General features: G+C 59.7%; 410 protein-coding genes, 2 tRNA genes, 14 pseudogenes, 1 riboswitch and 1 other annotated feature (1 of these 428 only partly in view). Of the genes and pseudogenes, 213 read left to right on the forward strand and 213 right to left on the reverse strand.

The annotated features are described in order from the left end of the window. The 6 genes from ACORQT_RS11620 to ACORQT_RS11645 form a co-directional block, all read left to right on the forward strand. On the forward strand, positions 1-1570 hold the 3' portion of the coding sequence (locus tag ACORQT_RS11620) for a peptidase domain-containing ABC transporter (RefSeq protein ID WP_164058257.1). It extends 530 nt beyond the left edge of the window; the window shows 1570 of its 2100 coding nt (coding positions 531-2100); its start codon lies off the left edge, out of view; its stop codon occupies positions 1568-1570. Positions 1571-1742: 172 nt separating this feature from the next. Further along, positions 1743-2798 carry a P1 family peptidase gene (locus tag ACORQT_RS11625; protein WP_033650461.1) on the forward strand — a complete coding sequence of 352 codons (1056 nt, stop codon included), beginning with the start codon at positions 1743-1745 and terminating at the stop codon, positions 2796-2798. 16 nt (positions 2799-2814) lie between these two features. After that, positions 2815-3639 (forward strand): M55 family metallopeptidase, encoded by an 825-nt coding sequence (locus tag ACORQT_RS11630; RefSeq protein ID WP_047575890.1) that lies wholly within the window; start codon positions 2815-2817, stop codon positions 3637-3639. Between the two features lie 201 nt (positions 3640-3840). After that, positions 3841-6063 (forward strand): xanthine dehydrogenase family protein molybdopterin-binding subunit, encoded by a 2223-nt coding sequence (locus tag ACORQT_RS11635; RefSeq protein ID WP_164058047.1) that lies wholly within the window; start codon positions 3841-3843, stop codon positions 6061-6063. Next, positions 6063-6521: a (2Fe-2S)-binding protein gene (locus ACORQT_RS11640; protein ID WP_101453049.1), complete on the forward strand. Its 459-nt coding sequence runs from the start codon at positions 6063-6065 to the stop codon at positions 6519-6521. The genes ACORQT_RS11635 and ACORQT_RS11640 overlap by 1 nt, the downstream gene beginning before the upstream one ends. An 11-nt stretch (positions 6522-6532) precedes the next feature. After that, a complete protein-coding gene (locus tag ACORQT_RS11645; RefSeq protein ID WP_164058046.1) occupies positions 6533-7837 on the forward strand; it encodes a c-type cytochrome in 1305 nt (434 codons plus the stop codon). 36 nt (positions 7838-7873) lie between these two features. On the opposite strand, the gene ACORQT_RS11650 is transcribed toward ACORQT_RS11645, so the two are convergent. Beyond that, positions 7874-9043: a cupin domain-containing protein gene (locus tag ACORQT_RS11650; RefSeq protein ID WP_164058045.1), complete on the reverse strand. Its 1170-nt coding sequence runs from the start codon at positions 9041-9043 to the stop codon at positions 7874-7876. Between the two features lie 442 nt (positions 9044-9485). Here ACORQT_RS11650 and hsdR point away from each other — a divergent pair, with 442 nt between their 5' ends. The 4 genes from hsdR to ACORQT_RS11670 all read left to right on the forward strand — a co-directional run bounded on the left by hsdR (position 9486) and on the right by ACORQT_RS11670 (position 16341). Beyond that, positions 9486-11918, forward strand: a complete 2433-nt coding sequence (gene hsdR / locus ACORQT_RS11655; RefSeq protein WP_164058044.1) for an EcoAI/FtnUII family type I restriction enzme subunit R — start codon at positions 9486-9488, stop codon at positions 11916-11918. 72 nt (positions 11919-11990) lie between these two features. After that, on the forward strand, positions 11991-13463 hold the full coding sequence (locus ACORQT_RS11660; RefSeq protein ID WP_164058043.1) for an N-6 DNA methylase: 1473 nt from the start codon (positions 11991-11993) through the stop codon (positions 13461-13463). Next, positions 13463-15226 carry a restriction endonuclease subunit S gene (locus ACORQT_RS11665; RefSeq protein ID WP_164058042.1) on the forward strand — a complete coding sequence of 588 codons (1764 nt, stop codon included), beginning with the start codon at positions 13463-13465 and terminating at the stop codon, positions 15224-15226. Before ACORQT_RS11660 ends, ACORQT_RS11665 begins: the two co-directional genes overlap by 1 nt. Positions 15227-15237: 11 nt before the next feature. Further along, a complete protein-coding gene (locus tag ACORQT_RS11670; RefSeq protein ID WP_164058041.1) occupies positions 15238-16341 on the forward strand; it encodes a nuclease in 1104 nt (367 codons plus the stop codon). Positions 16342-16368: 27 nt separating this feature from the next. Here ACORQT_RS11670 and ACORQT_RS11675 read toward each other — a convergent pair whose 3' ends face one another. Beyond that, the gene (locus ACORQT_RS11675) at positions 16369-17280 is read right to left on the reverse strand and encodes a LysR family transcriptional regulator (RefSeq protein WP_164058040.1); all 912 of its coding nucleotides are present in this window, start codon (positions 17278-17280) and stop codon (positions 16369-16371) included. Between the two features lie 103 nt (positions 17281-17383). On the opposite strand from ACORQT_RS11675, the gene ACORQT_RS11680 reads away from it, so the two are divergent. Both ACORQT_RS11680 and ACORQT_RS11685 read left to right on the forward strand, forming a co-directional pair. Further along, positions 17384-17950: a chromate transporter gene (locus ACORQT_RS11680; RefSeq protein WP_042785697.1), complete on the forward strand. Its 567-nt coding sequence runs from the start codon at positions 17384-17386 to the stop codon at positions 17948-17950. Beyond that, the gene (locus ACORQT_RS11685; RefSeq protein ID WP_033644268.1) at positions 17947-18468 is read left to right on the forward strand and encodes a chromate transporter; all 522 of its coding nucleotides are present in this window, start codon (positions 17947-17949) and stop codon (positions 18466-18468) included. The genes ACORQT_RS11680 and ACORQT_RS11685 overlap by 4 nt, the downstream gene beginning before the upstream one ends. Before the next feature lie 4 nt (positions 18469-18472). Here ACORQT_RS11685 and ACORQT_RS11690 read toward each other — a convergent pair whose 3' ends face one another. Continuing rightward, positions 18473-18826 carry a protease inhibitor Inh/omp19 family protein gene (locus ACORQT_RS11690; RefSeq protein WP_047575881.1) on the reverse strand — a complete coding sequence of 118 codons (354 nt, stop codon included), beginning with the start codon at positions 18824-18826 and terminating at the stop codon, positions 18473-18475. A 411-nt stretch (positions 18827-19237) separates the two neighbouring features. On the opposite strand from ACORQT_RS11690, the gene ACORQT_RS11695 reads away from it, so the two are divergent. Further along, positions 19238-20854, forward strand: coding sequence for a serralysin family metalloprotease (locus ACORQT_RS11695; RefSeq protein ID WP_164058039.1), 1617 nt, complete (start codon positions 19238-19240; stop codon positions 20852-20854). Between the two features lie 41 nt (positions 20855-20895). Here ACORQT_RS11695 and ACORQT_RS11700 read toward each other — a convergent pair whose 3' ends face one another. Both ACORQT_RS11700 and ACORQT_RS11705 read right to left on the reverse strand, forming a co-directional pair. Further along, positions 20896-21546, reverse strand: a complete 651-nt coding sequence (locus tag ACORQT_RS11700; protein ID WP_164058038.1) for a dihydrofolate reductase family protein — start codon at positions 21544-21546, stop codon at positions 20896-20898. Between the two features lie 69 nt (positions 21547-21615). Next, positions 21616-22620 (reverse strand): alpha/beta fold hydrolase, encoded by a 1005-nt coding sequence (locus ACORQT_RS11705; protein WP_444859410.1) that lies wholly within the window; start codon positions 22618-22620, stop codon positions 21616-21618. A 232-nt stretch (positions 22621-22852) separates the two neighbouring features. Here ACORQT_RS11705 and ACORQT_RS11710 point away from each other — a divergent pair, with 232 nt between their 5' ends. The 7 genes and pseudogenes from ACORQT_RS11710 to ACORQT_RS11740 all read left to right on the forward strand — a co-directional run bounded on the left by ACORQT_RS11710 (position 22853) and on the right by ACORQT_RS11740 (position 29956). Then, positions 22853-23284: a DcrB-related protein gene (locus ACORQT_RS11710; RefSeq protein ID WP_033643010.1), complete on the forward strand. Its 432-nt coding sequence runs from the start codon at positions 22853-22855 to the stop codon at positions 23282-23284. A gap of 31 nt (positions 23285-23315) precedes the next feature. Next, positions 23316-27533 (forward strand): TreTu family toxin, encoded by a 4218-nt coding sequence (locus ACORQT_RS11715; RefSeq protein WP_239507504.1) that lies wholly within the window; start codon positions 23316-23318, stop codon positions 27531-27533. Continuing rightward, on the forward strand, positions 27518-27784 hold the full coding sequence (locus tag ACORQT_RS11720) for an immunity protein TriTu family protein (protein ID WP_041035036.1): 267 nt from the start codon (positions 27518-27520) through the stop codon (positions 27782-27784). The genes ACORQT_RS11715 and ACORQT_RS11720 overlap by 16 nt, the downstream gene beginning before the upstream one ends. Before the next feature lie 81 nt (positions 27785-27865). After that, positions 27866-28537 (forward strand): annotated as a pseudogene (locus ACORQT_RS11725) (RHS repeat-associated core domain-containing protein); the annotation flags it as partial. Beyond that, entirely contained in the window at positions 28534-28920 is a 387-nt protein-coding gene (locus tag ACORQT_RS11730) for a hypothetical protein (protein ID WP_232091357.1), read from the forward strand. The pseudogene ACORQT_RS11725 and the gene ACORQT_RS11730, both read left to right, overlap by 4 nt. 163 nt (positions 28921-29083) lie before the next feature. Next, positions 29084-29542 carry a hypothetical protein gene (locus ACORQT_RS11735; protein ID WP_147880542.1) on the forward strand — a complete coding sequence of 153 codons (459 nt, stop codon included), beginning with the start codon at positions 29084-29086 and terminating at the stop codon, positions 29540-29542. Positions 29543-29545: 3 nt separating this feature from the next. Then, positions 29546-29956: a hypothetical protein gene (locus ACORQT_RS11740; protein ID WP_147880541.1), complete on the forward strand. Its 411-nt coding sequence runs from the start codon at positions 29546-29548 to the stop codon at positions 29954-29956. A gap of 552 nt (positions 29957-30508) precedes the next feature. Here the strand turns inward: ACORQT_RS11740 and ACORQT_RS11745 are convergent. Together ACORQT_RS11745 and ACORQT_RS11750 are read right to left on the reverse strand one after the other, a co-directional pair. Beyond that, positions 30509-31405, reverse strand: coding sequence for a PhzF family phenazine biosynthesis protein (locus ACORQT_RS11745; RefSeq protein ID WP_033643014.1), 897 nt, complete (start codon positions 31403-31405; stop codon positions 30509-30511). 54 nt (positions 31406-31459) lie between these two features. Next, positions 31460-32377 carry a DMT family transporter gene (locus tag ACORQT_RS11750; protein WP_164057759.1) on the reverse strand — a complete coding sequence of 306 codons (918 nt, stop codon included), beginning with the start codon at positions 32375-32377 and terminating at the stop codon, positions 31460-31462. A gap of 178 nt (positions 32378-32555) precedes the next feature. On the opposite strand from ACORQT_RS11750, the gene ACORQT_RS11755 reads away from it, so the two are divergent. The 4 genes from ACORQT_RS11755 to ACORQT_RS11770 all read left to right on the forward strand — a co-directional run bounded on the left by ACORQT_RS11755 (position 32556) and on the right by ACORQT_RS11770 (position 35142). Then, on the forward strand, positions 32556-33425 hold the full coding sequence (locus tag ACORQT_RS11755) for a helix-turn-helix domain-containing protein (protein ID WP_164057758.1): 870 nt from the start codon (positions 32556-32558) through the stop codon (positions 33423-33425). 18 nt (positions 33426-33443) lie between these two features. Continuing rightward, complete coding sequence (locus ACORQT_RS11760; RefSeq protein WP_033650445.1) at positions 33444-33878, forward strand: glyoxalase/bleomycin resistance/dioxygenase family protein; 435 nt, start codon at positions 33444-33446, stop codon at positions 33876-33878. Between the two features lie 310 nt (positions 33879-34188). Continuing rightward, positions 34189-34641: a MoaF-related domain-containing protein gene (locus tag ACORQT_RS11765; RefSeq protein ID WP_099783007.1), complete on the forward strand. Its 453-nt coding sequence runs from the start codon at positions 34189-34191 to the stop codon at positions 34639-34641. A gap of 9 nt (positions 34642-34650) precedes the next feature. Then, positions 34651-35142, forward strand: a complete 492-nt coding sequence (locus ACORQT_RS11770) for a nuclear transport factor 2 family protein (RefSeq protein WP_033643018.1) — start codon at positions 34651-34653, stop codon at positions 35140-35142. Positions 35143-35314: 172 nt separating this feature from the next. Here the strand turns inward: ACORQT_RS11770 and ACORQT_RS11775 are convergent, their stop codons facing one another. Beyond that, entirely contained in the window at positions 35315-36514 is a 1200-nt protein-coding gene (locus ACORQT_RS11775) for a multidrug efflux MFS transporter (protein WP_444859411.1), read from the reverse strand. A gap of 255 nt (positions 36515-36769) precedes the next feature. On the opposite strand from ACORQT_RS11775, the gene ACORQT_RS11780 reads away from it, so the two are divergent. Beyond that, positions 36770-37225, forward strand: coding sequence for a MarR family winged helix-turn-helix transcriptional regulator (locus tag ACORQT_RS11780; protein ID WP_223524949.1), 456 nt, complete (start codon positions 36770-36772; stop codon positions 37223-37225). 37 nt (positions 37226-37262) lie between these two features. Here the strand turns inward: ACORQT_RS11780 and ACORQT_RS11785 are convergent, their stop codons facing one another. After that, positions 37263-37544, reverse strand: a complete 282-nt coding sequence (locus ACORQT_RS11785) for a YjcB family protein (protein WP_046898399.1) — start codon at positions 37542-37544, stop codon at positions 37263-37265. 296 nt (positions 37545-37840) lie between these two features. Between ACORQT_RS11785 and mrdA the strand changes: the two genes are divergently transcribed. From mrdA to ACORQT_RS11800, 3 genes are all read left to right on the forward strand, one after another. Next, positions 37841-39766 carry a penicillin-binding protein 2 gene (gene mrdA, locus ACORQT_RS11790; RefSeq protein WP_069100642.1) on the forward strand — a complete coding sequence of 642 codons (1926 nt, stop codon included), beginning with the start codon at positions 37841-37843 and terminating at the stop codon, positions 39764-39766. 107 nt (positions 39767-39873) lie between these two features. After that, entirely contained in the window at positions 39874-41592 is a 1719-nt protein-coding gene (locus tag ACORQT_RS11795; RefSeq protein ID WP_033643023.1) for a penicillin-binding transpeptidase domain-containing protein, read from the forward strand. 332 nt (positions 41593-41924) lie between these two features. Continuing rightward, positions 41925-43550: a methyl-accepting chemotaxis protein gene (locus tag ACORQT_RS11800; RefSeq protein WP_444859412.1), complete on the forward strand. Its 1626-nt coding sequence runs from the start codon at positions 41925-41927 to the stop codon at positions 43548-43550. Between the two features lie 154 nt (positions 43551-43704). Here ACORQT_RS11800 and osmB (ACORQT_RS11805) read toward each other — a convergent pair whose 3' ends face one another. Continuing rightward, the gene (gene osmB, locus ACORQT_RS11805) at positions 43705-43917 is read right to left on the reverse strand and encodes an osmotically-inducible lipoprotein OsmB (RefSeq protein ID WP_004940700.1); all 213 of its coding nucleotides are present in this window, start codon (positions 43915-43917) and stop codon (positions 43705-43707) included. Between the two features lie 231 nt (positions 43918-44148). Between osmB (ACORQT_RS11805) and ACORQT_RS11810 the strand changes: the two genes are divergently transcribed. The 3 genes from ACORQT_RS11810 (at position 44149) to ACORQT_RS11820 (ending at position 45477) form a co-directional block, all read left to right on the forward strand. Further along, positions 44149-44544, forward strand: a complete 396-nt coding sequence (locus ACORQT_RS11810) for a DUF427 domain-containing protein (RefSeq protein WP_164057757.1) — start codon at positions 44149-44151, stop codon at positions 44542-44544. Positions 44545-44675: 131 nt separating this feature from the next. After that, positions 44676-45146, forward strand: coding sequence for an Rrf2 family transcriptional regulator (locus ACORQT_RS11815; RefSeq protein ID WP_033650438.1), 471 nt, complete (start codon positions 44676-44678; stop codon positions 45144-45146). Between the two features lie 193 nt (positions 45147-45339). Further along, positions 45340-45477 (forward strand): AcrZ family multidrug efflux pump-associated protein, encoded by a 138-nt coding sequence (locus tag ACORQT_RS11820; RefSeq protein WP_016927779.1) that lies wholly within the window; start codon positions 45340-45342, stop codon positions 45475-45477. A gap of 39 nt (positions 45478-45516) precedes the next feature. Here ACORQT_RS11820 and ACORQT_RS11825 read toward each other — a convergent pair. The 6 genes and pseudogenes from ACORQT_RS11825 to ACORQT_RS11850 form a co-directional block, all read right to left on the reverse strand. Beyond that, positions 45517-46277, reverse strand: a pseudogene (locus ACORQT_RS11825) (amino acid ABC transporter ATP-binding protein). Then, positions 46274-47179: an amino acid ABC transporter permease gene (locus tag ACORQT_RS11830; RefSeq protein ID WP_182074180.1), complete on the reverse strand. Its 906-nt coding sequence runs from the start codon at positions 47177-47179 to the stop codon at positions 46274-46276. The pseudogene ACORQT_RS11825 and the gene ACORQT_RS11830 overlap by 4 nt, the downstream one beginning before the upstream one ends. Continuing rightward, positions 47176-48090 (reverse strand): ABC transporter substrate-binding protein, encoded by a 915-nt coding sequence (locus ACORQT_RS11835; protein WP_142590816.1) that lies wholly within the window; start codon positions 48088-48090, stop codon positions 47176-47178. The genes ACORQT_RS11830 and ACORQT_RS11835 overlap by 4 nt, the downstream gene beginning before the upstream one ends. 17 nt (positions 48091-48107) lie before the next feature. Beyond that, positions 48108-49445, reverse strand: a complete 1338-nt coding sequence (locus ACORQT_RS11840) for an LLM class flavin-dependent oxidoreductase (protein WP_197801306.1) — start codon at positions 49443-49445, stop codon at positions 48108-48110. Between the two features lie 19 nt (positions 49446-49464). Then, positions 49465-50769: an MmgE/PrpD family protein gene (locus ACORQT_RS11845; RefSeq protein WP_197801307.1), complete on the reverse strand. Its 1305-nt coding sequence runs from the start codon at positions 50767-50769 to the stop codon at positions 49465-49467. Positions 50770-50994: 225 nt separating this feature from the next. Further along, positions 50995-51882 (reverse strand): LysR family transcriptional regulator, encoded by an 888-nt coding sequence (locus tag ACORQT_RS11850; RefSeq protein WP_197801308.1) that lies wholly within the window; start codon positions 51880-51882, stop codon positions 50995-50997. 230 nt (positions 51883-52112) lie between these two features. On the opposite strand from ACORQT_RS11850, the gene ACORQT_RS11855 reads away from it, so the two are divergent. Further along, complete coding sequence (locus tag ACORQT_RS11855) at positions 52113-53171, forward strand: serine hydrolase domain-containing protein (RefSeq protein ID WP_444859413.1); 1059 nt, start codon at positions 52113-52115, stop codon at positions 53169-53171. Further along, on the forward strand, positions 53162-54379 hold the full coding sequence (locus ACORQT_RS11860) for an MFS transporter (RefSeq protein ID WP_197801310.1): 1218 nt from the start codon (positions 53162-53164) through the stop codon (positions 54377-54379). Before ACORQT_RS11855 ends, ACORQT_RS11860 begins: the two co-directional genes overlap by 10 nt. Here the strand turns inward: ACORQT_RS11860 and ACORQT_RS11865 are convergent. Continuing rightward, complete coding sequence (locus ACORQT_RS11865; RefSeq protein WP_197801311.1) at positions 54306-55181, reverse strand: alpha/beta hydrolase; 876 nt, start codon at positions 55179-55181, stop codon at positions 54306-54308. The genes ACORQT_RS11860 and ACORQT_RS11865 overlap by 74 nt on opposite strands. A 150-nt stretch (positions 55182-55331) precedes the next feature. On the opposite strand from ACORQT_RS11865, the gene ACORQT_RS11870 reads away from it, so the two are divergent. The 3 genes from ACORQT_RS11870 to ACORQT_RS11880 all read left to right on the forward strand — a co-directional run bounded on the left by ACORQT_RS11870 (position 55332) and on the right by ACORQT_RS11880 (position 58669). Beyond that, complete coding sequence (locus ACORQT_RS11870; protein ID WP_033650433.1) at positions 55332-56081, forward strand: DeoR/GlpR family DNA-binding transcription regulator; 750 nt, start codon at positions 55332-55334, stop codon at positions 56079-56081. Between the two features lie 12 nt (positions 56082-56093). Continuing rightward, complete coding sequence (locus tag ACORQT_RS11875) at positions 56094-57161, forward strand: oxidoreductase (RefSeq protein ID WP_164057755.1); 1068 nt, start codon at positions 56094-56096, stop codon at positions 57159-57161. A gap of 113 nt (positions 57162-57274) precedes the next feature. Further along, the gene (locus ACORQT_RS11880) at positions 57275-58669 is read left to right on the forward strand and encodes an MFS transporter (protein WP_069100341.1); all 1395 of its coding nucleotides are present in this window, start codon (positions 57275-57277) and stop codon (positions 58667-58669) included. Here ACORQT_RS11880 and ACORQT_RS11885 read toward each other — a convergent pair. The 7 genes and pseudogenes from ACORQT_RS11885 to ACORQT_RS11915 all read right to left on the reverse strand — a co-directional run bounded on the left by ACORQT_RS11885 (position 58654) and on the right by ACORQT_RS11915 (position 63262). Next, a pseudogene (locus tag ACORQT_RS11885) lies at positions 58654-59183 on the reverse strand (dihydrofolate reductase family protein). The gene ACORQT_RS11880 and the pseudogene ACORQT_RS11885 sit on opposite strands and share 16 nt — an antisense overlap. Beyond that, on the reverse strand, positions 59183-59584 hold the full coding sequence (locus ACORQT_RS11890; protein ID WP_015377846.1) for a VOC family protein: 402 nt from the start codon (positions 59582-59584) through the stop codon (positions 59183-59185). The pseudogene ACORQT_RS11885 and the gene ACORQT_RS11890 overlap by 1 nt, the downstream one beginning before the upstream one ends. 147 nt (positions 59585-59731) lie before the next feature. After that, a complete protein-coding gene (locus ACORQT_RS11895; protein ID WP_004928567.1) occupies positions 59732-59926 on the reverse strand; it encodes a ribbon-helix-helix protein, CopG family in 195 nt (64 codons plus the stop codon). 80 nt (positions 59927-60006) lie between these two features. Then, complete coding sequence (locus ACORQT_RS11900; RefSeq protein WP_033643034.1) at positions 60007-60795, reverse strand: spermidine synthase; 789 nt, start codon at positions 60793-60795, stop codon at positions 60007-60009. A 34-nt stretch (positions 60796-60829) separates the two neighbouring features. Beyond that, positions 60830-61285: a 3-hydroxyacyl-ACP dehydratase FabZ gene (gene fabZ / locus ACORQT_RS11905; protein WP_033643035.1), complete on the reverse strand. Its 456-nt coding sequence runs from the start codon at positions 61283-61285 to the stop codon at positions 60830-60832. Between the two features lie 188 nt (positions 61286-61473). Beyond that, a complete protein-coding gene (locus ACORQT_RS11910; RefSeq protein ID WP_025302805.1) occupies positions 61474-61968 on the reverse strand; it encodes a TIGR00645 family protein in 495 nt (164 codons plus the stop codon). 94 nt (positions 61969-62062) lie between these two features. Beyond that, positions 62063-63262: an MFS transporter gene (locus ACORQT_RS11915; protein ID WP_164057754.1), complete on the reverse strand. Its 1200-nt coding sequence runs from the start codon at positions 63260-63262 to the stop codon at positions 62063-62065. Between the two features lie 97 nt (positions 63263-63359). Here ACORQT_RS11915 and ACORQT_RS11920 point away from each other — a divergent pair, with 97 nt between their 5' ends. Continuing rightward, on the forward strand, positions 63360-64301 hold the full coding sequence (locus ACORQT_RS11920) for a LysR family transcriptional regulator (RefSeq protein ID WP_108680709.1): 942 nt from the start codon (positions 63360-63362) through the stop codon (positions 64299-64301). Between the two features lie 6 nt (positions 64302-64307). On the opposite strand, the gene ACORQT_RS11925 is transcribed toward ACORQT_RS11920, so the two are convergent. Together ACORQT_RS11925 and ACORQT_RS11930 are read right to left on the reverse strand one after the other, a co-directional pair. Beyond that, entirely contained in the window at positions 64308-64601 is a 294-nt protein-coding gene (locus ACORQT_RS11925; RefSeq protein ID WP_025159743.1) for a SelT/SelW/SelH family protein, read from the reverse strand. 127 nt (positions 64602-64728) lie between these two features. Next, entirely contained in the window at positions 64729-65964 is a 1236-nt protein-coding gene (locus ACORQT_RS11930) for an NAD(P)/FAD-dependent oxidoreductase (protein ID WP_342192600.1), read from the reverse strand. A gap of 191 nt (positions 65965-66155) precedes the next feature. On the opposite strand from ACORQT_RS11930, the gene ACORQT_RS11935 reads away from it, so the two are divergent. From ACORQT_RS11935 to adhP, 3 genes are all read left to right on the forward strand, one after another. Then, entirely contained in the window at positions 66156-66941 is a 786-nt protein-coding gene (locus ACORQT_RS11935; protein WP_042784477.1) for a sulfite exporter TauE/SafE family protein, read from the forward strand. Between the two features lie 110 nt (positions 66942-67051). Then, a complete protein-coding gene (gene blh / locus ACORQT_RS11940; protein ID WP_444859429.1) occupies positions 67052-68248 on the forward strand; it encodes a bifunctional sulfur transferase/dioxygenase Blh in 1197 nt (398 codons plus the stop codon). A gap of 197 nt (positions 68249-68445) precedes the next feature. Continuing rightward, the gene (adhP, locus tag ACORQT_RS11945) at positions 68446-69462 is read left to right on the forward strand and encodes an alcohol dehydrogenase AdhP (RefSeq protein ID WP_033643042.1); all 1017 of its coding nucleotides are present in this window, start codon (positions 68446-68448) and stop codon (positions 69460-69462) included. A 60-nt stretch (positions 69463-69522) separates the two neighbouring features. Here adhP and exaC read toward each other — a convergent pair whose 3' ends face one another. Further along, positions 69523-71043 carry an acetaldehyde dehydrogenase ExaC gene (gene exaC / locus ACORQT_RS11950; RefSeq protein ID WP_444859414.1) on the reverse strand — a complete coding sequence of 507 codons (1521 nt, stop codon included), beginning with the start codon at positions 71041-71043 and terminating at the stop codon, positions 69523-69525. A gap of 275 nt (positions 71044-71318) precedes the next feature. Between exaC and ACORQT_RS11955 the strand changes: the two are divergent. Continuing rightward, positions 71319-73095, forward strand: a pseudogene (locus ACORQT_RS11955) (sigma-54-dependent Fis family transcriptional regulator). 56 nt (positions 73096-73151) lie between these two features. Here ACORQT_RS11955 and ACORQT_RS11960 read toward each other — a convergent pair. After that, positions 73152-74069: an ABC transporter substrate-binding protein gene (locus ACORQT_RS11960; RefSeq protein ID WP_089191740.1), complete on the reverse strand. Its 918-nt coding sequence runs from the start codon at positions 74067-74069 to the stop codon at positions 73152-73154. Positions 74070-74218: 149 nt separating this feature from the next. Between ACORQT_RS11960 and ACORQT_RS11965 the strand changes: the two genes are divergently transcribed. After that, the gene (locus ACORQT_RS11965) at positions 74219-75412 is read left to right on the forward strand and encodes an MFS transporter (protein WP_089191741.1); all 1194 of its coding nucleotides are present in this window, start codon (positions 74219-74221) and stop codon (positions 75410-75412) included. A gap of 30 nt (positions 75413-75442) precedes the next feature. On the opposite strand, the gene ACORQT_RS11970 is transcribed toward ACORQT_RS11965, so the two are convergent. From ACORQT_RS11970 to ACORQT_RS12000, 7 genes are all read right to left on the reverse strand, one after another. Further along, on the reverse strand, positions 75443-76255 hold the full coding sequence (locus tag ACORQT_RS11970) for a hypothetical protein (RefSeq protein ID WP_085336909.1): 813 nt from the start codon (positions 76253-76255) through the stop codon (positions 75443-75445). A gap of 22 nt (positions 76256-76277) precedes the next feature. Next, a complete protein-coding gene (locus tag ACORQT_RS11975; protein WP_164057751.1) occupies positions 76278-77450 on the reverse strand; it encodes an MFS transporter in 1173 nt (390 codons plus the stop codon). Next, entirely contained in the window at positions 77447-78256 is an 810-nt protein-coding gene (locus ACORQT_RS11980; RefSeq protein ID WP_164057750.1) for a hypothetical protein, read from the reverse strand. Before ACORQT_RS11980 ends, ACORQT_RS11975 begins: the two co-directional genes overlap by 4 nt. A gap of 3 nt (positions 78257-78259) precedes the next feature. Next, a complete protein-coding gene (locus ACORQT_RS11985; RefSeq protein WP_164057749.1) occupies positions 78260-79708 on the reverse strand; it encodes a radical SAM protein in 1449 nt (482 codons plus the stop codon). After that, complete coding sequence (locus ACORQT_RS11990) at positions 79708-80985, reverse strand: glycosyltransferase family 2 protein (protein ID WP_033650419.1); 1278 nt, start codon at positions 80983-80985, stop codon at positions 79708-79710. Before ACORQT_RS11990 ends, ACORQT_RS11985 begins: the two co-directional genes overlap by 1 nt. 76 nt (positions 80986-81061) lie before the next feature. Beyond that, positions 81062-82438 carry a glycosyl transferase family 2 gene (locus ACORQT_RS11995; protein WP_444859415.1) on the reverse strand — a complete coding sequence of 459 codons (1377 nt, stop codon included), beginning with the start codon at positions 82436-82438 and terminating at the stop codon, positions 81062-81064. A 278-nt stretch (positions 82439-82716) separates the two neighbouring features. Then, on the reverse strand, positions 82717-84822 hold the full coding sequence (locus ACORQT_RS12000; RefSeq protein WP_033650416.1) for a putative bifunctional diguanylate cyclase/phosphodiesterase: 2106 nt from the start codon (positions 84820-84822) through the stop codon (positions 82717-82719). A 1024-nt stretch (positions 84823-85846) separates the two neighbouring features. Between ACORQT_RS12000 and ACORQT_RS12005 the strand changes: the two genes are divergently transcribed. Continuing rightward, positions 85847-88777: an autotransporter domain-containing protein gene (locus tag ACORQT_RS12005; protein ID WP_239507484.1), complete on the forward strand. Its 2931-nt coding sequence runs from the start codon at positions 85847-85849 to the stop codon at positions 88775-88777. 283 nt (positions 88778-89060) lie between these two features. Here ACORQT_RS12005 and ACORQT_RS12010 read toward each other — a convergent pair whose 3' ends face one another. From ACORQT_RS12010 to ACORQT_RS12050, 9 genes are all read right to left on the reverse strand, one after another. Then, positions 89061-91496, reverse strand: a complete 2436-nt coding sequence (locus tag ACORQT_RS12010; RefSeq protein ID WP_042784488.1) for a glucose/quinate/shikimate family membrane-bound PQQ-dependent dehydrogenase — start codon at positions 91494-91496, stop codon at positions 89061-89063. A 149-nt stretch (positions 91497-91645) separates the two neighbouring features. Beyond that, on the reverse strand, positions 91646-93955 hold the full coding sequence (gene pqqF, locus ACORQT_RS12015) for a pyrroloquinoline quinone biosynthesis protein PqqF (protein WP_444859416.1): 2310 nt from the start codon (positions 93953-93955) through the stop codon (positions 91646-91648). 2 nt (positions 93956-93957) lie between these two features. Next, positions 93958-95094, reverse strand: a complete 1137-nt coding sequence (gene pqqE, locus ACORQT_RS12020; protein ID WP_033643058.1) for a pyrroloquinoline quinone biosynthesis protein PqqE — start codon at positions 95092-95094, stop codon at positions 93958-93960. Continuing rightward, positions 95087-95365, reverse strand: a complete 279-nt coding sequence (gene pqqD / locus ACORQT_RS12025; RefSeq protein WP_033643059.1) for a pyrroloquinoline quinone biosynthesis peptide chaperone PqqD — start codon at positions 95363-95365, stop codon at positions 95087-95089. Before pqqD ends, pqqE begins: the two co-directional genes overlap by 8 nt. Then, the gene (gene pqqC / locus ACORQT_RS12030; protein WP_164057744.1) at positions 95365-96120 is read right to left on the reverse strand and encodes a pyrroloquinoline-quinone synthase PqqC; all 756 of its coding nucleotides are present in this window, start codon (positions 96118-96120) and stop codon (positions 95365-95367) included. The genes pqqD and pqqC overlap by 1 nt, the downstream gene beginning before the upstream one ends. Positions 96121-96129: 9 nt before the next feature. Next, positions 96130-97041, reverse strand: coding sequence for a pyrroloquinoline quinone biosynthesis protein PqqB (gene pqqB, locus ACORQT_RS12035; RefSeq protein WP_033643061.1), 912 nt, complete (start codon positions 97039-97041; stop codon positions 96130-96132). Between the two features lie 58 nt (positions 97042-97099). After that, positions 97100-97177 (reverse strand): pyrroloquinoline quinone precursor peptide PqqA, encoded by a 78-nt coding sequence (gene pqqA / locus ACORQT_RS12040; protein ID WP_004937827.1) that lies wholly within the window; start codon positions 97175-97177, stop codon positions 97100-97102. A 117-nt stretch (positions 97178-97294) separates the two neighbouring features. Continuing rightward, positions 97295-98320, reverse strand: coding sequence for a dipeptidase (locus ACORQT_RS12045; RefSeq protein WP_444859417.1), 1026 nt, complete (start codon positions 98318-98320; stop codon positions 97295-97297). Between the two features lie 104 nt (positions 98321-98424). Beyond that, positions 98425-99087, reverse strand: coding sequence for an O-methyltransferase (locus ACORQT_RS12050; protein WP_033650409.1), 663 nt, complete (start codon positions 99085-99087; stop codon positions 98425-98427). A 94-nt stretch (positions 99088-99181) separates the two neighbouring features. Between ACORQT_RS12050 and ACORQT_RS12055 the strand changes: the two genes are divergently transcribed. Beyond that, positions 99182-99823: a TetR family transcriptional regulator gene (locus ACORQT_RS12055; protein ID WP_089191752.1), complete on the forward strand. Its 642-nt coding sequence runs from the start codon at positions 99182-99184 to the stop codon at positions 99821-99823. Between the two features lie 40 nt (positions 99824-99863). Here ACORQT_RS12055 and ACORQT_RS12060 read toward each other — a convergent pair whose 3' ends face one another. The 5 genes and pseudogenes from ACORQT_RS12060 to ACORQT_RS12080 all read right to left on the reverse strand — a co-directional run. Next, a complete protein-coding gene (locus tag ACORQT_RS12060; protein ID WP_042784494.1) occupies positions 99864-100769 on the reverse strand; it encodes a LysR family transcriptional regulator in 906 nt (301 codons plus the stop codon). A 143-nt stretch (positions 100770-100912) separates the two neighbouring features. Beyond that, positions 100913-102382, reverse strand: coding sequence for a pyridoxal phosphate-dependent decarboxylase family protein (locus tag ACORQT_RS12065; RefSeq protein ID WP_042785705.1), 1470 nt, complete (start codon positions 102380-102382; stop codon positions 100913-100915). An 18-nt stretch (positions 102383-102400) separates the two neighbouring features. Further along, positions 102401-103783 (reverse strand): diaminobutyrate--2-oxoglutarate transaminase, encoded by a 1383-nt coding sequence (locus tag ACORQT_RS12070; RefSeq protein WP_071845182.1) that lies wholly within the window; start codon positions 103781-103783, stop codon positions 102401-102403. 505 nt (positions 103784-104288) lie between these two features. Further along, positions 104289-104903: a hypothetical protein gene (locus tag ACORQT_RS12075; RefSeq protein ID WP_444859418.1), complete on the reverse strand. Its 615-nt coding sequence runs from the start codon at positions 104901-104903 to the stop codon at positions 104289-104291. Positions 104904-104994: 91 nt separating this feature from the next. Further along, a pseudogene (locus ACORQT_RS12080) lies at positions 104995-105510 on the reverse strand (oxidoreductase); the annotation flags it as partial. Positions 105511-105580: 70 nt separating this feature from the next. Here ACORQT_RS12080 and ACORQT_RS12085 point away from each other — a divergent pair. Genes ACORQT_RS12085 through ACORQT_RS12095 form a run of 3 tightly spaced genes read left to right on the forward strand, consistent with a single transcriptional unit; the run spans position 105581 to position 108549 of the window. Then, positions 105581-105979: a MerR family transcriptional regulator gene (locus ACORQT_RS12085; protein ID WP_444859419.1), complete on the forward strand. Its 399-nt coding sequence runs from the start codon at positions 105581-105583 to the stop codon at positions 105977-105979. Next, a complete protein-coding gene (locus ACORQT_RS12090) occupies positions 105948-106766 on the forward strand; it encodes a sensor domain-containing diguanylate cyclase (RefSeq protein ID WP_239507483.1) in 819 nt (272 codons plus the stop codon). Before ACORQT_RS12085 ends, ACORQT_RS12090 begins: the two co-directional genes overlap by 32 nt. Positions 106767-106770: 4 nt before the next feature. Next, positions 106771-108549 carry a bifunctional diguanylate cyclase/phosphodiesterase gene (locus tag ACORQT_RS12095; RefSeq protein ID WP_047026111.1) on the forward strand — a complete coding sequence of 593 codons (1779 nt, stop codon included), beginning with the start codon at positions 106771-106773 and terminating at the stop codon, positions 108547-108549. Positions 108550-108639: 90 nt separating this feature from the next. Here ACORQT_RS12095 and ACORQT_RS12100 read toward each other — a convergent pair whose 3' ends face one another. Continuing rightward, entirely contained in the window at positions 108640-109509 is an 870-nt protein-coding gene (locus ACORQT_RS12100) for a LysR substrate-binding domain-containing protein (protein WP_164057741.1), read from the reverse strand. A 181-nt stretch (positions 109510-109690) separates the two neighbouring features. On the opposite strand from ACORQT_RS12100, the gene ACORQT_RS12105 reads away from it, so the two are divergent. From ACORQT_RS12105 to ACORQT_RS12135, 7 genes are all read left to right on the forward strand, one after another. Continuing rightward, the gene (locus tag ACORQT_RS12105) at positions 109691-110863 is read left to right on the forward strand and encodes an MFS transporter (RefSeq protein WP_232230781.1); all 1173 of its coding nucleotides are present in this window, start codon (positions 109691-109693) and stop codon (positions 110861-110863) included. A 17-nt stretch (positions 110864-110880) separates the two neighbouring features. Then, positions 110881-112023 carry an NAD(P)/FAD-dependent oxidoreductase gene (locus ACORQT_RS12110; protein ID WP_232230782.1) on the forward strand — a complete coding sequence of 381 codons (1143 nt, stop codon included), beginning with the start codon at positions 110881-110883 and terminating at the stop codon, positions 112021-112023. 50 nt (positions 112024-112073) lie between these two features. Further along, entirely contained in the window at positions 112074-112490 is a 417-nt protein-coding gene (locus ACORQT_RS12115) for a phosphotransferase (RefSeq protein WP_156965098.1), read from the forward strand. Between the two features lie 23 nt (positions 112491-112513). Then, on the forward strand, positions 112514-112849 hold the full coding sequence (locus ACORQT_RS12120) for a hypothetical protein (RefSeq protein ID WP_049866679.1): 336 nt from the start codon (positions 112514-112516) through the stop codon (positions 112847-112849). 233 nt (positions 112850-113082) lie between these two features. Next, complete coding sequence (locus tag ACORQT_RS12125; RefSeq protein WP_042784500.1) at positions 113083-113400, forward strand: cupin domain-containing protein; 318 nt, start codon at positions 113083-113085, stop codon at positions 113398-113400. 357 nt (positions 113401-113757) lie between these two features. Further along, entirely contained in the window at positions 113758-114549 is a 792-nt protein-coding gene (locus ACORQT_RS12130) for an AraC family transcriptional regulator (RefSeq protein WP_033643079.1), read from the forward strand. Between the two features lie 86 nt (positions 114550-114635). After that, a complete protein-coding gene (locus ACORQT_RS12135) occupies positions 114636-116171 on the forward strand; it encodes a phospholipase D family protein (protein WP_164057740.1) in 1536 nt (511 codons plus the stop codon). On the opposite strand, the gene ACORQT_RS12140 is transcribed toward ACORQT_RS12135, so the two are convergent. Then, entirely contained in the window at positions 116152-116508 is a 357-nt protein-coding gene (locus ACORQT_RS12140) for a thioredoxin family protein (RefSeq protein WP_049866680.1), read from the reverse strand. The genes ACORQT_RS12135 and ACORQT_RS12140 overlap by 20 nt on opposite strands. Continuing rightward, on the reverse strand, positions 116505-116927 hold the full coding sequence (locus ACORQT_RS12145; RefSeq protein WP_042784503.1) for an MAPEG family protein: 423 nt from the start codon (positions 116925-116927) through the stop codon (positions 116505-116507). Before ACORQT_RS12145 ends, ACORQT_RS12140 begins: the two co-directional genes overlap by 4 nt. A 186-nt stretch (positions 116928-117113) precedes the next feature. Here ACORQT_RS12145 and ACORQT_RS12150 point away from each other — a divergent pair, with 186 nt between their 5' ends. Continuing rightward, on the forward strand, positions 117114-117428 hold the full coding sequence (locus ACORQT_RS12150) for an ArsR/SmtB family transcription factor (RefSeq protein ID WP_042784504.1): 315 nt from the start codon (positions 117114-117116) through the stop codon (positions 117426-117428). A gap of 30 nt (positions 117429-117458) precedes the next feature. On the opposite strand, the gene ACORQT_RS12155 is transcribed toward ACORQT_RS12150, so the two are convergent. Then, positions 117459-117872, reverse strand: coding sequence for an energy transducer TonB (locus ACORQT_RS12155; RefSeq protein WP_071883550.1), 414 nt, complete (start codon positions 117870-117872; stop codon positions 117459-117461). A gap of 293 nt (positions 117873-118165) precedes the next feature. Between ACORQT_RS12155 and ACORQT_RS12160 the strand changes: the two genes are divergently transcribed. Beyond that, positions 118166-119251, forward strand: a complete 1086-nt coding sequence (locus ACORQT_RS12160) for an NAD(P)-dependent alcohol dehydrogenase (RefSeq protein ID WP_042784506.1) — start codon at positions 118166-118168, stop codon at positions 119249-119251. A 43-nt stretch (positions 119252-119294) separates the two neighbouring features. Here ACORQT_RS12160 and ACORQT_RS12165 read toward each other — a convergent pair whose 3' ends face one another. The 3 genes from ACORQT_RS12165 to ACORQT_RS12175 form a co-directional block, all read right to left on the reverse strand. Beyond that, positions 119295-120236 carry a sugar phosphate isomerase/epimerase family protein gene (locus ACORQT_RS12165; RefSeq protein WP_042784507.1) on the reverse strand — a complete coding sequence of 314 codons (942 nt, stop codon included), beginning with the start codon at positions 120234-120236 and terminating at the stop codon, positions 119295-119297. A gap of 10 nt (positions 120237-120246) precedes the next feature. Next, entirely contained in the window at positions 120247-121422 is a 1176-nt protein-coding gene (locus ACORQT_RS12170; RefSeq protein WP_042784508.1) for a Gfo/Idh/MocA family protein, read from the reverse strand. A 67-nt stretch (positions 121423-121489) separates the two neighbouring features. Next, complete coding sequence (locus tag ACORQT_RS12175) at positions 121490-122413, reverse strand: substrate-binding domain-containing protein (RefSeq protein ID WP_164058024.1); 924 nt, start codon at positions 122411-122413, stop codon at positions 121490-121492. A 318-nt stretch (positions 122414-122731) separates the two neighbouring features. Here ACORQT_RS12175 and ACORQT_RS12180 point away from each other — a divergent pair, with 318 nt between their 5' ends. From ACORQT_RS12180 to ACORQT_RS12195, 4 genes are all read left to right on the forward strand, one after another. After that, complete coding sequence (locus tag ACORQT_RS12180) at positions 122732-123742, forward strand: LacI family DNA-binding transcriptional regulator (protein ID WP_042784511.1); 1011 nt, start codon at positions 122732-122734, stop codon at positions 123740-123742. 39 nt (positions 123743-123781) lie between these two features. Next, complete coding sequence (locus tag ACORQT_RS12185; RefSeq protein ID WP_198036338.1) at positions 123782-124057, forward strand: hypothetical protein; 276 nt, start codon at positions 123782-123784, stop codon at positions 124055-124057. A 104-nt stretch (positions 124058-124161) separates the two neighbouring features. Continuing rightward, positions 124162-124542, forward strand: coding sequence for a nuclear transport factor 2 family protein (locus tag ACORQT_RS12190; RefSeq protein WP_197752097.1), 381 nt, complete (start codon positions 124162-124164; stop codon positions 124540-124542). A 6-nt stretch (positions 124543-124548) separates the two neighbouring features. Beyond that, positions 124549-124671, forward strand: a complete 123-nt coding sequence (locus ACORQT_RS12195) for a hypothetical protein (RefSeq protein WP_269475222.1) — start codon at positions 124549-124551, stop codon at positions 124669-124671. Positions 124672-125179: 508 nt separating this feature from the next. Here the strand turns inward: ACORQT_RS12195 and ACORQT_RS12200 are convergent. After that, positions 125180-125395 carry a hypothetical protein gene (locus ACORQT_RS12200; RefSeq protein WP_089191760.1) on the reverse strand — a complete coding sequence of 72 codons (216 nt, stop codon included), beginning with the start codon at positions 125393-125395 and terminating at the stop codon, positions 125180-125182. 24 nt (positions 125396-125419) lie between these two features. Between ACORQT_RS12200 and ACORQT_RS12205 the strand changes: the two genes are divergently transcribed. Next, positions 125420-125797 (forward strand): VOC family protein, encoded by a 378-nt coding sequence (locus ACORQT_RS12205; protein ID WP_164058023.1) that lies wholly within the window; start codon positions 125420-125422, stop codon positions 125795-125797. A gap of 80 nt (positions 125798-125877) precedes the next feature. Here the strand turns inward: ACORQT_RS12205 and ACORQT_RS12210 are convergent, their stop codons facing one another. Next, positions 125878-126336: a YbaK/EbsC family protein gene (locus ACORQT_RS12210; protein ID WP_047026100.1), complete on the reverse strand. Its 459-nt coding sequence runs from the start codon at positions 126334-126336 to the stop codon at positions 125878-125880. A 168-nt stretch (positions 126337-126504) separates the two neighbouring features. On the opposite strand from ACORQT_RS12210, the gene ACORQT_RS12215 reads away from it, so the two are divergent. Together ACORQT_RS12215 and ACORQT_RS12220 are read left to right on the forward strand one after the other, a co-directional pair. After that, complete coding sequence (locus ACORQT_RS12215) at positions 126505-126930, forward strand: DUF2231 domain-containing protein (protein ID WP_164058022.1); 426 nt, start codon at positions 126505-126507, stop codon at positions 126928-126930. Between the two features lie 10 nt (positions 126931-126940). Continuing rightward, positions 126941-128242, forward strand: a complete 1302-nt coding sequence (locus tag ACORQT_RS12220) for a PQQ-dependent sugar dehydrogenase (RefSeq protein WP_164058021.1) — start codon at positions 126941-126943, stop codon at positions 128240-128242. A 39-nt stretch (positions 128243-128281) separates the two neighbouring features. On the opposite strand, the gene ACORQT_RS12225 is transcribed toward ACORQT_RS12220, so the two are convergent. Then, positions 128282-128890 (reverse strand): class I SAM-dependent DNA methyltransferase, encoded by a 609-nt coding sequence (locus ACORQT_RS12225; protein WP_149542438.1) that lies wholly within the window; start codon positions 128888-128890, stop codon positions 128282-128284. A 174-nt stretch (positions 128891-129064) separates the two neighbouring features. Between ACORQT_RS12225 and ACORQT_RS12230 the strand changes: the two genes are divergently transcribed. The 4 genes from ACORQT_RS12230 to ACORQT_RS12245 all read left to right on the forward strand — a co-directional run bounded on the left by ACORQT_RS12230 (position 129065) and on the right by ACORQT_RS12245 (position 132717). Further along, on the forward strand, positions 129065-129520 hold the full coding sequence (locus tag ACORQT_RS12230) for a DUF2946 domain-containing protein (protein ID WP_239507501.1): 456 nt from the start codon (positions 129065-129067) through the stop codon (positions 129518-129520). A gap of 222 nt (positions 129521-129742) precedes the next feature. Beyond that, entirely contained in the window at positions 129743-131809 is a 2067-nt protein-coding gene (locus ACORQT_RS12235) for a TonB-dependent copper receptor (protein WP_164058026.1), read from the forward strand. Between the two features lie 141 nt (positions 131810-131950). Then, complete coding sequence (locus ACORQT_RS12240) at positions 131951-132112, forward strand: hypothetical protein (RefSeq protein WP_193160129.1); 162 nt, start codon at positions 131951-131953, stop codon at positions 132110-132112. Between the two features lie 125 nt (positions 132113-132237). Next, positions 132238-132717 carry a GNAT family N-acetyltransferase gene (locus ACORQT_RS12245; protein ID WP_072627640.1) on the forward strand — a complete coding sequence of 160 codons (480 nt, stop codon included), beginning with the start codon at positions 132238-132240 and terminating at the stop codon, positions 132715-132717. A gap of 101 nt (positions 132718-132818) precedes the next feature. Here ACORQT_RS12245 and ACORQT_RS12250 read toward each other — a convergent pair whose 3' ends face one another. Further along, positions 132819-133373: an NAD(P)H-dependent oxidoreductase gene (locus ACORQT_RS12250; RefSeq protein ID WP_033650374.1), complete on the reverse strand. Its 555-nt coding sequence runs from the start codon at positions 133371-133373 to the stop codon at positions 132819-132821. Positions 133374-133474: 101 nt separating this feature from the next. Here ACORQT_RS12250 and ACORQT_RS12255 point away from each other — a divergent pair, with 101 nt between their 5' ends. Next, positions 133475-133834, forward strand: a complete 360-nt coding sequence (locus ACORQT_RS12255; protein WP_033643111.1) for a winged helix-turn-helix transcriptional regulator — start codon at positions 133475-133477, stop codon at positions 133832-133834. Between the two features lie 4 nt (positions 133835-133838). On the opposite strand, the pseudogene entS reads toward ACORQT_RS12255, so the two are convergent. The 4 genes and pseudogenes from entS to fes all read right to left on the reverse strand — a co-directional run bounded on the left by entS (position 133839) and on the right by fes (position 145302). Then, a pseudogene (gene entS / locus ACORQT_RS12260) lies at positions 133839-135120 on the reverse strand (enterobactin transporter EntS). A gap of 58 nt (positions 135121-135178) precedes the next feature. After that, positions 135179-143689, reverse strand: a complete 8511-nt coding sequence (locus tag ACORQT_RS12265) for an amino acid adenylation domain-containing protein (protein ID WP_444859420.1) — start codon at positions 143687-143689, stop codon at positions 135179-135181. A 51-nt stretch (positions 143690-143740) separates the two neighbouring features. Beyond that, positions 143741-143965 carry an MbtH family protein gene (locus ACORQT_RS12270; protein WP_033643114.1) on the reverse strand — a complete coding sequence of 75 codons (225 nt, stop codon included), beginning with the start codon at positions 143963-143965 and terminating at the stop codon, positions 143741-143743. A 29-nt stretch (positions 143966-143994) separates the two neighbouring features. Next, entirely contained in the window at positions 143995-145302 is a 1308-nt protein-coding gene (gene fes, locus ACORQT_RS12275) for an enterochelin esterase (protein WP_232091361.1), read from the reverse strand. Positions 145303-145504: 202 nt separating this feature from the next. Here fes and ACORQT_RS12280 point away from each other — a divergent pair, with 202 nt between their 5' ends. Beyond that, entirely contained in the window at positions 145505-147694 is a 2190-nt protein-coding gene (locus tag ACORQT_RS12280; RefSeq protein WP_164058019.1) for a TonB-dependent siderophore receptor, read from the forward strand. A 740-nt stretch (positions 147695-148434) separates the two neighbouring features. Here the strand turns inward: ACORQT_RS12280 and ACORQT_RS12285 are convergent. Next, positions 148435-149055: a helix-turn-helix transcriptional regulator gene (locus tag ACORQT_RS12285; protein WP_042784528.1), complete on the reverse strand. Its 621-nt coding sequence runs from the start codon at positions 149053-149055 to the stop codon at positions 148435-148437. 513 nt (positions 149056-149568) lie between these two features. Here ACORQT_RS12285 and ACORQT_RS12290 point away from each other — a divergent pair. Together ACORQT_RS12290 and ACORQT_RS12295 are read left to right on the forward strand one after the other, a co-directional pair. Then, entirely contained in the window at positions 149569-149916 is a 348-nt protein-coding gene (locus ACORQT_RS12290; protein WP_089191770.1) for an antibiotic biosynthesis monooxygenase family protein, read from the forward strand. A 542-nt stretch (positions 149917-150458) separates the two neighbouring features. Further along, entirely contained in the window at positions 150459-151733 is a 1275-nt protein-coding gene (locus tag ACORQT_RS12295; protein WP_033643119.1) for a Glu/Leu/Phe/Val family dehydrogenase, read from the forward strand. Positions 151734-151772: 39 nt separating this feature from the next. Here the strand turns inward: ACORQT_RS12295 and ACORQT_RS12300 are convergent, their stop codons facing one another. Next, on the reverse strand, positions 151773-153311 hold the full coding sequence (locus tag ACORQT_RS12300; protein WP_164057825.1) for a long-chain-fatty-acid--CoA ligase: 1539 nt from the start codon (positions 153309-153311) through the stop codon (positions 151773-151775). 133 nt (positions 153312-153444) lie between these two features. Here ACORQT_RS12300 and ACORQT_RS12305 point away from each other — a divergent pair, with 133 nt between their 5' ends. Further along, the gene (locus ACORQT_RS12305; RefSeq protein ID WP_164057826.1) at positions 153445-154014 is read left to right on the forward strand and encodes a DJ-1/PfpI family protein; all 570 of its coding nucleotides are present in this window, start codon (positions 153445-153447) and stop codon (positions 154012-154014) included. A 7-nt stretch (positions 154015-154021) separates the two neighbouring features. Here ACORQT_RS12305 and ACORQT_RS12310 read toward each other — a convergent pair whose 3' ends face one another. The 5 genes from ACORQT_RS12310 to ACORQT_RS12330 form a co-directional block, all read right to left on the reverse strand. Beyond that, complete coding sequence (locus ACORQT_RS12310) at positions 154022-154375, reverse strand: DUF1493 family protein (protein WP_033643122.1); 354 nt, start codon at positions 154373-154375, stop codon at positions 154022-154024. 157 nt (positions 154376-154532) lie between these two features. Then, positions 154533-155975: an efflux transporter outer membrane subunit gene (locus tag ACORQT_RS12315; RefSeq protein WP_164057827.1), complete on the reverse strand. Its 1443-nt coding sequence runs from the start codon at positions 155973-155975 to the stop codon at positions 154533-154535. A 1-nt stretch (position 155976) separates the two neighbouring features. Continuing rightward, positions 155977-159114 (reverse strand): efflux RND transporter permease subunit, encoded by a 3138-nt coding sequence (locus tag ACORQT_RS12320; RefSeq protein ID WP_164057828.1) that lies wholly within the window; start codon positions 159112-159114, stop codon positions 155977-155979. Between the two features lies 1 nt (position 159115). Continuing rightward, positions 159116-160258 (reverse strand): efflux RND transporter periplasmic adaptor subunit, encoded by a 1143-nt coding sequence (locus ACORQT_RS12325; protein ID WP_164057829.1) that lies wholly within the window; start codon positions 160256-160258, stop codon positions 159116-159118. 214 nt (positions 160259-160472) lie between these two features. Further along, a complete protein-coding gene (locus ACORQT_RS12330) occupies positions 160473-161153 on the reverse strand; it encodes a class I SAM-dependent methyltransferase (RefSeq protein ID WP_164057830.1) in 681 nt (226 codons plus the stop codon). Here ACORQT_RS12330 and ACORQT_RS12335 point away from each other — a divergent pair. The 3 genes from ACORQT_RS12335 (at position 161131) to ACORQT_RS12345 (ending at position 165689) form a co-directional block, all read left to right on the forward strand. After that, positions 161131-161352 carry a hypothetical protein gene (locus tag ACORQT_RS12335; protein WP_444859421.1) on the forward strand — a complete coding sequence of 74 codons (222 nt, stop codon included), beginning with the start codon at positions 161131-161133 and terminating at the stop codon, positions 161350-161352. The two genes, ACORQT_RS12330 and ACORQT_RS12335, sit on opposite strands and share 23 nt — an antisense overlap. 162 nt (positions 161353-161514) lie before the next feature. Continuing rightward, positions 161515-163188 (forward strand): gamma-glutamyltransferase, encoded by a 1674-nt coding sequence (gene ggt, locus ACORQT_RS12340; RefSeq protein WP_164057831.1) that lies wholly within the window; start codon positions 161515-161517, stop codon positions 163186-163188. Positions 163189-163391: 203 nt separating this feature from the next. Beyond that, on the forward strand, positions 163392-165689 hold the full coding sequence (locus tag ACORQT_RS12345; RefSeq protein ID WP_164057836.1) for an FdhF/YdeP family oxidoreductase: 2298 nt from the start codon (positions 163392-163394) through the stop codon (positions 165687-165689). A gap of 48 nt (positions 165690-165737) precedes the next feature. Here the strand turns inward: ACORQT_RS12345 and ACORQT_RS12350 are convergent, their stop codons facing one another. From ACORQT_RS12350 to ACORQT_RS12360, 3 genes are all read right to left on the reverse strand, one after another. Next, positions 165738-166508, reverse strand: coding sequence for a DeoR/GlpR family DNA-binding transcription regulator (locus ACORQT_RS12350; RefSeq protein ID WP_033643131.1), 771 nt, complete (start codon positions 166506-166508; stop codon positions 165738-165740). Positions 166509-166621: 113 nt separating this feature from the next. After that, positions 166622-167845, reverse strand: coding sequence for an FAD-dependent oxidoreductase (locus ACORQT_RS12355; RefSeq protein ID WP_033650360.1), 1224 nt, complete (start codon positions 167843-167845; stop codon positions 166622-166624). Beyond that, positions 167835-169238 carry an NAD(P)/FAD-dependent oxidoreductase gene (locus ACORQT_RS12360; protein ID WP_089191777.1) on the reverse strand — a complete coding sequence of 468 codons (1404 nt, stop codon included), beginning with the start codon at positions 169236-169238 and terminating at the stop codon, positions 167835-167837. Before ACORQT_RS12360 ends, ACORQT_RS12355 begins: the two co-directional genes overlap by 11 nt. A 264-nt stretch (positions 169239-169502) precedes the next feature. Here ACORQT_RS12360 and ACORQT_RS12365 point away from each other — a divergent pair, with 264 nt between their 5' ends. The 3 genes from ACORQT_RS12365 to ACORQT_RS12375 all read left to right on the forward strand — a co-directional run bounded on the left by ACORQT_RS12365 (position 169503) and on the right by ACORQT_RS12375 (position 172644). After that, the gene (locus ACORQT_RS12365; protein ID WP_089191778.1) at positions 169503-170963 is read left to right on the forward strand and encodes an FGGY-family carbohydrate kinase; all 1461 of its coding nucleotides are present in this window, start codon (positions 169503-169505) and stop codon (positions 170961-170963) included. Beyond that, complete coding sequence (gene eutH, locus ACORQT_RS12370; RefSeq protein ID WP_033643135.1) at positions 170956-172188, forward strand: ethanolamine utilization protein EutH; 1233 nt, start codon at positions 170956-170958, stop codon at positions 172186-172188. Before ACORQT_RS12365 ends, eutH begins: the two co-directional genes overlap by 8 nt. 99 nt (positions 172189-172287) lie before the next feature. Then, positions 172288-172644, forward strand: a complete 357-nt coding sequence (locus tag ACORQT_RS12375; RefSeq protein WP_342207597.1) for a DUF1937 family protein — start codon at positions 172288-172290, stop codon at positions 172642-172644. 38 nt (positions 172645-172682) lie between these two features. On the opposite strand, the gene ACORQT_RS12380 is transcribed toward ACORQT_RS12375, so the two are convergent. Next, entirely contained in the window at positions 172683-174608 is a 1926-nt protein-coding gene (locus ACORQT_RS12380; RefSeq protein ID WP_033650356.1) for a DUF3857 domain-containing protein, read from the reverse strand. A 122-nt stretch (positions 174609-174730) separates the two neighbouring features. Further along, positions 174731-175300 carry a helix-turn-helix domain-containing protein gene (locus tag ACORQT_RS12385; protein ID WP_072627621.1) on the reverse strand — a complete coding sequence of 190 codons (570 nt, stop codon included), beginning with the start codon at positions 175298-175300 and terminating at the stop codon, positions 174731-174733. Between the two features lie 129 nt (positions 175301-175429). Here ACORQT_RS12385 and ACORQT_RS12390 point away from each other — a divergent pair, with 129 nt between their 5' ends. Beyond that, positions 175430-176326, forward strand: coding sequence for a DMT family transporter (locus ACORQT_RS12390; RefSeq protein WP_089191783.1), 897 nt, complete (start codon positions 175430-175432; stop codon positions 176324-176326). A 209-nt stretch (positions 176327-176535) separates the two neighbouring features. Here ACORQT_RS12390 and ACORQT_RS12395 read toward each other — a convergent pair whose 3' ends face one another. The 5 genes from ACORQT_RS12395 to tetR all read right to left on the reverse strand — a co-directional run bounded on the left by ACORQT_RS12395 (position 176536) and on the right by tetR (position 182083). Beyond that, positions 176536-177141 carry a nitroreductase family protein gene (locus tag ACORQT_RS12395; RefSeq protein ID WP_033643140.1) on the reverse strand — a complete coding sequence of 202 codons (606 nt, stop codon included), beginning with the start codon at positions 177139-177141 and terminating at the stop codon, positions 176536-176538. Between the two features lie 69 nt (positions 177142-177210). After that, positions 177211-178509: a c-type cytochrome gene (locus tag ACORQT_RS12400; RefSeq protein WP_444859165.1), complete on the reverse strand. Its 1299-nt coding sequence runs from the start codon at positions 178507-178509 to the stop codon at positions 177211-177213. 28 nt (positions 178510-178537) lie between these two features. Then, positions 178538-180796 (reverse strand): molybdopterin cofactor-binding domain-containing protein, encoded by a 2259-nt coding sequence (locus tag ACORQT_RS12405; RefSeq protein WP_444859166.1) that lies wholly within the window; start codon positions 180794-180796, stop codon positions 178538-178540. Next, on the reverse strand, positions 180793-181266 hold the full coding sequence (locus tag ACORQT_RS12410; protein ID WP_444859167.1) for a (2Fe-2S)-binding protein: 474 nt from the start codon (positions 181264-181266) through the stop codon (positions 180793-180795). Before ACORQT_RS12410 ends, ACORQT_RS12405 begins: the two co-directional genes overlap by 4 nt. A 175-nt stretch (positions 181267-181441) precedes the next feature. Then, on the reverse strand, positions 181442-182083 hold the full coding sequence (tetR, locus tag ACORQT_RS12415) for a tetracycline resistance transcriptional repressor TetR (protein WP_444859168.1): 642 nt from the start codon (positions 182081-182083) through the stop codon (positions 181442-181444). 64 nt (positions 182084-182147) lie between these two features. Between tetR and tet(41) the strand changes: the two genes are divergently transcribed. The 4 genes from tet(41) (at position 182148) to ACORQT_RS12435 (ending at position 187038) form a co-directional block, all read left to right on the forward strand. Continuing rightward, the gene (gene tet(41), locus ACORQT_RS12420; protein ID WP_071883552.1) at positions 182148-183326 is read left to right on the forward strand and encodes a tetracycline efflux MFS transporter Tet(41); all 1179 of its coding nucleotides are present in this window, start codon (positions 182148-182150) and stop codon (positions 183324-183326) included. Positions 183327-183524: 198 nt separating this feature from the next. Continuing rightward, positions 183525-184481, forward strand: a complete 957-nt coding sequence (locus ACORQT_RS12425; protein ID WP_033643146.1) for a sulfonate ABC transporter substrate-binding protein — start codon at positions 183525-183527, stop codon at positions 184479-184481. 257 nt (positions 184482-184738) lie between these two features. Continuing rightward, positions 184739-185473, forward strand: coding sequence for a MurR/RpiR family transcriptional regulator (locus ACORQT_RS12430; protein WP_033643147.1), 735 nt, complete (start codon positions 184739-184741; stop codon positions 185471-185473). Positions 185474-185601: 128 nt separating this feature from the next. After that, positions 185602-187038, forward strand: coding sequence for a 6-phospho-beta-glucosidase (locus ACORQT_RS12435; RefSeq protein WP_122003845.1), 1437 nt, complete (start codon positions 185602-185604; stop codon positions 187036-187038). A 64-nt stretch (positions 187039-187102) separates the two neighbouring features. On the opposite strand, the gene ACORQT_RS12440 is transcribed toward ACORQT_RS12435, so the two are convergent. From ACORQT_RS12440 to ACORQT_RS12470, 7 genes are all read right to left on the reverse strand, one after another. Next, complete coding sequence (locus ACORQT_RS12440; protein ID WP_016927657.1) at positions 187103-188281, reverse strand: 4-hydroxybenzoate 3-monooxygenase; 1179 nt, start codon at positions 188279-188281, stop codon at positions 187103-187105. Positions 188282-188293: 12 nt separating this feature from the next. Then, positions 188294-189649, reverse strand: coding sequence for an MFS transporter (locus ACORQT_RS12445; RefSeq protein ID WP_108680780.1), 1356 nt, complete (start codon positions 189647-189649; stop codon positions 188294-188296). Positions 189650-190044: 395 nt separating this feature from the next. Further along, on the reverse strand, positions 190045-191382 hold the full coding sequence (locus tag ACORQT_RS12450; RefSeq protein WP_117188248.1) for a D-serine ammonia-lyase: 1338 nt from the start codon (positions 191380-191382) through the stop codon (positions 190045-190047). 109 nt (positions 191383-191491) lie between these two features. Continuing rightward, positions 191492-192181, reverse strand: coding sequence for a VIT1/CCC1 transporter family protein (locus ACORQT_RS12455; protein ID WP_042784570.1), 690 nt, complete (start codon positions 192179-192181; stop codon positions 191492-191494). Between the two features lie 27 nt (positions 192182-192208). After that, complete coding sequence (locus ACORQT_RS12460; protein WP_033650344.1) at positions 192209-192682, reverse strand: VOC family protein; 474 nt, start codon at positions 192680-192682, stop codon at positions 192209-192211. An 11-nt stretch (positions 192683-192693) separates the two neighbouring features. Then, positions 192694-193044: a DUF1428 domain-containing protein gene (locus ACORQT_RS12465; RefSeq protein WP_108680784.1), complete on the reverse strand. Its 351-nt coding sequence runs from the start codon at positions 193042-193044 to the stop codon at positions 192694-192696. 104 nt (positions 193045-193148) lie between these two features. Next, positions 193149-194591: a sensor domain-containing diguanylate cyclase gene (locus ACORQT_RS12470; RefSeq protein WP_444859169.1), complete on the reverse strand. Its 1443-nt coding sequence runs from the start codon at positions 194589-194591 to the stop codon at positions 193149-193151. A gap of 388 nt (positions 194592-194979) precedes the next feature. On the opposite strand from ACORQT_RS12470, the gene ACORQT_RS12475 reads away from it, so the two are divergent. Next, positions 194980-197118, forward strand: coding sequence for a TonB-dependent siderophore receptor (locus tag ACORQT_RS12475; RefSeq protein WP_415640869.1), 2139 nt, complete (start codon positions 194980-194982; stop codon positions 197116-197118). Between the two features lie 4 nt (positions 197119-197122). Here the strand turns inward: ACORQT_RS12475 and ACORQT_RS12480 are convergent, their stop codons facing one another. Then, positions 197123-197971, reverse strand: coding sequence for an alpha/beta fold hydrolase (locus ACORQT_RS12480; RefSeq protein WP_164057833.1), 849 nt, complete (start codon positions 197969-197971; stop codon positions 197123-197125). 128 nt (positions 197972-198099) lie between these two features. Here ACORQT_RS12480 and ACORQT_RS12485 point away from each other — a divergent pair, with 128 nt between their 5' ends. Continuing rightward, positions 198100-198267 (forward strand): hypothetical protein, encoded by a 168-nt coding sequence (locus ACORQT_RS12485; RefSeq protein ID WP_226886075.1) that lies wholly within the window; start codon positions 198100-198102, stop codon positions 198265-198267. A gap of 48 nt (positions 198268-198315) precedes the next feature. Here ACORQT_RS12485 and ACORQT_RS12490 read toward each other — a convergent pair whose 3' ends face one another. Next, the gene (locus ACORQT_RS12490) at positions 198316-200745 is read right to left on the reverse strand and encodes a DUF3772 domain-containing protein (RefSeq protein ID WP_169539598.1); all 2430 of its coding nucleotides are present in this window, start codon (positions 200743-200745) and stop codon (positions 198316-198318) included. Between the two features lie 450 nt (positions 200746-201195). Here ACORQT_RS12490 and ACORQT_RS12495 point away from each other — a divergent pair, with 450 nt between their 5' ends. Both ACORQT_RS12495 and ACORQT_RS12500 read left to right on the forward strand, forming a co-directional pair. After that, a complete protein-coding gene (locus tag ACORQT_RS12495) occupies positions 201196-202926 on the forward strand; it encodes an ABC-F family ATP-binding cassette domain-containing protein (protein WP_444859170.1) in 1731 nt (576 codons plus the stop codon). A 339-nt stretch (positions 202927-203265) separates the two neighbouring features. Next, complete coding sequence (locus tag ACORQT_RS12500; protein WP_033650338.1) at positions 203266-204111, forward strand: inositol monophosphatase family protein; 846 nt, start codon at positions 203266-203268, stop codon at positions 204109-204111. Here ACORQT_RS12500 and ACORQT_RS12505 read toward each other — a convergent pair. From ACORQT_RS12505 to ACORQT_RS12530, 6 genes are all read right to left on the reverse strand, one after another. Further along, positions 204054-205430: a cation diffusion facilitator family transporter gene (locus ACORQT_RS12505; protein WP_072627608.1), complete on the reverse strand. Its 1377-nt coding sequence runs from the start codon at positions 205428-205430 to the stop codon at positions 204054-204056. The two genes, ACORQT_RS12500 and ACORQT_RS12505, sit on opposite strands and share 58 nt — an antisense overlap. Before the next feature lie 26 nt (positions 205431-205456). Then, complete coding sequence (locus ACORQT_RS12510) at positions 205457-205636, reverse strand: hypothetical protein (protein ID WP_004938106.1); 180 nt, start codon at positions 205634-205636, stop codon at positions 205457-205459. A 107-nt stretch (positions 205637-205743) separates the two neighbouring features. After that, positions 205744-205836: a protein MgtS gene (mgtS, locus tag ACORQT_RS12515; RefSeq protein ID WP_004938109.1), complete on the reverse strand. Its 93-nt coding sequence runs from the start codon at positions 205834-205836 to the stop codon at positions 205744-205746. A 131-nt stretch (positions 205837-205967) separates the two neighbouring features. Continuing rightward, positions 205968-206990, reverse strand: a complete 1023-nt coding sequence (locus tag ACORQT_RS12520; protein ID WP_033643160.1) for a magnesium transporter — start codon at positions 206988-206990, stop codon at positions 205968-205970. 75 nt (positions 206991-207065) lie between these two features. After that, a riboswitch (M-box (ykoK) riboswitch) is annotated at positions 207066-207239 on the reverse strand. 143 nt (positions 207240-207382) lie between these two features. Next, the gene (locus ACORQT_RS12525; RefSeq protein ID WP_164057835.1) at positions 207383-209002 is read right to left on the reverse strand and encodes an ABC transporter substrate-binding protein; all 1620 of its coding nucleotides are present in this window, start codon (positions 209000-209002) and stop codon (positions 207383-207385) included. A gap of 174 nt (positions 209003-209176) precedes the next feature. Further along, positions 209177-209446, reverse strand: coding sequence for a hypothetical protein (locus ACORQT_RS12530; protein WP_042784585.1), 270 nt, complete (start codon positions 209444-209446; stop codon positions 209177-209179). 707 nt (positions 209447-210153) lie between these two features. Between ACORQT_RS12530 and ACORQT_RS12535 the strand changes: the two genes are divergently transcribed. From ACORQT_RS12535 to ACORQT_RS12555, 5 genes are all read left to right on the forward strand, one after another. Beyond that, positions 210154-210729, forward strand: a complete 576-nt coding sequence (locus ACORQT_RS12535) for a hypothetical protein (protein ID WP_072627606.1) — start codon at positions 210154-210156, stop codon at positions 210727-210729. A gap of 274 nt (positions 210730-211003) precedes the next feature. Continuing rightward, positions 211004-212020 carry an iron ABC transporter substrate-binding protein gene (locus tag ACORQT_RS12540; protein WP_042784586.1) on the forward strand — a complete coding sequence of 339 codons (1017 nt, stop codon included), beginning with the start codon at positions 211004-211006 and terminating at the stop codon, positions 212018-212020. 33 nt (positions 212021-212053) lie between these two features. After that, entirely contained in the window at positions 212054-213637 is a 1584-nt protein-coding gene (locus ACORQT_RS12545; RefSeq protein WP_033643166.1) for an ABC transporter permease, read from the forward strand. Further along, the gene (locus ACORQT_RS12550; RefSeq protein WP_047575113.1) at positions 213634-214671 is read left to right on the forward strand and encodes an ABC transporter ATP-binding protein; all 1038 of its coding nucleotides are present in this window, start codon (positions 213634-213636) and stop codon (positions 214669-214671) included. The genes ACORQT_RS12545 and ACORQT_RS12550 overlap by 4 nt, the downstream gene beginning before the upstream one ends. Positions 214672-214890: 219 nt before the next feature. Next, positions 214891-215436 carry a cysteine hydrolase family protein gene (locus ACORQT_RS12555; protein WP_033650334.1) on the forward strand — a complete coding sequence of 182 codons (546 nt, stop codon included), beginning with the start codon at positions 214891-214893 and terminating at the stop codon, positions 215434-215436. 45 nt (positions 215437-215481) lie between these two features. On the opposite strand, the gene ACORQT_RS12560 is transcribed toward ACORQT_RS12555, so the two are convergent. Next, complete coding sequence (locus ACORQT_RS12560; RefSeq protein WP_444859171.1) at positions 215482-216105, reverse strand: alpha/beta hydrolase; 624 nt, start codon at positions 216103-216105, stop codon at positions 215482-215484. Then, positions 216086-216979: an alpha/beta fold hydrolase gene (locus ACORQT_RS12565; protein WP_444859172.1), complete on the reverse strand. Its 894-nt coding sequence runs from the start codon at positions 216977-216979 to the stop codon at positions 216086-216088. Before ACORQT_RS12565 ends, ACORQT_RS12560 begins: the two co-directional genes overlap by 20 nt. A 221-nt stretch (positions 216980-217200) precedes the next feature. Between ACORQT_RS12565 and ACORQT_RS12570 the strand changes: the two genes are divergently transcribed. Together ACORQT_RS12570 and fusA are read left to right on the forward strand one after the other, a co-directional pair. Continuing rightward, the gene (locus ACORQT_RS12570) at positions 217201-217449 is read left to right on the forward strand and encodes a glycine zipper domain-containing protein (RefSeq protein WP_004938127.1); all 249 of its coding nucleotides are present in this window, start codon (positions 217201-217203) and stop codon (positions 217447-217449) included. A gap of 248 nt (positions 217450-217697) precedes the next feature. Beyond that, positions 217698-219803 carry an elongation factor G gene (gene fusA, locus ACORQT_RS12575; RefSeq protein WP_042784593.1) on the forward strand — a complete coding sequence of 702 codons (2106 nt, stop codon included), beginning with the start codon at positions 217698-217700 and terminating at the stop codon, positions 219801-219803. 27 nt (positions 219804-219830) lie between these two features. Here the strand turns inward: fusA and ACORQT_RS12580 are convergent, their stop codons facing one another. Both ACORQT_RS12580 and ACORQT_RS12585 read right to left on the reverse strand, forming a co-directional pair. Next, positions 219831-220799, reverse strand: a complete 969-nt coding sequence (locus tag ACORQT_RS12580; protein ID WP_164057189.1) for a DMT family transporter — start codon at positions 220797-220799, stop codon at positions 219831-219833. Between the two features lie 98 nt (positions 220800-220897). After that, a complete protein-coding gene (locus tag ACORQT_RS12585; RefSeq protein WP_163965373.1) occupies positions 220898-221725 on the reverse strand; it encodes an AraC family transcriptional regulator in 828 nt (275 codons plus the stop codon). A 196-nt stretch (positions 221726-221921) separates the two neighbouring features. Here ACORQT_RS12585 and ACORQT_RS12590 point away from each other — a divergent pair, with 196 nt between their 5' ends. Then, positions 221922-223355: an NAD-dependent succinate-semialdehyde dehydrogenase gene (locus ACORQT_RS12590; RefSeq protein WP_042784596.1), complete on the forward strand. Its 1434-nt coding sequence runs from the start codon at positions 221922-221924 to the stop codon at positions 223353-223355. A 428-nt stretch (positions 223356-223783) separates the two neighbouring features. Here ACORQT_RS12590 and ACORQT_RS12595 read toward each other — a convergent pair whose 3' ends face one another. From ACORQT_RS12595 to ACORQT_RS12605, 3 genes are read right to left on the reverse strand one after another with little or no spacing between them, the layout of a single operon-like run. Next, on the reverse strand, positions 223784-224686 hold the full coding sequence (locus ACORQT_RS12595) for an alpha/beta hydrolase (protein WP_164057190.1): 903 nt from the start codon (positions 224684-224686) through the stop codon (positions 223784-223786). After that, positions 224676-225569, reverse strand: a complete 894-nt coding sequence (locus tag ACORQT_RS12600; RefSeq protein WP_164057191.1) for an alpha/beta fold hydrolase — start codon at positions 225567-225569, stop codon at positions 224676-224678. The genes ACORQT_RS12595 and ACORQT_RS12600 overlap by 11 nt, the downstream gene beginning before the upstream one ends. A gap of 26 nt (positions 225570-225595) precedes the next feature. Beyond that, complete coding sequence (locus ACORQT_RS12605) at positions 225596-226651, reverse strand: sugar phosphate isomerase/epimerase family protein (protein ID WP_033643176.1); 1056 nt, start codon at positions 226649-226651, stop codon at positions 225596-225598. Positions 226652-226791: 140 nt separating this feature from the next. On the opposite strand from ACORQT_RS12605, the gene ACORQT_RS12610 reads away from it, so the two are divergent. After that, positions 226792-227382, forward strand: coding sequence for a TetR/AcrR family transcriptional regulator (locus tag ACORQT_RS12610; protein WP_033650324.1), 591 nt, complete (start codon positions 226792-226794; stop codon positions 227380-227382). Here ACORQT_RS12610 and ACORQT_RS12615 read toward each other — a convergent pair. The 4 genes from ACORQT_RS12615 to ACORQT_RS12630 all read right to left on the reverse strand — a co-directional run bounded on the left by ACORQT_RS12615 (position 227379) and on the right by ACORQT_RS12630 (position 231776). After that, positions 227379-227681 carry a cupin domain-containing protein gene (locus ACORQT_RS12615; RefSeq protein ID WP_164057192.1) on the reverse strand — a complete coding sequence of 101 codons (303 nt, stop codon included), beginning with the start codon at positions 227679-227681 and terminating at the stop codon, positions 227379-227381. The genes ACORQT_RS12610 and ACORQT_RS12615 overlap by 4 nt on opposite strands. Positions 227682-227799: 118 nt before the next feature. Then, a complete protein-coding gene (locus ACORQT_RS12620; protein ID WP_164057193.1) occupies positions 227800-228519 on the reverse strand; it encodes a glucosamine-6-phosphate deaminase in 720 nt (239 codons plus the stop codon). Between the two features lie 190 nt (positions 228520-228709). Beyond that, positions 228710-230590, reverse strand: a complete 1881-nt coding sequence (locus ACORQT_RS12625) for a potassium transporter Kup (protein ID WP_164057194.1) — start codon at positions 230588-230590, stop codon at positions 228710-228712. 256 nt (positions 230591-230846) lie between these two features. Beyond that, positions 230847-231776, reverse strand: a complete 930-nt coding sequence (locus ACORQT_RS12630; RefSeq protein ID WP_047575096.1) for a LysR substrate-binding domain-containing protein — start codon at positions 231774-231776, stop codon at positions 230847-230849. A gap of 170 nt (positions 231777-231946) precedes the next feature. On the opposite strand from ACORQT_RS12630, the gene ACORQT_RS12635 reads away from it, so the two are divergent. The 9 genes from ACORQT_RS12635 to ACORQT_RS12675 all read left to right on the forward strand — a co-directional run bounded on the left by ACORQT_RS12635 (position 231947) and on the right by ACORQT_RS12675 (position 239379). Beyond that, complete coding sequence (locus ACORQT_RS12635) at positions 231947-232897, forward strand: branched-chain amino acid ABC transporter permease (RefSeq protein WP_164057195.1); 951 nt, start codon at positions 231947-231949, stop codon at positions 232895-232897. A 10-nt stretch (positions 232898-232907) separates the two neighbouring features. Continuing rightward, positions 232908-234020 (forward strand): ABC transporter permease subunit, encoded by a 1113-nt coding sequence (locus ACORQT_RS12640; RefSeq protein WP_033643184.1) that lies wholly within the window; start codon positions 232908-232910, stop codon positions 234018-234020. After that, entirely contained in the window at positions 234017-234787 is a 771-nt protein-coding gene (locus ACORQT_RS12645) for an ABC transporter ATP-binding protein (RefSeq protein ID WP_033643185.1), read from the forward strand. The genes ACORQT_RS12640 and ACORQT_RS12645 overlap by 4 nt, the downstream gene beginning before the upstream one ends. Then, positions 234780-235493 carry an ABC transporter ATP-binding protein gene (locus ACORQT_RS12650; protein WP_042784608.1) on the forward strand — a complete coding sequence of 238 codons (714 nt, stop codon included), beginning with the start codon at positions 234780-234782 and terminating at the stop codon, positions 235491-235493. Before ACORQT_RS12645 ends, ACORQT_RS12650 begins: the two co-directional genes overlap by 8 nt. Before the next feature lie 76 nt (positions 235494-235569). Beyond that, positions 235570-236679 carry a branched-chain amino acid ABC transporter substrate-binding protein gene (locus tag ACORQT_RS12655; protein ID WP_373275640.1) on the forward strand — a complete coding sequence of 370 codons (1110 nt, stop codon included), beginning with the start codon at positions 235570-235572 and terminating at the stop codon, positions 236677-236679. Positions 236680-236697: 18 nt separating this feature from the next. Then, entirely contained in the window at positions 236698-237189 is a 492-nt protein-coding gene (locus ACORQT_RS12660; protein ID WP_033643188.1) for an L-2-amino-thiazoline-4-carboxylic acid hydrolase, read from the forward strand. Continuing rightward, positions 237186-238412: a Zn-dependent hydrolase gene (locus ACORQT_RS12665; RefSeq protein ID WP_164057197.1), complete on the forward strand. Its 1227-nt coding sequence runs from the start codon at positions 237186-237188 to the stop codon at positions 238410-238412. Before ACORQT_RS12660 ends, ACORQT_RS12665 begins: the two co-directional genes overlap by 4 nt. An 82-nt stretch (positions 238413-238494) precedes the next feature. Beyond that, a complete protein-coding gene (locus ACORQT_RS12670) occupies positions 238495-238842 on the forward strand; it encodes an ArsR/SmtB family transcription factor (protein ID WP_004938187.1) in 348 nt (115 codons plus the stop codon). 3 nt (positions 238843-238845) lie between these two features. Further along, positions 238846-239379: an SRPBCC family protein gene (locus ACORQT_RS12675; RefSeq protein ID WP_016927616.1), complete on the forward strand. Its 534-nt coding sequence runs from the start codon at positions 238846-238848 to the stop codon at positions 239377-239379. Here ACORQT_RS12675 and ACORQT_RS12680 read toward each other — a convergent pair whose 3' ends face one another. Further along, positions 239380-240408: a transporter gene (locus tag ACORQT_RS12680; RefSeq protein WP_033643191.1), complete on the reverse strand. Its 1029-nt coding sequence runs from the start codon at positions 240406-240408 to the stop codon at positions 239380-239382. Positions 240409-240664: 256 nt separating this feature from the next. Between ACORQT_RS12680 and ACORQT_RS12685 the strand changes: the two genes are divergently transcribed. Next, complete coding sequence (locus tag ACORQT_RS12685; protein WP_033643192.1) at positions 240665-241417, forward strand: hypothetical protein; 753 nt, start codon at positions 240665-240667, stop codon at positions 241415-241417. 68 nt (positions 241418-241485) lie between these two features. On the opposite strand, the gene ACORQT_RS12690 is transcribed toward ACORQT_RS12685, so the two are convergent. Further along, positions 241486-242886, reverse strand: coding sequence for an SH3 domain-containing C40 family peptidase (locus tag ACORQT_RS12690; RefSeq protein WP_411911941.1), 1401 nt, complete (start codon positions 242884-242886; stop codon positions 241486-241488). A 268-nt stretch (positions 242887-243154) separates the two neighbouring features. On the opposite strand from ACORQT_RS12690, the gene nudI reads away from it, so the two are divergent. The 3 genes from nudI to ACORQT_RS12705 all read left to right on the forward strand — a co-directional run bounded on the left by nudI (position 243155) and on the right by ACORQT_RS12705 (position 245636). Next, positions 243155-243580, forward strand: a complete 426-nt coding sequence (gene nudI, locus ACORQT_RS12695) for a nucleoside triphosphatase NudI (protein WP_033650314.1) — start codon at positions 243155-243157, stop codon at positions 243578-243580. A gap of 93 nt (positions 243581-243673) precedes the next feature. Further along, entirely contained in the window at positions 243674-244510 is an 837-nt protein-coding gene (gene pbpG / locus ACORQT_RS12700; RefSeq protein ID WP_164057199.1) for a D-alanyl-D-alanine endopeptidase, read from the forward strand. Between the two features lie 139 nt (positions 244511-244649). Continuing rightward, a complete protein-coding gene (locus tag ACORQT_RS12705; protein WP_164057200.1) occupies positions 244650-245636 on the forward strand; it encodes an MsnO8 family LLM class oxidoreductase in 987 nt (328 codons plus the stop codon). On the opposite strand, the gene ACORQT_RS12710 is transcribed toward ACORQT_RS12705, so the two are convergent. After that, positions 245633-246937 (reverse strand): aminotransferase class I/II-fold pyridoxal phosphate-dependent enzyme, encoded by a 1305-nt coding sequence (locus ACORQT_RS12710; protein WP_164057201.1) that lies wholly within the window; start codon positions 246935-246937, stop codon positions 245633-245635. The genes ACORQT_RS12705 and ACORQT_RS12710 overlap by 4 nt on opposite strands. A 66-nt stretch (positions 246938-247003) precedes the next feature. Here ACORQT_RS12710 and ACORQT_RS12715 point away from each other — a divergent pair, with 66 nt between their 5' ends. The 3 genes from ACORQT_RS12715 to pdxY are packed head-to-tail and all read left to right on the forward strand — an operon-like array spanning position 247004 to position 248817. After that, positions 247004-247258: a hypothetical protein gene (locus tag ACORQT_RS12715; RefSeq protein WP_164057202.1), complete on the forward strand. Its 255-nt coding sequence runs from the start codon at positions 247004-247006 to the stop codon at positions 247256-247258. Further along, complete coding sequence (locus ACORQT_RS12720; RefSeq protein ID WP_164057203.1) at positions 247255-247971, forward strand: glutamine amidotransferase; 717 nt, start codon at positions 247255-247257, stop codon at positions 247969-247971. Before ACORQT_RS12715 ends, ACORQT_RS12720 begins: the two co-directional genes overlap by 4 nt. A gap of 3 nt (positions 247972-247974) precedes the next feature. Further along, on the forward strand, positions 247975-248817 hold the full coding sequence (gene pdxY / locus ACORQT_RS12725; RefSeq protein WP_089191814.1) for a pyridoxal kinase: 843 nt from the start codon (positions 247975-247977) through the stop codon (positions 248815-248817). A gap of 45 nt (positions 248818-248862) precedes the next feature. Here the strand turns inward: pdxY and ACORQT_RS12730 are convergent, their stop codons facing one another. From ACORQT_RS12730 to ACORQT_RS12740, 3 genes are all read right to left on the reverse strand, one after another. Continuing rightward, positions 248863-249576, reverse strand: coding sequence for a flagellar brake protein (locus ACORQT_RS12730; RefSeq protein ID WP_033643201.1), 714 nt, complete (start codon positions 249574-249576; stop codon positions 248863-248865). Between the two features lie 75 nt (positions 249577-249651). After that, positions 249652-250434: an N-formylglutamate amidohydrolase gene (locus tag ACORQT_RS12735; protein ID WP_042784616.1), complete on the reverse strand. Its 783-nt coding sequence runs from the start codon at positions 250432-250434 to the stop codon at positions 249652-249654. Between the two features lie 101 nt (positions 250435-250535). Continuing rightward, positions 250536-252257: a lysophospholipid acyltransferase family protein gene (locus tag ACORQT_RS12740; RefSeq protein ID WP_033643203.1), complete on the reverse strand. Its 1722-nt coding sequence runs from the start codon at positions 252255-252257 to the stop codon at positions 250536-250538. A gap of 774 nt (positions 252258-253031) precedes the next feature. On the opposite strand from ACORQT_RS12740, the pseudogene ACORQT_RS12745 reads away from it, so the two are divergent. The 7 genes and pseudogenes from ACORQT_RS12745 to uspE form a co-directional block, all read left to right on the forward strand. After that, positions 253032-253183, forward strand: a pseudogene (locus ACORQT_RS12745) (transcriptional repressor AgaR); the annotation flags it as partial. 25 nt (positions 253184-253208) lie between these two features. Further along, positions 253209-254375 (forward strand): SIS domain-containing protein, encoded by a 1167-nt coding sequence (locus ACORQT_RS12750; RefSeq protein ID WP_444859173.1) that lies wholly within the window; start codon positions 253209-253211, stop codon positions 254373-254375. Between the two features lie 9 nt (positions 254376-254384). After that, on the forward strand, positions 254385-255239 hold the full coding sequence (locus tag ACORQT_RS12755; protein ID WP_033650298.1) for a tagatose bisphosphate family class II aldolase: 855 nt from the start codon (positions 254385-254387) through the stop codon (positions 255237-255239). A gap of 306 nt (positions 255240-255545) precedes the next feature. Next, positions 255546-255857: a hypothetical protein gene (locus tag ACORQT_RS12760; protein ID WP_033643206.1), complete on the forward strand. Its 312-nt coding sequence runs from the start codon at positions 255546-255548 to the stop codon at positions 255855-255857. 219 nt (positions 255858-256076) lie between these two features. Beyond that, the gene (gene ogt, locus ACORQT_RS12765; protein WP_004938274.1) at positions 256077-256601 is read left to right on the forward strand and encodes a methylated-DNA--[protein]-cysteine S-methyltransferase; all 525 of its coding nucleotides are present in this window, start codon (positions 256077-256079) and stop codon (positions 256599-256601) included. A gap of 280 nt (positions 256602-256881) precedes the next feature. Continuing rightward, complete coding sequence (locus ACORQT_RS12770; protein ID WP_004938278.1) at positions 256882-257646, forward strand: FNR family transcription factor; 765 nt, start codon at positions 256882-256884, stop codon at positions 257644-257646. A gap of 126 nt (positions 257647-257772) precedes the next feature. Then, complete coding sequence (uspE, locus tag ACORQT_RS12775; protein WP_004938281.1) at positions 257773-258735, forward strand: universal stress protein UspE; 963 nt, start codon at positions 257773-257775, stop codon at positions 258733-258735. A 61-nt stretch (positions 258736-258796) separates the two neighbouring features. Here the strand turns inward: uspE and pntB are convergent, their stop codons facing one another. Together pntB and pntA are read right to left on the reverse strand one after the other, a co-directional pair. Then, on the reverse strand, positions 258797-260191 hold the full coding sequence (gene pntB / locus ACORQT_RS12780; protein WP_042784619.1) for a Re/Si-specific NAD(P)(+) transhydrogenase subunit beta: 1395 nt from the start codon (positions 260189-260191) through the stop codon (positions 258797-258799). A 10-nt stretch (positions 260192-260201) separates the two neighbouring features. Continuing rightward, entirely contained in the window at positions 260202-261731 is a 1530-nt protein-coding gene (pntA, locus tag ACORQT_RS12785; protein WP_042784620.1) for a Re/Si-specific NAD(P)(+) transhydrogenase subunit alpha, read from the reverse strand. A 537-nt stretch (positions 261732-262268) separates the two neighbouring features. Here pntA and ydgH point away from each other — a divergent pair. Next, a complete protein-coding gene (gene ydgH, locus ACORQT_RS12790) occupies positions 262269-263219 on the forward strand; it encodes a DUF1471 family protein YdgH (RefSeq protein WP_025302966.1) in 951 nt (316 codons plus the stop codon). Here the strand turns inward: ydgH and ACORQT_RS12795 are convergent. Next, entirely contained in the window at positions 263212-263406 is a 195-nt protein-coding gene (locus ACORQT_RS12795) for a hypothetical protein (RefSeq protein ID WP_127897184.1), read from the reverse strand. The two genes, ydgH and ACORQT_RS12795, sit on opposite strands and share 8 nt — an antisense overlap. A gap of 57 nt (positions 263407-263463) precedes the next feature. Here ACORQT_RS12795 and ACORQT_RS12800 point away from each other — a divergent pair, with 57 nt between their 5' ends. The 3 genes from ACORQT_RS12800 (at position 263464) to ACORQT_RS12810 (ending at position 265987) form a co-directional block, all read left to right on the forward strand. Further along, a complete protein-coding gene (locus tag ACORQT_RS12800; protein WP_033643208.1) occupies positions 263464-264855 on the forward strand; it encodes an amino acid permease in 1392 nt (463 codons plus the stop codon). A gap of 219 nt (positions 264856-265074) precedes the next feature. Continuing rightward, positions 265075-265560, forward strand: coding sequence for a hypothetical protein (locus tag ACORQT_RS12805; protein WP_042784623.1), 486 nt, complete (start codon positions 265075-265077; stop codon positions 265558-265560). A 52-nt stretch (positions 265561-265612) separates the two neighbouring features. After that, positions 265613-265987: a pyridoxamine 5'-phosphate oxidase family protein gene (locus tag ACORQT_RS12810; protein ID WP_226886078.1), complete on the forward strand. Its 375-nt coding sequence runs from the start codon at positions 265613-265615 to the stop codon at positions 265985-265987. A gap of 98 nt (positions 265988-266085) precedes the next feature. Here ACORQT_RS12810 and ACORQT_RS12815 read toward each other — a convergent pair whose 3' ends face one another. Then, entirely contained in the window at positions 266086-266496 is a 411-nt protein-coding gene (locus tag ACORQT_RS12815) for a hypothetical protein (protein ID WP_033643211.1), read from the reverse strand. A 183-nt stretch (positions 266497-266679) separates the two neighbouring features. Here ACORQT_RS12815 and folM point away from each other — a divergent pair, with 183 nt between their 5' ends. From folM to ACORQT_RS12835, 4 genes are all read left to right on the forward strand, one after another. Then, the gene (gene folM, locus ACORQT_RS12820; protein ID WP_033643212.1) at positions 266680-267402 is read left to right on the forward strand and encodes a dihydromonapterin reductase; all 723 of its coding nucleotides are present in this window, start codon (positions 266680-266682) and stop codon (positions 267400-267402) included. Between the two features lie 75 nt (positions 267403-267477). Next, positions 267478-268203 carry a two-component system response regulator RstA gene (gene rstA / locus ACORQT_RS12825; protein ID WP_164057204.1) on the forward strand — a complete coding sequence of 242 codons (726 nt, stop codon included), beginning with the start codon at positions 267478-267480 and terminating at the stop codon, positions 268201-268203. Beyond that, a complete protein-coding gene (rstB, locus tag ACORQT_RS12830; protein ID WP_033643213.1) occupies positions 268200-269504 on the forward strand; it encodes a two-component system sensor histidine kinase RstB in 1305 nt (434 codons plus the stop codon). The genes rstA and rstB overlap by 4 nt, the downstream gene beginning before the upstream one ends. Before the next feature lie 35 nt (positions 269505-269539). Beyond that, positions 269540-271039, forward strand: a complete 1500-nt coding sequence (locus ACORQT_RS12835; protein WP_033650292.1) for a carboxypeptidase M32 — start codon at positions 269540-269542, stop codon at positions 271037-271039. A gap of 169 nt (positions 271040-271208) precedes the next feature. On the opposite strand, the gene ACORQT_RS12840 is transcribed toward ACORQT_RS12835, so the two are convergent. Beyond that, positions 271209-272114, reverse strand: a complete 906-nt coding sequence (locus ACORQT_RS12840; protein ID WP_089194808.1) for an alpha/beta fold hydrolase — start codon at positions 272112-272114, stop codon at positions 271209-271211. A 185-nt stretch (positions 272115-272299) separates the two neighbouring features. Here ACORQT_RS12840 and asr point away from each other — a divergent pair, with 185 nt between their 5' ends. Both asr and ACORQT_RS12850 read left to right on the forward strand, forming a co-directional pair. Continuing rightward, positions 272300-272578 carry an acid resistance repetitive basic protein Asr gene (asr, locus tag ACORQT_RS12845; protein ID WP_164057205.1) on the forward strand — a complete coding sequence of 93 codons (279 nt, stop codon included), beginning with the start codon at positions 272300-272302 and terminating at the stop codon, positions 272576-272578. 295 nt (positions 272579-272873) lie between these two features. Beyond that, positions 272874-273686, forward strand: coding sequence for a trypsin-like serine peptidase (locus ACORQT_RS12850; protein ID WP_072627592.1), 813 nt, complete (start codon positions 272874-272876; stop codon positions 273684-273686). 96 nt (positions 273687-273782) lie between these two features. On the opposite strand, the gene hrpA is transcribed toward ACORQT_RS12850, so the two are convergent. Further along, complete coding sequence (gene hrpA, locus ACORQT_RS12855; RefSeq protein ID WP_444859174.1) at positions 273783-277670, reverse strand: ATP-dependent RNA helicase HrpA; 3888 nt, start codon at positions 277668-277670, stop codon at positions 273783-273785. Positions 277671-277938: 268 nt separating this feature from the next. On the opposite strand from hrpA, the gene azoR reads away from it, so the two are divergent. After that, positions 277939-278544, forward strand: a complete 606-nt coding sequence (gene azoR, locus ACORQT_RS12860) for an FMN-dependent NADH-azoreductase (RefSeq protein ID WP_015377994.1) — start codon at positions 277939-277941, stop codon at positions 278542-278544. A gap of 119 nt (positions 278545-278663) precedes the next feature. Here the strand turns inward: azoR and ACORQT_RS12865 are convergent, their stop codons facing one another. Genes ACORQT_RS12865 through ACORQT_RS12875 form a run of 3 tightly spaced genes read right to left on the reverse strand, consistent with a single transcriptional unit; the run spans position 278664 to position 281802 of the window. Then, entirely contained in the window at positions 278664-278987 is a 324-nt protein-coding gene (locus ACORQT_RS12865) for a YdbL family protein (protein ID WP_108680833.1), read from the reverse strand. 8 nt (positions 278988-278995) lie between these two features. Continuing rightward, on the reverse strand, positions 278996-279193 hold the full coding sequence (locus ACORQT_RS12870; protein ID WP_025302979.1) for a YnbE family lipoprotein: 198 nt from the start codon (positions 279191-279193) through the stop codon (positions 278996-278998). Further along, the gene (locus ACORQT_RS12875) at positions 279190-281802 is read right to left on the reverse strand and encodes a YdbH family protein (protein ID WP_444859175.1); all 2613 of its coding nucleotides are present in this window, start codon (positions 281800-281802) and stop codon (positions 279190-279192) included. Before ACORQT_RS12875 ends, ACORQT_RS12870 begins: the two co-directional genes overlap by 4 nt. A 443-nt stretch (positions 281803-282245) precedes the next feature. Here ACORQT_RS12875 and ACORQT_RS12880 point away from each other — a divergent pair, with 443 nt between their 5' ends. After that, positions 282246-283238, forward strand: a complete 993-nt coding sequence (locus ACORQT_RS12880) for a 2-hydroxyacid dehydrogenase (protein ID WP_033643220.1) — start codon at positions 282246-282248, stop codon at positions 283236-283238. Between the two features lie 52 nt (positions 283239-283290). Then, positions 283291-283716: a heat shock protein HslJ gene (hslJ, locus tag ACORQT_RS12885; protein WP_033650286.1), complete on the forward strand. Its 426-nt coding sequence runs from the start codon at positions 283291-283293 to the stop codon at positions 283714-283716. 29 nt (positions 283717-283745) lie between these two features. On the opposite strand, the gene ACORQT_RS12890 is transcribed toward hslJ, so the two are convergent. After that, on the reverse strand, positions 283746-284000 hold the full coding sequence (locus tag ACORQT_RS12890; protein ID WP_015377999.1) for a DUF333 domain-containing protein: 255 nt from the start codon (positions 283998-284000) through the stop codon (positions 283746-283748). A 500-nt stretch (positions 284001-284500) separates the two neighbouring features. Next, positions 284501-284833 (reverse strand): multidrug efflux SMR transporter SsmE, encoded by a 333-nt coding sequence (gene ssmE, locus ACORQT_RS12895; RefSeq protein ID WP_033632935.1) that lies wholly within the window; start codon positions 284831-284833, stop codon positions 284501-284503. Between the two features lie 247 nt (positions 284834-285080). Between ssmE and nifJ the strand changes: the two genes are divergently transcribed. The 3 genes from nifJ (at position 285081) to ACORQT_RS12910 (ending at position 290328) form a co-directional block, all read left to right on the forward strand. Then, on the forward strand, positions 285081-288614 hold the full coding sequence (nifJ, locus tag ACORQT_RS12900; RefSeq protein ID WP_164057208.1) for a pyruvate:ferredoxin (flavodoxin) oxidoreductase: 3534 nt from the start codon (positions 285081-285083) through the stop codon (positions 288612-288614). Positions 288615-288843: 229 nt separating this feature from the next. Next, positions 288844-289782, forward strand: coding sequence for a tRNA 2-thiocytidine(32) synthetase TtcA (gene ttcA, locus ACORQT_RS12905; RefSeq protein WP_444859176.1), 939 nt, complete (start codon positions 288844-288846; stop codon positions 289780-289782). A 147-nt stretch (positions 289783-289929) separates the two neighbouring features. Next, positions 289930-290328, forward strand: coding sequence for a VOC family protein (locus ACORQT_RS12910; RefSeq protein ID WP_033643223.1), 399 nt, complete (start codon positions 289930-289932; stop codon positions 290326-290328). Between the two features lie 217 nt (positions 290329-290545). Here ACORQT_RS12910 and zntB read toward each other — a convergent pair whose 3' ends face one another. Continuing rightward, positions 290546-291529: a zinc transporter ZntB gene (gene zntB, locus ACORQT_RS12915; protein WP_033643224.1), complete on the reverse strand. Its 984-nt coding sequence runs from the start codon at positions 291527-291529 to the stop codon at positions 290546-290548. 50 nt (positions 291530-291579) lie between these two features. Between zntB and ACORQT_RS12920 the strand changes: the two genes are divergently transcribed. The 3 genes and pseudogenes from ACORQT_RS12920 to ACORQT_RS12930 all read left to right on the forward strand — a co-directional run bounded on the left by ACORQT_RS12920 (position 291580) and on the right by ACORQT_RS12930 (position 293874). After that, the gene (locus ACORQT_RS12920) at positions 291580-292389 is read left to right on the forward strand and encodes a hypothetical protein (protein ID WP_239507469.1); all 810 of its coding nucleotides are present in this window, start codon (positions 291580-291582) and stop codon (positions 292387-292389) included. Between the two features lie 5 nt (positions 292390-292394). After that, a pseudogene (locus ACORQT_RS12925) lies at positions 292395-293431 on the forward strand (hypothetical protein). A gap of 194 nt (positions 293432-293625) precedes the next feature. Continuing rightward, entirely contained in the window at positions 293626-293874 is a 249-nt protein-coding gene (locus ACORQT_RS12930) for a hypothetical protein (RefSeq protein ID WP_004930507.1), read from the forward strand. Between the two features lie 158 nt (positions 293875-294032). Here ACORQT_RS12930 and ACORQT_RS12935 read toward each other — a convergent pair whose 3' ends face one another. Together ACORQT_RS12935 and ACORQT_RS12940 are read right to left on the reverse strand one after the other, a co-directional pair. Then, complete coding sequence (locus ACORQT_RS12935; protein ID WP_033650282.1) at positions 294033-295667, reverse strand: peptide ABC transporter substrate-binding protein; 1635 nt, start codon at positions 295665-295667, stop codon at positions 294033-294035. A 158-nt stretch (positions 295668-295825) separates the two neighbouring features. After that, on the reverse strand, positions 295826-296176 hold the full coding sequence (locus ACORQT_RS12940) for a hypothetical protein (protein ID WP_147880439.1): 351 nt from the start codon (positions 296174-296176) through the stop codon (positions 295826-295828). A 206-nt stretch (positions 296177-296382) separates the two neighbouring features. Here ACORQT_RS12940 and mpaA point away from each other — a divergent pair, with 206 nt between their 5' ends. Then, a complete protein-coding gene (gene mpaA / locus ACORQT_RS12945) occupies positions 296383-297090 on the forward strand; it encodes a murein tripeptide amidase MpaA (RefSeq protein ID WP_033643228.1) in 708 nt (235 codons plus the stop codon). Between the two features lie 3 nt (positions 297091-297093). Here the strand turns inward: mpaA and ycjG are convergent, their stop codons facing one another. Further along, on the reverse strand, positions 297094-298068 hold the full coding sequence (gene ycjG / locus ACORQT_RS12950; protein ID WP_147880438.1) for an L-Ala-D/L-Glu epimerase: 975 nt from the start codon (positions 298066-298068) through the stop codon (positions 297094-297096). A gap of 225 nt (positions 298069-298293) precedes the next feature. Between ycjG and tpx the strand changes: the two genes are divergently transcribed. Then, positions 298294-298797, forward strand: a complete 504-nt coding sequence (gene tpx / locus ACORQT_RS12955) for a thiol peroxidase (RefSeq protein WP_004930536.1) — start codon at positions 298294-298296, stop codon at positions 298795-298797. 56 nt (positions 298798-298853) lie between these two features. Here the strand turns inward: tpx and tyrR are convergent, their stop codons facing one another. From tyrR to pspA, 7 genes are all read right to left on the reverse strand, one after another. Next, positions 298854-300425, reverse strand: a complete 1572-nt coding sequence (tyrR, locus tag ACORQT_RS12960; RefSeq protein ID WP_033643230.1) for a transcriptional regulator TyrR — start codon at positions 300423-300425, stop codon at positions 298854-298856. A 313-nt stretch (positions 300426-300738) separates the two neighbouring features. Further along, entirely contained in the window at positions 300739-301800 is a 1062-nt protein-coding gene (locus ACORQT_RS12965) for a YcjF family protein (RefSeq protein ID WP_004930545.1), read from the reverse strand. Further along, positions 301797-303194, reverse strand: a complete 1398-nt coding sequence (locus ACORQT_RS12970; RefSeq protein WP_072627584.1) for a YcjX family protein — start codon at positions 303192-303194, stop codon at positions 301797-301799. Before ACORQT_RS12970 ends, ACORQT_RS12965 begins: the two co-directional genes overlap by 4 nt. After that, on the reverse strand, positions 303175-303441 hold the full coding sequence (gene pspD / locus ACORQT_RS12975) for a phage shock protein PspD (RefSeq protein WP_071991647.1): 267 nt from the start codon (positions 303439-303441) through the stop codon (positions 303175-303177). Before pspD ends, ACORQT_RS12970 begins: the two co-directional genes overlap by 20 nt. A gap of 96 nt (positions 303442-303537) precedes the next feature. Then, a complete protein-coding gene (pspC, locus tag ACORQT_RS12980; RefSeq protein WP_033643233.1) occupies positions 303538-303897 on the reverse strand; it encodes an envelope stress response membrane protein PspC in 360 nt (119 codons plus the stop codon). Next, a complete protein-coding gene (pspB, locus tag ACORQT_RS12985; protein WP_004930553.1) occupies positions 303897-304124 on the reverse strand; it encodes an envelope stress response membrane protein PspB in 228 nt (75 codons plus the stop codon). The genes pspC and pspB overlap by 1 nt, the downstream gene beginning before the upstream one ends. 63 nt (positions 304125-304187) lie before the next feature. Further along, complete coding sequence (gene pspA / locus ACORQT_RS12990; protein ID WP_004930555.1) at positions 304188-304853, reverse strand: phage shock protein PspA; 666 nt, start codon at positions 304851-304853, stop codon at positions 304188-304190. Between the two features lie 184 nt (positions 304854-305037). Between pspA and pspF the strand changes: the two genes are divergently transcribed. Further along, the gene (gene pspF / locus ACORQT_RS12995) at positions 305038-306045 is read left to right on the forward strand and encodes a phage shock protein operon transcriptional activator (protein WP_033650277.1); all 1008 of its coding nucleotides are present in this window, start codon (positions 305038-305040) and stop codon (positions 306043-306045) included. A gap of 155 nt (positions 306046-306200) precedes the next feature. Here pspF and ACORQT_RS13000 read toward each other — a convergent pair whose 3' ends face one another. The 5 genes and pseudogenes from ACORQT_RS13000 to folE2 form a co-directional block, all read right to left on the reverse strand. Beyond that, positions 306201-307331 carry an MFS transporter gene (locus ACORQT_RS13000; protein WP_164057210.1) on the reverse strand — a complete coding sequence of 377 codons (1131 nt, stop codon included), beginning with the start codon at positions 307329-307331 and terminating at the stop codon, positions 306201-306203. Positions 307332-307361: 30 nt separating this feature from the next. Continuing rightward, positions 307362-308321 carry an SDR family NAD(P)-dependent oxidoreductase gene (locus ACORQT_RS13005; protein WP_084587962.1) on the reverse strand — a complete coding sequence of 320 codons (960 nt, stop codon included), beginning with the start codon at positions 308319-308321 and terminating at the stop codon, positions 307362-307364. A gap of 383 nt (positions 308322-308704) precedes the next feature. Then, the gene (gene zigA / locus ACORQT_RS13010) at positions 308705-309892 is read right to left on the reverse strand and encodes a zinc metallochaperone GTPase ZigA (RefSeq protein ID WP_033650275.1); all 1188 of its coding nucleotides are present in this window, start codon (positions 309890-309892) and stop codon (positions 308705-308707) included. A 10-nt stretch (positions 309893-309902) separates the two neighbouring features. After that, positions 309903-310463, reverse strand: coding sequence for a carbonate dehydratase (locus ACORQT_RS13015; RefSeq protein WP_089191865.1), 561 nt, complete (start codon positions 310461-310463; stop codon positions 309903-309905). Beyond that, positions 310453-311378, reverse strand: a pseudogene (folE2, locus tag ACORQT_RS13020) (GTP cyclohydrolase FolE2). The gene ACORQT_RS13015 and the pseudogene folE2 overlap by 11 nt, the downstream one beginning before the upstream one ends. Positions 311379-311582: 204 nt before the next feature. On the opposite strand from folE2, the gene sapA reads away from it, so the two are divergent. The 5 genes from sapA to sapF are packed head-to-tail and all read left to right on the forward strand — an operon-like array spanning position 311583 to position 316877. After that, positions 311583-313232 carry an ABC transporter substrate-binding protein SapA gene (gene sapA, locus ACORQT_RS13025; protein ID WP_033643238.1) on the forward strand — a complete coding sequence of 550 codons (1650 nt, stop codon included), beginning with the start codon at positions 311583-311585 and terminating at the stop codon, positions 313230-313232. Continuing rightward, positions 313229-314194, forward strand: coding sequence for a putrescine export ABC transporter permease SapB (gene sapB, locus ACORQT_RS13030; protein WP_004930575.1), 966 nt, complete (start codon positions 313229-313231; stop codon positions 314192-314194). The genes sapA and sapB overlap by 4 nt, the downstream gene beginning before the upstream one ends. Continuing rightward, the gene (sapC, locus tag ACORQT_RS13035) at positions 314181-315071 is read left to right on the forward strand and encodes a putrescine export ABC transporter permease SapC (RefSeq protein WP_004930580.1); all 891 of its coding nucleotides are present in this window, start codon (positions 314181-314183) and stop codon (positions 315069-315071) included. The genes sapB and sapC overlap by 14 nt, the downstream gene beginning before the upstream one ends. Continuing rightward, positions 315071-316063, forward strand: a complete 993-nt coding sequence (sapD, locus tag ACORQT_RS13040) for a putrescine export ABC transporter ATP-binding protein SapD (RefSeq protein ID WP_016927551.1) — start codon at positions 315071-315073, stop codon at positions 316061-316063. Before sapC ends, sapD begins: the two co-directional genes overlap by 1 nt. Before the next feature lies 1 nt (position 316064). After that, the gene (gene sapF, locus ACORQT_RS13045) at positions 316065-316877 is read left to right on the forward strand and encodes a putrescine export ABC transporter ATP-binding protein SapF (protein WP_016927550.1); all 813 of its coding nucleotides are present in this window, start codon (positions 316065-316067) and stop codon (positions 316875-316877) included. Positions 316878-317023: 146 nt separating this feature from the next. On the opposite strand, the gene ACORQT_RS13050 is transcribed toward sapF, so the two are convergent. Next, positions 317024-317281, reverse strand: coding sequence for a hypothetical protein (locus tag ACORQT_RS13050; protein ID WP_004930590.1), 258 nt, complete (start codon positions 317279-317281; stop codon positions 317024-317026). Between the two features lie 17 nt (positions 317282-317298). On the opposite strand from ACORQT_RS13050, the gene ACORQT_RS13055 reads away from it, so the two are divergent. Continuing rightward, positions 317299-318483, forward strand: a complete 1185-nt coding sequence (locus ACORQT_RS13055) for a CMD domain-containing protein (RefSeq protein WP_164057212.1) — start codon at positions 317299-317301, stop codon at positions 318481-318483. A 42-nt stretch (positions 318484-318525) separates the two neighbouring features. Here ACORQT_RS13055 and ACORQT_RS13060 read toward each other — a convergent pair whose 3' ends face one another. Further along, a complete protein-coding gene (locus ACORQT_RS13060) occupies positions 318526-319431 on the reverse strand; it encodes a LysR family transcriptional regulator (RefSeq protein WP_033650272.1) in 906 nt (301 codons plus the stop codon). Between the two features lie 64 nt (positions 319432-319495). After that, positions 319496-320665 carry a serine-type D-Ala-D-Ala carboxypeptidase DacD gene (gene dacD / locus ACORQT_RS13065; protein ID WP_164057213.1) on the reverse strand — a complete coding sequence of 390 codons (1170 nt, stop codon included), beginning with the start codon at positions 320663-320665 and terminating at the stop codon, positions 319496-319498. A gap of 282 nt (positions 320666-320947) precedes the next feature. On the opposite strand from dacD, the pseudogene ACORQT_RS13070 reads away from it, so the two are divergent. Then, a pseudogene (locus ACORQT_RS13070) lies at positions 320948-323253 on the forward strand (FdhF/YdeP family oxidoreductase). A gap of 15 nt (positions 323254-323268) precedes the next feature. On the opposite strand, the gene ACORQT_RS13075 reads toward ACORQT_RS13070, so the two are convergent. Further along, entirely contained in the window at positions 323269-324123 is an 855-nt protein-coding gene (locus ACORQT_RS13075) for a LysR family transcriptional regulator (RefSeq protein WP_164057215.1), read from the reverse strand. A gap of 99 nt (positions 324124-324222) precedes the next feature. Here ACORQT_RS13075 and gloA point away from each other — a divergent pair, with 99 nt between their 5' ends. Together gloA and ACORQT_RS13085 are read left to right on the forward strand one after the other, a co-directional pair. Then, on the forward strand, positions 324223-324750 hold the full coding sequence (gene gloA, locus ACORQT_RS13080) for a lactoylglutathione lyase (protein ID WP_019452681.1): 528 nt from the start codon (positions 324223-324225) through the stop codon (positions 324748-324750). A gap of 185 nt (positions 324751-324935) precedes the next feature. After that, positions 324936-326870: an exoribonuclease II gene (locus ACORQT_RS13085; protein WP_033650269.1), complete on the forward strand. Its 1935-nt coding sequence runs from the start codon at positions 324936-324938 to the stop codon at positions 326868-326870. Positions 326871-326944: 74 nt separating this feature from the next. On the opposite strand, the gene ACORQT_RS13090 is transcribed toward ACORQT_RS13085, so the two are convergent. Both ACORQT_RS13090 and ACORQT_RS13095 read right to left on the reverse strand, forming a co-directional pair. Then, positions 326945-328255, reverse strand: coding sequence for an MFS transporter (locus tag ACORQT_RS13090; protein ID WP_164057244.1), 1311 nt, complete (start codon positions 328253-328255; stop codon positions 326945-326947). Between the two features lie 30 nt (positions 328256-328285). After that, on the reverse strand, positions 328286-329449 hold the full coding sequence (locus ACORQT_RS13095) for a M20 aminoacylase family protein (protein WP_042784658.1): 1164 nt from the start codon (positions 329447-329449) through the stop codon (positions 328286-328288). Between the two features lie 384 nt (positions 329450-329833). Here ACORQT_RS13095 and ACORQT_RS13100 point away from each other — a divergent pair, with 384 nt between their 5' ends. Then, positions 329834-331900 carry a carbon starvation CstA family protein gene (locus ACORQT_RS13100; RefSeq protein ID WP_164057216.1) on the forward strand — a complete coding sequence of 689 codons (2067 nt, stop codon included), beginning with the start codon at positions 329834-329836 and terminating at the stop codon, positions 331898-331900. A 48-nt stretch (positions 331901-331948) separates the two neighbouring features. On the opposite strand, the gene fsa is transcribed toward ACORQT_RS13100, so the two are convergent. After that, positions 331949-332614, reverse strand: coding sequence for a fructose-6-phosphate aldolase (gene fsa, locus ACORQT_RS13105; RefSeq protein ID WP_004930615.1), 666 nt, complete (start codon positions 332612-332614; stop codon positions 331949-331951). Positions 332615-332763: 149 nt separating this feature from the next. Here fsa and ACORQT_RS13110 point away from each other — a divergent pair, with 149 nt between their 5' ends. The 4 genes from ACORQT_RS13110 to osmB (ACORQT_RS13125) all read left to right on the forward strand — a co-directional run bounded on the left by ACORQT_RS13110 (position 332764) and on the right by osmB (ACORQT_RS13125) (position 337373). Then, a complete protein-coding gene (locus ACORQT_RS13110) occupies positions 332764-333663 on the forward strand; it encodes a glycyl-radical enzyme activating protein (RefSeq protein ID WP_444859177.1) in 900 nt (299 codons plus the stop codon). A 4-nt stretch (positions 333664-333667) separates the two neighbouring features. Then, positions 333668-336100, forward strand: a complete 2433-nt coding sequence (locus ACORQT_RS13115) for a formate C-acetyltransferase/glycerol dehydratase family glycyl radical enzyme (protein WP_164057218.1) — start codon at positions 333668-333670, stop codon at positions 336098-336100. Between the two features lie 50 nt (positions 336101-336150). After that, positions 336151-336897: a DeoR/GlpR family DNA-binding transcription regulator gene (locus tag ACORQT_RS13120; protein WP_004930631.1), complete on the forward strand. Its 747-nt coding sequence runs from the start codon at positions 336151-336153 to the stop codon at positions 336895-336897. A 257-nt stretch (positions 336898-337154) separates the two neighbouring features. Continuing rightward, the gene (osmB, locus tag ACORQT_RS13125) at positions 337155-337373 is read left to right on the forward strand and encodes an osmotically-inducible lipoprotein OsmB (RefSeq protein WP_004930634.1); all 219 of its coding nucleotides are present in this window, start codon (positions 337155-337157) and stop codon (positions 337371-337373) included. A gap of 188 nt (positions 337374-337561) precedes the next feature. On the opposite strand, the gene yciH is transcribed toward osmB (ACORQT_RS13125), so the two are convergent. Together yciH and pyrF are read right to left on the reverse strand one after the other, a co-directional pair. Then, positions 337562-337888, reverse strand: a complete 327-nt coding sequence (yciH, locus tag ACORQT_RS13130; RefSeq protein ID WP_004930637.1) for a stress response translation initiation inhibitor YciH — start codon at positions 337886-337888, stop codon at positions 337562-337564. Between the two features lie 10 nt (positions 337889-337898). Then, positions 337899-338627, reverse strand: a complete 729-nt coding sequence (gene pyrF, locus ACORQT_RS13135; protein ID WP_108680862.1) for an orotidine-5'-phosphate decarboxylase — start codon at positions 338625-338627, stop codon at positions 337899-337901. Positions 338628-338956: 329 nt separating this feature from the next. On the opposite strand from pyrF, the gene bhsA reads away from it, so the two are divergent. Then, on the forward strand, positions 338957-339217 hold the full coding sequence (bhsA, locus tag ACORQT_RS13140) for a multiple stress resistance protein BhsA (RefSeq protein WP_033643254.1): 261 nt from the start codon (positions 338957-338959) through the stop codon (positions 339215-339217). A gap of 171 nt (positions 339218-339388) precedes the next feature. Beyond that, positions 339389-339688, forward strand: a complete 300-nt coding sequence (locus ACORQT_RS13145) for a hypothetical protein (protein WP_108680864.1) — start codon at positions 339389-339391, stop codon at positions 339686-339688. A gap of 61 nt (positions 339689-339749) precedes the next feature. On the opposite strand, the gene lapB is transcribed toward ACORQT_RS13145, so the two are convergent. The 3 genes from lapB to pgpB all read right to left on the reverse strand — a co-directional run bounded on the left by lapB (position 339750) and on the right by pgpB (position 342294). Continuing rightward, on the reverse strand, positions 339750-340922 hold the full coding sequence (gene lapB, locus ACORQT_RS13150; RefSeq protein ID WP_015378034.1) for a lipopolysaccharide assembly protein LapB: 1173 nt from the start codon (positions 340920-340922) through the stop codon (positions 339750-339752). Positions 340923-340928: 6 nt separating this feature from the next. Continuing rightward, positions 340929-341231, reverse strand: a complete 303-nt coding sequence (locus tag ACORQT_RS13155) for a LapA family protein (protein ID WP_033643257.1) — start codon at positions 341229-341231, stop codon at positions 340929-340931. Positions 341232-341529: 298 nt separating this feature from the next. Then, positions 341530-342294, reverse strand: coding sequence for a phosphatidylglycerophosphatase B (pgpB, locus tag ACORQT_RS13160; protein WP_042784666.1), 765 nt, complete (start codon positions 342292-342294; stop codon positions 341530-341532). Positions 342295-342572: 278 nt separating this feature from the next. Between pgpB and ribA the strand changes: the two genes are divergently transcribed. Next, positions 342573-343166, forward strand: a complete 594-nt coding sequence (gene ribA, locus ACORQT_RS13165; RefSeq protein WP_019452695.1) for a GTP cyclohydrolase II — start codon at positions 342573-342575, stop codon at positions 343164-343166. A gap of 57 nt (positions 343167-343223) precedes the next feature. Here the strand turns inward: ribA and acnA are convergent. The 4 genes and pseudogenes from acnA to topA form a co-directional block, all read right to left on the reverse strand. Then, a pseudogene (gene acnA, locus ACORQT_RS13170) lies at positions 343224-345897 on the reverse strand (aconitate hydratase AcnA). Positions 345898-346120: 223 nt separating this feature from the next. Then, on the reverse strand, positions 346121-346357 hold the full coding sequence (locus tag ACORQT_RS13175; RefSeq protein WP_049866682.1) for a hypothetical protein: 237 nt from the start codon (positions 346355-346357) through the stop codon (positions 346121-346123). Positions 346358-346709: 352 nt separating this feature from the next. After that, positions 346710-347684 (reverse strand): HTH-type transcriptional regulator CysB, encoded by a 975-nt coding sequence (gene cysB / locus ACORQT_RS13180; protein WP_004930690.1) that lies wholly within the window; start codon positions 347682-347684, stop codon positions 346710-346712. A 361-nt stretch (positions 347685-348045) separates the two neighbouring features. After that, a complete protein-coding gene (gene topA, locus ACORQT_RS13185) occupies positions 348046-350643 on the reverse strand; it encodes a type I DNA topoisomerase (protein ID WP_164057220.1) in 2598 nt (865 codons plus the stop codon). A 427-nt stretch (positions 350644-351070) separates the two neighbouring features. Here topA and ACORQT_RS13190 point away from each other — a divergent pair, with 427 nt between their 5' ends. Then, complete coding sequence (locus ACORQT_RS13190) at positions 351071-351322, forward strand: YciN family protein (RefSeq protein ID WP_033643262.1); 252 nt, start codon at positions 351071-351073, stop codon at positions 351320-351322. Positions 351323-351372: 50 nt separating this feature from the next. Here the strand turns inward: ACORQT_RS13190 and sohB are convergent, their stop codons facing one another. Continuing rightward, positions 351373-352419 carry a protease SohB gene (sohB, locus tag ACORQT_RS13195; RefSeq protein WP_072627554.1) on the reverse strand — a complete coding sequence of 349 codons (1047 nt, stop codon included), beginning with the start codon at positions 352417-352419 and terminating at the stop codon, positions 351373-351375. Positions 352420-352778: 359 nt separating this feature from the next. On the opposite strand from sohB, the gene ACORQT_RS13200 reads away from it, so the two are divergent. Together ACORQT_RS13200 and cobO are read left to right on the forward strand one after the other, a co-directional pair. Continuing rightward, a complete protein-coding gene (locus tag ACORQT_RS13200; RefSeq protein WP_033643264.1) occupies positions 352779-353540 on the forward strand; it encodes a YciK family oxidoreductase in 762 nt (253 codons plus the stop codon). Between the two features lie 13 nt (positions 353541-353553). After that, positions 353554-354144 (forward strand): cob(I)yrinic acid a,c-diamide adenosyltransferase, encoded by a 591-nt coding sequence (cobO, locus tag ACORQT_RS13205; RefSeq protein ID WP_033643265.1) that lies wholly within the window; start codon positions 353554-353556, stop codon positions 354142-354144. A 38-nt stretch (positions 354145-354182) separates the two neighbouring features. Here the strand turns inward: cobO and rluB are convergent, their stop codons facing one another. The 5 genes and pseudogenes from rluB to rnm all read right to left on the reverse strand — a co-directional run bounded on the left by rluB (position 354183) and on the right by rnm (position 358217). After that, positions 354183-355088 (reverse strand): 23S rRNA pseudouridine(2605) synthase RluB, encoded by a 906-nt coding sequence (gene rluB / locus ACORQT_RS13210; protein ID WP_033643266.1) that lies wholly within the window; start codon positions 355086-355088, stop codon positions 354183-354185. Positions 355089-355247: 159 nt separating this feature from the next. Next, positions 355248-356045, reverse strand: coding sequence for an alpha/beta fold hydrolase (locus ACORQT_RS13215; protein WP_147838011.1), 798 nt, complete (start codon positions 356043-356045; stop codon positions 355248-355250). A 148-nt stretch (positions 356046-356193) separates the two neighbouring features. After that, positions 356194-356553, reverse strand: a complete 360-nt coding sequence (locus ACORQT_RS13220; RefSeq protein ID WP_016927523.1) for a Rap1a/Tai family immunity protein — start codon at positions 356551-356553, stop codon at positions 356194-356196. 115 nt (positions 356554-356668) lie between these two features. Continuing rightward, positions 356669-357288, reverse strand: a pseudogene (locus tag ACORQT_RS13225) (L-threonylcarbamoyladenylate synthase). 47 nt (positions 357289-357335) lie between these two features. Continuing rightward, positions 357336-358217: an RNase RNM gene (rnm, locus tag ACORQT_RS13230; protein WP_042784676.1), complete on the reverse strand. Its 882-nt coding sequence runs from the start codon at positions 358215-358217 to the stop codon at positions 357336-357338. Between the two features lie 252 nt (positions 358218-358469). Further along, positions 358470-358573, forward strand: a sequence feature (Trp leader region). A 24-nt stretch (positions 358574-358597) separates the two neighbouring features. Between rnm and ACORQT_RS13235 the strand changes: the two genes are divergently transcribed. The 6 genes and pseudogenes from ACORQT_RS13235 to ACORQT_RS13260 all read left to right on the forward strand — a co-directional run bounded on the left by ACORQT_RS13235 (position 358598) and on the right by ACORQT_RS13260 (position 365692). After that, complete coding sequence (locus ACORQT_RS13235) at positions 358598-360160, forward strand: anthranilate synthase component 1 (protein ID WP_164057223.1); 1563 nt, start codon at positions 358598-358600, stop codon at positions 360158-360160. After that, positions 360160-361756 (forward strand): annotated as a pseudogene (gene trpD, locus ACORQT_RS13240) (bifunctional anthranilate synthase glutamate amidotransferase component TrpG/anthranilate phosphoribosyltransferase TrpD). The gene ACORQT_RS13235 and the pseudogene trpD overlap by 1 nt, the downstream one beginning before the upstream one ends. A gap of 3 nt (positions 361757-361759) precedes the next feature. After that, positions 361760-363121, forward strand: a complete 1362-nt coding sequence (gene trpCF / locus ACORQT_RS13245) for a bifunctional indole-3-glycerol-phosphate synthase TrpC/phosphoribosylanthranilate isomerase TrpF (protein ID WP_089191876.1) — start codon at positions 361760-361762, stop codon at positions 363119-363121. Between the two features lie 26 nt (positions 363122-363147). Beyond that, positions 363148-364353 (forward strand): tryptophan synthase subunit beta, encoded by a 1206-nt coding sequence (trpB, locus tag ACORQT_RS13250; RefSeq protein WP_187181470.1) that lies wholly within the window; start codon positions 363148-363150, stop codon positions 364351-364353. Beyond that, positions 364353-365159, forward strand: coding sequence for a tryptophan synthase subunit alpha (trpA, locus tag ACORQT_RS13255; RefSeq protein ID WP_033650237.1), 807 nt, complete (start codon positions 364353-364355; stop codon positions 365157-365159). The genes trpB and trpA overlap by 1 nt, the downstream gene beginning before the upstream one ends. Positions 365160-365377: 218 nt before the next feature. Further along, positions 365378-365692, forward strand: coding sequence for a BON domain-containing protein (locus ACORQT_RS13260; RefSeq protein ID WP_016927515.1), 315 nt, complete (start codon positions 365378-365380; stop codon positions 365690-365692). Positions 365693-365736: 44 nt separating this feature from the next. On the opposite strand, the gene ompW is transcribed toward ACORQT_RS13260, so the two are convergent. After that, entirely contained in the window at positions 365737-366369 is a 633-nt protein-coding gene (gene ompW, locus ACORQT_RS13265; protein ID WP_019452715.1) for an outer membrane protein OmpW, read from the reverse strand. 286 nt (positions 366370-366655) lie between these two features. Here ompW and ACORQT_RS13270 point away from each other — a divergent pair, with 286 nt between their 5' ends. Next, complete coding sequence (locus ACORQT_RS13270) at positions 366656-367096, forward strand: YkgJ family cysteine cluster protein (RefSeq protein WP_033643277.1); 441 nt, start codon at positions 366656-366658, stop codon at positions 367094-367096. A gap of 34 nt (positions 367097-367130) precedes the next feature. Further along, positions 367131-367883: a YciC family protein gene (locus tag ACORQT_RS13275; RefSeq protein WP_033643278.1), complete on the forward strand. Its 753-nt coding sequence runs from the start codon at positions 367131-367133 to the stop codon at positions 367881-367883. Between the two features lie 50 nt (positions 367884-367933). Here the strand turns inward: ACORQT_RS13275 and ACORQT_RS13280 are convergent, their stop codons facing one another. After that, entirely contained in the window at positions 367934-369637 is a 1704-nt protein-coding gene (locus ACORQT_RS13280) for a SulP family inorganic anion transporter (protein ID WP_033643279.1), read from the reverse strand. Positions 369638-369858: 221 nt separating this feature from the next. On the opposite strand from ACORQT_RS13280, the gene ACORQT_RS13285 reads away from it, so the two are divergent. Both ACORQT_RS13285 and yciA read left to right on the forward strand, forming a co-directional pair. Next, the gene (locus tag ACORQT_RS13285) at positions 369859-370398 is read left to right on the forward strand and encodes a septation protein A (RefSeq protein WP_033643280.1); all 540 of its coding nucleotides are present in this window, start codon (positions 369859-369861) and stop codon (positions 370396-370398) included. A gap of 76 nt (positions 370399-370474) precedes the next feature. Next, positions 370475-370903: an acyl-CoA thioester hydrolase YciA gene (gene yciA, locus ACORQT_RS13290; protein WP_004932085.1), complete on the forward strand. Its 429-nt coding sequence runs from the start codon at positions 370475-370477 to the stop codon at positions 370901-370903. Between the two features lie 70 nt (positions 370904-370973). Here yciA and tonB read toward each other — a convergent pair whose 3' ends face one another. Continuing rightward, positions 370974-371717 (reverse strand): TonB system transport protein TonB, encoded by a 744-nt coding sequence (gene tonB, locus ACORQT_RS13295; protein ID WP_033643281.1) that lies wholly within the window; start codon positions 371715-371717, stop codon positions 370974-370976. Between the two features lie 235 nt (positions 371718-371952). Beyond that, positions 371953-372606, reverse strand: a complete 654-nt coding sequence (locus ACORQT_RS13300) for an epoxyqueuosine reductase QueH (protein ID WP_444859178.1) — start codon at positions 372604-372606, stop codon at positions 371953-371955. A 176-nt stretch (positions 372607-372782) separates the two neighbouring features. Between ACORQT_RS13300 and ACORQT_RS13305 the strand changes: the two genes are divergently transcribed. Then, on the forward strand, positions 372783-373079 hold the full coding sequence (locus ACORQT_RS13305; RefSeq protein WP_033643283.1) for a YciI family protein: 297 nt from the start codon (positions 372783-372785) through the stop codon (positions 373077-373079). 109 nt (positions 373080-373188) lie between these two features. On the opposite strand, the gene ACORQT_RS13310 is transcribed toward ACORQT_RS13305, so the two are convergent. Then, entirely contained in the window at positions 373189-374043 is an 855-nt protein-coding gene (locus ACORQT_RS13310; protein ID WP_033650235.1) for a LysR family transcriptional regulator, read from the reverse strand. A gap of 91 nt (positions 374044-374134) precedes the next feature. Here ACORQT_RS13310 and ACORQT_RS13315 point away from each other — a divergent pair, with 91 nt between their 5' ends. Beyond that, a complete protein-coding gene (locus ACORQT_RS13315) occupies positions 374135-375094 on the forward strand; it encodes a DMT family transporter (protein WP_164057226.1) in 960 nt (319 codons plus the stop codon). A gap of 37 nt (positions 375095-375131) precedes the next feature. On the opposite strand, the gene ACORQT_RS13320 is transcribed toward ACORQT_RS13315, so the two are convergent. Beyond that, positions 375132-376133 carry a LacI family DNA-binding transcriptional regulator gene (locus ACORQT_RS13320; protein WP_033643286.1) on the reverse strand — a complete coding sequence of 334 codons (1002 nt, stop codon included), beginning with the start codon at positions 376131-376133 and terminating at the stop codon, positions 375132-375134. Between the two features lie 71 nt (positions 376134-376204). Then, positions 376205-376759, reverse strand: a complete 555-nt coding sequence (locus ACORQT_RS13325) for a D-lyxose/D-mannose family sugar isomerase (protein WP_164057227.1) — start codon at positions 376757-376759, stop codon at positions 376205-376207. Positions 376760-376987: 228 nt separating this feature from the next. Here ACORQT_RS13325 and ACORQT_RS13330 point away from each other — a divergent pair, with 228 nt between their 5' ends. From ACORQT_RS13330 to ACORQT_RS13350, 5 genes are read left to right on the forward strand one after another with little or no spacing between them, the layout of a single operon-like run. Further along, on the forward strand, positions 376988-378022 hold the full coding sequence (locus ACORQT_RS13330) for an NAD(P)-dependent alcohol dehydrogenase (protein ID WP_046687216.1): 1035 nt from the start codon (positions 376988-376990) through the stop codon (positions 378020-378022). A 4-nt stretch (positions 378023-378026) separates the two neighbouring features. Beyond that, positions 378027-379544, forward strand: coding sequence for a xylulokinase (gene xylB / locus ACORQT_RS13335; protein ID WP_164106198.1), 1518 nt, complete (start codon positions 378027-378029; stop codon positions 379542-379544). Continuing rightward, positions 379538-381046 (forward strand): sugar ABC transporter ATP-binding protein, encoded by a 1509-nt coding sequence (locus ACORQT_RS13340; RefSeq protein WP_415640874.1) that lies wholly within the window; start codon positions 379538-379540, stop codon positions 381044-381046. Before xylB ends, ACORQT_RS13340 begins: the two co-directional genes overlap by 7 nt. Before the next feature lie 18 nt (positions 381047-381064). Continuing rightward, positions 381065-382102 carry an ABC transporter permease gene (locus tag ACORQT_RS13345; RefSeq protein ID WP_033643291.1) on the forward strand — a complete coding sequence of 346 codons (1038 nt, stop codon included), beginning with the start codon at positions 381065-381067 and terminating at the stop codon, positions 382100-382102. A 33-nt stretch (positions 382103-382135) separates the two neighbouring features. Next, a complete protein-coding gene (locus tag ACORQT_RS13350) occupies positions 382136-383143 on the forward strand; it encodes a substrate-binding domain-containing protein (RefSeq protein ID WP_122016330.1) in 1008 nt (335 codons plus the stop codon). A 142-nt stretch (positions 383144-383285) separates the two neighbouring features. On the opposite strand, the gene ACORQT_RS13355 is transcribed toward ACORQT_RS13350, so the two are convergent. Continuing rightward, positions 383286-383849: a TetR/AcrR family transcriptional regulator gene (locus ACORQT_RS13355; RefSeq protein WP_164057230.1), complete on the reverse strand. Its 564-nt coding sequence runs from the start codon at positions 383847-383849 to the stop codon at positions 383286-383288. 127 nt (positions 383850-383976) lie between these two features. Here ACORQT_RS13355 and smfY point away from each other — a divergent pair, with 127 nt between their 5' ends. Together smfY and ACORQT_RS13365 are read left to right on the forward strand one after the other, a co-directional pair. Beyond that, positions 383977-385449, forward strand: a complete 1473-nt coding sequence (smfY, locus tag ACORQT_RS13360) for a multidrug efflux MFS transporter SmfY (protein ID WP_072627535.1) — start codon at positions 383977-383979, stop codon at positions 385447-385449. 200 nt (positions 385450-385649) lie between these two features. Next, entirely contained in the window at positions 385650-386141 is a 492-nt protein-coding gene (locus ACORQT_RS13365) for a Dps family protein (RefSeq protein ID WP_019452735.1), read from the forward strand. Positions 386142-386187: 46 nt separating this feature from the next. Here the strand turns inward: ACORQT_RS13365 and ACORQT_RS13370 are convergent, their stop codons facing one another. After that, positions 386188-386364 (reverse strand): YciY family protein, encoded by a 177-nt coding sequence (locus ACORQT_RS13370; RefSeq protein WP_025159792.1) that lies wholly within the window; start codon positions 386362-386364, stop codon positions 386188-386190. 242 nt (positions 386365-386606) lie between these two features. On the opposite strand from ACORQT_RS13370, the gene cls reads away from it, so the two are divergent. Together cls and ACORQT_RS13380 are read left to right on the forward strand one after the other, a co-directional pair. Next, on the forward strand, positions 386607-388067 hold the full coding sequence (gene cls, locus ACORQT_RS13375; RefSeq protein ID WP_033643295.1) for a cardiolipin synthase: 1461 nt from the start codon (positions 386607-386609) through the stop codon (positions 388065-388067). 56 nt (positions 388068-388123) lie between these two features. Further along, the gene (locus ACORQT_RS13380; RefSeq protein WP_004932139.1) at positions 388124-388447 is read left to right on the forward strand and encodes an HI1450 family dsDNA-mimic protein; all 324 of its coding nucleotides are present in this window, start codon (positions 388124-388126) and stop codon (positions 388445-388447) included. 73 nt (positions 388448-388520) lie between these two features. Here ACORQT_RS13380 and oppF read toward each other — a convergent pair whose 3' ends face one another. The 7 genes from oppF to ACORQT_RS13415 form a co-directional block, all read right to left on the reverse strand. Continuing rightward, entirely contained in the window at positions 388521-389522 is a 1002-nt protein-coding gene (gene oppF, locus ACORQT_RS13385; protein ID WP_019452737.1) for a murein tripeptide/oligopeptide ABC transporter ATP binding protein OppF, read from the reverse strand. Beyond that, positions 389519-390535, reverse strand: coding sequence for an ABC transporter ATP-binding protein (locus ACORQT_RS13390; protein ID WP_089191882.1), 1017 nt, complete (start codon positions 390533-390535; stop codon positions 389519-389521). The genes oppF and ACORQT_RS13390 overlap by 4 nt, the downstream gene beginning before the upstream one ends. 11 nt (positions 390536-390546) lie before the next feature. Then, the gene (oppC, locus tag ACORQT_RS13395) at positions 390547-391455 is read right to left on the reverse strand and encodes an oligopeptide ABC transporter permease OppC (RefSeq protein WP_033643297.1); all 909 of its coding nucleotides are present in this window, start codon (positions 391453-391455) and stop codon (positions 390547-390549) included. A 14-nt stretch (positions 391456-391469) separates the two neighbouring features. Beyond that, positions 391470-392390: an oligopeptide ABC transporter permease OppB gene (oppB, locus tag ACORQT_RS13400; protein WP_004932150.1), complete on the reverse strand. Its 921-nt coding sequence runs from the start codon at positions 392388-392390 to the stop codon at positions 391470-391472. A gap of 83 nt (positions 392391-392473) precedes the next feature. Continuing rightward, a complete protein-coding gene (gene oppA / locus ACORQT_RS13405; RefSeq protein ID WP_089191883.1) occupies positions 392474-394111 on the reverse strand; it encodes an oligopeptide ABC transporter substrate-binding protein OppA in 1638 nt (545 codons plus the stop codon). 149 nt (positions 394112-394260) lie between these two features. Next, positions 394261-395898 (reverse strand): ABC transporter substrate-binding protein, encoded by a 1638-nt coding sequence (locus tag ACORQT_RS13410; protein WP_033650226.1) that lies wholly within the window; start codon positions 395896-395898, stop codon positions 394261-394263. A gap of 695 nt (positions 395899-396593) precedes the next feature. Next, positions 396594-397238: a YchE family NAAT transporter gene (locus ACORQT_RS13415; RefSeq protein WP_015378089.1), complete on the reverse strand. Its 645-nt coding sequence runs from the start codon at positions 397236-397238 to the stop codon at positions 396594-396596. A gap of 529 nt (positions 397239-397767) precedes the next feature. Here ACORQT_RS13415 and adhE point away from each other — a divergent pair. After that, a complete protein-coding gene (adhE, locus tag ACORQT_RS13420) occupies positions 397768-400440 on the forward strand; it encodes a bifunctional acetaldehyde-CoA/alcohol dehydrogenase (RefSeq protein ID WP_046898916.1) in 2673 nt (890 codons plus the stop codon). A gap of 119 nt (positions 400441-400559) precedes the next feature. Here adhE and ACORQT_RS13425 read toward each other — a convergent pair whose 3' ends face one another. Beyond that, the gene (locus ACORQT_RS13425) at positions 400560-401144 is read right to left on the reverse strand and encodes a thymidine kinase (RefSeq protein ID WP_033650224.1); all 585 of its coding nucleotides are present in this window, start codon (positions 401142-401144) and stop codon (positions 400560-400562) included. A 703-nt stretch (positions 401145-401847) separates the two neighbouring features. On the opposite strand from ACORQT_RS13425, the gene hns reads away from it, so the two are divergent. Next, on the forward strand, positions 401848-402255 hold the full coding sequence (hns, locus tag ACORQT_RS13430) for a histone-like nucleoid-structuring protein H-NS (RefSeq protein WP_004932170.1): 408 nt from the start codon (positions 401848-401850) through the stop codon (positions 402253-402255). Between the two features lie 188 nt (positions 402256-402443). Here hns and ACORQT_RS13435 read toward each other — a convergent pair whose 3' ends face one another. The 5 genes from ACORQT_RS13435 to rssA all read right to left on the reverse strand — a co-directional run bounded on the left by ACORQT_RS13435 (position 402444) and on the right by rssA (position 408001). Next, positions 402444-403454, reverse strand: coding sequence for an NAD-dependent epimerase (locus ACORQT_RS13435; protein WP_033650223.1), 1011 nt, complete (start codon positions 403452-403454; stop codon positions 402444-402446). Between the two features lie 9 nt (positions 403455-403463). After that, positions 403464-404807, reverse strand: a complete 1344-nt coding sequence (locus tag ACORQT_RS13440; protein WP_033650222.1) for a UDP-glucose dehydrogenase family protein — start codon at positions 404805-404807, stop codon at positions 403464-403466. A gap of 43 nt (positions 404808-404850) precedes the next feature. After that, entirely contained in the window at positions 404851-405768 is a 918-nt protein-coding gene (galU, locus tag ACORQT_RS13445) for a UTP--glucose-1-phosphate uridylyltransferase GalU (RefSeq protein WP_033650221.1), read from the reverse strand. Between the two features lie 213 nt (positions 405769-405981). Further along, positions 405982-406995: a two-component system response regulator RssB gene (gene rssB / locus ACORQT_RS13450; protein WP_004932178.1), complete on the reverse strand. Its 1014-nt coding sequence runs from the start codon at positions 406993-406995 to the stop codon at positions 405982-405984. Positions 406996-407098: 103 nt separating this feature from the next. Further along, complete coding sequence (gene rssA / locus ACORQT_RS13455; RefSeq protein WP_042784708.1) at positions 407099-408001, reverse strand: patatin-like phospholipase RssA; 903 nt, start codon at positions 407999-408001, stop codon at positions 407099-407101. A gap of 118 nt (positions 408002-408119) precedes the next feature. Here rssA and ACORQT_RS13460 point away from each other — a divergent pair, with 118 nt between their 5' ends. From ACORQT_RS13460 to ACORQT_RS13490, 7 genes are all read left to right on the forward strand, one after another. Further along, positions 408120-408584: a YchJ family protein gene (locus tag ACORQT_RS13460; RefSeq protein WP_033643306.1), complete on the forward strand. Its 465-nt coding sequence runs from the start codon at positions 408120-408122 to the stop codon at positions 408582-408584. Positions 408585-408652: 68 nt separating this feature from the next. Beyond that, positions 408653-409501 (forward strand): formyltetrahydrofolate deformylase, encoded by an 849-nt coding sequence (gene purU, locus ACORQT_RS13465; protein WP_004932187.1) that lies wholly within the window; start codon positions 408653-408655, stop codon positions 409499-409501. A gap of 175 nt (positions 409502-409676) precedes the next feature. Beyond that, a tRNA-Tyr gene (locus ACORQT_RS13470) sits at positions 409677-409761 on the forward strand. Positions 409762-409857: 96 nt separating this feature from the next. Beyond that, positions 409858-409942 (forward strand) — tRNA-Tyr (locus tag ACORQT_RS13475). Between the two features lie 206 nt (positions 409943-410148). Continuing rightward, positions 410149-410721 (forward strand): LOG family protein, encoded by a 573-nt coding sequence (locus ACORQT_RS13480; protein WP_004932190.1) that lies wholly within the window; start codon positions 410149-410151, stop codon positions 410719-410721. A gap of 102 nt (positions 410722-410823) precedes the next feature. Then, a complete protein-coding gene (gene xthA, locus ACORQT_RS13485; protein ID WP_004932192.1) occupies positions 410824-411630 on the forward strand; it encodes an exodeoxyribonuclease III in 807 nt (268 codons plus the stop codon). A gap of 44 nt (positions 411631-411674) precedes the next feature. Then, positions 411675-412076, forward strand: coding sequence for a pyrimidine (deoxy)nucleoside triphosphate diphosphatase (locus tag ACORQT_RS13490; RefSeq protein WP_033650971.1), 402 nt, complete (start codon positions 411675-411677; stop codon positions 412074-412076). Positions 412077-412097: 21 nt separating this feature from the next. On the opposite strand, the gene ACORQT_RS13495 is transcribed toward ACORQT_RS13490, so the two are convergent. From ACORQT_RS13495 to ACORQT_RS13515, 5 genes are all read right to left on the reverse strand, one after another. Next, positions 412098-412394, reverse strand: a complete 297-nt coding sequence (locus tag ACORQT_RS13495; protein ID WP_033643308.1) for a YnjH family protein — start codon at positions 412392-412394, stop codon at positions 412098-412100. Next, positions 412391-414316 carry a DNA topoisomerase III gene (locus ACORQT_RS13500; RefSeq protein ID WP_164057231.1) on the reverse strand — a complete coding sequence of 642 codons (1926 nt, stop codon included), beginning with the start codon at positions 414314-414316 and terminating at the stop codon, positions 412391-412393. Before ACORQT_RS13500 ends, ACORQT_RS13495 begins: the two co-directional genes overlap by 4 nt. Then, entirely contained in the window at positions 414316-415425 is a 1110-nt protein-coding gene (gene mnmH / locus ACORQT_RS13505; protein ID WP_164057232.1) for a tRNA 2-selenouridine(34) synthase MnmH, read from the reverse strand. The genes ACORQT_RS13500 and mnmH overlap by 1 nt, the downstream gene beginning before the upstream one ends. Positions 415426-415433: 8 nt before the next feature. Continuing rightward, positions 415434-416477 (reverse strand): selenide, water dikinase SelD, encoded by a 1044-nt coding sequence (gene selD / locus ACORQT_RS13510; RefSeq protein ID WP_072627528.1) that lies wholly within the window; start codon positions 416475-416477, stop codon positions 415434-415436. A 157-nt stretch (positions 416478-416634) separates the two neighbouring features. Next, positions 416635-417186, reverse strand: a complete 552-nt coding sequence (locus ACORQT_RS13515) for an NAD(P)H nitroreductase (protein WP_099785853.1) — start codon at positions 417184-417186, stop codon at positions 416635-416637. A gap of 160 nt (positions 417187-417346) precedes the next feature. On the opposite strand from ACORQT_RS13515, the gene sppA reads away from it, so the two are divergent. The 4 genes from sppA to ACORQT_RS13535 all read left to right on the forward strand — a co-directional run bounded on the left by sppA (position 417347) and on the right by ACORQT_RS13535 (position 422479). Then, entirely contained in the window at positions 417347-419203 is a 1857-nt protein-coding gene (gene sppA / locus ACORQT_RS13520) for a signal peptide peptidase SppA (RefSeq protein WP_033643311.1), read from the forward strand. Between the two features lie 93 nt (positions 419204-419296). After that, positions 419297-420313, forward strand: coding sequence for an asparaginase (gene ansA / locus ACORQT_RS13525; protein ID WP_033643312.1), 1017 nt, complete (start codon positions 419297-419299; stop codon positions 420311-420313). Between the two features lie 22 nt (positions 420314-420335). Then, positions 420336-420968: a bifunctional nicotinamidase/pyrazinamidase gene (gene pncA, locus ACORQT_RS13530; RefSeq protein WP_147838022.1), complete on the forward strand. Its 633-nt coding sequence runs from the start codon at positions 420336-420338 to the stop codon at positions 420966-420968. Between the two features lie 233 nt (positions 420969-421201). After that, on the forward strand, positions 421202-422479 hold the full coding sequence (locus tag ACORQT_RS13535; RefSeq protein ID WP_164057233.1) for a glycoside hydrolase family 18 protein: 1278 nt from the start codon (positions 421202-421204) through the stop codon (positions 422477-422479). A 45-nt stretch (positions 422480-422524) separates the two neighbouring features. Here the strand turns inward: ACORQT_RS13535 and ACORQT_RS13540 are convergent, their stop codons facing one another. After that, positions 422525-422797 (reverse strand): YeaC family protein, encoded by a 273-nt coding sequence (locus ACORQT_RS13540; RefSeq protein ID WP_004932218.1) that lies wholly within the window; start codon positions 422795-422797, stop codon positions 422525-422527. A 63-nt stretch (positions 422798-422860) separates the two neighbouring features. Continuing rightward, a complete protein-coding gene (msrB, locus tag ACORQT_RS13545) occupies positions 422861-423274 on the reverse strand; it encodes a peptide-methionine (R)-S-oxide reductase MsrB (protein ID WP_033643315.1) in 414 nt (137 codons plus the stop codon). Between the two features lie 348 nt (positions 423275-423622). Here msrB and gapA point away from each other — a divergent pair, with 348 nt between their 5' ends. Beyond that, the gene (gene gapA, locus ACORQT_RS13550; RefSeq protein WP_004932222.1) at positions 423623-424618 is read left to right on the forward strand and encodes a glyceraldehyde-3-phosphate dehydrogenase; all 996 of its coding nucleotides are present in this window, start codon (positions 423623-423625) and stop codon (positions 424616-424618) included. A gap of 198 nt (positions 424619-424816) precedes the next feature. Continuing rightward, a complete protein-coding gene (locus ACORQT_RS13555; protein WP_444859179.1) occupies positions 424817-425692 on the forward strand; it encodes a D-hexose-6-phosphate mutarotase in 876 nt (291 codons plus the stop codon). 94 nt (positions 425693-425786) lie between these two features. Here the strand turns inward: ACORQT_RS13555 and ACORQT_RS13560 are convergent, their stop codons facing one another. Then, positions 425787-426551, reverse strand: a complete 765-nt coding sequence (locus ACORQT_RS13560; protein WP_033643317.1) for a MipA/OmpV family protein — start codon at positions 426549-426551, stop codon at positions 425787-425789. Positions 426552-426977: 426 nt separating this feature from the next. Here ACORQT_RS13560 and yeaG point away from each other — a divergent pair, with 426 nt between their 5' ends. Both yeaG and ACORQT_RS13570 read left to right on the forward strand, forming a co-directional pair. Then, positions 426978-428912 (forward strand): protein kinase YeaG, encoded by a 1935-nt coding sequence (gene yeaG / locus ACORQT_RS13565; RefSeq protein WP_016927472.1) that lies wholly within the window; start codon positions 426978-426980, stop codon positions 428910-428912. Between the two features lie 132 nt (positions 428913-429044). Next, on the forward strand, positions 429045-430313 hold the full coding sequence (locus ACORQT_RS13570; RefSeq protein WP_033643318.1) for a YeaH/YhbH family protein: 1269 nt from the start codon (positions 429045-429047) through the stop codon (positions 430311-430313). Between the two features lie 94 nt (positions 430314-430407). Here ACORQT_RS13570 and ACORQT_RS13575 read toward each other — a convergent pair whose 3' ends face one another. The 3 genes from ACORQT_RS13575 to ACORQT_RS13585 form a co-directional block, all read right to left on the reverse strand. After that, complete coding sequence (locus tag ACORQT_RS13575) at positions 430408-430929, reverse strand: anti-sigma factor (protein WP_444859180.1); 522 nt, start codon at positions 430927-430929, stop codon at positions 430408-430410. A gap of 124 nt (positions 430930-431053) precedes the next feature. Further along, positions 431054-431602 (reverse strand): RNA polymerase sigma factor, encoded by a 549-nt coding sequence (locus ACORQT_RS13580; protein ID WP_033650962.1) that lies wholly within the window; start codon positions 431600-431602, stop codon positions 431054-431056. A 45-nt stretch (positions 431603-431647) separates the two neighbouring features. Continuing rightward, entirely contained in the window at positions 431648-432211 is a 564-nt protein-coding gene (locus ACORQT_RS13585; RefSeq protein ID WP_033650960.1) for a fasciclin domain-containing protein, read from the reverse strand. A gap of 342 nt (positions 432212-432553) precedes the next feature. Between ACORQT_RS13585 and ACORQT_RS13590 the strand changes: the two genes are divergently transcribed. After that, positions 432554-432784 carry a hypothetical protein gene (locus tag ACORQT_RS13590; RefSeq protein ID WP_033643319.1) on the forward strand — a complete coding sequence of 77 codons (231 nt, stop codon included), beginning with the start codon at positions 432554-432556 and terminating at the stop codon, positions 432782-432784. Positions 432785-432958: 174 nt separating this feature from the next. On the opposite strand, the gene ACORQT_RS13595 is transcribed toward ACORQT_RS13590, so the two are convergent. Both ACORQT_RS13595 and ACORQT_RS13600 read right to left on the reverse strand, forming a co-directional pair. Further along, complete coding sequence (locus ACORQT_RS13595; RefSeq protein ID WP_042784718.1) at positions 432959-433648, reverse strand: alpha/beta hydrolase; 690 nt, start codon at positions 433646-433648, stop codon at positions 432959-432961. A gap of 140 nt (positions 433649-433788) precedes the next feature. Further along, a complete protein-coding gene (locus tag ACORQT_RS13600; protein ID WP_159085280.1) occupies positions 433789-434127 on the reverse strand; it encodes a hypothetical protein in 339 nt (112 codons plus the stop codon). 392 nt (positions 434128-434519) lie between these two features. On the opposite strand from ACORQT_RS13600, the gene ACORQT_RS13605 reads away from it, so the two are divergent. Further along, complete coding sequence (locus tag ACORQT_RS13605; protein WP_033634815.1) at positions 434520-434696, forward strand: GhoT/OrtT family toxin; 177 nt, start codon at positions 434520-434522, stop codon at positions 434694-434696. Between the two features lie 160 nt (positions 434697-434856). Here ACORQT_RS13605 and ACORQT_RS13610 read toward each other — a convergent pair whose 3' ends face one another. After that, on the reverse strand, positions 434857-435153 hold the full coding sequence (locus tag ACORQT_RS13610; RefSeq protein ID WP_033643321.1) for a hypothetical protein: 297 nt from the start codon (positions 435151-435153) through the stop codon (positions 434857-434859). A 225-nt stretch (positions 435154-435378) separates the two neighbouring features. Here ACORQT_RS13610 and ACORQT_RS13615 point away from each other — a divergent pair, with 225 nt between their 5' ends. The 3 genes from ACORQT_RS13615 (at position 435379) to ACORQT_RS13625 (ending at position 437999) form a co-directional block, all read left to right on the forward strand. After that, positions 435379-435861 (forward strand): hypothetical protein, encoded by a 483-nt coding sequence (locus ACORQT_RS13615; protein ID WP_089194855.1) that lies wholly within the window; start codon positions 435379-435381, stop codon positions 435859-435861. 306 nt (positions 435862-436167) lie between these two features. After that, entirely contained in the window at positions 436168-436728 is a 561-nt protein-coding gene (locus ACORQT_RS13620) for a 3'-5' exonuclease (RefSeq protein WP_033643325.1), read from the forward strand. A 77-nt stretch (positions 436729-436805) separates the two neighbouring features. Further along, the gene (locus ACORQT_RS13625) at positions 436806-437999 is read left to right on the forward strand and encodes a Bcr/CflA family efflux MFS transporter (RefSeq protein WP_033650957.1); all 1194 of its coding nucleotides are present in this window, start codon (positions 436806-436808) and stop codon (positions 437997-437999) included. Positions 438000-438007: 8 nt separating this feature from the next. Here ACORQT_RS13625 and dadX read toward each other — a convergent pair whose 3' ends face one another. Beyond that, positions 438008-439081: a catabolic alanine racemase DadX gene (gene dadX, locus ACORQT_RS13630; RefSeq protein WP_033643327.1), complete on the reverse strand. Its 1074-nt coding sequence runs from the start codon at positions 439079-439081 to the stop codon at positions 438008-438010. A 76-nt stretch (positions 439082-439157) separates the two neighbouring features. Beyond that, positions 439158-440462 carry a D-amino acid dehydrogenase gene (locus ACORQT_RS13635; RefSeq protein WP_164057235.1) on the reverse strand — a complete coding sequence of 435 codons (1305 nt, stop codon included), beginning with the start codon at positions 440460-440462 and terminating at the stop codon, positions 439158-439160. Between the two features lie 534 nt (positions 440463-440996). On the opposite strand from ACORQT_RS13635, the gene ACORQT_RS13640 reads away from it, so the two are divergent. Continuing rightward, a complete protein-coding gene (locus ACORQT_RS13640; RefSeq protein ID WP_164057236.1) occupies positions 440997-441314 on the forward strand; it encodes an antibiotic biosynthesis monooxygenase family protein in 318 nt (105 codons plus the stop codon). Positions 441315-441360: 46 nt separating this feature from the next. Here ACORQT_RS13640 and zinT read toward each other — a convergent pair whose 3' ends face one another. Further along, a complete protein-coding gene (gene zinT, locus ACORQT_RS13645) occupies positions 441361-442011 on the reverse strand; it encodes a metal-binding protein ZinT (protein WP_033643330.1) in 651 nt (216 codons plus the stop codon). Positions 442012-442309: 298 nt separating this feature from the next. Here zinT and ACORQT_RS13650 point away from each other — a divergent pair, with 298 nt between their 5' ends. Continuing rightward, entirely contained in the window at positions 442310-443845 is a 1536-nt protein-coding gene (locus ACORQT_RS13650; RefSeq protein ID WP_033643331.1) for a SpoVR family protein, read from the forward strand. A gap of 57 nt (positions 443846-443902) precedes the next feature. Here ACORQT_RS13650 and fadR read toward each other — a convergent pair whose 3' ends face one another. Beyond that, the gene (gene fadR / locus ACORQT_RS13655) at positions 443903-444622 is read right to left on the reverse strand and encodes a fatty acid metabolism transcriptional regulator FadR (protein ID WP_033643333.1); all 720 of its coding nucleotides are present in this window, start codon (positions 444620-444622) and stop codon (positions 443903-443905) included. Positions 444623-444865: 243 nt separating this feature from the next. On the opposite strand from fadR, the gene nhaB reads away from it, so the two are divergent. The 3 genes from nhaB to ACORQT_RS13670 all read left to right on the forward strand — a co-directional run bounded on the left by nhaB (position 444866) and on the right by ACORQT_RS13670 (position 448493). After that, a complete protein-coding gene (nhaB, locus tag ACORQT_RS13660; RefSeq protein WP_042784729.1) occupies positions 444866-446431 on the forward strand; it encodes a sodium/proton antiporter NhaB in 1566 nt (521 codons plus the stop codon). 120 nt (positions 446432-446551) lie between these two features. Continuing rightward, positions 446552-447082 carry a disulfide bond formation protein DsbB gene (dsbB, locus tag ACORQT_RS13665; protein WP_164057237.1) on the forward strand — a complete coding sequence of 177 codons (531 nt, stop codon included), beginning with the start codon at positions 446552-446554 and terminating at the stop codon, positions 447080-447082. 649 nt (positions 447083-447731) lie between these two features. Then, positions 447732-448493, forward strand: coding sequence for an aspartyl/asparaginyl beta-hydroxylase domain-containing protein (locus tag ACORQT_RS13670; RefSeq protein WP_164057238.1), 762 nt, complete (start codon positions 447732-447734; stop codon positions 448491-448493). A gap of 118 nt (positions 448494-448611) precedes the next feature. On the opposite strand, the gene ACORQT_RS13675 is transcribed toward ACORQT_RS13670, so the two are convergent. The 4 genes from ACORQT_RS13675 to ACORQT_RS13690 all read right to left on the reverse strand — a co-directional run bounded on the left by ACORQT_RS13675 (position 448612) and on the right by ACORQT_RS13690 (position 451219). Beyond that, complete coding sequence (locus tag ACORQT_RS13675) at positions 448612-449058, reverse strand: YcgN family cysteine cluster protein (protein WP_025159803.1); 447 nt, start codon at positions 449056-449058, stop codon at positions 448612-448614. 122 nt (positions 449059-449180) lie between these two features. After that, a complete protein-coding gene (locus tag ACORQT_RS13680; RefSeq protein ID WP_033643338.1) occupies positions 449181-449837 on the reverse strand; it encodes a fumarylacetoacetate hydrolase family protein in 657 nt (218 codons plus the stop codon). Between the two features lie 58 nt (positions 449838-449895). Further along, a complete protein-coding gene (locus ACORQT_RS13685; RefSeq protein ID WP_370878268.1) occupies positions 449896-450861 on the reverse strand; it encodes a lytic murein transglycosylase in 966 nt (321 codons plus the stop codon). Between the two features lie 85 nt (positions 450862-450946). Beyond that, positions 450947-451219: a YcgL domain-containing protein gene (locus ACORQT_RS13690; protein WP_033643340.1), complete on the reverse strand. Its 273-nt coding sequence runs from the start codon at positions 451217-451219 to the stop codon at positions 450947-450949. A 136-nt stretch (positions 451220-451355) separates the two neighbouring features. Here ACORQT_RS13690 and minC point away from each other — a divergent pair, with 136 nt between their 5' ends. From minC to minE, 3 genes are read left to right on the forward strand one after another with little or no spacing between them, the layout of a single operon-like run. Beyond that, on the forward strand, positions 451356-452051 hold the full coding sequence (gene minC, locus ACORQT_RS13695; protein ID WP_103101067.1) for a septum site-determining protein MinC: 696 nt from the start codon (positions 451356-451358) through the stop codon (positions 452049-452051). Between the two features lie 25 nt (positions 452052-452076). Next, entirely contained in the window at positions 452077-452889 is an 813-nt protein-coding gene (minD, locus tag ACORQT_RS13700; RefSeq protein WP_004932300.1) for a septum site-determining protein MinD, read from the forward strand. 3 nt (positions 452890-452892) lie between these two features. Beyond that, positions 452893-453162 carry a cell division topological specificity factor MinE gene (gene minE / locus ACORQT_RS13705; protein ID WP_004932303.1) on the forward strand — a complete coding sequence of 90 codons (270 nt, stop codon included), beginning with the start codon at positions 452893-452895 and terminating at the stop codon, positions 453160-453162. 237 nt (positions 453163-453399) lie between these two features. Here minE and rnd read toward each other — a convergent pair whose 3' ends face one another. The 5 genes and pseudogenes from rnd to ACORQT_RS13730 form a co-directional block, all read right to left on the reverse strand. After that, a complete protein-coding gene (gene rnd / locus ACORQT_RS13710; RefSeq protein ID WP_046687239.1) occupies positions 453400-454521 on the reverse strand; it encodes a ribonuclease D in 1122 nt (373 codons plus the stop codon). Positions 454522-454602: 81 nt separating this feature from the next. Continuing rightward, positions 454603-456291: a long-chain-fatty-acid--CoA ligase FadD gene (gene fadD / locus ACORQT_RS13715; RefSeq protein WP_033643344.1), complete on the reverse strand. Its 1689-nt coding sequence runs from the start codon at positions 456289-456291 to the stop codon at positions 454603-454605. Positions 456292-456500: 209 nt separating this feature from the next. Continuing rightward, positions 456501-457091 (reverse strand): Slp family lipoprotein, encoded by a 591-nt coding sequence (locus tag ACORQT_RS13720; RefSeq protein ID WP_021503867.1) that lies wholly within the window; start codon positions 457089-457091, stop codon positions 456501-456503. 101 nt (positions 457092-457192) lie between these two features. Continuing rightward, a complete protein-coding gene (gene tsaB / locus ACORQT_RS13725) occupies positions 457193-457894 on the reverse strand; it encodes a tRNA (adenosine(37)-N6)-threonylcarbamoyltransferase complex dimerization subunit type 1 TsaB (protein ID WP_033643345.1) in 702 nt (233 codons plus the stop codon). A gap of 79 nt (positions 457895-457973) precedes the next feature. Beyond that, a pseudogene (locus tag ACORQT_RS13730) lies at positions 457974-459891 on the reverse strand (ATP-dependent DNA helicase). Between the two features lie 133 nt (positions 459892-460024). On the opposite strand from ACORQT_RS13730, the gene ACORQT_RS13735 reads away from it, so the two are divergent. Beyond that, positions 460025-460369 carry a RidA family protein gene (locus ACORQT_RS13735; protein ID WP_004932322.1) on the forward strand — a complete coding sequence of 115 codons (345 nt, stop codon included), beginning with the start codon at positions 460025-460027 and terminating at the stop codon, positions 460367-460369. A 61-nt stretch (positions 460370-460430) separates the two neighbouring features. Here ACORQT_RS13735 and mdtI read toward each other — a convergent pair whose 3' ends face one another. Next, positions 460431-460760 (reverse strand): multidrug/spermidine efflux SMR transporter subunit MdtI, encoded by a 330-nt coding sequence (mdtI, locus tag ACORQT_RS13740; protein ID WP_016927446.1) that lies wholly within the window; start codon positions 460758-460760, stop codon positions 460431-460433. Then, entirely contained in the window at positions 460747-461115 is a 369-nt protein-coding gene (gene mdtJ, locus ACORQT_RS13745; protein ID WP_004932327.1) for a multidrug/spermidine efflux SMR transporter subunit MdtJ, read from the reverse strand. The genes mdtI and mdtJ overlap by 14 nt, the downstream gene beginning before the upstream one ends. Between the last annotated feature and the right edge of the window lie 258 nt (positions 461116-461373).

The following is a 461373-nucleotide window of genomic DNA, read 5'->3' on the forward strand; positions in this document are numbered from 1 at the left end:
CAAAATCTTTTGCCTGTCTCTGGTATTCGAAACCATCAACCTGGTGATGCCCATCGGCACGCAGCTGGTGATGGATCACGCTATTCCTGCCGGAGATCGTGGGTTACTGTCGCTCATCTGCGCCGGATTGATGCTGTTTATCTTGTTGCGGGCTGCCATCGGCATGGTGCGGGCATGGTCAGGATTGGTCATGGCGACGCTTATCAACGTTCAGTGGCAGTCCGGGTTGTTCACCCATCTGCTGCGCCTGCCGCTCGGTTACTTTGAACGTCGTAAGCTGGGGGACATTCAGTCACGCTTCGGTTCACTGGATACGCTGCGCAGCACTTTCACCACCAGCATCGTCGGCGCCATCATGGACGGCATCATGGTGATCGGTGTGCTGGTGATGATGGCGCTGTATGGCGGCTGGCTGACCTGGGTAGTGCTCACTTTCACTGCGCTTTATGTGTTGATGCGACTGCTGACCTACGGCTATTACCGTCAGCTGTCCGAGGAGGCGCTGGTGAGAGAGGCTCGGGCCGGCTCGTATTTTATGGAAACGCTGTACGGTATCGCTACCGTCAAGATGCAGGGCATGGCAGAACGCCGCATCGCTCACTGGCTAAACCTTGAAATCGACACCATCAACACGGGGATCCGCGTCACCCGAATGGACATGCTGTTTGGCGGGATCAACACCTTTATAGCGGCGTGTGACCAGATCGTCATTCTGTGGTTGGGAACTAGCCTGGTGATCGATAACCAGATGACCCTCGGTATGTTCGTGGCGTTCGGCGCCTTTCGGGGGCAGTTCTCCGACCGCATCGGGTCGCTGACGGAATTTTTGCTGCAGCTGCGCATGATGAGCCTGCATAACGAGCGCATTGCCGATATCGCCCTGCATCCGCGGGAGGAGCGTAAACCCGATCACCCTTACACGGCGGGCCTGCAACCTTTGGGATTGACGACCCATGCCCTGAGCTATCGTTACGACAGCCAGTCACCGGCTATCTTTGATGGCCTGGACATCAGCGTTGCGCCGGGCGAAAGCGTGGCCATCGTGGGCCCGTCCGGCGCCGGAAAAACCACGCTGATGAAGGTGTTGTGCGGGCTGTTTACCCCGGCTGCAGGGCGGGTTGAGGTGAACGGCGTCGATATCCGGCAGCTCGGCATCAACAACTACCACAAAATGATTGCCTGCGTGATGCAGGACGACAAACTGTTCTCCGGCTCAATCCGCGAAAATATTTGCGGGTTCGCGGACAAGATGGATGATGCCTGGATGGAAGCCTGTGCCCGTGCCAGCTATCTGCATGAGGTGATCATGCGCATGCCGATGGGGTATGAAACCCCGATCGGCGAGTTGGGGGAAGGATTGTCCGGCGGGCAAAAACAACGGCTATTCATAGCTCGGGCAATCTACAAGAAACCGGCTATTTTGTTCCTGGATGAGGCCACCAGTGCACTGGATAAGGAGAGCGAAGCTGCCGTGAATCAGGCAATTAAGAGACTCAATATCACTAAGCTGATCATTGCCCACCGTGAAACGACCATTGCGTCGGCAGATCGGGTTATCCATCTTGGATAAGGGGGGATATCACCCGCGCCACAAGCCATTTACATTGCTTTTCTCCCTAAAAACCCAATAAGTGGCGATGGGGCAAGGCTATTTTTGCTGCTCGCTTCCGCTTTCAATTTACGGCGCGGCGCATTGCGCGATATTCTGGTTTTCTGATGGGCTAACGGCGGATGAGGGAACCATGACAGACAGCCAGGCATTTGAACAACAAAGCCTCGATAATCTGCTGAGCTATTGGCGGCGCCACCGCCGCCTGCCGGGCGCGCGTTATCCGGCCGGCCCGACTGACACCCTGTGCGATGTGCCGGGCGTCAGCGTCGGGCATCACACGCTGGCCGACGGCGAATGCCAGACCGGCGTCACCGCCATCGTGCCGCCGGGTGACCTATTCAACCAGCCGCTGCCGTGCGGCAGCGCGGTGCTCAACGGCTTCGCCAAGCCGCTGGGGCTGGTGCAGCTGAACGAACTGGGGGTGCTGCAAACGCCGATCCTGCTGAGCAATACCTTCGCGGTCGGCACGCTGTTCAACGCCATGGTGCGGCGCAGCTGCCGGCGCTACCCGCAGATCGGCCGCGGCAGCGCCACCATCAACCCGCTGGTGCTGGAGTGCAACGACGGCTACCTCAACGATATTCAGGCGATGGCGGTGCGTGAGGAGCACGTCTTCAGCGCGCTGGATAACCATTCCACCCGCTTTGCGCGCGGCAGCGTCGGCGCCGGGCGCGGCATGAGCAGTTTCGGCTTGAAAGGGGGCATCGGCACCGCTTCGCGCTATTGCCCGGGGCTCGGCACCACGCTCGGCGTGCTGGTGCTGGCCAATTTCGGCACCCTCGACTCGCTGACGCTGAGCGGCGTGCGCGTTGGCCAGGCGCTGGGCAAGCTGTTGGCGGATCCGCCGCCGCAGGTGGATGCCGGTTCGGTCATCATCATCATCGCCTGCGATCGGGCGCTGGACAGCCGCCAGCTGAACCGCATCGCCCGCCGCGCGGGCGCGGGCCTGGGGCGGGTGGGCAGCCATTGGGGGCACGGCTCCGGCGACATCGCGCTGGCGTTCTCCACTCGGTTGCTGGGGGCGACGCTGCCGGACGAACGGCTGGAGCCGCTGTTCGCGGCGGCGGCGGACGCCACCGAATACGCGGTGCTGGATGCGTTGCTCAGCGCCGAAGGCGTCAGCGGCTTCGAGCAGCATGCGCGCGTGGCGCTGGGCCCGCTGCTCGATCGGCTGGCGGCAAATTAAATAACGGGAGCTTGATGTGAAAGTCTTTATCTCTGCGGATATCGAGGGGATCGCCGGCGTGATGCGGCCGGAGCAGTGCAACCCGGCCCACGCCGACTATGCGGCGGCGCGCGAGCTGATGGAGCAGGAGGTCAACGCCGCCATCGACGGCGCTTTTGCCGGCGGCGCCACCGAGGTGACGGTGGCCGACAGCCACGCGATGATGCAGAACCTGCGCGCCGAACGCATCGATGCGCGGGCGCGCCTGGTGCAGGGCAAACCGCGCGGGCTGTCGATGGTGGAAGGGCTGCAGCATCAACGTTACGACGGCCTGATGTTTATTGGTTATCACAGCGCCGCCGGCGAGCGTGGTGTGCTGGCGCATACCATTAACGGCCGGGCCTTTTATCGCGTCAGCCTGAACGGCGAGGCGGTAGGCGAAAGCGATCTGTATGCGGCGGCGGCGGCCGAGTTGAACGTGCCGCTGTGGCTGGTGAGCGGTGACGACGAGCTGCAACGCTGGATCGCTGAACGTTATCCGCAATCCGGCTATGTTTGCGTGAAACGCGCCCTCTCGCAAACCGCCGCAGAATCGCTCAGCCCACAGCGGGCACGCGCCGAGATCCGCGAGCGCGCGATGCAGCAGGTGCGCCAGGGCGCCAGACTGCCGGTGGAGCGCCGTTTTATGCCGCCTTACCGGCTGACGCTGATGGCGGCCAAACCGGTGCTGGCGGATCTGTTCAGCCTGGTGCCCGGCGTGGAGCGCCAGGATGCGCTCACCGTGGCCTTCGACAGCGACAACATGGCGGCGCAAATCCGCCTGCTCAGCGTCTTCTCCTATCTGGCGACGACGCAGAGCTGACCCCCGGTGCGGGTTTCCGCCCGCACCGCACGATTCTCCAATAGAAAATCCCTCTTCAACATTAAGCCTACTGGATAATAGGCTACGCTAATTATTGCTCTGTTGTGCTATGTCACCTGACCGGCGCGGCAAGCCATTCCCATAATTAGCGCTGTTTCGCCGAAGGCAGTGACGCCTTCGGTTTTTTTGGAGTCATGAGCAATGAGCATATCCCAAGTTCCGCTTTCGCGGCGGCGGTTTATCGTCGGCGCCGGGGCGTTGGTGATCGGCGCCTATCTGCCGTCCACCGGCGCGCTGGCGCGCTCGAACGCCCCGGCCGCCGCCGGCGCGACGGCGTTTGACGCCAACGCCTTCGTCCAGATCGGCGCCGACGGCATCGTCACCGTCATCAGTAAACACACCGAAGTAGGCCAGGGGGTCTATACCGGCATGGCGACGCTGGTCGCCGAAGAGCTCGACGCCGACTGGGCGCAGGTGCGGGTAGTGGCCGCGCCGGTGGATACCGCCGTCTACAAGAACCTGGCGTTCGGATTCCAGGGCACCGGCGGTTCCAGCTCGGTCGCCAACGCCTATGAACAGATGCGGCGCATGGGCGCCATGGCGCGCGCGCTGCTGGTGCAGGCTGCGGCACAGAGTTGGAAAACCTCCGCGCAGGAAATCACCGTGCAGGCGGGCAAGATCCGCCATGCCGCCAGCGGGCGCGAAGCGGGTTTCGGCGAGTTCGCCGAGTTGGCCGCCACGCTGCCGCCGCCCGATCCCGCCAGCCTGGCGCTGAAGGATCCGGCCAATTTCACCCTGATCGGCAAAACGCGCGGTCTGCACCGCGTCGATTCACTGGCGAAAACCAACGGCAGCGCGCAGTTCTCGCAGGATATCCACGAGCCGGACATGCTGACCGTCACCATCAAGAAACCGCCGCGCTTCGGCGGCAAGGTGGCGACGTTTGACGCCGACCGTGCGTTGGCGGTGCCGGGCGTGGTGGCGGTGAAACAGGTTGCCACCGGCGTGGCGGTTTACGCCAAAAACACCTGGGCGGCGATCCAGGGGCGGGATCGGCTTAGGGTCACCTGGGACGATGCGCAGGCGGAGCGACGCAACACCGAGGAGATTTACGCCGAATTCCGCCAGGTGGCGCAGAAAACCGGCGTAGTGGCGAAGAGTCTCGGTAAGCCGGACGAGGTGTTCGACAAGGCCGACAAGGTGATTGAGGCCGAATACACCTTCCCCTACGTCGCTCACGCGCCGATGGAGCCGCTGGACGGCTATCTGTTCTGGGACGGCGAAAGCGTCAAGGCGCGCTACGGCTGCCAAATCCAGACGCTCGACCACAAGCAGCTGTGCGATCTGTTCGAGCTGCCGCCGGAGAAGGTGCAGATTGAAACCATTCTGGCAGGCGGCAGCTTCGGCCGGCGTATCGATCTGGGCAACCCGACGCTGGGGCCGGATCTGGCGGCCGACATGGCGGCGGCGGCCAAGGGCATTGGCCCCGGCCACGGCGTGAAGGTGGTATGGACGCGCGAGGACGACATCCGCAACGGCTGGTATCGCCCGATGATCCTGCATCGCCTGCGCGGCGCCATTCGCGGCGGCAAGGTGGTGGGCTGGACCGATACCGTAGTCGGCCACTCCTGGACGCGCCACAGCGCGATGGATGCGCTGGTGGTCAACGGCCTCGATCAGATGATGGTCGAGGGCGCCAGCGAGGTGCCTTATACCTTTGAGGCCTTCCGCTGCGATGCGCATATCGTGCCCGGCAAGGTGCCGACCACCTCGCTGCGGTCGGTCGCCAGCACCCACACCGGCCACGCGGTGGAGAGCTTTATCGATCAACTGCTGCAGGAAACCGGGCAGGATCCGGTGGAAGGGCGGCTGGCGCTGATGGGCGACGCGCCGCGCGCGGCGGGCGTGCTGCGGGCGGTGGCCAAAGCCGCTGATTGGCAGGGCGCCAAGGTGGTGGACGGACGCGCGCGCGGCGTGGGCGTTGCCAAGGCGTTCGATACCTATGTGGCGCAGGTGGCCGAGGTATCGATCGGCGAAGGGGGCATCCCGAAAGTGCACAAGGTGTGGTGCGCGGTGGACTGCGGCGTGGCGGTGAACCCCGACGTGATCCGCGCGCAGATCGAAGGCGGCATCGGCTACGGCCTGAACCTGGCGCTGTACGGCAATATCACGCTGAAAGACGGCGTGGTCGAACAGTCCAACTTCAATAATTTCCGCCCGCTGCGCATCAATGAGATGCCGGAGGTTGAGGTGATCATCATGCCCTCGACCGAGAAACCGACCGGCGTGGGCGAACTGGGGGTGCCGACCATCGCTCCGGCGGTCGGCAACGCGCTGGCGCTGCTCGGGCGGCCTCGCGCCTCGCTGAGCCTGCCGCTGCATAATCCCACTACGAATCCGGCGTCTGACAAGGAGAGAACCTGATGATTCATTTAACCGTAAACGAGCAGCCGCTGACCTTTGAGGGCGATCCGCACATGCCGCTGCTGTGGTTTTTGCGTGACGAAGCCGGCCTGACCGGCACCAAGTTCGGCTGCGGCATCGCCATGTGCGGCGCTTGCACCGTGCATCTGGACGGCGTGCCGGTGCGTTCGTGCATGACGCCGGTCTCCGCCGCCGCCGGCAAGAAAATCACCACCATCGAAGCCGTCGGCGCCACGCCGGAAGGCAAGGCGGTGCAGGAAGCCTGGCTCCACCTGGACGTGGTGCAGTGCGGTTACTGCCAGTCCGGCCAGATCATGAGCGCCAGCGCGCTGCTGGCCCAGAGTAAAAACCCGAGCGATGCGGACATTGACGCGGCGATGGGCGGCAACGTCTGCCGCTGCGCCACCTATGTGCGCATTCGCGCCGCCATCCACCAGGCCGCCAAGGCGTTGGGTTAGGGAGAGATGCGATGAGCAACGCCTTGAAAGGGCTGTTATGGCTGATTATCGCCGTGGTGGTGTTGGCGGGAGGATACGCGCTGTATACCCTGCTGCGGCCTGCCGGCGCGGAGCCTGCGGCGCCGATCGCCGGGGCGCCGGCCGGCATGACCGATAAACTGGCGCGCGGCGAGTACCTGGCGCGCGCCGCCGACTGTGTGGCGTGCCATACCGCGCCGGGCGGCGCGCCTTATGCGGGTGGCTTCGCCTTTAAACTGCCGTTCGGCACCATTTACGGCACCAACATCACCGCCGACAAGGAGACCGGCATCGGCAACTGGAGCGACGATCAGTTCGTGCGCGCGGTGCGTGAGGGCATCGGCCCGCAGGGCAACCTGTACCCGGCGATGCCGTACACCTCGTACACCGGGCTGAGCCGCGACGACGTGCTGGCGATTAAGGATTATCTGTTCAGCCTGCCGCCGGTGAAACAGGTCAACCCGCAAAACGATCTGTCGTTCCCGTTCAATCAGCGTTGGGGCATGAAATTCTGGAACCTGGCGTTCTTCCAGGAGCAGCGCTTCGCGCCGGATCTCAACAAGGATGAACAGTGGAATCGCGGCGCCTATCTGGCGACGGCGCTCGGCCACTGCGGTGAGTGCCATACGCCGCGCAATCTGGGGTTCGGCCTTAACCAGAGCAAGCACCTGAGCGGTGAAGTGGTGCAGGGCTGGTTCGCCGCCAACATCACGCCGGACAAACAGACCGGCATCGGCGGCTGGAGCGACCAGCAGCTGTCGCAATATCTGGCCACCGGTCATGCGCCGGGGCGCAGCAGCGCCGCCGGCCCGATGGCGGAAGCGGTGGAGAACAGCCTGCAGTTCCTGACGCGGGAAGATAATCTGGCGCTGGTGAAATACCTGCGCGATATCGAGCCGATCGCCGGGGACGACGCCGCGGCGGTGAACCTGCAGCCGAAGGGCGCGGGGGCTTCCACGCCGATCCTGCCGGGCGGGCAAGACAGCTCGCTCGGGCGCCGGGTGTTCGCCAACGACTGCAGCGGCTGCCACCAGTGGAACGGGCCGGGCCGCCAGAGCGAGTACGCGTCGCTGGTCGGCAGCACGGCGGTGAACGATCCGCAGGGGCGCAGCGTGGTGCAGGCCATCCTGAAGGGGACAAGCATCAGCGTCGGCGAGCGGCATGAGATGATGCCGGCGTTCGGCAGCGCGTATTCCGACGAGGAAGTGGCGGCGGTCGCCAACTTTGTGGTTGGCCATTTCGGCGACAAGCAGGGCAAGGTCACCGCCAAACAGGTGGCGGAGCAGCGCAAGCAGTAAAGAAAGCGGCGAGGGAGATTCTCCCTCGCCGCGGCGTCAGCGGCTGCGGCGCGACATCACCCGTTTGTCTTTCGGTCTATCCTGCCAGTCCTCAACCTGATTATTGAAGTTGTCCGCCAGCAGGTAAGCCGGGGTTTTCGCCAGCCAGTCGGACAACGAAATATCCTGATAAATGCCGTTGTCCATCACGATCAGTACCTTCAAATCCTCATCGCCGATGTTCTCGATGTAATGGCCGAAGCCCTGCGGCACGTAACCGACGTCCGAAGGGGCGTACTCTTCCGTCTGCGCATGGCCGTGCGAGCTGAACACCGTCATGCGGCCTTTGCCGGCAATATAGTATTGCCATTCGTTGGCATTGGGGTGCCAGTGCAATTCCCGGATTGCGCCGGGTTTCACGATCTCGATGATGCCGGTCATGGTGGTGGAAATGGGAAATTCTTTCGACGACACCAAATGGACGCTGCCGGCGTCATTTTCAAAGAACGGCTTTTGCTTCATTAATTCATAGCGGTGGGTCAGCGGGGCGTTATTTAATCCGCCGTCGTTTTTCGGCAATGGCAATGCGGGCGGAACGGCGCCGCCGACAATATAAGCTTCGCCCTGTTTGGCCTTGGAAAATACCGCCGCCGGCATGTCGACGCTTTTTTCCAATACCTCTTTCGGCATATGCGCCACCCAATCGGTAATACTGAAAGTGCCGAATTCAGAGAAGTGGCCGTTATCAAACGCCAGAATAAAATGCGCGCCGTCCGCCAGCGCCTGAATGGAATGGCCATAGCCTTTCGGGAAATACCAGACGTCGCCGGGGCCGAAATCCGCCACCTCACATTTTCCCTCGGGATCGAGGATGGTGATGCGCGCATGGCCTTCGAGCATAAACGCCCATTCGGCGGCGATGGCGTGCCAGTGCAGCTCACGCACGCCGCCCGGCTCCAGCGTCATGTCGACGCCCGCCACGCCTTCGGAGATCGGGAATTGCTCGACGGTGGCTTCGCGCGCCCAGCCGTTGGGCAGGCTGCGCTTTTTGCTGTCGGTGAATTTGTATTTATAGAGATGCTGCGCATCGGCAGGCGGCTGATAGCTGCTGGGAGGCACGATATTGCGATGGTCGTCGGCAGCGGCATTTTTGGCGATGCCGCCGATCATGCCGGCGGCGGCCGCGCTGACGGCGGAGACTTTCAATATATCACGACGCGATAGCATAGCGTTTTCTCCAATATAAAACCGTGCGCCTGCAGCGGCAGGCGACAGGGAAGGCGCGATCGCCATTGAAATGATTTTTTGTCATCGGCGGGAATAGGCTGTGACCCTTAAATCCTAGCGGCTGGAATGTATTGCGTAGGCGCTTATTTGTTTGCGTTTGTTACTAAGTGAGAGCGGGTTTAATTAATTAACCGGAAGTTGAATAGTCATGGATTGGAATTAATTTTCACCGCTCACAGGCTTAAATAAATAATAAACGAACGTCATTTTTTATTGGCCGTTCGGGCTTTTTATGACTGCCCCACGGTCTCCAGCACCAGCTGACGAAAGCGCTCGACGCGGTTAAAGGGTGACAACAGCCTGAAAACCCGTTTCAAGTCATTACGTAATGCATTAATTTGTGTAAAATCAGAGTTAACCCAATACCGTTGAGAACTTTGCTATGGCTGGCGTAAACAAAACACATCTGACCGAAACGGACATCATCACCAAATTTATTCTGTCGGCGGTCAAGGAAGCCGGTTGGGATGTGATGTCACAGATTCGGCAGGAAGTGAAACTCCGGGATGGTAAGATCGTGGTGCGCGGAAAACTGGCTTCCCGTATCAAAGTCAAATCCGCCGATATCGTTCTCTACCACAAGCCAAACTTGCCATTAGCGGTGATCGAGGCAAAAGCCAATCAGCACGCCATCGGCAAAGGGATGCAACAGGGGCTGGATTACGCCGGGCTGCTTGACGTTCCCTTTGTGTTTGCTTCCAACGGCGACGGTTTTATCTTCCATGACAAAACCAATCCCCAGCAGTTGGAGTCCGAAATTGCACTTAGCGACTTTCCAACGCCTGAACAGCTATGGCAGAAGTACTGTGTCTGGAAAGGGTTCACGCAGGAGCAATTGCCGGTCATCAGCCAAGATTATTACGATGACGGCAGTGGCAAGTCCCCCCGTTACTATCAGATGCAGGCGGTCAACCGAACGGTCGATGCCGTATCGGCAGGGAAAAACCGCGTTTTGTTGGTGATGGCGACCGGTACGGGCAAAACCTATACCGCGTTTCAGATCATCTGGCGGTTGTGGAAAGCGAAAAACAAAAAACGCATTCTGTTCCTGGCGGATCGCAACATTCTGGTCGATCAGACCAAAAATAACGATTTCCAGCCGTTTGGCAACGCCATGACCAAAATCGCCGGGCGCACCATCGATCCGGCCTATGAGGTCCATCTGGCATTGTACCAGGCGATAACCGGCCCCGAAGAGTATCAAAAAGCCTACAAACAGGTGGCGCCAGACTTCTTCGACCTGATCGTGATCGACGAATGCCACCGTGGCAGCGCCTCCGAGGATTCTGCATGGCGCGAAATTCTGGAGTATTTCGGCAGCGCCACCCAGATTGGCCTGACGGCGACGCCGAAAGAAACCGAAGACGTCTCCAACATCGACTACTTCGGTGATCCGGTGTACACCTACTCGCTGAAAGAGGGTATTGAAGACGGCTTCCTCGCGCCATACAAAGTGGTGCGTGTGGATATCGACGTTGACGTACAGGGCTGGCGGCCGCTTAAAGGACAGTTGGATAAATACGGCGCAGAAATTGAAGATCGCATTTATAACCTGAAAGATTTTGACCGCACGCTGGTAATTGATGAGCGTACCATGCTGGTGGCACAGACCATCACCGATTACCTCAAGCGCACCAACCCGATGGATAAAACCATCATCTTCTGCAACGACATCGATCATGCCGATCGCATGCGCCACGCGTTGGTGGTACTGAATGCGGAACAGGTCCTGAAGAACGAAAAGTATGTGATGAAAATCACCGGCGATGATGACGCCGGCAAGGCGCAGCTGGATAACTTTATCAATCCTAAAAAAGCCTACCCGGTTATCGCGACGACCTCCGAGTTGATGACTACCGGCGTGGATGCCCAAACCTGTAAATTGGTCGTGTTGGATCAGAACATCCAGTCGATGACCAAGTTCAAACAGATTATCGGGCGCGGCACGCGTATCAACGAAAAGTACGGCAAACTGTGGTTCACCATTCTCGATTTCAAAAAAGCGACCGAGCTGTTTGCGGATGAGCGCTTTGACGGCGTGCCGGAGAAAGTGCTGGTCGTGAAGCCTGACGATATTTCAGACGCGGAGTCTGATTTTAATGAACGGTTGGATGCCGAAGAGAACGCAGAAGAGACCTACGGCGCTGCGCATGAGGAACCGGCGGAATACCAGGCCAACCCGGATAAACCGGCGGGGAACGGTGAATTCCATCAGGATGACGACGGCCAAACCCGTAAATTTTATGTCAATGGTGTGACCGTCAGCGTGCTGGCCAAACGCGTTCAGTATTACGATGCCGATGGCAAGTTGGTCACTGAGTCCTTCCAGGATTACACCCGTAAAACCTTGCTCAAAGACGGTGAGTTCGCCTCGCTTGATGGCTTTGTGCGTAAATGGCAGGCGGCGCCGCGTAAACAGGCCATTATCGAAGAGCTGGAACAATTGGGTATCCTGTGGGATGTGTTGGCCGAAGAGGTGGGGAAAGATCTCGACCCGTTTGATTTGCTTTGCCATGTGGTGTACGGTCAGCCGCCGTTGACGCGCCAGGAGCGCGCCGCCAACGTGCGTAAGCGTGACTATTTCACCAAATACGCCGAACCGGCGCAGCAGGTGCTCAGCACGTTGCTGGATAAATATGCCGATGAAGGGGTACGGGAAATCGAGGACGTTCAGGTCTTGAAACTGAAGCCATTCGATACGCTGGGGCGTCCGCTGGAAATCATCAAAACCCGCTTCGGTGACAAGCAGGCTTACGAACAGGCGGTTAACGAACTGGAAAACGAAATCTATCGGTTACCGCCGCGTTTCGCCTGATAGCGCATAAACATTTTGCCACGGGTTGCTCCCGCAGCCGGTGGCATCCTTTTTTTAGTATGGAAAGAAAACATGTCGATTAGCTCAGTGATTAAATCCCTTCAGGACATTATGCGCAAAGACGCCGGCGTAGACGGCGACGCGCAGCGCCTTGGCCAGCTTTCGTGGCTGCTGTTTCTGAAAATTTTCGATACCCAGGAAGAAGAGCTGGAACTGGAGCAGGATGATTACCAGTTCCCGATCCCGCAACGCTATTTATGGCGCAGCTGGGCGGCGAACAGCGAAGGGATCACCGGGGATGCGTTGCTGGAGTTCGTCAACGACGACCTGTTCCCGACGCTGAAGAACCTCACCGCGCCTATCGACAAAAATCCACGCGGCTTTGTGGTCAAACAGGCGTTCAGTGATGCCTATAACTACATGAAAAACGGCACGTTGCTGCGCCAGGTGATCAACAAGCTCAACGAAATCGATTTCAGCAGCAGCCAGGAACGGCATTTGTTCGGCGATATCTACGAGCAGATCCTGCGTGACTTGCAAAGTGCCGGTAATGCGGGCGAGTTCTACACCCCGCGCGCCGTGACGCGTTTTATGGTCAACCGAATTGACCCGAAACTGGGCGAGTCGATCATGGATCCGGCCTGCGGCACCGGCGGTTTTCTCGCCTGCGCGTTTGACCATGTGAAAGAGCATTACGTCAAAACGACCGAAGACCACAAAACGCTGCAAACGCAGATTCACGGCGTAGAGAAGAAACAGCTGCCGCACCTGCTGTGCACCACCAATATGTTGTTGCACGGCATTGAGGTGCCGGTGCAAATTCGCCACGACAACACGCTCAACAAGCCGCTGTCTTCCTGGGATGAGCAGATTGACGTGATCGTCACCAACCCGCCGTTTGGCGGCACCGAAGAAGACGGCATCGAGAAGAACTTCCCGGCAGAGATGCAAACCCGTGAAACCGCCGATCTGTTCCTGCAGCTGATTATCGAAGTGCTGGCCGATAAAGGCCGTGCGGCGGTGGTGTTGCCGGACGGCACGCTGTTTGGCGAAGGCGTGAAAACTAAAATCAAAAAACTGCTCACCGAAGAGTGCAACCTGCACACCATCGTGCGTTTGCCGAACGGCGTGTTTAACCCGTACACCGGTATTAAAACCAATATTCTGTTCTTCACCAAAGGTCAACCGACTAAACAGGTGTGGTTCTACGAGCATCCGTACCCGGACGGCGTGAAGAACTACAGCAAAACCAAACCGATGAAGTTTGAAGAGTTCCAGGCCGAAATCGACTGGTGGGGCAACGAAGCGGACGGTTTTGCCGGCCGCGAAGAAAACAACCAGGCGTGGCAAGTCAGCATCGACGACATTATCGCCCGCAACTTCAACCTCGATATCAAAAACCCGTACCAGGGTGAAACCGTCAGCCACGATCCGGATGAACTGCTGGCGCAGTACCAGGCACAGCAGGCGGAAATCAGCGATCTGCGTAATCAGCTTCGCGACATCCTCGGCGCTGCGCTGGCCAGCAACAAGGGGGCGAACTGATGAGCGTTGAGAAACTGATTACCGACCATATTGATATCTGGTCTTCTGCGCTGCAAACCCGCTCCACCGCTGGGCGCGGCAGTAACGGCAAAATCGATCTCTATGGCATAAAGAAACTGCGCGAGCTGATTCTGGAACTGGCTGTGCGCGGCAAACTGGTGCCGCAGGATCAGAATGATGAACCGGCGTCTGAACTGTTAAAACGTATCGCTGCCGAGAAAGCAGAGCTGGTAAAGCAGGGGAAGATTAAAAAGCAGAAGCCGCTGCCGGAAATTAGTGAGGATGAGAAGCCGTTTGAATTGCCGGAGGGGTGGGAGTGGGTGACTTTGGCAACCATAGGTGAAATTGTTGGCGGAGGAACTCCAACATCTGAGAATCCACTCTATTGGAGTACTCAGGGGATTAAATGGTTAACTCCCGCTGACCTCAACGGACTCAAAGGTAAGTATATATCTTCCGGTGCCAGAGATATTACAATTGATGGTCTTTCTAATTCATCAGCCAAGTTAATGCCGAAAGGCTCTGTGCTTTTTTCCAGCCGAGCACCGATTGGTTATGTGGCGATTTCAAATAATGAGCTATCAACTAACCAAGGCTTCAAGTCTTGTGTGCCGTACATCAAAGAAAGTGCAGAGTATATATATTATTTTCTATTGAGTGCTGCTAAAAAAATAGATGAAATGGCAAGCGGGACGACATTTAAAGAAGTGTCAGGTGCGGTAGTCTCTAAGGTTTTGTTGCCTTTTCCCCCTATGAATGAGCAACTAAGAATTGTTGAAGTAGCCGATGATTTAATGTCCCTCTGCGACCAACTGGAACAACAATCTCTGACCAGTCTGGATGCGCATCAGCAACTGGTGGGAACCTTGCTGGCAACGCTGACCGACAGCCAAAATGCCGAACAACTCGCCGAAAACTGGGCGCGAATCAGCCAACATTTCGACACGCTGTTTACCACCGAAGCGAGTATCGACGCGCTTAAGCAAACCATTCTGCAACTGGCGGTGATGGGTAAACTGGTGCCGCAAGATCCTAACGACGAACCCGCTTCTGAACTGCTTAAACGTATTGAGCAGGAAAAAGCGCAGCTGGTGAAAGAAGGCAAAATTAAAAAGCAAAAACCGTTGCCGCCAGTGAGTGATGAGGAAAAACCGTTTGAGTTGCCGAATGGGTGGGAGTGGTGCCGTTTGGCCGAACTTGTTGCTATAAAAGGCGGTAAAAGAGTTTCAAATGGTTATAAATTACTTTCAGAACCAACCCCTTATGTCTATATTCGTGTGGCGGATATGAAAGATGGTACTATTGATTTATCTGACTTGAAATATATTGATGAAGACATGCACCAAAAAATCAAGAACTATATAATAACTAAAGATGACATTTACATGACAATTGTTGGTGCGACAATTGGCAAGTGCGGGATTGTTCCTGCGTTGCTGGATGGTATGAATCTTACAGAGAACGCAGCTAGATTAATACCATCAAAGCTAATTTCAAAAGGCTATCTATATCTATGTCTAAGAAGTGCTCTTTGCCAAGGGCAGTTCATAGATAAAACAATGCAGGTAGGTGTGCAAAAAATGGCTTTAAATAGATTGGCTAATACATTTATTGCTCTTCCTCCAACTAACGAGAGTTTGAGAATAAAGGACGTAGTTGAAGAGATGAATAATCTATGTTCAAAATTAGTATCTGGAATAATTGAATCCCAACAAACCCAGCTCCATCTGGCGGATGCGCTTACCGATGCCGCGTTAAACTAAGGAACATAACGATGCCGCTCCATCATGCAATCTGGCGGGTGGGGGATGCCCCCCAGCCACTGGCCATCAGCAAGCTCCCCAGTGAACAACTGCTGGAGAAGATGATCTTAAGCGATCCGACCATTATCTCTGATCAGTGGATGCTGATCGGCCATCAGGAAAATACGCTTGATAAGGGGCGTATCGATCTGCTGGCCATCGCGCCGGATGCCTCGTTGATTCTGATTGAGCTGAAGCGCGATCGCACGCCACGTGAGGTAGTGGCGCAGGCACTGGACTACGCCTCCTGGGTGGATGATCTCACTGCCGAGCGCCTGTCGCAGATTTACGAGAAATTCTCCGGCGGCGGCAATCTGGGGGAGGCGTTTAAGCAACGCTTTAACACCGAGCTGGAAGAGGACTCCCTGAATCAGTCACACCAAATTATCATCGTGGCGGCAGAACTGGATCCCTCAACCGAGCGCATCGTGGACTATCTCAGTAAGAATGGCATCTCGATTAACGTGCTGTTCTTCACCGTGTTCCAGCACGGTGATGAGCAATTCTTAAGCCGCGCCTGGCTTATCGATCCGAGCGAGACGCAAACCAATGCTGCGCAGGCCACTGCAGGAACCAGCGCCAAAACCAAAGAACCCTGGAACGGTGAGTTTTACGCTTCATTTGGCGATCCGTTAAGCCGGAGCTGGGAAGAGGCGCGTCGCTATGGATTTATCAGCGCTGGTGGCGGTAGCTGGTACAGCCAGACTTTAAAGCAGCTTCAACCGGGTAATCGGGTTTGGGTGAACATCCCGAAAACGGGTTATGTTGGCGTCGGCATTGTTCAGAGCGCGGTAGAACCCGCCAGAAGCTTTACTATTGATACGGAAGACGGTGAAAAGCTGGCGATGGATGTGCTTAAGTATCGCGATCTGTATCGCCGCAATGCCGATGATCCGGATAAGTCAGAGTATTTTGTCCCGGTAAAATGGCTGGAAACCCGCGGCGAAAATGACGCGATTAGTGAGGTTGGCTTTTTCGGTAACCAAAACACCGTGTGTAAGCCAACTACACCGAAGTGGCGCCATACCATTGAGAAGCTGAAACGCTATTTCCGCCATTGGGATGCGGACGCGTAATTGGGCTGTGCGACGGGATCACCATCATCAGCTACCCCCCACGGTCTCCAGCACCAACTGACGAAAGCGCTCGACGATCGGCGAAGCCGGGCTGCGGCGCAGCGCCAGGTAAAGCGGGGCGCTGAGCTGCGCTTCTGCGGCGAGAGTGCGGTAGACGATGCCGTCGCCGCCCAGCCGCCGCATGGAACCGGGCACGATTGACACCCCTAATCCGGCGCCCACCAGGCTGAGGGTGGCCGGCAGGCGCGGCGCTTCCTGCACGATGCGCGGGCTGAAGCCGGCGCGGTGGCAGGCGGCCAGGATGGCGTCGTACAGCCCCTGGCCGGCCGGGCGGCGATAGAGAATAAACGCCTCGTGGGCCAGTTCGGCCAACGGCAGCGGTTGCTGCGTTTCTTGCGCCAGCCGGTGGCCCAGCGGCAGGGCGACGATCATCGGCTCGCTGAGCACTGGCTCGACGCTCAGGCCGGGAATGCCGTTGGCCGGCGAGCGCACGAAGGCGGCGTCGAGGCGCTGTTCCAGCAACGCCTCCATCAGTTCGCCGCTGCCGGCTTCTTCCAGTTGAGTGGTGATGCCCGGCAGGATGTCGCGGTAGCGGCGCAGCAGGTTGGGCACGAACGGGTGCAGCGCGGCGGAACTGGTGAAACCGATGGCGATGTGGCCCTGCTCGCCGCGGGCGGCGCGCTGCACCGCTTCGCGCAGGCGTTCGGCGCGCGCCAGCAGGGCGCGAGCTTCTTCGAACAGCACGTCGCCCGCTTCGGTGACGCGCACGCCGCGCGGTAATCGCTGTAACAACTTCACGCCCAATTCGTCTTCCAACCCCTGCAACAGGCGGGTCAGCGGCGGCTGCTGGATAAACAGCCGCTCGGCGGCGCGGGTGATGTTGCCTTCTTCCACCACGGTGACGAACGCCCGCAGGCGACGCAGTTCAATCATAACCATACCTCAAAGGTATCTTTCGTTGTTCCGGAATGCATTAGACATCATGGCACGGCGGCGCGCATGATACCAGACATCAAAACAAGCGATGTGGAACGGCAATGTCATGTCAGATATCAATACGTTAAAACCGCACCCGGCGGCAGCGCCGGGCAACGCGGCGCTGTTTTTGGGCTTTCTGTGGCTGGGGTTGATCGGCTTCGGCGGCGTACTGCCGATGGCGCGCAGCATGTTGGTGGAACGCCGGCGCTGGCTGAACGCGGAACAGTTCACCGAGCTGCTCGGCCTGTGCCAGTTTTTGCCCGGCGGCAATGTGATCAACCTGTCGGTGGCGGTGGGGATGGAATTTCGCGGGCTGCGCGGCGCGCTGTGCGCCTTGCTGGGCCTCATCAGCGCGCCGACGGCGATCGTGGTGGGGCTGGGCGTGGTGTACGCCCGCTTCCAAAACGATCCCCATGTGCAGCATGTGTTCGCCGGGCTGGCCGCCGCGGCCGCCGGGCTGCTGCTCTCGACCGGGATCAAGATGCTGCTGCCGCTGCGCGGCAAATGGCCGGCGCTGGCGATCGTCGCGCTGGCGTTGATCGCCATTGCCTGGCTGCGCCTGCCGCTGTTGCCGACCATGCTGGTGCTGGCGCCGCTGAGCATTCTGCTGATGTGGCGGTGGCCGTCATGAGCGGGGTGTTGATGGCGTTGGCGCTGATCTTCACCGAGCTCTCTTTATTGGCGTTCGGCGGCGGCATGACCATTCTGCCGGAGATGCAGCGGCAGGTGGTGGAGGTGCATCAGTGGATGAGCGCCCAGGAGTTCAGCGCGCTGTTCGCCATGGCGCAGGCCGCGCCGGGGCCGAACATGATGATCGTGCCGCTGGTCGGTTGGCACGTGGCCGGCTGGGCGGGGCTGCTGGTTTCTTCGATCGCCAAGTTCGGGCCGTCTTCCATCGTTACGCTATTGGTGATGGGCGCCTGGCGGCGCTTTAAGGATCGCCCGTGGCGCCGCATCGTGCAGGCCGGGTTGGTGCCGCTGACCGTGGGGCTGGTGGTGGCCAGCGGCCTTTTGATCGCCGAGGCTTCAGCGCCCCATTGGCGGCTGGCGGCGATCGTGGCGCTGGCGACGGGATTGAGCATGAGCAAGCGCCTCCATCCGCTGTGGGTGCTGGCGGGCGGCGCGCTGCTCGGCCTGCTGTTTGCCTGAAGGATTAGCGCGGGATCAGCACAAAGCGTGAAGGGCCGTTGCGGTCGATCAGCTCATAGCGCTTCGGCGCGGTCAGGGCCAGAAACGCCACCATGCTCCCTTCGGCGTCGGTCAGCGTCATGCCGTCCGGCGTCGGCCGCCAGGCGACCGGCAGCGCGTGCAGCGCCAGCGGCTGCAGGCACTCGGCGGAGGCGCTGAAGCGGAAGGCGTTGGTGTTGGCTACCGCTTCGTCGCTCAGCTGCACCTCGCAGACGGCTTTACCGTCGCCGATGGCGGCGAGCTGCCAGTCGCCCTTCAGCGCGGCGGGCTCCAGCAACGGCAGGGAACTGCCCAGGGCACTGCTGCACAATACGCTCATAACGACTCCTGTCAGGCTGGCGCGGCGCAAGGCGCGCATAAGGAAATGGGTTGGCATCGGGTCACTCCTTTCGGCTGTCCGTTCACACCTTAGCACGTTCCCGGCGAGATGATGAGGCAAGGATTAGGTTTTTTAATCCTCGATTATTCTGATCTAACCGTCGCTAAAAGGCGCGAAAAGACGAGTGATTAACCTGTTATTGCGCTTATTTTTCTCATTAATATAGTGAGAATACAAATTGTTATGGTTATCTCCTTCTTAACGCCCGGCGCGGTGAAGCCAGGCTGGGCGGGCTCGCGCCGCCGGAGTGAGTCACTATACTGGTCAATCCTAAGCCTCGGCTTAGATAAGAACAACTGATGAATAATATTACAAATCGAGTGGATTCCTAGTGTGTAAAAGGAGAATGCAATGAGCAGTCGCCACAACGACATTTTGCAAGATGACGATGAGTTCACCAGCCTGGCCGCCACATCCCCCAACGATCATAACTATCAGTTTTACTATCACCAGCCCGGCAGCCCCTATGACGGATTGGGCTACGGCGCACTGTTCACGCTGGACAACGCTAACCTGTACAGTAACCAGCGCGGCGGGGCGGCGATTAATAATTTGGGTAAAATCCGCGATAACTTCAGCTTCGATCGCGCCGCCGATCAGTTGACGCGGCCGGGCCTGACGCACAACGGCGACCAGGTGTATCACCAGCCGGTCGCGCTGACCTATTCCTTCCTGACGCAAAGCGCGCTGAACCGCATCGGCCAGACCGGTGACGGCGACAAGGGGCTGCAGCCGTTGACCCAGGCGGCGCAGGCTCAGGCGCTGAAATCGATGCAGGCGTGGGCCGACGTGGCGAACGTAACCTTCACCGAGGCGGCGTCCACCGATATCAACCACCGCGCGGATATCACCTTCGCCTACTTCACGCAGCGCGCCGACGGCAGCACCGCAGCCGGCAGCGGCCCGAATGCCATCAACGCTTACGCCTATTACCCGCCGAGTTCCAAATCGGGCAGCGATAACGCCTTTGCGGGCACGGTGTGGTTCAACAAAAATTTCGCCACCCATAAGGCGCCGGTTAGCGGCGACTTCAGCAGCCAGACCTTCACCCACGAACTGGGACACGCCCTGGGGCTGGCACATCCGGGATCTTATGACGCATCGTTAGGCAGCCCGAGTTATCAGAATGACGCGGCTTATTATCAGGATTCGCTGCAATACTCGATCATGAGCTATTTCAACGCCGGTTACACCGGCGCCGACACCAAAGGGGTGTATGGCTATGGGCCGATGGTGGATGACATCGCCGCGATCCAGAAGCTGTACGGCGCCAACATGAACACCCGCACCGGCGACACGGTGTACGGCTTCAACTCCAACACCGGCCGTGATTTCCTGACCGCCACGGCGGACAACGGCAAACCGGTCAACTTCGCGGTGTGGGACGCCGGCGGCAACGACACGCTGGACTTCTCCGGCTACAGCCAGCAGCAGATGATCAACCTGAACGACGGCGCGTTCTCCAGCGTCGGCGGCGGCACGCAGAACGTCGCCATCGCGCGCGGGGCGATCATCGAGAACGCCATCGGCGGCAGCGGGCGCGATCTGCTCATCGGCAACGATCAGGACAACCTGCTGGCGGGCAACGCCGGTTCCGACATCCTGTACGGCGGGCGGGGGGCGGACCATCTGTGGGGCGGCAAAGACGCCAACAACTTCACCGACTATTTCGTCTATCTCAACGCCAAAGAGTCGACGGTGGCGGCGTTCGACGTGATTGAAGACTTCGAGCACGGCATCGACAAGATCGATCTCTCCGGCCTGCGCTTCAACAACAGCCTGAGCGAGCTGCGCTTTATCGACAGCGGCAGCGCCTTCAGCGGCCAGAAAGGCGAGATCCAGCTCAACTTCGACGCCTTCAACGGCACCACCGATCTGTTGATGAACACCCAGAGCAACAGCTATGCCGCCGACTTCAAGATCCACGTGGTCGGGCAAGTGGAGCAGAGCGATATTTTGTTTGCCTGAGGTGAGGAAGGGGAAGAGAAAAGGGCCGACCGGCCCTTTTTTTACGACTGGGCCGCCGCGGCGCTTTCCGCCACGAAAGAGCCGGTTTTCACCGCGCCGGCGCGGCGGTAGTGAGCCACAATGACGCCGCCGGGCGAGACCACCGAGTGGGTCAGCGTGAAGGCCGCCGGCGCCGCGTTGTCATCGAACAGCCGCTTGCCGCCGCCGAGCAGCACCGGGTAGGTGAGCAAGCGCAGTTCATCCACCAGATCGTTGGCCAGCAGCTGTTGCATCAGCGTGCTGCTGCCCTGCACCAGCAGCACCGGCCCCTGGGTGCGCTTCAGCTCGCGCAGCCGGGCGAGGATGTCTTGCCCCAGCCACTGGCTGTTCTCCCACGTCAGCGTCTCGCCGTGGTGGGTGGCGACGTACTTGGCCGCCTGATTGAACGTGCGGGCGATATCGGCGGAAAACGGGTCGGCCTCGTCGGTGATATGCGGCCAGTAGCCGGTGAAGATATCGTAGGTGCGCCGCCCGAGCAGCAGATCGAAAGGCGCAGAGAAAAGTTCGCCCATCGTTTCCGCGACGGCGTCATCCCAGTAGGGGGCGGTCCAACCGCCGAAGCGAAAGCCGCCGCTGCGGTCTTCGTCCTGCCCGCCGGGCGCCTGCATCACGCCGTCGAGGCTGACGAACGCGCTGGCAATAATCTGTCGCATGGCTGTCTCCTGCAATTGAGAGCCAGCTGAAAGTTTAGCCGCCGCGCGCCGGCTGCGCCAACCGGCCGCTCAGGGTTGCAGCGCCTTGAGCAACGCCTGATGGAAGCGCGCCGGCTCCTCCATTTGCGGCGCATGGCCCAGCCCGGCGAATTCGATCAGCGTGGCGTGCGGGATCAGTTTCGCCGCCTGCTTGCCCAGCACCGCGTAGTGCCCGATCTTGGCCTTGACCGCCGGCGGGGCGATATCGCTGCCGATGGCGGTGGTGTCGGCGGTGCCGATCATCAGCGTGGTGGGCGTTTGCAGATCCTTGAACTCGTAATACACCGGCTGGGTGAAGATCATGTCGTAGATCAGCGCCGAGTTCCACGCCACCAGGCGGTGGCCCGGCCCGTTGTTCAGCCCGGCCAGCATATCCACCCAGCGATCGTACTCCGGCTTCCAGCGGTCGCCGTAGTAGGTGCGCTGCTCATAGTTGCGGATGCCCTCGGCGGTGGTGTTCAGCTCGCGCTCGAACCACCGATCGACGCTGCGCCACGGCACGCCTTTCGCCTTCCAGTCCTCAAGGCCGATCGGGTTGACCATCACCAGCCGTTCCACCGCCTGCGGATACATCAGGCTATAGCGCGTGGCCAGCATGCCGCCGGTGGAGTGGCCGATGACGATGGCCTTGCTGATGTTCAGATTCTGCAGCAGGCCGTGGGTATTTTGCGCCAGCTGTTGGAAGCTGTACTGGTAATGCGCCGGCTTGGTGGAGGAGCAAAAGCCGATTTGATCGGGCGCGATGACGCGGTAACCGGCCTTGCTCAGCGCCTTGATGGTGTCCTGCCAGGTGGCGGCGCAGAAGTTTTTACCGTGTAGCAGCAGCGCGGTGCGGCCGTTGGCGGCGCCTTCCGGCGGCACGTCCATATAGCCCATTTTTAACGGCTGCCCCTGCGAGGTGAAGCTGAATTGTTGCAACGGGTAGGGGTAGTGAAAGCCCTGCAGCTCCGGGCCGAATTTCGGCGTTTCGGCAGCGCCGGCGGTGAACGCGGCCAACGTGGCGCACAACAGCGCGCGGCGGGTTAATCTCAGCATCCTGATCTCCTGAAAAGGGCGATAGCCGAGTATAGCCACAATCGGCGCGCTGGCGCGCCAGTGGTTTCAGATAATTCTGTAATATTAAGGTTTGATTCCCGGCAAGATTCCGACAACGGTCTTTTTCACAGTGAACGGGGTCACGCCGTGCAACATTCGCAGTATCTGATGGTTTTATTTCAAGGCTAAGTTATGCGATGCTTAAGCATTATTTATGCAAAAGGATCCTCGCATGTCCGCTTTATCCCGCTGCGCTTTCAGCGAAGGCAGCGTCGCTTTGCCGGAAGGCTATGCCGATCGCACCGTCAACGTGCTGTTGGCCGGCGATGATGTTTCCCCCTCAGTCAATATTTCCCGCGATGCGCTGCAGCCGGCGGAGAATCTGGAAAGCTACGTCACTCGCCAGCTTGATGCGCTGGCGCAGGGGCTGAAAGGCTGGGCGTTCAAAAGCCGCGAGCCGGCGTCGCTGGGCGATGGGCTGGCCGCCGGTGAGTGGGTACGCGCCAGCTACCTGCGCGACGGCAAACGCATCTGGCAGAACCAGGCGGTGTTCGCGCTGGCGGAAGGCCGGGTGCTGGTGTTCACCCTGGCGATGGCGCGCAAGCTGACGCCGCAAGATGACGCGCTGCTGCAGCAGGTGCTGAACAGCTACCGGGCGGCCTAACGATGAACTCTTTGCGTAAAAGGAACTTACGATGACCGAAGCGGCCCGCGTCGGCGATACCATCGGGCACTCCCATGCCCTGGCCGGCATGATTGCCGGCACCCTTGTCGGCGGCCTGATCGCCGCCGCAGGCGCATTGGCGGCGGGTGCGCTCTTCGTCGCCGGCCTGGCGGCTTCCTGTATCGGCGTCGGCGTGCTGCTTATCGGCGCCAGCCTGGCGGTGGGGTATCTCACCGGGGAGGCGGCCACCGCGGCGCGCGACGGCATTGCCGACGCCGGTGCCGGTAGCCTGACCCCCAAAGGCAATATCGTCACCGGCTCCCCCAACGTCTTCATCAACGGCAAACCCGCCGCGCTCGCCACCAACAGCCAGGTGGCCTGCAGCGACGACGGCCCGAGCATGCAGATGGCGCAGGGCTCCGACAAGGTCAGTATCAACGGCCAGCCCGCCTCGCGCGTGGGGGACAAAACCAACTGCGACGCGCAGGTGATGGAAGGTTCGCCCAACGTGTTTATCGGCGGCGGCACCGTCACCACCTTGCCGATCAAGCCCGAAGTGCCGGATTGGCTGTATAAGGTCTCCGATCTGACGCTGCTGTTCGCCGGCCTGGTGGGCGGCGTGGGCGGCGCCGCTGGCAAGCTGGGGGCGCTCGGCAAACTGCTGGGCAAACTGCCCGGCATCAACAAACTGGCGCGCATCGCCTGCCGAGCCGGCACCCTGATGACCGCGACCGCCGCCGTCGGCATTATCGCCCGGCCGGTGGATATCGTCAGCGGCCAGAAATTCCTCGACGGCGAAGACGATCTCGATTTCGTGCTGCCATCGCGCCTGCCGGTCGCCTGGCAGCGCTATTGGCGCAGCGGCAACCCCGGCGACGGCGTGCTGGGCCGCGGCTGGAACCTGTTCTGGGAGAGCAGCCTGCAGCCGTATCAGGACGGCCTGGTGTGGCGCGCGCCTTCCGGCGACTTCGTCGCTTTCCCCAGGGTGCCGCGCGGCCACAAAACCTATTGCGAAGCCGAAAAATGCTGGCTGATGCACAACGACGACGGCAGCTGGCAGCTGTTTGACGTCGGCGAACAGATTTTCCACTATCCGCCGCTGGCGGGCGATCGGCCGAGCCGGCTCAGCATGATCACCGACGCCATCGGCAACGCCACCTCGCTGTTCTACGACGACGAGGGGCTGCTGAATGAACTGGTGGACAGCGCCGGGCAGCGCCTGATGTGCCGCTATGCACAGGGCCGCCTGTGCGAAGTGGCGCTGCAAACCGCCGAAGGCGAACGGACGCTGGCGCGCTACGGTTACGATGAGCAGGGCCAACTGACGACGGTGAGCAACCGCGCCGGTGAGGTGACGCGCCGCTTTGGCTGGCGCGACGGCCTGATGATCAGCCACCAGGACGCCGCCGGACTGCTGAACGAATACCAATGGCAAGAGATCGACGGCGTGCCGCGCGTGACGGCCTATCGCAACAGCGCCGGAGAATCCCTTGAGTTCGGCTATGACTTCGCCGGCGGGCGCCGCAGCGCGGTGCGCGGAGACGGCAAACGGGCGGAGTGGCGGCTGGATGACGACGACAACGTGGCGCAGTACACCGATTTCGACCAGCGCCGCTACGGCTTTATCTACCAACGCGGCGAACTGTGCAGCGTGCTGCTGCCCGGCGGCGCGCAGCGCCGGAGCGAATGGGATCCTTACGGCCGCCTGCTGTCGGAGACCGATCCGCTCGGCCGCGTGACGCGCTATCAATATTCGCGCAACAGCGGCCGGCTGTTCGCCGTCGCCTACCCGGACGGCAGCAGCGAAGCGCAGCACTGGGACACGCTGGGGCGCCCGACGCGCTATGTCGATGCGCTGGGCAATGCCACGCTGTACCGCTATCCGGATGACGAAGAGAGCCTGCCGGCCAGCGTGATCGACGCGCTGGGCGGGGAAGTGAAGCTGGAGTGGGACGCCCGCGGCCAGCTGACGCGCTACACCGACTGTTCCGGCAGCGTCACGGCTTATACCTACGATGCGCTGGGGCAACTGACGACGCAGACCGATGCCGAAGGCCACCAGACGCGCTACCTGTGGGATAACGGCGGCCGCCTGCATACCCTGATCCACCCGGACGGCGGCGAAGAGCGCTTTAACTGGAACGCGCACGGCCAGCTGGCCGAACATCAGGACGCGCTGGGCAGCCTGACCCGCTGGCAGTACAACGCCCTGGGGCTGCCGGTCAGCATCACCGATCGCATCAACCGCACCCGGCGCTATCACTACAGCCCGCAGGGCTGGCTGACGCGGCTGGAGAACGGCAACGGCGGCGACTACCGCTTCAGCTACGATGCGGTGGGCCGCGTGCTGACCGAAGAGCGCCCGGACGGCACCCGCCATTATTATCGCTACGGCGCGGCCGGGCTGCTGGAAGAGCACCGTGAGGTCGGCCTGCCGGGCAGCGCGGGCGAGCTGACGCAGCGCGAACAGCGCTTCCGCTTCGACGAGGCCGGGCAACTGGTCTGGCGCGGCAACGCCAGCGCGGAATGGCATTACCGTTTCGACGCCATGGGGCGGCTGCGCGAGCTGAACCGCCTGCCGACGGCGAGCGGCGCGGCGCTGGGCATCGAGCCGGACAGCGTGCAGATGCGCTATGACGCTGCCGGGCGGCTGCTCGGCGAGCAAGGCGTCAACGGCGAGCTGCAATACCAATGGGATGCGCTGGCCAACCTGCAGGCGCTGACGCTGCCGCAGGGCGATCGCCTGCAGTGGCTGTATTACGGCTCCGGCCACGCCAGCGCCATCAAATTCAACCAGCAGGTGGTGAGCGAATTCACCCGCGATCGCCTGCACCGGGAAACCGGCCGCAGCCAGGGCGCGCTGCAGCAGCAGCGGCGTTACGATGCCCTGGGCCGCCGCAGCTGGCAGAGCAGCGCCTTCGGCCACGACAAACTGACCCGGCCGGAAGACGGCGTGCTGTGGCGCGCTTATCGCTACACCGGCCGCGGCGAGCTGGCCGGGGTGAGCGACGCGCTGCGCGGCGAAGTGCACTACGGTTACGACGCCGAGGGCCGCCTGCTGCAACACCGCGAACCCAATCAGGGCAAACCGGGCGCGCGGCTGGTGTACGATCTGGCGGATAACCTACTGGGTGAGCGCAGCCCGCAGAACGACATCGACGCGCACCTGCCGCTGGCGCCGATCGCCGACAACCGCCTTACGCACTGGCAAAAACTGTTTTACCGGTATGACGGCTGGGGCAACCTGATCAGCCGGCGCAACGGCCTGTACGAACAGCACTACCGCTACGACGCCGACAACCGGCTGGTGCAGGCGCACGGCCGCGGCCCGCAGGGCGAGTTCGAGGCGCAGTATCATTACGACGCGCTGGGCCGCCGCAGCCGCAAGGCGGTGCGCTACAAGGGCAAAACCGAACAGACGACCCGTTTCCTGTGGCAGGGCTACCGGTTGCTGCAGGAGCAGCGCGACGACGGCAGCCGCCGCAGCTGGAGCTACGATCCGGCCAGCCCGTGGAGCCCGCTGGCGGCGCTGGAGCAGGCGGGCGACAGCCGCTCGGCGGATATTTACTGGTATCACACCGATCTGAACAGCGCGCCGCTGGAAGTGACCGACGCGGCGGGCAACCTGTGCTGGTCCGGGCAATACGACACCTTCGGCAAGCTGCAGGGCCAGACGGTGGCCGGCGCGGCGAAGCGGCAGGGCGCGCAATATCAGCAGCCGCTGCGCTACGCCGGGCAATACCAGGATGACGAAAGCGGCCTGCACTACAACCTGTTCCGCTACTACGAACCCGAGGTGGGGCGTTTCACCACGCAGGATCCGATAGGGTTGCGCGGCGGGCTGAACCTTTATCAGTATGCGCCGAACCCGCTGATGTGGGTGGATCCGTTGGGGTTGACTGAGGTTACTGTTGGTCGCTGGATGGGACCGGCAGAATATGAAAAAATGGTTTCCACAGGTAAGGTTGTGCAAAGCACAACGGGAACAACCCATGTAGCATCACCTGCAAATATTGATGCGTTTGGAAAACAAGCTAAACCGGGTACTATGTACGTTGAATTCGAAGTGCCTGAACGATCATTAATCAAGACAAATGAAGGTTGGGCAAAAATAGTTGGTCCTGACTCGTTGGAGGGGCGATTAGCCAAACGTAAGGGGCTACCAGTACCAGAAATGCCGACTGTGAAAAACATTGAGGTTAAGGCTCATAAAACAGAATCAGGAATTTCAACATGCTCAAAAAAATAAGTGATTGGATCTTATCCAATAGCCATTATGAAGTTAAGTACAATGCTAATGATTTTACAGATAGTCTGGTTGTTGATATAGATGACGATACGAAGATTGCACGTTTTACGGTGTGGGATGATGCATCTTGTATGTTGGAGATCATTGATGTTGAAACCGGGAACTATATAATTAATGAACGAAGAGAATTATCAGACGAGGAAACTGTAATAGAAGCATTTAAAGAGTTTGTATCGTTGCTTAGAACTTAGTTATAAAGATTATTGATCTGATTTTGATTTGCTAATTTTAAATGCTCGGCTTTATGCACTGATGGACTTTTAAATAACGATCCGGCGAGCCCGCTGGCGGCGCTGGATCAGGCGGGCGACAGCCGCTCGGCGGATATTTACTGGTATCACACCGATCTGAACAGCGCGCCGCTGGAGGTGACCGACGCGGCGGGCAACCTGTGCTACCTGTTCCGCTACTACGAACCCGAGGTGGGGCGTTTCACCACGCAGGATCCGATAGGGCTGCGCGGCGGGTTGAATTTATATGCTTATAGGCCAAATCCTTTGGGATGGATAGATCCTCTAGGACTTAGTGGCTTAAATAATCTTCAGCAACAAATTGATGAGATTCTATTGGAACATCTTCCTGCTATACAGAAGATAGATTCAAACGCAACCGTTGGATATAGAGGTAGTGCTGCAAGTGGAATAAGTAAGTCCCATGATCCTGCGATTGCTAGACCTATTAACATGAATGATTTCGATGTTGATGGATTTATTAAGTCGGATTACTTAGCGAGTTCACCTGAGTTTAGGAATAGACACCGGGACGCATCTAAGCTTGGGGGGATGAAATCAATAGAGGAGTCTATCGATTCGAAGTTAAGGCAGAAATTCCCAGGATTAAGAAATGAACCATTTGGGTTTAAGGTGTTCTACACCCATGAGTTAGATTATCTGGCTAGAAAAGGCGACGTCCAAAGAAGGTTAGGGCGTTCCGGATGTTCATGAAATGGAGAGTGGCTGTGAACGAGAATAGGCAATTAGGTATTTTATTATTGGAAGACATTCCATTTGATAAGCTGCTTATTAAACTGGAAAGGGCGTTTGGTGTTTCACTTCCTTGTGAAGATGATAAGGGGCGCTATGTGGCAAAAGCAGAACTAGAGGATTATAATATAGAGGTTATAGATAGAGTTGATAGATTGGGGGATGTTCTTTGTGATGATAATCATGTGATCGATGTGAAAATAAAATCTAATGATTTTTTTAATCTAGACTTTGAGAGAAAAATAAAAAAAATACTAAGAGATGGAGATGTGAAGTGGAAGGATGGAATTTGGACTAAGCTTCATAGGGATGAGGATTATAGAGTCGTCTATCCTGACTCTTAGTATTCACGTTAACAATGTAACCATTTCTAAATCTGCGTTAGAGCCGACAATTCTCAGTCGGTTCTAAATATCTAGAGTAAAAAAGTATCTAAAAGCAGGTTTGATAATTTTGAAATATCCATCCATAAACATTGATAAATAATTTAATATTACGGTATCTAACATGATTGATTTTAACGCTAGAATTGTTTCGGGTGCTTCTATAGGGAATGTCGTTCTAAATGAAAATATTTCATTATATATTAATGAGATGCACTCCAGATTTAGCGTTAAGATTAAAACCCACTTCCTACCTGACGGGAGTGAGCGAAAGTCATATATAGTCGACAATATCTTGACCGTCGTAACTGATAAAGACGGTATTATTTTATCACTTGGATGTAATTCTTATTATAATGGGAGTTACAACGAAATCATATCCCCCGGAATGGAAGTAACAGATGTAATCAAGCTGACGGTTTCACAGAAAATATACAATGGTTCAATCATTATTAATGATGACTTTGGCGTTTCGTTTATACTCCCACCTCCATATGATGAGATCGCCGATGCGATAAGCCATATTCCTAGTGGATTGACAATAAACGAAATTTTCGTATCTGATTTTTCATTCTGGCGATAGCTTATGGAGTATGTGAGTAAGTTTAGTGAGCATGTGATTAAATTTGGGGTCAGTGATATAGTTGTCACTGGCTACATAGATTCGGATATGCCGCCGGTTTTTCACCCGATGTATGACAGGGTTTACTTTATATCTGGTGAGGCTATTTTTGAGGTTTACATCGGTAATGATGGGATTGTTAATTCACATTTAGTTGAAAGCATCGCTCCGTGGTTTGAGGTAGATGTGGATGATCAATTTTCTATGATGTCAATCTATTCACAAGCTTTTAAAACTGAACGGGAAGTTAAAATAGTTGCGGTGGATTATAGTGAAAAGCCGTTCTCAGTATTCATTGTAAGATATAAAGATGGTGGCCATGAAAGTTCACTGCATTTAGAGCCAAAGAATTTCTTTGGTTTTTTGATTTCATAGAAAAACCTGGGATCATCAGGAGTTAAATGAGTAGTGTTTATCTAATTGACATTGATAGCTTTAAACCTAATAGTAAACGGTTTTTTAATTTGATGGAGGTTACCAATGATTAACAAATCTAGTCTGGTTGATGGTATCCTTTTTCGAGATGAGAATGACTCGAATGAAACTGTAGTTTTCAATTTTTATACTTGGGTGGAAATGCTTAAAGCGATCATTGTTAAATATGCGCAAAAGTCTGAAAGTGACGCGGAGTTATTGGTTTTATCATAGAGCTTAGTGTGAAAGCCTATCAACAGTTATACGGCTGTCTGTCTCAGGAGCCATGAAATTGAATATCATTGGGCAATGCTGATAGCTTATGGTGAACAGTATTGGCTGAAAGGCGTAGAATCCAAACAGCCTGATGGCTACTTTGACTGGGATGTGCAACATAGGAAAGAACATAACTTAGCAGAGGAAAGCTTTGTTTTTAGCAATTCATGAATCGCGATCCGATAGGGTAAACACCCCTCCAAATGTCCAACGCCTTCCTTATACTACATCTCCAAACTAAATACCCAATGTGCCGTTAATCAGGGTGCAGCACTGCCCGCCGATCCAGGGCTCGCCGTCAATAAAGCGCACGCTCACGCGGCCATCTCGCTTCAGTTGAGTGCCCTGGCGCACCAGGTAGCCCTGCGCGGTTCGGTCGCCGTCGGGGAAGCGGTTGGCCTTCAGTAAGCGCGCCAGGCAGGCGTTGGCGCTGCCCGTTACCGGATCTTCGATCAAGGCGCCGCATTCCACCATAAATGCGCGCATTTCGTAATCTGCCGGTTCGGCCGCAGAACAGGCGCCATAAATCACTACGCCATCCACATCACAGGCGGTTTGCAACTGTTCGATCATAGCCTGATCCGGCATCACCGCCAGGCAAGATTGTGCATCCGGCAGGCGCATCATCAGCCAGCGGATGCCCATGTCGACAATAACCGGCAGGGTATCGGCTTCAATCACCGCCGGCTGTAAAGCGGCCATCAGCCGTTCTGTTTCCTCAACCGCCATCGCGCGAAAACTGACTTCGGGCGCGGCGAACGCCAATGCGCCTTCCGGCAGGATATTGATCGCCACCAGGCCGACGCCGCATTCCTGCATCACCGTTCCGGGGCGTTTAGGCGCCAATCCGGCTTCCAGCAGGGCGTGTGCGGTGCCCAGCGTCGGGTGGCCGGCGAAGGGCAGCTCCTTTTCGGTAGTGAAGATGCGCACCTTATAATCCGCCGCCGGGTGCGTCGGTTTAAGCACAAAGGTGGTTTCCGAAAGGTTGGTCCAACGGGCCAATGCCAGCATCTGCGCGTCGTTCAGCCCTTCGGCTTCCAGCACCACCGCCACAGGATTGCCGAGCAGCGGCGTGGCGGTGAAAACGTCCACCTGTTTGTAGGCGCGGGGTGTCACATCATCGCTTCTGAGCATTGGCCATCATCCGTTATCAACAAAACCTGATGATAACGATATTCGCCAATGGCTTCAAAGGGTTGAATTTTGTTTTGGCATACCTGCCCGTCGCCACCTCAGCCCCGGCTTGGCGAACATCACCAGGTTACCCAGCAGAATCAGGCACAGCCCCAGCACGGCGTTGAAGTGCCACTGGTAGCCTTCGTAGATCGTCGAGATGGTCAGCGCCACCAGCGGGAACAGCAGGGTGCTGTAAGCCGCCGCGCCGGCGCCGATGCGGCCGAGCAGGCTGAAGTAGGCGGCGAAGGCGATCACCGATCCGAAGACAGCCAGGTACAGCAGGGAGCCGATATAGCGGCTGCTGAATTCGATCTGGAACGATGTGCCCTGCGCCAAGGCGATCAGCGCCATCAGCATCGCGCCGTAGGTCATGGCGTAGGTGTTGGTGGAAAAGATATCCAGCCCGCGGCGCTGATGACGCGCGCTGATCATATTGCCCAGCGAGAAGCCGTAGGTGCCGAGCGCGCTCAGACCGATGCCTTTGAGCAGCTCCGGCGCCATGCGGGTGGCGGCCAGATCTTGCCAGAACAGCGCCACGATGCCGGTCAACCCCAGCAGCGCCGCCGGCAGCAGGTTGGGGCTGGGGCGCTGGCGGAAAAACAGCAGGCTGTTGAGGGCATTGAACAGCACCGCCATCGAGAAGATCACCGATTCCAGCCCGCTGCTGATATAAGCCGCCGCGTGGTAAAAGCAGAAGAAGTTGAAACCGAACACGCAGCAGCCCTGCAACACGCAGAACAAATGATCGCGCGGGGCGATGCGGCGCAGGCGGCGCGTTAGCAACAGCACGGCGAACATCACCGCGGCGGAAATGGCGAAGCGGTAAGCGATCGAGACAGGAATGGCCACCGGGCCTTCTTGTTGCAGGGTGATCGCAATCCAGGTGGTGCCCCAAATCAGCACCACGGCGAGGTACAACAGCGCATTCATTCTATTCACTCCGAAAAAGCCGATGGCGCAGTATCCGCTTTGGCGTGCGGCCGCGCTTGCAGCGCCTTGCGCCCAGTTGCATATTCTTGCGCTTTTTTTGCCAAAAGCGCGGGGCGGCCGCTGGCATGCCGAGGCGCCACTCTTTACACTGTCGGCATGTCGAACAACGGGGCCGGCGATGTCCAACTATCAGGCGTTTGAAACACTGCGTGAGCATAAAGCGCGGTTGCACGGCAGCGTGCTGCTGGGCACCGGCGTGGAGCTGGCCGCCTGGTCCAACTGCAACGATCGCGTCACGCAGGAGAGCGCCGACCACCATACCCTGAGCCTGTACGTCGCCGACGGCTATGAGTGTTACCAGCAGGTGCCGGGCGGCTGGCGCAACGGCGGCGGGCCGGATCGGTTCTGCATCATGCCGCGCCAGTATGCATCTACCTGGGATGTACGCAGCGATCTGTCGTTCGTGCATCTGTATTGCACCGACGGGCATTTGCGCCGGCTGGCGGAGCAAACCTGGGATCGCAGCCCGGCGGCGATCAACGTAGAGCCGCACAGCTTCGGCGAAGATCCGCAAATTACGCTGCTATATCGCCAGTTTTTGCTTAACTGCGACTGGCGTGACAGCGCCAATCTGCTGGCGCTCAGCAGCGCGTCGAACCTGCTGATGTCGCACCTGATCCAACGCTACAGCCAGCTGCAGTGGACGCTGCCGCAGGCGCGCGGCGGCCTGGCCCCCGCGGTAGCCAGGCGGGTGCGGGAATATATCGCAAGCCATCTCGATCGGCCGCTGCTGCTGGCCGATCTGGCGGCGCAGGCCGGATTGAGCGAGTACCACTTCGCCCGCATGTTCAAGCATGCCACCGGCCTGGCGCCGCACCAGTTCGTGATGCGCGCGCGGCTGCAACGGGCGGAACAGCTGTTGCGGCATAGCCAGCAGCCGATCACCGAGATCGCGCTGGCGTGCGGCTTCAGCTCCGCCAGCCATTTCAGCAACCGCTTCAAGGCGGCCTATGGATTTGCTCCGCTGCAGGTGCGGCAGGGGCGCTAACCGGAAGGGAGTGCAAGTATGGATCAACAATTTGCGGGCCTGGGCGTGTTGTTCGTCGCCGGATTCGGGCCGATCACGCGTGAGAGCGACGCGAGCAAGGCGTTTTATGTCGAGGCGCTGGGGCTGCCGCTCAAGCCGATGCCGGGCAACGAGAGCTATCTGCTGGCCGAGCAGGGCGCGCTGGACGGGGTGAAACACTTCGCCCTGTGGCCGCTGGCGCAGGCGGCGCAGTCCTGTTTTGGCGACGATCGCTGGCCGGCGGATCTCGCGGCGCCGCAGGCGTGGATCGAGTTTGACGTGGCCGACATGGCGGTAGCCACCCAGGGGCTGGTCGAGCGCGGTTATCGGCTGTTGGTCGCCAACCGTGAAGAGCCGTGGGGGCAAAGCGTTACCCGGTTGCTCAGCCCGGAAGGATTGCTGGTTGGCGTCACCTATACGCCCTGGCTGCGTTAAACGCCGCGCCGTTCGCCGCCGTTTCCCTGCGGCGGGCGGCTTAAGAACAAATTCGCATTAGCTTAAAGCTATCTGCGCTATAGACCTACCGAATCCCCGAGCTATCCCTCATCCTGAAAACAGTAATCCCGTTCATTGCGTAAAAACCAAGGGTCAGAACGCGCTATTGCCACGCCATTTCACGGCGATTTTTCACCCTCTTTTGGCGTCGTCAGGTGCCTGATGGGAATAGAGATTATTCTTATATTTCCGCTAACCGTTAAGAAATAATAATGATTCTCGTTTTCAACCACGGAAAGGAGAAGGAACGATGAAAACAGTGAAGCGAACGGGTATCGCGCTGGCGATAGCCCTGACTTTCCCCCTGGCATTGCCTGCCGCTACGGCGGCGCAAACCTCCCTGACAAACAGTAAGGCGGCGACGATGACGGAAAAACACGGGCAGTTTATTGCGGTTGGTAAAGTGGTGCAGGTGACCTTTGGCGATTTCGCCTTCAAGCTGGATTTTACCGATGACAAGACCATGACCTTCACCGGCATCGGCGAGGCGTCGCAGGGCATCACCGATACCGTGCAGTACACCGCGGTGGAAATTCGGCCGAAGGTCTACATGGTCTACTGGCATGAGCCGCAGTCCGGCGACAACGTGACGCATATCGAGGACTTCGAGCGCGGCGAGGTGTACACCAACATCGCCGCCAAGGACGGCAGCTTCACCCATCTGAAAGGGCAGCTGAAAATTGTAGGTCACTCAGGAAACTAAGGAGCAGTTATGAAAAAGGCATTGATCACCTGTGCGATCGTCGGCGGCCTGCTGGCGAGTTACCCGGCGCTGTCAACGGATCAGGCGGCGTCTTACAAATCGGCCGGCAAGGGCGGTTATCATCATGCTCAGCAAAAGCTGAAGGTGGTGGAAGATCTGTACGCGGGCTTCTTCAACCGCCATGACATCGGCGTGGCGCGGAAGCTGATTGTGGAAAACTACAAGCAGCATAACCCGTTCGTCGGCGACGGCATCAAGCCGTTCCTCGATTTCTTCAGCCAGACCTTCAAAGACAACCCGCAGTACAGCGCTAAAATATACCGCAGCGCGGTCAACGGCGATCTGGTCTACGTTCACGTCAAATATCAAAATAACCCGCAGGATCGCGGCACCGCCAGCGTGGATATTTATCGGGTTAACGATCAGGGGAAAATCACCGAGCATTGGGACGTCAATCAGGATGTGCCGGAAAAATCGGCCAACGACAACACCATGTTCTGATGCAAAAGGGCCGCTGCGGCGGCCCTCTACGCGCCTGCAACACTTTATTTACTTACATAAATACCAAACGTTCATCGCGTCGAGTAGGCTACGGCCGCCTTTGGCAGTGGCGGCACGGTTGATGGGCGTCATTGTCCCGCCACTGCTTGAGGCGCTTCCCTCGCATTCCCCGCTATCCCGCGCGTTTAGGCTGCACTTTTTTGAACTGATGGCGCAGCTGCAGCGCATTGAACAGCACCAATACCGCCGTCACGGCGAACACCCAACGGAACCCCATCATCGCCGAAATGCCCGAACCCAGCAGCGGGCCGACCACGTTGCCCAGATACATAAATGACTGGTTATAGCCGAAGATGCGCCCGGTCACCTGATCGGAGGAATACTTCAGCAGCAGCGCCTGCACCGCCGGCATCAGCGCGCCATCGGCGAAGCCCAGCAGAAAACGCAGAATGCCCAGCTGCAGCGGCGTATTCACCCAGGCCATCACGGCGAACAGGCCGGTGGTGAACAGCAGCGCGGCGATCAGAATGCGCGCGGTACCGATGCGATCGCCGAGCCGCCCGAGGCGCGGCGCGGAGATCAGCGCCGCGATGCCGGGCACGGCGGCGATCATGCCGCTGACGAAGGCGATATTGCTGACGTTGCCCGACAGTTCGCGAATGAACAGCGTCAGGATCGGGCTGATGGAGGAGTTGGCCAGCTGGATCATCAGGGTGCAAACGAACAGGGTGACGATCAGCGCCGGATAGGGCAGCGACCGGAATACCGCCTTGCCGCTCAGCTGATCCGCTTTTTTCACCGTGATGCGTCGCTCTTTAATCAGGAACAGCGTCACCAGGAAGCTGACGAACATCAGCCCGGAAGTGACGAAAAACACCACCCGCAGCCCCAGATGGTCGGCCATCAGCCCGCCCAGCAGCGGCCCGGCGATCACGCCGGAGATCTGTCCGGTCGAGAGCGTGCCCAGCGCCCAGCCGCTTTTATCGCGCGGCGCCTGCGAGGCGACCAGCGCCATGGCGTTGGGAATATAGCCGGACGTCAGCCCCATCAGGGCGCGCAGCGCGAACAGCTGCCATACGTTGGTGGCCAGCCCCTGCAGCGCGATGACGATCGCCATGCCCAGCGAAGCGCGCAGCAGCATCAGCTTACGGCCCTTATGGTCGGCCAGGCTGCCCCACAGCGGCGACACCACCGCCGAGACCAAAAAGGTGCCGCTGAATACCAGCCCGGACCACAGGCTGAGGGATTGATGATCGCTGACGCCGAGTTGTTCGACGTACAGCGGCAGAAAAGGGAGGATTTGGCTCATCGCCAGCCCGGTGAAGAAACACCCGAGCCAGACCGAGATCAGATTGACTTTCCACGCTTCCATCGGCTTATCGTACCACGTTGAATGAGGAGGGATTTGTTAAGCAAAACAATAATAACACTGCAAATTAGTCGGCGAGGGGGCAAATGCGTGAGCAAACGTAACCCTGCCGGCTGCAGTGTCTTTTTGCTATATATTAATAGCTATATTATCATAGATAAATGGGTTAAGCCAGAAGCGCGCGGTGGCCGAATGGGGCGCCATTGACTGCGCGATCCGGCGATGTGAAAGTAGGGACAAACTGGACGTTATCGACTGATGCCAATGAAAAAAGATCATCCTGAAGACGTGACGCTGCTGCGCACGCAGTTAATGTCGCTGGTGCGCCGCATGCGGCGCGAGTCGCGCAGCGACGAAAAATCCTGGGCCCAGCTGATGCTGTTGGGGGCTATCGATCGCCATGGCGGCGAGGCGACGCCGTCGTTGCTGGCGGAGTCGGAGCGTATGCGCTCCTCAAACCTGGCGGCCGCGTTGCGCGAGCTGGAAGCCGATGGGCTGCTGGTGCGCACACCGGATGCCGAAGACAAACGCCGGGTGCGGGTGCGGCTGACGTCCGCCGGGCTGGGTTTGCTACAGCAAAGCCGCGCCCGACGCGAGGCGTGGTTGCTGGCGGCGATGGAAAGCTGTCTGTCCGAGCGGGAGCAGGCGCTGTTGCTCGAAGCGGGGGCGCTGATGGCGCGGCTGGCGGCGGCGCCGTCTGCGGAAGCGGACTGATTGCAGGGGCGGCCTGAGTTGCCCCCCAGCGGCGAGATTACGGCATCGGCCAATCGACCGGCATGGTGCTGACCACGTCCACGTAGCGATCCCAGGCCGATGACCAGAATTGGGCGAAGGCTTCGAGGGTGAAGTGAATGCCCATCAGGCCCATCACGAACCAGCAGGCGGTAAACAGGCCCAGGCTGCTGAACATGAACGCCATGCCATTGCGGCTGGTTTTACGGCAAACGACGTTTAACTGGCTGGCGAAGAACATCATCACGGCGCTCAGCAACTCCCAGCGCATCATGATTAAACCGGTGGCAATGGTACTCATCGAACTCGATCCTATGTAACAAAAAGCCGCATCCGGCAGGGCGCCGACAGGAAAATGCGGAGGAGAATAACGGTAATAGTGTGATATAGATCACATTGTAGCATTGAGAGGAACGGCGGCTCAATGGGGCGCGCGGTGAAAAAATCGCCGCCGGTAACATTCCAATATGCTGAAACAGTTATGCCATTTCATTAGCAACCTTTTCATGGGGCATCGCGCCCGATAACGCTATGCTTGCCGGCTTTTCAGTTCCCTGATTTTGCGGGGAAATGTGACGCAAAAGGTACCGGCTCCGCATGGCCCTGTTAAAAGAAAAAATTCGCGACCACTCCGCGGAAGAGATGCTGTTTATCCGCCGGGCGGCCGTGGCGCTGGCGCTGGTGGTGGTCTGTTTCGGCGCGCTGGTCGTCAACCTCTACCGGCTGCAAATTCGCCAGCACGGCTTTTACCAGACGCGCTCCAACCAGAATGACATCAAGATGTTGCCGATCGCCCCAAGCCGCGGGCTGATCTTCGATCGCAACGGCATTCCGCTGGTACGAAACGTGACACTGTATCGCATCGAGATCACGCCCAGCAAAATCACCGATATATCGGCGCTGCTGCAGGCGTTGACGCCGATCGTCGATCTGACGCCGGAAGATATCAGCGCGTTTCGCGACGACATGCACCACAACAGCCGCTACAAGCCGATAACGCTAAAAGCGGGGCTGAACGACACCGAGGTGGCGCGTTTCGCCGTCAATCAATACCGTTTCGACGGGGTGACTATCGATACCTATCAGCAGCGCGAATATCCTTACGGCGCGCAGCTGGCGCACGTGCTGGGCTACGTGTCGAAGATCAACGACAGCGATCTCAAGCGCCTGGACAAGGCCGGGTTGAGCGAGAACTATGCCGCCGATCGCAACATCGGCAAACAGGGCATCGAGGCCTATTACGAGTCCGAGCTGCACGGCACCACCGGCTATCAGGAGGTGGAGGTGGATAACCACGGGCGGGTGATCCGCTTGCTGAAGGAGCAGCCGCCGCAGGCCGGCAAAAACATCTACCTGACGCTGGATCTGCCGCTGCAGCAGTACATCGAATCGGTGCTGAAGGGGCAACGCGCCGCGGTGGTGGTGGAAGATCCGCGCGACGGCGGCATTCTGGCGATGGTCTCCAGCCCCAGTTACGATCCCAATCCCTTCGTCAAAGGCATCGGCTATCAGGCCTATAAGGCGCTGCTCCGCAACCCGGATTTGCCGCTCATCAACCGCGTCACCCAGGGGCTGTACCCGCCGGCGTCGACGGTGAAGCCCTACATGGCGGTTTCGGCGCTGTTTGCCGGGGTGATCACGCCCACCACCACCTTTTTCGGCGCGCCGACCTGGACGCTGCCCGGCACCGAGCGGCGCTATCGCGACTGGCTGAAGACCGGTCACGGCATGCTCAACGTCACCAAAGCGATAGAAGAGTCCGCCGATACCTTCTTTTATCAGGTGGCGTATGAGATGGGCATCGATCGCATTCACCATTGGCTGAGCCAGTTTGGTTACGGCCAGTCGACCGGCATCGATCTGAACGAAGAGTACCGCGGCGTGCTGCCAAGCCGCGACTGGAAGCTGAGGGTGCACAAAAAAGTCTGGTATCAGGGGGATACGGTATCGGTCGGCATCGGTCAGGGATATTGGGTGGCGACGCCTATTCAGATGGTGAAAGCGCTGACTACGCTGATCAACAACGGTAAGGTGAAAACGCCGCACCTGCTGTATTCGCTGCAGCAGGGCAACCGGGTCACGCGTTATCAGCCGCCGACGCAAGCGCTGCAGATTGGCGATCCCCGTTCGCCTTACTGGGGCATTGTGCGCAACGGCATGTATGGCATGGCCAACCTGCCGAACGGCACCGGATACAAGCTGTTCCATACCGCGCCGTACCAGATTGCCGCTAAATCCGGCACCTCGCAGGTGTTCAGCCTGAAGCAAAACCAGACTTACAACGCCAAAATGATTCCGGTGCGGCTGCGCGATCACATCTTTTATACGCTGTTCGCCCCCTACAAAAACCCCCGGGTGGCGATGGCGTTGATCCTGGAAAACGGCGGCGGCGACGGCGTGGTGGCGGGGCCGACCGCGCGCGCGATCCTCGACCACATTTTCGATCCGGCCAACGCGCCGCAGCCCGGCGACGCGGCGCAAACTAAACCGCAGTTAAACGACAGTGCGGATGTGCAACGGTGATGCGGTTTGTTTTTACTTTCTTACAAACTGCAATCTCCTGACCATTTCCGGCAAGGTAGACTGAAATAACACGATAAACCGAATAAAAACGCAGGGTTAACACAACAGTGGCGCCATCGACCAAAAAGAGCGGTAAAACCTATTCCACAGTTCGCTTCGGCTGGATTTGCGCCGGCATGCTGGTCTGTTTTTTTCTGTTGGCGTTCAGGGTCGGTTACCTGCAACTGCTGGAACACCAGCAGTTGGCGAACCAGGCAGATCAGCGCTCGATTCGCACCCAGGTAGTGCCGACCAACCGCGCCATGATCACCGATCGCAACAATGAGGCGCTGGCGGTCAGCGTGTCGTCGAAAGACATCGTACTGGATCCGAAGCATATTCTCGATACCCAGACCGATACCGGCAACGAACGCTGGCAGAGCATGGCCAACGTGCTGAAGATCCCGCTGGCGGACGTGCAGCATCTGATCCAGAGCAACGCGCACAAACGCTTTGTCTACCTGGCGCGCAAGGTGGAGGACGACAACGCCGCTTATATCAGCAAACTGCACCTGACCGGCGTCAGCACCGAGCAGGATTTCAGCCGCTTCTATCCGATGGGCCAGGACGCGGCCGGACTGATCGGCATCGTCGGCCAGGACAATCAGGGGCTGGAGGGCATCGAGCTGGGCTTCAACCCGTTGCTGCAGGGTAAAAACGGCCTGCGGGTCTACCAGAAGGACGGCAGCGGCGCGGTGATCGGCGTGATTAAAAGCGTGGATCCGGTTCCACCGCCGAATGTGACGCTCAGCATCGACAAATTTATCCAGTACGTGCTCTATGCGCAGATCCGCGACGGCGTGGTGGCTAACCAGGCCGACTCCGGCTGCGCGGTGCTGGTGAAAATCGACACCGGCGAAATCCTCGGCATGGCCAGCTACCCGTCGTTCAACCCGAACAACTATGGCAGCACGCCGGCGAAAGATATCCGCAACGTGTGCAGCAGCGACAGCTTCGAACCGGGTTCGACGGTGAAGCCGGTCGTGGTGATGGTGGGGCTGGAACATAAGCTGATTCGGCCGGATACCGTGTTGGACACCACGCCGTATCGGGTGAACGGTCACCTGATTAAGGACGTCGGCCACTGGTCGAAGCTGACCATCACCGGCGTGCTGCAAAAATCGAGCGACATCGCGGTATCGCACATTGCGCTGGCGCTGCCGGCCACGGTGCTGCCGGCGGTCTACCGCAGCTTTGGCCTGGGGCGGCCGACCGAGCTTGGCATCGGCAACGAGAGCAGCGGCTACCTGCCGCAGCATCGCGAGCGCTGGGCCGATATCGAACGCGCCACGTTCTCCTTCGGCTATGGGCTGCGCGTGACGCCGCTGCAAATGGCGCGCGAGTATGCCGCGATCGGTTCCTTCGGCATTTATCGGCCGCTGTCGATCACTAAGGTGACGCCGCCGGTGATGGGGCAACGCATTTTGCCGGCCGATACGGTCAGGTCCGTGGTGCATATGATGGAAAGCGACGCCTTGCCGGGCGGCAGTGGGGTGAGCGCTGCGGTGCCCGGCTACCGTTTGGCGATCAAAACCGGTACCGCCGAGAAAATGGGCCCCAGCGGCAAATACGACGGCGGCTATATCAACTATACCGCCGGCGTGGCGCCGGCCAGCGATCCGCAGGTAGCGCTGGTGGTGATGGTCAACAACCCGAAAGCCGGCAAGCACTTCGGCGGCTCGGTAGCCGGGCCGGTGTTCGGCAAGATCATGGCCCAGGTGCTGGAGCACATGAATATCCTGCCGGATGCCCAGCCGCTCAATGTGGTGTCGTCGGTTAAAGGGTGAGGATTTAAGCGGGAAGTGAGTGGGTCAGAAAATGTCTGACCCACGCTTCAATACAACGAGTTTAACCTACGGCAGTATTTATTATGGATATGCCTTGAAATATTGATTGATATTCGACTTGAATGAATTTCTCTGTTTCTAAAATAATATTTCTTATTTGGCGATTCGCAGAGAAGCTTATTTTCTCACCAAGACAATTCCCTCTTTCGTTCACGCCTTAACATGATTTCAACGCATTCCGAACCCGGCAACACCCGTCTATGGGGGCTGTAATCGTCGTGTCATCAATGCTCGTTAGACTCGCGGCATCCTGGTATTACCGACTAAAAATCATGAACATAAAACTGACACTTGGCCGCGGGGCAAAACCTGCGCCCGCGCTGCCGCGCGCGTTTGGCTTCGGCAAAAGCATGGGGTTATTAAGCGGCGTAATTTGCGTTATCGCGCTATTTTCTCTGCTGCAATTGTTTTCCACCGTATTTATTTCCAATATTCTGCGCGACGCCAAGATTAACCTGGTGACGGGCGACGCCTTGCATCGCCAGCAGGCGGCGATGGATCGCGCCAGGCTGTCGCTGCTGACGGCCAGCGATACCCTGAACCGTGCGGGCATTTACTATCTGCAGGATAAAGCCACCGGCTCCGACGGCAGCTGGCATAGCCTGCTGGATGTATCGCTGGCGGCGTTGCAGGCTTCAGAGCAGGCCTTCGCCCGGTTTGAGCGCCTGAGCGCGACGGCGCCCGAGGCCGCTGACGCCCTGAAAGGCAGTTATCGCCTGTTCTATGACGGTCTGAAGGAGCAGGCGCAAGGGCTGCAACGCAGCGACAGCATCGATGCGTTTTTCGCCGTGCCGATCCAGGCTTTTCAGGCAGATTTCAACGAGAAGTATCTCGCTTATCAGGCGCTGAACGAACGACGCGGCGATGACGTCAACGTGCGGCAATTGGCGGCGCTGGAGCAGGCCAAAACCTATGCGCTTGGCGCGCTCGCGGCGTTGGCGCTGATCGCCTTGGGCGTGTGGTTCGGCGTTGCTCGTTGGGTGATTGCACCGTTGCAAAGGGCGATCGCCCATCTCAACGTGCTGGCCGCCGGCGATCTTTCGCGGCCGTTGCCGCCTGAACGGGCGGTTAACCGCGAAATGCGTCAGTTGCAAACCAGCATTGGCCACATGCAAAACGGCCTGCAGCGGCTGGTGAGTGAGGTGCGCGATGCTGCGAGCGGGATCCTGAACGGCGTCGGGCGGCTGGCGGACGGCAATCGACAGTTGACGGCGCAGTCGGCGAAGCAGGACGGCGAATTGCAGTTGGCGACCGAGCACGTGCAGCAGTTGGCGGCGCGGGTGGAAGAAAACGGCCAATACGCGCAGCTGGCCAATCAACGCACCGAACAGGCCAGGCAGTGCGCCGGCGCCGGTGAAAAGATGATGCAAACCGTCAACGTCTCGATGCAAGGGATCGTCAACCAATCGGCCGAGATGCGCGGCATTGTGGCGCTGATCGACAGCGTGGCGTTTCAGACCAATATTCTGGCGCTGAATGCGGCGATCGAGGCCGCGCACGCCGGCGTTCACGGCCGCGGTTTCGCCATTGTCGCTAAAGAAGTGGGCCTGCTGGCGCAGAAGAGCAGCCATTCTACGCGCGATATTCAGCAGCTGATCAACCGTTCGTTGCAGCAAATCGATCAGGGGTCGCAAGCGGTAGAGCTGCTGGCGGGCAATTTGCGTCAAATTATCGATCTGGTGAACACGTTTAGCGCACTGATGGGGGAGATCTCGCTGGCGTCGCTCAATCAGGGGGAGAGCATTCAGGACGTGACGGCACGCATCGCCGGGCTGAATCAGGTGGCGCAGCAAACCGGCGCCGTGGTGAACGCGGTGACCGAGGCTTCGCAGTTGCTGCAGGGCGAATCGGAACGATTGGAAAAAGCGATGGCGCGTTTCAGGCTGCCGGCGCAATAAATAACCCTGGCGCAGGTTAATGAATAATAAAGCCGCGCTTAACGTTATTTATTTAGGTTCGCTCCCTGAGGAATTTCAGCGGAGTAAATAAAGCAGGCCGGCGCGTGTGGATTAAAAAAGCGTCGGCCTGCGGAGGTTATTTTTGGCGGGAGAATTAACGGCTGGTCTGGTGGCCGATGATGCCGCCCAGCGCTGCGCCGCCGAGGGTGCCCAGCGTGCTGCCGTCGGTCAATACCGCGCCGCCCACGGCGCCGACGCCCGCACCGATCGCCGTGTTGCGATCGCGATTGGACATATGCCCACATGCGGTAACGGAAAGCGTCGCCATTACCACCACCAACACACCCGCGGCACGTTTAATATTCATAATGAGTTCCTGGTAAATTGGCTAATTAATGGATTAAAAATAATCCGATTAACTCGCCGGTAGAAGTTGGGATGAATGTATTCCTCCGAAAGAAAATCGAACAGGTAAAAATTCTTAATTTTGGCGCGGTGAAAAGCGATCGCTCGCCGAATGTGCGGCCGTCGGCAAAACCGTTCGGCTATACTGGGAAGACGCCTCACGAGGGGCGGGGCGCACACGCTGGAGGCCGCCATGTCCGAGCTCGTTTCCGCATCCGGCAAACCGGTGAAAATTCCCGGCCCGGACCATCCGATTACGCTGACCCGCCATCCGACGCGGGTCGTGGTGCGCGGCGCCGGCCAAATCCTGGCCGACAGCCGTCATGTACTCATCTTGCAGGAAGCCAACTATCCGCCGGTGTTTTACTTTCCGCGTGAGGATGTGAATATGGCGCTGCTGCATAAAAGCACGCACGTGAGCTACTGCCCTTATAAGGGCGACTGCAGTTATTTCTCCCTCACGCTGAACGGCCCGCAGGGGGACAATGCGGCCTGGAGCTATGAAATGCCTTACAACGCCGTGGTGACGATCAAGGATCATCTGGCATTTTATCCCGACAAAGTCACGGCGATCCGTACCGAAGCCTGAGCCGCCGCCGCCTTCGGGCGGGGGCAGGTTGACATTCCACTTATCCCTACTCATTATGTGTATTACCGGAAATTGATACGCTTTCCTTATGTTTTAATCCGACATAAGCGAAACTCTGAGCAGGTGCCAAGGTGTCTACCTCTACGCGATTTGCCGTTGCCATCCATATTCTGACCAACATCACGCTGTGTCGCGGCCAGACGGTGCGTTCCGAAGATATCGCCCGCAGCGTCAACACCAATCCGACGGTGGTGCGGCGCATTCTCGGGGCGTTGGCGGAGGCGGGGCTGACCTATTCGCAGATGGGGCAAGGCGGCGGGGCGCTGTTGGCGCGGCCGGCGGAAGCGATTTCTCTGCTGGACGTGTATCGCGCGGTGGAGGATCAACCTTATTTCACGCTGCATCGCACCCGGCCTAACGAGGCGTGCTATATCGGCCACGCCATTACCCCGGTGCTGGAGCAAGAGTTTGCGCGCGTCGGCCACGCGCTGGAAGCCAGCCTGGCGCAGACCAGCATCGCCGAAATGGCCGGGCAGGTTGAGCTGCGCGCCGGCTATCCCTTCGTCCCTTGTTCACCGCAATATCAAGCAGATACGCAGTAAAAAATCACGCCAAACCCCGTTCCGCGCAGAGCATTTTTTGCATTGCGTTAATGTAATTGTGTAAGTTACATTAGCTCGCATCAAGTGTGATGTAGCTCACGTTTTAGACTGCCTCCCCACGATAATCGACCGTTTGGCCGGAAACCTTTTCTTCCGGCGCAGATTCGCTGTGCTTATAAACCAGGAGAGAACGATGTTAGAAATGATTGAAAGCTTGGCCACCGTGGTGGTCCTGGTGCCGGTAATGGTGGCCGTCTTGCTCGGCGCGATTTACGGCCTGGGTGAAGTGTTCAACGTCTTTTCCGCTATCGGCAGAAAAAATAACGGCTGAATTTGAACGTCAGGGGACGCAACGCCCCCTGACGGAGGGTTACAATACCGTCGCCAGGAAGTTGCGCGTCCTCTCATGTCCCGGCGCATCCAGAACCTGCTGCACGCTGCCCGTTTCAACCACCTTTCCCTGATCCATAAAGACAATCTGGTCGGCCACTTCGCGGGCGAAGCCGATTTCGTGCGTGACCACCACCATGGTCATGCCCGAATGCGCCAAGTCTTTCATCACCTGCAGCACTTCGCCAACCAATTCAGGATCGAGCGCGGAGGTCGGTTCATCAAACAGTAACACCTGCGGGTTCATCGCCAGCGCGCGGGCGATGGCGACGCGTTGCTGCTGGCCGCCGGACAGTTCACGCGGCCAGGCGTTGATGCGATGTTCCAGCCCGACGCGGGCCAGCAGCTGCTTCGCCCGTTCCTGCACCTCGGTTTTTTTTCCTTTTTCACCCGCAGCGGCGCGTCGCTGACGTTTTGCAACACGGTGCGGTGCGCAAACAAGTTGAACTGCTGAAATACCATGCCGATGCTTTTACGCTGTTCGGCCACCTCGGCTTCTTTCAGCTCGTACAGATGCCGGCCTTTTTGACGATAGCCGATCAGCTGTTCGCCAACGCGAATGGTGCCGCCGTCCAGTTTTTCCAGGTGGTTGATGCAGCGCAACAGGGTGGACTTGCCTGAGCCGGAAGGGCCGAGGATCACCGTTACCGAACCTGCCGGAATGGTCAGGCTGATGTTTTTCAACACTTCGGTGCCGGAAAAGGATTTCCGCACCCGGTTGATGTGGATGGATGCGCTCATTGTTCACCTCCCTGAGGGGCTTTGCGGTTGAGGAAGAACCGGCCGCTGCGCGTTGCCTGCGTGCCGCGGCCAAAATAGCGCTCCACGTAGTATTGACCAATTGACAGAATCGAAGTCATGGCCAGATACCACAGGGTGGCGACCAGCAGCAGCGGGATGACCTCGTAGGTGCGTTGGTAAATGATCTGCGCCGAATACAGCACGTCCTGCAGGGCAATCACCGACACCACCGCGGTGGTTTTCAACTGCCCGATCACTTCATTGCCCGCCGGCGGCAGGATGGTGCGCATCGCCTGCGGTAATACCACGTGCCACAGGATTTGCCCACGACGGTAGCCCAGCGCTTTGGCGGCTTCCAACTGGCCGCTGCTGACGCTTTGGATGCCTGCGCGCACAATTTCCGCCGCATAGGCCGACTGATGCATCACCAGCGCAATCACCGCGGCGCTGAAGGTGCTGATAAGGGTATTGGTCGGCGCGCTGGCGACTTCGCCCAGAAACGGGATCCACAAGCTGATGCGGGGATAAAGCGCGGCGATGTTGTACCACAGGAACAGCTGCACCAGCATCGGCACTGCACGGAAGAACCAGGTGTAGAACCAGCTTACCGCCACCAATACCGGATTGGCCGACAGGCGCATCAGCGCCAGCAGCACGCCGCCGGCGAAGCCGAACACTACCGAAATCACCGTCAGCTTCAGCGTCATGAGCACGCCGTTGAGGATGGACGCCTCGGTGAGGTTTTCCGCCACCACCGACCATTCAAAGCGCGGGTTGTGCAGCATGGAATTGACGATAACGGCGACGATCAGCAGCACAACCAGGGCGCTGAGCCAGCGTCCGTAATGCCGGTGGCCGACGATGCTCAGTTCCGCGTCGTCGACAGGGTATTGCCCACTCATTTTGCGATCTCTTCATTGATGCCGGCGGTTTTCACTGCACCAAAACCGATATCCCAGCCGTCGAGGATTTTCTGGTAGCTGCCGTCGGCGATCAGTGAATTTAGCGCTGCCTGCACCGGTTTCACCAGTTCGGAGCCTTTCGGCAGGGCGATGGCCACCGTGGTGCCGTCGATGTTGATATCACCGGCCAGCGTCAGCGGTTTGACGTGGGTGGCCTGGTAGCGCAGCCCTTCATACGGGCCGAAAAACATCGGCACGCGGCCGCTGATCACCGCTTGCACCCCGGCCGGGCGGTCCGGGAAGATCGGCATGGTGATGGCCGGTTTGCCGGCGGCGACGCATTGATCGCTGGCCTGCTGCAGGCGAGTTATTTGCGAGGTACCTGCGCCGGCGCCGACGGTCTGGCCGCACAACTGGGCCAGCTCGGTGTAAGGGCCAAGCGCAGCGTCTTTGCGGGCGATCAAGGCCAGCTTGGAAGCGTTGTAATAGCCGACGAAGTCCACCTGCTGGAAGCGCTTTTTGTTGGCGTCAATGTTGGCCAGCGCGACGTCATAACGGCCGGACTTCAGGCCGGGGATGATGTTGTCGAAACCGCCGGTGTCCTTCCAGTGGATCGCCACGCCCAGGCGATCGGCAATCGCGCTCATCACGTCGATTTCACGCCCGGCCAGCGTTTTGTTGTCCGCCTGGTAAAAAGTGGTCGGCGGGGTGTTCGGGTTGGTGCCGGCAACGATATAGCCGGCCTTTTTGATTGATTCAGGCAGGCTGTCGTGCAGCGCCGGATCGGCGGCAGCTTTCACCGCCGCCTTGAAGGGAACATCGCCTTCAGCGGCATGACCGGCGGCCAACGGCGCCAGCGTGGAGGAAGCCAACAGCAGGGACAGTACGGTGCGTTTGAATGTGGTTTTCATCATGATTTCCCTGCGGATTAAGCCGATTTTACGTTAGCGAAGTTGATTGCCGGTTCAGGCAGGCCCAGGTTTTCACGCAGGGTTGCATACTGATACTCCTCACGGAACAGGCCACGGCGGCGCAGCTCCGGGATCACCAGCTCGACGAACAGTTCCAGTTGGTTGGGCAACACCGCCGGCATGATGTTGAAGCCGTCTGCGCCTTGCTGTTCCAGCCATAGCTGGAAGTCGTCGGCGATCTCTTCGGCGGTGCCTACCACCACGCGGTGGCCGCGCGAACCGGCCGCGACGGCCGCCAGCTCGCGCAGCGTCAGGTTTTCCCGCGCGGCCAGATCGGTCAGCAGTTTCACGCGGCTTTGGCCGCCTTCGGTGGCGCCCACGTTCGGCACCGGGCCGTCCAGCGGGTAATCGCTCAAATCGAAACCAAAGCGCGCCGACAGCTGCTCAATGCCGTTATCGATATCCACCAGTTGATTCAGCTGATACCAGGTTTCCCGCGCTTCTTCTTTGGTACGGCCGACAATCGGCATCACACCTGGCAGGATCAGCAGGTGGTCCGGGTTGCGGCCGGCGTCGGCCACGTATTTTTTCTGACTGCGGTAGAAAGCCTGTCCTTCTTCCAGGCTGGCGGCGGCGGTGAACACCACTTCGGCGGTTTCCGCCGCCAGCTGTTGGCCGGCCGGGGAAGAGCCGGCCTCAATGATCACTGGCCGCCCCTGCGGCGAGCGGGAAATGTTCAGCGGGCCCTGCACCGAGAAATGCTTGCCCTTATGGTTGGCGGCGTGGATTTTCTCGTCGATGGCGTACACGCCATTTTGCTTGTCGCGCACGATGGCGTCTTTTTCCCAGCCGTCCCACAGTTTGTAGCTGGCCTCGAGGAATTCCCGCGCCACTTCATAGCGTTCCGCGTGCGACGGCAGATCTTCACGGCTGAAGTTGCGCGCCGCATCGCTGGAGAATGAGGTCACCACGTTCCATGCGGCGCGGCCGTGGCTGATATGGTCGATGGAGGCCATGGCGCGCGCCAGGTGGAAAGGTTGATCGAACGTGGTGGAGGCGGTCGCCGCCAGCCCGATATGGCGGGTATTGACCGCCAGCGCCGCGAGCAGCGTCAGCGGCTCCAGGCGTGACATCGTCGAGGGCAGGCGGTGCACGCTGGTCGCCAGCGCGTCGCCGACGAAGAACATATCGAAGGTGCCTTCTTCGGCTTTTTTTGCGATCCAGGTGAACCAGTCGATATCGGTCGGTGAACCGCTGGCGCCTTCTGCGCGCCATCCCCCGATGTGGTGCCCCAGCGCCTGAACGAACAGGCCGAGACGGAGTTGGCGCGATGGTGTTGAAGGTGAAGTACTCATAGTTATTCCTGTTTTATTATTAATTTAACAATGCAATCAGTCGCGGCAGCGCGCCAGGGGACATAAGCGCACAGTCGCGGATAACGCTCTCGCCTTCGAGGCCCGGAAGCAGCTGCAAAATGGCGCGCAGCTTGGCGTCGAGGTCTGTTGGCCGGGCGGCGGTTTGCTTTCTTGTGACTATGTCACTTATTTGCCTTCCGTCCTGCAGCGTCAGGGTCAGGCGATGGAAGCGCATCTCCGGATCGAGCGTGTCCGGCGGGGCCGCGGGATCGGCATGGCGCTCAACTTTTGCCGCCAGGGCGGCGATAGCCGCATCGACCGGCTGTTCGCCGTAATGCGTCAGCGCGACCTCGCCGTGGTATAGCGCATCGGCGATGACGTATTCGAGGCTAAAGCGCGCTTCCACACCGGTGGCCGGTTGGCGAATATAGGGCGCGGTATCTGCGCCGGGCGGAAAACTGACCTCAACCAGGGCGATCTCTGCAAGGGCGTCGCCTTGTTCCAGCAGCCGCTCGCGCAGGGCGAGCGCCGCCTCGGCCGCGCTGTGAGTGCCACCGCAGGTCGGGTAGCGCTTGAACTCCAGCCCCGGCTGCAGGATGCGCCAGGGCGCGCCCCAGCCGGCTGTCAGGCATTCCGGTTTTTGCCGGCCGCCGCCATGGGAAGCCAGCAGGCTGTCCAGCACGCCCTCCGGTTGGCCGATGAAACCGGCCTGAGCCAGCAGGGCGGCGTTGACCGCGTTGCGTGCCGCCAGGCCGGCGTGCAGCGGTTTGGCCGCCGAACCGAACTGGCTGCGCAGGCCCGCCGCCTGCGTGGCCGCCAGGCCGAGAGCAATCTGCGTTTGCCGCTGGTCAAGCTGCAGATAACGCGCCACGGCGGCGCAGGCGGCGACCGCGCCCAGGGTGGCGGTGCTGTGAAAACCCAGCACGTAATGTTGCGTGCCAGCGGCCAATCCCAGCCGGCCAGCGGCCTCTACGCCGATGACATAGGCGGTTAACACTTCAGTGACATTGTCACTCTCACCGTTCAGCGCCAGCAGGGCGGAGAGCACTACGGTGCTCGGATGTCCACGCAGCGCAGGATGGTAATCATCGAAGTCCAACGAGTGGCTGACATAGCCATAGCGCAGTGCGCGGTTCTCACTGCCGTTCGGCGGAAACGTCGCGCCGATCGCTGCCAGACCGGCATCGCTCAACGCCCCGCGGGCAATCGGCAATGCGCAGGCGAAGTAATCTTTCACGCCGCGGCGAGCGGCTGACAGGGCGGTTTGATCCGGCTGGCTGTTCAATATCAGATGAGCGAATTGGACGGTTATCGGTAATGACAAGGCGTTAACACCTGAATTTATAGATGGTTATGCACGAGTGCGGGGTGAAAGGTATTGTGTGGCGGTTTTCTTTGTCCCGAAAGAACGAACGGCGCTTCCATATCACTGAATGGAATATCACGACGGCGCTGCGCCGCCGTCAGGGCTGCTGGCAGGCGCGCCAGACTGCGCTTTAGCTATTTTTGTGCAAAGCAAAGCTGAATTTGTTCTGACGCGGTAGAGGACTTAGGCCGAGAAAAGGCGAACGCTCATGATGTCGATAAATGCCCTGAGACGCGGGGTAAGATGTTTGCTTGAAGGCCAGAGAATTTTGAGACTGCCACTGTGTCGGCAGTGGTCGCCAAGCACCGGTTGGAGCCGCTGCTGCTCCAGCGCCTCCCGTACCGCGAAATCGGGCAGGCAGGCGATGCCCAGGCCCTGTTCCGCCAGGTAAATCAGCGTATCGACGGTGTTGCATACCGTGCGCTTGCCCAGGCCTTCGTCGAGCAGTTTATCTCCGCCCGCCACCGGCCAGGTCTCGACTTTGCCGGTGGTGGGGAATCTGTATAACAGGCGGGCGTGATCGCGCAGTTCTGCCGGCTGGCGGGGTATTCCCGCCCGGCGCAGATAGTCCGGCGCCGCCACCAACTGTAGGTGAAACGTGCCCAGTTGGCGGCTCATTAAGCGAGAATCCTCGGTATCGCCCACGCGGATCACCGCATCGAACCCTTCTTCGATCACCGCGACCCGACGGTCGGAAAAATCGGCTTCCAGCTCAATATCGGGATAATTCCGGACAAATTCCGCCAATACCGGATTTAACAGGCCTCCCACCAGCGGCAGACTGACGCGCAGTTTGCCGCGCGGCGCGCTATGCGTATCACTGATATCCCGTTCCGCCGCCGCCATCTCCTCCAGAATACGCTGACACCGCAGCAGAAACCGCCGCCCCTCGGCGGTTAGCGTCATGCTGCGCGTGCTGCGGTGAAACAGACGCACGCCCAATCGGTTCTCCAGGCGGGCGATGCTTTTCCCCACCGCCGAGGCCGAGATGCCGAGCACGCGGCCGGCGTCAACGAAGCTGAGAGTTTCAGCGGCCTGCACGAAGGCGCTCACGCCGGCTAAGTTATCCATCGTTTGTCCTATTGCGGACGTTAATGTCCGTTATGAAGGGAAATCTAGCCTGTTTTTCCGCTAATCGCCAGGCCCTATGCTCGGTGACTACAGCATGGGCTGATTATCTGGAGCAATGACGATGAGTGCATATGGGCATACCGCGGGCGTGATAGACCGGGCGATCGATAACGCGCTGGCGGAAAAACGGCTGGTTGGCGCAGTGGTTTTGGTGGCGCAGGGGGGGCGATATGTTTTATCGCCGCGCGGCGGGGCTGGCGGATCGCGAAGCCGGCCGGCCGATGGCGTTCAATACGCTGTTCCGTCTGGCTTCGGTATCCAAACCGATCGTGTCCACGGCGGCGCTGGCATTGATGGCGCAAGGCCGTATGCAGCTGGAGGATCCCATCACCCGTTGGCTGCCGCATTTTCGTCCGCGGCTGGCGGATGGCACCACGCCGTTGATGACGCTACGGCATCTCATGACCCACACCGCCGGATTAAGCTACCGTTTTTTCCAGCCGGAAGGGGGATTCTATGCCCGGCTCGGCGTCTCCGACGGCATGGATGACGCGTCTGTCAGCCTGCAGGAAAACGTACGGCGCATTGCCTGCGCCCCTTTGCTGGCTCCGCCCGGCGCGGCGTGGCGCTATTCCATCGCGACCGATGTCCTGGGCGCAGCGATCGAACAGGCGAGCGGCCTGCCGCTGGCGCAGGCAGTAAAAAAATGGGTGACCGGGCCGCTGGCGATGACGGATACCGATTTCCTGGCGGTGGACGCCGCGCGCCTGGCGGCCGCTTACGCCGATCATCCCGGCGAGCCGCGCCGCCTGCGCCAACCGGATCATTTACCGTTTATCGATGGCAGCGCCGGTTTTCATCTGTCGCCGGCGCGAGCGTTGGATCCGTTGGCTTACGCCTCAGGTGGCGCCGGCATGGTCGGCTCGGCCGAGGATTTCCTGCGCCTTCTGGAAGCGTTGCGCCAGGGAGGAACGCCGGTGCTGCCAACCGATTGGGTGACGGCGTTCACCGGCAACCAGATCGGCGATTTGCCGATGCCGTTTTGGCCGGGGCGCGGTTTCGGCCTCGGCATTACCGTACTGAAAGACCCCATCGCCGCGCAAACGCCGGAGTCCGTGGGGACCTGGCGAATGGGCGGCACCTATGGCCATTCCTGGTTCGTCGATCCTGTCCGGCAGCTCAGCGTGGTGGCGTTTACCAACACGGCGCTGGAGGGCATGTCCGGCACCTTTGTCGGCGAGATTTGTCAGGCGGTCTATGCCGCGACGGGAGCGATGCAATGCGCCTGATGCCGCCGATTTTCTTTATCGCGCTGGGGTTGTTCGGCGTCTACTGCATCGAGTTCGGCGTGGTGGGCATTTTGCCGCAGATCATCGCACGGTATGGCATCTCTACGGCGCAGGCCGGCTGGCTGGTCGGGATCTTCGCCCTGACCATCGCGCTGCTCGGGCCGCTGTTGGTGCTGCTGGCGTCGCGATTCAATCGCAAACGCATGTTGTTGATCGCGTTGACCGTGTTCGCGGTGGCCAGCGCGCTGTCCGCTCAGACGGACAGTTTCGCCATGCTCATGCTGCTGCGCATTGTGCCGGCGTTGTTTCATCCGATCTATTTTTCGCTGGCCATGGTGGCGGCTGCGGCGCTTTATCCCCCGCATCAGGCCACCAAAGCAACCGCCTATGCGTTCATCGGCACCAGCATGGGCATGGTGTTGGGGATACCGCTGACGCAATGGATCGCCGGGCAGTTCAGCTATGAAGCCTCGTTCCGGTTCTGTGCCTGGGTCAATCTCCTGGCAGCGGCGGGATTGCTGATGCGGTTGCCCGACGTCGCCGTTCAGCGCCTCAGTTATGGCAAACAGTTGGCAATCCTGCGCAGCGGGACGCTGTGGCTGAATATCATCACCTGCGTGCTGATCTTTGCCGCCATGTTCGCCGTCTATGCTTACGCGGCTGAGTATCTCAGCCGTGAAATCGGCCTCAGCGGCGGCGCCATCGGCTTTCTTCTGGTGGCGTTCGGCGTGGGCGGTGTCGCGGGCAACCTGTTGGCCGGCAAGGGGGTGAGCCGCCATCGAGCGCTGACGGTGCTGCTGCACCCGCTAGCCTTGATTGCGGCTTATGCGCTGCTTTATCACTACGGCAGCGCGAATATCGGTTCGATGACGGCGCTTTGTCTGTATTGGGGAGCGGCGCACACCAGCGGTTTGATCGTGACACAGATCTGGCTGACATCCGAAGCCCCCGAGGCACCGGCGTTCGCCACCGGGCTGTATATCGCCTTTATCAATCTGGGCGTGGCGCTGGGCTCGCTGGCGGGCGGCTGGTTCATCACCGCGTGGGGGCTACAGGGCAGCCTGCTGTGCGGAGCCTTGTTCGCCGCGCTGGCGGTGATTACGATCGCCGCCAGGTTGCGGTTGCAGCTGCAGGCTACCGTTGCGTTGCGTCGATCATCGCCATCACCTGCCGAAACATCGCGCTTTCCGCATCCGCCAGCTCGTTGACCAGCGTAAAGTGATTGCAGTGGCGGTCGGCCAGCCGGTGGACGTCGAGACCGCGCGCCAGACAGGCGTCATAATAGGCCTGCGTCTGGTTTTTGAACCCCTGGGTTTCCCGCTGGCCGACGTCGAGCAGGATCTGCGGCGCATGCGCTTTCGCCGGCAGCAAAAACAGCGGGCTGAGAGTTTGCGCCTGTTCGGGCGTCAGGTGCAGCCAGTCGTTGATGTAGATATCGCACAGCGGGCGCAGATCGTAGAGGCCGCTCAGCGCCAGCGCGCCTTTGATCGCATCGGGCGGCAGGCGATAGCGTTGCTGCCAGCCGTCGGCGATCAGCATGCCGCACAGGTGGCCGCCGGCCGAACTGCCGCTGACGAAAATGCGCGCCGGATCGATGCCGAACGGCGCCCCGTGATGATAAAGCCAGGCGACGGCGCTGCGCACCTCATGCACGATCTCCGCCAGCGTCGCTTCCGGCGCCAGCGTATATTCCAGCGTGGCGACCGCCACACCGCGGCGGGCGAACGCGGCGGCCATCGAGCAGGCTTCCTCTTTGCGCTGTGAATGCCAGTAGCCGCCATGTATAAAGATCAGCAACGGGGCGGGCTGTGCGCTGGCCGGGAACAGATCGAGACGCTCGGCGGCGCTCATGCCGTAGCGCAGATCGTAAATGCCCGGCGTCTGCGCTTTGGCGCGCTGCGCCAGCGCGGCATAGTCCGCCATGCAGGCGTCAAAATCCTCCACCGAAGCGCGGGCGTTGTATTGCGTGGCGCGGGCGCTCAGGTCTTCAAACGTCAGATCGATGTTCATGCGTTTCTCCGGATTGTTATGCGTTATGTCTTCATCATCGTCCCGCAGGGGAAAAGATGTTTGATCTCCGGTGCGCACAATTGCGGCTTCTCCAATGCTGTTATCTGCTGTATATTGCCGTTTTATGCTTTTTTAATGCGGAATAATCCCATGCACAAAGCGGCACGACAGCGCCATTTACTGGATTTGCTCAGCGAACGCGGTCAGGCGGCGGTGGCGGAATTGGCCAGCGCCATCGGTGTTTCGGTCGATACCGTGCGCCGCGACTTGGCCGATCTCGAGCGGCAGGGGTTGGCGCAGAAACATCACGGCGGCGCGATAGCGCTCGAACCGTCCGGCATGCCGCGCCAGGCGCGTGCGGCGCTGTTGCCGCAGGTCAAGCAGCGGCTCGGCCGCGCGGTGGCCGCACAGATCCCCCCCGGTAGCACCCTGATGCTGGATGCGGGCAGTACGCTGTTGGCGGTGGCGCAAGCGTTGCGCGGCCCGGCGACGGTGATCACCGCTTCGCTGGATATCGCGCAGTGCCTGAGCGATAAGCCGGAGATCCAACTGATCCTGCTCGGCGGCCAGTGGGACGCGCGCCAACGGCTGTTCGCCGGCAGCGCGACGCTGGCGTTGCTGGAACGCTACCGCGCGGACATCGCTTTGCTGGGCGCCTGTGCGGTGCATTCTCAGCTGGGGCTGAGCGCCGGCGAAGAGGCCGATGCAGAGGTCAAACGCGCCATGCTGGCCAACAGCGGCGAGCGCTGGCTGGTGGCCGACCATATGAAGCTGGATCGCTGCGAGCCGCATCACGTGGCGGATCTGGCGCAGATCCAACGCCTGTTTACCGATCGCCCGTGGGATAACCTGGACGAGCAATCAATGATTGAACTTTGTGTCGTCGCCGACGACCGCTAGAGGAGAACCCTGATGAACGATAACGCTCAACCGTTGCAGGTGGCGCTGATTGGTTACGGCTTTGTCGGCAAGGCGTTTCATGCGCCGCTGATTAACGCGGTGCCGGGGCTGGCGCTGAGCGTGGTGGCTTCGCGCGATGCCGCCAAAGTCCATGCCGATCTGGCGCACGTGCGCGTGATCGCCGATCCGCTGGAGGCGATCCGCTTGCCGGAAGTGGACCTGGTGGTGATTGCTTCGCCGAACGCCACCCATGCGCCGCTGGCGCTGGCTGCGCTGGAAGCGGGCAAGCACGTGGTGGTGGATAAGCCGTTTACGCTGGATTTGGCGCAGGCGCGCACGCTGATTGCGGCGGCGGAGAAGCACGGCCGTCTGCTGTCGGTATTCCAGAATCGCCGCTGGGACAGCGATTTCCTGGGCGTGAAGCAGGTGATCGAGCAGGGACTGATCGGCAAGGTGACGCACTTTGAGTCGCACATCGATCGTTACCGCCCAGAAGTGCGGGTGCGCTGGCGCGAGCAGAATCTGCCGGGCAGCGGGCTGTGGTTCGATCTGGGGCCGCACATGGTCGATCAGGCGCTGCAGCTGTTCGGTTTGCCGCACAGCGTGCAGGCCAACATCGCCACGCTGCGCGCCAATGCGCAGATCAATGACTGGGCGCATGTGGTGCTGAACTACCCGACGCACCGCGTGATTTTGCATGGCAGCATGCTGGTGGCGGGCGGCGTGTCGCGCTTTACCGTACACGGCGATAAAGGCAGCGTGGTCAAAGCGCGCGCCGACGGGCAGGAGAGCCAACTGCTGGCTGGCGTAACGCCGGGTTCGGCTGAGTGGGGTAAAGACGACGACGCGATGAGCCTGTTTATCGGCACGGAGCCGGTGCGTACGTTGCCGACGCCGGATGGCGATCAGCGCCAATATTACGTCCAGGTGCGTGACGCGCTGCGCGGCGCCGGCGCCAACCCGGTCACCGCATCGCAGGCGTTGGCGGTGATGGCGGTGCTGGAAGCGGCCACCCTGGCGGCGGAAACCGGCGTAACCCAAACGCTGCCGCTCACCGAGGCGGAGATCGCCGCCTGGTAACGCATCGCGCCAGATAAGGCGTCAGATGCATTGATACAGTGCATCGCATGCGTCTTCCGCCATCCCAGCCCCTGACATAGGCTAAGCCTCAGTCTATGTCAGGAGTGCTTATCATGTTATCCCATCCTTCGCCGCAGGGCGTCCGCGGCATACTGGCCGCACTTTCTCTGTGTATGCTGCTGTCATCGCTCGGCATCAGCATCGCCAACGTCGGGCTGCCGGCGCTCGCCACCGCATTCCATGCGTCGTTCCAGGCAGTGCAGTGGGTGCTGCTCTGCTATTTGCTGGCCGTCACCACCTGCATCATCGGCATCGGCCGCTTGGGCGACAGCCTCAATCGTCGCCGCCTGCTGCTGGCGGGCATCGCGCTGTTTACCGCCGCTTCGCTGGCTTGTGCGTTGGCTCCGCAGCTGTGGCTGCTGCTGGCGGCGCGCCTGGCGCAGGGGCTGGGGGGCGCAGTCATGATGTCAATCACCATGGCGCTGGCGGGCGAGGCTCTGGGCACGGAAAAGATCGGCCGCGCGATGGGGCTGCTCGGCACTATGTCGGCCGTGGGCACCGCGCTGGGGCCGTCGTTGGGCGGCGCGCTGATCGCCGGCTTCGGCTGGCGAACGATATTCCTGATCAACCTGCCGCTGGGGCTGCTGGCGCTGTGGCTCGCCTGGCGATACTTGCCGAATGGGGCGCGGGCGGCGACGCGCCCTGAACCGTTCGACCGCGCCGGCACGCTGCTGCTGGGCGGCGCATTGCTTTGCTACTCGCTGGCGATGACTCTGGGACGCGGTGATTTCGGCGCGCTTAACCTGGCGTTGATGTTGGGCGCTCTGTTGGCGGCAGGGGTGTTTATCCGCGTGGAGCGCCGCGCCGTGTCGCCGCTGTTGGCGCCGACGATGTTCCGCCATCCGGCCCTGACGGCGGGGCTGGCGGCCAGCGCGTTGGTCATGACGGTGATGACCGCCACGCTGGTGGTCGGGCCGTTTTATCTGGCGCGCGCGCTGGGGTTAAGCGCCGCGCAGGTGGGGCTGGTGATGTCGGCGGGGCCGGCGGTGGCGATCCTGACCGGTATTCCGGCGGGTTATCTGGTGGATCGCTTTGGATCGCAGCGCATCGCCCAGCTTGGGCTGGCGGCAGTGGCCGCCGGGGCGGGATTGCTGTCGCTGCTGGGCCGCTGGGGCGTACTCGGCTATGTCGCGCCGATCGCGCTGTTGACCGCCGGTTATGCGCTGTTTCAGGTGGCCAACAACACGGTGCTGATGAAGGACCTGTTTCCCGAACGACGCGGGTTGATCGCCGGCATGGTCAATCTGGCGCGCAATCTGGGGGCGATCACCGGTGCGTCGGCGATGGGGGCGCTGTTTTATCTGGCCTCGCAGCGGGTGGCGGGCGCCGCGGCGGCCGCGGCTTACGGCATGCGCGTCACCTACGGCGCGGCGGCGTTGCTGGCGTTGGCGGCATTGCTTATCGCCTTCGGCGGCCGCCGACTGGCGCTGCGTTATGACGCGCGCTGAACGGCGTAGCGTTCTTGCACGAAACCGTTGTCCGACTGGGTGACGGCGAGCAGACGCAGGCGCTGCTCAGGGGCATCGACGCCGAACAAGGGAATGCCGCCGCCCAGCAGCAGCGGCATGCGCGTAATCGTCAATTCGTCGATCAATCCGGCCTGCAGGAAACGCTGCACGGTCTGGCCGCCGTCGATATACAGGTGACGGCAGCCGGCCTCGGCCAACCGCGCCACGACGCTGGCCGGTTCGCCGCTCATCCAGCGGACAGGCTCTGCGGTGCGGATTGCGTCGACAGTACCACCACCGGCAGTTCTCCATAGGGCCATTCGGGAAAGGCGCGGACTTTTTCATAGGTATGGCGGCCCATCACCAGCGCGTCGATGTCGGCGATAAACGCTTCAAAACTCAGACCATTGAGCAACGACACCGCGTACTCGGGCCGCAGCAGCCAATCGATGTCGCCGTCCGTGCCGGCAATGAATCCGTCTACGCTGGTGGCGATGTAAACCGAACATTTCATCAGGCGAGATCTCCGCGGTAAACCACATGGACCTTGTTGCCGTCAGGATCGCGCAGGTAAGCGCCGAAATAGCCTTTGCCGTAGTGCGCGCGCTCGCCGGGTTCGCCTTCACTGCTGCCACCCGCCAGCAGGCCGGCGGCGTAGGCGCGTTTAACCGCCAGCTCGTCGGCGGCGAGAAAGGCCAGCATGCTGCCGTTGCCGGCGCTGGCGGGCTGTCTGTCGAAGGGTTGGTAGGCATAAAACCGCGGCAGCGTTTGGCCCGGCATCACCCAGCAGCGGGCGGCGGGGCCGCCGTCCGGCGTCACTTCCCGCCGTTGTAAACCCAATGGCAACAAAATGGCGTCGTAGAACGCGGCGGCGGCGTCCAGATCGCTGACGCCGACGGTAATATGGCTGAACATGGCGCGTTTCCTTTCCCAAGAGAGAATAATGAACGGATAAAACAGTAGCAGCGATAGCGCAGGATGGACAGACCGCCGTGGAGGATTCGGATTAGGGACGCGCGCAGGGGGGCAAAGCGCGCTTCACGGTTTGTGGGGCGGGCCGCCTCAATTGCTCTCGACGCGAGGATTGGCGTGGGTCGGCTGGCTGGGATAATCCACCTGATGCTTGTGCAGATAATCGCGAATCAGCTGGCGCACCACCTGGGAAGGGGTGACGTCCTGCTGCAGGCACAGCTCTTCCAGGGCTTTCTTCTTGTCCGGGTCAATCAGCACCGTTAGCCGCGCCGTTTTCTTTTCCATCAGGATCCTCCAGAGAATGATGACTGAATGATAATACCATGTGAGCGAAGCGGCCAGCCAGACAGCGCCGCCGCTCGTCTTTAGCGGAAATGCAGCCGCTCTATCTTGCGTGACAGGTAGCCGAGTTCGCAGTTGAACAGCTCGCCGCTGCCGGCGGCCAGCGTGCGCAGCGTGCTGAGCGGCAGCGACACCTGGGCCGGCGTAGCATAAATGATCACGTTGCCGCTGGGGGCGATGCAAAACAGCACGGTGGCGAATATCCGGTGCAGGCTGTGGTACAGCAGGCTGTTTTCGTCGGGCAGATCGTGGTAATTCAGCACCAGCCAGCCCCCGTCATTCAGCCGCGCGGCGCAGTTCTCCAGGAATGTCTGGGTGCCTTGCTGCGGATCCATGGCGAACGCCGAATAGAGATCGGAGAAAATCAGATCGTAACGCGTCTCGGCGGGCGGGCGCACGAAGTCCATGGCGTCGGCGGTGCGCAGGCTGATGGTGTCGGTGGCCGGCAGCGTAAAATAGCGGCGTGCGACGGCGATTACCGCGGCGCGCAGCTCGACGACCTCCAGGCGCATAGCCGGATCGAGCGCGTGCAGCGCACGCAGCAGGCTGCCGCCGCCTAACCCCAGGATCAACGCCGACGTCGGCGGCTGCCAGGCCACCGCCATCAGCATCGCTTTGATGTAGTTGTGGATCGGCTGTGCGGGGTTGCTGAGGCTCATCTTGCTTTGCTCGCAGATGCCGTCAAACCGCAGCGTGCGGTAGTCCTTGTGATCGGAAACGATGATTTCGCCCCAGGCGTCGGCTTCGCGAGCGATCACCTGGCCACGCGGGGAGAAATCGAGGGTTCTGAGTAAGCTGTCAACCAGAGACATGGTATTCGCAGGGCTCCTTTGGCAAGCGGCCTGTTTACTTACGGGCGCACATGAAATCGGCGGTGCAAATGCGCCGGCCATCGATGCTGGCACGACCGGTGAAGCGGGCGATCGCGCCGCGCCGGCGTACAAAGGCGACCTCCATCAACACCTGGTCGCCGGGACGGGCGGCGCGATAAAACCGCGCCCGCTGAATGGAAGCGAAGTAGTAATGTTCCCCTTCGTTAAGCGCCCCGAGATAGTAATGCGCCAGCAGACCGGTGCTTTGCGCCAGCGCTTCCACCAACAACACGCCAGGAAAACCGGCGAAGCGCGCATGGCCGCTCCAGAACGTCGGCTCATTGGCGGTGATGTTCTTGATGGCGCTCAGCCGCCCTTCGGCGATGCAGGTGCCGGCGGGCAGCACGCGATCGACCAACAGACAGGGATAGCGATGAGGCAGAATCGCCTGAATATCGTGGAATTGCAGGGGGTGACCATGTAATGGCATGGGGGAGCGTGATCCTGTCTGCGGCGAATCCGGCGCGATGGCCGGCGTTCGGTCCATAATGAGTGTAATGACATTATAATAAAATTATCATCAGATGTGCCAGATGAAAGACATGACGGCGACGACGGTTGGGAAACAGCGAAGGAGGGGAAGACACCCGATCCTGACGATCGGGCGTGGCGGCGCGTTTAGTGCTTGGAGCGGGTCACCTTGTCCAAATAACCCATCACGAAGGCGGAGAGCACGAAGGTGAGGTGGATGATCACATACCACATCAGCTTGTTGTCTGGCACGTTCTTGGCGTCCATAAACACCCGCAGCAGATGGATGGACGAGATGGCGACGATAGACGCGGCGACTTTGTTTTTCAGCGAGGTGGCGTCCATTTTGCCCAGCCAGCTCAGCTTTTCTTTTCCTTCGGTGATATCCAACTGCGAGACGAAATTTTCGTACCCGGAGAACATCACCATCACCAGCAGCCCGCCGACCAGCGCCATGTCGACCAACGACAGCAGGGTCAGGATCAGATCGGCTTCAGCGACGGAGAAAATGTTGGGCAGGACGTGCAGGATCTCCTGAAAAAATTTGATAGACAGGGCGACCAGGGCCAGTGAAAGGCCGAAATAAACCGGCGCGAGCAGCCAGCGGGAGGCGTACATCGCGTTTTCTAGCAAGCGTTCCATCATAAAATTGTTTTGAATGCGTAGCAAAAAGGGCGCTCAGTATAGCGCAAGAGGCCTGGGTGAAATCAACCGCTTGCGCCAGTAGAGGGCGATATCAGGCCGCTACGCGTGCCGTTTTGCGCCCGCAGCGGATCCACAGCGCCACGGCCCCCGCCGCCGTCGCCAGCGCCACGACGCCCGGCCAGCCCGCGCTTGCCAGAATGCGGCTGCCGAGGGCGGCGCCGGTCGCCATGCCGATGAATACGCCGGTGAACAAGAGGGCGTTCAAGCGGCTGCGGGCCGCCGGATCAAGACCGTAGACGATGGTCTGGTGTGCGATCAGCGTCGCCTGGATGCCTAGATCGAATCCGACGGCGCTCAGCGCAATGAGCGCCAGCTGCGCCGGGAGCGGCAACAGCGGAAGCAGAAACATCAGGGCGAAGGCGGCCAGGACCAGTGCCGCGCCGATGCGGGTCACGGCGTCAGGGCCGTGCCGATCGGCCAGGCTTCCCGCCAACGGCGCCGCCAGCGCACCCGCCGCCCCCGCCAGACCAAACGCGCCGGCCGCCGCGCTGCCGATCTGGTAGCGCTCCGCCAGCATCAACGCCAGCGTTGACCAGAAAGCGCTGAAGCCCAATGACAGAAAGCCTTGCGCCAGCGTTGCACGCCGCAGCTCGGGATACGCGGCCCACAGATGCCCCAGCGAGCGCAGCAGCGCGGGGTAACTCAGCGCGTTATGGGGGCGAAGACGCGGCAACATGCGCCAGATAGCCAGCGTGATCGGCAAAACGCCCAGCGCCGCCAGCGCGTAAACGCTGCGCCAGCCGGCGAACTCGGCGAGCGCGCCGCTGAACACGCGCGACAGCAGAATACCGGCCAATAGCCCGGTCATCACCGCGCCGACGGTTTTGCCGCGGCTGGCCTCCGGCGCCAGCGTGGCGGCGGCGGGGATAATGTCCTGGGCGACGGTGGCGGTCAGGCCTATCGCCAGGCTGCTGAGCAATAACAGCGGGAATGAGGCGGCAAACGCGCAAAGCAGCAGCGTCAGCGTCAGCAGCGCGCCTTTGATCAGAATGATCCGCCGGCGATCGTACCGGTCGCCCAGCGGCGCCAACAGTAAAATGCCCAGCGCATAACCCAACTGGGTCAGCGTCGGCACCATGCCGGCATCGGCGACGCCGGCGTGGAAATCGGCGCCCATCATGCCGAGCATGGGCTGGCTGTAATAGATTGAAGCGACGCTGAGGCCGGCGCCGGCGGCCAGCAGAAACACGACGTTGTCGGACGGGGCGCCGTTGGTGGCGGTGGTGCTCATGGCAAAGATCCCTGCAAAGTGAATGTGCGGCCATTTTTACCGCTTGCTTCATTCCGCTGTAGCCCCCTCGCAGGTAAAACTGTTATACACTTAACGTATGAATAAAATTAATTTACCCAACGGCGACCGCATAACTTTGCTGCATACGCTGGTGCGCATCGTCGAAAGCGGCAGCCTGTCGGCGGCGGCGCAGCAGCTGGGCACCTCACAACCGACGATCAGTCGGCGTCTGCAGGCGTTGGAGCAGCTGCTGGGCGCCAAACTGATCCAGCGGACGACTCACGCCCTCAAACTGACCGACGACGGCGAGCGCTGTTACCGCCAGGCGCGGGGGCTGATCGAGCAATGGCAAAGCCTGGAAGAAGGGCTGGGCGGCGCGCGCGACGAACCGGTCGGGGTGTTGCGCGTGCGGGCGCCGCACGCTTTCGGCCAGGATCAACTGATCGGTCCGTTGGGCGAGTACTTGCGGCGCTACCCGCAAACTTACGTTGAGTGGACGCTGAACGATCATTCTCCGGACTTTATTCCCGAAGGCGTGGATTGCGCCATTCACGTCGGTGCTGTGACCGATCCGTCGGTCGTGGCGGTGTTGCTGGCGGAGGTGCCGCGCAGCACGGTAGCGTCGCCGGCGCTGCTGACGAGCCGAGAACCGGTTCGCTGTCTTGACGATTTGGCGCGGTTGCCGTGGCTGGCGTTGAACAGTTTTTATCGCAATGAAGTGGTGCTGACCCATGTTGAGCGCGGCGAGCAGGGACGGTTCGATATCGCGCCGAGGTTGAGCACCGACAGCCTGTACGCGGTGCGCAAGGCGGCGCTGGAGGGGCTGGGCGTCGCGATTGTCTCCTCCTGGCTGGTGCGGGACGATGTGGCCGACGGGGCGCTGCAAACCGTGTTGCCGGCCTGGCGCGCCGCGCCGCTGCCTATCTACCTGCTGTATCCCTACGCCAGCTATTACCCGGCTCGCCTGCGCAAGTTCATGGAAATGATGAAAGAAGTGATGCCGCGCATTCTCGGCGCGCGGCCGCCGGCGGCGGGCTGATGCCGTTCAGTGTCGGGCTTTTTTGCCGTCGCTGTGGCCGAGGGAACGCTCGGGAAAGCTGTGATCGCGCAGCCGCTGCTTTAACTGCGCCGCATCGGGGAAGCCGCCGTCAATTTTGCGATCCCAAATCATCACGCCATCGACGCTGATTTGATACACCCCGCCGGTGCCCGGCATCAGGGTGACGGAGGCGAGATCGTCGCCGAAGGTATTGAGCAGCTCTTGCGCCATCCAGCCGGCGCGCAGCAACCAATTGCATTGTGAACAGTAGTGAATCGTAACGGCGGGGGCATTTTTCATCGTTGATTGACCGGTTAGTGGTGACGGCTTGCAATCAGCCTGATGGCTCGCAAGCGATGGTGGCTGTGTATCGCCAAATAGTCAAGCGCCTGCGGAAGCCGCGAGGCGCGGATAACGATGACGGTCGCTATGGTTTGCTTTTGGCAAACCATTCGACCCCGCGCAACATGCCCGCCCAGTAAAATTTGGGTAAAAACCAGGCCTTCAGCCACCATGCCATACGGCTGGGATGCGTGTTGTCCAACAGAGGAAAGGTGGGGAGCAATTTACTGTCGTAACCAAACTCCGCCAGAACAACCTTGCCTTTCTCTACCGTCAATGGGCAGGAGCCATAACCATCATACCGTGCCGCATCAGGGGCGCCGTTAAGCTGCGCCGCGATGTTCTCTGCCACCACCACCACCTGTTTGCGAGCCGCAGCCAGGGTTTTGGCATTTGGCGTGGCGCAACAGTCGCCAACCGCAAAAATCGTCTGCCACTGCTTATGCCGTAGGGTGAATTTATCCACGTCGCACCAACCTGACTCGTCAGACAACCCACTTTGTGAAATGAACGCCGGCGCAGATTGCGGCGGCACTACGTGCAGCATATCGAAGGGCAGTGTCACTTCGCGTTTGCCTTCTTCATCACCGTCCAGAGAAAAGGTCGCTTGCCGACGCTGCCCATCAACGCGAACTAAATTATGCCGGAAGTTGACCTGTGCGCGGTATTTTTTCAAGTAATCGGTCAGCGGAGGAACAAATTGCGGCACGCCGAATACCGCCGCGCCCGCCAGGCAAAAATTGACGTTAATATTATTAAGGACACCTTGTCGCCGCCAGTGATCGCATGAAAGGTATAAGGCTTTTTGCGGCGCGCCGGCGCATTTTATCGGAATTGGTGGTTGAGAAAATATCGCCTCGCCGCCTTGCATTTCACGAACCAGTTTCCAGGTGTATTCCGCAAGATCAAAACGATAATTAGAGGTGACGCCATTCATTCCCAACGTTTCTTCAAGACCCTCTATTTTATCCCAACGTAAAACGAGGCCGCAGGCAACAATAAGGAAGTCGTAGTTTATTTTCTGCCCTTGGCGGGTCTCGACATATTTTTGGCCGGGCTCCACTCTGACCACGCTATCCTGAATCCATGCGGTTCCTGGGGGGATGACGGCGCGCATGGAACGCCGCGTTTTATTGATATCAAAAAGCCCGCCGCCCACCAAGGTCCATGCCGGTTGATAATAATGACAGTCGCCAGGTTCAATTACCGTTATATCAATGCCTTTAACTCGCTTCGTTATGCTTGCCACGACGCTTATTCCAGATGAACCACCGCCAATAACAACAACTTTTTTCTGGGTGTTTATTTTTTCCGGTTTCATGCAGGCCTCCTTTCATAAGAAAGTAGGGGGTTAATGCCCAGATTAAAAGGGAATTCATAGAACTTATGGTTATATTGAAAATCACATATTCGATTTAGCTATATGTAATAGCTAAATGTAATAAGTTATTTGACAATCAATGCGAACTGATCGTTAATAAATGCCACAAACACCGTTCAGGAATTAACGCATTGGATTTTTTCCATTTTACTTTTTATACCCTGATGTTATTGGTGATAACCGGAGGAATAGTCGGATTTCTCTTGGCCCTGACAGGCGGAGGCGGCTCCATCGTTTGTGTGCCGCTGCTGCTGTATATGGTGCAAATCCCGGATACGCATTTGGTGATAGGCACCAGCGCCATGGCCGTCGCCGTCAGTGCGCTGCTCAACCTTTTTGCGCACGCCGCCAAAGGAAACGTCCGGTGGCGAACCGGCATTGTCGTGTCGCTGGTCGCGGTGGCCGGGACGCTGGCAGGTTCACAGATGGGAAAAATCACGGACGGGCGCTATCTAACCCTGCCTTTCGCTTTGCTGATGCTGATTGTCGCCGGATTAACGCTGAAAAAAAATCACCGGGCCGGCAACGGGTTGGCTTCCCCGGATGCAACCTTTCATCCCGCCATCGTGTGGCCCAGCGTGTTGGCGCTCGGCGCGGTGGCCGGCTTTCTGGGTATCGGCGGCGGATTTTTAGTGGTGCCGGCGCTGCTCTGGTTTTTCCGCTTTTCGCTGCTTGAAGCGGTGGCCACCTCGCTGGTGGTGGTTTCTGCCATGGGGTTATCGACGAGCGCAAGCTATGCCTTGTCCGGCAAGGTGTCGCTCGTCATCACGTGCTGGCTGATCGTCGGCGGTGTTCTGGGGGGCGTCGTGGGGGTTGCGCTCACCGAACGCCTGAAGAAACGCGAGGACATTATCCGTGTGCTCTACGCCGCCATGCTCTTGGTGCTGGCCCTTTATATGCTTTTTAAAAGCTTATAAGACAGAAGGAAAAAATATGCGCATCCGTACATACCATCATCAGCTCTCCTTTTCGGGGGGCGCCCGCAGCGAGTGATTTCGCTACCCTGCATCAACAAGGCTACCGGCTTATCGTCAACAACCGGCCAGATGAAGAACCGGGGGAGCATCTATCCCATCAGCAAGAGAAAACGCTGGCTGAAGGCATGGGCATAGACTACGTCTATCTTCCTTACACGTTCGACACGCTGACCTGGGAGACCGTTTATACCTTCCATTACCTGTTGCGGCGGGGCAAGAAGACCCTGGCGCACTGCCGGAGCGGGGCGCGCTCAGCCTGCCTTGCTCTGCTGCATGCGCTGCGCGAAGGGCGGATCGATGAAGCGCGATTCCGCAGCCAATGCGAAGAATATGGCGCGGATGCCGATAAGGCGCTCAGCTGGTATCGCCGGCATCAGTCCGTTCAGTCTCATGCGCAAGTGCACGCATTTTATGAGCCGGAAAGCGGCAGCCTGCAGTATGTCGTCGCCGATCCCGAGGCGCGTCGCTGCGCCATCATCGACCCGGTACTGGATTTTGACCGCCGATCGGGCACGGTATCGCATCAGCAGGCGCACACCATTTTGAGCTTTATCCGGCAGCAAGGGTGGGGCGTGGCCTGGGTGCTGGATACGCACCCGCATGCCGACCATTTTTCTGCCGCAACTTGGCTGGCGCAGAAAACCGGCGCCCTCAGCGGCATAGGCGAAAAAATCACCGCCGTGCAGGGGCTGTGGCAAGACATCTATAATTTGAAGGAACTGCCTCCCGCCGAGACCGTGTGGGATGCGCTGTTTGCGGATGGGGACGTCTTTTTTATCGGCAACCTGCGCGCTGAAGTCTTGCTGTCTCCTGGCCACACCCTGGCTTCCGTCACGTATCACATTGCCGATGCGGCGTTTATTCACGATACGTTTTTCATGCCTGACAGCGGCACCGCAAGGGCCGATTTCCCCGGCGGAAATGCGGAAGCCCTGTGGGATTCGTTGCAGCGGATCTTGAGCCTGCCAGCGGATACCCGCCTGTTTACCGGCCACGATTATCGCCCGGCGGGGCGTGAGGCCCGCTGGGAAAGCACCGTGCGAGAGCAGCGCGAGAACAACCCCTGGGTGGTCAACATGGATAAAGCCCAATTTATCGCGCAAAGAAAGCAGCGAGACGCCACATTGCCGCATCCGGAATTGATGCTGATGGCGCTGCAGGTCAACATTCGCGGCGGCGTTCTGCCTGATTGCGAAGATGATGGGCGGCACTACCTCAAAATCCCTGTTAATCGCTTCAAGGGGTAAATCAAGCCAGAGAGGCGCGATCGTTCACGGCTGCCAATCTCAAGGCGATCGCGCCGTCTGTTAATGGTTTTTTATGAAATAATCAGACTGATTCATATTTAATTATTTGTTTTTACACAAAACACGCGGCGCTTGCCCTCGCCGAATACAGTCACTACATTAACAACTGTACTTCCCACACTGCTAAGGAAAACACCATGAAAGCTGCCGTAGTGACGAAAAACCATACCGTAGACATTCAGGATAAAGTACTGCGCCCGCTGAAGCACGGCGAAGCGGCGTTGAAAATGGAGTGTTGCGGGGTGTGCCACACCGATTTGCACGTGAAAAACGGCGATTTCGGCGAGGTGCCGGGCATTACGTTGGGGCATGAGGGCATCGGCGTGGTCTCCGCAGTCGGTGAGGGCGTCACCTCGTTAAAAGTGGGTGACCGCGCCAGCGTCGCCTGGTTTTACCAGGGTTGCGGCCACTGCGAATACTGCGTCAGCGGCAACGAGACCCTGTGCCGCTCGGTGAAAAACGCCGGCTACAGCGTTGACGGCGGCATGGCGGAAGAGTGCATCGTGGTGGCGGACTACGCGGTGAAAGTGCCGGACGGGCTCGATTCTTTCGCCGCCAGCAGCATCACCTGCGCCGGCGTCACCACCTACAAGGCGGTGAAGATTTCCGATATCAAGCCGGGGCAGTGGATCGCCATCTATGGCCTGGGCGGGCTGGGCAACCTGGCGTTGCAGTACGCCAAGAACGTGTTTAACGCCAAAGTGATCGCCATCGACGTCAATGATGGCCAGCTGGAGTTCGCCAAACAGATCGGCGCCGATCTGACTATCAACTCCAAAACGCAAAACGCGGAGGAGATCATTCAGCAGCAAACCGGCGGCGCTCACGCGGCGGTGGTGACGGCGGTGGCGAAAGCCGCCTTCAACTCTGCGGTCAATGCGGTGCGCGCCGGCGGTAAAGTGGTGGCCGTGGGGCTGCCGCCGGAGAGTATGGATCTGAGCATTCCGCGCCTGGTGCTGGACGGCATTCAGGTGGTGGGTTCGCTGGTGGGCACGCGCGAAGATCTGAAAGAGGCGTTCCAGTTCGCCGCCGAAGGCAAAGTGACGCCGAAAGTGACCAAACGGCCATTGGGTGATATCAACGCCATCTTCGAGGAGATGAAGGCGGGCACCATTCGCGGTCGCATGGTGATCGATCTCGGCATGGCGAAGTAGGCCACGCGAAAAAAGAAGGCCACCTGCGGGTGGCCTTCTTGTTATCTCATTACGCCGGCTTCAGAACAGGCCCAGCGGTTTGGCGTCGTAGCTGACCAGCAGGTTTTTCACCTGCTGATAGTGCGACAGCGCCGCCTTGTGGGTCTCGCGCCCGATGCCGGAGTTTTTGTAGCCGCCGAACGCGGCGTGCGCCGGGTACAGGTGGTAGCAGTTGGTCCATACGCGGCCGGCCTTGATCGCGCGTCCCATGCGGTAGGCGCGGTTGATGTCGCGGGTCCACAGCCCGGCGCCCAGCCCGAACTCGGTGTCGTTGGCCAGCGCCAGGGCTTCGGCCTCATCCTTGAAGGTGGTGACGCCAATCACCGGCCCGAAGATCTCCTCGCGGAAGAAACGCATGCTGTTGTCGCCGGTGATCAGCGTCGGCTGCAGGTAGAAACCGTTTTGCACTTCGTCGCCGCGCTGAGCGGGCTCGCCGCCCGCAACGATTTTGCCGCCCTCGTTTTTAGCGATGTCGATGTAGGACAGGATCTTGTCGTACTGCTGTTTTGACGCCTGGGCGCCGATCATGGTCTCGGTGTCGAAGGGATCGCCCTGGCGGATGGTGGCGATACGCGCCAGCACTTTCTCCATAAACTGCGGGTAGATGGACTCCTGGATCAGCGCGCGTGAAGGGCAGGTGCAAACCTCTCCCTGGTTGAAAAAGCCCAGCACCAACCCCTCAACCGCCTTGTCGATAAACGCCGGCTCCGCCTGCATGATGTCTTCAAAATAAATGTTCGGCGATTTGCCGCCCAGCTCGACGGTGCTGGGGATGATGTTCTCCGCCGCACAGGCGAGAATGTGGCGGCCGACCGGCGTGGAGCCGGTGAAGGCGATTTTTTCGATGCGTTTGCTGCGCGCCAGCGCTTCGCCGGCCTCGGCGCCGAAACCTTGCACCACGTTGAGCACCCCCGGCGGCAGCAGATCGCCGATCTCTTCCATCAGCACCCTGATGCCGAGCGGCGTCTGTTCCGCCGGTTTCAGCACCACGCAGTTACCGCCCGCCAGCGCCGGCGCCAGTTTCCAGGCGGCCATCAGCAGCGGGAAGTTCCACGGGATAATCTGGCCGACCACGCCCAGCGGTTCATAGATATGGTAGGCCACGGTATTTTGGTCGATCTCCGCCGCGGTGCCTTCCTGCGCGCGCAGGCAGCCGGCGAAGTAGCGGAAATGGTCGACCGCCAGCGGCAGATCGGCATTCAGGGTTTCGCGGATCGGTTTGCCGTTGTCCCAGGTTTCGGTCAGCGCCAGCATCTCCAGCCGCGACTCGATGCGATCGGCGATCGCCAACAGCACATTGGCGCGTTCCTGCACGCTGGTTTTACCCCAGGCGTCCGCCGCCGCATGCGCCGCGTCAAGCGCCAGCTCGATGTCTTTGGCGTCGGAACGCGGGAATTCGGCGATCGGCTGGCCGGTCACCGGCGAGGTGTTGGTGAAGTAGTTGCCGGATACCGGTTCGACAAATTTGCCGCCAATGTAGTTGCCATAGCGTTGACGGAACGAAACCAGTGAGCCAGGCAAACCGGGGTGAACATATTTCATGTGAAGCACCTCTCTGCAGATGATAACCGGCGCTATTGGGCTGCGCCTGTGAGTGCGGCCTGTCGCCGCAGCACAGAGAAGCACGCCCCGTGCCAGACTAGCGACGAACGTAGCGTTCGTAAAAAAATGGCTATTTATTAAAACGTTAAGCACTGATGTGGGTAAGCCAATCGAGCGGTGCCGCTGCCGCCGATGATTTTTTGTGTTCCGTGTCGCAACGTCTGATACACATCCATGATACATATTTGCAACACTTGCAGCCGGGGGAGAAACGCATGTTGCCTGACGATCGCTTGCTCACTGAGAGCGCCAGTTTGCTGACCCACCCGCTGGCGGAATCCTGGCAGCGCAGCCGCAGTTACGGCCTGACGCGCGCCGATCAACATATCCCGTTTATCAAAGCCGGTCTGCTCGAAGAACTGCGCAGCCGCAACGACTGGGTGCCGCAACGGGTACAGCCGCTGATCGAACAGTTGGGCGCGCAAATTACGCGTCAACCGGCCATCGTGGTGATCGCCGACGCCGACGGGCTGGTGTTGGAAACCCGTGGCAATCACGATTTTCTGCACAAGGCGTCGCGCTTTGCGCTGGCGCCGGGCAACCAGTGGGGAGAAGCGGAGCGGGGCACCAACGCCATCGGCACTGCGCTGGCGCTGGGCGCTTTCTGCGAAGTGCGCGGCGATCAGCATTTTCTCAACCAAAACGCCGGATTGAACTGCACCGCCGCGCCGATCTACCGGCCGGATGGCCATATTGCTGGCATACTGGATCTCTCTGCCCCGGCCCAGTGCCCGTATCCTGATGCGCAGCGTCTGATCATGCAGGCGGTGCGCCATATCGAACACCGCTGGGTCAGAAGCGCGATCGCCGATCGTCACTGGACGCTGCGCCTGCACGCCGACGCTGGGCGCCTGGGCAGCGCGCAGGAACTGCTGCTGGTGTTTCACGACGAAGTGCTGATCGCCGCCAATCGGCTGGCGATGGTCGAGTTCCAACTCTCGCCGGCCGCATTCGGCTCGCTTGAATTCGCTCAGCTGTTCCCCGATCTGTTGCGGCAACCCTCCGGCGCGCCGCGCCAGACGCTGGCCGGCAATCAACGGCACTATTATTCGCTGCTCGAGGCGCCCCAACGCCGCGTTAGCGCCCTGCGTTCGACGCCGCCGGCGGAACAGCACGACGAGCAGCATCAGAAAGCGTTGCGCATTCTCAACGCCGGCCTTTCTCTGTGCGTGACCGGCGAAACCGGCTGCGGCAAGGAGCACTTCAGCCGCCGCCTGTTTCAGGAAAGTCGCTGGCGCAACGGCAACTTCGTGGCGATCAACTGCGCGGCGCTGCCGGAACCGCTGATCGAGTCCGAACTGTTCGGCTATGCGCCGGGGGCGTTTACCGGCGCCAACCCCAAAGGTTATATCGGCAAGATCCGCGAGGCGGATGGCGGCGTGCTGTTCCTCGATGAAATCGGCGACATGCCGGCGGGCCTGCAAACGCGCCTGCTGCGGGTGTTGCAGGAGAAAACGGTCACGCCGCTCGGCAGCCGCAGCGCCTATGCGGTCGATTTCGCGCTGGTTTGCGCGACGCACCACGATCTGCATTGGCAGGTGCAAACGGGGGGCGTTTCGCGAAGATTTATTGTATCGCATACAGGAATACAGCCTGCGCATCCCGCCGCTCAGAGAGCGGGCGCAATTGGAGACCTTCATTCTACAGCTGTGGCGGGAGCTGGGCGGCGAGCGGCGCGACATTCGCCTGTTGCCGGAGGCGCTGGCGATGCTGGCGCGCTATCCGTGGCCCGGCAACGTGCGGCAATTGTTAAGTACGCTCAAGGTGCTGCTGGCGCTGGCGGACGATCGCGCGGTGATCACCCTGGACGATCTGCCGCAGTCGATCGCGGTACTGTCGCCGCGCCAGGCATGCGCCGACGCCGGCGGCGAGGATCTGCAGGCGGCGATCGACAGGGCGGGCGGCAATCTCAGCCGGGCGGCGAAGGCGCTCGGCGTTTCGCGCAGCACGCTGTACCGCAAGCTGGGGAGGCGAAAAGCGGCAGAGGAATGACGCTTCTCGATTGACCGGCGATAAGGCCCGCTGCGCGGGGCCTGTTTGTTGCTCTCTCAATCCCCCAGTCCCGGCGGGTTAATCTCGGAATGGGCAATCTTCTCGTCGCTCTCCGCCCAGCGGTCCAACACCTGCAGATAACTGCCGTTGGCGATGGCGCTGTTGAGCGAAGCCTGCACCGCGTCCACCAGGCCGTTGCCTTTCTTCAGCGTGACGGCGATGTTGGCGGTCTTCGGCCAGCCGCCGGGCACGATGCCCACCAGCCGGGTTTTACCGGTCAGCCGCGCCTGATAAGCGCCGGAGACGTTGGGCCCGAAGGTGGCGTCGGCGCGGCCCGACTGAATGGCCAGCGTGGAGGCGGCCTTATCGGTGACGTACACCGGCTGCAGCGGCGCTAATCCCTTGGCGCGGTTCTCCTTGTCCCAGGCCAGCAGTACCGCTTCCTGATTGGTGCCGGAATCGACGATGATCTTTTTACCGGCGATATCCGGCGCCGTTTTGATCTGGGTGATTTTACTGTCGGACTTGACGTAGAAGCCCAGCGTATCCTGCCGATAGGTGGCGAAATCGAATTTGGTTTTGCGTTCGTTGGTCACGGTGATGTTGTAAACCGCGGCGTCATATTTGCCGGAGGCCACCCCCAGCGGCCAGTCTTCCCACGACGTGGGCACCAGCCTGAGTTTCAACCCCAAACCGTCGGCCACCAGGCGCGCGATGTCCGCCTCGCTGCCGATCACCGTTTTATTGTCGCGGGCGTACAGGCCGAACGGCGGGCCGCTGCCCAGCAGGGAAATGGCGACCGTCAGCGTGCCGGGTTCCACGAACCGGAAGCCGGCGGGGATTTTGGCCACGGCTTCGGCGCTCTTCACCGTGTGGATCGGCGTTTCGTTGGCGACGAGATCCACGCCCGGTGCGGCGGCGGCGGAAAAACTCAGCAGCGCCGCAATCACTATCATCTTTTTGCTATATATCATTATGTTAATTACCTTCATTATTATGGGTGTCACACGGTCGTTGCACTATCTCTAAAGGCTGCAGATCTGTGAACGAACAAAATCAACTAACCAATCTTGGAAAAATCATGAGGCGCCTCTGGCGGCGCTGAATCGATCGAGGATGAACCATGTCGTCGCGTTTCGCTACGTTGGGCCGCATACCGCGCGGCGTGTGGGTATTGGGTGGCGTGAGCCTGCTGATGGACGTTTCCTCGGAAATGATCCATAGCCTGTTGCCGCTGTTTATGGCGACGACGCTCGGCGCCAGCGTGATTGTCATCGGTCTGATCGAAGGGCTGGCGGAGGCGACGGCGTTGATCGTCAAGGTGTTCTCCGGCATGCTCAGCGATTACCTCGGCAAACGCAAAGGGCTGGCGCTGCTGGGCTACGGGTTGGGCGCCATCAGCAAACCGTTTTTCGCCATCGCGTCGTCGTCCGGCATGGTGATGAGCGCGCGCCTGCTGGATCGCGTGGGCAAAGGCATTCGCGGGGCGCCGCGTGATGCCCTGGTGGCCGACGTGACGCCGCCGGAAATTCGCGGCGCGGCTTTCGGGCTGCGCCAGTCGCTGGATACCGTCGGCGCCTTTTTAGGGCCGCTGCTGGCCGTCGGTCTGATGCTGCTGTGGCACAACGATTTTCGCGCCATCTTCTGGGTGGCGGCGATCCCGGCGGCGCTGGCGATTGCGCTGCTGTTTTTCGGCCTGAAAGAGCCGGCCGCCACGATAACCCACAAGCGCACCAACCCGATCACTCGCGCCAACCTGCGGCTGCTGGGGCGCAGCTATTGGTGGGTGGTGAGCATCGGCGCGATCTTCACGCTGGCGCGCTTCAGTGAAGCGTTCCTGGTGTTGAAGGCGCAGCAGGGCGGCACGCCGCTGGCGCTGATCCCGCTGGTGATGGTCGCCATGAATCTGGTCTACGCCTGCTCGGCCTATCCGTTCGGAAAACTGTCCGACCGCATGAGCCATGAAGGATTGCTGAAAGCCGGGTTGCTGGTGCTGATCGCCGCTGACCTGGTATTGGCGCTGAGCGATCATTGGGGCGGGGTGCTTTTTGGCGTCGCGCTGTGGGGCGTGCACATGGGCATGACCCAGGGGCTATTGGCGGCGATGGTGGCACATACCGCGCCGGCGCACCTGCGCGGCACCGCGTTCGGCATGTTCAATCTGATCAGCGGCGTGGCGCTGCTGCTGGCGAGTCTCGGGGCCGGAACCCTGTGGGAGCTGTTCGGTTCCGCCTCCACCTTCTACGCCGGGGCGCTCATCTGCGTGGTGACGCTTATCGGCATGAAGCTGGCGCCGTTCGGCGAACGGCGGCCGTGAAAGCGGCGGCGCTCAACGCCGCCGCGCGGTTTACGCCGGATGGGCGTCATTCTCGTTGCCGCCAATCGCCAGGTAATCCGTGTAGATTTGCGGCGCGCCGGAGAAAGACGCCAGTGTTTTCCACTCGTCGTACATGCGTTCGGTGTCCTGATGCTCGGCCACGAACCTGAGCGCTTGCTCGGTTGAGACATCGAGCTCCGGATGGAACGCGTTGAGCGACGCCAGACTTTCAATGATCAGCATCACCGCGTATTGGTCCAGCCGGTTGCCGCTCTGGCCCTTCAGCAGGTGAAACTTCCAGCCCGGGTAGTCTTCCACGCGGTGGATGTTGTCGGTAATGAACCGTTCAAACCGCTGGGGCGAGACGCCCGCTTTAAGCGCCAGGTTATGAATGCCGATGACACGCTGAATGCTTTCCTTCCCCGGTTCGCTGCGGTAATTGGGGCCGGGCGGCAATGAACTGCGGCTATTCTCGGCCACCAGACGGTAACAGGTGTAAAGGGTCGGCAGTTCGGCGAAGGTCGCGAAGGTTTTCCACTCCTCAATCAGCGCGGCGGCCTCCGGACGCTGCCGCCAAAAGGCGTGCGCCTCGTCGGTCAGCTCGCCGTTGCCGTCGATATAGCGCGCGTAGGTGGCGGCGTCTTTAGCCTGATAAACCATCAGGTACTGATTTTCACGCTCGCCGCGCAGGCCGCGCAGCAGCGTCCATCGCCAGCCGGGATAGGCCGGGATGGCGACGCCTTTACGGCGAACGAACGCTTCGAAACGATCCGAGGCGACGCCCCGTTTCAGGTTGATTCCCACGTAGTGCAGGGAGAAAACCGGCGTGGTTGATGCATGCATTAAACGATCCTCGCAAGTTAAGTTAGTGAGATGTGTTCGTCACGGCTTTGGCGCTGATGCTGACCAGCAACAGGCACAGCAGCGTGCAGCCGAAAGCCAGGGCCAGGCTGGTGTAATTGGCGATAAAACCGATCAGCGCCGGGCCGGTTAATAAGCCGAGATAGCCGACCAGCGTCACGGCCGGAAACGCCTGGCCAGGCGGCACCTGTTTTTGATTGCCGACGGCGTTGAACAGAATGGGAACGATGTTGGCGATGCCCAGGCCGGCGAGCATCAACCCGCCAAAGGCGGCCGATGCCAGAGGGACGGTGACGGTCAACAGCACGCCCGCCGCGGCGCACAGGCTGCCGAGCAGCAGAGTGCGAAAGCGCCCGATTGCGCCGATCAGCCTGTCGCCATACAGCCGCCCGCAGGCCACGGCGACGGCGTACAGCGTGAACCCGATCCCCGCCTGCGATTTGGCCACGCCGCGCTCGGCATGCAGGAATAATGCCGACCAGTCGAGCATCGCCCCCTCGGTCAGGAACACGAAGAAACAGAGCAGGGCGATAAACAGGATCTTGCCGTGGGCCAGCGCCCACCGCGCGCCGCCCCGTCCCCGCTCGCCGATGCCGCCGTGCGCCAGTAAATCGCCGGCGACGATCAGCAGCAGGATCGCGATGAGGAGGGCGATCAGGCCGATGGCCTGGGCCGGGGCGAGGCCCGCCAGCAGCAACAGACTGACGCCGCCGGCGCCGGCAATGCCGCCAAGGCTGTAGAAGCCATGAAAGCCGGACATTTTCGCCTGGCCGCTCTCCCGCTCGACGATTATCGCCTGTGAGTTCATCGCCACATCCATGATGCCGTTGACGGCGCCAAATACCCCCAATGCCGCCCCCATCAACAGCGACTCATCGAGTAACGCCAACAGCGGCAAGTCGACGCACAGCAAGGCGCCAGCGCCCAGCAACACGGCGCGGCACCCCAGTTTGGCGATCAGATACCCGGCGAAGGGCATGATCGCCATGGAGCCGGCGGCGAGGCAAAACAGCAGCAAACCGAGCGCGCCGTCATCGATGCCCAATCGCGCTTTCACGAAAGGGATCAACGGCGCCCAGGCGGCCATGCCCAACCCGGCGAGGAAGAAGATCGCTCGGGTGGCGATTTGCCGGCGATGATTCTCTGCGGCCTCCCCGGTTAGCCAAGGCAGCATCATGACGATCGGCTCTGTGCGACGGACAGATAATCGGTATAAATCTGCGGTGAACCGGAAAATGACGCCAGTTGCTTCCACTCTTCATACATTTGCTTGGTGTCGCGATGCGCTTTGGCGAAGGTTGCCGCTTCGGCGGTGGCGATATCGGGCTCCGGATAGAACACGTCCAGCGCCGCCAGGCTGACGATTTCCATCATCACCGCGTACTGGTCGAGCCGATTGCCGCGTTCTCCCTTCAGCAAGTGAAACTTCCAGCCCGGATAATCCTCAATGCGATGGTGATTTTCGGCGATAAAGCGTTCGAATTGCGCCGGGGTCACGCCTTCGCGCAGCGCCAGATTGTGGATGCCGATAATGCGCGCCTCGGGCGGTTCGCCCGGCCGTTCCCGGTAGCGCGGGCCGGGCGGCACGTCGCTTTTTCTGTTCTCAGCCAGCAGGCGATAATCGCTGAACAGCGTCGGCAGCAGGCTGTAGGTGCCCAGTTTTCGCCACTCGGCGAGGATTTCCTGCGCGGCGGCATGCCGCCGCCAGAATTCGTGCGCGTGCGCCGTTCGCTGCCCGGTGGCGGTGACGTAACGATCGCGCTGCTCGGCGCTGTCAATCTCGTACAGCATCAGGTATTGCCCGACGCGTTCGCCGCGCAGGCCGCGCAGCAACGTCCAGCGCCAGCCGGGATAACAGGGGATATGCACGCCTTGTTCGCGCACGAAGGCTTCAAACTGTTGTGGCGTGACGCCGGCTTCGGTATCGATGCCGATGTAATAGAAGCTGAATACCGGTTTGGGATCGGAGACTGTCGTCGTCATCTTTCACTCCTGATTGGCGAATGCGGCGGAAAATTGGGTATTGATAATGGCTTCGACCAGCGTGACGCCGATGGGCGTGAGCGTCACGCACGGGCCATCGACAGTGACCAGCGCTTTATCCACCAGGGTTTTCAACGTGCGGCGGATGACCGGGTTAGCAAACAGGCTGTTGCCGTCAAAGCGCCGTTTAAACACCCGATCGTCCACCGGCAGCAAGGTGGAGAGCGCCATTTTGAAGGCGTTCACTTCACGCTGGATCGGGGAGAAACCGCGGCTTTCCTCGATGGGCAGGCGGTCTTGGTTGAGCGCCTCCTTGTACTTCTTGTAACCGGTGATGTTGATGGCTTCGGATCGCGTCGATTTGGAGCTGCCGCCCAAACCGATCGCCACTTCCGGATACTGCTTGTCGAGATCGGTGATGAGCGATTTCCACTTTTCCGGCTGTTGATCATTGCGGTGAAAGTACATGGTGGGGTGTTCGGTATAGCCGCCATTCAGGTAGTTCTCGACCAGCTCGCGCATTTGGTACTGTTTGCCCAGGCCAGGGAAGCGCAGGTTGTTGATGCTGATCAGCCCCTTTTTCTGCCACAGGCTTTCGCGCTCGCCCGAGACGCCGGTGCGATTTTTAATAAACTCATCCATGTGCAGTTTGGTGCAGACGACGTGCGACAGATTCAGCTCGAGGGTTTTTTCCATGTCGTATTTCACGTCGTCCACGCTTTGGCCCAGCATGCCGTAAATGAGATCCACGCTGACCCAATCAATGCCGAGCGCGCGCGCATGATGAATGGTCTCCACGCACTCTTCGGCCGAGTGCATGCGCCCGCAGGCGGTGATGATGTCGTCATTGAAGGATTGGGTGCCGAAACTGATTTTGCTGAAGCCGAGCTCTTTCAGCAGCGCCAGATAGGCTTTGTTCAGGGTGCCGGGCTCCCCTTCGAAGCGCAGGGTGGCGTTGGTGAAGTTAAAGTGGCTGAAGTAGAAGGCCATCATGCGGCGCAGTTCCGGCTCCGGCAGCAAGGACGGCGTGCCGCCAAAGACGTTGAATTCACCGATTTCCACTTCGGCCAGGCTGGGCACGCGCGCCAGCCACATTTGCGCCTCCTTGATGTTGAAATCGACCAAATCGCGGAATACCGCCTGAGAGGCGGGCGCCTTGGGATTGAGGATCACCGTGGGGTACTGACAAAAATGGCAGCGATAGCGGCAGGTCGGGATATAGGCCCAGAGGTGGATTTTGCCCGCCTGGCGAATGTCGGCCTCCATATCGGCAAAAAACGCGGCCAGCGGGTAGTCGACGAGATCGCCGGGGAACACGTGACAGCCGAACGGATCCTTATGGACGTACTCCAGAAAGGCCCGGTTTTCCGGTTGCGCCAGGAACGCGTTCACCCGCGGCGTGGGATAGTTTTCATCGATATCCAGCAATGAGTGCAAGGCTTCGTCGTTCATCAGAATACCCCTCCGTTGCCGAAATAGTTGTGGGCTTCGCCGGACTCGCGGTCTTCACAGAAGTAATAAACAAAGCGGGTGAAATCCTCGTCTTTGACCGTATCGAAGCAGGCCGGCAATGCGGGCGGGAAGCCGATATCGTCACCGACGGCGCGCCGCATGGCGGCAAACAGCGCATCGCGAAATTCGAGGTAGAGCCGATAGGCGGGGGTTTTATAGGCATGGATCGGTTTGAAATCGATGAGGCGCATCTCGTGTTTCAGCTCGTGAATGCGGCGGTAGAGGCTGTCGGCCAGCGGGCCGGAGAAGAAATCGCGCACTTCGCTGTTTTCCAACAGCAGATACGGATTGAGCAGCACCGGCAGTAAGATATTCTTTGGCGTGTAGTCCTTGACCGAGTAGTCCCAGGCCAGTTTCGCCTCCGCCGGCGTGGCGTCCGCCAGCGCGGTTTTCTGTCGCTCAACGTCCGGCCGGACGTCTTTCATGATAATGATGCCGTCCTTGCCGTAGGCGATGCCGTTGATCACCTCATCGAGAATGGTGTCCACCCGGCGGCTGTTGATCTCAACGTAAGCATGGCGAGCGTAAACCGGCTTGCCGCCGTAGGCGATGACCTTAATGCCGAAGTCCCAGTCGTCGGACAGGTGTTCGACAAAGCGGCCATGGTTGAGCTGGTAGAAGATTTCGATGCCGCCTACCGCGTCATACAGGCTGCGCTCCACCCCGAACCCTTTGCCGTCGGGGAAGCCGCCGAACAGGGAGAACGAAAATTCGCGCAGACGCAGCGTTTTTTGGATCTCGCGGAACAGGTTGGGGCGGTGCTCAAACTCTGCGGGAGGGTAGTAATAGTTGCAGGTGCCCAGGTCGCCTTGTTGCTCGATCATGGTATTCACCAGCTCGTAAAGCCAAAATGCATCCACGGTGCAATCGGCATCGGCGGAAACGATATAGTGCTTGCGTTTATTTCCCAGCCGGCTGTCGCGGGCTTTAGAACGCAGCGACGCATAGTCCATGCCGCGTTTTCTGGCCGAGGAGACACCCTGCACCGTTTCGGCGATAACATGAATGGCCATAGCCGGATGCCTTTCACTAAACGCGTTTATTTTAGCGACGGAATCATCGGTGGAGTTGTTATCAACGACAATCAGTTCGTAAGTGTCGTGGGTGATTAATTCATTCTTGGTGTGCTGATTGAACAGCGAAAGTAAAACCGCCTCAATACGGTCGCTTTCATTATAAACGGGCAGTACGACAGACACAAAAACAGTATCACGCATAGATCCTCCAAGGGCTAATGAAAGTCCACAGTTAGAAATGGCTTGTCTGAAAATGAAATGTCACGTCATTCGATGATTAGCTGATATTTAAGAACTCCATGACGTTGTTGGATAAAATCCGCTTGCCCAGCGCGTAATTCTTTTCCGCCACGCGCTTCATCTTCTCCTTGTTATTAATGAACCGGTAGACGTCCTGGATGAATTCGTCGTTCGGCGGCCCATCCTGTAACTCAGAGATCGGCATGACGGGCGCTTCAAACCCATGCCGGCCGTAGACTTCGTGATAATATTCGTAGCGAGTGGTGATATAGCAACGGCGGCAACTGATCGCTTCGCCGATAGGATTGCCATAGCTATCATAATCATACGAGGTGAGAAAAGAGACCAGGTCGCAAGAGTGATAGAGGTCCTCTATGCAAAACGCGTCGTTTTCCGAGCGCATATCGACATGAGGAAGCATGCCGACGAATTTGACATAGGGGAGAACATTCAGTTCCTGCGCCAATTTGGCGAGTTGCACATAACATGACGGATTTTCATATTCATTGCCGGCGATCGCCAAATAGGCGCGTCGCGTGTTGTGGTCGCGGATAAATAAATCGTTAAGCCGGCTGATAAGCACAATATCGCGATCCAATCTTTTCTGAGGGATGATGCGGGTGGTTCTGGCAATGAGAAGATCATTGTCGCGAATATTCATCTGCTTTCTGACATTCGTTCTTTCATGACTGTCTGAGAAGTCATAGGTATTTTTCTTTACCTCGACATGGACATCATGATTGCACCAGGCCTCCAGCTTTTGCTTAAGATCGTGATTGAGCGTGACATAGGTAATGTATTTTGAAGGGATAGGTTTGATGGCGTGAGAATAAGGCGGCGGGCCGTATTTGAGCACCTTTTTTTCGCTGTTCCACATCAGGTCATGATCGCGCCAGATGACGAAACGCGTCAGTCGATAACGTCGGCCATAATCTTCGATCGCCAGATACAGCGCTTTGGTATAGATGATGTTTTCCGGCAGCGTGCCGTTTTCTACTACCACATGGCTGATTGCGAGCGCTTCCCATTGGGCGACGAGGCGATCCGCCAGCTGCCGCGCCGTCAACGCGATGGTATGCAACAAAGCGGCTTTTTCTTGCTCGTCAATGGGCGTTTTCTGGCCGATCAACGCCGCGTGCGCGTAGTCGAGAAAGGCGGGGTGGTAATCTGGAATCGACGTGATGTCGTCCAGGCGGACCAGCGTAAAGACATCGCGGTAGATGTCATGCTCATGCTGATAGGGTTTATTAAAGTTTCCCTTATCAATCTTGATATCGTATCCCAGATCAAGATAAGAGCGAAATCCACAGGCTTGCAGTCGTTTGGCAATCTTCATTGCTTCCACCGTGATCCCCGAGACCGAGACGGCATCGAACGAAATGAACATTGCATTCTTCTCTTGCCTTTCGTGCATCGCAGTACCTCCTGCTATTATTTGTAGTGCATTGATTTAAATTAACTATTTCTTAACAAGTCTCCGGTAACGTTCCCAATTGAGTGGAAAAAGAATCGTTTTGACGCTCTGGAATACACTCAAATCTGACAGAACGGAAGCTTAACCGTTCAAAAATGTAAAGATACGTTTATGCTTTGTGAGGGCTCTCACAAATATTCCGGTGCGGGAGGCGTGAAACAAGCAGAGGAAAAGAGGGGGGGATCAAGCCCCCCGAATGTGGGGCATGCGATGCCGATTTAACGATTCGCCGTGCCGCCTTCGGCAGGCTGAAGTATCGCCTGCAGCAGCGTCGGCACCTGCTGGGATCCCACCGCCGGGCTGAACAAAAACCCCTGGCCGATATGGAAACCGGCTTCGCACAGCGTTTGGCGCTGCTGCTCGGTTTCCACGCCTTCGGCGATGATATCGATCGACAGCTTTTGACCGAGAATGCCGATGCTTTCCACGATCGCCAGGATCGCCGGTTCGGTGTTCATGCGTTGAATGAAGTCGCAGTCCAGCTTAATGCAGTCCAGCGGGTAGTCCATGATATGGCTGAACGAGGAGTGGCCAGTGCCGAAGTCGTCCAGTGCGATACGGATACCCATCTCTTTGAGCATGTGCAGCGCGCGCAGTACGTATTTCGAACCGTGCTTGTTGAACGCGTGTTCGGTCACTTCCAGTTCGATCAGGTGGTGGGGAATGTGGAACTTCAGCAGGCGTTGCAGGAAGGTTTCGGCGTAGTTGTCGCGTAAAAACTCGATCGGCGACACGTTCAGCGAAACGGGCCGCACTGCCACGCCGGCCGCACGCCAGCGGGCGATATCGGCGAAGACTTTCAGCTGCATGGCTTCGCTGATTTTGGTCGCCAGTTCGTAGTCGTTGAAGGCCTCGCTGACCGTCGCCGGCAGCTGTATGCCGTTTTGCGGGCAATGCCAGCGCAGCAGCGCTTCGAAGCCGACGATGCTGCCGTCGGCGAGGCTGACCTTCGGCTGGTAGTTGGGGCGAATGCAATTATCGCGCACGATCTGGCGCGCGTAGTTGAGCTGACTGGCGCGGGCGCGGGCTTTGTCCATCATCTTGCTGTCGAACATGTAGACGCCGCCGCGGCCGCCTTCTTTCAGTTCATACAGCGCGGTATCGGCGCACTTCATCAGCTCTGACGCATCGCGGGCATCTTTGGGATAGATGGCGCCACCGATGCTCATGCCGCAATGCAACGTCTTGCCGCCGTGGGTGATCGGTGTCTCCAGCTGCAGCAGAAACTTGTTGGCGATGCGGAAAATATCCTGCTCGTTTTCGACGTCGCTGATCACGACGGCGAACTCGTCGCCGCCGAGGCGAGAGACGAACGAATGGGTATTCATGCAGGCGCTGAGCCTTTTGCCCAGCACCCGCAGCAGATGATCGCCCGCCGCGTGGCCCAGCGTATCGTTCACCAGTTTGAAATGGTCAAGATCCAGCAGCATCAGCCCGAGCGACTTGTTGCCGTGCAGGGCGCGCTTCATCTCTTGCTTCAGCTTTTTCTTGAAGAGGCGTCGGTTGGGCAGGCCGGTCAGTTCGTCATACTCGCTGGCAAGCAGCAGGCGTTGCTCCATCACGCGCTGCGACGTCACATCCCGTGAGACGCACAAGATCTCGGCCACGGCCCCGTGCTCATCGCTGACGGGAGAGAGGATGTTGTCCCAATGCTGTTTTTTGCCCTGCGGCGTCACGCTCAATCCCGCGAAGCGCGCATTCTTACCGGCTTTGACGCTGCGCAACGCTTTGCTGCCGCGGCGGCGAACTTCGGGCGACAACAGCCCCAGCCAGGGCATGCCAAATTCTTTTTGCGCCGGATCGAGGCCGAGCGCCAGGCTGCCGGAGCGGTTCATGTGGCGCAGCGTGCCGTCGCGATTGATCACTTTGATGCAGTCAACGCTGGCGTCCAGCATGTCTTGCTGGATAGAGAGCGCCTGAACGTTTTGCTGGCGTTGCAGCATTTGCGGATGGATGTCGGTGGCGGTGAGGTACCAGCTGGGCTCCAGCGCCTTGCCGTCCTGGCGGGCGTTAAACGCCAGCATAAACCACCGGTAGGCGCCGCTGCGTTCGCGCAGACGGGCTTCGCCGGCGAACGAGGAGAGGGCAACGATGGCCTGGCGCCATTGCGCGGCCAGGCGTTCGCGATCGTCAGGGTGCAGGGCCTCGAGCCAGTCTGCGGCGCCGTGCTCACCGGCGATTGCGCCGGTATAGTCGCGCCACTGCTTGTTGAAGTAACCGCCAAGGCGGTTGCCGAAGCAGATCAGACCCGGCAAGTCGTCTACGATTTCGCTGTAGAGGTCGATCGGATTTTTGTTATTGGTCTGCTCGGGCAACAGGCTCATGCGGTATTTCCTCGGAAAATTACCCATATTCTTGCTCTATAGCAGAGCCTCTTTCAATATAGTCTTGCCAATGAAAATGGGAATAGCCAGCGGGCGCGGCTAAAAATCGGCCTGGTAGCATGAAATAGATTACGCAAGAACGCATTAGGAATACTCCTGTTATTTATAAGCCCCTCTTATATTGCATCGAAAAATAAGTGCTCCGACCAGGCGGTTTAATAACCGTAAAAAAGTAATCAAACCTGATGTTTCTTTTTGAGGAAATGTTCAGTCTTTCTGCTGCTCTTTCACTCGTCATACCGCCTCTCTTATGCATCATGACTGACAAAATCCGCATGCCGGGCGGTAAAAAGCGCCATGTTATGCCCGGCTCAGCGGTGGCCGACGCACTTGTCGCCGACGTATGCGGTGAAAGTTATGATGCAAATCAAGAAATGTTTTGTTTCATCTGTTGACACTTTGCTTACGTATAAGATAGCCTCGCGAATGAAAATCATTAACAAAACTGGATAATTGAGCGGGATGCACTCACAGCCTGATTCTCGCGCTTCGGCCGGATGGCCGAGCCGTGCCGGTATAACGGCGCCGGGTTTATCGCCGGCAAACGTACATTCGCCACCTGTCTGCACTTCTGCGCCCTAAGCGTATGGCGTGGTGACATCTTCATGTCCGCACGCCCGAATTTTTATCACTCAGCCGGTTTTATGCGGCCCGCGTCGGGCAGGCATGCGTTATCTGTCGTTTCACGATCATAGGAGGTTTCAGCGCAGTTAAAACGTCAGTTTTCTTCTGGGTATAAATAAACATGGAGCGTAAAATGATACTTAATAAAAAATTGAAGTTAGCGTATTGCGTGTTTCTGGGGTGTTATGGCTTATCTCTTCATTCATCTCTTGCCGCTTATCGGGAACCAGGACAATTAGGTTCACCCGACAGTTGGAAAAACGCAGAGTTTAATCGCCAATGGGGGCTTGAGGCTATTTCCGCCGAGTTCGCCTATGCCAGAGGCTATACCGGAAAAGGCGTGACGATTGGTGTTATTGATGATGCCATTCTCTCTCATCCGGAATTCGCCGGTAAACTGACGCGGCTGGATAACGGCAGCTATAATTTCTCGTATGATAAACAAGATAATATGTCATTCGGCACGCATGGCACGCATGTCGCCGGTATTGCAGCCGCCAAAAGAGACGGCTCCGGTATGCATGGCGTCGCCTACGACGCGGACATTATCGGCGCCAAGTTGAACGACTTCGGCAATCGCAACGGCCGCGAAGAACTGATCCAGAGCCCAGCCCGGGTTATCAATAACAGCTGGGGGATCCCACCGGCGGTCAGAAAGGATGCCAATGGCAACACCATTTGGCTGCCGAACGGGCGGCCTGACTATGTGGCGTGGGTGAAAACCGACGTCATCAATGAAGTGATGCGCAATAAGTCCAACCTGGAATGGGGCAGCGAGCAACCCGTGCCCACCGGCGGGCACAGCGCCATGGCGACGCTGCTGCGCGCCGCCAAGCATGGCAAGCTGATCGTTTTCTCGGCAGGCAATTACAATAACTACAATATTCCTGAGGCGCAAAAGTCACTTCCCTATGCTTTCCCTGAGGTATTAAACAATTATCTGATCGTGACCAATCTGAGTAATAACGATAAGTTAAGCGTTTCCTCAACCAGTTGCGGACATACGGCCAGTTTTTGCGTATCAGCGCCGGGCAGCAGTATTTACAGCAGCGTAGGGGAGCTGGTTTCCAATACCGGCGGGGCGGTGAACCGCGAAGCCTATAATAAGGGCGAGCTGACGGTTAAACCCGATTACGGAAATATGTCTGGCACCTCAATGGCGGCGCCGCACGTCACCGGATTTGCCGCCGTATTGATGCAGCGCTTCCCTTATATGAGCGCCGCTCAAATATCCGCGGTCATCAAAACCACCGCCACCGATTTAGGCGAGGCCGGCATTGATCATTTATTCGGCTGGGGCCGCGTCAATTTACGCGATGCGATCAACGGGCCGAAGATGTTTATCACCCGAGAGGATATTCCGCAGGAATTCTATGTGCCGGGTTCCTACAGTGAAAAACAGTTTGTGGTGAATATCCCCGGTCTTGGGAATATCGTCGAAGCCGGAACCCCGATTGAGCGGCGTTGCACGTCGAGCGAATGTGACTTCGATTCGTGGAGCAATGACATCCGCGGCCACGGCGGGTTGACCAAAACGGGCGCCGGTACGCTGGCGCTGTTGGGCAATAATACTTACAGCGGTGACACCTGGGTGAAACAGGGTGTGCTGGCGATCAACGGTTCGGTGGCGTCCAATGTCTATATCGAAAATAGCGGCACGCTGGCCGGCGACGGCACTGTGGGGGCGTTCAGAGCGGTTCGGGGCGGCAGCGTGACGCCGGGAAATGGCATCGGTACGCTGCACGTGTTGCATGACGCCGTGTTTGATCGCGGCTCGCAGTATAACGTCGAGGTCGCAGACAATGGCCGCAGCGATAAAATCGAAGCGCGGCGCGCTTTCCTCTACGGCGGCAGTGTGAACGTCAGCCTGGAGCACAGCAAAAACCTGCTGTCGCAAAATGAGGCGCAAAGCCTGCTGGGCAACAAATACACCATCCTGACGACGACGGATGGCGTGACTGGCCGCTTCGAAAATGCCAATCCTTCGTATCCGTTTGTCAACGTGACGCTGGACTATCAGGGCAATGACGTCGGCCTTGGGATCACGCGCACCGCCGCCCGTTTTGACAGCCTGGCCAGCACCGAGAACGAGAAAGCGGTCGCCCGCGCGGTGGAAACGCTCAACGCCACGGAACCGGTCACGGAAACGGCCAAACGCAGCGTCGCGGCGCCTACCGCTGAAGCGCTAACCGCACTGCAGGGCGTTGAAGGCGAGGCGACAGCCGTTACCGAAGCGACGAGCCCCGTGACCGGCCACCCGGTTTATGAAAGCTTCCTTGGCTTCACTTCGGCCAGAGAATTGCAACAGGCGACCCGTCAACTGTCCGGCCAGATCCACGCGGATATGGCTTCCGCCCAGATCAACGAAAGCCGTAATCTGCGCGATACCGCCACCGAGCGCTTGCGCCAGGCTGAAGGACGCCGTACCGCTTCCGATATCAAAGCGGATGATAATGGCGCCTGGGCGAAACTGCTGGGCAATTGGGGGCATGCTTCCGGCAACGACAACGCCACCGGTTACCAGACATCCACCTATGGCGTGCTGTTGGGTCTGGACAGCGAACTGTTTGACGACGGCCGGCTGGGCGTGATGACCGGATATACCCGCACGTCGCTGGATGGCGGCTATCAGTCAGATGCTCACAGCGACAACTACCATCTGGGGCTGTACGGCGACAAACGTTTCGGCGCGTTGGCGCTGCGAGCGGGCGGCACCTATACCTGGCATCGCATCGACACGTCGCGCTCGGTAAACTACGGTGCGCAGGCGGATCGCGAAAAGGCCCGCTATAACGCGCGCACCGGTCAGCTGTTTATCGAAAGCGGTTACGATTGGAGCAACGACGTGGTCAATCTTGAGCCGTTCGCCAACCTGGCGTACACCCACTATCGCAACGAGGGGATCAACGAGCAAGGCGGGGCGGCGGCGCTGCGCGGCGATAAGCAAAGTCAGTCCGCCACCGCTTCGACGCTGGGCCTGCGCGCCGATACGCAATGGCAGACCGACAGCGTGGCGATCGCGCTGCGCGGCGAGCTGGGTTGGCAGCATCAGTACGGCAAGCTGGAACGTAAAACACAGCTGATGTTCAAACGCAGCGATGCGGCGTTCGACGTGAACAGCGTCCCCGTTTCCCGTGACGGGGCGATTCTGAAGGCGGGCGTCGATGTTTGGGTTAACAAAAACGCCGTGTTGTCCCTCGGTTACGGCGGGCAATTGTCGTCCAACCATCAGGACAACAGCGTCAATGCCGGTCTGACCTGGCGCTTCTGATAGCCGTTGATCCGTTTCACGCTACTCAGCCCCCATCGCAACGATGGGGGTTTTTTATGGGGCGCGCGGAAGCGACAGGCCGGGGGGCGGTGTCTTCACAGAATAAAGGCGCGTTAGAACAGGATGTTTCTAATGAAAAGAAGAAAAGGCATGAAAATGAAACGGATGGTTAATATTCTGCTGTTCAGGCAATAAACCCAAAAAAAAGAGACGTCATGCAACGTCTCCCTCTAAATGCCCATTGAGCGCGGTGCGCCGCTTTATTTAACCGGCGTTCCGGCGATTATTTATCCAGTGCGTAGGCGATGACGTAATCACCGCGATCCGGCGACTGACGTGCGCCGCCGGCGGAAATGACGACATACTGCTTACCGGTGGTCGGCGAGACGTAACTCATCGGCGTGCCGCCGCTGCCGACCGGCAAGCGCGCTTTCCACAGCTCTTGCCCGGTGGATGAATCAAAGGCGCGCAGATAATAATCCTGCGTACCGGCGATAAACACCAGGCCGCCTTGAGTCGCCAGCGTGCCGCCCAGCGTCGGCATGCCGACCGGCATCTGCGCGCGCATTTTGATGCCGAACGGCCCGGTATCCTGCACCGTTCCTACCGGAACCTGCCACACCACTTTGCGCGTCTGCAAATCGATGGCGGAGAGGGTGCCGAACGGCGGTTTTTGGCAAGGAATGCCCAGCGGCGACATGAAGCGATTCTTATTGACGGCATACGGCGTGCCTTTGAGCGGGACCGCGCCCATGCCGGTATTCACGGCTTCACCGCCGTTGCCGGCCGGCGCGCCTGCGTCGGCTTTCTGCGGGATCATCTGCACCCACAGGCCCAGACGCATATCGTTGGCGAAAATATAACGGTTGTTCGGATCGGTAGAGAGACCGCCCCAGTTCATGCCGCCCAGCGAGCCGGGGAAGCTGAGGGAAACGTCGGTGTCCGGCGCGGTGAACAGGCCGTCATAACGCATCGATTTAAAGCTGATGCGGCACATCAATTGATCGAATGGCGTAGCGCCCCACATGTCGGACTCGCTGAGCTTCTGCGCGCCAATCTGCGGCATGCCGACGGAGAACGGCTGCGTGGCGGAATATTGCTCGCCCGGAATGGTGCGGGTCTTCACCGGCAGTTCCTTCACTTCGGTCAGCGGTTTGCCGGTATGGCGATCCAGCACGAAGATCTGCCCGCTTTTGGTGCCGATAACCAGCGCAGGGCGGGTGGTGCCGTCCTGCATCGGGAAGTCGAGCAGGCTGGGCTGCATCGGCAGATCGAAGTCCCACAGATCGTTATGCACGGTCTGATAGACCCATTTCTCTTTGCCGGTGGTCGCGTCGAGCGCCAGCACCGAGGCGCCGTATCGGTGATCCAGCGCGTTGCGGTTGGCGCCCCACAGATCGACGGAGGAGCTGCCCATCGGCAGGAAGACCGTGTTCATCGCCGGATCGTACGACATCGGCGCCCAGGAGTTCGGGGTGCTGCGCACGAAGTGTTGATCCGGTTTCAGGGCAGCGTTCGGCTGCGGATTGCCCGGGTCAAACGCCCAGCGCATTTCGCCGGTGATCACGTTGAAGCCGCGCAGCACGCCGCCGGGCATATCGGTTTGCACGTTATCGGCAACGCGCCCGCCGACCACCACGGTGGTGCCGGCCAGCGTCGGCGCCGACGTCAGTTGATATTTCGGATCGGCGGCGTCGCCGAGACCGGCCTTCAGGTCTACCACGCCCTGGTTGCCGAAGTGTTGGCAGAATTCGCCGTTGTCGGCGTTAATCGCCATCAGGCGCGCGTCGATGGTGTTCATCAATATGCGCCGTTGGCAGCTGTCGCCGGCCGCCAGCGCGACGGGCGCGGCGGGGGTTGAACCCGGCACGCTCGGCGCGGGCAACGGCTTGTTGATATCGAAGTAGGCCAGGCCGCGACAGCGGTTCCATACCTGCGACTTGGCGTTGACTTCTCGCCGCCAAATTTCTTTGCCGCTGTCGGCGTCGACGGCGATCACATTGTTATGCGGCGTGCACAGGAAAATGCGGTTGCCGATCTGCAGCGGCGTTTGCTGATCTTCCGCGCCGTTGCCATCGGGGCTGATAGGGATGTCACCCGTATGGAACGTCCAGGCGACTTTCAGCTCCCGCACGTTATCGCGGGTGATCTGATCCAGCGCGACGAAACGGCTGCCGCCCGGCGTATTGCCGTAGTTATCCCAATCTTTCTGCTGTTGCGCTTTATCAACCGGGATCAGCGGCAGCGGCTGGCCGCTGAAGGCAACGGTGGGATGCGGCTGGAACATTTGGACAAAGGCGCCGACCATGCCGACCGCCAGCAAGGCGGAGAGCAGGTAAGCCGGCTTGGCCAACGGCGCTTTGCCTTCGCGCTTGCGCAGCGCCGGCCAGGTGAGGAAGGCCAGCAGCATCAGGCCGGTCGGCACCATCAGACGGGAAATCAACGGCCAAAAATCAAAACCGGCGTCCAACGGCGCCCAAATGACGGTGCCGATGAACACCGCCAGGAACAGCCAAACCGCTGAGGACTTGCGGCGGAAAAACTGAATGGCCGACAGCAGGATGACGAGGCCGGCAATCAGGAAGTAGGCGCTGCCGCCCAGCGAGAGCAGTTTGCCGCCGGCGACGGTGAAGAACAGGCCGGTGGCGGCCAGGATGATGCCCAACAGGCAACACCACAGCGTAAGTTTTATGCCCGAACGTGCATTGGCATCTGACATTGAATAATCTCCAATAACATACTGATTCTTAAAGGTGAAAAGGTCGTTATTGGCGACTATTGTAACATTGATGGAGGTGCGCTTGTTAAGGATATGTAACTGTTTTTATGAGGGAAAAGCCGACGTTATCGGCACAACCTCGGTTTGGCTTAGAGGAATATCCGTTTCTGCCAGTGTACGAGCTGCGCGGCAGGCAGAGAGGCAACCTGCGCCACCCGGTGGCGATTTTCCAGGGCGATTTCCCGGGCGCGTTGCAACGGCTCGGCGCTGAGGCGCTGCACGCTTTGCCGCAGCGCCTGTTGCGCCAGCTCCAGTTCGCCGGCGCCGAGGTGCGCCAGTTCATGGCGCATCTGCAGCAAGAATTCGTCGGTTAACTGCCGCAGCTGCTCAACGGCGAACGTCGGGGATTGCAGCGCAAACAGCAGGCCTTCGGCATCGGCGCTGCGATGAAAGGCGCATTGCACCACGTAACCCACGTTGCGCTCGACGCGCAACTGCTGGAAGTAACGCGGCGCGTAAAGCCGGGCTAGCACGCGCAGCGCCCAACGCCCTTCGGCTTCGTCGTTCGGCAGCGGGTAAAATTGCAGCAAGGCGTGTTCTGCGCCGCTTTCCGTCAGGGTGACGGGGTGGCGATGCAGAGGCGCCGGCCGCTGAGCCTCGTCGGTTATGGGAAAAGGAAAGTCATACAGCAAATGCGACAGCCGCCGTTTTAACTCGCCGTCGCCGCCGACCAAGGTGGCATGCCAGAGTGGGGCCGTTGCCGTTGATACGCTCAACGCCGCCGGCAATTGGGCTAACAGGCGGCGAATGGCGATATCGTTTTGCGCTTTGAGCTGCGCGTGGCGCAGGTTTCTCGCCGCCTCGTTGATGACGGCCGGCGGCAGCGCCGCCAGGGCTCGATTCACGACGTTCAGACCGTGGCAGATCAGCGCTGCGCTGCCCGCCAGCTGTAATAACCACACGCCCTGGTGGCGCTCGACGCTTAAATGTCCCTCCCGATGTGCTAACTCGGCCGCTCCAGGGCGCAATGCCGCCTGCAAACCACAGGCCTGTTCTTCGCTGAGAGCGCCATGCGACGCTGGGCGCAGCAGCAGCACCGGCTGCGCTTCGTCGGGGTGCAGATGCCGCAGCGGCGCCTGGCCGGCCGGCAGGGGCGGGCTCGGCAACGCCGCCGAGGTGGAGAACAAGCGGAAAGGATCTATCGTGGGCGTCGGCACGGTGCGGACGAAGGGCGCGAGCGCCAACGGCAGCCCTTGAATTTCACGCGTTTCACCGCCTCCCTCAGGCAGCACGGCCAGACGGCGATGCGGCGCGCTAATCAGCGCCGAAATATGCCGTGGCCAATCGTCGTTCGGCTCCACCGGCGGCAGCCCAAATGCTCTGGCGCGCAACTGATCGAGCGGCGCCAAACGGTGGAAATCGCGGTTTGCCAGTTGCCCGAAATGCGCAAGCTGAGCCGGTGTCAGCGCGATCAGCGCCTGCAACCAGGCCAGCAAGGCGCTTTCGATGTGGGCGGCTTCAGACGCCGAGCCGTGATTGACGGTAAAAATAAAACTCAGCAGGGCGCTGTTTTCAGCGCAGCGGGCGTAATTCAGCCTAACGGCGTCGGCCCACGCGTGAGCGCGCAGCCGTGCCAGCAGCCCGCCAGGGGCTTCGTCCAGCAATAAACGCTCCAGCCGCCGCAGCCAGCCGCGTGAACGGGAGTGCGGCAGGGCAAACACCAACCGCAGCTGCGGCGCGCCGGGGAGAGTCAGCGTGTAGTCTTGCCCGGCGGCCAGCGGCGGCAATGCCTCGGGCGGCGCGATGCTGCCCGGCGGCAAGGCGCCGCCGTAGCGCTGCGCCAGCGCATGCAACTGCTCGAGCGATTGCGGGCCTTGCAGCCACAGCGTGATGTTCGGCGCGCGGTAATAGTGGTGGTGAAACTGCCGCAGCGCCCGTTGCAACGCGGGAATATCGCTGCCGAAAGCGGTGCGGCTGCCGATATGAAAGCGGTGCAACGCGTCAATGCCGCTGAACATCTGCCGCTGCGCCGCTTCGCAGCGGGTTTCACCGTCGGCGCGCAGCAGGCGATATTCGGCGTCGATGACCTCGATCTCCTGGGCGATTGACTCAGCCGTCAGCTGTGGGACGGCGAGCATATCGATCAGCCTGGCCAACCCCTCCGCCAGCTGTTCGGCGCCCACCTCAAAGAAAAACGCGGTTTGCGTGGCCTGGGTCGTGGCGTTTAACCGGCCGCCGACCGCCGGCGTCCAGCCCATCAGCCCATCCTGCGCGCTAAAGTTCACGCTGCCGCGAAACAGCATATGCTCCAGCAGATGCGCCAGACCCGGCCAGGCGGCAGGCGCCTGAAAGCTGCCCGCCTCGATGCGCACCAGCGCGGCGGCGGCCTCGGCGTCAGGGGTGCTAATCGCCCTGACGGCCAAACCGTTATCGAGCTGCCACGAGGCGGCGAGTGTCATCGTCAGCCCTTGAAGATCAATCGGGAGTTGGTCTGATTGCGAAAACGCAGCTGATCGATGCCGATCTGCGAGCGATTCGCCGCTTCACGCGCCGCCAGAATGGTGCCATGGTGCGGCGACTTGCCGCACACCGGATCGGCGTTGTCGGCGTCGCCGGTCAGCATGAACGCCTGGCAGCGGCAGCCGCCGTAGTCTTTCTCTTTCTCCGAACAGGAACGGCAGGGCTCAGGCATCCAGTCATAGCCGCGATAGCGGTTAAAGCCGAAGGAGTGATACCAGATATGCTGCAGATCGTGCTCCAGCACCGACGGAAAGGCGATCGGTAACTGACGGGCGCTGTGACAGGGTAACGCCATGCCTTCCGGCGTCACGCTCATGAAAATAGCCCCCCAACCGCCCATGCAGCCTTTGGGGCGTTCCTCATAGTAATCCGGCGTGACGAACAGCAGGTTGGCCAGCTTGCCGTCGGCAGCCATGCGCTCGCGATAGCGTTTCACCACGGCTTCCGCATCGGCGATCTGTTCGCGGGTCGGCAGCAGGCCTTCACGGTTCAGGTGCGCCCAGCCGTAGAACTGGCAGGTCGCCAGCTCGACGTCGTCGGCATCCAGCTGGATCGCCAGTTCGATGATGCGGTCGATCTGGCCGATATTATGGCGATGCAAGACGAAGTTGAGCACCATCGGATAGCCGAGCGCCTTGACCGCCTTGGCCATCGCCAGCTTCTGCTGAAACGCCTTGGCGGAGCCCGCCAGTGCGGCGTTCAGCGTTTCATCGCTGGCCTGAAAACTGATCTGAATATGATCCAGCCCGGCATCGGCGAAGGTCTGCAGCTTTTTCTCGGTCAGGCCGATGCCGGAGGTGATCAGGTTGGTGTAAAACCCGAGATCGCGCGCGGCGGCGATCAGCTCGGGCAGGTCTTTACGCACCAACGGCTCGCCGCCGGAGAAACCGAGCTGTACGCTGCCCATCGCCCGCGCCTGGCGAAACACCGCGATCCATTGCTCGGTCGTCAGCTCTTTTTCCTGCGCGGCAAAGTCGAGCGGGTTGGAGCAATAGGGGCACTGCAGCGGGCAGCGATAGGTCAGCTCCGCCAGCAGCCAGAGCGGCGGATTTACCGCCGGCGCGCGTGGCTCAGTCACGGAAGGTCACCCATTTTTGTTCGTAGGCGCGCTGGAAAAACGCCAGCACGTCGTCCGCCAGCCCCTCGGCGCCGGGGAAGCGGGCGTTCAGCTGCGCGATGATGCCGTTCAGCGTGGTGTTGCCGTCAACCAGCTGCAGGATGGCGGCGGCGCTGTCGTTCAGTTTGGCCATGCCTTCCGGGTAGAGGATCACGTGGCTGTTTTGCACCTGCTCCCATTGCAGGCGGTAGCCGCGGCGGAAGACGGGGGTGTGTTCAGGATTCAGTGTCATTACACCAGCCTCTGATTGTGCCAGACCCGCGCGGCGGTCACGCTGTGGTAAGGCGGGCGGTTCAGGGTATAGGCCATGCTCATGGCGTCCAGCATGCTCCACAAAATATCCAGCTTGAACTGCAGGATTTCCAGCATGCGCTGCTGTTTTTCAACGGTATCGCAATAGTTCAGCGCCAGCGCCAGTCCGTGCTCCACGTCGCGGTTGGCCTGGCCGAGGCGACTGCGGAAATAGTCGTAGCCGGCGGCGTCGATCCACGGGTAGTGCTGCGGCCAGCTGTCGAGGCGCGACTGGTGGATCTGCGGCGCGAACAATTCGGTCAGCGAGCTGCAGGCCGCTTCCTGCCAACAGGCGCGGCGCGCGAAGTTGACGTAGGCATCCACCGCGAAACGCACGCCGGGCAGCACCAGCTGCTCGGATAGCAGGGCGTCGCGCTGCAGCCCAACCGCCTCGCCGAGGCGCAGCCAGGCCTCGATGCCGCCTTCGCTGCCGCCGTAACCGTCGTGATCCAGAATGCGCTGCACCCATTTGCGACGGGTTTCCGGCTGCGGGCAGTTGGCCATGATCGCCGCATCCTTGATCGGAATGCTGGTCTGATAGTAGAAACGGTTGGCCACCCAGCCCTGGATCTGCTCACGGGTCGCTTCGCCGTTGTGCATCGCGATGTGATACGGGTGGTGGATATGATAATAAGCGCCTTTGGCGCGCAGCGCCGCTTCAAATGCCTGCGGAGTCAGGGGGAGTGGTTGCGTCATGGCGATTCCCTACAGTTCGATATTCATGCCGTCCCAGCTCACTTCGATGCCGGCGGCGCTCAGGCTCTGCCGTTCCGCGGAGTCTTCATTGAGGATCGGGTTGGTATTGTTAATGTGGATCAAGATCTTGCGTTTGGCGGGCAAGGTGCTGAGCAGGGCTGCCAGCCCGTGCTCTTCCGCCAGCGCCAGGTGCCCCATGTCTTTGCCGGTATTGCGCCCCACGCCGGCGTTGGCCAGCTCGTTGTCGCGCCAGAGCGTGCCGTCGATCAGCAGACAATCCGCCCGGCGCAGCCAGGGCATCAAAGCCTCGTCCGGCTCACCCAGGCCCGGCGCGTACAGCAGACCGACCCCGCGCGCGGTATCTTCGATAAACAGCGCCACGTTGTGGCCCGGCAGCGGGCGATCGCGGTACGGCGAATAGGGCGGCGCGTTGCTGAGCAGCGGAATGGCGGTGAAGCGCACGTTTGGGCAGACCGCCGTGTGGAACGGTTCGCCGGGCGTCACCGGGTGATGGATTAACCCGCCGTTCCAGTGAGAGAGCATGGGAAACACCGGGAAACCGGTGCTGAGATCGTCGTGCACTTCGGGGGTGCACCAGACCTGATGCGGGCAGCCCTCACGCAAATTGAGCAAGCCCGCGCTGTGATCGATCTGGCTGTCGGTCAGCACGATCGCGCCGATGCCGGTGCCGCGCAGCACGTCGGGATTGTTCAATTCGGGCGAGGCCAGCAGCTGATGGCAAATGTCCGGGGAAACGTTGCACAGCACCCAGTTTTTACCGTCGTCGCTGACGGCGATGGAAGACTGCGTGCGGCGCGTGGCATTGATGCTGTGGCTGCGAACGCCCCGGCAGTTGTCGCAGTTGCAATTCCACTGGGGAAAGCCGCCGCCCGCTGCCGAGCCGAGAACTTTTATCTGCATGTCTGAACCAGAAAAAGAAGGAAAGAAATGCCCGCGCGAAAGGCGGGCAGACAGGCGATTAACGGTTGGAAATGTACAGCGTCACTTCCAGCCCCAGACGCAGGTCAACAAACTCAGGTTTGGTCCAGGTAGTCATAGCGGTGCTCCTTTGCATGCATCGTGATAGTTCGAAGCCAATGAGAAAAATTCGCATTCGGCTGGCTCAATGTTGACGAAATGTGACGGAGATCGCAACCGTTAAAGCGTAACCGGGTTATTCACCCCAGGTGGCGGAGAGCACGTTCAGCCAGTTGCGCCAGGTCAGCTTCTCCAGCAGCCGGTCGTCAAACCCCGCCTGCTTGAGTGCTTGCGTCAGGCGCGGCAGGCCTGCGGCGTCCTCCAACGGTTGCGGTACGTTAACCCCGTCAAAATCAGAGCCAAATCCCACGCGATCTTCACCAAGTTTAGCGATCAAATACTCAACGTGTTTAACAATTTCTGTTAAGCCTGTCGTTGCACTGTCACGTTTTCCGTCAGCCCGCAGGAAGGCGGTGCCGAAATTGACGCCGACCATACCGTCGCTCTGGGCGATAGCGTCCAGCTGCGCGTCGGTCAAGTTGCGCGGTTGCGGGCAGAGGGCGTGGGCATTGGAATGGGTGGCGACCAGCGGTGCGGTGCTCAACGCGGCGGTTTGCCAGAAGGTTTTCTCGTTCATGTGCGAGACGTCAATCATGATGCGGCGCTGGTTGCAGGCGCGGATCAGCGCTTCACCGGCCGGCGTCAGGCCGGGGCCGGTATCGGGTGAGCCGGGGAACGGCCCGCTGACGCCGGTGCCGAAGGCGTTCGGCAGATTCCAGAACGGCCCGATGCTGCGCACGCCCAGCCGATAGAAGGCCGCCAGCTGCGTCAGCGCCGCGTCGATCATGCCGGCGCCTTCGATATGCAGCACCGCGGCGATTTGCCCGTCGAGGCGGCACTGTTCTATCTCGGTAGCCGTGCGGCAGAGGCGCAACTGCCCCTGAGAGGCGCGTTCCAACTGGTGCAGGATGGCTATCTGCCGTTCGGCTATCGCCAGCGGATCGAACGCGGCCTGCGCTTCCTCCTGCGTTTGATTACGCATTTGGGCGATATAGCTGACCGGAGGAATAAACACCGCGAACAGCCCGCCGCAGAATCCGCCGCGCCGCATGCGTGGAAAGTCGAGGTGGCCCGGCGTGACGTGCGAATAAAAGGCGGTGACCGGATCGTCATCGTGCTGCAGCCACAGGTTGAGCAGCAGGTCGTTATGGCCGTCGAACACCGGCCAAAGGGGGGAAGCGTCATGGGCGTTTCACTGTGTCAGGCATCATGCACGCTATGTTGTACGATCGCGCGAGGGGGAACAACCCCCGCGCGATGAGGGATTTAAAGGCGTATCGACAGCTCGACGTCATCCGCGAACGGCGTGGAGAGATAACCCGACGCCGGAGAACGCACGCGCGCCAGATAATCCGGGCTGTAATCGGCGTTGTCGGCGACGATCAGCGCGCCGGGGCGCAGACGATTTTCCAGCAGCGCGAGGATATCGGGGTAAAGCCCCTTGGCACCATCCAGCAACAGCAGGTCGACAGTGGCCGGCAGATCGTCGCGCAGCGTTTCCAGGGCATCGCCCACGCGGATCTCCACCAGATCGACGACGCCGCCTTCGGTCAGGTTGTGGCGCGCCTGCGCCGCTTTGCTCGGTTCAAATTCGCAGGTGATCAACCGGCCGCCGCCGTTGTCGCGCAGCGCGGCGGCCAGGTGCAGCGTTGAAATACCGAACGACGTGCCGAATTCGACGATGTTTTGCGCCCGACAACCGCGCGCCAGCATGTACAGCAATGCGCCGGTTTCCGGCGACACCGCCAGGGGGAAATCCTTCAGGCGATGGTAGAGTTCACGATAGTCGGTTTTACTCTGCATCAGTCGATTTTGCTCTTCGTCAGGCACGTCGCGGAACAGGGCGGCGAGCGCCGGTGAACGGCCGGCGGCCTGCTGGAACAGGGTGCTTAGCAGCGGCGCCAACGGCGCGGTGGTCAGGGTACTCATGGCAAAACTCCCGTAGAAAAAGTGAGCGCGAAAGCGCGTGCCGCTATAATATGACGAACTATTCGCATTTCACTATTCGCATTGGCCGCCCGCTATGACTGAACGCCGCAGTAAGCAAATTTCCTCGAGAAAACAACCGCAACAGGCGCGATCCGCCGAATTGGTCTCCGCCATTTTGACCGCCGCTATTCAGGTTTTGGCGCAGGAGGGCGCCGCGCGTTTCACTACCGCCAGAGTGGCTGAACGCGCCGGCGTCAGTATCGGTTCGCTTTATCAGTATTTTCCCAACAAAGCGGCGATCCTGTTTCGTTTGCAAAGCGACGAATGGCGGCAGACCACCGCCATGCTGAGCGGCATTCTGGCCGATCGAGAGACTGCGCCATTCGAGCGTTTACGGTTGCTGGTGCAGACATTTATCCGTTCGGAATGTGAAGAGGCGCAGATGCGCGTGGCGCTGAACGATGCGGCGCCGTTGTACCGCGATGCGCCGGAGGCGCAGGCGGCGAAGGCCACCGGCAAAGACATCGTGCAGGTGTTTATGGGCGAAGCGTTGCCCGATGCGGCGGAAGGCGTCCGTACGTTGGCAGGCGAGTTGATCGTCGGCACGCTGGGGGCGGCGGGCAAGCAATTCTCCGAAACGCCGCGCAGCGATGCGGAAATTGTGGCTTATGCCGATGCGATGGCGGACATGTTTTGCGCCTATCTGGCCGATTTAAACGGGCGAGAGGCGCCGTAAGGGAATGCTTGGTGACATTGTCACTTGAGGTGCGCGGTGCCTACGCCCGTTGGCGGCAGACGGCCAACACCAACTGCCGCAGCCAGCGGTGCTCCGCTTCAGCGTCCAGGCGCGGGTGCCACATTTGCGAGACGGTAATGGGCGGCGTTTTCACCGGCAGCTCGAACATGCGCAGCGGGCCTTCGTCCGGATGAGCATGCAGAAAGGAGGCGGGCAACAGCGCCAGCAGGTCTGAGGCTTGCGCCACCGCCAGCGCGGCCGGAAAGCTCGGCACCACGGCGGCAATCTGGCGCGTCAGCCCCAGCTCCGCCAACGCGGCGTCTACCGGCCCGAGAATGCGCCCGCTGCGTGAGGCCACCACGTGGCCGCAGGCGGCGTACTCGGCGGCGCCTATCTTGGGCTGCTGCGCCAGCGGGTGCGCGCTTCTCATCACGCCGACGAAGCGGTCGCGAAACAGCGCCTGCAGGCGGATTTCCGGCCCCATTTCGCCCAGCACGCCAATCTCCAGATCGACCAGGCCTTCACGCAGGGGGCGGTCGCTTTTCTCCGGCTTGGGCGCAAAGCGCAGCCGCGCCCGTGGCGCCTGTTGCGCAGCGGCGGCGATCAGCGCCGGGCCGAAGGCCTCGACGAAGCCGTCGTTGGCGCGCAGCGTAAAGGTCCGGTCGAGCGTGGCGGGATCCAGCGCGTTCGGCGTCGGACGCAGCAGCGCCCGAGCTTCGAATGCCGCGTTTCGCGCCCGTTCGCGCAGCGTTTCGGCATAAGGCGTCAGCACCATATGACGCCCGGCGCGCACCAACAGCGGATCGCCGGTGGCCGTGCGCAGTCGGCTGAGGGTGCGGCTCATCGCCGAGGCGCTTAAACCGAGACGTCGCGCCGCGCCGGCAACGCTGCCCGTCGACAGCAGCGCGTCGAGCGCGGTCAGCAGGTTGAAATCAGGGTCGGTCATGCGTTTATCCTGTGGCGCCGGAAATAAGAGAAGGCGTTTACTGCAGTATATCAGCGTAAGCGCTGTGTCACTTGCTCTCTGATGGGCAATAAAAAAGCCGATAACCAGGGGGTTATCGGCTTTTAATGCGCAGTGGCGGAGGGTTACGCCGGCAGCTGCTGCGCGGTTTTCTCGACCAGCGCCAGCAGCAGCTTGATGTCTTCCAGCGTCACGATCGGGTTCAGCAGCGTCATCTTCAGGCAGGTCACGCCATCGAACTCGGTCACGCCGACGTTGGCGCGGCCCGACTCCAGCAAGGCGTCACCGATGCGCTGGTTGAACAGCGCGACGGCCGCGTCGCCTTTCGCCGCCAGCTGCGCCGGACGGTAGCGGAACAGCACGCTGGCCAGCTGCGGCTGCATCACCAGTTCCAGCGATTCCTGATCGGCGATGTAACGCGCCACCTGTTGCGCCAGCGAGACGCCATGATCGATGATCTCGGCATACTGCTTCTGCCCCAGCGCTTCCAGCCCCATCCACAGCTTCAACGCATCGAAGCGGCGGGTGGTCTGCAGCGATTTGGAGACCAGGTTCGGCACGCCTTGCGCTTCGTCGAATTCGGAGTTCAGGTAGGCAGCCTGATAGCGCATCAGCTCGTAGTGGCGCTCGTCTTTCAGCAGGAAGGCGCCGCAGCTGATGGTCTGGAAGAACTGCTTATGGAAGTCCAGGGTGATGGAGTCCACCAGCTCCAGGCCGTCCAGGTAGTCGCGGTACTGCTCGGAGAGCAGCAGCGCGCCGCCCCAGGCCGCATCCACGTGCACCCAAATTTTCTGCTCCGCCGCCAGCCGCGCGATATCGCGCAGCGGGTCAATGGCACCGGCATCGGTGGTGCCGGCGGTGGCGACGATCGCCATCACCTGCTCGCCGTTAGCCTTGGCCTGCGCCAGTTTTTCCGCCAGATCATTCACGTCCATGCGGGCGAAGCGATCGGTTTTCACCAGCGTGACGGACTGGTAGCCGAGGCCCATCAGCGCCATGTTCTTCTGCACCGAGAAGTGGGCGTTTTCAGAACAGAACACTTTCAGCTTGCGCAGATCGCCCACCAGACCGTCCTGCTGCACGGAGTGGCCCTGACGCGCGAAGAATGCATCGCGCGCCAGCATCAGCCCCATCAGGTTGCTCTGGGTGCCGCCGCTGGTGAACACCCCGGCGTCGCCGGGCTGGTAACCGACCTGGGCGCGCAGCCACTCGATCAGCTTCATTTCGATCAGCGTGGCCGACGGGCTCTGATCCCAGGAGTCCATGCTCTGGTTGGTGGCGTTGATCAGCACTTCAGCGGCCTGGCTAATCACCAGGCTCGGGCAGTGCAGGTGCGCCACGCACTGCGGGTGGTGCACCGACAGGCTGTCTTTCAAAAAGTACTCGATGGCGCGCTCGATCGCCGCCTGGTTGCCCAGGCCTTGCGGGGTAAAGTCGAGCTGGATGCGTTCGCGCAGTTCGGCAACGCTTTTGCCCTGATACATCTCGGGCTGTTGCAGCCACTGCACGACGGCTTCACTGCTCTGTGCGATCGCCTGGCGGTAAGCCTCGGCGCTGTGCGCCGAGGAAGCCAGAATCGGGTTTAACTTGGACATCGCGGTCATTCGCTCCAATCAGACTGGCTTGACGCCGGCGGCCAACAGCGCCTGCTCAAATTTATCCAGGAAAATACCCAGCTCATCATTGGTGATCAGCAGGGAAGGCAACAGACGCAGCACACAGCCATTGCGCCCGCCGCGCTCCAGGATCAAGCCGGATTCGAAGCATTTTTTCTGCAGCAGCGCGGACAGCTCGCCATCGGCCGGGTAGCAGCCCATGTGATCCTGCGCTTCGTTCGGCTTGACGATCTCGATGCCGATCATCAGGCCCAGACCGCGGACGTGGCCGATCACCGGATAACGTTTCTGCAGCTCGGCCAGCTTGCCTTTGAGCCATTCGCCCTGAGCGGCCACTTTGTCGGCGACCTTATGCTCCTTCAGGTACTGCAGGGTGGTCAGGCCGGTGGCCATCGCCAGCTGGTTGCCGCGGAAGGTGCCGGTGTGGTGGCCCGGTTCCCAGGCATCGAACTCTTTTTTGATGCCCAGCACCGCGAGCGGCAAGCCGCCGCCGACCGCTTTCGACATCACGATGATGTCCGGCTCGATGCCGGCGTGTTCGAAGGCGAACAGCTTGCCCGTACGGGCGAAACCGGCCTGAACTTCGTCGATGATCAGCAGAATGCCGTGTTCCTGCGTCACTTTGCGAATGCGCTGCAGCCACTCGGCCGGGGCCGGGTTAACCCCGCCTTCGCCCTGAACGGCTTCCAGGATCACCGCCGCCGGTTTACGCACGCCGCTTTCCACGTCGTTAATCAGATTATCGAAGTAGTAGGTCAGCGCCTTGACGCCGGCTTCGCCGCCGATGCCCAGCGGGCAGCGGTATTCATGCGGATAAGGCATGAATTGCACTTCCGGCATCATGCCGTTGATGGCCGCTTTCGGCGACAGGTTGCCGGTGACCGACAGCGCGCCGTGGGTCATGCCGTGGTAGCCGCCGGAGAAGCTGATCACGCCGGAACGGCCAGTGTGTTTTTTCGCCAGCTTCAGCGCGGCTTCCACCGCATCGGCGCCGGACGGACCGCAGAACTGCAGGCAGTACCCTTTGCCTTCGCCCGGCAACAGAGAGAGCAGGTAGTCGGAGAAACGATCTTTCAACGGGGTCGTGAGATCGAGAGTATGTAACGGCAAGCCGCTGGTAATGACATTTTGGATGCTTTGCAGGACGTCGGGGTGATTATGTCCAAGAGCCAACGTTCCCGCCCCGGCCAGGCAATCAAGATATTGATTATTCTCAACATCAGTGATCCAAACGCCCTGGGCTTTCGCAATTGCCAACGGCAATTTGCGCGGATAACTCCTAACATTCGACTCAAATTCGGCTTGACGCGCCAAATAGGTTTCATTGTTTCCGTTTAATGAGTTTGCAACTAAAGTATCAATACGGACTTTATCCGTCATCATATCTCTCCTACAACCGAAGGTCTCAAGACGCAACGATTGAATTAATGAATTAGAAAAGTAACTGCCTTGTGAAAAGCGCGACCAATATATGGCTTTTTCGCCTGGGACTCAATAGCCGATTTTGTTTTGAATTGTTTAGTTTTTTCTTAGGCTCATCAATATGTTGTTGATTTGTTGACCGTTGGTTTTGTCGGCAAAAAACAACATTTCTTTAACATTGCGTAAAAATCCTTTTCTGCTTTCCTTTGGCTGCTTCTTTAATGCATTTATTATTAAGGTGAATTTCCGATTAATAACATAAATAGAAAATAGCGGCTTATTTTCATCTATTCACCACCTTAAGTCCTATAGCGGTTATATACACAAAATTTGTGATGAATATAAGCAGTCGAGCGTTAAAAGCGCAGTATCCAGGGTGGTGATTTCTTGCAGATTTTACGTAGCGCGATCAAAACAGCGGGATTTTTGTGCGGCGCCGGCGTGTCTGCCGGCGCCGCGGTCATTAACGTTGCCGTAACCAGGCATGATAGCGCTGCAGAGTGCGGCGGGTGCGCCACCGATCGATGAGCAGCGACCACAGCGGTGAGTAACGCACGTTGCGCGTCCGATCGCGGCTCAGGGCGTGCATGCGGCGCTTGATCAGCGACATGCGGGCGAGCAGCGTCAGCGTTTTGTCGCGCCATTTTACCGGTGCAGGCAGCGCATGAGGGGCTTCACCGGTTTGCCAGCGGCGCGGCAGATCGGGAATTTCCGCCATGGCAGTGGCGATGCCGACCACCGCGACGCCGCTGTTCAGCACCCGTTGCGCCACCGACGGGCGGGCGATGCCGCCGGTGGTCATCACCGGCATGCGCGCTACTGCGGCGAGATCGCGGGCGAAGGTCAGAAAATAGGCTTCACGCGCCAGGGTGCTGTCGTCTGCGGCTTCCCCCTGCATCGCCGGGCTTTCATAACTCCCGCCCGACAACTCCACCAGATCGACCGGCAGTTCGTTGAGCATCAACAATACCTGTCGGGCCTCGTCCGGCGAAAAGCCGCCGCGCTGAAAATCGGCTGAATTGAGCTTCACCGCCACGCAAAAGTCTGGCGAGACACGCTGGCGCACCGCGCGCACCACCTCCAGCAGCAGACGGGCGCGATTCGCCAGTTCGCCCCCCCCAACGATCGCTGCGCTGGTTGGCCAACGGCGACAAAAACTGGGAGATCAGGTAGCCGTGCGCCGCATGGATCTGCACGCCGGTAAACCCGGCCTTTTCGGCGGCGTGCGCGCTGGCGGCGAAGCGGGCGATCACCTCGGCAATCTGCGTTTCACTCATGGCCTCCGGCTGTGCGAACGCCTTGCTGTACTTGCCCATCGCCATCGGGATGGCGGAGGGCGCCCAGGCGTTGCCGCCCATGTTGGTCATCACCTGACGGCCCGGGTGGCTGAGCTGCATCCATACCTGCGCGCCTTCCTGGCGCGAGGCCGCCGCCCAGGTTTTGAACGCCTCGAGCGGCGTATCCTGTTCCAGCACCACGCCGCCGGGGCCGGTCATGGCGCGTCCGTCGATCATCACGTTGCCGGTGATGATGAGGCCGGCGCCGCCGATACCCCAGTGGCGATACAGACGCCATAGCGCGGGGCCGGGCAGTTGGCCTTCATCGGCCAGATTTTCTTCCAACGCGGCTTTGGCCAAACGGTTGGGTAAGCGGCTGCCGTTGGGCAGAATAAGCGGGGTAAACATCGGGTACGTTCCTGTCGCAGGGGGAATGGCGCTATACTAGGTTTAAAGTTAACTTTAAGGTCAATAGGGCATGAAAATCGGAGAGTTGGCGGAGCGCGCCGGCATGGCCGCCTCGGCGATACGTTACTACGAACAGCAGGGTCTGCTGCCCAAAGCGATGCGCGGCGTTAACGGATATCGGGTGTATAGCGAAAGCGCGCTGGAGCGGCTGCATCTGATCCAAATCGGCCAGAATCTGGGGTTCTCGCTGCAGGCGATCCGCGGGGTATTGGCGCTGCAGGGCAGCGCCTATCAGGATGGTTTGATACAAGGCGTCGACAGCCGGCTGGCGGAAATCGAGCGGATGATGGCGACGCTGAACGAGCAGCGTGAGACGTTGATGGCGACGCGGCGCATTCTGTTGGAATCCGACGTGGCGGGGTTGTGCCAGGTCAAAAATGAAAAGCTGGCCGGCGGGCTGCCGCCCTGAACGCTACCTGTTCGCCAATAGCGCCTATAAGACCTGGTTTGGTCTGGAAGAGGCCAGCCTGCAGGGCATGACGGTGCGCGAGTTCATGGGGGAAAGCGTGTATCAGATGGCCCGGCCGATGATCGCGCGGGCTTTGGCGGGCGAAATGGTCAGCTTCGAAAACGAATTGCAGACCCAGCAGGGGCTGCTGATGATCCATACCACGCTGGTGCCGTGCGAGGCTCAGGGCTTTTACATTCTCTCCATGGATATCACCGAGTTGAAGCGACTGCAGCAACGATTGGAATATGACGCCACGCACGACATGCTGACCGGGTTGACCAACCGACGCGCATTTCTGCGCCGGTTGTCGGGCACGTTGCAAGCCTGCTGTCATCAGCGGCAGATGGCCCTGTTGTTCATCGATCTCGATGGTTTTAAGGGCATGAACGACAGTTACGGCCATGACTTCGGCGATCTGATCCTGAAGACGTTCGCCAAATTGCTCAGCGCTTGCGCCGACGAACGGCACAGCGTCTCGCGCCTGGCCGGCGACGAGTTCACGGTGATCCTGTGGCCGCTGACAGCGCCGCGGCCTGAGGTCAGCGCGTTTTGCGAAAAGGTGTTGGCGGAGCTGGCCGGTATTTCGCAGATCGGTCAGCAGAAGGTCTGCCTGTCCGCCAGCATTGGCGCCGCTATCTCTGCGAGTGGGGACGTGACGCCGGAAATGCTGCTGGCCAGCGCCGACGGCGCGATGTATCAGGCGAAATCCGCCGGCAAAGGCACTTACGCCATCTGTGAGCTATGAGCCAATGTTACGACATCTCAGTAAGAACGAAGACGAGCGCCTGGCGGCCATCGATGCGCTGGCGGGGTTGGGCGCCGGCCATGACGACGCGATCCATCAGGTGCTGACGATCACCCGCAAGCTGTTACAGGCCGAGGGTTGCCTCATTTACCTGCACGGAACGCGCAAGATTTGGATCCGCGAGCACATTGACGTCGGGTTCGAGGAGATCGATTTCGTCAGCCCCTTGTTCAATTTCGTTCGTCTGAGCGGCGAGGCGTTGATTTGTCCGGACACCCATGCGGATGAACGCTTTGCCTCGGATCCCATGGTCAACGGCGCCGCGGCGATCCGCCACTGCGCCGCCATCCCGCTGTGCACCCGCGAAGGCTATACGATCGGCGCGTTCTGCCTCGTGGGTTCGCAGCCAAAGCATCTGACTCGCCGTCAGGTCGAACTGCTGCGCAGCATGGCCACCATCGTCGGCGAGTTGATTGAAGCGCAGAGTGAGGTCGGCCTGGTCGATGCCATCACTCGCTTGCCCAATCGACAGCGGCTGATGGGTGAACTCGGCAATTTACCGGACACGGGCAAATACGCGTTATTGCTGTTCGATACGATAGATATCCAATACGCCTACGAGATGGCGCGTTCCTTCGGCCTGTCTACGGTAGAGTTACTGCTGGGGGATATCAGCCATTTCCTGAAAGAGACGTTTCTCAGTGAGCGCATGCTGTACAGCATCGCGCCCGGACGTTTCGCCGTCATTATCGAGGCGCAGCACATGCTGCAGGCGAAGCGCGATCTGTTGCGTTGCGCCGACCGTTTGCATCACGAAGTGAGAGGCGCCGTGCCGCTGCGCCTGGAGCTTAATGCCGGTTATGCGTTGTTTTCCGCGCCGCATGCCGATCCTCCCGAGATTTTGCGCCAGGCGACCAGCGCGCTGCATGATTCGATTGACGAGGGGCGAGCCGTCTCCCTCTATAGCGAGCCGAAGGATGCGGCGCGCAAGCATAATTTCAATATTTTTAATGAGTTGGCGCAGAGTCTGAAGGAAGATAATCGCGGGCTATTTTTGGAATACCAACCGCAGATTGATTTGGCGAGCGGCAGGATCGTCGGCGCGGAAGCATTGCTGCGTTGGCGGCATGAACGTTGGGGGGCGATCCCGACGGGGGAGTTCATTCCGCTGGTGGAAAATACCTCGCTGATCAAACCGTTGACCGAGTTTGTCATCGCGCAGTCGATTGAACAGTTGTTGTTGATGCGTGAAGCGGGGATCGCGTTTCCCATCTCGATCAACGTGACGGCCGGCAATCTGGCCGAGCGGCACTTTGCGGCGCGGTTGAATGAAGCCATCACCCGGCGCGGGCTGCAGGCGGGGGACATTGAGATAGAGTGCCTGGAGTCGCAACGCATTCAGGAAAGCAGCGCGGCGTTGGCCTGTCTGCATGCGCTCAAGGCCAACGGGCATCGCATCGCGCTGGATGATTTCGGCGCCGGCTACAGCAATTTAAACTATCTGCGCCATATCCCCGCCGACGTCGTCAAACTGGACGCCTCCCTGATAAGACTGCTGAAGAGCGATGCGGACAGCCGCATCATCGTGCAAAGCATCATCGATATGCTGCATAAACTCAACTATGAAGTCTTGGCGGAAGGGGTGGAAGACCTGGAGTCGCTCCACTACCTGACCGAGTATCGGTGCGATGTCGTACAGGGCTTCTATTTTTCACCGGCGGTGACGTTGGAAAAGCTGTGCGCGCTCGTCGACATTCACGGGCAGCAGCGGCGAAATGCCTGAGGCAGCGCCGCTCATGGCGCGCCAACCGGAAATCGCCGGCGATTCTCACCCAGGCGCAGGCCATGACTGTCCGTCAATGTCGTCACCCGGTCAGGCCTGGTAAGTGCGCAGCCAGGCGGCGAATGTTCTCACGACGTCATCGTCCCGGTCGCGCAGCAGCAGAGAATAGACGCCGGTTCGGATGGTCAGCGTCGGGAAAGGCGACACCAGTCGGCCGGACGACAGGTGTTTGGCGCAGAACAAATAAGGCACAACGGCCAGCCCCAGGCCGTCTTCGGCCGCCTGAATGGCGGCGAAGGTATGATCGAGCGTGAGCGGCGGCGGCGAAGCGTCCAGCGCCGTCGGATAAGCATTCAGCCAGCTGCGCCACAAATCTTCCCGGGCACGGATGCGGATGGCGGTATGCTCGCCAAGCGTGTCCGGCTCAATGACCGGTCTGGCGTGCAGATAGCTCTGGCTGCAGACCAGCAGGCTGTCTTCCTGCAGGAAAGGGATCGCTTTCAGCCCGGAGAAGTGCGCGGGATCGCGCCGGATCGCCACGTCAAACGGCGTATTGCGATCGACGGCGCCGATGCCGGTGGTGATATCAATCGCGACCCCCGGATGACGCTCATTGAATGCCGCCAGCTTCGGCATCAGCCAGTGCATGGTGAACGTCGGCAGGCTGTGCACCACCAGCCGCTGCTGGCCGGCGCTCGCTTTCAGCGCGCTCTCCGCAGCAAACAGTTCGCCGATGACCCGGGACGCGGTGCGGGAAAAGTTCTCACCGGCCTGCGTCAGCCGCACGGATTTGTGTCCGCGATAAAACAGCGTGATCCCCAGCTGTGCTTCGAGACTGCGAATATGGCGGCTGACCGCGCCGGTGGTGAGAAACAGCTCATCCGCAGCGGCGCTGAAGCTGCCGAGACGGGCGGCGGCTTCGAAAGCGGACAGGTGCGGCAGGGAGTGGATTTTTTTCATAGGTTGAGTCTAGCTCAACCAAATGGGGGAAGAAAGATCGTTTGTCAGCCTTTGATTTTGCTCACTATGATGAGGCATCTCCTTCTGATTGCTGAGTTTATGATGCGGATCTTTTGGCTATCGGTCATGCGTGTTAATGGCGTTATTCTCCCCCTGCGGTTGGCAGGGAGGCGGCGCTGAAATGCGGGCTTTTTATCTGCTTTGCGTGAGCCGGGCGGGTCTGTGTCTGGGCACCATGATGTTCGCCGGCGCGCTGCCGACCATCAGGAGCGAGTGGCAGCTCGACGCCGCTTCCGCCGGCACGGTGCAGACGGTGTTCAGCCTGACCAACGCCCTGGCGTTGCTGGTGGCTTCCTGGTGGTGTGATTCGTTGGGCGCCCGCCGGGTTTATCTGCTGTTCTCCTGGCTGGGTGCCGGTGCGCTGATGCTGTTCGCCGTATTTGCCCATTCTTATCTCAGCGCGTTGGTGTTGATGGCCTTCGTCGGTTTGACGCAGGGCGGGGCTTATACGCCGGCGCTGCTGTTGGCGATGGGGATGAACGGTCCGGCGCGGCGCGGTTATGCCATCGGCATGGTGCTGGCGGCCAGTTCGTTGGGGTATTTTCTGTCGGTTTTCATCGCCGGTTGGAGCGCCATGCGCTGGGGCGCCGGCGTGGCGTTTTCTCTGTGCGCCGCCGGTGCGTTACTGGGAGTGCTGGCGGGATCGTTGGCCCTGGTCGGTTATCGGGAACCGCAACCGCGCACGCTGGGGAGGAAGACGAAACGTGAAAGCTATGCTATCACCTACGCGACCCTGCTGTTGCTGATCGGGTATATCGCCCACAGCTGGGAACTGCTCGGCAACTGGGCCTGGGCGCCCAGCCTGGTCAGCGAGGCGTTGAGCGGTTTCTCTCTGGATCCGCTCAGCGCCGGATTGATCGTCGCGGCGGTGATCCACCTGGCCGGCATGATCGCCACGCTGATTGTCGGCACCGTTTCCGACTATTTCAATCGCGCGTCGGTGCTGATGTTTATGGGTGCCGCCGGCGCGTTGGGTTCGCTGCTGATGGGAGGGTCGGCGAACTGGGGGCCGTGCTGGACGCTGCTGCTCGTCAGCATCGGCAGTTTCTTTATTCTCGGCGACTCCGGCGTGCTGTCGGCCGCGATGGCGGACAACGTGCCGCCGCAACAGCTCGGCAGCGTGATGGGCTGGCGATCGTTGCTGGGGTTCGGCATCGGTTCGTTCGCCCCTTTCTCCTTTGGCGTGGTGATGGATACCACCCACAGTTGGGGCGCGTCTTATGCCGTATTGGCCTGCGGTGGCGGGGTAGCCTGTCTGGCGGCCTGCTTGCTTTGGCGACAACATTTGAAATGAGGTACGGACATCATTAAATGAATGGAACATCATCACGCATTGTTATCGTGGGCGCCGGGATTGTCGGGGCATCGATCGCCTATCATCTCGCGCGTCAGGGGCAGCGCGTTATCGTCGTTGAGCAGGCGTATCCCGCGGCGGGGGCCACAGGCAGCTCGTTCGGCTGGATCAGCGAAGGCGTGCCAGAGGGCGCTCCAGACGCGTTTCTGCGGCGCGAGATCGTGGCTGACTGGGTGCGGCTGACGCAGGAGATCCCGGCATTGTGGGTGAATTGGTCCGGCGCGCTCAGCTATGGTCAGGCGCCGGCGACGCAAAACCCCGGCAATCGGCGTCTGTCCTCCGCCGAGGTGATGGCGCTGGAGCCGGCGCTCGGGCGGCCCGATAGCCAGGCCTATTTTGCGGCGCGCGATGGCGCGGTCGATCCGCAAGAAGTGACACAGCGGCTGCTCGAACGGGTAGGCGCGTTGGGCGGCGAGTTGCTTCTGGGACGTGCGGTCAGCGGATTTCTGCGCGAGGCCGGTGGTCAGATAACCGGCATCGTTACCGAGGAGGGCGCGATCGCCGCCGAACGGGTAGTGCTCGCCTGCGGTACGGGGATCTCGGCGCTGCTGGACGGCAGCGAATTCTCGTTGCCGATCGAGGCGTCGCCGGCAATTTTGTTGCGCTATCACGCGGCGGCGCAGGCGGTGAACACGCTGATTGCGGGCGACGACATCGAAGTGCGTCATGCGCAAAATGGCGATCTGCTCGCGGCGGAGGATTATCCTGCGGGCGGCGATGTCAAACGCGTGGAAGAGGACGCGCGATCGGCGATTCAAAACCGCCTGCACGGCTCGGCGCCATTGCAACTGCAGGCGTGTTCGGTGGGGCTGCGCCCCAGGCCGCGCGACGGTTATCCTATCCTCGGGCCGCTGGGCGCCACCTGTCTCTATGTGGCGGTGATGCATCCGGCCGTGATGTGCGCTCCGACGTTGGGTCGGCTGGTCAGCGACGAGCTGTTGCACGGCGTTAATCCCGCCATTCCTCACGGTTACCGCCCGGCGCGATTTATTGATGATGGGGGTGAAGGGGGGATATCATCGCGATTGCCGGTCGGTTCGCGCTGGATACCGCGCAGCCGCCGCTCAGTCTTTATCCCTATGCGCCGGTTTATAAGATAGGGGAGCACGTCCTGAAGCGCACCCGTCCGACGTCGGGCGAAGCCCGGGCGCTGGCGGCGTATCTCACCGCGTTGCATCGTCAGGGCGTTGACGTCGTGGCGCCGACGGCCTGTCCGCAAGAGATAGCGGGCAGTATGTGGGTGGTTTATCCCTTTGTGGCGGGAGAAAAATATGCGGGCCGCGATGAGCAGATTATCGCGGCGGGCAGGCTGTTGGGAAGGATCCACGCGTTATCTTCGGCAGACAATAACGCCGGGCTGGCGGTTTATGACGAGTATGCACTGACTGAATACGATATCTCAGCGGATCTGGACGAGATCGCCAGTCATGCGGCAAGCCAGGGGCTGACGCTCGACATCGAGGCGCTAAAAACGCGTATGCTGCAGATTGCCGGGCGGCAGACGGCGCTTAGCGCACGGGATCTCCCTTGCGTGGAACGCCCTATGACTTTAAAGCCGATAATCTGATTTATGTCGCGCAGGATAGGCCAGTGCTGATCGACCCCGATAACGCGCTGTTTTTGCCGCGCGTGTTCGATCTGGCGCTGGTCCTGCTGCTGTTCCACAACGCACTGGACTCGGCGCCCGACCGCGTGTTCACCGTACGGGAATGGCGGCTGTTTTTGACGGGGTACGGTGAGTCTGTCGCGTTGACGGCCGGCGAAGTGCAAAGCTGGCATCAGGCGGTAGAGCATCTGTTTCTCGACGAAGTCCTGTGGCTGATGGCGGACTTTGCCGATGGCTGGCGCGATCCTCGGCAAACGGCGCTGTTCTTCTCTCTGATCGGGCTGCTGGATAATCTTTCCGACTACGGATTAACACCGTAATGCGCTCAACGTTGCAGTGGTTTTTTGCGCCGTTGGCGAGGCTCTTATATATTTATTAGCATGCCTGAGGCAGGTTAGGCATGAAGCGGTGGCCGTACAGGCCGCTGCAAGCACGACAGTTAATCCGTTCGCCAAGAGGCTGCGAGACGGTGCTTTCGGTAGGGACAGCCGCCAAACGTTTTTACGGCGACCGAAGGCGGAGCAGCTACTCACAGGTCACGAGGACACTTACCATGCATAAGAGAACACTGGCGTCACTGCATTACGAAAACATGCCTTACGATGGGGTGCGCTTTCATATTTTGAAACGGGAGACGCCGGGCCATACGGCGTTGCTGAAGCTGGATGCGGGCAGCCGACAACCGGCGCGTTTTCATCCGGGATGGGTGAAACTGATGGTGCTGAGCGGTGAACTGAAGGTTGACGAGCAGACGCTGCAACCTCATGAGATGTTAATCATTCCTGCCAATACCGCCTATACGGTAGAGGCCATAACGGAAGTGATTTGTCTGGCAATTTCCGAGCTGGACGGCGCCGAACTGGCCCGTTGACGTATTGACAAGAAGGGATAGCGGAGAGCCTAGGCGCTCTCCCTATCCATTCAGCATTGAGCCGCCCCCCAGGCTAAGCTACCTGCTGACTAGGCATAAACCTCCTGATTCAATCCACCGCGCTTTCCCTTTCCATCACTTTCGGCCTCCGTCGCCCCCGCAACGTTGCCGCCATTGTGCAGCGCATGCACAATGTCATCGCCCCGTTACCACGCAGAACGATGAAATGTGGGTGTCATAGTGAGTTTATTCGCATAAGGCCCCTGGTGTGGCTTGCGAGAACGTCACTATATGGAGGATCATGCGGCCTCTCTATCAAATAAAAGACATTCGCGTTATCAAAAGGGACAAACGACCATGGGATTCGAAGTCGACAACGCCGAAACGAAACGCATCAACCTGAGCAGCCACGAGAATTCCTCGTTCGAGGTGACAGGGCTGGTGAAACACTATCCGGCAGGCTTTGTCGTTCCTTTCCACTCGCATAAACGTTGCCATTTGCTCTATTCGCAACAGGGAGTGATGGCGGTCGAGGCGGGCAGCGGGCGTTGGATCGTGCCGCCAACCACCGCGGTCTGGCTGCGGCCGGGGGTGGAGCATCAGTTGGTCATGCAGAGCAATATCTGCGTTTACGGGATTTTTGTCGATGAATTCACCGCCGCGCGGTTGCCGTTGCGCGACGGCGTTTTGCAGGTGTCACCGCTGCTGCGGGAGCTGATTGCCCAACTGGCGACGCTGGCACCCGAGGGCGAGGAAACCAAACGCCACGCGCTGCTCAGAGCGCTGTTCCTCGAGGAACTGAGCCTGCAGCCGCAGCTGGCGCTGCATCTCCCCTGGCCGATGGAAGCGAGAATGGCCGCCATTTGCCGGCAGTTGGTCATCACGCCGGCCGACGATCGCGGCATTGAGATCTGGGCAGATTCACTGTCGATCAGCGCGAAAACCTTCCAGCGTCACTTTACTCAACAAACCGGCATCACCTTTGGCCAGTGGAAACAGCGTCTGCGGCTGCTGTCGTCCATTCCGCTGCTGTTGGCCGGCCACTCCATCATACACGCCGCTTTCGAAAGCGGTTATGAGAGCCACAGCGCCTATTCGGTGGCGTTTAAAAAACTGTTTGGCGTTTCGCCTTCGCGCTTTACGCTATAGCCGTATTGCAGAGCGCGCTTCTCCTATAGATTGAAGCAACCTAATGACGTATAAAGCAAAGCAGTCAACCTCCGAGGCCGCTTCCCGTGATAAAAATTGTCGTGTACCTGATTATCGCCGTGACGATCGCCATTATTGCGGCAAGAGTCATCTTTCGTTTGCCGGATATTTCGCAGCGTCTGCCGCAGGCGGCATTGCCGGCGGATCCTGCCGCGCTATTGCCGGCGCGGGCCGCCGAACAGATGGCGGCGCATCCCGGCCTGAGCGGCGTGGTGCCGCTGGTCAGCGGCCACGATGCGTTCGCCAGCCGCCTGGCGTTGGCGCGGATGGCGGAAAGGTCGATCGATGCCCAGTACTATATCTGGCATAACGACACCTCCGGGCAGATCTTGCTGAAAACCCTGTATGACGCGGCTCAACGCGGCGTGCGTGTGCGGCTGCTGCTGGACGATAACGGCGTTGCCATGGATGAGACGCTGGCGGCGCTGAACGCGCAGAAAAACGTTGAGATCCGTCTGTTCAACCCGTCTACCGTGCGTACGCCGAAGCTGGCCGGTTACGCCTTCGACTTTATGCGCATGAACCGGCGCATGCATAACAAGTCCTACATCGTCGACGGCGCCGTGGCGATCATCGGCGGCCGCAACATTGGCGATGAGTATTTCCAGATCGGCGACGAGAACTATTTCCTCGATCTCGACGTGTTGAGCGTCGGCAGCGTGGTGGCGGAGACCGCCGATGTCTTCGATCGCTACTGGAACAGCGCCTCGGTATTCGGCGTTGAGCAAATTATCCGGGGCCAGGGCAACCTCTCGGCATTCCTGTCGCAGGCCGCCGCAACCGAAACCAGCGAGCGCGCCCGTAAATTGGCGGTGCAGCTGGAAACCAGTGCGGTGCGCTTTCGCGATGGCGCCGTGCAGCCGGAATTCACCCAGGTAGAGCTGGTGGCCGACGATCCGGCGAAGGGATTGGGCAAAGCGTCGCGCGATCGCTTGATGGTGACGCAGCTGGGCAAGATCATCGGCGGCGTCAGCCGGCAATTGGATCTGGTCTCCGCCTATTTCGTGCCGGGGCGGGAAGGGGCAACCTTCTTTGAATCGCTCGCCAAGCAGGGAAAATCCATCCGCGTGCTGACCAACGCGATGAACACCACCGACGTGCTGGTGGTCCACGCCGGCTACGCCAAATACCGGCGTGAGCTGCTGCAGGCGGGCGTCGAGCTGTTCGAGCTGAAGCTGCGCGCCGGGCAACCGACGGGGCGCAAGGAACTCAAGCCGCTGGGGCTGTCCGGTGCGGCGCTGCATGCTAAAACCTTCGCCATCGATGACAAACGGGTGTTTATCGGCTCGTTCAATTTCGATCCGCGCTCGGCGCACCTGAACTGCGAAATGGGATTCTTGATCGATAGCCCGTCGCTGGCGGCCGACACCCGCCAACTGTTTGATGGCCCGCTCGAATACGCCGCCTATCGGCCGGTATTGACGCCCGAAGGCAAAATGGTGTGGAAAGAAGCCTTCGAAGACGGCCACACCGAGGTGCACCAGCAAGAACCCGGCGCCGGCTGGGTAAAACGCATCGTTCTTACCGTGGCCGGCTGGCTGCCTATCGAGTGGATGCTGTAACGCCGGCGAAGGCCGTCGCCACCCGGTGTAACAGCCGTTGCAAGGGAATCTCGCCCGCGATGATTGCGATGAGGCGCGCATCCTCAAACAGGGCGAGGGAGGGCGCGGATTTGATGCCGAACGCAGGGGCGACCGTCGGCGCCTGCGCGACGTCAATGCGGCCGAAGGCGATCTCGTTGGCGTGACGGTGCAGCTGTTCAACGATCCCCTGCATATTCTGACAAGGGCGGCACCAGGAGGCGGAAAAGTAGAGGATGGCCCGCTGCCCCTCGGGTTTGTCTGCGTCATAGAGGAAACGGGTCACCTCATGGGGCTCTGCCAGGTTCGTGATCGTCATGGCAGGCTCCTGACGATCTCTATCCCCATCCAAATCATCGTGACGATTTGCGTGAAAAAGAAAGCGAAGCGCCAGGTGGCGACTTTCTCCGTCTGCTCGAAACCGATGTGAACCAGACTCTGCGCCATGCGCGCGCCGAGCAGGGCCAGAGACAAGACATTCAGCGTCGTGCTTTCCACCTGAAATACGGCTATCGCTACAACGAGGGCGGTATAAACCGGCAAATTTTCAATGCAGTTGCGATGCGCCGCAATGGCGCGCTGGTAGCCATCGCTGCCCTGCGGTTTGTTCGCTTGCCATTCGCTGACCGTGGCGCGGCCGGTTAAAATTCGGGACCAGCGATAAACGCCGACGGTGCCTAATAGAATCAATAATGTCCAGCCGGCAAACGCCAGCAACACCAGGGTTGGCATATTCATAACGCATTCTCACTTGTGTTGGGAAAGAGCCTGCGGCCTCAGGGAGAGCCGCTCGGCTTGAATACAAGGCTATATTAGAATTGTATAAATTAGCAATAACTAATTTAACAGGTACTAATGTAATGCTGTGCCGGCGCCTGAAAGCCGCTATAATGCGGCTGAATGATGACGGGGCCGTGATTGACCATGAATGCAAAAGCTAAGCAGGATCCCTTTTTGAATGAAGGGGCGATTGAGGCCGCCAGGCTGTTGAAAGCGATAGGCAACGAACACCGTTTGCTGGTGCTTTGCCTGCTATTGAAACACGATGAGATTGCCGTGGGGGAGCTTCAACAGTTGGTGCCGCTCAGCCAATCGGCGCTGTCGCAGCACCTGGCGAAAATGCGCAATGAAGGTCTGGTAACGTACCGACGCGAAGCGCAAACCCTGTTTTACCGTATCGATAACCCAAACGTGGCGAAAGTGATCGCCACGCTCAGAGAGATTTACGCGCCGAAGTGAACAGGGTGTTGATCGCCGGCCGAGATTCGCTTATCGGTTGGTTTCTGCATCACCAGAGAGTTTAAAAGTAAACAATGCCGTTTCATGAATGCGGCCCGGTATCCAGCAGCTGCGTGCAATGGCGCTTTTGGTGTCGCGATAGAACTCTGGAGTGCCCGTCAGCACGATATTTCTGGCTTTACCCTTATCATCAACATCAAACGTTGCGCTCACTTCGCCTTCGCGTTTTTCTGCCTTCGCAGAGGCGGAATAGTGCGGCCGCTCATAAAAAACTTGTCCGTCGCATCCCAGGTTAGGCGGTTGCTTTGCCGTTGGAACATCGCTGCCTGCACGCCAGGCATAAACGCAATCATTCACCGCACTGGCTTTTTCACAGCCATCGGGTTGCATTGGCGCGCAGCCGGCGAGTGCCAGACCAAGCGCGAGAAGGGTGAATCGTGGCATTGCGTTCCCTGCATGATTTATCACTCAGATAACGCATATTTTCCCTCAGCCTGGGGTATTTAGAAAGAGAAATTATGCAACGTCTGTCAATGTAAAGCGGCCGTGTTTTTCATCAGGGTGATAAAGCGGATTTCACTGGACGTCATATTATTTAATTATATTTTTAATATTATTCACTGGCAGCTATTACTGGTGATTTTAATTATATCGGAAGGTATTAAAATCGGAAAAAACGGTCTATTGGATTATTCTTTTCTGTAACCACTTCGACAGAAACCAAAGGATCTTCCGCTATGCGCATGATGAAAGCCGCTGCCTTTATCGAAAAGGGCCGGATAGAACTTGTTGAAAAACCTATTCCTTCTCCTGGCCCCAATGATGCTTTGCTCAAAATAACCACGACGACGATCTGCGGCACGGATATTCATATCCTCAAAGGGGAATATGCGGTACCTCGTCTGCTGACCATTGGCCATGAGCCGGTCGGCATTATAGAAAAATTAGGAAGTAATGTTAAAGGCTTTCAAGAGGGACAGCGGGCATTGGCTGGGGCTATTTGTCCCTCATTCACCTCCTATTCTTGTCAGGGCGGTTTTCCCGCGCAGGACGGTTCTTATTTGCCCGAATGTCGTTGCCATGGATATAAAGCCACGGCGGGATGGCGCTTCGGCAACGTTATCGACGGCACCCAGGCTGAATATGTATTGGTGCCTGATGCTGAAGCCAATCTGGCGCCCATACCTGATAATCTGACGGATGAACAGGTGCTGATGTGTCCGGATGTGATGTCTACCGGATTCAAAGGGGCGGAAAACGCCAACATTAAAATTGGCGATACGGTGGCCATTTTCGCTCAAGGCCCGATCGGTTTATGCGCCACAGCGGGCGCTCGCCTGCAGGGCGCGAGCCTGATTATTGCCATCAGCAGCTCTCCTGAGAAGCTGATGATGGCGGGAAAGATGGGGGCAAACGTGTTGCTGAATTACAAGGAAACCGATGTGATTGATGAAATATTCAAGATTACGGCAGGGCGCGGTGTTGACGCCAGCATCGAGTGTTTGGGGACGCAAACCACCTTTAATCAGGCGCTGCGTGTCTTAAAACCCGGTGGGACCCTGTCGAGCCTTGGCGTCTATAGTGACGATATTCAATTGCCCGTAGAGGCGTTTGCCTATGGGTTGGGCGATCATACGATTCGGTCGGCTCTGTGCCCCGGCGGCAAGGAGCGAATGCGCAGAATGATGAACGTGATTCAGCATGGCAGTTTGGATCTCACGCCGTTCGTGACGCATCGTTTTCGGCTGGAGAATATTGTCGAGGCTTACCGCCTGTTCTCTGAAAAGCGCGATGGCGTGATTAAGTTGGCGATAACCCCGTAACGTGATGAACTCTGCGCAGCGGCCGTGGCCGCCGCGCAGGGGGTTATTGACTGATCGTCTGCTGCAGCGCCTGAACGGAAGAGGCGATGCCGGCATCGACCGACATGGTCAGGTCTTCCATTTCCAGCGACACCCAGTCGTTGTAGCCCATCATGCGTACCACCGAGAAGAATTCCTTCCACCACTGCAGATCCCTGCCGCAGCCGACGGCGACATAGTTCCAGGCCCGGCCGGCTACGTCGTCGATCGGTTTGGTCTCCAGCAGCCCGTTAACCTCGACGACGCCGCGCTCAAGGCGTACGTCTTTGCCGTGCACATGGTGAATGGCGGGCCCAAGGGCGCGGGCCACCGCGATGGGATCTGCGCCCATCCAGATCAAGTGGCTGGGATCGAGGTTCAGACCCACCATAGGGCCAACGGCCGCGCGCAGCCGGAACAACGTTTCCGGATTCCACACCAGCATGGCGCTGAAGTTTTCCAGCGCAAAGCGCTCGACGCCGCACGCTTTGGCCTGGGTGACCAGCGCCTGCCAATAGGGGATCGCCACTTCGTTCCATTGATAGTCCAAACAGTTTTTCACCGTCGGCGGCCAGCTGACGGTATAAGTGATCCAGTTGGGGATGGTGTCATGCGAGCTGGCCGGGGGCAGGCCGCTCATCATGACGATCTTTTTCACCCCCAACAGGCCGGCCAGCTCCAGCGTATTGTCGGTTTGCCGCAGATGACGCTGCCCCAGCTCGCCCGGATCGAGCGGATTGCCGGAGACATTGAGCGCGGCGATCTCCATGCCGCGGCTGGCCAGGGCCTGCTGCAGCTGCCGGCGTTTGGCCGGGTTGGCCAGCAGATCGTCGGTATCCAGATGGGGCGCCGGAGACCAGCCGCCGGTGGTCATTTCCACGCCGCGCACCCCCAGCTCCAGCAACCGATCCAGCATCGGCTCGAAGGGTAAATGGCCCAGGCTGTCGGTACAGAATGAAAGTTTCATGATGCTTTCCTTATCGGTAATTGACCCAGGTGGCGCCGTTGTCGGCGGAACGAACGCAGTTTTCAATCCAGCGCACGCCTTCTAACCCGGCATCGATATCCGGATAGATCAGCGTGGCCAGCGTTTGCCGATCGCCGCGCTGGCTGGCGCTGATGGCGATGGCGAACTTGAGGTAAATATTGGCCCAGGATTCGGCCAGGCCTTCGGTATGCAGCGCGCCGAGCCGCTCTTCGGCCAGCGCGCTGTCGTCCAGATAGGGCATGCCATGGTGCAGCGTTTGGTTGGGCCGCCCCTGGATCTCATAGCGCAATTCGCCGGGCGTGGAATCGCTCCATTGCAGGCTGGCGCGTGCGCCCACCACGCGAATGCTTTGGCTGTCCATCGCGCCCGCGTTGATGGCGGAGGCCCACATGCGGCCGACGGCGCCGTTTTCGTAGTGCATCAGCACCATGGCATTGTCTTCCAGCGGGGCGCGGGAAGGGATAAAGCTCTGGCGATCGCACAGCAGGGAGGCAATCTTCATGTCGGGCATGACCAGCTGTGAGATGTAGAAGGTGTGGGTAGAAATGTCGCCCAGCACAAAGGAGGGGCCGGCGATTTTCGGATCGACGCGCCACTTTTGCGCCTCGAACGTGTCCGCGCTTTCGTTGGCGTTGAAGCCATGGGTGTACTGCAATTCGACCATGCGTATTTCGCCGATGTCGCCGTTCGCGATCATGGCGCGCATCTGCATCAGCAGCGGATGCCCGGAGAAGCCGTAGGTTACGCCGACGATCAGGCCTTTCTCCGCTGCCAGCGCCTTGATTTCTCTCGCCTCCGCCGTAGTGAAGAACAGCGGTTTTTCGCAGATGACATGCAGGCCGGCATTCAGCGCGGCGCGCGTGATTTCATAGTGGGTGCCGTTAGGGGTGGCGATGGTCACCACCTCAACGCCATCTTCGCGGTTGGCCTCTTGTTTCAGCAACTGCTGATAGTCGTCATAGCAGCGTTCAGCGGGCACGCCGAGATTGACGCCAAACTCACGCCCGCGCGCCGCGTCGATATCAAAAGCGCCGGCAACCAGCCGATAGGCGGTATTGTCGCGCAGTGCGCCGGAACGGTGCTTGTAGCCCACCTGACTGAGGCGGCCGCCGCCGATCATCGCCCAACGCAGCGGGCGAGGGATGCTTCTTTCACCATTTAACATGCTGACTCCTGATACTGTGGCTTTGCACTCGGGTGCAAAGTGGGTTGAAAAAGAGAGTGGCAACGGTTTATTTCTGGTTCATTTGCGCAAATTGCGGGTAGTTTTCTCGCGTCACGGTGGCATAAGGCACCCAGTTGTAAGACTCGGTTTTGGCGTGATCCAACATCGCTCGGGTCACTTGCACCGCGCCGATCGCCTGGGCTTTGGCATCCTGGAAAATGGTCACCGCCAGGTCGCCGTTTTTGATAAATTGCAGGCCGTCGGGCGTGCCATCGATACCGGCAACCAGTACGCCGTTCTTTTTGGCCTGCTTCAGCGCCATGATCGCGCCGATGGCCATCTCATCGTTGTTGGCGGCGATCGCATCGATCGGTACGCCGTTCAGCAACCAGCCGGAGACCACGTCGACCGCTTCATTGCGTTGCCATTTCGCAGTCTGTTTCTCTACCACTTTCAGCTCTTTGTGTTTGGCGATCACCGCTTCCACCGCGCGGGTGCGCTCGCGGGTTTCTTCGTTGGAGAGGGCGCCCATCAGGATCGCCACGTTGCCGCGGTAATTCATTTTTTTCGCCAGGGCCTCCATCTGCAGGTGGCCGCTGAGCGCCGAATCGGAGCCGACGTAGGCCGTCGCGCCGCTCAGCGGCACTTCGGGTTTGCGGTTGACGAAGATAAGGGGGATAGCGGCGCGTTGGGCGGCCGCTATCATCGGCTGAACGCCTTGCGTATCGACCGGGTTAAGGATAATGGCGCCCACGCCCTGATTAATCAGATCGTCAACCTGCTGCACCTGCAGGGCGACATCGCCTTTGGCATCAACGAACTGGCCTTGCAGCTGCTGCGCAACCAGTTCCCGCGCCATTTGGATGCGCAGGATGGAGACGAAGTTGAGATCGAAGTTGGCCAACGCCACGCCGACCTGGTAGCTCTTGGCCTGGGCGGTCACGACAAACAGCGAGCAGGCTAACATCAACAACAGTCTGGTTTTTTTCATTACGGTATCCTGTTGAGAAGAGAGGTGTTATGTAAAATCAGTTCTTTTGCAACCGGGTGCAAAGCAAGAGACAAAACGGCGATGAGTCTCTGAATGCCACCGTGAATGTCGGCCATGGATAAAATTTGGTCAACAGGGGAAAGGTGAAAACAGCGCGGACGATCACAAACTCTTTATGTTTTGCACCCGGTTGCATAACAAATTGCAATCGGGTGCAAAAACGGGACATAATCGCAGCAGGTATGCCGGCAGGCGCTTAGGGGATCTGAGCGAGCAGGGTTATAGTGTGACTTCACCGAAGCAGGGATCGACGCAACCATGACGAAACACCACAAAGCCACCGCCAGCGACGTCGCCGAAAAGGCCGGCGTCTCTAAATGGACGGTATCGCGCGCCTTTACGCCCGGTGCGTCGATCTCAGACAACGCGCGTGAAAGCGTGTTGGCGGCGGCGGCCGAGCTGGGCTATCGACCCAATCTGCTGGCGCGCAGCCTGTCGCAAAAACGCACGCACATCATCGGCGTGGCCATCGACGAGATGAAGAACCCGCATTCGATGATGATGCTCGATATGGTCACCAAACAGCTGCAAGCCCGCGGCTATATGGCGCTGCTGCTGAACATCACCGCCGGGGAAAACTACCGGGCGGTGATGGCGATGGCCGATCAGCTGCAGGTCGATGGCATTCTGTTCCTGGCGACGGTGTTAACCCAAGAGTGGGCGGCGATCGCGCAAGATCTGCATCAGATCCCGCTGGTGCAGGTATGCCGCAATACGGAAAGTGAACATATCGATGTGGTCAATATCGACGGCTATCGTGCCGGCGAAGAGATCGCCGCGCTGCTGATAGAACAAGGTCATCGCCGCTTTGGCTATATGAAGGGGCCGGATACGCAAAGCAGCCATTTGCTGCGCATGGAAGGCTACCGCGATAGGCTGATAACCTCTGGCTTTCAGCTGGATCGGGTGCTCACGGCTGGCCACTACGATCGCCAACGCGGTTTCCAGCTGATGAGCGAATACCTTCAGGCAACGCCGGAAAGCGAGCGGGTTGAGGCGCTGTTCTGCGAGAACGACGTGTTGGCGCTGGGGGCGCTCGAAGCGCTCAGGCAAGTGGCACCGTCGTCTTCGATGGCCGTGGTAGGTTTCGACGATATCGACGAGGCCGGATCAGCCAACTGGGCGCTGACCAGCTACAGCCAACGCATCGATCGGCTGGTCGAGGAGGCCTTGAATCGCCTGATCGACAATCGCGCCACGGCAGACGACGCCTGGCGGCATGGGGAATTGCGGGTTCGGCGGTCGCATTTGGCTGGGAAACCGGCGTAAGGATTTCTTTTTGTGTGACACTGTCACTATTGAGGCTTGATGAGAGCACATCGAGATGGAAAGAAGAAACTCTATAGAAGAGAAAGCGTTGCATCCAGAGGCCCCATCGCCAGCGGTGGCGAGTACCGCTGGGGGCGCCATGGCAAACAGGCGGACGATGAGCCGTTGCCGCTGCGTGAAAGTATGCATGGGCGGATACAACATGGCATGGATTACACGCCGCTATTTCAATTTTTGCTCAGTAAAGTGGGCCAACCCTGGAATGAAGTACACAGTGAAGCGATTAGTCGGTTGGATAAAGAAGCGCCTATTTGAGAAGGAATCCTGGGAATAGTCAGGTTTCACGAGAGTCATTCTGGTGTAGATTGACTGCCGAAGTTTGCCAGATTTCACGTAGCGCGATCAAAAAGGAGGGCATTTTGACGCATTCTGCAAAGTTGTTTAGCCAAATCCAGACGCTTGAGGTTGAACTGCATCAGCCATCGGTGCGCCGCGATCCGCAGCGCGTCGCGGCATTGCTGCATGAAGACTTTGAAGAGATTGCTCGCTCAGGTCTGCGTTATGACAAACGCCAGACCGTTGCGGCGCTGGAAATGGAAACTGAGCATCCGCAGATTGTTGCCGAAGGTTTTACGCTGGCGAAAATCAGTGAAAGCGCCGTGTTGCTGACGTATAAGAGTTTTCAACGCAACGCGCAGGGCAACGCCATTCGTTGCACAGAACGGTCGTCGATTTGGATGCTGACGGAAAAGGCCGGTTGGCAAATGCGGTTTCATCAGGGCACACCGACCGAGGATTAAACTGAGGTGCTGAAACTGAACGGGCTGATGATGGGCTTAAACATAAAAAAGGTTAGCAGCCTGATAAGGCTTGAAGGTGAGGTGAGAAAGGACGGCCAGGCTAACGGCGGTGCGTACCCAATGATGTAATTTAACATAATATACATTATGCGCACTCATGTGGTTATACGTGGATTCTGGCGTCCTGGCTTGATCATGGGTTTTCTCCTGTGGCCAACCATTTCAACGCCCGTTGCTCATGCCGTTGAACGAATTCGTTTTTCAGCTGGTCTTAAGCCGTCGAGTTTTCGCTGCAGGCTTCATTGCCATTGCCGCTTATTGCTGAGCGACACCATGATGCTTGCGCAAAAAATCTCTGAACACCCAATGCCTGTCGCCTGTTCACTTCCTGCAGTAAATGCATGCACGTGAGGCGTGCGCTTGCCGCTTCCCAGGATTTCGTCACTTGGCGTTCCAACGCCGCTTAACCTCCCAGCAAAATTATCAATCGTTGGTTTGGCCGCCAGCCAACTCTGCCGATGTGATGGACTGCCGTTAACACGCCAGCCAGTATCTCGCGAAGTTTCAGCTTTATCACGTTCCACCCACTGAGGATCATAGATAAATGCGTTCTGCCATTAATGATGACCGGACATGCTTATAGCGACACATCTCTGCGGATATTGAGGCGAAATCCCCCCGCTTTTTTGATCGCGCTACGTAAAATCTGATAAAACATGGCTACTGCGACACTGCAGATTTCACCAAAACGCGCCATAAAAATGAACAACTTCTGCCTGCCAAATGCGTACTGGCGTTCGTCTTCACCGTTTCCGGTGGCCTTCATGGCGTTGGCTATACTGAATGGGAACATTCTTCCACACTCCAGGACATCCCCATGTTTGACCATGTGAAATTTGGCGTCAGCGACTTTGCTCTGAGCAAAGCGTTTTTCCTTAATGCGCTGGCGCCGCTGGGCGTAAAGATCGTTGCCGAAGGTAAACCCGATTATGGCGTTGAGCTGTGTCCCGATCGGGGTAACGTGTCATTATGCCTGTTTCAGACCGATGAAAAACCGGCGCATCTGCACCTGGCATTTACCGCAAGCAGCCGTGAACAGGTCGATGCGTTCTATCACGCCGCGTTAAGCGCCGGCGGCAAAGACAATGGCGCGCCCGGTTTACGCCCCAATTATCATGCCCACTACTATGCGGCGTTTGTCATTGGTCCGGATGGGCATAATATCGAGGCGGTTTGCCACAATGCGATAGCCTAGTTTTCCATTTAAAAACAAATAATTATACAGAGAAAAGACTCTGTATTTAACATAACGCATTGTGACGATGTCACTATTAGTTACCCCGTCACGTCAATCCACTCCGCTCCCGTGACGCCGGCCAGCCGCTGTGGCGCAATTCTCACGCCAGAGTTATCGCTGCCGCCTGCCGGAAGCACTTCATCGAAAGCGCGCAGGCTATGATCGCAGTAGATCCTCACCGCCTCCGGTGCGGCAAAGGGACAAACGCCGCCGGGCGGATAGCCGGTTAATGCTTCAACCTCTTCCGCCGGCAGCATACGCGCCTTCACGCCGAAGAATTGCTTGTACTTCTTGTTGTCGATTCTGGCAGTTCCCGCCATCACCAGCAGCACCACATCGCCGTTAACGCGAAACGAAAGCGTCTTGGCGATCTGCCCGCTCTCCACGCCAAAGGCTTCTGCCGCCAGCGCCACCGTTGCGGTGTTCTTTGCCAGCACCGTCACCGTCGTCTCCGGTGCGTGCTCGGCCAGAAAACGCTGAACGCGTTCTATGCTCATGCCCTGCCTCCTGATATTGCTAAACCATTGATAATGCCGAAGTGATGGTTTCGGTTTTAACATCGCATGCTAAAAATGAGAATCAAAATTGTTCAAATCGCTGGATCTGAACAAAGCTTTAAGGGGCCAATGGCCTTTTTACCCATCATTTTTCATGGAGATGCCTGCATGACCACGCAAACGACAGCAAGGCCCTCAGCGGCCGCAGTGGCCGTCTATGAATGGCTCAACCCGATACCTTACGGATTTTTCACCGCGGCGCTGATTTTCGACATCATTTATGTCTGTACCGCTAATATTCAGTGGGTCAATGGCGCAAGTTGGCTAATTGCCATCGGCCTGATTTTTGCCATCATTCCCCGCCTGATTAACCTGGTACAGGTATGGTTCGGCAGCGCTCGGCTGCGGGGATCGTCGGTCAAACTCCATTTCTGGCTGAATTTGCTGGCCATCGTTCTCGCCATTATCAACGCTTTCGTGCATAGCCGGGATGCGTATGCCGTGGTGCCCCAAGGCCTGGTGCTGTCTGCGATCGTGGTCGCGCTGCTCAGCCTGGCGAATATTCTGCTGGCCCTTGGGGCCCGCGCAAAATAAGGAGGTTTTCATGAAGCTCTCATCTCTGGCGCTCACCCTTTCCGCCGTTTTGGCCTTGGCCGGCTGCGATAACAGCGCCGTCATTTCGCCAGAGCAACAAATGGGCCCGGACCCGACGTTGCCGGCGGCGCAAGACTTTCTGATGCCGCCGATGCAGGTGCCTAAGGGCGTTGGCTGGCAACAAGATCAGACGCCGAAAGTGGCGGAAGGCTTGAAAATCGATAAGGTGGCAGACGATTTGCTTCATCCGCGTCAGTTGCTCACGCTGCCCAATGGCGATGTGTTGGTCGTGGAGGCCAACGGGCCGGGCACGGAAGCGGTGAGCACGCCCAAGCAGCTGATCGCCGGCCTGGTGAAAGGCCAATCCGGTAAAGGCGGCAAAGGGGGCAATCGCATCACCCTGCTGCGCCCGACCGCCGGCGGCAACTGGGAAAAGCACGTCTTCCTCGAGGGGCTCGATTCCCCGTTCGGCGTCCAGTTGATTGGCAATACGCTGTACGTGGCCAATACCGGCAATATCATGCAGTACGCCTATCAGCCAGGCGAAACGCGCATCAGCGATCCGGGCAAAGAACTGGCCGACCTGCCGGACACCATCAACCATCACTGGACCAAGGCCCTGCTGGCCAGCCCGGACGGGAAAAAGCTGTATGTCGGCGTCGGTTCCAACAGCAACATCACCGAAAACGGCCTGGCCGTAGAGTACCGGCGCGCCGCCGTGCTGGAAGTGGACACCGCCTCCGGCGCCAGCCGCATCTTCGCCAGCGGCCTGCGCAACCCGACCGGGCTGCAGTGGGAGCCGCAAAGCGGCAAGCTGTGGGCGATTGTCAACGAGCGTGACGAAATCGGCGCCGATCTGGTGCCGGATTACCTGACCTCGGTGCAAGACGGCGGTTTCTACGGCTGGCCTTACAGCTATTTCGGCCAGCACGTCGATCGGCGGGTACAGCCGCCGCGGCCGGATCGGGTGGCGAAAGCCATCAAGCCGGATTACGCGCTCAGCTCGCACGTCGCGCCGCTGGGGCTGCTGTTCTACACCGCGAGCGCTCTGCCGGCCGACTATCGCGGCGGCGCTTTTATCAGCGAGCACGGCAGTTGGGATCGCTCGCCGCTGAACGGCTATCGGGTCAGCTATGTAGCGTTTGAGCAAGGCAAACCGGTCGGCAAGCTCAAAGCGGTGGTCACCGGCTTTGTCTCCGATGATGAGAAGGAACTCTATGGCGCCCCTGTGGGGCTGGCTGTCGATAAGACCGGCGCTTTGCTGGTTGCGGATGACGTCGGCAATACTGTCTGGCGCGTCAGCGCGAAGTAAGGTTACGGGCGGGTTTCGGTGAACTCGCCCGTGACATTGTCACTCACTCCTCTGCGCCAGCCAGATCGTTCTTCCCCCGCAGGCGGGATCTTCCACGATATGGTCGACCACGCGGAAGCCGTTCTCCTGCAATAAACGCCTATACTCTTCCGGCGCCAGGCTGGCGTGAAACAACGGCTGGCCTTCGAAGCTGCCGATCGCCACGCCGTCTGCAGGGCCGCTGGTGAACATCAGTGCGGCATGCGGATTGGCATGCCGTCTGAACAGCGGAAACATGCGGCGCTGATCGTCGCGCGCCAGATGAAAGAAACTGTCCCAGGCCAGCAGGCCGTCGAACCGGGTCGCCAAATCCAGCTGGCGCATATCCATTTGCCGCCACTCCTGCTGTGGAAAACGCTGCCGGCAGCGCGCGATCATCGCCTGCGCACCGTCGATGCCGGTCACCCGATGCCCCTGTTCGATAAAATAGGCGGCGATCGGCGCGCCATTGCCGCAGCCGAGATCCAGCAGCTGCGCGTTGGCCGGGGTAAGCTGCAAAAAGCGGTCGAGCCACGGCCGTTCAAACAGCGTGGTAGGTCTGAGGCGTTCCCAGGCGGCGGCATGTTCGTCATAAAGCGGAATAATCGTGCTCGCCAGTTTTTCCGTCATTAATATTGTCCCCGTCACGTTATTGGCGTAAGAAAATAGCCTTTGGTCAGAATTAAAGCGCTTATCCGATAATATATTCATCAACAGAGCGTTGACCAGAAATAAAAGGTTTTAACATTTCGACATAAACCAGTACAATTCCCTCCCCTGTGTTAACCCTTTTTTAGGTTGATTGTGTCGTTAATTCAGCCCCCTGCATCACGTAACCGGGCCGCCGCCTGGTTAGGGATGTTCGCCATTCTGATGTTGTTCATTGCGCCGGTGGTCTCGCGATCCCTGGAGCATGCGCGCGCCGGAAGTGCTGAAACGACCGTCATGGCGGACTGCGGCATGGCGATGCCGATGCATCATGAGATGCATTCGCCGCCGGCCGCGCCGGAAAAGGCCGCATCGCCGATGATGCAGCACGGCGGCGGCCACCACAACATGGCGATGATGATGGACGACAGCGCCTGCGGCTACTGCGTGCTGTTGCTGCACGCGCCGCTGCTGGACGTGAGCCACGCCCCGCTGTTCTGGTCTCAATCTCTGGCCTCGCGCCCGCCGCCGACTCATTATCTCGTTCCCCTGTTTGCCCACGTCGTTCATACCGAATTACAGCCGCGCGCGCCGCCCGTCTCTTTCCTCTGATTTAATAATACCCCATTGCCGTTTCTGTATTGCCGTTGATCGTTTCAACATGGCGGAATTAATACGCCCAATGGTTATGCATTGAGACGACATTATTAGCCCGGTTATTTCCACGTTGAGGGAATTAACCCCCGTATTTTCCGATGGTGATTTTCGCCAGGCATCCCCACGCCTGAATAAATCGCCGGAGAATAATGGAAAAAGTTAGCTTAAGGAAAGATGATGTTTAAACCCGCTTATAAAAAGAACGCCGTCACCCGCGCAATCACCACCGCCATGCCGCTGTTCCTGCTGGCCGGCCACGCGGCGCAGGCGCATCAGCACCCTACCGACGCACAGGTTAATGATGGCGACGTGATCACCGTCACCGCACCGCTCTACTCTCCGCTGACCATCGTGACGTCACCGAAAACCCCGCGTCAGCCGGTGCCCGCCAGCGACGGTTCGGACTATCTGAAAACCATCCCCGGTTTTTCGCAGATCCGCAACGGCGGCACCAACGGCGATCCGGTATTTCGCGGCATGTTCGGTTCGCGGCTGAAAATTCTCACTGACGGTTCGGAGATGCTCGGCGCCTGCCCATCGAGAATGGATGCGCCCACCTCTTACATCTCGCCGGAAAGCTTCGATCTGCTGACCATCACCAAAGGGCCGCAGACGGTGCTGTGGGGGCCGGGTTCGTCGGCGGGCACGGTGCGTTTCGAACGTGAACGTCCGCGCTTCGACAAACCGGGCATCAAGGGCAACGCCAGCGTGCTGACCGGCTCCAATGGCCGCTGGGACGAGAATATCGACGCCAGCCTCGGTGCCGAACAAGGTTACCTGCGGGTGATGGCCAACAAGTCGCGCGCCAACGATTACCAGAACGGAACGAATACGCGCGTGCCATCGCGCTGGGACAAATGGAACGGCGATCTGGCGCTCGGCTGGACGCCGGATGCCGACACGCTGCTGGAAGTGACGATGGGGCGCGGCAACGGCGAAGCGCGCTATGCCGGCCGCAGCATGGACGGTTCGCAGTTCAAACGCGAAAGCCTGGGCATGCGGGTGGAGAAATCCAACATCGGCGAGGTGCTGGATAAGTTGGAAGCGCAGGTCTACTACAACTACGCCAACCACGTGATGGACAACGTGACCCTGCGTTCGCCGGGCAGCGGCGGCATGGGCGGCCACGGTGGGCATGGCGGCATGAGCATGGGGGGCCACGGCGGGCACATGATGTCTTCCAGCATGACGATGCAGCTCGATCGCCGCACCGTCGGCGGCCGCGTGATGGGCACCTGGCAGTGGCAGGACGTGAAGCTTGAAAGCGGCCTGGACACGCAGACCAATACCCACCGCAGCATGAGCCGCGGCAGCTGGGAAAAAGACGCCCAGTTCAACAGCTACGGCGCCTTCGGCGAGCTGACGTGGTCCACCAGCGAGCAGGATAAGCTGATCGGCGGCGCGCGTCTCGATCGCACCCTGGTGGAGAACTTCCGCAGCGGCAGCGATGTGGAACGTTCAGACACCCTGCCGAGCGGCTTTATGCGCCTGGAGCATACGCTGGCCGAGCTGCCGCTGATGCTGTATGCCGGCGTCGGCTATACCGAGCGCTTCCCGGATTACTGGGAGCTGTTCTCGCCGAAGCTGGGTCCGAACGGCAGCAAGGATCCGTTCTCCAGCGTCAAGAGCGAGAAAACCACGCAGCTCGACATCGGCGCGCAGTACAACGGCAAGCGCTTCAACGGCTGGGTCTCCGCGTATGTGGGCCGCGTCGATGATTTCATCCTGTTCAAATACGATCCGCACAATGCGCGTCTCAGCCAGGCCGATAACGTCAACGCCAACATTATGGGCGGCGAAATGGGCATGGGTTATCAACTGAGCGAGCACTGGAAAACCGACGCCAGCCTGGCCTACTCCTGGGGTAAAAACGCCAGCGACGGCCGCCCGCTGCCGCAGATCCCGCCGCTGGAGGCACGCTTGGGGCTGACCTATGAGTACGGCGACTGGAGCGGCACCGGCCTGTGGCGACTGGTCAGCAGCCAGCACCGCGTGGCGATCAACGAAGGCAACGTGGTAGGTAAAGACTTTGCCGATAGCGCCGGCTTCGGCGTGCTCTCCGCCAACGCCGCCTACAAGGTGAATAAGAACGTCAAGCTGAGCGCCGGTCTGGATAATATCCTGAACAAGACCTACAGCGAGCACCTCAACCTGGCGGGCAACAGCGCCTTCGGCTATTCGGCCAACAGCGCGGTGAATGAACCGGGCCGCACCCTGTGGGCCAAGGTTAACGTCACCTTCTAAGCCGTTCACCGGGCGATGGGCAACCGTCGCCCGGTCAAGCGATATGCGATCCGGTTCTTAGGATATGAGTTTTAAGTTTTTCCCATCCGGTTTAGCGGCGATTACTATCACCCTCAACGTAATCAACGATCCGGAGGGAATATGCAAAAGCTCACTCGTTTTCTGGCCCTGCTCGGCGAGCTGATGATTGAAAAAGCCGACGATGTCGCGCCGCAGGCTGCTCAGCCTGACGATCGCGACGACGCGTTGCCACCGCGCCTCGAGCGCGGTGTTGCGCTGGCCGACCGCTTCCTGTTCATGTAATTCCCGCGCTGTTTTTTGTCCCGCACGTTCCGGTATTTCATTACCGGACGCCTGCGTCTATCTTCTTTCGATGGTTCCAGCAGATTCCTTACGCCTGAAACCCCTGTGGAGGAGATAGCAACGCAATGAAGATCAGAACGATAACCCCGCAAGACGCTGAAGCGCTGACGCAGTTATTGAATGAGGTGATCAGAGCCGGCGGCACGACCGCGATAGAAACGCCCCTCACCCCAGCCGAGTTCAGCGAATGGTTCATCAGCGGCGACAATGCGCTGAGTTGCCAGGTCGCGGAGGTGGATGGCGTGTTGGTGGGCTTTCAGTCGCTGAGCGTTGACGATGCACTGCCGCCCGATACCGCAGATATTGCCACCTTTTCCCGCCTGTCGCCGAAGGTACGTGGCGTTGGCAGCGCGCTGTTTCCCGTCACGTTAGCGGCAGCGAAGTCGCACGGTTTCAAGCACATCAACGCCACCATCCGGGCGGATAACGTGGGCGGTCTCGCCTATTATCAAAAAATGGGCTTTCGCGATTACGATCGTCTGCTGCAGGTGCCGCTCAGCGATGGCACGCCGGTCGACAGAATCAAAAAGCGCTTTTCCGTTTAATCAGCAGCCCCTGAAAGCGCATCTCGCGCCGGGGCAAGACGGTTTCGGCGTTCACATCAAGTAACCGGATGCGCACTCCCTGGCGCATCCGGGGAGTCTCGTTAATTCAGAGCGGCGAGAAATGCCCGATAGCCCTGCGCGCTGCTGTCCAACTCGTGCTGCTGAACCTGCTCTGCCGTCCCGTCCGAAGCGGCTTCCTTGCCGTAAAAGGCAAAGAACGAAGCATAGTCGGCCCGCACATAATCGGCGGTCACTTCAAACGGCCGGAAGATCTCCTCCAGCGAGTAGCGATAACGCCCTTCACGCGCGTAATCTTCTGCGCGCACGCCCGCCGTGACCGCCAGCGCCAGTTTCTTGTTCTGCATCTTATAGCCACTGCGAGAACCGTAGGCCCAGCCGTAGGTGAGCACGTCGTCCAGCCATTTTTTCAGCAGCGGCGGGCTGCTGAACCAGTAAATCGGGAATTGCAGCACGATGTTGTCATGCGCTTCAATCAACTGCTGTTCCCTGGCGACGTCGATCTGCCAGTCCGGATAGGCCTGATGCAGTTCGTGCACGGTATACAGCGCCGGATAGCGCCGCAGTTCCTCCAGCCAACGTTTGTTGACCACCGAATTCGCCATATCGGGATGTGTCACTACCACCAACGTTTTCATACTGATCTCTCCAGTCAGGTGTTTCGACGCATCTTAGGGTATGCTGACAGAATGTAAAATACGCACACTCACGACACATACTTACCCTGGAGAAAGTGTAAATGACCGCCGAATCCCACTGCAGCCCTACGGGCATCAGCCTTGAAGACACCGGTTATGGCTACACCCTGTCGGTGATCAACGGTAAATACAAAATGATTATTCTCTACTGGCTGGCGTTGTATAAGCCGGTATTGCGGTTCAACGAACTGCAGCGCTGCATTGGCACCATTTCGTACAAGACGCTCAGTTCGACGTTGAAAGAGCTGGAAAAAGACCGTCTGGTGGTGAGAAAGGAGTATCCGCAGATCCCGCCCAAGGTGGAGTACAGCCTGTCCGAGCGCGGGCGTTCGCTGATCCCGGTGATCGACATGATGTGCGACTGGGGGGAGCGGCACCGGCCGGAACAGCCGGCGCCGTGAGGGGTTAGTTGTCCGCCGCCGCTGAGGTTGCCGGAGCCGGCTCATCGTGCTCGACCAACGCGTCCGCCGGCCGGCACTGGCGCAGCGTGCGCACGCTGAAGGCCACCAGCACGCCGAGCACTGCGGCGAATGCGCCAAACGACAGCACGCTCATCAATGGGGTGAACACCCTGCCCAGTACGCCGAGCCCCAGCGCGCCGATCGAATCGCCGGTCACGTCCTGCGCGGTGCCGAGGCTATTCACCCGCCCCAGCAGATGATCCGGCGTATTGCTCTGGATCAGCATGAACTGCAAGAGCGAGGCGATGGCATTGGCGTAGCCGTAACACACCAGCGCCAGCAGCGCCGGCGCCAGATGGCTGAACAGCCCCAGTGACGCGATGGCGGTGAACGCGACGATAGCGGCGATCAGGATCAGCACCCCAGGGCGAGGGAAACGCCCCACCCAGCCGCTGGTCAGCGCGCCCAGCATCGCACCGAGCGGCACTGCGGAGTACATCAGGCCAATAGAGGACGCGCCGACGTGGTAAGCGTCCTGCGCCAGCGCCGGAAACAGTACCCTCACGGCGCCGACGATGCTCATCAACATCCCCAGCAACACCACCGAGCCGACCACCTTATTGCGCCAGACAAACTGGAAGCCGCTGGCGAGCGCGCGCAGTGGGTGTTCCGGCTCCTGCTGCTGCGGCAGCAGCGTCGGCAAGCGTACCAGCGGCACAAGGGTGCCCAGCGTCCCTGCCGCCGCGACGGCGAAAGCGAGACCGACGCCGCCGAACACGATGATGATCCCCCCAGCGCTGGCGCCAGGATCGCGCCGATGCGCACCGTCACCATGCTCAAGGCCCCCGCCGCCGCCAGGTTTTCGCGCCCGACCAGCAGCGGGATCACCGCCATCAGCGCCGTCATGCCGAGCGCGCCGAAGAACCCGTCCCACGCCGCCAGCAGATAGAGCGCCCACAGCGACGGGGCCGGCGCGAAGGCATTCAGACTCAGGGCGACAAAGCCCAGCCCGCAGGTGCCGCGCGCGAACAGGATCAGCTTGCGGCGATCGTAGCGATCGGCGAGCACCCCGCCCAACATCAGGCCGATAAACATGCCTACGCCGTCCAGCGCCACCGCCACGCCCACCTGCAACGTGGAGCCGGTCATCGCCTGGATCTGAATCGGCACCCCCACCGCCAGCATGCCGAGGGAAAACACCGACAGCATGCGGGCGCAGAAAATCGCACGAAAATGCGCATTGCTTCTCAGCAAACTGAAATCAAGAAAAAAGAAGGTCTGGCCATAGTGTCCTGCATATCATGTTTTAGTACGGGCCGTGGCGCACGCCCCGGCCCGGTTGCGTTATACCAACCCGTATTGCCGCGTCAGCAGCGAATGCAATAGCGGCCCTAGCGTCTCCAGCGAGGCCGGCGACAGAATGTCCGCGTGCTCGCAACCTTGGTGATGACAGATCAGCCGATCCAGATACGGCGCCCACACGGCGTTGATGTCCATCAATGGCGGCAGCGTCCGATCGGCGACAAACAGCGTCGCCGTGCCGTGGAAACGCTGACTGCGCGCCTGAGAAAGAAGGCGCACCGCGTCACGATAGTTGGCGACGATGCTGTCGAACATCGCCGCCTTCTCCGCCATCAGCGTCGGATCGCCATGATCTTCCGCCATAAACTCGGCCTGTTCCTGCGCCACCTCCTTCTGCGCCTCTTCCTCGGTGGGGCCGGTCCAGTCCTGGCCTTCCGGCGGATAGGTATCCAGCATGCCGAGGAACGCCACCTCTTCACCCTGCTGCTGCAGACGCGCGGCCATCGAATGCGCCAGCGTGCCGCCGAGCGAATAGCCCAGCAGGTAGTAAGGCCCCTGCGGCTGCAGGCGGCGCAGAGTGGCGAGATGACGATCGACCATCTGCTCAATGTCCTCACAGGTGGCGATGACGCCGTCCGGTCTTGGCGACTGCAGACCGATGATCGGGTAACTCCCCGGCAGATACCGGCTCAGCCCCGAGTACTGCCAGGCGAAACCGGAAGCCGGATGCAGGCAGAACAGCGCCGGGCCTTGGCCCGCCCGCAGCTGCAGGCACTCGCCGACGCCGCGGCTCTCGGCCGAGCCGGCGGCCTGCGCATCATCGAGCAGGTGCGCCATTTTCTCCAGACTGCGGGCGAACATGATCTGCCCGACGCTCAACGGCCGGGTGACGCGCCGACGCAGCTCCGCCGCCAGGCGCATCGCCAGCAGCGAGTGGCCGCCCAACGCGAAGAAGTCGTCGTCGGCATACACCGTCTCGCGCCCCAGCAGTTCGCTGAACAGCGCCGCCAGCAGGCGCTCGCTGTCGCTGTGCGGCACGCGGCCGCTCTGCGGGCTCAGCTGCGGCCGAGGCAACGCTTTGCGATCCAGCTTGCCGCTAGCGCTGAGCGGGAAGCTGTCGGTCATGACATAGCTGACCGGCATCATGTGCGCCGGCAAACGCGCCTCCAGCGCCTGATGCAGGACGGCGGTATCCAGCGTCACGCCCGGCTGGGCGATCAGCCAGGCGACCAACTGCCGCATATCGGCGCCGCCCAGCCCCGTCGCGCCCTCACCCAGTTCGATGGCGTGCACCGCCGCCTGCGCTACTCCCGGCTGCGCCAGCAGCGCCTGTTCGATTTCGCCCAGTTCGATGCGCTGGCCGCGGATCTTCAGCTGATCGTCGCTGCGCCCCAAATACTCGACGCTGCCGTCTTCCAGCCAGCGGGCGATATCGCCGGTGCGATACATGCGCGCCCCGTTGCCGGCGGGATCGGCGACAAACCGCTGCGCCGTCAATCCCGGCCGATGCAGATAGCCGTCGGCCAGCTGAATGCCGCGCAGGTAGAGATCGCCGGCGCAGCCGACGGGCACCGGCCGCAGCATGGCGTCGAGAATGCTCAGTTGGGTGTTCCAGACCGGTTTGCCGATCGGCACGCCGGCGCCGCTCACCGCCGCCAATGCCTCGCCGGACGCCGGTTGATAGGTGACATCAACCGCCGCCTCCGTCGGGCCATACAGGTTATGCAGCGGCGCGGCGACCAACGCCTGGTAGCGGGATGCCAGTTCACACGACAACGCCTCACCGCTGCAGAACACGCGTTTCAGGCTGGCGGCGGCGCGCTGCGGCGCACGTTCGTTCAGCGCCTCAACCCAGATAGCCAACATGGACGGAACGAAATGCAGCGTGGTTACGCCATAGTCGTCGATCAACGTCGTCAGCGCCTGCGGATCGCGGTGCGCCTCCGGCGGCGCCATCACCAGGCGCGCGCCGACCATCAGCGGCCAGAAGAACTCCCAGACGGAAACGTCGAAGCTGCACGGCGTTTTCTGCAATACCACGTCCTGCGCATCGAGCGAATACTCATGCTGCATCCAGAACAGACGGTTGACGATCGCCCGGTGGTTCACCACCACCCCTTTCGGCCGCCCGGTAGAGCCCGAGGTATACAGGACGTAGGCGGGATAATCGCCGTTCCCCGCCGGTGCGCGCTGCATCGGGGCGCGCCCGCTGTCGTCCAGCGCATCGAACCGCAACGTCGGCGCCAGCGCGGCAAAACGGGCATCCAAGGCGCTCTCGGTGATAATCAGCCGTGGCTTGGCGTCTGCCACCATGTAGGCCAGACGCTCATCCGGGTAACCGGTATCCAGCGGCAGCCAGGCGGCGCCGGTTTGCACAATCGCCGTCAGCGCCAGGCTGAGGCGCACGGAACGCGGCAACGCCACCGCGACGATATCGCCCGGCTGAATGCCCGCCGCCGTCAGCTGTTCGGCCAACAGCGCGGCCTGGCGCTGCATGTCACGGTAGCTGAGGGTGTGCCCGGCATCCTGCAACGCGATGCGTTCCGGCGTGCGCCGAGCTTGATCGGCGATCGCCTGATGCAAGGTGGTGTCCGCTACCGCCTGTGCGGTGCGGTTGACCGCCGCGATCAACGCCTGTTCCTGCGGGGTTTGCAATTGCCAGCGCGGCAACGGCAGATCCGGTTGCGCAATCCATTGTTGCAGCAGCGCCATCAGCCGCGCGGCGAAGCGTTCAGGCTGCGGCACCGAGTCACGGTACTCCATCAGCAGACGCAGACGCTCGCCGGGCAGCACCAGCAACGTCAGCGGATAGTGGGTATAGCCTTTGTTGCGGATGGCGTCGCAGCGCAGGGAACCTGTGCCGCCGAGCAAGGCATCGTTGTCCGGGTAGTTCTCCACCACCAACAGCGTATCGAACAGCGTGCCCGCGCCGGCCAGGTGCTGGATCTCACCCAATCCCAAATCGTCGTGCTCCAGCAGTTCAATCTGCCGGTGTTGCAGAGCGGTCAGCTGTTCCGTCAACGGCCGGCCGTTTTCCAGCCGTACGCGTACCGGCAGCGTGTTGCTGAACAGGCCAACGTGCTCTTCCACGCCGTCGATCTGGCCAAACCGCCCGGAAACCGGCGAGCCGAACACCACGTCCTGATGGCCGCAACAGCCGGCCAGCTGCAGCGCCCAGATGCCCTGCATCACGGTATTGAGCGTCAGCCCGCGTTCGCGGCACAGGGTCAGCAAACGCTGTTCCTCCGCCGGCGGCAGCGTCATTTCCAGCTCAAACACGCGGTCGTCCTGAGCCTCGCCAAACAGCAGCGTTGGCCGCACGTCCTGCAGCGTCTCGCGCCAGATGCGGCGCGAGGCGTCGGCATCCCGCGCGGCCAGGCGGCGCACGATATCGGCATAGTTCGAACGCAGCGGCGGCAACGCCGTTATCCCTTCACGCAATGCGAGCATCAGATCGTTGAGCACCACCGGCGTCGACCAGCCATCGACGATCAGGTGGTGGGCATTGAGGAACAGCGTGCAGCGTTCGCTCTCGCCGTGTTTGACCCACAGCGCATGCAGCATCGCGCCCGGCTGGTTAAACAGATCGCGCTGCAGCTCTTTCTGCTCCAGCTCATTCAGCGCCTGCATTTCTTGTTCGGCGGACAGCGGCGGCAGCCTGAGGCTGTCCAGCGGCCAATGGCTTTCCTGCGGTATCAGCTGCAGCGGTTCGCCCTCGCGGTTGAACCGGGCGGCCAGCTGCGGATGGCGGCGGATCACCGCATCCAGCGCCTGCTGGAGCCGTGGCGCGTCCAGTTCGCCGCAGAGGCTCAGGCGCGTCAGCGAGTTATAACTGCCGCCCTGCTGCGCCGTCTGGGCATGGAACAGCAAGCCGTGCTGCAAGGGCAACAGCGGTAGCGCATCGGCCAACGGCCCATACTCCCGCTCCCAGGCGCGCAGCGTTTCATCGTCGACGTTCGGTTGGGCGATCTCGGCCGCCGTCAACGTTGCCGCTGCGCGTTCGGGATGCCGTTCAGCAAACTCGCACAGCGCACGCACGGCCTGCTCGATGCCCCTATGCAGCGCCTCGATGTCGCTCGCGCTGAAGATGGCCTCCAGCCAGCTCCAGTTGATCGCCAGACACGCGCCGTCGCGCCGCTCTTCGACAAAGATGTTCACTTCCAGCCCGTAACACAGCGCCTGCTGCGTATCCTGCGCCACTGCGAAGGCGTCGCGGAAACGGGTCCGGCTGCGCTGCGGCGTCCAGTGTCCCTCATCCTGGCCGAAGCGCCCGAGGTAGTTGAACAAAATCTCCGGCGCATTGCGCTGCGCCAGCGCGGACAGTTCGTCACGCTGCGGATGTAAATAGCGCAGTTGACCATAGCCGATGCCGCGATCGGCCACCGCGCGCGTCACCCGTTTCACCGCGCGCACGGCCTCGTGGTGTTCGGCGTCATGCAGTTCGATGCACAGCGGGTACTCCGCCGTCAGCCACCCGACGGTGCGCGCCAGATCGAGGCTATCGTCCAGTTCGGCGCGGCCGTGCGACTCCAGCGAAAAACGCAGCGAAGCGGCCTGGAAATGACGCCGGCAGGCCAGCGCCAGCGCGCACAGCATGATCTCTTCGACCTGAGCGCGGTATCCCTGCGGCAAGGCGCCCAGCAGCGCGGCGGTCAGCCGGCTGTCGAGCAGCGTGCGCCGTTCGCTCACCGAAGCGAGACGATCGGTCTGCGGATCCAGCGCGCGTCGCCCCAAGCGCGGCACACCGTCCGCCAGCATCTGCCGCCAGAACGGCAGCTCGGTTTCCCGGCGTTCGGCGTCGGCCCGTAAACGCGCGGACCACTCATAGAGCGAGGTTTCCTCCGGCGGCAGCGCGATCGGCTGCCCCTGCATGGCGCTGTCGGCCGCTTGCCGCAGTTCGTCGAGCAGGATGCGCCAGGAAACGCCGTCAACCACCAGGTGGTGGATCGCCAGCACCAGCCCGAGGCTCTGCCCGTCACGCTGCAACAAGATGGCCTGCATCATGCTGCCCTCGGCCGGATTGAGGCGCGCCAGCGCGGCATCAAACGCCTGTTCCGCCGCGGTTTCCAGAGCGCCGGATACGGGATGATACTGCATCAATTCACCGGCGGCGGCGGTTTCAACCACCAACTGGCCGTCGCGGATCCGCGCGCCCAGCGCCGGGTGTGCCGTACGCAGCTGTTCCAACGCATAACGCAGCTGTGCCGGTTGCAATTCGGCAGGCACGCGCAGGAAAACGCCGTGCGCGAAGAGACGATGCATGTCGCCCGTCTCGGCAAACCAGTGCAGGATCGGCAGCCCGTCGATCGGCCCTTGCTGCACGCTGCGCGCGGCCTGAGATCCAACGGCCAGCGGCTGCATCGCCTGCGCCATGCGCGCGGGGGTGTGCAGCGCGAAGATCTCACGCGGCCGCAGCAGATACCCGTTGCGCCGCAGGGCGGTGCCCAGCCCCATCGCCGAGATGCTGTCGCCGCCGAGCGCGAAGAAATCGTCGTCGGCGCCGACGCGTTCCATCCCCAACAGCTGCGCCATGGCGCGGCAAATCAGCCTTTCCTGCTCGGTGGCCGGCTCGCGCAGGCTTTGCGCCAGCGTCTCCTGCGGATTGGGCAGCGCCTGACGGTCAATCTTGCCGTTAACGTTAAGCGGCAGCTCCGGCATCACCACCAGGATCGCCGGCACCATGTAATCCGGCAGACGCTGCGCCAACTGCGCCAGCAGCTCGCTCTGCAGCGCGGGTGAGGCGCGCCGCGCGTCATCCTGCACCGAGCAGTAACCGATCAGGCGATAGGTGGCGCCGATCGGCTCGGCGATCACCACCGCCCGCCCCACGTCCGGCAAGGCAGCCAGTGCGCTCTCCACTTCACCCAGTTCGACGCGGAAGCCGCGCACCTTGATTTGGTGATCGGTACGGCCAATGAACACCAGCTGGCCGTCCGCGCTCCAACGCATCAGATCGCCGCTGCGGTACATCACCTCGCCGTCGGCGAACGGATTGGCGACAAAGCGCGCCGCCGTCAGATCCGGGCGACGCAGGTAACCGCGCGCGATGCCCTTGCCTGAAATGTACAGTTCCCCCGCCGCGCCGATCGGCACCGGCTGCAGGCGACTGTCGAGCAGCCAGACTTCGGTATTGGCCAGGGGGCGCCCGATCACCGGCTGGTCTGCGGCCGTGACCGGCGCGCCGAGGGTATCGACGGTGTATTCGGACGGGCCGTAATAGTTATGGATCTCGACTTCCGGATGCTGCCGCATCAGGTTCCACAGCGTCGGCGTCGCCGCCTCGCCGCCGATCATCACAAACGCCGGCAGCGGGAACTGTCCCTTAAGCAGGCCGCAATCCACCAACTGCGAGAGGAACGACGGCGTGATGTCCAGCAGATCGATCGGGGTCTGTTGGGTCTGTTCGAGCAGCGCCCAGGGGTCGCGGCGCAGCTCTTCATCGAAGATAACCAGTTCGCTGCCCATCATCATGCAGAACAGCGGCTCCCAGGAGGAGTCGAAAGAGAACGAAGCGGTATGCCCGGCGCGCAGACGCCGCCCGCGGCGAGCCTGGAATTTTTCAATCGCCGGGCCGAACAGCGAGGCCTGATGCGACAAGAACAGGTTCAGCAGCCCGCGGTGCGTGGACATCACGCCTTTGGGTTTGCCGGTCGAACCGGAGGTGTAAATCATGTAGGCCAGATGCGCCTCGTTCAGCGGCACGCGCCGCTCTTCGTCCGATATCGGCGCGGCCTCGGCGGCCGCGCAGCGCGCCCGGCATTGCGCCTCATCGAGGCACATGATCTGCGGCAGATCCGGCATGTTGGCCCGCGTGTCGCTGTGGGTCAGCAGCATCACCGGCCGCGCGTCGTCGCACATCAGCGCCAGACGTTCACGCGGATAATCCAGATCGAGCGGCATATAGGCCGCGCCGCTGGCCAACACGCCAAACAGCGCGACCAGCGTGTCCACCGAGCGCGGAATGCCGATGGCGACCACGTCTTCGGCGCCGATGCCGCTTTCGATCAGCACGCGCCCCAGTTGCATCACCCGTTCACTGAGTTGACGGTAGCTGAGGCGCACATCGCCGCAGGTCACCGCCAACGCCTCGGGCTGTCGCTCAACCTGACGCTGGAAAGCGTCCATGATCGACACCATGCCCGCCGGCGGCGTCAGCTCAGCGCCGCGCCCCCAGGCCGCGAGTTGGCGCAGCTCCCCTTCGCTGACCAGCGCCAGTTGACCGTTCGGCTGATGCGGCCGCCGCGCCAGTTGCTGCAGCCAATGGCCAATGCGCTCCGCATGGCCTTGCAAGGTGCGCGGCGCGTATTTGGCCGGGTTGGCCACCAACGACAGCGTCAGCACGCCGCTTCGAAAACCGATCTCAAACTCGAGGTCGTCGACCGGCCCCATCGCCAGCGTATGGGTAACGGCCGCTTGACCGTCGAAGGACAAGGCGCTGTGGTAAACCTTGACGTTGACCACCGGGCCGTACAGCTCCTGATGGCCGCCGACCAGGCCGAGATCGCGTTTGATCTGCTCCGCCTCATAGCGTTGATGGCGCCGCACCTGTTTGATTTCCGCCGCGGTGGCCTGGCAGACATCCGCCAGCGACATCTCAGGCGTCACGTTCAGCAGCAGCGGCAGCACGTTAACCACCGGGCCGATCGCCGCCAGCGCCTGCGAGCCCATGCGGCGCATGAAAGGAAAACCGATGGAGAGCCGGGTTTCGCCGCTCATGCGCGCCAGATACATCGCCAGCGCCGCCGTGACGATATCGGCCGGTTGCAACGACTGCAGCGCCGCATCGCGCAGCGCTTCGTCAAACAGCGACTCCGGCAGCACCAGCGCCTGTTTGAGCGGCCGAGCGCCCGGTTCGACCTCGCGGTTTTCCGTCGCCAATGACAGCGGCGACGGCAGATCGCGCAGATGCTGCCGCCAGAATTCGGCCGCCCGCTGGCGTGCGGGCGACGTTTGCCATTGCTGAAACTCTTCCACCACCTTGCCGAACGGGGTAAACGGCGAGGCCGCCGGCGACAGCCCGTGGCGCAGCGCGCGGTAGATATCGGCGATCCGGCGGGTGATGGCCTCGAAGCTGAAGCCGTCCAGGGTCAGATGATGAAAGCGCTGGTACCAGAACCAGCGATCGGCGCTGATGCGGATCACCGCATGGCGATAGAGCGGGCGCTCGCCGTCCGCGGGCAGATCCTGCGCCAGATCGTCGTGCATCAGCGCCAGCGCCGCCTGCTCGGCGTCTGGCCGCGCGCTGAAGTCAAACCACTCCGGCGCCAGCACCCGCGCGGGATCCGCGTTTAGCGGTAAACGTTGCACCGGCTGGCCGTCCTGCGCCTCAAAGAAGCGCGCCTGAACCGTATCCGCCTCCGCCAGCCCCTGGCGAATCGCGCGCTCCAGCGCCGAACGATCGATATCGCCGTGCAGTTCGGTGTAGTGCGCCACGGCGAAGCTGTTGCGCCGCAGCGCGATTTGGTCGGCAATCCAGATCCCCGGTTGCGCCGCAACCAGCGGATAATCCCGATACTCGACCTGAGTATCCGGCAAAGAAAGCGTTTCTGACATGGTGTCTGTCCTTTTCCTCAAACGGAATGTAGCGATGTGGCTGTGCGGCGATTAACGCGGCGCATCCGCCGCTTTCAACGACGCCGGCCGCATGTCCTGCCAGTGCGCTTCGATATAGTCGATACATTCACCGCGCGACGCCGGCCCCATCAACACGCGCCATCCCGGCGGCGTATCGGCAAACTGCGGCCACAGCGAGTACTGCTGTTGCGCGTTGACCAACACGGAGAAACGGAGACTTTCGTCATCGAACGGGTTTTGTTGTTCCTGAGTCATTTGCCTTACCTGTCTGTCAAAATGTGGGATTACTTCATTGCGGAAAGCAGCCGGCGCACGCCGTCCACCAGACCGCCGCGCCAGCAGAGCGCGTCATGTCCGCCGGAATACACGCGGTAGTCGGCACGGTGTCCGGCCGCCGTCAGCGCCTGGTGCATCTGGCGATTGACGAATTCGATGTCCGCCTCCCGATCGCCGGCTTGCTGAATCACGGTGAGCGTCGGCGCGGTCGCGCCGCGCTGCCGAACCTGGCGTATCAACCAGCCTTCCTCCAACTCGTGGCGTTTTTCGAACTGGGTAACGAATTGCACCGTAGGCCACCAGAAGGAGCCGGACTGGCTCAGCACATGGCCGAAGCGCTCGGGCCAGTGCAGGCCGGCGTATAACGCCGCCAGCCCGCCGTAGCTCTGGCCGGCGACCACGGTGCGCGCCCCCTCTTCGCTGAACGGTTCGCGCCGCTGCGCCTGCGGCAGCAGTTCGTCGATCACCGCCTGCCAAAAGGCGGCGTTGCAAGGCAGCTCGTTTTCCCGGTGTTCGCCATCGATCGCATCGATCAGCAGCCAGCACGCGGGCGGCAGATGCCCTTTTGCGGTCTCGTTCTCAATCACCGGCAGCAATGCGTGCCTTTCGATCCAGTTCTGGCCGTCGAGCAGCAGCACCAGCGGGCGGTTCGCGTTGTCCGCCGCCTCGCCGGCGGCATACAGCCACACGCGCCGCCGGGTGCCCAGCCGTTCGCTGTGCCAGTGAAAAAGCTGTAGCCGCGCTTCATCCAATGGCCGATCGGCGGCCTGCCAGGCGCTTTGGTCGTCCGCGTCGGGCCCCTGAGCCAGGGAAACGGCGCGCGGGCGATAAGCCGGCCCCAGCGAGGTGCGATTCAGCGGATCGGCGATCGCCAACGGGAACAGCGATACCCACCAGGCGCGCTGCTGGCGATCGCGCAACGTTTCGTCGTCGCTGAAGACGGGAGGAAGATCCCGCGCTGTAATCGGGATCAGGCTGTAGCTGCCGCGCCAACGGCGATCGACAACGGCCGCGCCGTACCAAACGTCGGTGCCGGGGAGCCTTTTCAGGCTGCTGGGGGTCGTGCTGTGATGGTCGGTAATGCCGTTGATATCGGCATAGACCTGGCATATCGGCGAGAGCCGCTCGTCGCCGGCAGGATCGCGCCATAACCAGGTCATTCTGACGTGCTGTTCATCGTGCGCGTCGACGACAGGCGTGCCATGAGCGGCAACCTTCTGCCACCATGCGGGTTGCCCCGCCGCCGCCTCACGCAGCCAGTGCGCCGCCAATCCCTCATGGCCGTGTTCTGGCCTCTTTTCCGGCAAAAACTCCATAGCGCCCCTTACATAACGTGCGTGACTTTTACAAAACCTGACAATCGTATTGATACTCATTATCATTTTCAATACTATTTGTCGGATTTTTGCCGTCGTGCAAACGCGACGTCTCCGCGTCGACGAGGGAAAGCGTATTCATCGGCATTGCGGGGTTTATCAGGGTGGCATTACACACAAAAGTAGGCATGCAGGAGAGATAATGAATATTAGAAACAAAGGGATAGAAAACGATAGCGCAGAGGCGATGTCCGCCAACCGGCTGTTGCTGGGGGCGACGCTGGCGCTACTGCCCTTCGCGCAAAACGCTTTTGCCGCGGCGGACGAGACGATGGTGGTGACTGCCGACGCGCAGAGCAGCGTGACCGCGCCCGTCAAAGGGATCGTCGCCAAAGAGAGCGCCGCCGGCACCAAAACCGCCGCCCCGCTGAGCAAAACCCCGCAGTCCATCTCGGTGGTGACGCGCGAGCAAATGAACGACCAGGAACCGGCGTCGGTCGCCGACGCCTTGAACTACACCAGCGGGGTGATCACCACCTATCGCGGCAATTCCAACCGCAATGACGAAGTGATCAGCCGCGGCTTCCGCTACGCGCCCAAGCTGCTCGACGGCCTGCACTTTGGCCTCTCGAGCCAAAACGGCGGCGCCGGGCAGATCGATCCCTGGTTGCTGGAGCGCGTGGAAATGGTGCACGGCCCGGCCGGCGTGCTTTACGGCCAGGTCAGCCCCGGCGGCGTGGTGGTGATGACCAGCAAACGCCCTACCGCCCAGAGCATTCACGAAGTTAAATTCAGCACCGGCAACCGTCATCTGGCGGAAACGGCGTTCGACTTCGGCGGCAAACTCAACGACGACAACACCCTGTTCTATCGCCTGAACGGTATCGCCAGAACCGAACATGAGTTTGTCAAAGACAGCAAGCAGCAACGGGTGGCCATCGCCCCGGCCTTCACCTGGCTGCCGAACGAAGACACCAGTTTTACGCTGCTGACCAGCTACCAGAACGATCCGAAAGTCGGATCGCGCAACTTCCTGCCGCGCGCCGGCACGCTGTTCCCGACCAGCGCGGGCTATGTGCCCTATGACTTCAACATCAGCGAACCCAGCTTCAACAAGTCGCGGCGCGAGCAGGCGTCGATCGGCTACAGCCTCGAGCACAACTTCAGCGATGCGCTGTCGTTTACCCAGAACCTGCGTTTCACCCACCGTGATGAGGACTATAAATATCTGGTTTATAACGTAAACTCGAAGGTCAACGACCACACCGTCACCCGCATGGCGCAGCATGAAACGCAGATGACCAACGAGTTTGGCGTGGATAACCAGCTGAAGGGCCTGTTCGACACCGGCGAGGTGAAGCACACGGTGCTGGGCGGATTGGATTACCGCTACAGCCATATCGATTCGAAGATGTATCGCGATCGCGGCAACGATTACCCGATCGACTGGGCCAACCCGGTTCGCCCCAGCATCGATGGCAGCACGCTGGCGCTGGCTTCCAGCGATTTGAAGACGCTGAATCAGATCGGGGTGTATCTGCAGGACCAGCTGGCGTGGAATAACTGGAACCTGCTGCTGTCCGGCCGTCAGGACTGGTCGCAGGTCAACACCCGCGATCGCACCAGCGGCGGCAAAGAGCAGACCTACAACGATGCCCAGTTCACCGGCCGTGCGGGCCTGCTCTACGCCTTCGACAACGGCATTTCGCCGTACGTCAGCTACAGCACCTCGTTCGATCCTAACCTGTACCCGAGCGCGCCGGGCGCCGACCCGCTCAAGCCGACCACCGGCAAACAAACCGAGGTGGGCGTGAAGTACCAGATCCCGGGCGGCAACACCCTGCTGACCCTCTCCTGGTTCGACATCACCCAGCGCAATGTGGCGTCTTACAACCGTCTCACCTCCGCCTACGAGCAGATCGGTGAGGTGAAATCCAAAGGGATTGAGGCGGAAGTGCACGCTCAGCCGACGCCGGAGATCAAGCTGATCGCCGCCTACACCTACACCGACGTGGTGACCAAAGACTCCAACTCGGCGGACGAAATCGGCCACAGCCCGGCGGGCATTCCGCGCCACGCGGCGTCCGCCTGGGGCAGCTACAGCTTCCTGAGCGGTGCGCTCAACGGCCTGACCGTCGGCAGCGGCGTGCGTTACATCGGCGATGCGCCGGCCGACGCCACCGGCCAGTACGACGTGCCGCACTACACGCTGTACGACGCCATGGTGAAATATGATCTCGGCCAGGCCTCGCCGGCGCTGCGCGGTGCGGCGCTGCAGCTCAACGTGCAGAACCTGACGGACAAGAAATACGTTTCATCCTGCAGCGGCGAGTACGCCTGCTTCTACGGCAGCGGCCGCAGCGTCATCGCTTCGGTGAACTACCGCTGGTAACGAAAAGGGACGGCCAGCGCCGTAATGCTTGTCAGTTAGCGTTTTTCTGAAGGTATTGGTGACGTATTTCGGTCGATAAATGTGAGATGCACCATGAAACTCATGCGCCTCGACCGAGCAAGGGACCGTAGGCGCGGTTCCTTGCAACCCGCGCCTTTGCCCTGTCAGACGGTTGGCTTTGCCAACTGCCCTCTCTCCGCCATACCGCATTGAGGCCGGCTGCGACAGGCGTCCCTGCCTGTCTCACCTGAAACCGCCGTCCATGGCGGTTTCGCCTAATGCGCTATGCCTACGTTCGGCGTCTTCAAGGGCGCCCAACACCGCGCTCATCTCCAACTTCTCTACCACAACCTCATAAGCGACAGATTTCCCGGTAGCTGCCAGCTCAGGTGTTGACCTTGGGCGCGCATCACCGGCTGCCGAGCAAGACGGCGTTGTCAGGGGCAACCGGCCAGGGAAGGCCGGTTGAGGCGAGACTAACAGGGACGTTTGTCGCAGCCGACCCGCCCGACAATGCAGACGCGGCGAGGGTATCCGCATAGCGGACAGACGGTGTTAAGCGAAGGCGCGGGTGGAGGGGCCGCGCCTTCGGCCCCTCCAATTGCCGTTCATTGTGGTAACAGAGAAATTCGGGGTATTTACGGCAATTTTTCCTGCACGGCGCTGACAGAGACCGGATAAAAAATGCCAGTCAGGTTTACGGCCATCGCCGCCCCTTTCTTCCACCTTTCCCGCCGCGTTTACTCTTGCTTCAATTCCCGCAGATGCTTGTACACCGTAGCGCGCCCCATCGACAGCACGTTGGCGATATAGTCCGCCGCGCTTTTGGCCTTGAACGCCCCCTGATGATAGAGATCGCTGACCAGCCGCCGTTTCTGTTCGCGGCTCAGCGCGCCGAGCGCAGCGTTCTCGCGCCGCAGCCAGTCATGCAGGAAGGTATTGATCTTCTCTTGCCAGTCGTCTTTGAACAACTGTTGCGGCTGCGGCTGCAATCGCGTGACCGACAGGAACATATCCAGCGCGTTGCGGGCGTCCTCGAACATCGCGGTGCTCAGGTTGATGCACAGCAGATAGCTGGGGTTACCCTGCTCGTCGCGCGCGGCGATGCTCACCGAGCGCATCTTTTTGCCGTCCCAGTTCAGCTTCTCGTAGGGGCCGGTCACGTTGGCGCCGCCATCAAACGTGAAATCTTCCAGCCCCGCGTCGTCGCCCGGTTTGCGCTTCGACAGGTTGTTCGCCAGGTAAGCTATCTTGTTGGCGGCCAAATCGTGGATCACCACTTCCGCATTCGGGAAAAACAGGGCCGCGATGCCGTCGGCGACCGACCGCAACAGTTCAAGTTGAGAAGAAGAATTCGCCACGCTGGGGGGTCTCCGTATAGCCCGGTTTGGTTTGTTGTTCAGCCGCTTAGCATACCGCAGTTGCCGCCGCTTGCCGAGCGGATGGCGTTGTTTTCCCCCTCACCTCCGGCTGCGCCGCAAGTGACCTTTTATCCCGACGGGGGGGCATGATTGGCCATTGCCGGTCGCCGGCGAAATAACGCACGCCCCTTCAAAGTGGAAAAGGAAATAGGTTAACCACGCCGTTCATCTACCGTTTTTTTATTTAAAAACCGCCCCTTTGCCAATGACATTAATAACCGCACCACCGTTATTGAATTATTGCTTAAGGCCGTTGGCAAGTTGATTAGCAAACTCCCTTATGCAAGAAAAATCTCATACAAATCATCATGTTTTGCATAAAGCAAAGCGCCGATTCAGATTATTCCTAATTATTTATTTCAGACATCAGGAATAAATTTAACCTGCAGTACTGCAATAAGGATGCAGCTTAATTTGAGTTGTATAAGCAATTTAATTTAAAGGACTTTTATTATGAATTATGAATCCAAGGCGGTCTGTTCCGCCAACAGCTACATTATTGAAATTTCAAGTTTTAAACTGCCGGCCACACTCAGCCCTGAAGCGTTTGCCGTATTGGACAAACGCGTTGAAGAGGAATTTATCTCGAACCAAAACGGGTTTATTTCGCGTGACTCGGGCATCAGCGTAGACAATGAGCCTCGCTGGGTGAACATTGTAAAATGGGAGACGCTGTTGGATGCGGATGAAAACATCTACCAATTTACGCAAGCTTCCGCGCCGGCGTCCGTCAAAGAATATCTGGCGAGTATCGGCGCTGAACCGGTGGAATTACAACGCTATCAGCATACCGGCGCCTAATGCGTATCGGATGACCACGCCCCCGCGGCGCGGTCTTCTTTAAACGCTGATTCGCCAAACCAGAACGGGTGGCCGGCCGCTCGCGGTCACCCGTCCGTTTCAGGTGAACACGCTTTTCAGCCCACTCTTCTGCCGCAATACGGTAAAACAACCCCGAATCATGCTTCTCGCTGCCCAGGCAAAACGCGGCGGCAGACGGCATTTTAACAGGATTTTAACGCTGCCGAGGGGAAACGCCATTGTCAACATAGCAGTTAAATAAAATGAAACTTTTTGATCACATTCAAGCTTCTGAAAAATAGATATAAAGGGTTTTTATGCGTTTTATATGCATAAAGTATGCATGCGCCCGCTAACGGCCGGCGAAAAGTAATTAACTATTCATTTACCGCCCTGCAGGCGGCGAAAAACCGTCCGCTGGCCCGATGAGCGGGGGGCTAACAACCGGCATAATTAGTGGTAAATTTAGCGGCGCAAAGTGTTATGCGCTTGCTAATCCACGGTTAAACGAAATAAATACCTCTAAAATATAAAGGTTGGTTATGGAAAAGCTATCCTACGCTTCAGACAGCAGCACCACCGCTTGGGCTACATATCTGCAACAAATCGATCGCGTCGCCCCTTACCTCGGCGACCTCTCACGCTGGGTTGATACGCTGCGTCACCCTAAACGCGCTTTGATTGTCGATATCCCGCTGCAGATGGACGATGGCACCATCCGTCACTTCGAAGGCTTCCGCGTACAGCACAACCTGTCGCGCGGGCCGGGTAAAGGCGGTATCCGCTTCCACCCTGACGTCGATCTGAACGAAGTGATGGCCCTGTCCGCCTGGATGACCATCAAGTGCGCCGCGGTCAACCTGCCGTACGGCGGCGCCAAGGGCGGCATCCGCGTCGATCCGTTCAAACTGTCTGAAGGTGAACTGGAGCGACTGACCCGCCGCTACACCAGCGAAATCGGCTTCATCATCGGGCCACAGAAAGACATTCCTGCGCCGGACGTCGGCACCAACGCCAAAGTGATGGCCTGGATGATGGATACCTACTCCATGAACCACGGCACCACCATCACCGGCGTGGTAACCGGTAAGCCAATCCACCTCGGCGGCTCCCTGGGCCGTGAGAAAGCGACTGGCCGCGGCGTGTTCGTCACCGGCAGCGAAGTGGCCAAGCGTCTGGGCGTGCAGATCGAAGGCGCCAAAGTGGCGGTGCAAGGCTTCGGTAACGTGGGCAGCGAAGCGGCTCGCCTGTTCGTCGGCGTCGGCGCTCGCGTCGTCACCATCCAGGACCACTCCGCAACCCTGTTCAACGCCAACGGCATCGATCTGGCCGCGCTGACCGAATACCAGGCCAAGCACAAGCAGATCGCCGGTTTCCCAGGCGCCAGCGAGATCGAAAGCGAAGCGTTCTGGTCGGTTGACATGGACATCCTGATCCCTGCGGCGCTGGAAGGCCAGATCACCCGTCAGCGCGCCGAAATCCTCAGCGCCAAGCTGGTGCTGGAAGGGGCTAACGGCCCAACCTTCCCAGAAGCGGACGACATTCTGCGTTCCCGTAACATCACCGTGGTTCCGGACGTTATCTGTAACGCCGGCGGCGTAACGGTCAGTTACTTCGAGTGGGTGCAGGACATGGCGAGTTACTTCTGGAGCGAGTCCGAGATCAACGAGCGTATGGACAAGATCATGACCGACGCGATGGTCCACGTCTGGAACAAGGCCGCAGAGAAAGAGTGCAGCCTGCGCACCGCCGCTTATATCGTGGCTTGTGAGCGCATCCTGACCGCACGTAAAGAGCGTGGCATCTACCCAGGTTGATGCCCGTTTCCCGGCCTGCCCCGGCAGGCCGGATTTTCCTCAGCGCAAACAGCGTTTCAACACCTTACCGGTACTGGTCATCGGCAAGCGTTCGACAAACTCGATGATACGCGGATACTTGAACGCCGCCAGCCTCTCCCGGCTCCAGGCGATCAGCGCCTCTTCCTCGATCGGCTCCTCCGTCTCTTTCAACACCACCACCGCTTTGATCTCTTCACCCAGCGAAGGATGCTCGACACCGATCACCGCCACCAACGACACCGCCGGATGGCGAATCAGCGCCTCTTCAATCTCGCGCGGATAGACGTTGAACCCGCCGCGAATGATCATGTCCTTGGCCCGATCGACGATGAAATAGAAGCCGTCGGCATCGCGGCGCGCCAGATCGCCGGTGCGGAACCAGCCGTTTTCCAGCACTTCCGCCGTCGCCTCGGGACGGTTCAGATAGCCTTTCATGATGTTGTAGCCGCGCACCGCGATCTCTCCCACCTGATCGACACCGTCGATCGGTTGCCCGGTGACGTCGAGCAAGCGAACCTCCACGCCCCAGATCGGTTGGCCGATAGAGCCGGGTTTGGTTACGCGGTGCGGATGGTTAAAGGTGGCGACCGGGCTGGTTTCCGACAGACCATACCCTTCGAGAATGTTGACGCCGAAGCGGCGCGAGAAATCCTCCAGGATCTGCACCGGCAGGCTGGCCCCGCCGGACACCGCCATACGCAGCGTGCTGCGCAGGCGCTCGATATCCGTATGCTCATCCAGCGCATTCAACAACGCCCAATACATGGTCGGCACGCCGGCAAAAAAGGTAATGCCGTGCCGCTGCATCAGCGCGATGGCCTGCGCGGCGTCGAAGCGTTCGACCAGCACCAGGGTGGCGGCGGCGGAAAATCCGGCATTCATCTGCACCGTCGAACCAAACGTGTGGAACAGCGGCAACGTCACCAGATGGCGATCGGGATCCGTTTCCGAGCCGTCGAACAGCCGCACCGATCCCAGCGCGTTAAGCACCAGGTTGGCGTGGGTCAACTCCGCCCCTTTGGCCCGGCCGGTGGTGCCGCTGGTATACAGCACCACCGCCGTGTCGCTTTCGAGCGTCGCGGCCGAAGCGAACTCGGTGGCCTGTTCGGCTATCGCCGTGCTGAAACGTTCGCCTTCGAGCGGCAGCCGATCGCCGATGATAAACACCTCACGGCATTGCTCCGCCTTCGCCGCCGCCCGCAGCGCCTCTTCCCCCAACGGCAGGCCGCTGCTGCCTTCGAAGCAAAACAACGCCACCGCCGCCGAGTCCGCCAGGTAATAGTCGAACTCTGCGCTCTTAAGCAGAATATTGAGCGGCACCACCACCGCGCCGCTTTTGAGAATGCCGTAATAGATAGCCGGAAACTCCGGCCGATTGGGGCAGGCCAGCGCCACCCGTTCACCGGGCTGCACGCCGCGCGCGACCAGTAAACTCGCCACCCGGTTGGCCATTTCATTCAGCGCCCGATAGCTGAGCGGTATATCGTCCTGTATCACCGCCGGCCGTTCCGGCCAGGTGCGCGCACTTTCTTCAAGCAAGGTAGCCAGATTCAGCATCGGGGATCCTCCCTGGGTTGAGCGGCGAGAAAGCGCCGCAGTATCACGAGTATAGATAGGCGCTTTGCGGTTCGCATTCCCAGGGGCGCTGGGCTATACCTTAGGCATTCCCCCTCCTGCAGGAGTTGTGATCATGAGCAAGAAAAAAATCCTGATGCTGGTCGGCGACTACGCCGAAGATTACGAAACCATGGTGCCGTTTCAGGCATTGCAAATGCTTGGCCATTGGGTGGATGCCGTGTGCCCCGACAAAGCCGTCGGCGACTACATCCAGACCGCGATCCACGACTTTGACGGCGCGCAGACCTACAGCGAGAAACCCGGTCATCGTTTCACCCTGAACGCCGACTTTGGCGCCGCCAAAGAAGAACACTATGACGCGCTGTTGATCCCCGGCGGTCGGGCGCCCGAATACCTGCGCCTGAATCCCGACGTGATCGCGCTGGTGCAGGCGTTCGACGCCGCCAAAAAACCGATCGCTGCCGTTTGCCACGGCCCGCAGCTGCTGGCGGCGGCCGGGGTGTTGAAGGGCCGCACCTGCAGCGCCTACCCGGCTTGCGCCCCGGAGGTGCGGCTCGGCGGCGGCCATTATGCGGAGATCGGCATCGATCAGGCGCATGTCGACGGCAATCTGGTCACCGCCCCGGCCTGGCCGGCGCATCCGCAGTGGCTGGCGAAATTCGCCGAGCTGCTGGAGCAGTAACCTGGCGCTAGCGCAATTGCTCGATAAGAAAATGGATGTCGTACAGCCAGCGTTTGGCGCGCGCCGAGCGCACCAGCATCGATACGCACAGCGGCCGGGTGTGTTCTTTACAGGCGGAGGGGGAAAACCAGCGCCCGGTATTGCTCGGCGGCTGGAAATACAGCTCGTGGTTGTAATTGCTGCTGTCGACGCCGAAGGTATCGAAGTAGCGGCGCATCAGCGTGTTGGAGTCGCTGAACGACAGGTTGAGCGCGGTGTTAATCTCGGTTTCCGGGGTGATGACCGCCCCCTTCTTCTGCCGCCCTGGTGCGTTGAATGCGGCGATAAGCGCGATGACCTGTTGCTGAATGTCTTCTGCCATGACGACCTCGAGCCGATATGAAGAAAAGGTGAATGCAATTATCTGTCTGACTCTGCCCGCCGCAGCGAGTTCGGGCCGCCGCGCGGGTTTTCCGTTTCTTTACACTTTCCATAAGTAAACCGCGCGCCGCCCAACTCGCGGCGCGCGCGGTCGACGGTTAGCGGCTGAGCGCCGCCTTATCGGCGATGACGCCGTCCCCCTGCCGCTCGGCGGCAACCCCGCCGCCCAACACTTTATACAGGGTCGCCTGATTATCGTACGCGGTCTGCTGTGCGGCGATCAGCGACTGCTGCGCCGTATACAGCGTGCGCTGCGCGTCCAGCAGCGTCAGGTAGCTGTCCACGCCCTGGCGGTAACGCAGTTCGGCCAGGCGATAATATTGCTGCGCCGCCGCCACATAGCCGGTTTGCGCCGCCAGCTGTTCCTGCAGCGTGGCTTTGCGCGCCAGCGCGTCGGCGGTTTCCTGAAATGCCGTCTGCACCGCTTTCTCATAGGTGGCGACATACAGGTCTTTCTGCGCCTGGGTGTAGTTGAGCTGAGCCGTGTTATAGCCGCCGCTGAAGATCGGCAGGCTGATGCTCGGGGCGAACGACCAGACGCCGGCGCCGTGGCTGAACAGCGCCGAGAGTTCACCGCTGCCCACGCCGCCGCTGGCGGTCAGGCTGATCGACGGGAAGAATGCCGCCCGCGCCGAGCCGATGTTGGCGTTGGCGGATTTCAGATTATGCTCGGCCTGCAGCACATCCGGCCGCGTCAGCAGCACCTGCGAAGACACCCCGGCCGGCAGATTGCGCATGATTTCGCCGAGCGCATCGATACCGTCGGGCAGCAGGTTTTCCGGCACGCTTTGCCCCACCGCCAAATCCAGCGCGTTTTTCGCCTGCGCGGCGAGGGTGGCGTAGCTGGCGGCGTCCGATCGCGCCTGTTGATAAACGGTTTCCGCCGACGCCACGTCGACCAGCGACGAAATGCCGTGCTGTTGATTGTTGCGCGTCACGTCCAGCGAACGTTTGGCGCTTTCCATCGTCTGCTGCGCCACCGCCAGATTGCTGCGCTCGGCCGCCACCGCCACCCAGTCGGTGACGATATCGGCGATCAGCGTCAGACGGGTGCTTTTCGCCGCTTCCGAGTTGGCCAGATAGGTTTCGAACGCCGCCCGCGACAGGCTGGCGTTCTTGCCGAACAGATCCAGCTCGAACGCGCTGACGCCGCCCTGCGCTTCGTAGCTCTGGCTGATGGCGGTGGCATTGCCGTTGCCGGTCAGCGAACGCCCGCGGCTGCCGTCGGCGGTGGCGGTAATCGTCGGGAACAGCGCCGAGCGCTGCTCACCGTACAGGGCGCGCGCCGAGGCGATATTGGCGATCGCCTCACGCAGATCGCGGCTGCTGTTCAACCCTATCGCCACCACCTGCCGCAGCCTGGCGTCCTGCACATAGTCGCGCCAGGCGACGTCCGGGTAGCTCAACGCCTGCTTGCCGGCGGCCTCGCCCTGCGGCAGGTTGGCGGGCACCGGCGCCGCCGGGCGCTGGTAGTGCGGATCCAGCGACAGACACCCGCTCAGCAGCAGCGGTAAAGTTAACATCATGACTCGTTGCAACACGTTATTCTCCTGCCTGCGACGGTGAGTTGGTGGGCCGACGGGTAAACATGCGGCGCACCAACACATAAAACAGCGGTACGAAAAAGATCGCCAAGGCGGTGGCGGTGATCGTGCCGCCGATAATGCCGGTGCCGATGGCGATTCGGCTGTTGGCGCCGGCGCCGCTGGATACCGCCAGCGGCAGCACCCCGGCGGTGAACGCCAGCGAGGTCATCAGGATCGGCCGCAGGCGCATGCGCGCCGCGTGGACCGCCGCGCCAATCAGCGTTTCCCCCCGCTGGTGCATCTCCTCGGCGAACTCGACGATCAAAATGGCGTTCTTCGCCGACAGCCCGATGATGGTGAGCAGCGCCACCTGGAAGTAGATGTCGTTTTCCAGCCCGCGCAGCGTGATCGCCAGCAGTGAGCCCACCACGCCCATCGGCACCACCAACATGACCGCGAATGGAATCGACCAGCTCTCATACAGCGCCGCCAGGCACAGGAACACCACGATGAGCGAAATGGCGTACAGCGACGACGCCTGGCCGCTGGTCAGCCGTTCCTGATAGGACAGCCCGCTCCAGGAATAGCTGCTGCCGGCGGAGTATTTCGCCGCCAGTTTCTCCATCTCGCTCATTGCCGTACCGGAACTGACACCGGCGGCGCCCTGCCCGGTGATCTCGAACGACGACAGCCCGTTATAACGCGACAGGTTCTCCGGGCCGTAGATCCAGTGCGAAGACGCAAAGGCGGAGAACGGCGTCATGCTGCTGTCGCCCGATGCATTGGTGCCGCGCACAAACCAGCGGTCGAGGTCTTCCGGCTTGGCGCGGTACTGCACGTCGCCCTGCATATAGACTTTTTTCACCCGGTTGCGGTCGATAAAGTCGTTGATGTAGGTGCTGCCGAACGCGCTGCTGAGGGTGCTGTTGACGTCCGCGGCGCTCAGGCCGAGTGCCTGCAGTTTGCCGTTGTCGATCGCCACCTGCAGCTGCGGGGTGTCCGGCAAGGTGTTGGCGCGCACCGCCAGCAGCGCCGGGTTGTTGCCGGCGGCGGCGACGATCTGATCGCGCATCGCCTGCAGCTCGGCGCGGGTGGTCGCCCCCTTGGCCTGCAGCTCGAAGGTGAAGCCGTCGGACTGGCCAAAGCCGTCGATCGCCGGTGGGCTCATGGAGAACACCTGGGCGTCGCGCAGCGAGGCAAAGTGCGCCATGGCGCGTTTGGCGATGGCGTCGGCGGTATTTTCGCTGCCGCGGCGTTGGCTCCAGTCTTTGAGGCTGACGAACGCCATGCCGGCGTTTTGACCGCTGCCGCTGAAGCCGAAACCGTTGATGGTGAAAATGGTGCTGACGTTGGCCTTTTCCTGGTCGAGAAAATAGGCGGTCACCGCCTCGCTCACCGCCGAGGTGCGCGCGTTGGTGGCGCCGGCCGGCAAGGTGTACTGCACCATCACCGAGCCCTGATCCTCGTTGGGCAGGAAGCCGGTCGGCAAACGCAGATACATTACGGCGGCGGCGATCAACAGCAGGCCGTACAGCAGCAGATAGCGCGTTGGCCGGTGGATCACTGCGCCGACCTTGTCGGCGTACTTCGCCTGCAACCGGTCATAACCGCGGTTGAATTTGCCCAGCAAGCCTTTGTCGGTCTGCGCGTCGTGCGCGGGTTTCAGCAACGTGGCGCACAAGGCCGGCGCCAGCGTCAACGCCAGCACCACCGACAACACCATCGAGGAGACGACGGTGATCGAAAACTGGCGGTAGATCACCCCGGTGGAGCCGCCGAAGAACGCCATCGGCAGAAACACCGCCGACAGCACCAGCGCGATGCCGACCAGCGCGCCGGTGATTTCGCGCATCGATTTCTCCGTCGCCTCGCGCGGCGGCAGTTTATCCTCGCGCATCACCCGTTCGACGTTTTCCACCACCACGATGGCGTCATCCACCAATAGCCCGATCGCCAACACCATGCCGAACAGCGTCAGGGTATTGATCGAATAGCCGAACGCCGCCAGCACGCCGAAGGTGCCCAGCAACACCACCGGCACGGTAATGGTCGGGATCAGCGTGGTGCGCAGGTTTTGCAGAAACACGAACATCACTACCACCACTAACGCCACCGCTTCAAACAGCGTTTTCACCACCTCTTCGATCGAGATGTTGATGAAGTCGGTGCTGTCTTTCGGGTAGGCCACCTTGTAGCCCTGCGGCATGGCGCTTTGGTATTCCGCCACCTTGGCCTTCACCAGCTTGGCGGTGCTCAGGGCGTTGGCGCCCGCCGCCAGCTTGACCGCGATCCCCGCCGCCGGGTGGCCGTTGAGGTGCGCGCTGGCGGAGTAGTCTTCGTTGCCCAGCTCAACCCGCGCCACGTCGCCCAGCCGCACCAGCGCCCCGCTGCTGTCGCTTTTCAGGATGATATTGCGGAACTGTTCCGGCGTTTGCAGCCGCGACTGCGCCTTCACCGTGGCGGTCAGCTGCTGGTCGGCGGCGGCCGGCAGATCGCCTATCTTGCCGGCGGACACCTGGGTGTTTTGCGCCTCGATCGCCGTCTGCACGTCGGAAGGCATCAGCGAAAAGCTCGCCAGTTTGGTCGGATCCAGCCAGATGCGCATCGCGTATTCCGAGCCGAACACCTGTACGTCCCCGACGCCCTCGATGCGCGACAACGGATCCTGCAGGTTGCTGACCAGATAGTCGGAGATATCGGCCATCGTCGCCTTGTTGCTTTCGTCATACAGCCCGACGATCAGCAGAAAGCTGCTCTGGGATTTTTTGACCGTCACGCCCTGCGCGGTAACGGCGCTCGGCAGACGACTTTCCGCCTGCTGCACCTTGTTTTGCACCTGCACCTGAGCGATATCCGGATCGGTGCCCTGCTCAAAGGTGACGTTGATGCTGACCGAGCCGCTGGCGCTGCTGGTCGATGAGAAATACAGCAGGCCGTCCAGGCCGGTGAGCTGCTGCTCAATCACCTGGGTGACGCTGTTTTCCAGCGTTTCCGCGTCCGCGCCCGGGTAGGTGGCGGAGATGGCGATCTGCGGCGGTGAGACGTCCGGGTACTGCGAGACGGGCAATGAATTGATCGACATCAGACCGCACAGCATGATGATGATGGCGATCACCCAGGCGAATACCGGACGCCGGATAAAGAACTGCGCCATATCACTGCTCCCCGCGTTGGGTTTTGTCGACCGAGACGTCTACCGGCTTCACCGCAGCGCCGATCGTCACCTTGCTGGTGCCTTCGACGATAAGGCGATCGCCGTCGTTCAGCCCGCTGTCGATCAGCCAGTTGCTGCCCACCACCCGTTCGGCGCTGACGGTGCGTTGCGCCACTTTGTTTTGCGTGTTTACCACCAACGCGGTGGCTTCCCCTTTGGCGTTGCGGGTGATGCCCTGCTGCGGCGCCAGGATGGCTTTGGGATCGACGCCGTTATCCACCGTGGCGTGGACGTACATGCCGGGCAACAGCTCATGTTCGGGGTTGGGGAATACCGCGCGCAGCGTGACCGAACCGGTGGCCTCATCCACCGCCACCTCGGTCAACTCCAGCTTGCCGGCGTGGGCATAAGGCGTGCCGTCCTCCAGCTTGATGGCGACCGGCGTGACCGCACCACGCTGCAAAGCGGCCTGCTGACGGCGCAGTTTAAGCAACTGGGCGCTGGACTGGGTCAGATCGACATAGATCGGATCCAACGCGCGGATGGTGGCCAACGCATCGGTCTGGCTGGCGGTGACCAGCGCGCCCGGCGTCACCGACGAAATGCCGATGCGGCCGGCGATCGGCGCCCGCACCTGGGTATAGGCGAGATTGATGCGCGCCGTTTCCAGCGCCGCCTGATACTGCGCCACCGACGCCACGGCCTGCAGATACGCGGCTTTGGCGTCGTCTGCGTCCTGTTTGGAAACGCCGTTCTCTTTCACCAGCGCCGCATAGCGCTGCGATTTGAGCCGGGTGGATTGCACCGTGGCCTGAGCGTTTTTCAGCTGGGCGGCGGCCTGATCGTAGCTGGCCTGATAGCTGGCGGGGTCAATTTGATACAAGACCTGCCCGGCTTTCACCTCGGCCCCTTCGGTAAACAGCCGCTGCTTGATGATGCCGTCGACCTGCGGCCGCACGTCGGAGGTCATGGTGGCGTTAACCCGACCGGTCAACTCGCTGCTCAGGGTTACAGACTGGCCGCGCAACGTGACGACGCCGACCTCCCGTTCACCGCCTGCGCCCGTCGGCGCGCCGGCGTTTTGCCCATCGCAGGCGGCCAGCGACAGCGAAAGCCCCAGCGCCAAAAGCGTTTTCCTCTGCATTGCAATACGATCCTATTGAGAATGACTATTCTCAATATATCGAATGCCGGAATGCGCTTCTGAAAGGGTTGCGTAAGGATTGCGTAAAATCTTTTCGAAGCGGAAAACGGTGGCGCAATCTCGTTCAGCGTGGTTTCAGCACATTGGCGCAGCGGTTTTTAGCCAATGCAATAAAGCGTTCCACTTCAGCCGGGGGCGGCGCCGCGTGGGATTTTTAGGGTTTAACCAGCCTAAACACCGTTTTGGTGTGCCAATAGTAGTCGATCGCTGCCGAAATAGTCGGCATCCAGCCGTCCGGCTCATAGGGCACGAAGCCGGAAAAACCCAGCCTGCGGGCAGAGACCTGGAACCCCGCGGCGGAGAAAATACGCGCATAATCGTCCAGAGAACGATCCTGCACCACGGTATGCGTCTGTTCAGCCACCCTTTCGCGCCATTGCGGCCACTGCGGGTTATCGGTGTGGCAACCGGTCACCGCATAATAAACGCCGCCCGGCTTCAGCACCCGCAGCATATCGGCGGCATGCTGCGCGATATCTTCAATCAGGTAGATGACTTCATGACTGAAGGCGATATCGAAGTGATTCTCATAGCCCGTCAACCGCGTGTCGGTCTGATAAACGATCGGCAGGTTTCCTTTCAGGCGGTTGGCTTGTACGACGGATTGGCGGGCGATATCAACGCCGATCCCCTCACTAAATGGCCGAATTTGATGCAACAGGCGCAGAAAACCGCCCTGATTGCAGCCGAAGTCCAGCACCCTGACGCCGGACAGTTCGCGTTCCGGCACCAGGCTCAGCAGATGCCGCCAGATGGGCGCATGGCCTTCGGCCATGGCCTGTTCTGCGTGCGGATCGCGATACCAGGTGGGAATGCTCAAGGGTGAGTCGTTCATTATGGCCTCCTTAGGTGACTCTGATCAGCCAACCACACCCGATGATGACAAACAACCGCGTGCGCATTTTTTGAACATTCACTGGTCTGGTTTGCCAGGCGCCAACTGGGCGTGGCTGCTGCATCGCGACAGCGAACACAATCCGCTCGCCCGGCACTTCTGCCAATGGCTGCAATCGACGCTGCCGGCCGACGCATAACGCGCCACATCACGATTTGCTACTCTGGTCAGGCGGCCCCGCCTGACCGCTGCTACTTTCAATAAAGCGCTGCAACAGCCCGAATAAAACGCGCTAACCTGCTGTTTCAAAAATAATTAGTTGAATTCACCTGATAACTGAACATCGCTAAAAGGATCTTCTATGTCTGCCGGTTTATTGAAAACGATAGCTCTGAGCGTGGCCCTGGCCTGCACCGTTCCCGCCGCCTTTGCTGCCGATCTGACCGCCGGCGCGGTCGCCGCCCCGGATCAGTATGGCGCAAAAGTCGCCGCGCACATTCTGCAGGCCGGCGGCAACGCGGTTGATGCGGCGGTCGCTACCGCCTTTACCCTGGCGGTCACCTACCCTGAAGCCGGCAATATCGGCGGCGGCGGCTTTATGACGCTGTACGTCGACGGCAAACCCTATTTCCTCGACTACCGCGAAGTGGCACCCAAGGCCGCCGGCAAAACTATGTATCTGAACGAGAAAGGCGAAGTGATCGAGAATCTCAGCCTGGTGGGCAGTCGCGCCGCCGGCGTGCCGGGCACCGTGCTGGGGCTGTGGGAAGCCCACAAGCGTTTCGGCAAGCTGCCGTGGGCCGAACTGCTGACGCCGGCGATCGGCTACGCCCGGCAAGGTTTCACCGTGGCGGATCAGCAGTATCAGTACCGCGAAGACGCCAACAAGCTGTTTGCCGGTAAAACCAACTTCGGCGACTATTTCGGCGCCATGAAGCCCGGCACGGTGTTCAAACAGCCGGAGCTGGCCGCCACCCTTGAGCGCATCGCCAAATCGGGCGCCGACGATTTTTATCACGGCGAAACCGCCCGCCTGCTGGTGGCGCAAATGCAGCGCGACAACGGGCTGCTCGGCGCGGCGGATCTGGCCGACTACCGGGTGAAATGGCGTGAACCGATGCGCATCAGCTGGCGCGGCAACACCGTGTATACCGCCCCGCTGCCCAGCTCCGGCGGCATCGCGCTGGCGCAGCTGCTGGGGATAAAAGAAGATCGCGCCGCCGACTTCAAGGGCGTGCCGCTGAACTCGGCGCGCTATATCCACCTGCTGGCGGAAATCGAAAAACGCGTGTTCGCCGATCGCGCCGACTACCTCGGCGACCCGGATTTCACTAACGTGCCGGAAGCGCAGCTGATCGCCCCCGACTACCTGCAAAAACGCGCCGCCGAGATCAACCCGACGGCGATCTCGCCGACCGAGCAGGTGCGGCCGGGGCTGGAAAGCCACCAAACCACCCACTTCTCGATCGTCGATGCGGCCGGCAACGCGGTCAGCAACACCTATACGCTTAACTGGGACTTCGGCAGCGGCGTGGTGGTCAAAGGCGCCGGTTTCCTGCTCAACGACGAGATGGACGACTTCAGCGCCAAACCCGGCGTCGCCAACGCCTTCGGCGTGGTGGGCAGCGACGCCAACGCCATCGAGCCGGGCAAACGCATGCTCTCCTCGATGAGCCCGACCATCATCACCCGCGACGGCGACGTCACCCTGGTGATCGGCACGCCGGGCGGATCGCGCATCTTCACCTCGATCTTTCAGGTGATCAACAATCTCTACGATTACCATCTGCCGCTGGCGCAGGCGGTGGCCGCCCAGCGCGTGCATCACCAACTGTTGCCGAAGGACACCGTTTATTACGACAGCTTCGCGCCGCTGACCGGCAAACCGGCGGACGAGCTGAAAGCCATGGGCTACACCCTGGAAGATCAGGGCTGGAACATGGGGGATATTCAGGCTATCCGCATCGATGGCCGCACGCCGGAAACCGCGTCCGATCCGCGCGGCCGCGGCGTGGGGCTGGTGGTGAAAAAGTAACCCTCCGGCGGCCCGCCTCCGATTAGACGGGCCGCCGCTCTCCCCGCACAGATGGCCGCTGTCTCCTTTTTCACTCATCTATACTGAATCGACAGGCCTGCGTTCAACGACGGCGGCGCCTGCGGTCCGCCTTGGACGATAAGGATAATATTCATAGTAAATCAATCACCTGCATTTATCGTAAGCGGTGTCGGAGGCAATCAATAATGGCGAAAAGACGAGCAGTGCCCGGTGTTCATCCCTACGATGGGCCCGCCGGCGGTTGGGGCGCGCTGAAAGCGACGGCCATCGCCGTGCGCACTCAGATGGATACCCTGGAGGCGCCGGTAACGCTGATGCGCACCAATCAGCCCGACGGGTTTGATTGCCCGGGATGCGCATGGCCGGATAAAGAACATCGATCCACCTTCCAGTTTTGCGAAAACGGCGCCAAAGCCGTGACCTGGGAAGCGACCAGCAAACGCGTGACGGCCGAATTCCTGGCGCAAAATACCGTGACCTCACTGCTGCGGAAAACCGATTATGAACTGGAGGATTATGGTCGCCTGACCACGCCCCTGTTCTATGACGCCGGGACCGACACGCTGCGACCGCTGGCCTGGGATGAGGCGTTTCAACGCATCGCCGCCATTTTGCAGACGCTGCCGCCGGAGCAGGTGGAGTTTTATACTTCCGGCCGGGCGTCCAATGAGGCGGCCTATCTGTTCCAGCTGTTTGCGCGGGAATTTGGCAGCAATAACTTCCCCGACTGTTCCAATATGTGCCATGAGCCGACCAGCGTTGGCCTGCCCCAGTCGATCGGCATCGGCAAAGGCACCGTGTCGCTGGACGACTTTGACAGCGCGGAGCTGATTATCTCCATCGGGCACAATCCGGGCACCAATCACCCGCGCATGATGGGCACGCTGCATGAATTGGCGCGCAAAAAAGTGCCGATTATCGTGTTCAATCCGCTGCGCGAGCGGGCGCTCGAGCGTTTCACCGATCCGCAAAACGTCATCGAAATGGCGACCTACAATTCGACCCCTATCGCCTCCACCTACTATCAGGTCAAGGCCGGCGGCGACGCCGCAGCGCTCAAAGGCATTGCCAAAGCGCTGCTGCAGTTGGATGACGAACATGGCAATGCGCTGGACCACGCCTTTATTGCCGAGCACACGGAAGGTTTTGCGGATTTCGCCGCCGATCTGAAGGCCACCGATTGGGATGCGATTGAGGCGGAGAGCGGCCTGGCGCGCCGGGATCTGGAACAGGTCGCCGCCGCTTACGCGAAATCCAACGCCACCATCGTGACCTACGGCATGGGCATTACGCAGCACAATAAAGGCACCGCCAACGTACGCCTGATTGCCGATCTGCTGTTGCTGCGCGGCAACATCGGCAAACCGGGCGCCGGCATCTGCCCGCTACGCGGCCACTCCAACGTGCAGGGCAACCGCACTGTCGGCATCACCGAAAAACCCTCGGCCGATTTTTTGGCGAAGCTGGAAACGGTGTTTGGCTTCACGCCGCCCAAAGCCCACGGTCACGATGCAGTGAAATGCATGCAGGCGATGATCGACGGCGCCTCGAAGGCGTTGATCTGCCTGGGCGGCAACTTCGCCGTGGCGCTGCCGGACCCCGAGCAGAGTTTCCCGGCGATGAAAGCGCTGGAATTAAGCGTGCATATCGGCACCAAACTCAACCGCAGCCATTTGTTGGTGGCGAAAGAAACCCTCATTCTGCCCTGCCTGGGCCGTACCGAACTGGACATGCAGGCCGGCGGGCGACAATCGGTGACGGTGGAAGATTCGATGTCGATGGTTCACGCCTCGTCCGGCAAATTAAAACCGGCGTCGGAGCTGTTGCGTTCGGAACCCGCCATTGTGGCCGGCATGGCCAAAGCGGTGATGCCTGCCAGCAAGGTGCCCTGGGATGAACTGATCGAAGATTACGACGTGATCCGCGATTTGATCGAAAAAACCATCCCCGGCTTCGACGATTACAACGCGCGCATTCGTCAACCCGGCGGTTTCCGCATGCCGCTGCCGCCGACCGAGCGCCAGTGGCCGACGGCGACGGGCAAGGCGATGTTTTCCGTATTCAGCGGGCTGCATGAGGACGAGACAACGGCTGACAAAGACACGCTGCGGCTGATCACGCTGCGCAGCCACGATCAGTACAACACCACCATCTATGCTCTGGACGATCGCTACCGCGGGGTCTTCGGCCGGCGCGACGTGCTGTTCATGAATGACAGCGATCTGCAACGTTTGGGGCTGGAACATGGCGACGTGGTCGATCTGGAAACGGCGCTGCCCGGCAGCACCCAGCGCCTGGAAGGCATCACGGTGATCGCCTACAACATCTCAGCCGGTTCGGTCGGCGCCTACTACCCGGAGGCCAACGTGCTGGTGCCGCTGCATTACATCGATGAGGAGAGCGGCACGCCTTCGTATAAATCGGTGCCGATCCGCGTGAAGTTGAGATCCAAAGAGGTGCGCGCGGTCGATATCGCCTGACGGAAGCGGTTTGAGCCTTTCTCCGCATGGAGAAAGGCTTCTCCCCCTTTAGACCTGCGCCACCAACACATTGACGTTGGCGGGGAAAACCAAGCCCTCTAATGCGTTACCGCTGTCGGAGGTCACCAGATAATCGACCTCGGGCCATTTGGCCACCAGCGTCATCGCATGTCCGCGCAGCTTATTTTCGTCGGCCAGCACGATGCACTTGCGGCTCTGGGCAATCATTTTGCGCGCGATGGCCGCTTCATTGACGTTCTGATCCATCACGCCGGTCTGCAGATTGACCGCGCCGGCGCCGATGATGGCGTAGTCGGCGAAAAACGCCTCGATATTATTCAATGCGATCGCGCCCAGGCACGCCATTTTGGAGTCGATGAACTGCCCGCCGATCAGCACCACGTCAATGGAGTCATTTTCCAGACAGACGTTGGCGATAAGCGGCGAGTTGGTGATGACCGTCAGTTGATCGATCGTCGCCAACTGCCGGGCAAACTCCAGCGTGGTGGAGCCGAAATCCACGAACACCGTATCGCCCGGTTGGAGCAGCGTCGCCGCTTTCTCCGCGATGGCGCGCTTCTCGGCCTCGGCGATTTTGGCCCGCTCGTTGAATTCATGCTCGAATTTAAACTGGCTGCTCACTGCGCCGCCGTGGATCTTCTTGATCAGCCGATAGTCTTCCAGCTTGTTCAGGTCGCGCCGAATGGTTTCCTGCGAAACCTGGAATTTATCCGCCAGCTCATTCACGTAAACCCGGCCGTTGGCCTGGATCAGCGCCAGTATTTCATTGCGCCTTTCCACGGAATTAGAGATATCCATTCACATTACACTCGCTGCCTTTAGTAAGAGTGACTGCCTCCGCCGAGACTTGCGGCGTTAACTGACGGAATACTACGGGTTTCAGGGCGTTAGACGCAAGCCGTTGCCGTCGTTCATCCTGCGGATTCGATGCTGATGTGCAGCGCATCACGCTCAGCCTCGGCCGGCAAGACGATATTGCGCAGCAGGATCCGCCGTTCAGGCAGGCAACGATGCGTTTTGCGGTACAGCACTTTCTCTCCCAGCCGTACCACCACCGAACCGGACACCGCCTGTTCCACGCGCATATTGATCGTGACCGTGGCGGGATTGCCGATCAGCGCCACACGGGCGGGCGCAGTCAGGCGTATCCGTTCGTCGTGCCGCACCGGCAGGATTTGCCGCGCCGGCGGCAGCGTGCGCTGCAGCGAATGGGCAACGGCCTCGCCGACGCGCAGCCCTTCCTGATAACACTGGTCGCCCATGTCCGCCGGGTGCAACATGTTGCCGACGGCGAAATAGGCGGCATCGGAACAGCGGCCGAACTGATCGGTCAACGGACAGCCGCTGTCCGGCCGCTGCGCCAGGTGGCTCTGGCGGATCAGCGTATACTCCCCGGTGAAGCGGCCGGTGAAGATCAGGCTGTCGCAGGCGATGCGCCGTTTCTCCCCCTGGCGATTTTCCACTTCTATGGATTCAACCCGATCGCGGCCGGCAATATCGGTTACGCGCGAATAGTAGTGGATCGGCACTCCCATCAGACGCGCATAGAGCGCGCTCAGACGCCAGGCGACGGGTCTGCCGCCGCTTTCAATCATGGCGACGGCGCGCACGCCGGCGTTACGCAGCGTCCACAGCGCGGAGAAACTGACCAGCTCGGTGCCGATCACCACCGGCGCCTTACCCGGCTGCAGCCCGCGCAGATAGACGAACTGCTGCAGCGCACCGGCGGTGAGTACGCCCTGCGGCCGCAGCCCGCTCACCAGACGCGGATGGCGCGGCGTCTCGCGCACGCCGGTCGCCAGGATCACCCGCTGCGCTTTCAACGTGCTGACGCCGCGGCAGTCCGTGATGGTCAGCTCGCCGTCCGGCTTGATGGCGAGCACCGTCACGCCGGTACGGATCTCCACCTGCCCGGCGCGCGCCAGTATTTTATCGACATAGGTGGATCCCAGCATAGGCCTATAAAACGTTTGCAGCCCAAAGGTGGGGTGCCGACAGTGTCTCGGCACGCCGCCCGCCTGCCGTTCCCGTTCCAGGATCACCACATCCTCGATCCCCGCTTGCCGCAGCGCGGTCGCCGCCGCGATCCCCGCCGGCCCGGCGCCGACAATCGCCACCTGATACTCAGTTTTCATCAATGCTCCCTACGGCCAGCGTTTGGCCAAAACGATCGCCTACCATTTCCGCCACCCGGCTGCTGCAATAAAAGCCGTTGCAGCGCCCCATCATCACGCGCGTGCGGCGCCGCAGCCCGCCGATGCACTCCGGCGGCACGGCGGAATCGAACGCCGCCTCGATCTCCCGCTGGGTCACCAGCTCGCAGTGGCAAACGATGCCGCCGTTGTCCGGGCGCGCGTAATCGCGCAGCGCGTAGTCGGCAAGCATCGGCATTTGCGGCCAATACACGGTCTCCGGCGTTTTTGGCGTGAAGCACGGCGTAAAGTGGTCGCGATAGAGCTGTTCCACATATTGCGCGATGCCCAGCGCCGCCGTCAGGCCGGTGGAGCGAATGCCCGCCACGCAGATCCACTGCCGATCGGGATAGTGCTGAATGCGGTAGTGTTTCTGCTCGGTGGCCGGACGCAAGCCGGCATAGCTGGCGGTCACGCTGTAATTCGCCAGCGAGGGCAGCAGCCGGGTGCCCTGTTCGATCAGCTCGCGCATTTTGGTTTCGTCCACCGTCGCCGTCTCGCGATCCTGCTGTTCTTCGGCGGTCGGCCCGAGCAGCAAATTGCCGAAGATGGTTTTCGACAGCAGCACCCCTTTGGTGATCGTCGTCGGCACCGGCAAGATAATGGCGTTGACCTGCCCGGCGGCGGCCTTGTCGAACACCAGGAACTGCCCTTTGCGCGGGCGAATTTCAAACTCGGGCTGATGGCAGAAACTTTCTACCCGGTCGCCCTGATTGCCGGCGCAGTTGATGACGATTTTGCCGTGAAACTCGCCCCGGTTGCTGGTTAGCCGCCAGCCGGTCGGCAAGCGTTCGGCGCCGGTCACCTCGGTATTGAAGCGATAGTCGCCGCCGTGTTTAACGCCCTGCGTCAGGTAAGCCAGCGGCGTGCTCCAGGGATCGATCACGCTCTCGCCCGGCACCTCTACCGCCGCCAACGCGCCGGGCGCCAGCTGCGGCTCACGGCGATACAGCTCGGCGGCGTCGATCTGCGCCACGTCCAGCACGCCGTTGTCGTGCGCCTGTTGCACAATCGCGGGCAGCGCCGCCAACTGCTGCTCGTCCCAGGCCACGACCAGCGCGCCGGTGGGCAACAGCGGCAGATTCATTCGTTCACGGATGGCGATAAATTCCCGGTAGCCGGCCTGCATGCAATGCAGTTCCAGGCTATCGCTCGGCGCATCGAAGCCGGTATGCAACAACGCGCTGTTGGCTTTGCTGGCGCCGGACAGGATATCGCCCCCTTTTTCCAACAGCAGCGTACGGGCGCCCATCAGGCAGAATTTGCGGAATACCGCACACCCGACCACACCGCCGCCAATCACGACAATGTCCCAACCCGTTTGTTCTTCCATCATGCTGATGTCCCGTTTTGATGTGATAACCACAATAAAACCACACAATAACCGCATTTGAAATGGTAAAAACAACATAACTCCCAAAAAAAAGCCGCAAAAGGCGGTGATAAGCAAAAAGTATGAGGTCGATCACGCGGGGTTATTTTATCTTGTGATTTATGTTGCTTTTATGTGTTTAATTGAAGATAGATTATTAAAACAGTCACACAACCAACACCAGGCACAATAAAAAAACAAAACCTATACCTATAAGAGAGCGAAGCAATGATGAATCAACGTTATGCCGCGATTGATCAGGGGACCACCGGCACCCGGGTCGTGGTGTTCGGCGAAGACGGCAGGCACCATTCACCGGCCAGCATGTCGCACAAGCAGATCACCCCCAATCCGGGTTGGGTAGAACACGACGCCCTGGAGATTCTGGCGAATATCCGTCGCTGTCTCAGCCAGTGCGACATGGTGGACGCCATCGGTTTAGGGCATCAGGGCGAAAGCCTGCTGGCCTGGGACGCCGACAGCGGCCTGCCGCTGTACAACGCTATCGTTTGGCAAGATCAGCGCACCGAGCCGGAGATCCAGCGGCTGAAACGCGAAGGCGTTGAACCGCTGGTGACGGCGAAAACCGGTCTGCCGCTCGATACCTACTTCTCAGCCAGCAAAATGGGCTGGCTGATGAACAACGCCCCGGGCGCCAGGCAATTGGCGCAACGCGGCCGCCTGCGGCTCGGCACCATGGACGCCTTTTTCCTGTTCCACCTGTGCGGCCGGCATCTCACCGACTATAACTCGGCCTCGCGCACCTCGTTGTTCAACATTCATACCCTGCAGTGGGATGAGGAGCTGTGCCGTTTGTTCGGCGTGCCGATCGACAGCCTGCCCGAGGTCAGAGACAACATCGGCCACTTCGGCGACGTCGCGCTCAACGGCAAACCGGTGCCGCTGTCGGCCTGCATCGTCGACCAGTTTGCCGGCACATACGGCCACGGCTGTCATCAACCGGGGCAGATGAAGATCACCTTCGGTACCGGCGCCTTTTTACAGGCGATCACCGGGCCGCGCCCGATCGATGCCGGCGAGTCCGGCCTGTTGCCCACGCTGTGCTGGAAGCTGCCCGACAGCGAGCCGGTGTATGGCCTGGACGGCGGCGTTTATAACGCCGCCTCCGCCATTAACTGGGCGAGAAAGATCGGCCTGTTCAACGATTTCGATGAATTCGGCGACTTCCCCTCTCAGCCGGCCATCGCGCGCGGCCTGGCCTTTGTGCCCGCGCTCTCCGGACTGGCTTGCCCGTACTGGGACCGCTCCGCCGCCGGGATGTGGGCCGGGCTGTCGCTGGAGACCGAGCGCAAGGATCTGCTGCAGTCGATCCTCGAAGGCATCGCCATGCGTTCCGCCGAGGTGATCAACGCCATGGATAAACTGAAACCGATCGGCGACAGCATTTCGGTGGACGGCGGCCTGTCCGCCAACCGCTATTTCACGCAGTTTCTCGCCAACCTGATCCAAAAGCGCATCGTCTCTCCCGCCAATAAGGAGATCACCGCCCAAGGCGTTGCGCTGTTGGCGCGTAAAGGACTGGGGGTGGAACATCCGCTCAAGGTGCTCAACCGCTATGAAGTGACGGAACCCGCCGTGGTCGATATGGCTGGCTGGTTTGCCCGCTATCAGGAAATCATCGCGCGCTCGCGCGGCTTACGTTCATCGCAGGAGGAACACCATGGCTGAGTTCGGTAATTTCATCATCTATATCATCATGGCCGGCACTCTGATCGGTGCGCTGGCGTCGATCGTCAAACCGGAAGGCGAGCTGGGACGCGAATTCGTCAACGGCATTCACGCCATCGGCCCGGTGTTTCTCGCCCAGGCTGGCATCATGGCCGCAATCCCGATCATCTCTTACCTGATCATGTATAGCATCGGCCCCTTCTTCTCGGCGCTCGGCTCCGACGCCTCGATCGCGGCGCTGGCGGTGATCGCTGTTGACATGGGCGGCTATCAGCTGGCCGACGCCATTGCCGCCAACCGCGACATGTGGATCGTCGCCATGTTGGTGGGTTACACCTCGGGTGCCAGCATCGTGTACCTGATCCCGGTCGGGCTTATCATGCTGAACCGCGACGACCATAAATATCTGGCGCTGGGTGCCATGGCAGGCCTGATCAGCATTCCGTTCGCGGTGCTGATCGCCCTGGTGACCATCACCTTCAATAACCTGCCGGTCAGGGAGATTATCTCCACCACGTCACCTGCCGCGCACTATCTGCAGCTGGACTTGCTGCAGGCGCTGCGGCTGCTGTCCCCGCTGTTCGCCCTGTGCTTCCTGTTGGCACTGGGGCTGAAGCTGAGGCCGGCGGCGATGGTGAAAGGATTCCTGATCTTCGGCAAGGCGGCGGATGCCTTTATCAAGCTGGTGTTGGCGCTGTGCATCATCGAGCATTTTACCGGCGTATTTAAAAAGGTGTTCGGCGGCTGGGTATTCGATCCGTTATTTGCCGACAAAGACGAATTATTCCGCGCTATCGAGATCGCCGGTTATATCGGCATTATGTTGGCGGGCACATTCCCCATTTGTTATTTATTCCAGCGCTATTGCCGCAAGCCGATGCATTTCATCGGTAAAAAGCTCGGTTTATCGGATACCGGCGCGCTGGGCTTTATTATGGTATTGGCCAATATCATCGCCGTTTATCACCTGTTCAAAGGCATGCGCGCCCGCGATAAGGTGCTGTGCGTGGCCTTCGGCATCTGCGCACAGGCCACGTTGGGCGATCACCTGGCGTTTACCGCCAACTTCCAACCTTCGCTGGTGTTGCCGATCATGATGGGCAAATTCCTCGGTGGCATGATCGCCGTGCTGATCGCCATAAAAATTTCGGTGCCGGAGGCTGAATTGCTGGAAAAAGAACAGACGCAAAGGCAATCGACGGCCATCGCCGCCGCCGCTCGTTAAATTTATCCCTAAGCCATAAAAATAAACGGGGCGCCGCCTCACGGGGAAGCTGCGCCCTTTTTTCGTCCCTGACAACAATTATTGAGAGAACAAACGCTAATGAGAAAAATATTTTTAGCCTGCCCTTACAGCCACGCCGACGCCAACGTCGTGCAGCAACGCTTTATGGCGTGCAACGACGTCGCCGCCGCTATCGTGCGCGCCGGCAGCGCCGTTTTTAGCCAGGTCAGCATGTCGCATCCGATCAACCAGTGTTTGCAAGAGCTAGACAAAACCGCCATCGGCAAGCTGTGGGCGCCGATCGACGCGCTGTTCATGGCGGCGATGGATGAATTGATCGTGCTCGACTTGCCGGGTTGGCAAGAGAGCGGCGGCATCAAGCGCGAGATGGACGCTTTCGCGGCGCGCGGTTGCCGCGTCAGCCTGTGGTCCGAGGTCGCAGGCGAGTTCAACTGAGGCGTGCGCCCCGCCGCTTGGCGCGACGGGGCATCGGCTTATTTGCCGTTGGCCAATTCACCGTACACCACCTGGCCGCGGAAACCGCGCCGCACCTGCTGGAACAGCTCGCGGAACGCCGGGTAATCCTGCGCCTGGCACAGCGCTTCCTTGCCGCGAATGGCGTTCACCTGCAGGCGGTGATTGACGGTCACCTGCTGCCCGTCGCGCCGCCACTCGACGCGATAGTCGCCCGCCGCATTGCGGAATTGCCGATCTTTCGGAATGGCGATGATCGGCACGTTGGCCGGCAGCTGCAGACGGTAGGTTTCGTCGTAGCGCTGCGCGGTGCAGTAGAACGGCGTTTCGTTGCCCGGCGCCGCCGTGGTGGTATACAGCGTGCGGAACGATTTGCCGCCGGGCGGGTTGGGCAACGTCATGCCGCCCACCACGCCGAAATCGACGTAGTCGTCCGCCTTGAAGCGGAAGCGATAGCCGAACTGCTTTTTGAGATCCAGCGGATCGCTGTTCATCGCCACTTCGCCGTTGCCGTCGATGCCGGAAGCGGACATGATTGTCGCTTCGGCCTGCGCCCGATTCTGACGGTTGATCTGCGAGAAGTAGCCCCGCAGGTCAATTTCTTCCACTTCGCTCAGCCGGCGCTCGGTCTGTCCGCGCAGATTGCCCGCCTTGTCGAACACGAAATCGACGTTCAGCGCGCTCTTGACCGGCTGCTCATCGCTGCCCGGCGTGCGCGCCAGCCTGGCGTCACGCGTCAGCAGCACCGGCGCGCCCAAATCGCCCTCCGGCAGTTGCCCGAAACGCGCCCAGGGATTGGTGGAATCGAGGTACAGTTTGAATTCCGGCACGTAGGTGATGGCGTGATTGAAGCGGCCAAGCAGCGGCACTTTAGGCAGTATCGGGCCTTCATCCATGCCGATCAGCACCGGCGAGCTTTCAATGCCTTTGGCGGCGAGCAGCGCCTCCAGGATCACCACGTGATCCTTACAGTCGCCGTAATGGTTATCGAGAATGCTCTGCGCCGAATTCGGCTCCAGCCCGCCGTTGCCCAGGTACACCGCCACGTAGCGAATGTTTTGCGCCACCCAGCGATAGAGGGCCTCCGCCTGCTCGCGCCGATCGCTGATACCGGCGGTGATATTGTCCGCCAGCGCCTGAATGCCCGGCGTCACCTTCGCCGCCGCGCCGGCCTTCAGCTGGTAGGCCTTGGCCAACTGCGGCCACTCGCGGTAGGTACTGGCCATGATGGTCGGGCTGAAGGTCCAGCTGTCCGCCGCCCAGTTTTGCGCCTTCATCGGCGCGCTGCGCGAATAATGCCAGCGCCAGTGCGCCTGGCCGTTGCGGATTTGCGGTTGGTCCCCGCCCTCGACGCCGCGCGTGAAGATATGCATCGGCAGCTTGGCCGGCGCCTGCAGGGTCACTTCGGCGTCGTCGAACTGATCGAAAACGCTGAACGTCTCCCACAGGCCGAAATAGTCAGGGAAATACGGGGTGTTCTGCGTGCGGCGCAGTTCGTACACCACGCGCGAGCCCGGCGCCAGGTTGGAGAACACGATGACGCGCACCTTGCGATCGGCATACAGCGGCGCCGTGGCGCTGGAATAGCTTTCCTGGGTATAGATGCGATCGGGCGCCACATCGTGGCGCTGGCCGTCGGCGGTCAGCGTATAGGCGGCGACCACCTCCAGCGTTTCCATTTTCTCGCTGTAGCTCAGGCGGATCTGGCTGAATTTTTCGACCGCCGCCTTGGTTTTCAGCAGCACTTCGTAGCTTTCCGTCTTCACGTTGGTGGCGTTGGCGTTAACGCGGTAATCCGCGCGATAGCGCACGAAGCTGAAATCGTTGTTGGCCGTGTCGTTCTGGCCCTGATCCGCCGCGGCGGGCGGTGCAGCGGCCAACACGGTGGCCGGGTGCGTCGCCGTCAAACCGGCGAGTAACAGTATGGAAGGAATAGCGATTTTCATCTTCGGTCCTTGAAGGGCAACAAACGGCGACGCCGGGCTACGCGCCTGCCCCGGCGTCAAAACAGGCGGGCACACTAATATAATTGAGAATCATTTTCAATAAACGAACCGTCAACGCCGTGCTAGCCCTGCTCGATCAGCATCACAGCGGTGGTCTCCGGCTCCAGGGCCTCGAAAACGTGCTCGCGATCGGCGGAGTAACTGATGTAATCGCCGGCGCTCAGCTCCAGCGGCTGATCCGCCGGCCCGAGGCGCGCCCGTCCACTGCTGATGATCACATGCTCGACGGTGCCCGGCGGATGTGGCCGGGAAAGTTTGACTTCGCCGGGCTGCACCCGCAGCCGGTAAATGTCGCGCTGCGCGCCCGGTGGACAAGTGGCCAGCAACGTGGCGGCGTAGTTGCCCTGCTCTGACACCGCCGCGGTCCCCTCATGAGCGCGGATCACTTGCACCTGCCTGCTGGGTTGCGAAATCAGTCGACTGACCGGCACATCCAGCGCCATCGCCAACGCCCACAGCGTTTCCAGACTGGGATTACCGCTGCCGGCTTCGAGCTGCGACAACGTGGACTTGGCGATACCCGCGCGCTTCGCCAGTTCGGTGACGGACAGGTTCAATCGCTCCCGCTCACGGCGGATTGCCGCCGACAAGAGGCCGATCGGCGTGATGTTCTGCATTAGGCTCTCGCTCATCGTTCGTTATACCATTCATTTGTTCGACTTGACGAACATTGTCAACCGTGTTCATCATAATGTTCGATTGTTCATTTTAATGATTAAGCGACTTCACCACAAGTACGGTCAGGCCGCGAGGGAAACGACATGAAAACGAAAACGCGCGGCGCAGTGCAAATGATCCTCGCCATGACGATCTCCGGCACCGTCGGTTGGCCGGTGATCGTGTTAGGGCAGCCGCCCGCCACGGTGGTGTTTTGGCGCTGCGCGTTCGGCGCGCTGGCGATGCTGGCCACCTGCGCCGCGCTTGGGCAACTGAAATCAGGCGCCATCAACCGGCGGCAGCTGGCTTTCGCCGTCCTGGGGGGCCTCGCGCTGGTGCTCAACTGGACGCTATTGTTTGCCGCCTATGCGCATGCCTCGATCGCTGTCGCCACCGTGACCTACCATGTTCAACCGTTTATGTTGGTGGCGCTGGGAGCGCTGCTGTTCGGCGAAAAACTGACGGCTAATCGGCTGGGCTGGCTTCTGCTGGCGTTCGCCGGGATGGTGTTGATCGTCACCGGCCGGCAGAGCGGTGGCGGCGATGGCGACTATCTGCTGGGCGTGGCGCTGGCGCTCGGTGCGGCCCTGATGTACGCCCTGGCGGCAGCGATTGTCAAACAGCTGGCCGCGTTGCCGCCGCAGCTCATCGTGTTGATTCAACTGACCGTCGGCGCGCTGGCGATGGCGCCGTTCGCCGGTCTGGCCCGCCTTCCCGCAGAACCGTTCGACTGGCTGCTGCTGGCGACCCTCGGCTTGGTGCATACCGGGGTGATGTCCACGTTGCTCTATGGCGCTATCCAGAAAATCCCCACCGCTCTGGTTGGCGCGCTGTCGTTTATCTACCCGGCAGTGGCGATCGTGGTGGACTGGGCGGCGTTCGGGCACCGTCTCAGCCTGTTGCAGCTGCTGGGCACGCTGGCCATTCTCGGCGCGGCCGCGGGCATGAACTTCGGCTGGCGATGGGCGCCCGCCGCGCACCGGGCCGGTAAAATCGGTTAATCCCGTCCGACGGGCAAGCTATGCACAATAAGGCATTCGCCTTGTGTCCGGCGCGGTGCTATTTATTTAAACCGTGTAGGGTAGAAGGAGTGTTCTATGTGGCATCACCGCCTGCAACGGCGCATCCGTTTCAGTTACTGGAACGAACTGTGCGTCATAAAAAAATAAGGGAAGGCGCAAGCCTTCCCTTTTGTCATTCACCGTTCAGCTCAGAAGCGATCGGTTTTCACCACCTCGTCGAACGGCAGCTTGCCGATGCGCGGGTAAGGTTGCCCCGCCGCCTTGCCGATAGCGACCATCAGCGCGATCTGATAATGCGCCGGCTTATTGATAATCTCGCCCACCGCGTCGAAATCAAAACCGTCCATCGGGCAAGAGTCGTAGCCCTGCGCCTTGGCCGCCAGCATCAGCGTCTGGGCGAAGATGCCGCTGCTGCGCATCACTTCGTCGCGCTGCACCTGCGGTTTACCGCGATAATACTGATCGACGGCCGGGATCATGAACTGCTGCACCGGCTCCGCCGCGTCGGCCCAAACGGTTTTTACCTTCGATTCCCAACTCGACAGATCGCCGCACAGCACGACCAGCATCGACGCGTCGGTCACCTGCGCCTGCCCCCACGCCGCCTCGCGAATTTTCTCGCGCTGCGCGCGATCTTCGATCAGCAGCGGGCGCCAGTGCTGCAGGTTAAACGCGCTGGGAGCGCCCTGCAGCGCAATGTTCAACAGCGCTTTTTTCTCTTCGAGCGTCATCACGTGCTGCGTATCGAACTGCTTGGTGGCGCGGCGTTGGCGGATCGCGTCTAACGTATTCATTTTACTGCCTCTGTCCATGTGAAAAGGTCTATTGTCGTCAACGCGGCGCGGCTGTCCAGCCCCAGGCGGCTATTTCTGCGCGGTTTCGGCGCGCAAACGGCTGACCTGCGCCGCCAAGTCCGGCCACGGCGCCTGACCGGCGTAATGCTGCCGCAGGTAGTTGAGCAGAATGGCGATCTGCGCGTCATTCAGGTTATGGCGAAAGCCCGGCATATAGCCCAGCTCGGCGTTCGCCGGCCGCTGTATGCCGTCCAGCACCACGCGAATGGCGTTGTCCGGCGCGTCGGCGAACAGGTTGGTGTTCAGCGCCAGAGACGGCCGCACCCCCGCCATCTGCGCGCCTTTTTCCTGCGCATGGCAAGCCATGCAGGCGCCGGAAAACAGCCGCGCCCCTTCCGAACTCAGAGGCTCCACCTGGCGCTCCGCCTGAGCGTTTAACGTTGTCGCCGTAGCGCCCGCCGCCGTTTCAGGATGATAGCTGCGCAGATAGACGGCGATCGCCTGCAGATCGGCCTGCGGCAAGCGCGACAGCCCTTCTTCGATCACCGGCGCCATCGGGCCGGCGGCGACGCCGTGGTTGGCCGAGTAGCCGGTGCGCATGAAATCGACCAGATCCTGCTGCGTCCACGCGAGCGGCGCGGGCGAGCGGCCGGTCAACGCCGGCGCCGTCCATCCCTCCGCCACGCCGCCGGCCAGGTGCTCGCCGCCGGTTTTCTCGCCGAACAGCACGTTGCGCGGCGAATGGCAGGCGCTGCAGTGCCCCAGCCCTTCGACCAGGTACGCGCCGCGGTTCCAGTCGGCGCTTTGGGCCGCCTGTTCCGGCATCGCGCCCGGCGTCAGGAACAGCAGGTTCCAGGCAAAGATGCCCTGGCGAATGTTGAACGGAAAGTGCAGATCGGTGGCCGGCGGCCGGTACTTGACCGGCGGCTGCGACATCAGATAGGCATACAGCGCCTGCAGATCGTCGTCGCGAGTGCGGGTAAAGGCGGTATAGGGAAACGCCGGATAGAGATAGCGGCCCTGGCGATCGACGCCGTGGCGCATGGCGCGTTCGAACGCCGCGTAGCTCCAGCTGCCGATGCCGGTTTCCACGTCCGGCGTGATGTTGGTGGTGTAAATGGTGCCGAAGGGGATCTCCATCGCCAACCCGCCGGTGTTGCGCTCGCCGCCCGCACGGGTGTGGCACACAGCGCAGTCGCCGAGATCGGCCAACGTTTTGCCACGCGCGATCTGCGCCTCACTGAAACTGTGGGTCGCATCGGCGGCGAGCGGCGCAATCTCCGGCTGCCAACTGGCGACCACGCCGGCGACCACAACGGCGATCACCGTGACGCCGCCCCACCCGACGATTTTTTTCATCTTACTCATCTTTGCTGTCCTTGTTCGTAACGGGGGGTTAATGGCCGGCCTGAGCGCGCAGCGCGGCGAGCACCCGCGCCGGTGTGAACGGCACCTCGCGCAGGCGCACGCCGAGGGCGTCAAACAGCGCGTTGCCGATCGCCGCCGCACTCGGCACCGAGGCGGACTCTCCTGCGCCCATCGGCGCTTCGTCCGGGCGGTCGATCAGTTGGATATCGATCTGCGGCAATTCGTCAAAGCGCAGGATCGGATAGCCGCCCCAGTCTAATGACGTCACGCCCGACGCGTTGAAGGTCACAAACTCTTTCAGCACCCGGCTGGCGGATTGGATAATGTTGCCGTGCACCTGATGGCGCACCCCGGCCGGATTGATCATCCGGCCGCAATCATGCGCCACGAAGATTTTATTGAGCGTGATCTGCCCGGAAAGGCGATTGACGCTGAGATCGCACACCCAGGCCGCCCAGGCGGCGCCGAAGCCGGGGAATTTGCTGTGGAAATAGCGCGCATAGGCGAAGCCGCGGCCGCTCACCACTTCGGCCCCGGCGGCGCGCGAGCGGTGCGCCGGGCCGTCTTGCCAGTTAGCCTGGCGCTTCAGGGCCTCAATCAAGGCCACCGCGCGCGGATCGTTCAGGTAACGCAGGCGAAACGCGATCGGGTCCTCGCCGGCGCGCCAGGCCAGCTCGTCGATCCAGGATTCATGGGCGAACACGTTGGGCAGCGCCGAAACGCCGCGCATCCACGACGCCCGCACGATCGGCGCGGCGTCCTGACAGATCACCCGCATGTGCGGATACGCGTATTGCGGAATGGCGGTGCGATCGCCCATTTGTTGCACGTCGGCCCGGTTGGCCACCTTGCCGGTCAACACCAGCGGCAAGGTCACCGCATTGTTGGAGGGATAGCTGGTTTTCAACTCGTAAGCCGCCACCCGATTTTGCGCGTCGAGGCCGCCGCGCACCCGGATCAGTTGGCCGGTGCCCTTAGGCTCCCAGCCGGATTCCTGTTCACGCATCAGCTGCACCCGCACCGGGCGGCCGGTGGCCCGCGCCAACAGCGCCGCGTCCGCCGAGACGTCGTCGGCGCAGTTGCGGCCATAGCAGCCGGAGGCTTCCATGCGGGTGATGTGCACCTGCTCAGACGGCAACTCGAGCAGCCTGGCGATATCTTTGCGCAGATCGTGCGGGTTTTGCGTGCCGGACCACACCTGCGCCCGCCCGTCTTTGACCTCCGCTACCGCGCAGGAGGGGCCGATTGAGGCGTGCTGATGGTAAGGCCAGACATAGTCCGCCCGCACTTCGGTATGCAGCAATGCCAACGCCTCGTCCGTGCCCGCATCATCGCGCAGCACGCGGTCGGTTTTCGGGTTGGCTGCCAGCGCGGCGGGCAGCGCCTCCGGCGACAGGTCCGGCAGGCCGGCCCAGGGTTTCCATTCGGTTTTCAGCCGGCGCATGGCGGCGATCGCCTGCTCTTCGCGCTCGGCCACAATGCCGATGAAATCGTTGATCACCACCAGTTTCACGATGCCCGGCAGGTGCGCGATCGAACTTTCATCCACCGACAACAGGCCGCCGCCCAGCGGCGCGCTGCTGTCGGCGCCTGCGTAAGGCGGGCGCACCACCCGGCCATGCAGCATGCCGGGCAAGCGCAGGTCGTGCACGTAGGTTAGCCCCCCGCTGACCTTGGCCGGAATATCGACTCGGGCGACGGCGCGGCCGACATAGCGGCCCTGCTGCTCACCGTTCAGCGGCACGTTTTTATCCAGCGTCACATGCAGATTTTGCCCGCTCGCCAGCTGCGCATAGCTCAAGGAACGCCCCGGGTGCTTGGTCACAAACACCTGTCCCGCCGCCGCCGTCAGCTGGTCGGCCGGCAGTTCGAAGGCTTTGGCCGCCAGCGCCGTCAGCATATGTCGCACCTGCGCCGCCGCCTGCCGCAGCGGCACCGACGTGACCTGGATGGTGGCGCTGGCGATGGTCGGCCCCTGATCCGGCGTGCGTTGCGTATCGCCAAGGATCATCGTGACATGCTCAAACGGCACGCAAATTTCGTCGGCGACGATCTGCGCCAGCGCGGTGCGAATGCCGGTGCCGAGATCGACGTGGCCATTGAAGGCCGTCACCCGGCCGTCGGCGGTGAGGCTGATAAAGCTGTCTACCCTGTCCAGCGGCAGATCGGCAGGCGCTACAACCGCCTCGGCGGCGAAGGCGTTAAACGGCGCGGGCAGCAGACTGCTGACCATCACCACACCGCCGGCCTGCAACAACTGTCGGCGGGTCAGTTCGAGGCGGCTCATGCTTGCCTCCGCGCAGCCAGCAGATCGCGGGCGCGCTCGGCGGCGCGCAAGATCTCAAGGTGGGTGCCGCAGCGGCACAGGTTGTAGGCCAGCTCTTTCTTGATTGTCTGTTCATCTGCATCCGGCTCGCGTTCGAACAACGCGACCAGCGTCATGATCATGCCGTTGGCGCAGTAACCGCACTGCGCCGACTGCTCATCGATAAACCCCTGTTGAACCGGATGCAGCGCCTCCGGCGTGCCCAGGCCTTCCAGCGTGGTGACGGACTTGCTTCCTACGGCGGCCAGCGGCATTGAGCAAGAACGCGCGGCGACGCCGTCGATCAGCACCGTGCAGGCGCCGCACTCCCCCAGGCCGCAGCCATATTTGGGGCCATTCAAGTGCAGATCGTTGCGTAAAACGTACAGCAGCGGCGTGTCGGGCGCGAGATTGCCGAGTGGAACCACCCGGCCATTAACGTTGATTTCCATGGTGAAACTATCCCTTAAATAAACGGATTTAATCCGTAACATCACTGCGGTGAATAATTGTGCAGCGTGCTAATAATTATCATCAAAAGACTTGACGATGTTAAGGGAATGTAGCCGCCATGGCTTTAACGAAAAGTGGGTATTTTCTATAAATTTCCGATAGATAAGCGCGCTTTTATGATTGCCGCCCGTGATTATTGTCGATCGCCAGTCCGGCCACAGCGCCGTCGATCAACAGCCGCACCCCGGCTTCGAACAGCGCATCCGCGTCCTTCTCCTGCAATGTTTCCCAGCCCTGGCACAGCAGCGGATAACGGCGGCGGTCGGCGTCATTGAGCGGATCGTCAGGCTGCATTTGCTGTTCCTCCAGCACCCAGCCCACCACGAAACGCCCGACGGCGAACAGCAGGTTTACCGCGCGCTCCGGCGTCAACCCCGCCCGGCACAGCAGCGCCACCTTGGCCTCAATGACGGCGAATTGCGGCTCCTGCGGCCGGGTGCCGGCATGCAGACGCGCGCCGTCGCGGTAAGCCAGCAGCGCCCGACGGAAGTTGCCGGCATTGGTGACAACCCAATCCTGCCAGGGCATGTCGGCGGGCACCTCTTCACTGTGATCCAGCATGATGGTTTCCGCCATCGCCTTCAGCAGCTCGGCCTTGTTCTTGAAATGCCAATAGAGCGTGGGAGATTGCACGCCCAAATGTTGCGCCAGGCGGCGAGTGCTCAGGGCATCGATGCCGATGTCGTTCAGCAACGCCAGCGCCCCGCGCAGGACGGTTTCTCGCGTTAAACGTGTCGCAGTATTTTTTTCGCTCATCTCTCTATCACTGATAGGGTAACTGTGGAATACTCAATACTCTATCACTGTTAGAGTCACAATTTTGAAAAAACCCATGCTGGTTATTTTGTTGACGGTGTTGCTGGATGCGGTGGGCATCGGTCTGATCATGCCGATTCTGCCGGCGTTGTTACGTTCGCTGGGCGGTCTTGACGCCGGCAGCCTGCACTACGGCGCCCTGCTGGCGGCCTATGCGTTAATGCAATTTCTGTTCTCGCCGATCCTCGGCGCGCTGAGCGATCGTTTCGGCCGGCGGCCGGTGCTGCTCATCTCGCTCGCCGGCGCGGCGGCCGACTATCTGCTGATGGCGTTCGCGCCGACGCTGGCCTGGCTCTATCTGGGCCGGTTGCTGGCGGGCATCACCGGCGCCAACATGGCGGTCGCCACCGCTTACGTCACCGACATTACGCCGGCCGGTCAACGCGCGCGGCGTTTCGGCCTGGTGGGCGCGGTATTCGGCGTCGGTTTTATCGTCGGCCCGCTGCTCGGCGGTTCGCTGGGCGAGTGGCATCTGCATGCGCCCTTCCTGGCGGCGGCGGCGATGAACGCCGTCAACCTGGCGATGGCGTTTTTCCTGCTGCCGGAATCGCGTAAACCCCGCGCCCGCGCCGCCGAGAAAATCCGCCTCAATCCCTTTTCGTCATTGCGACGGCTGCACGGCAAGCCTGGCCTGCTGCCGCTGGCCGGCATTTACCTGATCATGGCGCTGGTTTCGCAGGCGCCAGCCACATTGTGGATTTTATACGGTCAGGATCGTTTCGGCTGGAGCATGATGGTGGCGGGCCTGTCGCTGGCCGGTTACGGCGCCTGCCACGCGCTGTCGCAGGCCTTCGCCATCGGCCCGCTGGTCGCGCGGCTCGGCGAACGCAAGGCGCTGCTGATCGGCCTGGCCGCCGACGCAATGGGCCTGGCGCTGCTGTCGATCGCCACGCGCGGCTGGGCACCTTTCGCCTTGCTGCCGTTCTTCGCGGCGGGCGGTATGGCGCTGCCCGCGCTGCAGGCGTTAATGGCGCAAAAGGTGGACGACGATCATCAGGGCGAGCTGCAAGGGACGCTGGCCAGCATGGGCAGCCTGATCGGCGTAGCGGGGCCGCTGGTGGCGACGGCGCTGTACGCCGCCACGCGCGATGTCTGGCCGGGCCTGGTCTGGGCTTTGGCCGCCGCCCTCTATCTGTTGGTTCCGCTGTTGCTGGCGCGTTCGCGCGAGCGTGACGCGGCATAACGTCGAGCTCACCCTCTCCCGCTTAAGCTGATTTATGGCTAAGCAAGGCATTATTCAGCATAAGCGGGCGCTTTACACGCCACTGCGCCGCTCATTATCATCGCCCTTATCCCGCCGCAGGAAAATTTAAATGCCGTTTCATGGCGTTACGCCCAGCGCGTCATCGCTACCGTTCACTTCGCCTATCGGAAAATCAGGATGAGAAAACTCACAACGCCGCTGATCGCCGCCCTGCTGCTCGGCCTGTTTAGCCTGCCGGCCGGCGCGCAGGAGAAACCGCAACAAATCACCATCGGTTACCAGAAAGCCAACATTTTTGCGCTGCTGAAATACCGCGGCACGCTGGAGAAAACCCTGGAGCCGCAGGGCGTCAAGGTTCGCTGGATAGAATTCCCCGCCGGCCCGCAGATGTTGGAAGGGTTGAACGTCGGCAGCATCGATCTGGCGGCGACCGGCGACGCCCCGCCGGCCTTCGCGCAAGCCGCCAAGGCCGATCTGGTTTATTTGGCGCATTCGCCGCCCAGCCCGAAAACCGAAGCCATCGTGGTGCCGCAGGATTCGGCGATCCGCTCCGTGGCCGATCTGAAAGGCAAACGCGTGGCGTTGAACAAAGGGTCGGACGTCAATTACCTGCTGGTGAGCGCGCTGGAACAGGCCGGCTTGAGCTACAAGGACATCACGCCGGTCTATCTGCCGCCGAGCGATGCCCGCGCCGCCTTCCAGCGCGGCAGCGTCGACGCCTGGGTGATTTGGGATCCCTACTACGCCGAGGTGGAAACCCATGCCAACGCCCGCCGGCTGAAAGACGCGGAAGGCCTGGTGCCGCACTACACCTTCTATCTCGCCAGCCGCCGCTTTGCCGAAACCTACCCGGACAGCGCCAAGCAGGTGATTCAACAGCTCGGCGCGCTGAGCGACTGGGCCAACGGCCATCCGCAGGAAGCGGCGGCGATCCTCGCTCAGAGCACCGGCCTGGATCAGGCCATTTGGGCCAGAGCCATCGCCCGCATGCCGTTCGGCAGCCAGCGCATGTCGCCGGAGGTGTTCAGACAGCAGCAGCAGTTGGCGGATAAATTCACCGCCATCGGACTGCTGCCGGGTAAGGTGGACGTCAACGCCGCCCGCTGGTCCGAAGATAAGCCCGAGGCGCCGTAGCCTTTGCCGCGCTTTGGCTTTAGAAAGCAGAAACCGGCATTTTGCCGCCGGAGTAAGCTGACCTATGCTAACCCTGTGTGATGAAACGCGTTTTCATGGCATGTCTTCCGGAACGTTTTGCTTTATTTGTTCGTCGTGAACCCTGGGCCGCCCCTGACTGGTGCGGCTTTTCTTTTTGTTCGGCAGTGCCAGCGGCGGGGAATTTTGCTATGTTAACCCGCAGATACGCTTCCCGTTTTCAGCCGCCGGATCGACTCATGTTTACCCACAAAGCAATCGCCGCGCTCAACGCCCTGGAGCTGATGGTTTATAACTACGTCAGCAAACACAAGAATCAAGTGATGTACATGACCATCCGCGAACTGGCCGAGGCCGCCGGCGTGTCCACCACCACCGTGCTGCGATTTTGCAAAAAAATGGGGTGTGACGGCTATTCGGAATTTCGCATCCGTTTCAAACTGTACCTGGAGCAAACCGATGCGCCGCCGGTCGATTCCGGCATCGGCGAAATTCTCAGTTTTTTTAAAAGCGTCAGCAACGATGAATTTAATCAGCTGCTCGATGAAGCGGTGCGGCATATCGCCGCCGCCGAGCGAATTATTTTCGTCGGCATCAGCACCTCCGGCGCCCTGGGGAAATATGGCGCGCGTTTCTTTTCCAACGTCGGAAAATTCAGCACTCATATCGACGATCCTTATTATCCCGTCAACAGCGATATGTATAAAAGCGCGGTGGCGATCATGTTGTCGGTTTCCGGCGAAACCGAAGAAATCCTGCGGCTGGCCAGCCAGTTCAGCCTGCACCACTGTAAAATCATCAGCATCACCAACAACGAAACCTCTTCGCTGGCGCGGCTGGCTGACTTCAATCTGTCTTATCACGTCCCGCAACACTTGATCGGCGATCATCATAATATTACTACGCAAATCCCCGTGCTTTATATTATTGAAACCATCGGCAAGCGCCTGGGAAGAATGAACGCGATAAAATAAAACAGGCTGTTTTTTTATTGTGACAAATCACGTTTTACGGCGATTTGTTATATCGTGACATTTCTTTCGGTCTTGTTACTCTATTGGCAACGCGAACGTTATTACCCTTCATTAAATAAGATGAGACATTGACGATGAAACAGTTGCCGAAAGATTTTCTGTGGGGAGGCGCGGTCGCCGCGCACCAGGTTGAAGGCGGTTGGGATCAAGGCGGCAAAGGGCCAAGCATCGCCGACGTGCTGTCCGGCGGTTCGCACGGCGTGGATCGCGTGATGACCGACGGCGTGCTCGACGGCTATCGCTATCCCAACCACGAAGCGGTGGACTTCTACGGCCGCTACAAGCAGGACGTGGCGCTGTTCGCCGAGATGGGCTTCAAGTGTTTTCGTACCTCGATCGCCTGGACGCGCATTTTCCCGAACGGCGACGAAGCAACGCCGAACGAAGCCGGCCTGCAGTTTTACGACGACCTGTTCGACGAATTGCTGAAATACGGCATCCAGCCGGTGATCACCCTGTCCCACTTCGAAATGCCTTACCATTTGGTAAAAGCCTACGGCGGCTGGAAAAATCGCCGGGTGGTGGAGTTCTTCGTGCGCTTTAGCGAAGTGGTGATGCACCGCTACCGCGAAAAAGTGAAGTACTGGATGACCTTCAACGAAATCAACAACCAGAGCAACTACCGCTACCCGCTGTTCGGCTACTGCTGTTCCGGCGTGGACTACACCCAGGAAGACAACCCCGAGCAGACGCTGTACCAGGTGTTGCACCACCAGTTCGTCGCCAGCGCGCAGGTGGTCAAACTCGGCCATCAGATCAACCCGGAATTCAAGATCGGCTGCATGCTGGCCTGCGTGCCGTTCTATCCTTATTCCTGCAAGCCGGACGACGTGATGTACGCCGTGGAAGCGATGCACCAGCGCTATCTGTATACCGACGTGCAGATGCGCGGCTACTACCCCAGCTACCTGCTGCGTGACTGGGAACGCAAAGGGCTGAAGATCGAGATGCAGCCGCAGGACGCGCAGATCCTGCGCGAGGGCTGCACCGATTACATCGGCTTCAGCTATTACATGAGCAATGCGCTGCAGGCCAACGCGGTGGACGGCAGCGACGGCATGTTCGGCTTCCCGGGCAACGTGCCGAACCCGCACGTCAAAGCCTCCGACTGGGGCTGGCAGATCGATCCGGTCGGGCTGCGCTATTCGCTGAACGTGCTGTATGAACGTTACCAGAAGCCGCTGTTTATCGTGGAAAACGGCTTCGGCGCCTTCGACAAGGTGGAAGCGAATGGCCAGATCAACGATGACTATCGCATCGACTATCTGCGCGCCCATATCGAAGAGATGAAAAAAGCGGTGATTGAAGACGGCGTAGACCTGATCGGCTATACGCCGTGGGGCTGCATCGACTGCGTGTCGTTCACTACCGGCGAGTACAGCAAGCGTTACGGCTTCATCTACGTCGATAAACACGACGACGGCACCGGCACGCTGGAACGGTCGCGCAAGAAAAGCTTCGACTGGTATCGTCGGGTGATCGCCAGCAACGGCGAACAGCTGTAACCGCCGCAGCTCAGGAGCGGTGACGCCCCTTCTCGCCCATGCCGAACGGCATGGGCGTTTTCGCTTATATCGCCGGGAATGGCGCCCCGACATAATTTTCCGCCAGCATCGTCATGGCGCTGCGCGATTTCACCGTGTACTGCAACTCTGAGAGTTGCAGCCGGTGTTCGAAAGGCGTGTCTTCCCGCCGGGTGTGCAGCATGTGGGTCATCCACCAGGAAAAATGCTCGGCGCGCCAGACCCGCTGCAAGGCGGTGTCGCTGTAATCGTCCAGCCGTTGCCAGTCGCCTCGCCGGTAAAACGTCTCCAGCGCCTGGGACAACAGGCAAACATCGGCCATGGCCAGATTCAACCCTTTGGCGCCGGTCGGCGGCACGATATGCGCCGCGTCGCCCGCCAACAACAGGCGCCGGTAGCGCATCGGTTCGGTAACGAAGCTGCGCATGCCCACCACGTTTTTCTGAAATATGCGGCCCTTTTTCAGCGTCCAGCCTTCATGGTTTTCCAGCCGCTGCTCCAACTCGCGCCAGATACGATCGTCCGACCATTGATCGACCTGTTCCGCAGGATCGCACTGAAAATACATGCGTTGCACACCGGGCGAACGGGTGCTGATCAACGCAAAACCGCGCGGATGGCAGGCGTAGATCAGCTCTTCGCTGGACGGCGGCGCTTCGACCAGAATGCCGAACCAGCCGAACGGATAGGTGCGGGTGTAATCCTGCCGCAGCCCGCCGGGCATCGCCGCGCGGCTGATGCCGTGGAATCCGTCGCATCCGATGACAAAGTCGCAGCGCAGCCGGCGCGGCTGGTCGCCATGACGGTAGTGAACCTCGGGCTGCGCGCTGTCCAGCGCCTTCAATTCAACCTGCTCCACCTCGAAAAACAGATGGCCCTGCGCCGCCAGACGCGCGGCGATCAGGTCTTTCAAGACTTCATGCTGGGCATAAACGGTGACGGCGCGCTCGGTCAATCCGGCCAGATCGATGCGGTGCTGCCGGCCGCCGAACGCCAAGCGGATCCCCTGATGCCGCGCCCCTTCCCGCCGCATCCGCTCCCCCAATCCGGTCTGCTCGAGCAGATCGACGGTCCCCTGTTCGAGCACCCCGGCGCGAATGGTCGATTCCACCGCCTCCCGGCTGCGCGTTTCCAACACCACCGATTCCACACCTTGCAGGTGCAGCAGATGGGACAACATCAAACCGGCCGGACCGGCGCCGATGATCACAACCTGTGTGCGCATAGCATGACTCCCTCATAGCATTTTGTTGAGCGGCGCCGGCAGCGCCGGGTAGCCGCCGGAAAGGTGTTTGGCGATCAGCGCCAGCGCCGCGATCAGCGCCGGGATGGCCAACAGCGTGAAAATGGTGCTGAACGACAGCTGCATCTGCATCAGCACGCCACCGCTCATCGCCCCCAGAATGCCGCCAAAACGCCCGAGACCGAGCATCCAGGCCACGCCGGTCGCCCGGCTCTGGGTGGGATAGAACCCGGCCGCCAGGGCCGGCATGGATGACTGGGCGCCGTTCATGCAGGTGCCGGCGATGAACACCGTGAGCGCCATCAGCAGCGGAGAGGTATAGACATAGCCGATGATGCCGACGAACAAACCGGTCAGCAAATAGCCGACGGCCACCACCTTGTGCGGGTTCATGCGATCCATCAACCAACCGATAATCAATACGCCGAGTCCCCCGCCGAGCGGAAACAGCGCGGTGATCAGCGACGCCTGCGTAACGGAGGCGCCGGTTTCACGGATCAGCAGCGGCAGCCAACTGGTCAGCAGATAGAAGATCATCAATCCCATGAAGTAAGTCAGACACAACATCAACGTGCCCAGCAGATAGCGACGCGAAAAGATCATGCCCAGCGGCGACGCTGCCTTTACCAGCCCCTCTTCCTGCAACATGAAGTGCGGCGGCGGCGTCATTCGGATCGGCGCAATGCGTTTCAGCACCTTGGCGATGCGCTCTGCGGCATAGCCACGCGCGACCATGAAGCGCACGGATTCAGGCAAGGCGGCGATCAGGACCAGCGCCAGCAGCAACGGCATGACGCCGCCCAGCACCATCACGCTCTGCCAGCCGAAATGCGGGATCAGCCAGGCGGAAGAAAAACCGCCCAGCGACGAACCGAGAGGGAAACCGCAAAACATCAGATTCACCATCAGGGCTCGGCAGCGCTGAGGGGCATATTCCGACATCAGCGTGGCGGCGTTCGGCATGGCCGCCCCCAGTCCCAGCCCGGTCAAAAAACGCAGCAGCGTCAGCGTCGAAAGCGAGCCGGCGAAGGCGGTCAGCAGGCTGAAGCCGCCGAACAGCAGCAGCGAAATCACCAGCACTTTCTTGCGGCCGATGCGATCCGCCAACGGGCCGGCGGCCAACGCGCCTACCGCCAGACCGACCAGCGCGGCGCTCATTACCGGCCCCAGCGCGGTTTTGTCTATTCCCCACTCCTGCACCAGCGACGTGGCGATGAAGCCGATAATGGCGGTATCGAAACCGTCCAGCGCGACCGCCAAAAAACACAAAGCCAGTATCAACCACTGGTAGCGAGAAAATGGCTGGTTATCGATAAACCCTCGAATTTCTACGTTGTTATCATGCGGCATGGCTTGCTCCTCAGAGAGTGCGGCAAACCTCGCCGCACGGAACAGCCGGCTGCGAGCCGGCGAGAGGGTTAATTTGTGCGATTATCGGAATATAGTTCGTTAATCGACAATCAAATCAAACCACCCCACGGCGAATGCTTCAATATTGTTAAAAAAATAAGCGTGCGATAAACGAACATCAGAAAGCGGTAAATAAAATAATTTTATTTACTATTAATTGGATATGGAGATTTAAGCCGTGACTGCGGCGTGGGGAGTTGTGATTTTGTTAACATTTTAAAAACATCATGAGCGCCCGGTCTGACGTTGCCCCTGGGCCGGAGGGAACCGGCGCTTGTCAAACCGCGCTCGCCGCCTAAAAACAGGAAGCGAGCGCAAGCCTCGGCGCTATTGGCTCACGGCGCCGTTTGCGCGGCCGCGAGGTATTTCGCCATTTCCGCCGTCGGCACCATGCCGCCGCCGGTCGCCCATACCAGATGCGTCGCCTGGGCCAGGTGCTCGGCGCTCACGCCCTGCTCGCTGAGCTCCCCCGCATGGGCCGCAACGCGCCACGGCCCGGCCATGCCGGCCAGGGCGGAGGGTTCCAGCTGGATATGCTCGTGCCTGTCCAACAATCCGAGCAACGCGAACATCTCTTCGTCGCTCAGGGTGTAAAACGCGCTCAGCAGGCGCTCCATCGCCCGGCCGACAAAGCCGGAGGCGCGCCCCACCGCCAGTCCGTCCGCCGCCGTGCGGTTGTCGATGCCGAGATCTTGCACCGCAATGCCGTCATGCAACCCGCTGTAGACGCCGAGCAGCATGCAAGGGGAATGGGTCGGTTCGGCGAAAATGCAGTGAACATGATCGCCGAACGCCAGCTTGAGGCCAAAGGCGACTCCGCCCGGCCCGCCGCCGACGCCGCACGGCAGATAAACGAACAGCGGATGCTGCGCGTCCACCACGATGCCCTGTTCGGCAAACTGCCGCTTCAGGCGGCCGCCGGCCACCGCGTAGCCGAGGAACAGGGTTTGCGAGTTTTCATCATCGATAAAGAAGCAACTCGGATCGTCCGCCGCCTGTTTGCGCCCTTGTTCGACCGCCACGCCGTAATCGTCGGCGTACTCCACCACCGTCACGCCATTGTCGCGCAGCTTCTGTTTTTTCCACGCCCGCGCGTCCGCCGACATGTGCACGCTGACGTCAAACCCCAACCGGGCGCTGATGATGCCGATGGATAATCCCAGATTGCCGGTCGATCCGACGGCGATGCGGTACTGGCTGAAGAATTGACGGAACTCGTCGGAAAACAGCCGGGCGTAGTCGTCGCCGGTGTGCAGCAGCCCCGCCTCCAGCGCCAGTTTCTCCGCGTGCGTCAGCACCTCATAGATGCCGCCGCGCGCCTTGATTGAGCCGGAAATCGGCAGATGGCTGTCCTTTTTCAACAGCAGGCGCCCGCCCAACGTCTGCCCATAGCGCCGATCCAACGCGAGCTGCATGGCCGGGATCGCCACCAGCTCGGATTCGATGATCCCCTTTGTCGGTTGGGTTTCCGGGAAGGCCGCGGCAAGATAAGGCGCGAAACGCGCCAGGCGCTGCTCCGCGTCGGCGACGTCGGCGGCGGTCAACCCGACGTGGGGCAACCCTGCGGCCAGCGTTGTCGCGCGCGGATTGAACCAGGTGATCGGCTCTAGCGCGACCATGCGTTGCAACAGCGGATGCTGGGCGACCCACGATAGGATCTGTGATTTCTGCATAAGTGTCCCTGACTGATGTTGGCGTTGCCGTCACCTTGCCGCGAACGCCGGCGGCTGACAAATGATAAATTCTGAGCTTGAGGTGCACTAGATTGATGCAAGCGCGACGTTAGCCGGCCGTCACGCCAAACAGCAGGCCGACGCCGGAAGAAACCGCCATCGCCAGTGCGCTCCAGATGAGGATGCGCGCCACGCCCGGCAAGATCGGCGCCCCGCCGGTTTTCGCGGCGATGCCGCCGAGAACGCCGAGGGAAATCAGCGCCGACGCCACCAGCGCCGGCCGCGTCCAGGCGACCGGTACCCACATCGCCACCAGCAGCGGCAACAGCGCGCCGAGGGAGAAACTCAGGGCCGACGCCAACGCAGCCTGCAGCGGCCGGGCGCGGGTGGCGGAGGAAATACCCAGTTCGTCGCGCGCGTGCGCCTCCAGCGCATCATGCGCCATCAGCTTTTCCGCCACCTGCCGGGCCAGCGCCGGATCCAGACCGCGATGCACGTAGATTGACGTCAGTTCGCGGAACTCCCCCGGGTAGTCTTCAAGCAGCTCCGCCTGCTCTTCCGCCAGCGCGGCCTTTTCGGTATCCGCCTGCGACGAGACCGACACATACTCGCCGGTGGCCATCGACATCGCGCCGGCCACCCACCCGGCGACGCCGGCGATCATCAGCGCGGAATGCGAGGCGTTGGCCGCCGCGACGCCCAGCAGCAGGCTGGCCGTTGAAACGATGCCGTCGTTGGCGCCGAGCACCGCCGCCCGCAGCCAGCCGATACGTTCAATACTGTGCCGTTCTCGGTGCATCCGTTCTCTCCCTCTGTGACTGTTGCGCTACTCGCGCGCCGCCGCTTCCAGCCCGGCGATGTCGATTTTGCCCATCAGCAGCATCGCTTCCGTTACCCGCCGCACGCGGGCGGCGTCGGGATCGTTCATCAACTCCGTCAGGCGCCGCGGCACAATTTGCCAGCACAGCCCCCAGCGATCGCGCAGCCAGCCGCACTGCTCCGCCTCGCCGCCCTCGCTCAACGCATCCCACAGCCTGTCGACTTCCGCCTGATCGTCACATTCCACCATCACGGAGAAACTGTGATTGAACGGATCCAGCGGCCCGGCTTCGATCGCCGCGTAGCGCTGGTCCCCCAGCGTGAAGGCGGCCAGCTTCACGCTGCCGGCCGGGCCGCTCGGCGTCTCCGCCGGCAGGTCGGAAAACCAGTTCACGGATGATCCGGGGATCAGCGCGACATAGCAATTCAGCGCCGCTTCCATGTCTTTTTCAAACCACAGATGTTGCGTAATTCTGGCCATCTGCGCCTCCTTTACGCATCGAGGATCGGCGCGAAACCGCCGAAGATCATGCGTTTGCCGTCGAACGGCATCTCGCCCAGCGCTTTCATGCGCGGATCGTTCATCATTTTCTCATTGGCGGCGTCGCGCACCGCTTTGGAGGAGTACTCTATCCAGCTGAACACCACCACTTCGTCTTCCTGGGCTTTCACCGCGCCGCGAAAGTCGGTGAGCTTGCCATCGGGCACGTCATCGCCCCAGCACTCCACGATGCGCGTGGCGCCAAACTCTTTGAACAGCGGCGCTGCCGCCGCCGCCAACCGGTGATAAGCCTCCTTATTGGCGGCGGGCACCGCCACCACAAACCCGTCTACGTATTTCATTCTGGCATCCTCTTGTCTGATTAAGGACAGTCGGTTTGGCGCAGGCGGAAATGCCCGCGTCCCTTACCAGTTTAGACCGCAGGCACGCAGCGCGGATCGGAAGTTCAGCGGCCGTGACAGGCCGGCGGAGACGATTCCGGTGTGGCGACCCGGTTGCGGCCGGCGTTTTTCGCTTTGTACACCGCCAGATCCGCCAGCTTCAGCAGATCCGCCAGGCTTTGGCCGGAACCGCCCGGGCAGGTCACCATGCCGATGCTGACGGTGATCTGCAGCGGATGCCCGGCCGGCATGAGGATAGACTCCGTTTCGATGCGTTGCCGCAGGCGTTCGGCCAATTGCCATCCCTGCTGCGGCTGGCCGAGCGTCGAAACGATGGCGAACTCTTCGCCCCCCATGCGGCCGAACAGATCACCGACGCTCAGATCGGCGGCGATCGCGCGGGTAAAGGCCATCAGCGCCTGATCGCCGCCGGCATGGCCGAAACGGTCATTAATCGATTTGAAATAGTCGATATGGAGCATCATCACGCACACCAGCTCGCCCTTTTGGTCTATCAACCGTTCGCCGCGCTGCATAAACGCATTGCGCGTCAGCACGTGCGTCAACGCATCGTGATTCGCCACGTGCTCCAGCGTGCGTAGCAACGCATTACGCGCATAGTTCATGCTGGCCACGGCGATGGGCCCCAGCGCCAGCAGCGCGATGCCCAAACGCATCGATACCGCGTTTTGCAACACCTTCATGTCGAGCGTCGAGCTCAACAGCCCGAAATCGATAGCCAGATGGCACCACAGCACATAGATCAGCACCGCAATCATGGTGCAGAACAGTGAGAAGGACATCGCCAGCCACAACAGCACCGGCATGGGAAAGATCACCGCCCCGGGGCCGCCGATCAGCACGCTGCACACCGCCGCCAGCAACAGCAGCGCCAACACCGTGAGTTTTCGCCCCGCCCGTGGCCATTGGCTGCGCTGGGTGAACATGGCGCCGGCCGCCGCAAGGCGACGTCGCCAATCGCCGGGAAACGCCAGAATAAACGGCATCAGCGTGACGTAATTGGTGAATTCGGACGAGAACCACAGCGCCAGCGAGGTCAGATAGGGTCTGCCGAACAGCCACTGCGAAGTTACGGCGCCCACCGCGCCGGTCGCGGCGGCGGCGGCCAGGCAGATGCCGAACAGGTACATGCTGGACGTGCCGCGTTGCAACATGCGCGCCGGCGGCGACAGCCGCATGAACAACAGATACCCCACCACGACGCCGGTCAGATTGGCGACGTTCAGCAGCAGCGTCTTTTGCAGCGAACTACCGGTCAACAGATCCGCCGCCAGATAGCCCAGCACCGCCATACCCCAGCCGGCTCGCGTAGCCCACTGTGGCCGACGCACCAAAACGGCCAGCAGTACGGCGTTCACCGGCCAGAATATCGCCAGAAAGCTGCCGGGGCGACTCACGATGCCCAGCAGACACAGGGTGAACACCAACAAAAAAATGATGAGCGCGGGCCAGATTTTCCGGGTATCGGACAACGAGGTGGTTTGCATCTTGGATCCAGAGACTTCCGCTAGCGTAAAGTGACAGTATTTTCGCGTCACAACCGTCGGCGATGAGGCGAAGATGAACGGCCGACCCGCCTATTATTGCCAGTTTTCCCTGCCCGGACACCTGTTTATTCATCAAGGGAAAATATATTTGTGTATCAATATATTGACAGAGATCCCCCACCTAGCGAACAAACTGCCGCGACTCTCGCTCCATCTCGATCGTTATTGCCACCCTGCCGACTTTTTACCGGCAAAATCGCCGTATTTTTCCCTAATGACAAAATTAAATCGTGCAATGAAGGGATAGCTGCATTCCCCTCTATTCAAAACCTATAAATGATAATTATAATGATAATCGTTACTATTTATTATTTTTTCATGGAATTATATGCACCAGTCAGTTCTTCGCCACCCCACTAAAAGAAATAAAAATCACGTTCTTCGCACGCTGCCCCTGATTGCCGGTTTGTTCCCCGCGCTGGCGATCGCCGCCGCGCCCGGCGCAAAAACGGAGGAATCCATTACGGTGACCGCCGCGGCCCAACCTTCCGGCAGCTATAGCGCTGACACTGCCTCGACCGCCGGCAAGACCGCCGCGCCGATCGCCGAGGTGTCGCAATCGGTCAGCGTCGTCACCTCTCAGGTCATTGACGACTTCCAGGTCAAAAGCGTCAATGATGCGATGAAGTTCGTCAGCGGCGTCACCCAGGGCAACACGCTCGGCGGCACGGAGGATGGCTTCGTCAAACGCGGGTTCGGGGTTAACTCCGACGGCTCGGTCTTCATCGACGGCGTGCGCAGCAACCAAGGGCTGAGCATGGACGCCACCACCGATCGCGTCGAGGTCCTGAAAGGTTCCGCTTCGCTGCTGTATGGCATCCTCAGCCCCGGCGGCGTCATCAATCTGATCAGCAAAAAACCGCAGTATGACTGGAACACCCGCATCAGCGGCGCCACCAACAGTTTTGGCGGCGGCAGCGGCAGCGTCGATGTGACCGGCCCGCTGGGCGGCGGCTTCGCCTTTCGCCTGATCGCCGAACGCCAGCACGCAGATTACTGGCGCAATTTCGGCAGCGACGAACACACGCTGATTGCCCCCTCGCTCAGTTGGTTCGGCGACCAGGCTTCCTTTAACATCGCCTACAGCGAATACAAGTACGACATTCCTTACGATCGCGGCACCGCATTTATCGACGGCAAACCGGTCGATGTGCCCTATGACCGCCGCTTGGATGACTACGCGAACCATGCCTGGGGCAAGAACAAACGTCTGAACGCCCATTATGAGTACGCGCTCGATCCGATCTGGACGACCCGCTTCAACTACGCCTGGCTGCAACGCCGTTACGACAGCAACGAAGTGCGCGCTACCGCGGTCGACACCACGACCGGCATCGTCTCGCGCCGCGCCGACGCCAACCGCGGTTTCAATCATCAAACCCACTATTACTCCTGGGATCTGACCGGTTCGCCGCAGCTGTTCGGCATGCAGCACGATCTGCTGCTGGGCGTGGACTACGAGAAGAATCAGACCTACAAGGCCTATTCCTACCGCGGCAAGGTCTCGAAGACCTTCAACATGTACGATCCGGTGTATGGCGAAACGCCGATCACCGACAGCACCACCTACAGCGACGCCTCAAGCAACCTGCGCGCCACGCTGTTCAGCCGTTCGCTGTACGCCAAGGACAGCATTCATCTCACCGATCAATGGATCGCGGTGCTGGGCGCGCGCTATCAGTCGTATTACCAGAACAACAGCAACGGTTTCCAGAAACCGAAAAATACGCTCAATGACAAAGACGACCAGTTTTTGCCGCAGGCGGGGTTGGTGTATAAACTGACGCCGAGCCTGTCGCTGTACGGCAATTACAGCCGTTCGTTCACGCCGTCCACCGCCATCGACGACAATGGCAACGTCGCCACGCCGGAAACCGGCACCACCTATGAGGTGGGCGGAAAATGGCAGATCACCCCGGCGTTTGACGCCACGCTGGCGCTCTATCGCATTGATGAAAGCAACATGTCGATCTTTATCAACGGCGTGACCCGCAGCATCCCCAAAGCGCGCTCCACCGGCGTCGAACTGGAGTTGAACGGGGAAGTGGCGCGCAACTGGGATCTCACCGCCAACTACAGCTACGACAAGACCGAAATTGTCGAAGACAACCTCAACCCGGACAACGTCGGCAATCGGCTGGTCAACGCCCCAACCAACATGGGCGGCCTGTACCTCAGCCGCCGCATGACATTGCCGGTGGTGCCCGGCGAGGTGCGCATTGGCGGCGGCGCGCGCTACGTCGGTCGCCGCGCCGGCGATCCGGAGAACAGTTTCACCATGCCGGCCTATACCGTGGCGGATGCCTTTGTCGCCTGGGACAGCAAGCTGCTTGGGAAACATACCCAGCTGAAACTGAATGTGAAAAACCTGTTCAACCGCGAGTACTATGCCTCCAGCGCCGGTAATTTACGCGTGATTGAGGGTGAACCGCGCAGCCTGAGCCTGCAAGCGACGGTCGATTTCTAACCTGTCATGCCTTGGGCGCCGTTTGGCGCCCGTTTTCTTTGCGCCGGCCGCGGCACATCACATCGGCGAGAAAATCCAGCAACGCGCGGTTGAACAGCGCGGGCCGCTGCAGCGGCGCGAAATGGCTGACGCCCGGCAGCATCGTCAAACGGGCGCCGGGAATGCTGCGGCTAAGATAGGCGGCATGTTCGGCGCGGATAAATTCATCGTGTTCGCTGTGAACGATCGTCACCGGCACGCGAATGGCCGCCAATTCCTGTGCGCGGTAGTCCGGCTGGCTGCTCATCATCAGGCTCACGGCGGCGACGAACGCCTCGAAATCGTCCGGCGTTGGCGACAAGGCGGCATAGTCCTGCGCATGGCGCGCAAAACAGCGCTCGACGATCGGGCTGGGCACCAACGGTTTAACGCCGCTGGCGTCCATATTGCAGCCGAAGAAAAAAACGCCGTCCACCTGCCCGGGCGCCTGATGGGCGGCGATGAGCGCGACGCAAGCGCCGTCGCTCCAGCCCGCCAGCGCGGCGTGGGGTATTTGCAGCGCCGCCATCACCGCCAACAGATCATCGGCCATCCGATCGTAACGATACGGCCGGGCGTCGCGCGTGCTGCGCCCGTGCCCGCGACTATCGATGAGCAACACCCCGTACCCGGCGGCCCGCAATGCCGGCAGCTGATACCCCCAGTTGCCGCTGTGGCCCAGGCCGCCGTGCAACAGGATCACCGCCGGTCCGTCGCCATAGGCGGCATACCAAATACGCGCGCCGTCGTGGTCAATATAACCCTGCCGGGCTCCCGGCGGTAAGGGCGGCGCCCCTAACGCGGCAAAGCGCGTCAAATCGTCGTCGATGTGCATCTTTCCCCCTCGTTCGCCGGCGCGGTGCGGCGAAACGGCATCCAAGGAGTATAGATCGCACTGGCGGGCGGTAGCGTTCGCTTTCCCGACATATACTTAAAGGAGGAATCGCAATGGAGGACGGAGAGATGAAAAAGATAACGCTGGTGCTTTTGACGTTGTTGCTGAGCGGCTGTATCGGCGGCGGCGGCGGCCCGTCGAATGCGCCGCCGGCGTCGCCGAATGAGCCCTACACCTGCAGCAACTCCGGCGCCAACAGCGACTGTTCGCAGTCAGTGGAGCCGTCGATGTACTAGCCGCGTTCGGCGGGCCGTTGATAAACGACCCGCCGCCTCATGGCAGAACTAGGAAGAGTGTTCCTCTTCGTTAGCCTGATATCGCGTCGCCTGCTGCTTCATGAACACCACCTCCTGCGGGCTGGACAGGCTCACTTCCTGAGCGCGCAACAGCTTGAGGATGTTAAACAGCAGTTCACTCTTGGTGGCGCCGACCATGCGCGGGCTCGGCACATAGCCGGTCACGCTCAGGATAATGCCGTCCGGCCCCAACTGGCTGAAGCGCACGTAAGGCGCCGGCGTCTCCAGAATGGTTTCGTACTCGTTGTAAGCGCTCAGCAGGATATTGCGCACCTGCTCCGGATCGATCGAGGTCGGGAACGTCAGCGCAATGGTCACCACGCCTTGCGCGTTGCCCATGGTGGCGTTACGTACATTCTGTGAGATCAGCTGCGAGTTCGGTACGATCATGGTGGAGCGGTCGCTGAGCTGAATTTCGGTGGCGCGTACGTTGATGCGCCGCACGTCGCCTTCCACGCCGCCGATGCCGATCATATCCCCGACCTTCACCGGGCGTTCGGTCAGCAGGATCAGGCCGGAAATAAAGTTCTTCACAATCTCCTGCAAACCGAAACCGATACCGACCGACAGGGCGCTGACGATCCACGCCAGGTTGCTCCACTGGATGCCCAGCGCCGCCAGGGTGATCAGAATCACCAGCACATAGCCGATATTGCTGAACAGCGTCACCAGCGAGGCGCGAATGCCGACGTCCGAAATGGTCTTCGGCAGCAGCTCAGAGCCCAGCCAGCGCCGCACCGCGCGCAGGATGTAGATGCCGATCGCCAGGCAGATCACGGCGTTGAGCAGGTTGCCGGGCACGATGTTGAAACGCTGCAACCCTTCGCCGGTCAGGATGGAGACGATTTTCTCCATCAGCGAGCCCGGCGTGGTGCTGCCAAACGAACCGTTGAACAACGCGACGATCATCAACAGCAACAGTGAACATTTGGCCAGCGCGGTGGTGATGATCGCCACCTGCTCCAGATGGCGATCCTTGAAGCTGAGCGTTTTCTTCAGCATCTTGCCGCTGACGGTCTGCGGCGAAAACAGCGCGGCGCACAGGTCAGTGGCGAACAGCACCATGAAGTAGAACGCCATCAGCACCAGCACCACCCAGATGAGCTGGTAGGTCAGGAAGCGGGCGAAAGCGATATAGCCCACGAGCAGTGAAAGCAGGATCACCACCGAACACACCAGGGTGACGATATGCACCAGCCCGCCGACCAGCGTGCGTTTTTCCAGGTGCGCGCCCTGCTGCTCCAGACGGCGACGAATGCGCTGGCCGCGCAGCGGCGCCGCCAGCAGCACCATACCGATCAGCCCCGCCACCAGGCCGTTACCGAAGATGGTGGTGGCCAATGAGGCGCTGACGACGTTGTTGATCAGCTCCACGGTGCCGAACGCCAGCGCCAGGCCGGCCAGCAGCGGCGAGAAGTAACGCAGCCCGGCGGCCACTTCATTGTCCAGCGAAGCCAAACGCCAGGACGGGCGATTCAGCGACAGCGCCGCACGCCCCAGCCCGGCGATCAGCGCGCAGAAAATCCCCAGACGGTTAAAGCCTTCGGCGAAGTCTTCCAGCATGACCGGCAGCGGCTGCACGCGGATAAAGACGTAATACAGCAGGTTCAGCGCAATCGAGGTGGTGATCACCGTCACCGCCACGGTGATGATGGCCATAAAGCTGCGGCGCAGGCGCCCGTCCGGCAGGAAGCGAATGCTGACCCAGGCGAGGAAACGCTCGGACAAATAACGCCCCCAGGACCAGACGATCACCGCCAGCGCCAGCAACGCCAGCGTGCCGTACCGCCATTCGTCCTGCCAACTGGCGTCCCAGGCCGCTTTCATCTCGGCGTTGAACTGGTCCAGCCGCTGCACGTCATCCGCTGACGGCTGCACGACCGGCGTCCAGAATTTGACGCCCAAAATGCTGCCGGTGTTCAGCGCCAGCTGGGTTTTGAACGCCACCCGACGCAGATCGCTGATCTGCTGGCCCAGGTCGAAGGCGCTGGTCTTGATGGCCTGCGCGCGTTTTACCGCATCGTCCAACTGCTTCTTGCTGCTGTTCAGCGCATTGCGCTGCTGGGCGACGGCGGGAGTTTCCGGCAGCGCGCCGGCCGCCGGGGCCGGCCCCAGCACGTCCAACTGCGCCTGCAGTTTTTCCTGCACCGGCTGCAGATCGGCGGACAATTTATCCATGCTGGCGACCAGATCGTCCGTCGCCAACCGCAGCTTGCTGAGCTGGGTGTCGGTCGTCGCTTTGGAAACCAGCTGCTTCATGCTGTCCAACTGCTTTTGCGCGGCTTTCAACTGCGTAGCGGGATCGGGCGCGCTTTCGGCGGCGGGATCATCCTGGGTGGCGGCGACGGCGGCGAACGGCGTCAGTTGCATACCCAACAGCAATAATAACAACAGCAGGAACGGGCGAGGCTTTAACATAAATTCAGTGCTCAGCATCATTATCTGATAGACAGACGAACAGGCGGCGGATGAACCGTCGCTTAACCATAAACGCTAATTATAATAGCTGCTTAATGTCGGCCGAAATACAGTAATTATTCCCATTGTGTGCCACGCGCCCGCGCTCGCCTTAGCTTGCTGATTATTCGGGCGCTTTTACACTGGCGATACGGCATGAAGCGCTCTATAATCCAGCCACCGATTAACCTGCAACCAATAAAAGGAGACTTACTATGCTGACGTGTGAATTGGTTTTTCACTCACACTTCTTTGGTAATCGTCGCCGCTCAAGCATTACCGGTATCGCGCTGCGATAACCCAGCTTGAGCGAAGCTTACTAAAATCCAGGATCTTCCCTCCGGCTTACCGGGTTATCGTCAGCAATGTTTGACGATAGGCATTGTCATGCCTGTAACTCTTGAGTAAGCAATGAGCACATTACTGTCTGCACAATCTGTCGGTTACGACAACGCGTTCGGCGTCCTGCTGAGCGAGATTTCCTTCAGCCTGAAAAAAGGCGACCGCATCGGTTTGATCGGCGATAACGGCTGCGGCAAAAGCACCCTGCTGCAAATTCTCAGCGGCGACCTGCCTGCGCACACCGGAACGGTGACATTGTCACATCAATGTCTGATGGCGCGCATCGAGCAGCACCTGCCGCCGGAACTGCACGCCAGCACCCTGCTGGATGCGGTTCTGGCGCGGCTGCCTGCGGGCCAATACCTCAGCGAACGCTGGCGCTGCGAAGCGCTACTGGCCGAGCTGGGGTTTGAACCGGCGAGCTGGATGCTGACCGCCGGCACCCTCAGCGGCGGCCAGCATACGCGGCTGCTGTTGGCGCGCGCGCTGATCCGCCAGCCCGATCTGCTGCTGCTCGACGAACCCAGCAACCACCTGGACCTGCCCACGCTGCTGTGGCTGGAACAGTTCTTGCGTAACTGGACCGGCAGCTTCGTGCTGGTGTCGCACGATCGCTACCTGCTCGACCAGGTAACCAACTGCACCTGGATCCTGCGCGACAAAACGCTGCAGTTCTTCCGTTTGCCCTGCTCTGCGGCGCGCACCGCGCTGGCGGAACAGGACGCCGCGGACGAACAGCGGCGCCACGCCGAGCAAAAGGAAATCGACCGGGTGGAAAAAAGCGCCAAGCGCCTGGCGACCTGGGGCAAGGTCTACGACAACGAAGATCTGGCGCGCAAGGCCAAGCAAATGGAGAAGCGCGTCGATCGGTTGAAGGAAGAACAGACCACCCTGACCGCCGGCAGTCCATGGCGGTTGCGGCTGCAGGGAGAAGCGCTGGACGCCGATCGCCTGCTGGCGCTGCCGCACTGGGCGGTGCGCCCGGCGCCGGATGCGCCGGTGCTGTTCAGCCTGGAACATCTGCGCGTGAAAAGCGGCGATCGCATCGCCATCGTCGGGCGCAACGGCTGCGGAAAATCGTCGCTGTTGCGCCTGCTGTGGCGCGAGTATCAGCAACAAACGCAGCGCCCGGCGCTGTTCCATCCGCGTGTGCGCATCGGCTATTACGATCAGAGCCTGCAACAGCTGCGCGATGAGGACACGTTGAGCGAAGCGCTGGCGCAGTTTGCGCCGCTGACCGAGGAACAGCGGAAAATGGCGCTGATCGGCGCCGGGTTCCCTTACCTGCGCCACCATCAGCAGATCCGTTCGTTGAGCGGCGGCGAGCGTTCACGGTTGCTGTTTGTCGGCCTGACGCTGGCCAACCATTCGTTGCTGCTGCTGGACGAACCCACCAACCACCTGGATATGGCGGGCAAAGAGGAGCTGGCGGAAACGCTGCGTCAGTTCCCCGGCGCCGTCATGCTGGTCACCCACGATCGGATGCTGATCGAACAGAGCTGCAACCGCTTTTGGCTGATAGACCAACAAAAACTGGAGGAGTGGCACGATCTGGCGCCGGTGTACCAGCGTCTGGCGGGTGAAACGCCGGCGCTGCCGACGGCGCGCGAGGCCAACGTAGACGCCCCGACGCCAAACCCGCAGTTGGAAGGCGAAGAGGCGTTGCTGACCGCCCTGTTTGCCCTCGAAAGCAAACTGGAGGCCGACCTGGCGCGTAAACTGAAGCATCAAAAACCGGAGCTTCAGGCGCGTTGGCGCCGCGAGATTGCCGACATCACCGCCCGGTTGCATCTGGGCTAATCCCACAGGCCGCCGCCCGGCGGCCTGTCAGGCTATTGACAAAGAGGGGAAAAAGCGTGGTTTTTCCCCTCTTTGTGGTGATCAGCCGAAAATCAATAAATTGATTTTCCTTGTTTTTTATTCGGTGCTCTCTGCCAACCCGGCAAGGGTATAAGGTTTGTCATCAATCTCACAGGCCGCCCGGCGGCCTGTTTTTTCCTCTTGGCAAAAACCGCGTGCCGCCGCCGGCTTGAGGCGCGACACGCAGCGCTTGTTTTATCCGCAGCGCTGAGCGACACATTACTTTCATCATTCTCTGGCAGGCTACTGCCATTCCTTTTTTTCGTTATCAGGCACTCCATGACGTCACTCTCTCCACGGGACATCGAGGCGCGCTACCGCTTCGCGCGAGAGATCGCCCGCGCCGCCGCCGATCTCGCCTTCAGCTTTTACCAACGCCGGCAAAGTCTGGCCGTCGAGTTTAAACAGGGCCTGCAGGACGTGGTCAGCGAGGCCGACCGCCGCGTCGAGGCGCTGATCCGCCGCATGATTAACCGGCGCTTTCCCCTGGATGGGTTTCTCGGCGAAGAGAGCGGCGGCACCAACGATAGCGCGGCCTGCCTTTGGGTCGTCGATCCGATCGACGGCACCGCCTGCTTCCTGAACGGGCTGCATACCTGGTGTATCGCGATAAGCGTGGTGATCGACGGTGAGCCGACGATCGGCGTGGTTTACGATCCCAATCACCGCGAGATGTTCCGCGCCTGCCGCGGCCAAGGCGCTTTCCTCAACGGGGAACCGATCGGCGTGCATGCCGGGCGCAGCGTTGCGGATGGCGTGATGGGCGTCGGGATATCACCGCGCGCCTCGGCGGCGGAATTCAGCGGTTTTCTCTGTCGCCTGTTGCAGGCGGGCGGCATGTTCGTGCGCAGCGGCTCCGGCGCGTTGATGACCGCCCAGGTGGCCGCCGGGCGTCTGCTGGGCTATTACGAACCGCATATGAACGCCTGGGACAGCCTGCCTGGGCTGGTGCTGACGCGCGAAGCCGGCGGCGTGGCGAATGACTTTATGCACCACAACGGGCTGCGACGCGGCAACCCGCTGCTGCTGGCCAACGCGGCGCTCTATCCACAATTGGCCGAGCTGATTCAAACGCCGGGCTTGATCGGCTCGACGTGCCCTATCGCGCGTGAGATGGCCGGATAAAGCGCGCGCAGCCGCCGCTCGACCCGATCGACCGCATCGTGCGCGGCGGCGATGGTTACCGCCGGCGACACCCGACAGTGGAAGTTGACGATGATGCCGCCGTCGGTTCTGCGCGCCCGGATGTTGTGCACGTCTTGCACCTTATCCCCCTGCTCCAGCGCCGACTGCAAAATCAGCCGGATATCGGCCAGCTCGGCGGCGGAAACATCCTCGCTGGCCAGCCAGTGCGGCGTCTGCGGCTCCAGATGTGTCTCTATCTCGGTGTCCTCGCCGATCGCCTGACGCAGGATCCCTTCTATCTCCGTGGCGATATCATGCGCCTGCGCCACGCTGGCGTTGGCCGGCACCGCCAGATCCATGCCGATCGCCATGTGCGTCGGCAACTGCTGCAAGGTGACGTTCTGCACCTGCGCGCCGTGATTGGCGGCGATCGCCCGAATGCGCGTCGCCATGTCTTCGTCGCTGCGGGTTTGTGGCACCGCGATGACGGTAAACTCCGCCTTGGCATACTGCTCCCGCAGTCGTTCGACGATTTCTCGCTTCAACGCATCGATGCGCTCCAGCGGCAAGGTGCGGCACACCGCCACCGTGATCTCGACAAACAGTACGGCGCCGGCGTTGCGAATACGCACGCTGTCGCAGGCCAGCACCGCCGGGAAGCTGTCCAGCGTGGCGCGAATCGCCTCGGTGGCCCCGGCGGGCGCGGCATCCATCAGCGAGTCGAAGGAGCGTTTACCCAGTTTGATTGCCGCGACAAAGATAAAACCGGCGACGATCAGCGCGGCGATGGCGTCCGCACGGCCAAAGCCCAGCAGCACAAACACCATGCCCAGCAGCACCACGCCGGACGAAAGCATGTCGGAGAAGAAATGCAACGCATCCGCCTCCAGCGCCGCGCTGTCGGTCGCCTTGGCGACGCGGTTGAGCGCCCGCACGCGGAAAAAATCGACGCAGATGGAAATCAGCAGCACCGCGATCACCACCGGCGCCGCGACTATCTCATGCGGTTGTCCGAGCAGGCTGCCGCCCGCCTCGTAGACGATCCAACCGGCGGCGCCGAGCAACAGCAACACCTCGAACAGCGCCGCCAGGTTTTCCACCTTGCCGTGGCCGAAGTGGTGATCGTCATCGGCGGGTTTATCGCTGATGCGCACCGCCAGCCAGGTGATGCTGGTGGCGATAAAATCGGTGAAAGAGTGGATCCCTTCGGATATCAGGCCAATACTGCCGGTAAAAATGCCGGCGACGAATTTGCCCGTGGCCAGTAACCCGCTGGCGATCATCGAGTTTCTGGCCACGGCCTGTTTTTCATTTTGCATTATGCTGCTCACATTCGGACGGTGATTTATTTTTTTACTTTAGAGGATAATTGCCAGACAAAGGCGATCAGCAGCATACTGCCAGAGAAAGTCAGCATGAGGCTAGTAAGAAAATTGGATTTTCCGGTGGAATAAAAATAAATCTCATTCACCCCCACCGAAATCATTAAAATGGCGTAGAGCAATCCCAGAATAAGAATCGTCATTATTATCAACTCCCGTATCAGGCCGCGCGTTCAGCGCGCCGCTAAATCCTCCCCATAATAAATAGCGGTTACGGGGAGGATGCATCTAGGCGGATCTTTAGCGTTCATCAATCATCCCATTTGGTGCTCATATAGGCCGCCAACAGGCCCAGTGAGCTGATCATTGCCAGGAATCCCATAAAAATAGTCATGTTTCCCATTGTTTTGTCCTCAGGTTAAATGTTATCGATAAAATCCCCTTGCGTTAAATATCGGGGTTGGTCGGTGTCCATGGTTTTTTAACGTCCTCCTCTTTTTTCAACATTCCCGCGCTTTCAAGCGCGGGCCCCGTTTAAATTCCCAGGACGTGCTGGGCAATTTTGAAATAGATAATCAGGCCGGTGCCGTCGATAAAGGTGGCGATAAACGGCGCCGACACCACCGCCGGATCGATACCGAGCCGTTTCAGCAGCATCGGGATGATCGACGAAACAATGGCGCTCCATACGGTGATCGCCACCAGCGACAGGCTGACCACCAGCGTCACCTCCATGCCGACGCCCATGATCCAGGCGCGCACCCAGGCCGCCAGACCAATGGTGACGGCGATCAGCAGCGAGGTCGTGACCTCTTTGCGGATCACCGCGCCCAGATTGCGCAGGCTGACCTCGCCCAGCGCCATGGCGCGCACCAGCGTCGAGGTGATCTGGGTGCCGCTGTTGCCGCCGGTGCCGATCAGCAGCGGGATGAAGAACGCCAGCGCAATCGCCGCTTCGAGCTGATCTTCAAACGCTTTCAGCACGTTGCCGGTGTAAGCTTCGGCCACGAACAGCATCAGCAGCCACACCGAGCGTTTGCGCCACAGCGCCCACGGGCTGGTCTCCAGATAAGGCTTGTCCAGCGGCAGGCTCGCGCCCTGACGCTGCGCGTCTTCGGTGTTTTCATCTTCGACCAGCCGAGCGATCTCGCGCTCGCCCAGCACGCCGACCAGCGTGTTGTTCGCCACGACCGGCACCACGTCCAAACCGCCTTTGCCCAGCAAATGCGCCACGTCGTTGCGATCGTCATCGGGTGAAACCTGGAAATAGCTGTAATCCATCATTACGCCGACCGCTTTATCCTGTTCTTCGCACTGCAGCAGTTTTTTCACCGACAGCGTGCCGCGCAAATGATAATCGTCTGCGGTAATAAAGACCCGGGTAGGAATTTCGTCCGTTTTTAGCTGTGAAAGTAAATATTCCCGGGCATGCGTGACCGTCATCGTCGCGGGAACGGTAATAAAATCGGCGTTCATATAACCGGCGACCGAAGTTTCATCGAGAGTTTCAGTCGCGCGCAGCGCCGGAGAAGAAGAGTATTGATGTGACTTGATCATTTTGTCAGTCCCTATTTCTGTTGTGAACTTCAACAGCGAATCGCATAGGGGCGTAACCACAGAGGGAGTGCAGACTGCCTATCTCCGCGTCCAGGTTTTAGCACTATACAACGTATCCGAATTGTTGCTCGGAAGTTACTTTGGGCTGAACCTTAATCCGATAAAGCCTGTCTTAACCTTGGGCATCTCTCGATGTCGTCAGATCAGTAACCTGTGTTTGTATAGGAGCCTCGCCAAACGAGATACTGCATATAAACTACCGGCGCAGTATAGGCGTTGTTTTATCCGGCGGGAAGAAAAGATTGCCCGTCGTTTATGGAGTATTTAGGATATTTTTATTAAACGCGAATCTATAAAAACGGCTGATATAAATCAGCCGTTTTTTTTATTTATCAGTGCGCGAGAATGTAGACGTTTTTATCGTATAGGGCGCCCTGTCGGGTGAAGTCGATCCCCTTGACGTAGGGTTTGATGAGCGTGGCGTTGGCTTCGTAGTACACCGGCGCGACCGGCGTATCGACGGCCAGCACCGCCTCGGCCTGCTGGAAATACTGCTGCACCTGCTGCGGTGTCGGCGCCGCCGTCGCCTGATGCAGAATGCGATCGTATTCCGGGTTGCGGTATTTGGGGCTGTTCTCGCTGCTGTCGGCGCGGAACACATTCAGGAAGGTAGAAGGATCGTCGTAATCCGCCAGCCAGCGGGTAAAGGCTACGCTGTACTGGCCGCGGTTGATATTATCCAGCGTCACTTTACGCTCCTGGCTTTGCATGCCGGCCTCCACTCCGAGGTTCTTTTTCCACATGGCGGCGGCGGCGATGACGATCTTCTTGATAGTGGCGTCATTGCTGTACAACACGGTAAAGCGCAGCGGATGCTCGGCGTTGAAACCGGCCTCCGCCAACAACTTTTTCGCCTGGGCGTGACGTTGTTCCGGCGTCAAACCGGCCGCTGCGCCGGCCTGCAGGCGATAGCCGCCCGCCCCCGTTGGGGTAAAGGTCCAGGCCGGCTGCTGGCCGTATCCCAGCACCTTGCCGGCGATGATCTCTTTGTCCAGCGCCAGGTTCAGCGCCTGGCGCACCCGCACGTCGTTAAACGGCGTCTGGCGGTTGTTGAAGGCGAAATAGCTGGTGGAGAGCAGCGGATAGGTCACCAGCTGTTGATCCCCGAGCGTTTTTTTCAGCTGCTGATACAGTTCCGGCGGCGTGGTATAGCCCAACTCCACCTCGCCGGCGCGGAAACGCGCCACCTCCGGGAACCCCTGAATCGGCAGGAAGGTCACCTTGTTGAGCACGGTGTTGGCGTTATCCCAATACTGCGGATTGCGTTCCACCACCACTTTTTCGTTCACCACCCACTCGCTGAGACGAAACGCGCCGTTGCCGACAAAATGCGCCGGTTGAGTCCAGTTTTTGCCGTATTGCTCAACCACCTTGCGGTTGACCGGCAGAACCGGAAAATGCACCAGTTGTTTGAGCAGGTAGGCGTTGGGCTCAGACAGCGTCACCTGCAAGGTGTGCGCGTCCAGCGCTTTAACGCCCAGCTCGCTCGGCGGTTTGCTGCCGGCGTTGATCGCCGCCGCATTCAGCACATAGGCCGAGGCCAGATAGCTGCCGTAAGGCGACGCGGTTTTCGGATCGGTGAGGCGCCTCCAGCTGTAAACGAAATCGTCGGCGGTCACCGGATCGCCGTTCGACCATTTGGCCTGCGGCCGCAGATGGAAAGTCCAGACGTTGCCCTGGTGCTCCCATTTCTGCGCCAGCGCCGGGATCACTTCGCCCTCTTTTCCGACTCGCAGCAGACCTTCGAACAGATCGTTGAAGATGTAGAACTCCACATTGCTCTCGGCCAGGTTCGGATCCAGCGTCGCCGGTTCATACCCGTTGGCGCGCACCAATTCCTGTACCGGCGCCAGTTTAGCGCCCGCCGGCACCTCCGCCGCCTGAGCGATCGTTGAGTTTAAAGCCAGGAGGATTAAACCAGCAAGTTTCTTGCCATTGAATGAATATTTCACGTCGATATACCTGATTAGTGTTTTATCGCGTTCAATATGCAATGTGGTAGTGGAATAAATTAAATCATTAATCGCTATGAGTCATAACCAAAAGCGGTGTTGAATTTCTTTCATTATCAAAGGAATATCCCTCACCGCGCTTCCCGCTTTCAACACAATGCGCGTTGCCGTCCCCTACTTGATGTTCACGGTCGTGATACCAAACAGCGGCAGGCCTTTAACCGGTTCCGGGCCGGGCTCTCCCCATACCATTAATGATTTACCGCTCGCCTGCGCCTGGATCGCCAGATTCACCAGCAATTTCGGATAGGGTTCATTAGCCGCTACCGATAACGGAAATACGTTTTCGTATAGTCCTCCAGCGATCGCCATCTCCACATGCACGCAATCATTAGCTACATCGATAACCACGATCGGATTGGTATAAAACGGTCCATTAGACATAGATACCTCTCTCACTATTTTTTGGTGAATATAACTCTTAATTCGCGTTGGCACTCCGTGTTATTAATGACTGTGCGAAACGCTGAAGAACGACATGAAAAGACTGAAGAAAAAACTCGCCAGTCGATAACAAGCCGTCAATATTGCAACAGGTTAATAACCATTACAGATTCGACAAAGAACTGATATAAGTCAAATGCAAACCCGCGCTTACACGTTACCTCAATGAATATATTGAGAATATTCACAAAAAAGACAATATTAAATAAACTCTTTATAAATCAATGAATTAAAGTTGACGCCCGATTAATTTATATTAATTAATCGGTTGCAAAAAAGGTTAAAATGAAAATAATAGACATAAGAAACAAGTAGCGCCTTAATGTAAAAATAACAGTAAAAATCTCACTTGATATCTCCAAGCCCCCTAACTACCTTTAAATGGCTTCGCGACACACGCGGAGATGCCGTCGGTTATAAAACCAATAACAGGCGAATGATTGAATAAAAAATAATTATCGAAAGAGCAAGCAGGATATATAAACACGTGCCGTGAGGATAGGATGTAACGGTCTGGTTGCCATACCGTTTTCCTGCCGAAGGCAATAACTATTTCCATTCAGATGCAATTACCTGTCTGCTGGCTAACCGGATTCAGCGTGATATGTATTTCAGACTGACTCAGCAAAAATCATAGGAGTTTACATATGCCTTCACTGCAAGATATTACGCCTGAACAGGCTAACGCATTGAATAAACAATCACGTGACGCTTATAACGCGGAAGTGCAGAGCCGTCAGGCGCTGCTCAACCAACATCCGCAACTGAAACCAGCGTTCAACCAGCAAGTGCATCCGCAATCCTTGTGCGGATGCGGGTGCCAACAAAATATCTGCGGCTACTTCAGCTTCCAGGGCTGTGGCTGCGGATGTGGCTGCGCGCCACATGCGGAGACCGTGCAAATTTCCGCGCAGCTTGCCAATATTGGTCCCAATGCCCCATCAAGCGGTACATCGGTGCGTTTTGTCGGCCAGGCCACCGGCACTGGCTCAGACGGTAACATCAACATCCCGACGATCTATTTGCAAGGCACCGTGCCCGATGCCGAAAATCTGATCGGCGTTCCGTTAACCCTGCAATTGGCCATCAACCCCGGTTCGATCGTCCTGACGCTGCTGGAGAATGGCCGGGTGCTGGCCTCTTTGGTTCATCCGCCGCAGTGGGCGGGCAGCATCAACGGGCAGTTCTTTGGCGTTGGCAACGGTGAGTTTGTGCTGGCGTGACAAGAAGCAAGCCTGACGGGCGGCTGCCTGCGATGGCAGGTGGCCGCTCACTGTGAGGTAACGCGCCCCAATTCTATTCAGACAATCAGTACAGATTATTCCAGCCGAAACTTAACGTATCCTTAGGGCAATTCATTTTGTGAGCGATCGTCAAAAATAATTTAATACGAATCGTTTTCACTATCATTATGGATGTTCTTGGCTAAAATCGGGCTGCTTGCGCTTGCCAGGCGATATTCGTTTTCCTCATTCGAACGCTAAAAAGGATAACTGCATGAAGCTGCGTATTTCATCCCTCGGCCCCGTGGCCCTGCTCGCCTCCTCGATGATGCTGGCCTTCGGCGCTCAGGCGGCCCCCGCCGACCAGGGCATCGTTATTTACAACGCCCAGCACGAAAATCTGGTGAAATCCTGGGTCGACGGTTTTACCAAAGACACCGGCATCAAAGTCACGCTGCGCAACGGCGGCGACAGCGAGCTGGGCAATCAGCTGGTGCAGGAAGGCAGCGCCTCGCCTGCCGACGTGTTCCTGACGGAAAACTCCCCGGCGATGGTGTTGGTGGATAACGCCAAGCTGTTCGCCCCGCTCGACGCCGCCACGCTGGCCCAGGTAGAACCGCAATATCGCCCAAGCCACGGCCGCTGGATCGGCATCGCCGCCCGCTCTACCGTATTCGTCTATAACCCGGCCAAGCTGACCGACGCGCAGTTGCCGAAGTCGCTGCTGGATTTGGCCAAGCCGGAATGGAAAGGCCGCTGGGCCGCTTCGCCATCGGGCGCCGATTTCCAGGCGATCGTCAGCGCGCTGCTGGCGCTGAAAGGCGAGCAAGCAACGCTGGACTGGCTGAAAGCGATGAAAGCCAACTTTACCGCCTATAAAGGCAACAGCACGGTGATGAAAGCGGTCAATGCCGGCCAGATCGACAGCGGCGTGATCTATCATTACTACCCGTTCGTCGACGGCGCTAAAACCGGCGAGAACAGCAAAAACATCAAGCTGTACTACTTCAAACATCAGGATCCGGGCGCATTCGTCAGCATCTCCGGCGGCGGCGTGCTGGCTTCCAGCAAGCATCAGCAGCAGGCGCAGGCGTTCATCAAGTGGATCACCGGCAAACAGGGCCAGGAGATCCTGCGCACCAACAATGCCTTCGAATACGCCGTCGGCGTCGGTGCGGCCTCCAACCCGAAACTGGTGCCACTGAAAGATCTGGACGCGCCGAAGGTAGACGCCGCGCAGTTGAACAATAAGAAAGTTGTCGAACTGATGACCGAGGCCGGCCTGCTGTAAGGCCCGCCGGCAAACCGAGAGTTTTTGATCGTTATGTCAAACCTGAGTACCCACGCCGCGCAGACCGCGCGGCGTTATTCCACTATCCCTCGTCACCCGCGGCCGGGGCCGATCGTGGTGGCCTGCGCCGTGTTGCTGTCGTTGCTGGCGCTGCTGCCGCTGGGATTCGTTATCGGCGTGGCGTTTGAAACCGGTTGGCAAACGGTCAAAGCTCTGGTTTTCCGCCCGCGCGTAGCGGAACTGCTGTTGAATACCCTGCTGTTGGTGGTGCTGACGCTGCCGATCTGCGCCGTGCTGGGGGTGGCCCTGGCCTGGTTGACCGAACGCACCACGCTGCCGGGCCGCCGTCTCTGGGCGGTATTGGCGACCGCGCCGCTGGCGGTGCCGGCCTTTGTGCAAAGCTATGCCTGGATCAGTCTGGTGCCGTCGATGCACGGCCTGGGCGCCGGCGTTTTCATCTCGGTGCTCGCCTATTTTCCGTTTATCTACCTGCCGGCCGCCGCGGTCTTGCGCCGTCTGGATCCCGGTATCGAAGACGTCGCCACCTCGCTCGGCTCCCGGCCGCCGGCGGTGTTTTTCCGCGTGGTGTTGCCGCAGTTGAAGCTGGCGGTCTGGGGCGGTTCGCTGCTGATCGCGCTGCACCTGCTGGCGGAGTACGGCCTGTACGCCATGATCCGTTTCGATACCTTCACCACCGCCATCTTCGATCAGTTCCAGTCGACCTTCAACGGCCCGGCGGCCAACATGCTGGCCGGCGTATTGGTGCTGTGCTGCCTGGGGCTGCTGTTGCTTGAGGCGATAAGCCGCGGCCGCGCGCGCTATGCCCGCGTCGGTTCCGGCAGCGCCCGCAGCCAAACGCCGCGTCGCCTGTCAGCGCCGCTCGCCGCGCTGGCGCTGCTGCTGCCGATCGCGCTGACCGCGCTGGCGCTGGGCGTGCCTTTCATCACCCTGGTCCGCTGGCTGTGGCTGGGCGGCCTCGACGTATGGCGCAACGCCGATCTGTGGCCCGCGCTGTGGCAAACGCTGTCGCTGTCCGCCTCTGGCGCGCTGCTGATTACGCTGTGCGCCATTCCGATGGCCTGGCTGTCGGTGCGCTATCCGGCCCGCCTGTACCGGGTGCTGGAAGGCTGCAACTACGTGACCAGTTCGCTGCCCGGCATCGTGGTGGCGCTGGCGCTGGTGACCATCACCATTCACAGCTTCCGGCCGATTTACCAAACCGAGATCACCCTGCTGCTGGCGTATCTGCTGATGTTTATGCCGCGAGCGTTGATCAACCTGCGCGCCGGCATCGCGCAGGCGCCGGTGGAATTGGAAAACGTGGCGCGCAGCCTGGGCAAGTCGCCGGCGCAGGCGCTGTGGAGCACCACGTTGCGGCTGGCGGCACCGGGTGCCGCCGCAGGCGCCGCGCTGGTGTTCCTGGCGATCGCCAATGAATTGACCGCCACGCTGCTGCTGGCGCCGAACGGCACCCGCACGCTGGCCACCGGTTTCTGGGCGCTGACCAGCGAGATAGACTATGTCGCCGCCGCGCCTTATGCGCTGATTATGGTGGCGCTGTCGCTGCCGCTCACCTGGCTTCTTTACTCTCAATCTAAACGTACGGCGGGACTATGAGCACGCTCGAACTGCACGGTATCGGAAAATCTTACAATGCCATCAGGGTGCTGGAACACATCGACCTGCAGGTTGCCGCCGGCAGCCGCACGGCGATCGTCGGCCCTTCCGGCTCCGGCAAAACCACCCTGCTGCGCATCATCGCCGGTTTTGAAATCCCCGATGGCGGACAAATTCTGCTGCAGGGGCAAGCGATGGGCAACGGCGGCGGCTGGGTGCCGGCGCACCTGCGCGGCATCGGCTTCGTCCCGCAGGATGGCGCGCTGTTCCCGCACTTTACCGTCGCCGGCAACATCGGTTTTGGCCTCAAAGGCAGCAAGCGCGAGAAACAGCGTCGCATCGAGGCGCTGATGGAGATGGTGGCGCTGGATCGTCGCCTGGCCGCCCTGTGGCCGCACGAGCTGTCCGGCGGACAGCAACAGCGGGTCGCATTGGCGCGCGCCTTGTCGCAGCAACCGCGGCTGATGTTGCTGGATGAGCCGTTCTCGGCGCTGGATACCGGCCTGCGCGCCGCCACCCGCAAAGCGGTGGCCGAACTGCTGACGGAGGCCAAAGTCGCGTCGATCCTGGTCACCCACGATCAGAGCGAGGCGCTGTCGTTCGCCGATCAGGTGGCGGTCATGCGCAACGGGCGGCTGGCACAGGTGGGCGCGCCGCAGGATCTTTATCTGCGCCCGGTCGATGAACCGACCGCCAGTTTCCTTGGCGAAACGCTGGTGCTGACCGCCGAGCTGGCGCACGGCTGGGCCGACTGCGCATTGGGGCGCATCGCCGTCGACGATCGCCAACGCAGCGGCTCGGCGCGCATCATGCTGCGTCCGGAGCAGATTCAAATCGGTTTGTCCGATCCGGCGCAGCGCGGCCAGGCGGTGATCACCGGCATCGATTTCGCCGGCTTCGTCTCCACCCTCAATCTGCAAATGGCCGCCGACGGTGCGCAGCTCGAGATCAAAACCGTCAGCCGCGAAGGCCTGCGGCCCGGAGCGCAGGTCAGTCTCAACGTGATGGGGCAAGCGCATATTTTCACCGGCTGAGAGTGTGGGGAGCGACCCTTGACGTTCCCCTCGCCACCGCGCATTATCAATGGCATGAATCGCATCGCGCACGCCCTCACCACCACCACCGCAACCGCCACGCAATGGCGGGCTGCACGGGTGCGCAACAGCTAACGACGTATCCCCAAGCCCCGCCAGCCATGGCCGGGGTTTTTTATTTCTCCGTGCCCGCCGGCAATTTCATTACGGAGAAGACCTATGCCAACTATCCCCGCACCGCGCAGCGCCCTGCTGGTTATCGACATGCAAGTCGGCCTGTTCGCCTCGCCGGACGATCCCCCGTTCGCCGCCGAAACCCTTCTGGCGAAGACCCATGCGTTGATACGCGCCGCACGCGTGGCGAATGCGCTCGTGGTGTTTATTCGCCACACCGGCCCTGCAGGTTCACCTATCGCCGTAAACAGTCCGCTGTGGCAAGTTCACCCCGATCTCGACACCGATGCGCAAGCCGACTGGTTCATCGATAAAACCCATCCCAGCTGTTTTTACCGGACTGGCCTGGCGGAGCGGCTTAAGCAAGCCGGCATCGGTCGGTTGGTGATTTCGGGAATGAAAACGCAATACTGCGTAGACACCGCGTGTCGGCGCGGCGCGGAGTTAGGATTTGACCTGGTGTTGGCCGCCGATGCCCATAGCTGTTCGGACACGGCGGCGCTCGGCGCCGACGCCATTATTCGTCACCATAACCAGACCCTGTCGGGGCCGTTCGTGACGCTGGCGCTGGCGGAAGAGGTGAAATTCTAAAACACGCGCGACTAGCCTGTCAGGCCGGGCCAACGCCCGGCCTCCTCAGCGGCAAACCTTGTCGCGGCGCGGCTTTTTCGGCGCCAGCAGATACTCCACCACGCTTTCGTCGACGCAGCTGTCGATGCCGTTCAGCGCCAACGTATGTCCGTCGCGTTCGCGGGTGATCAGCGGGCTTTTAAAGGCCGAGGCCATTACCTGGGCATTGCGGTACGGCGTGGTCGGATCGTAGCGCTGGGCGACGAACAGCAGCGGCGGCAGCGCGGCGGACGCCACCGGCATGTGCGGCCGATCTTTGCCGCGGTACGGCCACAGGTCGCACATTTCCAGCGGATACTCGTGCAGCGGCAGATAGTGGGCATATAAAGCGGCGGTATTGATCTCCTGCCGCTGTCTGCGCAACAGCTGCGGATCGGCCGTTGGGTTGGCGACGTCGGCGCAGGTGATGACATTCAGAGCATCATCGGCATCCGGAGAATAGCTTTCGTCGATCAGATCGGAAACCTGTTGCCCGGCGATGCCGGCATCGAGCTGGCGCAGTACGGTGGCCAGTTCATGCCAGCGCTCCGGCCACAACAGCAGCGAACGCGTGACCGTCAGCACGTCGTCGGCGGAGATTTCATAGCCCGCCGCAGTGACGAACGGCTGCTCATGCAGCTTGCGCAGCAAAGCGTGATAACGCTGAAGCGCCTGATTGGCGCCGCCGCCAAGCTGGCAGCTGTCGGTTTTTCCGCAATAGGCGGCGAAACGCAGGAAGCTTTGCTGGGAAGCCTCGCTCCTGATTCAGGCGCTGGGTGAAATCGTCCTCCGCCAGATCCACCACCCCGTCCAGCACCAGCGCGCGCGTTTTCTTCGGAAAACGTTCGGCATACAGCGCCGCCACCTTGGTGCCGTAAGAGTACGCCACCGCCGTCAGCCCCGGTTCGCCCAGCGCGTGGCGGATCGCGTTCAGATCGTTGACCGCCTCGTCGGTGCCGATGTGTTGCAGCACGTCCGCGCCGGTCTGTTTGATGCAGGCGGCGATCAGGATGCGCGTCTGGTTCTCCGCGCCGGCCACGTCGTTGTCGTCCGGTTCAGGGAGTTCGTCACCTTCGGCCACCTGGCAGGAAATTTTTAGCGTCGATTGACCGACGCCGCGCGGATCGTAACCGATGATGTCGTAAGATTTACGCAGTTTGGCGACGTGGGCGTCGTTGCCGAGATAAGGATTGATCCCCGGCAGGCCCGGGCCGCCGCTGATCATCACGACGCTGCCCTTTTTCGGCCCGGTGGCGGGCAGCAGGGTCAGCGCCAGACGCACGGTCGGTTCCCCCGCCTGTGCGGAATGGGCGGGAGGCGTGGCGTAAGCCAACGGCACGTCGAGGTAGCCGCAGCGCAGCCCCGTCGGCGGCGCTTCATCGAACCAGCGCTGAAAGCCGCTGTTGAGACAAGATTGCCAACGAATGCCGTTCTCGGGCGCCGCGCCGTGCGCCGCAGGTTTGGCCTGGGCGGGCAAAGCGGCGGCGGCCGCGGCGAACAGCGCCAGAATACGCAGTACTGACATGGGGAGTCCTTTCAACTCAACGAATCGGTCAAAGGGTAACGATACTCGGTTAAACCGCTAGCCAATAGAACATAAAAAAACGCGCGGGTGAAGCCGAGGCTGTGCGTATGGAAAGACTTTTCTTTGCTCGGATTGATCTTATAACGCACAGAATGCTGCAAAAAACGCCGTTCACCTGCTAGGCTTAGAGTTCGTTAACCCACAAGGAACAGGAGAGCAGCATGTTTGGTAAAGCGGAAGACAAAGCTAATGAAGCCGCAGGCGCGGTAGAAGAAGCGTTCGGTAAAGCCGTCGATTCGCCGGAGCATCAGGTGCGCGGCGCGGCGCGCAAGTATGCCTCCCAGGCCAGCTATGCCGCCCGTGACGCAGCGGACAGCGTAAGAACGCAGGTGGAAGCCAACCCGCTGGCCGGCGTAGCCGTAGCGGCGGCGGTCGGCATCGTTTTCGGCTTCCTGCTGGGACGCAAATAAGCGGCGAATGCGCCCTACGACAACAGGCCCGTTATGGGCCTTTTTTTCGCCCTTTCCTCCACCAGCGCCGTTGTGCGTGCAAACTTTCATCTATCACAACCATCGCTTAAAAAAACCAACGCCTTCAACTACGATTAGTTTGTGACCAGAGCAAGGCTCTGCGATCCGGCGGATAACCCTATGAGGATTATCATCATTATCCATGCTGTTTAAGCCGCTCTCCTTCACGCGGCTAAGAAAGGTTGATTATGGCTCGCACCACCCCTATCGAACGTTACCGCAATATCGGCATCTCCGCGCATATCGATGCCGGCAAGACCACCACCACCGAGCGGATTCTGTTTTACACCGGGGTCAGCCACAAGCTGGGCGAAGTGCATGACGGCGCGGCGACCATGGACTGGATGGCGCAGGAACAAGAGCGCGGCATCACCATCACCTCGGCGGCCACTACCTGCTTCTGGAACGGCATGCAGCATAATTATCCGCAGCACCGCATCAATATCATCGACACCCCCGGGCACGTCGATTTCACCATTGAAGTGGAGCGCTCGATGCGCGTGCTGGACGGCGCCGTCATGGTCTATGACTCGGTGGGCGGCGTCCAGCCGCAGTCGGAAACCGTCTGGCGCCAGGCCAACAAATACAAAGTGCCGCGGCTGGCGTTCGTCAACAAGATGGACCGCATCGGCGCGGACTTTTTCCGCGTGCGCAAAATGATGATCGAGCGTCTGAAAGCCAACCCGGTGCCGATCGTTATTCCTATCGGCGCCGAAGACCGCTTCAGCGGCGTGGTGGACCTGGTGCGGATGAAAGCCATTCTGTGGGACGAAGCCTCGCAGGGCATGAACTTCAGCTTCGAAGAGATCCCGGCCGAGCTGCGCGCATCGGCGCAGGAGTGGCGTGAAAACATGATTGAAGCGGCCGCCGAAGCGTCGGAAGAACTGATGGAGAAATACCTCAATCAGGTGCCGCTGAGCGAAGAGGAGATCGTTCACGGGCTGCGGGTGCGCACCGTCGCCGGCGAAATCCAGCCGATGCTGTGCGGATCGGCGTTCCGCAACAAAGGCGTGCAGCGCATGCTGGACGCGGTGATCGAGCTGATGCCCTCGCCGCTCGACGTGCCGCCGATGGAGGGCCACGGCGAACACGATGAAATCATCACTCGCAAAGCCGACGACAATGAAAAATTCTCGGCGCTGGCGTTTAAGCTGATGACCGACCCGTTCGTCGGCCAGCTGACCTTCGTGCGCGTCTACTCCGGGGTGCTGGCCAAAGGCAGCAGTGTTTACAACCCAATCAAGGCCAAAAAGGAGCGTATCGGCCGCATCGTGCAGATGCACGCCAACGATCGTAAGGACATCGACGAACTGCACGCCGGCGACATTGCCGCCTGCGTCGGCCTGAAGGACGTCACCACCGGCGATACGCTGTGCGATCCCGGCGCCATCATTACGCTGGAGCGCATGACCTTCCCCGAGCCGGTGATCGCCCAAGCGATCGAGCCGAAGACCAAGGGCGATCAGGAGAAAATGGGCATCGCGTTGCAGCGGCTCTCTTCAGAAGATCCGTCGTTCCGCGTGCGCACCGATGAAGAATCCGGCCAAACCATTATCTACGGCATGGGCGAGCTGCACCTGGAGATTATCGTCGATCGCATGCGCCGCGAGTTCGGGGTGGAGACCACCACCGGCAAACCGCAGGTGTCTTACCGCGAAACCATCCGCAAACGGGTGGCCGACGTGGAAGGCAAGTTCGTGCGCCAATCCGGTGGTAAAGGGCAATACGGCCACGTGGTGCTGACCGTCGAGCCGAACGAACCCGGCAAAGGCTTCGAGTTCTTCGATGAGATCAAGGGCGGTGTCATTCCCGGTGAGTTTATCCCGGCGGTGAAAAAAGGCGTGCTCGAGGCGCTGAATAACGGCGTGCTGGCCGGTTATCAGGTGGTGGACGTCAAGGTGCACCTGACCTTCGGTTCTTACCATGACGTCGACTCGTCGGAACAGGCGTTCCGCATGGCGGCGATCTTCGGCTTCAAGGACGCCTGCCGCCTGGCGGATCCGGTGATCCTCGAGCCGATCATGTCGGTGGAAGTGGAAACGCCGGAGGATTACGCCGGCAACGTGATGGGCGATCTTTCCTCACGCCGCGGTCTGGTGCAGGGCATGGAAGAGATCCCGGGCGGCGGCGGCAAGGAAATTCGCGCCAAGGTGCCGCTGTCCGAGATGTTCGGCTACTCGACCACCCTGCGTTCGATGTCGCAGGGCCGCGCCACCTACACCATGGAATTCAGCCACTACGCCGAAGCGCCGCGCAACGTGGCCGAAGAGATCATTCACCACAGCAAGCGTTAACCCTCACGCCCGCCGCCACGGCGGGCGTCACCTCGGCTTGTCCTCCAGCGCCACCACCACTGGCTGCGGTTTGATGCGCATGGCGTACACCACGCCGGCCATCAGACAGACGATGCCCGCCAGCGTCAGCAGCGGCGGCCAGGCCTGGCGCAACAGAAAGGTATACGCCAACCCCGCCAGAATTTCGAACACGATGAGCGGCCCCACCAACACCGTCGGCAGCCGCTGGCTGGCTTCGTTCCAGCACAGCGCCCCCAGCCAGGAGCAGAACACGCCGATGATCAGCATCAGAGGGATAAACACCTCAGGGCGCGGGCCGAACGGCAAGGCGAACGCCGGCTCGCTCAGCGCCAACTGACCGCAGACCGCCAGATAGCCCAGCAGCGCCAGCGGCAGCGTCACCAGCCCTTGGGCCGTGGCCCAGGTGGCCGGACGCTGCGTCGGATTCTCCCGCAGCCAGCGTGAATTGCGCAGCGGGAACCAGGTCCAGCACGCCACCGCCAACACGGCCAGCCCAAGACCGCTGAGATAGCGCCAGCCGTCGATCGGCACCGCATTGCCGCGCAGCTCGGCGACGTTCACACACGCCAATCCACAGACGATCAACAGCAGTGCCGGCGCCAGTTCGCCCCAGGCCAGGCGCCCGTCGTGCCGGCCGTAAAACAGATTGGCGCAAATGGCGATCACCACCGGCAAGGTGCCGATGATCATGGTCGACACCGGCGCACCGGTGCGCTGAATGGCGCTGGCCAGGCACAGGTAGTACAGCAGATTGCCGATAGCCGTCAGCTTGAGCGCTTCCCACCAATCCTGGCGCCGCAGCTTACGCAGGCGGCGGCGATCGAACCACGCCAGCGGCAAGGCGATCAGCCCAAAGGCCAGATAGCGCCCGGTGGACTGCAGCGCGGCGGGATAGTCCGGCACCAGCAACGGACCGACGAAAATCAATCCCCACATCAGCCCGGCGGCCAGGGCAAACACAACGCCAATGAACATAACGACTCCGACAAACGGCCGGTGCGGCCAACCCGCCCGACAAGACAGCGGCAGAGTAACGAAAACGCGGGGAGGAATTATTGTAGCAGGTTGCTGTTTTAGCCCAATTTCACCTGTTTCTGGAAACGCACTGGCGTGACGCCGTAACGATTGGCGAAGGCGCGCGTCAGGTGCGCCTGATCGGTCAGCCCCGCCGCCGCCGCCACCTGTGCGGCGGGCATGCCGCGCTCCAGCATGCGTTTGGCCTGCGACAGCCGGATCGCCATCAGCATCTGCTGCGGCGAGACGTGATATTCGGCCTTGAACTTGCGCAGGAAATGGTACGGGCTGAGCGACACCAGCTCGGCCAGTTGGTTGAGCGTTATAGCCTCGGCGAAGTTATCGTGCAGGTAGCTTTTCACCACCTCGAAACGGTGCGCCGCCTCGGCTTTCTCCCGCCGTCCTGTGCGGATGTGCGGTTGCAGCAACGCCACCGCTTCCAACAGCAGGCCGTCGAGCGTGAGCGGATCGTCGGTTTGCCACAGCGCGGCGAGAATGGCGGACAGGCGCTGCGCCGCCCGCGGATCGTGGCGCACCGCATCGGTGAACCACTGGCTCCGATCGCCGGACAGCTGCTCCAGCGCCTCGGGCGCCAGATAGAGCATGCGATAACACCAGCCGCCCGGCGTTTCAGCTTCGCCGGTATGCAGCTCGTCAGGATTCATCAGCACCAGCGCGCCCGGCGCCGCCAGGTGCTGCGCCCCGCGATAGCGGAAGCGCTCCGCCCCGGTGTCCACGGTGCCGATGGCGAAGGCGTCGTGGGTATGCGGCTCGAAGGCATAGCGTTCGATATGCGCCTGATAGAGTTCGACGCCGGGCAGATGCGACAAATGCCGGAACTGCGCGCTGTCCTTCTCGAACGGAAACTGTTGTGGAACCCCTTGCACCCGACCTCCTCATCCGTGCTGACAATCTGCTCAGCATAGCCAAAACATCGCCGGTTGAGTAGCCGCCCTGGTCCTTTCGTGCCCCTCGCCTGGACGATCGGCGCCATTCGGCGTAGGGTTAAGGTCCCAGTCCCTTTCAGACGGGCCGCATCGCGAAGCTCATCGGCCCCTGACACTCCGTAAACAAGAGGCAACAATGTATCCGGATACTCAACTGTATATCGATGGACAATGGCGCAGCGCGCTGGCCGGAAAAACCCTGCCGGTCTCCAACCCCGCTACCGACGAGATCATCGGTCAAGTGGCGCACGCCGCCGCAGAGGATCTCGATCTGGCGCTGGCCGCCACCGAACGCGGGTTTAACGTTTGGCGAAACACCGCCGCACACCAACGCGCCAACCTGATGCGCAAAGCCGCTGCGCTGCTGCGCGAACGCGCCGACGCCATCGCCGCCATCATGACGCAGGAACAGGGTAAGCCGGTGGCACAGGCCAAAATCGAAATTCTCAACGCCGCCGACGTGATCGACTGGTTCGCCGGCGAAGCCACCCGCACCTACGGGCAGATTATTCCGTCCCGCGCTCGCGACGTGCAGCAGCAAACCCTGAAACTGCCGGTCGGCCCGGTGGCCGCCTTCACGCCGTGGAACTTCCCGATCAACCAGATCGTGCGCAAGCTGTCCGCCGCGCTGGCGGCGGGTTGTTCAATCATCGTCAAAGGCCCGGAAGAAACGCCGGCCTCACCGGCTGAGCTGATCAAAGCCTTCGCCGACGCCGGCATTCCGGCCGGGGTGATCGCGCTGGTGTACGGCACCCCGGCGGAAATCTCGGAATACCTGATCCCGCATCCGACCATTCGCAAGATCTCCTTCACCGGCTCCACCCGCGTGGGCAAGCATCTGGCTGCGCTGGCCGGCCAGCATATGAAAAAGGCCACCATGGAGCTGGGCGGCCACGCGCCGGTGCTGATCTTCGACGACGCCGATCTCGACGCGGCGGCCAAAGAGCTGGCGCAATCCAAGTTCCGCAACGCCGGCCAGGTCTGTATCGCCCCGACCCGCTTCCTGATCCAGCAAGGCGTTTATGAAGCCTTCGTGGAGAAATTCACCGCCGCAGTGCGTGAACTCAAGCTCGGCAACGGGCTGGAAGACGGCGTGACGATGGGGCCGATGGTGCTGGGCCGCAGCGTCGACAATATCGAGGCGCTGGTGCAAGACGCTATCGCTCACGGGGCGAAGGCCAGCACCGGCGGCAAACGCGTGGCGGGCAAAGGCAACTTCTTCGAGCCGACGGTGCTGCGTGACGTGCCGCTGAGCGCGCGCGCCATGTCGGAAGAGCCGTTTGGCCCGGTCGCCCTGCTGCGCCCGTTCGCCACCTACGACGAGGCGATCGCCGAAGCCAATCGCCTGCCGTACGGGCTGGCCGCCTACGCTTACAGCCGCAACATCGCCACCGTCAATGCGCTGGGGCGCGACGTGGAGAGCGGCATGCTGAGCATCAACCACATCGGTTTCGGCCTGCCGGAAACGCCGTTTGGCGGCGTGAAGGACTCCGGCCACGGCACCGAAGGCGGCAGCGAAGCGATCGAATCCTACCTGGAAACGCGCTTTGTCACCGTCGCCGGTCGTTAATCGCACGTCGGATGAATAGCCAGAAGCCCCGCAATGCGGGTAATCCTGGTTAGTTAGCGTTTTTCTGAACGTATTTGTGCAGTTTTCGGTCGATAAAGGTGAGATGCGCCATGAAGCTCATACGCTTCGACCGAGCCAGGGGCCGAAGGCGCGGCCCCTGGCAACCCGCGCCTTTGCCCTATCAGACGGTTGGCTTTGCCAACTTCCCTCTCTCCGCCATACCGCATTGAGGCCGGTTGCGACAGGCGTCCCTGCCTGTCTCACCTGAAACCGCCGTCCATGGCGGTTTCTCCTAATGCGCTATGCCTGCGTTCGGCGTCTTCAAGGGCGCCCAACACCCTGCTTATCTCACTATTTTCATTGCCTTTCATAACGCAACATCAAACGAATGGGATAAGAATGGTTCATCGCGTCTTAGCGTGAACTTTTTACTCGCGAGCCAGCTCGAACAGGCGCCGCGCCGCCGGGGTCAGCCCCAACATGTGAATGCAGGCATGCACCATGCCCGGCAACCGTTCACAGCGTACCGCCACACCCGCTTCACGCAGCCGCTGCGCATACAGTTCGGCCTCATCGCGCAGCGGATCATATTCGCAGCTCAGGATAGTGGCCGGCGGCAATCCGCGCAGCGTGGCGGCGTGCAGCGGCTCGGCGCTCGGATCGCGTCGCTGGGCCAGGTACTGCTGCCAACAAAACACCATCGTGTCGCGCGTCAAAAAATGCCCCTCGGCGAATTCGCGATGGCTCTTCGTCGCCATTTCGCGGCTGAGCGCCGGGTACAGCAGCAGTTGACGTTCAATGTGCGGGCCGCCGCGATCCCGCGCCAACAGCGCGACCGCCGCCGCCAGATTGCCCCCGGCGCTGTCGCCGCCCACCGCCAGACGGTCAGCGTCAATCCCTAACTGCGGCGCCTGTCGCGCCGCCCAACAGAGCGCCTGATAGACATCTTCCAGCGGCTGTGGAAAAGGAAACTCCGGCGCCAGTCGATAATCGACCGACAGGATCACCCGATCGGTGGCGTTAGCCAGCGCCTGACAGGGCTGGTCATACAGCGACAGCGAACCGAGGCACCAGCCGCCGCCGTGGGCGAACAGCATCGCCGGTTGTGCGGCAGCGCGCCTTTCCCCCGCTGGTAGATAGGCGCGCAGCGCAATCCGGTGCCCATCGGTGGCGACCAGCGTAAAATCCCTGACGCCGCCGCTCGGTTGCGGTGCGCCCTGCAGCAGACGCAAACCGCTTTCCGTGGCCGCCCGCATGTCCGCCAACGAAGCGGGTAGCGGCGCGTCGGCCGAGGCCGCCAAAAAGGCGGCGATGTGTTCATCAAGCGGCATGTTGCTCTCCCGTCAGGAACGGCGTAATCAGGGCAATAAATTCCTCATGACACTCCTCGGTGATGAAATGGCCGCAGCCGGCGACCGTTTCGCCCCGCAGATCGCGCGCATTGCCCCGTAGCGTCGTCAGCGGCGCGTCGCCGGTGGCGTGCTCCGCTCCCACCGTCAACACCGGCATCGTCAACGGCGTGGCGGCGCGCAGCCGGTTCTGGCGAACGGTCTCCGGGATCGCCCGGTAATAGTCGAATCCGGCGCGCAGGCCGCCCGGCGCCGAATAGGCGGCGATATAGACCTCAGCCGCCACCCGATCGCGCCGATAAGACCAGCGGTTGAAGATATAGCCAAGATACTCCCGCTCGCGCCCCTGGGTCAGGGTCTCCGGCAAATCCGCCAGCTGGTTGAACATGAAATGCCACAGGAAGATATTCTCCTCCGGCGCGACGAAAATCGGCGGCGGCGGCGCCAGACCGGGGATCACCGCCTCCGTCAGCACCAGACGCTCCACCGCCTGCGGGAAATCGCTCGCCATGGCGTAACCGATCCACATGCCGATGTCGTGGCCGACCAGTTGGTAACGTTGATGGCCCAGCTGCGCCATCATCGCGTGCAACGCCGCACCGATGCTGCCGGTGTCGTAGCCGCCAGCGGGCTTGTCAGAGTCGCCGATGCCCGGCGGATCGACGGCGATCGCCTGAAAACCGGCCGCCGCCAAGGCGCGCATCACATAACGCCAGGTGTACCAGGTTTGCGGCCAACCGGGGATCAGCAGCACCGGCCGCCCTTCGCCGGCCACCACGCAGTGAAGGCGCCGGCCGTTGACCTGGATATAGACGTGTTCCGCCGCGAGATCCTGCAACAGGATCTCGTTTTGACTGTGTTTCATGGGGTTAACTCCCTGTGGGGTCAGGCTCAGCGAATGCCGAGCAGCGCATTGATCTGCTGAGGATTGACCGGCGCACCGGCGAAGTCATCAAACACTTTGTCGGTGACACGGATAATGCGATCGCGAATGAAGGCCGCGCCTTCGCGAGCGCCGTCCTGCGGATTTTTCAGGCAGCACTCCCACTCCAGCGTCGCCCAGCCCGGATAGCCATACTGCGTCAAACGGGAGAAAATGCCGTTGAAATCGACCTGGCCGTCGCCCAGCGAGCGGAAACGGCCGGCGCGATCGATCCAGGACTGATAACCGCCGTATATGCCCTGACGGCCGGTCGGATTGAACTCGGCGTCCTTAACGTGGAACATGCCGATAACGTCCTTATAGATATCGATAAACTCCAGATAGTTAAGCTGCTGCAGCACCATGTGGCTCGGATCGAACAACACCCGGCAACGCGGATGGTTGCCGACGCGCTGCAGAAACATCTCAAACGTCACGCCGTCGTGCAGATCCTCACTCGGGTGAATTTCATAACACAGATTGATGCCCTGCTCCTCGCAGGCGTCGAGCACCGGCAGCCAGCGTTTGGCGAGCTCGTTGAACGCGGTGTCAATCAATCCTTCAGGGCGCTGCGGGAACGGGAACAGATAGGGCCAGGCCAGCGAACCGGAAAAGGTGCCCAGTTCGCTGAGCCCCAGCCGCGCCGACGCCTTCACCGCCAAAAGCATTTGCTGCAGCGCCCACTCGCCGCGGGCCTTGGGATCGCCCTGCAACGCCGGCGGCGCAAAGCTGTCGCACAGCGCATCGTAAGCCGGGTGCACCGCCATCAGCTGGCCGAAGATATGGCTGGTCAGTTCGCTGACCACCAACCCCTGCTCCGCCAACATGCCGGTCAAATCGTCGCAGTAGGTTTGGCTTTCCGCAGCGGTGGCCACGTCGAATAAGCGCCGATCCCAGGCCGGGATCTGCAAGGCGGTAAAACCGGTCCGCGCCGCCCACTCGGCAATGGCGGGCAAGCTGTTGAACGGCGCCGCATCATCGCTGAATTGCGCGAGATGCAGGCTTGGACCTTTGAGGGTTTTCATCGTAAACTCCTATTGGTTGTCGATTGACAAACAATAGGAGCAAAGCGCGGCGACCGCAAGCGAAATTTATAAAGGCATTGGTATTCCCGTCGATTTAAGCGATCCTATGTCGCTGAATGGCAGGTAAATTGGAGCAGCGAATGGCAGGCAGACCGCGCGAGTTCGATCGCGAACAGGCGCTATTGAAGGCGCGAAACTTATTCTGGCGGCAAGGTTACGAAGGCACCTCGATGTCGGATCTGGTGGCGGAGTTGGGCATCGCTTCCGCACGCATCTACAAAGCGTTCGGCTCCAAAGAGCAGCTGTTTCGCGAGGCGATTGCCTGTTATGAAACCGCCGAAGGGGGCTTCGCCGATCGCGCCTTCGCGACGGAAAGCGGCATTCGCCCGGCGCTCAAACGCCTGCTGGAAGACGCCGTGCGGCTCTATAGTCGGCCCGATCTGCCGCAAGGCTGCATGGTGGTCTCCGCCGCCGCCAGCGTCAGCGCGGAAAACGACGGGCTCAAAGCCTGGCTGGCAGAGCATCGGCTGCAGCGCACGCAGCAGATCGTCGAACGGCTGCGGCAGGCGGTGCAAACCGGCGAATTGCCGGCCGACACCGACGCCGACAGCCTGGGTGACTATTTCGCCGTCTTCCTGCACGGCCTGTCGATTCAGGCGCGTGACGGCGTCACCGAGGCGCGGTTATTGGCGGCGGTAAACGTGGCGCTGACGGCGTTGGGCGACGCTTAATCCTCCGGCAAATCGACAATCACCAGCGTGCCTTCGCTGCCCGGCAACACGCGGTGCGGCACGCCGGCCGCGGCCTGATACAGCTGACCGGCCCGCACCACCACTTCTTCCCCCGCCACCTGCAGCCGCAGGTGGCCGCTGATCACCAGCAACCCTTCGCTGTAATCATGCACTTCATCCGCAATGCTGCGCGCATCCATGCGCAGCACTTTGATATTGGCCGCACCGACGCGGCCCAGCACGGCAGAGCGCCAGACCTCAGGCAGTTCGGCCGCCTGCTGGTTTAAATCGAACAGCATCGGAATCCCCCAGGTGCATGAAAAAACGCACTCTAGCCTGATTCTGCGCCGCAGGGAAAGACGCTTTGGTTGCAGGTTATGACCGTTGGTTCTGAGGCGAGACGCGCCGGATGAACGCTTAAGGCAGCAGCGCCGCGGCCTCCCGATCGGCGATAATCAACAGGTCCGGATGCAGCATCAAAATGCTGGCGGGCACCCCGCACTCCACCGGCCCGCTGACAATGCGCCGCAAAATGTCCGCTTTGTGCGAACCGTTGACGAGCAGCACCAGCTTTTTGGCGGCCATCACGCTTGCAGGCCCCAGGGTGATGTAATGATCGGGCAACCATTCAGTGCGGCCGCCCACCTCTTTGAGCAAAATGTCCGCCATATCCGGCCTGGCGGAAACCGGCACCCGACAGGTGTGGTCTTCGAAGGCGGTGGTGCCCGGCAGATTGCCGCAGAAATGCCCGTCCGCTCCGACGCCCATCACGATCGCATCCAGCCCGCCATCTTCGGCGATACGCCGATCGTGCTGGAGGTAGTTGTCCGAATTCAAGACGTGCAGTTGCCGCTCGGGGATCGCCGCCGGGCCAAAGAACATACGGTGCAGATTCTCCATGGTGACGCCATAGCCCGATCGGCCAGCGTAAGGAATTTCATCGAAATTATAGTAATGCGCGTTGGCGAATTCCGCGTGGCCCTTGACGCGCGGAGCCAACAACTCATACATCCGTTTAGGCGTCGAGCCGGCGGTGATAGCCAGATTGACGCGCTGCGGGCGCAGCATGTAACTCAACAACAGGCTGGCGGCCAGCTCACTCATTTCCTGGTAGTCATTAGCGACGACAAGTTTCATTCCCTTCTCCTTTTTGCAAAAAAAAAACCTAACCGCCCATCCGGCCATGTTCGATGCCGGGAGAGAAGTTAGGTTTTGCCTGATCGCGTCAGTAACAATCCGTTTCTTGTCAGGTTATGGCGGCCAGGAATGAAATGCAAACCGCGTTGTGTGATGCAAGCCGCAATTGCGGCGATGCCTTTTTCGCACCCTATACCGGCACGCGGCGGCTAATCTCCACCACCTGATCGCTGGGCAGGTAGTAATAATCCGTGACGTGCATGCCGTTGCGCACCATCAGCGCGAACAAGTTGCGCTGCCAGGATGGCAACCGGTCGTTCGCTTCGCGGCGCACCACGGTCTCGTGCCCGAGATAGTAGGTCGCCTCGTCGAAGTTCAGACCGGATTTTTGCGCCTCGACGTGCTGCAACAGCTGCGGGATGTTAGGCCGCTCCATAAAGCCATAGCTGGCCACGCCGCACCAAAAACCCGGCGACAGCTCGCGCATCACCAACCGTTCAGCATTCGAGACCCGCGGCTCATTGACGATGGCAATGGTGAGCGCCAGCACGTTGGCGTGCAGCGAACCGTTACGCTTGACCTGCCATTTCATCACCGGCGGCGTCCCCTGCAGGCTGCGAGTCAGGAATACCGCGGTGCCCGGCACACGCGGCACGGATTCACGGCGGATTTTCTCCAGGAAATCCTCTACCGGCACTGTCGTTTCACCGAGGGTGCGCGCGGCCGCCAGCACCCCGCGATGCCAGACCAGCATCACGGTATAGACCGCGGCGGCCAACAGCAGCGGGATATAACCGCCCTGCAGCACTTTAGTCATGTTGGCCGTCAGGAAGCTCAAATCGACCACGAAGAAACCGCCCGCCACCAACAGGCTGGCGATCGGCCCCCAGCGCCACACCTCGCGCATGGCGACGAACAGCAGGCCGGTGGTCATGATCATGGTCAACGAGACGGCGATGCCGTAGGCGGCGGCCAGATTGTCCGACGATTTAAAGAACACGGTCAGGAACAGCGTCACCACCATCAGCAGCCAGTTGATGGCGCCAATGTAGATCTGCCCGTAACTTTCCTCGGTGGTTTGCCTGACCCGCAGCCGCGGCAGCCACCCCAGTTGGATCGCCTGCCGGGTCATGGAAAACGCACCGCTGATGATCGCCTGGCTGGCGATGATCGTCGCCAGCGTGGCCAGAATCACCAGCGGGATCAGCATCGCCGGCGGGCATAAACGGAAGAAGATGTTCTGCGTGACATCGGCGCCGCTCAGGATCAGCGCGGCCTGACCGGCGTAGTTAAGCAACAGGCTGGGAAAAACGATGCCGAACCAGGCCAGCCAAATCGGCCGTTTGCCGAAATGCCCCATGTCGGCATACAGCGCTTCGGCGCCGGTGACGCACAAAAACACGCCGCCCAGCACCAGGAAGCTGGTCAGTCCGTTGGAGAACAGGAAGTGAATGCCGTAGAGCGGGTTCAGCGCCAGCAATACCGCCGGATGCTGGATGATGCCCCACACGCCCAACGCAGCGATCGACAGGAACCACAGCGCCATGATCGGCCCGAACACGCGGCCGATGCGCGCGGTACCCAGCGGCTGAATGGCGAACAGACTGAGCAAAATCACCACCGCCGCCGGTAGAATAAAGGGCTGCGACGCCGGCAGCACGATGTTCAGCCCTTCGAGGGCCGAGAGCACCGAGATGGCCGGCGTGATGGCGCCGTCGCCGTAAATGAGCGCGGCGCCGAACAGGCCGGCGAACAGCACCAGCGGCCGGGATTTTCGCTTGCTGACCAGCAGCGACATCAGCGCCATGATGCCGCCCTCGCCGCGGTTGCCGATGCGCATGGCGAACATGGCGTATTTGAGAGAAGTGACGATCACCAGCGTCCAGAATATCAGCGACAGCAGGCCAAGGATCACCGGCGCCGAAGGCGCGTCGCCGGAGAGAAACAGCACGGTTTTCAGGGTGTACAGCGGGCTGGTGCCGATATCGCCGAACACCACGCCCAATGCGCCCAACGCCAGCGGCGCCAGCCCCGTCTTATTCACGGTTTCCGTATCATTGCCGACAGACATCTGCTCGCTCCTTGACGTTGCGCTTAGAGTGGGAATTATTGTCACTTTGTGGCCGTCGCGCCACGTGATCGGCAAGTTAAGCATAGCCGTCATCTTCGCCAGTGACAGTATCGCGCGTTGAAGCTTCAGCAATCATCACCGGTGAGCAACGGTTTAAAAACGCCCACCCCAGAGGGCCTAGCACTTTCCTGTTGGCGTGGCGCGCGTCGTGGGAAGGTGAAATGAACGTCCGGCTCTCCCCTGTTTCCGCCCGGCGTTACGCGAGCCGGCTGTCATCGGCTTCGCGGCGCAGCCACTGCCGCAGATTTTCGCCTTCCTGCGACAGCTCGCTATCCAGTCGAGCGCACAGGTAATAATCGCGGCCGTCGTCGATCGGCAGATCGAACATTTTGATCAACTCACCGCTTTCAAGGTACTGGGCGATTAACGGTTCACGCATCAACGCGCACCCTAGCCCCGCCTGCACCGCCGCTAACGTCAACAATCCGTCCTCAAACATCGGGCCGATACTGCGCAGCGGGCGCTTGACGCCGGCCTGCTGAAACCATTGCATCCAGGTATTGCGCTCCTCGTCGTGCAGCAGCGGCAGCGTCGCCAGCTGCTCCGGCGTATCGAGCAAACCATGCAGTTTACTGAATGCCCGGCTGCACACCGGCACCATTTTGCCGGACATCAGCTTCTCGCTGCGATAGCCGGTCCACTGCCCGACCCCGAAGCGGATCGACAGGTCGGCGGCGTCGCTCAGGTAATTGCGGTGGTTGGCGTAGACCACATTGATGTCGATATCCGGATTTTCGCGCAGGAAACCACGCAGCCGCGGAATGAACCAACCCATGCCGAACAGCGGGATCAGGCTGATGGTCACCTGCCGCGACGCGGATTGCTCGCGCACGTGTTCGGTCGCCTGGCGCAGCACGTTGAACGCCGAGCGAATCGAACGGTAATACTCCCGCCCCTCGCTGCGCAGCACCAGGTTACGCCCCTGCCGTTCGGTCAACGGCATCTGCAAAAATGCCTCCAGCGTTTTGAGTTGATGACTGACCGCCGAAGGCGAAATCATCAGCTCATTAGCCGCCGCGCTGATGCCCCCCAGGCGCGCGATGGCTTCGAACGCCCGCACGGCGCGCAGCGGCGGATCGTTCGGCAGCATCGGCAATGGCTCATCGTACTGTTCTGTTTTTTTCATATATTGACTGTTTTTGGGAAATCGACACTGAAGGAATGGATTCAATATACATAAAAATCAACGCATTAAAATCACTCGTTTTTTGTATAAGAAAGTATTTTTCCGTATTTTACAATTTTTTTAAATTCTCTACTGTGACCCTCCTGACTCATTATCTCCGGACTCTCTCTATGGATACGCTGGTACAGCAAACCGTCAACGGTTTGATGCTCGGCAGCATCTATGCGCTGATCGCGCTCGGTTACACCATGGTGTACGGCATCCTGCGCATCATCAATTTCGCGCACGGCGACGTGCTGATGGTCGGTGCGCTGAGCGCGTTGTCGGCGATAAGCGTGTTGCAACACCACTTTCCCGCGTTACCACCGTACGCCACGCTGCTGCTGGCGGCCCTGTTCGCCATGGCGGTCTGTGCGATCACCTCGATGGCGATCGAGCGTCTCGCCTACCGCCGGTTGCGCAATGCACCGCGCCTGGCCCCGCTGATCAGCGGTATCGGCGTCTCGCTGCTGCTGCAAACCCTGGCGATGCTGATCTGGTCACGCAATCCCCTGATGTTTCCTCAGCTGCTGCCAATGACCCCCATCGCCCTGACCGTAGGCAGCGGCGGGCATGCGCCGGCGGTGATCACCGGCACGGCGATCGTCACGCTGGCGGTGGCCGTCGCGGTCATGGCCGGCTTATGGCTGCTGGTCGAACACAGCCGTTTCGGCCGCGCCATGCGCGCCACGGCGGAAAACCCGCAGGTCGCCGGCCTGATGGGCATCAGTCCTGACCGCATCATCGTTCTGACCTTCGCGCTCGGCGGCGCGCTGGCGGCGGTGGCCGGCATCATGATGGCCAGCAACTACGGCAACGCCGGTTTCTCGATGGGCTTTCTGCCGGGCATCAAGGCGTTTACCGCCGCCGTGCTTGGCGGCATCGGCAACCTGCGCGGCGCGATGCTCGGCGGATTGCTGCTGGGCCTGTTCGAATCGCTGGGCACCGGCTATCTCGGCGAGCTGACCGGCGGCGTGTTCGGCAGCAACTACCAGGACGTGTTCGCGTTTCTGGTGCTGATCGCCGTGCTGGTCTTCCGCCCCTCCGGGCTCTTGGGCGAACGCATCGCCACGCGCGCATAAGGACATCACCATGACCGTTTTGACTCCTCCCGTTCCTCTGGCCACGCCGCGCCGCGCCAGGCTGGGGCTGACGCTGTTCATTCTCGCGCTGCTGCTGGCGCCCTGGGTGGCGGGCGCCGCCGGGGGCAACTACTGGGTGCGGGTCGTCGATTTCGCCCTGCTGTACCTGATGCTGGCGCTCGGGCTGAACATCGTGGTGGGCATGACCGGGTTGCTGGACATGGGCTTTATCGCCTTTTACGCCGTCGGCGCCTATTTGGCCGCGCTGCTGTCGTCACCGCATCTGACACAGCAATTCCCGCTGCTGCTGCAGTGGTTCCCCGACGGGCTGCACCTGTCGATGCTGGGTCTGATCCCGCTGGCGGCGCTGCTGGCGGCGGCGTGCGGCATCCTGCTCGGCGCGCCGACGCTGCGGCTGCGCGGCGATTATCTGGCGATCGTCACGCTCGGTTTCGGCGAAATCGTGCGCATTCTGATGCGCAATCTCGACCGCCCGGTCAACCTCACCAACGGCCCCAAAGGCATTTCCGGCATCGATCCGGTCAGCCTGTTCGGCCTGAAGTTTTCCGGCATGCATGAGTGGTTCGGCGTACGTTTTTCCGGCCTGTACCTGTATTACTACCTGTTCGCCGCCCTGCTGCTGGCGATCCTCTTCATCAGCCTGCGGCTGCAGAACTCGCGCATCGGCCGCGCGTGGACGGCGATCCGCGAAGACGAGGACGCCGCGCGGGCGATGGGCATCAACACCCGCAACTTCAAGCTGCTGGCCTTCGCCATCGGCGCCACCTTCGGCGGCGTGGCCGGCGCGCTGTTCGCCGCGTTTCAGGGCTTCGTGTCGCCGGAATCGTTCACCCTGCAGGAATCGATCGCCGTACTGGCGATGGTGGTGCTCGGCGGCATGGGGCACATCCCCGGCGTGATCCTGGGCGCGCTGCTGCTGGCTGCCCTGCCGGAGCTGCTGCGCAGCAGCATGGGGCCGCTGCAGCAGGCGCTATTCGGCCAGGTGCTGATCGACCCGGAAATCATCCGCCAACTGTTTTACGGCCTGGCGCTGATCCTGGTGATGCTGTATCGCCCGGCGGGCCTGTGGCCGGCCCGCCACGCACGGGGGAACGCCGCATGACGCCGCTGCTCGCTTTACACCATATCAGCAAACGCTTCGGCGGCCTGACGGCGGTGGATGACGTCAGCATGAGCATCCGCCAGGGGGAAATCTACGGCCTGATTGGGCCGAACGGCGCCGGTAAGACCACCTGCTTCAACCTGATCACCGGCCTGTATCGCGCCGACGCGGGCGAGTTCCGCCTGGCGGGCCAGCGCTATAAGCCCCAGGCGATCGACAAAGTGGCGCAGGCCGGCATTGCCCGCACCTTCCAAAACCTGCGGTTGTTCAATGAAATGAGCGTGCTGGAAAACGTGATGGTCGGCTGCCACGTGCGCACCCGCAACGGCCTGTGGGCGGCGATCGCCCGGCACCGTCGCGCCAGGGAGGAGGAACAGGCGGTGCGCGATAAATCTCATGCGCTGCTGGAGTACGTCGGCATCAGCCAATTCGCCCATTACCGCGCCGGCGATCTCGCCTACGGCCATCAGCGGCGGCTGGAGATCGCCCGCGCGCTGGCGACCGAGCCCCGGTTGCTGGCGCTGGACGAACCGGCAGCCGGCATGAACGCCGGAGAAAAAGTGGCGCTGCGCGAACTGCTGCTGCGCATCCGCGACAGCGGCAAAACGCTGCTGCTGATCGAACATGACGTCAAGCTGGTGATGGGCCTGTGCGATCGGCTGACGGTGCTGGATTACGGCAAAGCGATCGCCGAAGGCGAACCGGCGCAGGTGCGGCGCGAACCGGCGGTCATTCAAGCCTATCTGGGAGGCGGCGCGCATGTCTGAAGCCCTGCTGAGCGTTAAACGACTCAAAGTGTCTTATGGCGGCATTCATGCGGTCAAAGGCATCGATTTCATGGTGAACGCCGGCGAACAGGTGACGCTGATCGGCGCCAATGGCGCGGGCAAAACCTCGAGCCTGCGGGCGCTGACCGGCCTGCAGCCGTTTGAGGGCGACATCCTGTTCGACGGCCGTTCGATTCGCGGCATGCCGCCGCACCGCTTGCTGCAGCAAGGGCTGGTGATGGTGCCGGAGGGACGCGGCATTTTCACCCGCCTGACGGTGCGAGAAAACCTGCAGCTGGGTGCCTATGCGCGGCGTGACGCATCGGCGGTGCGGCAAGATTTTGAACGCGTGTGCGCCACCTTCCCACGGCTGAGCGAGCGCCTGCATCAACCGGCCGGGCTGCTTTCCGGCGGTGAACAACAGATGGTGGCGATGGGCCGCGCGCTGCTCAGCCGCCCGCGGCTGCTGATATTGGACGAACCGTCGATGGGGCTGGCGCCGATTGTGGTGGAGGCCATTTTCTCGGTCATCAAGCAGTTAGCCCGTGACGGCGTCACGCTGCTGTTGGTCGAGCAGAACGCCCGCCTGGCGCTGGCGTCCACCGATCGCGCCTACGTATTGGACAGCGGCAGCCTGAGCCACAGCGGCCGCTCCGCCGACATGCTGGACGATGAAAAAATCAAACGGATCTATTTGGGTGAATAACCGTTGTTACTTTTAACCGCACCAGGAGTATGACATGCAGCAGAACATTCGCATCAAGCCGTTGGCGCTGGCCGCCATGACAATGATCCTGAGCCTCCCGGCGCTGGCGGACGACACCGTATTGATCGGTCTTGCCGGGCCGCTGACCGGCCCTTCCGCGCGCATCGGCAAAGATCTCGAAAACGGCGCACGGCTGGCGATCGCCGACGCTAACGCACAGAAACCGACGCTGAACGGCAAACCGGTCACCTTCAAGCTGGTGTCCGAGGACGATCAGTCCGACCCGCGCACCGCCGTGGCCGTGGCGCAGCGTTTGGTCGACGAAGGCGTCGCCGGCGTGGTCGGCCACTGGAACACCGGCACCAGCATCCCGGCGGCGCGCATCTATCACGACGCCGGCATCGCTCAGGTGGCGCCGGTGGCGACCGGTCACGGCTACACGCAGCAAGGTTTTGACACCAGCTTTCGCGTGATGGGCCACGACGACGACGGCGGCAACTACGCCGGGCAATATGCGGTGAAGACGCTGAAAGCCAAGCGCATCGCAGTGATAGACGATCGCACCGCTTTCGGCCAGGGACTGGCGGACGAGTTTATCAAATCGCTGCAGGCCGAGGGCGTGCAGCCGGTCACCCGTGAGTATGTGGATGACAAGACCGTTGATTTCAGCGCCGTACTGACCACCGTCCGCAGTAAAAACGCCGATCTGATCTTCTTCGGCGGCGTGGATTCGCAGGCGGCGCCGCTGGCGCGCAAACTGAAACAGCTGGGCATGAACGCGCAGCTGATGGGCGCCGGCGGCTTCGTCAGCCAAACCTTCCTGACGCTGGCGCAGCGGGAAGGCGAAGGCGTCGTCGCGCTGGAGCCGGGGCTACCGCTGGAACAGATGCCGGGCGGCAAGGCGTTTGAACAAGCCTACCGCGATCGTTATCACACCCACATCGAACTGCATGCGCCCTTCGCCTACGACGCCACCCGGATGCTGATCGCCGCCATTGAGCAAGCCGATTCGGCCAATCCGGCCGATTATCTGCCGAAACTGCGCGCCATACATTACCAGGGCGTCACCGGCGACATCGCCTTCGATGCGCAAGGCAACCTGCAACAGCCGAGCTTCACCCTGTACCGGGTGGTTGACGGCAAATGGCAGCCGCAAACCGTGTTGGGCGGCGCCAAGTCACAATAAATCAAGAGGAGCAAGGCGATGAGCTGTGCAAAAAACGAATTGGGCATTTTGGCCCGCAGAAAGATCGAGGCGGAGATCATCAAGCCGATCTACCAGATTCTGGTGCGTGAAATCGGCAAGGCGCGCGCTCAGGCGGTGATCGGCGAAGCCATCGAGAATGCCGCCATCGAGGCGGGCAAACAGTTCGCCGCCCAGGAACCGAACGGTGCGGATCTGCGCAGCTTCGCCGCCTTGCAGTACCTGTGGGAAAAAGACGATGCGCTGCGCGTCGAGGTGATCAATCAGGACGCGCAGCACTTCGACTATAACGTCACCCGCTGCCGCTACGCCGAGATGTATCACGAGATGGGGCTGGGGGAGATCGGCCACCTGCTCTCCTGCGCTCGCGACAGTCAGTTTATCGTTGGCTATGCCCCTGACGTCGACCTGCAGCGCAGCCAGACCATCATGTCCGGCGCCCCCTGCTGCGATTTCCGCTACACCGCTAAAACGCCGGGAGAAGATCAATGACGTATCGAGTCAACGGCGAGCGCCTGTGGCAAAGCCTGCAGACGATGGCGCAGTTCGGCGCCATCGCCGATAACGGCGTCACCCGGCTGGCGCTGAGTGAAGAAGATCGGCAAGCGCGCGAGCAACTGCGCGCCTGGGCGCAGGAGGCGGGTTGCAGCGTACGCGTCGACAAAATGGGCAACATGTTCCTGCGGCGTGAAGGCGCTCGCCCCGAGCTGGCGCCGGTCGTCACCGGCTCGCACGGTGATTCGCAGCCCCGCGGCGGCCGTTTCGACGGCATCTACGGCGTGCTGGCCGGATTAGAGGTTATTCGTACCCTTAACGATCGGCAGATCGTCACCGAACGCGCGATCGAAGTGATCAACTGGACCAACGAAGAAGGCGCGCGCTTCGCGCCGGCGATGATCGCCTCGGGCGTGTTCGCCGGGGTATTCGACCTGGAATACGGCCTGACGCGCCGCGACGAGCACGGCGTCAGCCTCGGCGACGCGCTGGAGCGCATCGGCTACGCCGGCGAGTACCCGGTGGGCGACACGCCGATCCATGCCGCCTTCGAGTTGCACATCGAACAGGGGCCGATTTTGGAAGCGGAGCATCTCGACATCGGCGTAGTCACCGCCGCACAAGGGCAGCGCTGGTATGAACTGGAGGTCGTCGGCTTCAGCGCCCATGCCGGCACCACGCCGATGGATCGGCGCCGCGACGCCCTGCTCGGCTTAGCGGCGCTGGTCACGGCGGTCAACCGCATCGGTTGGGATTTCGCGCCCGACGCGCGCGCCACGGTGGGCATGGCGCAAATCACCCCCAATTCGCGCAACGTGGTGCCGGGGCGCGTCTTTTTCAGCGTCGAATTCCGCCATCCGCAGGAGGCTATTCTGGTGCAGATGGAGCAGCGCCTACTGGCGGCGGTAAACGAGGTCAACGGCGGCGGCCTGGCCGCCCGGGCCGAGCGCATCTTCCAGTATCCCCCGATCGCCTTCGATCCGGGGTGTATTGGCAGCGTGCGTCACGCCGCGCAGGCATTGGGCTATCGCCATCGCGACATGATTTCCGGCGCCGGCCACGACGCCTGTTACCTTAACCGCGTCGCCCCGACCGCCATGATTTTCATTCCCTGCGTGGACGGCATCAGCCACAACGAGCGGGAAGATATCACTCCCGCCTGGGCCGCCGCCGGCGCCGACGTGTTGCTCAACGCCCTGCTGGCGCACGCCGACGCCTGATCCTCGCCCCGGTTTGGCGCCGGGGCAAAAAATATTCAACAAAACGGTTGAATATTAGCCCGCCTGATCTATATTCAACCATATGGTTGAATTATCTTCCTCACAGCTGGACGCCATTTTTCATGCGCTGGCCGACCCGACCCGCCGCTCGATGTTACGCGCGCTGGCCGGCGGTGAACGCAGTATCGGCGAACTGGCCGCGCCGTTGCAGATGTCGTTCGCCGGCGCCTCCAAGCACGTGAAAGCACTGGAACATGCGGGCCTGGTGCAACGCACCGTGCAAGGAAGAAACCATATCTGCCGGCTCGAACCCGAGCCTATGGCGCAGGCCATGCACTGGCTGCAAACCTATGAACATTTCTGGACTGAACGGCTGGATGCGCTCGAACAGGCGCTGCTGCAGCCCGAACAGCTTCCTCCCAAGGAGTGAACCATGAATGATTACGGCATGATTATCGAACCCGGCACGCTGCGCATCCAGCGGCTGCTGCCCGGCCCCATCGAGCGGGTGTGGGCTTACCTGACCGAATCCGACAAGCGCGCCACCTGGCTGGCGGCAGGCGCCATGAAGTTGGAAAACGGCGCGCCGCTGGAGCTGGAGTTTCGCAACTCCGATCTGGCGGGCGAGCACGAGCAACCGCCGGCCAAGTACAAACAGCACGGCGGCTGCGTCAGCAACCGCGGCCACATCACCTGCCTGTTCCCGCCGCGCCTATTGAGCTTTACCTGGGCCGAACAGGATCAGGGGCGCCCTTCCGAAGTGACCTTCGAGTTGACGGAACAGGGAAACGCGGTGCTGCTGACGGTCACCCACCGGCGCCTGGCTAACCGCGACGAGATGCTCAGCGTCGCCGGCGGCTGGCATACCCATCTGGATATTCTGCTGGATCGCCTGCACGATCGGGCGCCGCAGCCGTTCTGGAGCACCCATGCCCGGCTGGAAGAAGAGTACCGCGCCCGCCTGTAATTACGACTCGTCCCTGCGCCTGAACGCCAGATAACCGGCGATCAGCGTGAAACTGCCGACCAGCAACACCAGCAGGATAAAACCATGGTGATTGCTGGCCAGCGGTATGCCTCCGACGTTCATGCCGAAAAAACCGGCGACGATGTTGATCGGCAACGCCAGCACGGTGATCACCGTCAGGGTGTAAAGCGTGCGGTTATTCTGCTCCATCAGTTTGGCGCCCAGCTCTTCCTGCAGCAGCCGAATGCGTTCGGTCAGGCTGGCGAGATCGTTCAACACTACGGTGAACTCTTCGGTAAACTGCCGCAGATCCTGTACCACCTCACGGCTCAGCCAGCTCGGCGGCCGGTTCAACAGGCGAAACAGCGCGGCCGGCTCCGGCGCCAACAGGCGCTGAAAGCGCAATAGCATGCGGCGCATGCGCCCCAGCTCGGCGCGGTTGCGTTTAACGCGGCTCGTCAGCAGACGATCCTCGATGGTATCGACATACTGATTGGCCTGCCGCACCACCTGCTCCAGCACATCCTCCTGCTCTTCCAGCAGGTGCGCCAGTAGCTCGGTGGACGACGCCAGCTGCAGCGCCGTCAGGCGGCCCAGCAACCGCTCGATCAATCGCACCGGTTTATGACGCACGGTCACCACCAGCCCACGGCGGCAATACAGCCACAGCGTCGCCGTTTCCGGGTTGTTGTCTTCAGGGTGAAAGATCACATCGTTGAGCACGGCGAACAGATCGTCGCCCTGCCGCTCGATGCGCGTAGTGTGGGAACCGTGACGAATTTCGTGAAAGAAAAAATCGGAAATGGCGAAATGGTTTTTCAGCCACTTCTCCGCCGCCGCGTGGTTGAGATTGAGGTGCAGCCAGATAAAACCGTCGCCGGGCGACAACGTTTGGTAAGCCAGGCAAACCTGCTGCGAGTTCAGGCGCGCCGGCGGCTCGCCGGAGCGAAACGCATGGCCGTAGATCAGCCCGGTCACTTCATCATCAAAATCCAGCTTGTGCATCTTTTCCGCTGCCCTTTGCACCATAAAGCCTTATCCTGCCTATTGCCGTTAGCCCAGATCGTCCACGCTGTTATAACAATCTTTATCGCTCGGCGTTAATGATTTTCAACGCTCTTGCTCATTAATATTTCCGTCATAAAAACGTCATTTCATTTTAAAAAGTTTTCATCCCTTGCCCGTTCAGCAACCGCACAATGGCTAAATGAATATAGCGGCTGATACCCTCCATCATGCAAGACACATTCATTTAAGGAACACGCTCAATAAGGAGATAACGACAATGAACAAGTTTATTACGGGCGGATGGAGCCAGTCTCTGGCTGGCCAACCGCATAAAGCGTTCGATGTCATGATGTACGGCATGGTAACCAACCTTGATGGCTTAACCACAGGCACCTCAGCCCAGCCAGGATGGAGCCCGGAAAAACAAAACAAACCCGATACGCTTCCCGGCTTTAACGGAAAGACGCTATGGGTTTACGGCGGCGGCGGATGCTCCCCGCAGCAAAAGCCGGCCAATGAGGATGAAGTGTTGAGGATCGTCGCGGCCACGGTCGATCGGGGCTGGGATGGCGTCGATTTTGATGACGAATGCAATATGAACACCGAACGGGTCATCGAAGCCATGAAACGGCTAAAGGAGGCCGGGAAAGAGACCAGCTTTGGTTTTATTGCCGGTTATTCTTACAACCACCCCAATACGGAAAATGGCAACAAGCTCAACGAGAAAGTCAGAAAAATCATTCAATCAGACCAATGCGACCGCTTTATCCATTACTGTTATGCGGCAGCGATGTGGAGCAATGACGATATTCTCGCTAATGTGATCCCGGCATTAAAACAATCGTTGGCGAACGGGGCCGAAAATAAAAAATGCATTCTGGCCCTGACGACCAAAGGATTGACCGACTGGAATTTAAATTACTTTATCGATCAGGTTTTGGACTTTAACCTTGGCGGATTATTTATTTGGAATTACGCTAACCTGACGGATGAGCACGATAAAATTATCCAGCGCCGGCTAGGCAATTAGCGCAGTTCGATTTGTCGCCGCACAACAAGCGGCCGCATTCGCGGTCGCTTTATCAGCTAAAGAAAGGGCTATTCAATAAATCCCAGTTTAAACTGCGCCTTGCCCGCCAGCGACATCAGGCTCGCATCTTCAGGATAGGTCGCCAGCAGCGGGAAAAATACTGCGCCGCCGATAATGCTGCGGCGCTTTGAATCTGCCGGGCGCAGCCCCCAGATATTCTGGTACGTCATCGGCACAACCTGGCCGTCAATGAGCGCATTACCGATATACAGCATGATATGGCCCGGAATGTAAACCAGCGTGGTGAAGGGTTTGCCGTGATCTTTGAGATAGCGCAGCCGTTCACTGGTGTTCGCTTGAGCAAGATCAACCACGCGGGTGGCCGCCTGTATCTGCGCGGCGGAATTTCTGGGAAGAAAGAGGCCAAAAGGCATCAACAGACTGCGCAGTTCGGCGGAGCAGTCATTATTGAAGTTATAGTTCCCCCAGCCATAAGGCCTGCCGCTCATTGACCGCATCAGTACGGCAAGATGTTCGGGCGTCATTTTCCACGGCATGGCGGCAAATTCCCCCTTCTTGACAACGACCCGGCGCATCTGTGCGCGGCCATCCTCTCGGCGTACCGGCACGGCGACCACAAAAAGGCCCTGTCGGTGACGGTAAAATGGCAGAATCGTGCCGTGGCGCGCCGTAAAATAAAACTGGCCGCCCGTTTGCACCGAAACCGGCTGTTTAATGAATGCCCCCAGATTTTTCCCCGCCAGCGCCAGCCATTCGGAGACAAACCGCTGATCCGCCGCCGCGATGTCTTCGCTATGCACCCAACCGATCACCGTAGGCGACATGACGTATTTCCAGCGTTTATCGCGGCTTTGCGTAATAACGTATACCGGAGTGCCGGGGCGGATAGACGAATCCTGCAAATTATCAAAGGGATAACCTTGTCCAGCCAGGCGAGGGTCGTCATAAGCCGGATCGTCCGTCGGCAGGATCCTGACCAGCGTCTCCCTGACCGCAATGCCTCGGGCCGAAGAATGATAAACCTGGCTAATGTCCGTAGAAGCGTTATCTCTGACTTGCTGTTTCCAGCGGTCGGTGTGAGTCCTGAAGTTTTCCCCCCAGGAGACACTTCCACGGCCAAGGTGTTTATCCATTGCGGCATCACGGTGGCTTTCCGCTTCGCGGTTCAGGACGGCAGCGATGTAATGCGGATTCCAGGGGGATTCATCGTTCGGCTCCATGCCAAAATAGTGAGATTTAAGAGCGGAAAAATGACGTTGCTGCGTGGCGGCATCCATCACGGGCACCCGCCGCTGCGGACCGGGCGGCAACCATTTATCGACAGACTGCGAATAGTTCCCCAGCGGGAACAGCGATTTGGTGGCATCGATAGGGGCTGTCGCCGTGGCGTCTTGAGGGGGCTGGCTGACCGGCGCGCTGTGGCAGGCCGACAGCAGCAGAAGAGTCATCAGGCACAGCGGTTTTATTCCATTAGTAGGCATACGTTATCAACTCCATGATAGGTTAAAATCCCTGCTTTATCCTGACGCGAAATTATTCGAATTGATACTTAATAACATCTGCGATTGATTTCCCGTTGAAGAAAACAAAGCCGGAGGCAACCCCATGACAGACGCCGACCGGATTTCCCGCCGCCGCACAGAATGCGATCGACCTTCCCGCCCTGCGCCGCCAAATCTGCTATCCTGCGGCTTTGCTTTCTGACAGGAGTCCTCCATGCGCCAACGCATCATTGTCTGCCCGCTGATTGAAAACGATAACGCCTTCCTGCTGTGCAAAATGGCCGCGCACAAGGGCGTATTTCCCGGCCAGTGGGCGCTGTCCGGCGGCGGCGTCGAGCCGGGTGAGCAGATAGAGCAAGCGCTGCGGCGCGAAGTGCGCGAAGAGCTGGGCCCCGCGCTGATCCTCGACAGCATCACGCCCTGGACCTTCCGCGACGATGTGCGCATCAAAACCTACGCCGACGGCAGCCGGGAACAAATCTACATGATTTACCTGATTTTCGACTGCCACGCCGCCAACCGCGACGTGACGATCAACGATGAATTCGACGACTACGCCTGGGTGCCGCGCGAACGCCTGGCGGACTACGATCTGAACGAAGCCACCCGCTTCACGCTGCGGCAAAAGGGATTGCTGTAACAGTTTGAGCGATTATCACCCTATTTCCTTCACATTTGCCGGGCAGACTCTTTTGATATTTTTTAATCACTTAGGGTCACTATTGCCGTCGCTATGCTTTTATTTCTCCCTGTTCTCCGTCTGTCCGTCCGGCGCTTCGGCGCCGCCGCCCTGTTCAGCCTGCTGTTCGTTTTGGCACCCGCCCATGCCGCCGCGCCGCCATTGGTGTTGAATGCCAAATCGGTGCTGGTCGTCAATCAGCGTACCGGAAAAACGCTCTATCAGAAGCAACCGAACCGCGTGCTGCCGATCGCGTCTCTGTCCAAGCTGATGACCGCCATGGTCGCCCTGGACAGCAAACGCCCCATGAGCAGTCAACTCAAAGTCACCGCCGCCGATCGCGATCTGCTGAAAAAAACCCATTCGCGGCTGACCATCGGCTCGGTGCTCAGCCGCCGCGACATGCTGCACATCGCCCTGATGTCTTCGGAAAACCGCGCCGCCGCGGCGCTGAGCCGCAGTTATCCCGGCGGGCGCAAGGCCTTCGTGGCGAAAATGAATCAGAAAGCGCGCGCCATCGGCATGAAACGCGCCCGTTTCTACGATCCGACCGGGCTAACGCCGCGCAACGTAGCCACCGCCAACGATCTGCTGAAAATGGTCAATCACGCCTATCGCTATCCATTGATTCGCCGCTTCAGCACCGACAAGCAGCAGATCGTGCGTCCTGGCCGCGGCCAGCTGGTCTATCGCAGTTCCAACGGTCTGATCAACAACCCGGCCTGGAAGATCCAGCTGCAGAAAACCGGCTTTACCGACGAGGCCGGTCACTGCCTGGTGATGCGCACCACCATCAAAGGGCAGCCTGTGGTGATGATCTTGCTTGGCGCGCAGCCGCGCTACGGCCACTACCGTGACGCCATTCGTCTGAAGGCCTGGCTGGAGCGGTAAAATCGCGGCGCTTTACCGTTCTGCGCATATCCAAATCCGTTTTGGATCAATGGAATATCCTATCGCCAATCAGTATTAAGCCGCGCGCCGCCCGCATGGTATTTGTCAGGCATATCTGATGATGAAAGGAGCGGGAAAAATGGCTTATGCCTTGAGCATATTGGAAAAAAGTCCGATCGCCGACGGAGAAAGCGCCGCGCAGGCGCTGGCGCGCACGCTGCAGCTGGCGCAACGGGCGGAACGCTGGGGGTATCGGCGTTTCTGGCTGGCCGAGCACCACAACACGCCGCAGCTCGCCTGCCCGTCGCCGGAAGTGCTGATCGGCTACCTGCTCGGCCAGACGACGCGCATTCGCATCGGCTCCGGCGGCGTGATGCTGCAGCACTACAGCGCCTACAAGGTGGCCGAAAACTTCAACCTGCTGGCGGCGCTGGCGCCGGGACGCGTCGATCTCGGGGTGGGCAAAGCGCCCGGCGGGCTGCCGCTCGCAACCCAGGCGCTGCAGGCCGCCCACGATCGGCAACGCAAGCCGGACTTTCCTCAGCAGCTGTCGCAGTTGACCGCCTATCTGAACGACGACGCCGAGCCCGGCCTGAGCGCCACACCGCTGCCGCCGCAGGGCGCACAGCGTTTTCTGCTCGGTGCCAGTAAAGAAAGCGCAACGCTGGCGGCCGAGTCCGGCTGGGCCTTCGTGTTCGCCGCCCATTTGAACGGTAATCCGCAGGATATCCGCGACGCGCTGGAGCACTACGCCGCACACAGCAGCGGCCGCAAGGCGCTGCTGGCGGTGGCGGCGATCGTGGCCCCCAGCGAGGAACAGGCCGCGGCATTGGCGGCCGACATTCGGCAATACCGCGTGCACGTTGCCGGTGAGCAGAGTGTGACCGTCGGCAGCCTGGCGCAGGCGGAGAGTTTCGTGCAGCAGGCCGGCGCCACCGACTACCGCATCGAGCCGCGGGAAAGCCATATTCTGCTCGGCACCGCGCAGCAGGTGCATCAGCAACTGGCGCAGCTGCAGCAACAGTACGGCGTGGAAGAGTTCATCATCGACACGCCGATCGCCGAACCGGCCGCCCGGTTAGCCTCGCTGCAGTTACTGGCGGAGGAGAGTTTGACGCCGGCTTAGTTGATCGCCGCCGCCGTCCGCATGGCTTCGGACAGATCCTGCGCCAGCGGCGCCAACTGCGACGGCGTGACGTTCGCCAGGCTGACGCGGAGCGCCGGACCGCACTTCAGGCGAAAAGGTTCACCGCCCTGCACCAGCCATCCCCGCTGCGCCATCAGTTGCGCGGCGGCGGTTTCCGAGCGCACCGGCACCCACAGATGCAGCCCTTCACCTACCGCCAGCGCCGTGTGATTCAACGCATTGAGCCGCTGGACCAGCTCATCCCGTCTGGCCTGATACGCCTGTTGCGCCCGCTGCAATTGCCCTTCCTGCAAGGCTTGTTCCCACAGTCTGGCGGCGATCTGCTGCAAGATATGGCTGACCCAGCGTTCGCTGATGTACTGATCGGCGCGCATCGCCTGCAGCAAGGTCGGGCTGCCGCAGGCCAACGCGATGCGCAGATCCGGGCTGAGAAACTTGCTGAGCGACAGCACGTACAGGCCGCGATCGCCGTCGAACGGCAGATGCAGCGGCTGTTGCGACAACGGCCCCCAGAAATCGTCGACGATCGCCAGACACTGCGGATGGCCGCGCAGAAAACCTCGCCACTGCTGCGCACGTTGCGCTGAAAGCGAAGCGCCGGTCGGATTATGGGCGCGCGGCGTCAGGATCACCGCGTCAGCCGCGCCACTCTCCGGCAGCCGACAGCCCTGTTCATCCACCGCCAGCGGCAGCGGGCGCAGGCGCAGGTGACGCAGCAGCGTCAATAGCGGCGGCCAGCAGGGATCTTCCACCCACACCGCCGCCCCAGGCTGCGCATGGCAGCGCAGCGCCTTTTCCATCGCGTCCAACGCGCCGGAAAACACCGCCGGTTCCCCCAGGGCCACGCCCTGGCGCCCGAGCCACTCACACCCGAGACCGGTCAATACCGGCAGGTCGCCGCTGATGTCATAGCCGTTTTGCTGCGGGAACACCTCCGCCGCGCCAAGCCTCAGCACCGGCAGCAAAGCGGCATCCAGGTTGCCGCTGGCCAGATCGCACATCCCCGCCGGCACCTGGCGCGGCGCATAGGCCGCACTCACCGCCGCCAGCGGCCGCTCCAGCACCACCGTGCCTGCCCGCCCGCGCGTCGCCACCAGGCCGGCATCGCGCAATCTGGCGTATGCGCTGGCCACGGTATTCGGATTGACCTCCAGCTCCGCCGCCAGCTGGCGTACCGGCGGCAACAGTTCGCCCGGCCGCAGCGCGCCGTTTTTGATGCGTGCGGCGATCTGCTCGGCAATCTGGACAGCGCCGCCGCCTTTTGCATACAATGAATTCATACATAAATCCTTTTGTACTAGTTCAAATAAGATTAGCAGCTTCTGCGGCCAAAAGTAAGGGGTTCCATGGATAAACATTACGTGCTCGACATTCAGTATGCAGGAAAAGCCTTTGCCCGCCTGCAGCTGTTCACCCCGTGGGCAGCCGATCAGCTGGAGCAGGCCTGCGCGCTGTTCCCGGCCGCACAGGGTTATCAGGTGCAGCTCAGCCAGGTCAGCGAACGCCGCATCGTCTACCAGAGCGACGCGCAGGGCATCACGGTGCTGGGCGAGTCGCTGGCGCTGATCCCCTTCACTCACGCTAGCGAGGTTAAACAATGAAAAAAGCCGTCGCCATTCGGCACGTCAACTTTGAAAACCTGGGCATCCTCGGTTCCCTGCTGTCACTGCGCGGCTATCAGATCGATTATTACGATGCCGGCCGCGATGATATTCGTGCTATCAATAATGAAGAGACCGATCTGTTGGTGGTGCTCGGCGGGCCGATCAGCGCCGCTCAGCACTTTTCCGGCGAGCAGCGGTATGATTTTCTCGACCATGAATTCGCGCTGGTCAAACAGCGCCTGGCGCAGCGGCGGCCGACCCTCGGGGTTTGCCTCGGCGCGCAAGTGATCGCCCAGGCGCTGGGCGCTGAGGTTATTTCGCTCGGCGTGAAAGAGATAGGCTTCGCCCCGCTGACCACGCCGCCGGCGGAAGAGGAGTCGGTGCTGGCGCCGCTGGCCGACACGCCGGTGCTGCACTGGCACGGGGATATGTTCATGATCCCGGACGGCGCCCGCTGCCTGGCCGGCACGGCGGTATGCCCGCATCAGGCTTTCGACTATCAGGGGTTCGCGCTCGGCCTGCAGTTCCATTTGGAGGCGGATTATCGCGATATCGAACGCTGGCTGATTGGCCATGCCTGCGAGCTGGAACTGGCCGGCATCGCGCCCCAGCCCCTGCGCGACCAGGCCGCGCGCCACGGCGCGCAGCTGGAACAGCGCGCGCGGCAGGTGTTCGCGCGCTGGCTGGATAACAACGAACCAAGGAAGTAACTCATGCAACAGGCTTCACCTTTGCGGTCACCGTCTATCGACGTGATCAGCATTCAATCTCAGGTGGTCTACGGCAGCGTCGGCAACGGCATCGCCTACCGCGCTCTGCTGAAAAAGGGACTGGAGGCGCTGCAGGTGCCCAGCGTGCTGTTCGGCTGCCCGCCCTATTACGGCAAACCGCACGGCGGCGTCATCTCCGGCGATTGGTTCGGCGGTTTTCTCGACGACCTGATCGCCCGCGGCGTCATGAAGCGCGCACGGGCGGTGATCGTTGGCTACCTGGGCGACGTGATGCAGTGCCATATTCTGGCCAACTGGCTGCAGCGGGTGCGCTCGCTCAATCCGCAGATAAAAATCTATATCGATCCGGTGATGGGCGATTACGGTGAAGGGATCTACGTGGATGAACGCATCGTCAACTGCTATCGCTCGCCGTTCCTGCGGCTGGCCAACGGCCTGACGCCGAACGGTTTCGAACTGGAGCAGCTGTGCGGCCGGCAACTGAGCAGCCGCGAGCAGACGCAACACGCCGCGCAGGCGCTGTTGAACGACACCACCGAATGGGTGTTGGTCACCAGCGCACCGGGCGTAGCGCAACACGAAGACGAAGTGGGATTGATGCTGGTCACCCGGCAGGAAACGCAGTGCTTTACTCATCCGAAGGTCAAATCGGCGGTCAAAGGCACCGGCGATCTGTTCACCGCGTTGCTGGTCAGCCATCTGCTGCAGGGCGCTGCGCTCGACGCGGCAGTGGTTGCCGCCGGCGATGAAGTGTGCGGCGTACTGGCCGAAGCGGCGCATTTCGGTTGGGAAGAGATCGGCAGCCTGCGGGCGCTTAAACCCTAAGGCCGCAGGCGAGTCAGAGGGGCAGCGCACTGCCCCTGATACCTATCAGCGTTTTTTCTTTTTGTTGAAATCCAGCTCGAAGGCGAACACCGCGCTCTGAATTTTGCGCTCCATCGCCAATCCGAGCTTAAGAAAGCGGCATGACAGGCGCGAGAAGTGCACCACCTGGTCGTTATCGTCGGTTTCCTGATCGTCGTTGACCACCACCAGCTCCATGTTGACCTTGAAGCTGCCGTAGCTGCCCAGATCCAGCTCCGCTTTCTTAAACTGCAAGCCTGGCTGGAAGAAATCCGGCAGCGGGCCGTCGAAGCGTAAACCGACGCCGCCGGCGGAGAGATCGTGGATCCGCAGCTCGTACGGCGTGCCGTCCGGGTATTCGCCGGTACAAAAGAATTGGCGCCAGTGCGGCGTAGTGATGCGGAATTGACGGCGACGCTGGATATAGACCAGCTCCTGCGGCAGCCGGGTCGAACAGGCCTGTACGCCCTGATGTTCGGTCAGCTCCGCCTGGGGGACGGAAAACTCGATTTTGGCATCGTTGCTTTCAATCACGATGGTGCAAGCGCCGTCGATGGCGCTCGAGGCTTCCTCACCGCTGAACACGATATTGTCCGGCCCGACGCTCAATAACAGACTTTGAAACCGGTGCTGCTGATTTTCTACGCGCAGCGGCGTGCGTTGTTTGCAAATTTCTCGCAGAATCGCCAGAACTTCAAAACGCTCCCGTTTGATAAACAGTCCGTTATCGCTGTGCTCCACACGTGTCTCCTGACTTTTTTCTAATGACGTCTTACGTATTCCTTACGGTTATCATCTCTGGGAATATTCCTAAAGTCAAATTTGCCAGCGTTGCCAGGCCTGCGGCAGCAGGCGCGCGAAACGTTTCGCCCATGCCTGTTGCCCGCGTTCGTCAGCGACCAAATCCTGGCGAATTTCGATGCCGACGTAAGGCAAACCGCGGCGCTCCGCGTGCACCGGCAACGTGTAATCGGTGGCGTCCGTCATCGCATAAGGTTCGTTAATACCCACCTGCAGATCCCCCTCTTCACGCAGCAGTTCAGCTAACAGCAGCGCAAATTCCGGGTAGCGGTTAAACAGCAGCCCCACCTGCCAGGGGCGCGATTGGCCCTTGAACACCGGCGTGAAGCTGTGCATGGCGATCACCGCCGTCGGCAGTTCGCGCAGTTGGCGTTGCCCCAGATGCTCGTCGATGGCGTGGTGATACGGCAAAAATACCTCGCGCTCACGCGCCAGCGCGTGTTCGGCGTCGATGCCGATATTGCCGGGGATGGGCGTCAGTTCAGACAAATGCGGGATCGAGCTGGCGATGCCGGGCGCCCGGTTGCAGTCGATCACCAACCGTGAGTAACGCTGATGAATCAGCGTGGCGTCCAGTTGGCGGCTCAGATGGCGCGATACGCCCAGCGCGCCGATATCCCAGCCGATGTGGCGCTCGATCTCCCCCGGCGGTAAGCCGAGATCCCCGAGGGATTGCGGTATCGCCTTGCCGGCGTGATCGCACAGCAGCAAAAATGGCGCTTTGCCGCGCGGGGTTTCAACGGCGGCGGCGGGCGGTTCATCGGCGGACAATAACGGCGGGATAAACGAATGAGGCATGAAAGGCTCCGGCGGTGGAAAGCAAAACGTTTATCGTAGCGCTATCCCGTCGCCGGCCCCAAGGTCGTGCTTAGATCAAAAAGGCATGAGTCAGACGCCGATCATGCCGTCTCGGCTTCCTGCGGCTGATGCACCGCAATATAACGTTGATAACGCGACGGCTTGAGCCGCGAGGTATCCACCAGCACCAGGCCGTCGATGCAGTTGTTGAAGGCCGGATCGGTGCCAAAGTCGATAAACTGCACCCCGCCCGGTTCGCACAGCTCGGTGTACTGTTTGTACAGCGTCGGGATCGAGCAGCCGATGTTGCTGAGCAGGCTCTTCAGCCGCACCAGATCTTCCTGGTAGTTATCCCCGGCAAACTGCGCCAGCACCTGCGGCAACGACGCCGGATAAGGACGACGCGACTGCGCGAAGGCGTGGTCCGGCGAGAAATAGAGTCGATAGAAGGCGATCAACAGATCCCGCGCCGCCAGCGGCATGCCGCCGGAAATGGATACCGGGCCGAACAGATAGCGGTACTGCGGGTATTTCGACAGATAGGCGCCGATGCCCAGCCACAAATAGTCCAGCCCGCGCTTGCCCCAATAGGCCGGCTGAATGAAGCTGCGCCCCAGTTCGATGCCCTGCGCCAGGATCGGTTCCATATCGCGGTCATAGTGGAACAGGCTGTTGCTGTAGATGCTCTCCAGGCCCTTACGCGCGATTTGTTCGGCGGTGGGGATAAAACGATAGGCGCCGACGATCTCCAGCTCCTCTTCATCCCACAGCACCAGGTGATAATAATCGTCGTCGTAGCTGTCCAGATCGCGGCGGCGGCCGGATCCTTCCCCCACCGCGCGGAAAGCGATCTCGCGCAGGCGCCCCAGCTCGCGCAGGATCGGCGTGCGCGCTTCATCGTGACGGCGATAGAGATAGATGGTTTTGCCGTCCGGCGTAACCCCCAGTCTTTCGCAGTTCGCCAGCGCCTTTTTCAGCTCCAGACGCTCTTCCGGCAACGCGATCGGCGATTCGCTGGCGAACAGCCCCGGTTTGCCCTGGCCCAGGCGATACACGTGGCGGCGAAAGCGCTCCGCCAGATCCTTGGCGCTGGTGTGGCCATCGTGCCAGTTGGCGAACGGCACGCGGCCGCCGATGCGGATCCTGATGCGCCCGCCCCGCTGCTGGAACATTTCACGCACCAGCAGCAGCGTCGACAGCGGACGGTAGACCAGCGACGTAAAGTAGAACAGGTTGCTGTTGCGCGCGCTGATATGAATCGGCACGATCGGCGCGCGCGCCTTGGCGGCCAGACGCAGAAAACCGGTATGCCAGTGGCCGTCGCGGATGCCTTTCGGGCTCATGCGCGACACTTCGCCGGCCGGGAACAGGATCAGCGCGCCCTGATTGTCCAGCTGCTGCTGCATGCCTTCTATCTGTTTGCGGCTGGTTTTATAAGCGACGTTATCCACCGGCACGAACAGGTTGCGCAGCGGTTCGATGTAGGTCAGCAGTTGGCTGGCCACCACTTTCACATCCGGACGCACCGCCGCGACGGCGCGCAACAGCACCAGTCCGTCGAGCGAGCCGATCGGGTGATTGGCCACGAGCACCACCGGCCCCTGGCTGGGGATGTTTTCCAGATCGCCGTCCACCAACTCGCAGCTGAGGTTAAAGTAGTCCACCACCTGCTCGATCAGATCGAGCCCTTTCAGGTGGGGATAGTCGGCGGCGAACTGTTTGAATTCTTTTTCGAAGAGAAGGGTTCTTAGCAGGCTGCGCTGCCAGGCAGGGGTATTGCGGTGTGGAAATGCATCTTGCAACAGAGAATCCAGGCTGAACATCGCGTTATCTCCTGACGTAGTCGCTGCAAACTTAAGCCAGAGCCATGACTCTGACATGTCAGTCACATGACAATAAAATGAATCCATCGACTATCAGGTATAGCAAAGTAATGGCGATTTGGGAGCGAAAGACGCATTTTCGCCCCCACTTCCCCTCACATCGGCGCCAGCAACGCTTCAATGCGGCGGTTCACCGCCTCACGCAAGCGCTATCGGCTGCAGATCCTCGCCGGAGGGAAACGCATGGCCGCTGTCGTTCACCCTCACCCGCTGCAATGCGGCGCTATTACACGCGCCGGCATAAAAAAACAGTGAAAGCCCGGCGGCTGCCGAATTATCGCTGCGGCTTTCGGCCTCGACGGACTGAATAATTAAATGCCGGGAATTGTCGACTGAAAAATAACGAATTTGCCGTTTTCAGTTTGCGTTGACGCTGCTTTCGGTTGGCGCTCAAACGAAAGCAAAAACAAATATAAGCAACTGATAGATATAGATATTTTAAAATTAATCGATTGCATTTCAGTGTTTCGTTTGCTGTAATTCGCCACGAACAACTGAAAGCGCTCCGGTCGGTATTGCTGCGGCTTATTAAGCCGCGGTCGGGCACGGCTACAGGTAAATCAGGAGTCTGCGTTAATGATCACTACCGCAAAACGCCGGGAATTAATTATCGACCCGCTGTGCCGCGAAGGCGCGTCGCGCGTGGAACCGCTCAGCCAGCTGCTTTCGGTCTCCAGCGTCACCATCCGCATCAATCGCGACGTCAAACACATCCTCGCCGACGCCAGCAAATTTGGCCGCACAAGTTTTTGCACGATCGCGACATCGGCCAGATCCACCGCCTGGTCACCGACAGCCGTATTCCGGCGCACTACCTGCAGGCGCTGCACCATTTAGGGATCGACGTGATTATCGCCGACCGTTAACCGAGGCTTTTAAGGAGTTGTCATCATGAACGCGTATTTCTCTTACGAGGCGAATTGGCTGAAGCAGCGCAACGCCTGGCACACCGCCGCAGAAATTTGGCATCAGCCGGATCTGTGGGCGGCGCTGCATCGGCAGCTGCAGGATCAACAGGCGCAATGGCAGCCGTTTCTGGCGCCGCTGCTGGCCAATCCGCGCCAGCAGATCGTGCTGTGCGGCGCCGGCAGCTCGGCGTTCGCCGGCCGCGCCCTGGCCCCCTGGCTGCGCGAACGCACCGGCCGCAACGTGGTGGCCTACGGCACTACCGATATCGTCGCCAACCCGCTGCAGTATCTCGACCCTGAGCGGCCGACGCTGCTGGTCTCCTTCGCCCGCTCAGGCAACAGCCCGGAGAGCGTGGCGACGGTGGAGCTGGCCGATCAACTGCTGCCGGAAAGCTACCACCTGATGCTGGTGTGCAACCCGGACAGCAAGCTGGCGCAGTATGCGCATCGGCGCGACAACGTCTGTTCGCTGGTGATGCCGCAAGGCGCCAACGATCAGAGCTTCGCCATGACCTCCAGCTTCAGCTGCATGATGCTGAGCGCCGCGCTGCTGCTCGGCCCCCTGTCGCTCGAGGCCGCCCAGGCGCCGCTGCATGCCATGGTGCAGCGCTGCCGCGCTCTGCGAGAAACGCTGCCGCCGCAGGTGAAGGCGCTGGCCGCCGGCGGTTTCCGCCGCTACATCACCCTCGGCGGCAGCTGCTTTACCGGCCTCGCCGAAGAGGCCTCGCTCAAGATGCTGGAGCTGACCGCCGGGCACATCGTGACGCGCTACGACTCGCCGCTCGGCCTGCGTCATGGTCCGAAATTTATGGTCGACGGCCAGACGCTGGTGGTGTTGATGTTCTCGCGCGACGACTACGCCCGCCAGTATGACCGCGATCTGTGGAACGAACTGCAGCGCGATGGGCAGGCGATGCAGCTGGTCGGATTGACCGGCGAGCGCCAACCCCTCGCTGATGCCCTGCTGCATATGCACGATGCGGCAGACGATATCTGGCTGCTGTTCCCGTATCTGCTGTTCACCCAAATGCTGGCCTTCGAGAGTTCGCTGGCGCTGGGGCTGACACCAGACAACCCTTGCCCGACCGGCGAGGTTAACCGGGTGGTGAAAGGCGTGACGATTTACCGTTTTCCTTCCCCCGAGCTGTAAGGAGATCCCATGTATCTGATAGCCAACCGAGACATGCTGCTCAAGGCGCAGCGCCAGGGTTACGCCGTTCCGGCGTTTAACGTTCACAATCTGGAAACCGTGCAGGTGGTGGCGGAGACCGCCGCCGAGCTGCGCTCGCCGGTGATCATGGCCGGCACGCCCGGCACCTTCAGCTATGCCGGCACCGACTACCTGATCGGTATCTGTCAGGCGGCCGCGCACCGCTACGATCTGCCGCTGGCGCTGCATCTGGATCATCACGAAGAGCTCGATGACATCGAGCACAAGGTGAAAAGCGGCATCCGCTCGGTAATGATCGACGGCTCCCATTTGCCGTTCGAGCAGAATATCGCCAAGGTGGCCGCCGCAGTGGCCCTGTGCCATCGCTACGGCGCCAGCGTGGAGGCGGAGCTGGGCCGCCTGGGCGGGCAAGAGGACGATCTGATCGTCGATACGGCGGACAGCTTCTATACCGACCCGGTGGCGGCACGCGAGTTTGTCGCCGCCACCGGCATCGATTCGCTGGCTGTGGCGATCGGTTCCGCCCACGGCCTGTATCACGGCGAACCGAAGCTGGACTTCGAACGCCTGGCGCTGATCCGCGAACAGGTAGACGTGCCGTTGGTGCTGCATGGCGCCTCCGGCATTCCGGAAGCGATGGTCAAGCGCGCGATTTCGCTCGGCGTTTGCAAGGTCAACGTCGCCACCGAATTGAAAATCGCCTTCGCCGATGCGGTGAAAAGCTATTTTTCACAGCATCCGGATGCCAACGATCCGCGCAAATACATCGTCCCCGGCAAGCTGGCGATGAAAGAAGTGGTGGCGGAAAAGATCCGCATCTGCGGCAGCAGCGGCATGCTGTAACCCCACGCCCGCCCCCGGTTTCAGTGGCTGCACCACGGGGGCGAAAACATCCCGCCATTTTCCGCTTTCCTGAGAGAACGATCACAGCCTGTTATCCCGCCCGCGCCTGAAACCATTAACCGGTCTTCACTATGATCCAAATCATGGTTTTACTCATCCTACCTCTCTATTATCAAATTCATTGAATGCAGGCAGTAGGATTTTTGCCCATTCGTTTTTATTTCGCCAAGCGAAATAGCTTATTTTATGAAAACAAGCGCGCTTGTTTTTTAATTGGCAGTGTTTTTACTCTGAAAGGAACAGCGTATGAACCATTACTTAGCCGTATTAAGCGCATTGGTCATTCTGCCCTTCGCTCTGCAAGCAAAACCGCTTTCCGGCAGCCAGGTCGCCTCTGGCGTCGTCCGCTTCACCGGCGCCATTACCACGCCTGCATGCACCGTCAAACATCAGGATGAAAAGCTTATCTCCAGCTGCTTCGGTAAAGTGACGGAATATCAGAACGGGTATATATCCTCTTCGTTAAAAGCGATGCCAAAAGAATTAGTTTCTGCCGTCAGCAGTGAGATGGTGAATAACGATCCCCATTTAAAACGCGTGACCATCAGCTATAAGTAACCACAAAGCATTACTGCCTGCTGAAATAATAAACAAGACACAATTTGTCTTGATGACTTATAAATTTATTTTATAAATTTATCGTACAATAACTCCCCGCCTTACCGTAAGCCGGCTATTCGGGCGACCCTGCGGTCGCCCATCAGCATGTCCGAAATCCGCCATCGCTCCCTTCCATTTCATGCGATAATCGCCCTACCAAACCGAGGAGTGATCCAGATGCAGACTTTTTTGATTGATCGTACCGCCACGCCAGTGGGAGAACTGGTGCTGATTGCCGATGAACAGGGGCGCCTGCGGGCGATTGACTGGACCGATCACGAAGCGCGCCTGATGAAGCTGCTGAATACCCACTACCGCGCCGATCGGTTCACCCTGCGCGAACAGCGCGATCCCAGCGGGCTGACCGACGCCATGCAGCGCTATTTCGCCGGTGAACTGAGCATTATCGATCGGTTACCGGTGATGACCGCCGGCACCGAGTTCCAACGCACCGTCTGGCAACAGCTGCGCCAAATCCCCTGCGGCGAGATCCTGACCTACGGCCAGCTCGCGCAACGCATCGGCCGTCCGACCGCCTCGCGCGCAGTCGGCATGGCCAACGGTTCAAATCCGATCAGCATCGTCGTGCCCTGCCACCGAGTGATCGGTTCGCAAGGCGCACTGACCGGCTATGCCGGTGGCGTACAGCGCAAACAATGGCTGCTGCAGCACGAAGGCTACCTGCCTAAAAGCCTGCTGTAGCCGCGCCAGGCGATTATCCGGCGCCATTGTTTGGCGACGCTTAATAAAGCCCATTGCTCAACGCCACGCTCGCAGGCCGCTGGGCCCCATGAATAACTTGTGTGAATAAAACGCATAAGTCACAAATAATACTCATAACTTCAGTCCCCTACAGAATAATCGGCGGCATGTGTGCGTAAAATTCGCACACAATGCCCCTATTCAGACTAATGCTACCCTTATCAGCTGCGGCAAAAGATGTTAAAATTGACTCATATCAATTATTGAATGAGCGTAATCTATGATCCCGGAAAAACGCGTGATTCGTCGTATCCAGTCTGGTGGTTGTGCGATCCATTGCCAGGACTGCAGCATCAGCCAGCTGTGCATTCCTTTCACCCTTAATGCCCACGAGCTGGATCAGCTCGACAACATTATCGAGAGGAAAAAGCCTATTCAGAAAGGCCAGACCCTGTTCAAGGCCGGCGACGAGTTGAAATCGCTGTACGCGATCCGTTCCGGGACCATCAAGAGCTACACCATCACCGAGCAAGGCGACGAGCAAATCACCGGCTTCCACCTGGCGGGTGACCTGGTGGGCTTTGACGCCATCGGTGGCCTGAAGCACCCAAGCTTCGCCCAGGCGCTGGAAACCTCGATGGTGTGCGAAATTCCGTTCGAGACCCTCGACGATCTGTCCGGCAAAATGCCAAACCTGCGTCAGCAGATCATGCGGTTGATGAGCGGCGAGATCAAAGGCGACCAGGACATGATCCTGCTGTTGTCGAAGAAAAACGCCGAAGAGCGCCTGGCGGCGTTCGTTTACAACCTGTCGCGCCGCTTTGCGGAGCGCGGTTTCTCTCCGCGCGAGTTCCGTTTGACCATGACCCGCGGCGATATCGGCAACTATCTCGGCCTGACGGTGGAAACCATTAGTCGACTGCTGGGTCGCTTCCAGAAAAGCGAAATCCTCAGCGTGAAAGGCAAATATATCACCATCGAAAACGCCGACGCCCTGTCGGTGCTGGCCGGTACGCCGCGTATCAACGTGACCGTCAACGCCTGATTCTCCTGCCGGATCACCATTTCCCCGAAATTGTTGATCCGGCACGCTTCTGTTGTTGTTCTGTTTTTCAATGTTGGGTTACTCTGTAAATTAACAGACTGTTGATTTCAGCTGTAAGGAGGCCCTATGGCGAAGTATCAGAATCTTCTGGTGGCTATTGACCCCAATCAGGACGATCAGCCGGCATTGCGCCGCGCCGTGTACCTGGTAAAACGGAACGGCGGGCGCATCAAGGCCTTCCTGCCCATCTATGACTTCTCTTACGAAATGACGACCCTGCTCTCCCCGGATGAAAGAACGGCGATGCGGCAAGGTGTGATCAGCCAACGCGCCGCCTGGATCAACGAGCAGTGTCGCTTCTATCTCAACGACGGCGTGCCGATCGAAATCAAAGTGGTCTGGCATAACCGCCCCTTCGAAGCCATCATTCAGGAAGTGCTTTCCGGCCAACATGACCTGCTGCTGAAAATGGCGCACCAACACGACCGGTTGGAGTCGGTGATCTTTACCCCCACCGACTGGCACCTGCTGCGCAAATGCCCTTGCCCGGTGTGGATGGTGAAAGACCAGCCCTGGCCGGAAGGCGGCAAGGCGCTGGTGGCGGTCAATCTGGCCAGCGAAGAACCCTATCACGACCCGCTCAATATCAAACTGGTGCAAGAAACCGTCGAACTGGCGCAAAACGTCAACCAGACCGAGGTTCACCTGGTCGGCGCCTATCCCGTTACCCCGATCAACATCGCCATCGAATTGCCCGACTTCGACCCAAGCGTCTACAACGACGCCATTCGCGGCCAGCATCTGATCGCCATGAAGGCGCTACGGCAAAAATTCTGCATTAAGGAAGAGTTCACCCACGTGGAAAAAGGCCTGCCGGAAGAGGTGATCCCCGATCTGGCCGAACATCTGCAGGCGGGCGTGGTGGTGCTGGGCACCCTGGGCCGCACCGGCATTTCAGCCGCCTTTATCGGCAACACGGCGGAACATGTGATCGATCATCTGAAATGCGACCTGCTGGTGATTAAGCCGGAGAACTTCAACTGCCCGATCGAGGCGGATGAAGACGATGAGCATGACGACGAAGATTAGGCTTCGCACATAAAAAAACGGGCCGCTGAAAAGCGGCCCGTTTTTCTTTGGTTGCCCAATTTTACTTCTGCAACGCCCGCAAAATCGCTTCCACGCTGTCTTTGGCGTCGCCAAACAGCATTTGGGTGTTCTCCTTGAAGAACAGCGGGTTCTGCACGCCGGCGTAGCCGGTGTTCATCGACCGTTTGAACGCGATCACGTTCTGCGCTTTCCACACTTCCAATACCGGCATGCCGGCGATCGGGCTGCGCGGATCTTCCAGCGCCGCCGGGTTCACCGTATCGTTGGCGCCGATCACCAGCACGGTGTCGGTATCCGGGAAATCGTCGTTGATTTCATCCATCTCCAGCACCACGTCGTACGGCACCTTCGCCTCTGCCAGCAGCACGTTCATGTGGCCCGGCAAGCGCCCCGCGACCGGGTGAATGCCGAAGCGCACCTTCACGCCGCGCGCCCGCAGTTTTTCGGTGATTTCCGCCACCGGATACTGCGCCTGCGCCACCGCCATGCCATAGCCCGGGGTGATGATCACCGAGGTGGAGTTTTTCAACTGCTCGGCCACCTCTTCCGCCGTGGTTTCACGGTATTCGCCCATCTCTTCGGCTTCGCCGGTGGATGAACCGTCGCTGCCGAAACCGCCGGCGATCACGCTGATAAACGAGCGGTTCATCGCCTTGCACATGATGTAAGATAGGATCGCCCCCGAAGAGCCCACCAGCGCGCCGGTGACGATCAGCAGATCGTTGCTCAGCATGAAGCCCGCCGCGGCCGCCGCCCACCCCGAGTAGGAGTTGAGCATCGACACCACCACCGGCATGTCGGCGCCGCCGATCGAGGCGACCAGATGCCAGCCGAACGCCAGCGCGATCGCCGTCATCAGCAGCAGCGTCACCACCTGCCAGCCCACGCTGTCGGTGCGCACGAACGCCACCAGCAGCAGGAACGAGATCACCAGCGCCGCCAGGTTCAGCTTGTGGCGATTCGGCAGCATCAACGGCTTGGAAGAAATGATGCCGCGCAGCTTGCCGAAGGCGACGATCGACCCGGTGAAGGTCACCGCACCGATAAAGATGCCGAGGAACACTTCGGTCAGATGGATATTCGCCATCACCGGCTCCATCGGCGCACCGTGATCCAGATAACTGTTGAAACCGACCAGCACCGCGGCCAGGCCAACGAAGCTGTGCAGCACCGCCACCAGCTCCGGCATTTCGGTCATCTCGACCTTCTTCGCCAGATAGACGCCGATCGAGCCGCCGATGATCATGGCGATGATGATCCAGCCGACGTTGCCGGAATCCGGCCCCAGAATGGTCGCGATCAGCGCGATCGCCATGCCGGCGACGCCAAACAGGTTGCCCTGCTTCGACGTTTCATGACGCGACAGGCCCGCCAGGCTGAAAATAAACAAAATAGCGGCAACAATGTATGCAGCTGTAACCAATCCTCCAGACATTTGTTACCCCTTAGTTCTTGCGGAACATCTTCAGCATGCGCTGAGTGACGGTGAACCCACCGAAAATATTGATGCTGGCGATCAGCACGGCGATAAAGGAGAGAAAACTCACCCAGCCGCCGTGGCCAATTTGCAGCAGCGCACCGACCACGATAATCCCTGAGATCGCGTTGGTGACCGACATCAACGGGGTATGCAGCGCATGGCTGACGTTCCAGACCACGTAGTACCCGACCACGCAGGCCAGCGCGAACACGGTAAAGTGCGACAGGAACTCTTTCGGGGCTGCGTCCGCCAGCCAGCCGAACAGCAGGATCGCCAGAGCCATCAGGCCGTACTTCAGCCACGGCGAGGTCGGCTTGGCTTCAGGTTTGGCGACCGGTGCAGCGGCGGGCGCCGCTTTCGGCTGGGCGGAAACCTGGATCGGCGGCGCCGGCCAGGTGATTTCACCGCTGCGCACCACGGTAACGCCGCGGATCACCGTATCGTCGAAATCGATATCGATCTCGCCGTTCTTCTCTTTCGACAGCAGCTTCAGCAGGTTGACCAGGTTGGTGCCGTACAGCTGCGAAGATTGTGTCGGCAAGCGGCTCGGCAGATCGGTATAGCCGATGATTTTCACGCCGTTGTCGGTCACGGTAATGGTGTCGGCCACGGTCAGTTCGCAGTTGCCGCCGGTTTGCGCCGCCAGATCGACGATCACGCTGCCCGGCTTCATCGACGCTACCATCTCTTTGGTGATCAGCTTCGGCGCCGGTTTACCCGGGATCAGCGCGGTGGTGACGATGATGTCAACCTCCGCCGCCTGTGCGGCGAACAGCGCCATCTCGGCCTTGATAAAGGCTTCGGACATCACTTTGGCGTAACCGTCGCCGCTGCCCGCTTCCTCTTCAAAATCCAGCTCGAGGAATTCCGCGCCCATGCTCTGCACCTGCTCTTTCACTTCCGGGCGGGTGTCGAAGGCGCGCACGATGGCGCCGAGGCTGCCCGCAGCGCCGATCGCCGCCAGGCCGGCCACGCCGGCGCCGATGATCATCACCTTGGCCGGCGGTACTTTGCCGGCGGCGGTGATCTGGCCGGTGAAGAAGCGGCCGAACTCATGCGCCGCCTCGACGATGGCGCGGTAGCCGGCGATGTTGGCCATCGAGCTCAGCGCATCCATCGACTGGGCGCGCGAGATGCGCGGCACCGAATCCATCGCCAGCGCGGTGACGTTGCGCGCCGCCAGCTTGGCCATCAGCTCGGGGTTTTGCGCCGGCCAGATAAAGCTGACCAGCGTGCTGCCTTCGCGCATCAAGGCGATCTCGTCGTCTTGCGGCGCGTTGACTTTCAGGATCAGATCCGACTGCCACACTTCGTTTTCGTCGACCAGCGCCGCGCCGGCGGCTTCGTAGGCGACGTCGTCAAAACTGGCCAGTTTGCCCGCCCCGCGTTCAATCGCGACGGTAAAACCCAGCTTCAGCAGTTGTTCCACCGTTTTCGGCGTGGCTGCGACCCGGGCTTCATTGGCCAACCGCTCTCTTGGTACACCAATACGCATAATGTTCCCTTCTCACCTGTCTTGGATGATGTTTATTATTTTCCTGCCCATAGAACGGCGCCATCGGCGAGCGAGGCGTCAACTTGCCCGCACTGATTTCAGACGCCAACTATAACCTACTGAAAATAAGGTCGATGATCCATAATTGCTTACGCATTCAGCCCTGTTTTTACATAAAAATGCCGGGCGCGATATGACAAATCGCAATTTACAGTGAAAAAATGCATACAGAACAGCATATTCTGCATGATTAGAGGTTTGCGCCCGGCGTAACGATTTATCGCCATGCGGGGCGGATAAGCATAAAAGTTATCATTTTGTGAATAATTAACACTAATGACACCAAAGCCTTTATTATGGAAACTTATGGCGGCGGCGCCATCCGTGCGACCCGCGTCACCGTCAAGGATTTGTCGCACGGGATAACATAAAATGCTGAGACAGTTTTCAGAATTACATGTAATAATCGACGGCTGAATTACACTTAAACAGTTCAGTACGTTATAAACGTTAATGCGCTAGGCGAAAGGATTTTTTATGAAGCTGAAGACCACGATCATCGCGTCAGCCTTGTTATCACTCACCGCGCTGTCCGCTCATGCGGCGCAAGAGTTAACTCCTGAGAAAGCAGCGGCGCTGAAGCCGTTTGATCGCATCACGATTACCGGCCGCTTCAATGCGATCAATGAAGCCGTCGACGCCGTATCCCGCCGTGCAGACAAACTGGGTGCCGATTCCTTCTATATCCAGGACAGCAACAACAGCAACAACGGCGGCAACTGGCGCGTCACCGCAGACCTTTATCATAAAGATGCGCCAGAAGTGAGCAAAACACCAAAATACCGCGTATTTAACGGCGTGAATGAACTGCCTAAAGAGGAAGCCTACCTGCTGGAGCCTTACGATACCGTGAGCGTCAGCGGTTTCTACCGCAGCCAGCCGGACATTAACGACGCCATCTCCAAAGAAGCGCAGAAAAAAGGTGCCGCCTCGTTCTTCATCGTGCGCCAGGTTGACGCCAACTCCGGCGGCAACCAGTTCGTCACCGCCTACATCTATAAGGCCGATGCGCCGAAACGCCGCGTGCAGAGCCCGGACGCCATACCGGCCGATTCTGACGCCGGCCGCGCCGCGCTGGCCGCCGGCGGCGCCGCAGCCGCGAAAGTCGAAATTCCTGGCGTCGCGTCTTCCGGTTCACCAAGCCGCGAAGTGGGCCGTTTCTTCGAAACCCAGTCCTCTACCGGCCAACGCTATACCGTCACGCTGCCTAACGGCACCAAGATTCAGGAAGTGAACAACGTGACCGCCGCGCAGATGGTGCCGTTCGATTCCGTCACCTTCACCGGCCACTTCAACAGCATGACCGACGTGTCCACCGAAGTGGCGAAACGCGCGGCCGAGAAAGGCGCCAAGTACTACCACGTCACTCGCCAATGGCAGAACAAGAGCGGCGGCAACCTGACCGTCAGCGCCGATCTGTTCAAATAAAACCCGCTTTTCGGTTTACCATCGGGCAGCCCTTGAGCTGCCCGTTTTTATTGCCGCTCTTTTCGCCGCTCGTTGAATAGTTTTTTGTAAATTCCGCATATTCAATCATTGCATCTCTAATCATCCCTCCGTAGAATTTGCGCCAATTTTTAGGGCTATTGTCTATTAGCGCAATGGTTGTTAACACATTGTTGCCGCCAAGCAGTTCCCTTCCAGTTGTTTATTCTGCGTTCAGGATCCGTCATTGGAAAAAAAACTCGGTCTTACCGCGCTAACCGCTTTGGTGCTCAGCTCGATGCTGGGCGCCGGCGTGTTCAGTCTGCCGCAAAACATGGCGCAGGTCGCCAGCCCCGCCGCGCTGCTGCTGGGTTGGGGGATCACCGGCGTCGGCATTCTGTTTTTGGCGTTCGCCATGCTGTTGCTTACGCGTCTGCGCCCGGATCTGGACGGCGGCATCTTCACCTACGCCAAAGAGGGATTCGGCGAGCTGATGGGCTTCTGCTCCGCCTGGGGTTACTGGCTGTGCGCCGTGATCGCCAACGTCTCGTATCTGGTGATCGTGTTCGCGGCATTGAGCATTTTCACCGATCGCGGCGGCAACGTTATTCTCGGTGACGGCAATACCTGGCAGGCGCTGATCGCCGAATCCGCCCTGCTGTGGATCGTGCACGCGCTGGTGCTGCGCGGCGTGCAAACCGCCGCCAGCATCAATCTTGCGGCCACCCTCGCCAAGCTGCTGCCTCTGGGGATGTTCGCCGTTCTGGCGGCGATCGCCTTTAAAATGGACGTGTTCACGCTGGACTTCCAGGGGATCGCCCTCGGCAAGCCGGTATGGGAACAGGTCAAGGACACCATGCTGATCACCCTGTGGGTGTTTATCGGCGTGGAAGGCGCCGTGGTGGTTTCCGCGCGCGCGCGCAATAAGAAGGACGTGGGCCGCGCGACCATGTTGGCGGTGCTGTCGGCGCTGGCGGTGTATCTGATGGTCACCTTGCTGTCGCTGGGCGTGGTGCCGCGCAGCGAACTGGCCGACATGCGCAACCCGTCGATGGCAGTGCTGATGGTGGAACTGATTGGCCCGTGGGGAGACGTGATCATCGCCGCCGGTCTTATCATTTCCGTGTGCGGCGCCTACCTCAGCTGGACCATCATGGCGGCGGAAGTCCCCCTGCTGGCCGCACAGCACGGCGCATTTCCACGCGTGTTCGGCAAGCAGAACCGCCATCACGCCCCATCGTCTTCGCTGTGGCTGACCAACATCGCGGTGCAGCTGGCGTTAGTGCTGATCTGGTTGACCGGCAGCAACTACAACTCGCTGTTGACCATCGCGTCGGAAATGATCCTGGTGCCTTACTTCCTGGTCGGCGCATTTCTGTTCAAGGTGGCTTACCGTCGCCGCGACAAGCGCCTGATCTTCGCCGCCACCGGCGCCTGCGTCTATGGTTTATGGCTGCTGTACGCTTCCGGGCTGATGCACCTGCTGATGTCGGTGCTGCTGTATGCGCCGGGCCTGTTGGTGTTCATGTACGCCCGCCGCGGCCATCAGGATATCAATCTGCTGAATCGCCTGGAAAAAGGCAGCATCTTACTGCTGCTGGTGGCCACGCTGCCCGCCGGCTGGTTTATGCTGCACTAAAGTGTCCCGTCAATGCGGCTGCCCGTCAGCCGCATTTTGCTTCCTCTTTTTCCCCTGCTACCGTGTTCCCCCCTTTGCACAGTCAGCCATGCGCCACGCTTGCGATCTCAAATGCAATTAATTATCATTATCATTTGTTGGTTAATGGTAAGACGCGAGTGCCCCTGGCGAGAGGCGTCAGGCGGCGGATGAAGACAGGCTGAAAATGGAAGGCATTTCATGGCTGAGAAACTGCTGCACGCATTACCTTTGTTTACCGCCTGGGAGGCGCTGATCGCCGAGGGCAACATGGCGTTTAATCAGCGGCACGATCGCCAGGCGATGGCGCGCTATCAACAGGCGCTGGAGGGGGCTCAGGCGATCATCGCCGAGAAGCCCTGGCTGAATGCGGACTATACCGCCAGATTTGAAGCGCTGAATATTTTCGAGTCTGCCCTTGCCGCGCTGATCGTCACGTTCAACAACATTACCCATCTGCGCCTGCGGCAGAAGCCTCTGCGCGGCGTCGAGCTGCATGTTCATCAGGCCCGAGTCGCTATCGAGCAACTCTTGGCCGATTCGTCGCTGTGCGAACAGATGCAGCAGATCGCCGAACGGCACCTGCTGCGCTTCAGGATTGAAACCCTGCACTTGCTGCGCGAACACCGGTTGCCGGAAACCAGCGTCTGCGCGCCGGCCGCCAACGCTTCCGCTACCTTGCATTAAAAGTGACACACCAATCTGAGGGCCATCTGTAATGAATGAATTGAATGACGAGATGAAGAAGATGCTGGCTAAACAGCTGCCTGTGCAGGCGACCAGCAGCCCGAACGGCGTTCCCGATATCGGCCCCAAGCGCTCTTTGCGCCTCTATGATGACCGTACGCTGATTTACAACGAAAATACCGGTGGCCAAACGCTGAAAAACATCAAGGCCGGCTCGAAAATGGCCGTTGTGGTCATCGATCGCGAGGCGCTGGACGGTTACCGCTTCGTTGGCACGCCCGAACTGTTTCTGGCGGGTAAGCCGTTTGACGATGCGTTGACGTTTGCGGAAAAAAACGGGATGAAGCCGCCGAAGTACGCGGTGTTAATTCATATAGACAGTATTTATACCCTGCGCTCCGGCCCGAATGCCGGGACCCAGCTCTAGCGCCGGCCGTCATGCGGCGTGAAATATCACGTTCATGGTTAGGCCACCGCGACGAGTCAATTGCCTAACCATGAACGGGCGGCCGGGTTGATGCCCGGTCAGCTTTTGGGAGGGATCGCGACGGTCATGCGTTCACCCACCAGAGTAATCGCAATGCCTTCTGCACACTCTTTCTGAATGGCCGCCAGTTGTTGAGCCTCCAGCGCATAAGGCAACTGAATATCAAACACCGCCAGGCCCTGCTGCTGCGCCAGGTCAATCAGGCGCACAATGTTGGTTTCATCGCTGACCTGCGTCGACACCACCTGCAGCGCCAACTCTTTTAACTGCTCTTTGCGCGTTTGCGACGTGGTCACGCGCGATTTCAACACCATGCCGAAGATCGGCATCACACCATAAATAGCATCAACAAAGCGCCAGTGCTTCCTGCACGATGCGGACAGAAAATCCATATAGTCGAAACAGATTTTCTCACTGCGCGCGATGGATGCAAGGTGATTGCTGTTCATCCCCTCATTCCTCTCATGGCCAGTGTTAACCCGTGGTCTTTCAAGCCGCCGCCGGGGGCAACCTGAAATGCATTGGGGATCTTATATCCAGAAATGGATAATCATGCGAAGCTTTAACGACTTTCCGCCGTATGATGGCATAATTCCCCTATTGTTTGCCAGTCTGTCCAGGAGCTTTAATCAATGGAACACCACAACTCCGCCCCGGTGCTGATTACCGGCGGCGCACGGCGCATAGGGCTGGCGCTCGCCAGAGCGTTTCTCCAGCGCGGCGTTCCGGTCATCATCGCCTACCGCAGCGAATATCCGGCGATGGCCGAGTTGAAAGCCTTGGGCGCCTGCTGCATTCAGGGCGATTTTTCCACCCATGAAGGCATTTATCGTTTCGCCGATCAGGTGCGGCAGGCCGCACCCAAGCTGCGCGCGGTGATCCACAACGCCAGCGCCTGGCAGGCGGAATCGCCGGAGGTGCCGCCGGAACAGGTCATGGCGGCGATGCTGCAAATTCACGTCTATACGCCCTATTTGCTCAATCAACTGCTCGAGTCCTGCCTGACCGGCCAGGGCCAGGCAGGCGCCGACATTATCCATCTGACCGACTATGTGGTGGAAAAAGGCAGCGACAAGCATATCGCCTACGCCGCCAGCAAAGCCGCGCTGGACAACATGACCCGGTCGTTCGCCCGCAAATTGGCGCCCGAAGTCAAAGTCAACGCCATCGCGCCGGCGCTGATCATCTTCAATCCGGGCGACGACGAAGCTTATCGTCGGCAGGCGCTGGCGAAATCGCTGATGAAGGTCGCGCCGGGCGAGAGCGAAGTGGTCAATCTGGTGAACTACCTGCTGGAGAGCCGCTACGTCACCGGCCGCACCCACGGCGTCGACGGCGGGCGGCCGCTGCGCTGACGCAAAGATCCGCTTGGCGCAACCTCGCGGGCCGCGCTATGCTGAAATCCGCTTTTCTTATTAAAACACGGGCATATGCATAAAATTGTTTTTGTGGAAGACGATCCTGAAGTCGGCAAACTGATCGCCGCCTATCTGGGCAAACACGATATCGAGGTGCTGATCGAACCGCGCGGCGACAGCGCGCAGGCACGCATCGAGCGCGAGCAACCCGACCTGGTGCTGCTGGACATCATGCTGCCCGGCAAAGACGGCATGACGCTGTGCCGCGATCTGCGCCCCACCTTCCCCGGCCCGATCGTGCTGCTGACCTCGCTCGACAGCGACATGAACCATATCCTGTCGCTGGAGATGGGCGCCAACGACTATATCCTGAAAACCACGCCGCCGGCGGTGTTGCTGGCGCGCCTGCGTTTGCATCTGCGTCAACACAGCCAGCAGCCGAAAGAAGAGTTGGTTCAGCCGCTTACCCAGCATAACGCGCTGCATTTCGGGCTGCTGTGCATCGATCCGGTCAACCGTCAGGTTACGCTGGGCGAGGAAACCATCACCCTGTCCACCTCGGATTTCGATCTGCTGTGGGAGCTGGCGACCCACGCCGGGCAGATCATGGATCGCGAGGCGCTGCTGCAAAACCTGCGCGGCGTGAGCTACGACGGCATGGACCGCAGCATCGACGTGGCGATCTCCCGCCTGCGCCGCAAACTGTACGACAACGCGCTGGAGCCTTTCCGTATCAAGACGGTGCGCAACAAGGGCTATCTGTTCGCCCCTAACGCCTGGGCATCGGTGCAACAATGAGAAAACTTTTCGTCCAGTTCTTCCTGTTGCTGTTCGTCTGTTTTCTGGTGATGGCGATGCTGGTCGGCCTGGTGTACAAGGTGACAGCCGAGCGCGCCGGCCGCCAGTCGATGGACGATTTGATGAAAAGCTCGCTGTACCTGATGCGCAGCGAGCTGCGCGAAATCCCGCTGAAGGACTGGAACAAGACTATCGCCACGCTGGATCTCAATCTGTCGTTCAAGCTTCATATCGAACCGCTCGGCAAACAGGAACTGAGCGAGGATCTGAAAAAGCGGCTGCGGCTGGGTGAAATCATCGCCCTCGACGATCAGTACACCTTTATGCAACGCATTCCGCGCAGCCACTATGTGTTGGTGGTCGGCCCCATTCCTTATCTGTTCTATCTGCACCAGATGCGTCTGCTGGATCTGGTGTTGCTGGTGTTTATCGGCATGTCGCTGGCGCTGCCGGTGTTTCTGTGGATGCGGCCGCACTGGCAAGACCTGCTCAAACTGGAAAACGCCGCTCAGCGGCTCGGCGCCGGGCATCTGGATGAACGCACCCACTTCGATCCCACTTCCAGCCTGAGCCGGCTCGGCGTGGCGTTCAACCAGATGGCCGACAACGTCAACACCCTGATCGCCAGCAAGAAACAGCTGATCGACGGCATCGCCCACGAGCTGCGCACGCCGCTGGTGCGCCTGCGCTATCGGCTCGAGATGAGCGATAACCTGTCCGAAGGCGAGCAGCAGGCGCTGAACCGCGATATCGGCCAACTGGAGTCGCTGATCGACGAGCTGCTGACCTATGCCCGCCTGGACCGGCCGCAGGTTGCGTTAAACATTGAACCCATCGATCTGCCAAAGTGGCTGGAGGACAAGGTCGATGATATCCGCCTTATCCATCAGGAACGCGACATCCAGCTCGACATCCCGCACGTCGGCGACTTCGGCGGCGTCGATCTGCGCCTGATGGAGCGCGTGCTCGATAACCTGGTCAACAACGCGCTGCGCTATTCCGAGCAGCGCCTGCGCGTTGGGTTGTGGTTCGACGGCGATCTCGCCTGTTTGCAGGTCGAGGACGACGGGCCGGGTATCCCGCCGGAAGAGCGCGAGCGGGTGTTCGAGCCTTTCGTTCGCCTCGATCCCAGCCGCGATCGCGCCACCGGCGGCTGCGGGCTGGGGCTGGCCATCGTCCATTCCATCGCCGTCGCCTACCAGGGACAGGTGTTCGTCGAAGGCAGTTCGCTCGGCGGCGCCAGCTTCCGTTTCTGCTGGCCGGTGAAGCCGACATTCAGTTTAAAAGCCGATCTGGCGTAATACCGCCGGACCCTTCTCATTGGAGCCGAATAATAATGACATCTGCACATTCCAACACGTCTGCTTACGATCACCTGCGCGCGCTTTTTAGCCGGCTGTCGCGTTTCGGCCACCTGTCCGCCATCGCCGGTTGGGACATGCAAACCATGATGCCGCCGGGCGGCAGCAAGGCGCGCTCCGAAGCCCTGGCCGAATTGAGCGTGCTGCAGCACCAGATTTTAACGGCACAAAGCACCGGCGCGCTGTTGGATCGTGCGCAGCAAGAGACGCTGGACGAGATCGACCGCGCCAACCTGCGCGAAATGCGCCGCCAGTATGAAGACGCGGTGCTGCTGCCGGCGTCGCTGGTCGAAGCCAAATCGCTGGCAGGCGCCCGCTGTGAACACGCCTGGCGCGCCCAGCGCCCGGCCAACGACTGGGATGGCTTCGCGGAGAATCTGCGCGACGTGGTCAAACTCAGCCGGGAAGAGGCGCAGATCCGCGCGCAGGCGGCCGGCACCAGCCGTTACGATGCCCTGCTCAACCTGTATGAGCCGGGCATGCGCAGCAGCGATCTCGATCGCATCTTCGGCGATTTGAAAACCTGGCTGCCGGATTTGCTGCAGCGCGTGGTGGCCAAACAGGCCAATGAACCCTGCCTGGCGCCGCAGGGCCCGTTCAATGTGGACACCCAGCGCCAGCTAAGCCTGAGCGTGATGAAGCTGCTCGGTTTCAACTTCGACAACGGCCGCGTCGACGTCAGCGCCCACCCGTTCTGCGGCGGCGTGCCGGAGGATGTGCGCATCACCACGCGTTACAACGAGAAAGAGTTCCTGACCGCGCTGCTCGGGATCGTACACGAGACTGGCCACGCCCGTTACGAACAGAACCTGCCGCGCGATCTGCTCGGCCAGCCGGTCGCCCTGGCTCGCTCCACAGCCATCCACGAATCGCAGAGCCTGCTGTTCGAAATGCAGCTGGCGCGCGGCAATGAATTCCTGAAAATCTTGCGTCCGCTGGTTACCGCGCAGTTTGGCGAACAGCCGGCGCTGGAAGAAGCCAACTTCATTCGCCTCAACCAGCGGGTGAAACCGGGCCTGATCCGCGTCGACGCCGACGAGGTGAGCTATCCTGCCCACGTCATCCTGCGCTACGAAATTGAAAAAGCGCTGATCGAAGGCGAGATCGAAGTGGAGGACATTCCGGCGCTGTGGAATGAAAAGATGCACGCTTACCTGGGCCTCGATACCATCGGCAACTACCGCAACGGTTGCATGCAGGATATCCACTGGACCGACGGCGCCTTCGGCTACTTCCCGACTTATACCCTCGGCGCGATGTACGCCGCGCAGCTGTTCCACAGCGTGCGTCAGGCCCTGCCTTCGCTAAACGAGGACATCGCCGCCGGCAATCTGCAGCCGTTGTTCCACTGGTTGCAGCATAACATCTGGCGCCACGGCAGCCGTTTCCCGACCGACACGCTGATCGCCAATGCAACCGGTGAAGCGCTCAATCCACGCTACTTCCGCCAGCATTTGGAAAACCGCTACCTGTAATCTCTCCCCGTGCGCGGCCACGGCCGCGCCCTTTTCCTCTGCTTGACCTAATAATGCTACATAGCGCGCTTTCCTTGCCGGCAACGCCTTGGCTACAGGGTGGCGGGTTGCTACTCACCAATAGTATGTTGTAACTAAAATCATAAACAGCAGCGCCCCTATCTGTCTCTCATCCCAGCGCATGACGGGCGATCATCGTCACCAATTGTGGTCTCAACGCGGCGGGCAGATCATGCCCCATGCCCGGCATAATCTGCAATCTGGCGTTGGCGACGGCTCGAGCGATCGCCACCCCGCCGGCCTTGCGCACCAGCCGATCGCGATCGCCGTGAATCACCAGCGTCGGCGCGGCGATGCGCCGACTGTAACGCCGCAGATCGCCGCTGCCGAGCAGCGCGGAAAGTTGCCGCTGCATGCCCTCCGGATCCACGCCCCGCTTCAGCAACCGCTTCACCAGGGCATCCAGCTCCGCCTCCTCCGGCGGATAAGTCGCGGTGCCAAGCGCGCGCAGAAAGGCCTTCATCCCTTCCTGGCGCTGCTGCAGCGTCATATCGGCGGCAGGCCGGCGCACCAGTAACCACAGCAGCGAAGGCGCCGGCGGCGGTAACAGCGGTTGATTGGTGCTGGAAAACAAGATGCATAACGAGGCGACGCGCTGCGGGTATTCGGCGGCCAACACCTGGGCGATCATCCCCCCCATCGAGGCGCCAAGGACATGAGCCTGAGGAATGCGTAAATGATCGAGCAGATGCGCTGCGTCCGTCGCCATATCCGCCAGAGTATAAGGCACCGGCGTTTGCCAGCCGAGCTGGGCACGCAACATCAACAGCCACAGCGGCGTCTTGCGCTGCGCCCGCGTTTTACCGGAAAGGCCGACGTCGCGGTTGTCGTAGCGGATCACCCGAAATCCCTTGGCGACCAGAGCACGGCAGAAATCGTCAGGCCACAGCAAAAGCTGCGCGCCGATGCCCATGATTAACAACAGCGGCGGATGCGCCTCATCGCCCCAGTCTTCATAGGCCAGCGGCACCTCACCCTGTTCCGTCACGCCACAACGAACCGTTATCTCGTTCATTTTAAATCCCTTTTATCGAGCCTGACGGTCATTATAGCAGCAATCCCTCCTGCCGCCGCCGCCCTGTACATTAGGTTACAAGCCGAAACCAATCACTCACGGAAAGCCGGACGCCGTTTGCCTACTATCATCTCAACGGCCCCGCAGTGGGGTTGATACCCAAAAGTCATGTTGAGGATTCTGCGATGAAAAAAGTATTAGCTCTGGTTGTTGCCGCTGCAATGGGTCTGTCTTCCGTGGCTTTCGCTGCCGAGGCTGCCACCACTACCGCACCTGCGGCTACCGCAACCACCGCCACCGCTGCGCCGGCTAAAGCTCAGATGAAACACCACGGCAAGAAAGCCCCGGTACAGAAAGCTCAGGCGGCCAAAAAGCATCACAAGAAAGCCGGCAAAAAAGCCCCGGCGCAAAAAGCCCAGGCGGCTAAAAAGCACCACAAGAAAGCCAGCCACAAAAAAGCGTAATGTCGTGAGGTTCCCCTCACCGCTTCAGGCTTGACGTGCACGACACCCGGTTCACCGGGTGTTTTTTCATCCGGGGGGTTCTCATTGATGCTGCGCCGCTACCTGTTCGAGATCGTTCTGACCGCCCTGATCCTCTGTGGACTGATCGCCGTCTTTTTTTATCTGTAGCCTGTCGCCTCGCCGGCGGGAAATTATTGAAAAATCAGTTATTGCCCATCCACATGGCTGCTAAATCAGTCTATAGTTAGCATTCAGTGTGTTTATGGATGATCCGTATTTGTCAGGCAAGAGATCTATGCGCATATCCGTTTTACTGTTGCTGTGCTCACTCCCGCTCATCGCCTCCCAGGCGGCACGCGCCGACGGCCCGTCCAAGGCCGAGCAAACGCGTCTGTTTTTCGGCAAAGATGAACGAATCAAGGTCACGGATACCGCCGCCCAGCCGTGGCAAGCCATCGGCCAGGTCGAAACCGCCAGCGGCAATCTGTGTACCGCCACGCTGATCTCCCCACACCTGGCGCTGACCGCCGGCCATTGCGTGCTGGCGCCGCCGGGACAATTGGATAAAGCCGTCGCCCTGCGCTTCGTGGCGGGCGATAAATCATGGCAGTATCAAACCGACAATATTGAAACCCTGGTCGACAGCAAACTGGGCAAAAAACTGAAACCGGACGGCGACGGCTGGATCGTGCCGCCCGCCGCCGCCGCTTATGACTTTGCGCTGATCCGGCTGAAAGACAAAACGCCGCTGCCGATCGCCCCGCTGCCGCTGTGGCAAGGCGACAGCAAGGCGTTGACTCAGGCCCTGAAACAGGCCAAACGGCTGATCACCCAGGCGGGCTACCCGGAGGACCATCTGGATGACCTCTACAGCCACCAAAACTGCAAGGTGACCGGCTGGGCCCAGCAAGGGGTGCTGTCGCACCAGTGTGATACCCTGCCCGGCGACAGCGGCTCACCGCTGCTGCTGAAAACCGCCGACGGCTGGCAGCTGATCGCCATCCAGAGTTCGGCACCGGCGGCGAAAGATCGTTACCGCGCCGATAACCGCGCTCTGGCGGTGCCCGGCATCCGCGAGGCGCTGGACGCCCTGGCGACAGGCAAGTAGCTCTCGCAACGGCGCATCAAGCGCCGTTGCTGTTTCTCTGTTCCCTGAATTTCAACTTGCGCTGCGCCGGCCGTTTGCCGGCCGGCGCGCCTGAGCTTAGCCCGAAAGCTGTTCGATGGTTTGCAGAATGCGCTTGTCGGAGATCGGGTAAGGTGTGCCCAGCTGCTGCGCGAACAGGCTGACACGCAGTTCTTCAATCATCCAGCGCACCGCTTTCACCTCTTCCTCCTGCTGTCGCTTCGGCGGCAGCTTGTTCAGCCACTGCTGCCACGCCTGCTGCACCTGCTCCACCCGCAGCATCTGCGCGCGATCGCGGTGCGGATCGATAGCCAGTTTCTCCAATCGGCGTTCGATCGCCTGCAGGTAGCGCAGCGTGTCCGGCAGCCGTTTCCATCCATTGCCGGTGACGAAGCCGCGGTAGACCAGCCCGCCGAGCTGGGTCTTGATGTCCGACAGCGCCAGCGCCAACGACATGTCCACCCGGCCTTTCAGCCGTTTGTTGATGTTGAAGACCGCCGTCAGGATCTGTTCAACCTGCTTAGCCACCTCAACGACCGTGTCGTTCAGCTCGGCGCGGATCTGCTCCTGCAACCGTGCAAAGTCTTCCTCCTGCCAAACCGGGCCGCCGTGTTCGGCGATCAGTTTGTCGATGCCGCACGAAATGCAGTCGTCGATCAGCTCCAGCACCTTGCCGTACGGGTTGAAATAAAGCCCCAGCTTGGCCTTGTTCGGCAGCTTTTCATGCAGATATTTGATCGGCGAAGGAATATTCAACAACAGCAGGCGGCGCGTGCCCTGCCACATCGCCTGTTGCTGTTCGCTTTCGCTGTCGAACAGGCGGATCGCCACGCTGTCCTTTTCATCCACCAGCGCCGGATAGGCTTTCATCGAATAGCCGCCGCGCTTCTGCTCGTAGAACGCCGGCAATTGGCCAAAGCTCCAGACATGCAGGTTGCTCTGCTCCAGTCCGTCATCGGCCACCGCCGACAGCGTCTCCTGCACCTTCTCTTTCAACTGCAGGCGCAGGGCGGCCAGAGCTTTGCCTTCGCGCAGCGTCTGATTTTTCTCGCCCACCACGCGGAAAGTCATTTTCAGGTGATCGGGCACCTGATCCCACTGCCAGTCATCACGTGACACGGTCACGCCAGTCATACGCCGCAGCTCGCGCTCCAGCGCGTCAAGCAGCGGCAATTCCAGCGCCGTTACGCGGCCAAGGAACGCTTCGGCGTAGTTCGGCGCCGGCACGAAGTTGCGACGCACCGGTTTCGGCAACGATTTGATCAGCGCGATCACCAGCTCACGGCGGATGCCGGGGATCTGCCATTCGAACCCCTGCTCCTCCACCTGATTGAGGATCGGCAGCGGGATGTGCACCGTCACGCCGTCGGCGTCAGTGCCTGGTTCGAACTGATAGCTCAGCCGCAGTTTGAGGTTGCCCTGATGCCAGAAGTTCGGGTAGTCGAGCGCGCTGATCTTGTTGGCGCCATCCTTGATCAGCATCTCTTTTTCGAAGTTCAGCAGGTCGGGCTGCTGTTTGGCGGCGGTCTTCCACCAGCTGTCGAAATGACGGCCGGAAACCACGTCGTTGGGGATGCGGCGATCGTAGAAGCCGAACAGCGTTTCGTCGTCTACCAGAATATCGCGGCGGCGCGATTTATGCTCCAGCTCTTCCACTTCGGCGCGCAGCTTTTGGTTATCGCGGAAGAAAGCATGGCGCGTCTGCCAGTCGCCCTCCACCAGCGCATGGCGGATAAACAGCTCGCGGCACAGCAGCGGATCGATGGCGCCGTAATTGACCTGGCGCGCCGCGACGATCGGCAGACCGAACAACGTGACCTTTTCGCTGGCCATCACCGCCCCCTGCGACTTCGACCAGTGCGGTTCGCTGTAGCTGTGTTTCACCAGGTGCTGAGCCAGCGGCTCGATCCATTCCGGTTCGATGCGCGCGGCGATGCGCCCCCACAGGCGGCTGGTTTCCACCAGTTCGGCCACCATGGTCCACTTCGGCGGCTTCTTGAACAGGCCGGAGCCGGGGAAGATCGAGAAGCGGGCGTTGCGCGCGCCGGTGTATTCCTGCTTGTCCGCATCCTTCTGGCCGATGTGCGACAACAGGCCGGTCAGCAGCGCGGTGTGGACGCTGCGGTAGTCGGAAGGCGCGCTGTTGATCGGCAGCCCCAGCTCTTTCACCACCTGGCGCAGCTGAGTATAGATATCCTGCCACTCGCGCACCCGCAGGTAGTTGAGAAAATCGTTGCGGCACAGCCGGCGGAACTGGCTGGAGGAGTTCGCCTTTTGCTGCTCCTGCAGATAATCCCACAGGTTGACGAACGCCAGGAAGTCCGAGTCTTTGTCGGCGAAGCGGCGGTGTTTTTCATCCGAGGCCTGCTGCTTGTCCATCGGGCGCTCACGCGGATCCTGAATCGACAGCGCGGCGGTGATGATCATCACCTCGCGCACGCTGCCGCTCTTCTGCGCTTCCAGCACCATGCGCGCCAGACGCGGGTCGATCGGCAACTGCGCCAGCTGCCGGCCCTGCGGCGTCAGCTGATAGTGGCCGTTATCGGCGGTGGTGATCGCCCCCAGCTCTTCCAGCAGGCGCACGCCATCTTGAATGTTGCGTTTGTCCGGCGCCTCGACGAACGGAAACGCGGCGATGTCGCCCAGCCCCAGCGAGGTCATGTGCAGAATGACCGACGCCAGGTTGGTGCGCAGAATTTCCGGATCGGTAAACGCCGGCCGCGAGAGGAAATCCTGTTCGGAGTACAGACGGATGCACACCCCCTCCGACACGCGGCCGCAGCGCCCTTTACGCTGATTGGCGGAGGCCTGTGACACCGGCTCGATCGGCAGGCGCTGCACCTTGGTGCGGAAGCTGTAGCGGCTGATGCGCGCGGTGCCCGGATCGATGACGTATTTGATGCCCGGCACCGTCAGCGAGGTTTCCGCCACGTTGGTGGCCAGCACGATGCGGCGGCCGTGGTGCGACTGGAACACCCGGTTCTGCTCGCTGTTCGACAGGCGCGCATACAGCGGCAGCACCTCGGTGTGCGGCAAATTGAGGCGGTTCAAAGCGTCGGCGGTATCGCGGATCTCGCGCTCGCCGCTCATGAAGATCAGAATGTCACCCGGCCCTTCGCGCCCAAGCTCATCTACCGCATCGAAAATCGCCTGCAGCTGGTCGCGGTCGGTATCGTCGCCGTCGTCGACCACCGGGCGGTAGCGCACCTCCACCGGGTAGGTGCGGCCGGAAACCTCGATGATCGGCGCATTGTTGAAGTGGCGCGAGAAACGCTGCGGATCGATGGTCGCCGAGGTGATGATCACCTTGAGATCCGGGCGCTTCGGCAGCAGTTCGCGCAAGTAACCAAGAATAAAGTCGATATTCAGGCTGCGCTCGTGCGCTTCATCGATGATCAGCGTGTCGTACTGCATCAGCAGGCGATCCTGCTGAATCTCCGCCAGCAAAATGCCGTCGGTCATCAGCTTGACCAGGGTGTTTTCCCCTACCTGATCGTTGAAGCGCACCTTGTAGCCCACGCTGCCGCCGAGCGGGGTTTCCAGCTCGTCGGCGATGCGGTTGGCGACGGTGCGCGCCGCCAGGCGGCGCGGCTGGGTATGGCCGATCAGCCCTTTCACCCCACGCCCCAGCTCCAGACAGATCTTCGGCAACTGGGTGGTTTTCCCCGAGCCGGTCTCCCCGGCGACGATCACCACCTGGTGGTCGCGGACAGCGTTTAAGATGTCCTGCTTTTTCTGGCTGACCGGCAGGCTTTCCGGATAGGTAATGCGCGGGCAAGACGCGGCGCGCGCCTGCACTTTTTGCCGCGCCGTCGCGATGTCGCTTTCCACTTCGGCGGCGACCGCCAGCTGGGCATCGGGATTTTTGATTTTTCGTGCGCCCTGCAGGCGACGACGCAGGCGTTGTTGATCGCGGAGCATCAGCTCGCCCAGTTGGGCCGGCAGTGCCTCGAGCGGAGATTTCACGTTCGGTGTTCCTTGTTTCATCGTGGCCAAGACCAGGCTTAGCAACGGTTTAATGTTTTTTAGCGATTTTTTTGCTTTAGCCGCACAGCCTATCACAAACGGCTTTTTCCCCCTACTTTCGCGAGTAAAGCCTCGGCATGTTATTCAATAAAATCGAACGAAGATCTCGAAATATTGCGCTATCACTGTTGGGGGAATGTGAATAGCATGTAGTTCATGCAAGGGACGCTGAGTCCTGATGTCACTGTCACAACGTAAGGAATTATCGATGAGCAACGTATTGGTTCTGAAATCAAGCATCCTGGCGACCTACTCTCAGTCTAACCAACTGGCCGATTTCTTCGTAGAGCAATGGAGCAACGCCCACAGCGGCGACACCATCACCGTGCGCGATCTGGCCGCACAGCCAATCCCGGTGCTGGACGGCGAGCTGGTTGGCGCGCTGCGTCCTTCCGATGCTCCGTTGACTCCGCGTCAACAAGAAGCGCTGGCCCTGTCGGACGAACTGATCGCCGAGCTGCAGGCCAATGACGTTATCGTGATTGCCGCACCGATGTACAACTTCAACATCCCGACCCAGCTGAAAAACTATTTCGATCTGGTCGCCCGCGCCGGCGTGACTTTCCGTTACACCGAAAACGGTCCGGAAGGCCTGGTGAAAAACAAACGCGCCGTGATCCTGACCAGCCGCGGCGGCATTCATAAAGGCACCCCAACCGACCTGGTGGAACCTTACCTGCGTCTGTTCCTGGGCTTCATCGGCATCACCGACGTAGAGTTCGTCTTCGCGGAAGGCATCGCCTACGGTCCGGAAGTGGCGACCAAAGCACAGGAAGACGCCAAAGCGGCCCTGTCTCAGGTGGTTGCCGCGTAAGAGACAGCGCAGGGGCGTCATGCCCCTGCCGGACAAGAGGCAAGCCTTGTCAAACCTGCACTACCCTCATAATAATCATCTATCCGTATCATTCAGCGCGCCAGACGGCGCGCTTTTTTTTACTTCCTCAGCCACTGGCCGTTGATGCCGCGCACATACTCGCCGCTCTGCGCCCGCGTCACCAGCTTCTGGCCGGCCATGCGCGCCACTTCATCGACGGCGATATGGTTGCCGTCCGCCACTTCCTGATACTTCTCGGCGCGGCCGGCGTTGATGCGCTTCACCAGCGCCAAAGTTTCGGCGTCCTGCTGCACCGGCGCGATGTAGCCGCTCAGGGTTTCCCCCACCCGCCCTTGCTGCTTCGCCTCATCCAGCGTCAGCGCCATCGCCAGGCCGCTGAACAGCCAGGCGGCGCCGGCCAGCCACAAATAACGTTTTTTCATGTCGGCTCCTAGAACAGACCGCTTTGGGTTTTCAGCAGGTTTTCGACGTCCTTATCCACCTTGATATGAATTTCATGTTCGATCTTGACGTTCATATTGATGGTGATCGGATCCTTAGGCGTCGCCACCTCGATGCGCGGCACGCAGCCGCTCAGCAGCGAAACGCACAGCACCGCTGCCAGCGTCGACACACTCATGATTTTCATTGTTGCTCCCCAGGTTGTGAGAGGGCCTGCTCCAGCCACTCCTGTAAATTGTCGCCGAAGCGCAAACTGCGCCACAGCTGAAACACGTTTTCCTGATGGCGATAGTTCAGGATCACCTCGCGCTTGGCGCTTTTCTGCGGGTTGATACCGTCGATGCGCGCGCTCAGCGTCAGCTCGCCCAGGTTGTCGAGATCGACCCGGGCATGCGAACGGTTGATTTCCATGTAGCGCAGCCAGTCGATCGCCGCGCCGGTCGCCAGGTTGTTGCTGCCGATGGCGTCGGCCATGTCTTTGTCCAGGCGCAGCGTCAACGTGCCGGCGTTGGCGATCCAGCCGTTTTGCACCAGCCACTTCGGATGGTTCAAGAACAGCGGCAACTCGCCGTCGACGCGGCCGGACATGGCGAACTGCTTCGGTTTCAGGGCGGTAAACAGCGCGCTGAGATCGACCTTGTCCAGCTTCAGCACCGCGGCGTCATGCTGCGGCAACCGCAGCGCCGACAGGCTGATATGCCCGTTGAGCATGTCCACGCCGACGTTGCTCAACGTCAGCGGCTGCCCTTCGCTATAAGGATAGGTGCCCTGCAAATCGGCGGAAATGTTCTGCATCTCGAACAGGTTGGTGAAAGACTTGATGCGCAGCGATACCGGCTGTTTAGCTCCCAATTGCCAGTGATGCTGCTTGAACCGGTACGACAGGATGAAATCCAGGCCGCTCATCTCCCCGTCCTTCAGCCACATGCCGCCGTTTTTCACCACCCAGTGGCCACCGGCCTCGAACCCTTGTTCGCGGGCGGCGGAAAACGCCGACTGCGCGTAAAACTCGCCGTCGCGCAGCGTGAGATTGAGATCCGGCGCCAGCAGCGGTTGGAAGACCTTCAGCGACTGTTTCGGCCACCAGCCTTCGCCGCGCAGACGTTCGCCGTCCCAACGGCCGCGCAGCGCGATCGGACCGATCTGTTGCGCCTGCAGCTCGCCCTGCATCTGGAAACTGTCCGGCGAACGGCCGTTCACCTGCAGCGCCAGCACCGGCGCCGGCAGATAACCGCCATCGCTGAAGCTGACCTTATCCGCCGCCAGCTGCAGCTCACCGTTGAACTGCGGGCTTTGTTCATCACGCCGCCAGCGCAGCGGCTGGTTGAGGCTCAAGCGCGGCGCGGCGACCGTCACCAGGCCGTACTTCAACTTATCGAAGCCGGTGGAGAGTTTATCGAGCACCAACTCGCTGTCGCGCCAGCTGCCGCTGCCGGCCACGTCCCAGGCGGCCTGCAGCGGCGGCAAGCGGCCATTGCCCCAGTAGCGCCATTGCCAGTGGCCCTTGTCCGGCCAGAAATCCTGCGCCTGGCCGTCCAGATGCAGCTTGAAGCGGCCCCAGTAACTGTCGCTGGCGCTCAAAATCGCCTGCAGGCGGCCGGTAATACCGGCAGCGGTCACCTTCACGCCCGCCAGCGGCAAACGCGCCTCTTCCAGCGTCATTTCCGGCGTCACCTTGCCCCACAGGCGCAGCAACGAACCCGGCTGCAGAACCAGCGTCGGGTTGAGAATGCTGCCGCCGAGCACGCCCGGGATCGACGCGGTAGCGGAGAAGTCGGCCAGATTGGCCTGGCCGGTCAGTTGGAACCGCAGATCGCTGTCGGTCAGCCCCACCTTGCCCGGCCCAAGCGTCAGCACCGCATTGCCCTTGCCGTTGTGGCCGGCCGTGATCACGTTCAGCCGCGCGCTGATCTCCGTTTCATCCAGTCCCTTGCTCCAGTCGTGCAGCGCGATGCTGAGGCCGCCGTTCAACGGCTGTCCGCTGTAGGGCCAACGCCACTCGCCCTGCTTGATGCTGACTCGCTGCGGGGTCACTTCCCACGGCAGCACCGCCAGCGGCCGATCGTCGCCTTTCTCGCTCACCGTCAACACGCCCTGCTGCTGTTGCCAGCGCATATCCAGCAAAACCGGTTTTTCCAGATAGGCCGTCTGCATTTCACCCTGCAGCGCGCCCTGCGTCGGCAGGCTGGCCAGATCCAGCGGAATGGTTATCTTGCCGGCGAGGCGCAGCGGTTGCGCGCTGTTGGGCGGAATGACGGTCAGGCTGTGCAACGTCAGCTGTTGTTTTTCATCCAGCTGCGCCTCGGCGCTGAGATTCGGCCCCCGATAATGCAGACGTTGCCCGTCAGAGCCGGAGGAAAGCTGCAGCTTCCCGGCATAACGCTGCCAGGGAATGAGCGTGAGGTCATGAATGGTGAGATCCAGCGGCGGCAGCTGCCGCTGCAGTTGATCGAGCGCAAGCGGCGCGCTGTTGGCGTCGCCGCCCGGCAGTTTTGACAAACAGGCGCTATCGACGCTGACCTTATCGCTCGACAGCTGCCAGCGGCCTTGCCGATAAGCCAGCCGCGTCGGCCCGACGCTGGCCAGCAGACAATCTTGCGCGGTGAAACGCGCCCCCGCCAACGTCAGGCCGCCCTGGCGCCAATGCAATTTGCCCTGCAACTCCAGTCGGCTTCCCGCCGGCAACCAATGCGATAACACCCCCGGCAGCCAGCGCGGCAAGGTTTGCCACAACGCCAGCACCAGGATTGCGCAGCCCGCCACCGTCCCTATGAATACTTTCAATCGCCTGGTCATTAAATGATTGCTTCGTTCCTGTGTTAGGCATTGGTTAAGTCTATGCCTGAATTGACAATAATGATGGCACGAATTTGACATAGGGTGAAGCTGAGCGCGGTCGCAGAGGCGATTTGCACCCTTTTGGCGCAAGCGCGCGCGGAGTTGTAGATTTTCGTTACATATACATCACATAAATAGGACAGTTTTCAGACTTTTGTTATTGTTGTTACCGTTGATGATTAATAGTCTTGCAAGCATTCTAATAAAAGTTTAGCTGCTAGCTAACTGTGTACTAGAGAAGCCATTCCCCACACCCCCGTGGGGATTTTTTTGTCGCCCGCCTCACCGTCGCCTTCCCTTCACCGCCGCCAGCCCACAGCAGCCTTGCAGCGTGGCTAACCAATTGTCGAATTTACTAAAATCTGTTAAATTGATCACAAAATCACGGTGGAGAAACCACGATGAAATTGGCGATATACAGCACCAAACAGTATGACCGTAAATATCTCGAACTGGTGAATCAGCAGTTTGGCTATGAGCTGGAATTCTTCGACTTTTTACTCAGTAAAAAAACCGCCAAAACGGCCGCCGGTTGCAAGGCGGTGTGTATCTTCGTCAACGACGACGGCAGCCGTGAAGTGCTCGAAGAACTGGCGGCGCTGGGCGTCGAGATCCTCGCCCTGCGCTGCGCCGGTTTTAATAACGTCGATCTGGACGCCGCCAAAGAACTGGGCATCAAGGTGGTGCGCGTGCCGGCCTACTCGCCGGAGGCCGTGGCAGAACACGCGGTAGGCATGATGATGTGCCTGAACCGCCGTATTCACCGCGCTTATCAACGCACCCGTGACGCCAACTTCTCGCTGGAAGGGCTGATCGGTTTTAACATGCACAACCGCACCGCCGGCGTGATCGGCACCGGTAAAATCGGCGTGGCGACGATGCGCATTCTGAAAGGTTTCGGCATGAAGCTGCTGGCCTACGATCCGTTCCCGAGCGAACAGGCGCTGGCGCTGGGCGCGGAGTATGTCGACCTGAAAACGCTGTACGCACAGTCCGACGTGATTACCCTGCACTGCCCGCTGACGCCGGAGAACCACCATCTGCTGAATGCCGACGCCTTCGCGATGATGAAAAACGGCGTGATGGTGATCAACACCAGCCGCGGCGCGCTGATCGACTCCACCGCCGCCATCGACGCGCTGAAGCAGCAGAAAATCGGCGCGCTGGGGATGGACGTTTACGAAAACGAACGCGATCTGTTCTTCGAAGACAAGTCCAACGACGTGATTCAGGATGACGTGTTCCGCCGCCTGTCGGCCTGCCACAACGTGCTTTTTACCGGCCATCAGGCCTTCCTGACCGAAGAGGCGCTGACCAGCATTTCACAAACCACGCTGCAGAACATCAGCCAATTGGATCGCGGCGAAGCCTGCCCGAACCAGTTGAACGCGTGAACGGCATCTCAGGGCGCCCCTTGCGGCGCCCTGTTTATTTGAGAGCGCGACGATGAGAACAACGATGGCCGCCTTTGCGGCGCTGGTCTTGGGGGGATGCAGCATGAAACCACCCGCGACCGTTACGCCCGGCGATCTGATGCATCATAATTTCGTGTTGCAGAGCGTCGATGGCGAAGCGGCAAAATCTCCAACGGGCGGCGTCCTGCTCAATCTGGAGTTCGGCGAGAACCTGCATGTGTCCGGCGCGATGTGCAACCGCTTTTTCGGCCAGGGGCAATTACGCGACGGCGTACTGACGGTAAAACCGTTGGCCTCGACGCGCAGGCTGTGCCCTGATGAGCAGCGCAATCGCTGGGATCGGGTGATCGGCACCGTGCTGGAAAACGGCGCCGAAGTGACGCTGAGCGCGCAGCAGCTGACGCTCAACGGCAGCGGCCACACGCTGGTTTATGCCCTGCGCGACTGGGTATATTGATTCTGGACGCCAGGCCTGGCGCCGTGGGCTTACCCGGCGCAGCTGCCCAGGCCCAGCGTGCGTTCCTCACACTGTTTGCCGTTCGGCATCTGGCACATGCGCAACGCTTCACCGTTCAAGTTGTGCGCGATGGTGGTGACGCCGCCGACCGCCGCGCAACCGGCGCTGGTCTGCAACGTATTGATTCTGGCACTGTTGCCCTGCTGTACTGGCTCTTCGTTGTTGCTGCTGCAGGCGGCTAAAAGCAGCACGGCGCTGGCAAGCAGCCATTTTGATGTCGTCATTATCCCACTCCTGAACCCGGAACTGCGCTGTGTAAAATCGCCATTGCCGATAACGCGCGTCACTTGGCGGACACGTTTCGCTATCTTTGATGCAAACTTGTTTAATCTAGCTCGATATATAAATAATGAAAATATATTCCGGCCATTATTTGTGGTTTTTTTTGCGCCGGCCGGACATTTATTTTGTTTGCAGAATATTTCCGCCCCCATTGCGGGAGGTTAAACGTGACAGCGGCCCCCACCGCCCGCCCCGGCCGCAGAGAGAAAGTGATAACGTCACCGTTGCCGGCGACGGGGTTTCTTCGCATGATATCGGTATTAATTAACCCCGCGTGCTTTCGGCGTGACGGCGCATTTTTTGCTACCGGAGAGGATGATATTTGCGTCTATGCTGACGGCGCTAACTAATTAGCATTCCACTATTTTCAGTGAATGATGGCTGAATTCTTCAACCGGCGCGACTTGCTGTCACGCCGGCTTTTTTTACATCAAAATAACATTCAGTGCACAGAGGCTTTCGACAGTAAATTAATTACCAGCACGCCGGCAATAATTAATCCCATGCCGACAATCGCCGGCCAATCCAATTTTTGCTGATAAACGAATACCGCCGCGACCGACACCAGCACGATCCCCATGCCCGACCAAATCGCATACACAATGCCCAGCGGCATGCTCTTGACCACCATCGACAGCCCCCAAAACGCCACGCCGTAGCCCAGCACCACCAGCAGCGACGGCCACAGACGGGTAAAGCCCTCGGAGGCTTTCAACATGGTGGTGGCGATCACTTCCGCGACTATCGCCATCGTCAAATACATAAATCCGCTCATGGTTTTCTTCTGTCAGTTTACCGATGCGTAATTATGACGCGCCGGAAATAAATTGTCTTTAAACGGCGAAAACAATTTATTGAAGGACCTCAACCGGCGATGCAAATAGCGATGCCGGATACGCTTGCCGATTTATCGCCCGCCACACAAACGCGATAAAGCCGCGTTCAAACCCTCTGTTAGACTTTTTTCCATTACTGCGAAAGTGCGCTTTCGCGGCTTTGTGAGCAATGAAAAGGTAATGTCGATGATAACTACAGATGGTAATAATGCAGTCGCTTCCGTGGCCTATCGCACCAACGAAGTGATTGCCATCTACCCTATCACGCCAAGTTCCACCATGGCGGAGCAGGCGGACGCCTGGTCCGGCGATGGCCGGCAAAACATCTGGGGTGATATCCCGCGAGTGGTGGAAATGCAGTCGGAGGGCGGCGCGATCGCCACCGTGCACGGCGCCTTGCAGACCGGCGCGCTGTCCACCTCGTTCACCTCATCGCAGGGTCTGCTGCTGATGATCCCGACGCTGTACAAACTGGCCGGCGAGCTGACGCCGTTTGTGCTGCACGTCGCCGCGCGCACCGTGGCCACGCACGCGCTGTCAATCTTCGGCGATCACTCTGACGTGATGGCGGTGCGCCAGACCGGCTGCGCCATGCTGTGCGCCGGCAGCGTGCAGGAAGCGCAGGATTTCGCGCTGATCTCGCAGACCGCCAGCCTCAACGCGCGCCTGCCGTTCATCCACTTTTTCGACGGGTTCCGCACCTCGCACGAGATCAATAAAATCGTACCGCTCAGCGACGATACGTTGCGGCACATGCTGCCGCAGGCGGCGATCGACGCCCACCGCCGCCGGGCGCTGTCGCCGGATCATCCGGTGGTGCGCGGCACTTCCGCCAACCCTGACACCTATTTCCAGTCGCGCGAGGCCACCAACCCATGGTATGACGCCGCCGACCAGCACGTGATCGACGCCATGGAGGCCTTCGCCGCCCTCACCGGCCGCCACTACCGGCCGTTCGACTATTATGGCCACCCGCAGGCCGAACGCGTGGTGGTGGTGATGGGCTCCACCGCCGGCACCTGCGAAGAAGTGATCGACACCCTGCTGACCCGCGGCGAAAAAGTCGGCGTGCTGAAAGTGCGGCTGTTCCGGCCGTTCTCCGCCAAACACCTGCTCGGCGCGCTGCCGGACAGCGTGCGCAGCGTCGCGGTGCTCGATCGCACCAAAGAACCGGGCGCGCTGGCCGAGCCGCTGTATCTGGACGTGATGACCGCGCTGGCGGAAGCCTACAGCCGGGGCGAGCGCACCACGCTGCCGCGAGTGATCGGCGGCCGTTACGGCCTGTCGTCGAAGGAGTTCGGCCCGGACTGCGCGCTGGCGGTGTTTCGCGAGCTGGCCCAGCCGCAGCCGCGCCCGCGCTTCACCGTCGGCATCTTCGATGACGTCACCGGCCTTTCGCTGCAGCTGAGCGACGAAATCCTGCCGCAGCGCGCCTCGCTGGAAGCGCTATTCTACGGTTTGGGCAGCGACGGCTCGGTCTCGGCCACCAAGAACAACATCAAAATCATCGGCAACGCCACGCCGCTGTATGCGCAGGGCTATTTCGTCTACGACTCCAAAAAGGCCGGCGGCCTGACGGTCTCGCACCTGCGCGTCAGCGAGCAGCCGATCAATTCGGCCTATCTGGTCAGCCAGGCGGATTTCGTCGGCTGCCACCAGCTGCAGTTTATCGATAAGTACCAGATGGTTGAGCGCCTCAAACCCGGCGGCACCTTCCTGCTCAATACCCCTTACGGCGCCGACGAAGTCTGGTCGCGCCTGCCGCAGGAGGTACAGGCGCTGTTGCATCAACGCCAGGCGCGTTTCTACATCATCAACGCCGCCAAGCTGGCGCGTGAATGCCGGCTCGGCGCGCGCATCAACACCGTCATGCAGATGGCGTTTTTCCATCTGACGCAGATCCTGCCGAGCGACGTGGCGCTGCAACAGCTGCAGGACGCCATCGCCCGCAGCTACAGCAGCAAAGGCCAGGAGATCGTCGAGCGCAACTGGCAGGCGCTGGGCGCCACCCGCGGCGCGCTGATTGAAATCCCGCTGCAGCCGGTCGACGACAGCAGCCCGATGCGCCCGCCGGTGGTCTCGGACGCCGCGCCTGACTTCGTCAAAACCGTTACCGCCGCGATGCTGGCCGGACTGGGCGATGCGCTGCCGGTTTCCGCCTTCCCGCCGGACGGCACCTGGCCGGTGGGCACCACCCAGTGGGAAAAGCGCAACATCGCCGAAGCGATCCCGGTCTGGCAGCCCGACCTGTGCACCCAGTGCAACCATTGCGTCGCCGCCTGTCCGCACTCCGCCATTCGCGCCAAGGTCGTGCAGCCGGCGGAGATGGAACACGCCCCCGCCTCCCTGCAGTCGCTGGATGTCAAAGCGCGCGATATGCGCGGGCAAAAATACGTGCTGCAAGTGGCGCCGGAGGATTGCACCGGCTGTAACCTGTGCGTCGAGGTCTGCCCGGCGAAAGATCGCCAGAACCCGGAGATCAAGGCCATCAATATGGCCTCACGCCTCGATAATCTGACGGCGGAAAAAGACAACTACGATTTCTTCCTGCAGCTGCCGGAAATCGATACGGCGCAGCTGGAACGCATCGACATTCGCACCTCGCAGCTGATCACGCCGCTGTTCGAGTACTCCGGCGCCTGCTCCGGCTGCGGCGAAACGCCGTACATCAAGCTGTTGACCCAGCTCTATGGCGACCGATTGCTGATCGCCAACGCCACCGGCTGTTCGTCGATCTACGGCGGCAACCTGCCGACCACGCCGTACACCACCAACGCCGAAGGGCGCGGGCCGGCATGGGCCAACTCGCTGTTCGAAGACAACGCCGAATTCGGCCTGGGCTTCCGTTTGACGGTCGATCAACATCGCGCGCGGGTGCTGCGCCTGCTGAATTCGCTGGCGCCACAGCTGCCGGAGCAGTTGGTCAATGCCCTGCAGATGGAAGACGTGGCGCCGGAGCCGCGCCGTAAGCAAATCGCCGAACTGCGCACGCTGCTGGCGAGTATTGAAGGTGAAGATGCGCGCCAGCTGGCGACCGACGCCGACTATCTGGTGGATAAATCCATCTGGCTGATCGGCGGTGACGGCTGGGCCTACGACATCGGCTTCGGCGGTTTGGATCACGTCCTCAGCCTGACGGAGAACGTCAACGTGCTGGTGCTCGACACCCAGTGCTACTCCAACACCGGCGGCCAGCAGTCGAAGGCCACGCCGCTCGGCGCGGTGACCAAATTCGGCGAGCACGGCAAGCGCAAGGCGCGCAAGGATCTGGGCGTCAGCATGATGATGTACGGCCATGTTTACGTCGCGCAGATCTCGCTGGGGGCGCAGCTCAACCAGACGGTGAAAGCGATTCAGGAGGCCGAGGCCTATCCGGGACCGTCGCTGATCATCGCCTACAGCCCGTGCGAAGAGCACGGCTACGATCTGGCGCTCAGCCACGATCAGATGAAACAGCTGACCGCCACCGGCTTCTGGCCGCTGTACCGCTTCGATCCGCGCCGCAGCGCCGAGGGCAAGGCCGCATTGGCGCTGGATTCACGGCCGCCGAACAGCAACCTGTCGGAAACGCTGCTAAAAGAACAGCGTTTCCGCCGCCTGAACGCGCAGCAGCCGGAGGTGGCCAGCGCGCTGTATCAGGCCGCCGAGAAAGAGCTGAAGGAGAAATACGATTTCCTCAGCCTGCTGGCCGGCAAGGCGGAAAAGTCCGCCGCTGAGTAACCTCCCTCAGGGCGCGAGCGATTCGCGCCCTGATCTTTTACCGTTGACGTAAGGCGTAGCAATAAAACCTGCTGGCATTCCTGCGCGCAATCCGTACCATACAGGCCTCGCGTCGGGCGCGTGGAAGCTGGATGATGAATAATGATCAAAATTGGCCGGTTGAATGGTAAACTCGCGGTCTACAACGCCATGCCCCTAGTGCCCCCCATTGAGAATGAGCACGATTTAAATGTCAGAAAAGCAATCCGTTAGCCAAAAAGAGCAGTACAACCTGAACAAATTGCAAAAACGCCTGCGCCGCAACGTGGGCGAAGCGATCGCCGATTTCAATATGATTGAAGAAGGCGACCGCATCATGGTCTGTCTGTCCGGCGGCAAAGACAGCTACACCATGCTGGAGATCCTGCGCAATCTGCAGCAGAGCGCGCCGATCAATTTCTCGCTGGTGGCGGTGAATCTCGACCAGAAACAGCCCGGCTTCCCTGAGCATATTCTGCCTGCTTACCTGGAAGGCTTGGGGGTGGAGTACAAGATCGTCGAAGAAAACACCTACAGCATCGTTAAAGACAAGATCCCGGAAGGCAAAACCACCTGTTCACTGTGCTCGCGCCTGCGCCGCGGCATTTTGTATCGCACCGCCACCGAACTGGGCGCCACCAAGATCGCGCTGGGCCACCACCGCGACGATATTCTGCAGACGCTGTTCCTCAACATGTTCTACGGCGGCAAGATGAAAGGCATGCCGCCCAAACTGATGAGCGACGACGGTAAGCACGTGGTCATTCGCCCGCTGGCCTATTGCCGCGAGAAAGACATCGAGCGTTTCTCGATCGCCAAAGCGTTCCCGATCATTCCATGCAATCTGTGCGGCTCTCAGCCTAATTTGCAGCGCCAGGTGATCGGCGACATGCTGCGCGACTGGGACAAACGTTACCCAGGCCGGCTGGAAACCATGTTCAGCGCCATACAAAACGTGGTGCCTTCGCATCTGAGCGATATCAATCTGTTTGATTTCAAAGGCATTCACCACGGCAGCGCGGTGGTGGACGGCGGCGATTTGGCCTTCGATCGCGAAGACATTCCGATGCAGCCGGTCGGCTGGCAGCCGGAAGATTCGGACGACGCGGCGCCTGCGCCAGCGCGTTTGGACGTGCTGGAAATCAAATAAGTCCCCTCGCCGCTCGCCACCCTGCGAGCGGCGACCTTTTCCCTCTCTCGACGATCTCGATCCTGTTCACAGTTTGCGCATAATTTGCTGGGCGATGCCGTTTTTACCCTATACTGTGCATTTATACAGTCATATGGAGATCGCGCAATGAATATCACCCCCTGCCTGTCCCACGTCTCGCTGGGCTCGAACGATTTCGTCGCCGCCGCGGCCTTTTACGATCGCACGCTGGCCGCCTTGGGTTGCCGACGGGTGCTGGAGCATCCCGGCGCGATCGGTTATGGCCGCGACTACCCGGAGTTCTGGCTGCAGGTGCCGATCGACGGCCAGCCCGCTTCACCCGGCAACGGCACGCACGTCGGTTTTTTCGCGACCAGCAAGCAACAGGTGGATGAATTCCATCGCCAGGCGCTGCTGGCCGGCGCCGTCGATGAAGGCGCACCCGGTTCGCGGCCGCATTACGGTGAGGCTTACTACGGCTGCTTTGTCCGTGATTTGGATGGGCATAAGATTGAAGCCAGCTTCTGGGATGAAAGCGCGGCCTGAGGAAGAGAGAAATCGAATAAAAAAATGCCGGTGATTAAACCGGCATTGTACGAATCAAATGTGCTATGCAGTAATTCAAAAATAAGAAAGTAAGACAATTATGGAGCGCAACGCCCATCGCTTGACGTTGCATTCACCTGCGAGAGAGATCATGCCCCATTTCCCCCGGCTAAATGTTGATTTTGCTCAATGTTAACCGGGTTTTCGCCATTTTCGCCTACAGCCAGCGGCTGCGCTTCAGCCACCAGGCGACGCCAAGCACCAACCCGACCAGCATCAGGCAAAATGCCGCGAAACCGAAGGGGTTGCCGCCGCCCGGTATGCCGCCAAGGTTGACGCCAAACAGCCCGGTCAGGAAGGTGGTCGGCAGAAATACCATCGCCAACAGCGACATGGTGTAAGTGCGGCGGTTCATCGCGTCGGCCATCACCGTGGTAATTTCGTCGGACAAGATAGCGGTGCGCGCGATGCTGCCGTCCAGATCGTCCAACCCGCGCCCCAGGCGATCCGCGATGTCCTGCATGCGGCGGCGATCGTCGTCGCTCATCCACGGCAGGCGGTCGCTGGCCAGCCGTGCGAAAACGTCACGCTGCGGCGCCATGTAACGGCGCAGCACGATAAGCTGTTTACGGATCAACGCCAGCTGGCCACGCTCCGGCACCTGCTGTTCCAGCAAGGCGTCCTCCAGATCGATAATCTTGTCGTGCAGATCCTCAATGAATTCGCTGGTGTGATCGGTCAACGCATCGGAAATCTCCACCAGCCAGTTGCCGCTGTTGGTCGGCCCGGCGCCGCTTTGCAAATCGTTCACCACCTGATCGATGGAATACACCTTGCGGTGCCGCGTGGAGATAATCAGTTTATCGGTGATGTACACGCGAATGGTGACCAACTGGTCCGGCCGTGAGTTGGCGTTAAAGTTGATGCTGCGCAGCGTGATCATGGTGCCTTCGCCCTGGCGGCTGACGCGCGGCCGTGAGCTTTCGCCGGAGAGCGCTTCGCGCACCGAGTCCGGCAGCAGCGGCGTGGTGCTCAGCCATTCGGCGCTGGCCGGGTGCGCGTAATCAAGATGCAGCCAGCAAGGCGCGTCGCAGGTGATCTTGTCATCCCGCTCGATCGGCGTGACGCCGCCCTTGCCATCCAGCTGGTAGGCGTAGACCGCGTCGGCGACCTGCAGCTCGCTCCCCTCAATCACATCCATTCATTTATCCCCTCAGTCTTGCTTATGTTGCTGAGTCTAGCGTTAACGCCTTGGAGATCAAAGACCAAGCTGTAACGCCAGTTTTCATGTTGTCCCATAAGCGTGGTCTATACTTCTGCTGCCCGGAACGCAAGACAGCCCGAGAGGAAACTCGCATGTTACAAATCAGCACCGCAGATATCTTGAAAATCGTCCTACCGACCGTCATTACGCTGTTTATCGCCGTGGTCAAAACGCCTTTTCGCATTCGGCGGGAAAACCACGATAAGCTGTTAAACCTGCTCGAATCCGTCGAGAAGCCCCAAAGCGCCCCCATACGTCTGTTGTGGTTTCGCGACTATATCGGCAACCGCAGCGCCGGCCTTGTTGCGCTGCAACTGCTGCTGGCATTGCCGGATAGCGTAGCGGCGCTGGAACGCTATCGTTTCACCGGTGGCCGTCAGCAAATCTTGCGCGCCACGCCCGCAGGCTTCGTTTTGCGGCCAAGCGCCAATAACGCGTTCAAGCGTTTCTTGCTTTCCTGTCGCTATTTCTTGCTGTATTTGGTGTTCGTTACGTTGCTGGTGCTGTTCCCTGCGTTGACTCAATGGGGACTGCAGCAGTTAGGGGTATTGATTACGCCCTATTCACTCCGCTATCTGCCTAATGCGCGCATCACCGACGGCTGGCAGCTGCTGTTCCCCGGTTTATTATTTATTATCATTATGTTCAGCCTGGCATACCTGACCTTCAGGCAGCTGGCACGCGCGGGCAACCTCAGTTCGGAACGCGCCTTTTATCGCTACTATCAACGAGCGCGTGAGGAACAACGATGCCGGGAAGTCCTGAGACAACTGCGCGCTGCGCTGCGCCGAACCTGACGAGAATGCGCCGCCTGCGCTGCATCGCAATGGCCGCCCTGCTGCTGTTCGCCCAATCGGCTCGTGCAGAGCCGGTGTTAGAACGCCTCGCCACGCCCTATCACGCGCCGACGGCGGCGGGTTCACTGCCTTATTTTGTCGCGCACGCTCACTCCCCCCAGCCGCGCACCGCGCTGGTGGTGATGCACGGCCACCCGCGCGATGTCGCCAAGACATTGCAAGCGGCGATCGACGCCGCGCAGGGAGCGGGAGACAACAGCTTGCTGGTCGCCCCGCTGTTCCAGGTGCCGGAGACGCTTGCCGCCCGCTGCCGTTCCGCCGGGCTACCGGCGCCGCAAGAGGGTGACGCCCTGTGGCGCTGCGGCTCCTGGATCGAAGGCGGTTTGGATAATGGCGAGAACACCGGCTCATTCAACGCCATGGATAACCTGCTGGCCGATCTGAAACGGCGCTGGCCGTCGTTGCAGTCGATCACCGTCGCCGGTTTCTCCGCCGGCGCCCAATTCGTGCAGCATTATGTCGGCTTCGCCAACCCGCCGGACGGAGTGCGTCTGCGCTATGTCGTCGCCGATCCGGGCAGCTGGCTCTATTTTGACAACCTGCGTCCCCAGCCCCTTCATCCGGAGCGCTGCGGCAGTGAAAAAACCTGTCGCCTCCGCTGGCAAACGCTGGACGCCGGCCAGTGCCCGCAGGCTAACCAGTGGAAATATGGTCCGGAAGCGCTTCCCGCTCACCTGCAGCGCACCGCCGACGCAGCACGCCGGCGCTATGCGGCGGCGGATATCACCTACCTGGCCGCAGACGGTGATACCGGCACCGCGCCGGGCGCCTACTATCGGATACTCGACAAATCCTGCGCCGCCCAGTTGCAGGGCCCCTACCGGTTGCAGCGCGCCTGGCCTATGCCGACTATGACCGGCGCTATCTGGCGCCGGAGAAGCCGCATCGGTTAACCCTCGTTCCCGGCTGCGGACACAACGTCGCCTGCGTCTTTCCCGCGCCGGCGGCCAGGCAAGCGCTGTTCTCCATTAATGCAGACTAATAATAACGGCATTGAAATAAACCATTGCCGATAAATCAGACAATATCGCCGATAAAGCGCTGGTAATGCCGTTATTATTATGACTTAACATATTGCTATCAATTTTAATTCAAAATGATAATAATAAATCAACACAAAGCTGTTTCAGCGCAAATTTTAGGGGCATATACTTTTCTCACTACGAGGAGGTAGTTATGTTACGCGACCATTTAAAAATAAACGCCAGCGATACGCTGGAAAAAATCAGCAATATCCATTTGCAAAACCAGGGCCAGGAAGAGATCAGTGAGTTTGTGGTGAAAAACGCCGCCGGCCTGCAGATTGGCAAGGTCTCCGTCCACGATCGTTTCAGTACCCGTCGTTCTTATCCCACCAGCTACCGCATTACTCAGACCGATATGAGTGGCCGCGTAGTGGTGGACGCCATGCGGGACTGTCTGTAAGCGTAACCGCTCTCTGAAATAGACAATATTAATGTGATGATGGCAACCCTGTTTATTATTAAACGGGGTTTATCGCGTGGAAAAATTAATTAGCCTCGTGGTTTCGCCGCCGAGAAAATAACGCCCCCGCATTGCGCGGGGGCGATAAATAAGCCCACTCAGTGTTTGATGATATACATCGTTTGGCTATAGGCCACGTCTTCCGGATTGGTGATCGGGTAGCCTTTTACCCACGGTTTGATCAGGCGGCCGTTGGTGTATTGGTATATCGGCGCGATTGGCGCCTGATCGGCAATGATCTGTTCCATCTTATTGTAATCGGCGGTCACCGCCGCCGGGTTGGTTTCCCGCCCCGCCTGCGCCAGCAGCTTGTCGTAGTCCGCGTTCTTGAACTTGGCGATATTGCCGCTGTGGGTGGAGGTCAGCAGCGACAGGAAGGTCGACGCCTCGTTATAGTCACCCACCCAGGAGGCGCGGATCACATCGAAATTGCCGGTATTGCGGCTGTCGATGTAGGTTTTCCACTCTTGGTTTTGCAACTTGACGTCAATCCCCAGCTTTTTCTTCCACATCGAGGCCACGGCGATGGCGATCTTCTGATGGCTCTCCGAGGTGTTATACAGCAGCGTCAGCTTCAGCGGGTTGTTCGGGCCGTAACCGGCCGCCTGCAGCAATGCCTTGGCCTGCGCATCCAGCTCCGCCTGCGGCTGCTGTTGCAGCAAACTCGCCTCGGGTTTGAACCCGGCGGTGACGTCCGGCGTGAAGTGATAAGCCGGTTTTTCACCGGTGCCCAACACTTTCTCCGCGATAATCTTGCGATCGATGGCGTAGGACAAGGCCTGACGCACCCGCACGTCGTTGGTCGGCGCACGCTGGGTGTTGAACGCGTAATAATAGGTGCCGAGCTGATCCGGGGTGTACACCTGCCCCGGGATGTCTTTCAGCAGCTTTTGATACATGTTTTTCGGGAAGGATTCGGTGATGTCGATGTCACCCGCCAGGTAACGCTTGGTGGCGTTGGATTCCTGGTTGATCGGCACGAAGGTCACTTTGGTCAGCACGGTGCGCGCATGATCCCAGTAATGGTCATTAGGCGTCAGCACCAGCTTCTCGTTCACCACCCGCTCCTGCAGTTTGAACGCGCCGTTGCCCACCAGATTGCCGACCTTGGTCCAGTCATTGCCGTATTTTTCCACCACCGCCTTGTTCACCGGGAACAGGCTGAAGTTGGCCGTCAGGCTGACGAAGTACGGCACCGGCTTGTCCAACTGCACCTTGAGCGTGTAGTCATCCGGCGCCGATACGCCCAAGCGATCGGCCGGCAGTTTGCCGCTGATGATCTGCTCGGCGTTCTGGATCCCCGCCAGCTGCGCGAACCAGGCGAACGGCGACAGATTTTTCGGTTCTACCAGCCGCTGCCAGCTGTAAACGAAGTCTTTTGCCGTGACAGGGTCACCGTTTGACCAGCGCGCGTCTTTACGCAGATGGAAAATATAAGTCTGGTTGTCGCTGGTCTGCCAGCGGGTGGCGACGCCGGGGATCACTTTGCCGTTGGCGTCCTGATTGACCAGCCCTTCGAACAGATCGCGCGCCAGCTGAGCCTCCGGCAAGCCAACCGCTTTGATCGGATCGAGCGAGGCCGGTTCGTCTTTAATGTGGCGCACGATTTCCTGTTTGTCCGCCAGCGCGGTGCCCGGGGGAACCTGCGCCGCCATGGCGCTGCTCATACAGGCGCCGATCGCCGCCGCGCAGAGCGCCAAACGAAAACCCCGTTGCATTTTTTTTCCCGTCATTATGATTTGTCCCCCGTTAACCATCTGAATTTTTTATCATATAGCACAAGATCCATCCGGCCTAGAGCCCGCGGGCGAGAAGTTGCAAAAAGTGCGATTCAGGCGATAAAAAACCCGTGCGGCGCAGGGCGGCACGGGTGGGATTGCGGCAGCGACCGTCAGTCGTACAGGTGGATACTGTTGATGCGGTAGCTGAACTCTTCACCCTCTTCTTCATCGAACACGGTGAAAAAGCCTTTCTCAGCCAGCGGACGGGCCGAGATATCGGTTTTTTGCAGCTGACGCGCATCCGTGTCGTCGTAGCCGTAGTCGAGATAGAAGGCATCTTTCTGGTAATCGATATGCAGGGTGAACGGATAGTTCGATTCGTCCCCGCGCCCGTCGTCATTTTTCACCACGCCGAACCATTCCCCCTGACGGATCTGGTTTTCAGCGTCTACGCCGCACAGCAGCGTGATGGTGTCATTTTCATTTTCGCTATAGCTGGCGATGATTCTGGCTACTGGCATGTTAAATCCTCTTGCGGGTGATTGGCTTAGCTCTGCCGTTAGTATAACAACAGCCTCAGGCCAGGTGCGGTTTAATTGGCGTTTTCGCCGCTACCGCATCACAGATCGCGCAAACGCCGCACAATTGCGATGGGAAAGATGTCTCAAAGCGTAATACACTGAATAAAATGACAATGACTCTCGGCCTTTAACTCAGGGACAACACCATGACCGAACATCGACCGCGCAGTGAACGTGGCCAGTTGGCCGTCGCAGGAGAGAACTACGGCAGCTCGCTGCTGGGCGCGCCGCTGCTCTATTTCCCGGCGGCGGTCAGCGGCCCGGAAACCGGGCTGATCATCGCCGGCACCCACGGCGATGAGAGCGCCGCCATCGTAACCCTGTCCTGCGCGCTGCGCAGCATCGCCCCCGAACAGTTGCGCCACCACGTGGTGCTGGCGGTCAACCCCGACGGCTGCCAGCTGGGGCTGCGCGCCAATGCCAACGGCGTCGATCTGAACCGCAACTTCCCGGCCGCCAACTGGCGCTCCGGGGACACCGTCTATCGCTGGAACAGCGCGGCGCCGGTGCGCGACGTCAGGCTCTCCACCGGCGGGCGCCCCGGCTCCGAACCGGAAACCCAGGCGCTGTGTCATCTGATCCATCGCCTGAAGCCGCATTGGGTGGTGTCGTTCCATGAGCCGCTGGCCTGCATCGAAGATCCCGCCAGCTCGCGGCTCGGCGTTTGGCTGTCGCACAAGTTCGAGCTGCCGCTGGTGACCAGCGTCGGCTATGAAACGCCCGGTTCGTTCGGCAGCTGGTGCGCGGATCTGTCGCTGCCGTGCATCACCGCCGAATTCCCGCCGATCTCCGCCGATGCCGCCAGCGAGCGCTACATCGACGCCATGACCGAACTGCTGACCTACCCGAATTAATCCCTACGGGGCGAGATCGACGATCGCCCCGCATTCGAACGCCAGACCCGGTTCGACGTCCCGTGCCAGCCAGGTCGGGCCGTCCAGATCGACGAAGCGCGCCGCCGGCGCCAGCGGTAAGGCGGCGGATATCGCCCGCGACGTGCACAACATGCAGCCGAGCATGATGGCGAATCCCTGTTCGCGCGCGGCCTGCGCCAGTGCCAGCGCCTCGGTCAAGCCGCCGGTTTTGTCCAGTTTGATGTTGACCATCTGATAGCGTTGCGCCAGCCGCGGCAGATCGGCGCGGGTGTGGCAGCTCTCATCGGCGCAGATCGGCAGCGGATGAATAAAGTGTTCCAATGCGGCGTCGTCACCGGCCGGCAGCGGCTGCTCCAGCATCGCCACGCCGAGATCGGCCAACAGCTGGCAGCGCGCCGCCAGCCCTTCCGCCTGCCAGGATTCATTGGCATCGACAATCAGCGTCGCCTGCGGCACCGCGGCGCGGATCGCCACCAGCCGCTCGCTGATATAGTGATCGTCGAGTTTGATCTTCAGCAGCGTGGCGCCCTGCCGCTCCAGCTCACGCGCGGCGAAGGCCATCGCTTCCGGCGTACCGATGCTGACGGTCTGCGCCATGCGGATCTGCGCCGGCGCCATCACGCCGCTGCGCTGCCACAGGCTCTGCCCGTGCAGACGACACTCCAAATCCCACAGCGCCGAGTCCAGCGCGTTGCGGGCCGCACCCGCCGGCATCTGCGTCAGTAGCTGCTCGCGGGTGATGCCCTGCGCGATCGCCGGCGCCATCTCAGCCAGCTGCGTCATCACCGATTCCTCGCTCTCGCCATAGCGCGGATACGGCGTGCATTCGCCGACGCCGCGCACGCCCTGCTGTTCGATTTCGACCACCACCACCCGGGCTTCGGTGCGGCTGCCGCGCGCGATCACGAAGGCGGTGTGCAGCGGCCAGGCTTCCGGGTAAAAACGCATGTCTCTCATAACGGCTCCTGAACGAAAACTGCGCATCCAGGCAGGCTGATGCGCCGGTGATGTTTTATAGAACAGCCTAATATATACAACTATTTAGCAAACTTTGATATCCAATCCGCCCCGCTTGTCATAAACTGGCGTCAGGGTGTGAACCTGATGTTAACAGCCGTCGCCGGCGCGCCGTTTCATCAGGTTCATACCCTTTGTATAAACACCTGTAAAAGGAATCTAGCAATGACTCAGACAGTACATTTTCAAGGCAATCCGGTCAGCGTAGCGGGCAAACTGCCACAGCAGGGCGAACAGGCCAAGGCCTTCTCGCTGGTTGCCAAAGACCTGTCAGACGTAGCGCTGAGCAGCTTCGCGGGTAAACGCAAAGTCCTGAACATCTTCCCAAGCATCGATACCGGCGTCTGCGCGACGTCGGTGCGTAAATTCAACCAGTTGGCCAGCGGCCTGGATAACACCGTGGTGCTGTGCATCTCCGCCGATCTGCCGTTCGCCCAGTCTCGTTTCTGCGGCGCGGAAGGCCTGAGCAACGTGGTCACGCTGTCCACCCTGCGCGGCGCCGAGTTCAAACAGGCGTACGGCGTTGAAATCGCCGAAGGTCCATTGGCGGGCCTGACCGCGCGTGCGGTCGTGGTGCTGGATGGCCAGGACAACGTGCTGTACAGCGAGCTGGTCAACGAAATTACCACCGAGCCGGATTACGACGCGGCGCTGGCAGCGCTGAAATAATAAAGCCGGCGAACGCCGGCTTTGGATACACGGGAAGGCGCCGCAAGGCGCCTTTTTTATTCTTCGCCCTCAGCGCCGCCTTTGCGGCTGCTCAGGCCATACTCGCGCAGCTTGTTGGCGATGGCGGTATGGGAAACGCCCAACCGCTTCGCCAGCTTGCGGGTGCTGGGATAGGTGCGATACAGGCGCGTCAGCACCGAGCGCTCGAAACGCTTGCTGATGTCGTCCAGTGAACCGTCCAGCACCTCGTCGCCCAGCGACATCTCCACCTCGAACTCCGGCAACACGATATCCTGCGGCCGCAGTTCGTAGCCTTCGGTTTGCGTCAGCGCGCGGTAGATGGCGTTTTTCAGCTGGCGCACGTTACCCGGCCAGCCGTATTTGCTGAGGAAGCTACCCAGATCGTTCGCCAGCTTGGGCCGCGCCACGCCCTGCTCATCGGCGAAGCGCGCCACGAACAGCTCGGTCAGCGGCATGATGTCCTGCGGACGTTCGCGCAGCGGCGGAATGGTGATGGTCAGCACGTTGAGGCGATAATAGAGGTCTTCGCGGAATTCGCCGCGCTGCACCAGCTCGGTCAGGTTCTTCTGGGTGGCGCAGATCACGCGCACGTCGACGTGCACCTCATGCTCTTCGCCGACCCGGCGGAACGTGCCGTCATTGAGAAAACGCAACAGTTTGGTCTGCATGCGCGGCGACATTTCGCCAATCTCATCCAGCAGCACCGAACCGCCGTTGGCCTGCTCGAAGAAGCCCTTTTTGCCTTCCAGCGCGTTGGGATAAGCGCCCGGCGCATGGCCGAACAGCTCGCTCTCCACCACGTCATCCGGCAGCGCGGCGCAGTTCAGCGCCAGGAACGGCTGTTTGCCGCGCGGGCTGCGCAGGTGGCAGGCGCGAGCCAGAATATCCTTGCCGGTGCCGGTATCGCCCACGATCAGCAGCGGCGCATCGAGCATCGCCAGTTTGCGCGCCTGCTCCAGCACGTGACGCATCTTGGCGCTCACCGCGACGATATGATCGAATTCGGTATCGTCGTTCACCGACAGATTTTGCAGTTGGCGGCCCATGCGCGCGGTGGACTTCAACATCACCACCGCGCCGACCGCAGCCGGCTGTTGTTGTTCGTCCTCCAGATAGATAGGCGTAATGTCCATCAGGAAGTCCTGGCTGCGGATCACCACCCGTTCTGAGTGCGGCGCCGTATGCTCACTCTCCAGCCAGCGGCTGAAGTTATAGCCGCCGATCAACGCCCCGGCGGTCTGGTTGCGGATCTTGTCTTCGTTCAGGCTGAACAACGCCAGCGCCGCCGGATTGGCCAGCTCGACCTTGCCCTTCATGTCGATAGAGAACACCGGCTCCGGCATCGACTCCAGCAGCGCACGCAGCGCGCGATGCTCGCGTTCGGAAGGCATAAAGCTGACGGTGCGCACGTCGGTCACGCCGGCGATGCGGCGGATCTCCGCCATCAGCGCGCGGAAAGTATCGAAGTCCAGCTGGGAGAAATTGAGGTAAATGCGGCCGATGGGATCGATCTCGATGCCACGTAAGTCAATGCTGCGCGATACCAAAAGATCGAGTAATTCTCGAGTGAGACCGAGGCGGTCTTCGCAAAATACTTCCAAACGCATCAGTGTTGGCCTTATCTCTGCAGGTGCGGGGATCGTTAGCGATGATGATACTCCCTCGCACCGGGCGGTAGAAGCGATCTGTCAGCAAAAGTTGACAGAACTCTGATTTATTGCCGTGGTTGCTGATTTTAAACGCAAGCGAATAACAGCATCGGCGTCATTTTAGCCCACAAACAGAGAGTTATCACAAACAGATTTAATTTTGCAGGTATTTATCACGCAAGCACAGGGGGATCGACTATCGTCAAGTCTCGATTACGTCCGGCGTTGGCGCCGGTGAAATAACGGCGCTGCCAGGAGCGCCGTCGCGGGGTTATTTGGCCTTGCCGTCGCTCTTTTTCAGCGTGTCTTTCAATTGGCCGATCAGCTGGCTGCGGAAATCGCCAAGCTTCGGTTTTTCCCCTTCCAGCCACGGCAGCGGGCGACACAGTTCCATCGCCTTGATGCCCAGCCGCGCGGTCAACAACCCGGCGCCGATGCCCTGCGCCGCGCGCGCCGACAGCCGCGCCGCCAGATCCTGCGACATCCAGTCCATGCCCACTTCGCGCACCAGTTCGGAGGCGCCGGCAAAGGCGATGTTGAGCAGCACCAACCGGAACAAACGAATGCGGCTGAAGTAGCCCAGTTCGATGCCATACAACGCGGCGATGCGGTTAATCAAACGGATGTTGCGCCAGGCGATAAACGCCATATCCACCAGTGCCAACGGGCTGACGGCAATCATCAGCGTCGATTCGGCGGCGGAGCGGCTGATTTCGCGCCGCGCTTGGTTGTCGAGCACCGGCTGCACCAGTTTGGCGTACAGCTCCACCACTTCACGGTCATTTTGGGTTTCATGCAGCGAGGCCTGCCAGCGCTGCAGCGCCGGATGCCCCTGATCCAGCCCGGCCTGGCGCGCCAGTTTCTCGCAGAATTCGCGCCCTTGCCCCAGTCCGTGGCTGTGCAACAGCTCGCGCGCCACGTCGCGCTCTTCCGCACGCTGGCGCAGCCGATACAAACGCCGCCATTCGGTGACCACCGAACCGACGCCGGCGAACACGATCAGGCCGCCGGCCACGCCGCCGCCCATGGCGATCCAGTCCTGCTGCACCCAGGCGGTATGCACCCACTGCACGCCCTGCGCCACCACGCTGACGCCGAACAGCGCCAGCCCGGCGGTGACCATTTTGCGCCACAGGCTGCGTTTCGGCTTCAGCGCAGCGTTAATGATGCCCTCGGCGCGCCCTTCTTCCTCCTCCTGCTGCAGCTCCGGCGCCGCCGGAAAGAAGCTCTCCGCCTGCTCGGCGTCGAAAGCGACGCCGGCGCGCAACGCCGGTTCCTGCGGCGGCTGCAACGGCTCGTCAAAATCGATACGCGGTTTGATCGGCTCGCTCATCGCAATTTGTCTCCCAGTAAAAATTCCATCACCGCATCCAGACGGATATGCGGCAACGGGCTGTCCACGCTCATGGCGCGCGGGCGAAACTCATCGAAGTGAAATCCCTGGCTCTGCCAGAACGCCGGCCCCGGCAAACGGGCCGGCACTTCGCCGGGGAACACCGTCAGCGGCGCGCCGTCGCTGAGGCGATTGCCCTTCAGCGCCGGAATACGCTGCCCCTGATGATCGACAATGCCGCTCTCGGTCGCCTGCACCGAGGCCAGGCCGACGCAATCCATGCTGATGCCTTCGAACGCCGCGTTCTGCCACGCCTCTTGCACCAGCTGCTGCAGCAACGACACCAGATTGGCGTGCTGATCGGCGGTGATGTGGTCCGCCTTGGTGGCGGCGAACATCAGTTTGTCGATGGTCGGCGAGAACAAGCGGCGAAACAGCGTGCGTTTGCCGTAATGGAAACTCTGCATCAGTTGGGTCAGCGCCAGGCGCATGTCGTTGAACGCCTGCGGGCCGCTGTTGAGCGGCTGCAGGCAGTCAACCAGCACGATTTGCCGATCGAAACGGACGAAATACTCTTTATAGAAGTTTTTGACGATCGACTGGCAGTAATAATTGAACCGAGCGCGCAGCATGCCGATATTGGTGTGTTTGTCGGCCTGCGCCAGTTTCGATTCGCCTACCGCGGCAACATCGGGCCACGGGAAAAACTGCAGCGCCGGTGCGCCGGCCATGTCGCCCGGCAGCACAAAACGGCCCGGCTGAATGAAGTGCAGACCTTCGCTTTTGCAGCGCAACAGATAATCGGTGTAGGCCTGGGCGATCGCCGCCAGGCGATTTTCGTCGGCCGGGGCCAGCGGATCGCAGGTTTTACACAGGTCAAGCCAGGGCTTGGCCCATTCGGCGCGTTCCCCCTGCAGCAGCCCGGTCATCTGCCGCGACCAGGCCAGGTAATCCTGCTCGAGCATCGGCAGATCCAGCAACCATTCGCCCGGATAATCGACGATCTCCAGGTACAGCGTGGAGGTGTCTTTGAAATGGCGCAGCAACGAGTCGTTGGAGCGGTAACGCAGCGCCAGTCGGATTTCGCTGACGCCGCGCGTCGGCGTCGGCCAGGCCGGCGGCGCGCCGTACAGCTGCGCCAACCCTTCGTCGTAAGTGAAACGTTGGATGCCGAGATCGCGCTGCGGGATGCGCTTGACGCCCAGCAGGCGTTCTTCGCGCACCGGTGAAAACAGCGGCATGCGCGCGCCGCTGTGCACATGCAGCAGTTGATTGACGAAGGCGGTGATAAAGGCGGTTTTGCCGCTGCGGCTCAGGCCGGTCACCGCCAGGCGCAGATGGCGATCCATTCCGCGGTTGACCAGCGAGGTTAACTCATTTTGCAGTCGTTTCATTGCTCTCCTTGACGTAACGCCCGAATGCCTTGTTCAGGCCTTTACGGAACAGCGGTTCCAGCACCAGCGCCAGCACGAAGCGCACCGGTTTGCGGCCGACGGTCTTCAACAGCCAGCCGGCGGCGCCCGCCGGGCCATAGTTCAATAACGCTATGATGATGACTTTAGCCAATGTCTTCAACATTGCCGCCGCTCCTGATTTAAATCCACCCGTTCTGGTGGCGTTCGCGACATCAATTTTATTCATGACAATGCCCTCCGGCACAAGACGATTAAGATAACCTTCAACGGGATGACGGCGGCGAGATACCCGGCCTGCACAGGCCGGATATCGCAAGAAGAGTTACAGCTTGCGGAAGCGGCTCTGAACGCCGAAGGTGTCGGACGTCACGTAACGCTCGACCTGACGCAGCTGCTGTTCGCCGCTGCCCAGCTCATATTCCAGCTGATCGAGCAACTGGCGCGGCGTCTTCTGATGCTCGCCCTCGAAACGGCTGGCCGGCGCTTCGTCCAACACGAACACCAGCGCGATATAGGCCACCAGCGTGAAGAAAAACAGCCCAAAGAACAGCGACAGCACCACCATCACGCGGATCAGGCGCACCGGCACGTCGAAATAGTGGGCCAGACCGGCGCAGACGCCTTTTACCATGCCTTCTTCGGGTACGCGATAAAGCTTTTTACTGCCCAGCGTCATGCTCATCAGGACTGTCTCCAGTTCGGGTGTTCCGCATCGAGGATCTCTTCCAGCGCCTGAATGCGTTCACGCATGCGTTTGGCGTCTTCCGCCAGCTGCGCCAGGCGCTGCATTTCTTGCTGACTCAGCTGGATGCCGGTCTGTTGCCGATTGCTGTAATGCAGCCAAAGCCAAATCGGCGCGACAAACAGCACGAAAATTGTCAGCGGAATGGCAAGTAATAAAGCACTCATTGTTATTCCTTCTTATCGGATCCTGGATAGGCGGCCACCTCCGGCGTGTGGCCGCGGTTCGCCTTACTCGGAGCGGTTCATCTTGGCTTTCAGCGCCGCCAGCTGCTCACTGATGGCGTCGTCGGCTTTCAGCTCGGCAAACTCCTGGTCCAGCGACTTCTTTTTACCGATGCTGATGCTTTCCGCTTCGGCTTCCATATGGTCGATGCGACGTTCGAACTGTTCGAAACGCGCCATCGCCTCATCCAGCTTGCCGCTGTCGAGCTGACGGCGCACCTCGCGCGAAGAAGATGCGGCCTGATGGCGCAGCGCCAGGGCCTGCTGCCGCGCGCGGGTTTCGGTCAGCTTGTTTTCCAGCTCACCGATTTCGCTCTTCATGCGCGCCAGCGTTTCTTCTACGGTCGCCACTTCCTGCGTCAGCGTGGCGATCAGGTCGGCAACCTTTTGTTTTTCGATCAGCGCCGCGCGGGCCAAGTCTTCTTTATCTTTGCGCAGCGCCAGCTCGGCTTTTTCCTGCCAGTCGCTTACCTGGCTTTCACCCTGCTCGATGCGACGCAGCAACTGCTTTTTCTCCGCCAGCGCGCGCGCCGACGTAGAACGGACTTCAACCAGCGTGTCTTCCATCTCTTGGATCATCAACCGCACCAGCTTCTGCGGATCTTCCGCCTTGTCCAGCAGGGTGTTGATGTTGGCGTTCACGATGTCGGCAAAACGAGAAAAAATACCCATAATTCACTTCCTCTTGGTTCTGATGGCGTCTGAAGCGCCGCGTTAAGTCGTACAGCTTGCCCAAAGAGATAATCAAAACCCGTGCCAACTTTTATCTAATTGAAAAACAACAACTCTTTATTTTTGACTCTCTGCGCGCTTGCTGTAGAGTGATTATTTTCACCAAACATTGGCGAATTTCATCATGAACGAACAGCCAGAGAATTTGTTGGGCGAAGCAAACGCCTTTGTCGAAGTATTGGAGCAAGTCTCCCAGGTGGCAAAGCTGAACAAACCGGTGCTGGTGATCGGCGAGCGCGGCACCGGTAAAGAGCTGATCGCCCATCGTCTGCACTACCTCTCCAACCGTTGGCAAGGGCCGTTCATCTCGCTCAACTGTGCGGCGCTGAATGAAAACCTGCTGGATTCCGAGCTGTTCGGCCACGAGGCCGGCGCCTTTACCGGTGCGCAGAAACGCCATCTGGGGCGCTTCGAGCGCGCCGACGGCGGCACGCTGTTCCTCGATGAGCTGGCGACCGCGCCAATGCTGGTGCAGGAGAAATTGCTGCGGGTGATCGAATACGGCCAACTGGAACGCGTGGGCGGCAGCCAGCCGCTGCGGGTAGATGTGCGCCTGGTGTGCGCCACCAACGACGATCTGCCGGCGCTGGCGGCGGCGGGCAAGTTCCGCGCCGATCTGCTGGATCGGCTGGCGTTCGACGTGGTGCAGCTGCCGCCGCTGCGCCAACGCCGGCCCGACATCATGCTGCTGGCCGAGCACTTCGCCATTCAAATGTGCCGCGAGCTTGCGCTGCCGCTGTTTCCCGGCTTTACCGAACGCGCCAGGCAGACGTTGCTCAACTACGGCTGGCCGGGCAACGTGCGCGAACTGAAAAACGTGGTGGAACGTTCGGTCTATCGTCACGGCGACAGCGACAACCCGCTGGATGAGATCGTCATCAACCCGTTTGCGCCACGCGAGGCCACGCCGCTTACGCCTGCCCCTGAAGGCGCCGGCGCGTTGCCGGCGCTGCCGCTCGAGCTGAAAAACTGGCAGTTGGAGCAAGAGAAGGCGCTGATCGAAGCAGCGCTGCAGCAAGGGCGATTCAACCAGCGCAAGGCGGCGCAGCTGCTGGGGCTCACTTACCACCAGTTGCGCGGCATGCTGAAAAAGCATGCGCTGCTGCAAAACGGCGAGCAAGACGAGGATTAGCAACGCGGGGATTGGGTGCCGGTCTTTCCCGGCCGTCAGCTATTAGCCCCAGGTTGAGAGATGTGACCTGAGAACGGCCGCCTGGAGAGGTCGGCCTTTCTCGACGGTCACGTCTATCTGCGAATAACCCGCCGATGAATCACCTTCTTGTAAGATCACAGCGGTATTTTTCCTGCCCGATAAATAACGCCGAGCGACAACGCGACGCAGACCAGAAAGGCATAGCGCAAACCGACAGTTTCGGATAAGAACCCGATTAACGGCGGCCCGATCAGCGTCCCCAGAAAACCGATGGTCAGCACTGCCGCGATGGCGGCGCTTGGCGCCATGGAAGAAGACCTTGCGGCCGCCCCCGCAACCAGCGGAATAATGGCGCAAATGCCAAGCCCAACCAGGAAAAAACCGATTATCGACGTCACCAAACCCGGTAACCAGGTCGTTAGCGTCATGCCGGTGAATGCCAGCATCCCGCCCCATTGCAACGTTCTTCTCACTCCGATCCGATCCACGAACCGGTTCAGCATGAGCCGGCCGATCGTCATGGCCGCCATAAATACCGTAAAACCCAGGCCGATGTATTTTCGATCGACCGAGACGACGTCCTGAAAATAAACGACGCTCCAGTCATACATAATGCCCTCACAAGCCATCGAGCAGAAAACGATCAGGCCATAGTTGAACAGCGAGCGGTCCGGGATGGCGAAAGCGCGCCCGGTCTGTTCCAGTTCCGGTTTGTCGAACAATGCCCGCCGACACAGCAAGGCGGACATCAGAGCCACCGCCGCTATGCCCGCAAAGTGCAGCGGCAAGGCGACATCCCGACCGATCATTAACGCCCCGATCCCTGCGCCGACGAACCCCGCCACGCCCCATATACCGTGAAAGAACGGCAGCCTCGTTTTACCGCTGACCGCCTCGGCGATACTGGCCTGCATGTTGTTCGAGACATTGACCGCGCTGTAAGCGAACCCGCATAAAAACAGCAGCACCGCCAGTTGTAGGACCGTCGCGGCGAAGGGCACCAGAAGCAAAAGCGTGGCGTTGATCAGAATAGCCGCGACGCCGACCACCCTGCTGCCGAGTTTGGCGATCGCCCATCCCGATATCGGCAGCGACACGACCACGCCGGCCGACATGGCGAACAGGGCGGTACCGAATACGCCGTCAGACAACGCAAGCCCTCCCTTGATCGTCGCCATCCTTGAACTCAAACTGCCGAAACACAGCCCCAGCATGAAAAACATGCTGGATATCGCCAGATTTTTTTCTTTCATCATCGACATCATGGGCTCCCCCTTATCCGATTAGCGGCCTGGTCAGGCGAAGGCATCAATGCCGGTCAGCGATGCCGAAAGCGCCCACAGACGCTGCGCCTGTTCCGGGTCGATCGCGTATTCCTTCACGCCGACCAGCGCCTGACTGTCGTGGACGGCGATGCCGGCAATATCGCCATCCTCGCAGTAGAGGCCCCCCAATCCCTGCAACTGCGGTGAGGTGGCGGCCCAGATCTGCGTAGCAGCCCCCTGCTGAGGCGTTTTAAGGGCATCGGGATCGGCCGGATTGCCCTCTTCGTCCATCCAGCCCAGGGCTATCATCTCTGCTCTCGATATGTGCCGCTGCAGCGGCGTGGCGATGCTCCCCGGATGCAGGCTAAATGCGCGGATCCCCCGCGAGCGGCCCAGAAGATCCAACCGGACGGCGAACAGGGCATTCGCCGTCTTCGACTGACCATACGCCAGCCACTTGTCGTAACCGCGTTCGAACTGCACATCTTCCCAGCGGATCGCCGAATGGTGATGCCCGGCGGAGGAGACGGTTACCACCCGCCCGCCATCGGCAATGGTCGGCCACAGCAAATTAGTCAGCGCATAGTGGCCGAGATGGTTGGTGGCGAACTGCCTTTCCCAACCGTGCCCCACCCGCGCCTCCGGGCATGCCATCACCCCGGCGTTGTTAATGACGATATCCGCCCGTAGGCTCGATGCGGTAAAGTCTGCAGCGAAACGACGCACGCTGTTCAAATCGGCGAGATCGAGTTCGGCGATCTCGACGCCGGCGCTCTGCCCTAACACCGCTTTGGCTGCCGCCGGTGCCCGGCAAGCGACGATAACCCGTGCGCCGGCGTCGGCCAGCGCCAGCGTCGTCTCCAGACCGAGGCCTGAATGGCCACCGGTGACGATGGCCAGCGTGCCTGACAGATCCTGGCCCGCGAGCACCTCGCCGGCGGTCGTTTTGGGCCCGAATCCTGACTTGATGGGGGTTTGTTGGGTAATCACAGGCATTCTCCTCACGGTTAACAGTGGCCGGCCAAACGCAGCCGGCGCGTCGATGAGAAGGAGTATGAAATTCCATCACGGGACTGTGAATGCATGAAACCCCGAACTTCTGTCGAGATCGTCCAGGTTACACGGCAAAAAAGAAGAAAGTGGGGCATGGCGGCTCGCCAGGCGAGGTTTCCGGTCTGAAACAGGCAAAAAAAAGCCAGCACCCGAGCTGGCTTAAAAAACACTGGAAGCAATGTGAGCAATGTCGTGCCTTCCACATCAGAGCCGCAAACTGTGGCCTTCCGTGAACTGCCAGGCGATGATAATAGTTATCAGTATCGTCTGTAAAGCACTTTGTTGAGAATTTTTCTCATTACCACACGAAGATTGCGCAATTACCACTCAGGGAACGGGTCTGCCATCTCCAGCCAATAGTCCACGCCGGCGGCCATTTCGTCGTCGCTCAGCAGGCAGTCGTCCAGCAGACGCACGATCGCCGCCTGTTGCAAGTGCTGGCCGATAAACACCAGCTCCTGGCGCATGTCGCCGAAGGGCTCCACCCATTTCTCCTGTATATGCGCCCGCGTTTGCGGATCTTGCGGCCAGTTGTCTTGCGGGATCGCGCGCCAAAAGGTGCCCGCCAGGCCGTAATGGGCGATGCCGCCGGCCTGGCTCCACTGCCCGGCCTGCCGCGGCCGCGTCGCCAGCCAGAAAAAGCCTTTCGAACGCAGCAGCTTGCCGCCGCCCCAGTCGCCGTTGATCACGCGGTAGAACTTGTCCGGCGCAAACGGCCGCCGCGCCTGATAGACAAAGCTGCTGATGCCGTAGCTTTCCGTTTCCGGCACGTGTTCGCCGCGCAGCTCTTTCAGCCAGCCGGGCGCCTGCTGCGCCTTTTCAAAGCTGAAGCTGCCGGTATTCAGCACCGCCTCCAGCGGCAGTTTGCCCGGCGCGATCGGCACAATGCGGGCGTCGGGATTCAGGCTGGCCAGCAGCGCCATCACTTCGCCCTGCTGCGTTGGCGTCAACAGATCGGTCTTGCTGACCAGGATCACGTCGCAGAATTCGATCTGTTCAATCAAAAGATCCGCCACGCTGCGCAGATCGTCCTCGCCGAGACTTTGACCGGCCTCCTGCAGGCTTTGCGCCTGCTGGTATTGCCGGATGAAATTCACCCCGTCGACCACCGTCACTAGCGTATCCAGCCGGGCGAACTGCGACAGGCTTTCCCCTTGTTCATCCTCAAAGGTAAAGGTTTCCGCCACCGGCAGCGGTTCGGAGATGCCGCTCGATTCGATCAACAGATAATCGAAGCGCCCGTCCTGCGCCAGCTCGCGCACCGACACCAGCAGGTCTTCGCGCAGCGTGCAGCAGATGCAGCCGTTGCTCATCTCCACCAGCTTCTCCTGCTGGCGATCGAGGCGCACTTCATTCTCCACCAGCGCAGCGTCGATATTCACCTCGCTCATGTCGTTGACGATCACCGCCACGCGCATGCCCTGCCGGTTGTTCAGGATGTGGTTCAGCACCGTAGTCTTGCCGGCGCCGAGAAAGCCGGAAAGCACGGTCACGGGAAGTTGTTTCATGGGGACCTCATTAAAATTCATTGCGTAATGCCTGGTAACCGCGCACCAGTTCGACGTTGGTGGCGGCCACTTCTTCCGAAAACTGCAGCGCGCCGCGATCGACCTGGCGATAGCGCGACAGGTCGCTGTCCGGCCCCACGCGCTCGGTCGAGGGGATATAGCGGTTTTCCGGCAGTGTTACGCCGTCCACGACCGCGTTGTAGCGCACCACGCAGCCGGACTGAACGTGGCAGTTGAACAGCACGCTGTTGAAGCCGATAAACACCCGATCGTCGATGCGGCACGGGCCGTGCACGATGGCGCGGTGGGCGATCGAGCTGTAACGGCCAATAGTCACCGCCGCCCCGCTCTTGGAATGGATCACAACGCCGTCCTGAATATTGGAGTGCGAGCCGATGACGATCGGCTCCATGTCGCCGATGGCGTTCAACTCATCGGCGCGAATTACCGCATAAGGGCCGACGTAAACGAAGTCTTCGACGATCACCCGGCCGCAAATAATGGCGGTGGGATCGATGTAGGCCAGCGGCGAGACCTGCGGCAGATGGCCGCTGGGATTTTTACGCAGCATGGTGTTCTCCCCGCCAGCTCAGTTCCGCCACCGCATTGTAGGCATGCAGGCTCTCCTGATGCTCGACGCGCAGCGAAAAAGCGCGGTAGTCGCACTGGCTGCGCAGCATGCGATACAGACGGCGCGCCGCGTCCTCGCAAAACATCAGATTCTGACCGTTGGCCAATGCGAAGGCCTGTTCGTCGCGGCGTTTCACCAGCGTTTGCACCGGCGTGCCCAGCGCGTGTTCGATGCGATCAATCAGTTTCACCGGCTCAAACGCCCGTTCATTCTCGGGCGTCACGGTGATCCAGGCCCAGCTGCGCTGGCTGTGGGGGTGGCCGGCATCCCTTGCTCCAGCAGCCACTCGCTCACCTGCCGTTGGCTGACCCGCTCCGCCGCCTGTTCAAAATCAAACTGGAACTGTTGCTGCGCCAACTGACGGCTGAGCGCCGCCGAACTCGGGCAGGTGGAGGAATAAGGCACGCCGACGGTCAGTGCCAGCGTCAGCGTATCCGTCAGAGTGGCCTCGATGCGCAGCGGATAGGCTTTCCAGCCGCGCTGCGGCGACAGCAGCGCCGGGCGTGACAGCAACAGCTCGCCGCCGATCGACAAGCTGGCGCGATCGCTGTGTTCCGGCTGCGAAGCCAAAAAGGCTTGCAGCGTTCGGCCGATGCGCTGCGGCGTCAGCTCGCCCTGCGTCAACTCGTCCAGCGCCAGATACAGCCGCGACATGTGAATGCCGCGCTCGCCCACCGCTTCGGCGCGCAGGTTGATACCGGCGTCGACCTTCGCCATCAATGGCTTGCCGGCCAGCTCCAGCGGCAGCGCGATCCCTTGCATCCCGACCCAATCGAGCCCGACATCACTCATTTCGCCGCGCCATGCCTGAGCATCCGGCAGCGAACGGCGTGGTGGAAGTGCAACTTCGTTCATACATCCCCTTGCGTTATTGTGACTTTGCCGGGGAACGGTAACATGATTTTGTTATATTATAACATAACATGGAAAACTTTTTTCTTGCCGCTGAACGGGCTGATCAATCAAGTCGCAGAAAACTCAGCGATTTTGCTCAATGGATTGGGCTGCTGGTCAGAGTGCGATACACTAACGCTATTGCTGATTAACCCATGAGCCTCTATGCGTGGTTTACCCTTTTGGATACTGTCGTTGTGCCTGACGGGCTCTGCCCTGGCCGCGACAACACCGCCCGCGCCCAGCGCGGCGCCGCTGCCGGACATTCGCCAGAGCGGCTTTGTTTATTGCGTCAGCGGCATACTGAATACCTTCAACCCGCAAATGGCCAGCAGCGGCCTGACGGTGGATACCCTGGCCGCCCAGCTGTACGATCGCCTGCTGGACGTCGACCCCTACACCTATCGCCTGATCCCCGAGCTGGCGCAGAGCTGGGAGGTGCTGGACAACGGCGCCACCTACCGCTTCCATCTGCGCAAGGACGTGCCGTTTCAGACCACCGCCTGGTTCACGCCCACCCGCAAGATGAACGCCGACGACGTGGTATTCAGCTTCGCCCGCGTATTCGATCAGAAACACCCGTATCACGACGTGAACGGCGGCGAATACCCCTATTTCGACAGCCTGCAATTCGGCGATTCGGTGCAGAGCGTGAGAAAGCTCGACGACTATACGGTGGAGATTCGCCTGCAGTCGCCGGACGCCTCGTTCCTGTGGCATCTGGCGACCCACTACGCGCCGGTGCTGTCTGCCGAGTACGCCGATCTGCTGACGCGTGAGGGCCATCAGGAGCTGATCGACCGCGAGCCGGTCGGCAGCGGCCCGTTCCTGCTCAACGAATACCGCTCGGGGCAATATATTCGCCTGGCGCGCAACGCCGCCTACTGGAAAGGGCTGCCGCGCATGCCGCAGGTGGTGATCGATCTGGGCGCCGGCGGTACCGGCCGCCTCTCCAAGCTGCTGACCGGCGAATGCGACGTGCTGGCTTATCCGGCGGCCAGCCAGCTGTCTATCCTGCGCGACGATCCGCGCCTGCGCCTGACGCTGCGTCCGGGGATGAACATCGCCTATCTGGCGTTCAACACCCGCAAACCGCCGCTCGACAATCTCAATGTGCGCCAGGCGATCTCGCTGGCGATCAACAACCAGCGGTTGATGCAGTCTATCTATTACGGCACGGCGGAAACCGCCGCCTCGATCTTGCCGCGCGCCTCCTGGGCCTATGACAACGACGCGCACGTCACCGAGTACGATCCGGCCAAATCTCGCGAGATGCTGCGGCAGGCCGGCGTCGGCCAGCTGAACCTGAAGCTGTGGGTGCCTACCGCCTCGCAGTCTTACAACCCGAGCCCGCTGAAAACCGCCGAGCTGATCCAGGCCGACCTCGGCCAGGTGGGCATCAACGTCACCATCGTGCCGGTGGAGGGCCGCTTCCAGGAAGCGCGCCTGATGGAAATGAACCACGATCTGACCCTGACCGGCTGGGCCACCGACAGCAACGATCCGGACAGCTTCTTCCGGCCGCTGCTGAGCTGCGCGGCAATCCGTTCGCAAACCAACTATGCTCACTGGTGTGACCCGAGCTTCGACGAAGTGCTGCAGAACGCGCTGCTGTCGCAGCAGCTGTCTCAGCGCATCGACAACTACCGCAAGGCGCAGAAAATCCTCGAGCAGCAATTGCCGGTGCTGCCGCTGGCGTCTTCCCTGCGCCTGCAGGCCTATCGTTACGACATCAAGGGATTGGTGCTGAGCCCGTTCGGCAACGCCTCGTTCGCCGGGGTGTACCGTGAATCCGCGCCGGAGGTGAAAAAGTGATTATCTTTACCCTGCGCCGCATTCTGCTGCTGCTGATCACGCTGTTCTTCCTGACGCTGGTCAGCTTCAGCCTGAGCTATTTCACGCCGCGCGCGCCGCTGAACGGCGCCGCCCTGCTGGACGCCTATCAATTCTACTTCGTCAGCCTGCTGCACTGGGACTTCGGCGTCTCCAGCATCAACGGCCAGGCGATCAGCGAACAGCTGCGCGAAGTGTTCCCGGCCACCATGGAACTGTGCCTGCTGGCCTTCGCCCTGGCGCTGTTTATCGGCATTCCGCTGGGCATCATCGCCGGCGTGCTGCGCGGCAAGTGGCAGGACACCGCCATCAGCACCTTCGCGCTGCTGGGCTTTTCGATGCCGGTGTTCTGGCTGGCGCTGCTGCTGATGCTGTTCTTCTCGCTGCATCTCGGCTGGCTGCCGGTTTCCGGCCGTTTCGATCTGCTGTATCAGGTGAAGCCCATCACCGGTTTCGCGCTGATCGACGCCTGGCTGTCGGACTCGCCGTATCGCGCCGAGATGATCGGCAGCGCCCTGCGCCACATGATCCTGCCGATCGCCGCGCTGGCGGTGGCGCCCACCACCGAAGTGGTGCGGCTGATGCGCATCAGCACCGACGACGTGCTGAGCCAAAACTACATCAAGGCCGCCGCCACCCGCGGCCTGTCGCGCTTCACCATCATTCGTCGCCACGTGTTGCACAACGCGCTGCCGCCGATCGTGCCCAAACTGGGGCTGCAGTTCTCCACCATGCTCACGCTGGCGATGATCACCGAAGTGGTGTTCAGCTGGCCGGGCCTCGGCCGGTGGCTGATCAACGCCATTCGCCAACAGGACTATGCGGCGATCTCCGCCGGCGTGATGGTGGTCGGCACGCTGGTGATCACCATTAACGTTCTGGCCGACATTCTGGGTGCGGCAACCAACCCGCTGAAACATAAGGAATGGTATGCCCTTCGATAACGTATACCGCGAGAAAAAGATGCCGAGCCCGCTGCGCTACACCTGGCGGATTTTCTACGGCGACGCGCTGGCGATGATCGGTTTTTACGGCGTGATCGCCCTGTTGCTGTTGTCGCTGTTCGGCAGCCTGCTGGCGCCCTACGCGCTGGATCAGCAGTTCCTCGGCTATCAACTGCTGCCGCCGTCCTGGTCGCGCTACGGCAACGTGTCGTTCTTCCTCGGCACCGACGATCTCGGGCGCGACATCCTCAGCCGCCTGTTGACCGGCACCGCCGCCACCTTCGGTTCCGCGCTGGCGGTGACGCTGGCCGCGGCGTTCTGCGGCGTGATCCTCGGCGTGTTCGCCGGCGTCACCCACGGGCTGCGCTCGGCGGTGCTCAACCACATCCTCGATACCCTGCTGTCGATTCCGTCGCTGCTGCTGGCGATCGTGGTGGTGGCGTTTATCGGCCCCAAACTTGAACACGCCATGCTGGCGGTGTGGCTCGCCTTGTTGCCGCGCATGGTGCGCACCATCTACAGCGCGGTGCACGACGAACTGGAGAAAGAGTACGTGGTGGCGGCCCGGCTTGACGGCGCTTCCACGCTGCAGATCCTGTGGTACGCGGTCATGCCGAACATCGCGGCGGTGCTGGTGACCGAGTTCACACGCGCGCTGTCGATGGCCATTTTGGATATCGCCGCGCTCGGCTTCCTCGATCTCGGCGCGCAGTTGCCTTCGCCGGAATGGGGAGCGATGCTCGGCGATTCGCTCGAACTGGTGTACGTCGCGCCCTGGACGGTGATGCTGCCCGGCGCGGCCATCCTCGTCAGCGTGCTGCTGGTTAACCTGTTAGGCGACGGTATGCGCCGCGCAATCAATGCCGGGGTGGAATAATGCCGTTACTCGATATCCGCAATTTGACGATTGAATTTATGACCGCCGAAGGGCCGGTCAAGGCGGTCGATCGCGTCAGCATGACGCTGACCGAGGGCGAAGTGCGCGGGCTGGTGGGCGAATCGGGCTCCGGCAAGAGCCTGATCGCCAAGGCCATCTGCGGCGTAACCAAAGACAACTGGCGCGTCACCGCCGATCGCTTTCGTTTCGACGACATCGATCTGCTGCAGCTGAGCCCGCGCGAGCGGCGCAAGCTGGTGGGCCACAACGTCTCAATGATCTTCCAGGAGCCGCAGTCCTGTCTCGATCCTTCCGAGAGCATCGGCCGCCAGCTTGCGCAGGCCATCCCAGGCTGGACCTATAAGGGCCACTGGTGGCAGCGCTTCAACTGGCGCAAACGCCGCGCCATCGAATTGCTGCACCGCGTCGGCATCAAGGATCATGACGACATCATGGGCAGCTTCCCGTACGAGCTGACGGAAGGCGAGTGCCAGAAAGTGATGATCGCCATCGCGCTGGCCAACCAACCGCGCCTGCTGATCGCCGATGAGCCGACCAACGCCATGGAACCGACCACGCAGGCGCAGATTTTCCGTCTGTTGGCGCGCCTCAACCAGAACAACAACACCACCATTCTGCTGATCAGCCACGACCTGCAGATGATGAGCAAGTGGGCCGATCGGGTGAACGTGCTGTACTGCGGGCAAACGGTGGAGAGCGCCCAGTGCGAAGAGTTGCTGGCGGCGCCGCACCACCCTTACACCCAGGCGCTGATCCGCGCCATGCCGGACTTCGGCCGCTCGCTGCCGCACAAAAGCCGGTTGAATACGCTGCCGGGCGCCATTCCTTCGCTGGAACACCTGCCGATCGGCTGTCGCCTGGGGCCGCGCTGTCCTTACGCGCAGAAGAAGTGCATCGAAACGCCGCGCCTGCGCCCGGTCAAAAACCACTTCTTCGCCTGCCACTTCCCGCTGAACATGGAGGAGCAATAACATGGAAACGCTGTTGGAAGTGCGCAACCTGAGCAAAACCTACCGCTACCGCACCGGGCTGTTTCGCCGCCAGCACGTCGAGGCGGTGAAATCGGTCAGCTTTACCCTGCGCGAAGGCCAGACGCTGGCGGTGATCGGCGAGAACGGCTCCGGCAAATCCACGCTGGCGAAGATGCTCTCCGGCATGGTGGAACCCACCGCCGGCGAGCTGCTGATCGACGATCATCCGCTGGCGTTCGGCGATTATCGTTACCGCAGCCAGCGTATTCGCATGATTTTTCAGGATCCGAGCACCTCGCTCAACCCGCGCCAGCGCATCGGCCAGCTGCTGGATGCGCCGCTGCGGCTGAACACCGATCTTGAGCCCGCCGAACGCGAGCAGCGTATCAACCAAACGCTGCGCCAGGTCGGCATGCTGCCGGATCACGCCTACTACTATCCGCACATGCTGGCCTCCGGGCAAAAACAGCGCGTCGCGCTGGCCCGCGCGCTGATCCTGCAACCGAAGGTGATCGTCGCCGATGAGGCGCTGGCCTCGCTGGACATGTCGATGCGCTCGCAAATCATCAATCTGATGCTGGAGCTGCAGGAAAAACACGGCATTTCCTATATTTATGTCACCCAGCACCTCGGCATGATGAAGCATATCAGCGACCAGGTGCTGGTGATGCACGAAGGGGAAATCGTCGAGCGCGGCAGCACCGCGGAGGTGTTGGCGGCGCCGCTGCACGAATTGACCAAGCGCCTTATCGCCAGCCACTTCGGCGAGGCGCTGACCGCCGATGCCTGGCGGCGCGACGGCGGCCGCTTCTGAGTCACGCCTTCACCTCCAAACCCGCTGCGGCGGGTTTTTTATCGCCTTGCGCGCCTGCCGCTTAGCAAGAAAGCGCACATGCAAATTACATTCTTGTTATATATCCTTATATTTTATTCCTTTCAGTTATTGATTAGTCCGTAACATTATTTTATCTCGCCAGGGCGATCGGTGAGGATATCCCCTACGTTGCACTTCTCATACGACAGGATATCGCACTGATGAACAGCATTCGCCATCGCCGCCTTACGCAGTTTCTGCTCACGCTGGCAGCCGGTTTTTCTGTTTACGGCCACGCCCTCTGCTGTGATGAGCTGCGCTAAAACCGCCTTTCGCCCCGCCTGCGGGCATGTTGCCTCTTTGTCCAGCCGACGCTGCCGCGCGCAGCGGCGGCTGTTGATCATGATTAAGGATTGACCCTATGGAACGACTCCGTCGACAACATAATGCCCAGTGGTATCACGAAACCCAAAGCAGCGTGCGGGGCGATGCGCCGCTGGAACCCCAGGCGGCCACCCTTCGCGATCGCTTTCTGCTGGGGCTGGGCGCCTTCGCCGATGAAGCCTTAAACAATGCGCTCAGCGCTCGCGCCGGGGTGTTCAGCGCCTCGTTGGCCGGTTACCACGCGCTGTTTCCCGACCAGGTGCCGCTGTCACGATACGTGACATTGTCACCCTACGATCGCCTCAGCACCGCGTTGACCGTCGCTCAGGTGACGGGCGTGCAATCGCTTTGTAGCCACTACGCCGCCCGCCTCGCCCCGCTGCACAGCCCGGACGCCTCCCGGGAAAGCAATATCCGCCTTGCTCAGATCACCCAATATGCCCGCCAGCTTGCCAGCCAGCCCACGCTGATTTGCCGCAAGGCGCTGCAACAACTCGCCGACGTCGGGCTGAGCCCGGCGGATATTGTCACCTTTTCGCAGGTGATCGGTTTTGTCAGCTATCAGGCGCGCGTGGTCGCCGGCGTCGCGGCGTTGGCCGGCCGCCCGGCGGTGGTGGTGCCCGGCTTTCCTAACGTCGAAGACGCCGATGGCATCGCTTTCAGCGCCGACGAACTGAATTGGTCTGCCCGCCTGCCACCGATCGACGCGGAAACCGCCGCCGCCGAACAGCTTGATGTGTTGGATCAAAGTCACCCGCAGGCGCGCGCCGAATCTTATTATTTGCTGTTAGCCCACGACGCCGCCACCCTGCGCGAGCGCAACGGGGTGTTCAACGGCATCAATGCCGAAGGATATGGCTTATCGAGTCGCCTCAAGGCGCTGGCGACGCTGGCGGTCTCGCGCATCAACGGCAGCCGTTACTGCGCGGCCACCGTCGCGCAAGAATTGCAGGATGAGGGATTGATTCAGGCGCTGTTCGCCGGGCTGCCTCAGGGGCTGGCGTATACCGAAGATTCGGTAAAACTCGCAGTGATGCGCACCGCCGCCGAGCTGACTCGCGCACCTGAGAAGTTCACCCCGCAGAGCGTGCAGCCGCTGTTCAACAGCGGCCTGGATCAGGCGCAGGCGCTGGAGGTGATCCTCACCGTCGCGCTCTACGCCTGGGAAAACCGCCTGCGCCAAACGCTGGGCGATGCGGAATCTTTCAGCGCTATCGACTGAATACCACTACGCGGCTAATACTGGCCGCAATACATTCTTCCTTCAGATATTTTGCCGCCGCAACCACTCGCTGGCGGCATCGAAAAACTTCTGCGCCAACGGCGTGGCGCGCTCTGACATATCGACCACCACCGCCGCATGACGCGGCATGGCGGCGATGGCCACCGGACGCCGCTGCAATGCCGGCATCAGCGGCGATTGCAGTTGGCCACGCGGGAACAACCCGCAGCCCAATCCGACGAAAATCCCCTCCAGCAGTTGGAAGATCGAGGTAGTTTCCAGCCGCGGGTGCAGCGTCAATCCAGCGTCGCGGAAATGCTGATCGAGATAGCGGCGGAAATAACGCGTCGGCTCGGCCAGACACAGCGGCAAGGCAGCCACCGCCTCCAGCGGCAACGGCGCATCCCCCACCAGCTTAGGGAAATGCTGCGGATGAAACACCAGCTCGACGCCGGTTTCCACCAGCGGCTGCGATTGGAAATGCAGTTCTTTCAAGGTCGACAGCTCGAAAAAGCCGATGCCGATATCTACGGTGTGCGCCGTCAGCGCCTCCAACAGCTGATCGGCGCTCAGCACCGCCAGCCGATAATCAAGATGGGGATAACGTTCGCTGACCGCCTTGAGCATTTCCGCCACCGAGATGCTGCACTGCGGCACCACGCCGAGGCGCAACGTGCCGTGCAAGCCGTGCTTGAGCGACTCCACCTCCAGTTTCAGCCCTTGGTAGACCGAGACGATCTCGCGCGCCCACGCCAACACCCGTTCTCCCTCGGCGGTAAAGCCGCCGAAATGGTTGCCGCGGTTAATCAGCGAAACGCCCAGTTCTTTTTCCAGATTTTTCAATCGCATGGACAGCGTCGGCTGGCTGACGAAGCTGGCTTCCGCCGCCCGGCCGAAGTGGCGCTCCCGTTCTAAATTACACAGATAAATCAGTTGTTTAATATCCATAGCGCGGCTCAATGATCGGCATTCGCACCAGTATACCACCGGGCGCCGCCGCCCGCCCGGTGAGTCAGAGTTTGAGCTTCACGTAATCCGCCAGGCGCGAGAACACGCCGCCCTGCGGCACCGCCCGCAGCGCCACCAGCGGCAGGGTTTTCACCACCTGGCCATTGTCGCTGATGCGGATCTCGCCAACGGTTTGTCCTTTGTTGACCGGCGCTTCCAGCCGCGCAACGTTGAGCACGTACTGCGCCTTCAGCTTGTCCGCCTCGTTTTTCGGCAGGCTGAGCGACTGGTCCTGCGCGCTGCCGACCGGCAAGCGGTGGCTTTCGCCATACCAGATCGGCTCTTCCCCCAGGCTCTGGCCGGCGCTGAACAGGTGTACCGTGCTAAAGTCGCGCAGCCCCCAGCTCAGCAGTTTGCGCGCCTGTTCCTCGCGGCCTTTTGAACTTTTGCCGCCCATCACCACGGCGATCAGGCGGCGATCTCCTTCGGTGGCGGAAGCGATGATGTTGAAGCCGGCCGAGGCGGTGTGTCCGGTTTTCAGGCCGTCGACGTGCAGGGTCTTATCCCACAGCAGGCCGTTGCGGTTCTGCTGCGTAATGCCGTTCCAGGTCAGCGATTTCTCGCTGTACATATGGTATTCCGCCGGCTCGCTCATGATGATAGCGCGCGCAATCACCGCCAGATCGCCGGCGGTGGTGAACTGCCCCGGCGCATCCAGCCCGTGCACCGTTTCGAAATGGGTGTTCTGCAGGCCCAGCTGCGCGCTCTTCTCGTTCATCAGCTTGACGAAGTTGGCCTGGCTGCCCGCCACATAGTCCGCCATCGCCACGCAGGCGTCGTTGCCGGAATCGATGATGATGCCGCGGCTGAGATCGCGCACCGTGACCCTGTCACCAGGCTTCAGGAACATTAACGAGGAACCTTTGAACACCGGGTTGCCCTGCGCCCAGGCGTCTTTCCCCACGGTGACAACATCATCGAGGCCAATCTTATGCTCATCGAGCGCATGATCGATCACCAACCCGGTCATCAGTTTGGTCAGGCTGGCCGGATTGCGCCGCTCGTCGGCATTGTCGGCCGCCAGCACCTGGCCGGTGGTGTAATCCATCAATACGTAAGAGGCGGCGTCTATCGCCGGTGGGGTCATGGTGGGAAAATGGGACGCCGTTTCCGCCGCCTGCGCTGCTAAAGGCAGTAAGATACCGCCGATCACCACTGATACTGAACGCTTCACGCTGTGTTCCTCAGGCCCGCAGGCTAAATAAAATGCCAATATAATCCGCGAGATAGACTGCATGAATTCACTTTCAGGCGAAACCATTACTCTTTTGCAGCGGGTGTCTTTATGCAACCATTTGTTTAGGTCAGCGTCCGCCTGCGATAGATATGCTCTATGCCGCCATTGCCCCATTCGATTAGACGCCTGCCTGCCGCGCCCCTAAACTTGTGACATAAATACGCAAGACGCATAAAAAAGCGTTTACTTTTTAGCTACAACCACCTGCGAAGTATCACCATGAAATTCAAACCGTCAATCAAGCCTTATACCGGCCCAGCGGGCGGCTGGGGTTCGCTTGAAGCCACCACCCGCTTTGTCCTCGACAGTAAACAAACCCTAAAAAACATGCGCAACCTGATGCGCGTCAACAAGGCTCGCGGCTTCGACTGTCCCGGTTGCGCCTGGGGCGACGACAACCACAGCACCTTCAGCTTCTGTGAAAACGGCGCCAAGGCGGTCAGTTGGGAAGCGACGCGCAGCGCCGTCGAGCCTGAGTTCTTCGCCGCGCACAGCGTCAGCACCTTGCAGCAGCAGAGCGACTATTTCCTCGAATACCAGGGGCGCCTCACGCATCCGATGCGCTACAACGCCGAAACCGACCACTATGAGCCTATTCATTGGCCGGACGCGCTGGCGCTGATCGCCAGGCACATCAACGCAATGGACAACCCGAACCAAATCGAGCTGTATACCTCGGGCCGCGCCAGCAACGAAGCGTCGTACCTTTATCAACTGTTCGGCCGCATGCTCGGCACCAGCAATTTCCCCGACTGCTCCAACATGTGTCACGAGGCGAGCGGCGTCGGGCTGAAGCAAAGCATCGGCGTCGGCAAAGGCACCATCCGCATCGATGACTTCGAAAAAGCCGACGCCATCTTCGTGTTCGGTCAAAACCCCGGCACCAACCACCCGCGCATGCTGCACAGCCTGAAAAACGCCGCCCGACGCGGCGCGCGCATCGTCAGTTTCAACACCCTGCGCGAGCGTGGGCTGGAAAGATTCGCCGATCCGCAGGATCCGGTGCAGATGCTGACGCCCAAATCCTCGCCGATCAGCTCCTCCTATTACCAACCGAATCTGGGCGGCGATATGGCGGCGGTGCGCGGCATGGTGAAAGCGCTGCTGGAAACCCACCGCCAGCGGCTGGCCGCCGGTGAGCCCCCCTGTTCGACCTGGCGTTTATCGAACGGCACAGCGTCGGCGTGGAGGCATACCTGGCGCAGGTGGATGCGACCGAGTGGCGGGCCATTACCGCGCAATCGGGCCTGAGCGAAGCGCAATTGCGCCAGGCGGCGGCCACTTACCAGGGCGCCGAGCGGGTGATCTGCACCTGGGCGATGGGCGTGACTCAGCATAAGCACTCGATTGCGACGGTGCGTGAAATCACCAACCTGCAGCTGCTGTTCGGGCAACTGGGCAAACCGGGCGCCGGTCTGTGTCCGGTGCGCGGCCACAGCAACGTCCAGGGCAACCGCACCATGGGGATTGACGAGAAGTCGCCCAAGGCGCTGCTCGACAGCCTGGAACGCCACTTTAACTTCACCGCCAATCGCGCGATGGGCCACAACACGGTGGAAGCGATCGAAGCGATGTTGCGCGGCGAAGTGAAAGTGCTGATCGCGCTGGGCGGCAATCTGGCCGCCGCGGCGCCGGACACCGAGCGCACCGCCCGCGCCCTGCGCAACTGCGATTTGACGGTACACATCAGCACCAAACTTAACCGCAGCCACCTGGTGACCGGCAAAGACGCGTTGATCCTACCGACGCTGGGCCGCACCGAATTGGACATGCAGGCCAGCGGCTCGCAGTACATCACGGTCGAAGATTCTTTCAGCATGGTTCACGCTTCGGAAGGCATCGGCAAACCGCTGGCGGATACCCAAAGATCGGAAACGGCGATCGTCTGCGGCATCGCCGACGCGGTGCTGGGCACGCAGCAGCTGGACTGGCTGGAGTTGGCCGACGACTACTCGCTGATCCGCGATCATATCGCCGCCACCATTCCCGGCTTTGAGGATTTCAACCGTCGCTGCGAGCAGCCCGGCGGATTCTACCTGGGCAATGCCGCCGCCGAACTGCGCTTCGCCACGCCGAGCGGCAAGGCGGAATTCAGCGCCGCCGCGCTGCCGGCGACCCTGTTCCCGCAACTGGGCGACGTGCAAGCGCCGTTTACCCTGCAAACGCTGCGCTCGCACGATCAGTACAACACCACCATCTATGGCCTGGATGACCGCTACCGCGGCGTTTACGGCCAGCGCGAAGTGTTGTTCATCCATCCGGAAGATCTGGCGGCGCTGGGCCTGCAGGATGGCGAACGGGTTGAGATAGAGACCCTGTGGAACGATGGCGTGGTACGTAAAGTGGACGGATTCAAGCTGGTGAGTTACGACATTCCGCGTGGCAACCTGGCGGCCTACTACCCGGAAACCAACCCGCTGGTGCCGCTGGCCAGCTTCGGCGACGGCACCGGCACCCCGACGTCGAAGTCGATCCCGGTGACGATTCGCCGCAGCGAACAGCACCCCTCGCTGCGCATTGCCTGAAAACGCGCGCCCGGTTCACGCCGGGCGCTTCAATATCGCCAGGATGGTCTGTAATTCGTCGGACAGCTGATGCCGTCGCCAGACGAAGTACAGATCGCTCACGCCCTCCTCGCCCATTTCCACCACCTTCAGCCCCGGAGCGGGCAAAATCTGCGGCAGCAAAGAACCCGGCACGCAGGCGACGCCGCAACCTGCCTGCACGCAGGCCGCCATCGCGGCATAAGACTCCATTTCCAGCGTTATGCGCGGTTTCAGCCCGCGCGAGGCCAGCCAGTGATCCACCTTCAGGCGGAACGAGCATTCTCGGCTGAACGTGTAAAATTCCAGCGCCGCCAGCGTGGCGGCATCGGGCTGCCCGGCATCGGCCGGCATCAGCATCACCAGCCGTTCGTCAAACGCCTTTTGGCTGGCCAGCAACGGATGTTCAATCGGGCCGTCGGTGATCGCCAGATCGAGGGTACTGTCGATCAGCATGCGCTCCAGCACCAATGAATCGCGGCTGAGCACGTTGATCTGCAGATGGGGTTGTAAACGGCGCAGCCGGGCGATGCGCGCCGGCAAATGGCTGACCAGCGAGAAATCCAGCGCCCCGAGGTTCAGCAGCCCATGCTGATGTTCTCCGGCGAACAGCTGCTTGCTGCGCTCCGCCTGCGCCACGATGTCGCGCGCCTGTTGGTAGAACAGCCGGCCTTTGGGATTGACGTACAGCCGGTTTTTATCGCGGAAAAACAGCTCGCCGCCCAACGTCTCTTCCAGCTCGCGCAGCCGCAGCGTGACGTTGGAAGGCACGCAGTGCAGCTCACGGGCGGCGGCGGCGATGGTTTTGTGTTCCACCACGGTGCAGAAAAACTTCAGCTGGCTCAGCTTCATCTATCATTCACTTTTAGTTAGTGTTTTAGTTAAAAACAATCACTTTAGATTAGCATCGATTTCACCTACAGTCTGTCGACACCCTGAGGAGGATCACTGATGCCACTGAATGATTTACTGACGCTGCCCGGCGTGGCGGCCCAACCGGACGCGGTAACCGACGGTTACGTGTTCAACCACACCATGATCCGCGTGAAAGACCTGACCAAAGCGCTGGATTTCTACACTCGCGTACTGGGTTTTACCCCGGTCTATCTGGAAGAATTCAAAGAGGCCGCCTTCACCATCTGCTACCTGACGCGCAGCCCGCGAGAGCAGATCCCGCAGGATGACGACGAACGCAAACGCTGGGCGCTGAGCCAACCGGGCATTCTCGAGCTGACCCATAACCACGGCACCGAAAATCAGGCGGATTTCCATTACCACAATGGCAACGGCGAGCCGCGCGGCTTTGGCCACCTGTGCGTCACGGTGCCGGACGTGCGCGCCGCCTGCGAGCGTTTTGAGCGCCTGGGCGTCACCTTTCAGAAACGCCTGCATGAAGGCCGCATGAACTACGTCGCGTTCATTCGCGATCCGGACGATTACTGGATTGAAATCCTGCAGCCGACGCCGCTGCAGGACTGATTGCCCCCTCCTTCACCCCGGCCTGCGCGCCGGGGTTTTTCATCGTTCGCCCTTCGATTGACCAATCTTGCGCAAAATCGCGCGGCAACGCGGGGATCCGTGACGTTAGGCTTGCTCGCAGCGGGTGATTCGCGTAAAACTGTCAGCCGCAAATCTTGCCACTCACAACCCATTCACTGGACGATATGTTTCAAGATAACCCGCTGCTGGCGCAGCTAAAACAGCAACTTCACTCTCAGACCCCGCGCGTTGAAGGCGTAGTGAAAGGGACTGAGAAAGGCTTTGGCTTTCTTGAAGTAGACGGTCAAAAAAGCTACTTCATTCCGCCGCCGTACATGAAGAAAGTCATGCACGGGGATCGCATTATCGCCACCCTGCACACCGAGAAAGAGCGCGAAATCGCCGAGCCGGAAACCCTGGTCGAGCCGTTCCTGTCGCGCTTTGTCGGCCGCGTGCAAAAGCGCGACGATCGTCTGTCCATCGTGCCCGATCATCCGTTGCTGAAAGACGCGATTCCGTGCCGCCCGGTGCGTGAACTGACCCACAACTTCCAGGCCGGCGACTGGGCGGTGGCGGAAATGCGCCGCCATCCGCTGAAAGGCGATCGCGGCTTCAACGCCGACCTGACCCAGTTTATCACCGACGGTGAAGACCATTTCGCCCCGTGGTGGGTGACGCTGGCGCGTCACAACCTGGAAAAAGAGGCGCCGGAGATGCAGGCCCTCAGCGAGCCGGACGCTGCGCTGGTGCGTGAAGATCTGACCGCGCTCGAATTCGTCACCATCGACAGCGCCAGCACCGAAGACATGGACGATGCGCTGTACGTGACCGACAACGGTGACGGTTCGCTGCAGTTGACCATCGCCATCGCCGATCCTACTGCCTACGTAGAACAAGGCAGCAAGCTGGACGATATCGCCCGCGTGCGCGCCTTCACCAACTATCTGCCGGGCTTCAACATCCCGATGCTGCCGCGCGATCTGTCGGACAACCTGTGCTCGCTGCGCCCTAACGAGCGCCGTCAGGTGCTGGCTTGCCGCGTGACCATCGCCGCCGACGGCGCGCTGGGCGAAGATATTCAGTTCTTCGCCGCCGAGATCGAATCCAAAGCCAAACTGGTGTACGACGAAGTCTCCGACTGGCTGGACGGCATTGCCGGCTGGCAACCGCCGAGCGACGCCATCGCGCAACAGATCACCCTGCTGAAACGCGTTTGCGACGCGCGCAACGCCTGGCGCCACCAGCATGCGCTGGTATTCAAAGATCGCCCGGACTACCGCTTCGTGCTGGGTGAAAAAGGCGACGTGCTGGAGATCGTTACCGAGCAGCGCCGCAGCGCCAACCGCATCGTTGAAGAGTGCATGATCGCCGCCAACGTCTGCGCCGCCATCGTGCTGCGTGATCGCCTGGGCTTCGGCGTGTACAACGTGCACACCGGTTTCGATCCTGCGCTGGTTGAGCAAGCGGTCACCGTACTGCAGGCCAACGGCGTCGAAGCCGAAGCCGAGAAGCTGCTGACCCTCGACGGTTTCTGCGAACTGCGCCGCCACCTGGATGCGCAGCCGACCCAGTTCCTCGACAGCCGCATCCGCCGCTTCCAGACCTTCGCCGAGATCAGCACTACGCCGGGGCCACACTTCGGTCTGGGGCTGGAGGCTTACGCCACCTGGACATCGCCGATCCGTAAATACGGCGATATGGTCAACCATCGCCTGCTGAAGGCGATCATCAACCAGCAGCCGGCGGAAAAACCGCAGGATGACGTGACGGTGCAGCTGGCGGAACGCCGCCGTCTGAATCGCATGGCGGAACGCGACGTCGGCGACTGGCTGTACGCCCGTTTCCTGCAGGACAAGGCCGGTACCGATACCCGCTTCAACGCCGAGATCATCGACGTGACACGCGGCGGCCTGCGCGTGCGCCTGTTGGACAACGGCGCGGTTGCCTTCATCCCGGCGCCGTTCATTCACGCGGTGCGTGACGAGATGCAGTGCAGCCAGGAAACCGGCACCGTGCAGATCAAAGGCGAAGTGGTTTATCGCCAGAGCGATACCTTGCAGGTCACCATCGCCGAAGTGCGCATGGAAACCCGCAGCGTAATCGCCCGGCCGGCGGCCTGAACGCCAGCCTGAAACGGTAGCGACGCCAAACGCCGACGGTGAAAACCGCCGGCGTTTTTTTTCGTCCGCGCTAGCTAACGCAATGGATCACCGCCGGTTTCACGCAGCAATGGCAGCACCGCCAACGAAGCCAGCGTCGCCAGCATCAGGTAGATGGCGGGCGCCAGCAGCGAGCCGCTCAACGCGATCGACTGCGAGGCGATATATTGGGCGAAGCCGCCGAAAATCGCCACGCCGAGGCTGTAGACCAACGCAAACCCCAATGCGCGAATGCGCTGCGGAAACAGCTCCGAAATCATCAGCATGGTCGGCACCGAGCCGAGCGTGGTCAATCCGACCAATATCGCGACAATCAGCAGCAGCACCGCCGGATGCGGCGCGGCGCTCAGCCACCAAAACGCCGGCAAGGCCACGATCAAGATAGCGATGCGCGAGCCTCGTATCAGTGGCAAGCGGCCATAGCGATCGCACCAGTGCCCAACCAACAGGCTGCCGCCGAAGGTCACCAGCCCCGCCAGCAGCATCGCGGCATAGCCGTAGGCCTGCGGCATGCCTAAGTATTTCACCGCGTAAGTGCCGAGATAATACATCGAGATGTAAGTGGCGACGGTGGCGCCAATGGTCAGCATCACGCCGAGCACCACCGCCCGCGAGTGCCGTCGCAGCTGCGCCGGCGGTTCATGGGCCCGCGACACCGGCAGCCGGTCGCTTTCCAATCCGAGACGCAGCCAGCAACCGAGCGGCGCCAGCGCCACACCGATAAAGAACGGAATGCGCCATCCCCACTCGGCCATGGCGTTCGGCTCGCCGGAGATCGCCGGCAACGCCGCGCTGAGCGCCAGCGCGGTGACGCCGCCGACCACGGTGGCGATGCCCTGTGTCGCCAGCGACCAGCTGGAATAGAAGCCTCGCCGGTTAGCTGGCGCCGACTCCACCAGCAACGACATCGATGCGCCCACCTCGCCGCCCGCCGCCACGCCCTGGATCAAACGCGCCGCCACCAGCGTGACGGTTCCCCAATAACCGGCGCTGGCGTAGGTCGGCGCAAAGCCGATCATCGCCGTGCCGAGGCTCATCAGTGAAATCGTCAGGATCATCGCCGGCTTGCGGCCATGGCGATCGGCATAGGCGCCGATCAGAATGCCGCCCAGCGGCCGCATGAAAAAACTGACGCCAAACGTGGCGAACGCCAACAGCAACGCCAAATTGGGATCGCTCGAGGGGGGAAAAAACAATACGCTGATATAAATAACGAAGAAGTTATAGATACCGAAATCGAAAAACTCCAGCGCATTGCCGAAGGAGGCGGCAAATATCACTTTCTTGCCGCCTACCCTCGCAGGCGCGTTTATTGTTGGTTGCGTCGCCGCCGTATTTTCACTCATCATTATCTTCCCTGTTATTATTCTTCGAATTTATTTTAAATACGCTTCCGCCAACGCTCCCCAATACTGGCTGCCGGCCGCCAGACACCCATCGTTAAAGTCATATCCCGGGTTATGCACCATGCAGCTCCCTTCGCCGTCGCCGTTGCCGATGATCAGGTAGCAGCCTTGCGGATGCGCATCAAGCATAAAGGCGAAGTCTTCGCTGCCCATCAGCGGCCTGGCGCCGTAGTGTGCGCGGGCGGCGCCGAACTGCTGCTGCGCCACGCGATGGGCGAAACGGGTCATCGCTTCGTCGTTGACCAACACCGGCGTGCCGTTAACGTGTTCCACCGTCGCGTGGGCGCCGAAGCTTGCCGCCTGCGCTTCGATCAGCGCCGGAATGCGCGCCAGCAGCGTAGCGCGCGCCTGGCGATCCAGCGAGCGTACGCTGAGCTTCATCTCCGCGCTGTCCGGGATCACGTTGGCCGCCTCGCCGGCCTTGATGCTGCCAACGGTGATCACCGCCGCTTCCAGCGGATCGATATTGCGCGAAACGATGCTCTGCAGCGCGACGGTGATATGCGAAGCCACCACCACCGGATCGACCGTCAGTTGCGGAATGGCACCGTGGCCGCCGCGCCCCTGCACCCGCACGTTGAACTGATCCATCGAGGCCATAAACGGGCCGTGCTGGAAGAAGAACTCGCCGAGCGGCATCCCCGGCATGTTGTGCATGGCGAAGATGGCGTCGCAGGGGAAGCGCTCGAACAGCCCCTGTTCGACCATGCGCGCGCCGCCGTTCAGCATCTCTTCCGCCGGTTGGAAAATCAGGTGCAGCGTGCCGTTGAAATTGCGCGTTTGCGCCAGGTAACGCGCGGCGCCGAGCAGCATGGTGGTATGGCCGTCATGGCCGCAGGCGTGCATGCGGTTGGCCACGCTGCTGCTCCAGGGTTTGCCGTTGTTTTCCTCGATCGGCAAGGCGTCCATATCGGCGCGCAGGCCGAGGCGTTTAACGCCGTCGCCCACCCGCAGCCTCCCCACCACGCCGGTGCCCGCCAATCCGCGGTGTACCTCATAGCCCCACGAGCTTAGATAATCCGCCACCAGATCGCTGGTGCGAAATTCTTCAAAACCCAACTCGGGATGCTGGTGAATATCATGCCGGATGGCCGTAAGCTGCGGTAAATACCCTTCAATGACTTTATTTATCATAATTAAATTCCTTTCGTAGCTTTATTATTTATTTAATGAATGAATAAAAGTGCGAATTGAAATAAAGGTATAACACGGCATGAGTAATTTTATTTCGGCGCGCCTCGCCAGATAAAATAATAGGCCGCCAGACGCCGTGCTCAGATAAAAAACGGCGATGATTCGCTGTATGCGAAGTGAAAGTGCAGAATGAACTTCTGCCGGAAAGCGCATGGGCCGCAGCCTGCGCCAGCGGTATTTCATCACGTTGTTTTTACACTAAAACCCCACCTGCTTCACATTTCTCATCCGACCTGCCGCGGTTCGGCGGCAAAACTTCTACTGTTAAAACGTCATTCCTAATAACAACGTCGATTTTACCTCTGCACGCCAAGGAGTTATTTCATGAGAAACATCAGGTCCGGATTTATCTGGCTGCTGGTGGCGTTGGTCGGCGCCTTCGCCTTCGCCATGCTGGCGCTCAGCCGCGGCGAGCACGTCAACGCCGTCTGGCTGGTGGTCGCCGCCGTCGCTTGCTATAGCATCGCCTACCGCTTCTACAGCCGGTTCATCGCCGACAAGGTCTTTGAACTGGATGACCGCCGTCTGACCCCGGCCGAACGCCACAACGACGGCCTGGACTACGTGCCCACCAACAAATGGGTGCTGTTCGGCCACCACTTCGCCGCCATCGCCGGCGCCGGGCCGCTGGTGGGGCCGATCCTGGCCGCGCAGATGGGCTTCCTGCCGGGAACCATCTGGATCCTGGTCGGCGTTATGTTGGCCGGCGCGGTGCAGGATTTTCTGGTGCTGTTCATCTCCACGCGCCGCGACGGGCGTTCACTGGGGGAAATGGCCAAGCAAGAGCTGGGCGCGTTCGCCGGGGTGATCACCATGCTCGGCGCGCTGGGGGTGATGATCATCATCCTGTCGGCGCTGGCGTTGGTGGTGGTGAAAGCGTTGGCCGACAGCCCGTGGGGGCTGTTCACCATCGCCGCCACCATCCCGATCGCCCTGTTCATGGGCATCTACATGCGCTTTATCCGGCCGGGCAAGATCGCTGAAATTTCGGTGATTGGCTTCGTGCTGATGCTGCTGGCGATCGTTTACGGCGGCAACGTGGCGCAAGATCCCTATTGGGGGCCGTTCTTCACGCTGCACGGCACCACCCTGACCTGGGTGCTGGTGATCTACGGCTTCGTCGCCTCGGTGCTGCCGGTGTGGCTGCTGCTGGCGCCGCGCGATTACCTTTCCACCTTTATGAAAATCGGCGTCATCATCGGCCTGGCCATCGGCATCGTCTTCGCCATGCCGGAGATGAAAATGCCGGCGGTCTCGCGCTTTATCGACGGCAGCGGCCCGGTGTTCGCCGGCGCCCTGTTCCCGTTCCTGTTCATCACCATCGCCTGCGGCGCCATTTCCGGCTTCCACGCGCTGGTCTCCAGCGGCACCACGCCGAAGCTGGTGGAGCGCGAAAACCACATCCGCTTTATCGGTTACGGCGCCATGCTGATGGAATCTTTCGTCGCCATAATGGCGCTGATCTGCGCCTCGGTGCTGGATCCGGGCGTCTACTTCGCCATGAACTCACCGGCGGCGCTGATCGGCACCACGGTGGAAAATGCTTCGCAGGTCATTAACAGCTGGGGCTTTATCGTTACGCCGGAGACGCTGGCGCTGATCGCCAAAGAGGTGGGCGAGAACGCCATCCTGTCGCGCGCCGGCGGCGCCCCGACCTTCGCCGTGGGCATGGCGCACATCATCAGTGAGGTGTTCAACAGCCGGGCGATGATGGCGTTCTGGTACCACTTCGCCATTCTGTTCGAAGCGCTGTTCATCCTGACCGCCGTCGACGCCGGCACCCGCGCCTGCCGCTTTATGGTGCAGGATCTGGTGGGCGTGGCGGTGCCGCAGCTGGCCAATAACCGCTCCTGGTTCGGCAACCTGGCGGGCACCACGGTGGCGGTGGCCGGTTGGGGTTTCTTCGTGTATCAGGGCGTGGTCGATCCGCTCGGCGGCATCAATACCCTGTGGCCGCTGTTCGGTATCGGCAACCAGATGCTGGCGTCGATGGCGCTGATCCTCGGCACAGTGGTGCTGTTCAAGATGAAAAAGCAGCGCTACGCCTGGGTGACTATTCTGCCGACCGCCTGGCTGTTCGTGACCTCCATGACCGCCGGCTGGCAGAAGATCTTCCACGAAAAACCGAGCATCGGCTTCCTGGCGCAGGCGAAGAAGTTCTCCACCGGCATCGAGCAAGGCACGATCATTGCGCCGGCCAAATCGTTGAAAGACATGGAAACCATCGTGTTCAGCAACCAGATCAACGCCGCGCTGTGCGGGTTCTTTATGCTGGTGGCGGTGACCATGCTGATCGCCGCCTTCTTCGCGATCCGCCGGGCGCTGCGCGCCGAACAGCCGACGGCGCACGAGGTCGGCGCCGCGCTGAGGGAAGAGGCCGGCCGCAGCTAAACGAACCGAGCATCAAGCAAGGGCGCCGCGGCGCCCTTTTTACTGGCTTTAGCCTAACAGCGTGGAGCCGAACGCCCCTTGCCAATCCTGTTCGAATTTCTCGACCGCGGCCTGCACTGCCGGCGCATTCAGGAACTGCTCCGCGACGTCCACCGGCAGCGTAATGGCCTGGCAGCCCGCCAACAGGCACTCCAGCGCCTGGCGCGGCGTTTTGAAACTGGCGGCCAGCACCTGCGCCGACGGCGCATGCAGGCTCAACAGCTGCTGCAGCTCGTGCACCATTTCGATGCCGTCGCCGCCCTGCGCGTCTACCCGGTTGACGTAAGGCGCCACATATTCCGCCCCGGCCAAGGCGGCCAAAAGCCCCTGCCCAGCACCGTACACCGCGGTGCCCAACGTCGGAATGGACATCGTTTTAAGCTTCTTGATCGCCGCCAGCCCTTCGGCGGTCGCCGGGATTTTCACCACCAGCCCCGGTACCCGCTGGCTGAGCAGCGCCGCCTCCGCCACCATACGTTCCGCATCGGTCGCCATCACCTGTGCGAACAGCTTGCCGGTGCCGCCGAGGGCGTCGCGCAGCGCGGGCAGCACTTCCCAGATCGGCTTGCCTTCCTTCGCCACGATGCTCGGGTTGGTGGTGACGCCGTGCAGCGGCAGAATGCGCGCCAGGCGTTTTACCGCGGTCACATCGGCGGTATCGAGATAAAGCTCCATCACGGACTCCTGTGTCATGTTCTGTGGGCGGATTCAAACTCTGATCATCATAGGGCAAAAACTGCGCTAACTTTTGATCAAAATCAACTCAACTTTCATTCGAAACATCTTTAATGGCGAAAGATACAGCAACGCCAAACGGGTGACTCATGATCTTCAATCTGCAGCGCTACTCGACCCATGACGGCCCGGGCATCCGCAGCGTGGTCTTTTTAAAAGGCTGCCCGCTGAGCTGCCAGTGGTGTCAGAACCCGGAAAGCCGCTCGCGCCACGCAGACCTGCTGTTTGACGAACGCCTGTGCCTGAGCGGCTGCACGCTGTGCGCCGAGCGTTGTCCGCAAGGGCTGCAACGCACCGACGGGCCGTTGACGCTGCAACGCGAGCTGATTAGCGCAGACGATTATGCCGCCCTGGCCGCCGCCTGCCCGACCGGCGCACTCAGCCTGTGCGGCAGCCCGATCAACCCCGACGATATCATGGCCGAGGTGATGCGGGATAAGCCTTTCTACCTGCGCAGCGGCGGCGGTTTAACGCTGTCCGGCGGCGAACCCTTTATGCAGCCGGACATCGCGGCGGAGCTGCTGCGGCGCGGCCGCGAGGCCGGCATCCACACCGCCGTCGAATCCTGCCTGCACGTCCCGTGGCGTTATATCGCCCCTTCGCTGCCGTGGCTGGATCTGCTGCTGGCCGATCTCAAACACACCGACGAAGCGCGCTTCAGAGCCTGGACCGGCGGTTCCGCCCGCCGGGTGATGAGCAATTTTCGTCGGCTGGCGGCGCACGGCGTACCAATGACCGTACGCGTGCCGCTGATCCCCGATTTCAACGCCGATCGCCGCTCTGTCCGTACCATCGTCGACTTCGCCGCCGACGAGATCGGCGTGTCGGAGATCCACTTTCTGCCGTACCACACGCTCGGCATCAACAAGTACCACCTGCTCGGCGAACCCTACCGTGCCGCCCGCACGCCACTGGACGCACCCGACCTGCTGGCCTTCGCCGAAGACTATGCCGGCGCCAAGGGCCTGACCGCCATTTTGCGAGGATAACACCATGACCACGTTGGATTTGACTACCCTGAGCGCCCGTATCCAGGCGCATAAGAATGCGCTGATTCACATCGTCAAACCGCCGGTGTGCACCGAACGCGCGCAGCACTATACCGAGGCCTATCAGCAGCATCAGGACAAGCCGCTGCCGGTGCGCCGCGCCCTGGCGTTGGCCAACCATCTGGCGAAACGCAGCATCTGGATCGCCAACGACGAGCTGATCGTCGGCAACCAGGCCAGCGAGCTGCGCGCCGCGCCGATCTTCCCCGAATACACCGTCGGCTGGATAGAAAACGAAATAGACCAGTTGGCCGACCGGCCGGGCGCCGGTTTTTCGGTCAGCGACGAGAACAAGGCAATTTTGCATCGTCTGTGCCCCTGGTGGCGCGGCCAAACGGTGCAGGATCGCTGCTACGGCATGTTCACCGACGAACAAAAGGCGTTGCTGGTCACCGGCATCATCAAGGCCGAGGGCAATATGACCTCCGGCGACGCCCATCTGGCGGTCAACTTCCCGCTGCTGCTGGAGTTAGGCCTCGATGGCCTGCGTGAAAAGGTGCGCGCGCGCCGCAGCCGCCTGCGTCTGACCGAGTGGGAAGATCTGCACAAGGCGCAGTTTCTCAACGCTATCGATATTGTGCTGACGGCGCTGAGCGGGCACATCCTGCGCTTCGCCCGCCTGGCGCGCGACATGGCGCAAAACGAAGCCCGCGACTGGCGGCGCGCCGAGCTGCTGGCTATCGCAGACAACTGCGACCTGATCGCCCATCGCCCGCCGCAAACCTTCTGGCAGGCGCTGCAGCTGTGCTATTTCATCCAACTGACGTTGCAGATCGAATCCAACGGCCATTCGGTTTCCTTTGGCCGCCTCGATCAGTATCTCTATCCCTGGTATCGGCGCGACGTGGAGCTGGAGCAAAACCTGGCGCGGGAAGACGCCATCGAGCTGCTGCACAGCTGCTGGCTGAAGCTGCTGGAGGTCAACAAGATCCGCTCCGGCTCGCACTCCAAGGCCTCCGCCGGCAGCCCGCTGTACCAGAACGTTACCATCGGCGGGCAAAAACTGGTCGATGGCCGGCCGTGCGACGCGGTCAATCCGCTATCCTACGCCATTCTCGAATCCTGCGGTCGCCTGCGCTCCACCCAGCCCAACCTCAGCGTGCGTTACCACGCCGGGATGAGCGCCGATTTCCTCGACGCCTGCGTACAGGTGATCCGCTGCGGTTTCGGCATGCCGGCATTCAATAACGACGAAATCGTCATTCCCGAGTTCATCAAGCTGGGGGTCGAACCGCAGGACGCTTACGACTACGCCGCCATCGGCTGTATCGAGACCGCCGTCGGCGGCAAATGGGGCTATCGCTGCACCGGCATGAGCTTCATCAACTTCGCCCGCGTGCTGCTGGCGGCGCTGGAACAAGGCCGCGACGCCACGTCCGGGCAGATTTTCCTGCCGCAGGAACAGGCGCTGTCCAAAGGAAACTTCGCCGATTTCGAGCAGGTGATGGCCGCCTGGGATCGGCAAATCCGCTACTACACGCGCAAGTCAATTGAGATCGAGTGCGTGGTGGACAGCGTGCTGGAGGAGAACGCCCACGATATCCTCTGCTCCGCGCTGGTGGATGACTGCATTGAACGCGGCAAAAGCATCAAACAAGGCGGCGCCAAATACGATTGGGTTTCCGGGCTGCAGGTCGGCATCGCCAACCTGGGCAACAGCCTCGCGGCGGTGCGCAAACTGGTGTTCGACCAAGGGGCGATCGGCCAGCAGCAGTTGGCGACGGCGCTGGCCGAAGACTTCTCCGGGCTGGATGGCGAACAGCTGCGTCAGCGGCTGCTTAACGCTGCGCCCAAATACGGCAACGATGTGGACGAGGTCGATCGGCTGCTGGTGCGCGCCTACCAAACCTACATCGAAGAACTGAAGCAGTATCGCAACACCCGCTTCGGCCGTGGGCCAATCGGCGGCGGCTATTACGCCGGCACCTCGTCGATTTCGGCCAACGTGCCGTTCGGCGCTGCCACCCTGGCCACGCCGGATGGCCGCAAGGCGCACGCGCCGCTGGCGGAAGGCGCCAGCCCGGCGTCCGGCACCGACCACCTGGGGCCGACGGCAGTGTTCAATTCGCTCGCCAAGTTGCCGACCGAAGCGATCCTCGGCGGCGTGCTGCTCAACCAAAAGCTGAACCCGGCGACGCTGGACAACCCGCGCGATCGGGAGAAGCTGATGCTGATGTTGCGCACCTTCTTCGAGAGCTATCGCGGCTGGCATGTGCAGTACAACATCGTGTCGCGCGAAACGCTGCTGGCGGCGAAGCAACACCCTGACCAATATCGTGATTTAGTGGTTCGCGTAGCTGGCTATTCCGCCTTCTTTACCGCATTATCCCCTGAGGCGCAGGATGATATTATTGCGCGCACAGAACATACTCTTTAAACCTTTGACTCTTAGCGGCCGCGTCTTGGCGGCCGCATCATCAGGCCGATATGAATTTACGACAACAGACCATATTGCAGTTGGTTAACGATCGCCGCCGGATCAGCGTCAATGAGCTGGCGCGCGCTTCGGGCGTCTCGGAAGTCACCATCCGGCAGGATCTCAACCTGCTGGAAAAACGCAGTTATCTGAAGCGGGTGCACGGCTCCGCCGTGGCGTTGGAAAGCGACGACGTCGACGCCCGCATGATGTCCAATTTCACCCTTAAGCAACGATTGGCGCAGTACGCCGCCGCGCAGGTCAACGACGGCGAGACGATTTTTATCGAGAGCGGCAGCGCCAATGCCCTGCTGGCGCGCTACATCGCCGAACGCAAGCGCATTACGCTGATCACCGTCAGCCACTACATCGCCAACCTGCTCAAAGAAACCGACTGCGACGTAATTGTGTTGGGCGGCATGTATCAGAAGAAAAGCGAGACCGTGGTCGGCCCACTCACGCGGCTGTGCATTCAGCAGGTGCATTTCAACAAAGCGTTTATCGGCATTGACGGCTTTCAGGCCGAAACCGGCTTTACCGGCCGCGACATGATGCGCGCCGATGTGGTCAGCGCGGTGCTGGCCAAGGGCGTGGAGAATATCGTGCTGACGGATTCCAGCAAATTCGGCCAGATCCAGCCTAACCCGCTGGCGCAGCCGGGGCAAATCAGCCGGGTGATCACCGATTCACGTTTGGCGCTGGAGTATCAGCATCAGCTGAAACGTCAGGGCGTACAGGTGGAGCTGGTCAACGAATAACGCGCCGCGCGGGCCACGCCGCCCGCCGTTTCCCTTGCGCAGCGGGATTTTAAGACTATTTACCTGTTTATCCTTCCCGAGAAACCTATACTCAGCTTCGGTAACTTTTGGGCCGTAACCCGCTAATTATTCGGCCGTTAACAAAAATGCCATTTTTTATATCGATACCGCATGGGAATCAACAGCAGGCCTGATTTATGGTTAACGCCTATACTTATAGGGCACTTCCATATAGCCAATGCTAAGGAGAAGTCATTATGATGATTATCAATAAACGTTTCGCCACCGCCGCTCTGGCTCTGACTCTGGCGTTTTCACTGAGCGCCTGTTCCAACATGTCCAAACGCGATCGCAACACCGCTATCGGCGCCGGCGCCGGTGCAGTCGGCGGCGCAGTGCTGACCAACGGCAGCGCTTTGGGCACGCTGGGTGGGGCTGCGGTGGGCGGCATCATCGGTCACCAGGTTGGCAAATAACCTGCCCGATGCTCCTCCGCCGACAGGCGGGCAAAAGCGCCTCGGCGCTTTGACGTATTAACCAATAACGATGATTTCAGGTCTGTTTTACTATAAGTCTATGGTTCTTTCGCCGTTAACGGGTTAACCCCCGGCAGCAACAACCTCTAGCCATGCCGCAGCATTGCACTGCGGCATGGCGATTCGCCTCAACCGCCCGCCAGTTTGACCTTCATGCCTTTGGCTTCCAGCAGCTGTTTGAGCAGATCGCGTTTATCGCCCTGGATCTCGATGACTCCCTCTTTCACCGATCCGCCGCAGCCGCATTTCTTTTTCAGTTCGGCCGCCAGTTTGTCGAGCGCGGCATCATCCAGATCGACGCCGGTAATCAGGCACACGCCCTTCCCCTTGCGGCCGCTGGTCTGGCGCTGGATGCGCACAACGCCATCGCCCTTGGCGCGTTGCGGTTTAACCTCTTCCTGCTTGATGCGACCGGTGTCCGTGGAATACACCAGACGGCTGTTATCGTCATTCATCGGCGGTTCCTCAGGCCAAAGAGGCGCGGATCGCGCGCAGCGTCGCGGCAGGATCCGCAGATTGGGTGATCGGACGCCCAATCACCATATAGTCCACGCCGGCGGCCTGCGCCTGCACCGGCGTCATAATACGACGCTGATCGCCCGCCGCGCTGCCTTCAGGGCGGATCCCCGGCGTCACCAGTTGGAAAACCTGCCCGCAGGCGGCCTTCAGGCGCTGCGCTTCGTGTGCCGAACACACCACGCCGTCCAGCCCGCAGTCGCGGGTCAGGCGCGCCAGGCGCTCGGCGTGTTCTGCCGGACTGGCCTCGATGCCGATGCCGCGAAGGTCTTCCGCTTCCATGCTGGTCAGCACCGTGACGGCGATCAGCAGCGGCGCATCCGCCCCGTATGACACCAGCGCTTCTTTAGCGGCGGTCATCATGCGCGCGCCGCCGCTGGCATGCACATTGACCATCCAAACGCCCAGCTCGGCCGCTGCGGCTACCGCATGCGCCGTGGTATTGGGAATATCGTGGAATTTCAGGTCAAGAAATACGTCGAAGCCGCGCCCGTGCAGATCGCGCACCAGCTGCGGTCCAAACAGCGTGAACATTTCTTTGCCCACTTTCAGCCGGCAGTCTTGCGGATCGATACGGTCGGCGAACGCCAGCGCAGCGTTCTTATCGGCGTAATCCAACGCCACAACGATTGGAGATGATTTTAAGTCATTGTTATTAGCGTTATTTTCAGACTTCATTTCTTCTACCTTCTGTAAAATGGAGATAATCAGGGACTCACCCGCGAAACTGACCGCCGCATTCTACATGCCAGGGGCCAGAAATCCCAGCCACAGCGCGCACCGGCGCTCTGTCATGTTACCTTGCGTCTTTGTCATGGCGCGTCAACGTAAGCGCGTCAGCAATAAACCACGCAGCGTAAAACGCCGTAAAGATGCGTAAATTATCAATCAAATATTTTGAACCACTTGCTCAGCATTATCAGATTTTCAATCGGCCCAGATGCTTTATTATTCACCACATCGGAAGCGAATGGCTTCCTTCCTAAATAAACAGACTGGAGTCACCCATGAAAACCATCAAATATTTTGCAGCCGCTGCCGCTATCGCACTGACCTCTTTCGCCACTTTGGCCGCTGAGCCGATCAACAGCCAGCAGGCCGATAGCCTGACCGCGACCGGCGTCGTTTCCGCAGGCCACGCAACCACCCTCAGCAGCCTGGAGAAAAAACTGGCCGCTAAAGCAGATGCTCAGGGCGCCAGCAGCTACCGCATTATCTCCGCCGGCGGTAACAACATGTTGAGCGGCACCGCGATCATCTACAAATAAGGTTTCCGGTACAGGGCCCGAGATTTCGGGCCCTGCCTCTGTTTCCCGCTTAAAAACCCGCCTTTGCCCCGCTCTTTATTGTTACAAAAATATTAAATTTTTATTACACACTAGACACCCGATCGCCAGTGGCTTAGCTTGAAGGCATCTTCCTGCAGAAAGGCTTTCAAAATGAGCGAGATATCAACACTTACCATTAAAATTCCTCTGGCACTGAAGGAGAAAATCCGCGCCGCAGCCGCTGAAAACGAATTTTCATTGAGCGTGGAAGTGTGCCAGCGCCTGGAAAGCAGCTTCAACGCGCCCGTCGTCAAGGCAGAAAAACCGGCCAAGAAAACGGACGACCTGCACCACGGCGAGATCGACAATCAAAGCACCGAAGAAGAAATCGAACAGCCTCTGAGCCAGAAAGAGCTGAAGAAGCTGCGTCAGCTATTGAAAACCGGCGCTAAAGGCGGCAAGAAAAAGTAAGCGATGAACATAAAAAAACGGGGCGAACAATCGCCCCGTTTTGTTTTGTCTCGCCGCCACGCTATTGTCCGTCCAGACCGCGGATCGGTTTAACCGATGACCAGGCGCGACACGACGGACAATGCCAATAGAGCGAGTGCGCGGTGAAGCCACATTTGTGGCAGCGGTAACGCGGTTTGGTGCGAATTTGCTCGCCGACCATATCGCGCAACAACAGCAGACTCTCTTTCGCACGGCCGTCTTCAGCGTCCGCCAGGTGATAATCCATCAGCCGATAAAACACCCGCATAGTGGGGTGACGCTGCAGCTGACGGTTGATATAGACCTGCACCACGTCGCGCCCTTCGTGCTGCTCGATGATTTCGGCCAGCATCAGATCGGCGGTTGCGCCGGTGTTCTCTTCCACGCAGCGCTTAAGGAAATCAGCCCAGTTGTGCTGCTGTTCCGGCAGATGCGTGTAGCATTCCTGCAGCATCGGCAGCGTTTCGCTGACCAGCTCTTTATCCTGGCTCAGTACGCGCTGCAGCGACTCCGCCGCTTTGGCGTAATCGTTTTGCGCCATGTAAATGCGCCCGAACATGATGGACACGCGCGCGCACTGTTTATCGGCCGCGTCCGCACGCTTGAGCAGGCTCATCGCCCGATCGAGATCGTCGCTGCCCATCGCCTGCAGCGCCAGTTCACAATAAAAGTGCGCGATCTCGACGCGTTGTTTCTCTTTGCCCAGCTTGACCAACTTTTCCGCCACGTCGATCGCTTTCTGCCAGTCGCTGGTCGCCTGATGGATCACCAGCAATTGCTGCAGCGCCGAGACGCGAAAATCCGCTTCGTCAGTCAACTGGCTGAACATGTCTTCCGCGCGGTCATAAAGCCCGGCGGCCATATAGTCACGGCCCAGCTGCTGCACCGCCAACAGGCGCTGCTCAAAGGTCAGGGAAGCGCTTTCCATCAAGGCCTGATGGATGCGGATAGCGCGGTCGACTTCGCCGCGCGAGCGGAACAGGTTGCCCAACGTCAGGTGGGCCTCAACGGTGTTGCTGTCCTCTTTCAACATGTCGAGGAACAGATCGACCGCCTTATCCTGCTGGTTTGAAAGCAGAAAGTTCACCCCTGCCACGTATTCACGCGACAGGCGGTTGGCTTCTTGCTGTTTATCCTGCTGAGCGCTTCTGCGCCCCATGTACCAACCGTACGCGGCAGCCACGGGCAGCAACAGAAACAGCAGTTCTAACATAGAGGGTTATTCCTTGCTGACAACGGCCTGAGCCGCCGGTTCAGCGGGCTGCTCAAGCTGCAGCTCCAGCCTTTTGATCTTGCGCTCGGCGCGGCCCAGCGCAATGCGCGTACGCAGATAGAACAGACCGCAAATGATCCAGCCGAGAATGAAACCGGCGCCAAACAGCGTGGCCAACAGGGTCGATACGCGATAATCGCCCTGCGCAACCAGATAGTTAAAATTGACCACCTGATCGTTATGCGCACCCAAGGTGACGGAAATCACGAAGATCACCAGAACCAACAAAAAAATCAGCAAATATTTCACATTCTTTCCCGCGATGCCGAGTGAATCGGATGAACGATGCCAAAACGTGGCGTCCCTAACCCTTAAGTTAGCATTTCCCGTTGCGGCAGGGAAACCCTGCGGCACGATAAAACCACATATCTGCTGGCATATTCGGCAGTAAACGGCTTTAACGAACAAATTGATGAGAAAGCTTCTCAAAACGTCGAATTTATAAGGATATGGGGGCGACGGCGCGGATTGCAATGGCGGGAAAATGTAAGCGGTTAATGCGGCGCCGATCTGGCGCCGCGATTTTTGTGACATGGTCACATAACGTTCATTTCTCCGGCTTGCGCGCCGCGATTTCCTGCTGCTCTTGCGGCGGCGGCGTCAGAGGACCGAACCAGCGCTGCGCCAGCCAGCAGGTGATCACCACCAGCAACCAGCTGATCAACGTGGCCATCGCCAGATCGCGCGGCCAGTGCATGCCCAGCAGCAAGCGGCTGCCCATTACCCCGGCCGCCCACACCATCAGGATCGCGACGGTTTTGTAATGGCGGCGCGGCCACAGTAGCCCTACGCCCAATAGCGCCCAGGTGGCGGCGAACATGGTGTGCCCCGACGGAAAAGCAAAGCCGGTTTCAAACTGCCAGTGCTTGCGCAGCCAGCTCGGCACCAGCGTCTGGTCTTGCAGTTGCTCGCGCACCAGCGCGCTGCGCTCTTTGCGCTGCAGCGAGTAGAAATACTTGCCGTCCACGCCGTGGGTTTGCTCCAACCACACCACGAAAGGACGCGGCTCTTGCACCCGATCCTTGATCAACGACTTCACGCCCTGCCCAATCACCAGCGCGGCGAAAAGCAGCATCGCCAGACCGATAGCCGGCTTCAGCCGAAAGCGCAGGCACCACAAAAACCAACCGCAGAGGATCGCGCTGGTCAGAATGCCCCACGGCGAGGTCACGGTTTCGGTCACCCAGTACAGCGCTTTCAGCAGCCGGTCATTGCCGCCGGGTTGCCAGTGCCAGCCGGATACCCAGACCGCCAGCGGCATCAACAGCAGCAGCAACGCGCCGCCCGCCGTGCGTTTTGCTATCTCATACATTCCCGTTTTCCTCTGCGTGAATCAGGCTGCAGTGTAACAAGAGTGCAATCTTGATAACACGCGAAAAATTAAACAGATAGACAACCTATCGCAATAATAGGTGGCCAGAAAACGCCATCTGCTGGTTTGCTGAGCACCGCCCGGCAAGAAGTTGTGGCAAAATAGCCGATAATTAACGAAATAGAGATCGGCGTAGCACGTTTTAGTCTTGGTCAATGCACTGACCGGACTTAGGATGCGCGACAATGATTGAATCGTAGGTTTTTGTGGAGAGTGACATGCAGCTTAAACGGGTGGCAGAGGCTAAACTGCCGACACCTTGGGGCGATTTCCTGATGGTAGGATTCGAAGAACTGGCGACCGGGCACGATCATCTGGCGCTGGTTTTCGGTGATATTTCCGGTGAAGCGCCGGTGCTCGCACGCGTGCATTCCGAATGTCTGACCGGCGACGCGTTGTTCAGCCTGCGCTGCGACTGCGGTTTTCAGCTGGAAGCCGCGCTGGAGCAGATCGCCGAAGAAGGCCGCGGCATCCTGCTTTATCATCGCCAGGAGGGCCGCAATATCGGCCTGTTGAACAAGATCCGCGCCTATGCCCTGCAGGATAAGGGCGCAGACACCGTGGAAGCCAACCATCAGCTCGGCTTCGCCGCCGACGAACGCGACTTCACCCTGTGCGCCGACATGTTCAAACTGCTGGGCGTCGACGCGGTGCGCTTGCTGACCAACAACCCGAAAAAGGTCGAGATCCTGACCGAAGCCGGTATCAATATCAGCGAGCGCGTGCCGCTGATCGTCGGCCGCAACCCGAAGAACGAACACTATCTGGCCACCAAGGCCGCCAAAATGGGCCATTTGCTCGACCAGAAGTGATCGCCGCCACGGTGAAAACAATCAGGGCGCCTTGCGGCGCCCTTTTTACTGCACGATTTACAGCATTTTCCTGATTACGTAGTGCAGGATGCCGTCGTTTTCGTAGTAGGTCAGCTCATTGCCGGTATCGATGCGGCAACGGGTGTCGATCACCTCCTTGCGCCCGTCGGCATAGGTGATATGTACCGGCACCGTCTGGCCCGGCTGCAGCTGTTGCAGGCCGCCGACGCTGATCTGCTCGTCCCCGGTCAGCCCCAGCGTTTTGCGCGTCACGCCCTGCGGGAACTCCAGCGGCAAAATACCCATGCCTATCAGGTTGGAGCGGTGAATACGCTCGAAGGATTCGGCGATCACCACCCGCACGCCCAGCAGGCGCGGCCCTTTCGCCGCCCAGTCGCGGCTGGAGCCGGAACCGTACTCTTTACCGGCGATCACCGCCAGCGGCACTTGCTCCTGCTGGTACTGCATGGCGGCGTCGTAGATAGACAGTTGCTGCTGCGACGGAATATGGCGGGTATAGCCCCCCTCCACACCCGGCACCATTTCGTTGCGGATGCGGATGTTGGCGAAGGTGCCGCGCATCATTACTTCATGGTTTCCGCGGCGCGAACCGTAGGAGTTAAAGTCCTGCGGCGCCACGCCGTGCTCGCTCAGGTAACGCCCCGCCGGGCTGTCGCGCTTGATGTTGCCCGCCGGCGAGATGTGGTCGGTGGTCACCGAATCGGCCAAAATCGCCAGAATGCGCGCGTCCTTGATGTCCTGCACCGGATCCGGCTTCACCTTCATGGTGCTGAAAAACGGAGGATGGCGGATATAGGTAGAATCCTCCTGCCATTGATAGGTCGCCGAACCGGTCACCTGGATCGCCTGCCAGTTGGCGTCGCCATCGAACACTTCGCCGTATTCTTTGTGGAACATCTCGGTGCGCACTTCTTCCACCGCCTGAACAATGTCCTGGCTGCTCGGCCAGATGTCCTTCAGGTAGACCGGTTGACCGTCATTGCCCTCGCCCAGCGGCTCTTTGGTCAGGTCGATCTTCATGCTGCCCGCCAGCGCATACGCCACAACCAGCGGCGGTGAGGCCAGCCAGTTGGTTTTCACCAGCGGGTGGATGCGCCCTTCGAAGTTACGGTTGCCCGACAGCACCGCGCCCACGGTCAGATCGCCCTCTTTGATCGCCTGCTCGATAGGATCCGGCAGCGGCCCGGAGTTGCCGATACAGGTGGTACAGCCATATCCCACTAGGTTGAACCCCAGTTCTTCCAGATAAGCGGTGAGCTTGGCGCTGTCGAAGTAGTCGGTCACCACTTTGGAACCCGGCGCCAACGACGTTTTTACCCAAGGCTTGCTGCGCAGCCGCTTTCTTGACGGCGTTTTTCGCCAGCAGGCCGGCCGCCATCATCACGCTCGGGTTGGAGGTGTTGGTGCAGGAGGTGATCGCCGCGATCACCACCGCGCCGTCGTGCAGCTCGTGCTGCTGCCCATCCAGCGTAAAGGGTTTGCTGTCTGCCTTGGTCTTGTGGCCGCCGATATCCAACTCGGTAGCGGCCTTGAACGCCTGCGGCACATTCGGCAGCGCGACGCGATCCTGCGGGCGTTTCGGCCCGGCGAGGCTGGCCTCGACCGTCGACATATCCAGCGCCAGCGAGCTGGTGAATACCGGCTCATCCCCCGGGTTGCGCCACATGCCCTGCGCCTTGGCGTAGGCTTCCACCAGCGCGATTTGTTCAGCGCTGCGGCCGCTGAGTTTCATGTAGCCGAGCGTGACGTCATCTACCGGGAAGAAACCGCAGGTGGCGCCGAACTCCGGCGACATATTGGCGATGGTCGCCCGGTCCGCCAACGGCAGATCGGCCAGGCCGTCGCCGTAAAACTCGACGAACTTGCCAACAACGCCGTGCTTACGCAGCATTTGGGTGACGGTCAGCACCAGGTCGGTGGCGGTAATGCCCTCGCGGAGCTTGCCGGTCAGCTTAAAGCCGACTACGTCCGGGATCAGCATCGACACCGGCTGGCCCAGCATCGCCGCTTCCGCTTCGATACCGCCGACGCCCCAGCCGAGAATGCCCAGGCCGTTGATCATGGTGGTGTGAGAATCAGTGCCCACCAGCGTATCCGGATAGGCCACGCGGCGACCGCTTTCGTCGCTGTGCCACACCGTTTGGCCGAGATATTCAAGGTTGACCTGGTGGCAGATGCCGGTGCCCGGCGGCACCACGCGGAAACGGTTGAAGGCTTTCTGCCCCCAGCGCAGGAAGGTGTAGCGCTCGTGATTGCGCTGCATTTCGATACGAACGTTGTCTTCGAAGGCGTTGTCATCGCCGAATTCATCGACGGTAACCGAGTGGTCAATCACCAGATCCACCGGTGACAGCGGGTTCACCTGGTCGACATTGCCGCCCAGCCGCCGCACCGCTTCACGCATCGCCGCCAGATCCACCACCGCCGGAACGCCGGTAAAATCCTGCATCAGCACGCGCGCCGGACGGTAGGCGATCTCACGGTCAGCATGGCCGGTTTGCAACCAGGCGACGATGGCCTTGAGGTCGTCAACCTGCACGGTATCGCCATCCACATGGCGCAGCAGGTTCTCCAACAGCACTTTCATTGATTTCGGCAACCGGTCGATATCACCCAGCTGCTTCGCCGCCAGCGGCAGACTGTAGTAGTAATATTCGCTATTCAGCGCAACCAGCTTATCCAGACTTGTTTCACGAAGATCGGACGACATAGCTCCTCCATTTCTTATTGTGATTAAAACAGGGTAATCAGTGAGGTCTTGTTTAAAGATACCACAAAGATAAGTTAACGTTTTGATAACAACACGATTTGATCACAGCGATAGGTGAGAACAATCAAGAAGAAGGAAGTGCGAGCGCAGCCAAGGGGTTAGGCCACGCGTCAACGAAAACGCCGCAACGAGGCGGCGTTTTGGCAGGGAAAATCTCGCGGCTTTAGCGGGGTTTGCGCACCAGGCGGCGACATACTGTGAGCACAACTGCAGCAATGATGGCAGAGACACCCAATTTAATGGCAATGACAGCCGAGTCGAAATTATTCATCCCTATTTCACCATCACCGTTAATTTCTATGTTGTTGGAAACGAAGCTGTCGAAAATTCCGTCTGGCAGGTAGCGCAACAACAAAAGGGTTAGCAACAAGAACAGAACAATCCAGAGACTTTTTTTCATTGTGATACCACGCATTTACTGTAATCAGGCTCGCCTTGAACATCTATACGACCGTACGCCATCAGCCCTCGACCTCCAGGCACTCTCACCTTTCTACGCCTTAGCAGCGCATCCCGAAGGATCTGGAAATCACTCGATAAATCAGCGTAGTTAAGCCTGCATATCTGCATAACGTTGAATTTCCATATTCAATTATCCGAACGTTTTGCAGTCTACTTAGAGGCTAACGGGTTGAAAAGAGCGCAGCGGCTTTTCAGGATGATCCTGAGAAACAAGGAAGGTGCGGGTTTCCGGGCTAAAAAAACCCGGTTTGGCAGGCGCCTAACCGGGTTTGATTTGATATCGTCAACGATTACTTAATCGGCAGCTTGATGTCCTTGAACATCGCTTCAATCTCTTCGTTGGAGCGCAGCGCCACTGCGCTGTCGACCACGTCGCGCGTCAGGTGCGGCGCGAAGCGCTGAATGAAGTCGTACATGTAGCTGCGCAGGAAGGTGCTGCGGCGGAAGCCGATTTTAGTGGTGCTGTAGGTGAAGATATCGCGCGCATCCACCGTCACCAGATCCGGATCCTGCACCGGATCCACCGCCATGCTGGCGATCACCCCTACCCCCAATCCCAAACGCACATAGGTTTTAATCACGTCGGCATCAGTGGCGGTAAAGACGATGCGCGGCGTCAGGCCGGCGCGGTTGAAGGCGGTGTCCAGCTCCGAGCGGCCGGTAAAGCCGAAGGTGTAAGTGACGATCGGGTAAGCCGCCAGTTCTTCAATGCTGATGCTGCTTTTGCCCGCCAAAGGATGATCGGGCTTCACCACCACCGCACGGTTCCAGTGGTAGCACGGCAGCATGATAAGATCGTCATACAGGTGCAGCGCTTCGGTGGCGATGGCGAAATCAGCGGTGCCCTTGGAGACCGCTTCGGCGATCTGCGTCGGCGAGCCCTGATGCATGTGCAGCGAGACACGCGGGTAACGCTCAATGAAGCCTTTAATCACGTTGGGCAAGGCGTAGCGAGCCTGGGTATGCGTGGTGGCGACGTACAGCGAGCCTTTGTCCGGGTAGGTGTGTTCACCGGCGACGGCCTTGATGGCGTCTACCTTGGACAGCACTTCACGCGCGATGCGAATGATTTCCTGGCCGGCCGGGGTGACCTGGGTCAGGTGCTTGCCGCTGCGGGCGAAAATCTGGATGCCCAGCTCATCTTCGAGCATGCGCACCTGTTTGCTGATGCCGGGTTGAGAGGTATAGAGCCCTTCTGCCGTCGAGGAGACATTCAGGTTGTGGTTAACCACTTCCACAATGTAACGAAGCTGCTGCAATTTCATATCTTATACCATCCTAGGTTAAACACTGCGGCTTACCCGCAGCCAGGTATATCGGTGTCGCCCCGGTATGCTGAAACTCACAAGCCATAAACCCCGTGTTCTACCCTGATGGTGAAGAAAACGCCGTTGTTAATAAGCTTTAATAATAAAAAAACTTTTTATATAACCACTATACCACGATGCAGCTTCAAGTATAGATCCGCGTCACACTATGATAACGATTATTTTGCATGGGTATCAACGTGAAACGGCAGTGTCGGAGGGATAAAAACAGCAAAGGATAGATCCGTTTGCCCCTTTTCACCAATAAAAAAACCAGCCGCCAGGGCTGGTTTTTCATCTTGCGGTCAGGACATCGGCCTTACTTCTTGCCTTCGACCCACTTGCCGTCCACGTAGAACGCGGACCAACCGGTCGCCTTGCCGTCTTTTTCAGAGGAGACGTACTGCTGCTTGGTTTTACGGCTGAAACGCACCAGCGTTTTGTTGCCTTCGGCATCCGCCACCGGCGCATCGGCCAGGTAGCGTAGTTTCTCCGGCAGACGATCCTTGAAGCGAGCCAGTTCTTCCACCAGCGGCGCACGGGTCTCGCGCGATTTAGGGAAGGTGTTGGCCGCCAGGAACACGCCGGCAGCGCCGTCACGCAGCACGAAATAGGCGTCGGACTTCTCGCACGGCAGCTCCGGCAACGGCACCGGATCTTCCTTCGGCGGCGCGACATCGCCGTTACGCAGGATCTTGCGGGTGTTTTTGCAGTTCTCGTTGGTGCAGCCCATGTACTTGCCGAAACGCCCCATTTTCAGGTGCATTTCCGAGCCGCACTTGTCGCACTCCACCACCGGGCCATCATAGCCTTTCAGACGGAACTCGCCCTCTTCTATCTCATAGCCGTCACACGCCGGGTTGTTACCGCAGACGTGCAGCTTGCGCTGGTTGTCGATCAGATAGCTGTCCATCGCCGTACCGCATTTCTGGCAGCGGCGGCGGGCGCGCAGCGCGTTGGTTTCCGCGTCGTCGCCTTCGAGGATGTTGAGCACTTCCGCTTCCGGCACCAGGTTGATGGTGGTTTTGCAACGTTCCTTCGGCGGCAGCGCGTAGCCGGAACAGCCGAGGAAGACCCCAGTGCTGGCGGTACGGATGCCCATCTTGCGGCCGCAGGTCGGGCAGTCGATGCTGGTCATCACCATCTGGTTAGGCCGCATGCCGCCTTCTTCCGGATCCTTCTCCGCCGTTTCCAACTGCTCGCTGAAGTCGACGAAGAATTCGTCCAGCACCGCTTTCCACTCGGCCTGGTTGTTGGCGACCTCATCGAGGCCGTCTTCCATGCGCGCGGTGAAGTCATAGTTCATCAGCTCGCGGAAGTTTTCTTCCAGGCGATCGGTGACGATCTCACCCATTTTCTCGGCATAGAAACGGCGGCTTTCCACCCGCACATAACCGCGATCCTGAATGGTCGAGATGATGGAGGCGTAAGTGGACGGACGGCCGATGCCGCGTTTCTCCAGCTCTTTCACCAGCGAGGCTTCGCTGTAGCGCGCCGGCGGCTTGGTGAAGTGCTGGCTCGGGACCAGTTTCTGCAGATCCAGCTCGCTGCCGATTTCGACGAACGGCAACGTGCGATCTTCATCGCCTTTGCGCAGAGCCGGCATCACCTTGGTCCAGCCGTCAAAGCGCAGCGTACGGCCCTTGGCGCGCAGCTGATAATCGCCGGCTTTCACCGTCAGCGTGGTGGAATCGTATTGCGCCGGCGTCATCTGACAGGCGACGAACTGACGCCAGATCAGCTGATACAGCTTCTGCGCGTCCGCTTCCATGTCTTTGAGCTGTTCGGCGAGCACGTTCACGTCCGAAGGACGGATGGCTTCGTGCGCTTCCTGTGAATTCTCTTTGCTGCTGTACTGATTCGGCGCCTTCGGCAGGTATTTATCGCCGAAGTTGTCGCCGATGTAGCCACGCACCATGTTGAGCGCATCCTGGCTCAGGTTGGTGGAGTCGGTACGCATATAGGTGATGTGACCGGCTTCATACAGCCGTTGCGCCATCATCATGGTTTTCTTCACGCCGAAGCTCAGGCGGGTGCTGGCGGCCTGTTGCAGCGTGGAGGTAATGAAAGGCGCGCCCGGCTTGCTGCTGGTCGGTTTGTCTTCGCGATCCAGCACCGTGTAGCGGGCTTTTTCCAGCAACTTGACCGCGGCATGCGTCTGCTCGCGGTTGACCGGCTTGAACGGTTTGTCGTGCGCATGGGTCACTTCCATCTGCAGCGCGGTGTCACCCTTCGCCAGCAGATCGGCATGCAGCTCCCAGTACTCTTCCGGCACGAACGCCTTGATGTCGCGTTCACGCTCAACCACCAGGCGCACCGCCACCGACTGCACGCGGCCGGCGGACAGGCCGCGGGCGATTTTTTTCCACAGCAGCGGCGAGACCATATAGCCCACCACGCGGTCCATAAATCGGCGCGCCTGCTGCGCGTTGACGCGGTCAATGTTCAGCTCGCCCGGCTGTTTGAACGCCTGTTGGATCGCGTTTTTGGTGATTTCGTTAAACACCACGCGGCTAAAGCGTTTGTCATCCCCACCGATCACTTCCCGCAGGTGCCAGGCGATGGCTTCCCCTTCGCGGTCAAGGTCGGTTGCGAGATAAATGTGGTCGGCGTTTTCCGCCAACGATTTTAACTCGGCGACCACTTTTTCTTTACCCGGCAGGATTTCATAATGCGCTTTCCAGCCGTGGTAAGGGTCGACGCCCATGCGATTTACCAGCGCTGCCTTCTCATCTTTTTTAACTTTTTTCTTGGCTTTGTCTTCGGTTGAGTCAGCGCTCTTTTTGCTGGCTGAGCCACTGGTCGGCAAATCACGGATATGACCGACGCTGGACTTCACCACGTAGTCACTTCCTAAATATTTATTAATAGTTTTGGCTTTTGCCGGGGACTCAACTATTACGAGAGCTTTACCCATATTTACCTTTACCTAATTTATTTCTTCTAAAAAGAAGTCTTTTATCTCGCCGTGCCGCGGCAATTCGTGTCTCTTTTTTTATATTGCGGCAGTCTGGCAAGAGATCAACAGATTTTTTTCTTTTGGTTGCCCAACTGCTCAACCTGAACGCAAGTTGTTGATCCTGCCTGCTATTCACCCATGCCCCAGAAGTATGGCTGCGTGATTTTTATTCATGGCGTAAACAAAACCTTCCACCCGACGCCGCAAAATCCCACACTGTACCTGATAAAAAGCGTCACGCAACCTAATTAGCACGGAAAGGCAGATTTCGCCAACCGGCCGCCGCCCATGGCCATCCAGACGGCAAATAAACCTTAGTCGGTTTGCGGATAAAAGCGAACCGGCGTTAGAATATGCGCAGCGTTTTTTGTTTGGAGTCTAATAAATGTACAAGAATACTGCACCTATCGGCCGCGAGGCCCTGCTGGCGGAAGCAAATAACATCATCCGCCAACACGAAGATTATCTGCACGGCATGATCGCCACCGACGTTGAACAAAAAAGCGGCGTTTTAGTTTTTCGCGGCGAATACTTTTTAGATGCCGATGGATTGCCCACCGCCAAAACCACCGCCGTATTTAATATGTTTAAACATTTGGCTCACCTGCTTTCGGAAAAATACCATTTGGTCGATTGAGAAAACAAAACGGGGGCGCCTGGCCCCCGTTGATTCCTGCTCTTCTCGCCTTACAACAACGGCTTTTCCCCGCGCTGCCACCAGCGCAACAGCAAACGATCGACGCTTTCCGCCGCGCTGCCGGTGAAACGATCCATCAAACGTTTACGACGTGCATAGCGCACGGCGATCACTTCGTGGTTATCCAACTCGGCGATCAACAAATCGTCACTGGTGCCGATGGCGTCGATAAGGCCTTTCTCTTTGGCCTGGGTCCCGAACCAGTGCTCACCGGTGGCGACGTTGTCGATGTCCAGCGACGGGCGCTGCTCGTGCACGAAGCGTTTGAACAGCTCGTGCGTTTCGTTCAGATCTTCGCGGAACTTCTCGCGCCCCTGCTCGGTATTCTCACCGAACAGCGTCAGCGTACGTTTAAACTGCCCGGCGGTATGCAGCTCCACGTCGATGTCGTTCTTCTTCAGCAGGCGATGGAAATTCGGGATCTGCGCCACCACGCCGATGGAACCGATGATGGCGAACGGCGCCGCCACGATGCGATCCGCGACGCAGGCCATCATGTAGCCGCCGCTGGCCGCCACTTTATCCACCGCCACCGTCAGGCGGATGCCGCCTTTGCGCAAGCGCTCCAACTGCGAAGCCGCCAGGCCGTAGCCGTGCACCACCCCGCCCGGGCTTTCCAGACGCAGCAGGACTTCATCCTGCGCCGAGGCCACCGCCAGCACCGCGGAGATCTCTTCGCGCAGCGACGTCACCTCGTGCGCATCCATGCTGCCCTTGAAGTCCAACACGTACAGGCACGGCTTGGCCACTTCCACCGCGCCGGATTTGGCGCGCTGCTTCTTCAATTTGTCATCAGATTTGGTCTGCTTCTTGAACTGTTTCAGCCAAACCTTTTGCTCGGCAGTATCCATACGCGCCAGGCGCATATCGCGCTGCATTTCGCGATACTGTTCACCGAGATCGGTCAGCTGCAGCTCCCCTTTCTGGCGGCTCTTGCGTTGCCCCAGACTGACCGCCAGGATGGCCAACGCGGCGATGGCGAGCACCACCGTGGCGACCTTGGCCAGAAACAGGCCATAAACAGATATAAACTCCACAGATTCCGCCTTTATTTACAGGTTGTTAGTATGATTCTTTCCATTTTAGCCAACCGCAGCGCCTGCTGTCGCGGCTAAATGAAAATTCATTGCGTTCTGCACGTCACTATGGGGACGATTCAAGGCCGAACCAAGCCGCCGCCGCGCCGCTTTTGTTACAAAAGAATGCCATTTCAGCCTGCTACGCATTGAAAATGCGTACGGATTAAGGCATATAACACCCATTATTCATCAATATGATGAGACAGATTCGCTGCGCGGCCCGCAGAAGGTCGAGCTCTCGCTCCCGCCCTGGCCGCGCGTTTCACCCTTGCTCCCCACGATACGCGGGAGATCAGCCACCCAGGCGAGGATTTATCGTGCATTACCAACCCAAACAAGATCTGCTCGAACAACGCATTATTTTGGTCACCGGCGCCGGAGACGGCATCGGCCGCGAAGCGGCGCTGACCTACGCTCGCTTCGGCGCCCAGTTAGTGCTGCTGGGACGCACCGAGAGCAAACTGCTGGCGGTACAACAAGAGATCGCGGCCCAGGGCGGCGCCCCGGCCCTGGTGGTCACGCTCGACTTGCTGCACGCCACGCCGGAGCAATGCCGGCAGATAGCCGACGATCTGGCGCGCCAAATTCCGCGCCTGGACGGCGTGCTGCACAACGCCGGCCTGCTGGGCGACATTGCGCCGATGGCCGACCTGTCGATAACCATGTGGCAAGAGGTGATGCAGGTTAACGTCAACGCCACCTTTATGCTGACTCAGGCGCTGCTGCCGCTGCTGCTGAAATCCCACGCCGGGTCGCTGGTGTTCACCAGTTCCAGCGTCGGGCGCACCGGCCGCGCCGACTGGGGCGCTTATGCGGTGTCGAAGTTCGCCACCGAAGGCATGATGCAGGTATTGGCCGATGAATACAAAAATCGTAATTTGCGGGTAAACTGCATCAATCCGGGCGGAACTCGCACCAAAATGCGCGCATCCGCCTTCCCGCACGAAGACAAAAACAAGCTGAAAACCCCGGCTGACATCATGCCGCTGTACCTGTATCTGATGGGCGAGGACAGCCGGCGAAAAACCGGCATGAGCTTCGACGCCCAGCCGAACCGCAAACCCGGCGCGGCCGAATAATAAGGAGCGTTTCATGGCGGAAGATCGTCATCAACAGCGCCAGCAGCGCCTGAAAGAACAGGTCGATGCACGCATCGCCGCGGCGCAGGACACCCGCGGCCTGCTGCTGGTGTTTACCGGCAACGGCAAAGGCAAAACCACCGCCGCCTTCGGCACCGTCACCCGCGCGGTCGGTCACGGCATGCGCGCCGGGGTGATCCAGTTCATCAAGGGCGAGTGGCCCAATGGCGAAAAGAATCTGCTGCAGCAACATGGCGTTGAATTTCAGGTGATGGCTACCGGCTTCACCTGGGAGACGCAGAACAAGGCAGGCGACACCGCCGCCTGCCAGGCAGTGTGGCAGCACGGCAAACGCATGCTGGCCGACAGCGGCCTGGATCTGGTGCTGCTGGACGAAGTGACCTACATGTTGACCTACGGCTATCTGGAGCTGGAAGAGCTCAAAGAAGCGCTGCGGCAGCGCCCTGCGCACCAAACGGTGATACTGACCGGGCGCGGTTGCCATCGCGAGCTGCTGGAAATGGCGGATACGGTTACGGAGATGCGGCCGGTGAAACACGCGTTCGACGCGGGCATCAAGGCGCAACAGGGGATTGATTGGTAACAAAACGTTCTGGCCCCGAACGGGGCCAGAATGACGGATTAGCTGCGTTTGCTCGGTTTGCCCGATTTACTCGGTTTGCTGCCCGGCGCACTGCGACGGCCGCTGCCGGCCACCTGCGAGTGACGTTTGACCGCGCGACGGATCTGGTTAGCCTTCACGCGGCGGCGCTCACGCTCCACCGGCATCTTGCTGACCGTTTCCGGTTTCAATTCAACCAGCTCGCGCAGGTAGTTGATCGCCGGCAGATCCAGTTCGGCCCAGCCGCCGCGCGGCAGGCCCTTCGGCAGATCGATATCGCCGTAGCGTACGCGGATCAGGCGGCTCACCTGCACGCCCACCGCTTCCCACAGGCGACGCACTTCACGGTTGCGGCCTTCGGTCAGGGTCACGTTGTACCATTGGTTGAGGCCTTCACCGCCCTGGAAGCTGATGGTGCGGAACGCGGCCGGGCCGTCTTCCAGTTGCACGCCTTTGCTCAGCTGCTTCACTTTCGCATCGTCGACCTGGCCAAACACGCGCACCGCGTACTCGCGTTCCACTTCACGGCTTGGGTGCATCAGACGGTTGGCCAGTTCACCATCGGTGGTGAACAGCAGCAGACCGGAAGTGTTGACGTCCAGTCGCCCTACCGCCACCCAGCGCGAACCGCGCAGCTTCGGCAAGCGATCGAACACCGTCGGGCGGCCTTCAGGATCGCTGCGGGTACACAGCTCACCTTCCGGTTTGTAGTAAGCCAGCACGCGGCAGACCACCTCTTCGGACTCTTTGATCGACAGGACATGACCATCCAGACGAATTTTCATCGCCGGGGTCACTTCAACGCGATCGCCCAGCTTGGCGACCTTGCCGTCGACGCTGACGCGCCCGGCTTCAATCATGGTTTCGATTTCACGACGCGAGCCGTGCCCGGCGCGCGCTAATACTTTCTGTAACTTTTCGCTCATTGAGCAACCTCTAATGTCGCCTTCACAGGCGTCGGGGGGATAACCGCCGCGGCCAATCGCCGCAACGGTAATAATACGTTTATCAGGATCGAACCGCGCATTATACAGGCTTTCTAAGGTGTTGAAACCCACTTTATCGGCGGTGACCCCAAGCGGCGTTCACGGCGCCAAGAAGTCCTCCACCGCCCTCAGCACCGCGTCGGGCCGTTCCAGAATGCCGAGGTGAGTGCGGGCCTCTTCTAAACGCGCCACGGAGAAAAACGGCCGCTCGGCGGCAAATGCCTGCTGTTGCCGCAGATAGTCATCGTGGCGATCCAGCGAGTAAATATGCCGGCACGGCGGCGGCGCGCTCATCCCCGCCAGGCGTTGCAGCGGCGAACCGAATTGCCGGTAGGCCTGTTCGATGGCCACGCCGGCGGCGCGCCAGAGCCGGTCATCTTCCTGCGCCATCTCGACCTCCAGATGGCGTTTGACCCGATCGTGGCGGATGCCGCCCTGCCAGAAGTCGAACAAGGCGTCGCGCGCCGCCAGCCACTGCTGCGGCTGCTGCATGCGGCTCACCGCCGTAAAGAACGCCGGCTCCGGCTGCGTCATGATCCAATCGAGAAACACCATGCCCTGCACCTGCTGCGGCAACGCCTCGGCCAACGCCACCGCCAACCAACTGGCGTGCGCCACCGACAGGGTGATCACGTTGTCCAAACGCAGCGCCGTCAGCAATTGGCGCACATCCTCCAGCAAATCGTCCGCCGTCAGCGACATCTCCGCCGCTTTTGACGACAGGCCGTGGCCACGCCAATCGAGGCTGATCGTCCGATAACGGTCGGCCGCCAGCGCGATGAACGGCTCAAACACGGTTTTCGGTTCGCACCAGCCGGGCAGTAACACCAACGTGAGCGGCCCTGAGCCGATATCCTGATAATCGAGGGTCATGTTGGCACTGTGAAATGCGGTCATATTACCTCCTGCGCGTCTCTCCCCGACCCGTTCGGGAATTACCGACGGGCTAAGGGTGACAGCGCAGCAGGTCATGATCTATTGAAGTTCGTGCGGAAAAGACCCGAGCGCACCTTATGAAAAAATGCGCACTTATTGGAATGGGAATTTAATGGCGCACGCAGGGATAGGCGGCGCTCAACGCCAGCATAATCACCGACGGTGCGGAATAATGCAGTTGCTCGGGATGTTCGTTCAAGTACTGCATTACCGCGTCGGCGGCTACGCCGATGCTCATTCCGGCCTCTGGGCAGATATTGCGATTGCCCTGCATGGAATAGGTATCGAATACGCCGGCGACGTATCCCATAAACATGCCGCCATTCAGCGCTTCGGCCACGGTGGCTTCACCGCTTTTATTTTTTACGTAACCGCCGGATTCCGCCAGCAAACCGCTGCCCGAATAAAAACCCGCATTCGCCATTGAGGAAAATAATAAGGCCGCTAAAAAAGAAACCTGTTTAATCATTGCTGCGCATCCTGCCCATTCTCAATTCTGAAGTCTTCAAGAATAGCGGCTTTCACGCGAAATAGCGTCGCTTCAGCCGTTTTTCAGACAATGGGCAAGGTGGCAATATTTTACATCAGCGGAAAGGCGCCGCGTCGCCGGCGCCTTCGCGCACCACTTCCGGCGAGGATTCGGTCAGATCGATAACCGTGGTCGGCTGTTGGCCGAGGAAGCCGCCGTGGATCACCAGATCGACCACCTTGCCCAAATGATCGCTGATCTCTTCCGGATCGGACTCGGCGAAATCATTGCCCGGCAGCATCAGCGTGGTGGACATCATCGGTTCGTTCAACGCCTCCAACAGCGCCAGCGCGATCGGGTTCGACGGCACGCGCAGGCCGATGGTTTTGCGCTTTTCATTCATCAGGCGGCGCGGCACTTCTTTGGTCGCTTTCAGAATGAACGTGTAGTTGCCCGGCGTATTGTTTTTGATCAGACGGAACGCCGTATTATCGACGTGAGCATAGGTCGACAACTCGGACAGATCGCGGCACATCAGGGTAAAGTTGTGGTTGCCGTCCAGCTGACGGATGCGGCAAATGCGCTCCATCGCCGCCTTCTCTTCCAGCATGCAGCCCAGCGCATAGCCGGAATCGGTGGGATAGACGATCACCCCCCTTTGCGCAGCACCTCTACCGCCTGGTTGATCAGGCGCGGCTGCGGGTTGTCCGGGTGAATATAAAAAAGCTGACTCATGACTTGCTCCTAAAATAATGCCCGCGCGCGTTGCCACGCGCGTAAAATCAGACCGCCTGGCCCGGCTGCGGCCAATCGCGCCACACCGGCTCGACGCCGCCCGGCAGCCACAGCTTGCGCCCCAGTTCGATCCACGAGCAAGGTTGATGGAAATCAGAGCCTTGCGAGGCCAACAGGCGGTAGTCTTGCGCGTATTTCGCCAGCTGAGTGCGCTCATGCGGCGCCTGCTGACACTGCGCCACTTCCATGGCGTCGCCGCCGTGTTCGGCGAAATGCGCCAGCAAGCGCTTCAGCCATTTCGCGGTCAAATCGTAACGACCCGGGTGCGCCATCACCGCCTGGCCGCCCGATTGATGAATCGCATCAATGGCTTGTTCTATTGTACACCACTGCGGCGGTACATAGCCGGTTTTCCCCTTGGCCAGGTATTTCTTGAACACCTGAGCCATATTGTCCGCCACGCCGATCTCCACCAGGTAACGGGCGAAATGGCCGCGGGTCACCGCGCCGGCTCCGGCCAGGCGCTGGGCGCCGGCATAGGCGTCGGGAATACGCGCCTTGCCCAGCCGCACGCCGATCTCCTGCGCCCGCCGGTTGCGGCGTTCGGTTTGTTCCGCCAACAGCGCCACCAGCGCCGGATGCGCGACGTCCATGCCCAACCCAACAATATGGATTTCATGATTTTCCCACAGCGTCGAGATTTCCACTCCATTGACCAACCGCAACGGCAACGCCTGCTCCGCGATGGCGGCGGCGGCCTCGGCCAGCCCGGCGGTCGTGTCGTGATCGGTGATCGCCAACACCCCCACACGCATCTCTACCGCCCGCTGCACCAGCTGCGTCGGCGTCAGGTAGCCGTCGGAGGCGGTCGTATGGCTGTGGAGATCGTACAGGGTAAAAGCGGTGGATTGAGGGTTACTGTCTGTCAAAACGGCTATCCGGCAATGGCTTGGTTTTCTATCATACCTGCGATCGGTGACCGGACGGAAATCTATTCTGCCCCGGCTGGGCGCGCGGGCGGGATGATGAACAGAATTCACGCTGACCGCTAAAACATTGTACAAAAAGGGGGTTGACTTTGCCCTCTCGAACCAGTTAACTAGTACACAAGTTCACGGCAGTGGCCGTGTCGGATGAGAGTTAACAAAGAGAGTCTGCAAATGAACACATACATTTCTCTTCACGGTTGGTGGCGTACCTCCCTCTTGCGGGCGGTGTAATCGCGCATAGCTGTCATCTGACAATGCAGATTTCCTGAGCCCGCACCTGATGCGGGCTTTTTTATGGACAGAATTCACTGGAACCACCGATGATGAACATCAAACCACAATTGACATTACTGAAGGCGCAGGCCAGTTACCGGGGCGATCCCACCACCCTTTTCCACCAGCTGTGCGGCGCCCGGCCGGCCACCCTGCTGCTGGAATCGGCGGAAATCAACAGTAAACAGAATCTGCAGAGCCTGCTGGTGATCGACAGCGCGCTGCGCATCACCGCGCTGGGTCACACCGTCAGCGTGCAGGCGCTCACCGCCAATGGCGCGGCGCTGCTGCCGCTGCTGGACGAAGCGCTGCCGCCCGAGGTCAGTATTCAGGCGCGCCCAAACGGCCGCGAGCTGACCTTCCCGGCGATCGACGAGGTGCAGGACGAAGACGCGCGCCTGCGCTCCCTGTCGGTATTCGACGCGCTGCGCAGGCTGCTGACCCTGGTCGACTCCCCGGCGGACGAGCGCGAAGCCGTGATGCTGGGCGGCCTGTTCGCCTACGATCTGGTCGCCGGTTTCGAAAACCTGCCGGCGCTGCGCCAGGATCAACGTTGCCCGGACTTCTGCTTCTATCTGGCGGAAACCCTGCTGGTGCTGGATCATCAACGCGGTTCCGCCCGATTGCAGGCCAGCGTCTTCAGCGAGCAAGCGAGTGAAATACAACGCCTGCAGCAGCGTCTGGCGCAATTGCAGACCGAATTGAAACAAACCCCGCAGCCAATCCCGCACCAAAAGCTGGAAAACATGCAGCTGAGCTGCAACCAGAGCGACGAAGAGTACGGCGCGGTGGTCAGCGGGCTGCAGGAAGCGATCCGTCACGGCGAGATTTTCCAGGTGGTGCCGTCGCGCCGCTTCTCCCTGCCGTGCCCGGCGCCGCTGGCGGCCTACCAGACGTTGAAAGACAACAATCCCAGCCCGTACATGTTCTTCATGCAAGATGACGAGTTCACCCTGTTCGGCGCTTCGCCGGAGAGCGCGCTGAAATACGACGCGGGCAATCGCCAGATCGAAATCTACCCGATCGCCGGCACCCGCCCGCGCGGCCGCCGAGCCGATGGTTCACTGGATCTGGATCTCGACAGCCGCATCGAGCTGGAAATGCGCACCGACCACAAAGAGCTGGCCGAGCACCTGATGCTGGTCGATCTTGCGCGCAACGATCTGGCGCGCATCTGCCAGGCCGGCAGCCGCTACGTGGCCGACCTGACCAAAGTGGATCGCTATTCGTTCGTCATGCACCTGGTTTCCCGCGTGGTGGGCACCCTGCGCGCCGATCTCGACGTGCTGCACGCCTACCAGGCCTGCATGAATATGGGCACCCTGAGCGGCGCGCCCAAAGTGCGGGCGATGCAGCTGATCGCCGCCTCCGAAGGCACGCGCCGCGGCAGCTACGGCGGCGCGGTAGGCTACTTTACCGCCACCGGCGATCTGGATACCTGCATCGTCATTCGCTCAGCCTACGTCGAAGACGGCATCGCCACCGTGCAGGCCGGCGCCGGCGTCGTGCTGGACTCCATCCCGCAGGCGGAAGCCGACGAAACCCGTAATAAAGCCCGTGCCGTGCTGCGCGCCATCGCCACTGCGCACCATGCCAAGGAGGTGTTCTGATGGCCGATATCCTGCTGCTCGACAACGTCGACTCCTTTACCTACAACCTGGTCGATCAACTGCGCGCCAGCGGCCACCTGGTGGTGATTTACCGTAACCAGATCGCCGCCGAGGTGATCATCGAGCGTCTGGCGCAGATGGAACAGCCGGTGCTGATGCTGTCGCCGGGCCCCGGCGCCCCTTCCGAAGCGGGCTGCATGCCGGAACTGCTGCAACGCCTGCGCGGCCGGCTGCCGATCATCGGCATCTGCCTCGGCCACCAGGCGATCGTTGAAGCCTATGGCGGCCAGGTCGGCCAGGCGGGGGAGATCCTGCACGGCAAAGCCTCGGCGATCGTTCACGACGGTGAAGGCATGTTCGCCGGCATGGCCAACCCGTTGCCGGTGGCGCGTTACCACTCACTGGTCGGCAGCAACATCCCGGCCGATCTGACCGTCAACGCCCGGTTCGGCGAGATGGTGATGGCGGTACGCGACGATCGCCGCCGCGTATGCGGCTTCCAGTTCCACCCGGAATCGATTCTGACCACCCATGGCGCGCGCCTGCTTGAGCAGACCCTGGCCTGGGCGCTGGCGAAGTCATAAAAGGAACACGACGATGCAACCTATCCTTGAGAAACTGTACCGCGCTGAATCGATGAGCCAGCAGGAAAGCCAGCAGCTGTTCAGCGCCATCGTGCGCGGCGAACTGGAGCCGAGCCAACTGGCGGCGGCGTTGATCAGCATGAAAGTCCGCGGCGAGCGCCCGGAAGAGATCGCCGGCGCCGCCAAAGCGCTGCTGGAAGATGCTCAACCGTTCCCGCGCCCTGACTATCTGTTTGCCGATATCGTCGGCACCGGCGGCGACGGCACCAACAGCATCAATATTTCGACCGCCAGCGCCTTTGTGGCGGCGGCGTGCGGCGCGAAAATCGCCAAACACGGCAACCGCAGCGTCTCCAGCCGCTCCGGCTCTTCGGATCTGCTGGCGGCATTCGGCATCCGCTTGGATCTGCCGGCGGAAGAGGCGCGCAAGGCGTTGGACGATCTTGGCGTGTGCTTCCTGTTCGCGCCGCAGTACCACACCGGCTTCCGTCACGCCATGCCGGTACGCCAGCAGTTGAAGACCCGCACGCTGTTCAACGTGCTGGGCCCGCTGATCAACCCGGCGCGTCCGCCGCTGGCGCTGATCGGCGTTTACAGCCCGGAACTGGTGCTGCCGATCGCCGAAACCCTGCGCGTGCTGGGCTATCAGCGCGCGGCGGTGGTTCACGGCGGCGGCATGGACGAGGTGGCGATCCACGCCCCGACGCACGTGGCGGAATTGAACAACGGCGAAATCTGCAGTTATCAGCTCACGCCGCAGTCCTTCGGATTGGAAACCTATCCGCTGGAGGCCTTGCTGGGCGGCACGCCGGAAGAAAACCGTGACATTTTGGCGCGGCTGTTACAAGGTAAAGGCGAGCCGGCGCACGCTGCGGCGGTCGCGGCCAACGTCGCGTTGCTTCTGAAGTTATTCGGACATGAAGACCTGCGCCAAAATGCGCGGCAGGCACTGGATATGATCAACAGCGGGCAGGCCTATGAGCGTGTCATCGCACTGGCGGCAAGAGGATAAATAATGCAGGAAACCGTGCTACACAAGATTGTCCGCGACAAAGCGCAATGGATCGCGGCGCGACAACAGCAACAGCCCCTGGCCGGCTTTCAGAATGACATCGTACCGAGCGAACGCAGCTTCTACCACGCGCTGCAGGGCACCCGTACGGCTTTCATTCTCGAATGCAAGAAGGCCTCGCCTTCCAAGGGGCTGATTCGCGAGAACTTTGATCCGGTGGAGATCGCCACGGTCTATAAAGATTTCGCCTCGGCGATCTCGGTGCTGACCGACGAGAAATACTTCCAGGGCAGCTTTGATTTCCTGCCGCTGGTGAGCAAAACCGTCAGCCAGCCGGTGTTGTGCAAAGACTTTATCATCGACCCGTATCAGATTTACCTGGCGCGCTACTACCAGGCCGACGCTATCCTGCTGATGCTGTCGGTGTTGACCGACGAACAGTACCGCCAGCTGGCGGCGGTGGCCCACAGCCTCAATATGGGCGTGCTGACCGAAGTGATCAGTGAAGAAGAGCTGCAGCGGGCGATCGCGCTGGAAGCGCGCGTGGTCGGCATCAATAACCGCGATCTGCGCGATCTGAGCATCGATCTGGACCGCACCCGGCAGTTGGCGCCGCGCGTGCCGCATGGGGTGACGGTGATCAGCGAGTCGGGCATCAACAACTACGGGCAGATCCGCGAGCTCAGCCACTACGCCAACGGTTTCCTGATCGGCAGCGCGCTGATGTCGGAACCCGATCTGCGCGCCGCCGTGCGCCGTGTGATCCTGGGCGACAATAAAGTGTGCGGCCTGACTCGCCCGCAGGACGCCGCCGCCGCGTATCAGGCCGGCGCCATCTACGGCGGATTAATTTTCGTCGGCCGCTCGCCGCGCTATGTGGATATCGTCCGCGCCCGCGAAGTCATTTCCGGCGCGCCGCTGAAGTACGTCGGCGTCTTCTGCGACGCCCAGCTCGATACCGTGGCGCTGACCGTGGAGCGCCTCGGTCTGCAGGCGGTGCAACTGCACGGCGCGGAGGACCAGGCCTATATCAGCGCCCTGCGCGCCCGCTTGCCGGCCGATTGCCGCATCTGGAAAGCGCTGAGCGTGAAAGAACGGGTGCCGGCGCGCGATCTGCAGCATGTCGATCGCTATCTGCTGGACAACGGCGCAGGCGGCACCGGCCAACGCTTCGACTGGTCGGTATTGCAAGGCGAAGATCTGACCAACGTGATGCTGGCGGGCGGTCTGCGCGCCGACAACTGCGTCGAAGCGGCCAAGCTCGGCTGCGCCGGTCTGGACTTCAATTCCGGCGTGGAAAGCGAACCGGGCATCAAGGATCCCGCGCGCCTGGCCTCGGTCTTCCAAACCCTGCGCGCTTACTGAATACGGCTCTACATTAATAACGGATAATGACGGGAACTCTCATGACGCTGCTTAACCCCTACTTCGGCGAATTTGGTGGTCAATACGTACCGCAAATTCTGATGCCGGCCCTGAAACAACTCGAAGAAGCCTTTGTCAGCGCTCAGCGCGATCCGGCGTTTCAGGCGGAATTCATCGATCTGTTGAAGAACTACGCGGGCCGCCCTACGGCGCTGACGCTGTGCAAAAATCTCACCGCCGGCAGCAACACCAAGCTCTATCTGAAGCGGGAAGATCTGCTGCACGGCGGCGCGCACAAGACCAACCAGGTGCTGGGCCAGGCCCTGCTGGCCAAGCGCATGGGCAAAACCGAGATCATCGCGGAAACCGGCGCCGGCCAACACGGCGTCGCGTCGGCGCTGGCCTGCGCGCTGCTCGGCCTGAAATGCCGTATCTATATGGGCGCCAAAGACGTTGAGCGCCAGTCGCCGAACGTGTTCCGCATGCGGCTGATGGGCGCGGAAGTGATCCCGGTGCACAGCGGCTCCGCCACCCTGAAAGACGCCTGCAACGAAGCGTTGCGCGACTGGTCCGGCAGTTATGAAACCGCGCACTATATGCTCGGCACCGCGGCCGGCCCGCACCCGTACCCCACCATCGTGCGTGAATTCCAGCGCATGATTGGCGAAGAGACCAAAGCGCAGGTGCTGGAGCGCGAAGGCCGCCTGCCGGATGCGGTCATCGCCTGCGTCGGCGGCGGCTCCAACGCCATCGGCATGTTCGCCGATTTTATCGATGACGTCGACGTTGGGCTGATCGGCGTGGAACCCGCCGGTCTGGGCATCGAAACCGGTCAGCACGGCGCGCCGCTCAAGCATGGCCACGTCGGCATCTATTTCGGCATGAAGGCGCCGATGATGCAGACCGCCGAAGGCCAGATTGAAGAATCCTATTCGATCTCCGCCGGGCTGGACTTTCCGTCCGTCGGGCCGCAGCACGCCTACCTGAACAGCACCGGCCGCGCCGAATACGTGTCGATCACCGACGACGAAGCGCTGGAAGCGTTCAAGGCGCTGTCGCGCCATGAAGGCATCATCCCGGCGCTGGAATCCTCACACGCCCTGGCGCACGCGCTGAAAATGATCCGTGAAACGCCGCAAAAAGAGCAAATCCTGGTGGTCAACCTGTCCGGCCGCGGCGACAAAGACATATTTACCGTTCACGACATTTTGAAAGCACGGGGAGAAATCTGATGGAACGTTATCAGCAACTGTTCACGCGTCTGGAAAGCAGCAAGGAAGGCGCCTTCGTCCCGTTCGTGACGCTGGGCGATCCTAATCCGGCGCTGTCGCTGCAGATTATCGACACCCTGATCGAAGCCGGCGCGGACGCGCTGGAGCTGGGTATCCCCTTCTCCGATCCGTTGGCGGATGGCCCAACCATCCAGAGCGCGACGCTGCGTGCCTTCGCCGCCGGCGTTACGCCGACCCAGTGTTTCGAGCTGCTGGCGGCCATTCGTCAGAAGCACCCGACCATTCCCATCGGCCTGCTGATGTACGCCAATTTGGTGTTCCATAAGGGCATCGATGCCTTTTACCAACGCTGTGCGGAAGTGGGCGTGGATTCGGTGCTGGTCGCCGACGTGCCGTTTGAAGAATCGGCGCCGTTCCGCGCCGCGGCCGTGCGCCACGGTATCGCGCCCATCTTCATTTGCCCGCCGAACGCCGACGACGATCTGCTGCGTGAGATCGCTTCACACGGTCGCGGCTACACCTATCTGCTGTCGCGTTCCGGCGTCACCGGCACCGAAAGCCGGGCGCAGTTGCCGCTGCATCACCTGGTGAACACGCTGCGCGAGTATCACGCCGCGCCGCCGCTGCAGGGCTTCGGCATCTCCGAGCCCGAGCAGGTGAAGGCTGCGCTGCAGGCCGGCGCCGCCGGCGCCATCTCCGGATCGGCAATCGTCAAAATCATCGAACGGCACCATGCCAACCCGGCGGAAATGCTGACCAAGCTGGCGGCCTTCGTCAGCGCGATGAAGCACGCGACCCGCGCGTGATCCCCTTCGGCGAGCGCCTTGCCGGCGCTCGCTTTAACAGCTTGTTTCCCCTCAAAGTTTGTTCTATTTATTTACAGCAAAAATTTGAACAAACCCGCGTCTTGTCTCACAATAAACATTGTTCGCTATGCATTTCTTCATTTGATTTGGGGAATGCGCTCGCTGCGGCGAAAAAACCGCATCGAATTTCAACCATAACATTGCATGGAGAGTAATTTATGAAGCTGTTTAAAACCCTTTCGGCCTTGTGCATGGCAGCCGTTGTGGCGGTCGCGGTGAGCGCTTGCGCACCGACGGCGAAATCGGAGGGAACAGGCGGTTATATCGATGACACCGTGGTCACCACCAAAGTGAAATCGGCGCTGCTGGCGGATAAAAACATCAAGTCGCGCGAAATCAGCGTGGAAACCTTTAAAGGACGCGTGCAGTTGAGCGGCTTCGTGACGTCAAGCGATGACGCCAATCGTGCGGTGCAGGTCACACGCGGCGTGGCCGGCGTGAAATCTGTTGAGAACGTCATGCAGGTTAAATAATACCGACACAGGGAGGCGCAATGCCTCCCTGTTTGCGGCCTTCATCAGAAGCGATAACCCGCCCCAAACATAAACACCCACGGATCCAAACGCGTATCGAAGCTGTGGTGCCCACCGTTCGCGTCGTTGAAACGCGTTTTGGTTTCGATGTTCATCCACCACACCGACATGTTCAGCATCCAGTGCTCATCCAGGTTGTAATCCAGACCGGCCTGCGCCGCCACGCCCCAGGAGTCTTTCAGATCGAGGTTGCTCAACCCGGCGCTTTTGCCGTAGTCGTTGAACTTCTCGTCGAAGAAAGTGGTGTAGTTAACGCCGACGCCCAGATAAGGACGCAGTTTGTCCTGCTTGTCGCCGAAGTAGTATTGCGCCATCAGCGTAGGCGGCAGTTGATGAACGGTCGCCAGATCGGTGCCCCCCAGGGTAACCTTGTGGCGGAACGGTGTCGCGGCCAACAACTCAACGCCGATGTTGTCCGTCACCATATAACCGAAGGTCAAACCGAGCTGGGTATTGTTTTTCGCATCCAGCGATCCCAAACCCAATACGTTGTCCGAGCCCGCATTTGGACGCACCGTCGCGGTGCCCGCACGGAACAGGAAATCACCGGCCTGATGCGCACTTGCCAACATAGGCGCCATCATCGTCGCCAATACCACCAGAGTTGTCTTTTTCATTATCCATTCCATTTGTGTGGTTAATCTCTCGAGGGGGAATATACCTACTTTCGGGTATTTGTGATCCCATCGAGATCACATCTTATGTGTAAAATTTTAAAATCCCACCAAAAACAAGGTTACCTAACCGCTTAATAAATCAAGGATTGATCTGCATCAAAAAAACGATTTTGTTGCAAATTATCTACATGTTCAAATTTCAGTTGCGGAAAAAAATACGGCTGAGGTAATTTCATCTTCCGTGTTGGTTTTGGTTGGTGCCGTGAGGAGTCGGCGGGCAATCAAGATGAGCGAAATCCTTAATCCCTGTGTCAGCTGCGGCGCATGCTGCGGTTATTTTCGAGTGTCATTCTATTGGGCCGAGGCCGAAGACGGCGGCGGCACCGTTCCCCTTTCCCTGACGGAGCCTCTGACCCCGTTCCTGCGCTGCATGCAGGGGACCAACAGCAAGTCTCCGCGCTGCACCGCGCTGGACGGCGAGATTGGCAAAGCCGTGTCGTGCTCGATTTATCTTAATCGGCCCAGCCCGTGCAGAGAGTTCGATCAGTCCGGTGAAAACGGCCTGCGCAACGAAGCCTGCGATCGCGCTCGAGAACGCTACGGCCTGCCCCCCTTGCCGGTGCCCTTGCCGCTGTCGTTGCCTGAGACGACGATCGTTGAAGAAATAGACGTAGTGCAATTCGCGGGGTGCCACAGCGGCGTGGAACAGGGTACAATCACCCACTGATTTATCTCTGTTTTCTCGACGCCAAGGAGTCTGCATGCCTATCACGGCCAACGCTTTGTACCGTGACAGTTTTAACTTTTTACGCAATCAACTGGCCAGCATCCTGATGCTGGCGCTGTTGACGGCGTTTATCTCGGTGCTGCTGAACCAAGCTTTCAGCCCCGATGCCGAACAGTTGGCGACGCTGGCCGCCTCCACCAGCGATTTCGCGTCGTCGACCGGCATGGGCATTCAGGACGTGATCCAGCAGATGACGCCGGAACAGCAGATGGTGTTGCTGAAAGTGTCGGCCGCCGCCACCTTCTCCGCGCTGGTCGGCAACGTGCTGCTGGTCGGTGGGATGCTGACGTTGATCCGTCTGGTGTCTCAGGGGCAACGCACCAGCGCCCTGCGCGCGCTCGGCGCCTCGGCGCCCGATCTGCCGCGCCTGCTGCTGCTGCTGTTTATCTGCACCTTGCTGATCCAGCTCGGCCTGACGCTGTTCGTGGTGCCGGGCGTGATCATGGCTATCGCCTTCGCGTTGGCGCCGGTGATCGCCTCCGTCGACAAGAAAGGCGTCTTCGCTTCGCTCAAGCTGAGCAGCAAATTGGCCTTCGCCAATGCGCGCGTGATTGTGCCGGCGATGATGCTGTGGTTGGCGGCCAAGCTGCTGGTGCTGTTTTTAGTGAGCCATCTGTCAGTGCTGACGCCGAACGTGGCCAGCGTCGTGCTGACCGCGTTAAGCAACCTGGTCTCCGCCCTGCTGCTGATCTATCTGTTCCGTTTGTATATGCTGCTGCGCGGCTGACGCCGGCGCAACAAATGCCCAGGGGCACGCTTCGGCGCGCCCCTTTTTGTTTACCCCACCGCGGCGGCTTCCGCCTGTTCCTTACTCTGAATCAGCTTTAGCGCCAGATAGAGATCCGGCACCAAAATCAGCTCCTTGTCCCGCCCCAACCGATTGATGCGGAACCAGCGCGTCAGTTCAGTGCGGCGCCCGGCCAGCACCAGTTTGACGTTACGCTGCAACAGATCGCGTTTCAGTTCGTCGATGGCCGCCAGCACGCTGATATCGGCATGGGTAAAGCTGGCCACCGCGTCCACCACCACCCAGCGCGGCTGGAATGGCGTACTGTCGACCAAATTGAGAATGCGGCGTTTGAAGTAGGCCACGTTGAAGTAGGTCAGCGGCGAATTGAAGCGATACATCATGACGCCGGGCACCGCCTTCACCCCATTGTTGTTGCCCATGGAATGGATCATGCCTTCGTCGTTAACGCCCAGCAGCTGTTCCGTCGGCCGAAAGACGGTGTGCAGAAACTGCATCAGCCCCAGCAACACCGCCAGCCCGATGCCGCTGATCACCCCGACCAACAAGACGCTGAGGAAGGTAAATATCGCCAGGCGGAAAGCCTGCGCGTTGCGGCGGCGCAAGATCCAGATGCCGCGAAAATCCAGCAGCGACCAAGCCGCATACATCAGCACCACGCCCAATCCCGCCACCGGAATAAACTGCAGCGGCGCCATCAGGAACAGCAAGACGAAAGCGATCACCGCGGCGGCGATGATCGACACGAGCTGGCTCTTGCCGCCGTTGGCGTCATTCACCGCGGTGCGCGAATCCGCCCCGCTGATGGCGAAGCCTTGCGACAATGCGGAGACGATATTCACCATCCCCAGCGCGCGAAACTCAGCGTCAGCGTTGACCTCATAGCCATTTTTGGCCGCGAAACTGCGGGCGGTCAGCATCATGCTGACAAAGCTCACGACCGCCAGGTTGAGCGCCGGGATCACCATGTCGCGCAGCAGCCCGGGCTGAAAGTCCGGCCACTGGACGATCGGCAACACGCCGCTGAAACCGCCCACCGTCACCACGCCATACTGCTGCAATCCGCCCGCCCAGGTGACGAACGCCGCCAGCACGATGGCGAACAGCGGCGCCGGCCAGTTAGGCCGCCATTTTTTAAATCCGAGCAGCGTCACCAGCGTCAGCAAGGACACCGCCATCGTCAGCCAGTCGCTGTGCAACAGGTTGGCCGGCAGCGCGTAGATGCGCTCGATCAGCTGCGCCGGGCGCACCGTGAACCCCAACACCTTGCCGATCTGATCGACGATGATGGTCAGCGCCACCCCGTTAAGCAGCCCGCTGAGGATCGGCCGCGACAGCAGATCCGCCAGCGCCCCCAGCTTGAACCGGCTGGCCAACAGGCACCAGCCGCCCATCATCGCGGTCATCATGATGGTCAACTGCCAATGGCGTTCCATATTGCCCGCCGCCAGCGGCGTCACCACCGCGGCGATCACCGCACAGGTGGCGGCATCGGGCCCGACGATCAGCTGGCGTGACGAACCGAACAGCGCATAGGCCACCATCGGCAAGATACAGGAATAAAGCCCCACCACCGGGCTAACCCCGGCCAGTTCGGCATAGGCGATGGCCACCGGCAAGGCGACGGCGGCGACGGAAAGACCGGCGCGCATATCCGGTTTGAGCCAACTGCGTTGATAGCCCAATAAATGCGTCAAACCAGGCGTCAGGGCCTGGAGAGATTTCCACTGCATGCTGTTTTCCGCGGTAAATTATCTGGTTATTATGGCACTTACTATGCGATCTGCGGCCAGCGCTGGCAATGCGCCCGTGCTTTCTTGCGTAAGTTTATGCAAATTCCTGCTTTCGCGGCAGAAATCCGCCGGCCAAACGCCGATAATCGGCAGCGCCCGGCGGTACACAGAACTCGCCGAATCCGGTATAGTCGGCCGATGAACAGATGATGGATTGATTTATGAAGCAGTTTCTTGATTTCCTCCCGTTAATTGTCTTTTTCGCTTTTTACAAGCTGTACGACATTTACGTCGCTTCCGGCGCATTGATCGTCGCCACCGCGCTGGCGCTGGTGTTCACCTGGGTGAAATACCGCAAGGTCGAGAAGATGACGCTGATCACCTTCCTGATGGTGCTGGTGTTCGGCACCCTGACGCTGGTGTTCCACAACGATTTATTCATCAAGTGGAAAGTGACGGTGATTTACGCGCTGTTCGCGCTGGCGCTGCTGATCAGCCAGTGGGTGCTCAAAAAGCCGCTGGTTCAGCGCATGCTGGGCAAAGAGCTGACGCTGCCGGACAAAGTGTGGAGCAACCTCAACCTGGCCTGGGCCCTCTTCTTCCTGGCCTGCGGCCTGGCGAACATCTATGTCGCCTTCTGGCTGCCGCAAAGCGTCTGGGTCAATTTCAAAGTCTTTGGCCTGACGGTGCTGACGCTGGTATTCACCCTGCTCAGCGGCATCTATATTTACCGGCACATGCCGGCAGAACAGAAAAAATAGTTACAAATTTGTTAATGCCTGCGGCGCTTGCCGCGGGCAGTATGATGTGATTCCCTCCTTTTAAAAGCAGACTGCTATGACACAACAACGACCTTTACCCAGCGGCGAGCTGGTGCTGCGCACGCTGGCGATGCCGGCCGATACCAATGCCAACGGCGATATTTTCGGCGGCTGGCTGATGTCGCAAATGGACATCGGCGGCGCTATCCAGGCAAAAGAGATCGCCGAGGGGCGCGTAGTGACGGTACGCGTAGACGGCATGACCTTCCTGAAACCGGTGGCGGTAGGCGACGTGGTTTGCTGCTATGCGCACTGCATCCGCACCGGGCGCAGCTCGATCACCATCAATATCGAAGTGTGGGTAAAGAAAGTCTCCTCCGCCCCAATCGGCCAGCGCTACCGGGCGACCGAAGCGGTGTTCACCTACGTGGCGGTCGATGCGGAAGGCAACTCGCGCGCGCTGCCTGAGGGTAAAATGAATTTCCGCGTCGGCTTCGAAGAGTAAGCCTGCGGCTGCGCCGCAAATGCAAAAAGGGTCGCCGAGGCGACCCTTTTTTTCTTGGCGCAAACCGAAATCAGTTCATTTCGGTGGTGCCGTTCAGCTTGAAACGAATATTGACGATAAGATCCTTCGCTTCTTTGGCTTGATACCGCCATTTGCGCAGCGCCTGTTTCACTTCTCGCTCGAACATGTTGCGCGGCTCAGCCGACAAGATGCGCACGTTGGTCACGCGGCCATCGCTGTCGACATCGAACTGCACCCGCACGTTGCCTTCGATCTGCAAGGCTCTGGCGCGCGGCGGATAAATCGGTTCCGCACGGCTGATCGGTTTTGGCCCGACCTCGCGCGAGTTGCCCTGTACCGGCGCGGCGGGCGCTTGTTTCACCGGCGCTTTATCGATCGGTTTGGCCGGCGAGTCGTTATTGAACGGCGAAGGCTCGCGCGGCTCGACCTTCTTCGGCTCCGGTTTCACCGGTTTTTCTACCTTCGGCTTTGGCTTGGGCTTCGGTTTCGGCTTGACCGGCTCCGGCTTCACAATCGCCTTCGGCGGCGGCTCCACAATAGGTTCTGGTTCAGGTTCCGGCTCAGGTTCCACCTGCGGCGGCTCCGGTTCTGCCGGAGCAGGCGGCGGCGGTTCAGCCATCGCGGCGGTGTTGACCATCATGACGCTGATCGGCGCCTCTTCAGGCTTTGGCAGCTCAACCACTTCTTTTACCGAAGCGTAAAGCAGTCCCGCCACCAGGGCGCTGTGCAGGCCTACGGACAGGACGAAAGGCACGGATATACGGCGATTAAGGAACATCTTTTTTAGCGGCATAATGATTCTGTTTCCTCTGGTTCGCCAAGTTTAAATGCAAATAGCAATCATATTCAATAACGAAAGGCAAACTATCGCTTTAATCGTCAGTCTCCGCGGCGAAAACCAGCAAACTCATAAGGATATTAACCTGAACGTTGCTTTTTTACCGCCGAATCAACACGCTTCGTTAACGTTCAGACGGCGTTAAAAAATAAAAAACCCGCCGTAGCGGGTGGATTGCGGTGATTAAGCGTTATTCTTCATCACCATAGTAGAGCACGCCCAGTTTGATCAGCGGCCGCCCTTGCGCTTTGCGATGCAGGTTGGTGTCGCGCAGCGAATAGACACAGCCGCAGTATTCCTGCTGATAGAAGCGTTCGCGCTTGCTGATCTCTATCATGCGGGCCGCGCCGCCCTTCTTGCGCCAGTTGTAATCCCAATACACCAGATCGGGATACTTTTCCGCCGCCCGAATGCCGCAGTCGGTAATCTGCTGCATGTTCTTCCAGCGCGAGATACCGAGCGAGCTGGAGATGGTGTCGTAACCGTGCTCATGCGCATACAGCGCCGTGCGCTCAAAACGCATGTCGAAGCACATGGTGCAGCGAATGCCGCGCTCCGGCTCATATTCCATGCCCTTGGCGCGTTCGAACCAGTTGTCGGTGTCATAATCGGCATCGATGATCGGCACCCCGTGCTTTTCGGCGAAACGGATGTTCTCTTCCTTACGCAGCAAATACTCTTTTTGCGGGTGAATGTTGGGGTTATAGAAGAAAATAGCGTACTCGATGCCGGACGCCTGGATCGCTTCCATCACCTCGCCGGAACAGGGCGCACAGCAAGAATGCAGCAGCAGTTTGCTTTTGCCCGCAGGCAAATCGAGTTTTTCCCTTACCAGTTCCGTCATGTCCTCACCTCAATGGCATATCTGTTTAAGCGCGCCGCACTATACGAATAAAAAGTAGCGGCTTCAAGGCATAAGCGCCAATCCCCCCCATAAATTCACCGCGCGCCGTTCCCCTGCCGCGCCTTTTGCGCTACCTTGGTAGCACCGTTTTATAGCCATGATTTTACAGGTGAAATATGCTTTATCTGATCTACGCGCAAGACGTTCCCCACTCACTGGAAAACCGTCTGGCGGTGCGCCCGGCACATCTGGCGCGCCTGCAGGCGCTGCGTGACGCCGGCCGTCTGGTGGTCGCCGGCCCCAACCCGGCCATCGACAGCAACGATCCCGGCGCCGCCGGCTTCACCGGTTCAACGGTGATCGCCGAGTTCGCCTCACTGGCGGAAGCCCAGGCCTGGGCGCAGCAGGATCCGTACGTCGCCGCCGGCGTCTACGCCGACGTGACGGTGAAGCCGTTCAAACAGGTGTTCTGATCTCCAGCCCTCCGAATACCGGGAACGCCCCGCTATACGGCGTTTCCGGCGCTAGCCACACCTCTGCTTGACCGTCGCGCTCGGGTCGTCTTCCCCACGCGGTCGATATTCATGTTCCGCCCCGGAAATACTCACCGATAACGCTTTCCAGCATCGCCACCGCCGATTGACCGGCGGCAGCGGCAGAGCGCAGCAGCTGCACTTCGTGCGGAGCGACCGACGGCAATTCGTCGAGGATCCGCATCGCCGCCGTCACGCGTGCGCGGTCGAGCAGCGTGACGGCCAATCCTGCCTCGACGGCGGCAGCCACCACGCTGGCCGATGGGCTGCTCACAACCACTCGCCAATGCCTTCCCGCCCCGCTCAATGCATCGATCATAGCCTCTCGGTAAGGGCAATCGGCGGCATGCAACGCCAATGGTATCGGTTGGGCCATATCCAGCGCCAACCGGCGGCCGCCAACCCAAACCGGCGCAGTCACCGCAAGCGGCATCTGGCGCAGTCCCCCCATCGGCAGCACCGCCAACGCCAGCTGTAGCCGGTTGCGCCCGATCTGTTCAACCAACGCCTGGCTGGCGGCCGTAGACACCTCCAGCATCACCGCAGGAAAACGGGTGGCAAACGCCGGCAGCACATCGCGCATGACATGTGATGCGTATTCATCAGGCACTCCCAGCTTGATATGTCCACTCAGCGGTGCGCCCTGCAGCTCACGCAGAATATCGTCGTGGGCATTCAACAGCCCGAGCGTCGAGGCCAGCAGTTTGTCGCCTAAGGGCGTCAACACGACGGACTGATTGTCGCGCTCCAGCAAGCGGCCGCCCACGACCTGTTCCAGACGCTGAATATGAACGCTCACCGCGGCTGGGCTGCGATGAACAAAGGCCGCCGCCGCACGAAATTGCCCCAAACGGGCGATAGCGTGAAAAGTGCGCAAAAGATTAATGTCCAGGGTTGGCCGCATGGTTTAACTCCATTAAACAACTGAACGAAAATTATTCGATTTATTAAATTATAGCGGCTCACTACCCTTGGGGAAAAAGGAGAAGATCACCATGCCCCTGTCAGAATTTCGTCCACCTGCCTGCCGCGATAAGGTGGGCGACAAAGCCGCCGTCTGGTTGCCGGCCGCGGAAGTCCTGCTGATCGTCGCCTGGAGCTCGGGCTTTGTCGGCATCCGTTTCGCCGCCGATTACGCGCCGGTGTTGCTGGTGGCGTTCTGGCGCTGTGTCGTGGTCGCTTTACTGCTGATGCCGTTTAGCCTTCGCGCCATCAGGCGCTCCTCGCCGCAGTCGGTAGCCGCTCACGCCGGGATCGGGCTGCTCGCCATGACCGGATACCTGACCGGCGTCAGTAAAGGCATCGAGTACGGCGTGCCGACCGGGTTGGCCGCGCTCATCGCCGATTTGCTCCCTCTCGGCACCGCACTCTTGAACATGCTGTTTCAACGCCGGCTGCCCGATGGCCGCGTCTGGCTCGGCCTGGCATTAGGCTCCCTCGGGGTAATATTGGCGACGGGCGGTGCTATTTCCTGGGGAAGTGCGCCATTGTGGAGCTACCTGTTGCCGCTGGCGGGGATGCTGTCACTGGCACTGGCGACGCTGTGGCAGCAACGGCTGCCGCAGGCGCAAGCGGTAAGCCTGCCCGCCAGGTTGGGGATACAAAGCGCGATTTCAGCGCTGGCTTTTACCCCACTGGCAGGCGCAGAAAGCCCGCTGCTGCCAACCATGACGACAGGGTTGGTTATTGGCGTGCTTTGGACCGCGCTTTTGGCCACCCTGGCCGGTTACGGTTTGTATTGGTTCTGCCTTAGGCATACCTCTGCATTGCGTGTGACGAGCCTGCTGTTCCTCAGCCCCTTCGTCACCTTCTGCTGGGCATGGTTAATGTTCGATGAGCCCCTTTCCTGGCCCATGCTGCTGGGCGCAGCAACGGCGGGGAGCGGCTTGTGGCTGCTTATCCGCCCCCCGATGAGGGGCCGGACTGAACGCGCTGAAATGAATAATGGCAGATAAGGTTAACGGAGATGCCGGCTACACGTTGCCGGCACCGTTACACGACGAGTTTTCCCCGTACCACCACCTTGCCCGGTTTTATCTCGGGATCGGCAATACGGCGGATCGCCAGATTCAACGCTTGCCAGGCGATCTCTTGCAAGTCGTGTGACACGCAGGGGAAATGGAAACCGTAGATCTCGGCATGTGAAACCTCATCGATGCTGAACAACGACACGTCCTGCATCAACGGCAACCGATGTTCGATACAGGCCTTGATGATGCCCAGCGAGATCTGGTTATTGCAGCCGACGAAAAAATCGGGGGCGGGGTTATTGGCCAGCCAGCGGCTCGTCTCTTGCCAGGCGACATCCATAAAGAAATCGGCATACCGCACGTCGAGCGAAGCCACCTTCCCTTGCAATGCCGCCTGCAAGCCAGTGACCCTGTCACGCGCAACGTTGGAATTCTCCGGCCCGGAGATCACCACCACCCGCTGCGCCTGCTGTTCCAGAAGCCAACGCCCCGCCTGAAGGCCGCAATCCAGATTATCAATATACACCCCGCTGCAGTGGTGACTCTCCAATTCCCGATCGATCAACACCACCGGTATATTGAGCGTTTCCAGACGTTTGAGGTAGGAAGGCCGGTACAGATGATCGTTGGAAATGACCGAGAGAATAATCGCATCGACGTTGTAGCCAATGAGTTTGTCGATGATCCTGTCTTCGCTTTCCTGAGACTCATAGGAGTCGAACACCAGCGTGTCGTACCCCATCTTTTGCGCTTCAAGCGTCATCAGGCGCGTCAGGCCGCCAAAGAATGGGTTGGCCATGTCGGGGTTGACGATGCCAATGGTTCTGCTGCTTTTCGCCCGCAGATTGCGCGCCGCGGCATTGACCACGTAACCGAGTTCGGCGGCGGTCTCCCGAATTCTCCTCAACGTTTCCGGATGGACCTTGTCCGGCTGTGAAAATGCCCGCGAAGCGGTTATTTTGCTGACGTTCGCCTGTGCGGCGACGCTAGCCAGCGTCGCTTTCCGTCCTCGACCCACGGCCAAATGCAGCTCCTTAGCTTGAATGTATCATTTTGTATCATTCCCGGCATCATGACAGAACTTTGTTCTTGGCGCTAATGGTTTACGCCGGCAAGACGGTTAATTCGCGGATCGGTAAAAATATCCAGCTCGTCACGGCTCTCGGAAGAGAACTCGGACACCACCGCGCCCTGCTTCCCCGCCTGAAACCAGTGACGGGTATTGGGCGCAATGGTGTATTGTTCCCCCGGCCGCAAGAGGATATAGCGATGACAGGTATACCACTGCTCCGCGCCCTCTGGCACCCGGCATACCGGTTGGCCGCCGCGATCGTTGGGCGCCAGACTTTCATCATCGACAAACAAAAACACCTCTCCCCAACGGCAACGGAACGTCTCTTGCTTGCCGGGCGTGCCGGCAAAGGGAGGGTGTAAATGTTCCGGGCAAGTCTGCCCAGGAAACAGCACCAGCTCTTTCGCGCAATACCGAGGTGAGTTGACGTAGGTCAGCAGCTGCAACCCGGACGCGGGATAGTCGGCCAGACCAAACGTCGCAATTTCAATGCGTTGCTGTTCTTCTTCGGTCAAGATAATGTCCGCCTGGCGCAAATACTCCAGCGTAGCGGCTCTGGCGCTTTGTTGTTTGTTCATCATTCCCCCGGCAAAGTAACGGTATCGATATCAACATGCCGATATTAAAACCGTCATTGCCACGCCGATTTTGTGACCACCGTCGCTATATTGAATAACAACCCGCCAGCAAAATTAACTCTCGTCGAGTAATTCCAACATTGATCACAGTTTAACCACCCGCATTGGCTCACTATCGCCGCATTGAAATGATATCGTTACCATAAAAATGATTCACCAGGAGGCAATATGAAAGCATTAGTGCTGGCCAAAGCAGGGGAAATCGCTATCGAGGACGTCCAACTGGCCGAAACGCTGGGGCCCGACGATGTACAGATAAAAATTCATTCCGTGGGCATCTGCGGCAGCGATGTGCACTATTACCAGCATGGCCGCATTGGCCCGTTTGTGGTCAAAGCCCCGATGGTGCTCGGCCATGAGGCCGCCGGCGTGGTGCTCGCGACAGGTGAAAACGTCACTCACCTCAGCGTCGGCGATCGCGTTTGCATGGAGCCCGGCATTCCCGACCTCAACTCGGCGCAGACGCGCGCCGGGATTTACAACCTGGACCCCGCCGTTCGCTTCTGGGCGACGCCGCCGGTGCACGGCTGTTTGCGCGAAACCGTCATCCACCCCGCCGCATTCACGTTCAAACTGCCGGACAACGTCAGTTTCGCTGAAGGCGCCATGGTTGAACCCCTGGCCATCGGCATGCAAGCGGCCACCAAAGCCGGGATCAAACCCGGCGATATCGCGCTGGTGATCGGCGCTGGGCCGATCGGCGTGGTCACCGCCCTCGCGGCGCTGGCGGGTGGCTGCTCGGACGTCATTATCTGCGACCTGTTTGACGAGAAACTCGCCGTGGCGGCCAGCTATGAAGGGCTGCACGCCGTCAATATCAAAACCGGCGACCTGGCGGGTAAAGTGGCTGCGCTCACCAGCGGCAATGGCGTCGATATCGTGTTTGAATGCAGCGGCGCAAAACCGGCTATCGCTACGCTGGCCGAACATGCGGCGCCAGGGGCGACCGCCGTGCTGGTCGGCATGCCGATCGACGCCGCGCCGATGGATATCGTCGCCGCGCAGGCCAAGGAAATCACCTTCAAGACCATTTTCCGCTACGCCAACATGTATCCGCGCACGCTGCGGCTGTTGAGCAGCGGCAAATTGCGCGTCCAGCCGCTGATAAGCCAAACCTACAAATTCTCCGACAGCGTGGCCGCCTTCGAGCGCGCGGCGGCGGGACATGCCTCGGACATCAAAATCATGCTGGAAATGGAGTGATCCTATGGCGCTCTATGCTGGCATAGACTGCGGTACGCAAGGCACGAAAGTCGTGATTGTCGACAGCACACAGGGCGTGATCCTCGGTGAGGGCAGCGCCCCTCACCGCCTCATCAGCCAAGCCAATGGCCGGCGCGAACAAGAGGCCGACTGGTGGATTGAGGCATTGGTCACCGCGTTTCACCAAGCCGTGACTAACGCCGGTATTGATGCCGGGGAAATTAACGCTCTCGGGGTCTCGGGCCAACAGCATGGATTTGTGCCGCTGGACGCAGACGGCAACGTGCTGCACAGCGTCAAGCTGTGGTGCGATACCGAAACCGCGGAGGAAAACGAACTGCTGCTGCAGCGGCTCGGCGGCGCCAAGGGCTCGCTGGACAAGCTCGGCCTGCGGCTCGCCACCGGTTATACCGCGTCAAAAATCCTTTGGTTCAAGACGCACCATCCGGCGCTCTGGGCAAAACTGCACACCGTGCTGCTGCCGCATGATTATTTGAACTTCTGGCTGACCGGGGAGCGTGTAGCGGAATATGGCGATGCTTCCGGCACCGGGCTGTTCGATGTGCGCGCCCGTAGCTGGAGTCAAGCCGCCGTCAATCTTATCGATGACAGCGGCCGTTTATGGCATGCCCTGCCGCCGCTCAAAAGCGCGGAATGCTGCATCGGCACGGTGCGCCCCTTCGCGGCGGAAAAGCTCGGCCTTGGCCCGGCAGTTCGGGTCTCGACCGGCGGCGGCGACAACATGATGGCGGCTATCGGTTCCGGCAACATCGAGGCCGGCACCGTTACCCTAAGCCTGGGCACCTCCGGCACGCTATTCGCCTGGTCCGCCGCGCCCGTCGTGGCGGAATCCGACATGATTGCCGGTTTCTGCTCCAGCACCAACGGGTGGCTGCCCTTGATATGCACCATGAATGTCACCTCGGCCACCACGGCCATGCAGACGCTGCTGGACGAAGATCTTGACGGCTTTAACCGCTTATTGGCGCAGGCGGCGCCGGGTGCCGGCGGCGTCGAGATGCTGCCGTTCTTCAACGGCGAACGCGTTCCCCCGCTGCCCCACGCGCGCGCCAGCCTGCATAACCTCGATAGCGACAATTTTACTCGCGCCAATCTCTGCCAGGCGGTGGTTGAAAGCGCCACCTACGGCCTGCGCTATGGCATCGAGCTGTTTCGCCGCCAGGGCATCGAAACGCGCGAGATCCGCCTCACCGGCGGCGGCGCCCGCAGCGCCGCCTGGCGACAAATCGTCGCGGACGTGATGGGGTGCCCGGTGGTCTGCCTGAATGTCAAAGAGACCGCCGCGCTGGGCGGCGCCATTCAAGCGATGTGGGCGACGTCGTTGGCCGATCGCCCGCACCAGAACGCCGCCGGGCTCTTGGCAGAACTGTGCCAACGCTTCGTTTCCCTGGATGAAGCCACGCGCACGACGCCAAACGCCGACAGGCAAACGCAATACGAGACGCTTTATCAACGGTACCTGCAGCGTTTGCAGCGGACATACCCGGAGGTTCAATCGTGACGCGAGATCCCCATACGCAAGCCCCTGCCTACCTGCTGGAAGTCAGCGGCGTCAGGAAAGCCTTTGGTCCGGTCGTGGCGCTCAAGAACGCCGAGTTTTGCCTGCGGCGCGGATCCATCCATGCCCTGTGCGGCGGCAACGGCGCGGGGAAATCCACCTTTCTCAGCATTCTGATGGGCTTTATTCAACCCGATGGCGGCGACATTTTTATCAATGGTCAACGCTGTGAATTTCATCATCCCCGGGAAGCCCTCAATGCCGGCATCGCCATCGTGCAGCAGGAGCTGAGCGCGATCCCGGATCTGACGGTGGCCGAAAACATTTGGCTGGGCCGCGAGCCGAGACGCCTGGGTTTCGTCGACTTTGCGACACTCAACCAACGCACCACCCATCTGCTCAAGGAACTTGATTTCAAGATCGACGCCCGAGAAAAAATGCGCAACCTGAGCGTCGCCGAGCAGCAACTGGTCGAGATCGCCAAAGCGCTGTCGCACGCCAATGCCGACATCATCATCATGGATGAACCCACCTCGGCGATTGGCGAAGAGGATGCGCAAAAAATCTTTCAGACGCTTCAGCAGCTGGCGGCGAAAGGTAAAGGCATTATCTACGTCTCCCACCGTTTGTCCGAGATATTCCAAATCGCGGACAGCTACACCATTTTCCGCGACGGCGCCTATATCCATGAGGGCTATATCGCCGACATTACCCGCGAGCAGTTGATCGAACACATTATCGGCGGCGAGTACGACAGCGAGTTCGCCAAGTTCAATCAACCCGGCGAAGAGGTCTTGCTGGAGGTCAACGGACTGTGTTGGCGCAGCAAGATAAAGGATATCAGCCTGCAACTGAAGCACGGTGAGATCCTGGGCATCTACGGCCTGGTGGGATCGGGCCGCAGCGAGTTTCTCGATCTTATCTTCGGCATTCAGCATGCCGACGCCGGCACGATTCGCTTGGGCGACAAGACGCTGAACCGCCATTCCCCGCGAGAGGCCATCGATAGCGGCATTGCCTACGTGACGGAAGATCGCAAGGAAACCGGCCTGGTGCTGTGCCGTTCCGTCAGTGAGAACATCAATATCGCCTCTTTTGCCGGCATCAGCCGAATGGGGTTCGTCAGCGAGAAACGGGAGCAGGCGCGAACCCGCGACATGATCCAGCGCTTTAACGTTAAAACCCACGATGGCGAACAGCCCGTGGGCAACCTGAGCGGCGGCAACCAGCAAAAAGTGGTGCTGGGCCGCTGGGCGCTGCTGGATCCGGAGGTTTTGCTGCTCGACGAACCGACGCGCGGTATCGACGTCGGCGCCAAGAAAGAGATCTATCGATTTATGTCGGAGTTCGCCTTGCAAAACAAAGGGATCATCATGGTTTCCTCCGAGCTTTCGGAAATTATCGGCATGAGCGATCGCATCCTGGTGTTTCGTGACGGGCAGTTGGCCGGCGAGCTTGCGGCAGCCGATGCGACTCAGGCAGCACTGATGAAACTTGCGGTTTAACAGAGAGAGAAAAACAAAATGAGCAGCGCCCACTCCTTATCACCAGGAATGTCATTTTTCACCCGCAATAAGCGCCGTATGCACAAATACGGCATTATCATCGCCTTCTTCGCGCTGTGCCTGATCGTGGCGCTGATTGGCGAATATCAGGTCGCCCAGGGGGCCTGGAGCAGCAATTATTTTCTCAGCAATGAAAACACCCTGATCGTACTGCGCCAGGTCTCGATCAACGGCATTCTGGCGATAGGCATGACCTTCGTCATCATCACGGCAGGCGTCGATCTCTCCGTCGGCTCGGTGCTGGCGTTAAGCGGCATCGTCGCCGCCCGCTTCGCCACCAACAATAGCGGATTGGCTATCGGCGATACCGCGACCGCCGTTATGGCGCCGCTGATCGTGGCGCTGGGGATCGGCATCGTCTGCGGCCTGGTGAACGGCACCGTGTTGGCTCGCTACCGGCTGCAGCCGTTTATCGTCACCATGGGCATGCTCTCCGCGGCGCGCGGGTTAACCATGTTGACCACCAACGGCAATCCAGTATCGCAATTGAACAGCGATTTCCGCTGGTTAGGCAATGGCTATGTCGGCGGCGTTCCGGTGCCCGTCATCATCTTCATCGTGCTGTTCGCCCTCGCCTGGCTCGTGCTGAATAAAACCCTCTTCGGGCGCTACATCTACGCCGTCGGCGGCAACCCGAAAAGCGCGCGCACCTCGGGGATTAACGTCACGCGCATCAAAATACTGGTGTATACGCTGTGCGGCGCGCTGGCCGGCATCGCCGGCCTGATCCTCACCGCGCGCACCGGTTCGGCGCAAACCAACGCCGGCGCTGGGTATGAGCTGGACGCCATCGCGGCGGTGGTGATCGGCGGCACCAGCATGGCCGGCGGCGTCGGTACGCTGGTCGGCACCTTCTTCGGCGTGCTGATTATCGGGGTGATGAATAACGGCCTCGATCTGCTCGGCGTGCAATCGTACTACCAACAAATTATCAAAGGCGCATTGATCGTTCTTGCCGTCTTGCTCGACCCATCGCGTAAGCAACAGCGCGATTAATAACATCAGACCCAACTCTACCAGGAGAAAACCATGAATAAGACCAAGATAGCGTTGTTTGCCTCTGCCATGCTGTTCGGCAGCCTGTCGGCGGCTCAGGCCGCCCCGGTTAAAATCGCGGTATTGATGTACGGCAACAAAGCCGAGTTCGTGCAATTGATGGAAAGGTTCGGGAAAGAACACCCGGCGGTGAAAAGCGGCGAAGCGGTGCTGACCTTCTACGATGGGCGTTATGATGCATCGGTGCAAAACGATCAGGCCGCCACCGCTATCCAAACGCGCGCCGATGCCATTATCGTCAACCCGATGGATTTTGAGGCCAATATCGATATCGTCACTAATGCCAACGAAGCCAAAATCCCGGTGGTGGTCACCAACGCGCGCCTGAACACGGACGCGATGACGTCTGAAGTGGTGTCTAATGACGAGTTGGGGGGATACCTGGAAGCCAAAGCCGTACTGGACAAACTCGACTGCAAGAACCAGAAGGTGAACGTGGTGATTATCGAAGGCCCGAAAGGCGGCAGCGGCGAGATCCAGCGCGGCAAGGGCAATGATAAAGCGATTGCCGAGTGCGGCGCCGGCCAGGTGACCGTGCTTGAACGTAAAACGGCCAACTGGTCACGCGCTGAAGCGCAGCCGCTGATGGAAAACTGGCTGCAGAAACACCGGGGCAAAATCAACGGCGTGATTGGCCAGAACGACGAGATGGCGCTGGGCGCCATCGAAGCGATTAAAGGGGCCGGCCTGAACGTGAAAGACTTTGCCATTGCGGGCGTCGACGGCGTTTCCGACGCGATTCATGCGGTGCAGGCCGGTGAAATGGTCTCTATCCTGCAAGATGCCAAAGGCCAGATGCAGGGTTCCATCGACGTCGCGCTGCGCGCCGTGAAAGGGGAAAGTTATCAACCACAGTCGGATATCTGGAAACAGTACGCCAAAGATCTGAAATGGCAAGGCGGCACGCAGAAGCATTATTATATTCCGTGGACCGTCGTCACCGCAGAGAATGCCCAGCAACTGTTGGACGCGCGCAAGTAATGTCCGGCGCCCCCTGCACTCAGGGGGCCTTTGCTCCGAAGCTTGCCGCAGGCAAAAAAAAGCCAGCACGGAGGGGCTGGCTAAAAAGTTCTTCGAGGGAATATCTTGTGCGATAAACATACGCCTTTCGCCGCACGCTTTACTAGCTATCAGTGCGATAGGCGCTGCCCGTTAAAATCAACGCCTGCATATCGGCGAACATCGTTTCCCATTCCGCCTGGCCGATATCCATCAAACCGAAATAACGCAGCATAAAGGCGCCTTCGGTGGCCAAAAACGCCAGCCGCGCGCGCTTACCCTCTTCGGTAGTCAAATCCAGCTCGGCGATGCGGCTGCGATACCATTCGCGCGTGCTCGCCAGATGCTCCGGCGTTTGAATCAGCGTCGCCATCAACCCGGCAGCCTTGGCGCTGGCGGTCTGATCCGAACTTTGGGTAGCCAACATATGCGCCCGCACGCTGGTCTGCGGCGAAGGATCGTCGCCGGCGATCTCCGCGAACAGCGTTTCATAGGCGCTGCCCCAGCGATCGAACATTGCGTCAATCAGGGCGTCTTTGCTGCCGAAGCAATACTGCACCCCGCCCTTGGAGATCCCCATCGCTTTGGCGACGGCGTCGATGGTCAAACCGGCGGCGCCCTGGGTGGCGACAATCTCTTCGGCGGTGTCCAAAACCTTGTCGCGATCGATGCTGCGTTGACGTCCCATTAAGAAACCCTTCTTTTCAATACGAACGTATGGATATATATTATCACCAGTATACCACCCGGCATCGCCGGAGGGTTACCGCAATGGCGGCGCCTTCGCGCCGCCCACGTAAACTGGATTATGACTTATGTACGCCAAGAACCGCTGGTTGATCCTGACGATGGTCGCCAGCGCCCTTTTCCTGATTGTTATCGACATGACGGTGCTCTATACCGCTCTGCCACGTTTAACCCAGGCGCTGGACGCCAGCGCCTCGCAAAAACTCTGGATCGTCAACGCCTACCCGCTGGTGGTCGCCGGGCTGCTGCCCGGCGCCGGCATGCTGAGCGATCGCGTCGGCCATAAGCGGCTGTTTCTCGCCGGGCTGCCGGTGTTTGCCGTCGCTTCGCTGTGCGCCGCCTTTTCGCCCACCGCCGAATGGCTGATCGCCGCACGGGTGTTCCTCGCCGTTGGCGCGGCAATGATGATGCCCGCCACGCTGTCCATCGTGCGCCACGTCTTTACCGACGAACGCGAACGCGCGCTGGCGATCGGCATCTGGGCCTCGGTGGCCTCGGGCGGCGCGGCCATCGGCCCGGTGGTCGGCGGCCTGCTGCTGGAGTATTTCTGGTGGGGATCGGTGTTCCTGATCAACGTACCGGTGGTGTTGCTGGTCTGGCCGCTGGCGTGGAAACTGATCCCCCGCTGCGGCGGCGATAACCCACGTCCCGCCGATATCGTCGGCTCGGTGCAGATCATGATCGGTCTGGTCGGCGCTATCTATGCGCTGAAGGAACTGAGTAAGCCGGCGCCTGACGTCAGCGCGTTGCTCGCAGCGGCCCTGATCGGCATCCTGTTCCTGGCGCTGTTCGTGCGTCGCCAGCAGCGCAGCGCCCACCCGATGATCGATTTCTCCCTGTTTCGCAACCGGCTGTTCGCCGGCGGCATCGGCGTGGCGCTGCTGTCGATGGTGGCCCTGATCGGCGTCGAGCTGGTGCTCAGCCAGCGATTGCAACTGGTGCTCGGCCTCAGTCCGCTGCAGGCGGCGCTGTTTATTTTGCCGATTCCGCTGGCCTCGGCGCTGGCGGGGCCGATGGCCGGTTTACTGTTGCCGCGCTATGGCGAACGCAGCATCATCCTCGGCGGTTTCGCCCTGACCGCCTTCGGCATCGCCGCCCTCGCCCTGTTGTATCAAAGCAGCATGGCGCTGCAGCTGGTGAGCCTGGCGTTGGTGGGCTTTGGTCTCGGCGGCGTGATCACCGCCGCGTCCACCGCCATCATGCTGAACGCGCCGGAGGAGAAATCCGGTATGGCGGCCTCTATCGAAGACGTCTCCTACGAGCTGGGCGGCGTACTGGGCGTGACGTTGCTCGGCGGGCTGATGACGGCGGTCTACAGCCATAGTCTGGCGCTGCCGGCGGAGCTGCCGGTCAGCGAGTTGGCCTACGACAGCATCGACGAGGCGTTGCGCCTGGCGGCCGGGATGGCGGCCGATCGCGCGCAGCAGCTGACGCAGTTGGCGCGTTTGGCCTTCGATCGCGCGTTTATCATGGTACTGATCGCCGCCGCGCTGTTAATGGCGCTGGGCGCCGGCGTGGTAAAACTGGCGCTGCGCAAGTAACCGATAAAAGCGGCTTTTTTCGCCTGCGGATCCTGCGTAAACTGATTCGGCAATTTGCTCGACGGATTTATCGTCATCGGTTTGAGCGATGGCAATGATGCCTGTTATCGTGTTTAACCCTGCGATAAATCCGGTTACTGTAACAGCTATGGAAATTGATTCTGTCTACCCTTGGAACGAATAATCAGGAGAAGATTATTATGGCAACGGCGAAGAAAGCAGCGAAAACCCATATCGGCCTCGACAGTAAACAATCGGCAAAACTCGCCGAAGCGCTAAATGCGCTGTTGGCGAATTATCAGGTGCTGTATATGAATGTGCGCGGCTATCACTGGAATATTACCGGCCCGCAATTCTTTGAGCTGCACGCGAAATTCGAAGAAACTTACAACGATCTGCTAACCAAGGTGGATGAGCTGGCGGAACGCATTCTGACGCTGGGCTCGCAGCCGCGCCACGCTTACAGCGACTATCTGAAAACCGCCGATATCAAGGAACACACCAATGTGACCGATGATAAGGGCACGCTGCGCGGCCTGTTGGAAGGGTATTCAATCTTGCTGCAACAGCAGCGTGAACTGCTGACGGTCGCGGCGGACGCCGGCGACGAAGGCACCGCGTCGCTGATGAGCGATTACATCAAAGAGCAGGAAAAACAGGTCTGGATGCTTAACGCCTACCTCGGCAAATAAACCCAGGCGCCATAACAAAACAGTCCCTCACGGGACTGTTTTCGTTTTACCACTCGCAGGATACCGCAAACAGCAGCGCGCGCCGATGCTGATCGTCCAGGCGACGGCGCACCCGGATAATATGGCGATTGCTGCAAGACTGGCGCTCCAGCCAACGATGCCGACGGCGTTGGCTCTGCCGCAACATTCGCCAACGGCCCACTTCATTTCTACTGCGTCTCATAATTCCGTCACTCGTTCGTCTAATGCCAACCGCGGGCATTATAGCCCTTTCAGCCCGCGATCCAAGTCGCCGTTATCGGCGACATCGCAGGTGCCGCGCCGCTAAAAGCCGCCCTTTCGGTTTCGGCAAGTGCCTTAACTTCATCATATTTATGTAACATAAGCGCCGATAAAAGGTTTCGCCTTGACCGATCTGTGCGTACACTCATCATTGGTGGTTTGCGAACGGGATTTTTCGCCTTTATGACAACATTTTATACCGTAATCAGTTGGCTCATGGTGTTCGGCTACTGGCTGCTGATCGCCGGCGTGACGATGCGCATTTTGATGAAACGCCGTGCGGTTCCCTCTGCCATGGCCTGGTTGCTGGTTATCTATATTCTGCCGCTGTTCGGCATCGTCGCCTATTTATCGTTCGGCGAGCTGCATCTGGGCAAGCGCCGGGCCGAGCGCGCCAAGGCCATGTGGCCGTCGACCGCGCGCTGGCTGAAAGAGCTGAAAGAGAGTCGCCGCATCTTCGCCACCGAATACAGTAAAGTCGCCGAACCGCTGTTCCAGCTGTGCAACCGCCGCCAGGGCATCGACGGCGTCAAGGGCAACCAGCTGCAGCTGCTCACCACCACCGACGACACGCTGAAAGCGCTGATCCGCGACATCGAGCTGGCGCGCCACAACATCGAAATGGTGTTCTATATCTGGCAGCCCGGCGGCCTGGTCGATCAGGTGGCCGAATCGCTGATGGCCGCCGCGCGGCGCGGCGTACACTGCCGTCTGATGCTGGACTCCGCCGGCAGCCTGCAATTTTTCCGCAGCCCCTACCCGGCGATGATGCGCAACGCCGGCATCGAAGTGGTCGAAGCGCTGAAGGTCAACCTGCTGCGCGTATTCCTGCGCCGCATGGATCTGCGTCAGCACCGCAAGGTGGTGCTGATCGACAACTACATCGCCTATACCGGCAGCATGAACATGGTCGATCCACGCTATTTCAAACAGGATGCGGGCGTCGGTCAATGGATCGATCTGATGGCGCGCATGGAAGGCCCGGTGGCCACCACCATGGGCATCGTCTATGCCTGCGACTGGGAAATTGAAACCGGCAAGCGCATTTTGCCGCCGCCGCCGGACGTCAACATCATGCCGTTCGAGCAGGAAAGCGGCCACACCATTCAGGTGATCGCCTCCGGCCCCGGCTTCCCCGAGGAAATGATCCACCAGGCACTGCTGACCGCGGTTTATTCCGCGCGCGAACAGCTGATCATGACCACGCCGTACTTCGTGCCGAGCGACGATCTGCTGCACGCCATCTGCACCGCCGCTCTGCGCGGCGTCGAGGTCAGCATCATCGTGCCGCGCGACAATGATTCGATGATGGTGCGCTGGGCCAGCCGGGCGTTCTTCTCCGAGCTGCTGGAAGCCGGCGTGAAAATCTATCAGTTCGAAGGCGGCCTGCTGCATACCAAGAGCGTGCTGGTCGACGGCCAGCTCAGCCTGGTCGGCACCGTCAATCTGGATATGCGCAGCCTGTGGCTGAATTTCGAAATCACCCTGGTGATCGACGACGACGGCTTCGGCAGCGATCTGGCCTGCGTGCAGGAAGATTACATCGCTCGCTCCAAGCTGCTGAACGCCAAAGAGTGGCTGAAGCGGCCGTTCTGGCACCGCCTGGTCGAGCGCCTGTTCTACTTTTTCAGCCCGTTGCTGTAAAAGCCGCGGCGAGCGTGCTTTAATAGCGCCAAATCATTTGTTATCAGGATTTTTTTATGGATTTGAATAACCGCCTTACCGAAGACGAAACGCTGGAACAGGCCTACGACATCTTCCTCGAATTGGCCGGCGACAATCTGGATCCGGCGGATATTCTGCTGTTCAATCTGCAGTTTGAAGAGCGCGGCGGCGCAGAACTGTACGACCCCTCCGAAGACTGGAGCGAGCACGTGGATTACGACCTGAACCCGGACTTCTTCGCCGAAGTGGTGATCGGTCTGGCGGACAGCGACGGCGAGCCGATCAACGACGTGTTCGCCCGCGTGCTGATCTGCCGCGAGAAAGACCACAAGCTGTGCCACATTCTGTGGAAAGAGTGATTCACTGCTAACGTTTCGGATAAAAAAAGCCCCGCTGAATAAGCGGGGCTTTTTGTTGCCGGCTAGCGGCGCATTACAGCGGATCGACCTTCAGGCACGAAACCGCATGGCGGAAACTGCCCTCCAGCAGCGGGCGCGTCTTGGCGCACTCCGGCCCGGCGATCGGGCAGCGGGTGCGGAACACGCAGCCGGACGGCGGGTTGATCGGCGAAGGCAGCTCCCCTTCCAACAGCTGGATCTGCTTTTCCTTCTCCTTGTCCGGATCCGGGATCGGCACCGCCGACATCAGCGCCTTGGTGTAAGGGTGCTGCGGATTGTGGTACACCTCGTCATAGGTGCCCAGCTCCACCGCATGGCCCAGATACATCACCAGCACGCGATCGGAAATGTGCTTCACCACCGCCAAATCGTGGGCGATAAAGATCAATGACAGCCCCATTTCGCGCTGCAGCTGCTGCAGCAGGTTCACCACCTGCGCCTGAATCGACACGTCCAACGCGGAGACCGGCTCGTCGCAGATCACCAGCTTCGGTTCGAGGATCAGCGCGCGCGCGATGCCGATACGCTGGCACTGGCCGCCGGAGAACTCGTGCGGATAACGGTTGATCAGATTAGGCAGCAGGCCGACCTTCAGCATCATCGCCTTGACCTTGTCCTTCACTTCCTGACGCGGCATTTTCGGGTAGTAGGTACGCAGCGGCTCGGCGATGATTTCGCCGATGGTCATGCGCGGGTTGAGCGAAGCCAGCGGATCCTGGAAGATCATCTGGATATCGCTGCGGGTTTTGCGCCAGTCGGCGTCGCTCATGCCCAGCAGATCTTTACCCAGCCAGGCGACGCGCCCGCTGGTGGCCTTCACCAGGCCGATGATGGCGCGCGCGAAGGTGGATTTGCCGCAGCCGGATTCGCCGACCACGCCCAGGGTTTCCCCCTCGAACAGCCGCAGCGTAACGCCGTCGACCGCCTTCAGGGTTTTCGGCGGCTGCCAGAACCACTGCTTGTCGTCATGAATGTCGAAATGCACTTTCAGATCGGCCACTTCGAGCAGCACTTTCTTGTCGGTTACTGCTGTCATACCAACGCCTCCACCGGTTTAAAGCAGGCGCGCAGGCGCCCTTCCCCAAATTGCTCCAACGGTGGAGCGCTCGCGCACTGTTCCATGGCGTACGGGCAGCGCGGCTGGAACGGGCAGCCTTTCGGCAACCGCAGCAGGTTCGGCGGGTTGCCGGGAATGGTCAACAACGCTTCGCCTTCGGCGTCGAGACGCGGCACCGCGTTCAACAGACCGATGGAATACGGGTGGCTCGGCTGGTAGAACACCTCGCGCGCGCTGCCGTATTCCATGGTACGCCCGGCGTACATCACCAGCACCTTGTTGCAGATGCCGGCCACCACGCCCAGATCGTGGGTGATCATGATGATGGCGGTGTTGAACTCGCGCTTCAGCTCGTTGAGCAACGTCATGATCTGCGCCTGGACGGTCACGTCCAGCGCGGTGGTCGGTTCATCGGCGATCAGCAGCTTCGGCCGGCACAGCAGCGCCATGGCGATCATCACGCGCTGGCGCATGCCGCCGGAAAACTCGTGCGGGTACATGCGCATGCGCTTGCGCGCTTCCGGCATTTTCACCGCGTCGAGCATGCGTACCGACTCTTCGAAGGCTTCGCTTTTACTCATTTTCTTATGCAGCATCAGCACTTCCATCAGCTGTTCGCCAACGCGCATATAAGGGTTCAGCGAGGTCATCGGGTCCTGGAAGATCATCGAGATTTCCTCGGCCCGCAGCTTGTTGAGCTGATTTTCCGGCAGGTTGAGGATTTCACGGCCGTTGAATTTGGCCGAGCCGCCGATGCGGCCATTGCTGGCCAGCAGCCCCATCAGGGCGAACGCGGTCTGCGATTTGCCGGAGCCGGATTCACCGACGATGCCCAGCGTTTCACCGGCGCGCAGATCGAAGTTCAGATCGTTCACCGCCGTCACGTCGCCGTCCGGGGTGGAAAACGTGACGCGCAGGTCTTTCACGTCCAGCAGCGGCGACGATTTGACGCCGGCGGCGGTTTGCAGTTGAGGATGTTCAATGGTGCTCATGGTTGCACTCCTTAACGATCTTTCGGGTCGAGGGCGTCACGCAGGCCATCGCCGATAAAGTTGAAACAGAACAGAGTGACGACCAGGAAACCCGCCGGGAACAGCAGCAACCACGGTGAAACTTCCATTGAGTTGGCGCCGTCGCTGAGCAATGCGCCCCAGCTGCTCAACGGTTCCTGCGTGCCCAGCCCCAGGAAGCTGAGGAAGGATTCGAACAGGATCATGCTCGGCACCAGCAGCGAGGCATACACCACCACCACGCCGAGCACGTTAGGCACGATATGCCGCAGCACGATATTGCGCGTGGAGACGCCGCACACCAGCGCCGCTTCGATGAACTCCTTGCGCTTCAGGCCAAGGGTTTGCCCGCGCACGATACGCGCCATATCCAGCCACGACACCATGCCGATCGCCACGAAGATCAGCAGGATATTCTGACCAAAGAAGGTCACCAGCAGGATAACGAAGAACATGAACGGGAAGGAGTTGAGGATCTCCAGCAGGCGCATCATCACCGAGTCGACCTTACCGCCCAGATAGCCGGACATCGCGCCGTACAGGGTGCCCACCACTACCGCCACCAGCGCGGCGGCCACGCCGACCATCAGCGAGATGCGCCCGCCGATCGCCACGCGCACCAGCAGATCACGCCCGGAGGAGTCGGTGCCGAAGTAGTGCCCCGATTCCATGCTCGGCGCGGCGGACATCATCGCCCAATCCGTATCGTCGTAGGCAAATTGCGACAGCATCGGCGCCAGCACCACAAACAGCGTGATCAGCGCCAGAATGAACAGGCTGCCGACCGCCGCGCGGTTGTGCATAAAGCGCCGACGCGCGTCTTGCCACAGGCTGCGCCCTTCCACTTCCAGCTTCTCGCTGAAGTGCTCCAGAGCTTCGCTGTTCTTTTTAGTCAACATCATTCGCGTGCTCCAGATTAATAACGGATTTTCGGATCGATGACCGCATACAGCACATCGACGATCGCGTTGAACAGAATGGTCAGAGCGCCCACCAGAATGGTCAGGCTCAACACCAGGGAGTAGTCGCGGTTCAGCGCGCCGTTAACGAACAGCTGGCCGATCCCCGGCAGACCGTAGATGGTTTCGATCACCATCGAGCCGGTGATGATCCCGACGAACGCCGGGCCCATGTAGGACAGTACCGGCAGCAGCGCCGGCTTCAGCGCGTGGCGGAAAATGATGCGGCGCATCGGCAAACCTTTGGCGCGCGCGGTGCGAATGAAGTTGGAGTGCAACACTTCAATCATCGAGCCGCGCGTGATACGGGCGATGCTGGCGATATAGGCCAGCGACAGCGCCACCATCGGCAAGATGATGAACTTAGGTGCGCCGCCGTTCCAGCCGCCGCCCGGCAGCCATTTCAACGTAATCGCGAAGATCAGCACCAAGAGCGGCGCCACCACGAAACTGGGTATCACCACCCCGGTCATGGCGAACCCCATTACCGTATAGTCCCATTTGGTGTTTTGATTCAACGCCGCGATCACGCCGGCGCTAACGCCCAGCACCACCGCCAACAGAAACGCGGCCAGACCGAGCTTGGCGGACACCGGGAAAGAACTGGCCACCAAATCGTTGACCGAATAGTCCTTGTATTTAAAGGACGGGCCGAAGTCTCCCTGCGCAAGCTGCGCCAGATAATGACCGTACTGTTTCCAGATCGGGTCGTTCAAATGGTATTTGGCTTCGATATTCGCCATGACTTCCGGCGGTAATGCGCGTTCCCCGGTAAATGGACTGCCGGGCGCGAGGCGCATCATGAAAAATGAGATGGTAATAAGGATAAATAGTGTCGGGATCGCTTCCAACAAGCGACGAAGTATAAATTTCAGCATTGCCCTAACCCTGTGCGACAGCCTGATGACGGCTTATTATTCTCAACATGGGCCGGCGGCCTGCGCCGCCGGCTCTTACCGTATCAATGCTTGATGATGTACAGGTTCTTGTCGTACACGTTATCAAGCGGGTCTTTGCCGGTGTAGCCACCGACGTAAGGTTTCACCAAACGGGCGTTCACGTAGTAATACAGCGGAACGATGGCGGAATCTTTATCCAGCTGAACTTCCGCTTTCTGATACAGATCGGCGCGCTCGTCTTTGGTCTTCGCGGTCAACACGTTGGCCATCAGCTTGTCGAACTCGGCGCTCTTGTAGTGCGGGGTGTTACTGCTGCTGTCGGACAGCATCATGTTCAGGAACGAACTCGGTTCGTTGTAGTCGGCGCACCAGCCGGCGCGCGATACGTCATAGGTGCCCTGATGGCGGGTATCCAGGAAGGTTTTCCACTCCTGGTTCACCAGCTTCACGTCCACGCCCAGGTTTTTCTTCCAGATGGAGGCGGCGGCGATCGCCAGCTTCTTGTGCAAGTCGGAGGTGTTGTACAGCAGGGAGAAGGTCAGCGGTTTACCCGGGCCGTAGCCGGCGTCCGCCAGCAGTTTCTTCGCCACTTCGTTGCGTTTTTCCTGCGTCCAGCCGAACCACTCCGGCGGGGTCAGCTTGGCGCCGTCGGTGTATGGCGGCGTAAAGCTGTAGGCCGGCAGATCGCCCTGGTTTTTCACCTTGTTGACGATAATGTCGCGGTCCATGCCCAGCTTCAGCGCTTCACGCACGCGCGCATCGGTGAACGGCGCCTTCTGGTTGTTGATTTCGTAGTAGTAGGTGCACAGATAAGGATCGACGTGCACCTCTTTCGGGATCTCTTTCTTCAACTTCTGGAACAGTTCGATCGGCATGTTGTTGTAGGTCATGTCGATTTCACCGGTGCGGTAGCGGTTAACGTCGGTCACTTCCGACGAAATAGGCAGGAACGTCACTTTATTGATGATGGTTTTGGCGTTATCCCAGTATTCCGGGTTACGTTCCAGTACGATGCGTTCGTTGACAACCCAGTCTTTCAGTTTGTAGGCGCCGTTGCTGACGTAGTTGGCCGGCAGCGTCCACTTCTCGCCAAACTTCTCTACCGCGTCCTTATAGACCGGTTTCATGGCGTAGTGCGGGGTCATTTCAACCAGATAAGGCACCGGCTCGCTCAGGGTCACCTGGAAGGTGTGGTCGTCGATGGCCTTCACGCCCAGCGTCGACTTGTCTTTTTTACCGGCGATGATGTCATCGACATTTTCCACATGGGCGTACTGCAGGTAGCTGGCGTAAGGCGACGCGGTTTTCGGATCCACCACGCGCTGCCAGCTGTAGACGAAATCTTGCGCCGTCACCGGCTTGCCGTTGGACCATTTGGCGTCTTTACGCAGGTGGAAGGTCCAGACTTTGAAATCCTTGTTATCCCAGCTTTCCGCGACGCCCGGCACGATGGAACCGTTCGGGCTGTTGTTCGCCAGGCCTTCCATCAGATCGCGGGTCACGTTGTTTTCCGGCACGCCCTCGATTTTATGCGGGTCAAGCGACTGCACTTCGGAACCGTTGTTTTTGACGATTTCTTGCTTGTCGGCCAGTTGCACGCCTGCAGGAACGTCGGCCGCGAAGGCGGAGGTGGTTGCTGTGATGCCGAGCGCGGCGATGACGCCGGCGGCAATGAGGGTTTTCTTCGTGATGTTGGTCATACTTATCGACTCCAGTTTTTTATTATCACAGGCTCTTCGTGGAACCTGCGTTGCCCGTAAGCGGACTCTGTTTTCCCGCCGCTGCGGAACGAATGCGGCGGCGGGCCTTCCCCATATTCCCCTGCGGTTCAGCGTGAGGAATACCCCTTTTACTGCTTGATGATGTACAGATTTTTAACGTCGGTATAGTCCAGCGGATCTTTGCCGGTGAACCCGCCTACCGTCGGTTTGATCAAACGCGCACTGACGCGGTAATACACCGGAATCAATGCGGAGTCTTTGTCCAACTGCGTTTCCGCCTGTTGGTAGAGCGCGGCGCGCGCGGCTTCATCCGGCGCCTTCAGCGTGGCGGCCATGATGGCGTCGAACGCCGGGCTCTTGTAAAACACGGTGTTGATGCTGCTGTTGGACAGCACCAGGTTCAGGAAGGCGCTCGGCTCGTTGTAATCCCCGCACCAGGTGGCGCGCGCCACGTCGTACTGCCCCTGATGGCGGCTTTCCAGCGAGGTCTTCCACTCCTGGTTGCGCAGCGTGACGTCGGCGCCGAGGTTCTTCTTCCACATCGATGCGGCGGCGATCGCCTGCTGTTTGTTTTGATCGGAGGTGTTGTACAGCAGCGAGAACTTCAGCGGCTTGGCGGCGCTGTAACCCGCTTCCGCCAGCAGTTTTTTGGCTTCGGCGTTGCGCTGTTCCTGGCTCCAGCCGGCCCACGCGGGCTGCGTGAAGTTGGCGCCTTCGGTGAAGGTCGGCGTGAAGCTGTAGGCCGGGATCTGCCCCTGGCCCATGATTTTGTTGGCGATAATGTCGCGATCCAGCGTCATCTTCACCGCCGCACGCACCCGCGGATCGGTGAACGGCGCCCGCTGGTTATTGAGTTCGTAATAGAAAGTGCACAGATAAGGGTTAACGTGCAGTTGCTCGGGCACCTCGCGCTTCATTTTGACGTACAGGTACGGCGGAATGGCGCTGTTGGTGATATCGATCTCGCCGCTGCGGAAGCGATTGACGTCGCTGACTTCAGAAGCGATCGGCAGGAAGGTCGCCTGGTTGATCACCGTCTGCTTGTTATTCCAGTAGCTCGGGCTGCGCTCCAGCACAATGCGCTCGTTCACCACCCACTCTTTCAGGCGGTAAGCGCCGTTGCCGACATAGTTGGCGGGCAGCGTCCATTTGTCGCCGAATTTCTCCACCACCGCGCGTTTGACCGGTTTGAGCGACGTGTGGCTCAGCATGCTGATGAAATACGGCACCGGTTCGCTCAGGGTCACCTGCAGCGTTTGATCGTCCAGCGCCTTGACGCCGAGAGTCTGCGGGCTCTTTTTGCCGGTCAGGATGTCGTCGATATTCTCGACTTTGGTGTACTGCAGGTAACTGGCGTAGGGAGAAGCGATCTTCGGATCGGCCAGGCGCTGCCAACTGTAGACGAAGTCTTGCGCGGTGACCGGGCTGCCGTCGCTCCACACCGCGCCGGGGCGCAGGTGGAAGGTCCACTGCCGATAATCCTGGTTTTCCCAGCTCGCCGCCGCCGCCGGTACCACATGCCCGTTGGCGTCGGTGCTCACCAGCCCTTCCAGCAGGTTAAGAATGATATTGCTTTCGGGCACGCCCTCGACCTTATGTGGATCCAATGAAGCCACTTCGCTGCCGTTGTTGATGACAATATTCTGCTGCTGCGCCAATTGGACGCCGGCCGGAACCTCCGCCGCCAAACTGCTATTTACGGCAATGACGCTCAACGCGCCGCTAATCAACAAGGTCAAAGAAGTGCGCTTCAGGGTTTGCTGCATAATCGAGGCTCCTTTTCACCGACAAGCATCGCTTATCGAAGTTTGTGAAGTGTTTATAAGAATTCTAAATAAACGGATACCAGCAAAAATCATTCCCGTTTTTATGGCGCATTTCAGTTAATTGACCACGGGAAAGTTGCTCGGAAATTAGCAGAAGCCAAATTCCATAGCCAATAAATTTTACAAAAATGTTAAGCAATTCTCTTTTATCGCACCAAGCCCGATCCGGCCCTTGTGATGAAGGGCAAAGGAAGACATGAAAACAACTTTGATTTTAAAGGAAAAAACTCAAAATCAGTTTCATTTGAAACTGTCGACACAATCCCATTGCCGCACAAAGAAACATTCAGTTAACAAACCAGCCATTCAAAGAACAAACACCTACCTACAGGCGGTTAATCACTAATAACACCTGGATGAAAGTGAGACAAGCCCCACAGAATGATGTGATTAATTTAACAACAGCTTTACCGTTTAACGAGGAGAAAACGCGCGGAAATGGGGAAAGAAAAGTGTCTGAAATAACGCTTAGCGTTTTTTTTAAGCAGCAACATGAGATTTATGCAACATAAGAGTGCAATGGCATAAATTTTATTCATCTTGTGCACTATAATAATGCGAACCAATAAATAATTTAACTTTTAAAATTAATTTTAGCCGCGCTCAAGGACAGAAGCGCGGCCAAGCGAGAGCGATTACAACAGGCCGGGGAATATCGCCTTAATGCCGGTAACGATAAATTCGATCCCGAGCGCCATCAGCAACAGGCCCATGATACGGGTGATCACGTTGATGCCGGTCTGCCCAAGCAAACGCACCAACAGCGGCGCGGCGCGGAACAATAACCAGCAGCAAAAAGCGAATAAGGCGATCGCCACCGTAAAGCCGAGCAGGCTTTGCCAATTGTGATAACGGGAACTCCACACGATGGTGGAACTGATCGCCCCCGGCCCCGCCATCAACGGCAGCGCTAACGGCACCACGCCGATGCTTTCGCGGATCGCGCTCTCCGATTTCTCCTGTTTGTTCTGCTTATCTTCACCCAGCTTGCCGCTGATCATCGACATGGCGATGGTCACCACCAAAATACCGCCAGCGATGCGGAACGAATCGATGGAGATACCGAACATCCGCAATATCCCTTCACCCAGGAACAGCGATGTCCATAGAATGATGGCAACCGACAGGTTGGCGGTCAGGTTGGTTTTATTGCGCCCCGCTTCCGCCTGGTAACTGGTCATACTGATAAACACCGGCAAGATGCCCACCGGGTTGACCAGCGCAAACAGACCGACAAAGAACTTGATAAAGCCGGAAAGATCCAACAGAGATTGGCCCACAGATGGCTCCGCGTTAATTGCTGTAAAGGTGTGCTGACTATGCGCGCTAATGTAATGGAATTGCCGCGGGTAATCCATCCGGCCAGAGCAGCATTTTTGACTACCAGCAAGTTAGGCAACAAAACAAATGCCCTTTGTTAAAGTGATGTATGGCCTTTTGATTTTTTATGTTGAAAAAAGAGTCACCGATCACAGTTATTGAGAATCACTCTCAAAAACACCAAGCTGAAAGGTGTCAGCTTGCACTTTTCATGATTTAGATCACAAATCAACTACCCAACAGTGGGTAAGCTCTTAGTCGTAGTCAGGGAGTAGAACAAAGTAGGCCGCGGCATCGCCGGTTCCGTTCTCCTCACTGCCTGCCCCTCCGGTTGGCGTAGGGTAAAGCTCTTTAAGCAAATCAGCAGCATGCGAAGAAATAACGCGGGAAGACCCCGGTATTCTCATCACCGCTTATCCCCGTTACGACTATACTAGTGGCTCGCACGGCTTATTTACTGAAAGAGTTTAACATTATCAGGAGAGCATTATGGCTGTAACGAATGTCGCTGAACTGAACGAGCTTGTCGCACGTGTCAAAAAAGCCCAGCGCGAATATGCCAACTTCACTCAAGAGCAAGTGGATAAAATCTTCCGCGCTGCCGCCCTCGCCGCTGCTGATGCCCGTATCCCGTTGGCCAAAATGGCCGTGGAAGAATCCGGAATGGGTATCGTCGAAGACAAAGTGATCAAAAACCACTTCGCTTCCGAGTACATCTACAACGCCTATAAAGATGAAAAAACCTGTGGCATCCTGTCTGAAGATGACACTTTCGGTACCATCACCATCGCCGAACCTATCGGTCTGATTTGCGGTATCGTTCCTACCACCAACCCAACTTCTACCGCGATCTTCAAAGCGCTGATCAGCCTGAAAACCCGCAACGGCATCATCTTCTCGCCGCACCCGCGTGCGAAGAATGCCACCAACAAAGCCGCCGACATCGTGCTGCAAGCCGCTATCGCCGCCGGCGCGCCGAAAGACATCATCGGTTGGATCGACCAACCTACCGTCGAGCTGTCCAACCAGCTGATGCACCACCCTGACATCAACCTGATCCTGGCCACCGGTGGCCCAGGCATGGTGAAAGCCGCCTACAGCTCCGGCAAACCGGCAATCGGCGTAGGCGCCGGTAACACGCCGGTCGTGGTGGACGAGACCGCAGACATCAAACGCGTGGTCGCCTCTATCCTGATGTCCAAAACCTTCGACAGCGGCGTTATCTGCGCTTCCGAACAATCGGTCATCGTCGTTGACGCTATCTATGATGCGGTACGCGAGCGCTTCGCTTCCCACGGCGGCTATCTGCTGCAGGGCAAAGAACTGAAGGCGGTGCAGGACATCATCCTGAAAAACGGCGGCCTGAACGCGGCCATCGTCGGGCAATCCGCGCCGAAAATCGCCGAGATGGCGGGCATTAAAGTGCCGGCCAACACCAAAGTGCTGATTGGCGAAGTGAAGCTGGTCGACGAGTCCGAACCTTTCGCCCATGAAAAACTGTCGCCGACGCTGGCGATGTACCGCGCCAAAGACTTCGAAGACGCCGTCGCCAAAGCCGAAAAATTGGTCGCCATGGGCGGTATCGGGCACACCTCTTGCCTGTATACCGACCAAGATAACCAAACGGCTCGCATCGCCTACTTCGGCGATAAAATGAAAACGGCTCGCATCCTGATCAACACCCCGGCTTCTCAGGGCGGTATCGGCGACCTGTATAACTTCAAACTCGCGCCTTCGCTGACGCTGGGTTGCGGTTCCTGGGGTGGTAACTCCATCTCTGAAAACGTCGGACCTAAGCACCTGATCAACAAGAAAACTGTAGCGAAGCGAGCAGAAAACATGTTGTGGCATAAACTTCCGAAATCGATCTACTTCCGCCGTGGCTCGCTGCCAATCGCGCTGGAAGAAGTGGCGACCGACGGGGCGAAACGCGCCTTCATCGTGACCGACCGTTTCCTGTTCAACAACGGCTATGCTGACCAGATCACCAAGGTTCTCAAGTCACACGGCATCGAAACCGAAGTGTTCTTCGAAGTGGAAGCCGATCCGACGCTGAGCATCGTGCGTAAAGGCGCCGAGCAGATGAACTCCTTCAAACCGGACGTCATCATCGCGCTGGGCGGCGGTTCGCCGATGGACGCCGCGAAAATCATGTGGGTGCTGTACGAACATCCTGAAACCCACTTCGAGGATCTGGCGCTGCGCTTCATGGACATCCGCAAGCGTATCTACAAGTTCCCGAAAATGGGCGTCAAGGCGAAGATGATCGCCATCACCACGACGTCAGGCACCGGTTCGGAAGTCACGCCATTCGCCGTCGTGACCGACGACGCCACCGGGCAGAAATACCCGCTGGCCGACTATGCGCTGACCCCGGACATGGCGATTGTCGACGCCAACCTGGTGATGAACATGCCGAAATCCCTGTGCGCCTTCGGCGGCCTGGATGCGGTGACCCACGCGCTGGAAGCCTACGTGTCGGTGCTGGCGAACGAATACTCTGACGGCCAGGCGCTGCAAGCGTTGAAACTGTTGAAAGAGTATCTGCCGGCCAGCTATAAAGAAGGCGCGAAGAACCCGGTTGCCCGTGAACGCGTGCACAACGCCGCCACCATCGCCGGTATCGCTTTCGCCAACGCCTTCCTCGGGGTTTGTCACTCCATGGCGCACAAACTGGGTTCGGAGTTCCACATTCCGCACGGCCTGGCTAACGCGATGCTGATTTCCAACGTCATTCGTTACAACGCGAACGACAACCCGACCAAGCAGACGGCCTTCAGCCAGTACGACCGCCCTCAGGCGCGCCGCCGCTACGCTGAAATCGCCGACCACCTCGGCCTGAGCGCACCGGGCGACCGCACCGCGCAGAAGATTGAGAAGTTGCTGGCCTGGCTGGACGAGCTGAAAACCGAGTTGGGCATCCCAGCTTCCATCCGTGAGGCGGGTGTGCAAGAAGCCGACTTCCTGGCGAAAGTCGACAAGCTGTCGGAAGACGCTTTCGACGACCAATGCACCGGCGCCAACCCACGCTATCCGCTGATTGCCGAACTCAAGCAAATCATGCTGGATACCTTCTATGGTCGCGAATTCAGCGAAACGGTGGAAGAGGAAGCGGCTGCACCGGTCGCAGCCAAAACCGCGGTAAAGAAGTCCAAGAAATAACGGTTCCGTGAACCGATGAAAAAACCCGCCGAATGGCGGGTTTTTTATTGCGCCTGGCGCGCGGTTTTTCTTATCCCGCCGCCAAAACGCCTCAGCGGGCGCTGGCGGCATTTTCGCCCCTACTCCAGGGAGTGGATCGCCTCTTTATAATGCTTGCGACAGACGGAGACATAGCTCTCGTTACCGCCAATCACCACCTGCTCGCCGGCGTGCATCGCCTTGCCATTCTCATCCAACCGCAACACCATGTTGGCTTTACGCCCGCAGTGACAGATGGTTTTCAATTCCACCAGTTTATCGGCCCAGGCCAGCAAATATTGGCTGCCGGTAAACAACTCGCCGAGAAAATCGGTACGCAAGCCGTAACACAATACGGGAATGTCCAGTTGGTCCACCACATCGCATAATTGCTCAACCTGCGCTTTGGTCAGGAATTGGCTTTCATCCAGCAGCACACAATGCACCGGCTGCTGTTGATGCTCTTGCTGGATCATGGCGTACAGCATCGAGTCATTGTTATAGAGCTGGGCCTGCGAGGATAAACCAATGCGCGAACTGACTTTGCCTACGCCAAAGCGGTGATCGATCTCCGCGGTGAACACCAGCGTGCGCATGCCGCGCTCTTGATAGTTATATGAAGACTGTAGCAGCGCGGTGGACTTGCCGGCATTCATCGCAGAGTAATAAAAATAAAGTTGAGCCATGGCCCCGCAACTCCGATGGTATAAGAAATATTCAAAATGTTGATTAGGACGGTAAGTGTACCATAACCCGCCCCCCGGCTCAGCCCAAAGCGAACGAATATTGCGTTCGCCGTAATAATGCGCTTTCAAGCGAAACATATCGTTCTGTCGGCCTGTTCTTTTTACAGCTATTTACAGGATAATGTATGCCTGTCATCACTATTAATTCTTGCTAATGGTTAAGCCCGGTGATTTGCCCATTAATGCCGACTTGCCCATTCCCTCTCGCTGGCGCTGCAGCCGCGGCGGAGCCCCCGTCTATTATACGCGAGCCCAATACCGGGCATTTAATCACCTGCGCCGACGCGCCAAGGTTTACTGACGCAATCTTTACCTATATACCCCTATTGTTTACAATGTCTGACCTGCCGTGGCGTGATTAAGCCCACAGAACTCATTGTAATATTGATATAAATTACTACGATAACTTATCGATGAAAGCCTTGTGATACGCGCCTTTTAAAGCCTGTCTGCTGAAATTTTGACTTAAGCGTGCCAAGGGTAATAGTTAACAGCCCTTCCTATTATTAGTCGGACTGATCCGATTAACGGTTTTTTTAAAGGTAAATTTGAGTATTCAAGCCAATTTGGCTATTGCAGAAAAGAAAAGAGCACTCTATTATTATCGAGACGCCCCCCACCAATATAATTTGAGACTAGGACAATGAGCGAAGCATTAAAGATTTTGAACAACATCCGCACTCTGCGCGCCCAGGCAAGAGAATGCACACTGGAAACGCTGGAAGAAATGCTCGAGAAACTGGAAGTTGTTGTGAACGAACGTCGCGAAGAAGACAGCCAGGCTCAAGCAGAAATCGAAGAACGCACTCGTAAACTGCAGCAATACCGCGAAATGCTGATTGCTGACGGTATCGATCCAAATGAACTGCTGCAAACCATGGCTGCCAACAAGGCTGCCGGTAAAGCAAAACGTGCAGCACGTCCAGCTAAATACCAATATAAAGACGAAAACGGCGAACTGAAAACCTGGACCGGCCAAGGCCGTACTCCTGCGGTGATTAAGAAAGCAATCGAAGAGCAAGGTAAATCTCTGGATGATTTCCTGCTGTAATAGCGATTCAGTCCGTATCTGAAAGGCTCCCTGCGGGGGGCCTTTTCATTTTTAGAGCGTATAACCCTGATCCCGTCATTCCTCTCTCCTTTTAGTAAATATCCTAATTCGCTTTTGCGCCGTACATGAGATCGCAGCGAAAAAAAAGGGACCCAAAGGCCCCTTCTGTCGCATTTATCCGCGTTCAATTATTGAACCTGATAGAATGCCTTATACCAGTCAACAAAGCGCTTCACGCCCTCTTCAACGCTGGTTTCCGGTTTAAAGCCAATGTCACGATAAAGCTCTTCCGTATCCGCGCTGGTATCCATCACATCGCCCGGTTGCATCGGCAGCATATTCTTACGGGCCGTCACCCCCAATGCCTTCTCCAACGCACTGATATATTCCATCAGTTTAACGGGGGTGTTATTGCCGATATTATAAACGTGATACGGCGCTGAACTGGTTGCCGGCGATCCCTGTTCAACGGTCCATGACGGATCCGCCTGCGGAATAACCGCCTGCAACCGCACTATCGCCTCGGCGATGTCATCGATGTAAGTAAAATCTCGGTGCATTTCACCGTGGTTATATACGTCGATGCTCTCCCCGGCCAATATGGCTTTGGTAAACTTGAACAGCGCCATATCCGGGCGCCCCCAGGGACCATATACCGTAAAGAACCGCAGTCCGGTTGTCGGGAGACCGTATAAATGGGAATAGCTGTGTGACATCAGCTCGTTGGCTTTTTTAGTCGCCGCATACAGTGACACCGGATGATCGACAGAATCTTCGGTGGCGAACGGCAGCTTGCGATTCAGGCCATATACCGAGCTGGAAGATGCGTAAAGTAAATGCTCAACCTTATTATGACGGCAGCCTTCCAAAACGTTTAAATGACCGATCAGGTTGGCATCGGCATAAGCCAACGGATTGACCAGCGAATAACGTACGCCGGCTTGAGCCCCCAAATGAATGACTCGCTGGAACTGATGCTCGGCAAACAATGCCGCCATGCCTTCACGATCGGCCAAATCCAGCTTGATAAAGCGGAATCCCGGCTTATCCGCCAGTCGATCCAGACGGGCCATTTTCAGGCCCACGTCATAATAATCATTCAGGTTATCAATGCCGACAACCTGATGACCGGCGGTCAACAAACGCTCTGCAACGTGATAGCCAATAAACCCTGCGGCGCCTGTAACCAGGAATTTCATGCTCACTCCTTAAATAACCGGTTTAATCGAGGCGCCGCGGCCAATTGCGTAATAGGTAAAGCCGCGATTTTCCAAACGCTCCGGATCGTACAGGTTACGGCCATCGAAGATCACCGGCTGCTTCAACGCGCCCTTGATCACATCGAAGTCCGGCGCGCGGAAGTTCTGCCATTCGGTGCAGATCACCAGCGCATCGGCGCCGTGCAATGCAGCCTCTTTGGTGCCCACCAGCTTCAAATCGTCACGCTGGCCATAGATGCGCTGAACTTCGTTCATCGCCTCCGGATCGTAGGCTTGAACGATGGCGCCTGCGGCCCACAGCTGTTCCATCAGCACGCGGCTGGAAGCTTCACGCATGTCATCGGTATTCGGCTTGAACGCCAGCCCCCACAGCGCGAAGGTTTTGCCCTTCAGATCGCCGCCGAAGTAGTCGTTGATAAAGCTGTTCAGCTTGTCTTTCTGCTGATAGTTGACCTGCTCTACCGCCTGCAACAGCTTCGGTTGGTAACCGATCTGCTCCGCCGTACGGATCAGCGCCTGGACATCTTTCGGGAAGCAAGAGCCGCCGTAGCCGCAACCCGGGTAGATGAAGTGATAGCCGATGCGTGAGTCGGAACCGATGCCCTGACGCACTTTCTCAATGTCCGCGCCCAGCATTTCCGCCAGGTTGGACATTTCGTTCATAAAGCTGATCTTGGTCGCCAGCATGCAGTTAGCGGCATATTTGGTCAGCTCCGCGCTGCGGATATCCATCATGATCATGCGATCGTGATTGCGGTTAAACGGTTCGTACAGCTCGCGAATAGGCTCGATCACATCTTTATTGTCGGTACCGATCACGATGCGCTCAGGACGCATGCAGTCTGCCACCGCCGCGCCTTCCTTCAGGAACTCCGGGTTGGATACCACGTCAAACGGCACGTTGCTGCCGCGTTTCGCCAGCGTTTCAGCCATCACCTGACGCACCTTGTCCGCCGTACCGACCGGCACGGTGGATTTGTCGATCACCACTTTGCGATCGGTCATGTGCTCGGCGATAGTGCGCGCCACCGCGGTGACATACTTCAGATCGGCGGAACCGTCTTCATCCGGCGGCGTGCCGACGGCGATGAACTGGATAGTCCCGTGCGCCACGCCCGCTTTGGCATCGGTGGTGAAATGCAGACGGCCGGCCTCATAGTTTTGCTGCACCAGCGGCGTCAGACCCGGTTCGAAAATCGGGATATTCCCTTTTTTCAGGTTTTCGACTTTTCGCTCATCAACGTCAATACACATAACGTCATGGCCTACTTCAGCCAGTACGGCGGCCTGCACCAGACCCACATAACCAATACCAAAAACTGTTACTTTCATGTGAAAATCCTAGTTTTTCAAATTAAGACGAAAGATCACTCAATTACTTCTTGTCAGCGGCAACAACCTGTTGCAGCCACTGAGAAAATTCTTTGCCCAGGCTGGCATGGCGCATGCCGTATTCCACGAAGGCCTGCATGTAACCCAGTTTGTTACCGCAGTCATGGCTCACGCCTTTCAGGTGATACGCTTCCACCGTTTCCTGCTGCATCAGCATTTCGATGCTGTCAGTCAGCTGAATTTCGTCGCCGGCGCCCGGAGGCGTTTTCGCCAACAGCGGCCAGATATCGGCGGAGAGGACATAACGACCGACAATCGCCAGGTTGGAAGGCGCTTTCTCCGGAGACGGCTTCTCGACCACGCTGACCATCGGCGCGCTTTCGCCTGGATGCAATTCGACGCCCTTACAGTCGGCTACGCCGTAGTTGCCAACATCTTTATGCGGCACAGGTTCAACCATGATCTGGCTGATGCCGGTGGTTTCGAAGCGCTGCAGCATGTCGTGCAAGTTGTCTTTTTTCGGATCGGCACTGTATTCGTCAAGGATCACGTCCGGCAACACCACCGCGACCGGCTCATCGCCCACCATCGGGTAGGCGCACATAATCGCGTGCCCCAAGCCTTTGGCATTCCCCTGGCGGACTTGCATTACGGTAACGCCCTTCGGGCAGATTGACTGCACTTCATCGAGCAGTTGACGCTTGACGCGTTTTTCCAGCATCGCTTCCAGTTCGAAACTGGTATCAAAATGGTTTTCGATCGAGTTCTTGGAGGAGTGGGTGACCAGCACAATCTCGTTAATCCCTGCCGCAATGCACTCATTGACGACGTATTGGATCAGCGGTTTATCAACCAGCGGCAACATTTCTTTCGGAATGGCTTTGGTGGCCGGCAACATCCGCGTACCCAAGCCTGCAACCGGGATCACGGCTTTTCTGACTTTGCGATTTACAGCAGGCATTATTTCCTCTCTTAAAGCTGAAGCGCTCATTTTATGAGCTTGGGCTCGATATAAAAAAACCTTCGGAGTATACCAGCTTATGCGCGCCTGGCATTAACCAGAACACAAATAGAAAACATTTAGGACTATTACCCGTTCTGATAATCGGGAGAAAAAATAAACGGTTTAATTACCGATAAGTGAATAGCTTAAGATATCGCCGATCAACGTCCATTATTCGGCGCTGAGCATCAGCCGCAATCGGCCGCCGCTGCCCCATACCTGACATTGCCAGGCCGTACAGCGTTGACTGATCTGGTTCATGTAGGTGGCGCCCAGCGTGCCCAGCGGCACGCCGTTGCTCAGCTGAATTTGATTGTCGCCGGTATTGACGTTGGCATGCAGCCCGGCGGAAACCAGAATCAGGTTTTTATTTTCGGCGTGATAATATCCCAGCAACAGCGGGAATTGGCCGTCTAATTTCCCCTGCCGCAATAATTGATTAACCTGCTTTAACAATGCCGACATTTGCGGCAGGCGATGTTGTTGATTAGCCAGATGGTCTTGCAGCAACCCATTAAATAATGCGCGCAACAGCAGCGCCGCCAATACGCCATTATCACCGGCGCGCGTGACGTCCAGGCAATAGAACGCCAGGTCTTTTTCTGACAATGCCGCGATATCCAGCACCAGCCCGGGATTTTCGCCCGTGGTTAACTGGCGATAGTTGATCCGGCAATGCGCAATGGTTTGCTGCACCGGCGGCTGCAATTGCTTAAGCAGTTTGACGGCTTCGGAAGGATTCTTGCTCAGCGCGTCCCAATCCTGAAACAGCTCAACCTCTTCAATCGCCTGGGAGGTGAACATATTGGGGTATAAACACGCCAGCACCGCCTCACGCAGGCGATTGAGATCGGTCAGCGGCTTCAGCAGCACATCTTGTACGCCCAAACGCAGCACCTTGGCGATGTCCGCCATCTTGTCGGTAGCGGAGATCACCAGCACCGGGATCTGCAGCCCCTGCAGACGCAGGTGTTCAACGAATTCGATGCCGCCCATTTCCGGCATCGCGAGATCGCACAGAATCAGATCCGGCTTGAAGTCATCGACGGCACTCAGCGCCTGTAAACCGTTGGTCGCCTCGCCGGTTTCAGCGCCCAGCGAGGTCAGATAACCGACCAGCACGGAACGAAAAACCTGTTCGTCCTCAACGATCAAGATACGCTTGTGAGTGAGTGGTAATGCCATCAGCCGAGCCTCGTCCCTTTCCATAGTGTAATAGTGGCTCAAAAAGGTCACTTATGCTCGTCTGAAACAGACCAACCGCGCATTGCCAACCAAGAACCGAGAATTATCTATTTTTTATCAACGGCAACAACCGATCCAGTTGTTTTTCAACCGCCAGCAACCCCGCCTCGATCGCTTCATCGGCGCGGTGGAAATCCAGCGTTGAGATCTGAGGGCAAAAAGGCTGGATCAAAACGTCCGGCGGATCGCTCGCCATCCGGTTGCGCTTCAGGCGATTTTCCAGCATTTGAATCGACGTGCTCATAATCTCCATCGCCGTCGGCGCCGTCGTCGGTTTGCGCTTGCGCATTCTGCCGACGCGCTCCCGCAGGCGCCCGCGCCAGGTCTCCGCAGGCGTATCGTCCGGGCTTTCGTCCTCGCCGCGTATCGAGAACAGATCCTGCTGCATCAAATGCGCGTCATGCTGCAGATCGACCGCAATGACAATATCGGCGCCCAGCGCCCGGCAGAGCGACACCGGTACCGGATTGACCACCGCGCCGTCCACCAGCCAATAGCCGTCGGCCCACACTGGCGCCAATAGGCCTGGCATACTGCAAGAAGCGCGCACCGCCTGATGAATATCGCCTTCGGTCAGCCACAGTTCGCGGCCGGTGCTGAGATTGGTCGTCACGGCGCCGAACTTCAGCGCACATTCGGCAATATCATTGATCTTCAACAGTTGCCCGACGGCAGTGAACACCCGATCGCCGCGCAACAAACCGCCGCGCTGCCAGGAAAAATCCATCAGACGAATGACGTCCCAATAGCTGAACGACCGCACCCACTGCTCCATTACCGGCAAACGGTGACTGGCGAATGCCGCCCCCACCAACGCACCGACAGAGCAGCCAGCAACGATATCGACCTCAATCCCCAGTTTCTTTAACGCATTGATCACACCGATGTGCGCCCAGCCTTTAGCCGAGCCCGCCCCCAGCGCCAGTCCGATCTTGATTTGCCGCATAGCGCCATCCTCTCGGTAAAAGGTGTTCTCTGCTTTCAGGGTAGATTGTCACTGATGAATAATGTTAGGTAACATATGCGCTAAATTCATTTTCAGCCTCGTTTTCTCAGGAGTTATTTTGCCCGAATCATGCCCATGCGGCAGCGGACTGGCGTATAACGCGTGCTGCGCCCCTTTTATCAGCGGCAGTCAGCCGGCGCCGACGCCCGGCCAACTGATGCGTTCACGCTTCACCGCCTACGTGAATCATAACGTCGACTATCTGATCGCCACCTGGCACCCCGACTGCGGCGCTGAAGCATGGCGCAATGCGATCGTCGACAGCTTCAAAAACACCGAATGGCTGGGCTTGACGATCGTCGAGGAGCAAACCGGCCATGAGCCGGACGAAGGCTTCGTCGAATTCATCGCCCGCTTCACCGATGGCGAAAGCGGCGAGCCCCAGGCGATGCATGAGCGCTCACGCTTCCTTCGTCGCGATCAACGTTGGTATTATATCGACGGCAGCAAACCCCAGCCCGGCCGAAATGCGATATGTCCCTGCGGCTCAGGGAAAAAATATAAGAAGTGCTGCGGGCGCTAGCTGGCCGGCGCTTCACGTTAACGCCTGCGCAGACAGGCCGTTCAGTATCAGACAGGATCCTCAAACCCATGCCACACCAAAATGTACAACGAAAAGTGTTACGCACCATCTGCCCGGACGCCAAAGGGCTGATCGCCAAGATCACCAACATCTGTTACAAGCACGAGCTCAATATCGTCCAGAATAATGAGTTCGTCGATCACCGCACCGGGCGTTTCTTCATGCGCACCGAGCTGGAAGGCATTTTCAACGACAACACGCTGCTGGCCGATCTGGACAGCGCCCTGCCGGAAGGTTCGCTGCGTGAGTTGCACAGCACCGGACGTCGGCGCATCGTGGTGCTGGTCACCAAAGAGGCGCACTGCCTGGGCGATCTGTTGATGAAAAGCGCCTATGGCGGCCTCGACGTTGAGATCGCCGCCGTAATCGGCAACCACGACACGCTGCAAACGCTGGTGGAGCGTTTCGATATTCCTTTCCATCTGGTGAGCCACGAAGGATTGACGCGCGAACAGCACGACCGCGAAATGACGGCCAAGATCGATCAATATCAGCCGGATTACGTGGTGTTGGCCAAATATATGCGCGTGCTGACGCCGGCCTTCGTGCAACATTATCCGAATCAGGTGATCAACATTCACCATTCGTTCCTGCCGGCGTTTATCGGCGCGCGGCCTTATCACCAGGCCTACGAACGCGGAGTGAAAATCATCGGCGCCACGGCTCACTACGTTAACGACAATCTCGACGAAGGCCCGATCATCATGCAGGACGTGATCCACGTCGATCACACCTATTCCGCCGAGGATATGATGCGCGCCGGCCGCGACGTAGAGAAAAACGTGCTCAGCCGAGCCCTGTATCAGGTGTTGGCGCAGCGCGTCTTCGTCTACGGCAATCGCACCGTTATTCTGTAATCGCTCAATAAATCGGTGCATTTCGTTCAGGGATGCACCGCCAAGAATAAAAAAACGGCAAACGATTCATTTTCTGCATTTCAATGCTTTACACATCCGCTTCATTTGATATGATGCGCCCCGCTTACCGAGACAGCGCTCTCGCAAGCAAGGCCAGTTAAATAGCCATGTATATGGTGGGGTTCCCGAGCGGCCAAAGGGAGCAGACTGTAAATCTGCCGTCACTGACTTCGAAGGTTCGAATCCTTCCCCCACCACCATCTTCTCTCCGCCAGGAGCGAAGACGCAAAAAAGAAACCGGCCAGGTTTCTTCTGGATAAAACCAGAACAACAATTTGTAAATCCATGAATACCATGGTGGGGTTCCCGAGCGGCCAAAGGGAGCAGACTGTAAATCTGCCGTCTGAGACTTCGTAGGTTCGAATCCTTCTCCCACCACCATCTCTTCCAGAAAATCCCAAAACCCACTTAAAGCACACCGCATCCAACACGTTGCATCCAATGTTCTCGTATCAATAAATCAAGTTATCTCCCCTTATTAACCGCTTTCATCCAGACGTTTTATTTCTCTCCTCCGCCCGTAACTTGAACTCCGGCCGACAATTCGCTATACCACTGGCTTCTTTAGTGCAGTAAGGAACAGGTGGATGCGAAACAATATTTGCGTTTTTTGTGGCGCCAGCGAAGGTGTCAATCCCGCTTATGCCGAGCAGGCTCGCCAACTGGGGCAATTGCTGGCCGCACAGGGACGCCGTTTAATCTACGGCGGCGGCAAAAAAGGACTGATGGGGATTGTGGCGGACGCGGTGTTGGCGGCGGGCGGTGAAGCTGTCGGCATTATCCCCGAGCGCCTGGTTGAAGCGGAAACGGCGCATCGCGGCCTGACTGAATTGGAAGTGGTGCCAGACATGCATACGCGCAAAGCCCGTATGGCGGCGCTGGCGGACAGTTTTATCGCCCTGCCCGGCGGCATCGGCACGCTGGAAGAGCTGTTTGAAATCTGGACCTGGGGGCAAATCGGGTATCACAACAAACCGGTCGGCCTGCTGAACGTCAACGGTTTCTACCGCCCACTGAGCCAGTTCCTCGAACACGTCGCCGATCAGGGCTTCATGCGCCACGACTATCTCGGTACGCTGCACATCAGCGAATCGGCGCAAACGCTGCTGCAACAGTTTGACGACTATCAACCCAAAAATTACGACCGCTGGGCGAAATAAAGCCGGCTGCGCAGTCAGCGGGCTCGCCGCTGTCTGCGTTACATTTCCCGCCAAACTCTGCTACTATCACAGCACATTTTTCTCGTGAAAACGGCACCGCTCATGAAGTTTGTCTCTTTTAATATCAATGGACTGCGCGCGCGTCCGCATCAGCTGGCGGCAATTATCGAACAGCACCAGCCCGACGTGATCGGTCTGCAGGAAACCAAAGTTCACGATGACATGTTCCCATTGGAAGAAGTCAGCCAACACGGCTATCACGTGTTCTATCACGGGCAAAAAGGCCATTATGGCGTGGCGCTGCTGACCAAAGCGGAACCCCTGGCCGTGCGCCGCGGCTTCCCGACCGATGAAGAAGACGCGCAGCGTCGCATCATCATGGCCGATCTGGCTACGCCGCAGGGCACGCTGACGGTGATCAACGGCTACTTCCCGCAAGGTGAAAGCCGCGACCACCCGATCAAATTCCCGGCTAAAACACGCTTTTATCAGGATCTGCAAAACTACCTGGAGCAGCAGCTGTCGGCGGAATCCCCGGTGCTGATCATGGGCGACATGAATATCAGCCCCAGCGATTACGATATCGGCATCGGCGAAGACAACCGCAAACGCTGGCTGCGCACCGGTAAATGCTCCTTCCTGCCGGAAGAGCGCGAATGGATGGATCGCCTGCTGAACTGGGGCCTGGTCGATACCTACCGCCACGCCAACCCGGGGCGCAACGACGAGTTCTCATGGTTCGACTACCGCTCCAAAGGGTTCGACGACAACCGCGGCCTGCGTATCGATCTGCTGCTGGCCAGCACCCCGCTGGCTTCGCGCTGCATCGCCACCGGCATCGATTACCAAACCCGCGGCATGGAGAAACCTTCCGACCATGCGCCGGTCTGGGCGGAATTTACGCTGTAACCCCATCACCCCGGCGTCCGCCGGGGTTTTACTCTGTGAAGCCAATGAAAATTATCGACGTGGTAGCCGCCATTCTGGAAAAAAATGGCCGCATTTTGCTGGCCCAGCGCGGCGCAGACAGCGATCAGGCCGGTCTGTGGGAGTTTCCCGGCGGCAAAGTTGAGCCGGGTGAAAGCCAACCGCAGGCGCTGGCGCGCGAACTGGATGAAGAATTGGGGATTTGCGCCCGTATCGGCAACTATGTGGGCAGCAATCAGTGGCAGCAAGGCGAACGCCTCATCCGGCTACACGCCTGGCGAGTCGCGGAGTTCTCCGGTGAATTGCAGCTGCATTGTCACTCAGCGCTGGTGTGGGTCACGCCGCAACAGGCGCAGGAATATACCCTGGCCCCGGCCGACGTTCCACTGCTGGCGGACTATATCGCCGCGCAAGGCGATGCGCGCTGAGCGCGGCGATAGGTTACATGGTCACTTCTTCAATCGCACCCAAATCAAGGGGTTGGTGCCGATAGTGTTAGGCTCACGCACACACTGCAGCACTTCGCCTTCGACTTTGAGCACCGCGCCTTCGGAATAGTTTTGATTCTGGTAGACGCAACAGCGGTTGCAGGGTTGCGCCGGTGGCGAATTGGCGCCGTTTTTCGCCGTCCCCCAAATCTCCGGCGAAACCGGCAACACCACGTCCACATCGCCCCGGTTGGCGGCCGCCAGGCCGCAGTACGCCAGGGCAGCGGCAGCCAGCACCCCATTGAGTCCGTGCTTCATTCACTCTTCTCCTGCGCCTTGCCGGCGCTTTTCCTGCGTTTTTTGCCTCCGCTGGAAGGCGGCGGCGGCAACCCACGAAACGCCATGCTCGCCCGGCTCTGCTTAGCCTGATAAATCAGCTCTTGCAGCGTGCCGACCAACGGCTGCATAAAGTCCTGATAACGGCAGGATTTCTCGCTGATTTGCGTCAGCGTTGCCTCCCAGTTGGCCGTCATATCAGGACGCGCAGCAAGATCCGGCAGCGAGTGAATCAACGCGCGCCCGGTTTCGCTGGAGTGAATATAGCGTCCCTTCTTGTACAGAAACGCCCGTTTGAACAGCAATTCGATGATCCCCGCTCGCGTCGCTTCCGTACCTAAACCATCGGTCGCCCGCAGGATTTTCTTTAGCGCTTTATCTTGTACGAAGCGCGCGATACCGGTCATGGCCGACAACAGACTGGCGTCGGTAAACGGCCGCGGGGGCTGCGTCTGGCGCTCCACCACCTCACCGAGCTCACACAGCAGCTCATCATCTTTAGCCACCACCGGCAGCGGTGCGCCTTCGTTTTCTTCGTCGCGTTCCTTGCTGCCCAGCAGCGTACGCCAACCGGCTTCCGCCAGGAAACGCGCCTTGGCGATAAATTTGCCGCCGGCGATATCCAGCTCAATCACGCATTTGCGGAATACCGCATCCGGACAAAACTGCATCAGATACTGGCGCGCCACCAGCCCATACACGTTCCGTTCATCCTGCGTCAGATTAATCTTGCCGGCACGGGCGGTGGGAATGATAGCGTGGTGCGCATCGACTTTTTTATCGTCCCAGCAGCGGTTGCGGCGATCGCTGTCGATCACCGGCTGCGGATACAGCTCAGGCTGGTGCACGCTGATGGCGTTCAGCACCGCGTGACGGCCGGCGAAATGCTCTTCCGGCAGGTAGCGGCAGTCGGAACGCGGATAGGTGATTAATTTATGGGTTTCGTACAACCGCTGGCAAACGTCCAGCACCTGTTGGGCGCTGAGGTTATAACGCCGGGCCGCTTCGATTTGCAGCGTGGAGAGCGAAAACGGCAGCGGCGCGGTATCTGATTCCCGTTTATCGTTATAGGACGTGACCAGCGCCGGCTGGCCCTCGATGCGCTTGACCACGTGCTCCGCCAACGGCCGGTGCAGCAAGCGCCCCTCTTCGTCCTGATAAGGCTCGCACGACTCGCTGGGCTGCCACAGCGCCACGAAACGCTCTTCTTTCGGCGTAACGATGTGCGCCTTGACCTCAAAGAAGTCTTTCGGCACGAAGTTTTCGATCTCTTCATCGCGCCGCACCACCAACCCCAGCACCGGCGTCTGCACCCTGCCCACCGACAACACGCCGTCATAACCGGCGTTGCGGCCCAGCAGCGTATAAGCGCGGGTCATATTGATGCCGTACAGCCAGTCGGCGCGTGAGCGCGCAAGGGCGGACACGCACAGCGGGATGAAGTCACGGTTGTCGCGCAGGCGTTCAACCGCGCGTTCCACCGCCTGCGGGTTGAGATCGTTGATCAGACAGCGGCGCACGTTCTGGCGTTTTTCCGGCGTCAGATCCAGGTAGTCCAGCACCTCATCCACCAGCAGTTGCCCTTCGCGATCCGGGTCGCCGGCGTGAACCACTTCATCGGCTTCAAGCAGCAACTTTTTAATGGCGTTGAGCTGTTTACTGACCGACGGCCGCGGCTGCAACCGCCATTTTTCAGGAATGATCGGCAGATCCGCCAACGACCAGCGCGCATAGCGGCTGTCATAAGCGTCAGGCTGAGCCTGCTCCAACAGGTGGCCGACGCACCAGGTCACCACATCGTTGTTGCCACAGGCGATATACCCGTCGCCGCGGCGATGCGGCTTGGGCAATACGTCGGCAATGGCGCGCGCCAAACTCGGTTTCTCGGCTATGAACAGTCGCATTATTCACCGTTTTTCTGGCTGAACGTCATCAAGAATTCTCTTACTTCTGCATAGTTCCCACGGAAGACAATCCGCTGGGCTTTCTTTTCCAACTGATAGCAATACATCGGATCGTAGTACTGCTGCAACAGGGGCGCCAGCCACTCGCGGTGCGCCTCGCCCTGGCCGCTGAGCCGCTGTGTCCGCAGCGCCGCTTCCAGTCGTTGCGTCAGCTGCTGGAAGCGTTCCAGCCCCAGGCGGCGGCGTATGGCAAACAGGCCGTGGTGCAGATAGTCGTCGTACTGTCGCCAGCCCTCTTCCATGCCATAGGCCTGTTCGAACTGTTCGCGCATGCCGTCGATATATTCCGCCTGCAAACGCGCCAGGCGAATGTCGAACGGATCGTCGATCACCGCCACCGGCGCCTGCTGCATCCCATTGAACAACGGCAGCGGCAAATTGTTGCTGCCGATGATCCGCCCTTCGTCTTCCAGCACCCAACGGCGGCTGCCACCATGCTGTTTTTTCAGCAATAACACAGCCAGACGATTCTCAAAATCGATCTGCGAGCTCTGGCCCGCCAGCGTTCGACCAAAAGATGAACCGCGATGGCGCGCCGCACCTTCCAGATCGACGCCGTCGGCCAGTTCGTTGACCAGCAACGTCTTGCCGCTGCCGGTATTGCCGCCCACCAGGGCCATCGGCAATGCTGCGCTTTGCGCCAGCACGCCGAGCAAATAATTGCGCAGCGCCTTGTAACCGCCAATGATCCGCGGGTACTCGACGCCGGCCTCATGCAGCCATTGCTGCACCAGCTGCGAGCGTAGACCGCCGCGGAAGCAATAGAGATAGCCTTCGGGCCGCTGCGCACAGGCCGCCAGCCAGGCGGCGGTGCGCTGTTCGCGCAGTTTGCCGTTCACCAGACTGTGGCCGAGCGCTATCGCCGCTTGCTGCCCGTGCTGTTTATAGCAGGTGCCCACCGCCTGCCGCTCGCTGTCGATCATCAGCGGCAGGTTCAGCGCCTGAGCGAAGGCGCCCTGCTGAAACTCGATCGGCGCGCGCACGTCAATCAGCGGCACGTCCTGCAGGAAAATGCGTTGGTAATCGTCGCTGTCCGGCCTTCCTTGCATGTTGGACACTACACGACCTCGATCAGCGGCTTATCGGCCGATGCCACATGCAGCTCGCCGATGGCGTTGAGCGTAATGCCATGCTGTTCGGCAATCGCCAGCACCTGCGCTTCCGCCTCCGGCAATACCGCCAACAGCAAACCGCCGGAGGTCTGAGGATCGCACAGCAACTGGCGCTGCAGATCGCTCATCTCGCCCACCAGATGGCCATAGCTGTCGAAGTTGCGCCCGGTACCGCCCGGCACGCAGCCCTCGGCAATATACGCCTCGACGTCCGGCAGCTTCGGCACCCGATCGAACCAGACCGTCGCCTGCAGGCCGGAGCCCTGACATACCTCGCTCAGGTGGCCCAGCAGGCCAAAACCGGTGATGTCGGTCATCGCCGTGACGCCCGCCACCTCGGCAAAGTCGGCGCCCGGCTTGTTAAGGCGGCACATCACGTCCGTCGCCAGCCCCTGATGTTCGGGGCGCAGCTTGCTTTGCTTCTCGGCGGTCGTCAGCACACCGATGCCCAGCGGCTTGGTCAGATAGAGTTTAGCCCCGGCCTGCGCGGCGCTGTTCTTCTTCACCCGCTCGGTATTGACCACGCCGGTGACCGCCAGGCCGAAGATAGGTTCAGGCGCATCGATGGAGTGGCCGCCGGCCAGCGCGATCCCCGCCTGCTGGCAGGCGAAACGCCCACCGTCGATCACCTGCTGCGCCACCTCCGGCGGCAGTTTGGCGATCGGCCAGCCGAGAATGGCGATCGCCATGATCGGTTTGCCGCCCATGGCGTACACATCGCTGATGGCGTTGGCGGCGGCGATGCGGCCGAAATCGAACGGATCGTCGACGATCGGCATGAAGAAGTCGGTGGTGCTGATAATGCCGACGCCGTTGCCGATGTCATATACCGCCGCGTCGTCGCGGGTTTCATTGCCGACCAACAGACGCGGATCGACAAATTTCTCCCGCTCGCTGTGCAGGATGGTTTCGAGAACTTTCGGTGAGATTTTGCAGCCGCAGCCAGCGCCATGGCTGTACTGGGTTAAACGGATCGCTGGCGATGTCATAGTCCACTCCCTTCGATAACGGCACTCAAGATAACATAGGGTAGCGCTTGCCGAGGGGATTGATAAGAGCGGGCCGCCGATAAGCGAACGGCCTGCTCAGAAACCATGCAATTTTGCGGGGTTTGGCGCATTTTCGCCGCGCCCCGTCGGATAATACTTAGAAATAGCTGACGAAAGGCGTGCTGTCCGGCGGCGTCACTTTAGTGGCGGCCTTCAGCTGCGGCGTGCCCAGATAGAGGAAACCGACGATCTCGTCCTGCTCGCGGCAGCCGAAGGCTTCGCGCACCAGCGCATGCTCGGTCCAGGCGCCGGTGCGCCAGATGCCGTTAAAGCCCTGCGCCAGCGCCGCCATCTGCATCGCCTGCACGGCGCAACCGGCGGAAACTACCTGCTCCCAGCGCGGCACCTTGGTCTCTTCAGTGCAATGCGCGATGACGGTGATGATCAGCGGTGCGCGGAACGGCGCCTTGGTGGCTTTTTCGATCGCCGCCTCATCCATCTGATCCTGCTTCGCCGCCGCCTGCAGCAGCTGACTGAAACGCTCCAGGCCCTGATTCTCGATCATCACGAAACGCCACGGCTGCAGCGCGCCGTGATCGGGCGCACGCAGACCCGCGTTGATGATGTTTTGGCGCACTTCCCCCGCCGGCGCCGGTTCCGCCAGGCGCGAAGCCGAGCGACGATTCAATAAAAGATCCAGAGCATCCATCGTAAACTCCTGATAACAATTTTCATTCCGGCCACGTTAACATAGCTAAACGGCGAGTTACAGCCTCGGCGATAGCGTCTGTGTGCCACGATTTAAAGCTGACATTTACCCGGCCGCTCATTAGGATAGCGGAACATTCTCGACTCTTGTTGGAGAGCACATGCGCACATTGTGGCAAATTATTGCCGGCATTTTCCGGTGGACATGGCGTCTGCTGAATTTTATCAGGGAACTGATCCTTAACCTGTTCCTGGTCCTGCTGATCCTGGTTGGGGTCGGCATCTATCTGTCCTTCCAAAGTTCCTCCACCTCGACGGCCCCGGCGCGCGGCGCGCTGTTGGTCGATTTAAGCGGCGTGGTGGTCGATCAGCCTTCGGTAAACAACCGGGTGCGGCAATGGGGGCGTGAACTGTTGGGCGCCTCCAGCAGCCGCCTGCAGGAGAACTCGCTGTTCGACGTGGTAGACAGCATCCGCAAGGCCAAAGACGACAAAAACATTACCGGCATGGTGTTGCAGTTGAATGACTTCGCCGGCGCCGATCAGCCGTCGCTGCGCTATATCGGCAAAGCGCTGCGCGAGTTCCGCGACAGCGGCAAACCGATCTTCGCCATCGGCGACAGTTACAATCAAACGCAATACTACCTGGCCAGCTACGCCAACAAGGTCTACCTCTCGCCGCAGGGCGCGGTCGATCTGCACGGTTTCGCCACCAACAACCTGTATTACAAGTCGTTGCTGGACATGCTCAAGGTCACCACCAATATCTTCCGCGTCGGCACCTATAAATCGGCGGTCGAACCGCTGATCCGCGACGACATGTCCCCGGCGGCGCGCGAAGCGGACAGCCGCTGGATTGGCGGTCTGTGGCAGAACTATCTGGAAACCGTGGCGGCCAACCGGCAGCTGACGCCGCAGCAGCTGTTCCCCGGCGCCGCCGGCGTGCTGAGCGGCCTGCAGGCGGCAGGCGGCGACACCGCCCGCTATGCGCTGGACAATAAGCTGGTGGACGAGCTGGCGTCGCGCACCGCGATCGAAAATCAGCTGGTCAAAACCTTCGGCTGGGACAAACAGGCGAACGATTTCAACGCCATCAGCATCTACGACTATCAGCCGAAGCCGGACGCCAACCAGGGCGGCAAGATCGCCGTGGTGTTCGCCAACGGCGCCATCATGGACGGCCCGCAGACGCCGGGCAACGTCGGGGGCGACACCACCGCCGCCGAGCTGCGTCAGGCCCGTCTGGATCCGGCCGTCAAAGCCGTGGTGTTCCGCGTCAACAGCCCTGGCGGCAGCGTCAGCGCGTCCGAAGTGATCCGCTCCGAGCTGGCCGCCGTGCGCGCCGCCGGCAAACCGGTGGTGGTGTCGATGGGCGGCATGGCCGCGTCGGGCGGTTACTGGGTCTCGACGCCGGCCGACTACATCATCGCCAGCCCGAGCACGCTGACCGGCTCCATCGGTATTTTCGGCATCATCAATACCTACGAGAAAACCCTGGATACGCTGGGCGTGCACACCGACGGCGTGGCGACATCGCCGCTGGCCGATATCGCGGTCACCAAGGCGTTGCCGCAGGAGTTCTCGCAGATGATGCAGCTGAATATCGAAAACGGGTATAAGAACTTCCTCGATCTGGTCGCCAAATCACGCAAGATGACCCCGCAGCAGGTTGACCAAATCGCGCAGGGCCACGTGTGGCTCGGCAGCGACGCCAAGGCCAACGGCCTGGTCGATCAGTTGGGCGATTTCGACGATGCGGTGAAGAAAGCCGCTGAGCTGGCGAAACTGCAACAGTGGCAGCTCGACTGGTTCGTCGACACTCCGAGCCTGAGCGATATGGTGCTCAGCCAGTTCGGCGTTTCCATTCACGCCATGCTGCCGGCGGCGATTCAGGCCATGCTGCCTGCCCCGCTGGCCTCGGTCGCCAATGCGGTGAAAGAGCAGCCGGGTTTGTTCAATAACTTGAACGATCCGCAGAACCGTTACGCGATCTGTCTGACCTGCGGAGAAGTCCGCTAACAAATAATTCTGCAGCCCGGCCTCCGCCGGGCTTTTTTTCTGCCGCCATGTCCCTATAATTCAGCCCATCTTATCTTTGTTAAAATCATAACCATGCAAAAGAAATCCATTTACGTCGCCTACACCGGCGGCACCATCGGCATGCAGCGTTCCGAGCACGGCTATATTCCGGTTTCCGGCCACCTGCAGCGTCAGCTGGCGCTGATGCCGGAATTCCATCGGCCGGAGATGCCGGATTTCACCATTCATGAATACGCGCCGCTCATCGATTCCTCGGACATGACGCCGGAAGACTGGCAGCACATCGCCGACGACATCAAACAGAACTACGATCGCTACGACGGCTTCGTGATCCTGCACGGCACCGATACCATGGCGTTCACCGCCTCGGCGCTCTCCTTCATGCTGGAGAACCTGGCCAAACCGGTGATCGTCACCGGCTCGCAGATTCCGCTGGCGGAGCTGCGCTCCGATGGCCAAACCAATCTGCTGAATGCACTGTACCTGGCGGCCAACCATCCGGTGAACGAAGTCAGCCTGTTCTTCAACAACAAGCTGTTCCGCGGCAACCGCACCACCAAAGCGCACGCCGACGGCTTCGATGCCTTCGCCTCCCCGAATCTGCCGCCGCTGCTGGAAGCCGGCATCCACATTCGTCGCCAGCACGGCATCGACAGCCCGGTTTGCAACGGCGCGTTGCAGGTACATGACATCACGCCACAACCGATCGGCGTCGTCACCATCTATCCGGGCATTTCCGGCGCGGTGGTGCGCAACTTCCTGCTGCAGCCGGTCAAGGCGCTGATCTTACGCTCCTACGGCGTCGGTAACGCGCCTCAGAAGGCCGAGCTGATCGACGAGTTGCGCGCGGCTTCCGAACGCGGCATCGTAGTGGTCAACCTGACGCAGTGCATCTCCGGGCGCGTCAATATGGAAGGCTACGCCACCGGCAACGCGCTGGCGCACGCCGGGGTGATCAGCGGTTTTGACATGACGGTGGAAGCCGCTCTGACCAAGCTGCACTATCTGTTGAGCCAGCCGCTGACGCCGGAACAAATCCGCGCCCTGATGCAGCAAGATCTGCGCGGCGAGCTGAGCATCAACGGTTAACCTACCGATCTTTGGAGCGGCGATGAAAACGGCCCTGTTGTTGATCGATCTGCAAAATGATTTCTGCCCCGGCGGCGCGCTGGCGGTCACGGAGGGCGACGCCGTCATCCCGGTCGCCAATCAGGCGATCGCCGCCTGCCTGGCGCGCGGCGAACCGGTGGTGGCCAGCCAGGACTGGCATCCCGCCAATCACCGCAGCTTTGCGGTGAACTCCGATGCGCAAGTCGGCACCCTCGGTGAACTGGAAGGTTTGCCGCAGGTGTGGTGGCCGGTGCACTGCGTGCAAGGGAGCCTCGGCGCCGATTTTCATCCTCAACTGCAGCGGCAACACATCAATGCCGTCTTTCGCAAAGGACAGGATACGGACATCGACAGCTATAGCGCGTTCTTCGATAACGGCCACCGGGCGCAGACCGAACTGCACGGCTGGCTGCAATCGCAGGGCATTCAGCGGCTGGCGATCATGGGCCTGGCAACCGACTATTGCGTGAAGTTCAGCGTGCTGGATGCGCTGGCTGCCGGCTATCCGACGCAGGTGATCGTCGACGGCTGCCGCGGCGTGAATCTGCAGCCGGACGACAGTGAGCGGGCGCTGCAGGAGATGGCGCGCGCCGGCGCGCAGCTAGTTACCCTGTCACAATTTCTCACCAATTAAATCCTGCCGGGCGCTATCGGCGCCCTCTCTGGGCGGCGGCGAAAATATCGACGCCGCTCACAATGCTGTTCTTCTTCTCCTCCAGCCGCTTGTGACCGGCAGGCGCTTTTGCTGTTATGGCAGCGACGCTTTTGGCGTCAAACGGTTATACGCATCCGGGGCCCGCTGAGCCCGGCTTTATTGTGACCGCTACTGGCGGTACGGTCGGCCTTGCCGATCCCAAGGAGACAAACATGAAAATAACCCGAAAACTGCTGCCTTTGCTGGCAGCGGTGCAGTTGGCTATCGCCGGTATCGGCGCGGCTCAGGCGGCCTATCTCTCCGTCGGCTACTTCAACGGCGGCGGCGACGTCACCACCGGCCCCGGTGGTGACATCGACAAGCTGGACGTGACGCAAATCACCCACCTCAACTATTCGTTTGGCCTGATCTACAACGACGAGAAAGACGAAACCAATGCGGCGCTGAAAGACCCCGCTCGCCGCCACCAGATCTACCTGTCGCCGAAAGTCACGGCCGATCTGCAACGTCTGCCGGTGCTGCGCAAACAGAACCCCGAGCTGAAAGTGCTGTTGTCGGTTGGCGGCTGGGGCGCACGCGGTTTCTCCGGCGCCGCCGCCACCGCGGAAAACCGGGCGATTTTCATTCGCTCCGCGTTGCAGGTGATCGAGCAGTACCGGCTGGATGGGATCGATCTGGACTGGGAATACCCGGTAAACGGCGCCTGGGGTTTGGTGGAAAGCCAACCGGCAGACCGCGACAACTTCACCCTGCTGCTGAAAGAGCTTCATCAGGCGCTGGGTAAAGGCAAACTGTTGACCATCGCCGTTGGCGCCAACGTCAAAAGCCCACGTGAATGGGTCGATGTGAAAAATATTGCGCCCTATCTCAATTACATCAATCTGATGACCTACGACATGGCTTACGGCACGCAGTACTTCAATGCCAACCTGTACGATTCAACGCGTTGGCCAACCGTAGCCGCCGCCGATCGCTACAGCGCCGATAACGTGGTAAAGCATTATCTGGCTGCCGGTCTGAAACCGGCGCAGATGAACCTCGGGATCGGTTTCTACGGCCGGGTGCCGAAACGGGCGACCGAGGCAGGCATCGATTGGGACAAGCCGGACGCCGCCAAGCATCCGGTGACGCAGCCTTACTTCAGCGCGCGAGAAATCGCCCTGTTCCGCACGCTGGGATTGGATCTCAGCAAAGACACTTATTTTAAATACCGCGATATCGTCAACAAATTGCTCAACGATCCGCAGCAGCGTTTCCGCGAGCACTGGGATGACGACGCCAAAGTGCCATACCTGACGCTGCAATCCGCCGAAGGCAAGCCGCTGTTCGCCATCTCGTACGAGAACCCGCGTTCGGTGGCCATCAAGGCCGATTACATCAAAAGCCAGGGATTGGGCGGTGCGATGTTCTGGGAATACGGCGCAGACGACAACAACCGGCTGGCGCAGCAGCTGGCGGAATCGCTGGGCATAAAGGGCGAGAAACGTTGAATCGACGGGGCGATGGCGACATCGCCCCGCTTTAGGGGTGGAGCCTTACTGCGGCTTGAGTTTCACCAGCGGCTCGGCAACGAACTGCTGCTTCAGCTCTTGTTTGCTCTTCATCACGATCTGCCCGTCGGTGCCGATGCTCATATGCTGCGGATCGACGTTGTTCATCGACTGCCACAGCATCACCGCCTGCAGGCTGTTTTCCTTTTGCTCCGGCGTCAGCGCCACGCCGTCCGGCCATTTGCCCAGTTCAACCGCCTGCACCAGGCGTTGGTATATCTCGGGCGTCATCGCCGCAATCAGATCTTTCACGTCCATCAGGGCCCTTCTCGCTTACGGAAGAATAATTAGCTGAATCGATTTTGTTGGTTAAATTACCGCTTAACCGGCCGTTTGATCGCCATTTTCGCCATCGGTGAAACTCAGCGAGGCGGAATTGACGCAGTAACGGTCACCGGTCGGCTGCGGGCCATCGGGGAATACATGCCCCAGGTGCGCGTCGCAGTGGCCACAGCGGATTTCAACACGATGCATATTATGTGAATTATCATCAAGATAACGGATTGCATCGGCGGAAACCGGCTCGTAAAAGCTGGGCCAGCCGCAGCCGGAATCGTATTTGGTTTCGGAATAGAACAGCGGCTGGTTACAGCACAGACAATGGTACACGCCCTCACGCTTGTTATGCAGCAATTTGCCGCTAAACGGCGCTTCGGTGCCACGCTGTTGCGTGACATAACGTTGGATTTCATTCAGTTCCGTGACCGGATGAGCGGGGGTTGTCTCTTTAGCCATTTGTGCTTATCTCTGAATGTGGATAATGTCAACGAAAACAATGATTAATAATAACAAAAAATTAACACCGCTGCAGGGGTTTTTGGCCTAAACTGTAGCCCATAAAGGCCACGTCACGATGATATGTGATAGCGATCACACATCTTGCGTATGCTGACTTTATACTTGGCGGCTTGTCCCCATATAACGGATGAGGCCGAGCGCAAATGGACTGTGCAATAAGCGTGCAAAACCCCCCTTCCGGTTTGACTTGCCGCAAGTATTGACACGATTCCGCTTGACGCTGGGTAAGGTTTTTGTAATTTTACAACCAACCTTTTATTCACTAACAAATAGCTGGTGGAATATATGACTATCAAAGTAGGTATCAACGGTTTTGGCCGTATCGGTCGCATTGTTTTCCGTGCTGCTCAAGAGCGTTCTGACATCGAGATCGTTGCAATCAACGACCTGTTGGACGCAGAGTACATGGCTTACATGCTGAAGTATGACTCTACTCACGGCCGTTTCAACGGTACGGTAGAAGTTAAAGACGGCCACCTGGTTGTTAACGGCAAAACCATCCGTGTTACCGCAGAGAAAGACCCGGCTAACCTGAAGTGGAACGAAGTGGGCGTTGATGTGGTTGCTGAAGCGACCGGTATCTTCCTGACCGACGAAACCGCGCGTAAACACATCACCGCCGGCGCTAAAAAAGTGGTTCTGACTGGCCCATCCAAAGATGCGACCCCAATGTTCGTTCGCGGCGCCAACTTTGACAAATATGCCGGCCAGGATATCGTTTCCAACGCCTCTTGCACCACCAACTGCCTGGCGCCGCTGGCTAAAGTCATCAACGATAACTTCGGTATCGTTGAAGGCCTGATGACCACCGTTCACGCGACCACCGCTACTCAGAAAACCGTTGATGGCCCGTCTCACAAAGACTGGCGCGGCGGCCGCGGCGCATCCCAGAACATCATCCCTTCTTCTACCGGCGCAGCGAAAGCGGTTGGCGTGGTTCTGCCAGAGCTGAAAGGCAAACTGACCGGCATGGCGTTCCGCGTACCGACCCCTAACGTGTCCGTTGTTGACCTGACCGTGCGTCTGGAAAAAGCGGCCACCTACGAAGAAATCAAGAAAGCCATCAAAGACGCCGCTGAAGGCTCTATGAAAGGCGTTCTGGGCTATGTTGAAGACGACGTGGTTTCCACCGACTTCAACGGCGAAGTGCTGACTTCCGTGTTCGATGCCAAAGCCGGTATCGCACTGAACGACAACTTCGTGAAACTGGTTTCCTGGTACGACAACGAAACCGGCTACTCCAACAAGGTTCTGGATCTGATCGCTCACATCTCCAAGTAATGGCATGATGTTAAGCTGATTGATAATGAGGGCGACATTTTTTTGTCGCCCTTTTTTTACCCGTCATCTTTCGAGTCACAGCGTTGTTCGCTGCACACACTCACCTCAGTCACTGGCTAAGCATGCGCCTGAGGGCCTGGTTGTGACCCGAAAGCTAATAGGGTCCATTTCTATTTCCGGCAAACAATAGGTTATGAAATGAACGAGAAAATTTTCACCCTGCCCGTTTCCGAACAGATTTCTCCTTATATCAGCCAGCGCCAACTCGATGAGCTGGGCGTGGTGGTCGTGTCGCACCCGAAAGTGCGCGCGGCGGTCGCGCTGCAGGGCGCGCATTTGCTGGCCTGGCAGCCTAGCGGTGAGCAGCCGGTGATTTGGCTCAGCAACAACACGCCTTTCGCCAAAGGCAAGGCCATCCGCGGCGGCGTGCCGATCTGTTGGCCGTGGTTCGGCCCGGTGGCGCAACCCTCACACGGGTTCGCCCGCAACCAGCCCTGGAGCCTGACGGCGCACGATGAAGATGACAACGGCGTCATCCTGACCTTTACGCTGAAAGACAATGAGCAGACCAGCAAGCTGTGGCCGCACGCCTTCACGCTGATTGCTCGCTTCAAGCTGGGTGAAGAGTGCGAGATCGAACTGGAATCGCACGGCGATTATCAAGCCACGGCGGCGCTGCACAGCTATTTCCAGGTTGGCGATATCGATCGGGTCAGCGTGGCGGGCCTGGGCGAACCATATATTGATAAGGTGGCGGGCGGCGTCGAAGCGCGTCAGACGGGCGAAGTGACCTTCGTCGGCCAAACCGACCGCGTCTATACCCGTCCGGAGGCCTTCAGCCTGATCCGCGATCCGGCGCTCGCACGCACCATCGAGGTTCATCACCATCATATGAGCGACGTTATCGCCTGGAACCCCGGCGTAGAGCTGTCCTGCAGCATGGGAGACATGCCGAACGACGGTTACAAGACCATGGTCTGCGTTGAGACCGGGCGCGTCAGCAAACCGCTGGTCGCCGCCGGCGAACAACCCGCCCGTTTGGGTGTGACCTTCCGCAGCCGTAAAAAGGCCTGAAACCCCGTGCGCGCCAGCGCACTACGGATGTGCAAAAGGGGCGCTCGCGCCCCTTTTTGATGCACGCCATGCACGCTTATCGTGCAATGCGCGATTAGAAGGTGTAGCTCACACCTGTCATCAGCAAACCGGTGTAAGATTTATCCACCATCGGGCTGTCTTTCACTTCATCTGACAACTTCACATAGCGGCCGAGGAAGAAGGCGTTCCAGCTCTTGTTGATCTGGTAATTGGCGCTCAGCTCGAGATACGGCGCCCAGCTATCGCTCGGGGTGTAACTGTCCAGACCGCTGCGGCGCGATTCATTGGCGCTGACGCCATAGTAATATTTGTTCTGGTTTTTGCTGTTCCACATCACGCCTACGCCCGGAACCAGCGTCAACGCATCCAGATCAAACTTGTACAGATAAGCCACATCGCCCACCAGCCCGTTGCTGTAGTTCAGCGTGTCGCCGGTGAAGGTAGTGCGAATGGTGCCCCACTCTGCGTTGTGTGAATAGGCCAGGCCGGCCATCAGCGTGCCGCGACGCTTGTCGAGACGCTTCATGCGATCGTCGTCGCTGTCGCCCGGACGGTAGCCCCATGGCGTGTAATACCCCATGATGCTCAGCTGATTTTCTTGATCTTTCCACAGGTAGTAACCGGCGGTCAGAGTACGGAAGTAGAAGTCGTCACCTTCATAGTCGATGACGGGCACCGGATAAACGCGATCCTGATAACCGCGATACGGGTCCGGGCTAACCAGCGCGGCAGCACCCAGTGACCAGGTTCCCGCCTGGGCACTTTGCGCACAAACCATTGCGGAAGCGATAATTGCTAGCGTTTTGAGTTTTGAAATCTTCACTGGTTCTTTTTCCATAAATTACAGGGTTAATAGCCGCAATAGTTTATGTGAAAATTTAGTTACGCGCCTAATCTTTACAATAGAAAACGACCAAGATCGAATAACTTATAGCGGAATTATGAATTAATCATGGCGAAACGATGACGATTCATGCCGCAGGCCGCGCCAGACAAGGCATTTGGTTATCCCGGCAATAACTGAGTCATTGATATGACTTAAAAAAAGCTTTTTCTACGGCAGGAAATTTTCCGGCAAGCAAACTAAGCTTAAATCAGAAGGTGAATTTATCCTGGGCCCAGTGGCATACAGCGCAACTCGCGATAATAAGCGCACCAAGTTGGCATACGGGTTGCTGTACTCAGGCGTATTCTCATCTTTCGGGAGCCAGAACACTATCACACGCTCTCTTTAACCTGTGCTAATAACGAAAGGACGGGCATCATGAACATATTTGACCACTATCGCCAGCGCTACGAAGCTGCCAAGGACGAAGAGTTCACACTGCAGGAATTTCTTACCATTTGCCGGCAAGATCGCAGTGCCTATGCCAACGCGGCCGAACGTCTGCTGATGGCTATCGGTGAACCTGTGATGGTCGACACTGCGCTAGAATCACGCCTGTCGCGCCTGTTCTCCAACCGCGTGATCGCACGCTATCCGGCCTTCGAAGAGTTCTACGGCATGGAAGAGGCCATCGAACAGATCGTCTCTTACCTGAAACACGCTGCTCAGGGCCTGGAAGAGAAGAAACAGATCCTTTACCTGCTGGGCCCGGTGGGCGGCGGCAAGTCCTCGCTGGCGGAACGTCTGAAAGCGCTGATGCAGCGCGTGCCCATCTACACCCTCAGCGCCAACGGCGAACGCAGCCCGGTCAACGATCATCCGCTGTGCCTGTTCAATCCGCAGGAAGATGCCACGATCCTGGAAAAAGAGTTCAATATCCCAAGTCGCTATCTCGGCACCATCATGTCGCCGTGGGCGGCGAAGCGCCTGCATGAGTTCGGTGGCGATATCACCAAGTTTAAAGTCGTGAAAGTGCGCCCTTCCATTCTGGAACAGATCGCCATCGCCAAAACCGAGCCGGGCGATGAGAACAACCAGGATATCTCGGCGCTGGTCGGTAAAGTGGACATCCGTAAACTGGAGAACCACGCGCAGAACGACCCGGACGCCTACGGCTATTCCGGCGCCCTGTGCCGCGCCAACCAGGGGATTATGGAATTCGTCGAGATGTTCAAAGCGCCGATCAAGGTGCTGCATCCGCTGCTGACCGCAACCCAGGAAGGCAACTACAACGGCACCGAAGGCATCTCCGCCCTGCCGTTCAGCGGCATTATTCTGGCGCACTCCAACGAATCCGAGTGGGTGACCTTCCGTAACAACAAGAACAACGAAGCGTTCCTCGACCGCGTGTATATCGTTAAGGTACCTTACTGCCTGCGCGTGTCGGAAGAGATCAAAATTTACGACAAGCTTCTGGATCACAGTGAGCTGACCCATGCGCCCTGCGCGCCGGGCACGCTGGAAACGCTGGCGCGCTTTAGCGTGCTGTCGCGGCTGAAAGAGCCCGAAAACTCGAGCATCTACTCGAAAATGCGCGTGTATGACGGCGAAAGCCTCAAAGATACCGACCCGAAAGCCAAGTCCTATCAGGAATACCGCGACTACGCCGGGGTTGACGAAGGCATGAACGGCCTCTCCACCCGTTTCGCCTTTAAAATCCTCTCGCGGGTATTCAACTTCGATCACGCCGAGGTGGCAGCCAACCCGGTACACCTGTTCTATGTGCTGGAACAGCAGATCGAGCGCGAACAGTTCCCGCAGGATTTGGCGGAGAAATACCTGGAGCACCTGAAAGGCTATCTGATCCCGAAATACGCCGAGTTTATCGGCAAAGAGATCCAGACCGCCTATCTGGAATCCTACTCGGAATACGGACAAAACATTTTTGACCGCTACGTCACCTATGCCGACTTCTGGATCCAGGATCAGGAGTATCGCGATCCCGACACCGGCCAGCTGTTCGACCGCGAGTCCCTGAACGCCGAACTGGAGAAAATTGAAAAACCGGCCGGCATCAGCAACCCGAAAGATTTCCGCAACGAAATCGTGAACTTCGTGCTGCGCGCCCGCGCCAACAACAACGGCCGCAACCCGAACTGGACCAGCTACGAGAAGCTGCGCACCGTGATCGAGAAAAAGATGTTCTCCAATACCGAAGAACTGTTGCCGGTGATTTCGTTCAACGCCAAAACATCGACGGACGAGCAGAAAAAACACGACGACTTCGTCGATCGCATGATGGAGAAAGGCTATACCCGCAAGCAGGTGCGCCTGCTGTGTGAATGGTATCTGCGGGTCAGAAAATCCTCATAACGCCTCAGGTAAGCGGCATTATCAGGGCCATGTCCACAGTCATGGACGTTGCAGCGCAGCCCACGGAGGGGCTGACACATTGCGCTGCCGCGGCCGGGACATGAAGAGTTGGCAACGTCGTTTGGGGGAAGTATGGCCTATTTCATTGACCGGCGGCTGAACGGCAAAAACAAGAGCACGGTGAACCGCCAGCGCTTCTTGCGCCGTTACAAGTCGCAAATCAAACAGTCGATTGCCGAAGCCATCAACAAGCGTTCGGTCACCGACGTAGACAGCGGGGAGTCAGTCTCTATCCCCACTGACGATATCAACGAACCGATGTTTCATCAGGGGCGCGGCGGCACGCGCCATCGCGTTCACCCGGGCAATGACCACTTCGTGCAGAACGATCGCGTCGAACGGCCTCAGGGCGGCGCAGGCGGTGGCGGCGGCCAGGGCAACGCCAGCCAGGACGGTGAAGGCCAGGATGAGTTCGTCTTCCAGATATCCAAAGACGAGTACCTCGATCTTTTATTCGAGGATCTCGCCCTGCCCAACCTGAAAAAGAATCAGTACAAGCAGCTGACCGAATTCAAAACCCACCGCGCCGGCTACACCGCCAATGGCGTGCCGGCCAACATCAGCGTCGTGCGTTCGCTGCAAAACTCGCTGGCGCGGCGTACCGCCATGACCGCCGGTAAAAGGCGCGCGTTGCACGAACTGGAAGACGCGCTGACCCAGTTGGAAAACACCGAGCCGGTGCAACTGCTGGAAGAAGAGCGGCTGCGCAAAGAGATTGCCGAACTGCGCAAGAAAATCGAAAGCGTGCCGTTTATCGACACCTTCGATCTGCGTTACAAAAACTACGAGCGCCGGCCGGAGCCCTCCAGCCAGGCGGTGATGTTCTGCCTGATGGACGTATCCGGTTCGATGGATCAGGCCACCAAAGACATGGCCAAACGTTTTTACATTCTGCTTTATCTGTTCCTGAGCCGAACCTACAAAAACGTCGAGGTGGTCTATATTCGCCATCACACCCAGGCGAAAGAGGTGGACGAGCAGGAGTTCTTCTATTCGCAGGAAACCGGCGGCACCATCGTCTCCAGCGCATTGAAACTGATGAACGACGTGGTCGAAGAGCGTTACGATCCAGCGCAATGGAATATCTACGCCGCGCAGGCGTCGGACGGGGACAACTGGGCCGACGATTCACCGCTGTGTCACGAGCTGTTGGCGAAGAAGATCCTGCCAATGGTGCGGTACTACAGCTACATCGAAATCACTCGCCGCGCTCACCAAACGCTATGGCGCGAATACGAAGATCTGCAAGCGAAATTCGACAACTTCGCCATGCAGCATATCCGCGAACCGGACGATATTTATCCGGTATTCCGCGAACTGTTCCGCAAACAGACCGCGTAATCATAAAAACGGCCGGAGAATATCTGCCCGGCCGTTTTTATTCTCAACGAATTCAAATGCTATTTCTGCGGGATGCATCCGCATCCGGCGTCAATCATAGAACCAACTCACCTGAATACAACACGGGGCCGGTCGGTTGCTTGCTCGGTGAGCCGCCTAATGGCTCCAGGCTAATAGCAATCGTTGTTCCTTTAACTAAATCTGCATCTGCCAAATAAAACTGGCTCACGCCTTTCACGTTCACGAGTCCAATTGAAACGGGCTTATGTCCAACGGGGATCAGCCACAGCTCAAGACTTTTTCCATCCGGAATAGCGGCCAAGCCTAAGGGGGTTATACGAACAATTTTTCTTTGACCGTCTGAACTTACGACCCACGTCCCTTGATGCGCTCCGTTCAGGACCACTAACGGTTTCAGCTCTGGCGCACGCCAATAAAACCACGAGCTCAGGCTCAATGCGCCCAATCCCGCAGCAAGCCCCCATGCAATATAGTTTCGCACGCGCCGTCGAGGCGAAGCGTATTGAGGCAGATTTAATTCAATTTTTTTCCAAACGCTTTCAGGGGGGGTATTGGCGTTATATCGATATCCAACCCCGACAACATATTTTGCCACTTTCCAACCTGGGTCGCCAAAATGTTGTCCGTTTTCAGACGGCGTTCAAAATGCAGCCGGGCATTCCCTCTGAGCGTGCCAAGAGCATATTCTGCAGCCAACATGTCATCACTTTCGCGTCTGTTCATAGGCCCAGGCAATCCTTTAGATGTGCTAGCGCCCTGCGGACCCAGCTTTTTACCGTACCAAGCGGTTGCTGCAACCAATCAGCGATATCCGCGTGCGACATCCCTTGATAATATGCCAAAGCAATACTTTGCCGTTGTTCAGACGTCAGATGCTTCAAACAGTCATTTAACTTTTTAGCCAGCTCCCCCTCATCACCCTGGCTTTCATTTTCCGACTGAGGGATTTGATCGCTATATTCTTCTTCCAGTCCGATATGGCGTCCATGCCGGCTACGCAATCCATCTATACATCGGTTCCTTATAATGTGAGTAAGCCATGTCATAGGCGAACTCAAGGTCGGATCATAATCTCCGGCACGCTGCCACACGGCAAGAAAGCCGTCGACCAGAACCTCTTCCGCCCACTGGCGATTACGTAACATGCGCAGCGCAATGGCGAATAAACTTGCGGATGTCGATCTGTACAAGCGTTCAAATGCTCGGCGATCGCCATTAGCGATCGCCTTTAAGCACATTACCTGGTTTTCTTTCAACGAGTGATCCATACCATCCCTAAAGCGGTTAAGCTTTGCCCACTCCGAGTATAGGCCTTACTTGGGCATTAGCACGGTATCAATAACGTCGATTACACCGTTTTGCTGCCGCACATCATAGGTGCTGATGTTGGCGACGTCGCCTTTAGCATCTTTGATCTGAATATTATGCGGGCCATTATTCATAAACCATAGCGACTGACCGTTGACGGTTTTGAGTTCCGCCCGTCCGCCGCCCTGCTCAATTTTTCTTTCCAGCGCCCGCATGTCGTAGTTCCCAGCCACAACGTGGTAGGTTAATACACTGCTTAACAGCGCTTTATTTTCGGGTTTTAACAGATTTTCAACGGTGCCGGCCGGTAATTTGGCGAATGCGGCATTCGTCGGCGCAAAAACAGTATAAGGACCTTTGCCTTGTAAAGTATCAACCAAGCCGGCGGCCTTAACGGCCGCGACCAACGTTGTGTGATCTTTTGAGTTCAGCGCATTTTGCACAATGTTTTTTGAGGGGTACATCGCCGCGCCGCCAACCATTACGGATGACGTGTCCCCACTCGCCGCATAAGTGGCGACGCCGAAAAGTAATGAGCCGGTAACCAGAGTAACGATAAGTGTTTTCATGATGAAGTCCTCTCCGTAAGCTGAGCGTAAGTGTTGCTCATTCCTGATATACGTATGAGGTTCTCCAAGTGGATGCACGGGTCGAAAAAAATAATGTAGAGAGAACGAACGCTGTGACAGACAAATAAGCACGCCGTGATGGCCGCCCGTTTCCGCTCTTTCTTATGAGGTTATTCCTAAACCTTCACATCCTCCCTCATGCGTCTTGATGGGAATATTCCCATTCAGTTATCGTTAACACACGCATCGGGTTCCACCCTAAGCGAAATTTGACTCATTTTATTTTCTATGGCTTCTCAGCCCGCTTCGGCGGGCAATTTACCTGTCAGCAGGTTAGACACCATGATCGATTACACCCTCTATGGCCTCAACAAGAATGATGTTGATGAATACCATAAGCAAATCTGCTGCCTGCTCGGCAAAAGCGTGCTGCTGGTGCTTATCGCCAACAAACCGATCACCAAACAGAATCTGCTGGCCAGTCTTATTCAGGAAGTTGAACAACAGCACGACGAGTATTTTCAAAAATTGCATCGCGCGGCAATAGAAATGATCGGCGTTAACGGGCGCTAGATCGATATGCGCAAGGCGGAAATCTACGCCATTATTGCCGCCGCCGTGGTGTTGATTATGCTGTTAATAATGAACTCCGGCAGCGATATCAGCGCTTATCCCTAATGCGAAGCGAAGCACCCCTTTGCCGCAAGGTGTCTCTTTTTTGGCCCGAAGCGCGTTTCTGCCCGGGTTTTATTTTGAACCGGCCGCTTCGTCAATCAATCCCGCCACGTCATCGGCATGGGAAACCAGTGAGGCATGACTGGCCTTCAGCACCATCACTTTCTTAGCCTGCAGCCGCTGCGCCATACGCCGTTGGTTCTCCGGCGCTATCATGCGGTCGTCGCTGGAGAGTTGATACCACGACGGTTTATGTTTCCAGGCGGGCTCACCGAGGGGGTTGCCGAAGGTATCGGCCAATGGCGCCTTCTGCGTCGCCGCCATCACCAGGGCCTCGTCGGCGGTAAGATCCTGGCAAAAGCTTTCGTGAAACTTGTCGGTCTTGATCCACAGATAACCGTCGCTGTCCGGAATCAGATTCGCGACTGCCGCAGGAGGATGCGCTTGCGTAATGCCACCGGGGCTTTCACCGGCATCCGGCGCAAACGCGGCAATGTAGACCAGGCCGACCACGTTAGGCTGGTTGCCCATTTCCGTGATCACCGCGCCACCGTAAGAGTGCCCCACCAACAATACCGGTCCCGCTTGCTGCGCGACCATCTTGCGCGCCCGTTCCGCATCCTCAGCCAGTGAGGTCAGCGGCATTTCCACCGCATGAATCGCCGAATAGCCCCTGCGCGACAACTCGATAATCACCTTACTCCAGTGCGCGGCGCCGCCCCAGAATCCGTGCACCAGCACGATGGTTGGTTTTGTGCTCATTGCCGACCTCTTCATCTCATTTGGAGGCGCTGTAGACAGATCAACAGCCGCCCTACAGGGACGCGCCTTGCAGCCGGCGACGTCGCGCGATCTCCATTTATATAGTTAGCACTGCGGTATTCGGCAATAGCTACGACGGGTTAAGGCGCTCGGTTTACAGGCGTCGTCATGACTTGCCGAGGCAGCGTACGCCGTGGCGGCAGTGCAAAAAACGGGATTAAAACTAGGATTTTTACCCATGCCGATCTAAAATCCCACGCAAAAACAAAGACAAGTAAATTTGTTTCATCGGGAAAAGGAATGAAGTTGTGAAGGAAATGATCTCCATCGTATTGATGACATGCCTGCTGGCGCTGCTGTTTTCGTGGCTGTTCGTCTACGGTCTTAACATTCATTAAACCTACAGCAACACCAAACCCCCCTTCCTGGCTGACCGGCAGCGCATCCGGACGATGCGCTAAAAACCCCTCTCCCCGCATGTTTCTATCCCATCATTCGCCCGCCGACAGCTAAAAAGAACCCAAAGCTCGCCGGCGCAACGCGATCTCGCCTTCGTCTGCTCGCCCACTAAAACATCAATAAAATTTATGATTGATAACCTCGTCGCGTTTCCGGACATCTGAATGACTATTTTCCTTCTTCACACCGTTCCCGCCTGAAATCAGGCTGACAACCTTAAAATGTTACCGGTAACTATGTTGTTGATTTCTTTTCGTAATAAACATAAAGCCGTTAATAACCTTACATTCTTTATAGAAATAAATTATGCATTCTTATGGATAAAGGCATGAATTAACGGCCTTCGGTCATTGATTATCGCCCGCCAAGCTCCTAAAATTCGCGCGTAAAAATACAACTGGGATCGAGTTTCATGTCGTCGCTGTGGGTTGCAACGCAATACTGTTATTTTATTGGTCTGTTAGTTTCAATGATTTTCACCTACCTGGTAAGCAGGGACACCGTCAAAATTCGTTGCATCAGCGCGCTGACCATCGGGTTAACCTGGCCGTTGAGTCTGCCGGTCGTCTTGCTGTTTTCGCTGTTCTAACGCCCTAACAGGCTGTGCCGCCACGGATGCTTTTAAACAGCCGTGCTAATGGAATGGGTCAGCCGACGACGCTGCCCCCTCACCGGCGAAACAAGTGACGATACGGCGCATTGTTAAATGAAAGGCCATTTCCCCGCGTAACGTATTATTTAGGGGGCGACTATTCACCGCGCCGCGATCGCCAACGGCGGTACAGCCGCCCCGCGCCCCATACCATCAGCCATAGTAAAATATTCCCCCCCAACCAAAGCATCAGCAGGTAGAGGAAAGTCTGATAACCGGGTATGCCCCGATCGGCGAAGAACGGATTAAAGTGCAAAAATTTGACGATCGCGAAGGGATTAAGATTGAAACGGGTGAAGACGCAGGCGGTCAGCACAGGCGGCAACAGGATGTAAAACGCCAGGGTGAATATCAGCAGCAGCCTGGTGCCATGCGTGTTTTTATAATCTTTCATATCAGCGTATTGCTTGCTTCATCTCAGTGCGAGAATCGCCTGGCGATCGCTCGCCAATCGACCCTGCGGGCCAAAAATAGTTCCGCGCAAACGCGGGAATAAAGCCGGTTCAGCGTTTAATTCTCATTTAGCGCTCGGGTGATATATACCCTGTGGATTATAAATTACGATGCCGACGCGCCGCCTTCAACTGCAGCGTTTGCGTGGCGTCATCAGGAGGCCCTAATGAAACCGGACGCACTCTCCCTGCCGCCGAGCGCCAAAAAACTCAAAGTGATCTACGGCTGGTATATTTATGTGATCTATATCCTGCTGGTTTTCAACATTTACATGGCGGTCTACAACGTCTGCGTTCGGCATCCGATCGAAGCCCCGCTGCTATCGCTGTGTCACAGCCTGTTTCTCGCGCTGATGTTGCAACAGGTGCTCAAGAAAAACGTCGTTTTCGCCTGGATCTTGTTGGGCTATTTTATTCTGATGCGCCTGTATTACGCCAATGTGCTGCACATTGAGTTCACGCTGGTGAGCCGTGGCCTGGTGCTGCTGATTCTGACGCTGCTGCTGACCGGCACCGTGGCCGTCGGGCAGCTGGCCACGCCGCCACAGCGGCATGACTGGCTCGCTCGCCTAGGCTGGCGGCAATGGACGACGCTCGCGGCGCTGGCGGCGATCCTGACCCCGCTGATCACCACCGATTACCTCGGCTAAACGCGGTGCTATCTGGGGATATGGGGCTCTGAAATGTCTACGATGCGGCATATTTTGGTGTAGTTGCCTGCCTTCTCACAGATCTTGTCCGTGACGAACACGCTAAGGTAGCCCAGCAGCAGCAAGTAGCCAACCATGCACAAAATAAAGATAAGCGTTCTCACCGATAGCGACCAACCTGACAAGAGTATCTCCAGCATCATAACCTGAACGAGGCGCTTTAAAAGGATTTCATGTGCGCACTGGCCGCATCGGCGCACGTTCTGTAGTAACATTAAGCCACCACGCCAACCACCGGAAACGCCGATGCACCATCTGATGTTAGACATTGAAACCCTGGATATAAAACCCAGCGCCGTGATTTTGGTGGTCGCGGCGGTGTTTTTCGATCCCCGCACCGGCGAACTCGGCGCCGAATTCGAGGCCGCCGTCAGCAGCCAGAAAGATCAGCCGGGACGAACCATAAGCCTGGACACGGTTGCCTGGTGGGCGAAACAATCCGATGAAGCGCGCAAGCTGGCCTTCGGCGGCACCGAGAGCCTCAAGCGAGTGCTGAGCAGTCTCAGCCGTTTTATCCATATGAACAGCACCGATACGGTAAAGGTCTGGGGTAACGGTAAAGAGTTCGACTGCGCAATCCTCGAACACGCCTTCCAGCAGTTGGAGATGCCCTGTCCGTGGAAATTCTGGGATACCCAGGATGTGCGCACGGTGATCACGCTGGCGGAACTGCACGGCTTTAACCCGAAAAAGACCCGTCCGTTCGAAGGCATGCCGCATCGCGCGTTGGATGACGCTCGCCATCAGGCCCGTTATGTGGCCGATACCGTCTCGGCGCTTTATCTCCGCCCGGGAGCGCAGCGCTGACCCGCTTTGCCCCTTTTCATTTGCCGCCAGAATCTCTACTCTAGCCCTCTTTGTCACTCGGACGTGCCTTTCCTGCTATGCAAAAGTTCCTGTTTCTGCTTCTCAGCCTGGTGCTGCTCGGCCCATTGGGCATCGATCTCTATCTGCCCACCATTCCCGCCATCGCCGTCGGCCTGGGCAGCAGTGAAGCGCTGATCCAATCCACCATTTCGCTGTTTATTCTGGTGCTCGGCCTCGGTCAAATCATCGCCGGTCCGTTGGTGGATAACTATGGCCGCAAACCGGTGGCGCTGGCCGGCATTATTCTCTACACGATCGGCGCGGCAATGGCGGCGCTGGCCACCAGCCCGACGATCTTCATCGCGTCGCGCCTGTTGCAAGGGGTTGCGGTCTGTTGCACCGCCGTCGTCGCCTTCAGCGGCGTGCGCGATCGGCTGAATGGCGACGACGCCGCCCGCGCCTTCGGCTTTCTCAACGGCACGCTGAACATCATCCCGGCATTGGCGCCGCTGCTCGGCGGCCTGCTCGCCGAAGCCTTCGGCTGGCGCGCGCCCTTTTGGTTCCTGGCCGGTTACGCGCTGCTGGTGTTGGTGCTCATCGCGCTGCGCCTGCCGGAAACTCGCCCCGCCGACACCGTGCCGGTCAAAGGGCTGCCGGTGCGCCAATACGCGCGCATCCTCAGCGAACGGCGTTTCCTCTCTTTCGCGGTGGTGAACTCCGGGGCGATGGGCATGGCACTGACCTACGTTTCTCTGGCGCCTAACGTGCTGATGGGCACTGCGGGCCTGACTCCGCTGCAATTCTCGTTGGTGTTCGGCGCCAACGGCTTCTGGATCATGTTGGTCAGCTTCTTCGCTAACCGCATCATCCACAAAGTCGGCCGCCCGGTTTGTCTGGCGACCGGCGGCATTTTGATGGGGTTGGGCTGCCTGGGCCTGCTGCTGGGCGTCATGTGGCTTCCCGCGGCGGCGCAAGCGCACTGGCTGGCGTATATGCTGCCGGTCGCCAGCGCCTGCGCCGGGTTGGCGTTCGTGATGGGCCCGGCCACCAGCTATGCGCTGGAACCGTACTCCAATGAGGCCGGCGTCGCGTCCGCACTGGTCGGTTTCGTACAGATGGCCGGGGGCGCCGCGCTGGGGCTGCTGGCGATGGCGCTGCCGCTGCAACCGAAGCTGTCGCTGGCTTTGGTCATGCTGGCGGGCTGCCTGCTGGCGCTGCACGCGCGGCGGCTCAGCAAGCAGATTAAAGGACAGATCAGAAAAGTCGCCTGAGCCGCGGCTCAGGCTTCGGTAACAACCGGCACCCGTGCCGCCAACGCCGACAACAGTTCATAGCCTAACGTCCCTGCCGCCGTGGCCACCTCGTCCACCGGCAGGCGTTTTCCCCACAGCTCCACCTCGGCGCCCAGTTCAACGTGGGGACAGGGCGTCAAATCCACCGCCAGCATATCCATCGATACCGTTCCCAGGGTGCGTGTCAGCACGCCATCGACCCATACCGGCGTTCCGGTCGGCGCATGACGCGGATAGCCGTCGGCATAACCGCAGGCCACCACGCCGATACGCTGCGCGCCGGCGGCGCTGTAACGGCCACCGTAGCCCACGCGATCTCCAGACTTCAGCTGCTGAATGCCGATGATCTCGCTGCTCAGCGTCATCGCCGGCTGCAACCCCGTCGATGCGATATCGTTCCAGCATCCGCTCGGCGAAGCGCCATAGAGAATGATCCCAGGGCGCACCCAGCTGCCGTGGGTCGCAGGATGCCACAGCGTAGCGGCCGAGTTGGCCAGGCAACGCGGCAGCGGTACATCGGCCGCCGCCGCCTCGATGGTGGCCATCTGCTGAGTTACGCCTTCCGGCCCGTCGGCGGTGGCGAAGTGACTCATCAGCGTAAGCTCGGCAATATTGGCGACAGCCTGCGCCCTGCGCCACACCTCATGCAGGCGCTCGGGCGCAAACCCCAGCCGATTCATGCCGCTGTTCACTTTCAGATAGACATCAAGCGGCGCACTCAGCTTTGCGTCGGCGATCGCCGCCAGTTGCCAGTCGCTGTGCACCGCCGTCGTCAGGCGATAACGATCGAGCAAGGCCAGATCCTGTCGCTGGAAGAAGCCTTCCAACAACAGGATCGGCCCCTGCCAACCGGACTCGCGCAGCAACACCGCTTCGGCCAGATCCAGCATGGCGAAGCCGTCGGTGTGCGCCATGCTGCGCCAAACGTGTTTGATGCCGTGGCCATAGGCGTTGGCCTTGACCACCGCCCAGACTTTGGCGCCGGGGGCGAAACGGCGCACCACCTGCAGGTTGTTTTCAATTGCGCCGAGATGCATCGTGGCGGTTATCGGACGGGGCATCGCTTCTCCTTGGGGCAGCGTACAGCGGCCACGCGCGCCTGCGCGTGGCCGAAAAAGTCTATGACAGCGTCGACGATTAACGTGCGGGATGCACGTCGTTCAGCGGAACCGCGTGTTGCTGGCGAAATCCGGCGCTGTAACGCGCCACCGCCAGGTCATCGGAAGGGATTGCCGGCGTAATGCCGGACATCAGATCGGACAACAACTGCCCGGAACCGCAGGCCATGGTCCAGCCGAGCGTGCCATGCCCAGTGTTGAGGTACAGGTTTTTCAACGAGGTGCGGCCGACGATCGGCGTGCCGTCCGGCGTCATCGGGCGCAAGCCGGTCCAGAACGTCGCGTCTTCCACTCTGCCGCCGTTCGGGTAGAGATCGCGCACCACCATCTCCAGCGTTTCTCGCCGCTTTTGCTCCAGCTGAGTATTGAAACCGACGATCTCCGCCATGCCGCCGACGCGAATGCGCTGGTCGAAGCGCGTGATGGCGATTTTATACGTCTCATCCAGTACCGTAGAGAATGGCGCCGCCGCCTCATCGACGATAGGGATCGTCAGCGAATAGCCCTTCAGCGGGTAAACCGGAATAGACACCAGGCCGCGCAGCAGCGCCGTGGAGTACGAACCGAACGCCACCACATAGCTATCGGCTTTGAACACTTCCTCGCCGCACTGTACGCCGGCGATCTTGTCCCCCTCCACCAACAGACGGTCGACGCTGCGGTTGAACAGGAAGGTCACGCCCGCCTGCTCAGCCATCTTCGCCAACTGTTGCGTAAACAGTTGGCAATCGCCGGTTTCGTCGTTCGGCAACTGCAGGCCGCCGGTCAGCTTGTGCGCCACCTGCGCCAGCGCAGGCTCAACGCTACCGAGTTGGCCGGCTTCCAGCAATCGGTAAGGCACCCCGGCATCTTCCAATACCGCAATATCTTTCGTGGCGTTTTCGAACTGTTGTTGGGTGCGGAACAGCTGCAGCGTGCCGCCCTGACGGCCTTCGTACTGGATGCCGGTTTCCTGCCGCAGCGCCTTGATGCAGTCGCGGCTGTATTCCGCCAGGCGCACCATGCGGCTTTTGTTGGTCATGTAGTGTTCGGTGTTGCAGTTTTTCAGCATCTGCCACATCCAGTTCAGCTGGAAGCTGCTGCCGTCGAGACGGATCGCCAGCGGCGCATGGCGTTGGAACATCCACTTAATGGCCTTCAGCGGCACGCCCGGCGCCGCCCAGGGAGCGGCATAGCCCGGTGAAATCTGCCCAGCGTTCGCCGCGCTGGTTTCCAGTGCCGGGCCAGGCTGACGATCGATCACCGTCACCTCATGCCCAGCCTTCGCCAAATACCAGGCACTGGCTACGCCCACCACTCCACTACCTAAAATTACCACTCGCATCGCTGACTCCAGCCCAAGGCCTCACAAAGCACAATCTTCTGCTAACAGGAAATTAACTCAGTGAAAAAATCCGTCCAACAACTTCGTCATCAAACGTGACAATATTCACAATTAATTTATCGTCGATGGCCCGCGCATTTGCAATAGCCGCCAGAAAATAGCGATAAGATACGGTTTAAGGGGGTTTATGGCGCGAGGTCACCCCTGATTCGCTAGCATTGCTATCATTGATGTCATGGAAAATTGGCGTGATAAGCAACATGGATTTAACAGAATATAAAAATATCAGCTAACCTATAAATAGAATAAAAAACCACAAAAACAAAAAATACCAAAACAACTGGCAAATAACGGCACCACCCGCTGCAGCAGAAAAATCGCGTAAATTTTCAGCCCTTAATAGCCTTATTTTTACTGTTGGAATAAAGCGGCGTTCACTGTGGCGCCATCTTGTTTTCGCTGCAGCACGATATGAACGTTCAAGCCCCCAGCCGCGCCTAGAGTTCATACTGTCGCTATTCAGGAGAACCTCGCATGTTCATCGCTCTCTATCAGTTCTCAGTCAAAACCGGACACGAACACGCTTTTCGCCAGGCCTGGCTTGAATTGACGCAGGGCATCTATCAGCAACGCGGCAGCCTGGGCTCGCGCCTGCATCGGGAGGTGAACGGCAAATATATCGGCTATGGGCAGTGGCCAAGCCGCTCGGCATGGGAAAACGCCGGTGATATTCAGCTGGATGAACGGTACCGAGCGGCTCGGGATCGTATGCGCGCCACTTTATTGGCGGATGAAACGCTATTTGAAATGGAGGTCACGGACGATTACCTGCAAATCAGGTCGTTCGACTGACCACAAGCCCACGCGTGCGGGCTTGTGGTGGCAGAAGAGAGAAGCATCAATGATGCAGCATCTCGTCCACGACTTCTTTGGTCTGCAGCTGGAATGGGTAGTAGGTCGGCCAGTTATCCATCTCTTTCAGCAACGCCTCCTGCGACGTGTTGCCCATAAAGATATGGAAATGCGCCGATTTGCGCGGCCCGATAATGTGATCGCTGAACTGTACGAATTTCGGCGCCTGGCTGTCGGCATCCTGGCACTCGAACAGATAACGCACGCCTTTCTTACCGGAGACATACGTTAGGATCTTATGCCCGGCGTACTTGTACTGACAGGCGCTGGATTGGTCGCCACGGTGAAATTCCATGATACCGTTCTCAATGCCAATGGTATCCACATCGGTGGCGTAACCTTTGCGGTAATACGCCTTCACCTCTGCGAAGGTTTTGCTCTTATCCTGCGCCGCTTTCTTCTTGAACACCGGGTCAAGATCCCCATTGATCAGATACGGATACACGGATTGCCATACGCCCTCCCAATCCGCCAGGTCGCGATCTTTGACGTCTTTATCGTCGAACACGCCTCCCTCCGCCTTTTTTTCCACTTCCGTCAGCGGCTTGCCATGTGAATGATGCCCGTGAGCCAACGTTTGCCCACTGATGAACAGCGCCGCCAGCGCCACTGCCAATTTGCCCAAATGCCTCGTCAAAACGCGCTCCTTGTCCGTTATTGAGAAAAATGAAAAGTTACAATATAACATAACAGTTTTCAATCCCTGTCGCACAGCAGGCAATGTGTTGCACGCCCCTGCCGCAGGGCTATACTCGGAGAAGATGCGCGGTGTTGCACCGCCTTCTGCCGGGACGGGCGCCGGATCGACCGCCGTTCGCCCCTTTGCGTACCGGCATTTTTATTTCACTGATTTGCAATGGTTAATTATGACTTGAACTATGCTTGTTACAGGGTCTGCCGTTTGAGCAAGGCCCGTGAATAATGAGGGTGCGCTGATGACTACTTCAACACATGACAAGGTTAAGGATGATAAACGTCTGAGCGATGGACCGGACTGGACGTTCGAACTGCTGCAGGTGTATTTGGAGCAGATCGACCGCGTCGCCAAGCATTACCGGCTCGACACCTACCCCCATCAGATCGAGGTGATCACCTCAGAACAGATGATGGACGCCTATTCGAGCGTCGGCATGCCGATCAACTATACCCATTGGTCCTTCGGCAAAAAATTCATCGAAACCGAGCAGCGCTACAAACAGGGCCAGCAAGGGCTGGCGTATGAAATCGTCATCAACTCCAACCCCTGCATCGCCTACCTGATGGAGGAGAACACCATCACCATGCAGGCGCTGGTGATGGCGCACGCCTGCTATGGCCACAACTCGTTCTTCAAGAATAACTACCTGTTCCGCAGTTGGACCGACGCCAGCTCCATCGTCGATTACCTGCTGTTTGCTCGCCACTACATCAGCCAGTGCGAAGAACGCTACGGCGTCGAAGAAGTGGAACGGCTGCTGGACTCCTGCCATGCGCTGATGAACTACGGGGTCGACAGGTACAAACGCCCGCAAAAAATCTCTTTGGTGGAAGAAAAAGCGCGCCAGAAAAGCCGCGAAGAGTATCTGCAAAGCCAGGTGAATACGCTGTGGAAGACCCTGCCACGCGTCGAGCGCGAAGAGTCGCCTGAGCAGGCGCGCCGATATCCGAGCGAACCGCAGGAAAATATCCTCTATTTTATCGAGAAGAATGCGCCGCTGCTGGAACCGTGGCAGCGTGAGGTGCTGCGCATCGTGCGCAAAGTCAGCCAATATTTCTACCCGCAAAAACAGACCCAGGTAATGAACGAGGGGTGGGCGACCTTCTGGCACTACACCATCCTTAACCATCTTTACGACGAAGGTCGGGTGACCGAGCGGTTCATGCTGGAGTTTTTGCACAGCCACACCAACGTGGTTTATCAGCCGCCGTACAACAGCCCATACTATAACGGCATCAACCCCTACGCGCTGGGCTTCGCCATGTTCCAGGACATCAAGCGCATCTGCCAATCGCCTACCGAGGAAGATCGCTACTGGTTCCCGGACATCGCCGGTAAAGACTGGTTGGACACGTTGCACTTCGCCATGCGCGACTTTAAGGATGAGAGCTTTATCAGCCAGTTCCTGTCGCCCAAAGTGATGCGCGACTTCCGCTTGTTTACCGTGCTGGACGACGATCGCAACAACTACCTGGAAATTGCCGCGATCCATAACGAAGCGGGCTACCGGGCAATCCGCCAGGAGCTGTCGGCTCAATACAATCTGAGCAACCACGAGCCGAACATTCAGATCTGGAACGTAGACCTGCGCGGCGACCGTTCGCTGACGCTGCGCTACATCCCGCAAGAACGCGCGCCGCTCGATAAGAGCCGCCGCGACGTGTTGAAGCACCTGCATCGCCTGTGGGGCTTCGACGTGATCCTCGAGCAGCAAAACGAAGACGGAAGCGTGGAATTGCTCGACCGCTGCCCGCCGCGGCCTACGCCGCTGTAACCGCCATAACGACAAAGGGCGCCAACACGGCGCCCTTATTATGTCATTCGCACGGTATCAGCGGCGCGCTTCGGTCAGATCGCTCGGCATGGTGCCCTGCATGCTCTGCCAAATCGCCCCGCTGTCTTTACCGTAGTTGCGCACGGTGTCCATCACCTGGTCGTACAGCTTCTCATGGCAAAGCGTAGACAGCTTGCTGTAGAAGGTCAGCGCCAGCTTGCGCGCCTCCGGGTTGGAGAAGTAGTAACGGCCCACGCGGGTGTACAGCCCTTTCAGGCCGTTGAAAATCAGGCCATAGATCGGGTTGCCGGAAGCGAACGCCAGACCACGGAAGATCTCATAGTCCAGGACATTGAAGGCATCCGCCTGATCTTCCACCTCGGCGGCTTTCGCCAGCACTTCCTGCGCCTGCTCAGGATGATTGCGCACCGCAGCGCGAATAAAGATCGACGCGATATTGGTACGCACGGACAGCAGGTTATCGATCAGCTGCGGGACGCTTTTGTGATCGAGACGAGCCACGGTCTCAAGGATATTGAGGCCGGACGTTTCCCAGAAATTGTTCACTTTGGTCGGTTTACCATGCTGTATGGTCAACCAGCCATCGCGGGCCAGACGTTGCAACACTTCACGTAACGTGGTGCGCGTGACGCCAATCAACTCCGAAAGCTCACGCTCCGCGGGCAAAATAGAGCCAGGGGGGAAGCGATTATTCCAAATACTCTCAATAATGTACTCTTCCGCGAAACCGGCAGGACTCTGCGCCTTTATGACCATGTGTTTGACGTTCCGTTGCGACGATAAAATCAGTAAAAGTAATCAGCTCATCATACCAGATCACACAGACATGACATAGCGTGAGCGAAAAACAATAAACGAAAGTGTGCATAAAGTGGCAAAAAACGCGCAAAAACACCGGCCCTGAGAAATTTGCCGCCGTAAAACAAGCTCCGGTTGCGCCCGCCCCCGCCGCGTTGTTAGGGTACGTGCTACGACTGATTTAAGGATGCATAAAGGACAATGGAAACAACCTTGCGCAGCGCCCTGCTCAAAAACTTCCTGGGGCAATCTCCCGACTGGTACAAACTGACCATTCTCATTTTCCTGGCGATCAACCCGCTGGTGTTCTTTTTCGCCAGCCCGTTTCTCGCGGGTTGGCTGTTGGTGATCGAGTTCATCTTTACCCTGGCGATGGCGTTGAAATGTTACCCGCTGCTGCCGGGCGGCCTGCTGGCGCTGGAGGCCGTGGCCATCGGCATGACCAGCCCGGCGCAGGTTTCGCAAGAAATCGAACATAATCTGGACGTGCTGCTGCTGCTGGTCTTTATGGTGGCCGGCATCTACTTTATGAAGCAGTTGCTGCTGTTCGTGTTCACCAAGCTGCTGCTCAATATCCGCTCGAAAACGCTGCTGTCGCTGGCGTTCTGCCTAGCGGCCGCCTTCCTTTCCGCCTTCCTCGATGCGCTGACGGTCGTCGCGGTAGTGATCAGCGTCGCCACGGGGTTCTATTCCATCTATCACAATGTGACGTCGAACCGCTCCGACGGCGACATCGGCGATGACAGCGATTTCACCGGCGAAGAGCGCAAGCAGACGCTGGAGCAATTCCGCGCCTTTCTGCGCAGCCTGCTGATGCACGCCGGCGTCGGCACCGCGCTCGGCGGAGTCATGACCATGGTGGGCGAGCCACAGAACCTGATCATCGCCAAAAGCGCGGGCTGGGGCTTTATCGACTTCTTCCTGCGGATGGCGCCGGTCACTTTGCCGGTGCTGGCATGCGGCCTGCTGGTCTGCTGGCTGGTAGAGCGTTTTCGCCTGTTTGGCTACGGCACGCCACTGCCGGAAGCGGTGCGTGAGGTGCTGAAAGAGTATGATCGCAAGGCCACCGCAGGCCGCAGCAAGCAAGAAAGGCTCAAGCTGGTGATGCAGGCGCTGATCGGCGTTTGGCTGGTGCTGGCGCTGGCCTTCCACCTGGCGGAAGTCGGGCTGATCGGCCTGTCGGTCATCATTCTCGCCACATCGCTGTGCGGCGTGAACGACGAACACGCCATCGGCAAAGCGTTCCAGGAGGCGCTGCCGTTCACAGCCCTGCTGACGGTATTTTTCACCGTGGTGGCCGTGATCATTGAGCAACACCTGTTCAGCCCGGTGATCCAGTTTGTACTGCGCGCCGAGCCCGCTTCTCAGCTTTCGCTGTTCTACCTGTTCAACGGTCTGCTGTCGTCGGTTTCCGACAACGTATTCGTCGGCACGGTTTACATCAACGAAGCGCGCACCGCGCTGGAAACCGGCGCCATTGCGCTGAAACAGTTCGAACTGCTGGCGGTCGCCATCAATACCGGCACCAACCTGCCTTCGGTCGCGACCCCTAACGGCCAGGCGGCGTTCCTGTTCCTTTTGACGTCGGCCTTGGCGCCGCTGGTGCGTCTGTCGTATGGCCGCATGGTGTGGATGGCTCTGCCTTATACGATCGTATTGACCGTGGTCGGCCTGCTGTGCGTACAGTTCACGCTGGAGCCGGCGACCGAACTGTTGACACAGTGGCACTGGCTGACGCTGCCGCCTGTCGACGCCATCGGCCACTGATGCGGCGCCGGCAGGGTAAACCGACTATTTTTACGCTGAAACCGGCCCAGGTGGCTGGCAGCGAGGGGGAATTGGTTTACACTGCCGGTTCAATTGCTTACTGCATGGAAGAATCTAGATATGTTGCAATTCTTTAACCGCTGTTCACAAGGACGCGGCGCCTGGCTGCTGATGGCCCTGACAGCGTTGGTGTTGGAACTGGTCGCGCTCTATTTCCAGCACGTTATGCTGCTGCAGCCCTGCGTCATGTGCATTTACGAGCGTTGCGCGCTGTTCGGCATCCTCGTTGCCTCACTGGTAGGCGCCATCGCGCCGAAAACGCCGCTGCGCTATGTGGCGATCCTGCTGTGGATCTATAGCGCCTGGGAAGGCGTACAGCTGGCGTGGAAACACACCATGATCCAACTGCACCCCTCGCCGTTCAATACCTGCGATTTCTTCGTCAGCTTCCCGTCCTGGCTGCCGCTGGATAAATGGCTGCCTGCGGTGTTCCACGCTTCCGGTGACTGTTCCGTGCGTCAATGGCAGTTCCTGACGCTGGAAATGCCACAGTGGCTGGTGGGTATCTTCGGTGCCTATCTGCTGGTGGCGCTGATTGTGCTGATCGCGCAATTTGTCCGCCCACGCCGCCGCGATTTGTTCGGCCGCTGATAGGCCAACAAACAAAAAACGGCGCCTCAGGGCGCCGTTTTTTTAGGGTATTACTGTTGAATTCAGAGATAACCCCATTTCAGGTATGTGTAAGGAAGTAAACGAGCACGATCAGTGCCCCAGCTACGGCAAACAGACGGACCATTTTCATTGTTATGCTCTCGAACTTGCGGGAGAGCGGCCAAATTACCCAACTTATCGTTTAAAAAGAAGCATCCTGGCTCGATTAAGCGCGTAATTTACATAACATTAAACTTCTGCGTTGCCAGCGGGCCAACACATGCTGTGCAGGCACTTTCCTCACGGCCTGCGGGCATCAATAAATTACCGTTATTTATGAACGACTGCGTCTTTGTCACATTCAGAGCACAATATTTTGGTGAAGTTTGCCCATAAAATCCTTATAGTATCGGCAAAGTGAGTACTACCGATTTCCCTGGTGTTGTTGTGTGTCTTGCCCCTCATCTTTGCAGGGGCTTTTTTCCTTCTCCCCCAACCGTCAGTCCCCGCTGCCTTTAAATAAATCATTCAAATTTAACTCTGCGCGGTATCACTCATCGGCCAACGTTCGCGCACTAATGATTAAAATCGTCCGTGATTCTTTCCTTATGCTGAATGCAGTAGGCCAATGATATCAAGGACACGATTTATGCCGGATAGCACCTTTCCCCCCACGTCTCAGCGCCCGTTCCTGCGGCGCATGCTGCTCAAAGCAGGGAAAAAATTCCTGCGCTGGAACGGCGAATTTCAAACTCGCCATTCGCTCATCTCCACTACGCCGCGGATCGGTAATCATGAATTTAATTGGGTGGCGGCGCTGGAAGCCCGTTGGCCTGCCATTCGCCAGGAGTTGGATCGGTTACTGGAGCACCCGGAGGACATCCCCGCGTTCCACCAAATATCACCGGATCAGAAACGCATCTCCAAAGGGGATAATTGGAAAACCTTCGGGCTATTTGTCTACGGGCAGCGCGTTGATGAGAACTGCGCCATTTGTCCGCACACCGCACAGGCGGTCAGCGAGATCCCCGGCATGCGCACCGCCATGTTTTCGATCCTTAAGCCGCACTATCACATCGTCCCCCACAAAGGCCCGACTCGCGCCGTGGTGCGCGCGCATTTGGGATTGATCGTGCCAAAGGATCGGGAAAAGCTCTGGATCCGCGTCGACGATCAGACCCTGCACTGGGATGAAGGCAAGGTCATTTTGTTTGATGACTCTTATGAACACGAGGTGCGCAATGATACCGACGAACTGCGTGCGGTGCTGTTTCTCGATATCGACCGGCCGATGGACAAAGTGGGGACGGCGGTAAATAAACTGCTGTTCAGCCTGATTAAAGCCAGCCCTTACGTGAAGCAGCCGCTGAAAAATCTGGCCAACTGGCGCCGCCGCGACAAAAAAGAGTGAAGTGACGGCTTATGCCATAACCTCACGCCTGCCGGTTAGCGCAATTGCAGAGGGCGGCGTGTCCTGACACGCCGCCCTCTTGCATGAAAACGCGTCTTGCTGCGCAAGGGGTCCGGCGTTATCTGGCCCAGTCCGGCTTGTTGAGGATATGGTCCTGCCAGTCCACCACTTCGCTCTCGCGCACCGCGATATGCCGCACCGTGATGCGCTCACCGTGCATCGCCGCCTTGGAGCCGCTCAGCAACGGGTGCCAGGGGAACAGCGGCTTGCCTTCGCCGATCAGGCGATAGGCGCAGGTCGGCGGCAACCAATCGAAGGTGGTGAGGTTTTCGCGCGTCAATTTGATGCAGTCCTCTTCCAGCTCGAAGCGCCGCTCGTAGTTACGGCATTGGCAGGATTTGATGTTGAGCTGGTTGCAGGCTACGTTGGTAAAATAAATCTCGTCGGTATCTTCGTCGATCAGCTTATTCAAACAGCATTGCCCGCACCCGTCGCACAGCGATTCCCACTCTTGTTCTGACATTTCCGCCAGCGTTTTCTGTTGCCAAAAAGCGAGTTGTGACATGTTAGCGTCCGGTTTCGGTAAATGGATAACTCACCTGCGCACAGGTTCGAGGGGGGACTATATAGACATTTTAGCCGCGAGATGCAAGTTTTGCCGCCGACGATGCCGGCGGCCAACAGCGATCAGATCACCCGGGTGCTGAGCGCTTTACCGTTCAGACTGATTTTCAGCATGTCGCCGGAAGCCATCGGGCCTACGCCCTGCGGCGTGCCGGTCAGGATGATGTCGCCGGCGCGCAGCGTGAAGAAACGGCTCATGTAGCTGATTAGCGGCAGGATCGGCGTGATCATGTCACGCGTATTGCCCTGCTGGCGCAGTTGATCGTTGACCGTCAACGACAGCTCGGCGTTTTGCGGATCGCCGAATTCCGCCACCGGGATAAATCCCGACATCGGACAAGACCCGTCGAAGGCTTTGGCCTTTTCCCAGGGCTGACCGGCCTTTTTAAAACCGGCTTGCAGATCGCGCAGCGTCAGATCAAGCGCCACGCCGTAACCGGCAATCGCACGCGCCACGCGATCTTCGTTGGCCTGCTTCAACGGCGTGCCGATCAGTACCGCCAGCTCTACCTCATGATGCACCGCACCGAACTCTTTAGGGATGGCCACCGGCTGGCGGATATCGCATAGCGCCGTCTCCGGTTTGATAAACACCACCGGCTCGACGGACACCGCGCTGCCCATTTCCTTGATGTGATCGGCGTAGTTGCTGCCGACGCAGACCACCTTGTTCACCGGGAAATCGAGCAGCGAACCTTGCCAGTCTCTGTGTTGATACATACCGCTTCTCCCAAACTGTAGAGGCTTGGCGCGCCAAGCCGATTATTGGTGTGCCGGATCAATGCCCGATCGCGTCTGCCATCATACCCACGGCGATAGCGAAATAGTAAGAGCGATTCCAGTGCATCAGGGTGCGGAAATTATCATAGACCAGGAAGGTCCGCCCCTGCAGATCATCCGGCGCGATGATCCAGCCGCGCTGCACGGCGTGCGGCAACGCGCGGCCATCCGCACGGCGCACGCCGCGTTTCTGCCAGTCGTTGACGCTGCGCGCCTGCGCGTCTTTCAGGCCCAGTTCGGCTCGATTGAAGCCGGCGGGCAGTTTGACCTCGCGCCCCCAACCGATGCCGGGCTGCCAGCCCTCTTTGGACAGGTAGCTGGCCGTGGACGCGAAAACGTCGTCAATGTTATTCCAGATATCGATGCGCCCGTCACCGTCGCCGTCCGCCGCATAGCGCAGGAAGGAGCTCGGCATAAACTGGCATTGCCCCATCGCGCCGGCCCAGGAGCCTTTCAGCGGCGTATCGCCGACATGCCCCTGCTCGACTATCTGCAGCGCCGCCATCAGTTCCTGGCTGAAAAAAGCTTCACGGCGCCCTTCAAACGCCAAGGTCGCCAGCGCAGACACCACGTCTTCCCGCCCCTGAATCTTGCCGTAGGCGCTCTCCATCCCCCACAGCGCGATGATATAACGCCCTGGTACCCGATAGCGCTCGCTGGCCCGCGACCATTGCGCATGGCGCTGCCGGTACAGTTCGCGTCCCTGGCGCACCTTGGCGGGCGACATCACCCGCCGCAGGTAATCGTCCAACGTGATCTTCTGCTCCGGCTGATTGCGATCGGCCTTGATCACCCGATCGACGAAATGGATTTGCGCAAAGGCGCGGTCAAGGGTGGCCTGACTGATGCCCTGTTCCCGCGCCCGGCGCTTCAGTTGCTCGACATACGCCGGGAACTGCGCCGGATCGCGCCCGCTGGTCGCCAGCGTCGTCTCCTGCGCCGCCTGCGGTGCGCCCGGCATCATCGCACCGCCCAGCGCCAGCCAAACGGCCAACGCGGTACTTCTCGCCGAACGTGTCATCATGCCTCCCCTGACCGTGGCGGCGGTCTCAGGCCTTGTCGCCCGCCAAATGCTGATTGAGCAGGTTTTCCACCGGCGGCGGGAACTGCAGGTAATAACCTTCGTCTTTCAGCGCCTGTTTCACCTTTTCGATATCCGCCGAGGCCAATTTCTTGCGTTCATCGAGTGAAAGCATCATGGCGAATTGTGGTACGCCGAAACTTTTCATCAGCGCTTCCGGCACACGAGAGAAATCGTCTTTTTTTTCGACATAAAGATAAGTTTGATCGCGTTTCGGGCTTCTATAGATCACACAAAGCATTTTTTTAACTCTATTTAATTGAGGGAGCGTCTTGCCTGGATATAACTCTGACTATAACATGCTTATAGTACATCGGAATATCGCACCCCGAGTGGTATTCCGGGGATTTAAAGTTGCTGAGACTGAGTCAGGATAGATGTCACAATCGCCAATTGAGCTAAAAGGCAGCAGTTTTACCCTATCGGTTGTTCATTTGCATAATTCGCAGCCCGAGGTAATACGCCAGGCGTTACAGGAAAAAGTTGAGCAAGCGCCCGCTTTTCTGAAAAACGCCCCTGTTGTTATCAACGTCGCAACGCTGGATGGCGATGCGAACTGGAAAGAACTTCAACAGGCTGTCGCGGCGGCAGGTCTGCGCGTTGTGGGTATCAGCGGTTGCAGAGATGAGCGTCAAAAGCGCGCGATAGCCCGTGCCGGGCTGCCGTTGCTGAGCGAAGGCAGAGGCCAGAAAATGGCGGCGCCGCAGCCTGCACCTGCGCCCGTGGTGGCGGATAACGCCCCCGCCAAAACGCGTATCATCAGCACCCCTGTCCGTTCCGGCCAACAGATTTACGCCCGCAACTGCGATCTTATCGTGACCAGCAGCGTCAGCGCCGGCGCCGAACTGATTGCCGACGGCAACATTCATGTCTATGGCATGATGCGCGGTCGCGCGCTGGCAGGCGCGTCAGGCGACACGCAATGTCAGATTTTTTGCACCCACCTGGCGGCTGAGCTAGTCTCTATCGCAGGGCAGTACTGGTTGAGCGACCAAATCCCGTCCGATTACGTCGGGCAGGCCGTACGACTCAGCCTGTTGGATAACGCTTTAACCATACAACCTTTAAATTAAGCCCTTTTGACAAGGAATCCATTTCATGGCACGCATTATTGTTGTTACATCGGGTAAAGGGGGCGTTGGCAAGACCACTTCGAGCGCGGCCATCGCTACCGGCCTGGCCCAGAAAGGCAAGAAAACCGTCGTGATCGATTTCGATATCGGCCTGCGTAATCTTGACCTGATCATGGGCTGCGAACGTCGGGTAGTTTATGATTTCGTGAACGTGATTCAGGGCGACGCCACGCTGAATCAGGCGTTGATCAAAGACAAACGCACTGAAAACCTCTATATCCTGCCGGCTTCGCAGACACGCGACAAAGACGCGTTAACCCGTGAAGGCGTTGAAAAAGTCCTCAACGATCTCGGCGAGATGGATTTTGACTTCGTGGTCTGCGACTCACCGGCCGGTATCGAAACCGGTGCGCTGATGGCGCTGTATTTCGCCGACGAAGCTATCATCACCACCAACCCGGAAGTCTCTTCGGTACGCGACTCCGACCGTATCCTGGGCATCCTTTCCTCCAAATCGCGCCGCGCCGAGAAAGGCGAATCGCCTATCAAGGAACACCTGCTGCTGACCCGTTACAACCCGGGCCGCGTCAGCCGTGGCGACATGCTGAGCATGGAAGACGTGCTGGAAATCCTGCGCATTCCACTGGTGGGTGTGATCCCGGAAGACCAGTCCGTACTGCGTGCTTCCAACCAGGGTGAGCCTGTCATTCTGGATGCCGAGTCAGACGCCGGTAAGGCGTATGACGATACCGTTTGCCGCTTGTTGGGGGAAGAACGCCCATTCCGCTTCATTGAAGAAGAGAAGAAGGGTTTCCTGAAACGCCTTTTTGGGGGATAAACCATGGCCTTATTAGACTTCTTTCTGTCCCGCAAAAAACAGACAGCCAATATAGCCAAGGAACGGCTGCAGATTATCGTCGCAGAGCGTCGTCGCGGGGACAGTGAGCCCCCGTATCTGCCTGATTTGAAACGCGATATTCTGGCGGTTATTTGCAAATACATTCAGATCGATCCTGAAATGCTGCATGTGCAGTTCGAGCAGAAAGGGGACGATATTTCGGTACTTGAACTTAACGTGACATTACCGGAATCGGAAGAAGCAGCTAAATGATTGCGACGCATTAATTACCCCCTGTATATTTTATGCAGGGGGTAACTGTATGTGCATCCAGTTATTAAGCATTATCGGCAGCAAAAAATCGATTTTTCCCTTTGGGACAATTCCCAATTAACTTTGCCGCCACCTCGTTTAAAGTAAATTCTGGCCAGATTTACCTTCAACGCATTATTTCCTGCCTATATTCACCCGAGCAGAGTTTCCCTACCCTGCCCTGGTGATAACCAGCGATTAATAATCTTTCAGGATGTCCTGCAACGGCGCCATTAATAAATCGCCGCGCCAGCCGCTGATTAATTCAGGGCGACTCTCGCCGTCCTTCAGTTTCCAATGCCAGTTCAACAATTGGTTAATTTGGCGACGGGATGCCAGCAGCTCGCTGCTCAACCCGCTTTGCTCGCTGACGGTGGCGATAGCGGCCTTGATGTCCTTAAACACCTTCTTGTAGCCCGGCTGATCGATAAGGTTAGCCAACGGCGCCGGCAACTCGGACTCCTCCAGCGCTTCGGCTTCGGCCACCAGCGCCAACAGCGTTTTGCCGTGATAACGGATCTCCGGCCCGCTCAGGCCCAGCGAATCCAGTTCTCCCAGCGAAGACGGCATAAAGCGCGCCACCTGCCACAGGTTCTCCTCGCGAACCACGAAGTTCACCGCCAGATCGCGCTCGCGCGCCTGGCGCAACCGCCATTCCGCCAACTTCTGCAGGCACCCCAGCTGACGCGGGCGCAACTGCCAGGCATTGCTGATTTCGCGATAGGCCACTTCCGGCGCCAGCGCCTCGCTACGGCGTTGGCACAGCAGCAAGCACTCGTTATTGGCCGCAGCGGTCCAGCCGGCCTCTTCAGTCTCCTGCACCAGCTGTTTGGCCATCGGCAGCAGGTAGAACACGTCGGCGGCCGCATACACGCACTGTCTTTCAGTCAGCGGGCGCGCCAGCCAATCGGTGCGCGACTCGCTCTTGTCCAGTTCAACCTTCATGTACTCCGCCACCAGCGTCGCAAAGCCGCAGGAGAGCGGCCGACCGGTAAAGGCCGCCAAGATCTGAGTGTCGATCATCGGCGTCGGCAGCGTTTTAAAGGCGTTGAGAAACACTTCAAGATCTTCACTGCCGGCATGCAGAAACTTCACCACGGCGGTGTCGGCCAGCAGCTCGACAAACGGTTGCCAGTGCTTGATCGGCAGAGGATCGATAAGGGAGAGTTGTTCACCGTCGTAAAGCTGGATCAGGCCCAGCTGCGGATAGTAGGTACGCGTTCTGACAAACTCGGTGTCCAGCGCAACCTGGGCATGCTTTCTCGCCTGCTCGCAGACCTGCTGCAATCCGGCATCGGTAGTGATCAACTGATAATTCAAAACATCATTCTCTTGTAGGATTCAAACACAACAACGCCGGCATTCACCGGCGTTGTTGATAGGCTGACGCGAGAGCGAAACCTAGGCGGCATCGGCCGGCTTAGGCGCTTTTTGCTCATCGCGCAATTCTCGCCGCAAAATCTTGCCGACGTTCGACTTCGGCAGTTCATCGCGGAACTCAACAATTTTAGGCACTTTATACCCGGTCAGGTGGCGTCGGCAATGGGTCAACAGCTCTTCCTTGGTCAGCGAGGCGTCTTTCTTCACCACGCAGATCTTCACCGTTTCGCCGGAGGCCTCGCTGGGCACGCCGATTGCCGCACATTCCAGCACTTTCGGGTGCTGGCTGACCACATCTTCAATCTCGTTCGGATACACGTTGAAACCCGAGACCAGGATCATGTCTTTCTTGCGGTCGACGATGCGCACAAATCCCTGATCGTCCACGGTCACCACATCACCGGTCGCCAGCCAGCCGTCTTTCAGCACTTCGTCGGTGGCATCCGGGCGCTGCCAATAGCCTAACATAACTTGCGGCCCTTTGACCCACAGTTCGCCCGGCTCGCCCGGCGGCACGTCATGGCCGTTGTCGTCCACCAACCGAATGTCCGTCGACGGCACCGGCAGACCGATGCTGCCGCTGTAGTGTTTAAGATCGTAAGGGTTGCCGGCCACCAGCGGCGCGCACTCCGTCAGGCCGTAACCTTCCAGCAGGTGTTTGCCGGTGGTTTTCTCCCACTTCTCGGCCACCGATTTTTGCACCGACATGCCGCCGCCGACCGAGAAACGCAGCGTAGAGAAATCGAGCTTGTGGAAGTCTTCGTTGTTCAGCAACGCATTGAACAGCGTATTTACCCCGCTCATGGCGGTGAACGGGTATTTGCCCAATTCTTTCACCAGGCCCGGAATGTCACGCGGGTTGGTGATCAGCAAATTGCGCCCGCCCAGATCGATAAACAGCAGGCAGTTCACCGTCAGCGCGAAAATGTGATACAGCGGCAGCGCCGTCACCACCAGCTCCTGCCCTTCACGGAACAGCGGCGAATAGGCGGCCTTGGCCTGCTCAAGGTTGGCCTGCATGTTGCGGTGCGTCAGCATCGCCCCCTTCGCCACCCCGGTGGTGCCGCCGGTGTATTGCAGGAAAGCCAGATCGGCATTAATGATGTCCGGTTTTACATATTGCAAACGGCGGCCGCGCTGCAGCGCGCTGCGGAAGGAAATGGCGTCCGGCAGGTTGTATTTCGGCACCAGACGCTTAACGTATTTGACCACGAAGTTGACCAACGTGCCCTTGGCAGCCGACAGCTGATCGCCCATGCGCGTCAGGATCACGTGTTTGACCTGGGTGTTGAACACCACTTTTTCCAGCGTATGGGCAAAGTTGGAGACGATGACGATGGCACTGGCGCCGCTGTCGTTCAACTGGTGCTCCAGCTCGCGCGGGGTATACAGCGGGTTGACGTTGACCACCACCATGCCGGCACGCAGAATGCCGAACAGGGCAATGGGGTATTGCAACAGGTTAGGCATCATCAGCGCGACGCGGTCGCCCTTCTTCAGGCCCAGCTCATTTTGCAGGTAAGCCGCGAAAGCCCGGCTGCGTTCTTCCAGTTTGCGGAAGGTCATCACCTCGCCCATATTGATAAAGGCGGGCTGATCGGCATAGCGCTGCACGGCATGCTCAAACATTTCGATCAACGACGAATAGCGATCGGCATCAATCTCTGCGGGCACATCTGCCGGATACCGTTTTAACCAGACCTTATCCAAGGTATTACTCCTGAAATCATTACTAATTATCATCGCAGCCCTCAAACTCGCAGCCTAACCATAACAATATTTTAACTCAGCAGACCAGTTCGGGTTTTAAACATTACTCAGGTTGCGATGTACGTCACTAATTGTCGGATATTCCTTATCCCAAAAAACAAAAGGGCGGCCTGAGCCGCCCTGTCAAATTTGTTCACATCAAGCGTATGTTACTCGGTTACGATGGTTTGCACCTGTGCCGGGCCGGGGTTGTACCAGCCATAGCCGGCGCCCCAGCCGGGTCCCCACGGGCCACCGCGCCAGCCCCAAGGGCCCATCGGCGCAGGCGGCATCACCACCTGCTGTACCAGATGCCAGCGCTTGAAACCGGTCACGTTCATCGTTACGAAGCGATATGGCGTCATGCCGATCCGCCCCTCTTTCAGGCCGGTGATAGGGCCGACGACGGTCACCAGTTGGCCTTTGAAATCGACCGGTTCGAGGAAGCCGTTCACCGTGGCCAGCAAGCGGCCGTTCGACGGTTCACCCAGTATCGGCCGCGCACCGCTGTCGAGCGGCACCGCCGCGATCTCCAGCAGCGTGCGCCCTTGTTCGTTGGCGACGTTCACCACGGTGCCGCCAAAGCGGGCTTCCGCGCCGGTAAACAGGTTCGGTGCATTTTGTACCGAGGAAAGCTGAGTCACCGGCGAAGGACTGGAGCCTTTGATCGCATCCGGTACGGTGACGCACCCGGTCAGAACCAGCGCGCCGCAGGCGACGGCCAGCAGCGACAGCTTTTTACTTGCAGTGCGGATTAACATGGTCGCAATCTCCTGAAATGCCTGTAACTTTGACCGCGTTTCAGCGCTCAAGTTGCAGGCCTTCATCGCCCGGCATCAACATCAGCACAATAACGCCGCGATTACTCGCGGCCCGGCAGTTTTTTCCAGGTCACTTCATTGCGCAGGTAGGTCGGCTCGGCGTTTTCCACCGCCACCGCCAGCCCCTGTTGCCAGGCGTGCAGCGCCAGCGGCAGCATGTCTTCCGCCTGCGGCAACAGCATCTGGCCGTCGCGCACGCTCAGCGTGGAACCGTTGACCAGATCGGGGTAGGTTTGCCAGCCGGTTCCAACGTGGGCCCATTCGCCCTGCAGGCGCTGTGCACGCTCGAGCGCCTGCGCCGGCGACAGCACCGCCTCGCCTTCGCTTTCCAACCAGCGGCCGTCGGCCTGACGCTCGAACTGCCCCCAGTAGACCTCGCCCATACGCGCATCGATCGCCGCCAGCACACGCTCCGCGCCGCTGACGCGCCAGGCGCCCTGCGCCATGGTTTGCAGCGTAGAAACGCCGATCATCGGCAGATCGGCGCCCAGCGCCAGGCCCTGAGCGATGCCGATGCCGATGCGCACCCCGGTAAAACTGCCGGGGCCGCGGCCGAAGGCCAGCGCATCGAGCTGGTTGAGCGCCAGGCCGGATTCCGCCAGCACCTGCTGCACCATAGGTAAAATACGTTGCGTATGCTCGCGTGGGCACAGCTCAAACAGGGCGTGGATTTCGCCTTGATTCCAGACGGCGACGGAACAGGCTTCCGTCGCGGTATCGATCGCTAAAATTCGCGTGGACATGCCAACCTCTGGCGGGAATAAAACTGGGTTTTTCATACAGGGCGCGCATTGTAGCACAGCCCCGTAAGCCCTTCATCTTTCACGTGGCCGACGTATCAGCGGCCTGCAAGAAGGCGATCGCCTGCTTCAGATCGCGGGTACGCGGCGTAGGCGGCAGGCTATTGAGGAACACCTCGCCATAAGGGCGCATCACCAGACGGTTATCGCAGATCACCAGCACGCCGCGATCGTCGGTATCGCGGATCAAACGGCCCACCCCCTGTTTCAGGGTGATGACCGCATCCGGCAACTGCACGTCATTGAACGGATCGCCGCCGCGCAGGCGACAATCTTCAATGCGCGCCTTCAGCAGCGGATCGTCCGGTGAGGTAAACGGCAGCTTATCGATGATCACGCACGACAGCGCATCGCCACGCACGTCCACCCCTTCCCAGAAGCTGCTGGTCGCCACCAACAGCGCGTTACCGGCGGCGACGAACTGTGCCAACAGCTGCCCTTTGCTGGTTTCCCCTTGCAATAAGACCGGCAGCGTCATCGTGGCACGGAACTCTTCCGCCAGCTCGCGCATCATCTGGTGCGACGTGCACAAGAAGAAGCAGCGGCCGTTGTTGGCTTCGATTAATGGGCGCAGCATGCGCGCCAGCTGGCGCGCCCCGCCGGGCTGATTCGGCGAAGGCAAAAAGCGCGGCACGCACAGCAACGCCTGTTTGGCATAGTCGAACGGGCTCGGCAACAGCAGCGTTTTGGCCTTGGTCAGCCCCAGCCGTTCGGTGAAGTGACCCAACTGATCGTTGACCGACAGCGTCGCCGAGGTAAAGATCCAGCTGCCCGGCTTCTCGTCCAGCATTTCGCGGAAACGATCGGCCACCGTCAGCGGCGTCAGCGCCAACACGAAGTGGCGCGAATTGCACTCATACCAATAGCTGTAGCCCGGTTCCGTCACCGCCTTGAGGCGTTTGAGACGCGCGCGGTACAGCGTGGCGCGCTCAAAGGCGGCGTCCAGCAGCGCCGAACGCCCCAGCGACAGTTTCATGACGTCATAACACAGCTCCAGCGCGTCATCGAGCAGCAACAACGCGCGCTGCACGTTCGGTTCGCCGAGCACATCCCGCAGGTTGCCGCGAAAACCCGGCTCCCCCAGATTCAGACGGAAATCTTGCGTGCTCAGGCTGAGACGGTCGGCGCTTTTTTTGCAGTTGGGCGGCATCGCGCACCTCGGTGCGGTAGGCGATGGTGATGTCCTTCGCCAGATCCAGCAGTTGGCGGCTGGTGAGCTGCTGGCCGAAATACTGGCTGGCGATGTCGGGAATTTGGTGCGCTTCATCGAAAATCATCACCTCGGCTTCCGGGATCAGCTCGGCGAAGCCGCCCTCTTTCACCACCATATCCGCCAGGAACAGGTGATGGTTCACCACCACCACATCCGCATCCATCGCGCGGCGGCGCGCTTTGACCACGAAGCAATCCTGATACAGCGGGCAGTCGCTGCCGAGACAGTTGTCATTGGTGCTGGTCACCAATGGCCAGACGAAGCTGTCTTCCGCCACTTCGCTGCAGGTGCTGATATCACCCTCTTTGGTCTGCGACGACCACTTGCGCAGTTGCACCAGATCGATCAACGTCTGCCCCGCCAGCTCCCCGCCGGCCATCGACTGTTGCTCAAGACGCTCCAGACACAGGTAGTTGGAGCGCCCCTTCAGCAGCGCCAGCTTGCCTTTGTACTTCAGCGCCTTGGCGACGGTGGGCAGATCGCGCGCATACAGCTGATCCTGCAGCGCTTTCGAACCGGTGGAGATGATCACTTTGCGATCGGCACGCAGCGCCGGCGCCAGATAAGCGAAGGTTTTGCCGGTGCCGGTGCCGGCTTCCACCACCAGTTCCTGCTTGAAATTGATCGCTTCGGTAACGGCTTGCGCCATCTGCCGCTGCGGCTCACGCGGTTTGAATCCCTTGATAGCCTGCGCCAATGCGCCGTCTGTTGCAAAATCGTCTGTCACGCTGTCTCTCTGCCGGTGTCATTCAGCGGTGATTATGCCAAGCCTGCCGCCCGGCTACCACCCACTTTATCGCCGCGCTTTTTCATCACCGGCTGTGCTACCCTTAGCGGGACTATGATATGGAGATAAGCAAATGAATATCGAAAGAATTGATCCCGATCAGCGCTGGTCCGAAGCCGTGGTGCACAACGAGACCGTTTACTACACCAGCGTGCCTGAGAATCTGGATGATGACGCGACCGCGCAGACCGCCAACGCCCTTGCAGCCATCGACGTGCTGCTGGAACGTGTAGGGTCGGACAAAAGCCGTATTCTGGATGCCACCATCTTCCTGGCCAATACCGCCGACTTCGCCGCGATGAACGCCGCCTGGGACGCCTGGGTCGTCGCCGGCAGCGCGCCGGTGCGCTGCACCGTGCAGGCTCAGCTGATGAATCCGAAGTACAAGGTGGAAATTAAAATCATCGCCGCGCTGTAAGCCACGCGCAGACGAAAAAAAACCGCAGACGGCAACGCCTGCGGTTTTTTATTGCCCGCTATCAGGACAGTTTGAGGATCACCATCCCCGTCAACAGCAGCGCCAGGCCAATCCAGCCTTTGGCGTTCAACCGCTGGCCGAACATGATCCAGCCTGCGGCGATGGTGGCGGCGATACCGAAACCGCCCCACAACGCGTAAGCGATTGACAGATCGATGCCTTTTACCGCCTGCGCCAGGGCGCTGAACGCACCGAGTACCGACAGCAGCGACAGCAATCCCAGCCAAATTTTACGGAAACCGTCCGACATCTTCAGGAAGATGTTGGCGATGATTTCCAGCACGATGGCCAATCCCAGGAACCCAATGTGGTACAACTCAAACTGTTGCATGGTTGTCACCTCGCGGGCTGACCTGTTTTCGCTCTTTGCGGGTACCGGATTTCACCAGCATGATACCGGCGATCAGCGTAGCCAGACCCAGTACCTTCAGCGCCGAAATGGGCTCGTCGAACCACAGCACGCTGAACAGGGTAATGAACAGAATGCCGATACCTTCCCACAGCGCATAAGCCACGCCCAACGCCACGCGTTTTACCGCTACTGACAGCAACACATAAGACGCGGTGATCATCACGTACATCACGATATGCCCGATCATGCCGCCATTGACGCTGGCGTATTTCATCGACAAGGTGCCGATGATTTCGGTCATGATGGCCAAACCTAAAAAGATCCAATAAATCATAATTTTTCTCCCAAACGGCGAATAACGCGCGCCAAGGCATATTTATCCCGATTTATCTCGTCGAACGGCCGCAGTACGGCGCGCAAGACGCAGAGATCCCTGGGGATAAACTGACCCAAACGCAAAAAGAATGTTTGCCCGGCTGAACGGTAGAGCGAAGGCGTAAGCCCGCTACCAGCACCGGTTAAGGGAGAAAGACGCTATAGCTCGCTGCACCAGTGATGCTCACTGGCAAGGATCGCAGACAGGAAGAGTTGG

It is taken from the genome of Serratia sp. (in: enterobacteria), from assembly GCF_052400455.1.
Classification (GTDB): Bacteria; Pseudomonadota; Gammaproteobacteria; order Enterobacterales; family Enterobacteriaceae; genus Serratia; species Serratia ureilytica.

Coding starts and splice junctions, on each gene's coding strand:
- ACORQT_RS13055 (WP_164057212.1), top strand. CDS start 317,299: ATGGAACGACTCCGTCGACAACATAATGCCCAGTGGTATCACGAAACC.
- ggt (WP_164057831.1), top strand. CDS start 161,515: ATGTCTGCCGGTTTATTGAAAACGATAGCTCTGAGCGTGGCCCTGGCC.
- ACORQT_RS13640 (WP_164057236.1), top strand. CDS start 440,997: ATGTTCATCGCTCTCTATCAGTTCTCAGTCAAAACCGGACACGAACAC.
- ACORQT_RS12650 (WP_042784608.1), top strand. CDS start 234,780: ATGTCTGAAGCCCTGCTGAGCGTTAAACGACTCAAAGTGTCTTATGGC.
- sapC (WP_004930580.1), top strand. CDS start 314,181: ATGCCCTTCGATAACGTATACCGCGAGAAAAAGATGCCGAGCCCGCTG.
- ACORQT_RS12740 (WP_033643203.1), bottom strand. CDS start 252,257: ATGTTCAGCCTGGATTCTCTGTTGCAAGATGCATTTCCACACCGCAAT.
- mgtS (WP_004938109.1), bottom strand. CDS start 205,836: ATGGGAAACATGACTATTTTTATGGGATTCCTGGCAATGATCAGCTCA.
- pqqF (WP_444859416.1), bottom strand. CDS start 93,955: ATGACACTCGCCGCCTCGTGGCAGCTCGATAACGGTTTGGCCGTCAGG.
- ACORQT_RS13410 (WP_033650226.1), bottom strand. CDS start 395,898: ATGCAGCAAACCCTGAAGCGCACTTCTTTGACCTTGTTGATTAGCGGC.
- adhE (WP_046898916.1), top strand. CDS start 397,768: ATGGCTGTAACGAATGTCGCTGAACTGAACGAGCTTGTCGCACGTGTC.
- ACORQT_RS13285 (WP_033643280.1), top strand. CDS start 369,859: ATGAAGCAGTTTCTTGATTTCCTCCCGTTAATTGTCTTTTTCGCTTTT.
- ycjG (WP_147880438.1), bottom strand. CDS start 298,068: ATGAGAGACATGCGTTTTTACCCGGAAGCCTGGCCGCTGCACACCGCC.
- ACORQT_RS12270 (WP_033643114.1), bottom strand. CDS start 143,965: ATGACTCAGGAACAACAAAACCCGTTCGATGACGAAAGTCTCCGTTTC.
- ACORQT_RS13580 (WP_033650962.1), bottom strand. CDS start 431,602: ATGGATCACTCGTTGAAAGAAAACCAGGTAATGTGCTTAAAGGCGATC.
- ACORQT_RS13220 (WP_016927523.1), bottom strand. CDS start 356,553: ATGATTAAACAGGTTTCTTTTTTAGCGGCCTTATTATTTTCCTCAATG.
- ACORQT_RS11695 (WP_164058039.1), top strand. CDS start 19,238: ATGAGCAGTCGCCACAACGACATTTTGCAAGATGACGATGAGTTCACC.
- asr (WP_164057205.1), top strand. CDS start 272,300: ATGAAAAAAGTATTAGCTCTGGTTGTTGCCGCTGCAATGGGTCTGTCT.
- ACORQT_RS12125 (WP_042784500.1), top strand. CDS start 113,083: ATGCATAAGAGAACACTGGCGTCACTGCATTACGAAAACATGCCTTAC.
- minE (WP_004932303.1), top strand. CDS start 452,893: ATGGCCTTATTAGACTTCTTTCTGTCCCGCAAAAAACAGACAGCCAAT.
- fsa (WP_004930615.1), bottom strand. CDS start 332,614: ATGGAGCTTTATCTCGATACCGCCGATGTGACCGCGGTAAAACGCCTG.
- ACORQT_RS13500 (WP_164057231.1), bottom strand. CDS start 414,316: ATGCGACTGTTCATAGCCGAGAAACCGAGTTTGGCGCGCGCCATTGCC.
- ACORQT_RS12350 (WP_033643131.1), bottom strand. CDS start 166,508: ATGGATATCTCTAATTCCGTGGAAAGGCGCAATGAAATACTGGCGCTG.
- fes (WP_232091361.1), bottom strand. CDS start 145,302: ATGGAGTTTTTGCCGGAAAAGAGGCCAGAACACGGCCATGAGGGATTG.
- osmB (WP_004930634.1), top strand. CDS start 337,155: ATGATGATTATCAATAAACGTTTCGCCACCGCCGCTCTGGCTCTGACT.
- ACORQT_RS11780 (WP_223524949.1), top strand. CDS start 36,770: ATGCCAATGAAAAAAGATCATCCTGAAGACGTGACGCTGCTGCGCACG.
- pyrF (WP_108680862.1), bottom strand. CDS start 338,627: ATGAAGTCTGAAAATAACGCTAATAACAATGACTTAAAATCATCTCCA.
- ACORQT_RS12425 (WP_033643146.1), top strand. CDS start 183,525: ATGAGAAAACTCACAACGCCGCTGATCGCCGCCCTGCTGCTCGGCCTG.
- ACORQT_RS12670 (WP_004938187.1), top strand. CDS start 238,495: ATGGTTGAATTATCTTCCTCACAGCTGGACGCCATTTTTCATGCGCTG.
- ACORQT_RS11660 (WP_164058043.1), top strand. CDS start 11,991: ATGTCGATTAGCTCAGTGATTAAATCCCTTCAGGACATTATGCGCAAA.
- ACORQT_RS12000 (WP_033650416.1), bottom strand. CDS start 84,822: ATGAGCCTGTTGCCCGAGCAGACCAATAACAAAAATCCGATCGACCTC.
- ACORQT_RS11735 (WP_147880542.1), top strand. CDS start 29,084: ATGATTGATTTTAACGCTAGAATTGTTTCGGGTGCTTCTATAGGGAAT.
- ACORQT_RS12095 (WP_047026111.1), top strand. CDS start 106,771: ATGTTACGACATCTCAGTAAGAACGAAGACGAGCGCCTGGCGGCCATC.
- ACORQT_RS12335 (WP_444859421.1), top strand. CDS start 161,131: ATGCTCAAGGGTGAGTCGTTCATTATGGCCTCCTTAGGTGACTCTGAT.
- topA (WP_164057220.1), bottom strand. CDS start 350,643: ATGGGTAAAGCTCTCGTAATAGTTGAGTCCCCGGCAAAAGCCAAAACT.
- ACORQT_RS12100 (WP_164057741.1), bottom strand. CDS start 109,509: ATGAAAAAAATCCACTCCCTGCCGCACCTGTCCGCTTTCGAAGCCGCC.
- ACORQT_RS11820 (WP_016927779.1), top strand. CDS start 45,340: ATGTTAGAAATGATTGAAAGCTTGGCCACCGTGGTGGTCCTGGTGCCG.
- ACORQT_RS12680 (WP_033643191.1), bottom strand. CDS start 240,408: ATGGTGCAAAGGGCAGCGGAAAAGATGCACAAGCTGGATTTTGATGAT.
- uspE (WP_004938281.1), top strand. CDS start 257,773: ATGGCGAAGTATCAGAATCTTCTGGTGGCTATTGACCCCAATCAGGAC.
- ACORQT_RS13585 (WP_033650960.1), bottom strand. CDS start 432,211: ATGAAAACACTTATCGTTACTCTGGTTACCGGCTCATTACTTTTCGGC.
- nhaB (WP_042784729.1), top strand. CDS start 444,866: ATGGAAACAACCTTGCGCAGCGCCCTGCTCAAAAACTTCCTGGGGCAA.
- ACORQT_RS12665 (WP_164057197.1), top strand. CDS start 237,186: ATGACGTATCGAGTCAACGGCGAGCGCCTGTGGCAAAGCCTGCAGACG.
- ACORQT_RS13680 (WP_033643338.1), bottom strand. CDS start 449,837: ATGTATCAACACAGAGACTGGCAAGGTTCGCTGCTCGATTTCCCGGTG.
- ACORQT_RS11745 (WP_033643014.1), bottom strand. CDS start 31,405: ATGCTCAGAAGCGATGATGTGACACCCCGCGCCTACAAACAGGTGGAC.
- ompW (WP_019452715.1), bottom strand. CDS start 366,369: ATGAAAAAGACAACTCTGGTGGTATTGGCGACGATGATGGCGCCTATG.
- ACORQT_RS12090 (WP_239507483.1), top strand. CDS start 105,948: ATGAAAAGCTGGCCGGCGGGCTGCCGCCCTGAACGCTACCTGTTCGCC.
- pncA (WP_147838022.1), top strand. CDS start 420,336: ATGAAAACGGCCCTGTTGTTGATCGATCTGCAAAATGATTTCTGCCCC.
- ACORQT_RS11710 (WP_033643010.1), top strand. CDS start 22,853: ATGTCCGCTTTATCCCGCTGCGCTTTCAGCGAAGGCAGCGTCGCTTTG.
- ACORQT_RS12735 (WP_042784616.1), bottom strand. CDS start 250,434: ATGCCTCATTCGTTTATCCCGCCGTTATTGTCCGCCGATGAACCGCCC.
- pqqA (WP_004937827.1), bottom strand. CDS start 97,177: ATGACTACCTGGACCAAACCTGAGTTTGTTGACCTGCGTCTGGGGCTG.
- ACORQT_RS13310 (WP_033650235.1), bottom strand. CDS start 374,043: ATGCGGCCAACCCTGGACATTAATCTTTTGCGCACTTTTCACGCTATC.
- ACORQT_RS12770 (WP_004938278.1), top strand. CDS start 256,882: ATGATCCCGGAAAAACGCGTGATTCGTCGTATCCAGTCTGGTGGTTGT.
- ACORQT_RS12965 (WP_004930545.1), bottom strand. CDS start 301,800: ATGAGCGAGCCGATCAAACCGCGTATCGATTTTGACGAGCCGTTGCAG.
- ACORQT_RS13100 (WP_164057216.1), top strand. CDS start 329,834: ATGAGAAACATCAGGTCCGGATTTATCTGGCTGCTGGTGGCGTTGGTC.
- ACORQT_RS13215 (WP_147838011.1), bottom strand. CDS start 356,045: ATGACCGCATTTCACAGTGCCAACATGACCCTCGATTATCAGGATATC.
- pntB (WP_042784619.1), bottom strand. CDS start 260,191: ATGTCTGGAGGATTGGTTACAGCTGCATACATTGTTGCCGCTATTTTG.
- ACORQT_RS12430 (WP_033643147.1), top strand. CDS start 184,739: ATGTTTACCCACAAAGCAATCGCCGCGCTCAACGCCCTGGAGCTGATG.
- ACORQT_RS12645 (WP_033643185.1), top strand. CDS start 234,017: ATGACGCCGCTGCTCGCTTTACACCATATCAGCAAACGCTTCGGCGGC.
- ACORQT_RS12540 (WP_042784586.1), top strand. CDS start 211,004: ATGAAGCTGCGTATTTCATCCCTCGGCCCCGTGGCCCTGCTCGCCTCC.
- ACORQT_RS12875 (WP_444859175.1), bottom strand. CDS start 281,802: ATGACCAGGCGATTGAAAGTATTCATAGGGACGGTGGCGGGCTGCGCA.
- ACORQT_RS12455 (WP_042784570.1), bottom strand. CDS start 192,181: ATGCACCGAGAACGGCACAGTATTGAACGTATCGGCTGGCTGCGGGCG.
- ACORQT_RS12290 (WP_089191770.1), top strand. CDS start 149,569: ATGAATTATGAATCCAAGGCGGTCTGTTCCGCCAACAGCTACATTATT.
- ACORQT_RS12840 (WP_089194808.1), bottom strand. CDS start 272,114: ATGAACGAGATAACGGTTCGTTGTGGCGTGACGGAACAGGGTGAGGTG.
- ACORQT_RS12140 (WP_049866680.1), bottom strand. CDS start 116,508: ATGACGATCACGAACCTGGCAGAGCCCCATGAGGTGACCCGTTTCCTC.
- ACORQT_RS12685 (WP_033643192.1), top strand. CDS start 240,665: ATGAACAAGTTTATTACGGGCGGATGGAGCCAGTCTCTGGCTGGCCAA.
- tetR (WP_444859168.1), bottom strand. CDS start 182,083: ATGAGCGAAAAAAATACTGCGACACGTTTAACGCGAGAAACCGTCCTG.
- ACORQT_RS12170 (WP_042784508.1), bottom strand. CDS start 121,422: ATGTTAAATGGTGAAAGAAGCATCCCTCGCCCGCTGCGTTGGGCGATG.
- mnmH (WP_164057232.1), bottom strand. CDS start 415,425: ATGCAAGGAAGGCCGGACAGCGACGATTACCAACGCATTTTCCTGCAG.
- ACORQT_RS11870 (WP_033650433.1), top strand. CDS start 55,332: ATGCACAAAGCGGCACGACAGCGCCATTTACTGGATTTGCTCAGCGAA.
- ACORQT_RS12150 (WP_042784504.1), top strand. CDS start 117,114: ATGAATGCAAAAGCTAAGCAGGATCCCTTTTTGAATGAAGGGGCGATT.
- ACORQT_RS13050 (WP_004930590.1), bottom strand. CDS start 317,281: ATGATCAACAGCCGCCGCTGCGCGCGGCAGCGTCGGCTGGACAAAGAG.
- rluB (WP_033643266.1), bottom strand. CDS start 355,088: ATGAGCGAAAAGTTACAGAAAGTATTAGCGCGCGCCGGGCACGGCTCG.
- tonB (WP_033643281.1), bottom strand. CDS start 371,717: ATGCCGCTAAAAAAGATGTTCCTTAATCGCCGTATATCCGTGCCTTTC.
- ACORQT_RS13275 (WP_033643278.1), top strand. CDS start 367,131: ATGCCTATCACGGCCAACGCTTTGTACCGTGACAGTTTTAACTTTTTA.
- tyrR (WP_033643230.1), bottom strand. CDS start 300,425: ATGCGTTTGGAAGTATTTTGCGAAGACCGCCTCGGTCTCACTCGAGAA.
- ACORQT_RS11775 (WP_444859411.1), bottom strand. CDS start 36,514: ATGGAAGCGTGGAAAGTCAATCTGATCTCGGTCTGGCTCGGGTGTTTC.
- ribA (WP_019452695.1), top strand. CDS start 342,573: ATGCAGCTTAAACGGGTGGCAGAGGCTAAACTGCCGACACCTTGGGGC.
- ogt (WP_004938274.1), top strand. CDS start 256,077: ATGCAGACTTTTTTGATTGATCGTACCGCCACGCCAGTGGGAGAACTG.
- ACORQT_RS12655 (WP_373275640.1), top strand. CDS start 235,570: ATGACAATGATCCTGAGCCTCCCGGCGCTGGCGGACGACACCGTATTG.
- ACORQT_RS12850 (WP_072627592.1), top strand. CDS start 272,874: ATGCGCATATCCGTTTTACTGTTGCTGTGCTCACTCCCGCTCATCGCC.
- ACORQT_RS12630 (WP_047575096.1), bottom strand. CDS start 231,776: ATGAAAAAAACAGAACAGTACGATGAGCCATTGCCGATGCTGCCGAAC.
- ACORQT_RS13330 (WP_046687216.1), top strand. CDS start 376,988: ATGAAAGCATTAGTGCTGGCCAAAGCAGGGGAAATCGCTATCGAGGAC.
- ACORQT_RS13060 (WP_033650272.1), bottom strand. CDS start 319,431: ATGGATATTAAACAACTGATTTATCTGTGTAATTTAGAACGGGAGCGC.
- ACORQT_RS11800 (WP_444859412.1), top strand. CDS start 41,925: ATGAACATAAAACTGACACTTGGCCGCGGGGCAAAACCTGCGCCCGCG.
- ACORQT_RS11715 (WP_239507504.1), top strand. CDS start 23,316: ATGACCGAAGCGGCCCGCGTCGGCGATACCATCGGGCACTCCCATGCC.
- ACORQT_RS11740 (WP_147880541.1), top strand. CDS start 29,546: ATGGAGTATGTGAGTAAGTTTAGTGAGCATGTGATTAAATTTGGGGTC.
- ACORQT_RS12065 (WP_042785705.1), bottom strand. CDS start 102,382: ATGTCCAAGTTAAACCCGATTCTGGCTTCCTCGGCGCACAGCGCCGAG.
- ACORQT_RS12450 (WP_117188248.1), bottom strand. CDS start 191,382: ATGCAGAAATCACAGATCCTATCGTGGGTCGCCCAGCATCCGCTGTTG.
- ACORQT_RS11975 (WP_164057751.1), bottom strand. CDS start 77,450: ATGATGCTGCCTTGGCTAACCGGGGAGGCCGCAGAGAATCATCGCCGG.
- ACORQT_RS12600 (WP_164057191.1), bottom strand. CDS start 225,569: ATGAAACACAGTCAAAACGAGATCCTGTTGCAGGATCTCGCGGCGGAA.
- ACORQT_RS12155 (WP_071883550.1), bottom strand. CDS start 117,872: ATGCCACGATTCACCCTTCTCGCGCTTGGTCTGGCACTCGCCGGCTGC.
- ACORQT_RS12200 (WP_089191760.1), bottom strand. CDS start 125,395: ATGTTCCCATTCAGTATAGCCAACGCCATGAAGGCCACCGGAAACGGT.
- ACORQT_RS12445 (WP_108680780.1), bottom strand. CDS start 189,649: ATGCCGCATGATAACAACGTAGAAATTCGAGGGTTTATCGATAACCAG.
- ACORQT_RS12550 (WP_047575113.1), top strand. CDS start 213,634: ATGAGCACGCTCGAACTGCACGGTATCGGAAAATCTTACAATGCCATC.
- ACORQT_RS11720 (WP_041035036.1), top strand. CDS start 27,518: ATGCTCAAAAAAATAAGTGATTGGATCTTATCCAATAGCCATTATGAA.
- ACORQT_RS13595 (WP_042784718.1), bottom strand. CDS start 433,648: ATGAGCACAAAACCAACCATCGTGCTGGTGCACGGATTCTGGGGCGGC.
- ACORQT_RS13145 (WP_108680864.1), top strand. CDS start 339,389: ATGAGCGAGATATCAACACTTACCATTAAAATTCCTCTGGCACTGAAG.
- fadR (WP_033643333.1), bottom strand. CDS start 444,622: ATGGTCATAAAGGCGCAGAGTCCTGCCGGTTTCGCGGAAGAGTACATT.
- yeaG (WP_016927472.1), top strand. CDS start 426,978: ATGAACATATTTGACCACTATCGCCAGCGCTACGAAGCTGCCAAGGAC.
- hns (WP_004932170.1), top strand. CDS start 401,848: ATGAGCGAAGCATTAAAGATTTTGAACAACATCCGCACTCTGCGCGCC.
- exaC (WP_444859414.1), bottom strand. CDS start 71,043: ATGAAATATGTTCACCCCGGTTTGCCTGGCTCACTGGTTTCGTTCCGT.
- sapA (WP_033643238.1), top strand. CDS start 311,583: ATGCGTGGTTTACCCTTTTGGATACTGTCGTTGTGCCTGACGGGCTCT.
- smfY (WP_072627535.1), top strand. CDS start 383,977: ATGTACGCCAAGAACCGCTGGTTGATCCTGACGATGGTCGCCAGCGCC.
- tsaB (WP_033643345.1), bottom strand. CDS start 457,894: ATGTCCACGCGAATTTTAGCGATCGATACCGCGACGGAAGCCTGTTCC.
- adhP (WP_033643042.1), top strand. CDS start 68,446: ATGAAAGCTGCCGTAGTGACGAAAAACCATACCGTAGACATTCAGGAT.
- ACORQT_RS12555 (WP_033650334.1), top strand. CDS start 214,891: ATGCCAACTATCCCCGCACCGCGCAGCGCCCTGCTGGTTATCGACATG.
- ACORQT_RS13600 (WP_159085280.1), bottom strand. CDS start 434,127: ATGCGGGGAGAGGGGTTTTTAGCGCATCGTCCGGATGCGCTGCCGGTC.
- ACORQT_RS13370 (WP_025159792.1), bottom strand. CDS start 386,364: ATGAGACGCAGTAGAAATGAAGTGGGCCGTTGGCGAATGTTGCGGCAG.
- ACORQT_RS11865 (WP_197801311.1), bottom strand. CDS start 55,181: ATGAACATCGATCTGACGTTTGAAGACCTGAGCGCCCGCGCCACGCAA.
- minD (WP_004932300.1), top strand. CDS start 452,077: ATGGCACGCATTATTGTTGTTACATCGGGTAAAGGGGGCGTTGGCAAG.
- pqqB (WP_033643061.1), bottom strand. CDS start 97,041: ATGCAGATAAAAGTTCTCGGCTCGGCAGCGGGCGGCGGCTTTCCCCAG.
- ACORQT_RS12295 (WP_033643119.1), top strand. CDS start 150,459: ATGGAAAAGCTATCCTACGCTTCAGACAGCAGCACCACCGCTTGGGCT.
- ACORQT_RS13440 (WP_033650222.1), bottom strand. CDS start 404,807: ATGAAAGTAACAGTTTTTGGTATTGGTTATGTGGGTCTGGTGCAGGCC.
- ACORQT_RS12405 (WP_444859166.1), bottom strand. CDS start 180,796: ATGAGCCGCCTCGAACTGACCCGCCGACAGTTGTTGCAGGCCGGCGGT.
- ACORQT_RS11995 (WP_444859415.1), bottom strand. CDS start 82,438: ATGCACGAAAGGCAAGAGAAGAATGCAATGTTCATTTCGTTCGATGCC.
- ACORQT_RS12715 (WP_164057202.1), top strand. CDS start 247,004: ATGGATAAACATTACGTGCTCGACATTCAGTATGCAGGAAAAGCCTTT.
- cobO (WP_033643265.1), top strand. CDS start 353,554: ATGGCGGAAGATCGTCATCAACAGCGCCAGCAGCGCCTGAAAGAACAG.
- ACORQT_RS11670 (WP_164058041.1), top strand. CDS start 15,238: ATGCCGCTCCATCATGCAATCTGGCGGGTGGGGGATGCCCCCCAGCCA.
- ACORQT_RS13535 (WP_164057233.1), top strand. CDS start 421,202: ATGAAAATAACCCGAAAACTGCTGCCTTTGCTGGCAGCGGTGCAGTTG.
- ydgH (WP_025302966.1), top strand. CDS start 262,269: ATGAAGCTGAAGACCACGATCATCGCGTCAGCCTTGTTATCACTCACC.
- ACORQT_RS13365 (WP_019452735.1), top strand. CDS start 385,650: ATGGCAACGGCGAAGAAAGCAGCGAAAACCCATATCGGCCTCGACAGT.
- ACORQT_RS11640 (WP_101453049.1), top strand. CDS start 6,063: ATGATTCATTTAACCGTAAACGAGCAGCCGCTGACCTTTGAGGGCGAT.
- ACORQT_RS11925 (WP_025159743.1), bottom strand. CDS start 64,601: ATGAAAAATGCCCCCGCCGTTACGATTCACTACTGTTCACAATGCAAT.
- ACORQT_RS12910 (WP_033643223.1), top strand. CDS start 289,930: ATGAATATCACCCCCTGCCTGTCCCACGTCTCGCTGGGCTCGAACGAT.
- ACORQT_RS11685 (WP_033644268.1), top strand. CDS start 17,947: ATGAGCGGGGTGTTGATGGCGTTGGCGCTGATCTTCACCGAGCTCTCT.
- pspA (WP_004930555.1), bottom strand. CDS start 304,853: ATGGGTATTTTTTCTCGTTTTGCCGACATCGTGAACGCCAACATCAAC.
- ACORQT_RS12690 (WP_411911941.1), bottom strand. CDS start 242,886: ATGACTCTTCTGCTGCTGTCGGCCTGCCACAGCGCGCCGGTCAGCCAG.
- ACORQT_RS13315 (WP_164057226.1), top strand. CDS start 374,135: ATGCCCCTGTCAGAATTTCGTCCACCTGCCTGCCGCGATAAGGTGGGC.
- ACORQT_RS12545 (WP_033643166.1), top strand. CDS start 212,054: ATGTCAAACCTGAGTACCCACGCCGCGCAGACCGCGCGGCGTTATTCC.
- ACORQT_RS11990 (WP_033650419.1), bottom strand. CDS start 80,985: ATGCGTGATACTGTTTTTGTGTCTGTCGTACTGCCCGTTTATAATGAA.
- ACORQT_RS12265 (WP_444859420.1), bottom strand. CDS start 143,689: ATGTCAGAAACGCTTTCTTTGCCGGATACTCAGGTCGAGTATCGGGAT.
- ACORQT_RS12185 (WP_198036338.1), top strand. CDS start 123,782: ATGAGAGCACATCGAGATGGAAAGAAGAAACTCTATAGAAGAGAAAGC.
- ACORQT_RS13560 (WP_033643317.1), bottom strand. CDS start 426,551: ATGGAAAAAGAACCAGTGAAGATTTCAAAACTCAAAACGCTAGCAATT.
- ACORQT_RS12395 (WP_033643140.1), bottom strand. CDS start 177,141: ATGAATACGTTAGACGCGATCCGCCAACGCCGCGCCACCAAGCAGTTC.
- ACORQT_RS13115 (WP_164057218.1), top strand. CDS start 333,668: ATGACCACGTTGGATTTGACTACCCTGAGCGCCCGTATCCAGGCGCAT.
- ACORQT_RS13260 (WP_016927515.1), top strand. CDS start 365,378: ATGAAGCTGTTTAAAACCCTTTCGGCCTTGTGCATGGCAGCCGTTGTG.
- sppA (WP_033643311.1), top strand. CDS start 417,347: ATGCGCACATTGTGGCAAATTATTGCCGGCATTTTCCGGTGGACATGG.
- rstB (WP_033643213.1), top strand. CDS start 268,200: ATGAGAAAACTTTTCGTCCAGTTCTTCCTGTTGCTGTTCGTCTGTTTT.
- ACORQT_RS12050 (WP_033650409.1), bottom strand. CDS start 99,087: ATGAGTACCCTGACCACCGCGCCGTTGGCGCCGCTGCTAAGCACCCTG.
- ACORQT_RS11765 (WP_099783007.1), top strand. CDS start 34,189: ATGAAAACAGTGAAGCGAACGGGTATCGCGCTGGCGATAGCCCTGACT.
- ACORQT_RS12940 (WP_147880439.1), bottom strand. CDS start 296,176: ATGCCAGTAGCCAGAATCATCGCCAGCTATAGCGAAAATGAAAATGAC.
- ACORQT_RS11755 (WP_164057758.1), top strand. CDS start 32,556: ATGTCCAACTATCAGGCGTTTGAAACACTGCGTGAGCATAAAGCGCGG.
- ACORQT_RS11900 (WP_033643034.1), bottom strand. CDS start 60,795: ATGTCTCTGGTTGACAGCTTACTCAGAACCCTCGATTTCTCCCCGCGT.
- ACORQT_RS13090 (WP_164057244.1), bottom strand. CDS start 328,255: ATGAGTGAAAATACGGCGGCGACGCAACCAACAATAAACGCGCCTGCG.
- ACORQT_RS13085 (WP_033650269.1), top strand. CDS start 324,936: ATGTTTCAAGATAACCCGCTGCTGGCGCAGCTAAAACAGCAACTTCAC.
- ACORQT_RS13605 (WP_033634815.1), top strand. CDS start 434,520: ATGTCGTCGCTGTGGGTTGCAACGCAATACTGTTATTTTATTGGTCTG.
- ACORQT_RS13075 (WP_164057215.1), bottom strand. CDS start 324,123: ATGAAGCTGAGCCAGCTGAAGTTTTTCTGCACCGTGGTGGAACACAAA.
- rstA (WP_164057204.1), top strand. CDS start 267,478: ATGCATAAAATTGTTTTTGTGGAAGACGATCCTGAAGTCGGCAAACTG.
- ACORQT_RS13280 (WP_033643279.1), bottom strand. CDS start 369,637: ATGCAGTGGAAATCTCTCCAGGCCCTGACGCCTGGTTTGACGCATTTA.
- ACORQT_RS12495 (WP_444859170.1), top strand. CDS start 201,196: ATGAGCACATTACTGTCTGCACAATCTGTCGGTTACGACAACGCGTTC.
- ACORQT_RS13345 (WP_033643291.1), top strand. CDS start 381,065: ATGAGCAGCGCCCACTCCTTATCACCAGGAATGTCATTTTTCACCCGC.
- oppF (WP_019452737.1), bottom strand. CDS start 389,522: ATGACAGCAGTAACCGACAAGAAAGTGCTGCTCGAAGTGGCCGATCTG.
- zntB (WP_033643224.1), bottom strand. CDS start 291,529: ATGGATGTGATTGAGGGGAGCGAGCTGCAGGTCGCCGACGCGGTCTAC.
- ACORQT_RS11915 (WP_164057754.1), bottom strand. CDS start 63,262: ATGAGCACCACCGCCACCAACGGCGCCCCGTCCGACAACGTCGTGTTT.
- ACORQT_RS13095 (WP_042784658.1), bottom strand. CDS start 329,449: ATGATAAATAAAGTCATTGAAGGGTATTTACCGCAGCTTACGGCCATC.
- folM (WP_033643212.1), top strand. CDS start 266,680: ATGGAACACCACAACTCCGCCCCGGTGCTGATTACCGGCGGCGCACGG.
- ACORQT_RS12255 (WP_033643111.1), top strand. CDS start 133,475: ATGACCGCCGAATCCCACTGCAGCCCTACGGGCATCAGCCTTGAAGAC.
- ACORQT_RS13690 (WP_033643340.1), bottom strand. CDS start 451,219: ATGCTTTGTGTGATCTATAGAAGCCCGAAACGCGATCAAACTTATCTT.
- mdtJ (WP_004932327.1), bottom strand. CDS start 461,115: ATGATTTATTGGATCTTTTTAGGTTTGGCCATCATGACCGAAATCATC.
- ACORQT_RS13435 (WP_033650223.1), bottom strand. CDS start 403,454: ATGAAATTCCTGGTTACAGGCGCCGCAGGGTTTATTGGCTATCACGTT.
- ACORQT_RS12250 (WP_033650374.1), bottom strand. CDS start 133,373: ATGAAAACGTTGGTGGTAGTGACACATCCCGATATGGCGAATTCGGTG.
- mpaA (WP_033643228.1), top strand. CDS start 296,383: ATGACCGAACATCGACCGCGCAGTGAACGTGGCCAGTTGGCCGTCGCA.
- pntA (WP_042784620.1), bottom strand. CDS start 261,731: ATGCGTATTGGTGTACCAAGAGAGCGGTTGGCCAATGAAGCCCGGGTC.
- ACORQT_RS11675 (WP_164058040.1), bottom strand. CDS start 17,280: ATGGTTATGATTGAACTGCGTCGCCTGCGGGCGTTCGTCACCGTGGTG.
- dsbB (WP_164057237.1), top strand. CDS start 446,552: ATGTTGCAATTCTTTAACCGCTGTTCACAAGGACGCGGCGCCTGGCTG.
- ACORQT_RS13635 (WP_164057235.1), bottom strand. CDS start 440,462: ATGCGAGTGGTAATTTTAGGTAGTGGAGTGGTGGGCGTAGCCAGTGCC.
- ACORQT_RS13480 (WP_004932190.1), top strand. CDS start 410,149: ATGCGAAACAATATTTGCGTTTTTTGTGGCGCCAGCGAAGGTGTCAAT.
- ACORQT_RS13720 (WP_021503867.1), bottom strand. CDS start 457,091: ATGTTAATCCGCACTGCAAGTAAAAAGCTGTCGCTGCTGGCCGTCGCC.
- ACORQT_RS12595 (WP_164057190.1), bottom strand. CDS start 224,686: ATGCCGCTTGATGAACACATCGCCGCCTTTTTGGCGGCCTCGGCCGAC.
- ACORQT_RS12615 (WP_164057192.1), bottom strand. CDS start 227,681: ATGCTGTTCGATTTAAACCAGCAGGCGGCCGAACTGCCTGAGGTCTGG.
- ACORQT_RS12330 (WP_164057830.1), bottom strand. CDS start 161,153: ATGAACGACTCACCCTTGAGCATTCCCACCTGGTATCGCGATCCGCAC.
- ACORQT_RS12805 (WP_042784623.1), top strand. CDS start 265,075: ATGGCTGAGAAACTGCTGCACGCATTACCTTTGTTTACCGCCTGGGAG.
- ACORQT_RS12390 (WP_089191783.1), top strand. CDS start 175,430: ATGAAAACGAAAACGCGCGGCGCAGTGCAAATGATCCTCGCCATGACG.
- ACORQT_RS12320 (WP_164057828.1), bottom strand. CDS start 159,114: ATGGCGCAGTTCTTTATCCGGCGTCCGGTATTCGCCTGGGTGATCGCC.
- ACORQT_RS12470 (WP_444859169.1), bottom strand. CDS start 194,591: ATGCAAACCACCTCGTTGTCCGATACCCGGAAAATCTGGCCCGCGCTC.
- ACORQT_RS12165 (WP_042784507.1), bottom strand. CDS start 120,236: ATGAAACTTTCATTCTGTACCGACAGCCTGGGCCATTTACCCTTCGAG.
- ACORQT_RS11850 (WP_197801308.1), bottom strand. CDS start 51,882: ATGGATAACTTAGCCGGCGTGAGCGCCTTCGTGCAGGCCGCTGAAACT.
- ACORQT_RS12620 (WP_164057193.1), bottom strand. CDS start 228,519: ATGAAACTTGTCGTCGCTAATGACTACCAGGAAATGAGTGAGCTGGCC.
- pspC (WP_033643233.1), bottom strand. CDS start 303,897: ATGAGCATGACGCTGGGCAGTAAAAAGCTTTATCGCGTACCCGAAGAA.
- lapB (WP_015378034.1), bottom strand. CDS start 340,922: ATGTTAGAACTGCTGTTTCTGTTGCTGCCCGTGGCTGCCGCGTACGGT.
- ACORQT_RS12220 (WP_164058021.1), top strand. CDS start 126,941: ATGAAGCTCTCATCTCTGGCGCTCACCCTTTCCGCCGTTTTGGCCTTG.
- ACORQT_RS12225 (WP_149542438.1), bottom strand. CDS start 128,890: ATGACGGAAAAACTGGCGAGCACGATTATTCCGCTTTATGACGAACAT.
- ACORQT_RS12760 (WP_033643206.1), top strand. CDS start 255,546: ATGAACCATTACTTAGCCGTATTAAGCGCATTGGTCATTCTGCCCTTC.
- ACORQT_RS12205 (WP_164058023.1), top strand. CDS start 125,420: ATGTTTGACCATGTGAAATTTGGCGTCAGCGACTTTGCTCTGAGCAAA.
- ACORQT_RS12235 (WP_164058026.1), top strand. CDS start 129,743: ATGTTTAAACCCGCTTATAAAAAGAACGCCGTCACCCGCGCAATCACC.
- ACORQT_RS12865 (WP_108680833.1), bottom strand. CDS start 278,987: ATGAAAAAACGTTATTTGTGGCTGGCCGGCGCCGCCTGGCTGTTCAGC.
- ACORQT_RS12310 (WP_033643122.1), bottom strand. CDS start 154,375: ATGGCAGAAGACATTCAGCAACAGGTCATCGCGCTTATCGCCGCATTC.
- ACORQT_RS12935 (WP_033650282.1), bottom strand. CDS start 295,667: ATGACGGGAAAAAAAATGCAACGGGGTTTTCGTTTGGCGCTCTGCGCG.
- ACORQT_RS12755 (WP_033650298.1), top strand. CDS start 254,385: ATGTATCTGATAGCCAACCGAGACATGCTGCTCAAGGCGCAGCGCCAG.
- ACORQT_RS12710 (WP_164057201.1), bottom strand. CDS start 246,937: ATGAATTCATTGTATGCAAAAGGCGGCGGCGCTGTCCAGATTGCCGAG.
- bhsA (WP_033643254.1), top strand. CDS start 338,957: ATGAAAACCATCAAATATTTTGCAGCCGCTGCCGCTATCGCACTGACC.
- msrB (WP_033643315.1), bottom strand. CDS start 423,274: ATGGCTAAAGAGACAACCCCCGCTCATCCGGTCACGGAACTGAATGAA.
- ACORQT_RS11830 (WP_182074180.1), bottom strand. CDS start 47,179: ATGAGTGGGCAATACCCTGTCGACGACGCGGAACTGAGCATCGTCGGC.
- ACORQT_RS13490 (WP_033650971.1), top strand. CDS start 411,675: ATGAAAATTATCGACGTGGTAGCCGCCATTCTGGAAAAAAATGGCCGC.
- ACORQT_RS12280 (WP_164058019.1), top strand. CDS start 145,505: ATGAATATTAGAAACAAAGGGATAGAAAACGATAGCGCAGAGGCGATG.
- ACORQT_RS13610 (WP_033643321.1), bottom strand. CDS start 435,153: ATGAAAGATTATAAAAACACGCATGGCACCAGGCTGCTGCTGATATTC.
- ACORQT_RS13515 (WP_099785853.1), bottom strand. CDS start 417,186: ATGGATGCTCTGGATCTTTTATTGAATCGTCGCTCGGCTTCGCGCCTG.
- ACORQT_RS12145 (WP_042784503.1), bottom strand. CDS start 116,927: ATGAATATGCCAACCCTGGTGTTGCTGGCGTTTGCCGGCTGGACATTA.
- trpCF (WP_089191876.1), top strand. CDS start 361,760: ATGCAGGAAACCGTGCTACACAAGATTGTCCGCGACAAAGCGCAATGG.
- ACORQT_RS12365 (WP_089191778.1), top strand. CDS start 169,503: ATGATGAATCAACGTTATGCCGCGATTGATCAGGGGACCACCGGCACC.
- ACORQT_RS12565 (WP_444859172.1), bottom strand. CDS start 216,979: ATGTCAGTACTGCGTATTCTGGCGCTGTTCGCCGCGGCCGCCGCCGCT.
- oppC (WP_033643297.1), bottom strand. CDS start 391,455: ATGATGTTGACTAAAAAGAACAGCGAAGCTCTGGAGCACTTCAGCGAG.
- ACORQT_RS11810 (WP_164057757.1), top strand. CDS start 44,149: ATGTCCGAGCTCGTTTCCGCATCCGGCAAACCGGTGAAAATTCCCGGC.
- trpA (WP_033650237.1), top strand. CDS start 364,353: ATGGAACGTTATCAGCAACTGTTCACGCGTCTGGAAAGCAGCAAGGAA.
- pspD (WP_071991647.1), bottom strand. CDS start 303,441: ATGAATAAAATTGATGTCGCGAACGCCACCAGAACGGGTGGATTTAAA.
- ACORQT_RS12160 (WP_042784506.1), top strand. CDS start 118,166: ATGCGCATGATGAAAGCCGCTGCCTTTATCGAAAAGGGCCGGATAGAA.
- ansA (WP_033643312.1), top strand. CDS start 419,297: ATGCAAAAGAAATCCATTTACGTCGCCTACACCGGCGGCACCATCGGC.
- selD (WP_072627528.1), bottom strand. CDS start 416,477: ATGACATCGCCAGCGATCCGTTTAACCCAGTACAGCCATGGCGCTGGC.
- ACORQT_RS13615 (WP_089194855.1), top strand. CDS start 435,379: ATGAAACCGGACGCACTCTCCCTGCCGCCGAGCGCCAAAAAACTCAAA.
- ACORQT_RS12055 (WP_089191752.1), top strand. CDS start 99,182: ATGACTGAACGCCGCAGTAAGCAAATTTCCTCGAGAAAACAACCGCAA.
- ACORQT_RS13120 (WP_004930631.1), top strand. CDS start 336,151: ATGAATTTACGACAACAGACCATATTGCAGTTGGTTAACGATCGCCGC.
- ACORQT_RS13570 (WP_033643318.1), top strand. CDS start 429,045: ATGGCCTATTTCATTGACCGGCGGCTGAACGGCAAAAACAAGAGCACG.
- ACORQT_RS11855 (WP_444859413.1), top strand. CDS start 52,113: ATGTTTTATCGCCGCGCGGCGGGGCTGGCGGATCGCGAAGCCGGCCGG.
- ACORQT_RS12060 (WP_042784494.1), bottom strand. CDS start 100,769: ATGACCGACCCTGATTTCAACCTGCTGACCGCGCTCGACGCGCTGCTG.
- ACORQT_RS11860 (WP_197801310.1), top strand. CDS start 53,162: ATGCGCCTGATGCCGCCGATTTTCTTTATCGCGCTGGGGTTGTTCGGC.
- cysB (WP_004930690.1), bottom strand. CDS start 347,684: ATGAAATTGCAGCAGCTTCGTTACATTGTGGAAGTGGTTAACCACAAC.
- eutH (WP_033643135.1), top strand. CDS start 170,956: ATGGCTGAGTTCGGTAATTTCATCATCTATATCATCATGGCCGGCACT.
- ACORQT_RS13110 (WP_444859177.1), top strand. CDS start 332,764: ATGATCTTCAATCTGCAGCGCTACTCGACCCATGACGGCCCGGGCATC.
- minC (WP_103101067.1), top strand. CDS start 451,356: ATGTCACAATCGCCAATTGAGCTAAAAGGCAGCAGTTTTACCCTATCG.
- ACORQT_RS12930 (WP_004930507.1), top strand. CDS start 293,626: ATGTTACGCGACCATTTAAAAATAAACGCCAGCGATACGCTGGAAAAA.
- ACORQT_RS13650 (WP_033643331.1), top strand. CDS start 442,310: ATGACTACTTCAACACATGACAAGGTTAAGGATGATAAACGTCTGAGC.
- ACORQT_RS12510 (WP_004938106.1), bottom strand. CDS start 205,636: ATGACGATTCTTATTCTGGGATTGCTCTACGCCATTTTAATGATTTCG.
- ACORQT_RS12970 (WP_072627584.1), bottom strand. CDS start 303,194: ATGAAACGACTGCAAAATGAGTTAACCTCGCTGGTCAACCGCGGAATG.
- ACORQT_RS13000 (WP_164057210.1), bottom strand. CDS start 307,331: ATGATGTCGATGATGAAAGAAAAAAATCTGGCGATATCCAGCATGTTT.
- ACORQT_RS11785 (WP_046898399.1), bottom strand. CDS start 37,544: ATGAGTACCATTGCCACCGGTTTAATCATGATGCGCTGGGAGTTGCTG.
- ACORQT_RS12245 (WP_072627640.1), top strand. CDS start 132,238: ATGAAGATCAGAACGATAACCCCGCAAGACGCTGAAGCGCTGACGCAG.
- ACORQT_RS12570 (WP_004938127.1), top strand. CDS start 217,201: ATGTTTGGTAAAGCGGAAGACAAAGCTAATGAAGCCGCAGGCGCGGTA.
- ACORQT_RS13235 (WP_164057223.1), top strand. CDS start 358,598: ATGATGAACATCAAACCACAATTGACATTACTGAAGGCGCAGGCCAGT.
- xylB (WP_164106198.1), top strand. CDS start 378,027: ATGGCGCTCTATGCTGGCATAGACTGCGGTACGCAAGGCACGAAAGTC.
- ACORQT_RS12535 (WP_072627606.1), top strand. CDS start 210,154: ATGCCTTCACTGCAAGATATTACGCCTGAACAGGCTAACGCATTGAAT.
- ACORQT_RS12880 (WP_033643220.1), top strand. CDS start 282,246: ATGAAATTGGCGATATACAGCACCAAACAGTATGACCGTAAATATCTC.
- ACORQT_RS13555 (WP_444859179.1), top strand. CDS start 424,817: ATGAACGAGAAAATTTTCACCCTGCCCGTTTCCGAACAGATTTCTCCT.
- ACORQT_RS13620 (WP_033643325.1), top strand. CDS start 436,168: ATGCACCATCTGATGTTAGACATTGAAACCCTGGATATAAAACCCAGC.
- ACORQT_RS12485 (WP_226886075.1), top strand. CDS start 198,100: ATGAAAAAGATAACGCTGGTGCTTTTGACGTTGTTGCTGAGCGGCTGT.
- ACORQT_RS11875 (WP_164057755.1), top strand. CDS start 56,094: ATGAACGATAACGCTCAACCGTTGCAGGTGGCGCTGATTGGTTACGGC.
- ACORQT_RS12110 (WP_232230782.1), top strand. CDS start 110,881: ATGAATGGAACATCATCACGCATTGTTATCGTGGGCGCCGGGATTGTC.
- ACORQT_RS12660 (WP_033643188.1), top strand. CDS start 236,698: ATGAGCTGTGCAAAAAACGAATTGGGCATTTTGGCCCGCAGAAAGATC.
- ACORQT_RS11835 (WP_142590816.1), bottom strand. CDS start 48,090: ATGAAAACCACATTCAAACGCACCGTACTGTCCCTGCTGTTGGCTTCC.
- dadX (WP_033643327.1), bottom strand. CDS start 439,081: ATGCCCCGTCCGATAACCGCCACGATGCATCTCGGCGCAATTGAAAAC.
- ACORQT_RS11965 (WP_089191741.1), top strand. CDS start 74,219: ATGTCGTCGCGTTTCGCTACGTTGGGCCGCATACCGCGCGGCGTGTGG.
- ACORQT_RS11970 (WP_085336909.1), bottom strand. CDS start 76,255: ATGCATGCATCAACCACGCCGGTTTTCTCCCTGCACTACGTGGGAATC.
- fabZ (WP_033643035.1), bottom strand. CDS start 61,285: ATGCCATTACATGGTCACCCCCTGCAATTCCACGATATTCAGGCGATT.
- ACORQT_RS12610 (WP_033650324.1), top strand. CDS start 226,792: ATGGCAGGCAGACCGCGCGAGTTCGATCGCGAACAGGCGCTATTGAAG.
- ACORQT_RS12410 (WP_444859167.1), bottom strand. CDS start 181,266: ATGGAAATCAACGTTAATGGCCGGGTGGTTCCACTCGGCAATCTCGCG.
- ACORQT_RS12385 (WP_072627621.1), bottom strand. CDS start 175,300: ATGAGCGAGAGCCTAATGCAGAACATCACGCCGATCGGCCTCTTGTCG.
- ACORQT_RS12520 (WP_033643160.1), bottom strand. CDS start 206,990: ATGATCAAGTCACATCAATACTCTTCTTCTCCGGCGCTGCGCGCGACT.
- ACORQT_RS11770 (WP_033643018.1), top strand. CDS start 34,651: ATGAAAAAGGCATTGATCACCTGTGCGATCGTCGGCGGCCTGCTGGCG.
- ACORQT_RS11680 (WP_042785697.1), top strand. CDS start 17,384: ATGTCAGATATCAATACGTTAAAACCGCACCCGGCGGCAGCGCCGGGC.
- ACORQT_RS12215 (WP_164058022.1), top strand. CDS start 126,505: ATGACCACGCAAACGACAGCAAGGCCCTCAGCGGCCGCAGTGGCCGTC.
- tpx (WP_004930536.1), top strand. CDS start 298,294: ATGACTCAGACAGTACATTTTCAAGGCAATCCGGTCAGCGTAGCGGGC.
- ACORQT_RS13540 (WP_004932218.1), bottom strand. CDS start 422,797: ATGGACGTGAAAGATCTGATTGCGGCGATGACGCCCGAGATATACCAA.
- ACORQT_RS12640 (WP_033643184.1), top strand. CDS start 232,908: ATGACCGTTTTGACTCCTCCCGTTCCTCTGGCCACGCCGCGCCGCGCC.
- ACORQT_RS12590 (WP_042784596.1), top strand. CDS start 221,922: ATGTATCCGGATACTCAACTGTATATCGATGGACAATGGCGCAGCGCG.
- ACORQT_RS13495 (WP_033643308.1), bottom strand. CDS start 412,394: ATGAAGCACGGACTCAATGGGGTGCTGGCTGCCGCTGCCCTGGCGTAC.
- ACORQT_RS11635 (WP_164058047.1), top strand. CDS start 3,841: ATGAGCATATCCCAAGTTCCGCTTTCGCGGCGGCGGTTTATCGTCGGC.
- ACORQT_RS12870 (WP_025302979.1), bottom strand. CDS start 279,193: ATGAAAATCATGAGTGTGTCGACGCTGGCAGCGGTGCTGTGCGTTTCG.
- fusA (WP_042784593.1), top strand. CDS start 217,698: ATGGCTCGCACCACCCCTATCGAACGTTACCGCAATATCGGCATCTCC.
- ACORQT_RS13270 (WP_033643277.1), top strand. CDS start 366,656: ATGAGCGAAATCCTTAATCCCTGTGTCAGCTGCGGCGCATGCTGCGGT.
- ACORQT_RS12105 (WP_232230781.1), top strand. CDS start 109,691: ATGCGGGCTTTTTATCTGCTTTGCGTGAGCCGGGCGGGTCTGTGTCTG.
- ACORQT_RS12240 (WP_193160129.1), top strand. CDS start 131,951: ATGCAAAAGCTCACTCGTTTTCTGGCCCTGCTCGGCGAGCTGATGATT.
- gloA (WP_019452681.1), top strand. CDS start 324,223: ATGCCACTGAATGATTTACTGACGCTGCCCGGCGTGGCGGCCCAACCG.
- ACORQT_RS13675 (WP_025159803.1), bottom strand. CDS start 449,058: ATGTCACAACTCGCTTTTTGGCAACAGAAAACGCTGGCGGAAATGTCA.
- azoR (WP_015377994.1), top strand. CDS start 277,939: ATGAGCAACGTATTGGTTCTGAAATCAAGCATCCTGGCGACCTACTCT.
- ACORQT_RS12480 (WP_164057833.1), bottom strand. CDS start 197,971: ATGCACATCGACGACGATTTGACGCGCTTTGCCGCGTTAGGGGCGCCG.
- ACORQT_RS11730 (WP_232091357.1), top strand. CDS start 28,534: ATGAAATGGAGAGTGGCTGTGAACGAGAATAGGCAATTAGGTATTTTA.
- ACORQT_RS13175 (WP_049866682.1), bottom strand. CDS start 346,357: ATGAAAAAAAGTCTCTGGATTGTTCTGTTCTTGTTGCTAACCCTTTTG.
- ACORQT_RS13670 (WP_164057238.1), top strand. CDS start 447,732: ATGCCGGATAGCACCTTTCCCCCCACGTCTCAGCGCCCGTTCCTGCGG.
- ACORQT_RS12070 (WP_071845182.1), bottom strand. CDS start 103,783: ATGACGGATAAAGTCCGTATTGATACTTTAGTTGCAAACTCATTAAAC.
- ACORQT_RS11840 (WP_197801306.1), bottom strand. CDS start 49,445: ATGAGTACTTCACCTTCAACACCATCGCGCCAACTCCGTCTCGGCCTG.
- ACORQT_RS13015 (WP_089191865.1), bottom strand. CDS start 310,463: ATGCTGCGTAAAAATCCCAGCGGCCATCTGCCGCAGGTCTCGCCGCTG.
- sapF (WP_016927550.1), top strand. CDS start 316,065: ATGGAAACGCTGTTGGAAGTGCGCAACCTGAGCAAAACCTACCGCTAC.
- ACORQT_RS12305 (WP_164057826.1), top strand. CDS start 153,445: ATGAGCAAGAAAAAAATCCTGATGCTGGTCGGCGACTACGCCGAAGAT.
- ACORQT_RS11880 (WP_069100341.1), top strand. CDS start 57,275: ATGTTATCCCATCCTTCGCCGCAGGGCGTCCGCGGCATACTGGCCGCA.
- ssmE (WP_033632935.1), bottom strand. CDS start 284,833: ATGAGCGGATTTATGTATTTGACGATGGCGATAGTCGCGGAAGTGATC.
- pqqD (WP_033643059.1), bottom strand. CDS start 95,365: ATGACACTGAATCCTGAACACACCCCCGTCTTCCGCCGCGGCTACCGC.
- ACORQT_RS12675 (WP_016927616.1), top strand. CDS start 238,846: ATGAATGATTACGGCATGATTATCGAACCCGGCACGCTGCGCATCCAG.
- trpB (WP_187181470.1), top strand. CDS start 363,148: ATGACGGGAACTCTCATGACGCTGCTTAACCCCTACTTCGGCGAATTT.
- ACORQT_RS12175 (WP_164058024.1), bottom strand. CDS start 122,413: ATGAAAAAAACCAGACTGTTGTTGATGTTAGCCTGCTCGCTGTTTGTC.
- ACORQT_RS11895 (WP_004928567.1), bottom strand. CDS start 59,926: ATGGAAAAGAAAACGGCGCGGCTAACGGTGCTGATTGACCCGGACAAG.
- ACORQT_RS12580 (WP_164057189.1), bottom strand. CDS start 220,799: ATGTTCATTGGCGTTGTGTTTGCCCTGGCCGCCGGGCTGATGTGGGGA.
- ACORQT_RS12815 (WP_033643211.1), bottom strand. CDS start 266,496: ATGAACAGCAATCACCTTGCATCCATCGCGCGCAGTGAGAAAATCTGT.
- ACORQT_RS12210 (WP_047026100.1), bottom strand. CDS start 126,336: ATGAGCATAGAACGCGTTCAGCGTTTTCTGGCCGAGCACGCACCGGAG.
- ACORQT_RS13390 (WP_089191882.1), bottom strand. CDS start 390,535: ATGAGCACCATTGAACATCCTCAACTGCAAACCGCCGCCGGCGTCAAA.
- xthA (WP_004932192.1), top strand. CDS start 410,824: ATGAAGTTTGTCTCTTTTAATATCAATGGACTGCGCGCGCGTCCGCAT.
- ACORQT_RS12460 (WP_033650344.1), bottom strand. CDS start 192,682: ATGGCCAGAATTACGCAACATCTGTGGTTTGAAAAAGACATGGAAGCG.
- ACORQT_RS13190 (WP_033643262.1), top strand. CDS start 351,071: ATGTACAAGAATACTGCACCTATCGGCCGCGAGGCCCTGCTGGCGGAA.
- pqqC (WP_164057744.1), bottom strand. CDS start 96,120: ATGACGCAACCACTCCCCCTGACTCCGCAGGCATTTGAAGCGGCGCTG.
- ACORQT_RS12625 (WP_164057194.1), bottom strand. CDS start 230,590: ATGTCTGTCGGCAATGATACGGAAACCGTGAATAAGACGGGGCTGGCG.
- ACORQT_RS12085 (WP_444859419.1), top strand. CDS start 105,581: ATGAAAATCGGAGAGTTGGCGGAGCGCGCCGGCATGGCCGCCTCGGCG.
- gapA (WP_004932222.1), top strand. CDS start 423,623: ATGACTATCAAAGTAGGTATCAACGGTTTTGGCCGTATCGGTCGCATT.
- purU (WP_004932187.1), top strand. CDS start 408,653: ATGCCACACCAAAATGTACAACGAAAAGTGTTACGCACCATCTGCCCG.
- pgpB (WP_042784666.1), bottom strand. CDS start 342,294: ATGTATGAGATAGCAAAACGCACGGCGGGCGGCGCGTTGCTGCTGCTG.
- ACORQT_RS11750 (WP_164057759.1), bottom strand. CDS start 32,377: ATGAATGCGCTGTTGTACCTCGCCGTGGTGCTGATTTGGGGCACCACC.
- ACORQT_RS12810 (WP_226886078.1), top strand. CDS start 265,613: ATGAAGAAGATGCTGGCTAAACAGCTGCCTGTGCAGGCGACCAGCAGC.
- ACORQT_RS11625 (WP_033650461.1), top strand. CDS start 1,743: ATGACAGACAGCCAGGCATTTGAACAACAAAGCCTCGATAATCTGCTG.
- ACORQT_RS12490 (WP_169539598.1), bottom strand. CDS start 200,745: ATGTTAAAGCCTCGCCCGTTCCTGCTGTTGTTATTATTGCTGTTGGGT.
- ACORQT_RS12400 (WP_444859165.1), bottom strand. CDS start 178,509: ATGAGTAAGATGAAAAAAATCGTCGGGTGGGGCGGCGTCACGGTGATC.
- ACORQT_RS12010 (WP_042784488.1), bottom strand. CDS start 91,496: ATGTCAGATGCCAATGCACGTTCGGGCATAAAACTTACGCTGTGGTGT.
- ACORQT_RS12355 (WP_033650360.1), bottom strand. CDS start 167,845: ATGAAAACTGAGTATCAGGTGGCGATTGTCGGCGCCGGGCCGGCGGGG.
- pspF (WP_033650277.1), top strand. CDS start 305,038: ATGAACGAACAGCCAGAGAATTTGTTGGGCGAAGCAAACGCCTTTGTC.
- ACORQT_RS13425 (WP_033650224.1), bottom strand. CDS start 401,144: ATGGCTCAACTTTATTTTTATTACTCTGCGATGAATGCCGGCAAGTCC.
- pdxY (WP_089191814.1), top strand. CDS start 247,975: ATGCAACAGGCTTCACCTTTGCGGTCACCGTCTATCGACGTGATCAGC.
- nifJ (WP_164057208.1), top strand. CDS start 285,081: ATGATAACTACAGATGGTAATAATGCAGTCGCTTCCGTGGCCTATCGC.
- ACORQT_RS12750 (WP_444859173.1), top strand. CDS start 253,209: ATGAACGCGTATTTCTCTTACGAGGCGAATTGGCTGAAGCAGCGCAAC.
- ACORQT_RS11985 (WP_164057749.1), bottom strand. CDS start 79,708: ATGAACGACGAAGCCTTGCACTCATTGCTGGATATCGATGAAAACTAT.
- rssB (WP_004932178.1), bottom strand. CDS start 406,995: ATGGCATTACCACTCACTCACAAGCGTATCTTGATCGTTGAGGACGAA.
- ACORQT_RS11930 (WP_342192600.1), bottom strand. CDS start 65,964: ATGAAACCGGAAAAAATAAACACCCAGAAAAAAGTTGTTGTTATTGGC.
- oppA (WP_089191883.1), bottom strand. CDS start 394,111: ATGACCAACATCACGAAGAAAACCCTCATTGCCGCCGGCGTCATCGCC.
- hsdR (WP_164058044.1), top strand. CDS start 9,486: ATGGCTGGCGTAAACAAAACACATCTGACCGAAACGGACATCATCACC.
- ACORQT_RS11645 (WP_164058046.1), top strand. CDS start 6,533: ATGAGCAACGCCTTGAAAGGGCTGTTATGGCTGATTATCGCCGTGGTG.
- ACORQT_RS12180 (WP_042784511.1), top strand. CDS start 122,732: ATGACGAAACACCACAAAGCCACCGCCAGCGACGTCGCCGAAAAGGCC.
- ACORQT_RS11690 (WP_047575881.1), bottom strand. CDS start 18,826: ATGAGCGTATTGTGCAGCAGTGCCCTGGGCAGTTCCCTGCCGTTGCTG.
- ACORQT_RS11665 (WP_164058042.1), top strand. CDS start 13,463: ATGAGCGTTGAGAAACTGATTACCGACCATATTGATATCTGGTCTTCT.
- ACORQT_RS12360 (WP_089191777.1), bottom strand. CDS start 169,238: ATGATGGAAGAACAAACGGGTTGGGACATTGTCGTGATTGGCGGCGGT.
- ACORQT_RS11980 (WP_164057750.1), bottom strand. CDS start 78,256: ATGACGACGACAGTCTCCGATCCCAAACCGGTATTCAGCTTCTATTAC.
- nudI (WP_033650314.1), top strand. CDS start 243,155: ATGCGCCAACGCATCATTGTCTGCCCGCTGATTGAAAACGATAACGCC.
- yciA (WP_004932085.1), top strand. CDS start 370,475: ATGACACAACAACGACCTTTACCCAGCGGCGAGCTGGTGCTGCGCACG.
- ACORQT_RS12505 (WP_072627608.1), bottom strand. CDS start 205,430: ATGCAAAATGAAAAACAGGCCGTGGCCAGAAACTCGATGATCGCCAGC.
- ACORQT_RS12375 (WP_342207597.1), top strand. CDS start 172,288: ATGAGAAAAATATTTTTAGCCTGCCCTTACAGCCACGCCGACGCCAAC.
- ACORQT_RS12440 (WP_016927657.1), bottom strand. CDS start 188,281: ATGCGCACACAGGTTGTGATCATCGGCGCCGGTCCGGCCGGTTTGATG.
- hslJ (WP_033650286.1), top strand. CDS start 283,291: ATGAGAACAACGATGGCCGCCTTTGCGGCGCTGGTCTTGGGGGGATGC.
- ACORQT_RS11960 (WP_089191740.1), bottom strand. CDS start 74,069: ATGATATATAGCAAAAAGATGATAGTGATTGCGGCGCTGCTGAGTTTT.
- ACORQT_RS12530 (WP_042784585.1), bottom strand. CDS start 209,446: ATGTCTAATGGACCGTTTTATACCAATCCGATCGTGGTTATCGATGTA.
- rssA (WP_042784708.1), bottom strand. CDS start 408,001: ATGCGGCAAATCAAGATCGGACTGGCGCTGGGGGCGGGCTCGGCTAAA.
- ACORQT_RS11890 (WP_015377846.1), bottom strand. CDS start 59,584: ATGTTCAGCCATATTACCGTCGGCGTCAGCGATCTGGACGCCGCCGCC.
- ACORQT_RS13590 (WP_033643319.1), top strand. CDS start 432,554: ATGATCGATTACACCCTCTATGGCCTCAACAAGAATGATGTTGATGAA.
- ACORQT_RS11910 (WP_025302805.1), bottom strand. CDS start 61,968: ATGGAACGCTTGCTAGAAAACGCGATGTACGCCTCCCGCTGGCTGCTC.
- ACORQT_RS13355 (WP_164057230.1), bottom strand. CDS start 383,849: ATGGGACGTCAACGCAGCATCGATCGCGACAAGGTTTTGGACACCGCC.
- ACORQT_RS13300 (WP_444859178.1), bottom strand. CDS start 372,606: ATGACGGAACTGGTAAGGGAAAAACTCGATTTGCCTGCGGGCAAAAGC.
- sapD (WP_016927551.1), top strand. CDS start 315,071: ATGCCGTTACTCGATATCCGCAATTTGACGATTGAATTTATGACCGCC.
- ACORQT_RS12890 (WP_015377999.1), bottom strand. CDS start 284,000: ATGACGACATCAAAATGGCTGCTTGCCAGCGCCGTGCTGCTTTTAGCC.
- ACORQT_RS12465 (WP_108680784.1), bottom strand. CDS start 193,044: ATGAAATACGTAGACGGGTTTGTGGTGGCGGTGCCCGCCGCCAATAAG.
- mdtI (WP_016927446.1), bottom strand. CDS start 460,760: ATGCAACAGTTTGAGTTGTACCACATTGGGTTCCTGGGATTGGCCATC.
- ACORQT_RS13735 (WP_004932322.1), top strand. CDS start 460,025: ATGAATATCGAAAGAATTGATCCCGATCAGCGCTGGTCCGAAGCCGTG.
- ACORQT_RS12720 (WP_164057203.1), top strand. CDS start 247,255: ATGAAAAAAGCCGTCGCCATTCGGCACGTCAACTTTGAAAACCTGGGC.
- ACORQT_RS12835 (WP_033650292.1), top strand. CDS start 269,540: ATGACATCTGCACATTCCAACACGTCTGCTTACGATCACCTGCGCGCG.
- cls (WP_033643295.1), top strand. CDS start 386,607: ATGACAACATTTTATACCGTAATCAGTTGGCTCATGGTGTTCGGCTAC.
- ACORQT_RS12475 (WP_415640869.1), top strand. CDS start 194,980: ATGCACCAGTCAGTTCTTCGCCACCCCACTAAAAGAAATAAAAATCAC.
- ACORQT_RS12300 (WP_164057825.1), bottom strand. CDS start 153,311: ATGCTGAATCTGGCTACCTTGCTTGAAGAAAGTGCGCGCACCTGGCCG.
- ACORQT_RS13380 (WP_004932139.1), top strand. CDS start 388,124: ATGGATTTGAATAACCGCCTTACCGAAGACGAAACGCTGGAACAGGCC.
- ACORQT_RS11700 (WP_164058038.1), bottom strand. CDS start 21,546: ATGCGACAGATTATTGCCAGCGCGTTCGTCAGCCTCGACGGCGTGATG.
- pbpG (WP_164057199.1), top strand. CDS start 243,674: ATGCTTTTATTTCTCCCTGTTCTCCGTCTGTCCGTCCGGCGCTTCGGC.
- pspB (WP_004930553.1), bottom strand. CDS start 304,124: ATGAGTGCTTTATTACTTGCCATTCCGCTGACAATTTTCGTGCTGTTT.
- ACORQT_RS13350 (WP_122016330.1), top strand. CDS start 382,136: ATGAATAAGACCAAGATAGCGTTGTTTGCCTCTGCCATGCTGTTCGGC.
- osmB (WP_004940700.1), bottom strand. CDS start 43,917: ATGAATATTAAACGTGCCGCGGGTGTGTTGGTGGTGGTAATGGCGACG.
- ACORQT_RS13685 (WP_370878268.1), bottom strand. CDS start 450,861: ATGATGCCGGGCGCACCGCAGGCGGCGCAGGAGACGACGCTGGCGACC.
- ACORQT_RS11760 (WP_033650445.1), top strand. CDS start 33,444: ATGGATCAACAATTTGCGGGCCTGGGCGTGTTGTTCGTCGCCGGATTC.
- ACORQT_RS11705 (WP_444859410.1), bottom strand. CDS start 22,620: ATGCTGAGATTAACCCGCCGCGCGCTGTTGTGCGCCACGTTGGCCGCG.
- ttcA (WP_444859176.1), top strand. CDS start 288,844: ATGTCAGAAAAGCAATCCGTTAGCCAAAAAGAGCAGTACAACCTGAAC.
- galU (WP_033650221.1), bottom strand. CDS start 405,768: ATGCCTGCTGTAAATCGCAAAGTCAGAAAAGCCGTGATCCCGGTTGCA.
- yciH (WP_004930637.1), bottom strand. CDS start 337,888: ATGAATGACGATAACAGCCGTCTGGTGTATTCCACGGACACCGGTCGC.
- zigA (WP_033650275.1), bottom strand. CDS start 309,892: ATGAAACAACTTCCCGTGACCGTGCTTTCCGGCTTTCTCGGCGCCGGC.
- ACORQT_RS12325 (WP_164057829.1), bottom strand. CDS start 160,258: ATGCAGAGGAAAACGCTTTTGGCGCTGGGGCTTTCGCTGTCGCTGGCC.
- ACORQT_RS13305 (WP_033643283.1), top strand. CDS start 372,783: ATGCTTTATCTGATCTACGCGCAAGACGTTCCCCACTCACTGGAAAAC.
- ACORQT_RS12635 (WP_164057195.1), top strand. CDS start 231,947: ATGGATACGCTGGTACAGCAAACCGTCAACGGTTTGATGCTCGGCAGC.
- ACORQT_RS12500 (WP_033650338.1), top strand. CDS start 203,266: ATGACGTCACTCTCTCCACGGGACATCGAGGCGCGCTACCGCTTCGCG.
- ACORQT_RS13325 (WP_164057227.1), bottom strand. CDS start 376,759: ATGAACAAACAACAAAGCGCCAGAGCCGCTACGCTGGAGTATTTGCGC.
- ACORQT_RS11920 (WP_108680709.1), top strand. CDS start 63,360: ATGAATAAAATTAATTTACCCAACGGCGACCGCATAACTTTGCTGCAT.
- ACORQT_RS12605 (WP_033643176.1), bottom strand. CDS start 226,651: ATGAAAACCCTCAAAGGTCCAAGCCTGCATCTCGCGCAATTCAGCGAT.
- ACORQT_RS12705 (WP_164057200.1), top strand. CDS start 244,650: ATGGCTTATGCCTTGAGCATATTGGAAAAAAGTCCGATCGCCGACGGA.
- ACORQT_RS12130 (WP_033643079.1), top strand. CDS start 113,758: ATGGGATTCGAAGTCGACAACGCCGAAACGAAACGCATCAACCTGAGC.
- oppB (WP_004932150.1), bottom strand. CDS start 392,390: ATGCTGAAATTTATACTTCGTCGCTTGTTGGAAGCGATCCCGACACTA.
- mrdA (WP_069100642.1), top strand. CDS start 37,841: ATGGCCCTGTTAAAAGAAAAAATTCGCGACCACTCCGCGGAAGAGATG.
- ACORQT_RS12380 (WP_033650356.1), bottom strand. CDS start 174,608: ATGAAAATCGCTATTCCTTCCATACTGTTACTCGCCGGTTTGACGGCG.
- ACORQT_RS11650 (WP_164058045.1), bottom strand. CDS start 9,043: ATGCTATCGCGTCGTGATATATTGAAAGTCTCCGCCGTCAGCGCGGCC.
- ACORQT_RS13625 (WP_033650957.1), top strand. CDS start 436,806: ATGCAAAAGTTCCTGTTTCTGCTTCTCAGCCTGGTGCTGCTCGGCCCA.